The 457,408-nt window shown below is 64.0% G+C and carries 423 protein-coding genes, 7 tRNA genes, 1 other RNA gene and 3 pseudogenes (2 of these 434 only partly in view); 204 read left to right on the top strand and 230 right to left on the bottom strand.

All coding sequences use genetic code 11. The features are described 5' to 3' along the window. The 5 genes in view from AC5WEY_RS07720 to AC5WEY_RS07700 are tightly spaced (at most 44 nt apart) and all read right to left on the bottom strand, a layout consistent with a single transcriptional unit that may run on beyond the window. Positions 1 to 197, bottom strand: the 5' end (the start) of a protein-coding gene (locus AC5WEY_RS07720; RefSeq protein WP_495645350.1) for a HEAT repeat domain-containing protein. It extends 436 nt beyond the left edge of the window; the window shows 197 of its 633 coding nt (coding positions 1-197); its start codon is at positions 195 to 197; its stop codon lies beyond the left edge, outside the window. Between the two features lie 28 nt (positions 198 to 225). Beyond that, positions 226 to 2,283 (bottom strand): FUSC family protein, encoded by a 2,058-nt coding sequence (locus AC5WEY_RS07715; RefSeq protein ID WP_495645349.1) that lies wholly within the window; start codon positions 2,281 to 2,283, stop codon positions 226 to 228. A 22-nt stretch (positions 2,284 to 2,305) separates the two neighbouring features. After that, positions 2,306 to 3,598 carry a GAF domain-containing protein gene (locus AC5WEY_RS07710; protein ID WP_495645348.1) on the bottom strand — a complete coding sequence of 431 codons (1,293 nt, stop codon included), beginning with the start codon at positions 3,596 to 3,598 and terminating at the stop codon, positions 2,306 to 2,308. A gap of 44 nt (positions 3,599 to 3,642) precedes the next feature. Beyond that, the gene (locus AC5WEY_RS07705; protein ID WP_495645347.1) at positions 3,643 to 4,410 is read right to left on the bottom strand and encodes an acetoin reductase; all 768 of its coding nucleotides are present in this window, start codon (positions 4,408 to 4,410) and stop codon (positions 3,643 to 3,645) included. Then, positions 4,407 to 5,465, bottom strand: coding sequence for a 2,3-butanediol dehydrogenase (locus tag AC5WEY_RS07700; protein ID WP_495645346.1), 1,059 nt, complete (start codon positions 5,463 to 5,465; stop codon positions 4,407 to 4,409). Before AC5WEY_RS07700 ends, AC5WEY_RS07705 begins: the two co-directional genes overlap by 4 nt. Positions 5,466 to 5,643: 178 nt before the next feature. Here AC5WEY_RS07700 and AC5WEY_RS07695 point away from each other — a divergent pair, with 178 nt between their 5' ends. Further along, entirely contained in the window at positions 5,644 to 6,759 is a 1,116-nt protein-coding gene (locus AC5WEY_RS07695) for a hypothetical protein (RefSeq protein WP_495645345.1), read from the top strand. 93 nt (positions 6,760 to 6,852) lie between these two features. After that, entirely contained in the window at positions 6,853 to 8,694 is a 1,842-nt protein-coding gene (locus tag AC5WEY_RS07690; protein WP_495645344.1) for an NAD(P)-binding domain-containing protein, read from the top strand. A 94-nt stretch (positions 8,695 to 8,788) separates the two neighbouring features. Here AC5WEY_RS07690 and AC5WEY_RS07685 read toward each other — a convergent pair whose 3' ends face one another. The 7 genes from AC5WEY_RS07685 to AC5WEY_RS07655 form a co-directional block, all read right to left on the bottom strand. Further along, on the bottom strand, positions 8,789 to 10,153 hold the full coding sequence (locus tag AC5WEY_RS07685; protein WP_495645343.1) for an NAD(P)/FAD-dependent oxidoreductase: 1,365 nt from the start codon (positions 10,151 to 10,153) through the stop codon (positions 8,789 to 8,791). 63 nt (positions 10,154 to 10,216) lie between these two features. Beyond that, entirely contained in the window at positions 10,217 to 11,692 is a 1,476-nt protein-coding gene (locus AC5WEY_RS07680) for a carboxylesterase/lipase family protein (protein WP_495645342.1), read from the bottom strand. A 57-nt stretch (positions 11,693 to 11,749) separates the two neighbouring features. Next, positions 11,750 to 12,754 carry an aldo/keto reductase family protein gene (locus AC5WEY_RS07675; RefSeq protein WP_495645341.1) on the bottom strand — a complete coding sequence of 335 codons (1,005 nt, stop codon included), beginning with the start codon at positions 12,752 to 12,754 and terminating at the stop codon, positions 11,750 to 11,752. 23 nt (positions 12,755 to 12,777) lie between these two features. Beyond that, on the bottom strand, positions 12,778 to 14,025 hold the full coding sequence (locus AC5WEY_RS07670; protein WP_495645340.1) for a hypothetical protein: 1,248 nt from the start codon (positions 14,023 to 14,025) through the stop codon (positions 12,778 to 12,780). 7 nt (positions 14,026 to 14,032) lie between these two features. Beyond that, positions 14,033 to 14,497 (bottom strand): MarR family winged helix-turn-helix transcriptional regulator, encoded by a 465-nt coding sequence (locus tag AC5WEY_RS07665; protein ID WP_057476741.1) that lies wholly within the window; start codon positions 14,495 to 14,497, stop codon positions 14,033 to 14,035. Beyond that, positions 14,494 to 15,093: a DJ-1/PfpI family protein gene (locus AC5WEY_RS07660; RefSeq protein ID WP_495645339.1), complete on the bottom strand. Its 600-nt coding sequence runs from the start codon at positions 15,091 to 15,093 to the stop codon at positions 14,494 to 14,496. Before AC5WEY_RS07660 ends, AC5WEY_RS07665 begins: the two co-directional genes overlap by 4 nt. Before the next feature lie 40 nt (positions 15,094 to 15,133). Further along, positions 15,134 to 15,778: a nucleoside/nucleotide kinase family protein gene (locus AC5WEY_RS07655; RefSeq protein WP_495645338.1), complete on the bottom strand. Its 645-nt coding sequence runs from the start codon at positions 15,776 to 15,778 to the stop codon at positions 15,134 to 15,136. Positions 15,779 to 15,873: 95 nt separating this feature from the next. Between AC5WEY_RS07655 and AC5WEY_RS07650 the strand changes: the two genes are divergently transcribed. Both AC5WEY_RS07650 and AC5WEY_RS07645 read left to right on the top strand, forming a co-directional pair. Further along, on the top strand, positions 15,874 to 16,245 hold the full coding sequence (locus tag AC5WEY_RS07650) for an ArsR/SmtB family transcription factor (protein ID WP_057476744.1): 372 nt from the start codon (positions 15,874 to 15,876) through the stop codon (positions 16,243 to 16,245). A 2-nt stretch (positions 16,246 to 16,247) separates the two neighbouring features. Beyond that, on the top strand, positions 16,248 to 17,279 hold the full coding sequence (locus AC5WEY_RS07645; protein WP_495645337.1) for a TIGR03086 family metal-binding protein: 1,032 nt from the start codon (positions 16,248 to 16,250) through the stop codon (positions 17,277 to 17,279). Between the two features lie 6 nt (positions 17,280 to 17,285). On the opposite strand, the gene AC5WEY_RS07640 is transcribed toward AC5WEY_RS07645, so the two are convergent. From AC5WEY_RS07640 to AC5WEY_RS07630, 3 genes are all read right to left on the bottom strand, one after another. Further along, complete coding sequence (locus AC5WEY_RS07640; RefSeq protein WP_057476746.1) at positions 17,286 to 18,491, bottom strand: acyl-CoA dehydrogenase family protein; 1,206 nt, start codon at positions 18,489 to 18,491, stop codon at positions 17,286 to 17,288. A gap of 9 nt (positions 18,492 to 18,500) precedes the next feature. Continuing rightward, on the bottom strand, positions 18,501 to 19,322 hold the full coding sequence (locus AC5WEY_RS07635; protein ID WP_495645336.1) for an SDR family oxidoreductase: 822 nt from the start codon (positions 19,320 to 19,322) through the stop codon (positions 18,501 to 18,503). A gap of 70 nt (positions 19,323 to 19,392) precedes the next feature. Next, positions 19,393 to 20,214, bottom strand: a complete 822-nt coding sequence (locus AC5WEY_RS07630; protein ID WP_495645335.1) for a sulfurtransferase — start codon at positions 20,212 to 20,214, stop codon at positions 19,393 to 19,395. Positions 20,215 to 20,261: 47 nt separating this feature from the next. Between AC5WEY_RS07630 and AC5WEY_RS07625 the strand changes: the two genes are divergently transcribed. Next, positions 20,262 to 21,425, top strand: coding sequence for an NADH:flavin oxidoreductase (locus tag AC5WEY_RS07625; protein ID WP_495645334.1), 1,164 nt, complete (start codon positions 20,262 to 20,264; stop codon positions 21,423 to 21,425). A gap of 183 nt (positions 21,426 to 21,608) precedes the next feature. On the opposite strand, the gene AC5WEY_RS07620 is transcribed toward AC5WEY_RS07625, so the two are convergent. Continuing rightward, the gene (locus tag AC5WEY_RS07620; RefSeq protein ID WP_495645333.1) at positions 21,609 to 22,124 is read right to left on the bottom strand and encodes a CGNR zinc finger domain-containing protein; all 516 of its coding nucleotides are present in this window, start codon (positions 22,122 to 22,124) and stop codon (positions 21,609 to 21,611) included. A gap of 86 nt (positions 22,125 to 22,210) precedes the next feature. On the opposite strand from AC5WEY_RS07620, the gene AC5WEY_RS07615 reads away from it, so the two are divergent. Then, positions 22,211 to 23,092, top strand: coding sequence for an alpha/beta fold hydrolase (locus AC5WEY_RS07615; protein ID WP_495645332.1), 882 nt, complete (start codon positions 22,211 to 22,213; stop codon positions 23,090 to 23,092). A 79-nt stretch (positions 23,093 to 23,171) separates the two neighbouring features. Continuing rightward, positions 23,172 to 25,034, top strand: a complete 1,863-nt coding sequence (locus AC5WEY_RS07610; protein WP_495645331.1) for a hypothetical protein — start codon at positions 23,172 to 23,174, stop codon at positions 25,032 to 25,034. Positions 25,035 to 25,057: 23 nt separating this feature from the next. Here the strand turns inward: AC5WEY_RS07610 and AC5WEY_RS07605 are convergent, their stop codons facing one another. Both AC5WEY_RS07605 and AC5WEY_RS07600 read right to left on the bottom strand, forming a co-directional pair. Continuing rightward, positions 25,058 to 26,065 (bottom strand): HNH endonuclease signature motif containing protein, encoded by a 1,008-nt coding sequence (locus AC5WEY_RS07605; RefSeq protein ID WP_495645330.1) that lies wholly within the window; start codon positions 26,063 to 26,065, stop codon positions 25,058 to 25,060. After that, entirely contained in the window at positions 26,062 to 27,318 is a 1,257-nt protein-coding gene (locus AC5WEY_RS07600) for a DUF222 domain-containing protein (protein ID WP_495645329.1), read from the bottom strand. The genes AC5WEY_RS07605 and AC5WEY_RS07600 overlap by 4 nt, the downstream gene beginning before the upstream one ends. A 142-nt stretch (positions 27,319 to 27,460) precedes the next feature. Here AC5WEY_RS07600 and AC5WEY_RS07595 point away from each other — a divergent pair, with 142 nt between their 5' ends. Next, a complete protein-coding gene (locus AC5WEY_RS07595) occupies positions 27,461 to 27,733 on the top strand; it encodes a hypothetical protein (RefSeq protein ID WP_495645328.1) in 273 nt (90 codons plus the stop codon). Here the strand turns inward: AC5WEY_RS07595 and AC5WEY_RS07590 are convergent. Continuing rightward, positions 27,730 to 28,512: an IclR family transcriptional regulator gene (locus AC5WEY_RS07590; RefSeq protein WP_495645327.1), complete on the bottom strand. Its 783-nt coding sequence runs from the start codon at positions 28,510 to 28,512 to the stop codon at positions 27,730 to 27,732. The two genes, AC5WEY_RS07595 and AC5WEY_RS07590, sit on opposite strands and share 4 nt — an antisense overlap. 143 nt (positions 28,513 to 28,655) lie before the next feature. Between AC5WEY_RS07590 and AC5WEY_RS07585 the strand changes: the two genes are divergently transcribed. Together AC5WEY_RS07585 and AC5WEY_RS07580 are read left to right on the top strand one after the other, a co-directional pair. Continuing rightward, the gene (locus tag AC5WEY_RS07585) at positions 28,656 to 29,417 is read left to right on the top strand and encodes a CoA transferase subunit A (protein ID WP_495645326.1); all 762 of its coding nucleotides are present in this window, start codon (positions 28,656 to 28,658) and stop codon (positions 29,415 to 29,417) included. Next, positions 29,414 to 30,052: a 3-oxoacid CoA-transferase subunit B gene (locus AC5WEY_RS07580; RefSeq protein WP_495645325.1), complete on the top strand. Its 639-nt coding sequence runs from the start codon at positions 29,414 to 29,416 to the stop codon at positions 30,050 to 30,052. Before AC5WEY_RS07585 ends, AC5WEY_RS07580 begins: the two co-directional genes overlap by 4 nt. A gap of 87 nt (positions 30,053 to 30,139) precedes the next feature. Here the strand turns inward: AC5WEY_RS07580 and AC5WEY_RS07575 are convergent, their stop codons facing one another. After that, positions 30,140 to 30,988, bottom strand: a complete 849-nt coding sequence (locus tag AC5WEY_RS07575) for an aldo/keto reductase (RefSeq protein WP_057478104.1) — start codon at positions 30,986 to 30,988, stop codon at positions 30,140 to 30,142. A gap of 54 nt (positions 30,989 to 31,042) precedes the next feature. On the opposite strand from AC5WEY_RS07575, the gene AC5WEY_RS07570 reads away from it, so the two are divergent. The 5 genes from AC5WEY_RS07570 (at position 31,043) to AC5WEY_RS07550 (ending at position 35,879) form a co-directional block, all read left to right on the top strand. Then, entirely contained in the window at positions 31,043 to 32,716 is a 1,674-nt protein-coding gene (locus AC5WEY_RS07570; RefSeq protein WP_495645324.1) for a phospholipase D family protein, read from the top strand. 44 nt (positions 32,717 to 32,760) lie between these two features. Next, the gene (locus AC5WEY_RS07565; RefSeq protein WP_495645323.1) at positions 32,761 to 33,714 is read left to right on the top strand and encodes a PfkB family carbohydrate kinase; all 954 of its coding nucleotides are present in this window, start codon (positions 32,761 to 32,763) and stop codon (positions 33,712 to 33,714) included. Next, the gene (gene surE / locus AC5WEY_RS07560; RefSeq protein WP_057478092.1) at positions 33,711 to 34,460 is read left to right on the top strand and encodes a 5'/3'-nucleotidase SurE; all 750 of its coding nucleotides are present in this window, start codon (positions 33,711 to 33,713) and stop codon (positions 34,458 to 34,460) included. Before AC5WEY_RS07565 ends, surE begins: the two co-directional genes overlap by 4 nt. 90 nt (positions 34,461 to 34,550) lie before the next feature. After that, positions 34,551 to 35,588, top strand: coding sequence for a M4 family metallopeptidase (locus AC5WEY_RS07555; protein WP_495645322.1), 1,038 nt, complete (start codon positions 34,551 to 34,553; stop codon positions 35,586 to 35,588). Between the two features lie 9 nt (positions 35,589 to 35,597). Then, positions 35,598 to 35,879 carry a protealysin inhibitor emfourin gene (locus AC5WEY_RS07550; RefSeq protein ID WP_057478090.1) on the top strand — a complete coding sequence of 94 codons (282 nt, stop codon included), beginning with the start codon at positions 35,598 to 35,600 and terminating at the stop codon, positions 35,877 to 35,879. 17 nt (positions 35,880 to 35,896) lie between these two features. Here the strand turns inward: AC5WEY_RS07550 and AC5WEY_RS07545 are convergent, their stop codons facing one another. Genes AC5WEY_RS07545 through AC5WEY_RS07535 form a run of 3 tightly spaced genes read right to left on the bottom strand, consistent with a single transcriptional unit; the run spans position 35,897 to position 38,975 of the window. Beyond that, complete coding sequence (locus AC5WEY_RS07545) at positions 35,897 to 36,607, bottom strand: NADPH-dependent F420 reductase (RefSeq protein ID WP_495645554.1); 711 nt, start codon at positions 36,605 to 36,607, stop codon at positions 35,897 to 35,899. Then, positions 36,594 to 38,084, bottom strand: a complete 1,491-nt coding sequence (locus AC5WEY_RS07540) for a flavin-containing monooxygenase (protein ID WP_495645321.1) — start codon at positions 38,082 to 38,084, stop codon at positions 36,594 to 36,596. Before AC5WEY_RS07540 ends, AC5WEY_RS07545 begins: the two co-directional genes overlap by 14 nt. A gap of 24 nt (positions 38,085 to 38,108) precedes the next feature. Then, positions 38,109 to 38,975 (bottom strand): SDR family oxidoreductase, encoded by an 867-nt coding sequence (locus AC5WEY_RS07535; RefSeq protein ID WP_495645320.1) that lies wholly within the window; start codon positions 38,973 to 38,975, stop codon positions 38,109 to 38,111. Between the two features lie 73 nt (positions 38,976 to 39,048). Here AC5WEY_RS07535 and AC5WEY_RS07530 point away from each other — a divergent pair, with 73 nt between their 5' ends. Beyond that, entirely contained in the window at positions 39,049 to 39,693 is a 645-nt protein-coding gene (locus AC5WEY_RS07530; protein WP_057478086.1) for a TetR/AcrR family transcriptional regulator, read from the top strand. Positions 39,694 to 39,700: 7 nt separating this feature from the next. On the opposite strand, the gene AC5WEY_RS07525 is transcribed toward AC5WEY_RS07530, so the two are convergent. Then, complete coding sequence (locus tag AC5WEY_RS07525) at positions 39,701 to 40,699, bottom strand: EamA family transporter (protein WP_495645319.1); 999 nt, start codon at positions 40,697 to 40,699, stop codon at positions 39,701 to 39,703. Between the two features lie 39 nt (positions 40,700 to 40,738). Here AC5WEY_RS07525 and AC5WEY_RS07520 point away from each other — a divergent pair, with 39 nt between their 5' ends. Then, positions 40,739 to 41,272, top strand: coding sequence for a CGNR zinc finger domain-containing protein (locus AC5WEY_RS07520; RefSeq protein ID WP_057478084.1), 534 nt, complete (start codon positions 40,739 to 40,741; stop codon positions 41,270 to 41,272). A gap of 113 nt (positions 41,273 to 41,385) precedes the next feature. Further along, positions 41,386 to 41,667, top strand: coding sequence for a hypothetical protein (locus AC5WEY_RS07515; RefSeq protein WP_495645318.1), 282 nt, complete (start codon positions 41,386 to 41,388; stop codon positions 41,665 to 41,667). Positions 41,668 to 41,670: 3 nt separating this feature from the next. On the opposite strand, the gene AC5WEY_RS07510 is transcribed toward AC5WEY_RS07515, so the two are convergent. From AC5WEY_RS07510 to AC5WEY_RS07500, 3 genes are all read right to left on the bottom strand, one after another. Then, positions 41,671 to 42,906: an AGE family epimerase/isomerase gene (locus tag AC5WEY_RS07510; RefSeq protein ID WP_495645317.1), complete on the bottom strand. Its 1,236-nt coding sequence runs from the start codon at positions 42,904 to 42,906 to the stop codon at positions 41,671 to 41,673. A 27-nt stretch (positions 42,907 to 42,933) separates the two neighbouring features. Beyond that, complete coding sequence (locus AC5WEY_RS07505; RefSeq protein WP_495645316.1) at positions 42,934 to 43,491, bottom strand: dihydrofolate reductase family protein; 558 nt, start codon at positions 43,489 to 43,491, stop codon at positions 42,934 to 42,936. A 75-nt stretch (positions 43,492 to 43,566) separates the two neighbouring features. Beyond that, positions 43,567 to 43,977, bottom strand: coding sequence for a RidA family protein (locus tag AC5WEY_RS07500; protein ID WP_495645315.1), 411 nt, complete (start codon positions 43,975 to 43,977; stop codon positions 43,567 to 43,569). 79 nt (positions 43,978 to 44,056) lie between these two features. On the opposite strand from AC5WEY_RS07500, the gene AC5WEY_RS07495 reads away from it, so the two are divergent. Further along, the gene (locus tag AC5WEY_RS07495) at positions 44,057 to 44,425 is read left to right on the top strand and encodes a winged helix-turn-helix transcriptional regulator (protein ID WP_495645314.1); all 369 of its coding nucleotides are present in this window, start codon (positions 44,057 to 44,059) and stop codon (positions 44,423 to 44,425) included. 4 nt (positions 44,426 to 44,429) lie between these two features. Here AC5WEY_RS07495 and AC5WEY_RS07490 read toward each other — a convergent pair whose 3' ends face one another. The 3 genes from AC5WEY_RS07490 to AC5WEY_RS07480 all read right to left on the bottom strand — a co-directional run bounded on the left by AC5WEY_RS07490 (position 44,430) and on the right by AC5WEY_RS07480 (position 49,058). After that, a complete protein-coding gene (locus tag AC5WEY_RS07490; RefSeq protein ID WP_495645313.1) occupies positions 44,430 to 45,521 on the bottom strand; it encodes a spore photoproduct lyase family protein in 1,092 nt (363 codons plus the stop codon). A 62-nt stretch (positions 45,522 to 45,583) separates the two neighbouring features. After that, on the bottom strand, positions 45,584 to 48,109 hold the full coding sequence (locus AC5WEY_RS07485) for a putative bifunctional diguanylate cyclase/phosphodiesterase (protein WP_495645312.1): 2,526 nt from the start codon (positions 48,107 to 48,109) through the stop codon (positions 45,584 to 45,586). Between the two features lie 367 nt (positions 48,110 to 48,476). Further along, a complete protein-coding gene (locus AC5WEY_RS07480) occupies positions 48,477 to 49,058 on the bottom strand; it encodes a hypothetical protein (RefSeq protein ID WP_495645311.1) in 582 nt (193 codons plus the stop codon). A gap of 71 nt (positions 49,059 to 49,129) precedes the next feature. Here AC5WEY_RS07480 and AC5WEY_RS07475 point away from each other — a divergent pair, with 71 nt between their 5' ends. Continuing rightward, complete coding sequence (locus AC5WEY_RS07475) at positions 49,130 to 50,239, top strand: DNA alkylation repair protein (protein ID WP_495645310.1); 1,110 nt, start codon at positions 49,130 to 49,132, stop codon at positions 50,237 to 50,239. Between the two features lie 48 nt (positions 50,240 to 50,287). On the opposite strand, the gene AC5WEY_RS07470 is transcribed toward AC5WEY_RS07475, so the two are convergent. Both AC5WEY_RS07470 and AC5WEY_RS07465 read right to left on the bottom strand, forming a co-directional pair. Continuing rightward, positions 50,288 to 50,530, bottom strand: coding sequence for a helix-turn-helix domain-containing protein (locus AC5WEY_RS07470; RefSeq protein ID WP_495645553.1), 243 nt, complete (start codon positions 50,528 to 50,530; stop codon positions 50,288 to 50,290). Then, positions 50,425 to 51,324 (bottom strand): AraC family transcriptional regulator ligand-binding domain-containing protein, encoded by a 900-nt coding sequence (locus AC5WEY_RS07465; RefSeq protein ID WP_495645309.1) that lies wholly within the window; start codon positions 51,322 to 51,324, stop codon positions 50,425 to 50,427. Before AC5WEY_RS07465 ends, AC5WEY_RS07470 begins: the two co-directional genes overlap by 106 nt. Positions 51,325 to 51,460: 136 nt before the next feature. On the opposite strand from AC5WEY_RS07465, the gene AC5WEY_RS07460 reads away from it, so the two are divergent. From AC5WEY_RS07460 to AC5WEY_RS07445, 4 genes are read left to right on the top strand one after another with little or no spacing between them, the layout of a single operon-like run. Next, complete coding sequence (locus AC5WEY_RS07460; protein ID WP_495645308.1) at positions 51,461 to 52,228, top strand: SDR family oxidoreductase; 768 nt, start codon at positions 51,461 to 51,463, stop codon at positions 52,226 to 52,228. Beyond that, complete coding sequence (locus AC5WEY_RS07455; RefSeq protein WP_495645307.1) at positions 52,225 to 53,349, top strand: phosphotransferase family protein; 1,125 nt, start codon at positions 52,225 to 52,227, stop codon at positions 53,347 to 53,349. Before AC5WEY_RS07460 ends, AC5WEY_RS07455 begins: the two co-directional genes overlap by 4 nt. A 46-nt stretch (positions 53,350 to 53,395) precedes the next feature. Further along, positions 53,396 to 54,241 (top strand): alpha/beta fold hydrolase, encoded by an 846-nt coding sequence (locus tag AC5WEY_RS07450; RefSeq protein ID WP_495645306.1) that lies wholly within the window; start codon positions 53,396 to 53,398, stop codon positions 54,239 to 54,241. Between the two features lie 27 nt (positions 54,242 to 54,268). After that, positions 54,269 to 54,445, top strand: a complete 177-nt coding sequence (locus AC5WEY_RS07445) for a hypothetical protein (RefSeq protein WP_495645305.1) — start codon at positions 54,269 to 54,271, stop codon at positions 54,443 to 54,445. On the opposite strand, the gene AC5WEY_RS07440 is transcribed toward AC5WEY_RS07445, so the two are convergent. Beyond that, on the bottom strand, positions 54,436 to 55,485 hold the full coding sequence (locus AC5WEY_RS07440) for a zinc-binding dehydrogenase (protein ID WP_495645304.1): 1,050 nt from the start codon (positions 55,483 to 55,485) through the stop codon (positions 54,436 to 54,438). The genes AC5WEY_RS07445 and AC5WEY_RS07440 overlap by 10 nt on opposite strands. Positions 55,486 to 55,930: 445 nt before the next feature. On the opposite strand from AC5WEY_RS07440, the gene AC5WEY_RS07435 reads away from it, so the two are divergent. Then, the gene (locus AC5WEY_RS07435) at positions 55,931 to 56,161 is read left to right on the top strand and encodes a hypothetical protein (protein WP_495645303.1); all 231 of its coding nucleotides are present in this window, start codon (positions 55,931 to 55,933) and stop codon (positions 56,159 to 56,161) included. A gap of 263 nt (positions 56,162 to 56,424) precedes the next feature. Here the strand turns inward: AC5WEY_RS07435 and AC5WEY_RS07430 are convergent, their stop codons facing one another. From AC5WEY_RS07430 to AC5WEY_RS07415, 4 genes are all read right to left on the bottom strand, one after another. After that, complete coding sequence (locus AC5WEY_RS07430) at positions 56,425 to 56,898, bottom strand: hypothetical protein (protein ID WP_495645302.1); 474 nt, start codon at positions 56,896 to 56,898, stop codon at positions 56,425 to 56,427. Positions 56,899 to 56,990: 92 nt separating this feature from the next. After that, the gene (locus tag AC5WEY_RS07425) at positions 56,991 to 57,785 is read right to left on the bottom strand and encodes a hypothetical protein (RefSeq protein WP_495645301.1); all 795 of its coding nucleotides are present in this window, start codon (positions 57,783 to 57,785) and stop codon (positions 56,991 to 56,993) included. A 1-nt stretch (position 57,786) separates the two neighbouring features. Further along, positions 57,787 to 58,014 carry a hypothetical protein gene (locus tag AC5WEY_RS07420; RefSeq protein ID WP_495645300.1) on the bottom strand — a complete coding sequence of 76 codons (228 nt, stop codon included), beginning with the start codon at positions 58,012 to 58,014 and terminating at the stop codon, positions 57,787 to 57,789. Beyond that, positions 57,986 to 58,855 (bottom strand): hypothetical protein, encoded by an 870-nt coding sequence (locus AC5WEY_RS07415; protein ID WP_495645299.1) that lies wholly within the window; start codon positions 58,853 to 58,855, stop codon positions 57,986 to 57,988. Before AC5WEY_RS07415 ends, AC5WEY_RS07420 begins: the two co-directional genes overlap by 29 nt. A 151-nt stretch (positions 58,856 to 59,006) precedes the next feature. Between AC5WEY_RS07415 and AC5WEY_RS07410 the strand changes: the two genes are divergently transcribed. Next, positions 59,007 to 59,198 (top strand): hypothetical protein, encoded by a 192-nt coding sequence (locus AC5WEY_RS07410; RefSeq protein ID WP_495645298.1) that lies wholly within the window; start codon positions 59,007 to 59,009, stop codon positions 59,196 to 59,198. Positions 59,199 to 59,389: 191 nt separating this feature from the next. Here the strand turns inward: AC5WEY_RS07410 and AC5WEY_RS07405 are convergent, their stop codons facing one another. The 3 genes from AC5WEY_RS07405 to AC5WEY_RS07395 form a co-directional block, all read right to left on the bottom strand. Beyond that, on the bottom strand, positions 59,390 to 59,605 hold the full coding sequence (locus tag AC5WEY_RS07405; RefSeq protein ID WP_495645297.1) for a hypothetical protein: 216 nt from the start codon (positions 59,603 to 59,605) through the stop codon (positions 59,390 to 59,392). Between the two features lie 378 nt (positions 59,606 to 59,983). After that, positions 59,984 to 60,313 (bottom strand): hypothetical protein, encoded by a 330-nt coding sequence (locus tag AC5WEY_RS07400; protein ID WP_495645296.1) that lies wholly within the window; start codon positions 60,311 to 60,313, stop codon positions 59,984 to 59,986. 318 nt (positions 60,314 to 60,631) lie between these two features. After that, complete coding sequence (locus AC5WEY_RS07395) at positions 60,632 to 61,048, bottom strand: hypothetical protein (protein WP_495645295.1); 417 nt, start codon at positions 61,046 to 61,048, stop codon at positions 60,632 to 60,634. Positions 61,049 to 61,131: 83 nt separating this feature from the next. Between AC5WEY_RS07395 and AC5WEY_RS07390 the strand changes: the two genes are divergently transcribed. The 3 genes from AC5WEY_RS07390 to AC5WEY_RS07380 all read left to right on the top strand — a co-directional run bounded on the left by AC5WEY_RS07390 (position 61,132) and on the right by AC5WEY_RS07380 (position 63,291). Then, complete coding sequence (locus tag AC5WEY_RS07390; RefSeq protein ID WP_495645294.1) at positions 61,132 to 61,593, top strand: tyrosine-type recombinase/integrase; 462 nt, start codon at positions 61,132 to 61,134, stop codon at positions 61,591 to 61,593. A gap of 57 nt (positions 61,594 to 61,650) precedes the next feature. Then, positions 61,651 to 62,496 (top strand): tyrosine-type recombinase/integrase, encoded by an 846-nt coding sequence (locus AC5WEY_RS07385; RefSeq protein WP_495645293.1) that lies wholly within the window; start codon positions 61,651 to 61,653, stop codon positions 62,494 to 62,496. A gap of 168 nt (positions 62,497 to 62,664) precedes the next feature. Continuing rightward, positions 62,665 to 63,291 carry a hypothetical protein gene (locus AC5WEY_RS07380; protein ID WP_495645292.1) on the top strand — a complete coding sequence of 209 codons (627 nt, stop codon included), beginning with the start codon at positions 62,665 to 62,667 and terminating at the stop codon, positions 63,289 to 63,291. 398 nt (positions 63,292 to 63,689) lie between these two features. Here AC5WEY_RS07380 and AC5WEY_RS07375 read toward each other — a convergent pair. The 5 genes from AC5WEY_RS07375 to AC5WEY_RS07355 form a co-directional block, all read right to left on the bottom strand. Beyond that, a tRNA-Thr gene (locus tag AC5WEY_RS07375) sits at positions 63,690 to 63,762 on the bottom strand. Between the two features lie 85 nt (positions 63,763 to 63,847). Then, on the bottom strand, positions 63,848 to 65,035 hold the full coding sequence (locus AC5WEY_RS07370) for a DNA polymerase III subunit delta' (protein ID WP_495645291.1): 1,188 nt from the start codon (positions 65,033 to 65,035) through the stop codon (positions 63,848 to 63,850). Between the two features lie 101 nt (positions 65,036 to 65,136). After that, positions 65,137 to 68,133: a type I DNA topoisomerase gene (topA, locus tag AC5WEY_RS07365; RefSeq protein WP_495645290.1), complete on the bottom strand. Its 2,997-nt coding sequence runs from the start codon at positions 68,131 to 68,133 to the stop codon at positions 65,137 to 65,139. A 109-nt stretch (positions 68,134 to 68,242) separates the two neighbouring features. Next, a complete protein-coding gene (locus AC5WEY_RS07360) occupies positions 68,243 to 68,830 on the bottom strand; it encodes a hypothetical protein (protein WP_495645289.1) in 588 nt (195 codons plus the stop codon). A gap of 138 nt (positions 68,831 to 68,968) precedes the next feature. Next, a complete protein-coding gene (locus tag AC5WEY_RS07355) occupies positions 68,969 to 69,172 on the bottom strand; it encodes a cold-shock protein (protein WP_005248460.1) in 204 nt (67 codons plus the stop codon). A gap of 392 nt (positions 69,173 to 69,564) precedes the next feature. On the opposite strand from AC5WEY_RS07355, the gene AC5WEY_RS07350 reads away from it, so the two are divergent. Beyond that, on the top strand, positions 69,565 to 71,934 hold the full coding sequence (locus tag AC5WEY_RS07350; RefSeq protein WP_495645288.1) for a DEAD/DEAH box helicase: 2,370 nt from the start codon (positions 69,565 to 69,567) through the stop codon (positions 71,932 to 71,934). A gap of 323 nt (positions 71,935 to 72,257) precedes the next feature. Then, positions 72,258 to 72,794 (top strand): FAS1-like dehydratase domain-containing protein, encoded by a 537-nt coding sequence (locus AC5WEY_RS07345; RefSeq protein ID WP_495645287.1) that lies wholly within the window; start codon positions 72,258 to 72,260, stop codon positions 72,792 to 72,794. A 21-nt stretch (positions 72,795 to 72,815) separates the two neighbouring features. Here AC5WEY_RS07345 and AC5WEY_RS07340 read toward each other — a convergent pair whose 3' ends face one another. After that, positions 72,816 to 73,583, bottom strand: a complete 768-nt coding sequence (locus AC5WEY_RS07340) for a FadR/GntR family transcriptional regulator (RefSeq protein ID WP_495645286.1) — start codon at positions 73,581 to 73,583, stop codon at positions 72,816 to 72,818. 416 nt (positions 73,584 to 73,999) lie between these two features. Between AC5WEY_RS07340 and AC5WEY_RS07335 the strand changes: the two genes are divergently transcribed. After that, positions 74,000 to 75,262, top strand: coding sequence for an alpha-hydroxy acid oxidase (locus AC5WEY_RS07335; RefSeq protein ID WP_495645285.1), 1,263 nt, complete (start codon positions 74,000 to 74,002; stop codon positions 75,260 to 75,262). Positions 75,263 to 75,484: 222 nt separating this feature from the next. Here AC5WEY_RS07335 and AC5WEY_RS07330 read toward each other — a convergent pair whose 3' ends face one another. From AC5WEY_RS07330 to ssd, 7 genes are all read right to left on the bottom strand, one after another. Then, positions 75,485 to 75,850, bottom strand: coding sequence for an Rv3654c family TadE-like protein (locus AC5WEY_RS07330; protein WP_495645284.1), 366 nt, complete (start codon positions 75,848 to 75,850; stop codon positions 75,485 to 75,487). Then, complete coding sequence (locus AC5WEY_RS07325) at positions 75,847 to 76,158, bottom strand: TadE family type IV pilus minor pilin (RefSeq protein WP_495645283.1); 312 nt, start codon at positions 76,156 to 76,158, stop codon at positions 75,847 to 75,849. The genes AC5WEY_RS07330 and AC5WEY_RS07325 overlap by 4 nt, the downstream gene beginning before the upstream one ends. A gap of 23 nt (positions 76,159 to 76,181) precedes the next feature. Next, the gene (locus AC5WEY_RS07320) at positions 76,182 to 76,382 is read right to left on the bottom strand and encodes a DUF4244 domain-containing protein (protein WP_495645552.1); all 201 of its coding nucleotides are present in this window, start codon (positions 76,380 to 76,382) and stop codon (positions 76,182 to 76,184) included. Between the two features lie 66 nt (positions 76,383 to 76,448). Continuing rightward, positions 76,449 to 77,021 (bottom strand): type II secretion system F family protein, encoded by a 573-nt coding sequence (locus tag AC5WEY_RS07315; protein WP_495645282.1) that lies wholly within the window; start codon positions 77,019 to 77,021, stop codon positions 76,449 to 76,451. Beyond that, positions 77,018 to 77,797, bottom strand: coding sequence for a type II secretion system F family protein (locus AC5WEY_RS07310; protein ID WP_495645281.1), 780 nt, complete (start codon positions 77,795 to 77,797; stop codon positions 77,018 to 77,020). The genes AC5WEY_RS07315 and AC5WEY_RS07310 overlap by 4 nt, the downstream gene beginning before the upstream one ends. Then, the gene (locus AC5WEY_RS07305) at positions 77,794 to 78,978 is read right to left on the bottom strand and encodes a TadA family conjugal transfer-associated ATPase (RefSeq protein WP_495645280.1); all 1,185 of its coding nucleotides are present in this window, start codon (positions 78,976 to 78,978) and stop codon (positions 77,794 to 77,796) included. The genes AC5WEY_RS07310 and AC5WEY_RS07305 overlap by 4 nt, the downstream gene beginning before the upstream one ends. Next, complete coding sequence (gene ssd, locus AC5WEY_RS07300; protein ID WP_495645279.1) at positions 78,975 to 80,090, bottom strand: septum site-determining protein Ssd; 1,116 nt, start codon at positions 80,088 to 80,090, stop codon at positions 78,975 to 78,977. The genes AC5WEY_RS07305 and ssd overlap by 4 nt, the downstream gene beginning before the upstream one ends. A 334-nt stretch (positions 80,091 to 80,424) precedes the next feature. Between ssd and AC5WEY_RS07295 the strand changes: the two genes are divergently transcribed. Continuing rightward, a complete protein-coding gene (locus AC5WEY_RS07295; RefSeq protein ID WP_495645278.1) occupies positions 80,425 to 81,270 on the top strand; it encodes an HAD family hydrolase in 846 nt (281 codons plus the stop codon). Between the two features lie 359 nt (positions 81,271 to 81,629). Here AC5WEY_RS07295 and AC5WEY_RS07290 read toward each other — a convergent pair whose 3' ends face one another. The 5 genes from AC5WEY_RS07290 to AC5WEY_RS07270 form a co-directional block, all read right to left on the bottom strand. Next, entirely contained in the window at positions 81,630 to 82,376 is a 747-nt protein-coding gene (locus AC5WEY_RS07290; RefSeq protein WP_057477127.1) for a hypothetical protein, read from the bottom strand. 30 nt (positions 82,377 to 82,406) lie between these two features. Next, positions 82,407 to 84,080: an ABC transporter ATP-binding protein gene (locus AC5WEY_RS07285; protein WP_495645277.1), complete on the bottom strand. Its 1,674-nt coding sequence runs from the start codon at positions 84,078 to 84,080 to the stop codon at positions 82,407 to 82,409. Position 84,081: 1 nt separating this feature from the next. After that, the gene (locus AC5WEY_RS07280) at positions 84,082 to 85,020 is read right to left on the bottom strand and encodes an ABC transporter permease (RefSeq protein ID WP_094703813.1); all 939 of its coding nucleotides are present in this window, start codon (positions 85,018 to 85,020) and stop codon (positions 84,082 to 84,084) included. Beyond that, on the bottom strand, positions 85,013 to 85,936 hold the full coding sequence (locus AC5WEY_RS07275) for an ABC transporter permease (RefSeq protein ID WP_495645276.1): 924 nt from the start codon (positions 85,934 to 85,936) through the stop codon (positions 85,013 to 85,015). Before AC5WEY_RS07275 ends, AC5WEY_RS07280 begins: the two co-directional genes overlap by 8 nt. Before the next feature lie 141 nt (positions 85,937 to 86,077). Further along, positions 86,078 to 87,700 carry a peptide ABC transporter substrate-binding protein gene (locus AC5WEY_RS07270; RefSeq protein WP_495645275.1) on the bottom strand — a complete coding sequence of 541 codons (1,623 nt, stop codon included), beginning with the start codon at positions 87,698 to 87,700 and terminating at the stop codon, positions 86,078 to 86,080. A 445-nt stretch (positions 87,701 to 88,145) separates the two neighbouring features. On the opposite strand from AC5WEY_RS07270, the gene acs reads away from it, so the two are divergent. Then, positions 88,146 to 90,089: an acetate--CoA ligase gene (acs, locus tag AC5WEY_RS07265; protein ID WP_495645274.1), complete on the top strand. Its 1,944-nt coding sequence runs from the start codon at positions 88,146 to 88,148 to the stop codon at positions 90,087 to 90,089. Between the two features lie 70 nt (positions 90,090 to 90,159). Here the strand turns inward: acs and AC5WEY_RS07260 are convergent, their stop codons facing one another. Further along, positions 90,160 to 91,530 (bottom strand): MFS transporter, encoded by a 1,371-nt coding sequence (locus AC5WEY_RS07260; RefSeq protein WP_495645273.1) that lies wholly within the window; start codon positions 91,528 to 91,530, stop codon positions 90,160 to 90,162. 243 nt (positions 91,531 to 91,773) lie between these two features. Between AC5WEY_RS07260 and AC5WEY_RS07255 the strand changes: the two genes are divergently transcribed. Both AC5WEY_RS07255 and AC5WEY_RS07250 read left to right on the top strand, forming a co-directional pair. Next, positions 91,774 to 92,268: a phage holin family protein gene (locus AC5WEY_RS07255; RefSeq protein WP_495645272.1), complete on the top strand. Its 495-nt coding sequence runs from the start codon at positions 91,774 to 91,776 to the stop codon at positions 92,266 to 92,268. 24 nt (positions 92,269 to 92,292) lie between these two features. Beyond that, complete coding sequence (locus AC5WEY_RS07250) at positions 92,293 to 93,225, top strand: alpha/beta fold hydrolase (RefSeq protein WP_495645271.1); 933 nt, start codon at positions 92,293 to 92,295, stop codon at positions 93,223 to 93,225. Positions 93,226 to 93,242: 17 nt separating this feature from the next. Here the strand turns inward: AC5WEY_RS07250 and AC5WEY_RS07245 are convergent, their stop codons facing one another. Further along, positions 93,243 to 94,154 carry an NADP-dependent oxidoreductase gene (locus AC5WEY_RS07245; protein WP_495645270.1) on the bottom strand — a complete coding sequence of 304 codons (912 nt, stop codon included), beginning with the start codon at positions 94,152 to 94,154 and terminating at the stop codon, positions 93,243 to 93,245. A 99-nt stretch (positions 94,155 to 94,253) separates the two neighbouring features. On the opposite strand from AC5WEY_RS07245, the gene AC5WEY_RS07240 reads away from it, so the two are divergent. Further along, entirely contained in the window at positions 94,254 to 94,757 is a 504-nt protein-coding gene (locus AC5WEY_RS07240; RefSeq protein WP_495645269.1) for a MarR family winged helix-turn-helix transcriptional regulator, read from the top strand. On the opposite strand, the gene marP is transcribed toward AC5WEY_RS07240, so the two are convergent. The 4 genes from marP to nth are packed head-to-tail and all read right to left on the bottom strand — an operon-like array spanning position 94,754 to position 97,996. After that, positions 94,754 to 95,944 carry an acid resistance serine protease MarP gene (gene marP, locus AC5WEY_RS07235; protein WP_495645268.1) on the bottom strand — a complete coding sequence of 397 codons (1,191 nt, stop codon included), beginning with the start codon at positions 95,942 to 95,944 and terminating at the stop codon, positions 94,754 to 94,756. The genes AC5WEY_RS07240 and marP overlap by 4 nt on opposite strands. After that, positions 95,941 to 96,627 (bottom strand): NUDIX hydrolase, encoded by a 687-nt coding sequence (locus AC5WEY_RS07230; RefSeq protein ID WP_495645551.1) that lies wholly within the window; start codon positions 96,625 to 96,627, stop codon positions 95,941 to 95,943. The genes marP and AC5WEY_RS07230 overlap by 4 nt, the downstream gene beginning before the upstream one ends. A 23-nt stretch (positions 96,628 to 96,650) precedes the next feature. After that, complete coding sequence (locus AC5WEY_RS07225; RefSeq protein WP_495645550.1) at positions 96,651 to 97,259, bottom strand: TlpA family protein disulfide reductase; 609 nt, start codon at positions 97,257 to 97,259, stop codon at positions 96,651 to 96,653. Between the two features lie 50 nt (positions 97,260 to 97,309). Then, positions 97,310 to 97,996 (bottom strand): endonuclease III, encoded by a 687-nt coding sequence (nth, locus tag AC5WEY_RS07220; RefSeq protein ID WP_495645549.1) that lies wholly within the window; start codon positions 97,994 to 97,996, stop codon positions 97,310 to 97,312. A 173-nt stretch (positions 97,997 to 98,169) separates the two neighbouring features. On the opposite strand from nth, the gene AC5WEY_RS07215 reads away from it, so the two are divergent. Both AC5WEY_RS07215 and AC5WEY_RS07210 read left to right on the top strand, forming a co-directional pair. After that, positions 98,170 to 98,439: a hypothetical protein gene (locus tag AC5WEY_RS07215; RefSeq protein WP_057477135.1), complete on the top strand. Its 270-nt coding sequence runs from the start codon at positions 98,170 to 98,172 to the stop codon at positions 98,437 to 98,439. A gap of 268 nt (positions 98,440 to 98,707) precedes the next feature. Then, positions 98,708 to 99,382 carry a Crp/Fnr family transcriptional regulator gene (locus tag AC5WEY_RS07210; RefSeq protein WP_027494494.1) on the top strand — a complete coding sequence of 225 codons (675 nt, stop codon included), beginning with the start codon at positions 98,708 to 98,710 and terminating at the stop codon, positions 99,380 to 99,382. 58 nt (positions 99,383 to 99,440) lie between these two features. On the opposite strand, the gene AC5WEY_RS07205 is transcribed toward AC5WEY_RS07210, so the two are convergent. Next, positions 99,441 to 100,232, bottom strand: a complete 792-nt coding sequence (locus tag AC5WEY_RS07205; protein WP_495645267.1) for an MBL fold metallo-hydrolase — start codon at positions 100,230 to 100,232, stop codon at positions 99,441 to 99,443. 71 nt (positions 100,233 to 100,303) lie between these two features. On the opposite strand from AC5WEY_RS07205, the gene AC5WEY_RS07200 reads away from it, so the two are divergent. Continuing rightward, the gene (locus AC5WEY_RS07200; protein ID WP_495645266.1) at positions 100,304 to 101,170 is read left to right on the top strand and encodes a Gfo/Idh/MocA family protein; all 867 of its coding nucleotides are present in this window, start codon (positions 100,304 to 100,306) and stop codon (positions 101,168 to 101,170) included. Beyond that, complete coding sequence (locus AC5WEY_RS07195; protein ID WP_495645265.1) at positions 101,167 to 102,561, top strand: wax ester/triacylglycerol synthase domain-containing protein; 1,395 nt, start codon at positions 101,167 to 101,169, stop codon at positions 102,559 to 102,561. The genes AC5WEY_RS07200 and AC5WEY_RS07195 overlap by 4 nt, the downstream gene beginning before the upstream one ends. Here AC5WEY_RS07195 and AC5WEY_RS07190 read toward each other — a convergent pair. Together AC5WEY_RS07190 and sp36 are read right to left on the bottom strand one after the other, a co-directional pair. Next, on the bottom strand, positions 102,542 to 103,000 hold the full coding sequence (locus AC5WEY_RS07190) for a RidA family protein (RefSeq protein ID WP_495645264.1): 459 nt from the start codon (positions 102,998 to 103,000) through the stop codon (positions 102,542 to 102,544). The two genes, AC5WEY_RS07195 and AC5WEY_RS07190, sit on opposite strands and share 20 nt — an antisense overlap. Positions 103,001 to 103,005: 5 nt before the next feature. Then, positions 103,006 to 103,173: a Sp36 family protein gene (sp36, locus tag AC5WEY_RS07185; protein WP_072691993.1), complete on the bottom strand. Its 168-nt coding sequence runs from the start codon at positions 103,171 to 103,173 to the stop codon at positions 103,006 to 103,008. 106 nt (positions 103,174 to 103,279) lie between these two features. Between sp36 and bagA the strand changes: the two genes are divergently transcribed. Together bagA and bagB are read left to right on the top strand one after the other, a co-directional pair. Next, the gene (gene bagA / locus AC5WEY_RS07180) at positions 103,280 to 104,287 is read left to right on the top strand and encodes an ATPase BagA (RefSeq protein ID WP_057477140.1); all 1,008 of its coding nucleotides are present in this window, start codon (positions 103,280 to 103,282) and stop codon (positions 104,285 to 104,287) included. Then, the gene (gene bagB / locus AC5WEY_RS07175) at positions 104,284 to 105,414 is read left to right on the top strand and encodes an ATPase BagB (protein ID WP_057477141.1); all 1,131 of its coding nucleotides are present in this window, start codon (positions 104,284 to 104,286) and stop codon (positions 105,412 to 105,414) included. Before bagA ends, bagB begins: the two co-directional genes overlap by 4 nt. A 46-nt stretch (positions 105,415 to 105,460) precedes the next feature. On the opposite strand, the gene AC5WEY_RS07170 is transcribed toward bagB, so the two are convergent. After that, on the bottom strand, positions 105,461 to 105,784 hold the full coding sequence (locus AC5WEY_RS07170; protein WP_008712729.1) for a WhiB family transcriptional regulator: 324 nt from the start codon (positions 105,782 to 105,784) through the stop codon (positions 105,461 to 105,463). Between the two features lie 295 nt (positions 105,785 to 106,079). Between AC5WEY_RS07170 and AC5WEY_RS07165 the strand changes: the two genes are divergently transcribed. Then, complete coding sequence (locus AC5WEY_RS07165; protein WP_495645548.1) at positions 106,080 to 108,428, top strand: penicillin-binding protein; 2,349 nt, start codon at positions 106,080 to 106,082, stop codon at positions 108,426 to 108,428. A 63-nt stretch (positions 108,429 to 108,491) separates the two neighbouring features. Here AC5WEY_RS07165 and AC5WEY_RS07160 read toward each other — a convergent pair whose 3' ends face one another. Further along, positions 108,492 to 108,956, bottom strand: coding sequence for a GatB/YqeY domain-containing protein (locus tag AC5WEY_RS07160; RefSeq protein ID WP_057477143.1), 465 nt, complete (start codon positions 108,954 to 108,956; stop codon positions 108,492 to 108,494). 185 nt (positions 108,957 to 109,141) lie between these two features. Here AC5WEY_RS07160 and AC5WEY_RS07155 point away from each other — a divergent pair, with 185 nt between their 5' ends. From AC5WEY_RS07155 to AC5WEY_RS07120, 8 genes are all read left to right on the top strand, one after another. Beyond that, a complete protein-coding gene (locus tag AC5WEY_RS07155; protein ID WP_442970926.1) occupies positions 109,142 to 110,080 on the top strand; it encodes a metallophosphoesterase in 939 nt (312 codons plus the stop codon). 17 nt (positions 110,081 to 110,097) lie between these two features. Continuing rightward, positions 110,098 to 110,171 (top strand) — tRNA-Pro (locus AC5WEY_RS07150). 80 nt (positions 110,172 to 110,251) lie between these two features. Next, a complete protein-coding gene (locus AC5WEY_RS07145; protein ID WP_495645263.1) occupies positions 110,252 to 110,677 on the top strand; it encodes an SRPBCC family protein in 426 nt (141 codons plus the stop codon). Between the two features lie 54 nt (positions 110,678 to 110,731). Continuing rightward, the gene (locus AC5WEY_RS07140; protein ID WP_495645262.1) at positions 110,732 to 111,874 is read left to right on the top strand and encodes a sensor histidine kinase; all 1,143 of its coding nucleotides are present in this window, start codon (positions 110,732 to 110,734) and stop codon (positions 111,872 to 111,874) included. Further along, positions 111,871 to 112,545 carry a response regulator transcription factor gene (locus tag AC5WEY_RS07135; RefSeq protein ID WP_495645261.1) on the top strand — a complete coding sequence of 225 codons (675 nt, stop codon included), beginning with the start codon at positions 111,871 to 111,873 and terminating at the stop codon, positions 112,543 to 112,545. The genes AC5WEY_RS07140 and AC5WEY_RS07135 overlap by 4 nt, the downstream gene beginning before the upstream one ends. An 82-nt stretch (positions 112,546 to 112,627) precedes the next feature. Next, on the top strand, positions 112,628 to 113,530 hold the full coding sequence (locus tag AC5WEY_RS07130) for an ABC transporter ATP-binding protein (protein ID WP_495645260.1): 903 nt from the start codon (positions 112,628 to 112,630) through the stop codon (positions 113,528 to 113,530). Next, positions 113,527 to 114,273, top strand: coding sequence for an ABC transporter permease (locus AC5WEY_RS07125; protein ID WP_495645259.1), 747 nt, complete (start codon positions 113,527 to 113,529; stop codon positions 114,271 to 114,273). The genes AC5WEY_RS07130 and AC5WEY_RS07125 overlap by 4 nt, the downstream gene beginning before the upstream one ends. Further along, positions 114,270 to 115,025, top strand: a complete 756-nt coding sequence (locus tag AC5WEY_RS07120) for an ABC transporter permease (RefSeq protein ID WP_495645258.1) — start codon at positions 114,270 to 114,272, stop codon at positions 115,023 to 115,025. Before AC5WEY_RS07125 ends, AC5WEY_RS07120 begins: the two co-directional genes overlap by 4 nt. 50 nt (positions 115,026 to 115,075) lie before the next feature. On the opposite strand, the gene AC5WEY_RS07115 is transcribed toward AC5WEY_RS07120, so the two are convergent. From AC5WEY_RS07115 to AC5WEY_RS07065, 11 genes are all read right to left on the bottom strand, one after another. Beyond that, a complete protein-coding gene (locus AC5WEY_RS07115; RefSeq protein WP_027494506.1) occupies positions 115,076 to 116,047 on the bottom strand; it encodes an LLM class F420-dependent oxidoreductase in 972 nt (323 codons plus the stop codon). A gap of 9 nt (positions 116,048 to 116,056) precedes the next feature. Next, positions 116,057 to 116,857, bottom strand: a complete 801-nt coding sequence (locus tag AC5WEY_RS07110; protein ID WP_495645257.1) for an SDR family NAD(P)-dependent oxidoreductase — start codon at positions 116,855 to 116,857, stop codon at positions 116,057 to 116,059. 29 nt (positions 116,858 to 116,886) lie between these two features. Continuing rightward, positions 116,887 to 118,686 (bottom strand): glycoside hydrolase family 15 protein, encoded by a 1,800-nt coding sequence (locus AC5WEY_RS07105; protein ID WP_495645256.1) that lies wholly within the window; start codon positions 118,684 to 118,686, stop codon positions 116,887 to 116,889. Then, positions 118,683 to 119,375: an HAD family hydrolase gene (locus AC5WEY_RS07100; protein ID WP_495645255.1), complete on the bottom strand. Its 693-nt coding sequence runs from the start codon at positions 119,373 to 119,375 to the stop codon at positions 118,683 to 118,685. The genes AC5WEY_RS07105 and AC5WEY_RS07100 overlap by 4 nt, the downstream gene beginning before the upstream one ends. Before the next feature lie 96 nt (positions 119,376 to 119,471). Next, positions 119,472 to 119,945 carry a Dps family protein gene (locus AC5WEY_RS07095; protein ID WP_495645254.1) on the bottom strand — a complete coding sequence of 158 codons (474 nt, stop codon included), beginning with the start codon at positions 119,943 to 119,945 and terminating at the stop codon, positions 119,472 to 119,474. Between the two features lie 136 nt (positions 119,946 to 120,081). After that, positions 120,082 to 121,611 (bottom strand): catalase, encoded by a 1,530-nt coding sequence (locus tag AC5WEY_RS07090; protein ID WP_495645253.1) that lies wholly within the window; start codon positions 121,609 to 121,611, stop codon positions 120,082 to 120,084. Positions 121,612 to 121,797: 186 nt separating this feature from the next. Further along, complete coding sequence (locus tag AC5WEY_RS07085; protein WP_495645252.1) at positions 121,798 to 122,433, bottom strand: hypothetical protein; 636 nt, start codon at positions 122,431 to 122,433, stop codon at positions 121,798 to 121,800. Next, on the bottom strand, positions 122,433 to 124,124 hold the full coding sequence (locus tag AC5WEY_RS07080; protein WP_495645251.1) for a GMC oxidoreductase: 1,692 nt from the start codon (positions 124,122 to 124,124) through the stop codon (positions 122,433 to 122,435). The genes AC5WEY_RS07085 and AC5WEY_RS07080 overlap by 1 nt, the downstream gene beginning before the upstream one ends. Then, the gene (locus tag AC5WEY_RS07075; protein WP_495645250.1) at positions 124,121 to 125,629 is read right to left on the bottom strand and encodes a flavin-containing monooxygenase; all 1,509 of its coding nucleotides are present in this window, start codon (positions 125,627 to 125,629) and stop codon (positions 124,121 to 124,123) included. Before AC5WEY_RS07075 ends, AC5WEY_RS07080 begins: the two co-directional genes overlap by 4 nt. Beyond that, a complete protein-coding gene (locus AC5WEY_RS07070; RefSeq protein ID WP_495645249.1) occupies positions 125,626 to 126,222 on the bottom strand; it encodes a TetR/AcrR family transcriptional regulator in 597 nt (198 codons plus the stop codon). Before AC5WEY_RS07070 ends, AC5WEY_RS07075 begins: the two co-directional genes overlap by 4 nt. 44 nt (positions 126,223 to 126,266) lie before the next feature. Then, positions 126,267 to 127,457, bottom strand: a complete 1,191-nt coding sequence (locus AC5WEY_RS07065) for an epoxide hydrolase family protein (protein WP_495645248.1) — start codon at positions 127,455 to 127,457, stop codon at positions 126,267 to 126,269. An 82-nt stretch (positions 127,458 to 127,539) separates the two neighbouring features. On the opposite strand from AC5WEY_RS07065, the gene AC5WEY_RS07060 reads away from it, so the two are divergent. The 3 genes from AC5WEY_RS07060 (at position 127,540) to AC5WEY_RS07050 (ending at position 129,392) form a co-directional block, all read left to right on the top strand. After that, positions 127,540 to 128,109, top strand: a complete 570-nt coding sequence (locus tag AC5WEY_RS07060; protein ID WP_495645247.1) for a CGNR zinc finger domain-containing protein — start codon at positions 127,540 to 127,542, stop codon at positions 128,107 to 128,109. Between the two features lie 49 nt (positions 128,110 to 128,158). Continuing rightward, on the top strand, positions 128,159 to 128,437 hold the full coding sequence (locus AC5WEY_RS07055; protein WP_495645246.1) for a hypothetical protein: 279 nt from the start codon (positions 128,159 to 128,161) through the stop codon (positions 128,435 to 128,437). 82 nt (positions 128,438 to 128,519) lie between these two features. After that, positions 128,520 to 129,392 (top strand): polysaccharide deacetylase family protein, encoded by an 873-nt coding sequence (locus AC5WEY_RS07050; RefSeq protein WP_495645245.1) that lies wholly within the window; start codon positions 128,520 to 128,522, stop codon positions 129,390 to 129,392. Positions 129,393 to 129,903: 511 nt separating this feature from the next. Here AC5WEY_RS07050 and AC5WEY_RS07045 read toward each other — a convergent pair. The 3 genes and pseudogenes from AC5WEY_RS07045 to AC5WEY_RS07035 form a co-directional block, all read right to left on the bottom strand. Beyond that, complete coding sequence (locus tag AC5WEY_RS07045; protein ID WP_495645244.1) at positions 129,904 to 131,640, bottom strand: HNH endonuclease signature motif containing protein; 1,737 nt, start codon at positions 131,638 to 131,640, stop codon at positions 129,904 to 129,906. Positions 131,641 to 131,688: 48 nt separating this feature from the next. After that, positions 131,689 to 132,023, bottom strand: a pseudogene (locus AC5WEY_RS07040) (DUF6855 family protein). Between the two features lie 196 nt (positions 132,024 to 132,219). After that, on the bottom strand, positions 132,220 to 134,067 hold the full coding sequence (locus tag AC5WEY_RS07035; RefSeq protein WP_495645243.1) for a multicopper oxidase family protein: 1,848 nt from the start codon (positions 134,065 to 134,067) through the stop codon (positions 132,220 to 132,222). Between the two features lie 117 nt (positions 134,068 to 134,184). On the opposite strand from AC5WEY_RS07035, the gene AC5WEY_RS07030 reads away from it, so the two are divergent. Continuing rightward, a complete protein-coding gene (locus AC5WEY_RS07030; RefSeq protein ID WP_495645242.1) occupies positions 134,185 to 135,255 on the top strand; it encodes an ABC transporter ATP-binding protein in 1,071 nt (356 codons plus the stop codon). A 55-nt stretch (positions 135,256 to 135,310) separates the two neighbouring features. Here the strand turns inward: AC5WEY_RS07030 and AC5WEY_RS07025 are convergent, their stop codons facing one another. Together AC5WEY_RS07025 and AC5WEY_RS07020 are read right to left on the bottom strand one after the other, a co-directional pair. Beyond that, on the bottom strand, positions 135,311 to 136,333 hold the full coding sequence (locus AC5WEY_RS07025) for an aspartate-semialdehyde dehydrogenase (protein ID WP_495645241.1): 1,023 nt from the start codon (positions 136,331 to 136,333) through the stop codon (positions 135,311 to 135,313). 2 nt (positions 136,334 to 136,335) lie between these two features. Further along, complete coding sequence (locus AC5WEY_RS07020; RefSeq protein WP_057477162.1) at positions 136,336 to 137,601, bottom strand: aspartate kinase; 1,266 nt, start codon at positions 137,599 to 137,601, stop codon at positions 136,336 to 136,338. A gap of 148 nt (positions 137,602 to 137,749) precedes the next feature. On the opposite strand from AC5WEY_RS07020, the gene AC5WEY_RS07015 reads away from it, so the two are divergent. Together AC5WEY_RS07015 and leuA are read left to right on the top strand one after the other, a co-directional pair. After that, positions 137,750 to 139,459 (top strand): FUSC family protein, encoded by a 1,710-nt coding sequence (locus AC5WEY_RS07015; RefSeq protein WP_495645240.1) that lies wholly within the window; start codon positions 137,750 to 137,752, stop codon positions 139,457 to 139,459. Between the two features lie 151 nt (positions 139,460 to 139,610). Then, the gene (leuA, locus tag AC5WEY_RS07010) at positions 139,611 to 141,422 is read left to right on the top strand and encodes a 2-isopropylmalate synthase (RefSeq protein WP_495645239.1); all 1,812 of its coding nucleotides are present in this window, start codon (positions 139,611 to 139,613) and stop codon (positions 141,420 to 141,422) included. Positions 141,423 to 141,487: 65 nt separating this feature from the next. Here leuA and AC5WEY_RS07005 read toward each other — a convergent pair whose 3' ends face one another. After that, entirely contained in the window at positions 141,488 to 141,664 is a 177-nt protein-coding gene (locus tag AC5WEY_RS07005; RefSeq protein WP_495645238.1) for a hypothetical protein, read from the bottom strand. A 136-nt stretch (positions 141,665 to 141,800) separates the two neighbouring features. On the opposite strand from AC5WEY_RS07005, the gene AC5WEY_RS07000 reads away from it, so the two are divergent. Beyond that, positions 141,801 to 141,977: an SHOCT domain-containing protein gene (locus tag AC5WEY_RS07000; protein WP_495645237.1), complete on the top strand. Its 177-nt coding sequence runs from the start codon at positions 141,801 to 141,803 to the stop codon at positions 141,975 to 141,977. On the opposite strand, the gene AC5WEY_RS06995 is transcribed toward AC5WEY_RS07000, so the two are convergent. Beyond that, positions 141,946 to 142,857, bottom strand: coding sequence for a LysR family transcriptional regulator (locus AC5WEY_RS06995; protein ID WP_495645236.1), 912 nt, complete (start codon positions 142,855 to 142,857; stop codon positions 141,946 to 141,948). The genes AC5WEY_RS07000 and AC5WEY_RS06995 overlap by 32 nt on opposite strands. Before the next feature lie 72 nt (positions 142,858 to 142,929). On the opposite strand from AC5WEY_RS06995, the gene AC5WEY_RS06990 reads away from it, so the two are divergent. From AC5WEY_RS06990 to AC5WEY_RS06980, 3 genes are all read left to right on the top strand, one after another. Then, positions 142,930 to 143,826 (top strand): EamA family transporter, encoded by an 897-nt coding sequence (locus AC5WEY_RS06990; RefSeq protein WP_495645235.1) that lies wholly within the window; start codon positions 142,930 to 142,932, stop codon positions 143,824 to 143,826. Positions 143,827 to 143,945: 119 nt separating this feature from the next. After that, positions 143,946 to 145,208, top strand: a complete 1,263-nt coding sequence (locus tag AC5WEY_RS06985) for a Mur ligase family protein (protein WP_495645234.1) — start codon at positions 143,946 to 143,948, stop codon at positions 145,206 to 145,208. After that, entirely contained in the window at positions 145,201 to 145,911 is a 711-nt protein-coding gene (locus AC5WEY_RS06980; protein ID WP_495645233.1) for a type 1 glutamine amidotransferase, read from the top strand. The genes AC5WEY_RS06985 and AC5WEY_RS06980 overlap by 8 nt, the downstream gene beginning before the upstream one ends. Before the next feature lie 32 nt (positions 145,912 to 145,943). Here AC5WEY_RS06980 and AC5WEY_RS06975 read toward each other — a convergent pair whose 3' ends face one another. From AC5WEY_RS06975 to AC5WEY_RS06960, 4 genes are all read right to left on the bottom strand, one after another. Next, positions 145,944 to 146,951: a type IV toxin-antitoxin system AbiEi family antitoxin domain-containing protein gene (locus AC5WEY_RS06975; RefSeq protein ID WP_495645232.1), complete on the bottom strand. Its 1,008-nt coding sequence runs from the start codon at positions 146,949 to 146,951 to the stop codon at positions 145,944 to 145,946. A gap of 127 nt (positions 146,952 to 147,078) precedes the next feature. Beyond that, positions 147,079 to 147,687, bottom strand: coding sequence for a recombination mediator RecR (recR, locus tag AC5WEY_RS06970; protein WP_032379989.1), 609 nt, complete (start codon positions 147,685 to 147,687; stop codon positions 147,079 to 147,081). A 3-nt stretch (positions 147,688 to 147,690) separates the two neighbouring features. Continuing rightward, positions 147,691 to 148,002, bottom strand: coding sequence for a YbaB/EbfC family nucleoid-associated protein (locus AC5WEY_RS06965; RefSeq protein ID WP_217901741.1), 312 nt, complete (start codon positions 148,000 to 148,002; stop codon positions 147,691 to 147,693). A gap of 234 nt (positions 148,003 to 148,236) precedes the next feature. Continuing rightward, the gene (locus AC5WEY_RS06960; protein ID WP_495645231.1) at positions 148,237 to 148,668 is read right to left on the bottom strand and encodes a cytidine/deoxycytidylate deaminase family protein; all 432 of its coding nucleotides are present in this window, start codon (positions 148,666 to 148,668) and stop codon (positions 148,237 to 148,239) included. Positions 148,669 to 148,731: 63 nt separating this feature from the next. On the opposite strand from AC5WEY_RS06960, the gene AC5WEY_RS06955 reads away from it, so the two are divergent. Further along, a complete protein-coding gene (locus AC5WEY_RS06955) occupies positions 148,732 to 149,382 on the top strand; it encodes a TetR/AcrR family transcriptional regulator (protein ID WP_495645230.1) in 651 nt (216 codons plus the stop codon). Here the strand turns inward: AC5WEY_RS06955 and AC5WEY_RS06950 are convergent. Further along, positions 149,379 to 149,813, bottom strand: coding sequence for an SRPBCC family protein (locus AC5WEY_RS06950; protein ID WP_495645229.1), 435 nt, complete (start codon positions 149,811 to 149,813; stop codon positions 149,379 to 149,381). The two genes, AC5WEY_RS06955 and AC5WEY_RS06950, sit on opposite strands and share 4 nt — an antisense overlap. A 258-nt stretch (positions 149,814 to 150,071) precedes the next feature. On the opposite strand from AC5WEY_RS06950, the gene AC5WEY_RS06945 reads away from it, so the two are divergent. After that, positions 150,072 to 151,517 carry an FAD-binding oxidoreductase gene (locus AC5WEY_RS06945; RefSeq protein ID WP_057477173.1) on the top strand — a complete coding sequence of 482 codons (1,446 nt, stop codon included), beginning with the start codon at positions 150,072 to 150,074 and terminating at the stop codon, positions 151,515 to 151,517. Further along, entirely contained in the window at positions 151,514 to 152,830 is a 1,317-nt protein-coding gene (locus tag AC5WEY_RS06940; protein ID WP_495645228.1) for a class I SAM-dependent methyltransferase, read from the top strand. Before AC5WEY_RS06945 ends, AC5WEY_RS06940 begins: the two co-directional genes overlap by 4 nt. Positions 152,831 to 152,838: 8 nt before the next feature. Here the strand turns inward: AC5WEY_RS06940 and AC5WEY_RS06935 are convergent, their stop codons facing one another. Together AC5WEY_RS06935 and AC5WEY_RS06930 are read right to left on the bottom strand one after the other, a co-directional pair. Beyond that, complete coding sequence (locus tag AC5WEY_RS06935; RefSeq protein ID WP_495645227.1) at positions 152,839 to 153,621, bottom strand: alpha/beta fold hydrolase; 783 nt, start codon at positions 153,619 to 153,621, stop codon at positions 152,839 to 152,841. A gap of 29 nt (positions 153,622 to 153,650) precedes the next feature. Further along, positions 153,651 to 154,583 (bottom strand): oxygenase MpaB family protein, encoded by a 933-nt coding sequence (locus AC5WEY_RS06930; protein ID WP_495645226.1) that lies wholly within the window; start codon positions 154,581 to 154,583, stop codon positions 153,651 to 153,653. Between the two features lie 23 nt (positions 154,584 to 154,606). On the opposite strand from AC5WEY_RS06930, the gene AC5WEY_RS06925 reads away from it, so the two are divergent. The 3 genes from AC5WEY_RS06925 to AC5WEY_RS06915 are packed head-to-tail and all read left to right on the top strand — an operon-like array spanning position 154,607 to position 157,881. Continuing rightward, complete coding sequence (locus tag AC5WEY_RS06925) at positions 154,607 to 155,176, top strand: TetR/AcrR family transcriptional regulator (protein ID WP_495645225.1); 570 nt, start codon at positions 154,607 to 154,609, stop codon at positions 155,174 to 155,176. Between the two features lie 28 nt (positions 155,177 to 155,204). Next, positions 155,205 to 155,465: an acyl-CoA-binding protein gene (locus AC5WEY_RS06920; protein ID WP_057477178.1), complete on the top strand. Its 261-nt coding sequence runs from the start codon at positions 155,205 to 155,207 to the stop codon at positions 155,463 to 155,465. A gap of 49 nt (positions 155,466 to 155,514) precedes the next feature. After that, positions 155,515 to 157,881, top strand: a complete 2,367-nt coding sequence (locus AC5WEY_RS06915) for an FdhF/YdeP family oxidoreductase (protein WP_495645224.1) — start codon at positions 155,515 to 155,517, stop codon at positions 157,879 to 157,881. 6 nt (positions 157,882 to 157,887) lie between these two features. Here AC5WEY_RS06915 and AC5WEY_RS06910 read toward each other — a convergent pair whose 3' ends face one another. After that, on the bottom strand, positions 157,888 to 158,562 hold the full coding sequence (locus AC5WEY_RS06910) for a GntR family transcriptional regulator (RefSeq protein ID WP_495645223.1): 675 nt from the start codon (positions 158,560 to 158,562) through the stop codon (positions 157,888 to 157,890). Positions 158,563 to 158,669: 107 nt separating this feature from the next. On the opposite strand from AC5WEY_RS06910, the gene AC5WEY_RS06905 reads away from it, so the two are divergent. Continuing rightward, positions 158,670 to 160,187, top strand: coding sequence for an aldehyde dehydrogenase family protein (locus AC5WEY_RS06905; RefSeq protein WP_495645547.1), 1,518 nt, complete (start codon positions 158,670 to 158,672; stop codon positions 160,185 to 160,187). A 2-nt stretch (positions 160,188 to 160,189) separates the two neighbouring features. Beyond that, a complete protein-coding gene (locus tag AC5WEY_RS06900) occupies positions 160,190 to 161,107 on the top strand; it encodes an oxygenase MpaB family protein (protein ID WP_495645222.1) in 918 nt (305 codons plus the stop codon). 1 nt (position 161,108) lies between these two features. On the opposite strand, the gene AC5WEY_RS06895 is transcribed toward AC5WEY_RS06900, so the two are convergent. Continuing rightward, a complete protein-coding gene (locus AC5WEY_RS06895) occupies positions 161,109 to 162,161 on the bottom strand; it encodes an alpha/beta hydrolase (RefSeq protein WP_495645221.1) in 1,053 nt (350 codons plus the stop codon). A gap of 296 nt (positions 162,162 to 162,457) precedes the next feature. On the opposite strand from AC5WEY_RS06895, the gene mihF reads away from it, so the two are divergent. From mihF to AC5WEY_RS06875, 4 genes are read left to right on the top strand one after another with little or no spacing between them, the layout of a single operon-like run. Next, the gene (gene mihF, locus AC5WEY_RS06890; protein ID WP_008712632.1) at positions 162,458 to 162,772 is read left to right on the top strand and encodes an integration host factor, actinobacterial type; all 315 of its coding nucleotides are present in this window, start codon (positions 162,458 to 162,460) and stop codon (positions 162,770 to 162,772) included. Between the two features lie 47 nt (positions 162,773 to 162,819). After that, the gene (locus AC5WEY_RS06885; protein ID WP_032379978.1) at positions 162,820 to 163,302 is read left to right on the top strand and encodes a cation:proton antiporter regulatory subunit; all 483 of its coding nucleotides are present in this window, start codon (positions 162,820 to 162,822) and stop codon (positions 163,300 to 163,302) included. Positions 163,303 to 163,322: 20 nt separating this feature from the next. Then, entirely contained in the window at positions 163,323 to 164,495 is a 1,173-nt protein-coding gene (locus AC5WEY_RS06880; RefSeq protein WP_495645220.1) for a cation:proton antiporter, read from the top strand. A 13-nt stretch (positions 164,496 to 164,508) separates the two neighbouring features. Beyond that, positions 164,509 to 165,165 (top strand): GntR family transcriptional regulator, encoded by a 657-nt coding sequence (locus tag AC5WEY_RS06875; RefSeq protein WP_495645219.1) that lies wholly within the window; start codon positions 164,509 to 164,511, stop codon positions 165,163 to 165,165. A gap of 59 nt (positions 165,166 to 165,224) precedes the next feature. Here the strand turns inward: AC5WEY_RS06875 and AC5WEY_RS06870 are convergent, their stop codons facing one another. After that, positions 165,225 to 167,360, bottom strand: coding sequence for a 3-hydroxyacyl-CoA dehydrogenase NAD-binding domain-containing protein (locus AC5WEY_RS06870; RefSeq protein ID WP_495645218.1), 2,136 nt, complete (start codon positions 167,358 to 167,360; stop codon positions 165,225 to 165,227). A gap of 9 nt (positions 167,361 to 167,369) precedes the next feature. Continuing rightward, a complete protein-coding gene (locus AC5WEY_RS06865) occupies positions 167,370 to 168,581 on the bottom strand; it encodes an acetyl-CoA C-acetyltransferase (RefSeq protein ID WP_495645217.1) in 1,212 nt (403 codons plus the stop codon). A gap of 234 nt (positions 168,582 to 168,815) precedes the next feature. Here AC5WEY_RS06865 and AC5WEY_RS06860 point away from each other — a divergent pair, with 234 nt between their 5' ends. Further along, positions 168,816 to 169,052 carry a hypothetical protein gene (locus AC5WEY_RS06860; RefSeq protein ID WP_495645216.1) on the top strand — a complete coding sequence of 79 codons (237 nt, stop codon included), beginning with the start codon at positions 168,816 to 168,818 and terminating at the stop codon, positions 169,050 to 169,052. A gap of 12 nt (positions 169,053 to 169,064) precedes the next feature. On the opposite strand, the gene AC5WEY_RS06855 is transcribed toward AC5WEY_RS06860, so the two are convergent. The 7 genes from AC5WEY_RS06855 to phoU form a co-directional block, all read right to left on the bottom strand. After that, the gene (locus AC5WEY_RS06855; protein WP_495645215.1) at positions 169,065 to 171,401 is read right to left on the bottom strand and encodes a DNA polymerase III subunit gamma and tau; all 2,337 of its coding nucleotides are present in this window, start codon (positions 171,399 to 171,401) and stop codon (positions 169,065 to 169,067) included. Positions 171,402 to 171,445: 44 nt separating this feature from the next. Further along, positions 171,446 to 173,839: a helicase-associated domain-containing protein gene (locus AC5WEY_RS06850; protein ID WP_495645214.1), complete on the bottom strand. Its 2,394-nt coding sequence runs from the start codon at positions 173,837 to 173,839 to the stop codon at positions 171,446 to 171,448. A gap of 53 nt (positions 173,840 to 173,892) precedes the next feature. Further along, the gene (locus AC5WEY_RS06845) at positions 173,893 to 174,468 is read right to left on the bottom strand and encodes an HhH-GPD-type base excision DNA repair protein (RefSeq protein ID WP_495645213.1); all 576 of its coding nucleotides are present in this window, start codon (positions 174,466 to 174,468) and stop codon (positions 173,893 to 173,895) included. Between the two features lie 73 nt (positions 174,469 to 174,541). Then, positions 174,542 to 174,976, bottom strand: a complete 435-nt coding sequence (locus AC5WEY_RS06840) for a hypothetical protein (RefSeq protein ID WP_495645212.1) — start codon at positions 174,974 to 174,976, stop codon at positions 174,542 to 174,544. A 5-nt stretch (positions 174,977 to 174,981) separates the two neighbouring features. Then, complete coding sequence (locus AC5WEY_RS06835) at positions 174,982 to 176,214, bottom strand: hypothetical protein (RefSeq protein ID WP_495645211.1); 1,233 nt, start codon at positions 176,212 to 176,214, stop codon at positions 174,982 to 174,984. A 35-nt stretch (positions 176,215 to 176,249) separates the two neighbouring features. Then, entirely contained in the window at positions 176,250 to 177,053 is an 804-nt protein-coding gene (locus AC5WEY_RS06830; RefSeq protein WP_495645210.1) for a transglutaminase-like domain-containing protein, read from the bottom strand. Positions 177,054 to 177,090: 37 nt separating this feature from the next. Further along, positions 177,091 to 177,744, bottom strand: coding sequence for a phosphate signaling complex protein PhoU (gene phoU, locus AC5WEY_RS06825; RefSeq protein WP_495645209.1), 654 nt, complete (start codon positions 177,742 to 177,744; stop codon positions 177,091 to 177,093). A gap of 106 nt (positions 177,745 to 177,850) precedes the next feature. Between phoU and AC5WEY_RS06820 the strand changes: the two genes are divergently transcribed. Next, entirely contained in the window at positions 177,851 to 178,180 is a 330-nt protein-coding gene (locus tag AC5WEY_RS06820) for a YnfA family protein (protein WP_495645208.1), read from the top strand. 25 nt (positions 178,181 to 178,205) lie between these two features. Here AC5WEY_RS06820 and AC5WEY_RS06815 read toward each other — a convergent pair whose 3' ends face one another. Continuing rightward, the gene (locus AC5WEY_RS06815; RefSeq protein ID WP_495645546.1) at positions 178,206 to 179,450 is read right to left on the bottom strand and encodes a lipase family protein; all 1,245 of its coding nucleotides are present in this window, start codon (positions 179,448 to 179,450) and stop codon (positions 178,206 to 178,208) included. 173 nt (positions 179,451 to 179,623) lie between these two features. Beyond that, the gene (locus AC5WEY_RS06810; RefSeq protein WP_495645207.1) at positions 179,624 to 180,295 is read right to left on the bottom strand and encodes a TetR/AcrR family transcriptional regulator; all 672 of its coding nucleotides are present in this window, start codon (positions 180,293 to 180,295) and stop codon (positions 179,624 to 179,626) included. Between the two features lie 105 nt (positions 180,296 to 180,400). Here AC5WEY_RS06810 and AC5WEY_RS06805 point away from each other — a divergent pair, with 105 nt between their 5' ends. Next, a complete protein-coding gene (locus AC5WEY_RS06805; protein ID WP_495645206.1) occupies positions 180,401 to 181,918 on the top strand; it encodes a DHA2 family efflux MFS transporter permease subunit in 1,518 nt (505 codons plus the stop codon). A 54-nt stretch (positions 181,919 to 181,972) separates the two neighbouring features. On the opposite strand, the gene AC5WEY_RS06800 is transcribed toward AC5WEY_RS06805, so the two are convergent. Both AC5WEY_RS06800 and ffs read right to left on the bottom strand, forming a co-directional pair. After that, positions 181,973 to 183,259: an aspartate aminotransferase type Ic gene (locus AC5WEY_RS06800; RefSeq protein ID WP_495645205.1), complete on the bottom strand. Its 1,287-nt coding sequence runs from the start codon at positions 183,257 to 183,259 to the stop codon at positions 181,973 to 181,975. 55 nt (positions 183,260 to 183,314) lie between these two features. Beyond that, positions 183,315 to 183,409: signal recognition particle sRNA small type (ffs, locus tag AC5WEY_RS06795), an RNA gene on the bottom strand. Positions 183,410 to 183,504: 95 nt separating this feature from the next. On the opposite strand from ffs, the gene AC5WEY_RS06790 reads away from it, so the two are divergent. Further along, a tRNA-Ser gene (locus AC5WEY_RS06790) sits at positions 183,505 to 183,592 on the top strand. Between the two features lie 280 nt (positions 183,593 to 183,872). Here AC5WEY_RS06790 and AC5WEY_RS06785 read toward each other — a convergent pair. Then, positions 183,873 to 184,619, bottom strand: coding sequence for a 3-hydroxybutyrate dehydrogenase (locus AC5WEY_RS06785; RefSeq protein WP_495645204.1), 747 nt, complete (start codon positions 184,617 to 184,619; stop codon positions 183,873 to 183,875). Then, a complete protein-coding gene (locus AC5WEY_RS06780; protein ID WP_057477200.1) occupies positions 184,616 to 186,031 on the bottom strand; it encodes an MFS transporter in 1,416 nt (471 codons plus the stop codon). The genes AC5WEY_RS06785 and AC5WEY_RS06780 overlap by 4 nt, the downstream gene beginning before the upstream one ends. Positions 186,032 to 186,170: 139 nt before the next feature. Here AC5WEY_RS06780 and AC5WEY_RS06775 point away from each other — a divergent pair, with 139 nt between their 5' ends. The 8 genes from AC5WEY_RS06775 (at position 186,171) to AC5WEY_RS06740 (ending at position 196,028) form a co-directional block, all read left to right on the top strand. Next, complete coding sequence (locus AC5WEY_RS06775; RefSeq protein WP_495645203.1) at positions 186,171 to 187,079, top strand: LysR family transcriptional regulator; 909 nt, start codon at positions 186,171 to 186,173, stop codon at positions 187,077 to 187,079. 281 nt (positions 187,080 to 187,360) lie between these two features. Further along, the gene (gene kdpF / locus AC5WEY_RS06770; RefSeq protein WP_082520937.1) at positions 187,361 to 187,459 is read left to right on the top strand and encodes a K(+)-transporting ATPase subunit F; all 99 of its coding nucleotides are present in this window, start codon (positions 187,361 to 187,363) and stop codon (positions 187,457 to 187,459) included. 4 nt (positions 187,460 to 187,463) lie between these two features. After that, on the top strand, positions 187,464 to 189,236 hold the full coding sequence (kdpA, locus tag AC5WEY_RS06765; protein WP_495645202.1) for a potassium-transporting ATPase subunit KdpA: 1,773 nt from the start codon (positions 187,464 to 187,466) through the stop codon (positions 189,234 to 189,236). Next, the gene (kdpB, locus tag AC5WEY_RS06760) at positions 189,233 to 191,329 is read left to right on the top strand and encodes a potassium-transporting ATPase subunit KdpB (RefSeq protein WP_495645201.1); all 2,097 of its coding nucleotides are present in this window, start codon (positions 189,233 to 189,235) and stop codon (positions 191,327 to 191,329) included. Before kdpA ends, kdpB begins: the two co-directional genes overlap by 4 nt. 1 nt (position 191,330) lies before the next feature. Then, the gene (locus AC5WEY_RS06755) at positions 191,331 to 191,969 is read left to right on the top strand and encodes a potassium-transporting ATPase subunit C (protein ID WP_495645200.1); all 639 of its coding nucleotides are present in this window, start codon (positions 191,331 to 191,333) and stop codon (positions 191,967 to 191,969) included. A 32-nt stretch (positions 191,970 to 192,001) separates the two neighbouring features. Beyond that, a complete protein-coding gene (locus AC5WEY_RS06750) occupies positions 192,002 to 194,548 on the top strand; it encodes a sensor histidine kinase (RefSeq protein ID WP_495645199.1) in 2,547 nt (848 codons plus the stop codon). After that, positions 194,541 to 195,239, top strand: a complete 699-nt coding sequence (locus AC5WEY_RS06745) for a response regulator (RefSeq protein WP_495645198.1) — start codon at positions 194,541 to 194,543, stop codon at positions 195,237 to 195,239. The genes AC5WEY_RS06750 and AC5WEY_RS06745 overlap by 8 nt, the downstream gene beginning before the upstream one ends. 66 nt (positions 195,240 to 195,305) lie before the next feature. Then, on the top strand, positions 195,306 to 196,028 hold the full coding sequence (locus AC5WEY_RS06740; protein WP_495645197.1) for a mycothiol-dependent nitroreductase Rv2466c family protein: 723 nt from the start codon (positions 195,306 to 195,308) through the stop codon (positions 196,026 to 196,028). Positions 196,029 to 196,041: 13 nt separating this feature from the next. On the opposite strand, the gene AC5WEY_RS06735 is transcribed toward AC5WEY_RS06740, so the two are convergent. From AC5WEY_RS06735 to AC5WEY_RS06720, 4 genes are all read right to left on the bottom strand, one after another. Further along, the gene (locus AC5WEY_RS06735; protein ID WP_495645196.1) at positions 196,042 to 196,659 is read right to left on the bottom strand and encodes a dihydrofolate reductase family protein; all 618 of its coding nucleotides are present in this window, start codon (positions 196,657 to 196,659) and stop codon (positions 196,042 to 196,044) included. 33 nt (positions 196,660 to 196,692) lie between these two features. Further along, a complete protein-coding gene (locus AC5WEY_RS06730; RefSeq protein WP_495645195.1) occupies positions 196,693 to 197,559 on the bottom strand; it encodes an alpha/beta hydrolase in 867 nt (288 codons plus the stop codon). 37 nt (positions 197,560 to 197,596) lie between these two features. Continuing rightward, positions 197,597 to 198,025, bottom strand: coding sequence for an NAD(+)--rifampin ADP-ribosyltransferase (arr, locus tag AC5WEY_RS06725; protein ID WP_495645545.1), 429 nt, complete (start codon positions 198,023 to 198,025; stop codon positions 197,597 to 197,599). A gap of 119 nt (positions 198,026 to 198,144) precedes the next feature. After that, on the bottom strand, positions 198,145 to 199,005 hold the full coding sequence (locus tag AC5WEY_RS06720) for an NmrA family NAD(P)-binding protein (RefSeq protein ID WP_495645194.1): 861 nt from the start codon (positions 199,003 to 199,005) through the stop codon (positions 198,145 to 198,147). Between the two features lie 82 nt (positions 199,006 to 199,087). Between AC5WEY_RS06720 and AC5WEY_RS06715 the strand changes: the two genes are divergently transcribed. Further along, entirely contained in the window at positions 199,088 to 199,801 is a 714-nt protein-coding gene (locus AC5WEY_RS06715) for a TetR/AcrR family transcriptional regulator (protein ID WP_495645193.1), read from the top strand. 103 nt (positions 199,802 to 199,904) lie between these two features. Here AC5WEY_RS06715 and AC5WEY_RS06710 read toward each other — a convergent pair whose 3' ends face one another. Further along, positions 199,905 to 200,552, bottom strand: a complete 648-nt coding sequence (locus AC5WEY_RS06710; RefSeq protein ID WP_495645192.1) for a class I SAM-dependent methyltransferase — start codon at positions 200,550 to 200,552, stop codon at positions 199,905 to 199,907. A gap of 61 nt (positions 200,553 to 200,613) precedes the next feature. Between AC5WEY_RS06710 and AC5WEY_RS06705 the strand changes: the two genes are divergently transcribed. Then, entirely contained in the window at positions 200,614 to 202,050 is a 1,437-nt protein-coding gene (locus AC5WEY_RS06705) for a dihydrolipoyl dehydrogenase family protein (RefSeq protein WP_495645191.1), read from the top strand. Here AC5WEY_RS06705 and AC5WEY_RS06700 read toward each other — a convergent pair. Next, entirely contained in the window at positions 202,022 to 202,633 is a 612-nt protein-coding gene (locus AC5WEY_RS06700) for a CDP-alcohol phosphatidyltransferase family protein (protein WP_495645190.1), read from the bottom strand. The two genes, AC5WEY_RS06705 and AC5WEY_RS06700, sit on opposite strands and share 29 nt — an antisense overlap. Continuing rightward, on the bottom strand, positions 202,630 to 203,298 hold the full coding sequence (locus AC5WEY_RS06695) for a TVP38/TMEM64 family protein (protein WP_495645189.1): 669 nt from the start codon (positions 203,296 to 203,298) through the stop codon (positions 202,630 to 202,632). The genes AC5WEY_RS06700 and AC5WEY_RS06695 overlap by 4 nt, the downstream gene beginning before the upstream one ends. 144 nt (positions 203,299 to 203,442) lie before the next feature. Here AC5WEY_RS06695 and AC5WEY_RS06690 point away from each other — a divergent pair, with 144 nt between their 5' ends. The 4 genes from AC5WEY_RS06690 to AC5WEY_RS06675 are packed head-to-tail and all read left to right on the top strand — an operon-like array spanning position 203,443 to position 207,327. Then, a complete protein-coding gene (locus tag AC5WEY_RS06690) occupies positions 203,443 to 204,678 on the top strand; it encodes an ABC transporter substrate-binding protein (RefSeq protein WP_495645188.1) in 1,236 nt (411 codons plus the stop codon). Further along, the gene (locus tag AC5WEY_RS06685; protein ID WP_495645187.1) at positions 204,675 to 205,514 is read left to right on the top strand and encodes an ABC transporter permease; all 840 of its coding nucleotides are present in this window, start codon (positions 204,675 to 204,677) and stop codon (positions 205,512 to 205,514) included. Before AC5WEY_RS06690 ends, AC5WEY_RS06685 begins: the two co-directional genes overlap by 4 nt. Beyond that, positions 205,511 to 206,299, top strand: a complete 789-nt coding sequence (locus tag AC5WEY_RS06680) for an ABC transporter permease (protein WP_495645186.1) — start codon at positions 205,511 to 205,513, stop codon at positions 206,297 to 206,299. The genes AC5WEY_RS06685 and AC5WEY_RS06680 overlap by 4 nt, the downstream gene beginning before the upstream one ends. After that, the gene (locus AC5WEY_RS06675) at positions 206,296 to 207,327 is read left to right on the top strand and encodes an ABC transporter ATP-binding protein (RefSeq protein WP_495645185.1); all 1,032 of its coding nucleotides are present in this window, start codon (positions 206,296 to 206,298) and stop codon (positions 207,325 to 207,327) included. The genes AC5WEY_RS06680 and AC5WEY_RS06675 overlap by 4 nt, the downstream gene beginning before the upstream one ends. A 350-nt stretch (positions 207,328 to 207,677) precedes the next feature. On the opposite strand, the gene AC5WEY_RS06670 is transcribed toward AC5WEY_RS06675, so the two are convergent. Genes AC5WEY_RS06670 through AC5WEY_RS06660 form a run of 3 tightly spaced genes read right to left on the bottom strand, consistent with a single transcriptional unit; the run spans position 207,678 to position 211,557 of the window. Then, positions 207,678 to 209,621: a hypothetical protein gene (locus AC5WEY_RS06670; protein ID WP_495645184.1), complete on the bottom strand. Its 1,944-nt coding sequence runs from the start codon at positions 209,619 to 209,621 to the stop codon at positions 207,678 to 207,680. Beyond that, complete coding sequence (locus AC5WEY_RS06665; RefSeq protein WP_495645183.1) at positions 209,618 to 210,190, bottom strand: hypothetical protein; 573 nt, start codon at positions 210,188 to 210,190, stop codon at positions 209,618 to 209,620. The genes AC5WEY_RS06670 and AC5WEY_RS06665 overlap by 4 nt, the downstream gene beginning before the upstream one ends. Further along, positions 210,187 to 211,557, bottom strand: coding sequence for a hypothetical protein (locus AC5WEY_RS06660; protein WP_495645182.1), 1,371 nt, complete (start codon positions 211,555 to 211,557; stop codon positions 210,187 to 210,189). Before AC5WEY_RS06660 ends, AC5WEY_RS06665 begins: the two co-directional genes overlap by 4 nt. A 703-nt stretch (positions 211,558 to 212,260) precedes the next feature. Here AC5WEY_RS06660 and gluQRS point away from each other — a divergent pair. The 3 genes from gluQRS (at position 212,261) to AC5WEY_RS06645 (ending at position 214,929) form a co-directional block, all read left to right on the top strand. After that, a complete protein-coding gene (gene gluQRS / locus AC5WEY_RS06655; RefSeq protein ID WP_495645181.1) occupies positions 212,261 to 213,121 on the top strand; it encodes a tRNA glutamyl-Q(34) synthetase GluQRS in 861 nt (286 codons plus the stop codon). A 103-nt stretch (positions 213,122 to 213,224) separates the two neighbouring features. Beyond that, a complete protein-coding gene (locus tag AC5WEY_RS06650) occupies positions 213,225 to 214,106 on the top strand; it encodes a hypothetical protein (protein ID WP_495645180.1) in 882 nt (293 codons plus the stop codon). A gap of 79 nt (positions 214,107 to 214,185) precedes the next feature. After that, positions 214,186 to 214,929: a queuosine precursor transporter gene (locus tag AC5WEY_RS06645; RefSeq protein WP_057477236.1), complete on the top strand. Its 744-nt coding sequence runs from the start codon at positions 214,186 to 214,188 to the stop codon at positions 214,927 to 214,929. 96 nt (positions 214,930 to 215,025) lie between these two features. On the opposite strand, the gene AC5WEY_RS06640 is transcribed toward AC5WEY_RS06645, so the two are convergent. Further along, a complete protein-coding gene (locus AC5WEY_RS06640) occupies positions 215,026 to 216,234 on the bottom strand; it encodes a kynureninase (protein ID WP_495645544.1) in 1,209 nt (402 codons plus the stop codon). Between the two features lie 138 nt (positions 216,235 to 216,372). On the opposite strand from AC5WEY_RS06640, the gene AC5WEY_RS06635 reads away from it, so the two are divergent. Together AC5WEY_RS06635 and AC5WEY_RS06630 are read left to right on the top strand one after the other, a co-directional pair. Continuing rightward, positions 216,373 to 216,756, top strand: a complete 384-nt coding sequence (locus AC5WEY_RS06635) for a BlaI/MecI/CopY family transcriptional regulator (RefSeq protein ID WP_495645179.1) — start codon at positions 216,373 to 216,375, stop codon at positions 216,754 to 216,756. Next, a complete protein-coding gene (locus AC5WEY_RS06630) occupies positions 216,753 to 217,634 on the top strand; it encodes a M56 family metallopeptidase (protein ID WP_495645178.1) in 882 nt (293 codons plus the stop codon). The genes AC5WEY_RS06635 and AC5WEY_RS06630 overlap by 4 nt, the downstream gene beginning before the upstream one ends. Positions 217,635 to 217,657: 23 nt before the next feature. Here the strand turns inward: AC5WEY_RS06630 and AC5WEY_RS06625 are convergent, their stop codons facing one another. The 5 genes from AC5WEY_RS06625 to AC5WEY_RS06605 all read right to left on the bottom strand — a co-directional run bounded on the left by AC5WEY_RS06625 (position 217,658) and on the right by AC5WEY_RS06605 (position 224,700). Further along, positions 217,658 to 218,377 carry a VIT1/CCC1 transporter family protein gene (locus AC5WEY_RS06625; protein ID WP_057477243.1) on the bottom strand — a complete coding sequence of 240 codons (720 nt, stop codon included), beginning with the start codon at positions 218,375 to 218,377 and terminating at the stop codon, positions 217,658 to 217,660. Continuing rightward, positions 218,370 to 218,846, bottom strand: a complete 477-nt coding sequence (locus AC5WEY_RS06620; protein WP_495645177.1) for a DUF2231 domain-containing protein — start codon at positions 218,844 to 218,846, stop codon at positions 218,370 to 218,372. The genes AC5WEY_RS06625 and AC5WEY_RS06620 overlap by 8 nt, the downstream gene beginning before the upstream one ends. A 50-nt stretch (positions 218,847 to 218,896) precedes the next feature. Beyond that, positions 218,897 to 223,270: a non-ribosomal peptide synthetase gene (locus tag AC5WEY_RS06615; protein WP_495645176.1), complete on the bottom strand. Its 4,374-nt coding sequence runs from the start codon at positions 223,268 to 223,270 to the stop codon at positions 218,897 to 218,899. 129 nt (positions 223,271 to 223,399) lie between these two features. Next, positions 223,400 to 223,843 (bottom strand): PIN domain-containing protein, encoded by a 444-nt coding sequence (locus AC5WEY_RS06610; protein ID WP_495645175.1) that lies wholly within the window; start codon positions 223,841 to 223,843, stop codon positions 223,400 to 223,402. Beyond that, on the bottom strand, positions 223,840 to 224,700 hold the full coding sequence (locus tag AC5WEY_RS06605; RefSeq protein WP_495645174.1) for a hypothetical protein: 861 nt from the start codon (positions 224,698 to 224,700) through the stop codon (positions 223,840 to 223,842). The genes AC5WEY_RS06610 and AC5WEY_RS06605 overlap by 4 nt, the downstream gene beginning before the upstream one ends. Positions 224,701 to 224,887: 187 nt before the next feature. On the opposite strand from AC5WEY_RS06605, the gene AC5WEY_RS06600 reads away from it, so the two are divergent. Then, the gene (locus tag AC5WEY_RS06600) at positions 224,888 to 225,544 is read left to right on the top strand and encodes a pyridoxamine 5'-phosphate oxidase family protein (RefSeq protein ID WP_495645543.1); all 657 of its coding nucleotides are present in this window, start codon (positions 224,888 to 224,890) and stop codon (positions 225,542 to 225,544) included. Here AC5WEY_RS06600 and tgt read toward each other — a convergent pair. The 7 genes and pseudogenes from tgt to AC5WEY_RS06565 form a co-directional block, all read right to left on the bottom strand. Further along, positions 225,498 to 226,736 carry a tRNA guanosine(34) transglycosylase Tgt gene (gene tgt, locus AC5WEY_RS06595; protein ID WP_057477248.1) on the bottom strand — a complete coding sequence of 413 codons (1,239 nt, stop codon included), beginning with the start codon at positions 226,734 to 226,736 and terminating at the stop codon, positions 225,498 to 225,500. The genes AC5WEY_RS06600 and tgt overlap by 47 nt on opposite strands. Positions 226,737 to 226,784: 48 nt before the next feature. Then, positions 226,785 to 228,749, bottom strand: coding sequence for an ABC transporter ATP-binding protein (locus AC5WEY_RS06590; protein ID WP_495645173.1), 1,965 nt, complete (start codon positions 228,747 to 228,749; stop codon positions 226,785 to 226,787). Further along, on the bottom strand, positions 228,746 to 230,479 hold the full coding sequence (locus tag AC5WEY_RS06585; RefSeq protein WP_057477250.1) for an ABC transporter ATP-binding protein: 1,734 nt from the start codon (positions 230,477 to 230,479) through the stop codon (positions 228,746 to 228,748). The genes AC5WEY_RS06590 and AC5WEY_RS06585 overlap by 4 nt, the downstream gene beginning before the upstream one ends. Before the next feature lie 80 nt (positions 230,480 to 230,559). After that, complete coding sequence (locus AC5WEY_RS06580; RefSeq protein WP_057477251.1) at positions 230,560 to 232,860, bottom strand: MMPL family transporter; 2,301 nt, start codon at positions 232,858 to 232,860, stop codon at positions 230,560 to 230,562. 116 nt (positions 232,861 to 232,976) lie between these two features. After that, a pseudogene (locus AC5WEY_RS06575) lies at positions 232,977 to 233,576 on the bottom strand (acyl-CoA-like ligand-binding transcription factor); the annotation flags it as partial. 95 nt (positions 233,577 to 233,671) lie between these two features. Beyond that, positions 233,672 to 234,130 carry an RrF2 family transcriptional regulator gene (locus tag AC5WEY_RS06570; protein ID WP_057477252.1) on the bottom strand — a complete coding sequence of 153 codons (459 nt, stop codon included), beginning with the start codon at positions 234,128 to 234,130 and terminating at the stop codon, positions 233,672 to 233,674. A 46-nt stretch (positions 234,131 to 234,176) separates the two neighbouring features. After that, a complete protein-coding gene (locus AC5WEY_RS06565; RefSeq protein ID WP_495645172.1) occupies positions 234,177 to 234,812 on the bottom strand; it encodes an SOUL family heme-binding protein in 636 nt (211 codons plus the stop codon). 111 nt (positions 234,813 to 234,923) lie between these two features. On the opposite strand from AC5WEY_RS06565, the gene AC5WEY_RS06560 reads away from it, so the two are divergent. Further along, positions 234,924 to 235,829, top strand: coding sequence for a sterol desaturase family protein (locus tag AC5WEY_RS06560; RefSeq protein ID WP_495645171.1), 906 nt, complete (start codon positions 234,924 to 234,926; stop codon positions 235,827 to 235,829). Here the strand turns inward: AC5WEY_RS06560 and AC5WEY_RS06555 are convergent. Next, positions 235,810 to 236,499 carry a YceI family protein gene (locus AC5WEY_RS06555; protein ID WP_495645170.1) on the bottom strand — a complete coding sequence of 230 codons (690 nt, stop codon included), beginning with the start codon at positions 236,497 to 236,499 and terminating at the stop codon, positions 235,810 to 235,812. The genes AC5WEY_RS06560 and AC5WEY_RS06555 overlap by 20 nt on opposite strands. A gap of 119 nt (positions 236,500 to 236,618) precedes the next feature. On the opposite strand from AC5WEY_RS06555, the gene AC5WEY_RS06550 reads away from it, so the two are divergent. Genes AC5WEY_RS06550 through AC5WEY_RS06540 form a run of 3 tightly spaced genes read left to right on the top strand, consistent with a single transcriptional unit; the run spans position 236,619 to position 239,019 of the window. Beyond that, on the top strand, positions 236,619 to 237,629 hold the full coding sequence (locus AC5WEY_RS06550) for a PHP domain-containing protein (RefSeq protein ID WP_495645169.1): 1,011 nt from the start codon (positions 236,619 to 236,621) through the stop codon (positions 237,627 to 237,629). Further along, positions 237,626 to 238,540, top strand: coding sequence for an alpha/beta hydrolase family protein (locus AC5WEY_RS06545; protein WP_495645168.1), 915 nt, complete (start codon positions 237,626 to 237,628; stop codon positions 238,538 to 238,540). Before AC5WEY_RS06550 ends, AC5WEY_RS06545 begins: the two co-directional genes overlap by 4 nt. Before the next feature lie 23 nt (positions 238,541 to 238,563). After that, positions 238,564 to 239,019 (top strand): hypothetical protein, encoded by a 456-nt coding sequence (locus AC5WEY_RS06540; protein ID WP_495645167.1) that lies wholly within the window; start codon positions 238,564 to 238,566, stop codon positions 239,017 to 239,019. A gap of 221 nt (positions 239,020 to 239,240) precedes the next feature. On the opposite strand, the gene AC5WEY_RS06535 is transcribed toward AC5WEY_RS06540, so the two are convergent. From AC5WEY_RS06535 to AC5WEY_RS06520, 4 genes are all read right to left on the bottom strand, one after another. Then, positions 239,241 to 239,330, bottom strand: a tRNA-Ser gene (locus AC5WEY_RS06535). A gap of 50 nt (positions 239,331 to 239,380) precedes the next feature. After that, positions 239,381 to 239,578 (bottom strand): CsbD family protein, encoded by a 198-nt coding sequence (locus AC5WEY_RS06530; RefSeq protein ID WP_057477116.1) that lies wholly within the window; start codon positions 239,576 to 239,578, stop codon positions 239,381 to 239,383. Positions 239,579 to 239,671: 93 nt separating this feature from the next. Next, on the bottom strand, positions 239,672 to 240,127 hold the full coding sequence (locus AC5WEY_RS06525; protein ID WP_495645166.1) for a nucleoside deaminase: 456 nt from the start codon (positions 240,125 to 240,127) through the stop codon (positions 239,672 to 239,674). A 3-nt stretch (positions 240,128 to 240,130) separates the two neighbouring features. Next, on the bottom strand, positions 240,131 to 240,670 hold the full coding sequence (locus AC5WEY_RS06520; RefSeq protein ID WP_057477088.1) for a tRNA adenosine deaminase-associated protein: 540 nt from the start codon (positions 240,668 to 240,670) through the stop codon (positions 240,131 to 240,133). 63 nt (positions 240,671 to 240,733) lie between these two features. On the opposite strand from AC5WEY_RS06520, the gene AC5WEY_RS06515 reads away from it, so the two are divergent. Next, the gene (locus tag AC5WEY_RS06515) at positions 240,734 to 241,705 is read left to right on the top strand and encodes a prephenate dehydrogenase (RefSeq protein ID WP_495645542.1); all 972 of its coding nucleotides are present in this window, start codon (positions 240,734 to 240,736) and stop codon (positions 241,703 to 241,705) included. Here the strand turns inward: AC5WEY_RS06515 and AC5WEY_RS06510 are convergent. Further along, positions 241,678 to 242,193, bottom strand: a complete 516-nt coding sequence (locus tag AC5WEY_RS06510) for a putative glycolipid-binding domain-containing protein (protein ID WP_057477115.1) — start codon at positions 242,191 to 242,193, stop codon at positions 241,678 to 241,680. The genes AC5WEY_RS06515 and AC5WEY_RS06510 overlap by 28 nt on opposite strands. A 189-nt stretch (positions 242,194 to 242,382) precedes the next feature. Between AC5WEY_RS06510 and AC5WEY_RS06505 the strand changes: the two genes are divergently transcribed. Then, positions 242,383 to 242,724: a hypothetical protein gene (locus tag AC5WEY_RS06505; protein WP_495645165.1), complete on the top strand. Its 342-nt coding sequence runs from the start codon at positions 242,383 to 242,385 to the stop codon at positions 242,722 to 242,724. Positions 242,725 to 242,746: 22 nt separating this feature from the next. Here the strand turns inward: AC5WEY_RS06505 and AC5WEY_RS06500 are convergent, their stop codons facing one another. From AC5WEY_RS06500 to AC5WEY_RS06490, 3 genes are read right to left on the bottom strand one after another with little or no spacing between them, the layout of a single operon-like run. Then, positions 242,747 to 243,127: a hypothetical protein gene (locus tag AC5WEY_RS06500; protein ID WP_495645164.1), complete on the bottom strand. Its 381-nt coding sequence runs from the start codon at positions 243,125 to 243,127 to the stop codon at positions 242,747 to 242,749. Between the two features lie 40 nt (positions 243,128 to 243,167). Next, positions 243,168 to 244,991 (bottom strand): ABC transporter ATP-binding protein, encoded by a 1,824-nt coding sequence (locus tag AC5WEY_RS06495; protein WP_495645163.1) that lies wholly within the window; start codon positions 244,989 to 244,991, stop codon positions 243,168 to 243,170. Continuing rightward, positions 244,984 to 246,777, bottom strand: a complete 1,794-nt coding sequence (locus AC5WEY_RS06490; protein WP_495645162.1) for an ABC transporter ATP-binding protein — start codon at positions 246,775 to 246,777, stop codon at positions 244,984 to 244,986. The genes AC5WEY_RS06495 and AC5WEY_RS06490 overlap by 8 nt, the downstream gene beginning before the upstream one ends. Positions 246,778 to 246,953: 176 nt before the next feature. On the opposite strand from AC5WEY_RS06490, the gene AC5WEY_RS06485 reads away from it, so the two are divergent. The 5 genes from AC5WEY_RS06485 (at position 246,954) to AC5WEY_RS06465 (ending at position 250,849) form a co-directional block, all read left to right on the top strand. Further along, positions 246,954 to 248,102, top strand: coding sequence for a DNA cytosine methyltransferase (locus AC5WEY_RS06485; protein WP_495645541.1), 1,149 nt, complete (start codon positions 246,954 to 246,956; stop codon positions 248,100 to 248,102). Beyond that, positions 248,099 to 248,515, top strand: coding sequence for a very short patch repair endonuclease (locus tag AC5WEY_RS06480; protein WP_495645161.1), 417 nt, complete (start codon positions 248,099 to 248,101; stop codon positions 248,513 to 248,515). The genes AC5WEY_RS06485 and AC5WEY_RS06480 overlap by 4 nt, the downstream gene beginning before the upstream one ends. 97 nt (positions 248,516 to 248,612) lie before the next feature. Beyond that, a complete protein-coding gene (locus AC5WEY_RS06475; protein ID WP_495645160.1) occupies positions 248,613 to 249,689 on the top strand; it encodes a hypothetical protein in 1,077 nt (358 codons plus the stop codon). Positions 249,690 to 249,698: 9 nt separating this feature from the next. After that, positions 249,699 to 250,403, top strand: a complete 705-nt coding sequence (locus AC5WEY_RS06470; RefSeq protein WP_235581621.1) for a DUF998 domain-containing protein — start codon at positions 249,699 to 249,701, stop codon at positions 250,401 to 250,403. Further along, complete coding sequence (locus tag AC5WEY_RS06465) at positions 250,364 to 250,849, top strand: GAF domain-containing protein (RefSeq protein WP_495645159.1); 486 nt, start codon at positions 250,364 to 250,366, stop codon at positions 250,847 to 250,849. Before AC5WEY_RS06470 ends, AC5WEY_RS06465 begins: the two co-directional genes overlap by 40 nt. On the opposite strand, the gene dhaL is transcribed toward AC5WEY_RS06465, so the two are convergent. Further along, positions 250,833 to 252,491: a dihydroxyacetone kinase subunit DhaL gene (gene dhaL, locus AC5WEY_RS06460; protein ID WP_495645158.1), complete on the bottom strand. Its 1,659-nt coding sequence runs from the start codon at positions 252,489 to 252,491 to the stop codon at positions 250,833 to 250,835. The genes AC5WEY_RS06465 and dhaL overlap by 17 nt on opposite strands. A gap of 85 nt (positions 252,492 to 252,576) precedes the next feature. On the opposite strand from dhaL, the gene AC5WEY_RS06455 reads away from it, so the two are divergent. Further along, the gene (locus tag AC5WEY_RS06455) at positions 252,577 to 253,128 is read left to right on the top strand and encodes a YceI family protein (protein ID WP_495645157.1); all 552 of its coding nucleotides are present in this window, start codon (positions 252,577 to 252,579) and stop codon (positions 253,126 to 253,128) included. A gap of 38 nt (positions 253,129 to 253,166) precedes the next feature. Then, entirely contained in the window at positions 253,167 to 253,895 is a 729-nt protein-coding gene (locus AC5WEY_RS06450) for an SIMPL domain-containing protein (protein ID WP_495645156.1), read from the top strand. On the opposite strand, the gene AC5WEY_RS06445 is transcribed toward AC5WEY_RS06450, so the two are convergent. The 4 genes from AC5WEY_RS06445 to AC5WEY_RS06430 form a co-directional block, all read right to left on the bottom strand. Beyond that, positions 253,892 to 255,001 (bottom strand): CaiB/BaiF CoA transferase family protein, encoded by a 1,110-nt coding sequence (locus tag AC5WEY_RS06445; protein WP_495645155.1) that lies wholly within the window; start codon positions 254,999 to 255,001, stop codon positions 253,892 to 253,894. The genes AC5WEY_RS06450 and AC5WEY_RS06445 overlap by 4 nt on opposite strands. A 31-nt stretch (positions 255,002 to 255,032) precedes the next feature. After that, a complete protein-coding gene (locus AC5WEY_RS06440; protein WP_057477075.1) occupies positions 255,033 to 255,674 on the bottom strand; it encodes a TetR/AcrR family transcriptional regulator in 642 nt (213 codons plus the stop codon). A 54-nt stretch (positions 255,675 to 255,728) separates the two neighbouring features. Beyond that, on the bottom strand, positions 255,729 to 257,096 hold the full coding sequence (locus tag AC5WEY_RS06435) for a lipase family protein (protein ID WP_495645540.1): 1,368 nt from the start codon (positions 257,094 to 257,096) through the stop codon (positions 255,729 to 255,731). 247 nt (positions 257,097 to 257,343) lie between these two features. Beyond that, entirely contained in the window at positions 257,344 to 258,225 is an 882-nt protein-coding gene (locus AC5WEY_RS06430) for a dioxygenase family protein (RefSeq protein WP_495645154.1), read from the bottom strand. Between the two features lie 82 nt (positions 258,226 to 258,307). Here AC5WEY_RS06430 and AC5WEY_RS06425 point away from each other — a divergent pair, with 82 nt between their 5' ends. Then, positions 258,308 to 258,709, top strand: coding sequence for a GAF domain-containing protein (locus AC5WEY_RS06425; RefSeq protein WP_495645153.1), 402 nt, complete (start codon positions 258,308 to 258,310; stop codon positions 258,707 to 258,709). On the opposite strand, the gene AC5WEY_RS06420 is transcribed toward AC5WEY_RS06425, so the two are convergent. Beyond that, on the bottom strand, positions 258,681 to 258,890 hold the full coding sequence (locus AC5WEY_RS06420) for a hypothetical protein (protein ID WP_495645152.1): 210 nt from the start codon (positions 258,888 to 258,890) through the stop codon (positions 258,681 to 258,683). The genes AC5WEY_RS06425 and AC5WEY_RS06420 overlap by 29 nt on opposite strands. Before the next feature lie 150 nt (positions 258,891 to 259,040). On the opposite strand from AC5WEY_RS06420, the gene AC5WEY_RS06415 reads away from it, so the two are divergent. After that, the gene (locus AC5WEY_RS06415; RefSeq protein WP_495645151.1) at positions 259,041 to 259,829 is read left to right on the top strand and encodes a hypothetical protein; all 789 of its coding nucleotides are present in this window, start codon (positions 259,041 to 259,043) and stop codon (positions 259,827 to 259,829) included. Positions 259,830 to 259,869: 40 nt separating this feature from the next. Here the strand turns inward: AC5WEY_RS06415 and AC5WEY_RS06410 are convergent, their stop codons facing one another. Beyond that, positions 259,870 to 260,847, bottom strand: coding sequence for an alpha/beta hydrolase (locus AC5WEY_RS06410; protein ID WP_495645150.1), 978 nt, complete (start codon positions 260,845 to 260,847; stop codon positions 259,870 to 259,872). Positions 260,848 to 261,091: 244 nt separating this feature from the next. Here AC5WEY_RS06410 and AC5WEY_RS06405 point away from each other — a divergent pair, with 244 nt between their 5' ends. Next, positions 261,092 to 261,544, top strand: a complete 453-nt coding sequence (locus AC5WEY_RS06405) for a MarR family winged helix-turn-helix transcriptional regulator (protein ID WP_121871925.1) — start codon at positions 261,092 to 261,094, stop codon at positions 261,542 to 261,544. Next, on the top strand, positions 261,541 to 261,921 hold the full coding sequence (locus AC5WEY_RS06400) for a DUF5313 family protein (protein WP_495645149.1): 381 nt from the start codon (positions 261,541 to 261,543) through the stop codon (positions 261,919 to 261,921). The genes AC5WEY_RS06405 and AC5WEY_RS06400 overlap by 4 nt, the downstream gene beginning before the upstream one ends. On the opposite strand, the gene AC5WEY_RS06395 is transcribed toward AC5WEY_RS06400, so the two are convergent. Then, positions 261,915 to 264,296, bottom strand: coding sequence for an ATP-binding protein (locus AC5WEY_RS06395; RefSeq protein ID WP_495645148.1), 2,382 nt, complete (start codon positions 264,294 to 264,296; stop codon positions 261,915 to 261,917). The genes AC5WEY_RS06400 and AC5WEY_RS06395 overlap by 7 nt on opposite strands. A 123-nt stretch (positions 264,297 to 264,419) precedes the next feature. Between AC5WEY_RS06395 and glgX the strand changes: the two genes are divergently transcribed. Continuing rightward, positions 264,420 to 266,462 (top strand): glycogen debranching protein GlgX, encoded by a 2,043-nt coding sequence (gene glgX / locus AC5WEY_RS06390; protein ID WP_057477011.1) that lies wholly within the window; start codon positions 264,420 to 264,422, stop codon positions 266,460 to 266,462. On the opposite strand, the gene AC5WEY_RS06385 is transcribed toward glgX, so the two are convergent. Further along, positions 266,399 to 267,859 carry an FAD-dependent oxidoreductase gene (locus AC5WEY_RS06385; protein ID WP_495645147.1) on the bottom strand — a complete coding sequence of 487 codons (1,461 nt, stop codon included), beginning with the start codon at positions 267,857 to 267,859 and terminating at the stop codon, positions 266,399 to 266,401. The genes glgX and AC5WEY_RS06385 overlap by 64 nt on opposite strands. A 122-nt stretch (positions 267,860 to 267,981) precedes the next feature. Here AC5WEY_RS06385 and AC5WEY_RS06380 point away from each other — a divergent pair, with 122 nt between their 5' ends. Continuing rightward, positions 267,982 to 268,542, top strand: coding sequence for a TetR/AcrR family transcriptional regulator (locus tag AC5WEY_RS06380; protein WP_495645146.1), 561 nt, complete (start codon positions 267,982 to 267,984; stop codon positions 268,540 to 268,542). A 5-nt stretch (positions 268,543 to 268,547) separates the two neighbouring features. Here the strand turns inward: AC5WEY_RS06380 and AC5WEY_RS06375 are convergent, their stop codons facing one another. The 3 genes from AC5WEY_RS06375 to AC5WEY_RS06365 are packed head-to-tail and all read right to left on the bottom strand — an operon-like array spanning position 268,548 to position 272,619. Beyond that, the gene (locus AC5WEY_RS06375) at positions 268,548 to 270,254 is read right to left on the bottom strand and encodes a glycerol-3-phosphate dehydrogenase/oxidase (protein WP_495645145.1); all 1,707 of its coding nucleotides are present in this window, start codon (positions 270,252 to 270,254) and stop codon (positions 268,548 to 268,550) included. Further along, positions 270,251 to 271,768 (bottom strand): glycerol kinase GlpK, encoded by a 1,518-nt coding sequence (gene glpK, locus AC5WEY_RS06370; protein WP_495645144.1) that lies wholly within the window; start codon positions 271,766 to 271,768, stop codon positions 270,251 to 270,253. The genes AC5WEY_RS06375 and glpK overlap by 4 nt, the downstream gene beginning before the upstream one ends. Next, positions 271,765 to 272,619, bottom strand: a complete 855-nt coding sequence (locus tag AC5WEY_RS06365) for an MIP/aquaporin family protein (protein ID WP_057477005.1) — start codon at positions 272,617 to 272,619, stop codon at positions 271,765 to 271,767. Before AC5WEY_RS06365 ends, glpK begins: the two co-directional genes overlap by 4 nt. Before the next feature lie 122 nt (positions 272,620 to 272,741). Between AC5WEY_RS06365 and AC5WEY_RS06360 the strand changes: the two genes are divergently transcribed. Further along, positions 272,742 to 273,728, top strand: coding sequence for a sugar-binding transcriptional regulator (locus tag AC5WEY_RS06360; RefSeq protein WP_156399460.1), 987 nt, complete (start codon positions 272,742 to 272,744; stop codon positions 273,726 to 273,728). Here the strand turns inward: AC5WEY_RS06360 and AC5WEY_RS06355 are convergent. The 6 genes from AC5WEY_RS06355 to AC5WEY_RS06330 form a co-directional block, all read right to left on the bottom strand. Then, entirely contained in the window at positions 273,688 to 275,256 is a 1,569-nt protein-coding gene (locus tag AC5WEY_RS06355; protein WP_495645143.1) for a flavin-containing monooxygenase, read from the bottom strand. The two genes, AC5WEY_RS06360 and AC5WEY_RS06355, sit on opposite strands and share 41 nt — an antisense overlap. Then, a complete protein-coding gene (locus AC5WEY_RS06350; RefSeq protein WP_495645142.1) occupies positions 275,232 to 276,113 on the bottom strand; it encodes a methyltransferase family protein in 882 nt (293 codons plus the stop codon). The genes AC5WEY_RS06355 and AC5WEY_RS06350 overlap by 25 nt, the downstream gene beginning before the upstream one ends. Beyond that, positions 276,104 to 277,114: a fatty acid desaturase gene (locus AC5WEY_RS06345; RefSeq protein WP_495645141.1), complete on the bottom strand. Its 1,011-nt coding sequence runs from the start codon at positions 277,112 to 277,114 to the stop codon at positions 276,104 to 276,106. The genes AC5WEY_RS06350 and AC5WEY_RS06345 overlap by 10 nt, the downstream gene beginning before the upstream one ends. Next, positions 277,111 to 278,403: a squalene/phytoene synthase family protein gene (locus AC5WEY_RS06340; protein WP_495645140.1), complete on the bottom strand. Its 1,293-nt coding sequence runs from the start codon at positions 278,401 to 278,403 to the stop codon at positions 277,111 to 277,113. The genes AC5WEY_RS06345 and AC5WEY_RS06340 overlap by 4 nt, the downstream gene beginning before the upstream one ends. Then, the gene (locus AC5WEY_RS06335) at positions 278,400 to 279,416 is read right to left on the bottom strand and encodes a polyprenyl synthetase family protein (protein WP_495645139.1); all 1,017 of its coding nucleotides are present in this window, start codon (positions 279,414 to 279,416) and stop codon (positions 278,400 to 278,402) included. Before AC5WEY_RS06335 ends, AC5WEY_RS06340 begins: the two co-directional genes overlap by 4 nt. A 229-nt stretch (positions 279,417 to 279,645) precedes the next feature. Further along, positions 279,646 to 280,548 carry a LysR family transcriptional regulator gene (locus AC5WEY_RS06330; protein ID WP_495645138.1) on the bottom strand — a complete coding sequence of 301 codons (903 nt, stop codon included), beginning with the start codon at positions 280,546 to 280,548 and terminating at the stop codon, positions 279,646 to 279,648. Between the two features lie 9 nt (positions 280,549 to 280,557). Here AC5WEY_RS06330 and AC5WEY_RS06325 point away from each other — a divergent pair, with 9 nt between their 5' ends. From AC5WEY_RS06325 to AC5WEY_RS06315, 3 genes are all read left to right on the top strand, one after another. Further along, positions 280,558 to 281,523 carry a LysR family transcriptional regulator gene (locus AC5WEY_RS06325; protein ID WP_495645137.1) on the top strand — a complete coding sequence of 322 codons (966 nt, stop codon included), beginning with the start codon at positions 280,558 to 280,560 and terminating at the stop codon, positions 281,521 to 281,523. Positions 281,524 to 281,644: 121 nt separating this feature from the next. After that, the gene (locus AC5WEY_RS06320) at positions 281,645 to 282,976 is read left to right on the top strand and encodes an MCE family protein (protein WP_495645136.1); all 1,332 of its coding nucleotides are present in this window, start codon (positions 281,645 to 281,647) and stop codon (positions 282,974 to 282,976) included. Between the two features lie 66 nt (positions 282,977 to 283,042). Continuing rightward, a complete protein-coding gene (locus AC5WEY_RS06315; RefSeq protein WP_495645135.1) occupies positions 283,043 to 283,399 on the top strand; it encodes an STAS domain-containing protein in 357 nt (118 codons plus the stop codon). Here AC5WEY_RS06315 and AC5WEY_RS06310 read toward each other — a convergent pair. Together AC5WEY_RS06310 and AC5WEY_RS06305 are read right to left on the bottom strand one after the other, a co-directional pair. Continuing rightward, positions 283,376 to 284,521 (bottom strand): PP2C family protein-serine/threonine phosphatase, encoded by a 1,146-nt coding sequence (locus tag AC5WEY_RS06310; protein ID WP_495645539.1) that lies wholly within the window; start codon positions 284,519 to 284,521, stop codon positions 283,376 to 283,378. The genes AC5WEY_RS06315 and AC5WEY_RS06310 overlap by 24 nt on opposite strands. After that, positions 284,521 to 285,321 (bottom strand): alpha/beta fold hydrolase, encoded by an 801-nt coding sequence (locus AC5WEY_RS06305; protein WP_495645134.1) that lies wholly within the window; start codon positions 285,319 to 285,321, stop codon positions 284,521 to 284,523. The genes AC5WEY_RS06310 and AC5WEY_RS06305 overlap by 1 nt, the downstream gene beginning before the upstream one ends. Before the next feature lie 87 nt (positions 285,322 to 285,408). Here AC5WEY_RS06305 and AC5WEY_RS06300 point away from each other — a divergent pair, with 87 nt between their 5' ends. Then, positions 285,409 to 286,461 (top strand): NAD(P)H-binding protein, encoded by a 1,053-nt coding sequence (locus tag AC5WEY_RS06300; protein ID WP_057476997.1) that lies wholly within the window; start codon positions 285,409 to 285,411, stop codon positions 286,459 to 286,461. Here the strand turns inward: AC5WEY_RS06300 and AC5WEY_RS06295 are convergent. The 6 genes from AC5WEY_RS06295 to AC5WEY_RS06270 form a co-directional block, all read right to left on the bottom strand. Next, on the bottom strand, positions 286,458 to 287,942 hold the full coding sequence (locus AC5WEY_RS06295; protein ID WP_495645133.1) for an amidase: 1,485 nt from the start codon (positions 287,940 to 287,942) through the stop codon (positions 286,458 to 286,460). The two genes, AC5WEY_RS06300 and AC5WEY_RS06295, sit on opposite strands and share 4 nt — an antisense overlap. Before the next feature lie 43 nt (positions 287,943 to 287,985). After that, the gene (locus AC5WEY_RS06290; protein ID WP_495645132.1) at positions 287,986 to 289,188 is read right to left on the bottom strand and encodes an MFS transporter; all 1,203 of its coding nucleotides are present in this window, start codon (positions 289,186 to 289,188) and stop codon (positions 287,986 to 287,988) included. Between the two features lie 136 nt (positions 289,189 to 289,324). Further along, positions 289,325 to 289,609, bottom strand: coding sequence for a muconolactone Delta-isomerase (gene catC, locus AC5WEY_RS06285; RefSeq protein WP_495645131.1), 285 nt, complete (start codon positions 289,607 to 289,609; stop codon positions 289,325 to 289,327). A 5-nt stretch (positions 289,610 to 289,614) separates the two neighbouring features. After that, complete coding sequence (gene catA / locus AC5WEY_RS06280) at positions 289,615 to 290,481, bottom strand: catechol 1,2-dioxygenase (RefSeq protein WP_495645130.1); 867 nt, start codon at positions 290,479 to 290,481, stop codon at positions 289,615 to 289,617. 43 nt (positions 290,482 to 290,524) lie between these two features. Further along, on the bottom strand, positions 290,525 to 291,628 hold the full coding sequence (locus tag AC5WEY_RS06275; RefSeq protein WP_495645129.1) for a mandelate racemase/muconate lactonizing enzyme family protein: 1,104 nt from the start codon (positions 291,626 to 291,628) through the stop codon (positions 290,525 to 290,527). Further along, the gene (locus AC5WEY_RS06270) at positions 291,625 to 292,554 is read right to left on the bottom strand and encodes a LysR family transcriptional regulator (protein ID WP_057476992.1); all 930 of its coding nucleotides are present in this window, start codon (positions 292,552 to 292,554) and stop codon (positions 291,625 to 291,627) included. Before AC5WEY_RS06270 ends, AC5WEY_RS06275 begins: the two co-directional genes overlap by 4 nt. Before the next feature lie 207 nt (positions 292,555 to 292,761). Here AC5WEY_RS06270 and benA point away from each other — a divergent pair, with 207 nt between their 5' ends. The 6 genes from benA to AC5WEY_RS06240 all read left to right on the top strand — a co-directional run bounded on the left by benA (position 292,762) and on the right by AC5WEY_RS06240 (position 302,924). After that, positions 292,762 to 294,147, top strand: coding sequence for a benzoate 1,2-dioxygenase large subunit (gene benA, locus AC5WEY_RS06265; protein WP_495645128.1), 1,386 nt, complete (start codon positions 292,762 to 292,764; stop codon positions 294,145 to 294,147). Between the two features lies 1 nt (position 294,148). After that, positions 294,149 to 294,688, top strand: coding sequence for a benzoate 1,2-dioxygenase small subunit (gene benB / locus AC5WEY_RS06260; protein WP_057476990.1), 540 nt, complete (start codon positions 294,149 to 294,151; stop codon positions 294,686 to 294,688). A gap of 31 nt (positions 294,689 to 294,719) precedes the next feature. Continuing rightward, entirely contained in the window at positions 294,720 to 297,416 is a 2,697-nt protein-coding gene (gene benC / locus AC5WEY_RS06255) for a benzoate 1,2-dioxygenase electron transfer component BenC (RefSeq protein ID WP_495645127.1), read from the top strand. Positions 297,417 to 297,476: 60 nt separating this feature from the next. Continuing rightward, positions 297,477 to 300,179: a helix-turn-helix transcriptional regulator gene (locus tag AC5WEY_RS06250; protein WP_495645126.1), complete on the top strand. Its 2,703-nt coding sequence runs from the start codon at positions 297,477 to 297,479 to the stop codon at positions 300,177 to 300,179. Between the two features lie 151 nt (positions 300,180 to 300,330). Continuing rightward, complete coding sequence (locus tag AC5WEY_RS06245; protein WP_495645125.1) at positions 300,331 to 301,680, top strand: MFS transporter; 1,350 nt, start codon at positions 300,331 to 300,333, stop codon at positions 301,678 to 301,680. Next, positions 301,677 to 302,924, top strand: coding sequence for a benzoate/H(+) symporter BenE family transporter (locus AC5WEY_RS06240; RefSeq protein ID WP_495645124.1), 1,248 nt, complete (start codon positions 301,677 to 301,679; stop codon positions 302,922 to 302,924). Before AC5WEY_RS06245 ends, AC5WEY_RS06240 begins: the two co-directional genes overlap by 4 nt. Positions 302,925 to 303,000: 76 nt before the next feature. Here the strand turns inward: AC5WEY_RS06240 and AC5WEY_RS06235 are convergent, their stop codons facing one another. The 4 genes from AC5WEY_RS06235 to AC5WEY_RS06220 form a co-directional block, all read right to left on the bottom strand. Then, entirely contained in the window at positions 303,001 to 304,176 is a 1,176-nt protein-coding gene (locus AC5WEY_RS06235; protein WP_495645123.1) for a 4-hydroxybenzoate 3-monooxygenase, read from the bottom strand. A 66-nt stretch (positions 304,177 to 304,242) separates the two neighbouring features. Further along, positions 304,243 to 304,995: an IclR family transcriptional regulator gene (locus tag AC5WEY_RS06230; RefSeq protein WP_495645122.1), complete on the bottom strand. Its 753-nt coding sequence runs from the start codon at positions 304,993 to 304,995 to the stop codon at positions 304,243 to 304,245. A gap of 121 nt (positions 304,996 to 305,116) precedes the next feature. Beyond that, positions 305,117 to 306,592 carry an AF_0692 family protein gene (locus tag AC5WEY_RS06225; protein ID WP_495645121.1) on the bottom strand — a complete coding sequence of 492 codons (1,476 nt, stop codon included), beginning with the start codon at positions 306,590 to 306,592 and terminating at the stop codon, positions 305,117 to 305,119. Between the two features lie 6 nt (positions 306,593 to 306,598). Further along, on the bottom strand, positions 306,599 to 307,210 hold the full coding sequence (locus AC5WEY_RS06220) for a TetR/AcrR family transcriptional regulator (protein WP_495645120.1): 612 nt from the start codon (positions 307,208 to 307,210) through the stop codon (positions 306,599 to 306,601). Positions 307,211 to 307,373: 163 nt separating this feature from the next. Here AC5WEY_RS06220 and AC5WEY_RS06215 point away from each other — a divergent pair, with 163 nt between their 5' ends. From AC5WEY_RS06215 to AC5WEY_RS06200, 4 genes and pseudogenes are all read left to right on the top strand, one after another. Next, on the top strand, positions 307,374 to 308,534 hold the full coding sequence (locus tag AC5WEY_RS06215) for an acyl-CoA dehydrogenase family protein (protein ID WP_495645119.1): 1,161 nt from the start codon (positions 307,374 to 307,376) through the stop codon (positions 308,532 to 308,534). Between the two features lie 84 nt (positions 308,535 to 308,618). Then, positions 308,619 to 310,734 (top strand): annotated as a pseudogene (locus tag AC5WEY_RS06210) (3-hydroxyacyl-CoA dehydrogenase NAD-binding domain-containing protein). 28 nt (positions 310,735 to 310,762) lie between these two features. Next, positions 310,763 to 311,392, top strand: coding sequence for a TetR/AcrR family transcriptional regulator (locus AC5WEY_RS06205; RefSeq protein ID WP_327213069.1), 630 nt, complete (start codon positions 310,763 to 310,765; stop codon positions 311,390 to 311,392). 133 nt (positions 311,393 to 311,525) lie between these two features. Beyond that, positions 311,526 to 313,073, top strand: a complete 1,548-nt coding sequence (locus tag AC5WEY_RS06200; RefSeq protein ID WP_495645118.1) for an acyl-CoA synthetase — start codon at positions 311,526 to 311,528, stop codon at positions 313,071 to 313,073. Positions 313,074 to 313,116: 43 nt separating this feature from the next. Here AC5WEY_RS06200 and AC5WEY_RS06195 read toward each other — a convergent pair whose 3' ends face one another. The 4 genes from AC5WEY_RS06195 to AC5WEY_RS06180 are packed head-to-tail and all read right to left on the bottom strand — an operon-like array spanning position 313,117 to position 316,599. Beyond that, a complete protein-coding gene (locus tag AC5WEY_RS06195; protein WP_495645117.1) occupies positions 313,117 to 313,779 on the bottom strand; it encodes a class II aldolase/adducin family protein in 663 nt (220 codons plus the stop codon). Next, a complete protein-coding gene (locus AC5WEY_RS06190) occupies positions 313,779 to 314,714 on the bottom strand; it encodes a carbohydrate kinase family protein (RefSeq protein WP_495645116.1) in 936 nt (311 codons plus the stop codon). Before AC5WEY_RS06190 ends, AC5WEY_RS06195 begins: the two co-directional genes overlap by 1 nt. Beyond that, positions 314,711 to 315,190 (bottom strand): SRPBCC family protein, encoded by a 480-nt coding sequence (locus AC5WEY_RS06185; RefSeq protein WP_495645115.1) that lies wholly within the window; start codon positions 315,188 to 315,190, stop codon positions 314,711 to 314,713. The genes AC5WEY_RS06190 and AC5WEY_RS06185 overlap by 4 nt, the downstream gene beginning before the upstream one ends. Next, positions 315,172 to 316,599, bottom strand: a complete 1,428-nt coding sequence (locus AC5WEY_RS06180) for a flavin monoamine oxidase family protein (RefSeq protein WP_495645114.1) — start codon at positions 316,597 to 316,599, stop codon at positions 315,172 to 315,174. The genes AC5WEY_RS06185 and AC5WEY_RS06180 overlap by 19 nt, the downstream gene beginning before the upstream one ends. Before the next feature lie 138 nt (positions 316,600 to 316,737). Between AC5WEY_RS06180 and AC5WEY_RS06175 the strand changes: the two genes are divergently transcribed. Beyond that, the gene (locus AC5WEY_RS06175) at positions 316,738 to 317,349 is read left to right on the top strand and encodes a TetR/AcrR family transcriptional regulator (RefSeq protein ID WP_495645113.1); all 612 of its coding nucleotides are present in this window, start codon (positions 316,738 to 316,740) and stop codon (positions 317,347 to 317,349) included. Positions 317,350 to 317,412: 63 nt separating this feature from the next. Here AC5WEY_RS06175 and AC5WEY_RS06170 read toward each other — a convergent pair whose 3' ends face one another. Then, a complete protein-coding gene (locus tag AC5WEY_RS06170; protein WP_495645112.1) occupies positions 317,413 to 317,997 on the bottom strand; it encodes a TetR/AcrR family transcriptional regulator in 585 nt (194 codons plus the stop codon). Between the two features lie 102 nt (positions 317,998 to 318,099). Between AC5WEY_RS06170 and AC5WEY_RS06165 the strand changes: the two genes are divergently transcribed. From AC5WEY_RS06165 to AC5WEY_RS06150, 4 genes are read left to right on the top strand one after another with little or no spacing between them, the layout of a single operon-like run. Further along, positions 318,100 to 319,008: a metal-dependent hydrolase gene (locus AC5WEY_RS06165; RefSeq protein ID WP_495645111.1), complete on the top strand. Its 909-nt coding sequence runs from the start codon at positions 318,100 to 318,102 to the stop codon at positions 319,006 to 319,008. Positions 319,009 to 319,067: 59 nt separating this feature from the next. Next, positions 319,068 to 320,129 carry a PDR/VanB family oxidoreductase gene (locus AC5WEY_RS06160; RefSeq protein ID WP_495645110.1) on the top strand — a complete coding sequence of 354 codons (1,062 nt, stop codon included), beginning with the start codon at positions 319,068 to 319,070 and terminating at the stop codon, positions 320,127 to 320,129. Positions 320,130 to 320,144: 15 nt separating this feature from the next. Next, positions 320,145 to 321,650, top strand: a complete 1,506-nt coding sequence (locus tag AC5WEY_RS06155) for a flavin-containing monooxygenase (RefSeq protein WP_495645109.1) — start codon at positions 320,145 to 320,147, stop codon at positions 321,648 to 321,650. After that, a complete protein-coding gene (locus AC5WEY_RS06150; RefSeq protein ID WP_495645108.1) occupies positions 321,647 to 322,480 on the top strand; it encodes an SDR family NAD(P)-dependent oxidoreductase in 834 nt (277 codons plus the stop codon). The genes AC5WEY_RS06155 and AC5WEY_RS06150 overlap by 4 nt, the downstream gene beginning before the upstream one ends. A gap of 18 nt (positions 322,481 to 322,498) precedes the next feature. Here AC5WEY_RS06150 and AC5WEY_RS06145 read toward each other — a convergent pair whose 3' ends face one another. After that, a complete protein-coding gene (locus AC5WEY_RS06145) occupies positions 322,499 to 323,152 on the bottom strand; it encodes a TetR/AcrR family transcriptional regulator (protein ID WP_495645107.1) in 654 nt (217 codons plus the stop codon). Between the two features lie 124 nt (positions 323,153 to 323,276). Between AC5WEY_RS06145 and AC5WEY_RS06140 the strand changes: the two genes are divergently transcribed. The 4 genes from AC5WEY_RS06140 to AC5WEY_RS06125 are packed head-to-tail and all read left to right on the top strand — an operon-like array spanning position 323,277 to position 327,758. Further along, positions 323,277 to 324,410 (top strand): VOC family protein, encoded by a 1,134-nt coding sequence (locus tag AC5WEY_RS06140; RefSeq protein ID WP_495645106.1) that lies wholly within the window; start codon positions 323,277 to 323,279, stop codon positions 324,408 to 324,410. After that, the gene (locus AC5WEY_RS06135) at positions 324,407 to 325,342 is read left to right on the top strand and encodes a fumarylacetoacetate hydrolase family protein (protein WP_495645105.1); all 936 of its coding nucleotides are present in this window, start codon (positions 324,407 to 324,409) and stop codon (positions 325,340 to 325,342) included. Before AC5WEY_RS06140 ends, AC5WEY_RS06135 begins: the two co-directional genes overlap by 4 nt. Beyond that, positions 325,339 to 326,946: a bifunctional 3-(3-hydroxy-phenyl)propionate/3-hydroxycinnamic acid hydroxylase MhpA gene (gene mhpA / locus AC5WEY_RS06130; RefSeq protein WP_495645104.1), complete on the top strand. Its 1,608-nt coding sequence runs from the start codon at positions 325,339 to 325,341 to the stop codon at positions 326,944 to 326,946. The genes AC5WEY_RS06135 and mhpA overlap by 4 nt, the downstream gene beginning before the upstream one ends. Beyond that, positions 326,943 to 327,758, top strand: a complete 816-nt coding sequence (locus AC5WEY_RS06125; protein ID WP_495645103.1) for an SDR family oxidoreductase — start codon at positions 326,943 to 326,945, stop codon at positions 327,756 to 327,758. The genes mhpA and AC5WEY_RS06125 overlap by 4 nt, the downstream gene beginning before the upstream one ends. Here the strand turns inward: AC5WEY_RS06125 and AC5WEY_RS06120 are convergent. From AC5WEY_RS06120 to AC5WEY_RS06110, 3 genes are all read right to left on the bottom strand, one after another. Then, positions 327,755 to 328,855 carry an alpha/beta hydrolase family protein gene (locus AC5WEY_RS06120; protein WP_495645538.1) on the bottom strand — a complete coding sequence of 367 codons (1,101 nt, stop codon included), beginning with the start codon at positions 328,853 to 328,855 and terminating at the stop codon, positions 327,755 to 327,757. The genes AC5WEY_RS06125 and AC5WEY_RS06120 overlap by 4 nt on opposite strands. A gap of 53 nt (positions 328,856 to 328,908) precedes the next feature. Then, entirely contained in the window at positions 328,909 to 330,036 is a 1,128-nt protein-coding gene (gene nicT / locus AC5WEY_RS06115; RefSeq protein WP_495645102.1) for a Nickel transporter NicT, read from the bottom strand. Between the two features lie 117 nt (positions 330,037 to 330,153). Then, positions 330,154 to 330,747: an SACE_7040 family transcriptional regulator gene (locus AC5WEY_RS06110; protein ID WP_495645101.1), complete on the bottom strand. Its 594-nt coding sequence runs from the start codon at positions 330,745 to 330,747 to the stop codon at positions 330,154 to 330,156. A gap of 117 nt (positions 330,748 to 330,864) precedes the next feature. Between AC5WEY_RS06110 and AC5WEY_RS06105 the strand changes: the two genes are divergently transcribed. From AC5WEY_RS06105 to AC5WEY_RS06080, 6 genes are all read left to right on the top strand, one after another. Beyond that, on the top strand, positions 330,865 to 332,442 hold the full coding sequence (locus AC5WEY_RS06105) for a carboxyl transferase domain-containing protein (protein WP_495645100.1): 1,578 nt from the start codon (positions 330,865 to 330,867) through the stop codon (positions 332,440 to 332,442). 5 nt (positions 332,443 to 332,447) lie between these two features. Beyond that, on the top strand, positions 332,448 to 334,445 hold the full coding sequence (locus AC5WEY_RS06100; protein ID WP_495645099.1) for an acetyl/propionyl/methylcrotonyl-CoA carboxylase subunit alpha: 1,998 nt from the start codon (positions 332,448 to 332,450) through the stop codon (positions 334,443 to 334,445). Continuing rightward, positions 334,442 to 335,608, top strand: a complete 1,167-nt coding sequence (locus AC5WEY_RS06095) for an acyl-CoA dehydrogenase family protein (RefSeq protein ID WP_495645098.1) — start codon at positions 334,442 to 334,444, stop codon at positions 335,606 to 335,608. The genes AC5WEY_RS06100 and AC5WEY_RS06095 overlap by 4 nt, the downstream gene beginning before the upstream one ends. Next, the gene (locus AC5WEY_RS06090; protein ID WP_495645097.1) at positions 335,605 to 336,090 is read left to right on the top strand and encodes a MaoC family dehydratase; all 486 of its coding nucleotides are present in this window, start codon (positions 335,605 to 335,607) and stop codon (positions 336,088 to 336,090) included. Before AC5WEY_RS06095 ends, AC5WEY_RS06090 begins: the two co-directional genes overlap by 4 nt. Further along, on the top strand, positions 336,087 to 336,896 hold the full coding sequence (locus tag AC5WEY_RS06085) for an HpcH/HpaI aldolase/citrate lyase family protein (protein ID WP_495645096.1): 810 nt from the start codon (positions 336,087 to 336,089) through the stop codon (positions 336,894 to 336,896). Before AC5WEY_RS06090 ends, AC5WEY_RS06085 begins: the two co-directional genes overlap by 4 nt. A gap of 78 nt (positions 336,897 to 336,974) precedes the next feature. Beyond that, the gene (locus tag AC5WEY_RS06080) at positions 336,975 to 337,427 is read left to right on the top strand and encodes a MarR family winged helix-turn-helix transcriptional regulator (protein ID WP_495645095.1); all 453 of its coding nucleotides are present in this window, start codon (positions 336,975 to 336,977) and stop codon (positions 337,425 to 337,427) included. Between the two features lies 1 nt (position 337,428). Here AC5WEY_RS06080 and bla read toward each other — a convergent pair whose 3' ends face one another. After that, positions 337,429 to 338,358 carry a class A beta-lactamase gene (gene bla / locus AC5WEY_RS06075; RefSeq protein ID WP_495645094.1) on the bottom strand — a complete coding sequence of 310 codons (930 nt, stop codon included), beginning with the start codon at positions 338,356 to 338,358 and terminating at the stop codon, positions 337,429 to 337,431. 103 nt (positions 338,359 to 338,461) lie between these two features. Between bla and AC5WEY_RS06070 the strand changes: the two genes are divergently transcribed. Then, a complete protein-coding gene (locus AC5WEY_RS06070) occupies positions 338,462 to 339,316 on the top strand; it encodes a LysR family transcriptional regulator (protein WP_495645093.1) in 855 nt (284 codons plus the stop codon). Further along, complete coding sequence (locus AC5WEY_RS06065; RefSeq protein WP_495645092.1) at positions 339,313 to 340,209, top strand: serine hydrolase; 897 nt, start codon at positions 339,313 to 339,315, stop codon at positions 340,207 to 340,209. Before AC5WEY_RS06070 ends, AC5WEY_RS06065 begins: the two co-directional genes overlap by 4 nt. 21 nt (positions 340,210 to 340,230) lie before the next feature. Here the strand turns inward: AC5WEY_RS06065 and AC5WEY_RS06060 are convergent, their stop codons facing one another. Together AC5WEY_RS06060 and AC5WEY_RS06055 are read right to left on the bottom strand one after the other, a co-directional pair. Beyond that, entirely contained in the window at positions 340,231 to 341,040 is an 810-nt protein-coding gene (locus AC5WEY_RS06060) for an enoyl-CoA hydratase/isomerase family protein (RefSeq protein ID WP_495645091.1), read from the bottom strand. Continuing rightward, positions 341,024 to 342,559 (bottom strand): acetyl-CoA acetyltransferase, encoded by a 1,536-nt coding sequence (locus AC5WEY_RS06055; RefSeq protein ID WP_495645090.1) that lies wholly within the window; start codon positions 342,557 to 342,559, stop codon positions 341,024 to 341,026. The genes AC5WEY_RS06060 and AC5WEY_RS06055 overlap by 17 nt, the downstream gene beginning before the upstream one ends. A gap of 61 nt (positions 342,560 to 342,620) precedes the next feature. Here AC5WEY_RS06055 and AC5WEY_RS06050 point away from each other — a divergent pair, with 61 nt between their 5' ends. Then, positions 342,621 to 343,226, top strand: coding sequence for a TetR/AcrR family transcriptional regulator (locus AC5WEY_RS06050; protein ID WP_495645089.1), 606 nt, complete (start codon positions 342,621 to 342,623; stop codon positions 343,224 to 343,226). Between the two features lie 10 nt (positions 343,227 to 343,236). Here AC5WEY_RS06050 and AC5WEY_RS06045 read toward each other — a convergent pair whose 3' ends face one another. From AC5WEY_RS06045 to AC5WEY_RS06020, 6 genes are all read right to left on the bottom strand, one after another. Next, positions 343,237 to 343,830: a hypothetical protein gene (locus AC5WEY_RS06045; RefSeq protein ID WP_495645088.1), complete on the bottom strand. Its 594-nt coding sequence runs from the start codon at positions 343,828 to 343,830 to the stop codon at positions 343,237 to 343,239. 40 nt (positions 343,831 to 343,870) lie between these two features. After that, positions 343,871 to 344,665: an endonuclease/exonuclease/phosphatase family protein gene (locus tag AC5WEY_RS06040; RefSeq protein WP_495645087.1), complete on the bottom strand. Its 795-nt coding sequence runs from the start codon at positions 344,663 to 344,665 to the stop codon at positions 343,871 to 343,873. A 114-nt stretch (positions 344,666 to 344,779) separates the two neighbouring features. Then, the gene (locus AC5WEY_RS06035; protein ID WP_495645086.1) at positions 344,780 to 345,886 is read right to left on the bottom strand and encodes an ABC transporter substrate-binding protein; all 1,107 of its coding nucleotides are present in this window, start codon (positions 345,884 to 345,886) and stop codon (positions 344,780 to 344,782) included. Next, on the bottom strand, positions 345,886 to 347,646 hold the full coding sequence (locus AC5WEY_RS06030; RefSeq protein WP_495645085.1) for an ABC transporter permease: 1,761 nt from the start codon (positions 347,644 to 347,646) through the stop codon (positions 345,886 to 345,888). Before AC5WEY_RS06030 ends, AC5WEY_RS06035 begins: the two co-directional genes overlap by 1 nt. After that, positions 347,643 to 348,758 carry an ABC transporter ATP-binding protein gene (locus AC5WEY_RS06025; protein WP_495645084.1) on the bottom strand — a complete coding sequence of 372 codons (1,116 nt, stop codon included), beginning with the start codon at positions 348,756 to 348,758 and terminating at the stop codon, positions 347,643 to 347,645. Before AC5WEY_RS06025 ends, AC5WEY_RS06030 begins: the two co-directional genes overlap by 4 nt. A gap of 45 nt (positions 348,759 to 348,803) precedes the next feature. Continuing rightward, positions 348,804 to 349,934: a PrpF domain-containing protein gene (locus AC5WEY_RS06020; RefSeq protein WP_495645083.1), complete on the bottom strand. Its 1,131-nt coding sequence runs from the start codon at positions 349,932 to 349,934 to the stop codon at positions 348,804 to 348,806. A 182-nt stretch (positions 349,935 to 350,116) separates the two neighbouring features. Here AC5WEY_RS06020 and AC5WEY_RS06015 point away from each other — a divergent pair, with 182 nt between their 5' ends. After that, the gene (locus AC5WEY_RS06015; protein ID WP_495645082.1) at positions 350,117 to 351,013 is read left to right on the top strand and encodes a LysR family transcriptional regulator; all 897 of its coding nucleotides are present in this window, start codon (positions 350,117 to 350,119) and stop codon (positions 351,011 to 351,013) included. Positions 351,014 to 351,023: 10 nt separating this feature from the next. Here the strand turns inward: AC5WEY_RS06015 and AC5WEY_RS06010 are convergent, their stop codons facing one another. Next, positions 351,024 to 352,160 (bottom strand): PrpF domain-containing protein, encoded by a 1,137-nt coding sequence (locus AC5WEY_RS06010; protein ID WP_495645081.1) that lies wholly within the window; start codon positions 352,158 to 352,160, stop codon positions 351,024 to 351,026. A 112-nt stretch (positions 352,161 to 352,272) separates the two neighbouring features. Continuing rightward, positions 352,273 to 353,664 carry an SLC13 family permease gene (locus AC5WEY_RS06005; RefSeq protein ID WP_495645080.1) on the bottom strand — a complete coding sequence of 464 codons (1,392 nt, stop codon included), beginning with the start codon at positions 353,662 to 353,664 and terminating at the stop codon, positions 352,273 to 352,275. A 137-nt stretch (positions 353,665 to 353,801) separates the two neighbouring features. Here AC5WEY_RS06005 and AC5WEY_RS06000 point away from each other — a divergent pair, with 137 nt between their 5' ends. Further along, positions 353,802 to 354,737 (top strand): LysR family transcriptional regulator, encoded by a 936-nt coding sequence (locus tag AC5WEY_RS06000; RefSeq protein WP_057476940.1) that lies wholly within the window; start codon positions 353,802 to 353,804, stop codon positions 354,735 to 354,737. Here the strand turns inward: AC5WEY_RS06000 and AC5WEY_RS05995 are convergent. Further along, positions 354,721 to 355,392 carry a GntR family transcriptional regulator gene (locus AC5WEY_RS05995; protein WP_057476939.1) on the bottom strand — a complete coding sequence of 224 codons (672 nt, stop codon included), beginning with the start codon at positions 355,390 to 355,392 and terminating at the stop codon, positions 354,721 to 354,723. The genes AC5WEY_RS06000 and AC5WEY_RS05995 overlap by 17 nt on opposite strands. Before the next feature lie 166 nt (positions 355,393 to 355,558). Between AC5WEY_RS05995 and glyA the strand changes: the two genes are divergently transcribed. The 8 genes from glyA to AC5WEY_RS05955 are packed head-to-tail and all read left to right on the top strand — an operon-like array spanning position 355,559 to position 364,542. Then, complete coding sequence (glyA, locus tag AC5WEY_RS05990; protein ID WP_057476938.1) at positions 355,559 to 356,839, top strand: serine hydroxymethyltransferase; 1,281 nt, start codon at positions 355,559 to 355,561, stop codon at positions 356,837 to 356,839. Beyond that, positions 356,836 to 358,074 carry a sarcosine oxidase subunit beta family protein gene (locus AC5WEY_RS05985; RefSeq protein WP_032367894.1) on the top strand — a complete coding sequence of 413 codons (1,239 nt, stop codon included), beginning with the start codon at positions 356,836 to 356,838 and terminating at the stop codon, positions 358,072 to 358,074. The genes glyA and AC5WEY_RS05985 overlap by 4 nt, the downstream gene beginning before the upstream one ends. Positions 358,075 to 358,123: 49 nt before the next feature. Further along, a complete protein-coding gene (locus AC5WEY_RS05980) occupies positions 358,124 to 358,402 on the top strand; it encodes a sarcosine oxidase subunit delta (RefSeq protein WP_094651562.1) in 279 nt (92 codons plus the stop codon). Then, positions 358,399 to 361,242: a 2Fe-2S iron-sulfur cluster-binding protein gene (locus AC5WEY_RS05975; protein ID WP_495645079.1), complete on the top strand. Its 2,844-nt coding sequence runs from the start codon at positions 358,399 to 358,401 to the stop codon at positions 361,240 to 361,242. The genes AC5WEY_RS05980 and AC5WEY_RS05975 overlap by 4 nt, the downstream gene beginning before the upstream one ends. Continuing rightward, positions 361,235 to 361,810: a sarcosine oxidase subunit gamma gene (locus tag AC5WEY_RS05970; RefSeq protein ID WP_495645078.1), complete on the top strand. Its 576-nt coding sequence runs from the start codon at positions 361,235 to 361,237 to the stop codon at positions 361,808 to 361,810. Before AC5WEY_RS05975 ends, AC5WEY_RS05970 begins: the two co-directional genes overlap by 8 nt. Positions 361,811 to 361,847: 37 nt before the next feature. Continuing rightward, positions 361,848 to 362,756 (top strand): dihydropteroate synthase, encoded by a 909-nt coding sequence (gene folP / locus AC5WEY_RS05965; protein WP_495645077.1) that lies wholly within the window; start codon positions 361,848 to 361,850, stop codon positions 362,754 to 362,756. After that, on the top strand, positions 362,753 to 363,163 hold the full coding sequence (locus tag AC5WEY_RS05960) for a glycine cleavage system protein H (protein ID WP_495645076.1): 411 nt from the start codon (positions 362,753 to 362,755) through the stop codon (positions 363,161 to 363,163). The genes folP and AC5WEY_RS05960 overlap by 4 nt, the downstream gene beginning before the upstream one ends. Further along, on the top strand, positions 363,160 to 364,542 hold the full coding sequence (locus tag AC5WEY_RS05955) for an L-serine ammonia-lyase (RefSeq protein WP_495645075.1): 1,383 nt from the start codon (positions 363,160 to 363,162) through the stop codon (positions 364,540 to 364,542). The genes AC5WEY_RS05960 and AC5WEY_RS05955 overlap by 4 nt, the downstream gene beginning before the upstream one ends. Before the next feature lie 167 nt (positions 364,543 to 364,709). Here AC5WEY_RS05955 and purU read toward each other — a convergent pair whose 3' ends face one another. From purU to AC5WEY_RS05940, 3 genes are all read right to left on the bottom strand, one after another. Then, positions 364,710 to 365,558: a formyltetrahydrofolate deformylase gene (purU, locus tag AC5WEY_RS05950; RefSeq protein ID WP_495645074.1), complete on the bottom strand. Its 849-nt coding sequence runs from the start codon at positions 365,556 to 365,558 to the stop codon at positions 364,710 to 364,712. A gap of 25 nt (positions 365,559 to 365,583) precedes the next feature. Beyond that, complete coding sequence (locus AC5WEY_RS05945) at positions 365,584 to 368,049, bottom strand: GcvT family protein (protein ID WP_495645073.1); 2,466 nt, start codon at positions 368,047 to 368,049, stop codon at positions 365,584 to 365,586. Between the two features lie 176 nt (positions 368,050 to 368,225). Beyond that, positions 368,226 to 369,869: a BCCT family transporter gene (locus tag AC5WEY_RS05940; RefSeq protein ID WP_495645072.1), complete on the bottom strand. Its 1,644-nt coding sequence runs from the start codon at positions 369,867 to 369,869 to the stop codon at positions 368,226 to 368,228. Between the two features lie 364 nt (positions 369,870 to 370,233). On the opposite strand from AC5WEY_RS05940, the gene AC5WEY_RS05935 reads away from it, so the two are divergent. The 6 genes from AC5WEY_RS05935 (at position 370,234) to AC5WEY_RS05910 (ending at position 376,047) form a co-directional block, all read left to right on the top strand. Beyond that, positions 370,234 to 371,319, top strand: coding sequence for an S-(hydroxymethyl)mycothiol dehydrogenase (locus AC5WEY_RS05935; RefSeq protein WP_495645071.1), 1,086 nt, complete (start codon positions 370,234 to 370,236; stop codon positions 371,317 to 371,319). Positions 371,320 to 371,680: 361 nt separating this feature from the next. Further along, positions 371,681 to 372,043, top strand: a complete 363-nt coding sequence (locus AC5WEY_RS05930) for a bifunctional 3-phenylpropionate/cinnamic acid dioxygenase ferredoxin subunit (RefSeq protein WP_057477997.1) — start codon at positions 371,681 to 371,683, stop codon at positions 372,041 to 372,043. Continuing rightward, positions 372,040 to 373,203, top strand: coding sequence for an NAD(P)/FAD-dependent oxidoreductase (locus AC5WEY_RS05925; protein WP_495645070.1), 1,164 nt, complete (start codon positions 372,040 to 372,042; stop codon positions 373,201 to 373,203). Before AC5WEY_RS05930 ends, AC5WEY_RS05925 begins: the two co-directional genes overlap by 4 nt. A gap of 94 nt (positions 373,204 to 373,297) precedes the next feature. After that, a complete protein-coding gene (locus AC5WEY_RS05920; RefSeq protein WP_495645069.1) occupies positions 373,298 to 374,449 on the top strand; it encodes an aromatic ring-hydroxylating oxygenase subunit alpha in 1,152 nt (383 codons plus the stop codon). Positions 374,450 to 374,491: 42 nt separating this feature from the next. Further along, positions 374,492 to 375,184, top strand: coding sequence for a GntR family transcriptional regulator (locus AC5WEY_RS05915; RefSeq protein ID WP_495645068.1), 693 nt, complete (start codon positions 374,492 to 374,494; stop codon positions 375,182 to 375,184). 59 nt (positions 375,185 to 375,243) lie between these two features. Then, on the top strand, positions 375,244 to 376,047 hold the full coding sequence (locus AC5WEY_RS05910) for an IclR family transcriptional regulator (protein ID WP_495645067.1): 804 nt from the start codon (positions 375,244 to 375,246) through the stop codon (positions 376,045 to 376,047). On the opposite strand, the gene AC5WEY_RS05905 is transcribed toward AC5WEY_RS05910, so the two are convergent. Further along, positions 376,017 to 376,892 carry a bifunctional methylenetetrahydrofolate dehydrogenase/methenyltetrahydrofolate cyclohydrolase gene (locus tag AC5WEY_RS05905; RefSeq protein WP_495645066.1) on the bottom strand — a complete coding sequence of 292 codons (876 nt, stop codon included), beginning with the start codon at positions 376,890 to 376,892 and terminating at the stop codon, positions 376,017 to 376,019. The genes AC5WEY_RS05910 and AC5WEY_RS05905 overlap by 31 nt on opposite strands. 112 nt (positions 376,893 to 377,004) lie before the next feature. Here AC5WEY_RS05905 and AC5WEY_RS05900 point away from each other — a divergent pair, with 112 nt between their 5' ends. Together AC5WEY_RS05900 and AC5WEY_RS05895 are read left to right on the top strand one after the other, a co-directional pair. Beyond that, positions 377,005 to 377,385 (top strand): hypothetical protein, encoded by a 381-nt coding sequence (locus tag AC5WEY_RS05900; protein WP_495645065.1) that lies wholly within the window; start codon positions 377,005 to 377,007, stop codon positions 377,383 to 377,385. Positions 377,386 to 377,674: 289 nt separating this feature from the next. After that, positions 377,675 to 377,953 carry a hypothetical protein gene (locus tag AC5WEY_RS05895; protein ID WP_495645064.1) on the top strand — a complete coding sequence of 93 codons (279 nt, stop codon included), beginning with the start codon at positions 377,675 to 377,677 and terminating at the stop codon, positions 377,951 to 377,953. A gap of 45 nt (positions 377,954 to 377,998) precedes the next feature. On the opposite strand, the gene AC5WEY_RS05890 is transcribed toward AC5WEY_RS05895, so the two are convergent. Beyond that, positions 377,999 to 379,489 carry a class I adenylate-forming enzyme family protein gene (locus AC5WEY_RS05890; RefSeq protein ID WP_495645063.1) on the bottom strand — a complete coding sequence of 497 codons (1,491 nt, stop codon included), beginning with the start codon at positions 379,487 to 379,489 and terminating at the stop codon, positions 377,999 to 378,001. 94 nt (positions 379,490 to 379,583) lie between these two features. Between AC5WEY_RS05890 and AC5WEY_RS05885 the strand changes: the two genes are divergently transcribed. From AC5WEY_RS05885 to AC5WEY_RS05865, 5 genes are all read left to right on the top strand, one after another. Further along, complete coding sequence (locus AC5WEY_RS05885) at positions 379,584 to 380,867, top strand: PucR family transcriptional regulator (RefSeq protein WP_495645062.1); 1,284 nt, start codon at positions 379,584 to 379,586, stop codon at positions 380,865 to 380,867. 197 nt (positions 380,868 to 381,064) lie between these two features. Then, a complete protein-coding gene (locus tag AC5WEY_RS05880; RefSeq protein ID WP_495645061.1) occupies positions 381,065 to 382,912 on the top strand; it encodes a DUF3556 domain-containing protein in 1,848 nt (615 codons plus the stop codon). After that, positions 382,909 to 384,321, top strand: coding sequence for a phytoene desaturase family protein (locus tag AC5WEY_RS05875; RefSeq protein WP_495645060.1), 1,413 nt, complete (start codon positions 382,909 to 382,911; stop codon positions 384,319 to 384,321). Before AC5WEY_RS05880 ends, AC5WEY_RS05875 begins: the two co-directional genes overlap by 4 nt. A 91-nt stretch (positions 384,322 to 384,412) precedes the next feature. After that, the gene (locus AC5WEY_RS05870) at positions 384,413 to 384,772 is read left to right on the top strand and encodes an SDR family NAD(P)-dependent oxidoreductase (protein WP_495645059.1); all 360 of its coding nucleotides are present in this window, start codon (positions 384,413 to 384,415) and stop codon (positions 384,770 to 384,772) included. Next, positions 384,661 to 385,176: an SDR family oxidoreductase gene (locus tag AC5WEY_RS05865; protein WP_495645537.1), complete on the top strand. Its 516-nt coding sequence runs from the start codon at positions 384,661 to 384,663 to the stop codon at positions 385,174 to 385,176. The genes AC5WEY_RS05870 and AC5WEY_RS05865 overlap by 112 nt, the downstream gene beginning before the upstream one ends. A gap of 613 nt (positions 385,177 to 385,789) precedes the next feature. On the opposite strand, the gene AC5WEY_RS05860 is transcribed toward AC5WEY_RS05865, so the two are convergent. Beyond that, positions 385,790 to 386,572: a hypothetical protein gene (locus AC5WEY_RS05860; RefSeq protein ID WP_495645058.1), complete on the bottom strand. Its 783-nt coding sequence runs from the start codon at positions 386,570 to 386,572 to the stop codon at positions 385,790 to 385,792. A gap of 228 nt (positions 386,573 to 386,800) precedes the next feature. Between AC5WEY_RS05860 and AC5WEY_RS05855 the strand changes: the two genes are divergently transcribed. Further along, positions 386,801 to 388,273: a hypothetical protein gene (locus AC5WEY_RS05855; RefSeq protein ID WP_495645057.1), complete on the top strand. Its 1,473-nt coding sequence runs from the start codon at positions 386,801 to 386,803 to the stop codon at positions 388,271 to 388,273. Positions 388,274 to 388,443: 170 nt separating this feature from the next. Here AC5WEY_RS05855 and AC5WEY_RS05850 read toward each other — a convergent pair whose 3' ends face one another. Further along, complete coding sequence (locus tag AC5WEY_RS05850; RefSeq protein WP_495645056.1) at positions 388,444 to 391,056, bottom strand: hypothetical protein; 2,613 nt, start codon at positions 391,054 to 391,056, stop codon at positions 388,444 to 388,446. 246 nt (positions 391,057 to 391,302) lie between these two features. Further along, positions 391,303 to 392,559, bottom strand: coding sequence for a relaxase/mobilization nuclease domain-containing protein (locus AC5WEY_RS05845; protein WP_495645055.1), 1,257 nt, complete (start codon positions 392,557 to 392,559; stop codon positions 391,303 to 391,305). 354 nt (positions 392,560 to 392,913) lie between these two features. On the opposite strand from AC5WEY_RS05845, the gene AC5WEY_RS05840 reads away from it, so the two are divergent. Both AC5WEY_RS05840 and AC5WEY_RS05835 read left to right on the top strand, forming a co-directional pair. Beyond that, the gene (locus AC5WEY_RS05840; RefSeq protein WP_495645054.1) at positions 392,914 to 393,756 is read left to right on the top strand and encodes a hypothetical protein; all 843 of its coding nucleotides are present in this window, start codon (positions 392,914 to 392,916) and stop codon (positions 393,754 to 393,756) included. Positions 393,757 to 393,858: 102 nt separating this feature from the next. Further along, the gene (locus AC5WEY_RS05835; RefSeq protein ID WP_495645053.1) at positions 393,859 to 394,809 is read left to right on the top strand and encodes an AbiTii domain-containing protein; all 951 of its coding nucleotides are present in this window, start codon (positions 393,859 to 393,861) and stop codon (positions 394,807 to 394,809) included. Here AC5WEY_RS05835 and AC5WEY_RS05830 read toward each other — a convergent pair. The 6 genes from AC5WEY_RS05830 to AC5WEY_RS05805 form a co-directional block, all read right to left on the bottom strand. Beyond that, positions 394,779 to 395,501: an AbiTii domain-containing protein gene (locus AC5WEY_RS05830; RefSeq protein WP_495645052.1), complete on the bottom strand. Its 723-nt coding sequence runs from the start codon at positions 395,499 to 395,501 to the stop codon at positions 394,779 to 394,781. The two genes, AC5WEY_RS05835 and AC5WEY_RS05830, sit on opposite strands and share 31 nt — an antisense overlap. A gap of 58 nt (positions 395,502 to 395,559) precedes the next feature. Beyond that, complete coding sequence (locus AC5WEY_RS05825; protein WP_495645051.1) at positions 395,560 to 395,907, bottom strand: helix-turn-helix domain-containing protein; 348 nt, start codon at positions 395,905 to 395,907, stop codon at positions 395,560 to 395,562. Next, a complete protein-coding gene (locus AC5WEY_RS05820; RefSeq protein ID WP_495645050.1) occupies positions 395,907 to 396,308 on the bottom strand; it encodes a hypothetical protein in 402 nt (133 codons plus the stop codon). Before AC5WEY_RS05820 ends, AC5WEY_RS05825 begins: the two co-directional genes overlap by 1 nt. A 227-nt stretch (positions 396,309 to 396,535) precedes the next feature. Beyond that, positions 396,536 to 396,608, bottom strand: a tRNA-Arg gene (locus tag AC5WEY_RS05815). Between the two features lie 50 nt (positions 396,609 to 396,658). Beyond that, positions 396,659 to 396,748 (bottom strand) — tRNA-Ser (locus AC5WEY_RS05810). A gap of 123 nt (positions 396,749 to 396,871) precedes the next feature. Continuing rightward, positions 396,872 to 397,636 carry a dienelactone hydrolase family protein gene (locus AC5WEY_RS05805; protein WP_057477974.1) on the bottom strand — a complete coding sequence of 255 codons (765 nt, stop codon included), beginning with the start codon at positions 397,634 to 397,636 and terminating at the stop codon, positions 396,872 to 396,874. A 94-nt stretch (positions 397,637 to 397,730) separates the two neighbouring features. On the opposite strand from AC5WEY_RS05805, the gene hisC reads away from it, so the two are divergent. Then, on the top strand, positions 397,731 to 398,786 hold the full coding sequence (gene hisC / locus AC5WEY_RS05800; RefSeq protein ID WP_057478004.1) for a histidinol-phosphate transaminase: 1,056 nt from the start codon (positions 397,731 to 397,733) through the stop codon (positions 398,784 to 398,786). On the opposite strand, the gene AC5WEY_RS05795 is transcribed toward hisC, so the two are convergent. Together AC5WEY_RS05795 and AC5WEY_RS05790 are read right to left on the bottom strand one after the other, a co-directional pair. Continuing rightward, complete coding sequence (locus tag AC5WEY_RS05795; protein ID WP_057478003.1) at positions 398,775 to 399,821, bottom strand: alpha/beta hydrolase; 1,047 nt, start codon at positions 399,819 to 399,821, stop codon at positions 398,775 to 398,777. The two genes, hisC and AC5WEY_RS05795, sit on opposite strands and share 12 nt — an antisense overlap. Before the next feature lie 292 nt (positions 399,822 to 400,113). Then, positions 400,114 to 400,317: a DUF3072 domain-containing protein gene (locus AC5WEY_RS05790; protein WP_027494766.1), complete on the bottom strand. Its 204-nt coding sequence runs from the start codon at positions 400,315 to 400,317 to the stop codon at positions 400,114 to 400,116. 161 nt (positions 400,318 to 400,478) lie between these two features. Here AC5WEY_RS05790 and AC5WEY_RS05785 point away from each other — a divergent pair, with 161 nt between their 5' ends. Both AC5WEY_RS05785 and AC5WEY_RS05780 read left to right on the top strand, forming a co-directional pair. Next, positions 400,479 to 400,835, top strand: a complete 357-nt coding sequence (locus tag AC5WEY_RS05785) for an excalibur calcium-binding domain-containing protein (RefSeq protein WP_057477973.1) — start codon at positions 400,479 to 400,481, stop codon at positions 400,833 to 400,835. Between the two features lie 78 nt (positions 400,836 to 400,913). After that, the gene (locus AC5WEY_RS05780) at positions 400,914 to 401,837 is read left to right on the top strand and encodes a pseudouridine synthase (protein ID WP_495645049.1); all 924 of its coding nucleotides are present in this window, start codon (positions 400,914 to 400,916) and stop codon (positions 401,835 to 401,837) included. A 17-nt stretch (positions 401,838 to 401,854) separates the two neighbouring features. Here the strand turns inward: AC5WEY_RS05780 and AC5WEY_RS05775 are convergent, their stop codons facing one another. The 3 genes from AC5WEY_RS05775 to AC5WEY_RS05765 all read right to left on the bottom strand — a co-directional run bounded on the left by AC5WEY_RS05775 (position 401,855) and on the right by AC5WEY_RS05765 (position 403,531). Next, entirely contained in the window at positions 401,855 to 402,667 is an 813-nt protein-coding gene (locus AC5WEY_RS05775; protein WP_495645048.1) for a formate/nitrite transporter family protein, read from the bottom strand. Between the two features lie 216 nt (positions 402,668 to 402,883). After that, positions 402,884 to 402,973, bottom strand: a tRNA-Ser gene (locus tag AC5WEY_RS05770). Positions 402,974 to 403,018: 45 nt separating this feature from the next. Beyond that, positions 403,019 to 403,531, bottom strand: a complete 513-nt coding sequence (locus AC5WEY_RS05765) for a MarR family winged helix-turn-helix transcriptional regulator (RefSeq protein ID WP_495645047.1) — start codon at positions 403,529 to 403,531, stop codon at positions 403,019 to 403,021. Positions 403,532 to 403,608: 77 nt separating this feature from the next. On the opposite strand from AC5WEY_RS05765, the gene mgrA reads away from it, so the two are divergent. Next, complete coding sequence (gene mgrA / locus AC5WEY_RS05760; protein ID WP_495645046.1) at positions 403,609 to 404,643, top strand: L-glyceraldehyde 3-phosphate reductase; 1,035 nt, start codon at positions 403,609 to 403,611, stop codon at positions 404,641 to 404,643. Positions 404,644 to 404,724: 81 nt separating this feature from the next. Beyond that, positions 404,725 to 405,714 (top strand): NAD(P)H-quinone oxidoreductase, encoded by a 990-nt coding sequence (locus tag AC5WEY_RS05755; RefSeq protein ID WP_495645045.1) that lies wholly within the window; start codon positions 404,725 to 404,727, stop codon positions 405,712 to 405,714. A 72-nt stretch (positions 405,715 to 405,786) separates the two neighbouring features. Here AC5WEY_RS05755 and AC5WEY_RS05750 read toward each other — a convergent pair whose 3' ends face one another. Then, complete coding sequence (locus tag AC5WEY_RS05750) at positions 405,787 to 406,992, bottom strand: cysteine desulfurase-like protein (RefSeq protein ID WP_495645044.1); 1,206 nt, start codon at positions 406,990 to 406,992, stop codon at positions 405,787 to 405,789. Between the two features lie 216 nt (positions 406,993 to 407,208). Between AC5WEY_RS05750 and AC5WEY_RS05745 the strand changes: the two genes are divergently transcribed. From AC5WEY_RS05745 to AC5WEY_RS05725, 5 genes are all read left to right on the top strand, one after another. Further along, positions 407,209 to 407,790: a bacterial proteasome activator family protein gene (locus tag AC5WEY_RS05745; RefSeq protein WP_495645043.1), complete on the top strand. Its 582-nt coding sequence runs from the start codon at positions 407,209 to 407,211 to the stop codon at positions 407,788 to 407,790. 94 nt (positions 407,791 to 407,884) lie between these two features. Then, positions 407,885 to 408,721: a galactan export ABC transporter permease subunit Wzm/RfbD gene (wzm, locus tag AC5WEY_RS05740; RefSeq protein ID WP_200936603.1), complete on the top strand. Its 837-nt coding sequence runs from the start codon at positions 407,885 to 407,887 to the stop codon at positions 408,719 to 408,721. Positions 408,722 to 408,737: 16 nt separating this feature from the next. After that, positions 408,738 to 409,538 carry a galactan export ABC transporter ATP-binding subunit Wzt/RfbE gene (gene wzt / locus AC5WEY_RS05735; protein ID WP_495645536.1) on the top strand — a complete coding sequence of 267 codons (801 nt, stop codon included), beginning with the start codon at positions 408,738 to 408,740 and terminating at the stop codon, positions 409,536 to 409,538. Continuing rightward, the gene (gene glfT1, locus AC5WEY_RS05730) at positions 409,522 to 410,433 is read left to right on the top strand and encodes a galactofuranosyltransferase GlfT1 (RefSeq protein WP_495645042.1); all 912 of its coding nucleotides are present in this window, start codon (positions 409,522 to 409,524) and stop codon (positions 410,431 to 410,433) included. Before wzt ends, glfT1 begins: the two co-directional genes overlap by 17 nt. Positions 410,434 to 410,472: 39 nt before the next feature. Beyond that, positions 410,473 to 411,336: a TylF/MycF/NovP-related O-methyltransferase gene (locus AC5WEY_RS05725; RefSeq protein WP_495645041.1), complete on the top strand. Its 864-nt coding sequence runs from the start codon at positions 410,473 to 410,475 to the stop codon at positions 411,334 to 411,336. Positions 411,337 to 411,350: 14 nt separating this feature from the next. On the opposite strand, the gene AC5WEY_RS05720 is transcribed toward AC5WEY_RS05725, so the two are convergent. The 4 genes from AC5WEY_RS05720 to AC5WEY_RS05705 all read right to left on the bottom strand — a co-directional run bounded on the left by AC5WEY_RS05720 (position 411,351) and on the right by AC5WEY_RS05705 (position 416,252). Then, positions 411,351 to 412,868 carry a glycosyltransferase family 39 protein gene (locus AC5WEY_RS05720; protein ID WP_495645040.1) on the bottom strand — a complete coding sequence of 506 codons (1,518 nt, stop codon included), beginning with the start codon at positions 412,866 to 412,868 and terminating at the stop codon, positions 411,351 to 411,353. Between the two features lie 164 nt (positions 412,869 to 413,032). Continuing rightward, complete coding sequence (locus AC5WEY_RS05715) at positions 413,033 to 413,866, bottom strand: alpha/beta fold hydrolase (RefSeq protein WP_495645039.1); 834 nt, start codon at positions 413,864 to 413,866, stop codon at positions 413,033 to 413,035. Then, the gene (locus tag AC5WEY_RS05710) at positions 413,863 to 414,468 is read right to left on the bottom strand and encodes a TetR/AcrR family transcriptional regulator (RefSeq protein WP_495645038.1); all 606 of its coding nucleotides are present in this window, start codon (positions 414,466 to 414,468) and stop codon (positions 413,863 to 413,865) included. Before AC5WEY_RS05710 ends, AC5WEY_RS05715 begins: the two co-directional genes overlap by 4 nt. Continuing rightward, on the bottom strand, positions 414,465 to 416,252 hold the full coding sequence (locus AC5WEY_RS05705) for an N-acyl-D-amino-acid deacylase family protein (RefSeq protein WP_495645037.1): 1,788 nt from the start codon (positions 416,250 to 416,252) through the stop codon (positions 414,465 to 414,467). The genes AC5WEY_RS05710 and AC5WEY_RS05705 overlap by 4 nt, the downstream gene beginning before the upstream one ends. 188 nt (positions 416,253 to 416,440) lie before the next feature. Between AC5WEY_RS05705 and AC5WEY_RS05700 the strand changes: the two genes are divergently transcribed. Genes AC5WEY_RS05700 through AC5WEY_RS05680 form a run of 5 tightly spaced genes read left to right on the top strand, consistent with a single transcriptional unit; the run spans position 416,441 to position 421,971 of the window. After that, on the top strand, positions 416,441 to 418,669 hold the full coding sequence (locus AC5WEY_RS05700) for a hypothetical protein (protein WP_495645036.1): 2,229 nt from the start codon (positions 416,441 to 416,443) through the stop codon (positions 418,667 to 418,669). 14 nt (positions 418,670 to 418,683) lie between these two features. Further along, positions 418,684 to 419,736: a glycosyltransferase gene (locus AC5WEY_RS05695; protein WP_495645035.1), complete on the top strand. Its 1,053-nt coding sequence runs from the start codon at positions 418,684 to 418,686 to the stop codon at positions 419,734 to 419,736. Next, the gene (locus AC5WEY_RS05690; RefSeq protein WP_495645034.1) at positions 419,733 to 420,674 is read left to right on the top strand and encodes an NAD-dependent epimerase/dehydratase family protein; all 942 of its coding nucleotides are present in this window, start codon (positions 419,733 to 419,735) and stop codon (positions 420,672 to 420,674) included. Before AC5WEY_RS05695 ends, AC5WEY_RS05690 begins: the two co-directional genes overlap by 4 nt. After that, on the top strand, positions 420,671 to 421,138 hold the full coding sequence (locus AC5WEY_RS05685; RefSeq protein WP_495645033.1) for a GtrA family protein: 468 nt from the start codon (positions 420,671 to 420,673) through the stop codon (positions 421,136 to 421,138). The genes AC5WEY_RS05690 and AC5WEY_RS05685 overlap by 4 nt, the downstream gene beginning before the upstream one ends. Next, positions 421,135 to 421,971 carry a glycosyltransferase family 2 protein gene (locus AC5WEY_RS05680; RefSeq protein ID WP_495645032.1) on the top strand — a complete coding sequence of 279 codons (837 nt, stop codon included), beginning with the start codon at positions 421,135 to 421,137 and terminating at the stop codon, positions 421,969 to 421,971. The genes AC5WEY_RS05685 and AC5WEY_RS05680 overlap by 4 nt, the downstream gene beginning before the upstream one ends. On the opposite strand, the gene rfbB is transcribed toward AC5WEY_RS05680, so the two are convergent. Next, positions 421,968 to 422,972, bottom strand: coding sequence for a dTDP-glucose 4,6-dehydratase (rfbB, locus tag AC5WEY_RS05675; RefSeq protein WP_495645031.1), 1,005 nt, complete (start codon positions 422,970 to 422,972; stop codon positions 421,968 to 421,970). The genes AC5WEY_RS05680 and rfbB overlap by 4 nt on opposite strands. Before the next feature lie 190 nt (positions 422,973 to 423,162). Here rfbB and AC5WEY_RS05670 point away from each other — a divergent pair, with 190 nt between their 5' ends. The 3 genes from AC5WEY_RS05670 to AC5WEY_RS05660 are packed head-to-tail and all read left to right on the top strand — an operon-like array spanning position 423,163 to position 425,527. After that, complete coding sequence (locus AC5WEY_RS05670) at positions 423,163 to 423,948, top strand: DUF8017 domain-containing protein (protein WP_495645030.1); 786 nt, start codon at positions 423,163 to 423,165, stop codon at positions 423,946 to 423,948. Next, the gene (locus tag AC5WEY_RS05665; RefSeq protein ID WP_495645029.1) at positions 423,945 to 425,156 is read left to right on the top strand and encodes a WXG100 family type VII secretion target; all 1,212 of its coding nucleotides are present in this window, start codon (positions 423,945 to 423,947) and stop codon (positions 425,154 to 425,156) included. The genes AC5WEY_RS05670 and AC5WEY_RS05665 overlap by 4 nt, the downstream gene beginning before the upstream one ends. Next, a complete protein-coding gene (locus tag AC5WEY_RS05660; RefSeq protein WP_156399545.1) occupies positions 425,153 to 425,527 on the top strand; it encodes a hypothetical protein in 375 nt (124 codons plus the stop codon). The genes AC5WEY_RS05665 and AC5WEY_RS05660 overlap by 4 nt, the downstream gene beginning before the upstream one ends. 18 nt (positions 425,528 to 425,545) lie before the next feature. On the opposite strand, the gene AC5WEY_RS05655 is transcribed toward AC5WEY_RS05660, so the two are convergent. Then, positions 425,546 to 426,064 (bottom strand): maleylpyruvate isomerase N-terminal domain-containing protein, encoded by a 519-nt coding sequence (locus tag AC5WEY_RS05655; protein ID WP_495645028.1) that lies wholly within the window; start codon positions 426,062 to 426,064, stop codon positions 425,546 to 425,548. Between the two features lie 133 nt (positions 426,065 to 426,197). On the opposite strand from AC5WEY_RS05655, the gene rfbA reads away from it, so the two are divergent. Further along, on the top strand, positions 426,198 to 427,070 hold the full coding sequence (rfbA, locus tag AC5WEY_RS05650) for a glucose-1-phosphate thymidylyltransferase RfbA (protein ID WP_495645027.1): 873 nt from the start codon (positions 426,198 to 426,200) through the stop codon (positions 427,068 to 427,070). Then, positions 427,067 to 427,654: a dTDP-4-dehydrorhamnose 3,5-epimerase family protein gene (locus AC5WEY_RS05645; protein ID WP_495645026.1), complete on the top strand. Its 588-nt coding sequence runs from the start codon at positions 427,067 to 427,069 to the stop codon at positions 427,652 to 427,654. Before rfbA ends, AC5WEY_RS05645 begins: the two co-directional genes overlap by 4 nt. Positions 427,655 to 427,772: 118 nt before the next feature. On the opposite strand, the gene AC5WEY_RS05640 is transcribed toward AC5WEY_RS05645, so the two are convergent. Continuing rightward, positions 427,773 to 428,291: a GtrA family protein gene (locus tag AC5WEY_RS05640; protein ID WP_495645025.1), complete on the bottom strand. Its 519-nt coding sequence runs from the start codon at positions 428,289 to 428,291 to the stop codon at positions 427,773 to 427,775. Positions 428,292 to 428,338: 47 nt separating this feature from the next. Between AC5WEY_RS05640 and dprE1 the strand changes: the two genes are divergently transcribed. From dprE1 to AC5WEY_RS05625, 3 genes are read left to right on the top strand one after another with little or no spacing between them, the layout of a single operon-like run. Further along, on the top strand, positions 428,339 to 429,790 hold the full coding sequence (dprE1, locus tag AC5WEY_RS05635) for a decaprenylphosphoryl-beta-D-ribose oxidase (RefSeq protein WP_495645024.1): 1,452 nt from the start codon (positions 428,339 to 428,341) through the stop codon (positions 429,788 to 429,790). Beyond that, on the top strand, positions 429,787 to 430,551 hold the full coding sequence (gene dprE2, locus AC5WEY_RS05630) for a decaprenylphospho-beta-D-erythro-pentofuranosid-2-ulose 2-reductase (protein WP_057477283.1): 765 nt from the start codon (positions 429,787 to 429,789) through the stop codon (positions 430,549 to 430,551). Before dprE1 ends, dprE2 begins: the two co-directional genes overlap by 4 nt. Positions 430,552 to 430,555: 4 nt before the next feature. Next, complete coding sequence (locus tag AC5WEY_RS05625; RefSeq protein WP_495645023.1) at positions 430,556 to 432,511, top strand: galactan 5-O-arabinofuranosyltransferase; 1,956 nt, start codon at positions 430,556 to 430,558, stop codon at positions 432,509 to 432,511. Between the two features lie 54 nt (positions 432,512 to 432,565). Here AC5WEY_RS05625 and AC5WEY_RS05620 read toward each other — a convergent pair whose 3' ends face one another. The 3 genes from AC5WEY_RS05620 to AC5WEY_RS05610 all read right to left on the bottom strand — a co-directional run bounded on the left by AC5WEY_RS05620 (position 432,566) and on the right by AC5WEY_RS05610 (position 435,286). Further along, positions 432,566 to 433,303 carry a hypothetical protein gene (locus AC5WEY_RS05620; RefSeq protein WP_495645022.1) on the bottom strand — a complete coding sequence of 246 codons (738 nt, stop codon included), beginning with the start codon at positions 433,301 to 433,303 and terminating at the stop codon, positions 432,566 to 432,568. A gap of 88 nt (positions 433,304 to 433,391) precedes the next feature. Then, positions 433,392 to 434,324: a fumarylacetoacetate hydrolase family protein gene (locus tag AC5WEY_RS05615; RefSeq protein ID WP_495645021.1), complete on the bottom strand. Its 933-nt coding sequence runs from the start codon at positions 434,322 to 434,324 to the stop codon at positions 433,392 to 433,394. Next, positions 434,324 to 435,286 (bottom strand): MBL fold metallo-hydrolase, encoded by a 963-nt coding sequence (locus AC5WEY_RS05610; RefSeq protein WP_495645020.1) that lies wholly within the window; start codon positions 435,284 to 435,286, stop codon positions 434,324 to 434,326. Before AC5WEY_RS05610 ends, AC5WEY_RS05615 begins: the two co-directional genes overlap by 1 nt. A gap of 156 nt (positions 435,287 to 435,442) precedes the next feature. Here AC5WEY_RS05610 and AC5WEY_RS05605 point away from each other — a divergent pair, with 156 nt between their 5' ends. The 5 genes from AC5WEY_RS05605 to AC5WEY_RS05585 all read left to right on the top strand — a co-directional run bounded on the left by AC5WEY_RS05605 (position 435,443) and on the right by AC5WEY_RS05585 (position 446,044). Further along, positions 435,443 to 436,063 (top strand): TetR/AcrR family transcriptional regulator, encoded by a 621-nt coding sequence (locus AC5WEY_RS05605; RefSeq protein ID WP_495645019.1) that lies wholly within the window; start codon positions 435,443 to 435,445, stop codon positions 436,061 to 436,063. A gap of 353 nt (positions 436,064 to 436,416) precedes the next feature. Beyond that, on the top strand, positions 436,417 to 438,186 hold the full coding sequence (locus AC5WEY_RS05600) for a glycosyl transferase (protein ID WP_495645018.1): 1,770 nt from the start codon (positions 436,417 to 436,419) through the stop codon (positions 438,184 to 438,186). Then, a complete protein-coding gene (locus AC5WEY_RS05595; protein WP_495645017.1) occupies positions 438,164 to 441,376 on the top strand; it encodes an arabinosyltransferase domain-containing protein in 3,213 nt (1,070 codons plus the stop codon). The genes AC5WEY_RS05600 and AC5WEY_RS05595 overlap by 23 nt, the downstream gene beginning before the upstream one ends. A gap of 75 nt (positions 441,377 to 441,451) precedes the next feature. Then, the gene (locus AC5WEY_RS05590) at positions 441,452 to 444,769 is read left to right on the top strand and encodes an arabinosyltransferase domain-containing protein (protein WP_495645016.1); all 3,318 of its coding nucleotides are present in this window, start codon (positions 441,452 to 441,454) and stop codon (positions 444,767 to 444,769) included. Positions 444,770 to 445,081: 312 nt separating this feature from the next. Beyond that, positions 445,082 to 446,044 (top strand): hypothetical protein, encoded by a 963-nt coding sequence (locus tag AC5WEY_RS05585; protein WP_495645015.1) that lies wholly within the window; start codon positions 445,082 to 445,084, stop codon positions 446,042 to 446,044. A gap of 146 nt (positions 446,045 to 446,190) precedes the next feature. Here AC5WEY_RS05585 and AC5WEY_RS05580 read toward each other — a convergent pair whose 3' ends face one another. From AC5WEY_RS05580 to AC5WEY_RS05555, 6 genes are all read right to left on the bottom strand, one after another. Continuing rightward, entirely contained in the window at positions 446,191 to 447,735 is a 1,545-nt protein-coding gene (locus tag AC5WEY_RS05580; RefSeq protein WP_495645014.1) for an acyl-CoA carboxylase subunit beta, read from the bottom strand. A gap of 3 nt (positions 447,736 to 447,738) precedes the next feature. Next, the gene (pks13, locus tag AC5WEY_RS05575; protein ID WP_495645013.1) at positions 447,739 to 452,796 is read right to left on the bottom strand and encodes a polyketide synthase Pks13; all 5,058 of its coding nucleotides are present in this window, start codon (positions 452,794 to 452,796) and stop codon (positions 447,739 to 447,741) included. Between the two features lie 42 nt (positions 452,797 to 452,838). Further along, positions 452,839 to 454,737 carry a long-chain-fatty-acid--AMP ligase FadD32 gene (gene fadD32, locus AC5WEY_RS05570; RefSeq protein WP_057477295.1) on the bottom strand — a complete coding sequence of 633 codons (1,899 nt, stop codon included), beginning with the start codon at positions 454,735 to 454,737 and terminating at the stop codon, positions 452,839 to 452,841. A 180-nt stretch (positions 454,738 to 454,917) separates the two neighbouring features. Beyond that, positions 454,918 to 455,916 (bottom strand): LLM class F420-dependent oxidoreductase, encoded by a 999-nt coding sequence (locus tag AC5WEY_RS05565; RefSeq protein WP_032381083.1) that lies wholly within the window; start codon positions 455,914 to 455,916, stop codon positions 454,918 to 454,920. Between the two features lie 226 nt (positions 455,917 to 456,142). Continuing rightward, positions 456,143 to 457,099, bottom strand: a complete 957-nt coding sequence (locus AC5WEY_RS05560) for a cutinase family protein (RefSeq protein ID WP_495645012.1) — start codon at positions 457,097 to 457,099, stop codon at positions 456,143 to 456,145. A gap of 26 nt (positions 457,100 to 457,125) precedes the next feature. After that, positions 457,126 to 457,408, bottom strand: partial view of a DUF732 domain-containing protein gene (locus AC5WEY_RS05555; protein WP_495645011.1) — the 3' portion only. The gene runs 263 nt beyond the window's last position; the window shows 283 of its 546 coding nt (coding positions 264-546); its start codon lies beyond the right edge, outside the window; its stop codon occupies positions 457,126 to 457,128.

The raw sequence follows: 457,408 nt of genomic DNA, 5'->3' as shown, positions 1-457,408 counted from the left end.
AGCCTGGGCACCGTCGATGCCGCGGGATAGCGAATCAGCGCCCACGTCAACATCTCCCGCACCTGAAAATCCGGTTCGACGGCACACCGCTCGATCAGCGCGTTCAGAAATTTCGGGTCGGGCGATATCCCGATATCGAGCGCAGTCCGGAGCCGCACAGACGAGTTCTGATGCCTGAGTAATTCGATCATGGCCATGAGCCAAGACCTTGTCACCGTGTGAAGGTCAAGCCCGAGTCAGCACATCGGCGAGCGTCCGGTTCATCGTGTTGAGCGCCCGCACCGCGACTCGTACCGCCCCGGGTGAGTTCGCGCTGGTGAGCAGCACATCCAATACCGTTGTGTCGGTGACCTTCTCGGGCTGATCCACATTCTTGCCCGCAATAGCGGCCTCGACCTGCCGGGCAGTGTCACGCACCACCGCCGCAGCGTCGCGCAGAGCGTGGGCAGTATCGGCCGAGGGTGCCGTCTCCGGTTCTGCGCGCGACGCCAGCACTCCGGCTCGCGCCAGTGTGTGTGCGGATCGGCCGCTGACGGTCAGCACTCGCAGTAGCCGCTTCGCCCCTCGCCTGCTGCGAGTCGTCGGCCCGAGCACAAGCGGTTTTCCCGCCGTCACGACCTCTTTCAACGCGTTGTCGAGCGTGCGTGTCGACGCCACCAGATCGGTGGCGTTTCCCGGCGTGATCACCGATTCGACACTGGTGTCGATCAGGGCCTCCAATTGATCGAGATACGTATCGACCTTGTCCACCAAAGTTTTTCGCGTCCCGGTCGAGAAGATGAAGTACGCGGAGGCAATGCCGACGGCACCACCCACCGCAGTTTCGACGATGCGCAATTCGAGCACCTCGATACTGAAGGTGCCGAGTAACCCGTAGAGCATTGCCAGCAGAATGGTGACGAAGAACGACAGCAGTGCGTACGCGACGGTGACCAGGTAGAACGCGAAGAAGACACAGACGACTATCAACACCAACTGGACGGGCTGATCGTTTCCCACGAGTGCTGCGATCACCACTCCGGCCAGCACTCCCGCCATCGTGCCCAGAATGCGCTGGCCGGCTCGGGTCAGAATTTCCCCGCGCGTCGAGGCCCCGGTGAACACCAGGAACGCCGTCAGCACGGCCCAGTACCAGCGGTCCGGCGAGACCAACTCGCCCAATACCGTTGCTGCACTGGTGGCGACGGCGACCTGAATGGCAGCCTTGGTACTGGGGTTCAGACCGGCAGGCTTGTCCTTGTCTGCCGGTTGGGCATCGTCCGCCCGGGGACTCGACGCTTCGGCCACGGCGTTGGTGGTGATGTGATGAATGGCGATGTGTGCCTGCACGGCTCGCTGCGCGGACACTGTCGCAATACCGGCAGGAGTCGATGGGTCGGCGCGCTCGGCCGCAGTGGCGGCCAACCGTCGCGCGGCTTTGAGCTGCTCCGCGGACGGGGAGTTCTGCAGACACGATCCCAGTGCGGTGGTCGCCTGCCCCAGTGCGGTCGGCCAGGGCTTGGCGGGTTCGAGTGCCCACAGAGAGCTGACGAGCTGCTCGGTTGCAATCTGGGCGTCGAACACCCGCAGCGACAGATCGCTACTGGTCACGCTGAGCAGTTGTCCGGCGTCGTGTCGGTCGAGCCAGTCGTCGATCATCAGGGCGGTGTTGCCGAGCCGATCGAGCCTGCGGCGCAGCAGTTCCAGATCTCGACCTTCTCCTGCGGACGCTGCCTCGAGCACCGACACCGACACCGCACGCATGGCGTAGAGCAGCCGCCGCACCTCCACGATCGGACGGTCCGGAAAGATCACAGCGCGGACGAACAGGGCGATGACGACCCCGCCGACGATCGCCGCGATCAGAAGCGGAACCTGCCCCGGGGTCGCCCGGAGAAACAAGGCGAAGAAGTAGGAGATGAACGCAACCATGCCCAGCGCCGTGCCGCGCGGACCGAATCTGCGCACCCATACAGCGGCGAACAGGACAGCGATGAAGCCCACGTCGGCCACCTTGCCGAGCTCGGAGAGCAACGACGCCAACGTCACTGCCGCCGAGGCCGGCAGCGCCATCAGTGCGGTGGTGATCAGCCGACTGTGTTGGTTTTTGTCCTTCACTGCCGCCGATGCCTGCATCGCCACCACGGTGCCGAGCATCGCGACGGTCACCGGCTGACCGATGGCGCGCGTGGTCAGCAGCAGAATCACCATCGCCAGCAGCACCGTCAGCGTCGTCGCCGACGCGCTGCGCAGCCGCACCTGCCCCGGATCCGAGGCGTCGAGGATTCGGGCGAGGCGGTTCATTCCCCCGATTCTGCGCTACGGGTCAGCCTCGTGCCGCGCAGATCGCCGGGGCCGACGAATGCGGCAGCAACCGATTCATGTCCGACGGCATGAGCAGTTCGACTGTCGCCGATTCGTCCAATCGGTACGGCTGCGTGGAGATGATGCCGGCGAGGTGCTTGCGCAGCCGCGACATCTCGGCGCGCACCGTGATCGCGCGGCCATCGTCGCCGAACAGATCGGCGGCCATCTGCAACGCGGTTCGCCCCTGCCGATGCGTGGCGAGCAGGTACAGAATCTCGGCATGCCGGGGCGTCGGCTCGTGAGTCCACTCCCCCACTTCGCTGCGCACCTCGATGCGAGGTTTCTGCGAATTGCGTAGGTCGATACTGATTCTCGTCGATCCGACATCGGCGACGCCGGAATCCATCGTGCTGTTGGGTCGGACGAGCCATCCACCGGGCAGGGGTTCGAAGTCGCACACGCCGAGGGTCGGCAGCCAGAAGCGGCCCGTGGCCAGGTCCTCGGGAAGGAGGATGCGATTGCGCAGAGCCACCGACTCGACGGCCGCAACCCAGCCGTTCGCGTCGACGGCCAGCGCCGGGGATTGCAGTCGCGCGAGCATCGGTGCGGCCACCGAGCGCAGTCGATCGAGGGTGCTCCGATGAATTTCGCGCAGTTGGGATTCCGCCAACCTCGCCACGGCGTCCACCAGTGCAATCGTGGTGGGGTGCACCGTCTTCGCCGGGCCACTGACGTCGATGGCCCCCAGTACCTGACCGGTACGCGGATCGCGGATCGGCGCTCCGGCGCACGTCCACGAATGATGGCTGCGCACATAGTGTTCGGCCGAGAATATCTGAACCGCGCGGCGTGAGACCAGAGCAGTTCCGATGGCATTGGTGCCCACCGAGTCCTCGGCCCAGTTGGCCCCCTCTACGAATCCGAGATCGTCGGCGCGGTCGAGGACGGCGGTCGATCCGCTGCGCCACAACACCCGGCCGTGTCGATCGGCGACAACGAGAATGTTGTCGCCGTCCTGCACCACCGATTCCAGACCGCGGGCCAGGTCGTCGAGGATGTCGAACAGACCCGATTCTCGCCGGCTGAGCTCGAGATCGGAGACGTCCATCTGTGTCTCGGCGGGGTTGCCCACTTCGGGGTCGATGCCCAGGGTCTGCAACCGCCGCCACGAGTCACCGATGACCTCGCGGGGACGTGCTGGCGACTTGCCGCCGGTCATGGTCGCGTCGTACACGGCAGTGAGAATCTGCGCGTAGCGGCGCGGGTCTTCGCCGGCCGCCAGCGCAGGTTCAGGACCTGTCGACTGCGTCATCACGGTCAATTGTGCTCCAGCTCACAGATCGACATCAACGGGGGTTACCGATAGACCAGGCCACCGTCGATCAACGGTGCCTGACCCGTCATGTAGTCCGAGTCGGGTCCGGCGAGATACGAGACGAACGCCGCGACATCCTCTGGGGTCTGTGCCCGCCCGAGAGCGATACCGCCGACGAACTTGTCGTAGGTTTCGCCCTCCGCCGCACCGGTCAGTTCGGCGAATCGTTTGTCGATGGTCACCCACATGTCGGTGCCGACAACGCCGGGGCAGTATGCGTTGACGGTAATGCCGTCCGCGGCGTACTCCTTGGCCGCAGCCTGGGTGAGTGCACGAACCGCGAATTTCGTTGCGCTGTAGACCCCGAGCATCGCGAATCCGTCGTGACCGGCGATGGACGACGCGTTGATGATCTTGCCCTTCCGGCCGAGGGACTTGAATGTGGCTGCGGCAGCTTGGATTCCCCACAGCACCCCGTCGACGTTGACGGCCCAGATCTTTTTCGTGTCTTCGGGTCGAACATCGTCGAGCGGTGCCACCTGGGCGATGCCGGCATTGTTGACGATGACGTCGAAGCCGCCCAGCGCCTCGTGGGTGTGTGCGACGGCCGCGAACACCTGGTCGCGATCACTGACGTCGGCCACGAATGTCGTTGCCTTCGAGCCTGTTCGGCGAACCTCGTCGGCGACGTCGGCGATCTTGTCCTCGACCAGATCCACCAGGGCGATGTCGTGTCCGTCGCCGGCCAACCGCAACGCGATCGCGCGCCCGATACCCTGGCCCGCGCCGGTCACCAACACCGCGCTCATGATGCTGCTCCTGTGGAGGGGTCGACCAGAACCTTCATCTTGGTGCCTGCGTGCAGCGCCTCGAAGCCGTCGTCGATGACGCCGTCGAGCGTGATCTTGTCCACCCATCCCGTCGTGTCGTAGTGGCCCCTGCTCATCAGGTCGATGACGGCCTCGTAGTCGGCGGAGGTGTAGCAGAGCGAGCCCTGGATGCGGGATTCGTTCATCACCAGCTTCTGCAGCGGTGTGGTGAGGGGCTTTTCGTAGATCGCGACGCTGACGAGCGGCTTGCGCGCACCGATGCATCCGAGTGCGGTCTCGACGGCCGGTTGCACGCCGGCCGCGTCGTAGATGGCGTCGGCACCCTTGCCGTCGGTGAGGTCGGCGATGTACGAGGGGATGTCGAGAGCCGTCGGATCGAGGGTCTTGGCACCGAGCGCTTCGATCGATGCTCGACGCGTCGGCGACGGTTCGACAACGTAGACGTTCTCGACTCCCTTGCCGCGCAGTGCGAACCACAGCCCGATGCCGATCGGTCCGGCACCGAACACCATAGCGGTGTCATCGGGTTTCGGATCGCCCAGTGTCGCAGCGTGATACGCCACCGACATCGGTTCGACGAGAGCACCGAGTTCGAGAGAGACGTTGTCGGGCAGGGCATGAATCATGTCGGTGGGCACCACGGTGTACTCGGCCATTCCGCCGTCGGACATCAGTCCGTGAAAGCCGATCTGCGCGCAGATGTTGTAGTTACCCGCTCGGCACGGCCCGCAGTGTCCGCAACGGTAGAGCGGCTCGATAGCGACGCGGTCGCCGACTTTCACACCGGTGACACCCGTGCCGAGTTCGGTGACGGTGCCCGAGAACTCGTGTCCGAGCACCAGCGGCATCTCCTGGCCGGTCAGAGGATGGGGCGAGGTGGGGATGAAGATGGGGCCTGCGTAGTACTCGTGCAGGTCGGTTCCGCAGATTCCGTTGAACCCGACCTTGACCTTGACCTGCCCTTCACCGGGGCTGGGCTCGGGAACGTCGGTGATCTCCACCTTGTTGGGGCCGTAGTAGACAGCTGCGCGCATCGTTCTCACTCCTGATCGTCGGATGCGTTCATGTCTATGTGACGCCGACCACTTCCGACAGGGTTGCAGCGCGTTGCAGCGGGCCGGACACGATGCAACCTGCCGCAACCCTGACGGTCCGGTGTGATTCAGCTCATAGTGACGGCGTCACTATCGCCTTCACCGAATCGAGCAGCGCATGACCGCAACCGCAGACCGCCCACTGAGCACGCCGAAACTCGCTCCACCCCAGGGCAACTGGCTCCTGTTCGGAGTCGCCAACATCGCCGTCGTGGCAGTCGTGTCGCTTGCGACATGGTATCTGCTGGCAGACCCCACCACCAGCCCGTGGAGCTTCTATCCCCTCCCGTTCAACGCCGCGCTGTTCTGGGCAATTCTCTTCATCGTGTTCATCGGATTCGATTGTGAGTTCGTGGGATTCGACTCCCTGAAGCAACCGGTGCGCGGGCTCGCGATCCTGACCTCGACGGCCGTGTTCGCCGTTGCCGTCACCTGGATCCTCGGCAGCGCCCTCGGTGCGCTGTATCCGGATTTCGCCGGCACCCGGGAGGGTGGACTGGGCTTTTTCGCCGGGGCACTGTTCGTCCTGTTCGGATTCGGAACGTGGGTCATGGTGGTCCTGAACTGGCAACACTGGCCGTGGACGGTCTTGCGCATGAAGCAACCGCTGATCGGACTGTGCGAGATCGCGTTTGTCGCCGTCCCTACTCTGGTGCTGTACTTCGTGTTCGGTCTGCCGTCGGTCTCGCTGTCGGCCACCGATCCGCTGATGTCCGTCGACACGGCACTCGGCTGGTTCTATTCGATCGTCGTCTCGGTGATCCTCACCGGCCAGACGCTCGACAACTGGCCGTGGAAACTGGCCGGTGGCGGCGGACGGACCGCGCTGGCAGCAACGGTCGGCAACGCCGTTCTCGGCACCGCGATCTACTTCCTGATGGTGCCGCTGGCGAAGCTGCTCATCGGCTCCGAAGCCACCGCCGAGCTCGGAAGCGTCATCAACCAATTTCCCGCTCAGATCGGCGTCTGCTGGGCCTTCTGGATGATTTTCTGGGCCAACGGTTTCGGCAATCGGTTCCCGGCGGCGGCCCGTGCCCTGCTGACTTTCGCCCTGGCCATCGGAACGTTTCTGGCCTACTACTTCGTTCTTGCCGAGCACGTTCTGCACGAACCCGTCGTCGCGGCCGGCATTTCCGGCAACGCGCTGGGCTTCGTCGACTGGCTGGTGCTGTGGACGTTGATCTACGTCGTCGGATTCCAGTCGTTGGGGCTGAAGAAGCTCTCGCCCGCGTGACCCAGTGCAACCCACTGCAACTCTCGACCCAGCCGCATTCGAAGAGTGTGCTGGGTCACACAACGCACCGAACTTTCGCCACGAGGAGTTTTCATGACCCAGACCATCGAGCCGATCGAGATCAATCGCACGCGCAGTCCTCAGGAGCGGGTCGACGGCTGGCTGTCGAAGTTCGAGGAAGCACTGGTCGCTCGCGATGTTCCTCGCGTTGCCGGCATGTTCGCCGTCAGTAGCTTTTGGCGCGATCTCGTCACCTTCACCTGGAATCTCAAGACCGTCGAAGGTCGCGAGGGCGTCGCCGACATGCTGTCCCATCGGCTCGACGACACGAATCCAACGGGCTTTCACACCACCGAGACCCCCGACGAAACGGACGGCGTCGTCTCCGCCTGGATCGAGTTCGAGACTGCAACGAGCCGCGGCAAGGGGCATCTGCGTTTGACGACGGACGCCGACACCGGCGACGACGTGGCCTGGACTCTGCTGACGACGATGCAGGAACTCAAGGGACACGAGGAGCGGCAGGGCAAGTCCCGTATCAAGGGCGCGGTGCACGGCTCGAATGCCGACACCCAGAACTGGGCCGAGAAGAAGGAGATGGAGGAGAACGAGCTCGGCTACAGCGTGCAGCCGTACGCCCTCGTGATCGGCGGGGGTCAGGGCGGCATCGCGTTGGGAGCACGGTTCCGGCAGCTGGGTGTGCCGGCGATCGTCGTCGACCGCGCCGAACGCCCCGGCGATCAGTGGCGGGGACGCTACAAGTCGCTGTGCCTGCACGACCCGGTCTGGTACGACCACCTCCCTTACCTGCCGTTCCCGCCGAACTGGCCGGTGTTCGCACCGAAGGACAAGATCGGCGACTGGCTGGAGATGTACACGAAGGTCATGGAAGTTCCGTACTGGAGCAAGACCACGGCCAAGTCCGCGACCTACGACGAGGTGGCGAAGGAGTGGACAGTCGTCGTCGACCGTGACGGCGAGGAAGTGATCCTGCGGCCCAAGCAGTTGGTGATGGCCACCGGAATGTCGGGCAAGAAGAACGTGCCCAACTTCCCCGGCATGAACGAATTCGAGGGCGAGCAGCATCATTCCAGCGAGCACCCCGGTCCCGACGCCTATGTCGGCAAGCGCGTGGTGGTCGTCGGCTCCAACAACTCGGCGCACGACATCTGCAAGGCTCTGTACGAGACCGGCGTCGACGTGACGATGCTGCAGCGTTCGTCGACGCACATCGTCAAGTCCGATTCGCTGTGTGAGATCGCACTCGGCGATCTGTACTCCGAGCGAGCCGTCGAGTCCGGAATGACCACGGCCAAAGCCGATCTCACGTTCGCTTCGCTGCCGTACCGGATCATGCACGAGTTCCAGATCCCGGTGTATCAGCAGATCGCGGAGCAGGACAAGGACTTCTACGATCGGCTCGAGAAGGCCGGGTTCCAACACGACTTCGGCGACGACGGTTCGGGGCTGTTCATGAAGTACCTACGCCGCGGCTCGGGCTACTACATCGACGTCGGCGCATCCGAGCTCGTCGCGGACGGCAAGATCAAACTCGTTGCCGGACAGGTGGAGCGGATCAGCAAGACCGGCGTCGTACTCGACGACGGCACCGAGCTGCCCGCCGACCTCATCGTCTACGCCACCGGCTACGGCTCGATGAACGGTTGGGTCGCGGACCTCATCGACCAGGAGACCGCGGACAAGGTCGGCAAGTGCTGGGGCCTCGGATCGGACACGACCAAGGATCCCGGTCCGTGGGAGGGCGAGCAGCGCAACATGTGGAAGCCGACGCAGCAGGAGAACTTCTGGTTCCACGGCGGCAATCTGCATCAGTCACGGCACTATTCGCTGTACCTGGCCCTGCAGATCAAGGCGCGCTACGAGGGCATCGACACCCCGGTCTACGGGCTGCAGGAAGTGCATCACCTGCGGTGACCCACGTGCACGGAACTTCGTAGCCTGCCACGAAATTCGGAGTGGAGCCTGCGGAACGACCGCAGGCTCCGCGTGCACATGCGGCGCAGCCGCTCTACTCGTAGAGATCGATTGCCTGAGCCTTCTTGATCAACGCGTCCTCGGATCGCACCTGGGCAAGATTGACGACCCGGGTCGGCAGCACCGAGGCGTACAGCCAATCCGTCGCCACCCGCACTCGTGCCGACACCGTGGGCAACGCGTACAGGTGGTAGCCGCGTGCGACGAACTTCGCTACCGGACCGGTCAACGGAATGCCGAGAGGCTTTGCGACACCGTCGAATCCACCGAGATCGGCAACGAGTCCCAGATCCGTGTGCTTGTACGGACGCGCCTGCCCGACGCCCAGTGACGCCGCGACATTGCGGGCGACGGCCACACCTTGACGCTGGGCGTGCTGCGCCGTCGGCGGTGTCGGCTTCGAGGGATCGGCGGCGAGATCCGGGACTGCCGCTGCATCACCGATCGCCCAGACATCCGTTACCCCAGGCACGGTCATGTCGGCACCCACGACGAGGCGGCCGCGGTCGGTGGGCAGGCCCAACTTCGCGATGAGCGGGCTAGCCGCAACACCGGCTCCCCAGACGAGAGTGCGCGACGGGATGACCTCGTCGTCGGTGAGCGTCACCGACGTGGCCGTGGCCGATGCCACCGACACCCCCAGCCGAACATCGACACCACGCTCCGCCAGCACTGCGAGCGCTTCCTTGCCCAGTCGAGCGCCCAGTTCCGGCAGTACCGCGTCGGCCACGTCGACGAGCACCCAACGCACCTCGTCGGGATCGACACTCGCCCAGCGCGACGCGATGCCGGTGACCCAATTCTGCATCTGCGCGACGAATTCGGTGCCCGTGTAACCCGCTCCCACGGCGACGACCGTCAAACGCTCGGCGCGTTCGCTCCGGCCCTCCGGGGTATCGGGCAGAGCGTCGGCCGCATCGAGCTGCGCAAGCACGTGGTTGCGGATGTAGACGGCCTCGCTCAGTGTCTTGAGTCCGTACGCATGCTCGTCGACGCCCGGGATGTCGAACTGCTTGGTGACCGAACCGGGGGCAAGTATCAGCTTGTCCCATTCGAGGGTCGAGTCACCGTCCGGTCCGGTCACCGACAACTCACGGGTCTCGAAGTCGACGTTCGTAACATGCCCCAGCACCAACCTGACCCGCGGCAGGGCCTGGCGAGTCGAGACGGCGATGTCCCGCGGATCGAGGACACCGGTGGCGACCTCCGGGAGCAGCGGACTGTAGAGCAGGTAGTCGGTGGGGGCCACCAACGTCAGCACGGCGCGATCGGGACCCAGCAGCTTCGCCAGGCGTTGCAGGGCGTTGAATCCGCCGAAACCGCCACCGACCACCACGACGCGAGCAGGCCGCGCCGGAACCGGAGCATTCGTACCGAAACCAGGAAGGAATCTGCGCATATCCGAGATTAACCCTCCGGCGACCGGCCTCGCAGACGACGTTCGGAGGTTGTGGCAGGAAGCTCAGCGCACCCCGTCCCACACCTCGCGGGTAGTCGGCCGCGGGTCCAGAACGACTCCAGGCTCGTCGCCGAACATCATCACGGCGCGGTCGCTGCCGTACGAGTCCCAGCCGGGAGAGCCGTCGCGCACGAATTCGACCCATGCACGGTGCATCTCGTCGGCCACCTTCTGCGGCGGGTTGGGACCCGTGATGCGTGCGGTCTCGGGCTTGTGCAGCATGTCGAACACGAACGGAATTTCCAGTGCATGGCAGGCACCGAGAGCGCCGTCGAACAGCGTTGAGCGCCAGGTGAATTCGTAGACGAAGGCATTACCGGAGCGGGCCTCGACCAGCCGCGTGGCCGGAATGCGGAAGAACCAGTCGGTCATGACTGCGATCATCAGCTCGCCGGCCGAGGCATCGGGCAGCTGCTCGCGGTACTTCTCCAGCGCCGTCGAGTCTGCTCGGTACCCGGCGAGGACCATCTTCACGTAGTCCTCGGTGAGGTGCGAGACAATTCCGGCGGGCACGATGAAGAACGCATGTTCCTCGCTGGTGGTTCCGATCAGCACGTCCACCTGTGCGCTCGCGCCGTCACTGATGATGCGCGAAAACGGCAGCGCTGGAACGACATCGCCGTCGATGTACGGCTCGAACGCCATGACGTTCAGGGCGAGCTCACCCCACGCACCGGTCGGGGCCTCGGCCGCGATGCGATCGGACAGATCGCGCTGCGCGTCGACCAACGCGTCCACCGAGACCGAACCGAGGCCGTCGACCGTCGCCTCGACGCCGAGTGCGGTCGCCAATGCCGAGGACACCGTCGCGGCGGTCTCGGCGGTGATGACGTGGTGGCCGGCTCCGCTCTGGAGAATCGCACGCTGGAAGAGCCCCTCGGCACGGGGCATCGACATCAGGGTGCCGACGCTCATCGCGCCCGCCGACTCTCCCGCGATGGTCACCCGGGCCGGGTCGCCGCCGTAGGCCGAAATGTGGTCGCGTACCCATTCGAGGGCCGCCACCTGGTCGAGCATCCCGCGGTTGGCTGGGGCACCGTCGATCAGCGCAAAGCCGTCGACGCCGAGTCGGTAGTTGATCACCACGGCCACGACGCCGTCGCGAGCGAAGGCGGAGCCGTCGTACGTAGGAATGGCGTTGCTGCCGTTGACGAATGCTCCGCCGTGGATCCAGACGAACACCGGTGCCGAGCCGCCGACATCGGGGGTGAAGACGTTCACGTTCAGGCAGTCGTCACCGGACACCACCGGTTCGCTGAGGATCTCGCTGGTCGGCGGACGGTATCCCACTTTGGGGACGGTGGCCCCCAGCTCGAGTGCGTCGCGCACTCCGTCCCAAGTGGGCGGCAGCGACGGAGCCTGGAATCGGCGGGGTCCGAACGGAGCCTCGGCGTACGGCACTCCGAGAAACGAGGTGACGCCTGCGCCGGTCCGACCGCGAACCTGGCCCTGAGGTGTATCGACGGTGATCGTGTCCATACGTCCTTATTACCCTGTTCGCTTCACCTTGTCGGTCGGACCGGCAACTTCGAGTGCTCAGACCAGGCGTGCCTCGGGCGAGCCCGTCTTGCCGGCGTCGCGCTCGACCGAATCACCGAGCGCCTCGTCGATCTTCGCGAGAACGTCGGCGTCGAGGGTGACCTCCGAGGCCTTGATGTTCTCGGCGATCTGCTCCGGCCGTGAGGCCCCGACGAGTGCGGCGGCGATGTTGTCGTTGGCCAGCACCCACGCAACAGCCAACTGCGCCATGGTGATTCCGAGATCGTCGGCGATCGGCTTCAGCTGCTGTACCCGAGTGAGCGTCTGGTCGTCGAGGTAGCGCGCGATCATCTTGTCGCCGCCCTTGTCGTCCTTGGCGCGCGAACCGTCGGGCAGGGGTTGCCCGGGAAGGTACTTGCCGGTGAGTACACCCTGCGCGATGGGTGACCAGACGATCTGGGAGATGCCCAGTTCCTTCGACGTCGGGATCACCTGATCCTCGATGACGCGCCACAACGCCGAGTACTGCGGCTGGTTCGAGATGATCGAGAAGCCGTTCTGGCGGGCGAGTTCCTGGCCGCGCCGCAACTGATCGGCCGTCCATTCCGAGACGCCGATGTAGAGCGCCTTGCCCTGGCGGACCACGTCACCGAAGGCGGCGATGGTCTCTTCGAGCGGAGTCTCGACGTCGTACCGATGCGCCTGGTAGAGGTCTACGTAATCGGTGCCGAGGCGACGCAGTGAAGCGTCGATTCCTTCGAAGATGTGCTTGCGGGAGAGTCCGGTGTCGTTGGGGCCCTTGGGTCCGACCGGAAAGTAGACCTTGGTGAAAATCTCGAGCGATTCCCGACGCTCGCCTTTAAGTGCGTCGCCCAGGACCGTCTCGGCCGCCCCGTTGGCGTAGACGTCGGCGGTGTCGAATGTGGTGATGCCCGCATCGAGGGCCGCGCGTACACACTGGGTGGCGATATCGTTCTCCACCTGCGATCCGTGCGTCAACCAGTTGCCGTAGGTGATCTCCGAGATCTTCAGTCCGCTGTTTCCGAGGTATCTGTAAGCCATGTGAGAAAACGGTACTCCGGTGGTTAATTCGGTAGTGGCCGACGACCGAGGAACCGAGTCCCGACGCCTGCGAGGACCACCGTCGCAACGGCCGCGCCGGTCGAGAGCCACAGATCGGTCGTGGGCGAGAACGTACTCGTATCGATCGTGGTCAGCGGCGTGTAGGCCGTCCAGCCGTAGGTGACGACCATCGGCACCGTGATCGCCACCGGCACCGCGAGGCCCAGGGTGAGAGCCGTGGGCGTGGAGGGCGTGGCCGACGTGCACGCCACGTACAGGTAGGCCGCAGCGGCCGGGAAGATCAGCAGACTTGCCGCGTAGTTCACGTTGTCCAGCGGCGGGGACTCGAACAGTCCGGTCCCACAGACCACGGCAAGGATTCCCAAGCCGACGACAGGGCGACCCCACCGCACTCCGAGCGCACCTCCCACTGCTACTGCGACCGCGGTGACGGCCACCAGCCCGAGTGTCCAGACTCCGTCCGAGACCTCGATGCCCACCCCGGCGGTGGTGGTAGACGTGATCAATACGGCGGTCCCGGCGAGAATCATGATGCCGCCTCGCCCTGGCAACAGAGCCGCGGCACCGAACAACACCGGTACGACGAGAATTGCGAAGTACCACCGACCGACGAAACCGTACTGGCTCTCAAAGATGCTGTGCCCGAACAGTACAGCGAGTAAGAGGCCGCCGACCGAGACCAGCAGTATCGCCCCGACTGTTCGCCCGCTCCGTTCGGGTGGCGCGTTCTTTTCCCCGCGGTCTATTCGAGCTGACCAGGCCACTGTCAGCACCACCACTAGACAGAGCACCGGAACGATCACCGGTGTACCGATGTCGGATTCGGTGAGGTAGTCGGCGTAACGCCGCGGGATACCTGGGGATTGCAATGCCTCGACCGCGCCCGCACTGAGCAGTCCGAGAAGGAACGACCCGATCAGGAGCGCTTGTCGAATTCTTACTCCGTTCGACTGTACTGCACTGCATCCCAACAGAACTCCACCTGCCACCACCTCGGCGAGGTCGGACGGCATCAGGAGTGCTGTCACCCCGGCGACAACGGCGGCGGCAATGGAAAACCCCACCAGAATGCTGCGTCGACGCACGACCATCGCCAGCACGAACGCCGCGATCACTGCCAGCGCGACTCCCCCTCCGCCGCTGGAGAACAGGACACCGCCAACGCTGGTGTCACCGAAGATGTCGACCCCATCGGATTGCGACAACAGTCCGGCGAGCAGTCCTGAGAGCAGTATCGAAAGAGCAACCATGCCCGAATTATGCACTGCCGCCGCGGTAGTCACGGGATGCCGCGAGTATTTTGCCCAGGGTTGCCGCGAAGGCCTGCAGTTCGCCCTCTCCCACAGCGACTCCCACGGCGTCGGACCACGCGTGTTGTGCATCCCGCAGCTCCGTGACGGTGTCGCGACCCTTTGGGGTGGGTTCCAACAATTTCGCGCGCTTGTGGTTCGGGTTGTCGACGTATACGGCCCAGCCTTTGTCCACCAACAGATTTGCGGTGCGCTGCACGCTCTGCCTCGCCAACCCCAGGCCGACGCGGCGCGCGATGTCGGCTACCGACAGCGGCTCGTCGAGGGTCGCTCCGAGCACTTGCCACCACGCCGGCGTCAGACCTGTCGGCTCGGTGATGTCCTGTGCTGCAGCGAGAAATTCGCCGTTGAGCTCGAATACGGGGAGCACCAGAGCCGTCAGCGCGTCACCCTCCGGCGTGCGTTTTTTCATGCTCCGGCGAGTTGCTCGTAGTACTTGCGTTCCCCCGTCGTGTACAGGCCGTACCAGGCGTCGACGACGGGTTGCGGAAACACGTTCAGTCGCTCGAACACCAGCTTCGCGAATTCGATCGGTGCCGTCGCGCCCGCGGTGATCACGGTGCCGTCGGACACCGCCTTCTCGTCTCGATAATGCTCCGAACCACGGTATTCGGCTGCCTGCGTGAGGAACTCGGCGGCATTCGAGGTATGCGGACGGTCGTCGAGCAGTCCGGTTCGAGCCAAACCGTATGTCGCACCGCAGATCGCAGCGACCGGAGTTCCGGACGCGACGAGTCGAGCGGCGAGCGTCAGTACCGTGTCGTGCCCGGATTCCCAACTGTCCGCTCCCGGCAGGATCAATGCGTCGAGTGTCGGCAGATCGGCCAGCGACATATTGGGCGTGATGCGCAATCCTCCCATCGTCGTGACGGCCTCCCCCGTCTCCGAAGCCACGATCAGCCGATTGGCCTTCGGGTCCTGTTCACGCGCCATGGCCAAGCCTGCGGTGAGGTACCCGTACTCCCAGTCGGCCATGGTGTCGGTGGCATAGAGCGCAATGGTGGTCATCGGAACGTCCTCGAATCGATTGACAGGATGCTGTCAATCATCAACCCATCGACAGCAGGCTGTCAATACTCGGCAGCACTCGAGTTGCTCGGGCGCGCGGCTCCACCTCGTCCAGATAGATTCGGCATGCCGCGTGATAGCGCCGGTCGAAGGCCATACCCGCGGCCTCCTCACCGCCCAGCGCATTCGCATCCCTGACTACTCCGCGCGCCCGTGCGACGTCCATCGGGGTGTCGATGAAGACGGTGTAGTCCCAGTAGTCAGGCAGCGGTGGCCGGTGCAGAAACGTTCCGTCCACTACGACGATCGCATCGGTAGCCACCGGCTCGAGCGGATCATCCACCGGCTCGTCCGTGTCCAGATCGATGATCCGACGCCGAATTTCACTACTTCCGTTCGGTCCCAACGGAATCAGTACATGTGTACACAACGCGTCGAAGTCGTATGCGTCCCTGTAGTAGCCGGCAGCCGACCCCCGCCCTTGCCGATACCGATGTTCGCGCCGGTGATGAAAACCGTCCATAGTCACATGAATCGCCGGACGACCCTGCGCTGCAATGGCATTCACCAGCCACCGCGCACAGGTCGACTTTCCCGATGCCGTCACCCCGTCGATCGCCACTCGTAGCGGGCGCCCCAGATCTCGGGAGATCACGTCCCGCACCATGTCGTCACCGATGCCCATCCGACGAGGGTAGGCCAAGGGGAGTACTCAACCAAATGGTTGACTTAGCACGTCACGCGGCTTACGCTCGGCTTCATCGAGGAAGCGAGGAGTCGATGGACGATCACACGGAGCAACTCGACAAGACGTTCGCGGCGTTGGCAGACCCCACTCGTCGCGACATGGTGGCGCGGCTCGCCGGCGCAGATGCAAGTGTCAGCGAATTGGCGGAGCCGTACGACATGAGCCTCCAGGCCGTATCCAAGCACGTGAAGGTGCTCGAGGAAGCAGGCCTGGTCACCCGCAGCAAAGATGCCCAGCGTCGGCCGGTGCATCTGGATGCGCAGGTGTTCGGCCTCATGGCGAAATGGATCGAGCGCTATCGACAGGAAGCAGAACAACGCTATCGACGCCTCGACGCCCTGCTGGACAGCATGGACATCGAGGACAACCCGACGAAGGCCCCGGACACGAAAGAAGCGTCGTAACCATGTACGAAACCGAGATCCTTGCGGACGAGAAAGTACCCACGATCGAGATCGTTCGAGAGTTCACTGCAACGCCGGAGCAGGTGTTCCGCGCCCACATAGATCCCGAGCTGTATCGGCAGTGGGTGGGCCCCAGATCGTTGACGACGCGAATTCTGAAGTGGGAGGGCCGCACCGGAGGTTCCTGGGCATTTGCCAACGATCGGGACGGTGAAGAGATCGCAGCCTTCTTCGGCAGCTTTCACGAGGTCAGGGACAACGAGCGGATCGTGTGGACGTTCACCTATGAGGGCCAACCCGATTCGGTTGCCCTCGAGACCCTCACGTTCGAGGGCCGCGACGGCGGCGGCACGCTCCTGAGAGTGCTCAGCGTGATGTCCGACTTCGCAACTCGGGACGGCATGCTGTCCAGTGGCATGGACGTCGGGGTGAGGGAGGGCTACGACAAACTCGACGAACTGCTCGGGCAACGAACAGGGCCGGCCCAGCAGCACCTACAGGACGCGGCAACCTTCACCGCGCTCGTCGAGTCCGCCTCGTCCGAGGACTGGTCACGCCCGAGCCCGGTATCGGACTGGGCCGCAATCGATGTCGTGAAGCACCTGATCGAGTGGTCTCGCGGCTTTCTATCCGGCGGAGCGGGAATCGAGTTCCAGCCCCTGGACATCGATGCCGACCCGAAAGCCGCGTGGAAGCGTCACGTTGCCGACATCCAGGCAATTCTCGACGACCCTTCCGACCGCGTGTTGAGCAACCCGCACACCGGCGACATGCCGGTGGACAAGGCGATCGACATGTTCTACACCGCCGACATCTGGATGCACTCCTGGGACCTGGCGAAAGCCCTTGGCCTCGAACCCGACTTGGGCGAGGAGCGCTGCGCTGCGGCCCTCGATGCCATGCGACCGATGGAACAGATGCTGCGCGACAGCGGGCAGTACGGGCCGGCGGTCCCGGTCGACGACGGCGCGTCCCCGCAGGACAAGCTGATGGCCTTCATCGGCCGCGACCCGGCCTGGCAACCGGGTCGCTAGCCGCACTCAGAGGTACTTCTTCAGCTCCATCTTCGCGATCGACATCTTGTGGACCTCGTCGGGACCGTCGGCGAGCCGCAGCGTCCGCACGTGCGCATACATCATCGCGAGCGGGAAGTCGTTGCTCACACCGCCGCCGCCGTGCACCTGGATGGCACGGTCGATGATCTTCAGCGCCATCTCCGGTGCGGCAACCTTGATGGCTGCGATCTCGGTGCGCGCTTCCTTGTTCCCGACGGTGTCCATCAGGTAGGCGGCTTTGAACGTCAGCAACCGCGTCTTCTCGATCTCGATCCGCGCCTCGGCGATCCAGTCCTGGATGTTCGAGCGCATCGCCACCGGCTTGCCGAACGTCACTCGCGATGCCGCACGGCGACAGAGCAATTCGAGCGCGCGCTCAGCCACACCGATGGTGCGCATCGCGTGGTGGATACGGCCCGGTCCCAAACGAGCCTGACTGATGGCGAAGCCCTCACCCGGCCCCTTCAACACGTCCTTGGCCGGCACTCGCACATCCTCGAAGAGCACCTCGGCATGGCCTTCGCGGTCGACGTAGCCGAACACCGGCAGATTGCGCAGGACGGTGACACCGGGTGCGTCGATGGGTACCACCAGCATCGACTGTTGACGGTGGGTGGCCGCCTCGGGATCGGTCTTGCCCATGACGATGAGAACCTTGCAGTTCTTGTGCATGGCGTTGGACGTCCACCATTTGCGCCCGTTCAGGATGAAGTCGTCGCCGTCGCGGTCCATCTTCATTGCGATGTTCGTGGCGTCGGAGCTGGCCACGTCGGGCTCGGTCATCGCGAATGCAGAACGAATCTTGCCGTCCAACAATGGCTTCAAGTACTTCTCTTTGTGCTCGTCAGTGCCGAAGAGCGTGAAGACCTCCATGTTGCCTGTATCCGGTGCGTTGCAGTTGCAGGCCTCCGGGGCGAGCAGGCTGCGTCCCATGATCTCGGCGAGCGGCGCGTATTCGAGGTTGGTCAGGCCTGGACCCCACTCGGGGTGCGGGTGGAACAGATTCCACAGTCCACGTGAGCGCGCTTCCTTCTTCAGGTCCTCGAGGATCGGCGGGTGGAAGTGCGGGTCCCCGGCTTCGAGCATCTGCTGCTCGTACACGGCCTCGGCCGGGTAGACGTGAGAGTCCATGAATTCCAACAGATCCGACTCGAATTTCTTCGCGCGATCGCTGGTCTCGAAAAATGCCACGGTGGGCCCCTATCGGTTGTTGTCGAGCAAGCTGTCCTGGTAGCGACGCATGCCGCGTAACCACCGGTCGTAATCGGCACCCTTGTTGCGGTACATGTCCAGTACGTTCTCGTGCGGCAGGATCAAGAACTGCTCGCGGTCCATCGCGCCCAGCACCACATCGGCAACGTCGAGGGGTTCGAGCACAGCGCCGGCGCTCAGAACCGCCGCAGTTGCCGCCGCTCCCAACGCATCTCCGGATTCGCGTCCCTCGTAGAGCAGTTTGGTGTTGACACCCATCGGGCACAGGCAACTGACGCGAATTCCTCGGTTGCCGTACGTGACGTTCAACCACTCCGCGAATCCGACTGCCGCGTGCTTGGTGGTTGCGTATGTGGCCGAACCGATCTGGGTAAGTAGGCCTGCCGCTGAGGCGGTGCTGACGAAATACCCCTCACCGCGCTCGAGCCAGCCCGGCACCAACAGCTGAGCGGCCCGGATGTGGGCGCGAACGTTCACATCGAACGAGAGATCCCAGTCCTGTTCGGTGGCGTCGAGCCCGGGTGCGCCGCTGATGCCTGCGTTGGCGAAGTAGAGATCGACCGGACCGAACGATTCCTCGGCCTGCGCGATCAACCGCTCGATATCGGCGATGTTCGACGCGTCCGCAGCAACCGCGACGGCCGTCCCCGGCCGGTCTCGTTCGATGGCGTCGACCACCGCTTCCGCCGTCTTTCCGTCGAGGTCGGAGACGACGACGCGTGCGCCGTGCTCCGAGAGTCGAGCAGCGATGGCCCCGCCGATTCCGCCACCACCGCCGGTGACGATGGCGACCCTGCCTTCTACCTTCATGCCCCAGGTATAGTTGAAGTCAGATTCAAGTTCAACCCTCGTTGCATGAACACACTGGTCAGAGGTTGTTTCACGCGCGCGGTCGCGACGGGTCGGTGATCCATCCTGACCATGACCCCGGATACAGAGCAGCGTCGATGCCCGCCAACTCGAGGGCGAGAATTTGGTGTGCGGCGGTCACCCCGGATCCGCAGTAGACGGCGACCTCTTTCCCCGCCGGCACAAGTCCACCAAATGTGCCATTGAGTACCTCCGGAGCCAGAAACTTTCCGTCCGAACCGACGTTGTCGGTCGTCGGCCGGTTGATCGCACCCGGGATGTGACCGGCCACGGGGTCCACCGGCTCCACCTCGCCGCGGAACCGTTCGGGTGCCCGCGCGTCGAGCAGCACGTTGTTCCGTGCGAAGTCCAGCACGTCGTCGACGTCGAGAACTCGTGCCAATGATGGGCGCGCGGTGAACGATCCGGCGGCGGCGATCGACGGTTCGGTGCCGACCGGGAATCCGGCGGCCACCCACTGAGCAAGTCCGCCGTCGAGGACGCGCACGTCCGCGTGCCCGAAGTAGCGCAACAGCCACCAGCCCCGCGCCGCAGCGGTCGCCGGTCCTCCGTCGTAGACCACGACCGCGGAATCGTCACTGACCCCTGCTCCGCGCATCGCCGCGACGAACGTGTCCGCGTCGGGCAACGGATGCCGGCCACGGTCATTCGGCGGTGCCGCCAGTTCGGTGCCGAGGTCTACGAATTGCGCAGTCGGGATGTGCCCCGCCTCGTAACGGGCTCTGTCGCTCCCGTTCTGGAGGGTCCACCGGATGTCGAGGACGACAGGGGGCCGTCCCATCTCGAAGAGATCGTGCAGTTCGGTGGCAGAGATCAGCGGCGAAGGGCTCATAAGGATTCGACGCTAACAGCCTCGCCCGGGGAATAGCTCGGTGTTGCATGAGGTTGTGCGCAGGCGTGACCGAAACTGCATCCACAACTCAGCATCTGTCCACCGCCGGGCTCTTCGAGCCGTTCGAGGTCAAGTCGCTGAAGCTGCGCAACCGCTTCGCCATGGCTCCGATGACGCGCGCCTTTTCTCCAGACGGCATCCCCGGCCCGGATGTCGCCGAGTACTACCGCAAGCGCGCCGCCGGCGGCACCGGTCTCATCATCACCGAGGGCACCTACATCCCCGACCCCGCCGCGGGTCCCCACACCCGTGTTCCACGGATCTACGGCGACGCCAGCCTGGAAGGCTGGAAGGGCGTCGTCGACGCGGTACACGCCGAGGGCAGCGCAATCATCCCGCAGCTGTGGCACCTCGGCGTCGAGCGTGGCACCGAGCCACGCCTGTTCCCCGACGTCACCACCGTCAGCCCGTCCGGCATTGCACTCGACGGTTCCTTGGTCGGCAGAGCCTTCACCGACGCCGACCTCGACGAACTAACCTCCCAGTGGGTACAAGCGGCGGTCAACGCGAAGAACACCGGCTTCGACGGCCTCGAACTGCACGGCGCTCACGGCTACCTTCTCGACGAGTTCCTCTGGGACACAACCAATGTGCGCGACGATCAGTTCGGCGGCTCACTCGAAGCCCGCACCCGTTTCCCAGCGCAGGTCGTTGCTGCGATTCGTGCAGCCGTCGGCGAGGACTTCGCCATCGTGTACCGATTCTCGCAGTGGAAGAGCAACCACTTCGACGCTCGGATCGCGCAGAACCCCGAGGAGCTCGGACGCGTCCTGACGCCCCTCGTCGACGCCGGTGTGGACGTGCTCCACGCCTCGACCCGCCGCCATTGGGATCCCGCGTTCCCCGAGCTGGACGGCCACGACGGCAAACTCGGCTTGGCCGGGTGGACACGCAAGCTGACCGGGGTTCCGACCATCACCGTCGGATCGGTCGGCCTCGATTCGGTGTTCACGTCGGCATGGTCGGAGGATGCCGCGTCGGGTGTGACCGGATTGGACGCTCTCGTCGGTCAATTCCAGGACGGCGAGTTCGATCTGGTGGCCGTCGGACGCGCGTTGCTGTCCGATCCCGAGTGGGTGAACAAGGTGGGCGACGGCCGCGTGGACGAGCGCATCGAATTCACGCGCGATCACATTCAGCACCTGGTCTGACACCCGGTCGGGCAATTCACATCGCAACCTGATTCGATTCGAGTGGGGCTCGACACTGTTGGTGTCGAGCCCCACGATCGTCGGCGTCGATAGTACTGCCACAACCGACCGATCGAGTTCCGTTGTGGCGATACGAGACTGGTACGGCGTTTCTCCCCCGAGCCCCGCTCCCGCGCGCCGAAGTCAGTCGCCTGCCGCCCGGGCACGGTGCCGTCGGGCCTTCATTTTGTTGCCGCACGTGGCCATCGAGCACCACCGCGCGGTGCCCGCACGCGAGCGATCCAGCAGAAACAAGCGGCACTCGTCGTTCGCACACGGGCGCAGTGCGCCAGGCAAACTCTCACGAATCCCCGCCCAGGCCAGCACAACCCGTGCGGCCAGTCGGCGATCCTCGGCCACCTGCAAAACCCAGTGAAGCGCGTCATCGGTCAGCACCGGCACCCGCGAGAGGTCGCGGAGATACCTGCTCAGCGACGACGGTGACGCCTCACTGCGCACCACCCGCTGGATGTCGTCACGCAGGTCGCGGCACACCCGAAGTTCTTCGGCGCTTCCGGTCCCACCGCGTGCACTGAGCCAGTCTCGGCCGTCCGCGTCATTCGCCAGCAGATCGATCGGCTGATCCTCGACCACCGGCGTGGTGTTGAGCAGGTCGATCAGCAGCGCTTCGTCGATCGCCCGCGCCTCCTCGGTGTTCATGTAACCACCATAGACCGATTGACAGGTTACGTCCACTGTGATTCTGTCATCGGAGTAACCACATCAACTACCCATAGGGGTTATTCATGGTCGCCGTTCATCACCACACCACTACCGTCGACGGACTCGAGGTCTTCTACCGCGAGGCCGGCAATCCGTCCGATCCCACTATCGTGCTGCTGCACGGAACACCCGCCAGCTCGTTCATGTTCCGCCATCTCATCCCGTTGTTGGGCAACAGCTTTCACGTGATCGCTCCCGACCTCATCGGCTTCGGATACTCGGCGGCTCCGTCCGTAGACGACTTCGATTACACCTTCGACAGCCTCACCGCCGTCACCGACCACCTCTTCGACCAACTGGGTATCGACCGGTACGCGATCTACACCCAGGACTACGGCGCACCCGTCGGGTGGCGCCTCGCCCTCGGTCATCCCGATCGCATCACCGCCATCGTCACTCAGAACGGCAACGCGTACGAGGAAGGGTTCGTGGACTCGTTCTGGGCACCGCTGTGGACCTACGCGCAGAACCGCACGCCGGAAAACGCTGCGCCGCTGCGCGATGCACTCGGACTGGACGCGGTCCGGTGGCAATACATTCACGGTGTCCCCGATCCGACCCTCGTGAGCCCCGACGCCTGGATCCACGACCACACGCTGCTCACCCGTCCCGGCACCGACGAGATCCAGCTGAGGCTCTTCGCGGACTATCCGTCGAACGTCCGCCTGTACCCCGCTGTGCACCGCTACTTCCGCGATTCACGTCCCCCGCTCCTCGCCGTCTGGGGCAAGAACGACGAGATCTTCGGACCCGACGGTGCCCGTGCGTTCCTACGCGATCTTCCCGACGCGAAAATTCATCTGCTGGACGGGGGCCACTTCCTCCTCGAAAGCCACCTCGACGAAGTAGCCTCCCTGATCACCGCCTTCCTGCACCGGTTCTCCGGGGCACGACAGGCAGCCTGATCGAAAACCTGCGCTCGATTCCGTGCCGTTACCTCGAATAGCCAAGTAGAACAACAGTATCCGAGAAAGGTCAGACGTCATGCGAGCAGCTGACGACCATGTCACGAGCCAGTGGCATCCGGGGGAAGAGACGATGCACCGTCTTCTACAGGTGCCCTACGAGGACAACCCCACTGCTCCAGGTCTGCCCGCCGCGTACGGACCCTGGATGAGTCGGAGCCCACTCGTGGCACTCGGAACAACCGGCGTCGACGACCGCGTGTGGACAACACTGCTCGGGGGCGCTCCTGGAACAGCAACCCCGGCCACGGACGGGGTCCTGCGGTTGAGGTTCCAGGCCCAGCTCGAACCTCACACCGCAGACCCGGTGCTCGAGGCTCTCTCACGCGACGACAAGCCGAACGGACGAGGAAGGCTGGTCTCAGGTCTCGCCATGGACCTGGAGCACCGAGGCCGGGTCAAGATCGCAGGACGGATGCTCGACGGCATCGTAGCGGAAAAGAGCACGAAGACAACAACTTCAGAGACGAACGGGCCCACCGACGTCCTGGCGAACATCGTGGTCGACGAAACCCTCGGAAACTGCCCCAAGTATCTGAACAAGCGGGCGATAACACCCTACGAAATGTCTCCGCAGTTGATCAGCGATTCACTCCCGCTACCAGCCGAGGCCCTCGCCATCATCGAAAGATCCGATACCTTCCTCATCTCCAGCCGACACGGTACCGACAGCATGGACACCAACATTCGCGGCGGGGCACCAGGATTCGTCCGGGTCTTCAGCAACTCCGACGCCGAGGGCGTGACCCTGGTGTATCCGGAGTACTCGGGGAACCGCCTCTACCAGACGTTGGGGAACATCACCTCCGACCGGGCAGTGGGAGTCACCTTTCCCGATTTCGACACCGGCGATGTTCTCTACCTTTCGGGAAGCGCGGAGGTACTGATCGGCCATGCTGCTGAAAGTGTTCTGCCCCATAGCAAAATGGCCGTGAGGATCGAAATCGAGGCGGTGCGCTTGGTGAGAAACGGCCTTGCGTTCAGAGGCGCGCTTCTCGAACCGTCCCCGTACAACCCTCCGGTCAGGAGATTGGCCCGCGAGGTCGGCGTCGCTGGCCAGCAGCCCAGACCGGCGGAGAGAACGCTTGCCTCGCTGATCCACAAGCTACCGATCACACCGACGATATCGCGGTACACGTTCCGACTGTCTCCGGGCGAATCGTCGACGCCGGTGCAGTGGCTCGCAGGGCAACACGTCACCCTCGACTTCTCAGCCCAACTCGATCGCGGCTGGTCACACATGCGCGACCACGACCCGAGCTCCCTCAACGACGACTTCATCAGAACGTTCACTGTATCGAGCGAACCGCATACGCTGGGCGGCAACCTATTCGAGATCACCGTCCGGGAGCACGGACCGGTCACCGGGCTGCTGTCGCGATGGACCCAGGGTTCGGACATGACTGTCACTGTCATGGGCTTCGGCGGCGAGGATGACACCCGATACGCCGACACCAAGTACGCCGACACCAAGCCGACTACCGACGACGTCGTGGTCGTGGCATCGGGGGTCGGGATCACCCCATTCGCGGCACAGGCGCACGCTGCCCACGAATCCGGACTCGCGCTGACCCTGCTCTGGAGTGTGCGCGCGGAGGACCTGCCTCTCGCCGTCGACGTCGTCGAGCGGGTCAGCCAGTTGGGGGTGGCAATCACGGTGTTCCTCACCGGACAGATGGACTCCGACAAGCTCGCCCAGCGTCGCATTCTCGAACAGCTCGGAGCCCGAACGCGCACCCGAAGGATGATCGAAGCCGACGTCGAAGCCGTGGGACGCGTTGGGCGACGACAGTTCTACGTCTGCGCTGCTCGGCCCCTGCACGAAGCAGTTCTGGAGTGGGTGGGCGATGAAGACGTCAGGTTCGAGGCGTTCGACTACTGAACTGTGTAGCTCGAACCCTGCATCTAGAACGGTGGTGCTGTCGTGTCGTCTGTCTCGGGCTGTTCGTTGCCAGGCGGGTTCGGTGGGTCTGGGTAGGCGATGATGCCGGATCGTCTGGGTTTGGTGGGGATGTGTGGTCTGAGGTCGTTGTCGAGGATGGGTACGGCTGTGCCGTTGGCGGGCAGGGTGATTCGGGTGGTCTTCGAGGTGGAGGTCCAGAGGATCGCGCCGCCCGGGAGCATGACGGCGCTCCAGTAGCCGGCGGTTTTGACGGTGTGGTGGAACTCGCAGAGGCATTGGAGGTTGTTGACGGTGGTCCAGCCGCCGCCGAGGGGGTTGTCATGGTCGAACGGGGTGATGTGGTCGAGTTGGCAGCGGTCGGCGGGTCGGTGGCAGCCGGGGAATCGGCAGTGGCGGTCGCGGAGCCGGACCGCTGCGGCGGTGAGGGTGTCGGGTCGGTAGACCAGCGCGCGGTCGGTCAGGGGGTCGCGTGCGACGGTCTTGCCGAGGGTGGGGTCGGCGGCGATCGCTGCTTCGAGAGCAGCGGCGAGGGAGGCGTTGCCGAGGTAAATACCTGAGGGTGTGCGGGCTGCGGGTGTCCGGCCTACTGCGTGGATCGTCCTGTCGTCGCGCGGGCCTGCGATGGGCAGGTCGAGGGCAGAGCTGTGCCGTGTGCCCTTGCCGACGGGGGTGTGGGTGCAGAACAGGGCAGCAGCGGAGGTCAGTGATTCCAGGCGATGCGGGTGCCGGTCGTCGCTGGCGGCAGTGGCAGCGGGTGCCGGGTCTGTTCCTGATGCCGGGCCTATTGGTGGTGCCTGGCCTGTTTCTGGTGCCGGGCCTTCAGCTGATTTCTGGTGGGAGGCTGCGGGGTCGGATGGTGTTGCAGACGAACGTGATTGCGCACAGCTCGATGCGGTATCAGGTGCCGGCGATGCCTGTTCCGGAGACAATCCTGAAGCTGGCGTGGCTTCCGAGGGAGCAGCTGCCTCGGGGTCGGTGGCCGACGGTGCGTCCGCTTGCCGGTCGGTCACCGGTGCACCTGCACATGTTGCTGCGTTCTTCTGGGCCCGATCGGCGGCACCCGTTTCGGGAATTGCCGACGGATCGGTCGCAGCACAGGTGTGGACTCCTCGTCCTCCTCGGACCCGCCAACCTCGCCGGTTACGCCATTCTTTTCGATCCCCTCGGACCCAACGGTCTCGGCCGTCTCGTCGACCGCATCTCCCGGCGTCTCCGGTGCATCTGCTGCGTCTACATCGACATCTACATCTGTGTTTGTGTCTGCATAGGCGTCCGTCCCAGCCCCCGCCTCGGATCCCGTTGCAGCCATGTCCGTCTCGCCGTCCCTGCGTCGTTCCCATTCCCCGGTCTCCTGGTTCTGCACCGCCAGACCGAGCTTCTCCGCGAGGGTGACGGCGTTGGTGAGCAGGACCTGCCATTGACTGTTACGCGCCAACTCCCGCGCGAGATCCGGGTCGATCGAGCCATGCCCGGCCAGGTATGCCGGGTTGGCGAGTAGTCCGATGAGGGTGGCGATGTCGACGGTGACCATCGTCAACGGCACCCGACGATCGGGCAACGCCGCATCGGCTTTCGGGCAGTCCTCGCGTTGGCACAGGCATGCCAGGCGGGGTTCACCGTGCATCCTCGCCATGAACGCATCGCACAGGCGATCTTGCTTACCGCGGGGGTCTTTCGGACACAGGGTGTCGGCCATCTCCTCGAGCAGCTGCCACGCGGCAGCGGCCTCGGGTGCAGTCAATTCCGCTCGGATCCGCGCCAACTCACCGGCCGGGTTGTAGGAGATGTGCCTGAATCGTTTCGCGAACTCGCGTAGTGCTGCCGCTTCCTCCGGGGCGACTCGCAGCAAGATGTCCCAGATTTCCGTCTCGAGTGGACCGGGCGAATTGCGGCGGGCGGATTCGACGATCTCGTCCTCGACCATGCGCACGATCTCGTCGGAGAGGTTGTCGAGGATCCGGCACACCGTCCGCACTCGCGGAAGATCGATCTCCCCGGCCTCGAATGCTGTCCGTACCAGGGGTAGTCGCGTGTGCAGGGCAACACCGACGGAGATGTACGATTCGGCGACCGTCGCCGAGCACCCCAACGCGGCCGCCATCTCGGTGCGGCCGTACCGGCTGTAGTGCTTGAACTTGGTGTCGTGGGTGATCCAGGTCCGGTGGACGTCGTAGCAGGCGGCGATCTTGCGGAACGCCTGACGATTTTCTGCCTGCGCGGCGGCGGTCAACGCCTCCAACGACACGATCGGTACTGCACCCATTTTTCACCCCCCGGTGAGCAACTCTTCAGAACATGCGTTCGAACTGAATGAAGACTATCTCGACCCACCGACAAGAACGCGCAAGCCGCAAAAAGGCCGGCTGGCCTGCCACTATTCGCCGAATCGTTCTACACTCCGACCCATGACCGAGCCCGACTCCACAGCGGCCGAGCTGGCCGCCTTGCGCGCCCAGGCAAGCGAAGGCGATCAGGATGCACTCGACCAGTTGGTCGAACTCGCAGGCTCTCGAAACGACCTCGACGAACTGCGCTACCTCGCCGACGCAGGCAGTACCGATGCCGTCGACATCCTCGTCGAACTTGCCGGAGAACGCGGTGATCGCGCCGAACTGCAGAGACTGGCGGAAGCAGGCAGCCAGGACGCCGCAGACATTCTGGACGAGCTCGACAGCTAGCCGGGGCTGGGCCGCTCCCCCAGTTGCACCGTGAGTCGGTGCGCCGCGTCGAGGAGCATCTTGCCCAGCTCCCGTCGTCGATCGTCGCGAAAACGCGTCTCGACACCCGTCAAACTCAGCGCCCACGCCGGCTTCTCGGCGCGATCGAACACGGCGGCACCGAGTCCCCAGCTACCCTCCACGAGCAGTGCCGGATTGACGGCAAATCCCGTGGTGCGGGTATGCGTTATCCGTCTGCGTATCTCCGCTGCGGAGTGACTCTCCCCCCACTCCGACACCAGGTCCACGCCATCGAGATACTCGTCGATCTCCCGATCCGGTAGATGCGCGAGAATGGCCAACCCTGCGGACGCCACTCCGAGCGGCAGCCGAATTCCCTCGTAGAGCACGTGCGAGCGCAGGGGAAAACTACCCTCCACTCGAAGTAAGCACACCGTCTCCGAACCCCGTCGAGCAGACAGGAAGGCACTCTCACCACTGTCGGTCGCCAACGCCTGCACCACCTTTCGCGCTTGGTCCGTGATGTCGTACCGCAGGGCCGCCATGGACCCCAGCAGGTAGATCTCCGGTCCCAGCGACCAGCGACCGGTACCGGCGTCGCGATCCACGAATCCCTGCTCGGCGAGTGTGGACAGCAAGCGGTGGGTGGTGGGCCGCGCGATGCCTGCCGCCCGCGCGAGGGCCGTGGTGGAGGCCCCGGACGGCTCCTCGGCTCCGGCTGCACGCAGCAACGAACAGATCTTTCCGATCACACTCGCGTTGGCTTCCGCTGACGTCACCCCAGGATCATACGTCCACTCAATGGACACCAACTGCAGAACTGTTCACCGAACGAGCAATCCGATCCATTCCTGCCACATCGAACTGCAGCTCAGGTTCACTGACAATCATCGTTTGCTCAACGAACACATCAGGAGTTCTTGTGACAGGAAAGACCTACGCGTCCGCTGCCGACGCGGTCGCGGACATCGGCCGTGGGGCGACCATCGCGGTCGGCGGCTTCGGGCTGTGCGGTATTCCGGACGCTCTCATCGAGGCCATCGCCAACACCGACGCCGACGAGCTCGAGGTGTTCTCCAACAACTGCGGCGTCGACGGCTACGGACTCGGAATCCTGTTGGCTGCCGGACGTATTCGCAGGGTCACCGCCTCGTACGTCGGAGAGAACAAGGAGTTCGCCCGGCAGTACCTCGCCGGCGAACTCGAGGTCGAACTGACCCCTCAGGGCACGCTCGCCGAACGACTTCGCGCCGGCGGCAACGGCGTTCCTGCATTCTTCACCCCCGCCGGGGTCGGCAGCCCCATCGCCGACGGCGGAATGCCGTGGCGCTACAACGTGGACGGTTCGGTGTCCATCGCATCGCCGCCCAAGGAAACTCGGGTGTTCGGCGACAAGCGCTACGTCCTCGAAGAGTCGATCAATGCCGACTTCGCGCTGGTGCACGCCGAAACTGGCGATACAGCAGGAAATCTCGTGTTCGACAAGACCGCGATGAACTTCAACCCCCTCGCCGCGATGGCCGGCAAGATCACCATCGCGCAGGTCGAGAATCTCGTGGAGCCGGGCGAAATCGACCCAGCCCACGTACATCTGCCCGGCGTGTTCGTTCAACGCGTCGTCCACACCGGCCCCCAGGACAAGCGCATCGAAAAGCGCACCGTCAGTTCAGGAGTTCGAGCATGAGTGCAGGATGGACCCGCGATCAGATGGCCGAACGCGCCGCGGCGGAGATGGTCGACGGCGAGTACGTCAACCTCGGTATCGGACTGCCGACGCTGATCCCGGGCTACCTGACCGATGACGTCAAGGTCACCCTGCACTCGGAGAACGGCATCCTGGGTACCGGGCCCTACCCCACCGAGGACAAGGTCGACGCCAATCTCATCAACGCGGGCAAGGAGACCGTCACCGTCAATCCCGGTGCCGCATACTTCGATTCGTCCCTGAGCTTCGGCATGATTCGCGGCGGCCACATCGATACCGCGGTACTCGGCGGCATGCAGGTCTCCCGCACCGGCGACCTCGCCAACTGGATGGTGCCCGGAAAGATGGTCAAGGGCATGGGCGGCGCGATGGACCTCGTACACGGTGCCAGGCGCGTCATCGTCGTCATGGAACACACCGACCGCGACGGCAATCCGAAGATCCTCGACGCGTGCACTCTGCCGCTGACCGGCCAAGGCGTGGTGGATCGCATCATCACCAACCTTGCCGTCATCGATGTGGTCGGCGATGGCACGCTCGAACTGGTGGAACTCGCACCGAGTGTGACCGCCGAGCAGGTCACCGCCGCAACGGGATCGACTCTGAAGCACTGATCGCCTGAAGCACCGATCGAACGAAGCACCGAGAGAACAACTGTGGGCCCGAACGTCCGAAGACGTTCGGGCCCACAGTGTTAGGAATTAGTCCGGAATCATGTCGAACGTGTCCGGGTTCGGTCCGTTACGTCCCTGCTCACCCTTGTCCAGAGCCGTGATGGCGTCGACATCGGCAGAGCTGAGCTCGAAGTCGAAGATCTCGAAGTTGGCCTTGACCCTCTCCGGCGTCACCGACTTCGGGAAGATGATGTTGCCGCGCTGAATGTGCCAGCGGAGCACCACCTGCGCGACGGATTTGCCTGCAGCGTCGGCGATTCGCTTCAGTTCCGCGTCGTCGAGGACGTTGCCCTGGGCGATCGGCGACCACGCCTCGGTGGGGATGGCGTGCTCGCGGCCGTAGGCCCACACGTCGTTGTTGACGAAGTACGGGTGCACCTCGATCTGGTTCACCGCGGGGACCGTATCGGTCTCCTCCGCCAGGCGATCGAGGTGGGCGGGCTGGAAGTTGGAGACACCGATGTTGCGGGCGCGGCCGTCGGCTGCGAACTCCTCCAACGTCTTCCACGTGGAGACGAAATCGCCGTCGTAACGGGTGGGGAGGGGCCAGTGGATGAGGAAAAGGTCGACGTAGTCGGTACCGAGGTCGCTGAGCGTCTTGTCGAATGCCGAGCGCGCGTCGTCGGGTCGATGGAAGCCGTTGTTGAGCTTGCTGGTGACGAAGACCGATTCGCGATCGAGTCCGGAGTTACGGATGCCCTCGCCGACCTGCTTCTCGTTGCCGTACATCTCGGCGGTGTCGATGTGCCGGTAGCCGATCTCGAGCGCCGTTTCCACGGCCTTCGCGGTCTTCTCCGGGTCGATCTGGAAGACACCGTAGCCGAGCTGGGGAATCTGCTTGCCGTTTCTGAGCGTGACGTTGGGTACCTGAGTCATATCGCCGGGGTGCCCGCCCACCGGCGCGTTCAAACCGGGTGAAATGATGCCTACGTGATAGTGCAGCGCTTCCGGCGCGTCGTCGACGGAGTTGCCGAGAAGTTCGGCCGGTCCACCTCCGCTCTGATCGCTCCCGAGCGCGATTTCGACCCCGCCCACCCGTGGTTCCTCACCGCGCCCGAGCGTGGCAACGACGACACCCGGATTTCGGCGTGGACCGAGGGCAACCGCGTCGAGAATCTGGTGCACGGCAAGACGTACTTCGCGGCGCTCGCCGGGGCCCTCGAACAGACCGAGCGCGACGATCTGGTGCTGTTCACCGATTGGCGCGGAGACCCGGAACAGCTGCTCACCGACGACGGTGTGACCGTCGAGGATGCCCTGGCCGCCGTCGCGCACCGCGGTGGCGTCGTCAAAGGCATGGTGTGGCGCTCCCACATGGAGACCCTGGGTTTCACCGGACCGAAGAACCGCAAGCTTGCGCTGCGGCTGGAGGAAGCGGGCGGCGAGGTCATTCTCGACCAGCGTGTGCTGGTGACCGGGAGCCACCACCAGAAGTTCGTCGTCATCCGGTACGGCAGGAAAAATCTGCCCGACGTCGCGTTCGTCGGAGGCATCGATCTGGCCCGTGCTCGACGCGACGATGCCGATCACTTCGGTGATCCTGTCTCTCGTCCCTTCCCGCCCGAGTACGGCGAGATTCCCGCCTGGCACGACGTGCAGGTGCAGATCGAGGGCCCGGCGGTACGAGACGTGGAAGACGTCTTTCGCGAACGCTGGGAAGATCCCGCGGCGCTCTCACGCCTACCGTGGCATGCGATACCCGACTTCCTGCGCGGAGTGACGCGTGAGCCGTCGGAACTCCCTCCTGCTGCGCCGGCTCCGGATCCGCAGGGCACGTGTTCGGTGCAGTTGTTACGCACCTATCCCCGCCGACGCCCCGCATACCCGTTCGCCACGAAGGGCGAGCGCAGCGCGGCCCGCGCGTACGCCAAAGCGCTCGACAGAGCCACCGAGCTGATCTACATAGAGGATCAGTACCTGTGGTCGGTCGACGTCGCTCGCGTGTTCGCCGCGGCACTGCGGCGCAAGCCTGACCTGCGGTTGGTGGTGGTGGTTCCCAAACACCTCGACGACGACAGCAACTTGACCATTCCTTCTGCGCTGCTGGGACACTCGGCCGCACTCGGTGTCATCCGCGCGGCCGGTGGTGATCGAGTACTGGTACTCGACATCGAAAACGACCGTGGCATACCGGTATACGTGCACTCGAAGGTCTGCATCATCGACGACGTGTGGACCGCGGTGGGATCGGACAACTTCAATCGCCGCTCCTGGACCCATGATTCGGAGCTGACCGCGGCCATCGTCGACGAGCAGCGTGACGATCGGGCACCCTTGGACCCGGCAGGCCTCGGCGACGGTGCCAGAACCCATGCACGCAACCTGAGACTCGAGCTGATTCGCGAGCACCTCGGACGGGCCGACGGCGACGACGCAGACCTCGTCGACCCGCAGCAGTTCTTCGATGTGATCGCGGCCAGCGCGACCGCTCTGGACAACTGGCATCGCAACCCGTCCGCGAAGTCCCGGCCCGTCGGCCGACTGCGCAAGCACGAGATCTCGGTGCCGCCCGTCTGGCAGCAGCGACTCGCAGCGCTCGCCTACCGGTTGTTCGTCGATCCCGACGGACGCCCGATCGGGATGCGCCTGCGTCGTCGATTCTGATGTGCTTGCCGTTTCGGACCTGACAAATCGGGCATTCGCCATCGGTGCCTTCTTCCTCTCGTACACCCACTGCCCTCGTCTTCGCACCGTCTCCGCTTCTGACGGTGACTCTCGACGCCGCCCCGAACGGCAGTACCGAACTGCACGTACACGCAGGTGGTCAGGGTCACTGGATCGCCCGGATGGCGTCGGTGCTCGGTCTCGATGTCACGCTCGCCGGAGTCTTCGGCGGCGAGATCGGCACGGTACTGCGCGGTATCGTCGAGAGTGAGGGCATCTCCGTCGTCTCCATCGATATCGGCCAGGAGAGTGGCTCCTACGTGCACGATCGACGCAGCGGCGAACGAGAGGTGCTGGCCACGGTGGATCCACCGCCGTTGGCCAGGCACGCGCTCGACGATCTGTTCGGCGCGGCGCTCGCCACCGGCGCCCGCAGCGACGTCGCCATCCTCGGCGGTCCGCATGCCGATGAGATCGTGCCGCCCGAGGTGTACGAGCGGCTGTGTGCAGACCTCCGTGCGCTCGACTTACCGGTGATCGCCGACCTGTCGGGACCGACGATGCAGGCCGCGATCTCCGGCGGACTCACGGTGCTCAAGGTCAGTCACGAGGATCTCATCGCCGACGGCGAAGCCGAATCCGAGGACCCCAAGCACCTGATCGATTCGATGAAGAAGATGCACGACGCCGGAGCGGAGGTCGTCGTGATCTCCCGGGCGGGAGATCCTGCGTTGGCATTGGTGGACGGAGACGTACTCGAGATCGTCACCCCGGGTCTGCGGATGGTCGACCATCACGGCGCAGGCGATTCGATGAGCGCCGGTATCGCCGCTGGAATTGCGCAGGGAATGTCGATGCCGGAGGCGCTACGACTGGGTGGAGGCGCAGGCACTGCCAACGTCACCCGCCGCGGACTGGGTAGTGGCCGAAAAGATCTGGTGCTCGGGCTGACCGAATCGGTGGACGTTCGCCCGTACGGCAAGGCGGGCAAGAAATGAGAGCCCTGATCACCAACGACGACGGCGTGCGAAGCGACGGCATCGCCCTGCTGGCACGAGTGGCCCTCGATGCCGGCCTCGACGTTGTGGTGGCCGCACCCCACGAGGAGCGCAGCGGCGCCAGCGCATCGTTGACGGGAATGGGCGTCGACGACCACCTCGGTATCGAAGTGACCGAGATCGAGGGGCTACCCGATGTGACGGCCTACGCGGTGCAGGCCTCGCCTGCCCTCATCGCGTTCGTCGCCACGAGAGGAGCGTTCGGCGACGCCCCGGACCTCGTGCTCTCCGGTATCAATCACGGCCCCAATACCGGTGCTGCCGTTCTGCATTCGGGAACGGTGGGCGCGGCGCTGACCGCCCTGACGCACGGGGTTCCTGCGATGGCGTTGTCCTCGCTTGCCACCCGGCCGTCGCACTGGGAGACCGCCGAACACGTCGCACATCTGGCCGTGACCTGGATGGTCACGCACCTGACCGTCGATGCCGTGGTCAACGTCAACATTCCCGACGTTCCCCTCGCCGACTTCGCCGGCATCGTCCCGGCGTCTCTGGCTCGCTACGGCGCGGTGCAGGCCGAAATAGGAGACCGTGGAGAGGATTTCGTCACCGTCCGGTTCGACGCGATCCACGCGGAGGACGACGACTCCGACGCCTCCTTGCTGGCCCGGAACTGGGCGACCGTCACCGCGCTGCGTCCCCCGAGCGAGGTGGAGAGCATCGATCTGTCGACGCTGCGTGAGTGAGTCTGCGGTTGGAGATCAGGAATTGTCGGTGGTCTCGGGCACACTGGAAACCATCACCGCACATGCCACGGACCTAGGGGGTCACCGCGTATGACGTTCCATTCGGTAGTTCCACCGTTTCTGCTCGAACGGCTCCAGGGAGCCGGTGCCCGCGCAACACTGCTGGCCGACCGCGAGATGCGGGCCGGACGAGAAGTCGTCCAGGCACGTACCGCCATCGCGCCGCGGACCGGCGGCACACTCGAACGCACCATCTCCGACGCGAAATCGACCCGCGACCTCCCGGGCCGGCAGGTTCGCGCCGAGGGTGAGGACCCCACCGGCGATGCCGCGACCGACGAGGCATACGACGGTCTCGGCGCGACCTACGCGTTCTTCCAGGAGGTCTACGGCTACTCGAGTCTCGACGGCAGCGGCCTGCCGCTCGATGCGACGGTGCACTACGGCCAGGACTACGACAACGCGTTCTGGGACGGCTCACGCATGGTGTTCGGCGACGGTGACGGCGAGGTGTTCGCGCGATTCACCGTCTCGGTCGGCGTCATCGCGCACGAGCTCGCACACGGGTTCACGCAGTACACCACTCCGCTCGAGTACAAGGACCAGGCCGGCGCACTGAACGAATCGGTCTCCGATGTGTTCGGCGCACTCGTGGAGCAGTACACCGCGAAGCAGAACGCCGAGGACGCGTCCTGGCTGATCGGTGAAGGTCTGTTCCTGCCTGCTGTGCAGGGAAAGGCTCTGCGCTCGCTGCTCGAGCCGGGCACCGCGTACGACGACGATGTGTTGGGCAAGGATCCGCAGCCTGCAAGTATGGACGACTTCGTCGTCACCACCGAGGACGACGGCGGGGTGCACATCAATTCTGGTATCCCCAACCGCGCGTTCGCCGTTGCAGCCACCACTTTGGGAGGTCCCGCCTGGGATCGCGTCGGGCAGGTCTGGTTCGACACGATGACCGTCGGCGGACTCGCGCCGACGGTGGACTTCGCCGGCTTTGCCGCCGCAACTCTCGCGGCGGCGAACAAGCGATTCGGGGCCGGTTCCGATGTTGCCGAGGCCGTGGCCACCGGTTGGTCTACCGTGGGAGTTCAGTCAACACGGGAGCCGAGCGACGATCGGGTGTGATCGAGGGGCATGAGCCTGCGCATCGAGGTATTGCGAACCGGCGGGATCGCCGGGATGTCCAAGCGCGGAGTGGTCGAGACCGACGAGCCGGAGTGGCAGTCGCTGGTCGAGGCTGCGCGCCCGTACCTCGCTGAGCCGCCCCCACCCGAGCCGGCCGAATCCCAGGCCCGCGACACCTTCGTGTGGAACGTGTCGGTGGGCGAGCAATCGTGCCGGGTCGGCGATTCGGCCCTGACCGGTCCCCTACGCGACCTCGCGGAGCGCACGCTCCGCGAGGGCCGCATCAGGTAAGCCTTGTAGTCGGGCCGTCAGGCCTTCCACTCCTCGCTGCGCTCTTCGGTTGCCTGGCTCAATGCCTCGATGGTGGCGTCGACTCCGAAGTCCTTGCCGTAGACCGGCGAACCCGGCTGCTGTCGCCACGATTCTTCGAGAGTTCCGGCATCGACCGGGTCGAAGCCGAGCTCGTCGATGACAGTGAACACGAACTTCTTCGAGTCGGCGTCGTTACCGGCGATCGGCAGCGCGATACGCCCGTCGGTCCCGGCCGGTACGCCCTTCTCGAGCAAGTGCTTGTACCAAATTCCGTTGAAGGCCTTGATCACCGGCTCACCGAGTTGTTGGGCCACCCAGACGCTTTCGGGGGTTCCGCCTTCGATCTCCTCGATGAGCCCGTCGCGCTGTTGCGGGTAGTAGTTGTTCGTTTCGATGATCGGCGCTCCGGCCTTGCGAGCACTGGTGATTCCCGGAGCGAGATCCGGAACGTTCTTCTGCGGGATACTCAGAATCACGAGGTCTGCATCCTCCGCGGCATCCGCGGCCCACACCGCGGTCGCTCCGGTTTCTGCCGCCAGGTCGGCGAGAGTCTCCGGATCACGCGAGTTGGAGAACCGAACCTCGTGACCGAGTGCTGCGAGTCGGCGCGTGAGCGTGCCACCGATCTGTCCACTTCCGATGATGCCAATTTTCATGTCCGGAACAAACGATCCAGGACGAGATCTATTCCCGTCAGGAACCGACAGAGACCTTCGTTCGAGGCCGCCCGAACTTCATGGCCTTGTCCACGAGCTTGCCGTACCGCAGAACCGGTAGGTCGCGGAAGTAGTTCATTCGCAGCTTCCACGGAGTTTCGCTGCCCTGCCTCGGGAAGTTGTCGACGGCGCGCAGCACGTAACCGGCGGCGAAGTCGAGGAACGGTTCTTCGTCGACGGAGGGATCGCGTTCGAGCTCGACGGTGCTGTACCCGTTCTCGTCCATGTGCGCGAGGAGTCGCATGACGTAGTTCGAGACCATGTCGGCCTTGAGCGTCCACGATGCATTGGTGTACCCGACGACGAAAGCGAAGTTGGGGATTCCGGTGAGCATCATGCCCTTGTAGGCCATCGTGCTGGGCAGATCCACGTCCTTGCCGTCGACCCGGAAGGTCGCGCCGCCGAGTGCGGACAAGTTCAATCCCGTTGCGGTGACGACGATATCGGCGTCGAGGTGCTGGCCGGACTTCAACTTCAGGCCGGTCTCGGTGAAGCTGTCGATGTGATCGGTGACGATCGAGACCTCGTCCTTACGGATCGAGCGGAACAGGTCGTTGTCGGGCACCAGGCACAAGCGCTGATCCCACGGGTTGTACGACGGCGTGAAGTGGGTGTCGAGGTCGTATCCCTTCGGCAGCCAACCCTCCTGCAGCTTCCGGATTCGCTTCTTCATGAATTCCGGGTACTTCTGACTCAAGGAGAAGATCAGCATGGCCATCGACACGTTCTTGAGCCGAGTCACGCTGTAGGCCAACTTCTTCGGCAGGCGCTTGCGCAGTGTCTGCGCGATCGGGTCCTTGGAGGGCAAAGACAGGATGTAGCTCGGCGAGCGCTGCAGCAGAGTCACATGCTCGGCCTCGCGGGCGAGGTTGGGTGCCAATGTAATTGCCGTTGCACCACTGCCGATGACGACGATCTTCTTGCCCGCGTAGTCCAGATCCTCCGGCCAGTGCTGCGGGTGGATCACCTGCCCACCGAAGTTCTCCTGGCCGACGAACTCGGGACTGAAGCCCTTGTCGTAGTTGTAGTAACCGCTGCAGGAGAACACGAACGACGCAGTGATCGTGACGGTCTCGTTGGTGTCACTACGCTGCGCGGTCACCGTCCAGAACTGCTGCTCGCTCGACCATTCGAGGGCAACGACCTTGTGGTGGTACCTGATGTGCTTGTCGACGCCGGCTTCTCGGGCAGTTTCGACGATGTAATTGCGAATGTCGGTGCCGTCGGCGATGGACTTCTCGCCCATCCACGGCTTGAAGCTGTACCCGAGGGTGTACATATCGGAATCCGAACGAATACCGGGGTAGCGGAACAGATCCCACGTGCCACCGATTGCCCCGCGGCTTTCCAGGATGGTGTACGTCTTCCCGGGCAGATCGTGCCCGAGGTGACGCGCGGCCCCGATCCCGGACAGGCCGGCACCGATGATGAGGACATCGACCTCGGGGGTAGTCAGTACGGCAGTCATATCGGCAATTCCTTCGGTGGGGGGTCAGCTGGTCTTGTTGCGTGCGCTCTCGGACCTACCGAGGCGCGCTACTTCTTCGTCCATCTTGGGCAGGATCGTCGGCACGTGCTCGAGCATGCTTCGATCACCGACACGTGAGGTGATGACGGCCTTGAACCAGGACGCGGCACCCACCCATCGCGGCACGTACACGCGACGCTTGCGCTTGGCCAGACCGTCGACGAACGCGTCGACGCACTGCTCGACGGTCATCGTCTTGCCCAGGGGGCCGGGCAGCACCGCGAGCAAATCCTGGAACGCCGTGAGATCGGATTTGGCGTCCTGCACCATCGGGGTGTCGATCCAGGCCATATGAGCCGAGCCGACATCGACTCCCCGGTAGTTCACTTCCAGCCGAAGCGCATTCGCGAAGTGTTCGGCCGCGGCCTTGCTCGCGTTGTAGGCCGCCAAGCCGGGGCACGGCGTGAACGCCGCGAGCGAGGAGACGACGAGGATGTAGCCGTTACGTTCGATCAACGACGGCAGGGCCGCGCGGACGGTGTTGAACACGCCCATCACGTTGATGTCCATGACGCGTTGGAACGTGGCCGGATCCACCTGCATGATCGATCCGTAGCTGGCGATTCCGGCGTTGGCGAGCACCAGATCGATGCCCCCGAAGGCCGCGATGCCGCCGTCGACCGCGCGCTGCATGTCGTCCAGATTTCGGACGTCGGCCACGAACGCCTCGGCCTTCAGCTGCGTCGCCAGCTCACGCAACGGGGCCTCGTCGACGTCGACGAGTACCAGCCGGGCACCCTTGCCTGCCAGGTCACGCGCGGTGGCGGCACCGATTCCCCGTGCTGCTCCGGTGATCAGAACCACCTTGTTTCGTAGCGTCGACGCCGCCATGTTCTCCCCCTCGATCCGAATGCTTGTCTGCCAACACTTTGCATCTGATACCGAGCGGTGTCAAGATCTGTGTGTGACCAACCATCACAGTGAAGTCGGCCGCACCTACCGAGGTGCCGATCCGCAGCAGCGGCAGCAGGAGCGTCGGATCCGCCTGCTCGACGCAGCCGTCGAGGTCTTCGGCACCACCGGATACCGGACGGCGACCGTGGAGAAGGTATGCACCGAGGCCGGGCTGACCAAGCGCTACTTCTACGAGTCCTTCACCAACAGCGAGGACTTGCTGATGGCCACGTACGCCCGGGCCACCGACGCGATGCGCGAGAGCATCCTGATCGGAGCAGCCGCAGAAACGGATTCCAGCGAACAGGTACTCCGAGGGGCCCTCACCGGCTTCTTCACGTTCGTCGCCGAGCAGCCCAAATCGGCTCGGATTGCCTTCGTCGAGATCCTCGGCGTATCGCCTACCGTCGACGCGCTGTACCGCAAAACCACCACCTCGTTTTCCACGACCGTGCTACAGGTGGCCGAGACCGTGGGGTCCAGCCGTGGCCTGGCCGGGCCGAACCGTCGGACCCTGGCGATGGGTCTGGTGGGCGCGGTCCTCACCATCGCTCAGCAGTGGCTGCTGTCCCCCGAACGAGAACCTCTCGATTCGGTGATTGCGAGTGCTCACACCATCCTGGCCGCGGTGGTGTTCGGACGCGTCGACGGCTGAGCAGTTGTCAGGCCCTGCTCTGCAGCGGCTCCACCGGCTCGTCGGCGGTGACGCGTTCACCGGATTTCACGACGACGACGCCGAGCAGAATCAGTGTGCCACCGGCCAATTGGATCGGGCCCGGTGCCTGGCCGAGCAACAGCCACGCGAACACCAGTGCCGCAACCACTTCCATCAAACCCATGAACGACGCCAGCCGCGAGCCGAGGCGTCGACCGGCGGCAATTCCGAGCACGTAGGCCAACGCGGCAGTCACCACACCGAGCCCAATGATCGGAACCCACCACGGGACAACAGCATCGACGAACGTGACGTCGGTCAGCGGGGCCGCGAACGGGACGATGCCGACCAGACCGGCGGCGAGCAGAATGAGTCCACCTGCGAGCAGACCGCCCCCGGCAAGCACGATCGGCGGCAAACCGTTGCTCTCGTCGGCGGAGAGCACCCAGTAGACGGCCGCTCCCGCCATCGCGCCGAGCGCCCACAGCACCCCGACGGTGTCGACGTCCGCGCCGGAGATCAGGTCGAGCACGAGGACCAGACCCATCGCGGCCAACAGCGCGCCTACCAAAGTCAGTCGGCCGGGACGCTGCTGGTGCCGAAACCACATCCAGCCGATGACGGCCACGGGCGAGGTGAATTCGATGAGCAGCGCCACGCCCACCTCCATGCGTCCGACGGCATTGAAGAAGGCGAGCTGGCAGCCGGCGACCGCAAATGCTCCGTACGCGGCGATCAACTTCCAGTTCTTGGCCAGCAAGCCCCATCGGCCGCGCAGTGCCAGGATCGACGGAATCAACAAGACGGCAGCAGCGAGCAGGATGCGCGCGGTCACCGCAGCGCCGGCAGTCCAGCCGGCGTCGAGGAGGCCGGTGGCCAGCGAGCCGGACAGGCCGAACGACGCGGCGGACGCCAACGCGAACACGAGACCGGACAGGCGCCTGGACCGCGCAGCAGCGGTGGTGGACGCGAGCTGCGCGTCTGCGTCATGAGTGAAAGCCGTCATGACATGTGACAGTAGGGGGCGGCTTGGTAAGGTGTCAATGTGCTTTTCGCTCATGACACCGAACTGTCGTTGCTGGCGGCCGTGGCGTTGGTCAATTCCGCGGAGGACCCGGACACGTTGACCACGCGCGAGGAACTGGCCGAGTTCTTCACCGAGCAGGGCTACTCCGGAAGATTCGACGGTGACGACGACGAGCTCGACGCGGTCAGAGCACTGCGGCCGACGCTGCGATCACTGCTCACCAGCAGCCGCGACGACGCCGTGGTCGAGGTCAACCGGCTACTGGCCGAGTCCTCCGCCTTGCCTCGACTGGTCCGGCACGACACTCTCGACTGGCACATCCACGCCGTCGCCGACGACAGTCCCCTAGGAACTCGCATCGTCGTCGAAACCGCGATGGCAATGATCGACGTCATCCGCGCCGACGAGCTGTCCCGCTTCGACGTCTGTGCCGATCCGGACTGCAACGGTTTGGTTCTCGACCTGTCCCGAAACCGCTCTCGACGGTTCTGCAGCACCACCTGCGGAAACCGCGCGGCCGTTGCTGCATACCGAGCACGTAAGGCCCAGTAACGGGTATCACTGGAGGACCGGCGGCATATTCGACCGACTTTCGGGTAATCCTGCGATCGAGCTGATCGAAAGGAACTACCCCCATGGTCGAGAAAAGGCCTCCCGTATCAAGCATGTCCAGAGCTGTCGTGAACATGCTGGCCGTCCTCATGATATTTGCCGGAATCGCCGCAGCCGGTGGATTGATCGCAGCACTCGCCGGCGGTTTCGAGGGCTGGGCGATCGTTGCCGGCATCGCTGTGATCGCGCTGTTCACCGGCGGCTTCTTCGCAGTTCGCGAAGGCGCGCGCCGTCGGGCTCTCGAGTCCAGCCAGGTGGTCTACGCCCCCGACAACACCGACCAACTGTTCGACGTCGACCCGACAACAGGTGAGCGCACTCCGCACCGGGAGTGAGACTCAGGCCGAGTCCGCCCGCAATGCCGCCACCATGCTGGGGCTTGTCGGGTATCGACTGCTCCACGTTGCCTGAACCGCGTGGTACAGGTCCGGCTTTCCGCTCCATACCGTGGCCGCCGGCGAGTTGTCGGAGTCGAGTTCGTGATGCCAGGACCCACCGACGTAGTCGATGAACGATTCCGCGGCGACGTCCCACCATTCGCGATAGTCGTTGTCGTACCGACCTTCTCCGGTGTGCCGACCCAGCGTTGCAGCAGCGGCAATCGCCTCGCACAGAACCCAGTGCAGACGCTCGGTGACCACCGGCTTCCCGGCCCAGTCGGTCGTGTAGACGAAACCGGGCGTCGGTCCGGCCTGCCAACCATCCTGCGTCGCACGGTGGTACAGGGACGCGGCGCTGGCTACGTAGTCGTGTCCGCCGGGGCTGGCGGCCACCGAACTCGCTTGAACGAGAAGCCGCGCCCACTCGAATCCGTGACCGACGGTGGCCCCGTACGGCTTGAACTGATTCGCGGTGTCGTCGCTGTTGAATTCGAGCATCGGTACCCACCCTGCGGTGAAGTGCTCGGGAATGCGATGTTCGTTGGCCTGCGACCACCCGATCACGTTGTCGCAGATGCGTACTGCGCGGTTCCGCCAGATTTCGGGTGCACCTGCGTCCGCCGCCGCCAACAGCGCTTCGACCATGTGCATGTTGGCGTTGATACCGCGATAGCCGTCGAGCTCGGTCCAGTCCGCGTTCCAGGTATCCGCGCACATTCCGTACCCGTCGTCCCAGAATCGCCGGTCCACGATATCGAGGGCTTCGTCGAGAAGAGCGCGTCCCCTCGCGTGGCCGGCCGCCGTGGCTGCTGCCGCCGCCAACACCACGAAGGCATGTGTGTAGGCCGTCTTCGTCGCTTCGGGTGACGAGGCATCGGCGCTCGACTCGAACCACCCGCCGTTCGCGTGGTCCCGCAATGTCGTCAGCAGACCGTCGAACACTCGATCGGCTTTCCTACGAGACCCGGGATACCCCTGGACCGACGCCAGGAAATGCACGTGCGCCATCCGCGCAGTGATGTAGGTCAGCGCCGGGTGATCGAGATCGGGGTTCCCCCGATCGTCCAACCACGCTGCGCCACCGGCAGGGTGCTCGAGTGAAGTTCCGAACCGAAGGAGCCGAGCTGCTTCGGCATCGAGCCACAGCTGGTGCACGGGCAAGGTCCACCACTGACGGTGCTCTCGGAATGTCATGCTTTCATTCTGCGTGATCCGGCGCGATCACCGAACCACTTTGTAACGCAAATACATCCAGCCCGTCGAGGGGAAGTGCTTCTGTTCTTCCAAAACGAGGTCCAGGCGGTGGCCCACGGGAAAGTACGGCTTTCCACCACCGAGGATCGTCGGAACGAAGATGACCTCGTATTGGTCGATCGAGTCGACCAACGAGGCGGCCAAGCCCGCCCCACCGACAGCCAAGGTGCCCTCGGTCTCGCGCTTCAGTCGCTCCACTTCGGCGACGGCATCTGCGCTGCGGACCAGTCGGCAACCGTCGGGCACTGCGGTGAGGGTATCGGAGAAGATCACCCGGGGAGTCGCCTTGTAGAGCTCGGCGAACTCGGCCTCGACGGGGTCACCGCCCACACGCTCGGGGTCGGTCCAGTAGTCCTCCATGGCCTCGTACAGCCGCCGGCCGAACAGAAAGGTGCTCGTCGCCTCGGTCTGCCGGTTGGAGAATCGATGCGATTCCTCGTCGGGCATCGAGAAGTCGAGGCTGCCGGCTGGGTCCTCGATGTAGCCGTCGAGGGAAACATGCATGTTGTAGGTCAGAATGGCCATGTCACTCCTGAAGTCGGGTGGGTTTGTCAGTATCGACCGCCGCACCGGCGAGAAGTAACCGGCCTATCCGCGTATTCAGTCCAGAATGGCCGTTGCCTCGATCTCGACGAGTACATCGGGCTCGAACAGATAGTCCACTCCGATCAGTGATGCCGGCGGCATCGGAGTCGGCAGTCCGATTTCGTCGGCGACGCGTGTGACGCCGTTCATGAACTCACCGATCAGCTCGGGAGCCCAGTGCGTGACGTAGAACGTCAGCCGAAGAACATCGTCGAAAGTTGCTCCGGCACCGGTCAATCCGATTGCGGTATTTCGGAGCGCCTGCGCAACCTGACCGGCGAGGTCGTTTTCGGCAACCGCTGACCCGTCATCGCGCCGCCCGATCTGACCACTGACGTGGATGTGTCGAGAACCCTGACCCACCGCCACGTGGTGATACGGGGTCGGTTGCATCATGCCGGACGGGGTGAATCGAGTGACGCTCATAGCGTTCCCTTCGTCGTTGAAATTTAGGTATAACGTTGATACCTGGTACACAAAGGACACTTCAAGGGAACCTGGTTTCATGACCGATACCACCGACGGCGACGCAGAACTGACGATCACCGCCCCGCATCGCGAACTGTTGGAGCAGGTGCTCGACAAATGGTCGCTGCACGTACTGAACGAATTGTGTGAGCGCCCCTGCCGATTCAACGATCTGCGCCGAGCGATTCCCGAGGTGACTCAGAAGTCCCTCACCGCAACTCTGAGGAAGCTCGAACGCAACGGGATCATCGAACGCACGGTTCTGAGCACCCGCCCGGTGGCGGTGGAATATCGAATCACCCCACTCGGCAAAACGCTTCGAGCTCCCGTCGACGTTCTGCTGGCGTGGGCAACCGCGCACATGGACGACATCGACCGAGCGCGAGACCGATTCGATGCCCTGTGACGGTTCACGTCCAGTAGAGCAGCTGTGCCTCGGGCAGAACGCTACGAAGTTCGTCGGTGAACCAACTGCGCATCTCCGCCATCGTGTCCTTGGGATAGACGTACTTGACTCCACCGAACTTGTTTCTCTTCGCGGTGCGAGCATTTTCGTCCATCTCCAGTTTCGTACCTGGATACCAGCTCAGCAGCACGTCTTTGCTCGACGGCGTGAACCGATGAGTGATGATTTCGGCGGTCAGGTCCAGGTCGGGAACATCGCGCAACGCGTCGGCGACATCTGAGAGCAGCCGGCCGTATTGCTCGCGCCACTGCGGAATCGGCATGATCGGAGCAATGGTGAGCCCGACTCGGTAACCGGCCAGCGCCAAGTGTCGAAGCGCGGCAATTCGGGCGGGCATGCGTGCAGTGCCACCCTCGAATCGGTGCGCGATGTCATCTGCGTTGACCGACAAGCGAACTCGAGTGCGTCGACCGTGATCGAGCGTCACCAGCTCGTTGACGTCGTCGAACTTGGTCGTGAAACGCAGCGATACGTCGTCGCCGTACGCACCCGCGCCTACTCTGCGAATGGCCTCCGCAAGGGACCCCGTCACGTGTTCGATACCCAACGGATCGGTGTAGCAGGACAATTCGAAGGTGGTGCCCTCATGGCCCCGTTCCTCGGTGCCGGAGGTGATGGAACCGCGGCCGGCATGAGTACCGATACCGGCCAGGACGTCGTCGAGATTGGCGAACACCCTGGTGATCGGTGGCCCCGACAACGAGCCTGCGAGATAGCAGTACTGGCAGTGGGCCGGGCAACCCTTCGCCAGGTCGATACGCCAGTCTGCACTCGGCGGAATGGGTTGGGGTTTCAACACACTCGGCGGCGCGACTACGACGGCCATGGTCGTCTTGGCACGCGCGTAGGTCTCTCGTTCGGACTCACCGCGCAGTCCGGTCAGACGATCGCCCGGGAGGATGTCGATGTCGGCAACCCCGGCCGCCTCGCAACGGCGAAGAATTTCCGCAGTGTGCGGCAATTCGGACGCGGACTTGGTGACCAGGACCCGAGAAGGCGTCCAGATCCGGGTGGGGGCAACCAGAAGATCATCCATTGCTTGTGTCAACGCTTCGGGGAGCGCAAAGCTTCCCAGTTCTCGACAGTTCACGCGAGAAATCAGGAACCCCACGTGTCCGACGGTACCGCGGCGGGCCGGCCCAACAGAAAACCCTGTCCCTGAACAGAATTAGGCAACGCCTCGAGCTGGTCGATTGTTTCGATACCTTCGACCACGCACCTCAGATTCAGGTCGCGGGCGAGGTTGATGATCGCCAGAACGATGCTGCTGCTCGTCGGATCACTGGTCATCGTGGCCGTGAAGGAACGGTCTATCTTCACTGCGCTGACCGGCAGAGTTGCGAGGTACCGCAGGCTCGCAAACCCGGTGCCGAAGTCGTCGATGGCAATTCCGACTCCCGATGCACGCAGTTCGCCGAGCTGACGCAGCATCGAGGAACCGGACTCGAGAAGCACCGATTCGGTCAGCTCGAGGACGAGATCCACCGGTGCCATGTCGTGTCGAGCGAGGGCCGCACCCACCGCTGCGGACATGTCGACGTGTTGGGCCTGCCGAGCACTGAAGTTCACGGCAATCGTGACCGGGGCACTCGACGCAGAGGCGAGCGGATTGGCGGACCGCCACTGCGCAAGAGTTCTCAGCGCATCGTCAAGCACCCGCTCACCGAGCTCCGAAATAAGCCCGGTGTCCTCTGCCACCGGGATGAACCTGTCGGGCGTGATCTCTGCGCCGTCGTCGTCGCGCAACCGAGCCAGAGCCTCGAAACTCGCCAGTTGCCGACTCTCGAGGTCGTAGACGGGCTGATAGGCGACGCTCAGCCTCGCTGCACCGGTCCGTCCGGAATCGAGCGCACTGCGCAGAGTCTGCTCGACGTAGGCACGCTCGAGTGCGTTCGCGCGCAACGCGTCGTCGAACAATTCGATTCGGTCCTTGCCGAGTTGCTTCGCCCGGTACATCGCGGAATCCGCGTCCCGCAACACCTCCTGCGCGCTCGCACCCTGGCGAACCAACACCATCCCGACACTGGCGGACACCACGTACTGACGACCACCATGAACGATCGGCGCAGCGAGCACCGCCCGGATGCGCTCGGCCACGCGCTCGGCCAATCCGCCTCCCGCTCGCGTGCCGAATCCGCGGTCGGCGGGCAGCGCTTCGATGACGAGCACGAACTCGTCACCACCCACCCGAGCGATCGAATCGTTGGCTCGCAGCACGGAGCGCAAACGTCGAGCAACCTCCACGAGGACTGCGTCACCGGCTGCGTGCCCGCCGGTGTCGTTGACTCGTTTGAATCCGTCGAGATCGCAGAACAACACCGCAGCGGCAGCCCCCGTACTCGCGCCGCGCTCGATCGCCGAGCCGATTCGGTCCAGCAACAGCATCCGGTTGGGGAGACCGGTCAACGGATCCTGCAGGGCTGCTCGCTCGAGGGCGAGCTCCGCCTCGACGACGTCGGTCACCTCCCGCACTACCGAGAGCACCTCCGCGGCGGCACCCGACCGCCCGTGCCGAAACGGGGTGCTGCGTCGCGACAGCCACCGCAGGGTGCCGTCGGACGCCCGAACCCGGTACCGAATGGTGATGCTTTCACCCTCCGGCAGCGATACCGCTTCTCGGTCTGCGGCCCGGACGACGTCGATATCTTCTTCGACGACCCAGTCCAACCGATCCTCCCCGGCCATTGCGTCATCGGGCCGATCGAATCCGTCCCACGGCGGCCGCTCGTCATCGATCGGTCCTTCTGCTCTAGGCCCGTCCAACAGCGATCGCAGGCTGCGAGAAGCCCACGTCACACGCCCGGTGTCGACGGCCGTCACGGTGGTGATGTCCGGAGACGCCGTCAACACCGCGTCACGAAAAGCGCGGGCCTGTTCGAGCTCGGATCGTGCCCGCCGCTCGGCGGTGACGTCCTCGGACAGCACCATCGCACCGATGATTCGACCTGAACTATCACGCAGCGAACTGGCCCTCACCTGAAAAATTGCGCCCGTTCGCGCACTGACCGTATCGAAAGAAGACTCTGTTCCGGCGAGGGCCGACCGATAATGCGGCTCGAGTCGGGCGTAGACGTCCGGTGGCACGATGTCCCGGAGCAACTGCCCCTCCATCCGTCTCGGGTCGTAACCCTCGTCCACCAGGTTCGCACCCTCTACGAGGACGAATCGCAAATCCGTATCCACGAGGAAAACCGCTGTGTGCGGCAGATTCGCCGCCAGTTGTCGGTAGCGGGCTTCGCTGACAACGTCGAACATCGCAGGCGAGCCGAGCAACGGACCGTAGAAGCGACGCATCCCCAGGTAGACGACACCGGCGATCGCCGTCGACGCCGTCACCGCAACGTCGACGCTTCCGCCCATCGACTCGCGCATCGCGTCGAGCATGCTCGGGTCGGCCCCCGCGCCGAGGTGCGCGGCATGACTGTCGAACCCCGCCAGCAAGTGCACTGCGTGAATCAGGTGGTGCGCAGCACAGGTCAAGAAGATCGCTGCCGTCGCGACCGCCAACCGGTTGGTTCGCAGCTGCCCCGTTCGCAACAGTCCCCTGACGATGAACAGCACGATTCCCAGATATGCCGCCGCGGTGATTCCGTTGAGAATCACCACCGAAAGCCACCCGCTCACGGTGACACTTCACCCGATCGGAACGAGAGACTTGCGTCTCGGTTCGACTCGGCATCGACGACTGGAACCACGCGACCCCCAGGGTTGTAGCTCTCCGTGCAGAATGCCCGAGCCGGAACCGGAGTCGATATGTCCCACCGAAAACCCGAGTCGACCAGCACTTCAGCGCTGTGTTGTTGCGCGAAGGCTATCCCACTCCGGTTCATACCGTTGCTATTGTCACAGCTTCAAAGACGATTGCCGCCCTGGTGATTTCAGACTTGCGCGATGCCGGCGACGACCAGTCGGGCCCACCTGCCACGTAAAACTCTGTCTGCAAACCGACAGCAATCGCTACCAATGCGGCTGTTCAGGGCTCGGCCTTCAGTCACTGAGTCACGGAGTCGACCGGGACGCGTCGCGCCCTCGAGTGGATCAGCGCGCGCCCAGTCAGTTGCGCGGCGCCCAAGGCAGTCGCAGCCGCAAAGAATGCCGAGGAGTCCAGTCGATCGGCGCACCGCCTCGCTGAGCTGTCGAGTGAAATCGGACTGAATTGCTCACTCGCCTCGACGGGAAAGTCGTCTGGGAACTGGGCGGTGAGCATGTCATCGGGTCTCGGGTCCACTACGGACCCACAGGCGACCCTCCGTGGGTCCGTAGTGTCACCGACGCGAATGCTCTTGTCCCCGAACAACTCTCTTCCCGCTATTCCGAAGAGGCCGAGGGCGCAGACGCTGAGGACGACGGCAGACGTCCAACGCCATATTTGCCGTCGCCGCCCCATCGATATTTCGGAGTAGGGCTTCGACCATGCGACGAGGGCGACCACGGCCACCGCAGTGGTCCCGACGGTCCACCACCACTCGCCAGTCATGGCAAACAGCGAAGCGTACAGCGACACCGGAACCGTGCACCAGAACAGCGCCGACCACGGCCACGACCGATCGCGGAGTTTCAATACAACCGACACGTTGCGGACTGTACTTCCTGCCCAACCCTGCGGCGTTCGGGGATCAACAGCACGTGGAGTAAGAAATCCTCATGCCCTTCGCTGACGAACTCCTCGGACCGGACACCGCTCGCGCGCTGTATCGGACCGTTCGCACCGCCGCACCGAGCGCTGATCTGTCGTTACTCGACGCCGCGTCAGGTCTTCTGGGCCCGCTCGCGCTTCGAGCGCGCGCCGATCTTCTGCGGGATGCGCTTCTGAACGGGCTGCCGGGCAGTTACGTCCACTTCGCCGGCACCATCCGACGGGCAGCCACGGACCCGGACTTCCAGGGCTGGTTGGTCTGGCCGGTCACGAGCGCTGTCGCAGCGAAGGCCACAGAGGAGAGCACCGCGACCGCGTTCGACGACGGGATGTCGTTGCTCGCCGAGCTCACCGGCCGGCTCAGCTCGGAATTCGCCATCCGCACTTTCCTTCGAGCCGATCTGGATCGTGCTCTCGCCATCGCGCTCGAATGGACGCAGTCACCGGACGAGCACGTCCGCCGTCTGGCGTCGGAAGGGACCCGCCCGTATCTGCCGTGGGCAGTGCGTGTCCCGGAGATACTTGCGCGTCCGGGGAGCACGATGCCAATTCTGGACCGGCTGTACCGAGACGACAGTGACTACGTTCGGCGCTCGGTTGCCAACCATCTCAACGATTTCAGTCGAGACGACCCGAACATCGTCGTCGGGGCCGCAGCACGATGGCTCGACGACCCGGATGCGAACACCGGCCGGCTTGTTAGGCACGCGCTTCGGACGGTGATCAAGAACGGAAACACCGATGCGCTTGCGCTACTGGGGTTTGCGCCGGCCGAACTGGCAGTGACGGGCCCGGTCCTCGACGTCCCGAAACTACTCATCGGGGGAAACCTCGAATTCACAGCCTCGATCCGCAACCTCGGCCTCGAACCCGCACAGGTCGTGATCGACTACATCGTTCATCACACGAAGGCCAACGGTGGGATGACCGGAAAGACGTTCAAGCTGAAGACAACAACGATCGCGCCCGGCGAGAGCGTGGATGTGCGTCGACAACATTCGTTCAAGGCGTTGACCACACGCAAGTACTACCCCGGCCCGCACGCAATCGAGCTCCAGATCAACGGTGTGAGTTACGGACGCACGGACTTCGAGCTCGGGACCGAGCAGCAACGGTGAAACGAACCGTCTGCAGCGAATCGAAACCGACCACGGTGCTCGTGCCGGCTATCTCGGCGCGGCGGGATTCATGGCATGTTCGGATTCGGCCATACGGAAGCGGCGAGGAGTGGTGTCCCACCACCGGTTCGCGTAGCGACTCAAACTGGCGGGGCTTTCGAGTCCGACCACGGCGGCGACCTGACTCAGGGGCAATGTTGTTGTGCGCAGGAAATGTTCGGCTTGTTCGCGTCGGGCCTCGTCGAGACACGCACCGAAGGTCGTGCCCTCGGATTCGAGATGGCGTTGCAGTGAGCGCGGCGCGCCATCGCCATCTCGCGCGCCGTCGCATCGAGGGAGGGTCGGACGGTTCCCAGCGTTCGCCGCAGATACGCCTTCACCCGCGTCGTCACAGCAGCAGTGCTGTTGTCCTGATGCTGCAGGTATCGAAGTGCGAGGTCGTGAGCTGCTCGACTACGGCCACTGATCTGTTGCGCGGCAAGGCGATCGGGCACCCGCAGCAACGCAGCTGAACAGCGGAACTGTACGGCGGCGACGCCGAACAACGACTCGTACCGTGTCGGCTCCGCCGCGGGCGCGTGGGGAATCTCGACACTCCGCAAACCGTACGGGCCGCCGGCGAGGTTGGTTATCGCTCGGTGCAGAAAAAGCAAGCCCATGTCGACGCTCTGCGGCGGGGCATCGACACCAGGCGGGTAACCGTAGCGATATGCGACCACACCGCGGGCACCGTGGGGGTCGGGAATCGCTGCGACACTGAGACCCCGGGCATGCACGAACAGGTATCGCGACGTGCAGTCCAATGCTTCGCCGATCGACTCCGAGTTACCCACGGCAAGCGCGAGCGGCCCGAGCAAGTTCAGATCCTGGCGGAGCGCGACCCTCAATCCGAAATCGGGGCAGCCGAGTTCGGACGCTGCGAGTTCCAGGAGCGCAGCAACAGAGGTATCCCTGACCAAGATTTCATCGTCGTCGAGCACTCCAGGCGGGAGCCCCACGCGCGTCGTCAGCCCCACCGCGTCGCCGTCCAAGCTCTCGATCACCTGCCGAACGCCGCGTAGACCCGCCGAACGCACCCATGCCATACCTGTCATCGTATGGCGGGATCGGTCACATCTGTGGCGGGATCGGTCAACTTCGACGGTCGCCGACCGTGCAGCGTGAAGGCATGGACTTCACCCCGTCAGCACGCGCCCGCAATTCGGCCGAAGGGTCCGCGCAATGAACACAGCACCGACGCCTCGGCGCGGCTCCATCGTCATCACCGGTGCCAGCGCGGGACTGGGCTCCGAGATGGCACGCCAATTCGCTGCCCTCGGTTACGATCTCGGGCTGGCTGCCCGCAGGCTCGACCGTTTGGACTCGCTGAGGGACGAAATCACAGCGCGCTACCCCACCCGCCGAGTCGAAGTCATCGAACTCGACGTCACCGACGGCGACGCGGTTCACGATGCCGTCAACCGGTTCGATGTCCTGCTCGGCGGAATAGATCGGCTCATCGCCAACGCGGGCAGCGGCAAGGGTGCCGCCCTGGGGACCGGCGGCTGGGAAGCCAACCGGCAGACGGCAGAAACGAACTTCGTCGGTGTTCTAGCGCAAGCAGATGCAGCGATGGGCGTGTTCCGCCGCCAACGGAGCGGCCATATGGTGCTGATCTCGTCGATGTCGGCCGTCCGGGGCATGCGTCGATCGATGACCACGTATGCCGCCAGCAAAGCCGGTGTGGCCGCTATCGCCGAGGGGTTGCGTGCGGAGAACCTCGAGGGCATCGACGTCTCGGTGATTCTCCCCGGCTACATCGCGTCGGAGATGAACGCGCATGTCCGCGAACGCACCCCGTTCCTTGTCGACACCGAAACCGGAGTCGCGGCCATGGTTGCCGCGATAGAGCGTCGACGCGCCAAGGCCTTCGTGCCCGCCTGGCCCTGGGCATTGGTGGGCATGGCCATGCAGATTCTTCCACTTCGAGTAGTCAGGAAGCTCACGTGAGCGGTGTTCGCAGTGAGGACGAATTCGACGTGGGCGCCGCGGCGAGTTGGATCCGTGCCAACATCGGGGCGCCGCGGCTGAGCACGCTGCTGAACGACTTGCCGACCGTCACTCAGTTCTCCGGCGGCGCGTCCAACCTGACCTACCTGTTGACCTACCCCAGCGGAGCCCGGATGATTCTCCGGCGTCCACCGACAGGCAGGAAGTCCGTTGGTGCGCACAACATGTCGCGCGAATTCCGGCTACAGAAGAAGCTGCACCCCCACTTTTCACTCATCGCCGAACCGTATGCACTGTGCGAGGATTCGGGGGTAATCGGAAATCCGTTCTACGTGATGGAATACGTCTCCGGTCCCATCGCGCGACGGGAGCTTCCGCAGCGACTCACCGCAGATCCGCGCGCGGTGTCCATTCTGTGCCGACGGGTGGTGGACATTCTGATCGATCTGCACGCGGTGCCGGTGGAGGACGCCGGGCTGAGCGAGGTGGACCGAGGCGGCGGCTACGTCGCCCGGCAGGTGGAGGGGTGGGCCGCGCGGTATGCCGAGGCGCGCACCCGCAACGTGGGATCGTTTGCCACCGTTGTCGAGTGGTTGCGTGCACATCGACCCGAGGATCTTCCGAGTGTGATCGTGCACAACGACTTTCGCTTCGACAACATAGTGCTCCAGCCGGAGGACCCGACGGTACCGAAGGCGTTGTTGGACTGGGAGATGGCCACCGTCGGTGACCCCTTGATGGATCTCGGCGGCGCACTGGCTTACTGGGTTCAGGCCGATGACGGCTGGTTGTTTCGCCGGTTTCGTCGTCAACCCACCCACGTTCCCGGCATGATGACGCGACGTGAGGTGATCGCGTACTACAGCAGTCGCACCGGACTGCCTGTGACGGAGGAGCAGTGGTCGTTCTACGAAGTGTTCGGACTGTTTCGACTGGCAGCGATCTGCCAACAGATCTACTACCGCTACTACCATCGTCAGACCACCAACAGCTCGTTCAGATTCTTCGGGATCGCCGTGGTAGCACTGGAACTACGCTGTCGACGCATCGTCAGGCGAATCGAGCGGCAACGCCGGCGGGGTACCGCCGACTCCCCCATCGTGTCGGGAAGGCCTCGATGACGACTCCGACTGCCGCACTGCTCGATTCGAAGACCCGGAGGTATCGATGACCGATCACTTCATCCCCACGACGCTGGGGACTGTTCACGCGCAGGTGTCGGGTACGGGCGACCCGATGATGTTCTGGCCGAGCATGCTCACCGACCACTCCCTGTGGGACCGGCAGGTCGAGTACTTTGCAGACCGTTACACGACAATCGCGATCGATCCGCCTGGACACGGGCGCAGCGAGCCTGTGACGCGTCACTTCGATTTCGCGGAGTGTGCGCGCTGCTATGTCGAAATCCTCGACGCGCTCGGTCTCGAGTGGGCTCACATCGTCGGCAACTCCTGGGGCGCGATGATCGGCGCGACCATCACCGCCACTTATCCGGACCGGGTCGGCTGCGCAGTGCTGATGAACGGTACGGCGTCGGTGGCACCGCCACTGCAACGGGTGAAGGTCATGGCGCAGGCCCGACTGGGGTGGCTGAGCGCTCGTCTGCCTGCACCCTTCGAATTGCGTGTGTCACGGCCTCTCGTCGACCGCAGCGTCCTGCGGATGTTTCTCGGTCCGACCGCACGGCGAGACAAACCCGAACTGGTGGAACGAATCTCCGCACTCGTTCACAGCCATGACGTGAGATCGGTCGGCCTCGCCGGGGAGAGCGTCGTCTCGCGTCGGCCGGATCAACACCGCTTACTCGCCTCGATCACCGCGCCCGTTCTGGTGCTCGCCGGCCGCGAAGACACGACATTCCCCGTCGACGAGGTTTCTCGCATGGCGGCCGCAATCACCGACAGCGAGTTCGTCGTCATCGAGAACGCGGCACATCTGTTGGCAGCCGAAATGCCGGATGAGGTGAACGCGCTGATCGCCGATTTCTTGAACCGCCACCCGATCGACCGGTAGTCACCGACCCTCGTAGTGCGGCTTCCGATGTTCGATGAACGCGGCCATCGCCTCGGCCGAATCCTGCGTCGACTGCACGACGGCCTGGTGCGACGCGAACAGCTCGAGCTGTTCCCGCCCTCGAATCGGCCGCCCGGCGTCTGCGGAACGAAGTCGGTCGGTGAGTCGGGTTCCGGGTTGCCTTCGACGGCCACTCAGACCTGATCGAGGACGACCGGTGGTACGAGCACGAACTTTCCGACATGGTCCTTCTCCAAGAACCGCTGCTGCGCCACCGCGATCTGCTCGAGCGGGAAAGACTCGGCCAGCAATGGCCGAATCTCACCGGCTTCGATGTACGAGACGAGGTTCGGGAACACGTCCTCATCCCACGCTGTACACCCGAGCAGCGTGAGATCGTTCAGATACATGGTTCGTAGATCCAATTCGACGAGCGGGCCCGCGATCGCGCCCGAGGATACGTACGTTCCTCCACGAACGAGCAGGTCGAGCAAGGGACCGAACCCCGCGCCGGCGACGTTGTCGACCACCACATCGACGCTGCGCTTGCCGAGGGTGTCGACCACGTCCACGTCGCGTCCGTAGACCTCGTCGACGCCGAGTTCGCGGAGCTGATCGTGCTTGGCACGGCGTGCGATTCCGATCACGCGCGCACCGCGCCGAGCCGCGAGTTGCACTGCGGCAGAACCGACTCCGCCCGATGCGCCGGTTATGAGCACCGTCGCCCCTGGACGCACTCCCGCGCGGGCGATCATGTTCTCTGCCGTGCCGTACGCACACGGAATCGTCGCCAGCTCGGCGTCGGTCCACTCACAATCGACCACGAAGATCTCACTCGCCGGAACGACGACGAACTGGGCGAACGCGCCATTCATGTCCGATCCCAGCCAGCGCGTCTCACCCGACGAGAAACCGTCGACACGCATGCAGGACCGAACCAGAACACGGCGGCCGACGATGGATCGGTCGGTCTCGGTGCCCGCGCACACGATGCCGCAGCAGTCGGTGCCCTGAATCAACGGAAACGGTGTCTTCTCGTTCCACCCGCCGTCCTGATACCAGCCCACCCGCGTGTTGATCTCGGTGTTGTTCATCCCCGCCGCCAACACTCGAACGAGCACCTCGCCCGGACCCGGCGCGGGTCTCGGCACCTCGGACAGGACGAGCTTGTCGTATCCACCGATGCCGGTGGTGACGATCGCGGTCATCACGTCACCGGCGCTGTGCACCTCGTCAAGTCGCATGGATCGATCTTGCAGGACCTACACGACAAAGCAAAAGGCCCCCGACACGTTGGTACGTGCCAAGGGCCTGCTGGTGGAGCCGCCTAAGAGAATCGAACTCTTGACCTTTTCATTACGAGTCGGAACATTGGGGTACTTCGCCGTATTCGCCAGTACGCGCTAGTCGCACATCTACACAGGTCAGACCGTGTTTCACGCCTACCGTGGCCGAGCGCCGTATGCGCCCGTACTCGAACGTGTGTGATCACAATGTGCACATAATCGTCGATCTGACAGGTGCATCCGTGTGTACGTCTGAGCGCGGTCGTGAGCGCCTAACGGATGCGTCACGTGTTCGCGTACCACGTTGCGCCACAGAAGGTCTCTGCGCTGACGTGCGGGCCTTTGGACTCGCGCTCGAAGTCTCTTACGTTGCTGTCGCACACCACCCGACCAGGAGGACACGATGGCAACACCGAAGAAGATCGAAACACTGACCACACGCGAAGTAGCCGAGGCACTGTCCACCACACCTCGCGAACTGCGCGTGTTCCTCCGCGCGAGCAAGGACTACGAGGCGTGTGGGGCAGGTTCGCGCTACGTCTTCGTTGCATCCGACCTCACCCAGATGAAGACTCGCTTCATGACGTGGACCAAAGAACGCGCAGCCAAGGCCGCCGAGGCTGAAACCAAGTGAACATCACCCGCATCGTCGCACATCTCGACGATGGCTCGTTTGTCGTGCTCAACGAGACGGGCGAACCCATGACCACGTTCACGGTTGAGCCCGACAGAGAACACACGTCAGACGATCGTTACGCGATCACGATGGCATCGGTGTTCCGTCAAATGTTCGGGTCACATTCCATCACCGAACCGTTCTGACTCGAATCGCCCACATCGCATGATCGGTGTGGGCATTCTTGTAGACGCCCCAGCTCGTCCGTGAGCGCCTGTGCATCAGACCATGCACGAATGGCCGCCTGGGTTTTGCCAGGTGTGTGGCGTGATGACCAGGCCCTCGGTCCGAACCACAAACTCTGGTTCGATGCCGTCACGGAGGTCGATGAACGCCAGCAAACGCCGAGGTTCGACCTCCGCTTCCCAGATACACCCATAGTTGCTGTGTAGGCCCTTCCCCGCGTAGTGATCCGCGATCCGCCTCTCGGTCGTCCACGACCACCCATGACGATGTGCACTATCCGAGCCACGCAACAAGGTCAGGGAATGGTCGGGCCTCGACGCAACCTCGCCGTTGTGCGTGTAACCGATATAGTCCCAGAGCTCGCCCCACTTGCGTGCGCCGAGCGCCTCGAACGGGTGCTCAGCATCGCTCCACGTTTCGGGAACAAGGCTTATCGCTTCATCCTTCGGCAGGTTATCGCCTGCGAACCTTCGGTACACCTCACGAACCGCGTCGTCACCGTATGACACTTCAGCCCTCTCTTATCCTGGTCTGTGCACACGTCACCCGACATGCGACGCGGCTATCAAAATATGATGCGCCATCAGTTCGACATCTGCGATTATCCACACTCCACCGTTCTTTCCGGATCAGCATTGCCCAAGAGAACCTCAAGTAGAAGTCGCGATTCATCCCTAGTGGAGCATATTGTCCGACTATGGACGTCCGCCGTCGATACGCGTTCCACACCCGCATCTCGCCACACAACTGTAATGGCGTCGTCTTGCTCTTCGACAATCGAACCCTCACGGGGAACTCCCGGTTCGACTTCAATCATCTCGCTCGGCAACCAGTCGATCGCCCTTGGAAATGCGCCACCTATAACTACGGAAATAACTAAAGAGATCAGCACTATTTCTGTCGGAAAACTCCTACCGTACATTCTGCTGAAAAAATAGTGAAAGAAGAAAATGAGGAGAATCAAAGACAAACATGCCGCCAGAGCGACGATCAACTCCGAGACCCGCACCAGAAGGAGTACAGCGATCAAAGTAGCCACTAAGATTAATATGACCATAGGCCAAAATCCAATTTTTAAGTAGTGCAGCGCAGCGTAGATTCCAATGATCAAGACGAGCACCGGAACACCTGGTACAATCGCACTGAAAAGAAGTGTCACGATATCGAGTCCCTTGAGGGCTGCTAGCAACCTGGCCGAGTCGCCACTTGAAAATGCATACACCCTCAGCAGGGCCGCAACAAACGGAATTAAGCCTAGAACCCATATCAAATTTTCCTTCAGCCATGAAAGCTTTAGACTAGGTTCTTCCTCTTGCTGTTCGACGATTCGATCACTGCCCGATCGCGCACGGCGAAGACCAGTTGTGATTGCAACCGAGCGCCTCCTGTTGGCCACCTCAGTCCTCAACCTTGGTGTCTTCTTTGAATACCTGTCCCGCCAGACGAGCCATGACCTCAAGGCGCTGCTGATAGGGCAATCGCGCCCAGTCGTTGAAGATGCGCTCGATGTTCGACGTGTCGCGACGACCCGCCTGCATCCACAAGTACAGGGTCTTCTCTTCCTTAACGCCGCCCCCGCGACCAGGTAGGCGAGAGCTATCGATCAGAACCGGTTGACTCCGCATCATCCAACTCCTCGTACTCGACGTCAATTGCGTCTGTGTGGGTATCTGGGACGGTGGCCGGGCCCTCCGGTGCAGCCTTCTCAAGCTCTTTTGGAGCGTCAACCCGTTCAGCCAACTCTTGGATGTTTTCGCCCATAGTTTCCAACTCGGCGTAGAGATTGTTGCCCGCTGCAACCGGGGCGGTAATAATCGCGATTGCGGCAGTAAGCGCTGCAGATGCACGCGCGATCTTCTTGCCGAAAGCGGGTGCAAACGCGAGTGCTTGCAAACCGGTGCCGACGAGGCTGCTCGCGCCTTGGATGACCGGCTGTGGCCCGAACAAGCCAATCTGGCTTAGGAGCCATTCGATGTGCGACACCTGAGCTGCTATCTGGTCTCGCAAAGACTCCGGTAGCGCCGCCTCAGCCAGAAGCACTTTCCAGTCATCGAGACCTTCGCGTAGCCGCCCCATCGCGGCATCGGGGATACCCTCGCCCAAGTCACGGTCTCGCTCCGCAATCCAGTCGGCAAACCCACCGAGCTGATCCAGATCGCCCTGGCTGATCACGCTAGAAGCTGGGTGCGAATTCACGTTCCAAGCCTGATAAGGAATGACAGCGCCGTACCATGCTGGAACGTAACGTGAGTACCGCGTACGGGTTCGACTGCTCTCAGGAAGCGCGTTCAGCCTACTGACTGTGCGACTAAACAACCCAATCACTTCAGCGTGCCGCAATGCGAACTGAGCAGTGCCATACCCCTCTCCCAACACCTCTTCCCACCCGCTATGTATCGATACCTGGCTTGAGGTGAACATTCTTTCCAGTACCGAATGCAACCCCGCTGCAGCGTTCAGCTCCACACCCTGCCTCCATTTCGTTGTCCGCAAGCATATCGGGTACCTCCGACACAACTCCGCGTTCAGATTCGACGCACCCTTGCTGCGACGAATAGCTATGTAGCACAGAAGTTTTGCTCACGGACTGACACGTGAAAAGTCTTAGAATCGTGGTATGACCCACGCCACGATCGCCCTGCCTGACGCAACCGCCTACCTCGCGGATCTACTCGCTGACGCCCAACGACCGACCGATGTCGCGAGGGCAACCGCCCACACCTTCGAGGTGCAGGAAGCGGCTGAAGACCTAGCGATGTCATGCGGCGACATGATCGCCACGTATGGCCTGCACATCGAAGCCGCGTAGGTTGCCACCTTCGCCCTGCTTCTCGACCCTCACGTGATGTTCTGATCCGATACGACTAAGCCCCACACCGCTGATCATTGCGGGTGGGGCTTTTTGGCTCTCATTGCGTCCGTACGCTATTCGCGGTGTACGTCATCACGCGACGCACGTTCAGATCGTCACGCCGTCTCTCAGACACCGGCACGCCGTCTTCAAGCAGCACCGGCATTCGTTTCGCGAACGGCTTCCTCGCCCACGAGTCGCTCAAGGTCGCAAAGGTGAATCGCGATCCAGTTCAGTTCTGTCGCCTCGGATTCCGTGACAGGAGCGTTCGCGGTTAGCTTCGCCGCATCGTCCAAAAGTCGGTAGGTCTGGCGCATCAGATCGTTGAACCGTGCGCTTCGATCGGGTAGGTCCATCCACTGCATCGCGCTCACCTCGCTCGTCGTGTTCGACCAGCATGGACTTAGCGCTCGACACTCACAACGCACCCTGTGGATGAATCTGTGGACAACTTTTGGGTGGCTGTGGATGAAGTTGTGGTCTGCGTGTCGACAAGCTGTGGAGCGTTGTTGCCCACATCGCCTGAGCAGCACGTCAGTGCCTGTGGATCGAATTACACGCATGTGAGTAACCCCCGATACGGCGTGTCGTCCACTTTGTTACACCGGGCGTGTCGTCTGTGCACACAATCCGACGTGGGCTGGGTCACCGTCGATCTGATCTGCAATCAGAAGCTGGCGCGTCTACCACTCAGCCCGTCATCCTCAAGACAGGCGACGGGCTGGGCGGCTACCGTTGACTGGTTAGACCCAGTGCTGCGTAAGTCCTCGGTTGTAGTTCATCCCGGCCTTGGTGCGAGCCTCGGCAATGCTCAGGTTGTGCCACACCTGCGGGGCGGCCTTCCTGTCATCTGCGAGGTCGTCGAGTGCCTTGGCGAACTTGGGGAACAGTGGGCACAGGAACAGCTTGTCGATGCTGTCCTGGCTGAACCCCTTCTTGATCAGGTACGGCACGAGCTCACTCACGAGCAACGGCTTGACCGCTGACTGCGCATCGTCGACAGCCGCGATCGCTGCGTCAAGACGAGCCGACCCGTTGGCCTTCTCGAGGTCTGCGAACAGCGAGGGCCACACCCGCCCGTGTCGGGTTTCTTCGAGCTATTGATCCGCGGTCGACCCGATGGGCGCAGTCACCTTGGCACGCTGTGTGTCGATGTTGCGCTCAGCCCGCTTGAGCTTGGCGTCGACAGTCTCGCGTACCTCGGCAAGAGTTTCGTTCCACCCCTGCGACGCTTCGAGGTCTGCGAACTGTGAGGCCGCCTCTGACTGCGTGATCGCCCGTTGTCTGAGCTGTTCTTTGAACGCTGGTCGCTGCTTCGTCGTGTTGTGCGCTGGCCGCCCTCACGGTGTCGAACAGATCTACTGTGTCGATGAGTCCCATGATGTGTTCTCTCAGCCCTGGTCCTGATGTGCGGCCACGTATTCGGCCAATAGCGCCTTGGCTTGTTCCCCACGACGCAGGCCCGTGATGGTCTCCAGCTGAGCGCGACGTTCGTCGGTGTGGAGAACGTGAACGATTGCCCGGTTCGCGAGTGCGTGGGCCAGGAACCCCTTGTCGCCCTCTTCGACGGCCTTCGCGACGAAGTCCTTCTCGATGTGGTGCTTGTTCCACCGAGCGCGATCGTTAGGGAATGGGCCGTCGGTGGTGTTGGAGCGATTGACGAGCCCGAGTGCGTATCCCCGCGACACCAGACTCCGACTGGCGACGTTGCGTTCCTCGATCGCCTGGTGCAGTTCAGCGATGGCGAGCACTGCCCACTGGTACGCCTCACGCAATTCGTCGACGTCTTCGACGTGAGCTTGGCGCACCAGCAGTAATCTCCGCTCCCTATTCGGGCCCTGCACTTCGGTGTGGGGCCTGACTTGTATCTCCGTCCAGAAAGGCAAGTCTCATGGCAGGCTCGATCTACAAGCGTTGCGGCTGTACAGAAGTCGACCTCCACACCGGCGAACGTAAACAGCGGGGCTCGACGTGCCCAGACCTCAAACGACCCGACGGCGCATGGAACCCCAAGCACGGCAAGTGTGGCTTCACACTTGGCTACTTCGGACCAGTTGGAGTACGTAAGCAAAAGGCGCGCAATGGCTTTGCAACGAAGGGTGCGCACGCCGCACTCGACGACTTCCGCGCACGCGCATCGAAGGGCCAAGTCGTCAACGATCAGCTCACCGTCGCGGACTACCTGCGCAAGTGGATCAAGGCCAAGTCCGACATCCAGGCGAATACGGCTGCGCACTACGAGCGCTACATCGAAAAGGTCTGGATACCTGCGATCGGGCACGTCCGTCTCAACGATCTTCGGGTCGGCCACGTCGCCGCGGTGTTCGACGACATCAACGACCGTAACGAATGAGTGGCCAGAGGCGCTGTACCCGGCCGTCGCACGACTGGCGCAGCGTCACAACAACGAATGCGCGCCGTACTCCGTTCGGCCCTCTCGGACGCGATGAGGGAGGGTCTCGTCAGTGCGAACGTCGCCGCCCTCGTGAAGATGCCGAGCGGGAAGCGACCCAAGGCGAAGGTGTGGACCGAAGAACGCGAGCAAGTCTGGCGTGCGGAGGTCGAGGCGCTGCTGATGAAGGGGCGCTCGCTCAAGCGTGCCCGCCTTCTTGCCGCGAAGCCCTCACCAGTCATGGTTTGGACACCTGCAAAACTGGGCGCGTTTCTCGACGCAGCATCGGAGCACCGTCTGTACGCGCTCTGGCATCTGCTGTCGCATCGAGGACCACGTCGAGGTGAGTCGATCGGTCTCGAATGGCCGGACATCGACTTGAACGCCGGAACCGCGACCATCGAACGTGAGCGCATCACCGTCATTGGGAAGGTCATCGAGGACACCCCGAAGTCCGATGCCGGCGGTCGTGTCGTGGCACTGGACAGAGGGTGCATCGACATTCTGCGAACGCACCGCGTCCGGCAGCGCAAGGACCGGCTGGTGTGGGGTGAGGCATGGGTCGACTCGGGCAAGGTGTTCACGCGCGAGGACGGTTCGGCCCTCGACCCTGAGTGGGTGTCTGATGAGTTCATCCGACTGTGTATCGACGCCGACCTACCGCCCATCCGTCTGCACGACCTCCGACACGGCGCATCGTCGCTGATGCTCGCAGCCAACGTCGACATGAAGGTCGTGCAGAAAACTCTCGGCCACGCGAACCTCGCGACGACAGCGAACACGTACACATCGGTCTACCCCGACGTTGCCCTCGCAGCCGCAGAGGCCGCGTCGGCGATCGTCCCGCGACATGCGCGTTCGTAGCTCACTGGCTGGCCAGCAACCACAGTTCGAGCTTGAGGACTTCAAGCGCTGCGACGACTCTTGGATGGTCAGGGTCGTAATCCGCTTCGATCCACACCGCCCGCTCGACTTGGTCCATGCTGCATTGGACGGCGTGGATTGATTCAAGGTTCCCGCTACGATCGGCTCGTGCCAAAACTGAAGTGGTCGGGACAGCCCAGTTGGCTTGTGGGTGGAGTTGGCATTGTGTCGTTCTTTGTCTCGGTCGTCGGATACTTCAGCGACGCGCCTGAGGTGACCACTGGCGCTTTCTTGATTGTCGGAGCTGGCTTGACCCTCGTCGCGTCCGTGGTCGACAGACTTGAGGGTCAGCAGACACTGTCGTTGTCGAAAGTTCAACTGAACGTTCTGCGATCACGGAGTCAGCAGGTCGAGCAAGGTCCCATCGTGACATCGATCGAGGCGCAGACGGAGATCGAACAGGAGCCCAAGAGCGAGACGGTGCCTCCCACGCAGGAACCTGCAACCACGTCATCCGGACCGGTCTTTGGCTTCGCTCCTGAAGCGTTCGACGAACTTAAACGCTTCTCGCCCAGCGAGCGTCGGGCAATCATCAGCGCAGTAAACGCGCTGGGCGACCAGCCCGAGTCCGACTGGCAGCACGTGAAACTTCTGCCGCAAGAGGTCGACGGTGAAAACTTGATGATCTTCCGACCGACTGTGGGTTCGCGGGTCATCTTCCGACGGGCGGGACGAAGAGCCCCCGGCGACACAACAAAGTTTGCGATTTTGCAGGTAATTTCAGCGGACGACTAACTTCCCGACGAATCGCGTGCACACATCACGAATGGCGCGATCGATCAGGCGACGTTCGAGGGCTCTCAGCGACCGATCTCAGCGGGTTTCGATCGCTCTTACGATCGCTGCCATGCCAGCGCCCATGGGACACCACCGCAATTGCTCACACGACAGGTCGCAGATGGCGATGCGACGATGCCGAGCCAAGCGGGCGTCGAAGCCATCTCGCCCAGCCAAAGAGAAACGCTGCGAGGCGTGTGGGTGGACCAAATCGGTCGACAACTTCGAACTGCCGAGCGATGTCTGCCTACGGCGCGCCGGATCGAACGTTGACACAACGTGATCACACAGCGCGTCCGTGCGCCCATCAAAAAAGACCCCCGACATGCCGATGCATGTCAGAGGCCTTCTGAGTGAGCCGCCTAAGAGAATCGAACTCTTGACCTTTTCATTACGAGTGAAATGCTCTACCGACTGAGCTAAGGCGGCGTGCCTTTCGGCGTTGGTGAGTCTAACGGAGCATCCCGTCGAAACGAAAATCGCCCTCCCTGAAGCCCCGCGGCGGGCTCGGACCCTAGCGCAGCACGTCACCCAGAGTCGCCACCATCGCATAGATGGCGAATTTCGGTTTCGCGTTGACCGCCAGCGACTCTCGACATTCGAGGATCGCCTCGATGCTCTTCAGCAGCGCCTCGGGCGAGACCGCTTTCGCCATCCGCTCGACCTGCTCGGCCATGTCGGGGTGAGTAGCCGTTGCGGTCGATCCATACGAGCGGGCGAGGGCATCTCGATATAGGCCCACAAGATCCATCAACGCCCGATCCAACGAGTCGCGCCCGGTCCTGGTGGCCCGAGACTTCTGCCGCTTCTCGAGGTCCTTGAGCACACCCGCTGAGCCACGCAGTGCCCCTGCGGCACCTTTGCCGGTACCGCCCGCACCGAGGGCTGTTCGCAGCTCCTCGGTCTCGGCTTCGTCGCGGGAGGCACTCATCTCCTTGGCCTCGTCCTCGGCGGCCCTCACCAGTTCCTCGGCCGCGAGGTAGGCCTGATTGGGCCGGGCCGCAGCCGACGCGAGCGCCAGCGCCCGTTTGCGCCGCGATCGTGCGTCCTCGTCGGTGGCGAGTCGACGCGCTCGGCCCACGTGGCCGCCGCTGATCGACGCGGCCCACTGGGCGGTCTCGGCGTCGAGCTTGTCGCGGGTCTGCAACACCTGCGCGATCGCGGGCACCGTGGGCGTCACCAACGAAACGTGACGGCATCGCGAGCGTAGCGTCACCGAGATGTCCTGCGGATCGACCGACGGAGCGCACAACAGGAACACCGTCCGCGCCGGCGGCTCCTCGACGACCTTCAGCAGCACGTTTCCGGCACCTTCGGTGAGGCGGTCGGCATCTTCGACGACGACCACCTGCCACAGACCGGTGCTGGGACGACGCGAGGCGATGGAGACGATGTCTCGCATCTCCTTGGTGCTGATGCTCAGGCCCTCGGGTACGACGCGCCGCACGTCCCCGTGGGTGCCTGCCATGGTCGTCGTACACGCCTGACAGTGACCACACCCGGGAACACCCTCGGTGGTGCACTGCAGCGCTGCAGCAAAGCACAAGGCGGCGACCGAGCGACCGGATCCGGGCGGGCCGGTGAAGAGCCACGAATGTGTCATCGCCGACGAGTCGACGCCCGTACGAGCAGCCACCGCGGCGGCCGTCAGATCGGCTTCGACATCTTCCTGACCGACCAATCGATTGAACACACCCGCCATGACGCCAATTCTAGTGGTTGCGCCCGACAACCCGAACCCGCGAACTCGAAGCTATGGATGGATACGGCACGAAAAACGTCAACAACTTCGAGCTCGTCGGGCTATTCGCCGTCGGCCTTCTTCGCAGCAGCCTTCTTGACCGGGGCCTTCTTCGCGGCCGTGGTCTTGGACGCAGTGGTCTTCTTGGCAGCAGCCTTCTTGGCCGGGGCCTTCTTCGCCGCAGTCTTCTTTGCCGGTGTCTTCTTGGCAGCGGCCTTCTTCGCCGGTGCCTTCTTCTTCACCGGGCCACGAGCACGCCTGTCCGCCAACAACTCCGACGCACGGTCATCGGTGATCGACTCGACCTCGTCGTCCTTGCGCAGGCTCGCGTTGGTCTCACCGTCGGTGACGTACGGCCCGAATCGGCCGTCCTTGATCACCATCGGCTTCTCACTGATCGGGTCGACGCCCATCTCACGCAGCGGCGGCTTGGCCTCACCCTGACGGCCTCGACGCTTGGGCTCGGCGTAGATCTTCAGAGCCTCTTCGAGACTGACCGTGAACATCTGATCCTCGTCGGCGAGCGAGCGAGAATCGGTGCCCTTCTTCAGATACGGGCCATAACGGCCGTTCTGAGCGGTGATCTCTTCCTTGGACTCGGGATCGACGCCGACGACGCGTGGCAGCGACAGCAGCTTGAGGGCATCGTCGAGCGTGATCGTCGCCAAATCCATCGACTTGAGCAACGAGCCGGTTCGCGGCTTGGGGCCGGTGGCCTTCTTCGCAGCAGCCTTCTTGGCCGGTGCCTTCTTGGCGGCAGCCTTTTTCACCGCAGTCTTGACGCCACCGCCACCTTCACCGTCGCTGCCGGTCGGGATCGGCACGATGTCGGGCTGAGGGGGCGTCGGTTCGGGTTCCGGCTCGGGCAGGATCTCGGTGACGTACGGCCCGAAACGGCCTTCCTTCGCGACGATGTCGTGGCCGGTCAACGGATCGACGCCGAGCTTGCGGCCCTCTTGCGGTGTGGAGAAGAGCTTTTCGGCGAAGTCGAGGGTCAGCTCGTCCGGCGGAAGGTCGTCGGGCAGGTTGGCGCGCTGACTGATCGGGTCGCCGTCGGGATCGTCGTCGTTCTTGACCATCCGTTCGAGGTACGGACCGTAACGGCCTACGCGAACATGGATTTCGCGTCCCTCGGAGTCGTCGAACAGACGAATCGAGTTGATGGTGCGGGCATCGATCTCTTCGAGATTCTGGCCGACCATCTTCTTGAGGCCGCCGGAGCGCGCCACCGAACCCTCGGCACCGGTCTCGCCGCCGAAATAGAAACTCTGCAGCCAATCTCCGCGTCGCTCACGGCCTCCCGCGATCGCATCGAGGTCGTCCTCCATGCCGGCTGTGAAATCGAAGTCCACCAAACGCCCGAAGTGCGCTTCCAGCAACGCAATCACCGAGAACGCCACCCACGACGGCACCAGAGCACTGCCACGCTTGTATACGTAGCCGCGGTCGAGGATTGTCTTGATGATCGACGAATACGTCGACGGCCGACCGATTCCCAACTCTTCGAGCGTCTTGATCAGCGACGCCTCGGTGAAACGAGCGGGCGGGTTGGTGGTGTGACCGTCGGGATCGAGCTTGGTGGCCGTCACCGCCTGGCCGGCCTTCAGTGCGGGCAGACGCGACTCGGCGTCGTCGGTCTGACCGCCCGCCTCGTCGTCGACGCTCTCGACGTAGGCCTTGAGGAAGCCGGCAAACGTGATGGTGCGGCCCGACGCGGAGAACGTGCACTCCTCGCCGGTGCCTGCGGTTCCGGTGATGCGCAACGTCAGCGTGGTGCCGCGCAGATCCGCCATCTGCGACGCCACGGTGCGCTGCCAGATCAGCTCGTACAGCCGGAACTCGTCGGTCTGCAGTGCAGAGTGCAGCTGACCGGGAGTCTGGAACACGTCACCGGAGGGGCGAATGGCCTCGTGCGCTTCCTGCGCGTTCTTTACCTTGCGGGTGTACTGCCGCGGAGTCGGGTGCACGTACTCGGGGCCGTAGAGCTCGGTTGCCTGGGCCCGTGCCGCGGAGACCGCCGACGCGGACAGCGACGTCGAGTCGGTACGCATGTAGGTGATGTAGCCGTTCTCGTACAAACGCTGCGCCACGCGCATCGTGCGCTCGGAGCTGAACCGGAGTTTGCGGCCGGCCTCCTGCTGCAGCGTCGACGTCATGAACGGCGGGTACGGCTTACGGGTGTACGGCTTGTCCTCCGCCGACGCGACCGTCAGATCGACGCCTTCGAGAGCGTCGGCGAGGCGTCGGGCACGCGGTTCGTCGAGGACGGTCACGGACTCGGTCTTGAGCTTGCCGTCGGCTCCGAAATCGCGGCCTGCGGCGACGCGATTGCCGTCGACATTGACCAGCCGGGCTCCGAAACTGCGGGGGCTCGCCTCGGCACCGGCGTCGAGCGTGGCGGAGATGTCCCAGTACTCGGCGCTGCGGAATGCCATCCGCTCGCGCTCACGCTGGACGATGATGCGGGTGGCGACGGACTGCACTCGGCCCGCCGACAGCTTCGGCATGACCTTCTTCCACAGCACCGGGCTCACTTCGTAGCCGTAGAGACGGTCGAGGATACGACGGGTCTCCTGGGCGTCGACCAGGTCCTGGTCGAGGTCGCGAGTGTCGGCGGCGGCGGCAAGGATCGCCGGCTTGGTGATCTCGTGGAAGACCATGCGTCGAACAGGGACTTTGGGGTTCAGCGTCTCGAGGAGATGCCAGGCGATGGCCTCACCCTCGCGGTCGGGGTCAGTGGCGAGGTACAGCTCGTCGGCGTCTTTGAGCAGGCTTTTCAGCTCTGCGACCTTGCCCTTCTTCTCGGGCGAGACGACGTAGAGGGCCTCGAAGTCGTGGTCGACGTCCACGCCGAGACGTGCCCAGGACTCGCCTTTGTACTTGGCGGGTACGTCTGCGGCACCGCGGGGAAGGTCGCGAATGTGGCCGACGGAGGCCTCGACGACGTAGTTGCTCCCGAGGTACGGGGCGATCTTCTTTGCCTTGGTCGGGGACTCGACGATGACCAGACGACGCGGCTCGGCGGAGCTGTCCCCCGTGCCGTTCTTACGTGCTGCCACCTTGCTGCCGAACCTTCCCTAGTGCGTTTTCACAGGCAGATTTGCCTGTCCCACTACTAACAGACTGACATACGTCGACCAAATACTCGCAGATCAGTCATATATCGGCCTACTCCGCGTGCGGCCAAATGGTACGTGCGTCCACGTTCCGGGGAGCCTCACCGACGTTCTCGGTGAGACGCAGCAGCCGTCGTCGACCGGTGATTCTCAGTCCTGGATTGGAGCCGCGAGTGCCGATCAGCGTCGGCGCGATGCCGGCGCGCATCAGCGATTGTGCGAGGACGGAATGGGTCTCCGGTGCGTGGGGATCGAGTCCGAGCACGTACCGCTCACCCTCGGCCTCGGGACGACCGGACGCGAGCACCCAGGCGCGGAGTTCGCGCGAACCCGGTATCCACCCGGGAGGGACGGCTTTGACAGCACCCTTGGTCCACAGAGACGCCAGCGCGAACAGTTCGGGCACCGACGCGGTACGCACCAGCGGCCGGTCTTCTTCCGAACGCCCCAGCTCTGCAGCCAGACCACATTGCTCGATGAGTTCGGCGATGGCATCCGCGCGCCACTGCGCGTCGACGACGACAGAAATACGGGCCGAACCCGCGGAGGTGACGACGTGACCGGTGGCGGCCAACAGCCCACTGAGATCGGTCACCGCGGGCGGCAACGATTCGGCGGAGAAGAAGGACAGCTGGTTCACAGCATGGACATTAGGACATCGGCGGCCACGCTCACGTCTTTCGCCGCACCCGGGTGGTTCGGATATGCGTCATCCCCCTCCCGCGATCGACTCCACCGGAGCCCACCGCGAAAGGGGGATGACAGTTCTCGACTCGGATCAGACTGCGCGAACGCCCGTTGCCTGAGGACCCTTGGTGCCCTGGCCGACCTCGAACTCCACGCGCTGGTTCTCCTCGAGGGTGCGGAAACCGCTGCCCTGAATCTCGGAGTAGTGGACGAAAACGTCAGCGGAGCCGTCTTCTGGTGCGATGAATCCAAAGCCTTTTTCGGCGTTGAACCACTTCACAGTTCCCTGTGCCATGCTTTTCCTTCTCTTTCTAACACCGGATTCGATGGAGCGCACTTTCGATCCATCGGGCCGGTTCCGACCGCTGCACTTGTACGAATCCCCCTCAGGATTCCCCCTGATGGACGAGCTCTCCCAGTACCGCGCTCGCAACATGAGATCCTGCGAAGCGTAGAACGAACACAGAAGCTGCGACCGCGTCAAGTGAACCATGAACTCCGCGTTCGCAACAGTCGAAAACCGGCCCTTTTCGAACAATTTGCCCAGGTTGTGGAAACACACAACACGAGACGGATGAATCGCGGCCCCCACCAGGGCGTCAACGGCTCGTGTCGGGCTCGGGATAGCATGGAGAGCCCAGGTCGAACGGGTAGCCGACAGAACGAACGAATGCTTGGAGACCGGCAGTGAGTGAGATCCATCCGCACGGCGGTGCGGATGTCGTCAGCTACGGGCAGCGGCTGTTGAATCGTGCATTGGCCGGTTCACCCTCCGACGAAAGCCCGCTGACCCACGTCGCCGAGTTGCCCGCACGGGCCTCCCAGTTCGCACCGTGGCCGTCGTGGGTGGGCCCGGAAGTGGTGCAGGTGATCACCTCTCGCGGAATTGCGCGGCCGTGGACGCACCAGGCGCGAGCGGCAACTCTCGCCGCCGAGGGCAATCATGTGGTGCTCTCGACGAGTACCGCATCTGGCAAGTCCTTGGCCTACCAACTCCCCATTCTGACGACGCTGTCCGCGGACGCCCGCGCCACCGCGTTGTATCTGGCTCCCACCAAGGCCCTCGGCGCCGATCAGCTACGCACCACCATCTCGATCACCGACGAGTTGCGTTCGGCATCAGACGAACTCGCGGAGGTGTTCCCCAGTGCGTACGACGGCGATACCCCGATCGAGATTCGCCAGTGGGCCCGCGCGAATGCGCGCTGGATCTTCACCAACCCGGACATGTTGCACCTCGGCATTCTCGGCTCCCACGAGCGGTGGTCCCGGTTTCTGCGCAATCTTCGCTACGTGGTGGTCGACGAATGCCATTACTACCGTGGTGTTTTCGGATCCAATGTTGCACTGGTACTTCGCCGGTTGCGACGCCTCTGTGCTCGCTACGGCGCGTCCCCGGTGTTCGTTCTCGCCAGTGCGACGACCTCGGAACCCGGACGAGCAGCGAGCCGACTCATCGGAGCGCAGTGCGAGGAGGTCACCGAAGATGGCTCCCCGCACGGGGCGCGCACCGTAGCCCTTTGGGAACCACCGTTGCTCAAAGAGATCACCGGCGAAAACGGTGCTCCGGTAAGGAAATCCGCCGGCGCTGAGGCGTCGCGCATCATGGCCGACCTGTTGGTGGAGGGTGCCCGAACGTTGGCTTTCGTTCGATCCAGGCGCGGCGCAGAGGTCACCGCGCTGGGGGCCCAGAGAATTCTCGCCGACGTCGATCCGCAATTGGTGCGACGCGTCGCCGCCTATCGCGCAGGGTATTTGGCGGAGGACCGGCGAAAGCTGGAATCCGATCTGTCCGACGGCACATTGTTGGGGGTCGCCACCACCAACGCGCTCGAATTGGGCGTCGACATCGCCGGTTTGGACGCGGTGATCGTCGCCGGCTTCCCCGGTACCGTCGCGTCGTTCTGGCAGCAGGGCGGCCGCGCCGGACGACGTGGGGAGGGCTCACTGCTGGTGCTTGTTGCGCGCGACGATCCCCTCGACACATACCTGGTGCACCACCCGGCAGCCCTGCTGGACAGGCCCGTCGAGGCCACCGTCACCGACCCCACCAATCCGTACATTCTGGCTCCGCAATTGCTCTGCGCTGCAGTCGAACTGCCGATCACCCTGGTCGAGGCCGAGGAGCTGAGCGCAGAATCGGTACTCGAAGAGCTCGAGCTGAAGGGCTACGTGCGCAAGCGTCCGCACGGCTGGTTCATCACCCCCGAGGGCCAGCAGCTGTCTCCGCACGGTGCGGTGAATATTCGCGGCGGCACCGGTGTGCAGGTGGCCATCGTCGACGGTGAGTCCGGCCGTATGCTCGGTACCGTCGACGGCGGACGAGCGCCTGCCACTGCACATCCCGGCGCTGTCCACATCCACCAGGGCGAGTCGTTCGTGGTCGACGAACTCGATCTCGACGCCGGTCTGGCACTGGTGCACGCAGAGCAACCCGAGTGGAACACCGCGGCCCGCGAGATCACCGACATCTCGATCACGGCGGTGCACGAATCCGTCGACTACGGCGAGGTGCGCGTCGCACTGGTGCAGGTCAACGTCACCCACCAGGTTGTCGGGTATCTGCGACGCCTTCTCTCGGGCGAGGTTCTCGATTCCATCGAACTCGACATGCCTGCACAGACCCTCGACACCCGAGCCGTCATGTACACTATCACTCCGGAGTTGTTGGAGCACAGCGGAGTTCCGTACGAGCGATTCCCCGGATCACTGCACGCGGCCGAGCACGCCGCAATCGGCTTGCTACCCCTGGTGGCGACCTGCGACCGCTGGGACATCGGCGGAGTATCGACGGCTCTACACCCCGACACCGGCCTGCCCACGGTCTTCGTCTACGACGGATACGACGGCGGAGCCGGTTTCGCCGACCGCGGCCACGTAGCCATCGCGGATTGGCTCGCGGCCACGAAAGACGCCATCGTTTCCTGCGAATGCCAGACCGGCTGCCCGTCCTGCGTGCAATCACCGAAATGTGGAAACGGAAACGATCCACTGGACAAAGACGGTGCTGTTCGAGTGTTGACCGCTGTGTTGGCGGCCATCACTCGGGAGGGGTGAGCACCTAGGACCTGTGCGCCGGAGACCGAGTGTAGGGTTCTCCCGCAAACGCGCGCGCACTCGCTGAATGCGCGCAAAATTGCGGCCAGAACGGAGCAATTCCGCGCGCCTCTGCCAAACGCGCGCGCATTTGCCAGAGGTGTGGACGCGACTTCGGCTGTCACCCGCACCTGGCGACATGGCGGAGCCTTGGCGAATCTCCAGCACACTGTCGACTCGACTGTGATCGATCGCAAAGGTGCGCAAATCTGACGATTGCTCAGTTCTGAGGCTGATCCAATTCAGAGAACTCGACACAGCCCCGGAGCAGCTGGAGGTTCGACATGACGGTGATCGACCAACCAACGGACCTGTCTCCTGCGGCCGTTCCAGCTATTGCAGACAAGGTCGGGTGCCACTATCGACCGCCGAACGATTACGAGGTGGGTCGCGAACAAATTCGAGAGTTCGCTCGTTCGGTCCACGACGACCATCCCGCGCATCGCCTGGAATCAGCGGCAGCTGCGCTGGGGTATTCCACGCTGATCGCCCCTGTCACCTTCGTCAGCGTCATCGGCACGCGGCTATTGCCGGAGTTGTTCGCGCACTTGCTGATCGGCTATTCCGTCAGCGATGTCCTGCACACCGATCAACAAATCCTGATCCGCCGTCCGATGCAGGTCGGCGACCGCGTCAGCTTCGACCTGTGCTTGGAATCGTTTCGGCAATCCTCGGGAAGCGACGTGATGGTCACCTGCACCACCCTCACCGATCAACGAGGCGACGAATTAGCCGTCACTCGAACTACATTCGTAGCCCGGACAGGTGGATACACCGAACCCGCGATAGCCACCGCGCTTCGCAATCTCATGCGTAGCTGAGCCGATTTCACAGCCGGTGTGTCACGACGGGTCCGTCCTGTTTCGAATGGACAGGGCCGCAGCGGACGACCGGATGTGTTCTTCGGCCGACGTCATGGCGAGCTCCGCGTCGCCGGTTTCGACGGCGGCCAGAATCTGCCGATGTTCGGCATTCAGCGTGTCGGCCAACGAGTCCCAATCCTCGATCTCCAGCAGCGCGGCGAGGATGGGCGCACGCATCGACTCCCGGATTGCTGCGGTGAGCGAGGCAACGAAGTCGTTCCCCGAGGCCTCGGCCAAGGCGATGTGGAAGTTCGTGTCGGCGTCGTTGAAGACTTCTCGGGTGACTCCCGGCGCATCCATGATCTCCACGGCGTTCCTGGCCTGCTCGAGCTTGTCCTGATCAGGTGCCACCGCTGCGAGGTGAACACTTGCCCGTTCGAGCGCCACTCGCGTGCTGATCAAGTCGTCGATCCGAAAATTGGCCAGCGCCACGTGCAGGCGAAGGAGACGTGTGAGCGCGGGCCGCGGCAGAGCCGCAACAAAGGTGCCTGCTCCTGGACCCGAACCCGGTGACGACCGGAGAATTCCGCTGCTTTCCAGGACGCGAACAGCCTCCCGGATCCCGGCACGGCTGACTTCGAGTTGAGCTGCGAACTCGCGCTCGGGCGGTAGCGGATCTCCGACACGGAGGTCGCCGGCCATGATCCGTTCTTCGATTGCATCGATGACCAACTCGTGCGCGCGGGCGCGCCGGACCGGCTTCCACGACAGCGGTTCGTTCTGCGCCCGTCCAGCATCGTCAGCCATATGGGTCATCCAACCAGAAGAAGGTTTGTGCCTTCAGCCTCTTGACCCCACTGAGTGTCATCCATACACTTCTCTGTGTGGTCAGACCTCATACATGTTTATGGTCTCGTGTGCACAACCGATCTCGACCCGCTCGCAGGCAGCATCGGATTGTCCGCCGCAGTGACCTGCCTTCCGCTGCTGACGTCTTCGTCGCGCTTGTTCGCAACGCTGCATCACACTGCGGCGATCAATGCCTGCATCGACCCCACCATGCTGGTTGTCCCATTACCTCGGGTGGTGTGGTGGGAAAGATGATCAGCCCAAAGAAACTCGCCGTCGCCGCAACCGCGGTGGGCTTCGTTGGACGAGAGTCCCTCCCCTGACCCGTCGTCGACCCCACTCACCGAAAAATTGCACCGAATCGAGACCATGACATGCCCGTCACCCGGCAGATGCCCAAAGCTACCGACCTGCGCGAGGTCCTCTCGTTCAAGAAGCCCGATCTGAACCTGCGTCGGCGACGCCTCAACGCCGCACTGACCATCGACGATCTCCGCACCATCGCCCGTCGACGCACCCCCCGCGCAGCATTCGACTACACCGACGGCGCCGCCGACGCCGAGATCTCGCTCTCGCGGGCTCGTCAGGCCTTCCGCGACGTGGAATTCCACCCCTCGATCCTGCGGGACGTCTCCCACGTCGACACCTCGACCACGGTGTTCGGTGGGCCATCCGCGCTCCCGTTCGGCATCGCCCCGACGGGCTTCACCCGCCTGATGCAGACCGAGGGTGAGTACGCCGGATCTGCCGCCGCCGGAGCCGCTGGAATTCCGTTCTGCCTCTCGACCCTGGGCACCACGTCGATCGAGGACGTCAAGGCCACCAACCCGAACGGTCGAAACTGGTTCCAGCTCTACGTCATGCGCAACCGGGACATCTCGTTCGGTTTGGTCGAACGAGCCGCGAAAGCAGGCTTCGACACCCTCCTGTTCACGGTTGACACACCGGTCGCCGGGTCGCGTCTGCGGGACAAGCGCAACGGATTCTCCATCCCACCGCAGCTGACCGCATCGACGATCGCCAACGCCATCCCGCGTCCGTGGTGGTGGTGGGACTTCCTCACCACGGCCAAGCTCGAGTTCGCCTCGCTGTCTTCTACCGGCGGCACGGTCGGAGAGTTACTCAATTCGGCGATGGATCCGTCGATCTCGTTCGAGGATCTCGACGTCATTCGCAAGATCTGGCCCGGCAAGCTGGTAGTCAAAGGTGTTCAGTCGGTGGCAGATTCGGCTCGTCTCGCCGAACTGGGAGTCGACGGCATCATCCTGTCGAACCACGGAGGCCGACAACTCGATCGCGCTCCCGTTCCCTTCCACCTATTGCCGCAGGTCGTGAGCGAAGTGGGATCCGACTTCGAGGTAGCCGTCGACACGGGCATCATGCACGGTGCCGATATCGTTGCCTCCATCGCGATGGGGGCGTCGTTCACCCTCGTCGGCCGGGCGTATCTCTACGGCCTGATGGCAGGCGGCCGCGAGGGCGTCGACCGGATGATCGACATCCTGCGCGAAGAAATCGTGCGCACCATGCAACTGCTGCAGGTCAATTCGCTTGCGGAACTCACCCCGGAGCACGTCACTCAGCTGACTCGATTCGCTCCCCTGCAGTCCGGGGCACGTACGTTGACGCCGCGCTGACCGCTGCACACGGCTTGACGAGGGCGGCGTTCGCGTTCGTGTTCGGGGCCGCGGGTTCGGGGCCGCCGGGTTCGGGGCCGCCGGTTCGACGCAAACGCGCGCGCGTTTGCCAAACGCACGCGAGATCGCCGGCCGGAGAGAGGCCATTCCGCTCGCACCTGACGAACGCGCGCGCGTTTGCGGACTCGGCCGGGTGGATCAGGCGGGCGGGCGGACGAACCCTCACCCCGGCCCCGCCCGCGCCGTCGCGATGGCGTCGGACATTCCGAATCGCCCGAGGAACACCGGTTGGCCCACCGTGACGATCACGTCCCACTCGTCGATCGCACACTCCCGCAACTCAGTCGACATCCTGCTCGCCACTGATCGCGCCGTTCCACACGCATCGGCCACCCCACGGTCGAGTGCTCCCGCCCCGGCCAACGCCGCGAGATCGGCCGCCGACTGCGCCTGATGACGAGCACCCACCGCCGCGCCGACGTGCATCACCATCACCACGACAGCAATCAACGCCGACATCGCCAGCGCCGCCAACACCGTGGCGCCACCCTCGTCATCACGCAGCGCCGTCCGGAGATCAAGCCTCATTCGGGAGCAACCGGTTCCGCAGCAGCAACCGCCTCCGCCGACAACGTCAGTCCGGGCAGCGGACTCTCGACCTCCACCCGCGCGACGAAGAACTCGCCATCCTCGACCACCGTGACCCGCGCACCGTCCGGCGCAACCCTCTCCCCGACCGACACAGCCCGGGCCCCATCCCCGCGGGCCGCCAATCGAGCCGCCTCACGGGCCGCATCGACGCACCCGATGTGCATCGTCACCGACACGATCGCCCCGATACACACCACGATCACCGCGACAATGGACGCGATCGCGAACGCCGCCTCCACCGTCACGGCACCGTCGTCACCGGTCGCGATCAGACGGCAGTGTTCAACGCTCGATCGATGATCCCCGTCAACGCCGACACAATGCTGTCGCCGGTGACCACGGTGTACAACACCGCTCCGAATGCCGCGGCCGCAATGGTCCCGATCGCATACTCTGCGGTGGACATGCCATCGTCTTCCACGCCGAACAGAACGATTCGAGTCTTCAACTGCTGCAGTGCGTTCCCCATCATGTTGCTTCCCCTCCCAATGCTCCGGTACGGCGTTTCCGAACCGGAAATCTCGATATGCGGCCATCAGAGCAGACCGCCGACCAGTACGTTGCCCGCCAGGCCGATCACCACGGGGATGATCCCGAGACAGATGAAGGCAGGCAAGAAGCACAGACCGAGCGGCCCACTGATCAGCACGCCCGCGCGTTCGGCCGCCGCGGCCGACGCGTCCTCGGCGCGAGTTCGTTGTGTCGCAGCCAGCTCCGTCATCGCCGACGCCATGGACGACCCGGCTCGAGCCGATCGGCGCGCCATCCTGGCCAAAGCCTCGGTCTCCGGATCGTGCGCGACGGCATCCCACGCAGTCTCGGCATCGGCCCCCAATTCGAGCAGGTCGGCGGCTTTGCGCAACGCAATCCCGAACGAGGCGGGAGCGGACTGCGCTGCGGCGGTAGCGGCCGTTGCGATCGGAAGCCCCGATCGCAAGCATGCGGCGAGCAGGTCGAATGTCGTCGCTACCGCGAGTGGGTCGGGTCTCGAAGCGTCGACGGTGTCGGGCTCGGCACTGGCATCGGGAGTATGTCTGCGGAGCCCGCCGCCGACCGAGGGCATGGCGACCAAAGCCGTTGCCAGACAGAGGACTGCAGTCCACATCATGTCGTCACCTTGCCGGTGATCGCGTCGGTCCACAGCAGGCCCGCACAGCCGAGTGCCGTGCCGATACACAGCAGAATCCCGCCTGTGCCACCGCCGAGCAGAATCTGCAGCGGATTCGCTCCCATCAACTGTCCGAGCGCAACTCCGAGGATTGGCAGACCTGCCAGCACCAACGCAGTAGCCCGCGCACCGGCCAGCGATGCCTCGGTTCGTTCACGAAACCGTCTGCGCCCCAGCATGTCCTCGCGCACAGCATCCAATAGCTCGGCCAGCGCCAGTCCATGCTCGTCGGCCACCCGCCACGCTGCCGCCAGCCGGCCGAGCTCGGCGTCCAGTAGCGAATCGGACGCGGCAATACCGTCGGCAGCCCTGCCGCCCAGCCTGGACCTCGATGCCGCACCGCGGAGCGCAGCCGAGGCGATTCCGCCACATTCCTCGGCCGCCACCGCACTGGCCGTGGCCGGGTGAGATCCCACGCGAAGTTCACCGACTATCACCTCGACCCCGGTTGCCAACCAGTTCAATTCGGTCGCACGCCGATCACGTTCGACCCGCCGCCGATAGCGTCTCCAGCCCGTACCACCAGCCACCGCCGCCGCACTCACGGCCCACACGCCACCGAGCCACCACACCGCACCAGCCGCAAGCAGTGCAGTACAGCTCGGCACCAGCCATTTCGGCACTGACGATACTCTGACCGACCCACGCGAGAGCTGTCGAGAACCGCTCGGCCACAACAGCATTGCGGCAGCAAAGAGCACCGGTACGTACGTCATCGGACATCGCCGCAGCGTCGGTCCAGCAGTTCGGACAGTCGCATCCGACCCGGCAGTACGTCGCTATCCACAGACCAGGCCGCCACGATGTGTACCCGTCCGGTCGGATCGACGTCGACCACCCCGATCTCCCGGAGCCGTCGCGTACCGTCCGCGCTGCGATGAACGTGTAGCACCACCTGAACGGCCGCGGCCAACTGACTGTGCAGCGCATCGCGTCCCATTCCACCCAGCGCTGCAAGGGCTTCGAGACGCGCGGGCACTTCGGCGGGCGAGTTCGCATGGATCGTTCCGGCTCCGCCGTCGTGGCCGGTGTTGAGAGCCGTCATCAGGTCGATGACCTCGGCCCCGCGTACCTCACCGACAACGAGCCGATCGGGACGCATCCGCAGTGCTTGACGTACCAGTTGCCGCACCGATACCTCTCCCACCCCTTCGACGTTGGGTGCGCGAGCTACCAGACGCACCACATGCGGATGTGCCGGTGCCAACTCGGCCGCGTCCTCCACGCAGACGATCCGTTCGGCCGGATCCACCTCACCCAACAGCGCGGCCAGGAGGGTGGTCTTTCCCGCGCCGGTACCGCCGACGACCAAGAACGCCAAGCGGCCGAGCACGATTCGACGCAGCAGCTCGTACCCGTCTTCGGTCACGGCTCCCGATGCACGCAGCGCTGCAAGGCCTTGGGTTGCCGGTCGCAACACCCTGAGCGAAACACACGTTCCCCCGCTCGCCACCGGTGCCAGCACAGCGTGGAGCCGGACGCCGAACACGTCCCGCCCCACTCCGGGCAGCCGACCGTCGACCCAGGGCTGCGCATCGTCGAGTCGACGGCCGGCAGAGAGTGCGAGCCGTTGCGCCAGCCGCCGAACGGCAGCCTCGTCGACGAAGCGAACTCCGGCGCGCTCGAGTCCTCGACCACGATCGATCCACACCTGATCCGGTGCGGTGACCAGTACGTCGGTCACTCCCGGCTCGGACAGCAGCGGTTCGAGCGGGCCTGCTCCGGTCAGCTCGGTCTGCAGAACACGGAGGGCTGCAAGCATATCGGTGTCACCGATGACGCCTCCTGCCTCGGCTCGGATGGCCGCGGCCACGGTCGCCGGAACGGGGGCGTCGGCCGATGCGGCCAGGCGATCACGAACGCGGTCCAGCAGATCCGCGGTGACGACCGCACTCATGCCGCCCACCGCCGTGCGCCGGGCTTCTGCGCGAAGGTCTCCAGCACACCGGTCGCCGCTGCGGCCATGGGAGAACGCCGACCGAGAACGAGCCCGCCCCGCTCGAGTCGCTCGGCCAATCCCGGCTCGGCGCGCATCGACGTCAACAGCGGTAGACCGAGCGCGGCGGCAATGTCGTCGGCCCTCAGCCCGCCCGGCGCAGGCCCTCGAACGACGATGCCGACGTTGGCATTTCGATCTGCCACGTGCGCTGCGACCGCTTCCGCAGAGGTGACGGCACGTAGCTCCGCCGGCAGTATCAGCACGACGAGGTCCGCGGCGGCGTACAGAGCGTCGGAGATGTCGCATGGTTGACGCGCGGCATCGCACACCACCAGATCGCCCGCTGTGCGTCCTGCGTCGAGCACAGCCGTCACAGCTACGGCAGTCAACCCGATGCTCCGACTCTCGGCTCTGCCCAGCGCCAACACCGACAACCCGCCCCGGGAGGGCAGTGCCCCATGCAAGGCGTCAGCAGACACTCGACCACCTTCGACGACCAACCCCGACCACCGCAGACCGGGCGTGTTCTCCCAGCCGAGCAGTAGATCGAGGCCGCTGCCGTAGCGGTCCCCTTCGACGAGGAGCGCACGTCTACCCGAGCGGAAGCTGCAGAGTCCAAGGGCCGCGGCGAACGTAGATGCCCCCGCACCACCGCGAGCGCCGACCACAGCGATCACCCCGCCGTTTCCTGTCGGTACGGACGCAGGCTCGCCGAGTATTCGTACGAGCGCGTCCTCGTCCGACGGCAGCGAGACCACCTGTTCGGCCCCGAGGGCAGTGGCAGTTCGCCAATCGTCGAGAGTCGACGGTGCAGCGGTGACCAGAATGACACCCTCTCGCCGCGGGAATCCGTTCGACAATGCCGTCTCGGCGGACGAGAAATCGATCAGAATTATTCCGGTGCGATCCCAAATCGACCGCGTCGATCCGATACCGACCAGTAAGTTCTGCTCTTCCACAACACAATCCGCGGCTGCGGCGATTCGATACACGTCCTCGCGGAGGCTGCGAAGTTCGATCGACATCGTCACCGTCGGCTGTGCACTTCGCTGTCGAGAGTCCGTTTCCATGCGCCAAGCCTGCGCGAGAATCTGCTCGAGATGCGCGTGACTTGGGGAAATGTGGATAGATTCGGCCCTGTGGATGAATAACGGGACTTACGTACCAATTTTCGACCTACCCCAGAAAAGAGGACGACCCTCGCCAGGGGGGGAGGAGGCGAGGGTCGTCTGGTTCAGCCCCGGGGGGTCGGGCTGAACACCGCCCGGAATGAACCGGGCTCACAGAAAATACTACACCCGTGGACGTCCTTGTTTGCAAGTTCAACCGTCGGATTTTCTGGACCGAGTTCTGCCGAGTCCCCCAGTGTCACCACGCAACATCCCCCGGTCACCACCGGCCACTATGGTGACAAACGTGACCCAGAGCGCGAGCAACGACGACGCCCCCGCCGGCCGACGCCCAGCGCGCGTCGCGGCATTCTTCGACCTCGACAAAACGATCATTGCGAAGTCCAGCACGCTGGCGTTCAGCCGGCCGTTCTTCGACCAAGGCCTGATCAATCGGCGCGCAGTGCTCAAGAGCAGCTACGCGCAATTCCTGTTCCTGCTCTCCGGGGCCGATCACGACCAGATGGAGCGCATGCGCGCCCACATCGCGAGCATGACCGCCGGTTGGGACGTCGAGCAGGTCCGCGCTGTCGTCGCGGAAACGTTGCACAATATCGTCGACCCCCTCGTGTTCGCCGAAGCCGCCGATCTCATCGCAGACCACAGGCTCCGAGGACACGACGTCGTGATCGTCTCGGCATCCGGCGACGAGATCGTCCACCCCATTGCCGAGATGCTGGGCGCCGACCACAGCATGGCCACGACGATGGTGACCGTGGACGGCAAGTACATCGGCGAGGTCGACTTCTACTGCTACGGCGAGGGCAAGGTCGATGCCATGAACTCCCTGGCAGCGCAACATGATTACGACCTGACTTCGAGCTACGCGTACTCGGATTCGATCACCGACGTACCGATGCTCCGCGCGGTCGGGCACCCGACGGCCGTCAACCCCGATCGCGCACTGCGCAAGGAAGCTGCCTCCAACGGATGGCCGATTCTCACGTTCTCCAACCCGGTCTCGTTGCGATCGCGAATTCAGACACCGTCCGGAAAGACCGTAGCCGTCAGTGCCGCAGCAAGTTTCAGCGCACTTGCCGCAGGTGTGGTCACCTACGGACTGCTCCGAAGAAAACGATGAGGCCCAAACCCTTGATGTGAGGCGCGTCACGGGGTACAAATGACGTACGGAAGAACGCGAGGCCAAGAACGAATCGGAAGAGAAGATTCGCTCTCCCGACCGGGATTCCCAGCACGGACACCGGCACCCACGCGGAGCTTGCCACCTAATGGCAGAAGCGCTGTGGGCCTGCGAAATTCGCCAAGGATCAGCAAGAACCCTGCACCGGTTGCAGGGATGACCTCATCATTGTCGAATTCTCGCCGAGGCCACGTGGTAGTCCACCACAGCCCACCTGTGCACGCTTGGTAACCAGGCGCTCCGTGCTAACGGGCGGCGACGTCGACGCAAGTCGGCATCGCCGCCCTTTTATGTGCTCACTACTGAGCAGCTTCGGCAATCGAAGTCGCTTCTGCTGCACCGGCTTCGAACGCTCCGCAGCACAAGATGACCCAACTTCCGACGCCGGTCGCGGTGCCCTCGGCGAAGCCTGTCGCGCCGTCTCGGTAGGCATTCGCTCGACGCATCCAACTCACCTCGGGCACGCCGAGGTTGTGGGGGTCGAAACCCGACGAGGCAGCCACCAGCCTCGATGCAGCACGCGCAACGATGCCGTCGGCAGATCCGAAGGCTTTGAGCGTCAACAATTCACCGTGCACCACCGCCGCAATCACCGGGGCGGGTGCCGAAGTTCCGCCGGTCACCAACTGAGCGAGCAGATCGAGTCGCTCACCCACTCCCGCATCGCCGCGAGGACGGCCGAGGGCGGAGGCGTCGTCGACGAGGTCTGCCGCGGCCAACAAGTGCAGACGAGCCAGGGTCTGCAACGGGGCACGCTTCCACGTCGACAGCGTGTTCTGCAGCGCGTCACCGTCCAGAGCTGCGGCGACCCTCAGCGCACCCGCGAGAACCGGGTCACCTTCCTCGCCTTCGCGAGGGAAATCCATGGATCCGCCCTCCAGCGTCGAGGACGAGCGAGCTGCACGCACGGCGGCCTCGGCTGCGTTGGCCGGCCAGCCACGACGATTGGACTTGTGTCGATGAACCGCGCCCAGAGCGTCACGCGCTCGTTCGGCCGAATCGACAACTCCGGGCAGTTCCAGCAGCGGGGCGAGAGGGTCCGTCACGACAGACGACGGTACCCCCTCCCCACACCGCTACTGCGCCCCTGCCGCCAACAGCTCGGCGCGGGCCTGGCGACGTTTGGCCTGTTCCGCCGGGTCCGGCACCGGGACGGCCGCGAGCAACCGCTTGGTGTACTCGTTCGTCGGACGACGCAGAATCTGGTCCGTCGTACCGAACTCGGCCAACTTGCCCTTGTTCAGCACCGCGATGCGCTTGGCCAATACCTCCACCACAGCGAGGTCGTGACTGATGAACAAGCACGCGAAACCGTACTCGTGCTGCAGTTCCTTGAACAGCTCCAGCACTTTCGCCTGCACCGACACATCGAGTGCGGACGTCGGTTCGTCGGCCACCAGCAGCGTCGGCTCGAGGGCCAGCGCCCGCGCGATACCGACTCGCTGGCGCTGCCCACCGGACAACTGGTGGGGATACCGGTTGCGCATGGTGCGCGACAGGTGCACCTGGTCGAGCAGCTCTTCGACCTTCTTGTTCCGCTCGGATGCGCCGAGTTCGGTGTGCAACAGCATCGGCTCGGCGATCGACTGACCGATCGGCCAGCGCGGGTTCAGCGACGAACCCGGATCCTGGAACACGATGCCGACCTTGCTGCGCACCGACCGTAATTCTCGATTCGACAGGTTGGTGATGTCGACGCCGGCGATGGACAACGAGCCACCGGTGAGCTTGTTCAGGCCCACCACGGCTTTGCCGATCGTGGACTTTCCGGAGCCGGATTCACCGACGAGACCGACGACCTCACCCATCTCGATATCGAGGCTGACCCCGTCGACCGCCCGGAACACCGTTCGCCCCGGGTACTCGATGACGCCATCGACGATGCTCAGTGCTCGGGTGTCCTCCGCCGCTTTCGGCTGGGCGATGGTGCCTGCCGCGACGGACTCCATGCTGCTGCCCAGGTGTGGAACCGATGCGAGCAACTGCTGCGTGTACGGATGCGACGCATTCTTGAAAATAGTTTGTGCAGCATCGGTTTCGACGATGACGCCGTCCTTCATCACCGCGATACGGTCGGCCATGTCGGCCACTACACCCATGTCGTGGGTGATCAGCACGATCGATGCGTCGATGCGGTTACGCAGGTCGCGCATCAGGTCGAGGATCTCGGCCTGCACCGTGACGTCCAGCGCGGTGGTCGGCTCGTCCGCGATCAGCAGGGCCGGGTCCGACGACAGTGCCTGGGCGATCATGGCGCGCTGACGCTGACCACCGGAGAGTTGGTGCGGGTAGTAGTCCACCCGCGTCTCCGGATCGGGCATCTCGACGAGCTTCAACAACTCGACGGCCCGAGCCTTCGCTTCCTTCTTCGACAGCGAGGTGTGTGCACGGATGGCCTCGGTGATCTGCCAGCCGATCGAGTACACCGGGTTGAGCGCCGTCATGGGCTCCTGGAAGATCACCGCCACGTTCTTGCCGCGGATGGGAGCCAGCTGCTTCTCCGGCAGCCCGACCAGTTCCTTCTCGCCCAGTTTGATGCTGCCGGAAACACGTGAATTGTCTGCCAGCAGACCGGGAATGGCCATGGCGGTGGTCGACTTACCGGATCCGGACTCACCGACGATGGCGAGTACCTCGCCGGCGGCGACCGTGAACGAGACGGAATCGGCGGCCTTGCGCCACACCTTCTCGACCTCGAACTCGACCGTCAGATCGGTGACGGTCAGAACCGTGTCCTTCTGAGTACTCATGTCAGTTCCGTTTCGGATCGAGTGCGTCACGGAGTGCGTCGCCGAGCATGATGAACGCGAGCACCGTGACGGAGAGGAACGCGGCCGGGAACAGCACCAGGTACGGTGCCGTCAGGAACACGTTCTGACCGAGGTTGATCTGCAGACCCCAGGAGATCTCCGGAGCTTGGAGTCCGATTCCGAGGAACGTCAGCGTCGCCTCGGCCGCAATGAACGTACCGACCGAAATGGTCGCGTAGATGATCACCGGCGCAAGGGCATTCGGCAGAATGTGCCGCACCAGAATTCGGTACGTGGACGCACCGAGCGCCTGAGCAGCCTGGACGTACTCGCTGTTCTTGATCGCGATGACACTCGATCGGACCAGTCGCATCGCCGTCATCCAGCCGAACACGATCAGAGCGAGCGAGACGGTGAAGATCGTGCGCTGTGCGGTCACCGTCAACAGGATGAGGGCACCGAGCAGCAGCGGAATTCCGAAGAACACGTCGGTGAACCGAGCCAGGATGCTGTCGATGAAACCGCCGAAATAGCCTGCGAGAGCACCGATCAGCACACCGATGATGAGCACACCGATGACGGAGAGCACACCGATCGACAGCGAGATCCGCGCACCGTAGATGACGTTGGCGTAGTAGTCGCACCCCTGGATGTCGGTGCCGAACCAGTGCTCGGCACTCGGGGTCTGGCGCGAGTCGGACAGCGAGCACACCCGCGGATCGATCCCGCGGGCAAACAGTTGCGGGAACACCGCCATCACCAGGAGCACGGCGAGCAGGAACGACCCGATGATGAAGAAGGGGCTCTTGCGCAAGAACTTCCACGCGTTGCCCCACAAGCTGGCCTGGCCGACCAGATCCACGGCCTCGCCGGTGATGACGTTGCCCGGCTGGCCCTCGTCCGCGGCGTGGTGAGCTGCGTTCGTATCTTCCTTATTCATAGCGAATCCTTGGATCGAGAACCGCGTAGAGAACGTCCACCACGAGGTTGAAGAAGATGTAGAAGAACACGAAGAGCGTCACGATGCCGACGACGACGGCACCTTCCTGACGCGCCAGTGCGTCGTAGATAGCGCGGCCGAGACCCGGCAGGTTGAACACCGTTTCGGTTACGATCGCACCGCCCAGCAGACCGCCGACGTCGGCACCGATGAAGGTGACGACGGGAATCAGCGAATTACGGAGCGCATGGCGAACGATGATGCGGCGGTTGCTGATTCCCTTGGATTTTGCGGTGCGGATGTAATCCGCCGCCATCGACTCCGCCACGGACGTACGAGTCAATCGGGCGACGTAGGCCATCGACAGCGACGCGAGCACCAGGCCGGGGAGCAGGTAGCTCGACCACCCGTTGTTGATACCGGAGATCGGGAAGACACCCAGTTTCACCCCCAGCGTGAACTGCGCGATGAAGCCGAGCACGAAGACCGGGACGGAGACCAGCAACGTCGTCGAAATGAGCACGAGGTTGTCGAAGAACGACCCCTTCTTCAGGGCCGACAGGACACCGGCGGCAATGCCCATGACCGTCTCGAAGACCACGGCCACGATGGTGAGCTTGATGGTGACGGGCAGGGCCCGCTCGATGGTGTCGAGCACGGGTCGGCCGGAGAAGTCTGTGCCGAAGTTGCCTTGGAAAAATCCACCGATGTACTTGAGGTACTGGACGACCAGGTTGTCGTCGAGGTTGAACTCGTCGCGCAACTGGGCCACGACGGCAGGGGCGAGCGGGCGATCTCCGGCCAGGGCGCGGATGGGATCACCGGGCAGTGCGTACACCATGGCGAAGATGAGGAAAGAGGAGCCGATCAGGACGGGAATCGTCAACAGTAATCGGCGGGATATGTAGCGACCCACTGTGGTTTCTCCTTGGATGCGGCGATCCTGCGAATCGGGTCTCGCTGACGCAGGTCTTCGGCGGGCGTCGAGCCCACCGCCGAAACGAAACCGATGGGTGGCAACGGAGTCACATCCGTTGCCACCCACCGGTGTCCGTTGTTAGCTGACTACGACGTCCTCGAGGACGATGTCGCCGGTGTTGTCGATCTTCACGTCGGAGACGCGATCGGACCACACTGCCTGGTTCAGGCCGTAGAACAGCGGCGTTGCGGGCATCTGCTGGAACAGGATGTCCTCGGCCTTCTGGTAGTCCGCCGTCGCAGCTTCGATGTCCTCGGCGTTGTTGCCCTCTGCGAGAGCGGCGTCGAAGGCCGGGTCGCTGAAGAACGTGGCGTTGCTACCGGCCGGCGGCAGTGCCGCGGACGAGTACAGCGGGGACAGGAAGTTGTAGATCGACGGGTAGTCCATGATCCAGCTCGAGCGGAACGGGCCGGTCATACCCTTGGCGTCCTGCAGCGGCAGGTACTGAGCGAACTGCAGATCGCCGCGCAGTGCGTAATCGACACCCAGGTTCTCGCGAATCTGGTTGCCCACGGCCGTCATCCACGAGTCGTGTCCGGCACCGGCGTTGAACCACAGGTCCACCGGCTGGCTGCGATCGAAGCCGGCCTCGTCGAGCAGACGGTTGGCCTCGTCGGCGTTGAGCTCGCAGGTGGCACCACACGCGTCCTCGCGGTAGCCCTCGACCACGGGAGAGGCGAAAGAGTCTGCGGGGGTACGGGTGTCGGTGAAGATCGCCGTCGCGATGGCCTGGCGATCGATGGCCATCGAGAATGCCTTGCGCACGTTCGGGTTCTGGAACCGCGGGTCGTACGTCGGAAAGCCGAGCGAAGTGATGTCGGGACGAGCGCGATCGGCGTAACGATCACCGAACTGATCTCGCGCAGTGGCCCAGGCGTCCTCGGGCAGATCGAGCATGATGTCGAGTCCGCCGCCCTGGATATCGTTGTATCCGGTGTTCAGCTCCGTGTAGACCTTGAAGTTGACGCCCGCGGACTTGGCTGCGTTGTCGCCTGCGTAGTCGTCGTACTTGGTGACGGTGAAGCCCTGCCCGGGAACGAAGTCCGAGTCGGCCTTGAACGGGCCGTTACCTATCGGGCGTGCACCGAATGCCGTCGGGTCGGCGTAGAACGCCTCCGGCAGCGGATCGAACGCGGTGTAGCCGAGCGTCAGCGGGAAGATTGCGAACGGTCCGTTGAGCTTGACGGTGAAGGTCGTGTCGTCGACGACGCTCAATCCGCTCAGTTCCGTTGCAGCGGGCTCGGCTGTGTCGCTGCCCTGCAGATCTGCATATCCTTCGATGTTCTCGAAGAAGTACGAGGCACCGAAAGCGTTGGTGCTCAATGCGTTGTAGCTCCACGCCTTGGTGAAGGACTCCGAGGTGACCGGGGTGCCGTCGTGGAACGTCCAGCCGTCCTTGAGCTTGACGGTCCAGGTGATGTTGTCCTCGGACTCGACGGACTCGGCAACACCGTTGTACTCGACGCTGTTGTCTTCGTCGTTGAACGTGACCAGTGGAGTGAAGAGCGCCTTGAGGACCTGGCTGCCTTCGCTCTCGGTGGTGTTTCCGGGAACCAACGGGTTCTCCGGCTCACCGATGTAGATGCTGTAGATCCCGTCGGCGCTGCCGCTGGAGCTCGAGCCTCCACCGCCACACGCGGCGAGCAGGCTCGCACTCATCAGCACAGCCGTGGTGACTACCGCGGCACGTTTGATACGCAAGGAAAATCCTCCATCCAGATGTGAACACGGGGTCGTCCGTGCTCAGTTCCTCGGGCGCGACGCCCGGGGATTCGTGGGCGACCGCATGGCACGGCAGGTGAGCCGTTCCAACGATCTGATGGAACGAACTTTAGACACATCCTGATACGAACATGTGAACTCCCCCAGTTTTTGCTGACCCGCGAGTAAGTCGGAAACATGATCGAAACGTTTCGGCAAGTCGATTTCTCACAGTGCGGGCAGAGCCGTCGAGACGGCCTCCTGCGAGCGACGCCGATGACCGCCCACCGTGCGGAAACTACCGATCACCGCAGATCAGGGGGTTGCAGGCGATTGCAACGGTGCGATCGGCATCACATGTGACTACCCTCACCAGTGGCTCGAGACGGGCTGTCGAATGCCGTTTCATGGGCGAAAAGCATCGGACGAAAGAGAGCTATTCGAGATGACGACCAGTACCTCCGGGACAGACGAGACCGCCGTTACCGCCTACGCACCGACGGCCGAGTTCACGGCGCAGGCGAACGCTCAGGCGGATCTCTACGCCGCCGCGGAGAAGGATCGACTCGGGTTCTGGGCCGAGCAGGCTCGCCGGCTCCACTGGCACACCCCGTTCACCGAGGTACTCGACTGGTCCGACGCCCCCGTCGCCAAATGGTTCGCCGACGGGACACTCAACGTCGCCTACAACTGCGTCGACCGCCACGTCCTCGACGGCCACGGCGACCAGGTCGCCATCCACTGGGAAGGTGAGCCCGGCGACAGCCGCGACATCACCTACTCCGATCTGCTCGCCGACGTCAGCCAGGCCGCCAACACCCTCACCGAACTCGGCCTGGTCTCCGGCGACCGCGTCGCGATCTACATGCCCATGATCCCCGAAGCCATCGTCTCGATCCTGGCCTGCGCTCGGCTCGGTCTGACCCACTCGGTCGTCTTCGCCGGCTTCTCGGCCACCGCGCTGCGCTCGCGCATCGACGACGCCGAAGCCAAGCTCGTCATCACCACCGACGGCCAGTGGCGACGCGGCAAGCCCGCCCCCATCAAGGACACCGTCGACGAAGCAGTCGACGGAGCCGCCTCCATCCAGCACGTACTGGTCGTCAAGCGCACCGACTCCGACGTCGCGTGGACCGACGGACGCGACCTCTGGTGGCACGAGACCGTCGCAAAGGCGTCGAAAGAGCATGAGGCGCAGCCGTTCCCGGCCGAGCACCCACTGTTCATCCTCTACACCTCCGGTACGACGGGTAAGCCCAAGGGCATCATCCACACCTCCGGCGGCTACCTGACGCAGACCTCGTACACCCACCACAACGTGTTCGATCACAAGCCCGGCACCGACGTCTACTGGTGCACCGCCGACATCGGCTGGGTCACCGGACACTCCTACATCGTCTACGGACCGCTCTCGAACCGCGCCACCCAGGTCGTCTACGAGGGCACGCCCAATTCGCCCGACGAGCACCGGCATTGGAACGTCATCGAGAAGTACAAGGTCTCGATCTACTACACCTCCCCCACCCTGGTACGCACGTTCATGAAGTGGGGCAAGGAGATTCCCGAGGCCCACGACCTGTCCTCGATCCGCCTGCTCGGATCCGTCGGCGAGCCCATCAACCCCGAGGCATGGCGCTGGTTCCGCGATGTCGTCGGCGGGGGCACCGCCCCGATCGTCGACACCTGGTGGCAGACCGAGACCGGCGCGATCATGATCTCGCCGCTGCCCGGCGTCACCGCCACCAAGCCCGGCTCCGCGATGACCCCACTGCCCGGTATCTCGGCCACGATCGTCGACGACGACGCCAAGCCACTGGGCAACGGCGGCAACGGATATCTGGTCCTGTCCGAGCCGTGGCCCGCGATGCTGCGCGGCATCTGGGGCGACATGGACCGCTACAAGGACACCTACTGGTCCCGCTACGCCGAAGAAGGCTGGTACTTCGCCGGTGACGGCGCCAAGTACGACGACGACGGTGCCCTGTGGGTTCTCGGCCGCGTCGACGACGTCATGAACGTCTCCGGCCACCGCATCTCCACCTCCGAGGTGGAATCGGCACTGGTCAGCCATCACAGTGTCGCCGAAGCAGCCGTCGTCGGTGCCGCCGACGAGACCACCGGACAGGGCATCGTCGCGTTCGTCATCCTGCGAGGCGGCGAGGAGAACACCGGCGACGCGTTGATCGCCGAACTCAAAGCCCAGGTCTCCAAGGAGATCTCGCCGATCGCCCGACCACGCGAGATCTCCATCGTCCCGGAGCTGCCGAAGACGAGGTCCGGCAAGATCATGCGCCGCCTGCTCCGCGACGTGGCCGAAGGCCGCGAACTCGGCGACGTCTCCACCCTCGTCGACCCGAAGGTGTTCGAGTCGATCAAAAAGGGTCGCTGAGCGCTCCGCGCATGTGAACGGAACTTCGTAGTGGGCTACGAAGTTCCGTTCACATGCGGCGCCAGCCGCTCTACACGCTGTCGAGCGACCGGTCTCGCGTTTCCTTCATGATGATCAGCGAGATCAGCGTCAACGATGCAGCGATGGCCAGGTAGACGCCCACCCAGCCGACGCCGTAGGAACTCACCAGCCAGGTTGCGATGAACGGGGCCACTGCGGCTCCGAGGATCGACGCGGTGTTGTACGAGATTCCCGAGCCGGTGTAGCGCACGTTGGTCGGAAACAGCTCGGGCAGAACGGCACTCATGGGTCCGAAGGTGAGGCCCATCAGTCCGAGGCCGACGCACATGAACACCAGCATCTTGCCTGCCGACGCGGACGACGGGTCGGCGAACCAGTGGAACGACAGACCGAACAGCACGATCGCCGCGGTGATGACGATGAGCGTCGGACGTCGGCCGTACTTGTCGGCGAGCAGCCCGGCGACCGGGATCAGGGCCGCGAAGAACAGCACCGCGATGAGCTGGAGCTCGAGGAAGTCGGTGTACGGAATGGCCAGCTTGGGACCGTTGACGTCGGCCACCTTGCCTGTTCCGTAGCTGACCACCCACGTGGTCATGATGTAGAACAGCGTGTAGGTGGCGAGCATGACGAAGGTACCGATGATCAGCTGACGCCAGCTGGTCTTGAACACCTGAGCCAACGGGGTCTTGACCTTCTGGCCGCGCTCGACGGCCAGCTTGAACACCGGCGTCTCCTCGAGCTTGAGCCGGACGTACAGGCCGATGATCACCATGATCGCGCTGAGCAGGAACGGGATGCGCCAGCCCCACGTCAGGAACGCATGGTCGGTGCCGGAGTTCGCGGAGTCGTAGCCGGTCGCGATGACGATGAGCAAGAAGATGCCGTTGGCGAAGAAGAAGCCGATCGGCGCGCCCAGCTGCGGGTACATCGCCGCCCAGGCCCGCTTGCCCGGCTTGGCGGTTTCGGTGGCCAGCAACGCCGCACCGCTCCACTCACCGCCGAGGCCGACGCCCTGGGTGAAGCGCATGATCGCCAGCAGAGCCGGCGCCCACAGACCCGCTGCGGCATAGGTCGGCAGGAGTCCGATCGCAAACGTCGCGACACCCATCGTCAGCAGGGACCCGACGAGGGTCGCCTTGCGTCCGATGCGATCACCGAAGTGACCGAACAGAATAGAGCCGATGGGTCGTGCGACGAACGCCAAACCGAACGTCGCGAACGACGCCAGCAGCGCGGTGGTGTCGTTGCCCGCGGGGAAGAACAGGCGGGGGAAGACGAGCACCGCGGCGGTGGCATAGATGTAGAAATCGAAGAACTCGATCGACGTGCCGACCATCGAGGCGATCACGATGCGTGACCGAGGCACCTGGGGTGCGGGAATTGCGCCGTCGTCGGTGACGGCGTGTGTTGAACTCACGAATTGCTCCTGAAGAGGGAAGTTCCCTGAAAATTACCTGATGAACACCTGAGAATTTCACGCCCCCGGTCCATTCGTTGCCGATTCGTGCAACATTTCCGTGTTTGCCTCGACCGGCGGGGAGGTAACCATCGGCGGGCCGAGCATCGCTCGCCCGCCACGTAGCGGTTAATCTGCTACCTAGGCACTATCGTCGATACGATCCGCAGAACACCGAGCAGAGCGATTACAAGGGGTCGAGAGTTGAGCGTCAGCAATGACAAGGGATACGGAAACGGCGTCCCGAACACGATTTCGTCGATACCTCTGACCGATGTCGATGCGCGCACCCCTGGTAGCGCCAGCATCGGAAATCTCGTCAAGGACGCCACCACTCAGGTCTCGACGCTCGTGCGCGCCGAAGTCGCTCTCGCCAAGGCCGAGGTCACCGGCGAGGTCAAGAAGGGTCTGCAGGGCAGCGTCTTCTTCATCATCGCGCTGACCGTGCTGCTGTTCAGCACGTTCTTCTTCTTCTTCTTCGCCGCCGAACTGCTCGACGTGTGGCTGTACCGCTGGGCGGCCTTCCTCATCGTGTTCGCGTTCATGGTGTTGGCGGCGGCGCTGTTCGGATTCCTGGGCTACCGCAGAGTAAAGAAGTTGCGTAAACCCGAGAAGACCATCGACTCGCTCAAGCAGGCGTCGACGGTGCTGCCGAACCAGCACGACTCCATTCCCGGAATTCCCGGCTACAAGAAGTAGTCGACGCCCGGCGAGTCGAGCAGTATGAATCAACCCGATCCGTCCACCGTCCGCTATCCGGGACGATGGATCCATCGTGATATCCACGCCAACGGAATCCGGTTCCACATCGTCGAAGTCGGCGAACACGAACCGAACGCGCCCCTGGTGGTCCTGCTGCACGGCTTCGCCGACTTCTGGTACTCGTGGCGACACCAACTCGATGCACTCGCCGGGTCCGGTGTCCGCGCCGTCGCCGTCGACCTGCGTGGGTACGGCGATTCCGACAAACCCCCACGCGGATACGACGGTTGGACCCTGGCCGGCGACATCGTCGGCCTCATCAGAGCTCTCGGCTACCCGAACGCCACATTCGTAGGACACGCCGACGGCGGATTGGTCTGCTGGGCCAGCTCGGCGCTGCATCCACGTCTGGTGCGCTCGATGGTGCTGATCAACGCCCCACACCCCATCTCCCTGCGCCGTGCAGTGTTGAAGGATTCCGCCCAACGCGCTGCTCTGCTCCCGCACTTCGTTCGCTATCAGGTTCCACTGCGGCCCGAGAGGTTGCTGACCCGTCGAGGCGGCAGCGCGGTGGAAGAACTGATGCGAAGTCGAGCCGGGTCCGCCTGGACGAGCACCGAGGATTTCGCAGACAGCGCAGCCAAGATGAGCTCCGCCATCCGCATTCCCGGTGCCGCACACTCCGCGCTCGAATATCAGCGCTGGGCGTTCCGCAGCCAGTTCCGCTCCGACGGCCGCCGCTTCATGGATGCAGTCGACGTACGCACCTCGATCCCCGTCACGCAGATCATCGGTGACCTCGACCCGTACGTGCTGCCCACCACCCTCGATCGGGATCGGCACTGGGCACCGGGTCTGACGCGTCGAACGGTGCGGGACGTGGGGCACTACGTGCACCAGGAAGCCCCGGACGTGGTGTCCGAGGAGATCCTGCGGATCGTGCGCGAAATCTGAACGGATGCGGCGGCGGGTCACCGCATGGTGACGACGACCTTCCCGCTTCCCCGCTCGGCCACGGCGTGGGCGTCGACGATCTGGGAGAACGGCAGAATGTGGTCGACCCGGGGTAGATAGATTCCGCGCCGGCCCAGCTCGGACGCGCGCTCCAGTAGATGGGACTCGTTGCGAGCGTCGATCTTTTGCGCACCCAGACGTTCGGCACCCTCGGCGTCCAGGACGGTCACGACGCGTGCGGGGTCGCCCACCAACGTGATCAGGTCCGCCGACAGAGATGACGGCGCCGTGTGAACAGCCGCGTCCACCCCGCCCGGCGCGAGGAGGGCGACCCGTTCGGCAAGCCCCAGCCCATAGGTGGTCGGCCGTACGCCGAGGCCGACCAAATAGTCGTGATTGTGCGGGCTTGCGGTTCCGATCACATCGGCCCCCGAGTCCCTGGCGAGAACACTCAGAGCGGTGCCCACAGCTCCGGAAGCGCCGTCGATCAGCACCGTCCTTCCGTCCAGGGTCCCGAGAACCTCGAGTGCCTCGATGACCGCGGATGCCGTGCTCGACGCGAGCCCGGCGGCTCCTGCCTGCTCTATGCTCCAGTTCGCGGGTGCCCTGCTCCACGCGGTGAGTACTGCGTAGTGCGCGGTGGTGTCGCTGATCCCACCCACGCCGAATACGACATCCCCGACCTGCGTGCCGACAACCCCCGGTCCGACCTCGTCGACCACTCCGGCCGCGTCACGGCCGGGGATGGCGGGCAGATCGAGCGGCAGCACATCACTCAACCGACCGGAGCGCAGCAGATAGTCGATGGGGTTGATGCTCACGGCTCCGACCTCGATACGAACGGTATTCGCCCCCGCGTGTGGTTCTGGTGCGTCCTCGACGACGAGGACTTCGGGGCCACCGTAACGGTGGTATCGCGCTGCCTTCATGTTTCTCTCCGTGCTGTGCATTGGCTGCAGGATTACTTCCCGCAGAAAGTAATCTACCCAAGAATACTTTCCGTCGCAAGCAACGGTATCGTGTAACCCGTGTCCGACGCCCAGCACCTCTCACCTCAGGAAGACCGAACCTGGTCTCTGCTCGTGGGAGTGATGATGTGGCTACCGGGCGCCCTCGATGCGTACCTCGGCCACCAGCACGGGCTCACTCACGCGGAGTATCAGGTTCTGCGTTGGTTGTCGATGAGCGAGGAAAGCGACGTTCACATGACGCAGCTGGCCGCGGGTGCAGGCGTCACGCCCTCACACCTGTCGCGCATCGTGACCAGGATGGAAAAGAAGCTGTGGGTCACCCGACGAAGCGATTCCGGGGACGCGCGACGAACATTGGCACGGTTGACCGATGCCGGCTCGCAGGCGGTGGACCGCATCGAGCCCGGGTACGTCCAGCAAGTGCGCCGACGGGTTTTCGAGCAGCTCGGCCCCGGCCGGATCGACCAGCTCGAGCACCTGGCCGAAGCGATCCTGACCCCACTCAGACAAGATTGCGTGCATCTGTTGCTCAGCCGGACTTCGCCAGGCCCTGACGACTAGACGATGCAGTCGCCGGTACCCACCGACACCGGCGCATCGAAGCTCTGCGCCAACTCGTCCGCGATCTCCGACGCCGTCAGCACGAATCCCGTGTCGGGGTCATCGACGGCGGCACCGAACACGACACCGAGTACCTCGCCGGACGAGTTGACCAGTGGTCCACCGGAATTGCCCTGTCGGACCGACCCACGCACCGTGTAGACCTCGCGTTGTACGGTGCCGGTGCGGTAGATGTCGGGGCCGCTGAGGTTGATGATTTCGCGTATCCGCGCCGGGCTCGCCGTGTAAGGCCCGCCGCCGGGGTAACCGAGCACGATGGCGTCGGTACCGGATTCGGCCGGGGCCGGAGCGAAATTCAGCACCGGTGCCTGCAGCTGCGAAACCCGAAGCACCGCAACGTCTTCTTCGGGGTCGAACAGTACGACGTCGGCGTCGAGCGGGCCGTTGGGCGAATCGACGGTCACCTCGGACGTCCCAGCCACAACGTGCGCGTTGGTCATCACCAGGTCGGACCCGACCACGAAGCCGGAGCCTTCGAGGGCCTTCTGGCAACTCGGGGCAATGCCGTTGATCTTGATGACGCTCGACGCCAGCGTCACCGGAATCGGACCCGCTGCGATACCGGAGTCCGGAGCTGCGACGTCGACAACCGGAGTGCGACCGAACGGCCCGATGACGTCCGGCAGTCCGGAGGTGTCGAGCAGCGCCGAGAATTCCTTGGGCACCTGACGCAACCAGTCGGGTGCCACCTCGTCGACCTTGCCCAGGACAGTCGAGCCACGCACCGCGCTCGCGACCTCGGGCTGCGACGACGACGTCAACGGAATGGCCAGCAGCCACGCGGCAGCGAGAACGGCCGCGGCCTGCAAACCTGCCCCGATCGTGCTGTCCACGGATCTGGCTGCGCGCGAATGTATTCCGCTGCGCAGCGCGCGACCCAGAACCATGCCGGCTACCTCACCGACGATCACCAACACCACGATCAACGCGATGCCGACGAACACCCGCGTTCGCGAACCGTCGACGTGTTCGAGCACGTGCGGTGCCACCAGAATGCCGGCGACGGCTCCGAGCACGACGCCGAGAAACGCCAGCGCCGACGCCACCGCTCCCTGCCGCCATCCCGATGTTGCCGCCAACAATGCGATGCCGACCACCGCGATATCTACCCACCCTGAACCCGTCACCGATCGAGCCTCGCTCCTACCGCAGTCAAGCTGGCCTCCAGATCGCGTATGTCCCCCGTGTCCCATTCGGACTCCCAGCCCGACACAGCGAGCAGGCCCGCCAGAATACCGCCCGTGAATCCCCACACCAGCATTCCCTGCACCGAGAAGGCCGGGCCCTGGTAGCCGGCAGGGTGCCGCACCTGGAATCGGTTGTCCGGATCGAGCAACTCTCGCAACGGAACTCGCACCACCCGCTCGGTTTCACCTGCATCGACAACCCGAACCGGGCTCGGCGATTGCCAGTACGAAAGCACTGGAACCACATCGAAGCGCGACGGCGGCACGTAGATCCCGGGCATCGTCGCCAGCGGCACGACTCCGGCGGGGTCGAGACCGGTTTCCTCCTGCGCCTCCCGCAGCGCCGTTCCGATGGGACCGCCGTCGCCGGGATCGGTGGCACCACCGGGGAAGGCGATCTGTCCGCTGTGATCCCGCAGCGTCGATGCGCGCTGGGTCAGCAGCACGTCGGCGTCGGCGGGTAACCCACCGGGAGCGGTCGGATCAGCGGCTTCCGGCCCGCCGAACAGCACCAACACCGCCGCGGAACGGGTTCGGTCGGCCGGCTGGGCCTGCCGCTGCAATACCGGGTTGATGCCGGTGGTGTCGGTCAGTCCGCCGGCGCTGCCGGCGACGTCGAGCATGCGCCCGAGCCACTCGGGTGCGCTCACGACGCGACTCCGAGGTTCTCGCGCACAGCGTCGGCAATCTCGTCGACGCTTCTGAAGGGTTGAGGTAGCACCTTGGCGACAGTGCCATCCGCAGATATCAAAACGGATACGGGCAGGACGTTCGGTGCTCCCACCGCGGCGGCGACGCGGCCGCTACCGTCCTGAACTCCGGGCAGAGTGACCCCGTAATCGGTGAGCCGTGTGAGGGCGTTCGCCTCGTTGGCGTCGTTGTGCACCGTCAGCACGGCGACGGCATCACCCGCCCGCTGCGCGTATTGCTGCAAGTACGGCAATTCTTCCGCGCAGGGTCCGCACCAGTACGCCCAGATGTTCAGCAGCGCGGGTCGGCCGGCGAGGGCCTGACCCAGATCGACGGACGAGCCGTCGCCGATGCATTCGAGGGTGATGCCCGTCAACGGGCCCGTTGACGCGCCCGACGGCGTCGGGCACGGGGCGAGCCCGGCGTTCTGCCTCAACGGTGCGAGGGCCTCGGGCGTGTCCGCGGCCCGGCGCTCGGCCGTCGACGGTGCACGCTGCCCCAGACCGGGACCGTCCGAGGACGCCGCGGCAGGAGTTTCGCTTCGCGGCCACAGCGCGTAGACCATCCCGACGACGAGAATGAGCGCAACCAGAGACCAGCGGAGAGCGGCCTTGTTCACGACACGATTCCGGCAAGAGCGAGGAGGTGATCGGTCTCAGGGCCCCGCACCAGGGCTGCAGCGGCGGCCGGATCGGTCGGACCGAGACCGAACGACGGGCAGTCCTTCGCGAGGACACACACCCCGCACGCCGGTGTACGGGAGTGACAGACGCGTCGACCGTGAAATATGACGCGATGCGAGAGCAGCGTCCACTCTTTTCGCTCGATCAAGGCACCGACCGCGTGCTCGACCTTGACGGGGTCTTCTTCCTCGGTCCACTGCCAGCGCCGCACCAGGCGGCCGAAGTGCGTGTCGACGGTGATGCCGGGAACGTCGAACGCATTGCCGAGAACGACGTTGGCCGTCTTGCGGCCGATACCGGGCAGCGTGACGAGGTCCTTCAGGTTCGCAGGCACCGCGCCGTCGAAGTTCTCCAGCAGTTTCTGCCCGAGCCCGATCAGTGAGTTGGCCTTGTTCCGGTAGAAACCCGTGGTTCGGATGAACTCTTCGAGTTCGGCGCGGTCCGCCTCGGCGTAGTCGCGGGCTGTGCGGTATCTCACGAACAAGGCCGGGGTGACCATGTTGACGCGCTTGTCGGTGCACTGCGCCGACAGGATGGTCGCCACGGCCAGTTCGAGGGGCGTGGTGAAGTCGAGTTCGCAGTACACGTGCGGAAAGGCGACCCCGAGCGTCCGGTTCATGCGGCGAGCTCGACGAACCAGGCCGAGATGCGTCTCCTCGCGTTTGCGCACGTCGGGGCGTTTCGGAGCTGTCGAATCCACTCCACAACTGTACGGACAAGAATGCGTAACGTTCGTCGCGGCAGCAGCGGACCGTGTTTGTATCGAGATCTTTTCGGTGTTAACTGGCCGGTATGCAAGGACTCGCCGTGGTGCTCTTTCCAGTACTACTCATGCTCTTCGCACTCGCGATGGAACGAGTCGAGTTCCGGCTCAGCAAGCTCGGCGTCCGGGAGCAGGAAGTACAGGAATTCCTCGATCAGGCGAGCAAGTCCGAGGTCGCCACACTGGCCAGCGATGGGTTCCCACACGCGCTGGCGCGGTTCAACACCCGCAAGCGTCGGCAGACCCCTCCGCGGACCATCGACACGCGCGACGGCATGGTCGACCAACGCGCCAGCTGAGCAACGGTTTCGTCCGATAAGTCGCGATTTCCATGAATTTTCGGTGAACGGGAACACACGCTCATTCGCTCTGGCAACCTGTGGTGGCGTCGATCACTCGGTTTCGACCGAGTCGAAGTAGACTCCCCTGAGGTAATTGTTGTGTTTGGACATTGCACCGGCTTCGACGCCTGAACTGCTCACGCGGTTCGGTGGGTGGCACGACAGTGTACAAACGCCTTCGGTGGTGCGGGTTTGCCGCATCGTCGACATCCATAAAGGAGCGCAAGTGGACGACGTCCTGGCACGGGCCGGCATCTTCCAAGGAGTCGAACCCTCTGCGGTTGCGGCGCTGACGAAGCAGCTGCAGCCTGTCGATTTCCCCCGCGGACACGTCGTGTTCAACGAGGGTGAGCCCGGAGACCGGCTCTACATCATCGTTTCCGGCAAGATCAAGCTCGGACGACGCTCCCCCGACGGCCGCGAGAACCTGCTGACGATCATGGGTCCGTCGGACATGTTCGGCGAGCTCTCCATCTTCGATCCCGGCCCCCGTACGTCCTCGGCGACCACGGTCACCGAGGTCCGCGCGGTCAGCATGGACCGCGCTGCACTCAAGGACTGGATCGACCAGCGCCCCGAGATCGCCGAGCAGCTGCTGCGTGTGCTGGCGCGCCGCCTGCGCCGCACCAACAACAACCTGGCCGACCTCATCTTCACCGACGTCCCCGGACGTGTCGCGAAGGCGCTGCTGCAGCTCGCGCAGCGCTTCGGAACGCAGGAAGCGGGATCGCTTCGCGTCACCCACGACCTGACGCAGGAAGAGATCGCTCAGCTCGTCGGTGCCTCTCGCGAGACCGTCAACAAGGCACTCGCCGACTTCGCACACCGCGGATGGTTGCGCCTCGAGGGCAAGTCCGTGCTGATCTCGGACTCCGAGCGTCTGGCTCGTAGAGCTCGCTAGGCCGGGTTCAGTCGGGACAGCAGCTCGCTAGGCCGAGCTCCTTCGGGACAGCAGCTCGCTAGTTCTCGCGGAGGTAGGCCAGCTGTGTCTTGACGGACATCCGCGCAGCGGGCCACAGCTTCTTGTCCACGTCCGAGTAGACGTGGCGTACCACCTGCATCGGTTTCGCGTTCTCGCCGATCTCGACGAGCGCCGCGCGAACCTGATCCAAACGCTGCCGACGGTGAGCGCGATACGCTCGCGCCACCTCGGCGGCGTCCGGCAGTTCCGGGCCGTGCCCGGGCAGCACCGTCTTTCCCGCACCTGCTGCTTCCAGCCGGTCCAGCGAGTCGAGATAGTCCGCGAGTGAGCCGTCCTTCGGGTCGAGCACCGTGGTGCCGCGGCCCAGGATCGTATCTCCGGTGAGAATCGCATCGTCGAGCACCAAGCTCACCGAATCCGCAGTGTGACCGGGGGTGTGCAGCACTTCGATGCGCAGCCCGGCTGCTTCGATCACCTCGCCGTGGGCCAATGTCGCAGCGTCCCCGTGCAGAAACTTTTCCCCGAATGCGCGGACCGGAGCGGCCGTCTTGCGGTGGAACCGCTTCACTCCGCCGGTGTGGTCCGCGTGGCGGTGGGTCACCAACGTCAACACCACGGTGCCCGACGCGGCGACGGCGTCCAGATGAGCGCGGTCCTTGGGACCTGGATCGACGACGATGCACTCGTCGGACCCGGGTGCCCGCAGGATCCAGGTGTTCGTTCCGTCGAGTGTCATCTTGCCCGGATTGTCGGCGAGCAGAACCGACGCGGTGGGCGTCACCTGCCGGAGAAGTCCGTACGCGGGATGCTGGGGGTTCGAGACGGCCATGAAAGTACTGTAGGTCGCCCACCGTTCTCGAGGTGGAACAGGACCGGTCACGACGACTAACGTCGATGCGTATGAAGATCGGACTCGTCGGGGCGGGCCCCTGGGCTCGCAAAACTCAAGCTCCCTCGCTGCTCGCTCATCCGGAAGTGGAGTTCACCGGAGTGTGGGCGCGCAGACCCGAAGCCGCGGCCGATCTGGGAGCGCCGGTCTTCGACTCCTTCGACGCTCTGTTGGGCGCAGTCGACGCGGTCGCCTTCGCGGTACCACCGGCGGTACAGGCGGGGCTCGCGCTACGCGCAGTGGAAGCAGGCAAACATGTGTTGCTGGACAAACCGATTGCGGCAACCGTGGCCGAGGCCGAGGAACTCGCTGCGGCCGTCACCGCCGCCGGAGTGCGGTCGATGGTGACCTTGACTCTCCGATTCGCCCCGGAGACAAGGCAATTCCTCGACGCGGTTGCCGGACGCTCCTGGGCAGCGGGCTCGGGAACCTGGTTCTCCGGGGCGATCCTCGGCGGGGCATACGCCAATTCGCAGTGGCGACACGACGACGGTGCGATCCTCGACATCGGCCCACATGTGTTCGACCTACTCGACGCCGCGTTGGGAACGATTGCACGCGTTGCCTATTCGCACCGCGAGGTGGCGTCGGACAGTTGGACGGTACTGCTCGAGCACAAGGGCGGCGCGCGCAGCACGGTGCAACTGTCACTGCGGACACCGATCATGCCCTCGCTCATGCGCATCGAGCTGAGCGGCACCGACGGAGTCGAGACCCTCACCGATCGATCCACTTCGTCGACCGACTGCTTCGCCGTCCTACTGGACGAATTCCTCCAGTCGGTCGACTCCGGCGTCGATCACGAATGCTCGGTACACCGAGGACTGCACCTGCAGAAATTGATCGATCAGTCGCGAGAGGGAGCCCTGAACCCATGACTGTGCTGGACGTCAAGGACGCGATGTTCCATCTCGCCTCCACCCCACACCGTTCGATGGATCAGTACACGGTGATCGTCTTCGACTCCGGTGACAGCGATCCGCCGAGCTTCGACGACGTGGCGGCGCACATCGACCATCGCGCTCGACGTGTTCCGAGGCTGGGGATCCGCATCTGCGAAGCGCCGGGGCAGTGGGAATTTCCGCGATGGGTCCGTGATCCGCACCCTGTTCGCGACCATCTGGTCGATCATGACCTGTCCAATGGCAAACACACACTCGACTCGTTTTTGGCAGAACTGTCCAGCGTTCCGGTCGACGCGACGGATCGGGCATGGAAAATTCATGTGGGCCGGGGGCTTTCGGCGGTCGACGGAGCACGGGGAGCGGCCACTGTCGTCGTCGTTCAGATCAGTCATGCGCTGTCCGACGGATCGGTGGGCACCCATATCGCCCGCGCACTGTTCGGTCGCGACGAGATCACCGGGAACACGAGTCTTCCGGATCCGGTGGCATCGCGTGCGCGCCCGCGGTACGACGCAGTGAAGGCCGCCGTGCTGCTGCCGTTCCGTTGGGCCCGGTCGCAGATCCCGATGGTGCGCGCCCAGCGGAAGTACCTGGCTGCGGTGCGAGACGGGGAGCTGGTGGCACATGCGCCTGTCGAGGGCGTGACATTCAACGCCCATCCCGACGAGACCAGAGTCGTGCACCTGATGCAGTTCCCGAAGTCGCACTGGACGGGCGGCTCGGCGACCGTAACCGTCACTGCACTCACCGCCGTCGGGGCCGCACTGGCCGAATACCTCGCGGCCCGCGGCGAACCGGACCGTGACGACCTCCGAGCCCTCGTGCCCACCGCCCTGCCGGCGTCGGTGCCGTGGCCGGCCGTGAATCGCACACTGCCCGCTGCTGTGGAATTGCACCCACAACTCGCCGACGTGATCCGACGAGCGAGGGCCGTCGGGGAATCGCTGGCGCTGCAACGCGTCCACGTGACCGATCACCGCCACCTCGACGCCACTCGATCGGCCGAGGTCTATCCAGCGGCTCTGGTGCTGGGCTTCGGGCGCCATGGTCGGCGCGCAGCCCCTCGCACCGGGACACCTGATCGCGTCAACACACACACGGTGGTGACCAGCATCAACCGAACGAACCTCGAGCTCACGCTCGGCTCGGCGCGAGCGATGTCGTGTGCGGGCATGGCGGCTCTCGGGCCCGGCTGCAGCGTCAGCCACGCCGTGTACGGGTACGGCGATCTGATCACCGTCTGTGTGACCGCGTGCCCGACGACCGTGCCCGACCACGCCGACTATGCGAGCATGCTGCGCTCGGCGATCGAGGAGACTTGCGCCGCACTCCACGGAACGGCGACTACCGAAGCTCGACGATGAGCTCCACTTCCACCGACGCACCGAGGGGCAATTCGGCCACACCCACAGCCGAGCGGGCGTGCTTGCCTGCGTCACCGAAGATCTCACCGATGACGTTCGACGCCCCGTTGATCACCCCGGGTTGACCGGTGAACCCCGGCGCGGACGCCACGAAGCCGACGGCCTTGATCACGCGCGCGATCGAATCGATACCGACGAGGGCATGTACCGCGGCGAGCGCATTCAACGCGCAGATGCGCGCCGCTGCCGTTGCGTCCTCCGCCGAGACGTCGGAGCCGACCTTGCCCACGGCCATCAGATTTCCGTCCACGATGGGCAGCTGACCCGAGGTGTGGACGAGGGAACCCACCTGTACCGCCGGGACGTACGCCGCCAACGGCGGGACAACGTCGGGTAGCTCGATGCCCAGCTCGGACAGCCGTTCGCTCCAGTCGGCCATCGTGCTCAGCCCTTCGGACGCTTGAAGTACGCGACCAAGGTGTCGCCGCCGTTGGGGCCCGCCATGATCGTGACGAGCTCCCAGCCCTCGGACCCGTAGTTGTCGAGAATCTGCTTGGTGGCGTGAATCAGCACCGGTGCGGTGAAGTACTCCCAGATGATCTTTTCGCTCATGACTGTCGACCCTATCGTTCGGCCGAACACGAGGGGTGAGTCACTGCGAAGACGGGATTGTCGGTTCCGTCGGACGACCGCCGTCGAGTCTCTATATGGTCGAAGCGTGGGTACATCGAACCAAGAGGGATGGCCGGCGAAGGCAGATGCCGCGCGGCTGCATTTCGTGTCCGGCAAGGGCGGCACCGGCAAGTCGACGGTGGCCGCCGCGTTGGCGCTCGCGCTCGCTGCCGGGGGACGAAAAGTACTACTGGTCGAGGTCGAGGGTAGGCAGGGCATCGCGCAGCTGTTCGACGTGCCGCAGCTGCCGCCGGTCGAGACGCGAGTGGCGTCGGCGGACGGCGGTGGTGAGGTCTACGCGCTGGCCATCGACATCGAGACGGCGTTCCTCGAATACCTGGACATGTTCTACAACCTCGGTTTCGCCGGCCGCGCGATGCGCAAGATCGGTGCCATCGAGTTCGCGACGACCATCGCACCGGGTCTGCGCGACGTACTCCTGACCGGCAAGGTCAAGGAATGCGTGGTGCGGACCGACAAGAAGGGAAACCGGGCGTACGACGAGGTCGTCGTGGATTCGCCGCCGACGGGTCGGATCGGGAACTTCCTCGACGTCACCAAGGCCATGGCCGATCTGGCCAAGGGCGGCCCGGTGCGTTCGCAGAGTGAAGGCGTGGTTCGGTTGCTGCACTCGGCGGACACCGTCGTGCATCTCGTCACACTGCTCGAAGCCCTGCCGGTTCAGGAGACCGCCGACGCAGTCCGTGAACTCGCTGCGGCAGATCTTCAGCTGGGCACGGTCATCGTCAACCGCACCGAACCGACGTTCCTGCCCGACGACTCGCTCGACGCCATAGCCGAGGGCAACATCGACGCCGCCGCCATCCAGGACGGCCTCGCCAAGACCGGAATAACGCTCTCCGAGGCCGACTTCGCCGGTCTGCTCACCGAATCGATCGAGCACGCGTCGACGCTGTCGGCTCAGGTGGAGAGCGCGACGCAACTCGAAGAACTCGACGTCGCACGCATGTCGTTGCCGATGTTGGCCGACGGTGTCGATCTCGGCGGCTTGTACGAGCTCGCCGCCAAGCTGGCAGAACAGGGTGTCCGATGACTCGACCAGTAGCAACCGAACTCGACGTCGATCGCATTCTGACCGATCCCACGTCCAGGATCGTTGTCGTCTGTGGGGCAGGCGGGGTCGGTAAGACGACGACTGCCGCCGCGATGGCGTTACGTGCCGCCGAGCAGGGCAGGCGGGTGGTGGTCTTGACGATCGACCCGGCCCGCCGTCTCGCTCAGGCTCTGGGGCTCGGCGATCTCGACAACAGCCCGCAGCCGGTGAAGTTGGGTGCCGGTGCCAAGGGCGAGTTGCACGCGATGATGCTGAACATGCGGCGCACGTTCGACGAGATGGTCATCGAGCATTCGACGCCGGAGAAGGCCGAACAGGTCCTGGCCAACCCGTTCTATCAGACGGTGGCGTCGTCCTTCTCGGGCACGCAGGAGTACATGGCGATGGAGAAGCTGGGGCAGTTGTCCCTGGACAAGTCGTGGGATCTCATCGTGGTGGACACTCCGCCGTCGCGCAATGCCCTGGATTTTCTCGACGCACCGCAGCGGCTCGGTTCGTTCCTCGACGGCCGCTTCATCCGACTGCTCACCGCTCCCGGCCGCGGCATCACCCGGGTGGTCACCAGTGCGATGAGTCTGGCGATGCGCGGCGTCTCCACGGTGATCGGAAGCCAGATGCTTTCCGACGCATCGGCTTTCGTTCAATCACTGGATTCCATGTTCGGCGGATTTCGCGAGCGTGCGACGCGCACCTACCAGCTGCTGCGCGAGGACGGCACCAGTTTCCTAGTGGTTGCTGCTGCGGAGCCCGACGCATTGCGGGAGGCGGCGTTCTTCGTCGAACGCCTCTCGGCCGAGAAGATGCCGTTGGCCGGTCTCGTCGTGAACCGGACGCACCCGACGCTGTCGTCGGTGCAGGCCGATCACGCTGCAACCGCAGCCGACCTGCTCGATCGGATCGAAGACCCGGGCTCGACGCTGACCGCCGCGGTTCTTCGAATCCACGCGCAACGCGCGGTGACGGCAGCACGCGAGGTGCGGTTGCTTCGACGCTTCACCGGTGCGCACCCCCGGGTGCCCATCGTCGGTGTTCCCTCACTGCCGTTCGAGGTCTCCGACCTCGCCGCGCTGCGTGCCGTGGCCGATCAGCTGACGCGCAAGGGGTAGATCGACCGCGACCGGCAGGCTGTACGCCTGCCGGTCTCGGCAAGAACTAGATTGCTGCTTGCTGCTGACGCTGGGTTTCGAAGAACTCGGACCAGGAGTCGACCTCGGGATGCTGCTTGAGCAGCGCCCTCCGCTGGCGTTCCGTCATGCCGCCCCACACGCCGAACTCGACTCGGTTGTCGAGGGCATCCGCACCGCACTGCATCAGCACGGGGCAGTGCCGGCAGATGGTCGCGGCCTTCCGCTGCGCTGCGCCCCGGACGAAAAGCTGATCCGGGTCCGTGCCCTTGCAGCGGGCGTGCGACACCCAGGCGATGCGTGCTTCTGCTTCTTCTACATCGAGTCGCGTCGGCGCGGTTGTCGTATGCATGCGGATACCCCTTTGCGTGTCGGTCGTCCTTGCTGGACGTCCCGGAGGCTCCAAGACCGTTTGCACTTCGCTGCCGAAGCACAAATTCTAAGAGCTGCCCCACAATCATTATCAAGTGTTACGTGAATCACACCGTGTTCATAATTTAGGTAAAGCGAGCCGCGAATGCAAGACGGCGAGGTCACATTTCTGGTACGGCCGTCCCGAGCAGGGGCGCAGCACACAGCGCATGCGGGCCTGATGCCGGTCCGAGCCGTACCCACGTACGCTGTGCCCTGTGTCAGTTGGAAAAACCGTGGCGAAGCTCGCCGGATGTTCAGCACTCGCCGGTGCGTTGCTCGCCGGCGTCATGTTCCCCATGGCCGGAGGATTCGGATACGCCTCGAACCGTGCCGCCGATACCGTCGACAACGTGTCGGCCGAACTGGTCGAGGGCGCAGTACCTGCCGTCTCGACGATGACGGACGTCAACGGCACACCCATCGCGTGGCTGTACGAACAGCGCCGTTTCGAGGTACCGAGCGACAAGATCTCCAACGAGATGAAGCTCGCCATCGTCTCGATCGAGGACCGCCGCTTCGCCGAACACCGCGGTGTCGACTGGCAGGGCACGCTGCGCGCGTTTCTGACCAACACCACGAGCGGCCAGGTCGAGCAGGGCGCGTCCACGATCGATCAGCAGTACGTGAAGAACTACCAGCTGCTGGTGGTGGCCAAGACCGACTCGGAACGTCGCGCGGCGATCGAGACGACACCCGCCCGCAAGATCCGCGAGATCCGGATGGCGCTCACGCTCGACAAAGAGCTCACCAAGGACGAGATCCTCACCCGGTACCTCAACCTGGTGCCGTTCGGTAACGCGTCCTTCGGTATCCAGGACGCGGCCCAGACCTACTTCGGCATCGATGCCAGCCAGCTCAGCGCAGTCCAGGCCGCGATGCTCGCCGGAATGGTGCAGTCCAGCTCGGCCCTGAACCCGTACACCAACGAAGAGGGTGTGCTCGAGCGCCGGAACACCGTGCTCGACACGATGATTCAGAACCTTCCCGAGCGCGCCGCCGAGCTCGAGGCACTCAAGGCCGAGCCGCTGGGTGTACTACCGGTCCCCCAGACTCTGCCCCGCGGATGCATCGCGGCCGGCGACCGTGGATTCTTCTGTGACTACGCATTGCAGTACCTCGCTCAGGCCGGAATCAGCCAGGAGCAGATCGACAAGGGCGGGTACCTCATCCGCACGACGCTCGACCCCGCGGTGCAGAACTCCACCAAGGCCGCGTTGGTCGAGAACACCAGCCCGAGCCTCGACGGCGTCGCCACGGTCATGAACGTCGTCGCACCAGGGCAGGACCAGCACCGCGTTCTGTCGATGGGCAGCAGCCGCACGTACGGCCTCAACGCCGACGAGGACGAAACCGTGCAGCCGCAACCGCACTCCCTCGTGGGCAACGGAGCGGGCTCGATCTTCAAGATCTTCACCACGGCCGCAGCCATGGAACGCGGACTGGGGACCAGCGCAACGCTGCAGGTTCCCAAGCGCGTGGAGGTCAAGGGCGTCGGCGACGGCGGTGCCCGAAACTGCCCCGCGTCCACGTACTGCGTGGAGAACGCAGGCAACTACCCGCCTGCACTGTCCATCACCGACGCGCTCGCTCAGTCCCCCAACACTGCGTTCGTCAAGCTGATCGAGTCCGTGGGCGTCACGCCGACGGTCGATATGGCCGTCCGCCTAGGCCTGCGCTCGTACACCGACCCGGGTTCGTCGGGCACGGATCAGTCGATGGCCGACTTCCAGAAGAGCCAGAACCTCGGCTCGTTCACGCTCGGACCCACCTGGGTCAACCCACTGGAATTGTCCAACGTGGCCGCCACGCTCGCTTCCGGCGGCAAATGGTGCCCGCCCACCCCGATCGACTCGATCTTCGACCGTGACGGCAAGCCCGTTCCGGTCGCACACCAGGCCTGCGAGCAGGTCGTCGAGCCCGGCCTGGCAAACACCCTGGCCAACGCGATGAGCAAGGACGACCAGGCAGGCGGCACGTCCGCGTCCGCCGCCGGTTCCGCCGGTTGGAACCTGCCGATGTCCGGCAAGACCGGTACCACCGAGTCGAACCGTTCCTCGGGCTTCCTCGGGTTCACCAACAACTACGCCGCCGCCGTGTACACCTACGGCGATTCGCCGACGCCCAGCGAGATCTGCTCGTTCCCGCTGCGGCCTTGTGGCTCGGGCAACCTGTACGGCGGTAACGAGCCGGCGCGGACGTGGTTCGACGCCATGACCCCGATCGCCAACAACTACGGTCCCGTCGCGTTGCCACCGGTCGACCAGAAGTACGTCCGCGGCTCCGCCAACGGTCAGGTTCCCGATGTGACGGGTCAGAGCCAGTCGTCTGCGACGTCCACGCTGCAGGGTGCAGGCTTCCAGGTGACCGCGGTGACGACGGCCGATCAGTCTGCGCGCGGCACCGTGGTGTCGACGTCGCCGTCGGGTTCGGCGGTACCGGGTTCGAACATCACGATCTACGTCAGCGACGGCTCGGTTCGACCGGCACCGGCTCCGGCCCCTTTGCTGCCGAACATTCAGATACCGGACCTACCGCCGGGGATCCAGATCCCGGCGATCCCGGGGCTGACGGCACCTCGCTGAGCGGCTTCGCCGCATGTGAACGGAAATTCGTAGCCCACTACGAATTTCCGTTCACAAGAAATGTCACAAGCGGTCTTTGACGGCCTTCGAGAGTCGCGATCCGTCGGCCTTGCCTGCGGCCAGTCCCGACGCGATCTTCATGACCTGACCCATCTGCTTCATGGCCGGTCGCTCGCCCAATTCCTCTGCAACCTGGGCGATGGCGGTGTCGACGATGGTGGCCAGCTCCTCGTCCGTCAGTGGCGTCGGCAGATACTCGTTGATGATCTGCGCCTCGGCGTGCTCGTTCGCGGCGAGCTCACCGCGTCCGTTCTGCGTGTAGATCTCAGCGGATTCTCCGCGCTTCTTCGACTCCTTCGCCAGCACCTTCAGGACGTCGTCGTCGGTCAGCTCGTGGGCCTCCTTGCCGGAGACCTCCTCGGTCTGAATAGCAGCGAGGATCATGCGCAGCGTCGCCAGCCGCAGCTTGTCTTTCGCTTTCATCGCTGCGGTCAGGTCGGTTCGGATGCGAGCCTTGAGTTCGGACATGGCCGAAACGCTACGCGGCGCGGCTTCCTTCACGCACGTCCATATCAGGTTGCTGCCGTATCGTGGATCGGGTGGCCGTTCAACTCAGTCCCTCACTTCTCCGTTCTTCGACGCAGCTGCGCAGCGCCCCCGAGCAACTGCGCAGTGCCGCCGAGCACGTGCGTGACGCCGTCAGAGCGGCACCGCTGAAGAGTTCCGTCATCGGGACGGCGGGTGCCGCCGCGTTGGGGCTCGGCTACGCCACCCTCATCGAACGCAACGCCTTCACGCTGCGCGAAACGTCCATGGCCGTGCTCGAGCCCGGTTCGGCGACTCTACGGGTGCTGCACATCAGCGACCTGCACATGATGCCGGGCCAGCGGATGAAGCAGAACTGGCTCCGTGAACTGGACCGCCTCGAGCCCGATCTGGTCGTCAATACCGGCGACAACCTCTCCCACCAACGTGCCGTCCCCAGCGTCGTGCAGGCACTGGGGCCGATGCTGGCTCGGCCGGGTCTGTTCGTGTTCGGCAGCAACGACTACTTCGCACCCAAGCCGAAGAACCCGTTCAAGTACTTCGACAAGAACCACAAGCGCACGACGGGTGAATCGCTGCCGTGGCGCGACCTGCGAGCCGCGTTTTCCGAGCGGGGCTGGCTCGACGTCACGCACGTACGTCGCGAACTCGAGGTCGCCGGGGTACGTATCGCGGCTGCCGGCGTCGACGACCCGCACTTGAAGCGGGACCGATACGACACCATCGCCGGCCAGCCGAACCCGTTGGCCGACCTACGCCTGGGCATCACGCATTCGCCGGAGCCACGCGTGCTCGACAGGTTCGCCCAGGACGGTTACGACCTCGTCCTCGCCGGTCACACCCACGGCGGTCAGCTGTGCCTGCCGTTCTACGGCGCCCTGGTGACCAATTGCGAGATCGACCGTTCCCGGGTCAAGGGTCCGTCCAAGTGGGGTGCGCACACCCAGCTGCACGTCTCGGCGGGCGTCGGCACCTCGCCTTACGCGCCGGCACGCTTCTGCTGCCGCCCCGAGGCGACTCTGATCACGCTGACTCCGGCCCCCAGAATGGGTCCGAGAAACGTCTCCGACGAGGGCGTTTCGCGTTCCGAGGCAGTCGTGAGTTAGACTTCTCCAGCGGTACACGGGGTGTGGCGCAGCTTGGTAGCGCGCTTCGTTCGGGACGAAGAGGTCGTGGGTTCGAATCCCGCCACCCCGACAGTTGGACCACCGAAAGGGACCCACTCGATTCAGTCGACTGGGTCCCTTTTCTTTGCGTGATCGACGCTACTGTGAGTCATGCCGACACCAACCCGCGTCCACGTCACCCACCGGTTCGTCTCTCCCCCCGAGGTCGTCTTCGCGGCATTGTCCGAGCACGAAAACCTCGGGCCGCTGTTCATGGCCAAGATCCGCCGGGTTCGCGACGGCGACACCTCGCGCAACGGGGTCGGGTCGGTCCGCAGCCTGAAGCTGGGGCCGCTGCCCGCGTTCGAGGAGACTACAACCGCCTCCGAGCCGAACTCGCTCATCGAATACCGCATCACCAAAGGTGGCCCCCTACGCGGCCATTGGGGCGTGCAGAAGCTCACCCCCACTACCGACGGCGGCACCGAGCTCGATTACACGATCGGGTTCGACGCACCGATCCCAGGACTCGCTGCGATCGTCGGCAAGGCCTTGACGTCGAGCATCTCGAAGAACCTGCCCTGCCTGGCTCCCTGACCCGAGGTGGCTTCACGGTGACGCGGCGACTCGCGTCCAGTACGGTATCGGTCGATGACGGTGATCGAAGCCGCCCGGTCCGGCCGGGGCAACCTCACGCTTCTGGACTCTGCTGTCGCCGCTGCGATTTTCGTCTACAACATGCCGGTCCAGGGTTTCGCGGTCCCTGACAGCGCGGTCGATTGGATCGCCTATTCGCTGCCGGTCGGATTGTGCCTGCCGTACGTCTTTCACCGGCGTCGTCCGTTCGCGATGTTCGCGGTCGTCCTCGCGACCGCCTTTCTCCAACTTGCGCTCGGGGTGGAGCTGCTGGTCGCGGACGTGATGCTCGTTCCCGCTCTCCACGCCGTCGCTCGGAGTCGACCACCGTCGAACTCGGTCCCAGCGGCTGTCGCGGTGGCGGTGTGGACGATCACGATGACGATGCCGTCGATGGAGCGGTACAGCATGTCCTTCGGTGACGTGGGCCTGCTGGTATTGATCGTGGCGATCGCGTGGCTGACCGGAATGCTGGCGCGTGTCCGCAACGAGTACGTCCACAGCCTGCAGCTCCGCGCCGAGCAGGTGGAACGGGACGCAGCTGCGGCCGAACGCACCCGCATAGCCCGCGAGATACACGACATCGTGTCCCACAGTCTGAGCGCGATCGTGCTGTTGTCCGAGGGTGCCGTCGGGACCGTCCGACAAGATCCCGATGCGGCCGCCGCAGCGATGGAGACCGTTCGTAACACCGGCCGAGAGGCAATGACGGAGATGCGGTCGATGCTCTCCGTTCTCCATTCCGACGATCCGGTCGACCGGGTGCCTGCACCGGGTGTGGCACAGCTCGACGGGCTCATCGAGCGATCGCGGGCGGTGGGCATTCCGGTCGACTATCGCGTGACGGGCGAGCCGGTCGAGTTGCCGCCCGGTCTGCAGCTGGTGATCTACCGTGTGATTCAGGAGTCGTTGACCAACGTGGGCAAACACGCGGGACCGGAGGTTCGAGCCGTGCGAGTGCAGCTGAACTACGGACCGGCGACAATCGAGTTGACCGTCGCCGACGACGGGCGCGGAACCGATTCGACGTCCGTGTCCGGGTGGGGGCTGATGGGCATGCGGGAGCGGGTTCTCGCGCAGGGCGGTACCTTCGACGCAGGCCCTACTGCGGACGGATTCCTCGTCACGGTCTCACTGCCCACCGAGGCGGCCCGGTGACGATATCGGTTGTGCTGGTCGATGATCAGAACCTCGTGCGAGCCGGACTGAAATTGGTGCTCGGCTCGCGCCCCGAGGTGCGGATAGTCGGCGAAGCGGCCGACGGACGCGAAGGCATCGACGTGGTTCGGGCGACCACCCCCGACGTCGTTCTCATGGACGTCAGAATGCCGGTGATGGACGGCATCGAAGCAACCCGTGAAATCGTGCAGGCCACGAACTCGAAAGTACTGATACTGACCACCTTCGACCTCGACGAGTACGTGTTCGACGCCCTACGAGCCGGTGCCGGTGGCTTTCTCGTCAAGGACGCTCCGATCGACGAGCTGATATCGGCGATTCAGCATGTGCACGAGGGAGATTCGGTGGTCGCCCCGAGCACCACGCGGCGCTTGATCGAGCATTTCACGTCCGCTCCCCCAGCCCGAGCGCGACCGGTGTCCACCTCTGCCGAACAACTCGCCGATTTGACTCCACGTGAAACTGAAGTCCTGGTCCACCTCTCCAGCGGGCTGTCCAATGCTGAGATTGCCACTGCGATGGAGGTATCGGAGGTAACCGTCAAAGCACACGTGGGGCGCATCTTGTCCAAGCTGGGGGTACGCGATCGCACCCAGGCAGTGATCGCCGCGTACGAGTCGGGACTGGTCGGTCCGGGGACCGCCGGCTGAAGGGAGGGTATACCTGGGTATACCCCTCGAAATACTCCTGCAGGCGGACGATTCTCCAGGCCGAATGCGGAACAGTCGGGGCATGGACATCGTCAGAACTCACAGCCTCGGCAAGCGCTACGACACGCATACCGTCGTCGACGACGTGAACCTTCGCATCCCTGAGGGCTGCGTCTACGGCTTTCTCGGTCCCAACGGATCGGGCAAATCGACGACCATGAAAATGCTGCTGTCCCTGATTCGACCGACCTCCGGTGAGGTAGAGATACTCGGCAGACCGATGAACCACGGCACCCGCCGCGAATTGCTCTCACACATCGGATCACTCATCGAAGCTCCACCCGGATACGGCCACCTCACGGGTGCGGAGAACCTTCGTATCGTGCAACGCTCGCTCGGACTGCACACCGAACAGATCGAACGGGCAGTGGCCACCGTCCGACTGCAGGAACACCTCGACAAGAAGGTGAAGAACTATTCGCTCGGGATGAAACAGCGCCTGGGCATCGCGATGGCGCTCGCGCGCGAACCACAACTTCTGATCCTGGACGAACCAACCAACGGTTTGGACCCGGCGGGCATAGAAGAGATCCGCGGCCTGCTCCGCCATCTCGCCGAACACGGTGTGACAGTCATGGTTTCGAGCCATCTGCTAGGTGAGATCGACAAGACGGCCAACATGCTGGGAATCCTGAGCCAGGGTCGCCTGATTTTCCAAGGCACCCGCGACGAGCTGTTCGCCGCCTCCACTCCGGACCTCCTCATCGACGCGATCGACCCCAACCGCGCGAGCTCGGTTCTCCAACAGAAGATCCCGGTTCAGATCGACGACCACACGTTGAGACTGTCCGGCATCGACGATCGAGGTACCGCGCAGGTGGTGGCAGAACTCGTCGGCGCGGACGCAGGCGTCTACGGAGTCCGGCGCGACAATCAATCGCTCGAAGACGTATTCATGAATCTGACGAAGGGAGGTCGATTGTGACGACGGTACGCAACGAGTTCGCCAAACTCCGGCACCTGCACATCGGCGCGATCGGCGCAGTGCTGGTCGCCGCAATCGTAGGGTTGACCTTCGTCGGCGCTCTCACCGCAGCGACGTCGAACGATTCGACCACGGTCTCCTGGGCACTGCCACTGGCCGGTCTGTCCCTTGCCGTCCCCATCGCCTCACCCCTGCTGATCGCTGTGATAGCCAGCCGCACAGTAGAAGTCGAGCACCAGTCGAACGGGTGGTTGCTGAACCAGTCCAATGGTGCCGACCGCGGAGCCCTCGTTCGCGCGAAGCTCGTCTCGACGGGCCTCGTCGTCGTTACTGCGACGGTGGTGGCCAGCGCGGCAGGTCTGTTCTTGGGGACTGCCATCGGAGTGACCCAGCCGTTGCCTGCCGGCCTGTGGTTCGGCTACACGGCGGCGGTGGTCACGGCGAACCTGGTAATACTCGGTCTGCACCTGCTGATCTCAGCGCGAGTGGACAACCAACTGGTCGCGCTGGGAATCGGCATCGTGGGTACCGTCATCGCGATCTGCGCCTCCGGATTCCCCTCCTGGGCAGCGCACCTGACGCCGTGGGGATATTACTCGTTGGCGTCTGCCGCCGACTACCGAGGCGAGCAGGTGGTGACGCTGAACCCGTCCTACGCCAGCATCGTCGCCCTCGGAGTTATCGGGGCAGTGTTGTTCTGGCTCATGACCGTTCGACTGGATCGACAGGAGGTACGAGCATGAACGCGTTCTCGGCCGAAATGATCAAGCTCAAGCGCTCGCAGGCCTGGACGGTCGTCGTCCTCCTCCCGCTGATCATCGCGGGAGTCGGAACGTTCAACACGATCACCTCGGGCGAAGAGTTGGCAGACGGATGGCACACATTGTGGTTGCGCACAGTCGTGTTCTACGGCCTGTTCCCACTCGCACTCGGCGTCGCCGTATTGGCCTCGCTGGCATGGAAATCCGAACACCGAGGAGGGAATTGGAATGCCCTGATGAGTGGGCCGGTCTCGTCGGTGCGCATCGTGTTCGCCAAGACGGCTGTGGTGGTAACGCTGACCGCGGCGATGAACATCGTCATGCTGGCAGCCGTCGTCGTTCTCGGCAAGGTGGTCTTTTCGCTGGACGGCATGCTCCCCACCGAGCTCTTCGCGACCAGTGCGCTCGTCGTGGTGAGCTCGCTACCGCTGGCGGCTCTGCAGTCCGGTCTGTCGATGGCGATCAGATCGTTCGCGGTGCCGATCGCCATCGCTCTCGTCGGGGCCGGTCTATCGGTATTCCTCCTCACCGCCGAGGTGACCGAAGCAATCTTCGTGTTGCCCTATGCACTGGCTACTCGCGCAACCCAATTGGCAACGGGAACCTTCGGTGACTCCGGTTCACTCACCACCGCGGCCGCGCTGTCGGTCCTGGCGGCCACGGCGCTACTCGCTCTCGCAGTCGTCGCATCGACCGCAAGGACACTCGACCGCAGGGACGTTCACGTCCATTGACAGCACGAGACCCCGATCGACTGTCTCGATCGGGGTCTCGTCGCTTGTTCTCAGCTGGATGCAGCGCGCAGCTTCTCCAACAACGGGCCTGCGGCCTCGGCGAGGAAGCGCTCCTGGGTTTCGTCGCCTACCTGCACGAGTGCGATGTCGGTGTACCCGGCCTCCCAGTACGGCTTGACGGCCTCGACGATGGCGTCGAGATCAGGTCCGCACGGAATCGTGTCGGCCACATCCTCTTTGCGCACGAACTTGGTGGCTCCGGCGAATCCCGCCGTCGTCGGCAGATCCGCATTGACGGCCCAGCCGCCGGCGAACCAACGGAAGCGATCGTGTGCGCGATCGATGGCCGCGTCCTTGTCCGGGTCCCAGGAAATGGGGATCTGGCCGATGGACCGCGCCGGGCCCTCGTGGTTGTCCGACCACGCCTTGACGAGATCGGCGTCCGGCTCGGTGGCGATGAGGTGATCGCCGTACTCCGCGAACCGCGCCACGGCCTTCTCGCCGCCGGCGGCGATACCGATCGGGACGCCGCCCTCGGGCAGGTCCCAGATCCGGGCCGAGTCGACGCGAAAGTGCTTGCCCTCGTACGTGACCAAGCCACCGGCGTGCAGTGCCCTGATGATCTCGAGCGCCTCGACGAACATGTCCTGCCGCTTGTCGATCGACGGCCATCCCTCACCCACGACGTGCTCGTTGAGGTTCTCGCCGCTACCGAGACCCAGGGTGAAACGTCCGTCGGCCAGAATCTGCAGCGTCGCAGCCTTCTGGGCGACGACGGCCGGGTGGTACCTGATGATCGGGCATGTCACGTACGTCATCAGCTCGACGCGCTCGGTGGCCTGAGCCACCGCACCCAGCGTCGTCCAGGCGTAGGGCGAGTGACCCATGGACGAGAGCCACGGTGAGTAGTGGTCGCTGCTGACCTCGAAGTCGAAGCCGACCTTCTCGGCTCCGACCGCGTACTTCACCAGCTCTTTGGGGCCGCTCTGCTCGGTCATCAGTGTGTATCCGAAATTGGTCATGCTGTTCTCCTAAATTGTTGCGACGGAACCGGCGTCGACTCGGTAGTTGGATCCGTTGACGAAGGACGCACGATCCGAGCACAGGAACGTGATCACCGAGGCGACCTCCTCGGGCTCACCTCGACGTCCCAGCTCCATGTACGGACGCTCCTCGTCGAGGAAGCTCTCGATGGCACCGTCGCGGTCGGTGCCCTTCTCCTCGGCGCGCTTGTCCATCATCGCGTCGGTCATCGGGGTGTGAATGAATGCCGGCGAGACCGCGTTGACCAGCAACCCCTCCGACGCATAACTACGCGAGAGTCCCTTGGCCAGGGCCAGCACACCGGCTTTGGCTGCGCAGTAGGGCAATTCGTCGTCGTACGGCTGCACTGCGTCCTCGGAGGTCAGCAACACGATGCGTCCCCAGCCGCCGCGCCGGAGGGCCGGCAGAAATGCCCGAAGCAGCCGGACCGGGCCCATGAGATCGATGTCGAGGGTGGAGCTCCACCCCTCCTCGTCGATCTCGTGGAACAGTCCCTGCGCGCCCGTCACTCCCGATGATTGGACGAGAATGTCGATGTCGCCCACGGCCTGCTGCGTCTGCGCTGCCAACTGTTCGACGGCCGCAGTGTCGGTCACGTCTGCAGCGAAGGCGAACAACTGCCCATCGGCTGCGCCCAGTTTCGTTGCAGCATCGTCGAGCGAATTCTGATCCTTGTCGCTGATCACTACCCGAACACCCTCGGCGAGCAGCATTTTCGCGGTGTGCCAGCCGATGCCGGAGTCTGCTCCGGTTACCAGTGCTGTCTTACCGTTGATTCCCAAATCCATGAAATCTCACCTTGTCCAAGAGAGTGCTGTCAGGCTGTGGCGTCGTGCGAGCGCGCGATGGTCAGCGCGGCGTTCACCAGGGCCAGGTGGCTCAAGCCCTGCGGGAAGTTACCCAGAAAGGACCCATCCGAAGCATCGATCATTTCGCTGTACAACCCGACGTCGTTGGACAGCTCCACCAACTGGTCCATCAGGGCCTTGGCCTCGTCGTCCCGGCCGACACACGACAACGCCGACACCCGCCAGAAGGCGCAGGCCACGAACGTCACCTCTTCCTGGGCGACTCCGCTGTAGCGGTACATCAGGGGCCCCGTACCGAGCTCGTCGACGAGTGCATCGATGGTCGACGAGAGTCGTTCTCCACGATCGAAATCCATCTCGGCGGCCAGCAGGACCGACGCGTCGAGCCCGTCGGCACCCGGGTAGGCGAGGTAGGCCTGCCGCTCGTCGGACCAGCACTCGGTTTCGATGTAGCGCCGAATGCATTCTTTCTCGGCTTTCCATCGATCCGGAATACCGGGGATCTCTCCCGCTTCCGCCAGGTGCACGGCGCAGTCGAGCGCCTGCCAGCAACCGAGTTTGGAACTGGTGTAGTGCTGCTCTTCCTCGAGCTCCCAGATACCGGCGTCTTTGCGCTGCCACGAATCACACGCCTCGTCCGCGATGGACGCCAGCAGTCGGCCGGTCTGCGCGTCGAGGATGTTCCCCGCGTCGACGTACTGCCGGATGATCGAGAACAGGTCGCCGAAGATCATCAGCTGGAGTTGATCCGCCGCGGCGTTGCCGTTCACCACCGGCCCGATGCCTTTCCAGCCGGGTACGTCGGGTTGTTCTGTCCCGCCCGGCAATTCGCCGCCGAGGGTATAGAAGACGTTGACCAACGGGTCATTGGAGCGGATGACTTTCAGCAACCACGCCACCGCAGCATGGATCTCTTCACGAAGACCGAACCGCTGCAACGCACGAATGGTGTAGGCAGTGTCGCGAACCCACGCGTAGCGGTAGTCCCAGTTCTTGCCACCGGTCCGGTTCTCGGGCAGTGAGGTTGTCGCGGCGGCGGCAATGGCACCGGACGGGCTGTGCAGCAACAGCTTCAGTGCCAGGGCACTGCGAGCAACGTGCTCGGCCCATGGCCCCTCATAGGAGAACTCGTCGGACCACACCCGCCAATTGGCGATGGTCCGGTCGATTCCCTCGTCGACGTGCTGCGGATCCGGTAGCGGCAGCGGTTCGTTCTCGGTGCCCACCACGCCGAGTACGTGCCGGGAGCCCGGCTGGGTGGTGAAGACACCGCTGATGTCGCGGTCGGCGAGCCGCACGTTCTCGATACCCAGTGTTCTTACCGCCAAGGTCAATCCGTCGACGCGCAGGACGGTGCCGTGCTCGGTGTCGTACGCCCACGGGGACGCGACACCGAGCATGGTGCCCGGCGCGACCGCCCACGTCAGCTCGACTTCGCCGTCGAGACCGTCGACGCGACGCGCTAGCTCCACCCAGGGCAACCGTCCGGCGACACCGGTGTTGAGCGAGTCGGTGATCCGCACGGTGCCGGAGTCTGTACGGAACGTGGTGCTCAGAACATTTGTACCGGAGACGAATTCGCGCTCGACCGTAAATTCTTCCCGGGGCGCGAGTTCGATGTAGCCGCCGTGTGGGGCGTCGAGCAGGGCCGCGAACGGCGGCGGTGAATCGAGATTCGGAACCGGAAACCAATCGATGCGCCCGTCGTCGGCGATCATCGCCACGGTCCGACCGTCACCGATCGCGCCGTAGCTCTCGATGGGGACGTAACCGTCGACCCTGGGGTGCGGCTTGCGGAACTCGCTCAAGCACTTGCCTTTTCGTTGGAGTAGATGGGACTGTTCTCGATGTTCGCCAGCAGATCGGCGGGATCGTCGAACACGGCTACTGCGCCCGCGTCGAGCAATTCGCTGCGCGAGATCCCGCCGCTCAAAACACCGATGCCGCGCACTCCCGCGCGTCCGGCCGATTCGATGTCCCACACACTGTCGCCGACCATCAGGGCACGCTCCGCTCGAACACCGGCACGCTCGAGCGCCACCGCGACGATGTCCGGCTCGGGCTTGGCCACGTCGGCATCTTCACCGGACGTCACGACGGCAACCGAGTCCTCGACGTCGAGCAGGTCACGTAGAGTCGCGAGCTCGCTTTCGGGGGCCGAGGTCGCGAGTACCACGGTGACTCCGCGAGAGCCCAAGTCCGCCAACAGTGCACGGGCACCCGGCAGCACTTCGAGATCCGACGAAGCGTCGGCGTAATACTCCCCGTGCAGTTTTTTCGCTTCCTGCGCCACCGCACTGTCGGCCGACCCGACGAGCGCCTCCAGCAGCTTCGATCCGTCCATCCCGATGCTGCGGTGAATGCGCCACGATGGAACGTTTCGGCCGGCCTCCCGGAACGCGCGGGACCACGCGTCCACATGTACGTAGTTGGAATCGACGAGCGTGCCATCGATGTCGAACAGGACAGCGTCGACCGTCGGCGTGGAAACAGGCATGTTCGTTGAATACCCATGGTCGATACACGCAAACAGTCGGCGGAGAAAACAACAGGCCCCTCGCAGTACGCGAGGGGCCTGTCGAGGTGAAGAAGCTCAGCTGGCTTGAGCCTGCCACATCCAGTGCAGCTGCTCGAGTCGCGCCGTGATGGCAATGAGCAGGTCCTGCGTCACCGGGTCGGCTTCCGCGGTATCGGCGACACGTCCGCGAAGACGTTCGACGACGGCGGCGATGTTGTCGACCACGGCCGGTACGACCTCACTGTCCTGAGTCCACCCGGAACCGAAGCCCTTGGTGCCCGCCGTCGAGGAGACGGTGGCTGCGCGGCCGTCGGGGCTCACTCCGATAGCAGTCGCACGCTCGGCCGCCTGGTCGGTGAATTCACGTGCAGCAGTGACCAGTTCGTCGAGCTCGAGGTGCACGGAACGGAAGTTCTTGCCGATCACGTTCCAGTGAGCCTGCTTCGCGATGAGCGAGAGGTCGATGAGATCGACCACGGTTCCCTGGAGCGCATCGCCCGCGATCTTCTGCTGGCCTGCGTCGAGAGTGCTGGTGATGGGGTTCGTCATGATGTGGCCTCCCTGCCGTTGGACGACGGTATGCATCGCACACCATTATTGTTCTTTCGTCTGTACTGCACAACGGCAGGTCGACACACATAATTCCGGATCGACGGCACCGTCGCTGTGATGCCGATCCCGTCGGTCAGACCTTGGCGGCCTCGTCGGCAGGATCGTCGATCGCGCCGGCACCGGTGGTCGGTGCAGTCTCGTTCTGCTGCGACCGAACACCTTCCTCGACCTTCTTGCCGATCTCGGGGTCGACGTTGGTCCAGTACTCGAACACTCGGCTCAGAACGGGCTCGCTGACGCCGTTGAGGACGTGTCCGACGATGTTTCCGACCAGACGCTCACGCTGCGCGTCGTCCATCGTCTCGCGCACCAGGTTGCCGGCCTGGACGAAGTCGCCGTCCTCCGGGTGCTCGATGTAGCCGGTGCGGACGAAGCGAGGCTCGAAATCCCATGCTCCGTCGTCGCCGTACTTGTTCGTGTCCGCCGACGGGCCGCCGAAGGAGTTCGGGGCGTAGACGGGCGTCTCCGGGGAGTTGAACGAGTACCGCATGTTGCCGTCCTTGGAGTACGAGTTGACCTCGGACTTCGGGGCGTTGACCGGCAGCTGCGCGTAGTTCGCTCCGATGCGGTACCGGTGTGCGTCGGCGTAGGAGAAGACACGGCCGAGCAGCATCTTGTCGGGGCTGAAGCCGATGCCGGGCACGGTGTTGGACGGCTCGAACGAACTCTGCTCGATCTGAGCGAAGAAGTTCTCCGGGTTGCGGTTCAAGGTCATCTTGCCGACCTCGATCAGCGGGTAGTCCTTCTGCGACCAGACCTTGGTGAGGTCGAACGGGTTGTACTTGTAGTTCTCGGCGTCGTCGTACGGCATGAGCTGCACCTTGAGGGTCCAGCTGGGGAAGTCGCCGTTCTTGATGGAGCCGAAGAGGTCCTGACGGTGGTGGTCAGGGGATGTGCCGGCGACCTCGTCCGCCTTGTCCTGCGTCAGGAAATCGATGCCCTGGTCGGTCTTGAAGTGGAACTTCACCCAGGTCTTCGTGCCGTCCTCGGCGATCAGCTGGTAGGTGTGCGAACCAAATCCGTCCATGTGGCGGAACGACTTCGGGATTCCGCGATCACCCATGAGCCAGGTCACTTGGTGGGCGGATTCCGGCGAAAGCGTCCAGAAGTCCCACTGCATGTTGTTGTCACGCAGGCCGGAATCGGGCATGCGCTTCTGGCTGCGGATGAAGTCCTGGAACTTGAGCGGATCCTTGACGAAGAAGATCGGGGTGTTGTTGCCGACCAGATCCCAGTTGCCCTCGTCGGTGTAGAACTTCAACGAGAAGCCGCGCGGGTCGCGCCAGGTGTCGGGGCTACCCTGCTCGCCGGCGACGGTGGAGAAGCGCGCCAGCATCTCGGTCTTGGCACCGGGCTGCAGCACCTTGGCCTTGGTGTACTTGCTGATGTCACCGGTGATCTCGAGTTCGCCGAACGCGCCTGCACCCTTGGCGTGCACGACGCGCTCCGGGACCCGCTCACGGTTGAACTGCGCCATCTTTTCGATGAGGTAGTGATCGTGCAGGAGGATCGGACCCTGCGTTCCGGCGGTGAGCGACTGGTCGTCGCTGGGTACGGGAATACCCGAGTTGCTGGTGGTCGGCTTATTGATCGGCTTGGTCATACGAAGCCTCCTGATGGCTGGAGTAGAACCGGGAGGGCTGTCCCGGGGATGCACTGCACGGCCGGACGCTGGACCGCGTTCTCGAAGAGAATGCCTCGCGCGGCCGTGGCATAAACCCCGGGTACGACGACGTCTCCACGCCCAAGCATGCCATCAATCTGGACTAAGTCAAGAAAAGGCCCACTTTCAGCGAACCAGCTGCGCTTCGCCGGTCCGCATCGAACCCGACACGATCTGCAATCCGAAATACGTGCCCGACGGCATCCATCGGCTCAAGGTCGGTCCCGTGGCTTCCACCCGAACCCGAGCCAACCTGGCCTTACCTTTCAGACGGGCAACACCGACGGCCGAGCCGCCATCGACGGGCTGCGCGAACCCGATGGACCCGAGCATCGGAAATTGCGGTCCGTAGCCGCGAGAATCGGAATGCACCGACCATTCACCGCTGCTCACGCCGGCCTTGCCCAGCACATCGCCGTCGAAATCGGCCAGCACCTTGGGCAGGTGCCAATTGGTCCTACCGCCGTGCACGGACGTCGCGGAATCCACGGCGATGAACGGAACCGCCATCCGCGGGATCCTCCCCACGTCCCGGCGCAGCACCGGGCTGGCCAGTATCTCGCGGTAGGAGCCGACAGGTGACGTCACGTAGTCGACGACCATGCACATCGTGATCGGCAGCGTCTTCGCGCCGGTAGGCGCGAAATCCGACGACCGGGAACGATGCCACCAGATCGTGGCTCGGACGTCGGCCGGCCACGGTGCCGCCGGGCTGACCGGCCAGTCGGTGCGCTCGGTCTCGGATTCGGCCACACTCCACATCAGGAATCCCTCCCCACCACGGTCAACGGAAGACGCAGCGCACCCGGCGCGGACACCGGCACCACCGGGCGGACCGGCTGGGTGGGGGCCACTTCCTGGTACTCGCTACCCGCCGCGGGGCGCTTGTCGGGCTCACCCTTGTTGGGCCACAACGCCATTGCACGCTCGGCCTGCGCGGTGATGGTCAGCGACGGGTTGACACCGAGGTTCGCGCTGACAGCGGAACCGTCGAGCACGTGCAATCCGTCGTAGCCGTAGACACGTTGATAGCCGTCGATCACACCGGTCTTCGGTGAGTCACCGATGGCGCAGCCGCCGAGGAAGTGCGCGGTCATCGGAATGTTGACGATCTCGGCGATCGACCCGCCCGGGTCGCCGCCGATCTTGTCGGCGAGCAACCTGATCGCCGTATGTCCCTGCGGAATCCACTGCGGCGGTGGATCGCCTGCACCGGGCCTACTGGTGAGCCGGCGACCGAACGGACCCTTCTTCGATCCGAGTTCGAGCGAGTTGTCGTCGGTCTGCATGACCAACGCGATGACGGTGCGCTCCGACCATCGATGAACCGACAGGCTCCGCACCGCAGCGCCGGGATGGCGCAACGCGACCCCGAGCGTCTTGAGTACCCGCGGCATCTTGCCTCCGCCGTCACTCAGCACGGTCTGCAACAGGCCGATGGCGTTGCTGCCCTTGCCGTATCGCACTGGCTCGATGTGGGTGTGATCGTCGGGATGGAACGACGACGTGATCGCCACACCCTCGTGATAGTCGACCTCACGGCCACGCGCGGTCGCGGCGAGGACTGCCTCGGAATTGGTGCGTACCAGCGAGCCGATCCTGTCCGACAATCGCGGCAGCGAACCCTTCTCCTTGGCTGCGAGCATCAACTTCTGGGTGCCGTAGGTGCCGGCCGAGAAGATGACCTGATCGGCGGTGATGGTCTTCTCCTTGCGGCGCAGCTTCCCGCCGGTCCGACGTGTCACCACGTCGTAGCCGTCACCGTTCGGCCGCACGTCGACCACCGTGGTCAACGGAAGAACATGTGCACCTGCGTGTTCGGCCAGATAAAGGTAGTTCTTGACGAGTGTGTTCTTGGCGCCGACGCGGCAGCCCGTCATGCACGATCCGCATTCGGTGCAGCCGGTGCGCTCGGGCCCGACACCACCGAAGAAGGGGTCGGGTGCAGTCTTGCCACGGTCACCGAAGTAGACACCCACCGGAGTCGAGGTGAACGTGTCGCCCACCCCCATGTCCTCGGCCACTTCCTTCATGACCTTGTCCGAGGGGGTGATCGTTGGATTGGTCTCGACACCGAGCATCCGACGCGCCTGGTCGTAGTACGGATTCAACTCGCGTTGCCAGTCGGTGATCGAACCCCACTGTGGGTCCTCGAAGAACTTCGCGGGCGGTTGGTACAGCGTGTTCGCATAGTTGAGCGAGCCACCCCCCACGCCGGCCCCTGCCATCACCAGTACATCGGGCAGCAGGTGGATACGTTGCACGCCATAGCAACCCAGCGCCGGAGCCCACAGGTACTTGCGCAGCCGCCAGCTGGTCTTGGGCAGCTCGTCGTCCTCGAAGCGGCGACCGGATTCGAGAACCGCCACCCGATAGCCCTTCTCCACGGCCCGCAGCGCGGCCACGCTTCCGCCGAAACCGGAGCCGATGATCAGTACGTCGTAGTCGCTCATGCGGAAACCACCTTCTTGTCTGATTCACGAGTGTCGGAGACGAGTCGATAGTTCGAGGTGTCGAACGATCGCGTCTTGTTGCGGAACCGGAATGTGTAGGTCGGCCACATCGTGGAGTTGCGTCCGTTGGCGTCGAGATACCAGCTCGAGCAGCCGCCGGCATTCCACACGGTACCGTCGAGGGACGAGTCCACCCACGAGTTGTGCTGCTGCTGAGCGGATTCGGACACCTCGACTGCAGCGGCCCGATGATCCCTCATCTCACTGAGCGCGGAGACGACGTAATTGGCCTGCGATTCGAGCATGTACACGATTGAGCTGTGCCCGAGGTTGGTGTTGGGGCCGTACATCAGGAACAGGTTCGGGAACCCGGCAACCGTGGTACCCAGGTGAGCCTGCGGACTACCACCCCAACTCTCTGCGAGGGTACGACCGTCGTTGTCGCGCAACAGATGTGAGACCGGCGGTTCGGTAGGGGTGAACCCCGTCGCGAAGATGATGGTGTCCACCTCGTAGGTGCGGCCCGAGGCGTCGACGACGCCGTTCTCGGTCACCGACGTCAGGCCCGATGTCACCAGATCGACGTCGGGTCGATCCAGCGTTCGCAGCCAATCATTGGACAGCAGAAGACGTTTGCAGCCGGGGGCATAGTCGGGAGTCAGCGCCGCCCGGGTTGCGGGGTTCTTGACCTGTCGCTTCAAATTGACCTTCGCGAAGGCCTTCACGGCGGGCAACACCCACGGATTGTCGGCCAGGACGGTGACGTACGCCTCGCGGTACCCGTAGATGATGCCGCGAACGGCGCGGTGAGCGGCGGGAACCTTCTCGTACAGCGACCGCTCGAGACGGCCGATGGTGCGGTCCAGACGCGGAATGACCCAGGCCGGTGTCCGCTGAAAGACTGTGAGCCGCTTCGCCTTGTCGACGATCTCGGGCACGAACTGCACTGCAGACGCACCGGTTCCGATGACGGCGACACGCTCCCCCGTGAGATCGTGCTCGTGGTTCCACGTCGCGGAATGAAACACCGTCCCGCCGAACGTGTCGATGCCCGGCACGTTCGGAATCTTCGGCGTCGACAGAGCGCCCGTCGCCGCCACGAGGACTCTGACGCTCGCCGAACCCTGCGAGGTCTCTACGGCCCACCGCTGATCCGCGTCGCTCCAATCGGCCGAGAGCAGTTCACAATCGGTGACGATGCGGTCCCGGAGGTTCAGACGGTCGACCACGGAGCGGAGGTAGTCGAACAGCTCCGGTTGGCGCGCGAAGGTGTGACTCCACTTCGGGCTGGGCGCGAACGAGAACGAGTAGAGCGACGTCGGGACATCACACGCACACCCGGGATAAGTGTTGTCACGCCACGTGCCACCCACGTCCGACGCGCGCTCGATGACGGTCACGTCGGCACTCGGATCGGCGGCGAGGATCTTCGCTACCGCGGCGAGGCCGGCGAAACCGGCTCCGACGACGAGCACGTCGAGTTTCTGGGGCAGTGCAGTTTTCACGAGTCCATCACCTTTTCGGACCAGACGGGAAGGAGCCGATCGCGCAGGTGCGCGTCGGCTTCGGGGGTACGGAACAGAGCCGAGACAGCGAGCCCGCGTGCCAGCTCGACGCTGAGCTCGATGGACTCGGGAGACATGCGGCTACCCATGACGATCTGAGCGCCGCTCTGGATGGCCTCGGCCACGCGTCGTTCGAGCGGAACCATCGCCTCGTGCAGCGCCGGATCGGTGCGGGCCGCGACCCATAGTTCGAGGGCGGCGTAGAACAACGGGCCGGAGAACGCGTCGACGAGGATCTCGGGTCCGCGCTCCGGGTCGGGCTCGGCTTCCAGTATTTCGGAGAGGCGGCGGTCCACGAGATGCTCGACGGCAGCTGTCACCAACGACTCCTTGGTCGGGAAGTGGTGCAGCTGCGCTCCGCGGGACACTCCGGCACGCCGCGCGATCTCTTGCGTGCTGGTCTTGGCAAAACCCAGCTCGACGAGGCAATCGATCGCGGCATCGAGCAACTTCGCGCGGGTCCCCGCGGTGCGTTCGGCCTGCGTGCGGCGGGGGGTCGGCCTGCCGTCGCTGAGCTCTGTGTCGGTAGTCACACTTTGCACAGTAGCCTCAAAACAACAAACAGTCCAGCCTGACTTTAAGTTTTTCCAGGTGTCCGCATAGTGTGTCGGTCCGCTGCCAGTACGGCAGACAGACCGGCGCGAAGGTCGCGCACGAAATACTCCCGCCGTTCGAGCGAGGGGAAGTGACCGCCGGCGTCGGGTGCCTGCCACCGGACGATCTGCCGATATCTTTGCTGAGCCCATGGCCGTGGACACTTCGCGATGTCGCGGGGGTATGTGGTGATCGCCGCCGGGACATCGACGCGGAGGTCGGGGTCCAGCGAGTGATGGCTCTCGTAATAGATGCGGGCCGACGACGCCCCGCTACGGGTCAGCCAGTAGAAGGTGACATTGTCCAATAGTGCTGTGCGGGAGACCGTCTCGAACGGACTGCCCTCGGTGTCCGTCCACTCTGCAAACTTGTCGAGGATCCAGGCCAGCAAACCGACCGGGGAATCTACGAGCGAGTATCCGATCGTCTGCGGCTGGGTCGCCTGCAGTGTTGCGTAGGCGATGCGATCGCGGTCGAATTGTCGGGTGTGCTGGACCCAGCCGAGCTCGTCGGCGGTCAGTCCGTCCGTCGACAACCCGGGTGGCGCTTCGGCGTAGGTCGTGTGGATTCCGATGACATGGTTCGGGAATCGTCCACCAAGGATCGTGGTGACGACGCCTCCCCAATCGCCCCCGTGCGCAAGGAACCGGCCGTAGCCGAGACGACCCATCAACTCGACCCACGCGGCCGCAATCTTCTCCGTGCCCCACCCGGTAGTCGACGGTTTGTCACTGAACCCGAAACCTGGAAGAGAGGGAGCCACGACGTGGAATGCAGGTGCCGATGGATCGGAGGGATCGACCAATTCGTCGACGATGTCGAGAAATTCGACAACACTGCCGGGCCAGCCGTGCGTCATAATCAAGGGAGTTGCGTCGCTCCTCGGTGAGCGCCGGTGCAGGAAGTGGATCCCCACACCCTCGACGGTCGTGCGGAACTGGCCGACTCGGTCGAGCCTCGACTCGAAGGATCGCCAGTCGTATTGCGTGCGCCAGAACTCGATCGCCTTCGTGACCTCGCTGAGCGGGACCCCCTGTTCCCATGCACGCGCACCGGAGACGGTCTCGGATTCGGGCAGCCGCGCCGCGGCCAGCCGTGCGCGCAGATCGTCGAGTTCGGCGTCTGTTGCGCGCCACACGAACGGTTGGATATCGGGATTGTCGACGCTCACCATGCCACTCCCCTGGGATCTATTGAACCGGCTCAGGCAGTTCTAGCAGTCGAGTGGGCCGGCCACAACCGGCTAAGGTGGTTCCATGGCAGCGAGCTACCCCGACTTCCGACCCGGCAACGTGCTGGCGACGGCATTCACCGGAACCCTCACCGAGCGCCGCGGCGATGCCGTCGAGCGAATCCCGGTGCCGGAGCGGCTCGCCGACTGGCTGAATCTCCACGGACTCGGCGTCGGATCCTGTACCGACTCACAGCTCGACGCCGCGCGGGAATTGCGAGAAGCGATCCACCTCGCCGCCACGGCAGCCGCGGCCGAAGACCGACTTCCCGCCTCCGCCGTTCGCATCCTGAACGACTACAGCCTTCGGGGTCGGGCGTCGGCCGTCCTCTCGGCGACGGGTGCCCGGCAGTGGCAGCTGACAGCGGTCACGCCCGTCGACGATGCCCTCGGTGTCATTGCGGCCGACGCAATAGACATCATCGCCGGCGCGCGAGACGGCACGTTGGCGTTGTGCGCGTCCCCCACGTGTCGTGCGGCGTTCTTCGACACCAGCCAAAGCCGAAGCCGAAAGTGGTGCGACATGAATACGTGCGGCAACCGACAGAAGAAAGCACGTATGGCGGCCAACCGTGGCACCACATCAGCGCGCTGACATCGGCCACACTGGTGTTCGCACGCTACTTCGACGAAAGGACGACACCATGACGAGTCACTCGGTACGCCCCGAAGACATCCTTCCCGACGGAGCCGAACGAGCCACGTTCGACGGCCTCCCGATACGGAAGGGCACCGTGGCGGCGTTCGTCGCGAATGCGAAGGCCCTCCGCGGCGTGGAACCCGGAACCGAGGCCCACGACGAAGTGGTCGCGACTCTGAAAGACCTGGCACCACAGCTCGCAGCGATCGGGATATTCGAGGTGTTCGAGCCCCGAGACCCGCAGATCGCGCACCTGGTCCGTGCCGTCGTGCAGGAGAACTGACGCCAGTTTGCCCAGTCACGACGCGGGCAATACCCCGGCCATGCCTCTCCCCTCACACGGCCGCTTCGAGTACTCCCCCATCGTGAATCGACCGCAGTTCGAGTGGCCGGGCGACGCGCGACTCGCGGTGTACGTCGCGGTCAACTGCGAGCACTTCCCGTACGACGACGGGCAACCCGGCCTCGGTTACACGCCGGCGATGGACCAACCGAACACCTACAACTGGGGCTGGCGCGAGTACGGCAACCGCGTCGGCGGCTTCCGCATCGCAGAAACATTGCAGCAGTGCGGCATTCGGCCGACGCTACTGATCAACACCGAGGTGTACGAGCACGCCCCGCAGCTGGCCGCGGCGTTCCGCGGTGTGGGTGCGGAAGTGGTCGCGCACGGCAGGACGAACGCGGTGCAACCGAACGATCAGGACGAGGACGCCGAACGCCGCTCGATCGACGAGGTGACGACGGCTATCGAGCGCCACGAGGGCGCTCCGCCCCAAGGCTGGATGAGCCCCGGTGCCAACCCGAGCCGCGTGACCGAGGACCTCCTCGCGGAGCGCGGTTACCAGTACACGTTGGACTGGCCGGTCGACGACCAACCTGTGTGGCTCGGGACCCGCGGCGGTCCTCTGCTCAGCGTCCCGTATCCCCACGAGATCAACGACCTGCCGATGTTCGTCCATCATCATCAGACCGCAGAAGCGTTCGAGCGCAACATCATCGGCAGCTTCGATGAGCTGAAGGAGAATTCGGCGAGGCAACCGGTAGTGCTCGCCATCTCCGTGCACACCTTTCTGACAGGACAGCCCTACCGACTGCGCCGGTTCCGAGCAGCACTGAAGCACATGACCGACAACAGCGACGGCGTCTGGTTCACCACCCCGGGCGACATCGCGGCGCACTATCGAGGGGTGATACCTCCGCCTGAGGTCGGTCGTCGACCAGTGAGCGACGAATAGACGACCGACGGTCTACCGCGGGGCCGCTGCCGAAGTGAGCCACGCGGGCGGCAGCCGACCGAAGGAATTGGTCGCGGGCGGTGCTCAGGGGGTATGCGAAATCGACACGGGGACGCCGGATGCCAGGCCAGCCCGTATCGGTCGGCAGCACCGTGTTCACCGGAGGACGCGTGGTGAGAACGATTGGTCGCTACACGTCCGGCGCAGGGCTCCGACAGCGCATCGCTCGGCCGTTTGCAGGCGCCAGCAGACTGTTGCGCGATCGATGGGAGGCACCCAGAATCGGGCAGTTGCGATGGGTGCGGCTCGCAAGATGCGAGGCGCGAACGAGATGTGGTGCCTCCGATGTGTCGCGCGGCTGATCTGTAGCGCAACCGAGGCGTCGCGCGGCTGATGTAGGACGAGGTCATCTTCGGCGCAACCGAAGCGTCGGGCGACCGAACCGTGGCGCGACGACGTAAGGCGCGGCTGAAGTGTGCCGCGGCCAACCTGTAGCGCAACCGACGTGTGGTCAGGCTGCGCGCCGTTTTCGTCGGTGGTAGCTGGGGATGGGTTGCCTCGAGGGGTCGACCGATTCGGGTGGGATGGCGTAGGGGTGTCCGTCGTCGCCCATGATCATCTGCCATTCGCCGTGGTGGACGAGGCGGTGGCATTCCCCGCAGACGAGCGCGAGGTTGTTCAGATCGGTGTGGCCGCCGTCTTCCCAGAATTTCACGTGGTGGGCTTGGCACCACTGAGCGGGTCGGCCGCACATCACGCAGCAGGTATCGCGGATGGTCAGCGCGATGCGTTGGTCCTCGCTGGCGAGTCTGGTGGTCCGTCCGAGCGCGAGCGGGACACCGTTGTCGTCGACGATGACGGGGGTCAAGTCTGCGTCGCAGGTGACGAGCTCGACGAGGGAGCGACTGATCGGGCCGGTCCAATCGAAGTGGAACGGCCAGTCGACGTCACCCGGCTCGGGCGCAGACTTCCGCCCGACACCAACATCACCGGTTGCTGCTGCACCGCGACCATCGGTATCGCCCGGCTCGGGCTCACACTGCCGCCCGGGACCATCACCACCGGTTGCAGCTGCACCGCGACCGTCGGTATCACCTCGTGCGGTGCCATCAGGGCGCGCGCCGTTGTGGTCGTTGTGGTCGTTGTCTTCGTGACGCACAGCATCGTTGCCGGAGCCGACCGTGTCCTGTCGGGCATCGCCGCTCGCGTCGCAGTTGGCCGCATCGGTTCCGGTGGACTGCGTTGTAGCGCTTGGGGTTTGCTCCTTGTTGCCGCGATCGAGCAAGTCCCGCAGGGGAACGATCAGGTGCACCGATGCCCGAGACCCGCCCGCCGACCCCCGGCTACCACCGCGCAGGTGTCGATCGAGAATCTGATCGAGTGCATCGGCCCGGCGCTTCGACGGGCTACGCGGATCGCGCTCACCACCGGGACCGGGCCGAGGCGCCGTCAACGCCGACAACGCGGTCAGCAGCTTCTCCGCCAGCAACCGGTCGGCGTTGCCGCCGAATTGATAGCGGCCATTGGCCAGAGGATGAAGATCGAACCGGTTCAAGTCCGGGTTCTCCGACACCGGTACCGGTGGAACAGGTTCGGGCTGAGCAGGTTCCGGTCCCGGGTTACCGCCGACAGCACCCGACTCTGCACCTTCGCCCTCCGGATCGTCGTTCGAATCCGCACGGTCATTCGAATCGGCACCCGAGGCTTCGGCATCGGCTCGGCTCGCCTGCTCACGTTGTTCCTGCTCGCGGCGTTCCTGCTCTGCCTTATCGTGTCGGGCGCGGGCGTCCTCGGCCGCGGAATACGCCAGTGCCTGCGCGCGTGAGGTGACCTGACCGGCGGTGCGCCGCAGAGCCGTCTCGAGTAGCTCGGCGACGACAGCGTCGCGATGGTCCTCGTCCAAGGTCGGATCGGCCACCATCACGGTGGCGTAGCCGTCGGCGATCGCCGAGGCGTGCGCGGCATGGATGTCACCGCCGGCGAGGGCGTCGAGCACGCTCGGCCACTGAGTGAGCCACTGCCCGACTTCCATCTGGTGGCCGGCGGATCCGTCGGTGATCCGGACCGATCTCGCGTACCAGCGGGTGACGGACGAGTGTCCGAGTTTCATCGCCAAGCCGCGTCGGTCGATCTCGGCCAGCAGTGTCAATCTGGTTGCTGCGAGAGCATTTTCGAGGGAGGTCACGTCGGCGAGCTCGGAGACCGATTCCTGGTCGCCGAGCTCGAACACATCCCCCCATGTCTTCACACCACGAAAGCTATACCCACCCACCGACAGACTTTTCCGATGACTCGGCTACAACGCACGCATGCTGTTGTTCCGGGCATTGTGGGTGAGCTCGGCCAGGCCGAGCTCTTCGAGGAGCGGCGGTAGGTACATCCCGAACCGCCCGCGGTATCCGTTCCGAGTCCGTACCAACCGCCGACCGGGTTGTCCGGCGAGCGCCCCCACGCTTCGACCGTGTCCGGTGCCGCCGGCTTCTTCTCGTCTGCGGCACCGAGCAGTACCCAGTCGGCACCTTCGGTGAGCCAGCCGTGCAAATCTTCGACGGCCTCGATGCGGTATCGCAGTGTCGTCGATCCCACCTGGCATACGAGGGCCGCCGGCTCGAGGTCGGGATCGCGATACATGGTGTACGCCGAGGTCCCGGGGGCGGTCGTGAGAGCCCAGGGGTCGGGTTTGGTTCCACTGGTCATGTCCGGGGTCCGTTCGGTTGTCGCAGTCAGCCGATGGGCAGAAAGCTCGACCGAGCACGGTGATTGCCTCATACGGCTCGGTCAGTGTGGACCCACCAACGATGAACGCAACCAGCTCCCGACGCGTGCGTTATGGCGCGACGGTGCGGTACCGCAGCATCATTTCGTGGTCCTCGTGATCGAGCATGTGGCAGTGCCACATGTACCCCTGCAGTTCGGTCGGCCCCGGAGCCGGCATGTCGTGACCACCCATATCGTGACCGCTCATATCGTGGCCACTCATATCGCCACCTCCGTGGTGCGAGGCCGGACCCGCGAAGGTGGCGTCGGGATCGAAGCCGAGTTCGTCGGCCGTCGGGAATCGGACCAGGATCTGGGTGACGGTGCCCGGGTACGTGTTGACGGTGTCCTTCCACCCGGCTTCCCAGGTGGCCGGCGGCACCGAAGGACCGGTGAGGAACTTCTCCACCGGCGGAGCCCATTTGGTGCCGAAGGTCGGCCGCGGGAAATCACGTTGGTAGGCGGCGAGGTCGATCGGGATGCGTCCCAACGTCCGAAAGTGCGCCAGGTGCAGGTGAATCGGGTGCGGCTCGACCGTCGTGTTGACGATGTTCCACATCTCCACCGTGCCCTGCTTGGGCATCTCGATGTCCGGGTCGGAGTACCGGAGGTTGTTCAGGTTCATCAGCGTCATGTCCAGGTTCAGCCCACCGGAGGGCTGATTGACGGTGACGGTGCGCGTGAAAGTGGGTGTCGGCAACGCGGGCAACAGATCCGGCTGCCCCTTACCTCCGCGCAACAGGGACGGCATGCCGCCCCGGAACCCCGCCGCGGACGCGACGCGGAACTGGCAGAACATCGGCATCGGGACGGCTCCGAGCGACGCGGCCTGCGCCGGCGGCGGCTCGTCGTTGAGCAACTCGACCAACGCCCCTGCCTCGACGGCTCCGAAGTCGATGAGGATGTCTACGCGCTCGGCGGGTGCGAGTCGGATGCTGGTGGCCTCCACCGGCGCATCGAGCAATCCGCCGTCGTTACCAATGACCCAGAAGCGAAGTCTGTTGGTGAAGAACAGGTTCCACACGCTGTACGAACCGGCGTTGACGAGCCGCAGTCGGTACATACCCCGTGCGACTTCCATCGTAGGCCAGATCTTGCCGTTGACGACACCCACGTCGCCGGTGCCGCCGCCCTCCCACTTACCCTGCGGCACGGTGATATTGGAGCGGATACTCATACTGCCGTCGGGGTTCATGATCTTTTCCTGCAGCACCAACGGCAGCTCGAATTCACCCGAGGGCAGGCCGAGAGCATTGTCGGAGGTGCCGGTGTCCCAGCGATCACGGACGAGGTTCATACCGAGCAGACCGGCGTAGACGTTGATGCGCGTCATCGACATGGCGTGGTCGTGATACCACAGCCCGGCGGCGTCGTTGAGCCCGGAAAAATTGTGCGTCATCGACTCGCCCGGGCGCACCAACATTTCGGAGTGACCGTCGCTGGCCGGTTCGGTGATACTGCCGTGGAAGTGCAGCGCTGTCGGCGTCATCGTGCGGTCCCTCTCGCTCATACCGTGCAGCGAGGTGTCGATGTCGGCGGCGAGCGGATTACCGGCGGTGGTGTTCGAGTACTTCAACGTCCAGGGCTGACCGGTCTGCGATTCGATGGTGGGACCGAGGTAGTCGCACTGGCCGTAGCCGAAGGTAGGCGCGGGCCTGAGATCGGCGTGGAACGTGTGGGTGGCGCTGTGCGCGTCGAGCGAGATCTCGGTACCGCTGATCAGCGGTAACCGCGGCAGTTCGTCACGGAACGGAGTCAGCGGTGGCGAATGGAACAGCAGTGGGCTCTGACCACGGAGGAAGTCGTCGGCCAGTGCTCGACGAGTCGTCGACGCCACCGGGATTGCCGCTGCTCCGGCCGCCACTGCGGCGACTGCCAGCCCACGTAGGGCGGTTCGTCTGGACACGGAGCCGCTCACCCGGCCACCTTCCTCCTGGTTGTGATTGGGCCCATACTATGTGGTGGTCGGCTCCCGCCGTCACCCCACACTCGGATCGTCCGGCACGTTCCTGCCGGTGGAGGGATCTATTTCGTCATGGCAACAATCTCGTTCGAGCGTACGACCAGGCTTTTTCCCGGGTCCGACACCCCCGCGGTGAACGAGCTCGACCTGCATATCGAGGACGGCGAGTTCCTCGTTCTGGTCGGCCCCTCCGGCTGCGGTAAGTCGACGTCGCTCCGAATGCTCGCAGGGCTGGAAGAGGTCAATTCCGGTCGCATCCTCATCGGCGGCAAGGATGTCACCAATTCCGAACCCAAGGATCGCGACATCGCGATGGTGTTCCAGAATTACGCGCTCTATCCACACATGACCGTCGCCGAGAACATGGGGTTCGCCCTCAAGTTGGCGAAGGCGAACAAGGAAGACATTCGCACCCGCGTCGAGGAGGCCGCGAAGCTACTCGACCTCGAGCCGTACCTCGACCGCAAGCCCAAGGCGCTCTCCGGCGGCCAGCGGCAGCGAGTTGCCATGGGGCGCGCCATCGTTCGGCAGCCGCAGGTGTTTTTGATGGACGAGCCGCTGAGCAACCTGGACGCCAAACTGAGGGTTCAGACGCGGACGCAGATCGCTCAGTTGCAGCGCCGACTCGGCACGACGACGGTGTACGTCACGCACGATCAGGTCGAGGCCATGACGATGGGCGATCGCGTCGCGGTGCTCAAAGGCGGTGTGCTGCAACAGTGCGCTACACCCCGCGAGCTCTACCGCACTCCGGTGAACGCATTTGTCGCCGGGTTCATGGGTTCACCGTCGATGAATCTGTTCCGCGCTCCGGTCACCGACGGCGGTGTCCGCCTGGCGGATCAGGTGATTCCGGTGTCGCGGCAGACCCTCGGTTCCGCGACCGAGGTGATGTTCGGTATTCGGCCCGAGCACATCGAGATTGCCGACAGCGGAATTGCTCTCGAGATCGACGTCGTCGAAGAGCTCGGTTCCGAAGCATTCGTGTTCGGACGAGCGGACATCAACGGGAAGTCGGAAACCATTGTCGCTCGGGCCGATTGGCGTAGCCCGCCGGAGAAGGGCGACCGCGTCCACGTCCGCATCGACGACGCGCACGCGCACATCTTCGACGCCTCGGGCGACGGCCTTCGCCTGAACTGATCACCTACGTTGTGCGCGTTTTGCGTAGCTGGAGCTACGCAAAACGCGCACGACGTCAGACCAGCAGTTCGGCGATCTGAATCGTGTTGAGCGCGGCACCCTTACGCAGGTTGTCGCCCGAGACGAACAGGGCCAGTCCGCGGCCCTCGGGGACGCCCGGATCCTGACGGATGCGGCCGACCAGGGAATCGTCGGCGCCTGCGGCTTGCAAAGGCGTCGGCACATCGACCAACGAGACACCCGGTGCGGATGCGAGCAGTTCGCGGGCTCGCTCGACCGACAACGGTGACGCGAACTCGGCGTTGATCGACAGCGAGTGACCGGTGAACACCGGGACGCGCACGCAGGTTCCGCTGACCAGCAGGTCCGGCAGTCCGAGGATCTTGCGCGATTCGTTGCGCAGCTTCTGGTCCTCGTCCGTCTCGCCGGATCCGTCGTCCACCAACGCACCGGCCAGTGGCAGGACGTTGAAGGCGATGGGTGCGACGTACTTGTTCGGGGCCGGGAAATCGACCGACGAACCGTCGTGCACCAGTTTTTCGACGTCGTCGATGACGGCGCGTGCCTGGGTGGCGAGCTCGTCGACGCCGGCGAGTCCGCTACCGGAGACGGCCTGGTAGCTCGAGACGATCAGTCGCTGCAGGCCGGCTTCGTCGTGCAGCACTTTCAGCACCGGCATGGCGGCCATGGTGGTGCAGTTGGGGTTGGCGATGATGCCGCGGGGCGGGTTCTTCGCCGCTTCGGGGTTCACTTCGCTGACCACCAGTGGCACGTCGTCGTCCTTGCGGAACGCGGACGAGTTGTCGATGACGACTGCGCCTGCTGCCGCGAAGCGCGGTGCCTGCTCACGCGAGAGGGTGGCACCGGCCGAGAACAGCGCGATGTCGATGCCGGTGAGGTCGGCGGTGGAGGCGTCCTCGACGATGATCTCCTCGCCGCGGAACGGCAGCTTCTTGCCCGCCGAGCGCGCGGAGGCGAAGAATCGAACGGTGTCGGCGGGAAAGTTGCGCTCCTCCAACAGTGTTCGCATGACGGCACCGACCTGGCCGGTGGCTCCTACGACTGCAACTGTGGTCATGATTATCGTCCTGTTCCCGCGTGTACCACGGCTTCTTCGTCGCCGCCGAGGTCGAAGGCGGCGTGCAGCGCGCGTACGGCGTCGTCGAGCTGGGTGTCGCTGCACAGCACCGAGATACGGATCTCGGAGGTGCTGATGAGGTCGATGTTGATGCCGGCGTCGGCGAGGGCCTCACAGAACGTCGCGGTGACGCCGGGGTGGCTCTTCATGCCGGCACCGACGAGCGAGACCTTGCCGATGTGATCGTCGTAGAGCACCTGCGCGAAGCCGATTTCGGCCTGCAGCTTGGTGAGCTTCTCCACTGCAGTGGGGCCGTCGGCCTTGGGGCACGTGAAGGTGATGTCGGTCTTGCCGGTGTCGATCTTGGATACGTTCTGCAACACCATGTCGATGTTGATCTCGGAATCGGCTACGGCGCGAAAGACCTTGGCGGCGTAGCCGGGGGTGTCGGGTAGACCGACGACGGTGACCTTCGCCTCGCTGCGATCGTGTGCGACGCCGGTGAGAATTGCTTCTTCCACTGGAATGTCCTCCATAGATCCGGAGACGATCGTTCCGGGTTTTGTGGTGTACGACGAGCGCACGTGTACGGGAACGTTGTAGCGACGGGCATATTCGACGCAGCGCAGCATGAGCACCTTCGCCCCGCAGGCGGCCATCTCCAGCATTTCCTCGAACGAGACGGTGTCGAGCTTCTGGGCGTTGGGCACGATGCGCGGATCGGCGGTGAAGATGCCGTCGACGTCGGTGTAGATCTCGCAGACGTCCGCGTTCAGTGCTGCGGCGAGCGCGACGGCGGTGGTGTCGGAGCCACCGCGACCGAGCGTGGTGACGTCCTTGCTGTCCTGGCTGACGCCCTGGAATCCGGCGACGAGCACGATCGAACCCTCGTCGAGTGCGCTGCGCACGCGGCCGGGGGTGACGTCGATGATCTTGGCGTTTCCGTGCACGCTGGTGGTGACGACGCCTGCCTGGGAGCCGGTGAACGACCGCGCCTCGGCACCGAGCGAGTGAATGGCCATCGCGACCAGCGCGTTGGAGATGCGCTCACCCGAGGTGAGCAGCATGTCCATCTCGCGGGCAGGCGGGGCCGGGCACACCTGCTGTGCCAGGTCGAGCAGTTCGTCGGTGGTGTCGCCCATTGCCGATACGACGACGACAACGTCGTTGCCCGCCTTCTTGGTCTCGACGATTCGTTCAGCGACGCGTCGGATACGTTCGGCGGTCCCCACCGACGATCCACCGTACTTCTGGACGATGAGAGCCACGCGTATTACCTCCGCTGGATAGCCGACAACCGTTCGATTGTCCGCGGGTCACCTTACCGAGCGAGCGGCCCGAACAGTGGTTCGGGTAGCTCCGAGCTGGGATTTCAGGGTGGTCTGCCTGCGGCTTCGCCTGTCTTAACATGTTCGAGTGACCGTTCCAGAACATCTCCCACCACCGCCGGCCAGAGGTCTGCGGGTGCTCTTCGGGCTGCCCGCTGTCGGCCGTCGATGGCCGGGCGGTCTGCGTTCGGCGCTGGCGTTCGGTGTTCCGGCGATCCTGGCGTGGCTGCTCGGATTCCACACCGAGGCATTGCTGGTGGTCTCGGGCAGTTTCGCAGTGATTTACGGCGAGGGTCGCCCTTATCGTTCGCGCTGGTGGGTGGTGCTGACCGCAGGTGCCGCGCTGGTCGCGTCGGTGTGGCTCGGCGCGACGGCCGGGCAGCTCGCCCTCGACTTCGGCGAGACCGGGTGGGCCCGGATGATCCCGGTGGCCGTGCTGTCGATTCTTGCGCTCGTCGCGGTCTACGTCGTGGCAGCGCTTCGACTCGGTCCACCGGGAGCCTTCTTCTTCGTGCTGGTGTGCGCGGTGGCGTCGTACCTCCCTGCCGCTGACATCAGCGCAGCCCGTGGTGCCGTCTGCGCGGCGATCGGTGTCGCGTCGGCGCTGGTGATCGCGATGTCGGGGGTAGTTCGAGACCCGAGGGGGCCCGAACGAACTGCCGTCGGCGCGGCGGTGGCCGCCATCGAGAAATACACCACATCGCCGACGCCGTCCGTGGCCGATCGACATGCCGCTGCCTCCCGTCTGCACGCGGCGTGGGCCGCGGTGTACGAGGCCGGATCGGCTCGGTTGGCCTCGCGTCCGGCGCTCGTACAAACCCTGTTCGACGCGCATCGCGCGTTTGCGATGAGCACGTCGGCGCGGGCCGGCACACTGCCCGATCCGGACGCCGCCGTGGAATCGCCACAGGACCAGCTGCCGCTGGCTCGCCCCAGCATCGGGTATCGGTTGCGGCGGTCGTTGCATCGCGACGCACACGCGGCGTCCACGGCGATCCGGGTGTTCTGCGCGGCGGCAGCTGCGGGCGGGATCAGTGTGGCGCTGGATCTGAGCAGGCCGGATTGGGCGATCCTCGGCGCGGTTCTGGTGCTTCAACAGGGCCCGGATCGCGTCCATGGGACATACCGCGGCATGCAGCGACTCGGCGGCACTCTCGCCGGGGTGGTGTTGTTCTCGGCAATCTATCTCTCGCCGCTCACCGGTCTTGCGGTGATCGTGGTGCTGATGGTGCTGCAGTTCGCGATCGAGGTCAGCGTGGCGCGCAACTACGGTCTCGCCGTCACGTTCATCACCCCGCTCGCGTTGTTGATGGGCACCATCTCGCATCCAGGTGCCCCTCTCGGCGGCATCGTGGTGGATCGGGTAGTCGAGACCGCAGTGGGGGTTGCTCTCGCGTTGGCGGTGCTGTGGTTGTTGTTACCGGGCGCTTTCAGACGAGCGCTCCTGTGGTCCGATCGGCGAGTTCTGGACCTGACCGCCCGACTGCTGACGACACTGCGAACCGAGAAGGTAACGGCAACAACTACTTTGACGCTTCGACGGGACGTGCAGTTCGAGCTGGTCGGCGCAGCGCTCGCGGGAGCCGAAGCGGCGCACAACGATCGCCGCTGGGCGCACAACGATCGCCGCTGGGCGCACCGCGTGTGGGCCCAGCACGCAGAGGTCGATCACCTCGGATACGAACTGCTCGCACGGTGTTGGACGGCCGCCGATGTCGGACGACTGAACGACATCGAGCAGTGGCAGCGCAGGCACGACGCCGTCGCCGAAAAAGTCGACTCTCGAACCCTGGGGTAGGTGGTCGGTCTGCGGTAGTACACTCAGCCCATGCTGCGAGCTCTCCTTCTTAACAGCCGCGACGGGGTCTGAGACCAGACTGGCTTCCCGTCGCGGGGTTCGTTGCGCCGGTCGAACACATTGTTTTGATCTGTACGGAGAGACGAAGACCATGTCACCAGCCGACGCATTCACCTCGGGATCTCGCACCATCACCCCGCCCTCGCGGCCCGCACCCAGCGACCAGCCCGCGTGGAACACCCAGAAGAACTCCTCGATGCCCACGTTCCGCTATCGGCCGTTCGCTGAGGAAGTGGAAGCAGTCACCCTCCCCGACCGCACGTGGCCGGACAAGATCATCGACCGAACACCGCAGTGGTGTGCAGTGGATCTGCGCGACGGCAACCAGGCCCTGATCGATCCGATGAGCCCGGCCCGCAAGCGCCGCATGTTCGATCTGCTGGTCCGGATGGGGTACAAGCAGATCGAGGTCGGCTTCCCGTCGGCCAGCCAGACCGACTTCGATTTCGTCCGCGAGATCATCGAGGACGGCGCGATCCCCGACGACGTCACCATCCAGGTTCTGACGCAGTGCCGTCCCGAGCTGATCGAGCGCACGTTCGTCGCCTGTGAAGGCGCTCGCAGCGTCATCGTGCACTTCTACAACTCGACGTCGATCCTGCAGCGCAAAGTGGTGTTCCGGGCCGATCGCGACGTCATCAAGAAAATCGCCACCGACGGTGCCCGCAAGGTGCTCGAAGAAGCAGCCAAATTCCCCGATACCGATTGGCGCTACGAGTACTCCCCCGAGTCCTACACCGGCACCGAGCTCAGCTACGCCAAGGAGGTGTGCGACGCGGTCACCGCGATCATCGATCCCACACCCGAGAAGCCGCTGATCCTGAACCTGCCCGCCACCGTCGAGATGGCAACACCGAATGTCTACGCCGACTCGATCGAGTGGATGAGCCGCAACCTCGACCGCCGCGACAGCATCGTACTGTCGCTGCACCCGCACAACGACCGCGGAACCGGCGTTGCCGCAGCAGAACTCGGTTACCAGGCCGGCGCAGACCGCATCGAGGGCTGCCTGTTCGGCAACGGCGAGCGCACCGGCAACGTCTGCCTCGTCACGCTGGGACTGAACCTGTTCACCCGCGGTGTCGATCCGCAGATCGACTTCTCCAACATCGACGAAGTGCGCCGAACGGTGGAGTACTGCAACCAACTTCCCGTCGCCGAGCGTCACCCCTACGGCGGCGATCTGGTCTACACCGCTTTCTCCGGGAGCCACCAGGACGCCATCAACAAGGGCCTCGACGCAATGAAAGTCAGTGCGGACGAACAAGGTACGGACATCGGCGACGTCACGTGGCAGGTTCCGTACCTGCCCGTCGACCCGAAGGATGTCGGCCGCACCTACGAGGCCGTCATTCGCGTCAATTCCCAGTCGGGCAAGGGTGGCGTCGCGTACATCATGAAGTCCGATCACGGACTGAACCTGCCGCGTCGCCTGCAGATCGAGTTCTCCCAGGCCGTGCAGCGCATCACCGACGGTGAGGGCGGCGAGGTCTCGCCCAAGGAGATGTGGGACGTCTTCGCCGAGGAGTACCTGACGCCGATCCGGCCGCTCGAACGCATCAAGCAGTCGGTGGTTGCGGCCGAGCACGACGGCGGCACCGACACGATCACCGCGACGGTCAAGGTCGACGGCGTGGAGCAGGAGATCTCCGGCTCCGGCAACGGGCCCCTCGCTTCCTTCGTCGACGCGCTGTCGACCATCGGCTACGACGTCAGCGTCCTGGACTACTCCGAGCACGCCATGTCCGCGGGCGACGACGCCCAGGCTGCGGCCTACGTCGAAGCCTCGGTGACCTCGCCTGCGGGCGTCGCCACCACCGTCTGGGGCGTCGGCATCGCGACATCGATCACCACGGCGTCACTGCGCGCCGTCGTCTCGGCCGTGAACCGCGCGCTGCGCTGAGTTATCCGCTCGACGAAAAAGCCGCCCATTCGTTGCGAATGGGCGGCTTTTCGGTGTCGACTTCGTTACTCGGTCGATGCGGCGTCGGGTGCTCGCCGCTCGTAGATCCATAGGAGCAGAGTGAAGAGCGATCCTGCTACCAGTGCGCCTACCACTGACGTCCACACTGCGTCATCGTTCAGAAGCACCGTCATGAAGAAGAACAGGACGGTGAACACTCCACTGCGCAGGACTGATGTCATGACATCTCCCCTAGTTCGCATCGGCCAGGATCGTTACTCACGCTAATTCAAATCCAGGGAAAGGGGAAGCCCTCAACCGACGTCATCGCCGGTACGCCGCGTGGGTTAATCATTCTGTCGTCGAGGCACCAGCAGCATGGCCAAACGTCAGGTCGCTACCCTGCAGCACGCGAATGACCAGCAGGAGGACTACATCAATCACGTCGCCGGACATTCCGCTTCCGAAGAGATCGCACACGCAAAGGCATTGTTGGACAACGGAACCATCGATCAGGACGAGTTCAGGACGCTGAAGGCCAAAGCGCTGTCCTGAACTCTGCTTCCGCTCGGAACGCCTCGAGCACGGCGGCGATCGCCGGTAGTCGACGCGCGCCGGGCCTCGTGGCGAGTTCGTAGATGCGGCCGGCCCGCACACCGGACAGCTGTCGGGGTACCAATCCAGGATGCACGACGGCATAGCGCGGCATCAGCGCCACTCCGTGCCCGGCGGCAACGAGCGTTTCGGTCACTCGAAAGTCATTGATCCGCTGCATCACTCGGGGCTGGACGCCAGTGACAGCAGCAACGGAGAGCAACACGTCGTCCACGGGGAACCCGCCCCTCACGCTGATCCAACGCTCGTCGGTCAGCTCCCTCAGGTCCACTGTTTCGTGCTGTGCCAGTGCATGATCGGGAGGCAGAACCAGATCGATTGGTTCGCGCATCAGGGTCGTCACCTCGATCCGTGGGCCGGCCGTCGACGGAGCCCGATCATCCCGGTGGGTGAGCACCACGTCGTAGTCGGCGAGCAGTTCGGGCACCGAGGATGCGGGCAGATCTTCGTCTCGGGCGTCGATATCGACGTCCGAGCCTGCAAGACGCGTCAGCACTCCGGGCAGAAGCAGAGCGGCACCGGACGGGAACAGTGCCACGCGGACGCGCCCCTGCGGGGAGGCTCGGTAGCGGTCCATCTCTGCCGTGGCTCGGGCGAGGGCAGCGAGAACATCATCGGTGCGCAGCACCAACGCACGCCCGGCGTCGGTGAGGCGCAGCCGACGCCCGTCGGGCTCGAGCAGTGTCACGCCGGCCTCGCGAGCCAGCAACTTGAGCTGTTGAGACACTGCCGACGGAGTCATCGACATCGCGTCGGCGACCGATGCGACGGTTCCGCGGTCGGCAAGTTCGGCGAGGATCCGGAGCCGTTCCACGTTCATGCAGAAAATCTTAACTGTTGATGCGATTATATTCGATTGTGCTGATCATTCGTGCCCGTCACGATTGACGGCATGACCACTCGCGACCGCTTGCTCGGATTGACCGTCGCCGTGCTGTGGGGGCTGAACTTCCTCGCCATCCGCGTCGGGCTCGATCACTTCCCGCCCTTCTTCTTTGCCGCGCTGCGGTTCCTGGTCATCGCCATCCCGGTCGTGCTGTTCGTCCCACGTCCGAACGTCCCACTGAAGTGGTTGCTGCTCTACGGCTTCGGGTTCGGCTTTCTCCAGTTCGCCTTCCTGTTCGCAGCGATGGCCACCGGCATGCCCACCGGATTGGCGTCGCTCGTGCTGCAGTCGTCGGCACCGTTCACCGTCGTTCTCGGCGCAGTTCTGCTAAGCGAACACGTCTCCCGTAGGCAGGCCATCGGCATCGCGATCGCCGTTCTCGGCATGGTGCTCATCGGGTGGGACCGAGCCCAGAACGCCACCCTGCTCCCGGTGATCCTCACCCTGCTCGCCGGGCTCGGCTGGGCGTTCGGCAACCTCGGAAACCGTCTCGCGAAATCCGATTCCCCGATGACGCTGATGCTGTGGATGACCGTCATCCCGCCGATTCCCATGTTGGCGCTGTCGGCGGCAGTCGAGGGCCCGACCACCGGATGGCACGCGCTGGCCGAGTCGTTCGGTCCGCAGGGCTGGCCCGGTCTGGTCGCGTTGGCCTACATCGTGATTCCGGCCACCATCATAGGTAGCGGCCTATGGAGCATTCTGATGAGTCGCAACCCAGCCGGCCTGGTCGCACCGTTCTCACTGCTGGTCCCCGTCGTGGGGATCGCCGGTGCGTGGATCTTCCTCGACGAGAACCCGTCCGTGCTGGCACTGATCGGCGGCGTCGTCGTGATCGGCGGATGCCTCGGGGGTATGGCCGCCCGCCGACCCGTCGAAGTGCTGGAGAAAGCGCCGGTGTGAGGGGCGGGAGTGGAGCCTGCGGAACGACCCAGGGGTAGCGGGAGTGGAGCCTGCGGAACAACCCAGAGGCAGAAACCGCCGACGTGAAACTGCATGCTCTTCTGTGCCAGACTCGGCGCATGGTTGAAGTGGGTGAGCGCAGGCGTATCGGCGCACGGGGCCGCGTGGCATTGCGGGCGGCGGAGCTGGCGACGTGGGCCTCCCGCAAGGCGGGCCGAGGTAAAGGCTCGATGATCGGCGGGCTGATCGCACTCAAGATCGACCCGAACATTCTCGGCGGGCTCGGCCGCGGTCGACGCACCGTCATCGTCACCGGCACGAATGGCAAGTCCACCACCACCAGAATGACCGCTGCAGCCCTGGCCACACTCGGCGACGTCGCCACCCAGGCCGATGGCGCGAACATGGACGCGGGCATCGTCGCGGCGCTGCACGCGCACTTCGACGCCGAACTGGCCGCCCTCGAAGTCGACGAGTTGCACGTTCCCCATGTGTCCGACGCCGTCGAACCAGCTGCCATCGTGTTGCTCAATCTCAGTCGCGATCAGCTCGACCGCGTGGGCGAGATCAACATGATCGAACGCAAGCTGCGTGCCGGTCTGGCCAGGCACCCCGAGACCGTCGTCATAGCCAACTGTGATGACGTCCTCGTCACCTCCGCCGCATTCGATGCACCGAATGTCGTGTGGGTCGCGGCCGGTGGAGGATGGGCAGGCGACTCGGTCAGCTGCCCCCGCACGGGCGAACCCATCCTCTGGGAGGGCGAGCACTGGTACAGCACCGGCAGCGACTTCAAGCGTCCGACGCCGGACTGGTGGCTCGACGACGAGAACCTATACGGTCCCGACGGGCTCGTCCTGCCGATGACGTTGTCGCTGCCAGGAAAAGCCAACCGCGGCAACGCAGCTCAAGCTGTAGCCGCTGCTGTGACGCTCGGAGCAAAGGCCGCCGATGCCGTCGCCGCAGCGTCGAGCGTCGACGAGGTCGCCGGTCGTTACTCCACCATCCAGTACGGATCTCATTCCGTCCGAATGCTTCTCGCCAAGAACCCCGCCGGCTGGCAGGAGGCGCTGTCGATGATCGACCCCACCTGCGACGGACTCGTCATCGCGGTCAACGGCCAGGTACCGGACGGTGAGGACCTGTCGTGGCTGTGGGACGTTCGCTTCGAGCACTTCGAGAACGTCGCGGTGGTTGCCGCCGGTGAACGCGCGACCGACCTCGGGGTACGACTGCTCTACGCGGGCTCGAAGCACACCACCGTCGCAGATCCGTTGCAGGCCATTGCCTCCTGCCCGCCGGGACGGGTCGAGGTACTCGCCAATTACACCGCATTCCGTGATCTCGGTCGCGCGCTGGCACGTGAGGTGAAAGATGTCTGAGTCCACCGTTCGCATCGGCCTCGTTCTGCCCGACGTGATGGGCACCTACGGCGACAACGGCAACGCGCTCATTTTGCGACAGCGGCTGCGCATGCGCGATATCGACGCCGAGGTCGTGCAGATCACCCTCACCGATCCGGTTCCCGATTCACTCGACGTGTATACCCTTGGCGGAGCCGAGGATTCGGCTCAACGACTGGCGACGCGTCACCTCACCCGTTACCCAGGATTGCAGAACGCCGCCGCTCGCGGTGCGCCAGTGCTGGCGATCTGCGCAGCCATCCAGGTACTCGGCCACTGGTACGAAACCTCCGCCGGCGAGCGTGTCGACGGGATCTCGCTGTTCGATGTCACCACCGCACCGCAGGCCACACGTTCGATCGGTGAGGTCGTCACCGAACCGGCGCTCGAGGGCCTCACTCAGAAGCTCACCGGATTCGAGAACCACCGCGGTGGAACAACTCTCGGCCTCGATGCGTCCCCCTTGGCCAAGGTCACCCACGGGGTAGGCAACGGCGTCGGCGACGGACGCGAGGGCGTCGTGCAAGGTTCGGTCCTGGGCACGTACATGCACGGGCCGGTTCTCGCTCGAAACCCGGAGTTGGCCGACTATCTGCTGGAGCGGGCACTGGGAACCACTCTCGCTCCACTCGACCTGCCAGAGGTGGCGCAACTCCGCAAGGAGCGGCTCCGCCGCACGTGAACGAAACTTCGTAGCCCACTACGAATTTCCGCTCACAAGGTGCACCGTTCACACGGGTACGACGCGTCGTCCCATCCCTCTCTGACCAGCACCTCGCGGACCTCGCGATACACCCCGCACGGGTCTTGGGTCACTTCGTGCCAGCCGTACATCAACCGCGGCAGGTTATGTAGCTCGGCGGCATTGTCGCGTCTGCGATCGCGAAAGCGTCGTTGCTTGGCAGCGTGGAAGGCCTGGCCGTCGAGTCTGACGATGAGGTCGCAACTCTCGTAGCAAATATCCTCGAAGAGCTGCCTGCCGTCGACGAACACCGGGGCCTGTCGCTGCGCGGCAGGTAGGCCGTGTGCCTGCTCGACGTCGAGCACGTAACGGTGCTCCAGCGCGGAATGAACCCCGTCGCGCATGAGAGCCAGGGTGTGCAGAATCGGCTTCAGGTAGCGCATCGGTCGCCGAGCCCCGATCTTGCGCGTCATGGCCGCAACGTTCACGCCACCCGAGGACATCGTCGAGACCAATGTGATCGTCGCTTGCCTCGACGTCCGCTCCGCGACGACCAGGTCCAGGACCGTGTCGGCAGTGCTCGTGCGCGCAGGATTCGACTCGATACCGATGTGTCCCATGGCACGGGACCGATGGACGACTACACCTGGATGGATTTGCTCGTTGCTCTCCGAGGTGAAGTTCCGCTTGGCGTGCCTCATCGTCGGTGGCCTGCTGGTCGCCGAGCATCCATAGGGAACGGTGACGTGCACGGGCCCTGGCCCGGGCCTGACCCACCCCCACTCCTCGGCGGCGGTACTGTGGCTGAGCAACGCTCCCCGCCCCGCATACAGCAACGCTGCCGACAGCTGCATCTGACGAGTCAGCGGCCCGTTGGTTACCGATATGACTCCACGAAATACCCTCAGCCACTGACCGGTTTCCACGCAATGGTCGATCGAGTCCTTGTTGACGCCGTGCTCGTACATCTGCTTGGTCGTAATGATTCCGTGCTGAGCGTCCAGTAGCCGCTGCCAGGTACCCGCTGGTCTCGTCCTCATGGACCTCAGAATGGTCGATTCGAGGTGACCGCGTCAGAATCTATCCACAGGCTGTGTACAGCTCGGGGTCGTGAGCACAAATTCGACCCCTGCTACGAAGTTCCATGCACGTGCGGCGAAGCCGCTCTCACATTCGTCGACGTCCGGTCAAAGCGCGGCCCAGCGTCAGTTCGTCGGCAAATTCGAGGTCTCCGCCCATGGGCAGGCCGGAGGCGAGGCGGGTAATGGCCAGGCCGGGGAAGTCGCGCATCATGCGGACCAGATACGTGGCCGTTGCTTCGCCCTCGGTGTTGGGGTCGGTGGCAATGATGACCTCGGTGACGTCCACTCCGTCGTCTTGAGTTCCGACGCGGGTCAACAACTCTCGGATACGCAGCTGATCGGGACCCACTCCGTTCAGCGGATCGAGCGCACCGCCGAGTACGTGGTAGCGCCCCTTGAATTCCCGCGTACGTTCCACGGCCTGAACATCTTTGGGTTCTTCGACGACGCAGATCATCGATCTGTCGCGACGCGAATCCGCGCAGATTCGGCACAATTCCTTGTCCGACACGGTTCCGCAGACGATGCAGAACTGCACGCCGTCACGGATACGCTGCAGCGCGCGCATCAGCCGATCCACCTCGGGAGGCTCGACGCCGAGGAGGTGAAAGGCTATGCGCTGAGCACTTTTCGGACCGACCCCGGGGAACTTGCCGAGCTCGTCGATCAGATCCTGTACTGGACCTTCGTACACCGCCTAGAACCCGGGCAGGCCGGGCATGCCACCGAGACCACCAGCGAGGGGGCCCATCTTCTCGCTCGCGACGGCCTGAGCCGCGCGAGACGCATCGGCGATTGCACCGATCACCAGGTCCTGGAGAGTCTCGATGTCCTCGGGGTCAACGACCTTGGGGTCGATGGTCAGACCGACCACCTCACCGGTCCCTTTGACGGTGGCGACGACGAGTCCACCGCCCGCCTGGCCGGTCACTTCGGTCTCCGCGATCTCCGCCTGCGCCGCCATCAGCTGCTGCTGCATCTGCTGGGCCTGCTGGAGGATCGATGCCATGTCGGGCTGCTCACCGGGTTGCACTGTGCCGTCCTCTCGCGTGGGTTCGAAGCGAACACCAGCGTAGCCGCACCTTGGATCGCTGTGATTCACTGCGCGTCGAATCGACATACCGACCTGAGTGTCCACAATTTCGCGGCAGACACGGGATCGCGCCTGCGGTGACGAATAGTGGACACTCAGCGCAGTGCCTTCCGGCGATGCCGCACGACGGTTCGCCCTCGGTAACGAGGATCAGCGTTGCTCCGCGCGATGGTCGTATCCGGCGGGGAGGAGTTCGCCGGCGAGAACGCTGACGAGGCCGTCGGGCGAATCGATGATCACGCGCATAAGGGGGTAGAGGTCGGCAAATATCTGACGATCCTTGCCGCACGGGCTCTTCACCCCGCGCCCGTGATTGCCGACCGCCACGATGTGAGTCGGCTCGGTCGCACCGGCCGCCCGAGCCGCTGCAAGCGCGACGGTCTCTGCGCACGGGCCACCGGTGAAGTGATAGAGATTCACCCCGGCGAAGGTTCGGCCGTCCGCCACTCTCACCGCCGCACCCATCGTGTGGATGCCGTCTTGGCCAGGAACTGCATCTGTCGACGAATCGATTGTGTGCTCGGCCAGTTCGACCAGCGCCCGTTCTCCGTCGGTCACGGGTTGCGCGGAAGCGAAAGTCACCGCGCAATCCTAAAGCCCCGCGGCTGAACATCTGTCACTACTGAACGCACGTATTCTTACGGAATGGATCAGCCGGCGAGTCACTCTTCTCGCAAGCGCCGGGTGACTCCCGAGACCATGGCCGAAGCGGGCATTGCCCTGACTCTGCCGAAAGTCTCGGTGAAGTCGGTGGCTCAGAGCCTGGGGGTGTCGATCGTCGCGATCTACAACAACATCGACGACCTCTGCGCTCTCAAAGCCCTGGTCGCGGAGGAAATTCTGCGCCGGTGGTCGCCTCCGCTTCCCGGTGACGACGAATCGATGCACGACGCCCTGCTGACTCTCGCCTCCGCGATGCGCGAGCTGGTTCACTCCAACCCGGGCATTGCGGAGTACCTGATCGGTCTGACTCCCAGTTCCATCGACGCCCTTCGGATGGCCGACGCCGTACAGACGCGCTACCGACTGCGGTACGACCTCACCCCCAAGCAGGCGACGTGGGCCGTGATCACCGTCGTCGAGCATGCCGTCGCACTAGCAGAGATCGTCTACAACGATGCCCGTCGCGATCGTGAGTACGACGCCGCGATCGCCGCGCGCACCGACCTCGACACCCTGCCCGGGGCCTACGACACGATCGATCGCGGACCCGACGGGATGTTTCTGTGGTCGATGCGCACCGTGGTGGTGGGAACGTTGGCGCTGATCGAGGCGGGAGACTTCGAGCAGGTCTAGATCAACTCGCGACGCAGGTTCTCCAGCGTCGCGGCCTGGATTTTCTTCAGGCCCAGCGGTGCGAACGTCTTCTCGAAGAATCCGCCGATTCCGCCCGCACCTTTCCACTCCGTCGTCGTGGTGACCGCGGTACCGCTGCCGTCCGGGGCCACCGACCAGGTGGTGACCATGGAGGAGTTGGCGTCACGTTCGGTGATGGTCGATCCGGTGACCGAGACCGTCGCGGCGACAGTGCGCACTCGCTTCTCGGTGGCCTGCAGGGTCCACTTTGCGACCGTTCCGTCGCCCTGACCGCCCTGCACCACCTCGTAGTCGCGGTACTGCTGGGGCAGGATGCGAGGGCGCACGGTCTGGTAGTCGGCGAGAGCGGCAAGTACCCGATCCGGTGTGGTGGCGATGGTGACGGAACTGGATGCACTGACCTGAGCCACGGAAACGTTCTCCTTCGATTGCGAACGGGATGTGGATTCATCCTGCCTCGCCGGGCGGCCACATCCGGCATCGCGTCGAGCAGCATGTGGCGTTCGTCACAAAGGATTTTCAAGCGACCGAAAAAACATGCATGATGCAACCATTTTGTCTGAAATATGACGATTTTCCGCCCTGATTCGGCAACAGTTGCGTGAAGTTTCACCGCTCGGACGCCTCGGCCGGTGGATACCACGCGGTACGAGATATAGCGTCTGTACGTGGCTTCAGTAGATGCTCTTCTCGGACGACGGCCAGAACCGAGGGAGAGCGGTTACGCAGCGCACCGGTCGGGCGTCGAGCAGTTGCTTCGCAGCTATCGAGCGATCCCCACCGATGCGACGGTGCGTCTGGCGAAGAAGACGTCCAACCTGTTTCGGGCCAGGACGACATCGAAGACCCCGGGACTCGACGTGTCCGGCCTGAGCAAGGTCATCACCGTCGATCCGGTGGCAGGCACCGCCGATGTCGCGGGCATGTGCACCTACGAGGACCTCGTCGACGCGACACTTCCCTACGGTCTCGCACCCCTGGTCGTCCCCCAGCTCAAAACGATCACCCTCGGTGGAGCCGTCACCGGCCTCGGCATCGAGTCGACGTCGTTTCGCAGCGGGCTCCCGCACGAGTCGGTGCTCGAAATCGACGTCCTCACCGGCAGCGGCGAGATCGTCACCGCAACGCCCGAGGGCGAACATGCCGACCTCTACTGGGGCTTCCCCAATTCCTACGGCACCCTCGGCTACTCCACTCGGCTGAAGATCCAGCTCGAGCCCGTGCTGCCGTATGTCGCGTTGCGCCACCTACGATTCCACGATCTCGTGACCCTTCAGTCCACGATGGACACGATCGTCACCCGACGCGAATACGACGGCATCGAGGTCCAGTACCTCGACGGTGTGGTCTTCAGCGCCGACGAAAGTTATCTCACGCTCGGCGTTCAGACCGACGAACCCGGGCCGGTCAGCGATTACACCGGGGCAGACATCTTCTACCGCTCGATCCAGCACAATTCGGACACACCGAAGACCGATCGGCTGACCATTCACGACTACCTGTGGCGCTGGGACACCGACTGGTTCTGGTGCTCTCGCGCATTCGGGACCCAGAACCCGACAATTCGACGCTTCTGGCCGCGCAAGTATCGACGCAGCAGCTTCTACTGGAAGCTGATCGGCCTGGACCGTAAGTACGACATCGCCGATCGACTCGAGAAGCGCAAGGGAAATCCGCCGCGCGAACGCGTCGTGCAGGACGTCGAAGTTCCGATCGAACACACCGCGGGCTTCGTGTCGTGGTTCCTCGGCAACATCCCCATCGAGCCGTTGTGGTTGTGCCCGTTGCGACTTCGTGAGCCGGCAGCGCCGGGAGCGAATCCGGCACGGCCGTGGCCCCTGTACCCGCTCGAGCCCAAACGCACGTACGTCAATATCGGCTTCTGGTCCTCGGTACCCATAGTCGCCGGTGAACCCGAGGGTGCGGCGAACCGCGCCATCGAGAAGAAGGTCACCGACTTCGACGGGCATAAATCGCTGTACTCGGACGCTTATTACACCGAGGATGAATTCGCCGTGCTGTACGGCGGCGACAGATACGAAGAACTGAAAAAGAAATACGACCCCGAAACCCGATTGTTGGATTTGTACTCGAAGGCGGTGCAACGCAAATGACGACGTTCAAGGACTCAGGTAATCGAACGGCGAACAGCAACCAGAAACTCAAGATCTCCGAGATCCTGGAACTGATCTCCGATGGCAACATTCCACTGCGTTTCACCGCATACGACGGCAGTACCGCCGGACCCGAGGACGCGAGAATCGGACTCAACCTCAAGAGCCCGCGCGGAACCACTTATCTCGCAACCGCTCCCGGCGATCTGGGCATGGCTCGGGCTTACGTCTCGGGCGATCTGGAGGCCACCGGCGTCCATCCCGGCGATCCGTACGAGTTGCTCGCACTGATGGGTGACGAGCTGCACTTCCGTCGCCCATCTGCGATGACACTGACATCGATCGCGCGGTCGCTCGGCTGGGATGTGTTGCGGCCCATCGCTCCCCCGCCCCAGGAGGCGATTCCGCGGTGGCGTCGTATCGCAGAAGGTTTGCGCCACTCCAAGACCCGGGACGCGGAAGCGATCCATCACCACTACGACGTGTCCAACGCGTTCTACGAGATGGTGCTCGGCCCGTCGATGACGTACACCTGCGCCGCGTTCGAGAACAGCGATCAGTCTCTGGAAGGCGCGCAGGAGAACAAGTATCGGCTGGTGTTCGACAAGCTCGGCCTGAAGCCGGGCGATCGTCTGCTCGACATCGGCTGCGGCTGGGGTTCGATGGTGCGCTACGCCGCGCGCCGCGGCGTCCAGGTCATCGGCGTGACACTTTCCCAGGAGCAAGCGTTGTGGGCGCAGAAGGCGATCGACGAGGAGGGCCTGTCCGAGCTTGCCGAGGTCCGGTTCTCCGATTACCGCGACGTAGCCGAGACCAACTTCGACGCCATCTCGTCGATCGGACTGACCGAGCACATCGGTGTCGGCAACTATCCGTCGTACTTTTCGTTCATCCAATCCAAGCTGCGTGACGGCGGTCGACTCCTCAACCACTCGATCACCCGACCGGACAATCGCGCTCATGCCAAAGCGGGCAGCTTCATCGACCGCTACGTCTTTCCCGACGGAGAGCTCACCGGCTCCGGACGCATCATCACCGAAATCCAGGACGTCGGCCTCGAGGTCCGCCACGAGGAGAACCTCCGTGAGCACTACGCACTGACCCTTGCCAGATGGTGCCGCAATCTCGTCGACAACTGGGACGCCTGCGTCGCCGAAGCCGGTGAGGGAACAGCCCGCGTGTGGGGTCTGTACATGGCCGGGTCCCGCCTGGGGTTCGAGCGCAATGTGGTTCAGCTACACCAGGTCCTGGCCGTCAAGCTCGGACCGAAGGGACAGGCGAACGTGCCACTTCGGCCGTGGTGGGACGGCTGATTCAGCTCCTACCGACCCGTCCCGCGCAGGATTACGCGGGCGGTCTCGACGGGCTGATCCCAGTGCGGGAAGTGTCCGCACTTGTCGAACCAGTGCAGGGTGGCGTCGGGGAATCGCTCCAACGCCACCGTTGCCTGGCTGGGAGTCGTCACCTTGTCCTGGCGGCCCCAGCCGATGAGCAGCGACCCCTGCAACGACCCCTTGGGTGCACCGACCTGCTTCGGCCCGTGGATCAAGGCCTTGCGGGCGGCGTCCAGTGACGGCGAGGTCTTGGCCGAGAAACCCTTCAGCTCCCGTTCGACCAATCCCTTCGGCAACTTCCACGGCGCAGCCGAGAACTGTGCCAGCGCAGCCGTTCTCGTCACCGGATTACCGGCCAGGAACGGCACCAGCGGCTGAACATTCTTCATCAGTGCCAGCGATGCGGTGATCGTGGCTCCGAAGATCTTCACCTGACGGTCGTTCCAGAAGCCGCCGGGATCGAGGGCCACCATCGAGCCCCGGTGACCGCGGCGGCCGAGCTCGACGACCATACGCGCGCCCATCGAGCTGCCCACAAGATCGGCGTCCGACAGTCCCTCGTCGTCGAGATACGTTCGAAGCGCGTCGGTGAGGGACGCGATCGAGACCTCGGGCAGCGGCGGTGTCTGCCCGAATCCGGGCAGATCCAGGGCGATCACCTCTCGATGCGCGGCCAGCGCTGGGACGATGGGGTCCCAGTTTCGGTGTGAGGATCCGAGCCCGTGCACGAGAACAAGCGGCTTACCGCGTCCGGTTCTGACGTTGTACATACCCCGGCATATACCCCTGGACCGTCGATCTACACATTCGGGCTGTAATGCGACGGGTCCGAGCGTCGCTCCACGGGCGGCAGGTTACGAGCCGGTGTGTGCACCAACGGTGCGGTCGCCGACATTCGACCGAGAGCGCGATCCCATCCCGCCCGGCCACGCGGATGCAGTCGACGCCGCGGTGGCACGAGACCGAACACCAGGTTCACTGCTCTACCGAACAGCGCCAACCTCTGCTCGTCCCGCGCAGACCAGCGGTAACCGAGGAGTTCGCGCACCGGCTCGTCGTAGAGCCCGACGGTGATCCAGACGAACAACGCAGCCACCGGACGCCGCACCACCGCCCACACCCACAGCGGTAGCCAGGCCGCGTACGGCGGTGGCCCCAGCTTCGACAGGTCCAGGACCCCGCGGGCGGCCTTGTTGTCTTCCAGCACGTTTCGACACATGTGCAGCCAGTACTGCTGAAACTCGGGCCAGCTCGCGGGCACCGGACGCATACTCATGCCGTAGAGCCGGTACCACTGCACATGCTCGTCGAACAGTTGCACTTTCTGCGCCTCGGTCAGTCCGCCCATGAAACGGTCGGCGGTGAGCACCGTGCCCATGAAGAAGGTGGCGTGCGCCCAGTAGAACGTGTCGGGATCGAGGGCGTGGTACTTGCGGCCCTTGGCGTCGATTCCCTTGATGTTCGTGTGGTAACCGCGCACTTCGAGCGCGGTTTCCTCAGCTCGGTCGCCGTCGAACACCACCCCGCCGATGGGATACAGGGATCGGTACAGGCGCTGCCAGCGCTCGTCGAAGAACGTCGAATGCTGCTCGACACCGGCACCCAGGCCGGGGTGCATGTTCTGCATCGACCCGGACCAGACGCCCTGCAGCATCCCCCGCCAGTCGCCGAAGTATTTCCAGGTGAGCGAATCGGGACCGAGCGGGACCGGGCGATCACTCTGACTACACATGTTGTCAGACTAGGGTTGACAACATGCGTAGTCAACAGTTGGAGGAGCGCAGAACTAAGCGGTACGACGCATTGCTCGCCGCGGGGGTCGAGCTTCTGGGCTCTGCGGACGGTCCGGCCGTCAACGTGCGCGCTGTCTGCCGAACCGCCGGACTGACCGAGCGGTATTTCTACGAGTCCTTCACAGACCGGGACACCTTCGTCCGGGCGGTGTACGCGTGGGTGGGGTCGCGGGCGCGGACAGCCCTGGAGAACGCCATCTCGGACGCGTCGCCCGAGGACACCGTCGCCGCGCCGGTCCGAGCGTTCGTCGAGCTCATCATCGACGAACCTCGAACCGGACGCGTGCTGCTCATCGCGCCGTTGGCGGAACCAGCGCTGAGCCGCCGCGGTCTGGATCTGCTCCCCGGCTTCGTCGAATTGGTGCAGTCTCAACTTCCCGCTGGCGAAGACCGACAGCTGATCGCCGTCGCAACCGTCGGCGCACTGACCGCCCTGTTCATCGGCTACCTGGACGGCACCGTCACCGTCACCCGCGAAGCCCTCGTGGCGCATTGCATTCGGCTGATTTCCGATGCCTCCGTGCGAGGATGACACCACCTCTAACCGAAGGAGTTCTTCCATGTCCGATCTCGATCAGTCGTTCGCCGACGCGCAGGTAGACGTCAAGAAGCTCACCTCCAAGCCGAGCAACGACGATCTGCTGAGCCTGTACTCGCTGTACAAGCAGGGTTCGATCGGCGATGCCACGGGTAAGCGTCCCGGACGGCTGGACATGGTGAACCGTGCGAAGTTCGATGCCTGGGCGAAGCTCGAAGGTACGAGCCAGGATTCGGCGAAGCAGCAGTACGTGGATCTGGTGACCAAGCTCCTCGCCGGCTGAGCCTACGGCTATGGTCGAGTGCGGGGGTTAACGCAACGAAGGGACCCGCATGAGACGCACCGACAGCGACGTCGACGAGGCCGATCTCGACATCGAGAAGCCGAAGACGCATGCGGCGGGCGCGACCGCCGTCGCGGTGTCGATGAAGCGCGCGCTGGGACACATGGGTCCGGTGCGCACTGCGCAGACGCTGCTCAAGCTCAACCAGGCCGAGGGCTTCGACTGCATGAGTTGCGCGTGGCCGGATCCCGATCCCGGCCACCGCCATGCCGCAGAGTTCTGCGAGAACGGTGCCAAGGCCGTCGCCGAGGAGGCGACGACAACGCGGGCGACCCCGGAGTTCTTCGCGCAGCACAGCATTGCCGAGCTGGACTCCCACACCGAACACTGGCTCGGACAGCAAGGCCGAATCACGCACCCGATGATCAAGCTGCCCGGCGGCAGCCATTACGAGCCCATCGAATGGGACGACGCGTTTCGCTTGATCGGTGACGAGTTGAAGAGCCTGGCCAGTCCGGACGAGGCCATCTTCTACACCTCGGGTCGCGCCTCCAACGAGTCCGCATTCACGTACCAGTTGTTCGCGCGGTCGTTCGGGACCAACAACATGCCCGACTGCTCCAACATGTGTCACGAGTCGACGTCCATCGCTCTGCAGGAATCCATCGGCATCGGCAAGGCCAGCGTCACGCTCGACGACGTTCATACCGCCGAACTGATCATCCTGGCCGGCCAGAATCCCGGCACCAATCACCCCCGTATGCTCTCGGCCCTCGAAATGGCGAAGCAGAACGGCGCAAAGATCCTGTCCATCAACCCCCTTCGCGAAGCGGGTCTGCTGAACTTCAAGAACCCGCAGACCCCGCGCGGCATGGTGGGACCGGGAACGGATCTATCGGATCTGCACCTCTCCATCAAGATCAACGGCGATCTCGCACTCTTCCAGGCCATCGGCTCGCTGCTGGTGCAATGGGACGCACTCGATCACGAGTTCATCGACGACTACACCGTCGGCTTCGACGCGTGGAAGGCGCACGTTGCCGAGGTCGATTGGGATCTCGTCACCGAGGTCACCGGATTGTCGGTAGCGCAGATCACCGAAGCCGCCGAGATGCTACGCGACTCCAAGGCCACCGTGTTCTGCTGGGCGATGGGCCTGACACAGCACCGCAACGCTGTCGCCACCATCAAGGAAGTCACCAATCTTGCGTTCGCGCAAGGCAACATCGGCAAGGCCGGTGCCGGTCTACTGCCGGTTCGTGGCCACTCGAACGTGCAGGGCGACCGCACGATGGGTATCTGGGAGCGCCCCCCGGTGGCTTTCCTCGACGCGATGGCCGCCGAGTTCGACTTCGAGCCGCCGCGTGAGAACGGCTTGGACACGGTCGACTCCATCCGTGCCATGCGCGACGGCAAGGCCCATTTCTTCCTCGGACTCGGCGGCAACTTCGTCCAGGCCACACCCGACAGTGACGTGACGTTCCAGGCGCTGCGCAAGATGCGCATGACGGTTCAGATCTCCACCAAGATCAACCGATCCCACCTCGTCTGCGGTGAGACCGCCCTGATTCTGCCTACCTTGGGTCGCACCGAGAAGGACGTGCAAGCGAGTGGAGACCAGTGGATCTCGGTCGAGGATTCGACGTGCTCGGTGCATTCGTCCCGTGGCCCACTGAAGCCGGCGAGCCCCCACCTGCGCTCGGAGGTTGCGATCGTCAGCGGTATCGCCGAGGCGACACTCGGTGACCGATACGGCCTCGACTGGAAGGGTTTCCGCGACGACTACCGCAACATTCGCAAGCACATCTCGCGTGTCGTCGCTGGCTGCGAGGGCTACGAGGTCAATGTTCGACGCCCCGGCGGCTTCGTTCTTCCGCACCCGCCCCGCGACAGTCGGACCTTCGAAACCAAGAGCGGCCGTGGCGAATTCGCGGTGTCACCGATCGACGTGCTGCAGGTTCCGCCGGGCCATCTCATCCTGCAGACGCTGCGCAGCCACGATCAGTTCAACACCACGATCTACGGCCTCAGCGATCGCTACCGCGGCATCGAGAACGGCCGACGCGTCATTTTCGTGCACCGAGAAGACATTTCCACGCTCGGCTTCCGCAACGGCGACATGGTCGACCTGGTCGCCAAGTGGGACGACGACGACATCGAACGATGCGCGCCGTCCTTCCGCATCGTCGAGTACGACACCCCACGTGGGTCGGCTGCCGCGTACTACCCGGAAACAAACCCGCTGATCCCGCTGGATTCGACTGCGCTGCACAGCAACACCCCCACCTCCAAGTCCGTGATCATCTCGATGGTCCCGGCGGGGACGGGTGTGCAGGGTACGGCCAACGGCCATCAGGACAACGAGGGCTCGGACGAGGGGCACAAGTCGCACCCGCAGCCGCACCACTTGAGCTGACCGAACTCAGCTGAACGACCGAACCAGGACCGCCGCGTCGGTGAATTGATGTCGCATCAGTTCACCGGCGGCTCGGTGGTCCGATCGACGCATTGCCTCGATCAGTTCGTCGTGTCCGCGCACCGCCCGTTGTCCCCACTCGGCGTTCGACGCATGCAGATGCGTCGGGGTGTATTTGACGGCACCCAGCAGAAACCACGCCAATGTGGTGCCGCCCGCGATTTTGTTGATGGCGCGATGGAACTCGAACTCACACCGTTCGACGGCTTCGGCGTCGGCGCGTGTCACGGCCTCGCGTAGGTCGTCGTTGAGGGCAGTCAACTGCTGGAGATGCTCCGCCGTGACCCGCCCGGATGCCCGTTCGGCCAACGCCGCAGCAATCGTGCCCTGCAACCAGAAGATGTCGTCGATGTCCTGTTGTGTCAGTTCCACGACTCGGTAGCCGCGATTCGGCACCTGTTCCACCAGTCCCTCACCACGCAACGCCACGAGTGCTTCGCGGACCGGAGTGGCACTGACACCCAGCTCGGCCGCCGCTTCTTCGATCCGCACGAACGAGCCGGGCCGCAGGACTCCCGTGACGATCCGTTGGCGAATGCGGCCGGCGACGTCCTCGGACAACTGGGGTCGGCGGGGCATCGAACGCTTCGAGGACGCAGCTCGGGTCAGATCGAGAGTCATGAATCTGCTCCTGCTCTTGCACGGCCGGGCAGCGGGGTTGTAGCAACCGAAGGTGACGCATAGTGTGGCCTGGACAACATTGAATCACATCAAATATATGTGATGCGATCTGCTGGAGGATTGAACCCGTGACGGACCAGATCGAACGAACGAACGACGCCACATTCGAAAGCCTCGACCCCAGAACGGGAACCGCCCTCTCCACCTACCCGGTCGCGGATTCCGCCGACGTGGCCGCGGTCGTCGGGCGCGCTCGGTCGGCCGCGCGGTGGTGGGACGCCCAGGGTTTCGCCGGACGCAAGCGTTGGCTGCTGGAATTCAAATCCGCCGTTGCCCGCGACGCCGCGAGCTTGGCCACGGTCATCGCCGCCGAAACGGGTAAACCCGACGAGGACTCGCTGCTCGAGGTCATGCTGGGCGTCGAACATCTCGATTGGGCTGCGCGCAATGCCGAGAAGACTCTCCGGCAGCGCAAGGTCGGATCGGGTCTGCTCGCCGTCAATCAGAAGGCGTACGTGGGATACCGCCCCTTCGGTGTCGTCGGGGTCATCGGACCGTGGAACTACCCGCTCTACACCCCGATGGGTTCGATCGCCTACGCACTGGCCGCAGGCAACACCGTCGTGTTCAAGCCGAGCGAACTCACCCCGGGTGTCGGAGTGTGGCTGGCCGAGAAATGGGCATCGCTGGCCGTTCCGCATCCGGTCTTCCAGACAATCACCGGCGACGGTTCCACCGGTACGGCCCTGGTCGAATCCGGCGTCGACAAGATCGCCTTCACCGGGTCCACCGCCACGGCCAAGAAGGTGATGGCCACGTGCGCGAAATCGTTGACGCCGTTGATCGCCGAATGCGGCGGCAAGGACGCGATGCTCGTCGACTCCGACGCGAACATCGCGGCCGCAGTCGAGTTCGCGACGTTCGGCGCGATGGGCAATGCCGGCCAGACCTGCGCGGGCGTCGAACGTATCTACGTTGCCGCACCGGTGTACGACCGGTTCGTCGGTGAATTCACCGCCGCCGTGCGGGCATTGAAGCCCGGTGGAACCAAGACCTCGTCCTACGGCCCGATGACTTTGGGCAAGCAGAGCGAGATCGTTCGAGGCCAGATCGAGGACGCATTGGCCAAGGGCGGCAAAGCCGTTGTCGGCGGTCTCGATTCGCTGCACGGGCCGTACATCGACCCGGTGATCCTGACCGATGTACCCGAGGATTCCACCGCCATCACCGAGGAGACCTTCGGCCCGACAGTCGTGGTCAACAAGGTGCGAGATCTGGACGAGGCCATCGAGCGGGCCAATGCCTCCAAGTACGGACTCGGTGCCTCGGTGTTCACCCGGGACGACGCAGTGGGGAAGCGTGCCGCGGAGAAGCTCGATTGCGGAGTGGTGACGGTCAATTCGGTGCTCGGCTTCGCCGGGGTTCCGGCGCTACCGTTCGGCGGCACCGGAGACTCCGGATTCGGCCGGATCCATGGGGCCGACGGCCTGCGTGAGTTCAGCACCGTCAAGTCGATGACGGTGCAGAGCTTTGCCGCTCCGGTGAATCTGTTGACGATGAAGCGCAAGGCACGAAACATGAAGCTCTCGGTTCTGGCACTGAAGCTTCGGCACGGACGAGGCTGATCATGGAGGTCACGCCGAAGAAGGGGCGATTCGGCTGGCTCGCGCGCATAGAGGAACTCGACCCGGTGCGGGATTGCCATACGATTCACCGCATCACCGCCGGGTACGAGTTCCCGTGGGACTATCAGCGCGCCCTCGAATTTGCGCTGTTCCGTACGTATTGCGTGCCGACGATTTCCGCGTTGCTCGCCGCGACGGGCGAGTTCGAGAAGCGCCCACAGAAGCGCTACGACGACACCTCTCTGTTGATGTCGGAAATGCTCGAACACGGATACGACTCGGAGCGGGGGCGAGAATCGCTTCGGATGGTCAATCGGATGCACGCGCAGTACGACATCTCGAACGACGACATGCTCTACGTGCTGACGACGTTCATCTACGAGCCGATCGAGTGGATCGACACCTACGGGTGGCGTCGTCTGCATCCCAAGGAGCGTCTCGCCACGTTCCACTTCTACCGCGAAGTGGGAAAGAGGATGGGCATCAGGGAGATTCCCGAGTCGTACACCGAGCTTGCCCAGTTCGAGCTCGACTACGAGGAACGCACGTTCCGGTTCAGTGAAGACAATCGACGCATCGGCAACTACACCCTCGATCTCTACTGCTCCTGGTTCCCCGCTGCGCTCACGCCCGCGGTGAAGCAGGGAGTGTTTGCGCTGCTGGACGACCGGATGGCCCACGCCTTCGGCTTTCCTGCAGGCTCGCCCGCCGTGGAACGAGTTGCGGTACGGGCGCTGCGCGCCAGGGCCCGCATCGAACGGTTCCTACCCACGAGAAAGCACTCACGCACGACAGCCGACCCGAGCAACAAGACTTATCCCGGCTATCCCGTCGGGTACAGCCCGCGAGATCTGGGCACCGCGGCTACACCGCCGATTCGCAATTGCCCGGTGACAACGGCGTCACTGCGAACTCGATAGGTCAGAGTCCGGCCACCCAACGGCCGAAGGCATCGCGAAACTCCGATGAGAGCGGCAGCGGAGCAAGTGCAGTGTTGGGATCCGCGGGCAGCGGGCCGAGCTCACCCAACGTGTGTGAGCTGTTGGCGAAGTGCGCGAAGTCGAGGTCGGTGTGACCCAGGGCCACTCGCACGTTGTCGACCTGGCCGCACGAGACGTTGAGGTCCTTGTCCGAGCAGGTCAAGAACGAGGAGTACGAGTCCGGCAGTGCGGCAGCCAGATCCGCCGGGTCTGTCGCATCGGCTTCGCGCAGGAAAGTGGTGCTCTGCCGCAATCCCAGACCGTCGACGATCGGGTCCGGCTCGGCGGACAACGCCCGCCCCGCGCGGATGTCGGCGACGGCCTGGGCAAAGCGATCCCGGGACGTGGCGGCCTGCTCCTCGGTGAATTGACCCATCGCCACCGCCTGGTCGATGTTTCTGTCCACCTGCGCGGTCAACAAGTCGAGGTAGCGAATCGACAACGGCTCGAGCAGGCCGACGTGAGCGAACGCCGCACTGTCGACATCGGCCAGACGCAGCGCCGTCAGCGCGCCCTCGCTGTGCCCGATCACCGTCGTGCGATCCGCCCCGACACCCGTCCGCTGTTGCAGGAATGCCAGTGCGTCCGCGGCATTGTCGACCTGCGCATCGAAGCCGGGAGGGTTGTTGGGGTCCACACCTGCCAGTCCGGTACGACCGCTGCCGAGCTTGTCGAATCGCAGACTTGCGATGCCGCGTCGGGACAGCTCGTCGGCAACGTACGCGGTCGTGTTCAGCTGCAGATCACCCGAGTTTCCGTTGCGATCGGTCGGCCCACTGCCCGGTAACACCAATGCCACGCCGCGGGTTTCACCGACGGGCATGCGAAGGCTGCCGTAGAAGGTGACGCCACCGGACTCGAAACTCACCTCGGAGTCGAGCGCGTCGTCCGGCGACCACGGGACATCGATCGGAGCAGCGACAGCGGAACCGCCGCCGACGAGGACAAGCATCGACGCGACGACAGCGGCCAGCAATCTTCCGGTGTGCAGCATGCAGGCAGGGTAACAATCCGACCGCCCGTTCGGATACTGCGAGGCCACCGGCAACAGTCCCACGGCCCCGAAACGAGGCGTCGAACACACGCTGTTGCGAGGTCCGGATGGGCCTAAGTGCTGGTCGGGGCACACCGCGAATCGGATAGGACGTAGCCTGGCTGGGAAGGTTCGGTGGCTCGGCCGTGAATGACATCCGTGTTGTTCGGTTAGATTGGAAGAGCCACCAGGCACGATGCAAGAGGGTCGAGACCTGTCAACGAGCGACGGGTCACCACAATCGAGGAGAACAGGCCATGGCTTTACCAGTATTGACACCGGAACAGCGCACCGCGGCGCTGGCCAAGGCGGCCGAGGCACGCACTGCGCGGTCGAAGCTGCTCGCATCCGTCAAGTCCGGCGAACTCAGCGTCGCTGACGTTCTCGCCAAGGCGGAGAACGACGAGATCGTCAAGAAGACCAAGGTGTCCGCCCTGATCAAGGCCCTGCCGGGTGTTGGATCCGTGCGCGCCGCACAGCTGCTCGAGCAGCTGTCCATCGCCGATACCCGCCGTATCGGTGGCCTCGGTGCCAACCAGCGCGAAGCACTGCTGGCTGCCGTCGCATCCTGATTCGCAACTTGCGATAACGCGTTACCTGCAGGGCTAGCATTTCGACCATGAACGTCGAAGTGACCCTGCTGCCGGGAATCGGGGTGCGGAAAGATTTCGCCCTCGCTTCCGGGCGCCGCATAGGCGTCATCACCCGCAAGGACGGCGCAAACGAGTTGATCGTTTCGCGCAAGGATGACCCCGATGCGACGCAGGCATCGATCACGTTGAGCAATGAGGAAGCGGCGGCCCTGGGCAATCTGCTCGGGTCGCCGCAACTCATCGCTCAGCTCGGGGAAGAGCATCGCGACCTCCCCGGAATCAACACTCGCCAACTTCCCATTCGCGCGAATTCACGGTTCGTCAGCCGCACACTCGGCGACACCACCATGCGCACCAAAACCGGGGTATCCGTCGTCGCTGTCATGCGCGCCGGTCAGGTACAACCGTCGCCCACCCCCGACTTCACGCTTGCCGCAGGTGACCTACTGGTCGCCGTCGGTACCGCGGACGGACTGGACGCAGCCGCCAAGTTACTCGGCAATGCCTGAGACCAGTCGGGGCTGAGCGAATGGCCGAGAGCGCACTTGCCCTCACCGAGCTGGGCGCAGTGTTCTTCGTTCTCGGACTTCTCGCTCGACTCGCGGGGCGAATCGGCGTCTCCCCCATCCCGTTCTATCTGCTCGGCGGTCTCGCATTCGGCAACGGCGGCATCGTCAACCTCGGCGGTATCGACGAGTTCAGTGAGATCGCCAGCGAAATCGGCGTCATCCTGTTGCTGCTTCTGCTCGGACTCGAGTACACCGCCGCCGAACTCGTCACCGGGCTCCGCCGATCCTGGATGGCCGGACTGCTTGATATCGCACTGAACTTCGCGCCCGGTGCAGTGGTCGCGATGCTGCTCGGCTGGGGCGGAGTCGGAGCCCTCGTCATGGGCGGCGTCACGTACATCTCGTCGTCGGGCATCATCGCCAAAGTGCTCACCGATCTGGGTCGACTCGGAAACCGCGAAACGCCCGTCGTGCTGTCCATCCTGGTGTTCGAGGACCTGGCGATGGCCATCTACCTGCCGATCCTGACCGCGGTACTGAGCGGAGTGAGCTTCCTCGGCGGACTGGAAGCCCTCGGAATCTCGCTGTTGGTCATCACCTTCGTGCTCGTCGTCGCGCTGCGCTACGGCAGATTCGTCTCCGCCATCGTCGACAGTCCCGACCGCGAGGTCGTCCTGCTCAAAGTGCTCGGATCGGCGCTGCTGGTCGCCGGCATCGCGTCGGAACTGCAGGTCTCCGCGGCGGTCGGTGCGTTCCTGCTCGGCATCGCCATCTCCGGGTCGACGGCCGACAACGCCACCCGCATCCTCGAACCACTCCGCGATCTGTTCGCGGCGATGTTCTTCGTGGTCTTCGGGCTCGCTACCGACCCCGCAACCATCCCACCGGTACTGGGTTGGGCGGTCGTGCTGGCAGTCAGCACAACCGCCACGAAGGTCGCGACCGGCTGGTGGGCGGCTGGGCGTCAGGGAATCGGGAGACCGGGTCGACTCCGCGCAGGTGCGGCGCTGGTTGCGCGCGGAGAATTCTCCATCGTCATCGCGGGTCTCGCCGTGGCTGCAGGCGCGGTGGAGGGCGAACTGGCGGCTCTGGCGACGGCGTACGTGCTGTTGATGGCCATCCTGGGACCGATCGCAGCCCGCGTCGTCGAACCCGTCGCGCGGGTAGTACTCCGCACCAAGCCCGCGGTGTGATTGGCTTTTCGACATGGCAGACAAGCGGACGGCTCTGAGGCGACGGCCGCAGCTGTCCGAGGAAGTCGCCAGCCACGTCCGGCACCGCATCATGTCCGGCGAAGTGAGCCCGGGAGACTTCATCCGCCTGGACGAGACCGCAGCCGAGCTCGGAGTGAGCGTCACCCCGGTGCGTGAAGCACTGCTGACCTTGCGCGGCGAGGGCATCGTCGAGCTCGTTCCGCACCGCGGCTACGTGGTGTCGCCCCTGACGCCGACCGACATCGTGGATATCTTCTGGTTGCAGGGCACGATCGCAGTCGAATTGGTACGCCGCGCGGCCCCGAAGATCACCGAGACCGAACTCGACCGACTCGCCGAACTCACCGCGGCACTGTCCACCGCCGTCGAGAACGGCCGGGCCGAGGACGTCGAGAACATCGAGTTCGAATTCCATCGCCTGCTGAACCGGCTGGCCGAGTCCTCCAAGCTGGCGTGGTTTCTCAACAACGCCACCCGCTACACCCCCACCCGCCTGTACGCGACCGACCGCGAATGGGGACGAGCAGCAGTGCGCAACCACGAGGAGCTCATCGAAGCTCTGGTTCGAAACGACATCGACGCCGCCTGCGAATTGATGAAGCAGCAATTCACAGACGGCGCCGAGAGGTTGATCGCGCATCGCGGGTGAGCGCTACGCGCATGTGAACGAAACTTCGTAGTGGGCTACGAAGTTCCATGCACATGGGGTCAGCGCAGCGAGGCGGGAACCTGGAAGCGATCGCCGTACTTCTTGGCCAATTCGTCTGCACGAGTGACGAATCCGGCCTGACCACCCGGGTAGCCGACGACGTACTGGTGCACGCCGCCCGTCCACGCCGGGAAGCCGATGCCGAAGATCGAGCCGATGTTGGCGTCGGCGGTGGTGTTCAGGACACCCTCGTCGAAGCACTTCTGCGTCTCGATGGCCTCGATGAACAGCATGCGCTCCTTGAGGTCCTCGAACGGGATGTCCGCCGAACCCGACTTGAAGGCGTCACGCAGTCCGGGCCACAGGCCGGCGCGCTTGCCGTCCTCGTACTCGTAGAAGCCCGCGCCCTTGGCCTTCGACGGACGCTCGAACTCGTCGACCATCTTGTCGATGACCTCGCCGGCCGGATCCTCGGGGGGGGTTCCACCGGCAGCCTTGATGGCGTCGTAGGTTTCCTTGCGGATCTTCTGCATCAGGTTGAGCGTGAGCTCGTCCGAAAGCTGCAGCGGCGCAGCCGGGTAACCGGCCTGCAGACCGGCCTGCTCGATGGTCGACGGCTCGACGCCCTCACCCAGCATCGCGATGGCCTCGTTGATGAACGTGCCGATCACGCGAGAGGTGAAGAAGCCGCGACTGTCGTTGACGACGATCGGGGTCTTCTTGATGATCTGCACCAGGTCGAATGCCTTGGCCAAAGCCGCATCCGACGTCTTCTCGCCGCGGATGATCTCCACCAGCGGCATCTTGTCGACGGGTGAGAAGAAGTGGATGCCGATGAAGTCTTCCTGACGCTTGATGCCCTGAGCCAAGCTCGTGATGGGCAGCGTCGAGGTGTTGGAGCCGAGCAGCGCCGTCGGATCGACGAGGTCCTCGATCTCCTGGAACACCTTCTGCTTCAACTCTTCCGACTCGAAGACGGCCTCGATGACGAGGTCGGCACCTTCGACGTCCTTGGCGTCGGCGGTCGGGTGGATACGTGCGAGCAGAGCGTCCGACTTCTCCTGGGTGGTCTTGCCACGCGAGAGCGCCTTGGCCTCGATGGCCTCGGAGTACGCCTTGCCCTTCTGCGCGGACTCGAGGGCAACATCCTTGAGCACCACGTCGATTCCGGCCTTGGCGCACACGTACGCGATGCCCGCGCCCATCATGCCTGCGCCGAGAACCGCGACCTTGGTGAAGGTGGTCTTCTCGATGCCGTCGGGGCGAGACTTGCCGGCGTTGATCGCCTGCAGATCGAAGAAGAACGCCTGAATCATGTTCTTGGACACCAGGCCGGTGACCAACTCGGTGAAGTACCGCGACTCGATGGTCGACGCATTGTCGAAATCGACCTGCGCACCTTCGACGGCCGCCGCGAGAATTGCGCGCGGAGCCGGCATCGGAGCGCCCTTGATCTGCTTGCGCAGGTTGGACGGGAAGGCAGGCAGGATCTGGGCGAGCTTCGGATTCGAAGGCGTGCCACCGGGAATCTTGTAGCCCTTGACATCCCACGGTGCGACGCCACCCTCGGGGTTGGCCTTGATCCACGCCTTGGCGGTAGGCACCAATTCCTCGATGCTGCCGACCAATTCGTGAATCAAGCCGATCTCGAGTGCCTTCTCCGGACGGAACCGGGTGCCCTGCGCCAGGACCGACATGAAGCCGGTCTGGATGCCGAGCAGTCGCGTCACACGAGTGACACCGCCACCGCCGGGGAGCAGTCCCAGCGACACCTCGGGCAAGCCGATCTGCACACCGGAAACGTTGGCCGCGATGCGGTGATGCGTCGCCAGTGCGATTTCGAGTCCGCCGCCGAGCGCCGCACCGTTGATGGCGGACACGACCGGCTTACCGAGCTTCTCGATACGGCGCAGCTGAGCCTTGACTTCCTGGACCTCGTCGAACACCCGCTGGGCGTCCTTGGGCTGAGCGGAGATGAGGGTGTGCAGGTCGCCACCGGCGAAGAACGTCTTCTTGGCGGAGGTGATCACGACGCCGGTGATGGAGTCGACCTCGGCCTCGAGGCGATCGACGGTGGCACCCATCGAGTCCTTGTACAGCTGGTTCATCGTGTTGGCGCCCTGGTTGGGGTCGTCCATCGTCAGAACGACAATGCCGTCGGCGTCCTGGTCCCACTGAATCATATTGTCAGACATCGTTTTACCTCAGACTCGCTCGATGATGGTGGCAACGCCCATGCCGCCGCCGATGCACAGGGTGATCAACGCGTATCGGCCGCCGCGACGCTCGAGCTCGTCGAGCACGGTGCCGGTGATCATGGCACCGGTTGCACCGAGCGGGTGGCCCATGGCGATGGCACCGCCGTTGACGTTCAGCTTCTCGTTCGGGATCTTCAGATCCTTCTGGAAACGCAGCACCACGGAGGCGAACGCCTCGTTGAGCTCGAAGAGATCGATGTCGTCGACGGTCAGGCCCGCGGTCGCGAGAACCTTCTTCGACGCCGGGGTGGGACCGGTCAGCATGATGGTCGTATCGGCACCGCTGGTCGCGGTCGCGACGATGCGGGCCCGCGGCACCAGGTTCAGGTCTTTGCCTGCCTGCTCGCTACCGACCAGGACGAGAGCCGCACCGTCGACGATGCCGGAGCTGTTGCCGCCGGTGTGGACGTGCTCGATCTTCTCGATCCAGTGGTACTTCTGCAGCGCGACGTCGTCGAACCCGCCCATGGCCGCGATACCGGTGAAGGCCGGGTTCAGCTTGCCGAGCGATTCCACGGTGCTGCCCGGACGCATGTGCTCGTCCTGATCGAGAATCAGCAGTCCGTTCTGGTCGGTGACCGGAACAACGGATTTGGCGAAGTAGCCACCCAACCATGCGGCCGCGGCGCGTTCCTGGGACTGGACGGCGTACGCGTCGACGTCCTCGCGGGTGAAGCCCTCGATGGTGGCGATGAGATCGGCACCGATGCCCTGCGGAGCGAAGTAGGTGTCGTAGTTGGTGACGGGGTCCATGGCCCACGCGCCGCCGTCACTGCCCATCGGCACGCGCGACATCGACTCGACGCCGCCTGCGATGACCAGTTCGTCCCAGCCCGAACGCACCTTCTGCGCGGCCAGGTTGACCGCTTCGAGGCCGGACGCGCAGAAGCGGTTGAGCTGAAAGCCACCGACGGTGTCGGGCATCTTCGCAGCGAGCACGGCGGTACGAGCGATGTCGGCACCCTGATCTCCGACGGGTGAGACCACTCCGAGAATGAGGTCGGAGATCCGGTTCTCGTCCATGTCCGGGAAACGTCGACGAAGCTCGTCGATCAGGCCTGTCACCAGGGAAATCGGCTTCACCGAATGCAGGGAGCCGTTCTTTCCCTTGCCTCGGGGAGTCCTGATGGCCTCGTAAATGAATGCCTCTGTAGTCACAGCGCGCAGTTCCTTCCAGATACTCGATCTTCTCGCGGTCGCCGTCGCGGCCGACCGCATCGGTGCGAGGCCATGGCAGACCTCAGCTCATGCCACAGTAGGGCTGCGAGAAGATCCGACGTAAGGACCGAAACGAGCGTTGTAGATGACCCGACGATCCGGTTCAGGTTTGAACGACCCGTGCGTGGGACACTCCGATAGATCAGATTTACCGAGCGTGGAAGAAGAGCGACCATGGAAACCGACAACGAATTGACCGTGGGTTCGCGCGTCAAGGTGCACATTCGCGCCGCCGGCACCGACGAGAAGGCCGAGCGAGACGCCTACGAGACGGGCGCGATCGTCGAGGATTTCGGCGTTCAGGCCGCCGACACCACGTCGCGTGAGTGGGCAGTGGCCAGGCGATGGGCCGTGGCATTGGACAGCGGGCGACTCGTGTTCGCCGACAACGAGGATCTCACCGTCGGCTGAATCGCTCTTCTCTCAGGTCTCCTTGAGCGGTACTGCTCCCAGTTCGCTGACCAACAGCTCCATCGCCACTGTCTCCGGGTCGCGACGAACCGTCGGATCGGCAGGCTCGGCCGCTGCCTTGAGTAGCTCTTCTTCGTCCTCCGGCGTCTCCGGTGGCGGAGGGCCTACCGGCTCCGGCTCGTCGGGATAATCCGGTGCCTCGGGCATCGGTATGTCGGCATCGCCGGTAGAACCGTCGCCCGCTGATCCGAAACCGTCCGACGTGGGACGGGAAGCCCCTGCCTGGCTCGGCCTCGAGAACTTCGGCAGCGACGCGGGTTTCGCTGCCGGTTCATCTTTTTTTGCTGATGACTGTTCCGGTGGGGCCGCCGCCCCGACCAGACACACCACCGACCACTCCACCCCGAACACGTCACGCAGGGCGTCGCGAATGACGTCGGCGTTGCGCGGTTCCTCGAGGCGCTTCGCCAGCGGTGCCGAATCGTGGCCGAGTGTGATGGTCCCGTTCTCGACGGTGCGTACCGAGGCACCGGACAGCATCACCTCGACGGTCCTGCTCCGGTCTCGCACCTTGGTGCGCACCTCGGACCACACCGCACGCACCGCAGCCGCGTCGGGCTCGTTCGATGCCGCGGCAGGGGCTGCCGCAGGTTCCGGTTCCGGCTCGAATACGGGTTCCGGTTCGGGGCCGTAATCGTCCTCCGGTTCCGGCGGGAAATCCTCGTGCGACACGGAGGCAGCTGAACTGCTGTTCGGCTGCGCTGCAACGGAATCCGAAGGCGTCGGATTCGGTGTCGCCGCTGGTTCGGAGGCGGCCGCAGGCTCTGGTTCTCGGGCGGGCTCGGGGGTCGGTGCCGGCTCGGGCGTCGCGACAGGTTCCGGAGCGGCGGGTTCCGGAACGGCGGGTTCCGGAGCTGGTGCGGCAGGCACCGGTTCCACAACGGGCTCGGGCGCTGTAACAGGTGTGGGGGCTGGAGCAGCCGGCGGTGATGTCGGTGCCGACACGGGTGGTGCTTCGGCAGCCGGAGGCCGTTGAGACGGTCGCCGGAACTTGGTCGGCGCGGTCGAACTGGGCGGTGCCGAACTGGGCGGGGTGAAACTCGATGGCGCGGGTTCCTCGGCGGCGTGCAACTGCGGTCGCGTCGGGTCCGCCGCCGCTTGCGCGACGGCTGCCTGCTCCCCTGCCGGGAGTGTCACATCGAGTCGCCGTTCCACCCGCTCGAGTCGTTGCAGCACAGCCGACTCCGCGTCGGAGGCCGAGGGCAGCAGCATCCGGGCGCACATCACTTCGAGGAGCAGACGCGGCGCTGTGGCACCGCGCATCTCACCGAGACCCGAGTGCACGATTTCGGCATACCGAGTCAGCGTGGCCGAACCGAGCAGGTCCGCCTCGTCACGGAGTCGTTCGAGGACGTCGCCCGGCACGTCGACCAGCCCGCGCTCACCGGCGTCGGGCACGGCCTTCATCAGAATCAGATCGCGCAGCCGATCGAGAAGATCGACGGCGAAGCGGCGTGGGTCGTGGCCCGCGTCCATCACCTTGTCGACGGTGCCGAACAGCGCCCCGCCGTCGCCCGCGGCCAATGCGTCGACGGCCTCGTCGATGAGTGCGACGTCGGTGACGCCGAGCAGCGACAGTGCCCGCGGGTACGTGACGCCCTCGGGCCCGGCTCCGGCCAGCAGCTGATCCATGACGCTGAGCGAGTCACGGGGCGAGCCGCCGCCTGCGCGGATGACCAACGGATAGACCGCGTCCTCTACCGGGACCTGTTCCTGGCCGCAGATCTTCTCCAGCAGAACGCGCATCGTCGACGGCGCGAGCAGCCGGAAAGGGTAGTGGTGGGTACGCGAGCGGATGGTGGGGAGCACCTTCTCGGGCTCGGTGGTCGCGAAGATGAAGACCAAATGCTCCGGCGGCTCCTCGACGACCTTGAGCAGCGCGTTGAAGCCCGCCGGGGTCACCATGTGCGCCTCGTCGATGATGAAGATGACGTAGCGCGATTCGGCCGGGGCGTACACGGCTTTGTCGCGCAGATCTCGGGCATCGTCGACGCCACCGTGGCTGGCCGCGTCCATCTCGACGACGTCGAAGTTGCCGGGGCCGCCGGGTGCGAGTGCAACGCAGGAGTTGCACACTCCGCACGGCGTCGAGGTCGGGCCCTCCGCGCAGTTCAGCGATCGGGCGAGGATGCGCGCCGAGGAGGTCTTTCCGCAGCCACGCGGGCCGGAGAAGAGGTAGGCGTGATTTATTCGGTTGGAATCGAGCGCCACGCTGATCGGCTCGGTGACGTGCTCCTGGCCGACGACTTCGGCGAACGTCGCTGGACGGTACTTCCGGTAGAGGGCCACGCCCGAAAGGGTACCGGCGACCACGGACACACTTGCATCGCGCGTCACCGTGGGCCGGTGGAGACCGCTCTGATGTTCATGATCGCGAAGCTCTCCCTGGTACCGGTGGAATCCGAGAGCGCAAAGAGCCAGTTGCCGTCCTGCAGGGCATCCGAGATCGAGTGCCGCACGATGGCCCCCTTGGAGTTCTGGTAGTCGATCGAGACGGGTGTGCCACGAGCTGCGGCGTCGGTCAACACATCGAGCTCCTTCGGCAGCAACCGGCTGTGATGTTGCAGTGACGCTCGTACTCGAGCCTGGTCGACGCCGCCCGAGTCGCCGGTGCGCAGCAGCCGTGCCAGCTCACGTGGATCGCGTCGATGCCGTGCAGAGAGGACGGCCGGCTGCGTCGTCCGGGCGGTTGCTGCGCGCACCCGAGGTGAGCTGTCGAGTTCGAGCTGCCCGGTATCGGAGTGCCGCACCGGGGAGTATCCGTGCCTGCGAAGCACCGCGATCGTGTCGATCGGTGTTGCCGAACTGATCAGGACCGTGGGCGCGAGGCGATGGAACTCGAGCACCGCCAAGGCCTCGTCTTCCTCGATGGTGGTGAGCAGTACCTGGTCTTGGGAGACGATGGCGCAGGGAATCCTTCGCACGGCGAGTGCGCCGTACGTGCGCCAACAATCCTTGATCGTGTACGCCAGCGCTTGGGGGACGTCGCCCTCGGCCATACCGGTCAGGGCCTCGATCAGCTCGTCACCGGTGCCGCCCGTGTCGAAGAAGCTGCGGATCGTCGCCGGGGTGAACCGCCACACCGACGCCACCTCCCGCGATTCCGGCTGCGCGGCCGCGCCGAGTATCGACGCCACCTCGGTGCTGGGAGGTCCGGTGACGACTGCCGTGGAATCGGGCAGCAACCGCACCGAGAACGGCACCCGGTCGGCCATGTCCTGTAGCTGGTCCGTCAGGGCCGCGGCGATCCGACTGCGATCGCCGTCCCGGCCGACGGGAAACTCCGTCAGGATGCTGCACAGATCGGTGGGCGCACCGTCGGCCAGCACCCCGAGTCGAGTGGCCTCGGTCCAGAGCGCACCTACATGACCTGCGCCGGCGCTCGTCGAGACAACGGGAATGTGCCAGTCGAGGTAGCGGGCGAATTCGTCGGGACCCAGCAGCACTGTCGTCCGATCGTCGGCACCATCCTGTCGCAGAAGCGCCATCAGCGCGGTTGAGCGCAGGTCTGCGGCCGCGGGATCGTCGAGCATCTTCTTGAGTACCGGCACGGTCTTCTGCGAGCTTCGCGGCACCCGGTGGGTGGGGGTGAACGGCGAACACCACCAGGCTGCCAGCAACACGGCCGCCTGCTCGGCTCGCGCACTGGTGGACCACGTTTCGTACGCCGAGGTCAATGCGACTCCGGCCTTCCCCCGCTCGGCGATCAAGCCGGCTTCACGGGCAAGCATCAGCATCAGAGCGGTGTCGTGTTCGTCGGCGAATCCCAGCCGAGTGGTCAGCGAACGCAGTTCTTTGGCGCTGATGCCACCGGTCTTCATCATCGTCAAGCCGTCGGTATCGACGGACGTCAGCAGCGCCTGCGTGTGCTCGCAGAACTGCAGCAAGGCAATGGAACGAGTGCGCCGTACGTCGTCCTGCGAGAGCACGCGTGTGGCAAAGATCGGCGCAGCGAGTTCGATGGGCAAGCGCCACCCCTGCCCTCGCAGCGCGATGCTCACCTCCAACGGCATCTCGACGCGATGCCCGTCCAGTCGATACAGCAGCCCCCGTTCATAGGCGGCGGTGCCCGCGGTCGGCGGCACATCGAAGATCAGCGACACCGGGTTGCCATCGACGAAGCGAGACAACATCTCTCGCATCTCGACCGGGCCATCGTCATGCAGGGCGCGGATTTGTTCGGGGGTCATTGCGGCTGCGACCGCGTCCGCGCGTGCAGTTCTGTCGAGCCCGGGATCGATCCCCAGACGGGCAAGCAGAGCCAACCGATCCTGTTCGACGGCGCAGCGCAAGAACAACTTTCGCTGCCGCAGAGCCAGTCCGAACGGATGCGAGAATACCCCGGACAGATCGACGGGACGGTATTCGACGGTGTCCGATCCCGGGGTGACGTTCGGCCGAATCAGACCGAAGGACATCAATTCGGCCAGCGCGGCATCGATGTCCGGCGACTGGTTCGCCGTCCCCTCACCGGTCCAGTAACCGACCTCGGCTCGACTGAGATCGCCCATGAGGGCGAACAATTCGAGCAGATCCAGCGCACCGCGATCGAGTTTTCGAGGCAGGGCCGCCACTCGCCACGGTGAGCCGAGCAACTGTGCGAGCAATCCGAACGAGCGCGGCGGAGGGTCGGTGGCCACATCCGGTCGGCGGCGCAGCAGACCGATCAATTCGTCCTCGTCGAGCGAGGCCAGCCACTCCTCGTACGTCCCACTACCCTTGGTCATTTTCTACCCCCCGGTGAAAGTTCTGCCGAACGTACCGCCGGGCACCGACAGACTTACTTGTTCTTGGCTGCCGCTTTCGCTGCCTTCTTGAATTCACGCACCTCGAGCAGGGATTTCTCGTCCACGACGTCGGCGATGGATCGACGCGCATCCTCGTCGCCGTAGGCTCCGGCCGCCTTTCGCCACCCGTCGGGTGTGACGCCCATCTGCTTGCCGAGCAGCGCAAGGAAGATGCGCGCCTTCTGGTCGCCGTATCCGGGGAGAGCTTTGAGACGCTTCAGCACCTCGGCACCGTCGGGGTTCTCGCGGGTCCAGATCTCCTGCGGCTTCCCGTCGTAGTTCTCGACCAGAAATCCTGCTAGCCCCTGAATGCGCTTGGCCATCGATCCGGGGAACCGATGGACGGCCGGAGTCTGCGCACACAATGCCGCGAATTCGTCCGGATCGGCGTCGGCGACGGTGTCGACTTTCAGATCACCGAGACGGTCGACGAGCTTCTTCGGGCCGGCGAACGCCGATTCCATCGGTACCTGCTGATCGAGCAACATGCCGATCAGCAGCGCGAACGGATCCTCGGCGAGCAGTGCATCGGCCTCTGGATCGCCGACGAGGTGCAGTGTGCGAGACATAGCCACGATCCTGCCATGCAACGTCCACACCGATAACGATTCCCCCGAGGAGCTGTGCAGTGGTGCGACGAGCTCACGACCGCCCACAGACGGCGCGCAGTTCGAGAGCCGTCATTCTCACTACGACGATAGCCAGTGCAACCACCGCGCAGATCAGGGCTGGATACACGATCACGGTTGTAACCCAGCCAGTGTGCTCGACAACAACCATGCCGGTGTCCGAGTCGCGGCCGATGCATTCTCGACCGAGAGGCCACCAAGACTGCCGGTCGACGACGGGAAAGGGCGCCACCTCGAAATCCGGTGGACGGTACCCGAAATGCTCAGGAAAGGCTTCGCGACAACCTGATTGGTTTGCCCACCGATGGCTGAACACCCAGACGGTCAGGAAAGCAATGCCGAGAGGAAGCCACACCAGCATGACGGCGGCCCTGGAAAGGCCGTCACGTGGACGAACGGCCGCAATCGATACCACCACCACGATCATGAAGCCGGCTATGAAGATCACGATTCTCAGTCGACCGATCCGGCTACCGCCAACGCGATTGCCTGTAACACTGCTCGGTCCAGAATCGTTGCGGCAGAAGCGATCTGCACCTCCACCCGGGTGCCCGACGGTTTGATCAACGTGACGTCATCGATCGGGTCCCCGTCGAGAGTCGTCACGCTCGCACCCGGGTTGTCATCACGAAATTGCGAACCGTCCGGCAATGTCAACGCACCCCACGGCTCCTGGGCAGGTTCATAGTCCGCATCGATGACCCTGATCGACAGGGTGCCGTCGCCGACCTTCACGGCTCCGCACGCTCCGGCCGATCCGGAGGGGGAGGTCCGCATCGACCCGAGCGGTCTGTCGAGTTCCACCGGAATCTCGGCCGCTTGCCAGAAGTCGTCGAGCGAGGCGTTGAGTCGATCGACGGCCTGAGACGAGAACTGCCCTGCGCCCTCGGAATTGGTGTCACACGAAATCGGGAGCGGAGGCGTTTCACCCGGAACCGTTGTAGACCAATGCAATTCCGGCCGCAGCGCAATAACTCGCAACTCCTGGATCGACAGTGGCACGGAACCGGTGGACTCGTAGTCGGCGTTCCGGTCCGAGGACGACGCGACGACGACGGACCCATCACGTGCGTACACGCGCACGATATTGGAGTGGGAGCGATCTCCGTCGAGTTCATCCCAGGTGTCCCTGATGTCGACGACGGTTCCGTCGGGAAGAGTTTCGCGGGCATCGAGCCATCCCGCCTGACATGGCTTGGGCCCGTCGGCGATGCGGGTGACGTTGACCGTCAGCGAACCTTCGACGCCGTCGCGAGAGACAACCCCGTCAGCGGAGGTGCCGGGGTCGTATTCGGCGTCCGCGCTGGCTACGGGTTGAAAGACCAGCGGATCGCCCCCGAACCGATACGACGGACCGTCCACGATGCCGACTCGAGGGGGTAGGGCCTCGCGCACCGCGATCGACATAGCGTTCGCCTTTTTGGACGTCAGCCACGGGTAGGCGGGGTTGTCGTAATCCTCCTGGCCCGTGGTCAGCACCCCGTAGAACTGCTCTTCCTCGGGCGGCTCCACGGACTCGCACCCAGGTATGTCGACGGGGTATTCGACAGGCTCGCTGAGATAGCCCAACCCTGACTGCCCCATCGGCTGGTGAGTGAGACCTGCGGCAACGACACCAACGGCTACGACAACGCCGGCGACCACCCCATCGGTCCGGACACCACCACGCCGCAGAGAGATTCGCACGGCTGCAGCCTAATGCGGCCCAACTGGACCAGACGTCAGGTGATCGACACCAGCTGAGTGATGTCGTCGAAGGGCAATGGGCCGTCGACGACGGCTCCGACGACAGCGCTGTTGAGGATGATCGAACCACCGTGGTTGTCCAGGAATGCGGTGTCGGCAGCGTCCCGTCCGGTGGCGATACGGACCAAAGTCGATCGCGGCGCGAGGCAGGTCGCGTCCACCACTCGCCACTGGCCTTCGACGAATGCTTCGGCGACCGCGTGAAAGTCCATCGGATCGCAGCCCGGCGCGTACACCGCTACCAGGCGAGCCGGGACGTTGACCGCCCGAAGCAAAGCCACCACGAGGTGCGTGTAGTCGCGGCACACTCCAGCACCCGCGAGCAGGGTGTCCACCGCACCGTCGATGGGATCGCTGCTCCCCGGCACGTAGCTCAGCCGCGCACCGACCCAGGACGACACCTCGGACAGCAACTTCTCCGACGGCGGGTAGGAACCGAATTCGGTTGCTGCGAAGCCGAAGAACTTGTCTGCTTCGGCGTAACGGCTGGGCCGCAGGTACAGCGAAAGATCGTAATCGGAGACCGGGGCCGGCTCGGTGTTGCCGTAGATGGTTGCCGAGTACGACGCCTCGAGCTTGCCGACTCCGGCGTACAGCTTGTGGATACGAGTGCCGTGCGCGCCGCTGATCTCCTGCGCTTCGACCGGTTGACCATCGAGAGTGAACGAGAGCGCTTCCCACACTTCGGTTCCTGGATGCGGTGCGATCGCGATCTGGAATTCGAGGGTGCTGGCCTCGGTCACGTCGACATCGAGGTACGCGGAGACATCACGTTTCATCGTGCTGATCCTGCCATCTCCGAGCCGTTCGCGCAGATCATGACTCGTCGGTGAGACGTTCGCCGGTCACCAGGAATATGACCCGCTTGGCGACCTCGACCGTGTGATCGGAGTAGCGCTCGTAGAACCGGCCGAGCAGCGTGATGTCCACTGCAGCGGGCACGCCGTGCGGCCAGTCGGATGAAGATGTCAGCATGAACAGGCTGCGGTGCAGTTCGTCCATTTCCTCGTCCTGAACGCGCAAACTCGCGGCGAGTTCGGCGTCTCGGGTTTCCAGCACGCGTTGCGTCGCTTCGGCCTGCGCGACGGCGACTCGGCCCATCTGCTCGAACACGCCCTCGACCTCGGGCGGCAGCACATGCGCGGGGTGGCGGCGACGAGCCAGTTCGGCGATATGTACGGCAAGGCCGCCCATTCGCTGCAGATCGGCAACGATGTTGATGCCGGAGACGACGCGACGTAAGTCGTGTGCAACGGGTGCCTGCAGGGCCAGGAAGCCAAATGCCCCGTGCTCCCATTCGACTGCGAGTGTGTCGATCTCCTCGCGGTATTCGATGGTCTGCTCGGCGAGAACGATGTCTGCCGTCAGCAATGCCCGGGTGGCGTCTTCCATTGCTTTCTCTGCAATTCTCGACATTTCGGACAGGTCCGACGCCAGCAAGTCCAGCGCTTCCGCATAGCTGTCCCGCATTGAAAATCAACCCCTACCGCTCATAGCACCCGAACTGCGGGCGTGCAGGTGTTACCCCGCACAGCATCCTTCTACACCTGAACTCGGCTGTGGGAGTCTTCACGATATGAACGTTGTGAAGTCGGTCATGCTTTTTGCGGTGGCAGCGTTGTTCGAGATCGGCGGAGCCTGGCTGGTGTGGCAGGGAATCCGCGAGCACCGGGGATGGCTGTGGGCCGGAGCCGGGGTGCTCGCCCTCGGCGCGTACGGATTTGTCGCAACCCTGCAACCCGACGCCAACTTCGGCCGGATCCTCGCCGCATACGGCGGAGTGTTCGTCGCGGGATCGCTGCTCTGGGCGATGGTGCTCGACGGCTTTCGGCCCGACCGCTGGGACCTCACCGGCGCGACGATCGCATTGATCGGCGTCGCAGTGATCATGTACGGCCCGCGTTGATTCGCACGGGCCGTACTTCAGCAGATCAGCAGTTCGACGGTGCGGGTACTCCGTAGAAACGGTCCTTGATCCAGTTCTGCGCCTCGCCGAGGCCCAAGATGTCCGGAATCAGATGTCCTGCACCGGATCCCGGAACAATTGCCGGAACCTGCGCGGAGCTCAGCTGCACGGCGGCACCCTTGCCGCACCAGTCGCCGGCAAGACCGACGGCCTGTCCGTGGGGCACGATATCGTCGGACGTACCGGACTGGATCAGCACCGGAGCGTTCGGTGTCCGCTCACCGATCTTGTTCTTGGCCAAAATCTCCTGAGCGACGGGCAGCCTGTCCAGCACCACCGACAGCGGCTCTCCGGTCTTCGTGTACTCGTTGGTGCGGTGCAACCCGACATTCAGAATCGTCTCTCCGACACACTGATTCGCCACCAAATTCAGCATGGCCTTGCCTGCGTCGTTGATGTTGTCGTCGACGATCGGCCGCAGACCGGGGTCCGAATTGAGCAGACCGTTGAGGGTGTACCCGATCACGCCGGTGAGGATGGTGCCGTCGACCTGCTCGAGAGTCGCCTTCAGATCGGCCGGCGGTGCGCCCGCATAGGTACCGACGAGGTTCATCTCGGGTGCGTAGTCATGCGCGAGTTCCGCTGCGGCAGCGGCAGCTCCGCCACCCTGCGAGTAGCCGTACGCGGCCACCGGGCCGTCGCCGGAAATCTTGGTGCCCTGCAACTTCTGGGCCGCGCGAGCCGCGTCGAGCACAGCGTGCCCTTCCGAGGCGCGGTTGACGTACGTGTGCGCACCGGGCGTACCGAGACCTTCGTAGTCGGTGATGACGACGCCGTACCCCTGGGACAGCAGCGAATACGCGGCGAGTACCTCGTACTCGACCATGAAGCCGAGCGGCGGGGTGTAGGTGATGACGTTGTTGAGCATCTTCGACGGGGCACACTGATCGCCCTGGCCCTGAGTTCCCGGCGCGAGCACGACGAGCGGACGCGGACCCGGGCCGGTCCATTCCGCGGCAGGATCGATGTAGGTGCCGGTCACGGCATTGGGCGCGTCGTTCGAGTCGGTGCTGCGGTACATGATTCGAGTAGCGGCACCGGGCAGCGGGCCACCGATTCCGGGGACCGACAGAGCGAGATGCGAAGGCTCCGAACGGATCACGTCACCCGGCGCGCCGGCGGGCAGCGGGGTCGGTGGTATGTAGAAATCCGACTCGACGGTCGAACCCGTCGACGGTGCTGCCGACACGGTCGGTGCCGTCACCCCCATGAACACTGCCGCTACTGCGACAGCCGAACCGAACACGCGCTTGTACCGCACCTTGGAAACCCCCAACGTCGATCACTTGTCTTCAAGTGAGCGCTACCCCGTGTAGCACTTATCGTGACGCACCTTACGTGATGCGTCACACAACGCATAGAGCTACTTTGGATTGCTCACCGTCAGCGGCGACGGTGATGCATCGCGGCCTTTGCCGTGTCCACTTCGTCGTCGGTGAAGGGACGCCCGGGAAGCGCGGTTCGAGGCACCGAGTCGCCGCGTAGCCCGTCGAGCAACACGGTGAAGTACCGACGCCAATTCGCGGGATCGATATGGCTGGAGAACTCGACAGTCGAGCCGATCATGCCCAGCACCGGATAGAAATCGGTCACCGCAACATCGGACCGCAGTTGACCGGATTCCAAGGCGCGAGCGACGATTTTCGCGAAGAACGGGTCGATCCGTCGGCGCACCTCTGCGATGCCGCGGCAGCCTTCGTCCGATCCGAGAACCACATCGCCGAGGCCTCGATCAGAGGCCATCTGCTCGCACACATCGGAGAGAAAACCCACCAGCCCATCCCACGGATCGTCGGTGTCGAGGGCACGTTCGGCGCTGGCGAGCATGCCCTCCAGGCGCTGCTCGAACACGCCGTCGATCAATTCCTCTTTGCACGAGAAGCGCCGGTAGACGGTACCGACGCCCACCTTGGCGTGGGCTGCGACGTCGTCGAGGGTGATGTCTATACCGCGCGAAGCGAACAGCTCACGGGCCGCATCCACGATGCGACGTCGATTGCGTTCGGCATCGGCCCGTAGGGGCTTCGATGCCGCTGTGTCCGCTCTCACACTCATTCGATGTCCGTTTCACCCGATAAGCGGAGGACAGTCCTCCACTTAGCTGCTACCTTTGCTCTACAACCGGAGGGTACACCTCCGCATAGTCGAACCGAGGACACTATGACCACCCTTTCATCGGAGAACGTGGGCGACGCCACGTCGACCACGTCGCCGGTCGACGAGCGTGCGCATCGGAATCGTTGGCTGATTCTCGCGACGCTCGGACTGGCTCAGCTCATGGTCGTGCTCGACGCGACCATCGTGAACATTGCACTCCCCGCCGCCCAGCTCGACCTGGGCTTCGACAACGCCGACCGCTCCTGGGTCGTCACCGCCTACGCGCTCGCCTTCGGCAGCCTGTTGCTCCTCGGCGGCCGCCTGAGCGACCTCTTCGGTCGCCGCAACACGTTCCTCATCGGACTCGTCGGCTTCGCACTGATGTCCGCAGTGGGCGGCGCAGCCGTCAACTTCGGCATGCTCGTCGCAGCCCGCGCCGGTCAAGGCCTGTTCGGTGCCCTTCTCGCGCCTGCAGCTCTGTCGCTGCTGGCCACCACCTTCACCGACACGAAGGAACGCGCCAAGGCATTCGGCATCTTCGGTGCCATCGCCGGCGGCGGCGGCGCTCTCGGCCTGCTGCTCGGCGGCATGCTCACCGAGTGGGCCAACTGGCGCTGGAGCCTGTACGTCAACCTGATCTTCGCCGCGCTCGCATTCGTCGGCGGCTTCCTGTTCCTGGCCAAGCACAAGGTCGACGTCCGACCCAAGCTCGACATCCCCGGCACGATCGCCGTCTCGGCCGCGTTGTTCTCCATCGTCTACGGCTTCGCTCACGCGGAGTCCGACGGCTGGAGCAATCCCGTCACCCTGGGGTTCCTCGCCGCCGGTGTCGTACTGCTCGCGGTGTTCGTGACCATCCAGATGCGCGTCGAACACCCGTTGTTGCCGTTGCGGATCGTTCTGAATCGCACTCGTGCGGGATCGTTCCTCGCTGTATTCGTCACCGGCGCAGGCATGTTCGCGGTGTTCCTGTTCCTGACGTACTACCTGCAGAACACGCTGAAGTACACGCCCATCACCACCGGATTCGCGTTCATGCCGATGATCGCGTCGCTCATCCTCACCGCGACGCTGTCGACGGCGTTGATCCTGCCCCGCTTCGGACCCCGGATCCTGATGACGACCGGCCTGGTCGTGGCATCGATCGGAATGGGCCTGCTGACGCAGATCGACATCGACAGCAACTACGTCACCCACATCCTGCCCGGCCTGGTCATCATGGGCCTCGGACTCGGAGCCACCATGGCACCGGCCATGCAGGGAGCCATCTCAGGCGTCGACCCGGACGACTCCGGCGTCGCGTCGGCCACGGTGAACACGATGCAGCAGGTGGGCGGCTCGATCGGCACGGCGCTGCTGAGCACCGTCGCCGCCAACGCGGCAACCAGCTACGTCAGCTCCAACATGGCAACGGCAACCGATGCGGCTCTGCTGCAGGCCAATGCCGAGATCGCCAGCTACACGACCACCTTCTGGTGGGCGTCGGGCATCTTCCTACTCGGCGCGGTGCTGTCTGCCACGCTCCTGAAGAAGGGACCGTTGCCCACCGCCCCCGAAGGTGCGGTTGTCGTCGGGCATTAGTGCGCTACGCGCAGTGGTGCGGTTGAGTGCCTTCCGCGGCACCCAACCGCACCACTAGCTTTCGAGCAGTTTCTCCGTCGCGGCCAGCAATACGCAGGTCGCGACGCCGTCCATCGACTTCTCCAGCTCACCGAGCGACGGGAAGCTCGGGGCGAGGCGAATGTTCTTGTCTTCCGGATCTTTTCCGTAGGGGAAGGCCGAGCCGGCGGCCGTCAGAGCAATTCCGGCATCCTTGGCCAGCGCGATAGACCGCGCAGCCGTGCCCTCGAGCACATCAAGGCTGATGAAGTAACCGCCCTTGGGTTCGGTCCACGACGCGATCTTCGACGCACCGAGCCGATCCTCGAGGATCTGCTGCACCAGAGCGAACTTCGGGGCCAGAATCTCGCGATGCTTGGCCATGTGGGCCCGCACGCCCTCGGCGTCGCCGAAGAAACGCAGATGCCGAAGCTGGTTCAGCTTGTCCGGGCCGATGCTCTTCTTGCCGAGGTGCTTCTGGTACCAGGCGAGGTTCTCCTCGGAGCTGCCGAAGAAGCTGACGCCGGCACCGGCGAACGTGATCTTCGACGTCGACGCGAACACGAACGCACGGTTGGGGAAACCGGCCTCGGCCGCCATGCCGATGACGTCGTAGGACGGCGCGAACTCTTCGGTCAGCGGGTGTACCGCGTAAGCGTTGTCCCAGAACAGGCGGAAGTCGGGTGCTGCGGCGGGCATGGTGGCCAGCGCGCGAACGACGTCCTCCGAGTAGACGGCACCGGTGGGGTTGGCGTAGTTCGGCACCACCCACATGCCCTTGATCTGGGGATCCGACGCGACCAGGTTGGCGATCTCGTGCACGTCCGGACCGTCGGGACCCATCGGAACCGGGATCATGTCGATGCCGAAGCTCTCGGTGATCGCGAAGTGACGGTCGTAGCCGGGAGCTGGGCAGAGGAAGCGAACGTTGGGCTCGGCCGACCACGGACGAGGGGAATCCGGCAGACCGTGCAGCAGCGCCCAGACCACCAGGTCCTGCATGATCTCGAGGCTTGCGTTGTTGCCGGCAAGCAAGTTCTTCTCCGGGATTCCGAGCAGTTCACCGAAGATGGCGCGCAGTTCCGGCAGACCCGCGAGGCCACCGTAGTTGCGGCAATCGGTGCCGTTGCCGTCTTTGTAGTCCGCGCCGGGGAGTGTCAACAGCTCGGCAGCGAGATCGAGCTGCTCGGGAGAAGGCTTACCGCGAGTGAGATCGAGCTTCAGGTTCTCGGACTTGAGCTGCGTGTACTTCGCGCTCTGCCGCTCGTGCTCGGAGGCGAGCTCCTCATGGTTCATCAGACCCAACTGGGTTTGCGCTGGCATGCGGAGCGGCCTCTCGGTGACGGGGTTCCCCGGACAGTGTCAGTGTCGCTGAAAATAAAGGGGACCCCGCGCACCCGGCAGAGCCCATTGACCCTTGCTGCCTTCCGGCCCTGGGGGAGTTCACAGGATGCGCGCCGCGCGGGATCCATCAGGAAGTGTAGCCGCCTCCCGTCGGGCAACGCATCACCACCCTTCGCGCCTCCCGATTTGGGAGATGGTGGGGGTAACCGGGTAAGCTCCCCCACGGAGGATTCGCCTAGTGGCCTATGGCGCTCGCCTGGAACGCGGGTTGGGTTAACGCCCTCAGGGGTTCAAATCCCCTATCCTCCGCCAAGGAAGCCCCCGTGACATGTCACGGGGGCTTCTTGCTGTTCGGGGTGAGGCAATCCGCCTGCCGCCACCTCGTTCACGTCCGGTCCCCTGGTTCGGATCAATGGGCGTTCGAGTCCGTCTGAGTGCAACAAAGCCACATTCATTCGGTGACGGGCGGCGACCCGATCCGAATGAATGCGGCATTGTTGCAATCTGAGCGACTGAAATCCACATTGATCCCAAAGTGGTGCCCAAAGTGGCGGGCACAGTGGGGGGCGCAGCGGAGCGGGCGGCACCGAACCTAACGAGCCGACCAACCACCGTCCATGGTGTACGACGCCCCGGTGACCATGCCTGCGTTCTCCGAGGTCAACCACCCCACCAGTGAGGCGACTTCGGCAGGTTCGACGAGTCGCTTGATCGCAGCCTCGGTCAACAGCACCTTTTCGAGTACTTCGTCCTCGGGGATACCGTGCGCCTTGGCCTGGTCGACGATCTGTTTTTCCACCAGTGGCGTACGGACGTATCCCGGGTTGACGCAGTTGCTCGTCACTCCGTGGGCTGCCCCTTCGAGGGCCGTCACTTTCGACAGGCCTTCCAGTGCATGCTTCGCGGTGACGTAGGCGACCTTGAATTCCGAGGCCCGCAGTCCGTGCACCGACGACAGGTTGATGACCCGGCCGAACCGGCGGGCATACATCCCAGGCAACGCCGCACGAATCAACAGGAACGGAGCCTCGACCATCAGCGTCTGAATTCGACGGAATGCGCCGGGGTCGAAGTCGACTATCGGTGCGACGGTTTGAATGCCCGCGTTGTTGACGAGGATGTCGACGTCCAACTTCAGGTCGTCTAGCGCGGTGGTGTCGAGCAGATCCACCGACCACACCTCACCGCCGATCTCCGACGCCAATTCCTTTGCGGCGACGTCGTTCACGTCGGCGACGGTGACGCGGGCACCGCGGCCGGCGAGCTCACGCGCGCACGCGGCCCCGATGCCGGACGCTCCCCCGGTGACGAGGGCGGAGCGTCCGGTCAGGTCTGTCACTGCTTCACATTCTGATCGAGCAGGCCGGCCTTGGCCAGCTCGGCCTCGGTGGCCAGATTTTTGGCGTCGGCGATGTCGATGCTTTCGAGCGCCAATCCCTTTGTCTCCCTGGCTACGATGACGGCAACCACGGTGATGGCGCAGGCCACGGCCAGGTACACCGCGATCGGCACGGACGAGCCGTAGATGTCCAGTAGCTTGACCGCGATGATCGGGGCCAACGAGCCGGCGACGATCGAGGTGACCTGGTAGCCGAGGGACACTCCGGAGTACCGCATCCGCGTCGGGAACATCTCGGCCATGATGGCCGGCTGTGTGGCGTACATGAAGGCGTGGAACATAAGACCGATGATGATGGCCAGCAGGATGACGACGTTGTGTCCACTGTTCATCATCGGGAACGCGAAGAAGCCCCACGTTGCCGCGGTGAGCGCACCGGCAAAGTAGACCGGGCGACGACCGATGCGGTCGGCGAGCCTGCCCACCAACGGAATCGTGCAGAAGTGGATCGCGTGGGCGATCAGCATCCACCACAGGATCGTGCTGGTGTCGGTGCCCACCTCGACCTTGAGGTACGTGATGGAGAAGGTGACGACGAGGTAGTACATGACGTTCTCACCGAAGCGCAGGCCCATCGCGGTGAATACGCCACGCGGGTAACGCTTCACGACCTCGAAGACGCCGTACGACGCGGCCTTGATGACCTCGGCCTGCTTGTGTGCCTCGAGGAAGATCGGGGCGTCGGAGACCTTGGTGCGGATGTAGTAGCCGACGAAAACGATGACAGCGGAGAGCCAGAACGCGACGCGCCAGCCCCAGCTGAGGAAGGCTTCGTCGGACAGGGTGGTCGTCAGGACGAGCAGTGCGACGGTGGCGAGCAGGTTACCGGCGGGCACGCCGGCCTGCGGCCAGCTGGCCCAGAAGCCGCGAGACTTGTTCGGGCTGTGTTCTGCCACAAGGAGAACCGCGCCTCCCCATTCGCCGCCGACGGCGAAGCCCTGAATGAAGCGGAGCGTCACCAGAAGGGCCGGTGCCCAGTAGCCGATCGCCTCGAACGTCGGGAGGCAGCCCATGAGGAACGTGGCTCCGCCGACGAGGACGAGGCTGAACTGCAGCAACTTCTTTCGGCCGTACTTGTCGCCGTAGTGGCCGAAGACGATGCCGCCCAACGGCCGGGCGACGAAGCCGACGGCGTAGGTGACGAAGGCCGCGAGGATAGCGTCGAGCTCGCTGGTTCCGGCAGCGAAGAAGATCTTGCTGAACACCAACGTCGCCGCGGTTCCGTAGAGGAAGAATTCGTACCACTCGACGATGGTGCCGGCCATCGATGCGCCGACGACCTTCTTCAGGCCTGCGGGCGTGGCATCGGGATCCGGTTCGGGTCGTTCGGTCAGCGGCTGATCGACGCTCATGTTCTCTCCTGTGTTGCTCGGCACTGCATCCTCGTGTCTGTGACAGACCACACATGCAGTGGGGTTGCTCTGAGTATTGGTGCAGATGTTTCTCGGCGCAAGAGCCATGAACGCAGGTCGGATCTGCAAAACTGCACACATGACCCGCGGTGGCGCGAAGATCCCCAGTGCAGACGACCTACTGGTGCTGCTCGCCGTGAGTCGGACCGGTCGATACAGCTCCGCAGCCGACGACCTGGGCATCAACCACACGACCATTTCCCGACGCATCGCCGCACTCGAAGACACCCTCGGCGGCCGAGTCCTCACCCGCGCCGCCGGTGGCTGGGAGCTGACGCAACTGGGCCGCGGGGCCCTGTCGGCCGCCGAAGCCGTCGAGGATGCGCTGCGCACCTTGGTCTCCACGGACGCAGCCGCACTGGAAGGCGTCGTGCGCATCTCGGCCACCGACGGATTCAGCGCCTACATTGCCGCCCCCGCCGCGGCCCGAGTGCAACGCACCCACCCCCGAGTGTCGGTGGAGATTGTGGCCGTCACCAGACGGGCGTCGCAGCAGCGATCCGGGCTGGACATCGAGATCGTCGTCGGCCAACCGCAGGTGCACCGCGCGGAGGCGATCCGGCTCGGGGACTATCTGCTCGGTCTCTACGCATCAGCGGAGTATCTGAAGGAACACGGAACGCCACAGGTGCCGGCCGACCTCTCCGCACACCCGTTCATCTACTTCATCGACTCGATGCTGCACGTCGACGATCTCGATCTGGCCCCCAACTTCACCCCCACGATGCGCGAATCGGTGACCTCGACCAACGTCTTCGTCCACGTCGAAGCAACGCGGGCGTCGGCCGGAATCGGACTGCTGCCGTGTTTCATGGCCGACCGTCACCCCGACCTCCACCGAATCCTGCCCGACGCCATCGCCGTGAAACTGACCTACTGGCTCGTCACCCGCACCGAAACCCTGCGACGACCGGAAGTATCGGCGGTGGTCGACGCGATCCGCGCGGTCGTGACCGAGCAGCGCTCGGCTCTGCTGGGAGAGAGCTGACAGAAGGCCGCGTCATATTTGTGTCATGACTGAATTCCCGGCCGTAAAGGAACCGTAAGGATCGTCTTCGGGCCGATTTCAACGGCGTAAACATATCGGTGACCGGAGAGTCATAGACCCTCCGACCAGCGCTGATGATGCGTTGGACCGCACTATTTCGAAGAGGCTCGAACGTTCATGGCTGATTTGGGTTATCTCCTCGTCACGGCCGCGGGATTCGGTGCATGTGCACTGGTTCTGCGAGCGTTGGCGACCACTGCCAGTGCAAAGGCGAAGACGAAATGACGCTCGACGGAATCGTCAACGTCGTACTCGTGGTGATCGCCGCCGCGGTGGTCGTCTACCTGTTCGTCGCTCTGCTCGACCCGGAGAGGTTCTGAGAACATGACTGCAGCTCTGGCAGCATCGCTCCAGATCCTCGTGGTCGTCGTCGTTCTGGCGATCGCGTACGTACCCCTCGGTGACTACATGGCGAAAGTCTTTGCCACCGAGCATGATGTCGACACAACAGCGGAGAGCCTCGGTGCCGCAGGGAGTACAGCCACCCTGCAGCGCACCCGCGGTGGCACGACCGTATGGGCAGATCTTCGTATCGAGAAACTGATCTACCGCCTGTGCCGCATCGACCCACGCTCGCAACAGACCTGGGTTGGGTACGCGCTCTCGCTCCTCGGTTTCTCCGCTGCGAGTGTCCTCTTTCTCTATGTGCTGCAACGAGTTCAGGGTGTACTCCCACTGAACGGAGGACTGTCGGGAGTAAGCCCGTCGGTCGCGTTCAACACTGCGATCTCCTTCGTCTCGAACACCAACTGGCAGTCGTACACACCCGAGACGACGATGTCGAACTTGACGCAGCCGCTGGGCTTGGCGGTGCAGAACTTCGTTTCCGCAGCCGTCGGCATCGCGGTCGCAATCGCCGTCATCCGAGGCTTCGTCCGAGTGCGGGCCGGCGGTGAGATCGGGAACTTCTGGGTCGATCTCGTCCGCGGCGTCATCCGAATCCTTCTGCCGATGTCATTCGTCATTGCACTGATCCTGTTGACGCAAGGCGTAATTCAGTCCTTCGACACCGGATTCGCCTCGACCGGGCTCGACGGGTCGTCCGTCTCGAATGCATTGGCTCCTGTCGCGTCACAGGAAGCGATCAAGGAACTGGGCACCAACGGTGGCGGAATCCTCGGCGCGAACTCTGCGCACCCGTTCGAGAACCCGACCCCGTTGTCGAACGTCGTCGAAATAATCTCGATCCTGCTCATCCCGGTAGCACTGACCCGCACGTTCGGCACGATGGTCGGCGACCGTCGTCAAGGTCTGACCCTGCTGGCGGTCATGGCAACGCTGTTCGCATCGCTCCTCACTGTCGCTGCCGTCGCGGAGTCCGGTGCGCGAGGCGTCGCAGCCCAGGCCGCAGGTTCGATGATGGAGGGCAAGGAAGTTCGGTTCGGCATCCCCGGCTCCACTCTCTTCGCCGTCGCGACAACGGGAACATCCACCGGCGCAGTCAATTCCGCGCACGACAGCATGTCCCCACTCGGCGGCGGAGCCGTCCTGCTCAACATGCTCTTCGGCGAAATCGCCCCCGGCGGTGTCGGAACCGGTCTGTACGGACTGCTCGTGCTCGCGATCATCGCGGTGTTCGTGGGTGGACTCCTCGTCGGCCGTACGCCCGAGTACCTCGGCAAGAAGATCGGGCAGCGCCAGATCACCCTCGCCGCACTGTCGGTACTCGTGATGCCCGCGTTGGTTCTGATCGGCACCTCGATCACCGTGATCCTGTCCTCCACCAGCGGCTTCCAGGGCAACTCGGGTGACCCCGGTACGCCAGGATCGATACACGGATTCACCGAGGTCCTCTACGCCTACGCCTCCGCCTCGAACAACAACGGCAGCGCGTTCGGCGGGTTGACCGTCACCAGCGACTGGTTCCAGACCTCATTGGGTATCGCGATGCTGCTCGGACGCTTCCTGCCGATCATCTTCGTACTGGCACTGGCCGGTTCGCTCGCCACATCCAAGCGCACCGCTCCGAACCCCGGCACTCTTCCCACGACCGGACCGCTCTTCACCGGACTGGTACTCGGAACCGCCGTTCTCGTTGCGGCACTGACATTCTTCCCGGCCCTGGCTTTGGGCCCGATCGCAGAGGCACTGCAATGACCGTCACCTCATCCAGGCTCGTCGACGACGAAACCGACGTCGACGACTCCCCCACCCCGGTCCGATCCGGGTACTTCAGTCCCCGGCAGATGTGGACGTCACTGCCGTCCGCGTTCGCCAAACTCGACCCACGGCATCTGGCCCGCAACCCGGTCATGTTCGTGGTGCTGATCGGCTCCGTCGTCACCACCGTGCTCGCAATCCTCGATCCGTCGGTGTTCTCCTGGCTCGTGGCGGCGTGGCTGTGGTTCACGTTGTTGTTCGCCAACCTTGCCGAGTCGGTGGCCGAGGGCCGAGGCAAGGCCCAGGCCGCGAGCCTGCGTGCGGTCAAGCGAGACACGGTCGCGCGCCGTCGGACGCCGAGCGGGACCATCGAAGAGGTTCCCGGCACCGAATTGAAGGTCGGTGACGAGGTCGTCGTCTCCGCCGGCGAGATCATTCCGGGAGACGGCGATGTCATCGAAGGCATTGCGAGCGTTGATGAGTCGGCCATCACCGGCGAATCTGCACCGGTCGTCCGCGAATCGGGCGGTGACCGTTCCGCGGTGACCGGCGGCACCGGAGTGCTCTCCGACGAGATCGTCGTACGGATCACCGCGGCTCAGGGCCAGACTTTCGTCGACCGCATGATTGCCCTCGTCGAGGGTGCATCGCGCCAGAAGACACCGAACGAGATCGCTCTGAACATCCTGCTGGCGTCGCTGACGATCATCTTCATGCTGGCCGTTGTCGCGATCGGACCGATGGGCGCGTACGGCGGCGAGGAGCAGGACCCGATCAAACTGATCGCGCTGCTGGTATGTCTGATTCCGACGACCATCGGAGCGTTGTTGTCCGCCATCGGAATTGCCGGTATGGACCGACTGGTTCAGCGCAACGTCCTGGCGATGTCAGGCCGCGCTGTCGAGGCTGCAGGCGACATCGACACGCTCCTGATGGACAAGACCGGCACGATCACCTTCGGCAACCGTCGCGCCACCGGGCTGCATCCCGCACCCGGCACGACGGCAGGCGAACTCGCCGCAGCAGCACGGTTGTCCTCCCTCGCCGACGGCACGCCCGAAGGCCGCAGCATCGTCGATCTGTGCGGAGTCGAATACTCGTTGCCCCTGCACGCCACGGACACCGAGAAGACCGGTGAGTTCGTCGCCTTCACCGCTCAAACCCGAATGAGCGGAATCGATCTCGACGGCACTCAGGTTCGTAAGGGTGCCTCGGATTCGGTGCTGGCATGGGTCCGCAGCAACGGCGGTCCCTCGATCGCCGTGGAGATCGACGACATCTCGAACAGCATCGCCGAGATGGGCGGCACGCCACTGGTGGTCGCCACTGCACCCCAGGGCGGCCCCGCGCGCGCACTCGGTGTCATCGAACTCTCCGATGTGGTCAAACCCCACATCGCGGAACGATTCGCTCAGTTGCGGGCCATGGGCATCAGGACCGTCATGGTCACCGGCGACAATCCGCGGACGGCGAAAGCCATTGCAGCCGAGGCAGGTGTCGACGACTTCCTCGCCGAGGCCACACCCGAGGACAAGCTTGCGTTGATCCGCAAGGAGCAGGAAGGCGGCCGCCTGGTCGCGATGACGGGCGACGGCACCAACGACGCTCCCGCTCTGGCGCAGGCCGACGTGGGCGTCGCAATGAACACCGGCACGTCGGCAGCGAAAGAGGCCGGCAACATGGTGGATCTCGATTCCGATCCGACCAAGTTGATCGAGGTCGTCGAGATCGGCAAGCAGTTGTTGATCACCCGTGGCGCGTTGACGACCTTCTCTCTCGCGAACGACCTCGCGAAGTACTTCGCGATTCTGCCGGCGATGTTCAGCGTCGTCTATCCCCAACTCGGTGCCCTCAACATCATGCGTCTCGCCACTCCCGAATCGGCGATCCTGTCCGCGGTCATCTTCAACGCTCTGGTGATCATCGGACTGATTCCGCTGGCGCTCAAAGGTGTTCGTTATGTCCCGTCGAGCGCGTCGACACTGCTGCGCCGCAATCTGCTGCTCTACGGAGTGGGCGGCGTCATCACCCCGTTCATCGGGATCTGGCTCATCGACCTCGTCGTTCGTTTCATCCCAGGGATAGGCTGACATGCGTTTCGTACAAAGATTTCTCGGTCAGATCGTGGCTGGACTGTCCGTATTGCTGGCTCTGACGGTCATCGTCGGTATCGGGTATCCAGCGGCGGTATGGGCGGTGAGCCGCATCGGATCCAGCTCTGCCGAAGGGTCGCCGCTGCGTGACGGGAACGGGTGCGTCGTCGGGAGCAGTCTGATCGGCGTCGACCCGCAGGTCGAAGAGGGAACGCCGGATCCGTTCTTCCACAACCGAGTTACCGGGTCCATCTCCGACGAGGATGCCTTTGCCCCGAGCGACCCGGCCGCGTCGTTGCCGACCAACCAGGGCCCCAGTAGCGAAGCTCTGGCGGCATTCATCGAGCAACGTCGTGCAGTCATCGCCGAGCGTGAAGGCGTCGACCCGGCCGCTGTGCCGGTGGATGCGGTCACCGGATCCGGCTCGGGTATCGACCCCGATATCAGCCCCGCCTACGCGGCGATTCAGATCCAACGCGTCGCGGAGGTCAACAACATGAGCGTCGATGCAGTGACCGCTCTGGTCGCCGAACACACCGACGGCAGGCAGCTCGGTTTCCTCGGTAGCGAGACCGTGAACGTGCCGGAACTCAATGTCGCTCTCGGTCTGACGTCTCCGGGATGCGGTACGAGCTGAGCCTCGACGGTCCAGGGCAGCAGGTAGACGACATGGGAAAAAAGACCGGCAAGCGGGGGTCCGGCGGACTCGATCGCGGTGAACTGCGCATCTATCTCGGGGCCGCGCCGGGGGTCGGTAAGACGTTCGCGATGCTCGGTGAAGCGCACCGTCGGCAAGAACGTGGATGCGATGTGGTCGCGGGCGTGGTGGAAACCCACGGCCGCGCCCGCACCGCCGCATTGCTGGACGGCATCGAACTGGTTCCTCCGCGGATAGTTCACTACCGCGGATCGATCGCTCAGGAACTCGATGTCGAAGCCATCATCGAGCGCGAGCCATCGCTGGTGCTCGTGGACGAACTCGCCCACACCAACACCCCGGGTAGCGCTCACGAGAAGCGCTGGCAGGACGTCGAGGAATTGCTGGCAGCGGGAATCGATGTGGTCTCGACCCTGAATGTGCAGCATCTGGAGAGTCTCAACGATGTCGTCGAGCAGATCACCGGTGTGCCGCAACGAGAAACCGTTCCGGATTCGGTGGTGCGGGCAGCGGAACAGATAGAATTGGTCGACGTGGCTCCAGAAGCGCTGCGCCGCAGACTCTCCCACGGAAATATCTATGCAGCCGAGAAGGTCGACGCAGCGCTGAGCAACTATTTCCGTCAAGGAAATCTGACTGCCCTGCGCGAACTGTCATTGTTGTGGATCGCCGATCAGGTCGACGCTGCGTTGGCCAAATACCGGAGTACACATGACATCACCGACACGTGGGAGGCACGTGAGCGTGTTGTCGTCTCGGTGACCGGTGGTCCGGAGTCCGAGACCCTGTTGCGTCGCGCAAGCCGGATCGCCTCGCGGTCCAGCGCAGAACTGATGGTGCTGCACGTGATCCGCGGTGACGGCCTCACCGGCGTCTCGGCACCGCAGATGGGGAAAGTCCGGGTACTCGCTGCGAGTCTCGGCGCAAGTATGCACAGCGTCGTCGGTGACGACGTGCCGACCACGCTGCTCGACTTCGCACGGGGGGCCAACGCAACCCAGCTCGTCATCGGGACATCACGGCGGTCTCGCTGGGCCCGAATACTTGACGAAGGTATCGGCGCTGCGGTCATTCAGAACTCGGGCAAGATCGATGTGCACATGGTCACCCACAACCAGGTCAGCCGAGGTTTTCGGTTGACCCGGCTGATTCCGCCCAACCCGAAGCACCGACGAATTCTGTCCTGGGCAGCTTCTGTGGTCGTGCCCGTCGTCTCTGCGATGGCGATGCTGTTGGTGGATCCGTATCTCGCTCTCGGCGGCGAGAGCGCCCTGTTCTTCGTGGTGGTACTTGCCGTTGCGCTCCTGGGCGGTGTTGTGCCCGCGGCCCTGTCGGCGTTGATCGCAGGATTGTTGCTGAACTACTTCTTCACCGACCCGCGGTACAGCTTCACCATCGCCGAACCCGACAACTTCGTCACCGCGGTGGTGCTGCTCATCGTGGCGGTCGCAGTGGCATTTCTCGTCGACGCGGCCGCCCGACGCACCCGCGAAGCTCGGCGAGCGTCGCAGGAAGCCGAGCTCCTGACGTTGTTCGCCGGAACGGTGCTGCGGGGCGGCGACATTCGAACGCTGTTGGAGCGAGTCCGGGAGACGTACTCCCAGCGCGCGGTCTCGATCATCAGAGGTGCCGGTGTGATCGTCGAATCTGTCGGTGATTCCCCACCCGCCGTGCCCGATGACGCCGACACCGCGATCGACACCCCCGACGGTTCCTTCACGTTGCTGCTGTCCGGGACCAAGACCGGCGCGCACGATCGACGTGTGCTCAGCGCCGTAGCCAACCAGGCCATGGGCCTTATCAGGCAGACCGAACTCGCCCAGGAGGCCAGCGCCGCAGCAGGACTGAAGGAAGCCGACCGTCTTCGGCGTTCTTTGCTCTCTGCCGTCAGCCACGACCTACGAACACCGCTCGCGGCGGTCAAGGCTGCGGTGTCGAGTCTGCGCGCGACCGATGTCGAATTCTCTGCCGAGGACACCGCAGAGCTGTTGGCGACCATCGAAGAATCGACCGACCAGCTCACCGGTCTGGTGGGCAACCTACTCGATTCCTCGCGGTTGGCTGCGGGGGTCATCCAGCCGAGCCGGTCCATCGTGTACGTCGAGGACACTGTGGATGCAGCGCTCGTCGGAACGCACATGGGTCGCGAACTCGTCATCGTCGATGTCGACGACGTCGCTGTCTCCGCCGACGCAGGTCTGCTCGAGCGCGTGCTGGCGAATCTGATCGACAACGCGCTGCGACACGCACCCGGATCGCCCGTGCGGGTCGGGGCCGCCTACATCGGCGACCGGGCGGTAATCACCGTTGCCGACAGCGGCCCAGGAATCGCTCCCGGAAGCGAAGAGGCTGTGTTCGAGTCCTTCCAACGATCGGGCGACCGCGACAACACCACGGGCGTCGGGCTCGGACTCTCCGTTGTGCGTGGGTTCGTCGAAGCCATGGGAGGCTCGGTGGCGGTGTCCGACACTGCAGGTGGCGGGGTGACCATGACCGTCGAATTGGCCCGAGCGGAATCGACTGCCGGAGTCGACTTCTCCGAGCAGACCCATGGGTGAATCCCGTTCCGCGATCAAGGTTCTGGTCGTCGACGACGAACCGCAGATCGTGCGCGCACTGCGTATCAACCTCGCCGCCCGCGGGTACCACGTCGTCACTGCGTCCACGGGTACGGGCGCTCTACGCGCCATTGCGTCCGAGCACCCCGATGTCGTGATTCTCGACCTCGGACTGCCCGATATCGGCGGCTTGGACGTGCTCGCCGGGTTGCGAGGATGGAGCGAGATTCCGGTGATCGTGCTGTCCGCCCGCACCGACAGCGGCGATAAGATCGAAGCCCTCGACGCCGGTGCCGACGACTACATCACCAAACCGTTCGGGATGGACGAATTTCTGGCCCGGCTACGGGTCGCCGTCCGCAGACGAGCCACGAGGACGTCCTCTGCGGACCCGCTCGTGACCACCTCGTCCTTCACGATCGATCTGGCCTCCAAGACGGTGACCAGAGATGGCGAGATCGTGCATCTCACGCGCACCGAATGGGGCGTCCTCGAGATGCTGGCCCGCAATGCAGGCAAGCTGGTGGGGCAGAAGGAACTACTCAGAACGGTGTGGGGTCCCGGGCACGATCACGGTTCCAACTATCTGAGGATCTACATGTCCCAGCTTCGACGCAAGCTCGAAGTCGACCCGGGAAAGCCTCGGCATCTCATCACCGAGACGGGTATGGGGTACCGACTCGTGGAGTGAACCGATGCTCCTGGCGTATACCGTCGAGGGGCCAGACTTTCCGTCCCGAGAAGGAGCGTTCACTCGATGGCCGATATCGATTTCTATTTCGATCCGGTGTGCCCGTTCGCCTGGATGACGAGCAAGTGGGTCCGCAAGGTCCAAGCCCAGCGCGAGTACACCGTCGACTGGCGGTTCATTTCGTTGCGCCTTCTCAATTCTCACATCGACTACGACGCGTACTTTCCACCCGAGTACGAGGCCGGGCACACCGCGGGTCTACGACTGTTGCGAGCCGCTGCCTCTGTTCGTCGTGAGCATGGGTCGGACGACGTCGGGCCGCTGTATCAGGCCCTCGGAACCCACATCTTCGACACCGAGGTGGTGCCCGATGACGCGAAGAGCCACGGACATCGCGGCACCGCAGAGTTCCTGGGGCCGATCCTCGAAAAACTTGGGCTACCCACTAGTCACACTGCAGCATTGGACGATTCGTCCTTCGACGAGGAGATCCAAGCCGAAACCGATCATGCGCTGTCGCTCACCGGCAAGGACGTCGGCACCCCCATCATCGCCTTCGAGCCGCCGGACGGTGTCGCGTTCTTCGGTCCGGTGATCAGCAGGCTGCCCAGTGATGAGGAAGCAGTAGCGCTGTGGGACAACGTGATCGGACTCGCTCGATTCCCCGGATTCGCCGAGATGAAGCGCAGCCTGCGTGAACTCCCCCAGCTGAAAGCACTCGGGGTTCAGGAGGACGAGGCGGGCGTGCAACAGGATTGGCACGCCGGGAGCCGACGCCAGAAGAAGTGAGACTTCGGCCGCATCAGTCGCCCAGCACGTCGTCCATGTTGCCGACGCCCGGTGTTCCGGCGTCGAGGGCGTAACGCAGGTACACGGTGCCTTTGCCGTCGACGGCCGGTGGCTCGAGCAGCGTCAGGTTGCTGGGCACGGTGCCGTCGGCGAACACTCGCTTGCCCACTCCGAGAAGGATGGGGTGGACCCATAGATCCAGTCGATCGAAGAGCTTGTCGCGCAACAGAGTCTGAACCAGATCGAGACTTCCGACCACCTTGATGTGGTCATGCCTCTCTCGGATCTCACGCACCGCATCGACCAGGTCCGGTCCGAGTTGGGTCGAGCCGTCCCAGAGCAGATCGGGTGTGCCGCGCGAGGCCACGTATTTTGGGATCGCGTTGAACAACGTTGCGAACGAGCCTTTTTGGTTCGGCCAGTACGCGGCAAAGATGTCGTAGGTGCGTCGCCCGAGCAGGAGCGCATCTGTGCCCTCGTATGCAGCGTCGACTTGTGCCCCGGAAATCTCGTCGAGCAGCGGCGCCTGCCAGCCGCCGTAGGAAAAGTTTTCGGGATCTTCCTCGGGGCTTCCGGGTGATTGCGCGACGAGGTCGAGGGTGGCGAACAGCTCCAACGTGATGAGGCCCATGATTGCTCCTGATTCGGTAGGGCGAAAAATATTTCAGCTCAACACTTTCCGCAATGTCTCGGCAAATTCTGTCGGCTTTCCCGTCTGACCGAATTCGCCACCGAGGAAGCCCGAGTGGCCGCCGGGAAAGACGATCGGCTCCGATCCGAGGAGCGTTGCAGTCGAATACGCTGCGCGAGCCGCGATGTGACCGTCCTCGGGACCGCCGGATTCTTTCCCTACGCCGATCACCACGGTGGTGGGTGCTGCACGTAGCGCATCGACGTCCGGTGCGAAGTCGACGCCTCCCCCGCGCATGTTGGACATCAGGGCGTCGTCGCGGGTGCCGTCGTCCTCGGTCGGGAGCCCGAACTGTGCCGGGTCCGGTGCCGGGCGAGCGAAGAACGCGTCGTCGATCGGGCCTGCATGCATCAGCAGCGACATGAACTGGGCCATGGCCGGTCCCCGGCCGTGAGCGTCGTAGGTGGCCACCATGTTTGTGCACACTGTCGAAATGTTCTCGCGGTCCGGCAGAGTGCCTCCGGCGGGTGGTTCGTGGGCCACCAACGTCCGAATATCGGACGGGTACTTGCCGACGAGCACCAGCGCATTGACCGCACCCCCGCTCGAGGCGAACACGTCGACCGGACCATGGCCGACGGCGTTGAGCACGGCGTGCAGGTCGTCGGCATGTTCGCCGAAGGTGACTGCGGCAATCGCGTCGTCGCGTCGACTACGTCCGACATTTCTCGGGTCGTACGTGACGACCACGCGGTCGCGGAAGTGCGATGCCAACGTCCCGAACCCGCTGGCATCCATCGGCGAGCCGATCAGGACCACAGGGGTGACCCCTGGCTCGAGCTCGCCGATCACGTCATAGGTGAGAGTCGCACCGGGAACGGAAACTGTCTGTGTCGTCATGCTGGGGTGGACCTCGGTCCGCGCCAAAACTCACCGGCTAGTCGTAGAGAACCGCGGTTCCCGTCTGTCTCAACTTCTCCAGGCCGTCTCGGAATCGCTCCAGGTATTCGGGCGAATGACCGACCCAGTCGGTCATCTCCTCGACGATCCGCACCGGTTCCGCGCTGCGATACGAGTGGGTCGGGTTGCCGGGGAACTTCTTGTCCGTCACGTTCGGATCGTCCTCGACACTGCCGGTCGGCTGCACGATGTAGACCCTAGGACGCCCTTCGCCGACGGCCATCTCGGCCGCCAGTACGGCACCGTCCAGCACCTTGGTCATGTAGATGAAGTTCGAGATGTGGTCGGGACGGTAATTGGAGCGGTAACCGGGAATCAAGAAGTCACCAGGTTCGAGATCGGCCTTCGTGCCATGAAAGTAGGCACCGGACTCGTGCACGCGAAATCGTTCCGGTGTATCGGCCATGTCTGCCATAGAAACTCCTCCGTGTCGGTAGCCGGAAGAGTGTGCACCAGCGATGGGGCCTTGCCGCAAGCCCCCATCCCAGCGATAAACTGAAGGCAACGGTGGCGGGCACGGCCATGTCACGTCGCGCGTTCACTCGACACGAGAAAGTCACGCGTAGTTCGTGGTTCGCGACCGAGCAGTTCGCCCAACAGCGGGTCGGTACCGGCGAATCGGCCGTCGTGGGCGGCGAGAAAGATGCCAAGGGTGAAGCGAGCCATGAACTCGTTGGCTCCTGCAGCCACGCGATGGGCGATCCACTGCTCCTCACCCACGATCGATACCTCGATCTCTCTACCCACGACTTTCGACGCAATGGCCGCTACCTCGGTCATTGTCGGGGCATCGCGGGCCGTCAACACCGTGGGGCCCTCGTATGCACCATCCGACGTGAGTATCGCGGCAGCAGCTTCCGCCGAATCTGCTCTGTCGGTCCACGAAACAGGGCCGTCCACGGGTATGGATACAACGCCGGTCTCGCGCCAATCGCCCATGACGAATTCGAGGCTGTGTGCGTAGAAGCCGTTGCGTAACGACGTCCACGCCACACCGCTGTCGGCCAACATCTGCTCGGTCGCAGCATGATCGCGCGCAGGCTTGAACGGACTGTCGAGCCCCGCGCCCTGATGACTCGTATAGAGAATACGTCCGACACCGGAGGCAACCGCTGCGTCGATCGCGTTGCGATGCAACGCGATCGCGTCGGCCCCGGGGTCACTGGACGAGACGAGCAACACCTGGTCTGCCCCGGTGAAGGCCGTCGTCAGTGAGTCCGGGACCGCGTAATCGCCTCGACGCACCTGCAACCCTCGGTCCGCGAAACGTTGCGCTCGGGCCGTATCTCGAACTGCGACGACGATCTCCGAGGGGGGAACGAGTTCGAGTAGATGGTCGACGGTGGCACCGTTCAATGCACCGGTAGCTCCGGTTATGACGATCATGACGGCCTCCTGTTATCGATGGAATTACCCTGACGGTATCATCGGAAACACATTGATAGCAACAGTGCGTTATCGTCGATACGTGAAGGATTCGCCGACGAGCACCAGGGACACCACACGTCGACGAATCGTCGATGCCGCAGCTCGGCTTCTTCAGGAAAACGGCCCGGGGGCGGTGACCACTCGCGGCGTTGCCGAGTCGGCCGGAGTTCAGGCACCGGCCATCTACCGATTGTTCGGGGACAAGAACGGTCTGCTCGACGCCGTTGCCGAACATGTGATGGCCACCTATGTGTCCACCAAATCCGAGATCGTCGGCAACGAGCTCGTCGAGAACGGTGACCCCGTGGAGGATCTGAGAACCGGATGGCGCGCACAGATCGAGTTCGGAATCGCCAACCCCACCTTGTTCGTTCTACTCAGCGACCCTGCTAGAGCGCCCGATTCTCCAGCGGTTCGGGAAGGCGCAGCCATTCTCGCGACACGGGTTCATCGGATAGCTCGCACCGGCCGCCTTCGGGTCACCGAGCAGCGCGCGGTGGAGCTGATTCATGCCGCTGGCACTGGTGCAGTCTTGACCATTCTTGGAACACCGCACGATCGACGCGACCTCGGAGTCGCCGACGAGCTGTTCGATGCAGTCATGCGCCACATAGTGATCGACACACCTCGGTATCCCGAGAGCTCTGTGCACGGTGCAGCAATTACCCTGCGGGCCTCGATTTCAGACATCGACGTACTGAGCATTTCGGAGCGGCAGTTGTTGGCAGAATGGCTCGATCGAATATCCGGGTGACGATGCATCCGATGCGCGCCGATGGGGAGCTCGGGACGCTTACGGGCTCACCCTGCGGGTCGAGGCCGACCTCGCATGCCGTCGAGCCGTTCGACGACACCGTTCACGAGCTCCGCCCTGCAGGGTGGGAGCCGACAGTCCCGACACGTACCTGGATGTGCCCGCCCCGCACCGAAGCGGAGTTCAGCGGCTGGAGTCGTGGAGTCATCGCCGTCCACGGATGCGCCTCGATGTCCGAACCACCCAGTCGACACGCAAGCTTCGCAAGCGGGGTCCACGCAGCCGCTCGTCCGACGGGCCGCTGCATGTCGACGACGGCCACAACGCCGCCCACTCGCGTAGCCGCGATCATCGATTCGAGGGCCGCCTGCCACGGCGTCATCAGTGAGAGCGCGTAGGTGCTCAGGGCCGCATCGAACGGGGTCTCACCCAGATCCGCCGATGTCAGGGCGGTGGCGTCGGCGGCGACGAGCGTGACGTTGTTCCAGCCGGACCGGTCGGCTCGCCGTCGGGCCTGTTCGAGCATCTGCGGGCTGGCGTCGATTCCGGTGATCGAACCGGTCGGGCCGATCATCCGCTGCAACCCGGCGAAGTTCAGTCCCGTCCCGCAGCCGAGATCCAGAACATGGCTTCCGCTAGGCAGATTCAGCAGCTCGAACGCCGCCTCCCGGCCGGCGCGATACACCGGCCATTCGAAGGAGATCACGTCGTACAGGCGCGCCGAGAGGGTGTACTTGGTCGGTCGTCTCATTCTCGGTCCATTCGGGGCAGGGCACAATCGGGTTATGGGAATCCGTCGTTCGTCTTCGAGTGTGCCCGAGAACCGTGCAGACGTAGTTGTGGTGGGCGGCGGCACTGCGGGCATCGTGGCCGCGAAGACCGCCGCCGGCTTCGGCGTTCGCGTCGTATTGATCGAGCGGGACCGCACCGGCGGCGATTGCCTGTGGACCGGATGTGTGCCGTCCAAAGCGCTGCTCGCGGCGGCTTCGGTGGCGCAGACGGTCCGATCCGCGTCCGGGTTCGGCATCGTCACCCAGCCACCGATCGTGGATTTCGTGCGCGTGATGCAGCACGTGCACGGCGCGATCGCCGAGATCGCACCGATCGATTCACCGGAGGCTCTCACCGAGGCAGGAGTCCATGTGATCCACGGCGACGCCGTCTTCACCGGGCCGAACACGGTGAGCGTCGGTACGCGGATACTCCACTTCGGTCAGGCGATCGTAACCACCGGCGCGCATCCCACGGTGCCGGCGATCGACGGCATCGAGCGCGTGGACTACCTGACCAGCGATACCCTGTGGGATCTGAAGGACATGCCGCACAGACTGCTGATCGTCGGTGCTGGCTCGGTGGGTTGCGAAATGGCGCAAGCATTTTCGCGCCTCGGTGCGGACGTGACTCTGGTGGGACGGTCGGCGACGATTCTGCCCCGTGAGCACACTGAGGCCTCGTCGATTCTCACGCAGGCACTGACAGACGAGGGCGTGCGGGTGCTGACCTCTACCGCGGTCGTGCGCATCGACAACGGCTCAGCCATGACCGACACGGGCGTAGACATCGAATTCGACCGGGTGCTGATCGCCACCGGACGGACTCCGCGCACCGCGACACTCGGCTTGGACACTGCCGGAGTAACGTTGGACGACAACGGATTCGTGCAGGTCGACGAGAATCTGCGGACCACCAATCCCCGCATCTGGGCGGCGGGAGATCTCACCGGTCACCCGCAGTTCACGCACACCGCCGGCGTGCACGGCAGCCTGGCCGCGAGCAACGCGGCGCTGGGCCTGAACCGAAAGGTGAGCACGACGGGGACGCCGCGGGTGACGTTCACCGATCCCGAGATCACCTCGGCCGGAATCGATGTACGAACTGCGCAGGAGCGGGGGCTTCGACTGCAGATCCTCGACCACCACCACGTCGACCGCGCCGTCACCGAAAGAGCAACGAACGGATCCACGACGCTGGTGCTCGACGCCAAGCGACGCATCGTCGGGGCCTGCGTGGTGGGTCCGCGAGCGGGCGAGACAATCGGGGAGCTGATCATCGCCATCGAGCAGGGCCTGCGTACCCGCGATCTCGCAGGGGCCACCCATCCGTATCCGACGTACAACGACGGGCCGTGGAACGCAGCGATCGCGGACGTGAAGGCGCAGTTGGGTTCTCCGGTGATTTCCCGAGCAACGGCCGCACTGGCGACGGTGCGCGGCACGTGGATCAGGAGAGAGCGCGATACCCCGCGATGATCCGCTGGGTGGAGCTCACCGCGACCACCGCCGCCCACACCACCGCGATCTGCCACGAGATTCCAGGTAGCAGCAACCAAAGACTGTGCACCGCAATGGTTTCGGCACCCTCGGCCAATCCCCCGAGGAACGACAGCGAGCGGCCGTCGTCGATGGTGCGACCGGTGCGCTCGGCAATCGAGGAGAACGCAAGAAACGCGGTCCCGTTGATGTAGTACGCCAACAGCACCAGCAGGAACGGCCACCAAGGGGCGTCGTATGCGGCCGAGGCACCCACCGCGACGCCCACCACCGTGGTGCCGTAGACCACGAAGTCGGCTGTGATGTCGAAGAATCCGCCGGCACCGCCCGTATTGGAACGCCGACGCGCAAGAGGCCCGTCCAGACCGTCGGCGATTCTGGAGACGATCCACAACACCAACGCGAGCCACCAGAACTGCAGGCCCGCTGCCAGTGCACTACCGAGGCCCAGTACGAGTCCAGCGGCGGTGATCCGGTCCGGGGTGATCGCGGGGCGGTCGAGGGCACGGGCACAGCGATCGAGCGGGTCTTCGAGGTGGCGCCGCAGGAAACTGTCGATCATTCGGCTGCACCGGTGAGTCCCAGGCGTCTCGCCAACAGTGCCGAACCCGCCGCGATCGCCAGCACCGCGAGCAGTGCGATGGCGAACGGCCACGACAGCGGCGAGGTCCCGTAGGCCCCGAGCGCGGTGTAGGCGACGGTCGCGGGCACGATGCCGATCATGGTGCCCACCACGTAGTCACGTTGCCCCACCGCACTGACTCCGGCCGCGTAGTTGACCAAGGAGAACGGCAGCGGCACCAGCCGCACGAGCAGAACCGACAGCAATCCGCGTCGTCCGAGCATGGCGTCGAGCCGGCGGAGTCTGTCCCATTCCGTGCGCGCCACCTGACCGCGGCCCAGCGCCCGCGCTCCCCAGTACCCGAGGTAGGCCCCCATCGTGGCGGCGAACACCACGACGATTGCGCCCACCGCCAATCCGAACAGCAGTCCCGACGCGATGGTCAACGTGCTGGCGGGGAACGGGGTGGCCGACAGGACGGCGTAGAGCACGACGAACAGCGCGATGCCCCAGGGCCCGGCCGACGCCACTCGATCACGGATGAACGACGGGTCGGGCAGGTCGACGGTGCCGAGCACGATCACCAGAGCGATGACGACCACGGCAGCCGCGAGCAATTTCAGGGTGGTGCCGCGGCGACTACGCGTCGGGCGGTCCTGCGTCACGATGTGTACCTCTCGTCCGACGGTCAGGATCCATTGTGCACACAGCCGGAGTGACGGCGAGTTCAGCGGTTGTCTCATACGACCGATTACGGTGGTGAGGGCAGCGTCGACGACGGCTGCTTCGGTTGATCTGGAGGACCCACAGTGATTCGATCGGTACGGCGTGCAGTGACGATTGCAGCGAGCGCAGGACTGCTGCTCACCGCCTGCGCTGCGCCGGATTCGGAAGCACCGATCGCCGAGGCGCAGTCGTGGAGCGAGATCCAACAACAGGCGCAGGGACAGACGGTCTCGCTGTGGATGTACGGCGGCGACGAGCAGGGCAACGCCTACGTCGACGACGTGCTCACGCCCGCGGCGGCCGAAGCGGGCGTCACGCTGCGCCGCGTGCCGGTCGAATCGACTACCGACGCCGTCAACCGCATCCTGTCCGAGCGGCAGGCCGGGGTCACCGACGGCGAAGTGGACCTGGTGTGGGTCAACGGCGCGAACTTCGGTACCGGTAAGCAAGCCGGCGCGTGGCTGTGCGGTTGGACGCAGAACCTGCCGAACATGGAACTGACCGATCCCGAGGATCCACTGCTGCTCGACGACTTCGGCACCCCGGTCGAGAACTGCGAATCACCCTGGCACAAAGCTCAATTCACCCTGGTCTACAACGCTGCGGCCATCCCGAATCCGCCTACGACGTTCGACGGCGTGCTCGACTGGGCGAAGGCCAACCCCGGCCGCTTCACCTACCCCGCTCCCCCGGACTTCACCGGCTCGGTGTTCGTACGTGAGGCGCTGATCAATGCGTCCGGCGGCGTCGACGAGGTGCCCGCTCAGTTCGATCAGGACTCTTACGATCGCCTGGCCCCAGCACTGTTCGATCAGTTGAACGAGCTCGCGCCGTCGCTCTGGCGCGAAGGCACGACGTATCCGCAGTCCTCGTCCGAGCTCGACGCCCTCTATTCCGGCGGTCAGGTCGACATGACCATGACGTATGGCCCCGCAACCCTTCCGAAACTCGTCGCCGACGGCACCTTCCCGCCGGAGACCCACGTCCTGACTCTCGACGAGGGAACCGTCGGGAATGCGAGTTTCCTTGCCATTCCGTCGACGTCGGGGAAGTCGGCCGCGGCGCAGGTGGTTGCCAATCTCGCGTTGTCGCCCGAGCAACAACTTGCAAAGGCGACGCCGGACGTGTGGGGCCAGTTCACTCCGTTGGACATCGCGCGACTGACCCCGGAGGAGAGGGCGCAGTTCGAGCAGCTCCCGTCCTCGCCGGTGGTTCCTTCGTACGAGGTGATCTCGGCGAACGCGCACCCGGAGCTGTCCGCGGAGTGGGTCACCCCGCTCGACGAGGGATGGCGTCGAAGCGTGCTCGCCGGTCAGTGAGCGCGACCACGAGGAGCTTTCGCGGCACAGCGGCGGTCCTCCCCGCCGTCGTCTTGGTTGTTCTCGTCGTCGGCGGCGGTCTCGGAACCGTGGTGCTGCAGAGCCTGGGTCTGATGCCGTTGGTCGGAACCCCCGAACTATCGGTCGACGCGTACTCCGCTCTTGGCGGTGATCTGTGGCGCTCGGTGGTGCTGACGCTGTCGATTGCCATTGTTTCGACGGCATTGGCCACGGCGATCGGTCTTGCCGCGGCACTGACGGCGTTGTCGGGTGGACGCGCAGCCCTCGTTGCCGCCGGGTTGACCGTCACGGTTCCGCACCTGATCGGTGCCGCGGCGATGGCGCTGTTGCTGGCAGATTCAGGGATGCTGCCCCGCATTCTCGGCATGACCGACGGCGGCTGGCCGGAGATGGTCGGTGGGAAGTGGTGGATCGCCGTTGTCGCCGAATATGCCTGGAAGGAATCGGCTTTCGTGGCTGTCGTCGTGGCCGGGACGCTTGCCACCCGAGTAGCCGCATTTGACGAGACGGCCGCGACCCTGGGCGCAGGCCGATGGGCTCGGCTGCGACTGGTCACGCTGCCATTGGCGCGCCCCGCGCTGATTGCGTCGGCGGCCATCGCGTTCGCCTACACCGTCGGATCGTACGAGGTGGCCCGCATTCTGGGCCGACCGTATCCGGAACCGTTGTCGGTCATGGCCATCCGCCTGTTCACCTCGATCGATCTTCAGACGCGTCCGCAGGCAGCCGCCGCCGCGACGATCGCCACCGCTTTGACGGTGGTCGTGGCCGCAGTGGCACTGCACTATCTGCGCAGATCGGCAGCGTGGAAATGAACAAGGTGGAAGTGAACAAGGTCCTCCCATCTGTCGGCAGGTCCGTCCTGGTTCTGTGGTTCTTGCTGCCGCTGATTCCGGTTGTTCTGTGGGCCATCAGCAATCGCTGGTCGTTTCCCGGTTCGGTTCCTCAGGAATGGGGATTCGACGGCGTCCGCAGTGCCCTCAATGCCGGGGGCGTCGATGCTTTCGTGCGGTCGACCCTGCTCGCTCTCGCCGTCGCCGCTATCGCAACGCCTTTGGGCGCGTTGGCCGCTCGCGCCCTCGTGAACGGTACTGTGCGTTTCCCCGCTGTGGTGGCCGGCGTTCTCTTCGCACCACTGGCCCTGCCCCCGTTCGCGGTGGCATTGGGGCTCGATGTCCTGGTGCTGCGCTCGCGCATTCCGAGCACGGTGGCGGTGATCGCTCTGCTGACCGTCGCGGCGATCCCATACACGACGTATCTGATGCGAGTGGCGTTCGGAGCGTACGACATCGGCTACGAGGAGGAGGCTCGCACTCTCGGTGCGTCGAGTGCCATGGTGCTGCGTCGGATTCGTATTCCGCTGTTGGCTCCGGCGTTGGCGGGGGCTGCGTTGCTCGCGTTCCTCGTGGCGTGGAGCGACTACGTGATTACTTTGTTGATCGGTGGAGGCAGACTGGTCACCGTGCCCATCCTCGTTGCCTCGTTCGCTGCCGGGACCGGTAACGATTCTGTGGTGGCTGCACTGTCGGTCGCCGCCGTCGTGCCGCCACTGTTATTGGTGCTCATGCTGGCCCGGTTGCGTCGTAGGAGTGCGCGATGAGCGTCGAACTGTCCGTCCACGGCCTCACGAAAGTCCATGCCGATCAATCGGTTGCGGCACTCGACTCACTGGATCTCACCGTGCCACCGGGATCCTGCACGGCGATTCTCGGACCCTCGGGCTCGGGCAAGAGCACTGCGCTACGGCTCATCGCGGGTCTGGATTCCCCCACCGCGGGCACGGTGCAGATCGACGGCCACGAGGTGAACGGCGTTGCGGCCGAGAACCGCGGGGTGGGGATGGTGTTCCAGCGTCCGATGTTGTTCCCGCACATGTCGGTACTCGACAACATCGGCTTCGCCTACCGCGCTGCCGGAGAGAGTCGCAAGCGGTCGCGCGAACGTGCCCGGGAGTACCTCGACCTGGTCCATCTCGGCGACATCGGAGATCGTGCGGTGTCCGAGGTGTCGGGCGGGCAGGCCCAGCGGGTGGCATTGGCGCGTTCGCTCGCCGGCTCACCGCGAGTCTTGCTGTTGGACGAGCCCTTCAGCGCGCTGGACCCGGTGTTGCGCACCGAGATGCACGACCTGGTGCGCGAATTGCGCTCGACGCTGGATCAGACTCTGCTACTCGTCACCCACGATCAACAGGAAGCGGCCGTGCTGGCCGATTCCGTGGCGGTGCTCATCGACGGCCGATTGGAGCATCACTCCGATATCGCGACCGCCTACACGCGTCCGAGCACGCTGGCGGTCTCGCGACTGATGGGCGGGGTCAACGAAATCGAGGGGCAGTGGGATGGGGTTGGGGTGCATCGCTCCGAGCTCGGGGAGTTGGAGGTCGAGGGGGTTTCATCTCCGGCTGGGCCCGCCGTTTTGCTGGTGCGTCATGAGCTGATCACTTTGGATGACAACGGGATTCGTGGGGTTGTTTCGGGCCTGAGGCCTACCGGATTTCGCAGCATCGCCGATGTGACCGTGGGGTCGGTGACCGTGAAGGTCGAGTTGGCGGCGGGATCTGCGGTAAAGGTCGGGGAGGCAGTGGGGTTGAAGATTCCGGGTGGGGCGCGGTTTGTTGTCGCAGGTTGAGCTCGAAGATGTGGCAGCCGGCATCACTCGTGCCCGATCCCGACGCTCGGGCAAATCACTCAGCCACGAAAACCACAGTTACCGCACCGTCAAGGAGCGACGACGCAGGGGTCGAGTGAGCCGTGAATGAGCACCCTGGGTAGGCACCGGCTTCGCGCCAGAGCCTACTGCCGAGGTTGTGGAGGGGCGAGCGCCGCCGAGATGATCAAATTATGCAATCGAGAAAATTGCGATCCGAGACCACTGGTCTGATACGAATGCATCGTCTACCGACCTGGAGATGCGCCCGGACGGCACAGCTAGCGCGGTGGCGATACCAAACAATCCAATCTTGCTGTCTGAATTATCTGTTAGTCAGTCGAATCTGTTTCTATAGTTAAGGGTTTCACCGCTTCGCGACCTGGATGATGAATTGTATATATGGTGGGATGATCGTAATTGAAGTCTAGTTGTGCATAGTCTCTACGGTAGTGAGCCGGCAGTTCGTTGTCTCCAATGATCATCTGAACGCGGTCTTTCGCCGCGTCAGCCATCGTGACAAGGCGACGATAAAGTGCTGAAGAAAGGTCATCACTATCGTTCAAAGACGTGCGAGGGCTATCGATTAGTAAGAATGCGGGATACTGCGTGTCGCGCCGACGAATTGCAACGGTCAGCAGGCTCACCCAATACGCAACCTGAGTGACGGTGCGGACGCCGCCAACGGGGCTGAATTTATCAAACGCCTTGCCGTTCAATGTTGGAAGATAGTTCTTACGATTTACAGCGGCAGATTTCACGCTAGGAATACCAATTTCGGCTACAGTCACCCCAAACTCGTCGTCAATTTCGTCCAAAATTTCAATTCTTCTAGCATCAAGCACGGATTGCGCGTCCAGCAATTGCGCGCGCAATTTTGTCAATTGATTCAGGAAACCAGCTGCTTTTGATTCAAGATCGTCAGCACGATCCCATTGACGCAGGGTCTTCTCAAGCTCTTCGATACGCGACTCCGCCCGTGCCAACTTTGACGTTGCGTCGGAATAGGCTTGTAGCTGAGGGGTAATTCGCATCGAAGTACGCGAATTAATTTGCACACTCAGATCTTCCACAAGATTTTGCCGACTGGCCGCTGAGTCAGCCACATTTTCAATCTCGGTTTCCGTTCCGAAGATCTGAGCATCGAATTCTGCAACCTGCTCGACGAGATGCACCAGCTCATAATTAGATCCAGAATCAATAGCCTCATCACTAAGGGCGACAGGATCTTCCTGTAGGCACAGGCGGCAGGCATGCTCCGGTATCGTCCGTTTGCGCACATCTTGCATGCAACGAGGGCAAACTGCGAACTCTATCTTCGCAATACGCTCACCGGCGTCGATCATTTTCTTGAGTCGGGCGATGTCTTGCTGCAGAAGGCTGCGCTCCCGCACGAAATCCTGCTTTTGTTGAACGAGTAGTGTCAGCGCATTCTGGGCCTCAGCGGCGTTTTGCTCAGCTTCTAGCAGAAGATCTCTAAGGGTTCTTGTTTCGTCGTCGATAACTGGAGATAGCATGTTTTCGATATTGGTCAACGCCTGTTCGGCGCTGTACTTTTCTTTGGTTGCCTCGAACTGGCTACGCTCTGCCTCAAGACGGCTTTCAGTGTGACTGTCGGAGAGAAACTGCGACACAATATCAAAGTCACGTTTGGCGACTTCGTATTCTGACTGAATAGTGGCAATCTCTGACTGCATGTCCAGAATGTAGGGGTTTGTGAGCCCAAAAAGAAGCTCGAAAACAGCTCGACGTTTAGGCTGATAGTAGTTGTCTCCACTGCCTGCTATCTGCTCATTTATGCTACCTTGAGAGACATACATGTATTTAAATACGTCATAGAATGTGATTCGTGCACCCGGATTGGTTGACCCAGGTTTGGTGGTGGCGGCCCTCATGTCATCCGGCAAGTCCATGGCGGCAAGAAGCAGCGAGTTGAGAGAAGGCTCGTCTTGGCTCACGTAATGTTCTGGAAGCGCTGTTTGTTCGGTGAGATCACGCAGTTTCACCGTGCGAGCTCCGGGAGAAGATATTGAACGGGTTATAGAGTAGCGCTCGCTACCAATCGCTAAATCGAGAGTAACGCTAGTGATGCTCGTGATAACGACGTCTGCCAAAAGGCCGTCACCGCCGAGTCCATACTTTACAAGCTCGAAAAGAGTGCTTTTCCCAACCCCCACGCTGCCCGCCAGCACTGTGAGCGGTCCTGGAAACGAGTGCGTGACCGTTCCTTCGATAGTATCTAAAGAAATGGATTCCAATCTGAAATTAGTGGTCATTTGATCAACTCCCGATGTGGCCGATCCATTAACGAAGGCAGGTTGCTATAGACAAGATCTTTGAGGTTGTTGCCATTTAGACCAGCTGCGCCGTCGGCGACGGCAAAGCACCGATCGTTGATTGCTGACCAATTCGGTAGGGAGCCCATCTCCAGTGCAGTCTTTTTCCCGAGCGGAGTTGGTGCCAACGCGACGCTGCCTTTTCTCCCCCGCACGTACTTCAGGAGGCCCCGGCCAACCAGCGAACCTATAATCGGGTAGTACCGGTCGTCCCAGGGGCCGTATTTGTATCTCGTCATGGGTGCTTCTACATCGGTTGGCGAGAGCGAACTGTTTTGGTCGAGGTGCAGGCGCTTGTCCGAAGGGTCCATAGTCCGAAGTACGACAGGACCGAGAGCCGGGTATCGCGTGAGGAAGTCCAACTTTGCCAGCTTCGTGAGTCCATCCACCTTCTTGCTATGTCCCTCTGTCGCCGCGACAGCGGTGACAAGAAGCAAAACCCGAACCTGGTGGTATGCAAGGTCCTCGCGTAACGCTTCCAAGTGTTCTGCGAGCGGGTTGTCGATCATATTGATGCCCCACCAGTCGGCAACGCCTTGGCCTGCGCTATGGCAGCGTCGACATCAAATTTTGGACTGAACCACACTTGACAGCGCGCGACTAGGTCGCACACCCCACCGAGTAGTAGTTCTGCGTCCAGCCCGGTACCTACTAGCGATTCGGGTTGGTGCTCAAACCGCTTCGACAATGAAGCCCAGTACGCGCCGCCCCAGTCACCCTCGGTAGTGCGTACCGAAGCTGTCTCGTCGTCTGCGACGCGGTGCAGTTTCCGTTCGAGCGGTCTCTGTTCTGCGGAGCTTCCGGGGACGCTGTCCCGTCGTTCGCGGCGGTAGCGCAAGTAGTCAAGCCGGAGTCGTTCAGCACGCTCGATACTGGTCTCCGAGCAACCTCCAGCAGCCATTTTCACACCGAGCTTCGTCACCCTGGGCGCGGGTGTAAGTGGTAGGAACGCGACTGGGTGATCAAGTGCCACCTTTATCGCGACTCCAATATCGCTTATCGTGATCGTCCGGCTGTCGAGGTTGGATGCGTGAGTATGACTTGTCCGATCCGCAGGTCCTACGCCTACGACTGGCAAGCCGCCCCGCTTTGACGGTCCTCGCGCGCGCATACGAGCTCTGAATAATTGCAGTACCGAATGCCAAATGGCTGACGCGAGGTGCTCTGAACAGCCGATTTCTCGCGTCAGAGGTTGCGCGTACAAGCTGGGGGCGGCGTGCCCCACGAACTCACGGTTGGGTCGGGATTGGTCAATCGAGAGGACAGCAAGGAACTCTGATACGGCGGCCCTCAGATCATCATTGATAGTTAGCTTTGTGGCGCGTGCGTGTTCGGGGGCCTGCCACGCGGGCGGCAGACCCTTCCTGTACATCATCAATGACCGTGCAAGTTTATCGATACCGTCCTTGAGCAATGCCTTCTCGTCAGCAGTTAGATCCTGGCCGGACCGTGAGCGGTGCATTAACAGAGGGCAAGCCGCCAGGTTAGCGGCCTCACCGGTGGCGGCTGCGGCGGACGTGACGAGCCGGACGGTAGCAGTTTGTCCGAGCTGCAACCAACGGGCGAACAGGTGGCCAAGGCCACCGTCGTTGACCAGAACCGTGACAGTCTGCCAGGCTCCTGAAGCCGCTTCCCGATGCTTCGCCGAAACCAATTCGGCGGTCAACCCGGCTTGTACAATCCAGTCTTCGTGGATTTCACAGATAAAGCGAATATCGACGCCCTCGCCGTCCTTCTTCTTAAGCTGAAGGTGTTGCAGGTAGGCGGCCAACCCTTCCGCGGCTGCCATTGCTGCTTGCCAATCAAATAAGTCAGCAGTCTGCGCACCTGCATCGTCGCTGGGGTGAACACCCAAGACGTCGTGGATCGCGCTCATCGAGGCGTGGCCCGTCGACGTTGAGTCTTCACATCATCTCCAAACTCTCAGATGGACAACGGTGGATTCGAGAACAGTGGCGCGTAACGTGCACGCTACTGTCCGCAGGCTCCAATTTGTGGATTGGCGTCCATGAGGCAGCGTTCGACGGGATACCGGGATTCAGTAACTCCTAGAGAACTCCTAGAGCCCGATCTCGGTGACTGCATTACTCACGAGCGGTGCGTGCTCGCGGCGGTACACCTCGACGGAGTCGGGTGCGCCGGAAGCGTCACGTGACCGTTCGTGTCTCACCAGGCCGGAGGAGCGCCTCCAAGTGGCGGCGTAGTCCTATCCGTTCCCTCCGAGCGGTAGGACTGCATGGCGCTCGCGACCCAGTTCGCGACGGCAGACGGAATTTCCGGCTCGACAGCCGCCGACCGGTCACTCTCGGGGATGCCTACTGCAGTGGGCACCGATGTTGTTCGGCCTGGTCGAGAGTCCATCTCGGCAACCTAGCGCAGGTCACCGACACGTCTGTAGGGCGAAACTACGCTGAGTGGGGAGTTCACTCAAGACGGTGCGGAAGATGCAATCTACGACACTAGATCTGGTTCGGTCCGTTCTGGGCGAGCCCAGTTCAGAGCTTCGGGCGGATTACACAACTGCCAGTCGGACCGCGACCACCACCCACCCCCAGCACACCTGAAACTAAGCTCCTCCCATGCCCGCCGGACGCTTCGCTCCCAGTCCCTCGGGCGACTTGCATCTCGGCAATCTGCGCACAGGCTTACTGGCCTGGCTCTTCGCCCGCTCCACCGAACGACGTTTCGTGATGCGCGTCGAGGATCTCGATCGCGTGAAACCCGGCTCGGAGCAGCGCCAACTCGAGGACCTCGCCGCCATCGGCATCGACTGGGACGGGCCCGTCATGCGGCAATCCGAGCGTCGGGAGATCTACGACGCCACGATTCGCGCGCTCACCGCCGCGGGGATGACATACGAATGTTTCTGCACGCGTCGGGAAATCCTGCAGGCCGCATCGGCCCCGCATGCACCCGACGGCGCATATCCCGGCACCTGCAGAAACCTGACCGCTGACGAGAAAGCCGCCAAGGACCGCCCACCGGCCATCCGATTACGTTCGCAGGTAACCGAATTCACCGTCGTCGATCAGCTGCACGGCCTGTTTCGGGGCCAGGTGGACGACTTCGTGCTCCGCCGATCCGACGGCGTCCCCGCCTACAACCTTGCCGTCGTCGTCGATGACGGTGCGCAAGGCGTCGACCAGATCGTGCGCGGCGACGATCTGCTCACCTCCGCGCCTCGCCAGGGATATCTGGCTCAGCTCCTCGGTCTCACCCCGGCCACCTACGTCCATGTTCCCCTCGCGCTGAATATCGAGGGCAAGAGATTGGCCAAACGCGACGGTGCCGTCACACTGCGCGAACGGCCCGACGGGTGGGCACTCATCACCGCCTCCCTCGGCATGCCCGGAGCGAAGAACGCCGAGGAGCTGCTGGAGAAGTGGAAGCCGACGCGGATACCGCGCGAACCGTGGGTGTTCGACCCCGCAAATCTCTGATCTACGAACCGATCGAGATCACGTTGCAACGCGACAGGACCCAACTCAGGATCAATCGGACGTACAGTGGCCGCGACAACTCAACCCGAGGGAGAAGGACACGATGACCTCAGGCGGCTACGACCCCGACAAGGATCCACAGAACCCCGGTGGCTATCCACCACCGCAGGGTGGCTACCCACCACCCGGCAACTACCCGCCCCCTGCACAGGGCAACTACCCACCGCCTGGGAGCTACCCACCTCCTCCCGGCGAATACCCCCAGCAAGGCGGCTACCCGCCACAGGGTGGCTACCCACCTCCTCCACAGGGCAGCTACCCACCGCCCCCACAGGGCAACTACCCGCCGCCCCCGTCGTTCGGTAACGAGCCGATGGCGACGCAGTTGTCCGTCGGAACGGCCATCGGTTACGGCTTCGAGAAGTTCAAGCAGAACGCACTCGTCTGGGTCGGCATCGTCCTCGCCGCCGGAATCATCCAGGTCGTTCTGAACTACGTGTTGAGCTCCGACAGCTTCTTCCTCAGCTTGATCTTCAGCGTCATCATCGGTGTCGTCTCACTCCTCATCCAGGCGGCACTCGTTCGCGGCGCTCTGCACGAGGTCGACGGGATCAAGCCCGCGTTCGGGTCCTTTTTCCAGTTCGGCAATGTTGCCGCCGTCGTCATCGCCGGCATCCTGGTCGGCATTGCAACCGGCATCGGCTACATCTTGCTGGTCATCCCCGGCATCGTCATCACGTTCTTCACCTGGTGGACCTTCCAGTTCGTCATCGACCGCGGCGACGAACCCATCCCCGCCATCAAGGCCAGCGCCCAGGCGATCGCCTCGAACGGTGGCACGATCTTCGTGCTCGCGCTCGCTCTGTTCGGCCTCAACATCGTCGGCGCGATCTTGGTCGGCATCGGCCTACTGGTGACCATCCCGATCACGATCATCGCCGGAACCTACGCCTACCGCGTCACGGTGCGTGGACGCGTCGCCTGACCTGTAGTCCGCCTCGATGGGCGCGCATCCCTCACCCGGGGATTCGCGCCCATCGTCGTCTCGGTGCTTGGATCGAGCAGTGACTACTACCGAACACACCGCCCCCAACGGCGGCACCGAGTCTGGGCAGGCCACGTTCGCTCACATCAGCAAGGGTTACTACGCCCCGATCGTCGCGCTCTTCGTGGCGACGCTGCTGATCTCGAACGTGGCCGCCAGCAAAGGTGTCGCCTTCTTCGCCTCGTCCGACGTCATGCTCGGACCGTTCCAAATTCTGCCGATCAATACCGACGGCGCATTCTTCCTCTTCCCCCTCGCCTACATCCTGGGTGACGTGCTCAGCGAGGTCTACGGCTTCAAGGCCACGCGCCGCGCGATCTACCTCGGATTCGGCTCCCTGCTGCTCACCTCCGTGTGCTTCTGGATCGCCATCGAACTCCCCGCCGCCTCGTTCTACGAGAACCAGGCCGCCCTCGAGAGCGTCGTCGGCGTTGTCCCCCGACTGGTCCTTGCCGGTCTCGCCGGCTACACCGTCGGGCAGCTCCTCAACTCCGTCGTGCTGGTCAAGATCAAGGAACGCACCAAGGAAAAGCACCTGTGGGCGCGACTGATCGGGTCGACCATCGTCGGCGAATTCTTCGACACCCTGATCTTCTGCTCCATCGCCGCCGGAGTCATCGGCATCAGCACCTGGACCGACTTCATCAACTACGTCATCGTCGGATTCCTGTGGAAGACGCTGGCCGAGGTCATCGTCATGCCGATCACGTACCGCGTGATCTCGTACATCAAGAAGCGCGAGCCGTCGTATCAGGATGGCTAGGACGCGACCCATTTCATACTGAGGTCGAAGTAACGCTCCCGGGCCGTCTCGCAGGCGGTGACGGCCCGGGTGCCCGAGCGTCAGGGCGTCAGGGCGTCAGGACCGAAGTTCGTCCCGAATCGCCGTGACACCCAGATACACCTCGTGGTACGAGGTACTCAGTGGACTCAATCCCAGCCGGATGCCCTGCGGCGCCCGGTAATCCGGGATGACGCCCTGCTCCCATAGGCGAGCGGTGATGGCCATGAAATCCGGGTGGTCGATGGTGACGTGACCGCCGCGCCTACTCGAATCCTCCGGTGACGCGATCTCCACGCCGAGGGGCACCAGCATCTCTCGGACGAGCTCGAGGGCGTATTCGGTCAGCGCAACGGACTTCGCACGGATCGCGTCCATGCCCACCTCGGCGATCATCTCGATGGTGTCTTGCATCGCGATCATCCCGAACACCGACGGCGTTCCACTGATGACGCGTCGAATGCCCTGTGCCGGAACGTAACCCTGCGCCATCTCGAACGGATCGGCCCGGCCCATCCACCCCCAGATCGGCTGGACGAAGTCGCCCTGAAGATCACTGCGCACGTATGCGAAGGCCGGTGATCCCGGACCTCCGTTGAGGTACTTGTACGTGCACCCGACCGCCAGATCGACTCCCCAGGAATCGAATTCCATCGGTACCGAACCGACGGAATGACACACATCGAGCAAAATCAGAGCGCCGGCCGCGTGCGCGATACGAGTTGCCTGGGCCGCATCGACGAGGAAGCCGGAACGGTAGGCGACGTGGGTGATGACCACCAAGGCGGTGTTTTCCCCGACCACCTCGGCGAGTTGTTCCGGCGTGATGCCACCGCGGCGGTCGGTATCGATCCACCGCAGCGTCATATTCGACTCGGCCGCAATACCTTCGAGCAAGTATCGGTCGGTTGGAAAGTTGTCACGGTCGATGACGATCTCGGTGCGGCCAGGCCGCATAGCGATCGCCGCCCGCGCCAGCTTGTACAGCAGAACCGTCGTCGAATCGCCGATCGTGGTCTGGCCGGGTGCGGATCCCAGGGTGGCGTCGGCCAGGGCGTCGCCGATGGTGACGGGGAGGTCGAACCACTGCTCGTCCCAGCCGCGGATGAGGCGTCCACCCCAGGCCTCCGTCATGAAGGTGTTGATCCGTTCGAGGCTTGCCTTGGTCGGACGACCCAGCGAATTGCCGTCGAGATAGGCATTGATCGACGGGTCGTCGGAACCGAGGAACTTGTCCCTATAGCTCCGGAGCGGATCCTTCTCGTCGAGTTCGAGTGCACGTTGCATCATCGTACGATTTCCGTTCTCACAGCTCCAGTATGTGCGTCGACGACAGTCCCGTGCCGACCGCCGTATCGAGGACGTACATCCCTCACGTGAACACTGGTCGTGGCCTATCCTGGAAGTACCCGACCCGAGTGAGGAATGGCAGTGCGTAGAGCGTCCGGACAGTTGGAGGAGTCGATCCTCGAGTTGCTCGGCCAGCACACGGAATTGTCGGTTGCTCAGGCACGGGAGCATCTCGGCGCGGATCTCGCCCACACGACCGTCATGACTGCATTGGTGCGGTTGCACGGCAAAGGCCTCGTCGATCGCGAGCGGCGAGGGCGTTCCTTCGTCTACACCCTCAACGCCCCGGTCGACGAGATCCCCGCGCTTCGCGCCGCGATGCGAATGCGCACCGAACTCGGTGCCAGAGCCGAGCGCGCCGACGTACTGGCCAGTTTCGTGGCCGCACTCGACCCCGAGGACGAGGCCACGCTGAGAGAGTTGCTCGCCAAGTCGGATTCAGCCGAGCAGCATCGATGACTCTGCTCCTCATCGTGGCCGTGCTGCCGTGGGCGCTGTCGCTGCTGCTGCGCTTCGGAGCCGACCACATCGACCGCCGAATCAACCCGTCGACCGCTGTCGTTCTGCTCCCGATCCTGTCGATGGTCACGGCGTTTGCAGTCGCCGGATCCCTGGCCGCGCTTGCTGCGGTCCTACTCACGTCGGATCGACTTGTGTGGGTGTCACTGGGAATCGTCATCTGCGCGTTGATGTTCTGGCGTGCCGTCGAAGTAATCCGTCATGTCCGACGCGTAGTCGTCAGTACATCCATCGCATCCGAATTCGGTGACGAGGCGCGAGCGACGGGCGGCATCGTCGTGGTCGACTCCGACGTTCCCGACGCCTTCGCCGTCCCCTCGGGCGGAGGTGCCGTCGTGATCACCACAGGTCTGGTGGAAGCGCTGTCGGACAACGAATTACGAGCGGTGCTCGAACACGAGCGCGCGCACCTGCGGCACCGTCACAGCGTGTGGATCCAGATGTGCGAGATCGCAGCCGGAGTCGATCCGATTCTCGGGCCGCTGACCGTCACGGTACGACACGCTGCGGAGCGTCAAGCAGACGAGAGCGCGGCTGCTACGGGCCGTCGAGATACGTTGTCTGCCATAGCCAGAACTGCTCTGCTTCGGGCCCATCTCGACCACGGAACCCGCACTCTCGCCAGTACCGGCGGCGACGTCGTGCGACGCGTGCAGGCACTGAGTGAACCGCCGCGGCACCGTGCCGACCGCGGAATTCTCGCCGCCGGACTGGTCCTCGTCCTCGCGTTCACCGTCATCTCGGTGGCGTTGTTCGACGTCGTCCAGGATGTGGTGGTACCCGAAACCGGAGAAGCCGCCACCTCGATCTTCCGCTGACCTGGATCTTCCGCTGACCTCGGTCAGATGCCCGCGACGCCCGCGAGTTGGCCGATCGCATAGGTGACCGCCATCGCGATCGCACCACCGATCACGATTCGAGTGACCGCCGGGCGACTGGGCGCTCCACCGAGGCGTGCGCTGATAGTTCCGGTCAACGCCAGTGCCAGCAACACCACGACGAATGTGACCGGAATGCGCAGCGAAGCGGACAGCAGCAGGATCGACAGCAACGGCAAGAGCGCACCACTGATGAACGACACAGCCGACGACGCGGCCGCTTGCCACGGATTGGTCAGCGCATCCGGGTCGATTCCCAATTCGACGTCCACGTGCGCGGCAAACGGATCGTGGTCGGTGAGTTCGCGAGCGACGGTCTGCGCAGTGTCCGCCGACAGCCCCTTGGCCTCGTACAGTGCCGCGAGCTCGGCCAGTTCCTGCTCGGGTTGCTCGTCCAGTTCTCGGCGTTCCTTGATCAACAGCGAACGCTCGGCGTCACGCTGCGTGCTCACCGAGACGTACTCCCCTAGTGCCATGGATACAGCTCCTGCAACCAGACCGGCAACGCCTGCGGTCAGCAGCGACCCACGGTCGGTGGTTGCGGCCGCGACACCGACGACCAGACCGGCGGTGGAGACGATGCCGTCGTTGGCACCCAACACCCCGGCTCGAAGCCAGTTCAGTCGGCCTGACAGATCACCGTGAGGCTCGTGATCGTGCAGGCTCGGCTCGGGCTCACTCATCGCCGGCCGTCGCCGATACGTCGTCCCATGCGGCGCGAGCGCCGGACTCTCCGATTCTGTACACCTGGACGATTGTGGTCGCTCCGATCACGACTGCCAACACCACCACCATGATGGACTGCCACCGGACGGGCGCGTTTCCCCGACGCTCACGCAGATGCAGGAACACGAGTGCCGCGGCGACGACGACCAGACCGACGGAGAAGTAGATCATCCAGTCGCCGATCTCGGTGTGCGTTTCGACCGCGGCGGTTTCCGGGACACGCTTCTCGAGCCACTCGCCGGCCTCGGTCGTCAGCGGAGTCAGCACCAACGTGAACACAGCAAGGGCCGCAATGAGCCACACGAGCCTGCTGCGCACACCGGACCAGATACTGGCGGCGACAGCGAGGATCGCGGTGAGCGGTGCCAGCACCACGATGAAGTGAACGAGCAGAATGTGGGCCGGTAGGCCGTTGAAGGTGGACATGGGTTCTCCCGCTGGTCTCGATGTCGCGTGCTACTCACGCACGGCACATGCTACACGTTGTGTAGTAGTTGATCGGACGGTTCGACGGTGATCAGATCTCGCCACACCGAGTCGGGTTCTGCGACCATCTCATACATGATCTGCTCGAGACTTTTCCCCAGTGCCACAATTGTATTCGCGTCGAACAGTGCTGCAGGATAGACGATATCGACCGCGGTCTCGATAGCCTTACCTTCGCCGTCTCGATGTTCGGTGACGTGAAAATGAAGGTCGCACTTGGCGATGTCGATCGGTCGAGGGGTGATCTCGAAGCGAACATCCCCGACGTCGACGGTCGCGGCGGAGAAGACATCCAACGACAGCGCCACCTGAAAAATTGGGTGCCTCGCCTCCGTCGACTCGGCGCCGAGATCGACGACGACATCCTCGAACGACACCGTGGCATGGTCGAGGGCCCGCAATTCGCTCGCACGGGCCGACTGCACGACGTCTTCGACGGTCGTGGCCTCGGCGATCTTCGTCCGAATGGCGACGGTGTTGGTGAAGGTACCGACGAGTTGCTCGAGTCTCGGGTCATCACGACCGGCAACCGGAGTCCCGATGACGATGTCGGTCGATTCCGTCGTCTGGGCGAGCAGAAGCAACAGTGCTGCGCGAAGTACGGTGAATCGTCCTGTCCCGCAACGCTCGGCCAGAGACGACATGCTCTCGGTGGCGTCTGCGTCGAAACGAAGCGACGTGCGTGCGCCGCAGAAGTCCCAGTCCTGCCCGCGAGGGCGGTCCAGTGGCAACTCCCTCGATTTCGGTATGTCCGACAACTCTGCGCGCCAGAAGTCGAGATCGGCCGACTTGTCTCGATTGGCCGCCCAAACGCTGTAATCCACGTATTGCAGCGGCAATTCGAGCCACGACGGTGCGGTGCCGGCAATCCTGGCGTGATACGCCAGCACGAAGTCCGACGCCAACAGCCCTAGTGACCACCCGTCCGCTGCACTGTGGTGGACGGCGCACGCGAGCACGTAGCGATCGGGTGCTATCGCAAACAGGCGCGCCCGAATCGGGAACTCGGTGCGCACGTCGAAGGGGTGCTCGAGGGTCTGCACCGCTGCGGCGTCATCGAAGTCGACAACATCGAGGGTCGGTACCGCCATCGCCGAATCCGGCTCGACGACCTGCACCGGAACCCCGTCGACATCCGGATACCGCGTTCGCAGGGTGCTGTGCCGATCGATCAGGTCGGTCATCGCCTGCGAGGCTGCCGCCGCGTGGAACCGACCGGAAATCGTCACCGTGAACGGCAGGTTGTACAGCGGGAGGTGCGCACTTCGATCGATGTGGCGCTGCTGCGGCGCGAGCGGAATTGCCAGCATCCCCTCTGCCAGACCTCGTTCGGGTCGCGAATCCTGCTGTCGCCCAATCAATCGACGCTCGTCGATCCGCGCTGCCAGGGCCTGAACGGACGGGGAACCGGCCAGGTCTCGGACGCCGACGTCCACCGAGGCTTCGGCCCGCACCGATGCGACGACTCTGGTCGCCGCCAGCGAATCGCCCCCGAGATCGAAGAACGAAGCGGCGCAATCGATGCCATCCCTATCGAGCACACGTGCGAACACAGCCGCCACCATCTCCTCGGTGACACCGGACGGCTCGATCGGAGTGCCGGTCCTCGAAGCGGTCAGGTCCGGAACAGGAAGTGCGCCGCGATCGACCTTTCGATTGATCGTCAGCGGAATCTCGTCGAGGATCGACAGGGTTGCCGGCACCATGTGGGCGGGCAATTGCCCGGCGAGCTCCTTGCGAATGCGCTCGGTGTCGAGCACATTTCCATCGAGCGCGGCTACGACATAGCCGTCGATACGCAGATCCCCAGTTCGACTGCGACGCAATGCCGATGATGCCGCACTGACACCCGGGAACGCCCGCAACGCCGCGTCTATTTCACCCAATTCGACACGATTTCCCCGGATCTTGATCTGATCGTCGGTGCGGCCGAGGAACTCGAGCGTGCCGTCACCGCGCAGACGCGCACGATCTCCGCTTCGGAACATCCGAATCCCGCTGCCGAACGGGTTCGCGACGAATCGCGCCGATGTATCCGCGGTGCGACCGAGATATCCTCGCGCGACTCCGGCAGTTTCGATGTAGATTTCACCGACCGCTCCCGAGGGAACAGGCCGCAGAGTGCGATCGAGAAGGTGAATTTTCGCGCCCACCATCGCTCGACCGATTCCGTCCGCACTACCCGGGTGCAGCGGAGCGGTCATCGTGACACTGCAGGTCGTCTCGGTGGGTCCGTAGGCATTGAGCAGTCGCCTGCCTGCCGACCAGCGGTCGACCGCATCCTGCGGAGCCGCCTCACCGCCGATGATGATCGTCCCGACGTTCGCGAGCGCCGAGGGATCCAACGTCGCCAGCGCCGAGGGCGTGATCAGCAGATGCGTAATCCTCTGCTGGACAATCAGATCCGACAGTTCGGCGCCGCCGTATCTACCCGCGGGCGCGATCACCACCGCCGCGCCCGCGGTCGCCGCAGCCAGCACCTCGACGATGGCAGTGTCGAATCCGGGCGAGGCGAGGTGACAGACTCGCGACTCGTCGTCGAGGCCGTAGCTGCTCCTGATCTGTTGCACCAACGCGGCAATGCCATCGTGGGTGACGACGACGCCTTTGGGAGTGCCGGTGGACCCGGAGGTGTAGATGACGTAGGCCGCGTGGTGCAGTGCCGCGGTCGCGACTGTGGTCGGGTCTCCCTCCGCGAGAACGTCATCGACGTCCAGCCACTCCACATCACCGAACTCGCCACCGCCCGTGCACAGGCCCAACACCGCGCCGCTGTCACGCACCACGAACTGCGCCCGCTCACGGGGGTGATTCGGGTCGACCGGAACGTACACCGCACCCACTTGTGCGACTGCCCAGAAAGCGACGACCCCCTCGACGGAACGGCCGATGCGAACGGCGACCCGGTCCTCGGTACCGATTCCTCGGGCAGCCAAAGTGGACGCAAGTGCTGACACTCTCGTGGCCAGCTCACCGTAGGTCACGGCGACTTCTGCGTTCCGAACCGCAATTCGATTGCCGTGCTTCGCGATTGCCTTCGAGAACACGTCGTTCAGTGATCCACGCTCGGTCACGGCCGCGCCGACGGAGGCGGGTGCCGCGTCGGGCTCCCCGGGCAGGAACAGGTCGAGGTCGGCCACCGCCGTGTCGCCGTAGCCGGATTCGGCGAAACGGTCGAGAAAGTGCAGGAACCGCTCGTGGTGACGCGCCAGGTCGCTCGGTGTGTAGGCGGCAGGATTGGCCTCGAAATCGATGCGCGGACGGGCTCCGCGTCGACCTGGGTAAATGTTGACGGCAAGATCCGACACCGGGCCTGTGGTCAGAATGTTGATCTCACCGTCGAAGTCCCCGACGGCCACGGTGTTCGCAAACATCATCACGTTGATCGTCGGCCCGAAACGCCCTGCGGTGATGGCATTTCCGCTCGCGGATGCCTGCGGCCTGCTCCGCTGGTGCCGGAGCACGGCACCGATCGCCACCTCGGTGGACTTGACCACGTTGTTCACCGTCGCCGATCCGACGCCCGACAACCGCAACGGCACCACATGCGACAACGAGGACCCGGCCCGGCGAAGCATCGCTGTCGGCCTCGCCGAGACCGGCAGTGACAGATCGACGTCGTCTACATCGTTCATCCGCGCGAGGAAGGCAGCGAACGCAGCGATCACGACCGTCGACGTGGCGTGTTGGGCCCGGCTCGACGCGGTCAGTGAAATCGACCGATCCTCCCCGACGACGATCGGAACCGATGCAGGCTGCGAATTCCGGCCCCAGGTAGCGGCGTAGCCGAGGTCGGCGGATTCCCAGTGCTTACGATCGCGCCGCGCGCGAGCGGATGCGCGGTAGCGCTCGTCCTCGGCGAGAAGCGCCGCCGGAGTCGTCGGATCGATCCGTGGAGGCTCGACGCTGTCCTGCGCCCCGGCGTACAGAGCCGCCGCCCGCTCGAGCACCTTCATCGACGCATAGCCGTCGAGCGCGATGTGATGGGCCCTGGTGTACCAGAACACGCGATCGTCACCGACACGGAGTACTCGCAGTCGCACCAGGCGGCCGTACATCGAGAGGGCTGTTCGACAGTCGTCGTTCATCCATCGGGTCGCCGCTTCTTCCGGACGGTCGTGTCCACGGAAGTCGAGGATTTCCACCGCCTCGGTCTCCGCGTCCACGAACCGCTGCATCGGAGTGCCGTCGACCTCGACGATCCGCATGGTCGACGACGAGAACTCTCGATGCGCCTTACTACCGCACGCGGCCAAGACGTCGACGTCGACGGCACCGACGATGTCGACGTAATACGCAATGGTGAACGGCACGTCGGGCATGAATTGCTGGGCCAGCCAGATGTCGGCCTGGGACGAACTCACAGGTATGGCGTCGTCGAACATCGTGGTCCCCCCACTGCGATCCAGTTACTACACACTCAGTAGTACTAGAGTACGCGCTGGCGGTGAGACGGATGCCGCACATGGTGGACGCTTGTGCGAGGCGGGCGCTCAATCTCTCAGCAGAACCAAGTCCGGTGCTCCGAAATAGATACCGTCCAGAGTCAACAACGGCAGTCCTTTCGAGATTGCGCATGCTGCGATCCAGCGATCGCCGGTGTGAACTTTGTTGTGCAGCGCATGACCCGCGCGCTTGCACGCTGCGGTCAACACTGCATAGGCGTCGACGACCTCACGGTCGATGGAGATCGTAGGGGCCGAGTCGAGCTTGACTCGGGTGTCTGCCACTCTGCGCTCACCCCAATTACCCATCATCGTTCCCGCGAGTACCTCTGCCCGCGTCTGGAACGCAATCACGACCTGAAGCCCGGCCAGTTGTCTACGCAGTTCGTCGACAGGATGACCACGATTCGCAGCCTTGCCTGGGTCGACGTACAGAATGCTGAACACGTCGGTATCGACGAGAACAGCACCCCGGCTCGCGGGCCGGGTCATAACCCGATAGCAGCAAAGAATGCGTCGGCTTCATCGTCGCTCACCCCGTCGATCCCGCCGGGCTCGATACCGGAAGCAGCAGCCAAAATGTCCCCGAGAGGGACTGAATCGGGGATGCCTCTCTCCGCAACTGCGTGAGTAAGCGCAACAATCCGCGAGTTCGACAGCCTCTTCAACTGTCCGTCCGCGCCGGTCACCGGCATACCAGTTACGGTCACGTAGCTACCGACCAACGGACCGAGTCCGGAGTCGTCGGCCACATCGGGAAGAGCGACTTGGTTGCCGGCGTCATCCTCCACCTGAAAGCGGTGTGTTTTCAGGTTGGCCGAATACAGGCGTCCGATGAAAGTACGGAGTTCGGCCGACACACCAGTTGCAACCTCCCAGGTCTCGGGTCTAAGTGCAGCCGTGTCGAATGTCTGCACCGTCAGTCCATCAACTTTGAACTCGACCTCCGGGGCAGCGCGGCGTAGAGCCGATACCAATTCGCCGGCTGCGTTCGACAGGGAATCGCTGACCCAATCCGGCCGATGGTCGAGACCGATCGATTGCACCAACTTCTCGAATGTTGCGTCGAAGCCTTCCTCGTCTGCCAGATCGAAGTCCAACGCATCCTCGCCGGCTCCTGCGCGTCGAACAAGAAGTTTGGTGCTGCCAGGGGCCAACCCGATGACCAGATTGGCGACCCGGTGCACTCGTGAGGGTGCGCGGCCGAGCCGATCGGCATCTGTCTCGCTTCGGCCGATGCTCATCGCAACTGTCCTGAGACTCTGTACGAGCGCAAGCAAGTCATTGGCGTCCAACTCGCCCTCGGGTGCATTCGCGCCCTTCAGTCGAAACTCGAATTGAGTGGCCACGGTTATCACCTTCTCACTGGGGCGGCGCAGTCTGACGTCTTCGTCCATTGTGCGCGATCGACGCACATCCGGCGTAGGAGATTATTGCGGTTGCCCCCGACACTTCGATATCAGCCACGATGCGGAGCGAGGCCATGGTGGTCGTAGTCTGACACCCGTGCCGCAGAGCAACCACTATCACCATCTGATGTTCGGTTCTGCTGCGATCGCGCGGCAGAAGGTCGACGGCAGCTACACCGCCTACGGTTCACAGACCGAGCGACCCGACGACGGCCCGATGCCTCTCGACACTCGCGAGAAGGCCATGATTCGTGCGATCGATCAGTTCCAGATCGCCACTGTGGCCGAGTCGGGCTGGCCCTACATTCAGTATCGAAGTGGGCCGAAAGGCTTCCTGCAGGTTCTCGACGATCGGACGTTGGGGTTCGCCGACTTCGCCGGGAACCACCAATACGTCACGGCGGCAAACCTCGATAATGACGATCGCGTCGCGATTTTTCTCGTGAATTACCCTCTGCGTCAACGCCTCAAGCTCTACGGCCGGGCACGTACCGTCGAGGCCGCGGACGATCCCCAACTACTGGACCGACTGAGGAAGATCGGTGACCTGACCGTCGCCGCTACCTGCGAGCGCAGCATCGTCATCGACGTCGAAGCGTTCGATTGGAACTGCACCCGCAGCATCATCCCCCGCTACGACGCGGCTTACCTTGCGGATCTGTCCGAGGTGTACCAGCGCAAGGCTGCCGAGCGGGAACAGGAACTGCTACAGCGAATTTCGGAGCTCGAAGATCGGCTCACGCAGTCTTCGGCGCGTAGAAGCGACCCAGAAACTCCGTCTTGAATTCGGCGAAACGTCCCTGCTCGATCGAGGCTCGGATGTCATCGACCAGCTTGACCGTGAAGCGCTCGTTATGGATGGTGCACAGTGTCGATGCGAGCATTTCCTTGGCCTTGAACAAGTGGTGGATATAGGCCTTGGTGTAGTTCGCGCAGGTGTAGCAGTCGCAGTTGTCGTCGATCGGGGTGAAGTCGCGTCGATGCTTGGCGGTGTTGATGTTGAAGCGGCCGGTCGGCACGTAGATCGCCGCATTGCGCGCTACCCGTGAGGGATTGACGCAGTCGAAGGTGTCGGCACCGTTCTCGATGGCGGTGAAGAAATCGTCCGGCTCGCTGATGCCGAGCATGTGCCGCGGCTTGTGTTCGGGCAGTTCTTCGTTCACCCACCGAGTGATGGTTCCGAGGTTCTGCTTCTCGAGCGCACCGCCGATCCCGTAGCCGTCGAAGCCCCTACCCGTTTCGCCGGTGATCGTTTCGAGGTCGTGTGCGGCCTTGCGTCGTAGGTCCTCGTACTGCGCGCCCTGCACCACTCCGAACAACGCCTGGTACGGCTTGTCGGCGCGCTCGACGGTGAGCCGTTCGTGCTCGAGGACGCATCGCTTCGCCCACGCCTGGGTTCGGTCGACCGACATCTCCTGATAGCCGCGGGTATTCATCAGCGTCGTCAGCTCGTCGAACGCGAACATGATGTCTGCACCGAGCCGATGCTGAATCTGCATCGACACCTCGGGAGTGAATCGGTGCTTGGAGCCATCGAGATGGGATTTGAACGTCACGCCGTCGTCGTCGACGTGGGCCAGCCGTTCCTTGCCCTCGGCGATGACGTCGTCGGACTGCACGCGCGTGGCGTCCATCGAGATGACCTTCTTGAACCCGACGCCGAGCGACATGACCTGGAATCCACCGCTGTCGGTGAACGTCGGCCCGTCCCAGTTCATGAACTTGCCCAGCCCACCCGCCTCGTCGACGATGTCCGAGCCCGGCTGCAGGTACAGGTGGTACGCGTTGGCGAGCACCGCCTGCGCGCCGAGCTCCTTCATGGCCTCCGGCAGCACCGCCTTGACGGTCGCCTTGGTGCCCACCGCGATGAATGCGGGGGTGGCGATGTCGCCGTGCGGGGTGTGGATGGTGCCGGTACGACCGAGCTCACCGTCGAGCCTGGTACCGATGTCGAAGCCGAAACTGGAAGAACTCACCGCGTCAGTATGCGGCTTCGCCGCTTGTGAGCGGAAATTCGTAGCCCACTACGAATTTCCGTGCACGTGCGGCGAAGCCGCTCCAGCCGCTCCAGCCGCATTGAGGCGGAAGTACGCACCCCTGGCCGCGAGGAGCTCCTCGTGATTACCCTGCTCCACGATGCTGCCGTTCTCCATCACCACGATCGTGTCCGCGTCCCGGATGGTCGAGAGACGGTGCGCAATAACAAAACTGGTGCGATCACTGCGCAATTTGGCGGTGGCCTTCTGCACCAGCAGCTCGGTTCGGGTGTCGACGGAACTGGTGGCCTCGTCGAGGATGAGGATCAACGGCTTGGCCAGGAAGGCGCGGGCGATGGTGATGAGCTGCTTCTCACCGGCGCTGACGTTGTTGCCCTCCTCGTCGATGATCGTGTCGTAACCGTCGGGCAGAGAGTGCACGAATCGATCCACGTAGCTCACCCGCGCAGCCTCGAGGATTTCCTCTTCACTGGCACTCGGATCGCCGTACGCGATGTTGTCGCGGATGGTTCCACCGAACAACCAGGTGTCCTGCAGCACCATGCCGGTGCGAGCGCGAAGTTCTTCGCGGGTCATCTTCCTGGTGTCGACGCCGTCGAGAGTGATACGGCCCGAATCGATCTCGTAGAACCGCATGATGAGGTTGACCAGTGTGGTCTTTCCCGCACCAGTGGGACCGACGATCGCGACCAGGTGACCGGGATCGGCTACCAGCGACAGATTTTCGATCAACGGACGGTCGGCCGAGTAGCCGAAGGAGACATTCTCGAATTCGACGCGACCCCGTCGCTCGACGGGACGCACCGCATCGGCTGGATCGGCATCCTCTTCCTCGGCGTCGAGCACCTCGAAGATGCGCTCGGCGGAGGCGACACCGGACTGGATCAGGTTCACCATCGCACCGACCTGCGTGAGTGGCTGAGTGAACTGACGCGAGTACTGGATGAAGGCCTGCACCTCACCGAGAGTGAGCGTGCCCGACGCCACCCGCAGCCCACCGACGACGGCGATGACCACGTAGTTGATGTTCCCCAGGAACATGATGACGGGCATGATCATGCCGGAGATGAACTGGGCGCGGAAGCTGGACTGGAAGAGCTTTTCGTTTCGCTCGCCGAACTCGCGCTCCACCTCTTCCTGACGACCGAAAGCCTTGACGATCTCGTGACCGGTGTAGGTCTCCTCGATCTGGGCGTTCAGCTTTCCGGTGTGCTTCCACTGCGCGACGAAGTGGGGCTGCGAACGCTTGGCGATGACGGCGGTCACCGCGAACGACGCCGGAATGGTCAGCACCGCAACGAGAGCCAGCAGCGGCGAGATCCAGATCATCACGCCGAGGATGCCAAGCACGGTGAGAATGCCGGTGATCAACTGACTGAGCGTCTGCTGCAAGCTGGTCGAGACGTTGTCGATGTCGTTGGTGACGCGGCTGAGCGTCTCACCGCGGGCATTGTTGTCGAAGTACTTCAGCGGCAGTCGATGCACTTTGGCCTCGACGCTGCCGCGCAGCAACAGGATTCGGCGCTGCAGGGCGATGTTGAGAATGTAGCCCTGCGCCCAGGCGAACAGCGACGACAGCACATAGAGGACCAATACCCACATCAGGACGGTTCCGACCGCCCCGAAATCGATACCTGCGCCAGGAGTGACATCCGTCCCGGACAGCAGGTCCGCGATGGAATCGTTTCCCTCGGCCCGTAGCTGCTCGATCGCTTGATCTTTCGACTGACCCGGATCCAGCTCGCGGCCGACGACGCCGTTGAAGATGAGGTCGGTCGCGTGACCGAGCACGGTCGGCGCGGCAACGGTGAGCACGGTGCTTGCGATACCGAAGGCCAGCATCACCGACAGGAAGACCTTCTCGGGAGCGAGCAGGCCGACCAATCGCTTGAACGAGCCCTTGAAGTTACGGGCCTTGGTTCCCGGCACGACAGCCTTCGCGACGGGTGCGTCGTCTTTCTTTTCTTCCGTCTTCTCCACCTGCGCGGTCACAGTGCACCGACCACGGCGCGCTGCGAGTCGACGATCTCGGCGTAGGTGGGGCACTCGGCCATCAATTGGTCGTGAGTACCCACACCTACCGGCTTTCCGTCGTCGAGTACGAGTATCTGGTCGGCGTCGATGATGGTCGAGACGCGTTGAGCGACAACGATCATGCACGCATCTCGCGTCACCGGCTTCAGTGCCGCACGCAGATTGGCATCGGTCGTCAGATCCAGTGCGGAGAACGAGTCGTCGAACAGGTAGATGCTGGGTTTGCGTACGAGCGCACGGGCGATGGCCAGTCGTTGACGCTGACCACCGGAAACCGTCGTACCACCCTGTGCGACGGGCGTCTCCAGTCCCTCGGGCATGGCGCGAACGAAGTCGGCACCCTGCGCGATCTCGAGTGCCTCCCACAGTTCCGCGTCGGTGGCGTCGGATTTGCCGTACCGCAGATTGCTCGCGATGGTGCCCGAGAACAGATACGGCTTCTGCGGGATCAAACCGATTTCGGAACGCAACAGATCGAGATCGAGTTCACGGATATCGACTCCCCCGACGCGTACCTCGCCGCCGGTGACGTCGATCAATCGCGGAATCAGGTTGACGAGCGTCGACTTTCCGGAGCCGGTACCGCCGATGATCGCGGTGACCTTTCCTGCCTCGGCCCTCAGGTTCACTCCACACAGCACCGGATATTCGGCACCGGGGAAAGAGAATTCGGCGTTCACCAACTCGACGGTTCCCGGCGAGGACACGAAAGTCTTTGGTTCGAGAGGCAGTACGACCGACGATTCGGTGGCGAGTACTTCACTGATGCGATCGGCACAGACCGACGCGCGGGGCACCATCATCGCGATGAACGAGGCCATCATCACCGACATGAGGATCAGCATGATGTAGCTCAGAAGAGCTGTGAGAGAGCCGATCTGCATGGTGCCCTGATCGATGGCATGGCCACCGAACCAGATGACGGCCACGCTGGTCACGTTGCTGATGAGCATGACCGTCGGGAACATCAGGGCCATCAGCCGCCCGACGCGCAATGCCGTGTCGGTGAGCGCGGCGTTGGCAGATCCGAACCGGTCGATCTCGAAGTCCTCTCGGACGAACGCCCGCACCACCCGGATTCCGGTGATCTGCTCACGCAGAACACGATTGACCGCGTCGATGCGCTTCTGCATCGAGCGGAAGGCCGGCACCATCTTGATGATGATCAGGCCCATGGAGATCGCCAGACCGGGCACCGCGATCAACAGGATCCAGGACAGACCGAGGTCCTCGCGCAGCGACATGATGATGCCACCGACGCACATGATCGGTGCCATCACCACGATGGTGAATCCCATGACGATCACCAACTGCACCTGCTGGACGTCGTTGGTGTTGCGGGTGATCAACGACGGCGCACCGAACTGGCCGACCTCACGAGCCGAGAACGTGCCGACGCGGTGCAGGATTGCACCGCGTAGGTCACGTCCGACGCCCATCGCCGCCCGAGCGCCGATGAATACCGCGGCCACGGAACTGATGATCTGCACCGCCGACACGAGGAGCATCACGCCGCCGGCGGAGAGGATGTAACCCGTATCGCCGGTGGTGACGCCCTTGTCGATGATGTCGGCATTGAGGCTGGGCAGGAACAGCGCCGCCAACGTCGCGACGAGTTGCAGCAGGATCAGCGCGACGATCGGCAGCTTGTAAGGAGCCAGATACGTCCGCAGCAGCGGAATCAGCATGATGGCCGAAGATTACTCGTACACATGGATGACAGTCTCTCCGTTTTTCGAGTGTTGCGGGCAATCTTCGGCCGACCGGCTCATGCCTGCAGAACCGATTCCTTCTCCGGAGCCGTCTTCAGCTTGGCACCTTCGATGTCGACGTTGGGCAGGATCTTGTCCAGCCACTTCGGCAGCCACCAGGCCTTGTCGCCCATCAGCGCCATCACCGACGGAATGAGCACCATGCGCACGACGAACGCGTCGAAGAAGACCGCAGCCGCAAGCGCGAAGCCGATCGACTTGATGAACGAGTCCGGCTCGGCGATGAACGCAGCGAACACCGAGATCATGATCACTGCGGCCGAGGTGACCACGCGTGCGCCGTACTTGAAGCCGTTGACGACCGCGTCCTTGGCGGCGGCGCCGTGGACGAACTCCTCACGCATCCGCGAAACGAGGAACACCTGGTAGTCCATCGCCAGACCGAACACCACACCGATGAGGAAGATCGGCATGAAGCTGACGATCGGCTGCGGGTTGGAGATCAGGCCGAGCCCACCCTCTTGGAAGATGAACACCGTCGCTCCGAAGGTGGCCAGCACGCTGAGCAGGAACCCGACCGTCGCGGTGAGCGGCACCAGAATCGAGCGGAACACCAGCATCAGCAGCACGAACGCGAGTCCTACAACCACAGCCAGGTACGGAATCAGCGCACTCTGCAACCGCTCCGAGATATCGATCCCGATCGCGGTCTCGCCGGTCACTCCGTAGGACACGCCCGCGCTCTCCTGCAATCCGCTCTCCGCGTCGCGGAGGTTGGTGACGAGAGCCTTCGTCTGGTCACTGTTGGGAGTGCTAGACGGGGTGACGAGTATCTGAGCCGTGTCACCCGCCTGGTTGACGGCGATGATCTGCGCATTCGTGACGTCGGATTGCGCGGTGATCGTGTCGATGACCTTGCCGAAGGACGCAGTGCGATCGGCCTCGGCGACGCCGGACGCGTCGGCGATGACGAGCAGCGGTCCGTTGCGTCCCGGCCCGAACGCGTTTTCGGTGATGTCGTATGCCTGACGGGCTGGCGTCGACGGGTCCGAGGTGGCGATGGACGGAAGTGCGAGGGACAACCCGGTGGTAGGTCCTGCGATGACGCCGAGGAGCACGATGCCGCCGACGAGGCCGAGGATCGGTTTCTTGACCAAGAACCTGGCCCAGCGGAGTCCGTTGGTGGGCTTGGCCTCCGGGTCCTCGGGGTCGGTGGTGTTGACGAACTTGAGCTTGCCTGCGAATGCCTTGCCCTTGTAGACGCCCAGCATCGCGGGCAGGAACGTCAAGGCGATCAGTACCGCGACGAACACGGCGAAGCCTGCGGCAAGACCCATCTGCGACAGGAACGGGATTCCGACGACGCGCAGGGCGACGAGTGCGATGAGCACGGTCGCGCCGGCAAACACGACGGCCGACCCGGCAGTACCGACCGCCCGCCCGACTGCCTCTTCGCGATTGTCGGTGAGTGTGAGCTCGTGCCGATAACGCGCCAGGATGAACAGCGAATAGTCGATCGCAACAGCAAGACCGATCATGATGGCGAGAATCGGAGTGAACGAAGACAGGCTCGCGAAGCCGGAGGCTGTGGTGATCGCCAAGCTCGAGATGCCGATACCGACGATCGCGGTGATCAGCGGCAAGCTGGCAGCAGCGGCCGAACCGAACATGATGAGAAGAACGATGGCAGCGACGGCGAGGCCGACGATCTCCGAACTACCACCGGGCGACGGGTTCTCCTGCGCGACAGTGCCGCCCAAGATGACGTTCAGGCCTGCATCGCGGGCCGGCTGCGCAGCGGCGTCGAGATCGCTACGAATCTGATCGGTGACGTCGGCAAGATCGACGTTGATCGGAGCGGTGACGGTACCCACGTTGCCGTCGGGGCTCAGCGGTGAGGTCGCGGCCGCATCGGCAGCTACCTGGTCGGCCGGAGTCCCGGCCTCGGTGGCCGCCTTGGTGTACTGCTCGACGATCGACTGGTTGGCCGCGACCGGATTGGCAAGTGGCGGTGCACCTTCCGCAGGCTTTGCCGCGTCGATCTTCTCGATCTCGGCAATGGTGGCGTCGATGGCGGAGGTGTACTGCGGGGTATCGAGCGATTGGCCGTTCGGTGCCTGGAAGACGTATTCGGCGTTGACCGCCTGCAGTGGGTCCTCGGCTCCGCCGAACCGCTCCTTCTGCAGGTCGAGTGCAGCCTGAGCGGGTGTGCCCGGAATGCTGAACGAGTTGACCGTCGGTGCGGACAGCGTCGCTGCGCCCACGCCGGCTGCAATCAGAATCGCCAGCCACAGTCCGAGGACGATGCCCTTGCGTCGGTACGCGAATCTTCCGATTCGGTAGAGATAGGTGGCCACTGTCAAGCTCCTCGGTTGTGTTCGGACGAGTCGGGGTGGGGATGTGGATGCGGTTCGGGAGTGGAGCCTGCGGAATGACCCTTGGGCTCGGGAGTGGAGCCTGCGGAATGACCCTTGGGCTCGGGAAGTCCTGCGCGGAGTTGGTCGAAGGCGTCTTCGATCAGGGCCCTCGGTGTCGACGCACCGGCGGGGTCGGTGATCCAGATGTTCAGTGCGGACGTCACGGCACCACCGACGGCCATTTGCAGCAGGTTCGGGTACAGGTCGGTGTCGATGCCTGTTCCGGTCCGCTCGGCAATGGCCTCGCCGAGTTTGCGGGTCAGCGCGTGGTGCATTTCGAGTTTCCGGGCCATCAATGCGGGGTTGGCCTCGATGAGGCGGGCCGCAGCGAAGGTGTCCTCCAAGTCCCTGCCGGGATCGGAGACAAGGTTGACTGCTATGTGCCGCAACGAATCCCAGATCGGCTCCGTCGCCGGCCGAGCGCGCAGGAGCTCGACCCATTCGAGGGCCGAAACCTCGATGTGGTGCAGAACCGCTTCTTCTTTGTTGGAGAAGTAGTTGTGGAACGTACGGGTGGACACTCCCGCCTCGTGCGCAATCGCGTCGGCGGTGACCGCATCGAAGCCGTGCAGCTTTCCCAGACGTACGGCCGCCAGACCGAGAGCGTCGCGGGTAGCGGCCTTCTTGAGATCACGAAGGCCCGTCGGGGAAGTCACGATTACCAACGTACGGAACTTGCACGGTTCTGCAAGTTTGCAGAGACGTGCAAACTTGTCGACCTCGCCACACATTGCCCTCGGTGTGACTCAGGTCATCGACGCGCCCATGCCGTCGGCTCGCTGACCAGCTCTTTCACAAATCCGGGCAGATCGTCGTCCACGATGTCGGCGAGCGACACCGCCTCGAGCACCGCGCGCAGATTGACGCGCACCGCCAACCACACCCGGGTGAGCGGCTCGGCCGGGCCGGCGTACTCGGCATCCTCGGGCCGTTGACCACGCACCGACGCCAGCGGCCCCTCGACGGCCCTGATCACATCGGCAACAGAAATGTCCGACGCCTCGCGCGCCAACCAATATCCGCCGTCGGGCCCCCGCCTGCTGCAGACGAGGTCTGCGCGACGCAGATCCGACAGCACCGATTCGAGAAACTTGTGCGGAATACCTTGCGCGGTGGCCAACGCCTCGGCTTTCGCAGGACCCTGTCCGCCGACCGCTGCCAGTTCGATGAGCGTCCGCACTGCATAGTCAGCTTTGGCCGTGATGTGCACCGTCAATTCCTATCATTTCGGTAGGAAATTAGCGAGCAGTTGCCCGTCAGGAACCTTCCGGTACCACCACGACCACCTCGTTGCGACGCAGTGGTGGCAAGGTCCAGGGCGGATCGTAGAACCAGGTCATCGGCTCACCCAGCATCTCGATGTCGTGCGCGCGCAATGCTTCGGTCAACGCCGCCATCTGCGGTTCGACGTTGTCCCGGCCCCGCCCACCGCTGAACCGCAGCACGGCCACCGTCTCCGCCGGAACTTCCGTCAACGTCACGCGGTCGTCGTCCGGCTTCGGCAACGTGTCCATCGTCCATTTCGACGGCATGAAGAACCGGACAACCCAACCCTCGCTGCCGGGCGTGCTCGACACGGGGGCCGTCATCGCGATCTTCTGCGAGCCTGCGGACGACTGACTGACGGGAGCGGTCATCGCGACCTTTTGCTTGCCGCCGTTTCCACCGAAAATGTACCGGGCCAGGCGGCGGAAACCCTCCTGGCGTGCCTCGTCCTCATCTGCGTCGACAGTGGTCTGAGCTGCAATGCGTGGTTCGTAACGACGGATCTCCACCGCATCGGTCAGTCGCCGGCTCGTGTGCGGCGGCTCCTCGGTACCGACCCGAATTCCGACGACGCCCAGCACGGACTCCCCCACCTGCCCGATCGTGGACGTGATCTTCTCCAGCATGTCCGACTCCCTCTCTCGGCAATAGGTGCGCCCACTCCACGGTACGAGCCGTAGGAAAAGCTGCACCGACAGCGTTACACTTACTCACTCACTGTCACGCTGGGAGGTTCGATGAGCGAGTGGATCGGTTCGGCATGGAATGCACTGCCCGAACCGCTGCGCGATCCCGTCGCGCTGGCCATCCCCGCGTTCGCGCTGCTGCTGACGATCGAATGGATCGCCGCCGCGAAACTCGAGGACGGTGAACGCGGCGGTTACTCCGGCAAGGACGCGCGGGCCAGCCTGAGCATGGGCTTGGTGTCGATCGCGACCACCACGGCATGGAAGGCGCTGGCACTGGTCGGCTACACGGCCGTCTATGTCTACGTCGCGCCGTGGCACCTCCCCGCCGACGCCTGGTACACCTGGGTGATTCTGATCCTGGGCGTCGACCTGCTGTTCTACGGGTATCACCGCATCGCGCATCGAACTCGTATCATCTGGGCGACGCATCAGTCCCACCATTCGAGCGAGTACTTCAACTTCGCTGCGGCGCTTCGACAGAAGTGGAACAACAGCGGCGAGGTCATCATGTGGCTGCCGCTCCCCCTGCTCGGAATGCCGCCGTGGATGGTGTTCGTCGGGTTCTCGATCAACCTCGTCTACCAATTCTGGGTGCACACCGAGCGCATCGACAGGCTGCCGCGTCCGTTCGAGTTCGTCTTCAACACACCCTCGCACCACCGCGTTCATCACGGCCGCGATCCGCAGTATCTCGACAAGAACTACGGCGGCATCCTCATCGTCTGGGATCGCCTGTTCGGCAGCTACGCCGAGGAGGTCGAGCGGCCGAACTACGGATTGACCAAGCCTGTCGACACGTTCAACATCTGGACCCTCCAGACACACGAATACCGCAACATCGCACGGGATGTCGCGGCTTCGCGGTCATGGAAGGAACGCGTCGGATACCTCGTCGGGCCGCCGGGCTGGACGCCGACCGAACCGCGAGAACGCGCTACTGCCGATTCAGATTGATCAGGAAATCGATGGTCCCGGACGGATCCACCGTGACGAAGCCGAGCGATGGCGGCTCGATCTCGTAGTCGGTCCACGTCGTCGGAATGGCACCCGACGCGATGAGGGTGTCCCCGGACAGGAGCACCTCCATCTCGACCGAGACCGGACGTGTCTGATCCTTGAGCGTCAATGTGCCTTCGGCCGTGACGGTTTCGGTGGTGCCGTCCTTGGGCAGATCCGACAGGTCGATCGGGGAGTCGATCGAGAAGGTTGCCGTCGGATAGGTGGCGGTGTCGAAGATGTTTCCACGGAATTGGCTGTCGCGGCGGTCGCTGTCAGTGCTGATCGAGTTCGTCAGGACCACGATCTGCCCTTCGGTCAGAGTGTCGTCGGCGATGGTCACATTGCCGGCCACCTCGGTCGTCGATCCGACCACCGTCACATCGGACCCATTGAGCAGTTCGTCGACGGTATAGCCCGCGGCCGTGGTGTTGGTCTCGTCACCCGGGGTGACGATCCACCGTCCATTGATGTCCACGACGGTGGCCGCTTGGGCACCGGACGTGGATACCGTCGCTGCCGGTGCGTCGTCTTCCTGCAACGAGGCGTAGATCTTGGGGCCGAAGTAGAGCCCGAGCGCTACGAGCACAACGACAACCACGCCTACGATCCACCATTTCTTGGTCATGACTGCAGATGGTAGTTGCAGCTTCAAGCCCATGGGGGATGAGAGACCTGGCAACTGCCTGAGAGTTTTGTCCGTTTACCCGTGCGCACGTGTCGGTGCCGACAGGCACAATGGAACGCATGGATCCGGTGGAGGCACTTCGAGAGATCGGATACTGGCTCGAGCGGTCACGCTCGGACACCCATCGCGTCAAGGCGTATCGCCGAGCCGCGGATGTCGTCGAATCCCTCAGTACTGCACAGCGATCCGAGCACGAAAAGGCCGACAGCTGGTCCTCACTGGCCGGCATCGGAGCCAAGACCTCGCTGATCATTCGTCAGGCTCTGACGCAGGACGTCCCGGATTATCTCGCCGAGCAGAGAAACGCTGCCGAACCCATCGGCAACAACGACCTTCGCGCCGCGCTCAAAGGTGATCTGCACACCCATTCCAATTGGTCCGACGGCGGTAGCCCCATCGAGGAGATGATGCGCACCGCTGCCCGGCTGGGCCACGAATACTGCGCCCTCACCGATCATTCCCCGCGCCTCAAGGTCGCGAACGGCCTCACCGCCGAGCGTCTGCGCGCCCAACTCGACATCGTCGCCGAGTTGAACGAACGTCTCGCACCGTTCCGCATCCTCACCGGAATAGAGGTCGACATCCTGGACGACGGGTCACTCGACCAGGACGAGGGCCTGCTCGCCGAACTGGACGTAGTGGTGGCGAGCGTCCACTCGAATCTGCGCGCCGACTCGAAGGCCATGACCAAGCGCATGGTCACCGCCATCGCGAACCCGCACGTCGACGTCCTCGGCCACTGCACCGGGCGGCTCGTCGAGGGCGGTCGCGGCACCAGACCCGAATCGACGTTCGACGCACCCGTGGTCTTCGAGGGCTGCCGACAATTCGGTACCGCGGTGGAGATCAACGCCAGACCCGAACGACAGGATCCACCCGAGCGCCTCATCGACATCGCCCTCGAACGCGAGTGCCTGTTCTCCATCGACACCGATGCGCACGCACCCGGCCAACTCGACTGGCAGGGATACGGCTGCATCCGCGCCGAGGCCCGCGGTGTGCCCGCGGAGCGAGTGATCAACACCTGGCCGCTCACCCAACTGCTCGATTGGACGGATCGGAGCGCGTGAATCGCCGTCACTTCCTCTCCGGCGTGCTCGCGGTGACACTGGTCGGCTGCAGCTCCACCGACACCGACTCGTCGCCGAGTACCGCCGAGACGTATTCTGCTGCACTGCAACCAGTCTCGGGTCCAGCCGGCAACCCTGTCCGAGTGAAATACGGATACCAGCCGGACAACATCGGCGATCTGTACCTGCCCGACAACATCGCCACCTCGCTCCCTGTCGTGGTGATGATTCACGGCGGCGGATGGCAGGAAGACCTCGACCTGTCGTACTTCCAACAGATGTCGACAGCCATCGCAAACGAAGGCATCGCCGTCTGGAACGTCGAATATCGGCGTGGCCCGGACAACTGGGCCAACACTCTCTCCGACGTCGACGACGCCACCGAGGCTTTGGCAACCGTCGTACAGGACGCAGCCGGCGGGAGGCTCGATCTCGATCGCGTCCACATCGCCGGACACTCCGCCGGCGGGCAGCTCGCCGCCTGGGTGGCCGCTCGACACCTGATGCCCGTCGACGCGCCGGGAGCGGAACCCAAGGTCAAGCCGCGTAGCGCCACCATCATGGCCGGCGTATTCGACATGAAGAGGGCAGCCACACTCGGCAACGACAAATTCGTCCCGGTCTTCCTCGGCGGCATGCCGAACGAGGTACCCGGCCGCTACAAAATCGCGTCGCCCATCGAATATCTCCCCCTCGATGTCCCACTGACTGCACTGCACGGTGATGCCGATCAGACGGTGTCGGTCAATCAGAGCCGCGTCTACGTCGATGCAGCGACCAAAGCGGGGAGCACCGACACCGATCTCGTCGTACTGCCCGGGGCCAGTCACGGCGCGTTCCTCGACCCCGAGAACCTCGCTTGGTCGACGGCACTGAGCACCATCACCGGACGTGCGCAGACCCTGCTCTGAGCACTGGGTGGTACACATTTGCGATGAACCGAAAACTCGCGACCGGACTGCTCGGGCTGATCGTGGCCGTATCGATCGTCGGCTGCGGTGACGACGCGACGACCGATGCCGCATCGACCACGTCCGCTGCTGCCGGCACGACCACGTCTGCTGTGGCCTCCACAACCGTCCCCGCCAGCACCACGGCCGACGCACCTGTGCCGGCCCCTGCCGACACACCGGTCCCCGAGGCTCCGCCTGCCGCTGAACCCGAAGCCCCAACCTCGGGCGTCACCGGCGAAGCGCTGTACCAGCAGACCTGTACGCAATTCATGCCGTCGATCGACGCACTCGAGCAGACCGGAATCTCCGATCGTGCCAAGTCGGTCGAGGGTCTGCGCACCGAAATGACCACCGCACCGAGTTGGAACACCGTGCCGCCCGCTGATCAGAACGAAATTCTGCGCGGACTCGACGCCGCCGGTGCGGGGCAATGCTGAGCGTCTGAGTCGCTGGGGGTTCGGCATCCCCGGTCCCGGTGATCCCGCAAACGCGCGCGCGTTTGCCATAGGCGCGCGGTCTAGGCAGCGAATCCGACCGCGTCTGGCGAATGTGCGCGCGTTTGCGGCTGAACCAACCCGGCCGCACACCAACACCCCGCAGACCGGATTCCACCCAGCACAGAAAAAACTCCCCACCCGACGGATCGGGTGGGGAGCTATGGCGGTGGCGGAGGGATTTGAACCCTCGGAGGGGGTGAACCCTCACACGCTTTCGAGGCGTGCTCCTTAGGCCGCTCGGACACGCCACCGCAGAAAACTGTACCGGAATGCGGCCCTAAGGCTAAATCGCCTGCTCAGGCTACTTGCCGGTGAGCTTGTCCTTGATGTTCGAGGCTGCGTCCTTGACCTTCTCGGCACCGTCCTTGAATGCTGCCGAGGTCTGGTCGCCCTTGCCCTCTGCTTCGAGGTCTTTGTCTCCGGTGGCCGAACCTGCGGCTTCTTTCGCCTTGCCGCCGAGGTCTTCGGTCTTGTTCGAGATCTTGTCGCCGAGTCCCATGAGTGTCTCCTTCGCAAGTTCGGAGCGCAGCGTCGCGCTCTGCCCTCCACCATCCACAACATTGGACGTCGGGGCCAGCGTGTGACGAGATCGTTATCTCTGCCGAGCGAAGAAACGAGTCAACACGTCGGCGCATTCCGCTTCCAACACTCCCCCGCGAACCTTGGGTCGATGCGTCAGCCGACGATCCCGCACGACGTCCCACAACGATCCGACAGCGCCGGTCTTCGGTTCCCACGCTCCGAACACCACGGCTTCGACGCGGGCCAGCACCAACGCTCCAGCGCACATCGTGCAGGGTTCCAGCGTCACGGCCAGGGTGCAGCCTTCGAGTCGCCAACCGTCACCGTGGACGGCAGCCGCTCGACGCAACGCCAGAACTTCCGCATGGCCGGTGGGGTCGCCCGACGCCTCCCGCGCGTTGCAGGCCCGGGCGATCTCACGTCCGGAGGCGTCGAACACGACGGCTCCGACGGGTACATCGGCATCCGATGCCTCGGCGGCGGCCGAGAGGGCTGCGCGGATCATGTCCGCGTCGGATACCACCATCGGTCAGCGCCGCAGCTTGCTCACCGCGGCGGCGAATTCGTCCTCGAAGCCCAGTCGTTCGGCAATGGATTGCAGCTGCTCGTCAGGGTAGTCGTCGGTCTCGGCGACGATGATGCCCAGCACGGCCTCGGGTAGTCCGAGGTCGGCGAGCAGGGCGAGGTCGCCTTCTTCGTAGGGCTCGATGTCGTCGAGCTCGTCGGGGTCGACGTCGGGGATCTCGATGTTCAACGCATCGAGAACGTCCGCGGCAATTTCGTAGTCCACTGCGGCGACCGCGTCGGACAGCAGCAGGCGCGTGCCGTTCGGTGCCGGACGCAGGATCACGAAGAATTCCTCGTCCACGTCGAGCAGCCCGAACACGGCGCCCGAGCTGCGTAGTTCACGCAATTCGGTCTCTGCCGCCGACAGGCTGGTCAGGGCATCGTCGGACAGCGGCGTCACGGTCCACTTGCCGTCCTCTCGGACAACTGCAACGCCGAATCCTTCGAGGTCGTCGTACTCCGATGCGGATGCGCGATTGTCTTTCGCGCGCTGTGCGGCCATGCGCGCAACGGTAGTCCGGTATGGGTCGGTATTCGAAGTCCACCTCCCGCCGACGGCACCCACCTGTGCCAATCTGATCGGGTGACTTCTTCCTCGGTGTGCGTTCTCGGTCTCGGACTGATCGGTGGGTCGATTCTGCGTGCGGCCCACGGTGCCGGCCGTCGGGCATGGGGGTGGAACCGATCGGCCGACGCGATCGCCGGTGCTACCGCCGACGGATACGACGTCGGTACCGACCTGACAGCCGCTTTGACCAGGGCATCCGATGAAGATGCACTGATCGTCATCGCCGTTCCGATGCCTGCCGTGGACTCCGTTCTGGCTGCCGTCGCGGAACATGCCCCCGGTGCCCCGATCACCGATGTGGTCAGCGTCAAGGCCGAGGTCGCGGCCGCTGTGACTGCCCGCGGATTGCAGGCGCGCTATGTCGGTGGGCATCCGATGGCGGGCACCAATCATTCGGGATGGGCTGCCACCGATCCCACCCTGTTCGCCGACGCGGTGTGGGTGGTGTCCACGGACCCTGGAGTCGACGCGGAGGTGTGGGTCCGCGTGGCCCGGCTCGCGTTGGATTGCGGTTCGGTGGTGGTGCCGGCCGAGAGCGTCGAACACGATCGCGCCGTCGCCCGGATCTCCCATCTGCCGCATCTGCTGGCCGAGGCGCTGGCAATCGTGGGAGCTGCCGGCGGGCCGTTGGCGTTGGGCCTGGCTGCGGGCTCGTTCCGGGACGGGACTCGGGTGGCGTCGTCGTCGCCGCATCTCGTCCGCGCGATGACCGAGGGCAACGCTGCCGCGCTGAGGACCGCGCTCGACGAGGCACTGGCCGCACTCACCCAAGCCCGAGAAGAACTTGACCAGAACTCGACGAAAACGCTCGTCGACGCCGGAAACGCAGCGCGCCTGCAGTACGAGCAGCATCAGCGCTTCGAGATCACCGACATCACTCCAGGCGAGCCGGGGTGGCGAGAAGAACTGCAGAACGCGGGTCGACGCGGTGGCGTCGTACGTCAGATCCGTTCGGCCAGTCCGGGGTAATCGAGAACGAATCCTTCGGCATCGACCGTGACGGACGACGTCGACACCGGCGAGATGACGTGGATGCCCTCGGAACCGCTGCTGTAGGTCAGCGTGGCCTCTTGGATGCTGAGGTCGAGGAGATTGACGTACACCGTCGGCACTTCGAGGTCCTGGACCTGGGTGTGCAGACCGAATCGACGGATCGGCAGCGTGTTGAAGAACGGGCTGAGCACCATGTCGACGTCGAGCGCGCCGCTGTAGGTCGAGCGCTGATGGCTGGCACTGTTCTCCACCATCCAGTAGCCCTCGTCGTCTCGACTGACGGACGCCTGCCGGTCACCGGACGCGAGAGAGGTGCGCACCGACAGCCGCTTGGTGACGCCGTACTCGTCGGTCACCAGGTCGTAGGAGGCGCTGAACGCGGGATGATCACTGCACGCGGCACCGATGATGCGTCCGGCAGCCTTGATTCGGTTGCCGGAGAGCTGAACGCGCACGGACTCCATGCGGGGGACGTCATGCGCTCGCCACGTCAGAATCGAAGGCCAGGTTTTCGCGTCGATGGTGTCGGTTGCGGGGACGGAGGCGTGCTCTGCACCCGATGCTTGAGTGATCACCCACCTACGGTAGGCGACGAGCCCCCCTCGAGAACAAGCGGACGTGCCTTTTACTGCACATTACTTAAGGTGATGAACGTGACGACAGAGAACGCAGGCGGCGGGCAGTTCGATTTCGCACATTCCGAACAGGCCGCGAAGAGTCGACAGGACAAGGCGACGGCTTTGGCGCGCTACGTCTGGGATCGCGGCATCACCGGTGCCGAACTCCTCGACCTCACCGACGCCGTGCGCAGAAAACTTGCCCGCGCCGCCGACCTGCACCCACCGAGCACGATGGAAACCTGGACCATCGTGGCCGAGCTGCTCGACCGTAAAACTGCGTGGGCGGCCGAACACCCCGGTCACGATGGTGCGACGCCACAGCACACCGACGAGAAGATCATGTGGGTCAAGCCGCCGATCACCCCATGGACATGATCACCCGGTCACGAGGCGAACTTCACTGGCGGTAGATCTCCACGTGGGCACCGGTGACCACACCGAGGGTCGACGTGGGTTGACCCCAGCTCGAACCACAGTTGCCCGACGCCTGCCCTGTCGGCACGAAGGATCGGCTCGACGAGGTGTAGGGCCCGACCGACGGGATCGGGAAGCGATTGGGGACGAAGTGAAAACCCCAACACTCGGTGATCAGGATGTACTCCCTACCCGCAGGAGCATTGGCGTCCTGACATGTTGCCGACGCGCCGAAGGAATCGTGGGAGATCGAGCAATCCTGAGTGTCCGCATGGGAAACGCCTGCGCCGATGATTGCGGTAAAGGCCAGACCTGAGACGACGACCGTGGCAACTCGTGTTGCCGCTACAAATGTTCTTCTCATACAGGTCATTTCGCCGGGGACCGGCGACGCGTTACGCAAATCAGACCAGCGAGTCTTCCCACGCCTCGTGCAGGTGCGCAAAGCGTCCCTCTCCCGCGATGAGATCCTCGGGAGTTCCGTCCTCGACGATGTCGCCGTCGGACATGACCAGAACGCGATCGGCGATGGCCACCGTCGACAGGCGGTGCGCGATGATCAGCGCCGTTCGCCCCTGGAGGATGGTCTCGAGCGCACGCTGCACCAGCCGCTCACTCGGGATGTCCAGACTCGATGTCGCCTCGTCGAGCACGATCACCGACGGCGCGGCGAGGAACACCCGCGCGAAGGCCACCAATTGCCTTTGACCCGAGGACAATCGGCCACCGCGCTTGCGTACGTCGGTGTCGATACCGTCCGGCAGCGACGCGATGAACTCGGTCAGTCCGACGGCGTCGGCAGCAGCGCGCACGTCCGCGTCGCTCGCCGTCGGGCGTCCGAGACGGATGTTGTCCGCCACCGAACCCGAGAACAGGAACGACTCCTGCGTCACCATGACGACGTTGCGGCGTAGGTCCTCGTCGCTGATCTGCCGCATGTCGATGCCGTCGAGTCGTACGGCTCCGGCAGTCGGATCGTAGAAGCGCGACAACAGCTTTGCCAGTGTCGACTTTCCGGCCCCGGTGGCCCCGACCATCGCGACCACCTGACCTGCGGGCACGTGCAACGAGAACTCCGGCAGCACGACGCGCTCGGACCCGTAGGAGAAATGCACGTCGTCGAACGTTATGTCGCCCTTGACCGTTCCGATCTTCACCGGATTCTTCGGCGCGACAACCGACGGTTCCTCCTCGAGCACACCGGAGATCTTCTCCAGCGCAGCCGCGGCGGACTGGTAGGCGTTGAACACCATTGCCAGCTCGTCGAGGGGCCCGTAGAACCGGCGGAGATACAGCACGTAGGCCGCGAGCACGCCGATGTCCATGTGGCCGTTGATCACTCGCCAGCTACCGAACACCAGGATGATCGCGAGCGTGACGTTGCCGATCCAGCGCACGATGCCGGTGTAACTCGCCATGCCGCGCAAGGCTGCGGTGGTGGCGTCGCGATACTCCGAGTCCTCGGTCTCGAGGATCGCGTCGTTGCGGCCCTCACGCCGGAAGACCTGCACGGCACGGATTCCGCCCATCGACTCCACGAAGTGGACCACGACGCGCGCGATCGCCACCCGTGTTCGACGGTATCCCTGACGTTGTCGCCGCTGCGACCACCGCGTGACGAGCACCAGCGGAACGAAGCCGGCCAGCACGATCAACGCCATCGGAACGTCGAGATACACCAGGATGATCGCGATCGACACCATCGACAGGATGGCCGTCAACGCATCGTTGAGCGCACTCTCGAGCAAGGTCTGCAGCGACTCGACGTCGCTGGTCAGCCGCGAGATCAATCGTCCCGAGGTGTACTTCTCGTGGAACGACAGGCTCAGTTTCTGCGCATGATCGAACACTCGGCCGCGCAGGTCGTACAGGATGTTCTGGCTCAGCAGACCCGAGACGGTGAGAAACGCGTAGGTGGTGAACATGCCGAGCAGACCGAAGCCGGTGTATCCGCCCACGGCCCACAGCAGTGGACCCCAATCACCCTGCCCCGCAGCGCCGACGCCGTTGTCGAGTGCATAGGCGATGAACAGTGGGCCCGCCACGTAGGTGATGTTGTCGACCAGGATGATCAGGAACGACAGCAGGGCCTGCTTCTTGTACGGACGCACCAGCGATGCGAGCAAGCGACGAGAACGTCCGGCCAGCACCAGGTTTCCGGTGGCGTCGACCTCGGATTCCTCTCCGCCGACGCCCCGCCAATCCGCAGCTGCGGTCTGATCACTCATGAATCGACCCCATCACCTCGCGGTACCGCGGCGACGACGCCAACAGTCCCTCGTGTGTTCCCTGCTCCACAATCGTTCCGTTCTCCAGATAGAGCACGCGGTCGGCCAACGCAGCGGTCGACGGCCGGTGTGCCACCAGCACTGTCGTCGAATGCGCCAACACGCGCCTGAGCTCCTTCTGCACTTTCGCTTCGGTGTCCACGTCGAGCGCGGACAGTGGGTCGTCGAGCACGAGCACCCGTGGCTTGCCCAGCACCGCACGCGCCAACGCGAGCCGTTGCCGCTGTCCGCCGGACAGGCTCATGCCCTGCTCGCCGATGCGAGTGGCCAGACCCCACGGCAGTTGCTCGACGAAATCCGTTGCGTGCGCAATCTCCAACGCCTCGGCAATCTCGGCATCGGAGGCACCGGGAGAACCGAGCGCGATGTTCTCGCGCGCACTGGCCGAGAACAGCACCGGATCCTCGAAGGCCACCGACACGATGGAACGCAGGTCCGACAACCGCATCGACGCCACATCGATACCGTCGATCGTGATGGACCCCTCGGTGACGTCGAAGAGCCGAGGAACCAGGTTGGTCAGTGCAGTCTTGCCGCTGCCGGTGTTACCGACGAGCGCCACGGTTTCCCCCGGCTCGATGACAAAGCTGACATCGGTGAGCAGCGGCGAGGACGCGTCGGGAAAGGTGAAACCGACGCGGTCGAATTGCACTCGGCCACGGATTCTTTGGGGCAATTCGACGGGATTGTCCGGATCGGTGACGGTCTCGGGAGTGTCCATGATCTCCCAGTACCGATCCGCTGCCGTACGTGCATTGTTCAGTTCGGCCAGCAGGTAGCCGAACGACTCGATCGGCCACAACAGGAACGTGACGATGGCGATGGCAGCGACGAGCGTGCCCACCGTCATCGTGCCCTGCACGATCGAGTACGTCCCCACGGCCAGAATCGCGCCGATGGTGATCGGTTGCAATCCGACGATGACGGCCCAGATGATCGCGAGGTAGCGCACCTTCTTCAGCTCGGTCCCGCGCAGAGTACGAGCCTGCCGAAGAAACTGCTTGCCCAGGTGCGCACTTCGACCGAAGGCCTTCAGGACGCGAATGCCCTGGATCGATTCCTCGACCGTCGTCGTCACATCGCCCGCCTGATCCTGAGCGTCGCGCGCGACGACGCGGTACAGCGTCTCGAACTTGGTGCAGGCGATCACCAGCGGCACCGATGTCACCAGCATGATCAGCCCCAATTGCCAGGACTGGACCAGCAATACACCGATACCCACCACGAGCGTGACGGCGTTGATGATGATGAACGGCCCGATGAAGGCCATGAACCGGCGCAGCGAACCGAGATCGGCGATGGCGCGCGAGAGTAGCTGACCCGATTCCCAACTTTCGTGCGCCGCAACCGAGAGCCGCTGCAATTTGTCGAATACTGTTGCGCGAGCAGTGATCTCGAACTGACTCGACGGCCTCGACACCAGATACCGACGCACCCAGATTCCGGCCGCGTCGATGGTGCCCAACAGCAGGATCAACGCTGCGGGCCACCACACCGCCGAGAAGTCCCGGTCGGGGATGGGGCCGTCGATGACGCGCTGAATCACCAGAGGAATGACCAGACCGGTCAGAGTCGCGATGAGCGAGACCACGATCGAGCCGATGTAGAACCACTTGTACGGGGCCAGAAACGGCGCGAAACGCTGCAGCGAGCTCGGTGCCTTCGCCGTGTCAGGGTATGGCTGATCGACAGTTCTGGCTTCGGGATCGAGCACACCCGTGGACACAGTTGTTCTCCTTATTGCTGTGCTCGAATGATTTCATTGCACAGGCTCAGTTTCCAACCGATTTTCGGCCGCGTGCATTCCAGTGTGAAACCTCGAGCATGGTCGAGGTCAAGTGCAACCGCTCGAGTACCGTAGGACCGTCGGGAGAGAGAAGGGCATACGTGAGCACACGGTCGATGGTCGGGTTGTTCGCGGGGATCGGCGGGCTCGAGCTCAGTCTGGCCGAGGCGGGCTGGTCGACGCAGTTGCTGTGCGAGGTCGATCCCGGAGCCCAAGCCGTCCTCACCGCCCGCATGCCCGACGTCCCCCTGCACAGCGACGTCACCACGCTCCGAAGCCTGCCCGCCGACACCGAACTGGTAGCAGCGGGCTTCCCATGCCAGGACCTCTCCCAGGCAGGACGCACCGCAGGCATCACCGGTGCCCGATCCGGCCTGGTCGACGAGGTCTTTCGGTTGGTCTCGCGCCGCAAAGGCCCACGCTGGCTGCTGATCGAGAACGTGCCGTTCATGCTGCAACTCGGCCGCGGCGCAGCCATGCGGCACATCACCGACGCACTCGAAGATCTCGGTTACATGTGGGCCTACCGCGTCGTCGACGCCCGAGCGTTCGGGTTGCCGCAACGCCGGCAGCGGGTGGTGATGCTGGCCTCGCGCACCGACGATCCACGCGAGGTGCTGTTCTCCCAGGATGCCGGTCCGTTGCCCGACGGCGATCCGAGCACCCAGCCGTGCGGGTTCTACTGGACCGAGGGAATCCGCGGACTGGGCTGGGCCGTCAACGCGGTGCCGACGCTCAAGGGCGGATCCTCGCTGGGCATCGCCAGTCCCCCGGCGGTTCGCCTGCCGTCAGGGGAGATCGTCACTCCCGGGATCATCGGGGCCGAGCGTCTGCAGGGATTCGATCCGGAGTGGACGCTGCCCGCCGTCCAGGAACCCGGGGTCCGGAGTGGACATCGCTGGAAGCTCGTCGGCAATGCCGTCAGTGTCCGCATGGCGTCGTGGGCTGCGCAGGCTCTGGACGATCCGAAGCCCTACGACGCCTCCAACGATGTGGCTGTTCTACCTGGCCAGGCCTGGCCGACTGCGGCCTGGGGACGCGACCGGACGACGTACAAGGTGACGATCTCGACCATGCCGGTGCACGAGCCGTACGAGGACCTGGCTGGCTTTCTGGACGATTCGAAGCTGCTCTCCGCGCGCGCAACTGCCGGATTCCTCAAGCGCGCCCGGGCCGGTAGCCTCCGTTTCGCTCCGGGATTCCTCGATGATCTCGACGCCCACCTCGAGCGCATGGGCGGTTACGCCGAGCGAGTTCCGGTGTGAGCGCCGACCGCCCCGTCACCGACGCCAAAACCAGCGCCCGGCTGAGCAAACAGAAGCGCCGCGACACCAAACCCGAGGTGGCCCTGCGGCGAGCACTGCACGGCAGGGGTCTGCGGTATTTCGTCGATCGCGCTCCGCTGAAGGGTATGCGGCGTCGAGCAGATCTGGTGTTCCCCAGGCGCAAAGTCGCGGTGTACGTCGATGGGTGCTTCTGGCACAGCTGCCCGATACATGCCACCAAGCCCCGCAACAACGCTCAGTGGTGGGCCGACAAATTGGCGGCCAACGTCGCGCGGGATCGCGACACCGACCGACGATTGATCGACGAGGGCTGGCGCGTGGTGCGTATCTGGGAACACGAGGATCCCGTCGTCGCCGCCGATCGAGTCGAAGACGAACTATCCGGAGACTAATTTGGGTCATTCCGCAGGCTCCACTCCCGACTGAAACCATTTCGAGCCCCCGCGCGTCCAACCCCATGATCGGTCGGTTCGAGTTCGGGGGAAAACAGTGCGTAGAAATTGGATGCTCGCGGCGGTGTCGCTGACGGTGGCGTTCTCGACCAGCGGATGTGCGGCGGTATTGGTGGGCAGCGCGTTACCAGCCCTCAATTCGTCACCCCCCGGCAGTTCGCCTGCCGGTAGTTCGTCGTCCCAGAGCAAGTACGGGTTCGAGATGTCGGAGGCAGACCGGTACCTTGCCGAATCGGCCGAGTTCGTACGCAGCCTGGACCCGTGCGGCTTCCTCACCGAAGGCGATCTCGCTGCCCTGGGCACAGTGGTACAACTGCGGCCCGACGGCGAGCTCAGTACGTGCACTGCCGACCTTGCCACCGAACGATCAACCGTCACCGACTCCGTCACGATCGAACTGGACGGACTCGCGCCGACGAACGACGACCCCGACCTCGAGCAGCTCACCATCGGAGGCGAACAGGTGTACCTCAACGAGATTTCGGAAGGAGCGTGCCGACTGAGTTTTCCCATCCGCGACGAGTTCGACGGATCGACCTCCGGACCCATGGAGGGCCTGCTCACCGAGTCGGGCCGCAGCTTCGCCATGATCGACGTCTATCGCGCGGACGACGACGCCTGCACCGCAACGAAATCCATCGCCGAGACGGCTCTCGGCTTGCTGACCGACCCACCCCTGCGTGTCGATTCCAAGTACAACCTCCCGCTGGCTTCGAAGGATCCGTGCGGCGTCCTCGCGCACTTGCCGGCAACCTGGGAGGTTGACCGATGGAACCCAGCCTCCGATCCGTACCACTGTCACTTCCTGGCGTCCTCGTCGGCATTCGAGGACAACCTCATGATGCTCGACGTCACGCTTGCCTACGTCGACAGTGGCATGCGCTCGAATGACCGCAACACCGTCGAGCAGGGCGGCTACACCGTCGAGACGCGCGGTTCCGATTCGGCGTGCTTCGCGGACATCGTGCTGGGCAACCCGGTGCTCGGCATGCCCGAAAAGGACGACGCTGCCACAAGATACGCCCGTACTGTCCCCACTCTCTCCGTACAGACGGATGATTGTGAATCCGCAATTGCAATGGCGGTGGCAGCTGCGGACGAGCTCACTGGCTAGCCTTGATCGGTGCGTTCGAGAACTGAAGGCGTGGATATTCGCCGCGTCGTAGTGGCGATCTGCCTGATCCTCGCCGGACTGCTGTACTCCGCGTGGGTGGCCGAGTTCTTCCTCGACACCGGTCTCGACCCCACCACCTCGTTTCTCAGCGAACTCGACGCCCGCGATCAGCCGTACCGCGAATTCTTCTCCACCGCAGACGTCGTCACGGGTTCACTGATGATCGTCGCTGCGGTCCTCGGCTTCTTCGCCACTGCGCGGCGACGGCTCGTCGTTACCGGCTGGGTGGCTTCGGGCATCTTCGGTATCGCCACCATCGCCGACGCGAAACTCCCCCTCGAGTGCGTGGCCGCCGATGATCCGAGTTGTCCGATCGAGCCCAGCGGATTGTTCCCGCAACTTCATCACCTGCACGCACTCACCAGCACCATCGCGGTGTTCGCGATCTTCACGGTCATGATCGCGTTCACGCTCGCTGCATTCCGCTACGAGCCCTATCCCCTGCTTCGGACGCTCGGTGTCGCAGTGCTGGCTGTCACCACCCTGGCTACGGCATGGCTGCTGATCGCCGACAATCTTCCCGGCGACCACGGCCTCGGTGTTGCCCAACGGGTTCAGGTGGGCGGCATGTCGGCCTATCTGGTGGTGCTGGGGTGTGCGCTTAGACTCGGCGCATGTCCTTCACCGCCACCGAACTCAACGGGACCAAGGTAGAGCAGTACCAGCAGCTCACCGAGCAGGCCCGCGGCCTGGTATTCGAGGAATCGAACCTGATCGCCAACGCCGCCAATCTTTCCGCGTTGGTCTACCACGCTCTGCCGGACGTCAATTGGGTCGGCTTCTACCTGTTCGACGGCACCGAACTGGTGGTCGGGCCATTTCAAGGCCAGCCCGCCTGCGTGCGCATCGCTCTGGACAAGGGCGTCTGCGGGGCCGCCGCTACCACCCGTGAGACACAGCGAGTAGCCGACGTTCACGCCTTCCCCGGCCATATCGCCTGCGATGCCAACACCCGCTCCGAGGTCGTCGTACCGCTGTACCAGGGCGAGACCCTGATCGGCGTGTTCGACTTGGACAGCCCCGCGCCGAACCGCTTCGACGCCGACGATCAGGCCGGCCTCGAAGCGATCGCGGCGGTGTTTCTCAACTCTTTGGGTTAGAACTAGCTGCCGCCTCGAAGAACCAGGCCAAGACCAACGCGCCTGGGTCGACGACGCCTCGCGCGGCTTCACCGACATAACTGGCGCGGCCGCGATTGGCGGTGATGTCCTTGGTCGATTCGGCTCCGGTCTTCGCGGCGTCGGCAGCGTCCTGCAGGGTGCCGCTATCTTTTTCGAGCGCCTCGACGGCCGGGGCAATGGCGTCGACCATCGTCTTGTCGCCCACCCGGGCTCCACCCAGTTCGGTGATGCTGTCCAGACCTGCCCGGGCCGCCGTTGCGATCGCTGCAGCGGAGGGCTCGGATTCGAGCATCGTTCGGTAGAACTGGCGGAACCAGATGCCGAACAGCGCGCCGGACGTACCGCCCGAATGGCCGAGGTAGGCCTCGCTGACGGCCTCGAATATCGTTGCCGCCGAGTAGGTTTCCCTGACTGCGTCGAGATCGAGCTGTTCGAGGGCGGCCACCATGTTGGTTCCGAAGTCGCCGTCGCCCGCCTTGCGGTCCAATTCGGTCAGAGCGGGCTCCTCATCGAGCACACGCTGCGCCCACGACCCGATCCACTCGGACACGAATGCCGACTTCTCGCCTGAATCGGAGGGCTCGTAGGACGGGCCGAAAGCACCGCGTTCTCCCACCTCCTTCGCTCCACGACTGGAGGCATTGGGCCAACCGGGCGCATCGGTGGGCGCGTCCCAGAGTTCGAGCATCTCGTCGTCGGCACGCACGAGCGTGATCGACGCTCCGCCCATGTTCAGCGCGGTGACGAAGCTACCGACGAGCGAGCGGGATATCTCGATACCTTTGCCCGAGAGATACTCCGAGAGTTCTCCGAACAGCAGATGCAATTCGAGCGGGTGCGTTGCGCCGAGACCGTTGACGATCGCGATCACCGATTCACCCGAGTTCAATCCGAGCGAGCCGATGATGGGCTCGGTCAGCTTCTCCACGATCTCCTGAGCGGGCAGCCGTGGAACGCGGTCGGTACCGCGTTCTCCGTGGATACCGATGCCGAGTTCGATTTCCTCCTTGGGTAACTCGAACGACGGGTCGTCCGCTCCCGGTAGCGTCGGCGGGTTCAGCGCGACCGCCATACTGCGTGCATTCTCCGCTGTTCGACGCCCCAGTGCGACGACCGCCTGCAGACTGTCACCGCGTTCTGCCGCTGCGCCGCATACCTTTTCGACGACGATGGTCGCTGCGGTGCCGCGACGCCCCGGGCCGTCCTCGCTCTCACTGGCCACGTCGTCGTCGACGAGAATGACGTCGGCAACAATACCGTCCTCCTGCAACAACTCTCGGGCAATCTTGAAGTTCATCACGTCGCCGGTGTAGTTCTTCACGATGTGCACCACTCCACCGCCGGAGTCCACGGCCTTGGATGCCTCGTGCACCTGAAGGGCGTTCGGTGAGGTGAAGATCAAACCGGGGCACGCACCCGTGAGCATGCCGCGGCCGATGAATCCGGCATGCATCGGCTCGTGGCCCGATCCCCCACCGGACAGGAGGGCAACCTGACCGTCGGAGATGCGATAGCGGCGAGTCAGGAATCCAGGATCGGCATGCCAAGTGACGTCGTCGGTGGCAGCGACGAAGCCGCGGAGGGCGTCGGCAACGAATGTTCGAGGGGAATTGGAGAACATGGCTCCACCCTAACCACCTGCACCGTGTCCCTTCCTTACTTCTGCGGGACCGATACAGCTTCTGCGGGACCGATACAGTCGGGGCATGACTACCACGACCTGGACGCTCGACCCATCGGACGGTGGGCAGTTGGCCGTTCGGACCGATGTCACCGGACGAGCGTCCAAGATGGGCCATCGCCTCACGATTGCGGTGACCTCCTGGACCGCGACAGTCGAGTGGTCGGAGGACACGCCTGCGGCAGTCTCCCTCGTCGCCGAGGTGGGCTCACTCGAGGTGGTCCATGGCGAGGGCGGACTGACACCCTTGATCGGACCGGAGAAGATAGTCGCGAAGGCAAACGCGCTCAAGAGTTTCGACGCCGATCGATATCCATCGATTCGATTTCGTTCTGAGAACATCACCGCCGTCGACTCCGGATTCCGGCTGGCAGGGACGGTGGAGATTCACGGCGTGTCCAGGGAGGTTACCGTGGATGTGGCCGCAACCGACCTCGGCGATCGATGGCGTATCGAATCCGAAACCGTTGTGCGTCAATCGGATTACAAGATCACTCCGTATTCGCAGATGTTCGGAGCCATGAAGGTGGTGGACGACGTCACCGTGACGTTCGACGCCGAATATCGCAAGCCGTGAGCCTTCCCCATTCGCTTGTCATGGTGGACACTACGGCGGTGAAGCGAAATCGATGGATGATCGGATCGTGCGCATCGGCGCTGGTGCTGACCGTAGCCCTGACCGCGGGATGCAGCAGCCCAGCGGCGTCGTCCGCCGATGGACCTCCCGGAGTGAACGTCAACGGAGTGGGCGAAGTCCAGGGTGCACCGGACACGTTGACGACGCAGATCGGTGTTCAGGCCACAGCCGAGGACGTCACCGCCGCCATCGAACAGGCCAATTCTGCGGTTACTGAGGTGACCGACGCAGTGCTTGCCGCTGGCGTCGCGCGCGAGGACATCCAGACGCAGCAGGTGTCGATCGATCCGCAGTACTCGGGCGCACTGCCGGGCGGCAACTCGGAGATTTCCGGATATCAGGCCACCAACACCTTGCAGGTCACGGTGCGCGACCTGTCGAGGGCCTCCGCAGTGTTGGGCGACGCCACGTCGGCCGGCGGCAACGCGACTCGGATCTCCGGGGTCTCCTTCAAGATCGACGATGATTCCGAGCTGATCTCCGATGCCCGGTCCAGGGCGTTCGCCGACGCCCGCGAGCGCGCCGAGCAGTATGCGTCGCTCGCAGGCGGAGAACTCGGCGACGTTCTGTCGATCACCGAGTCGATCACCGGGCAGGAGCAGCCGATGGCCTCACGCGAGTCCGCTTCGTTCGACACGGCAGTGCCCATCGAACCTGGGCAGCAGACCGTCAGCGTGTCCGTATCGGTGAAGTGGGCGTTGAACTAGGTCCCGGCGGGCGGTGGAAAGCGATAGTTCACCGGGGTGGCCGAAAAATCCAGCGGATTGCGGACGCCGTCGCCCGCTGCTCCCGGCACCTGGACTCGTGGCTCGAGCCCGAGCGAATCCGCGAACGCGAAGGCCTCTTCGATGGAATTGACCGGCCCCGCAGGAACGTTGCGGGCCATCAGTTCTCGGTACCATTCGTCGGCGGACCGCGTTTGTAGCGTCGAGTTCAGGATGTCGACCAACTGATCTCGGTGTTCGACGCGCGCCGAGTTGGACGAGAAGCGTTCGTCCGTAGCCAATTCCGGGATTTTCAGTACGTCCGTCAGCTCCGAGAATTGTCGGTCGTTGCCCACGGCCAATGCCAACGGTCGGTCGGCAGTCTCGAACACCTCGTACGGCACGAGCGAGGGATGCTTGTTCCCCATCGGGACGGGCACGACGCCGGCCCCGAGATAGGCCGCCGACTGGTTGCTCAGTGCCGACAGCACCGACGCCATGAGCGAGGTGTGCACCTGCTGACCCTCACCGGTCTTCGATCGATGATGCAGTGCGGCAAGGATTCCGCTGAGCGCATGCAGCCCGGTGACGATGTCGACCATCGCCACACCCACTTTCGTCGGCGTCGAGCCGTCGGGGCCGGTGACGCTCATGAGCCCACCGACGGCTTGGACTACCAGGTCGTACCCGGGGAGCGCAGCTCCTCCCCCGGTGCCGAAACCAGAGATCGAGCAGTAGATCAGCCCCCGGTTGGATTGCGACACAGCCGAATAGCCCAGACCCAGGCGGTCCATCGTACCGGCGCGGAAGTTCTCGATCACGATATCCGCACCCGAAACAATTTCGCGCGCCTCGGCTACACCGCTCTCGGACTGCAGATCGATGAACCTCGACGTCTTGTTGCGATTGACCGAGTTGAAATAGGTTGCGGTACCGGCGGAGTCGTACGGGGGACCCCACGATCGGGTGTCGTCACCGGTTCCGGGTCGTTCGATCTTGATCACGTCGGCACCCATGTCGCCGAGCATCATCGTCGCGTACGGACCGGCGAGCACGCGGGAGAAGTCCGCGACCACGAGGCCTGCGAGGGGACCGGTGGCAGGTGTCATCGGTCCACTGTATTGCGCGACGAGCTGCGGGTCAGTTCAGGTCCGGAACGAAGGCTCCCAGAACGGCAACCATCGTGTCCACGATGTGCTCGATGGGTGGACGAGGAGGAGCAGTACGGGACCAGTCGGAGACGATCTCGGTGAGAGCACCGAGGAATGCCGTTGCGGCCAAACGGTATCCACCGGGCGGCACGAAATCGGAACCGACCTCCGAGCGCAGGGTGTTCTCGAAGAACTGCACCCACTGAGCACGACGGCGCGTCCGGTGCTGTTCGACGGCATCGCTGACACCCAGCATCTCGAGATAGGAAATCCGCGCTCGTCGTGGGTCACCGCCGATCGATCCGACCAAAGCCGTCATCGCAGCGACGACCAGCGAGCGTCGGTCACGGTCGACCTGTTCGTCGAGTGCGGCGACGACTGCAGAAAGCGCATCGTCTTGGATCAGGTCATAGACGTCCACGAGCAGCGCCTCACGGTTGGCGAACTCGCCGTAGAACTGACTGCGGGCCAGACCGGCTGCAGCGCAGATGTCCGCCACCGAAGTGGCGGCGTACCCGCGTACCCCGATGACCTCGATCCCGGCGTGCAAGAACCGTGCGCGACGATCGGCCTTCCTCGCGGCGGACGATTGTCCCGCGTAGATGCGGCCCTGGTCGTCGGCGACAGTCACCGCCGGAGTCTACCGCCGGCGACACCGTCGGCTCCCGTTCACTGATCGGTTCCCTCACGACCCGATCGGCTTACCGAACAGTCCGGCGATTATCTCGCCTACTGCATCGACGAAGAGCGGGTGTGCACTCGTGTCGAGCGCCATCGAGCCGACATCGTTCGTTCGGCAACCCGGCTCCACGGGAACGCCGGCAAATCGATCGCGCATCCACAACACTGCACTCGGAAAGGCGATCAGCTCCAGGGTGATGTGCTCACTGAAATGGTCGCGGGTGTACGTGACATCGGCACCAGGACGGCTGCAATACGAATCGACCATCGCATTGACCGGCCCGATCGGCACCAACCAATCCGGGTTGGAATGGTAGACGTAGAGCGGCATGTCCGGTGTGGTGCCGCCGAGCTGCATCGCGGACAGCGCCTTCTTCACCACTGGTTGTTGAATCGGGTCGCCCTCGGTGTGGAGGAAGCCCTTCAGATTGACGAACGGCAGCAGCGCCGAGCTGTAGCCGACACAGAGATTGTCCTTCGCCGCGAACAATGCCCGGCCGAGTGGATCGATGTGTTCGTCGATGAAGTCGGCCAACTCGGGATCTTCTCGACTGGCACCGATGACCCCGGCAGCGACGATGCCCGCGCCGAGTGTGTTGTTCGCGTTGTCCACCAGCGCCCCGAGCTCCGCGGGGGTTCCGCCCTCGGTGACTCCGACGATGTCGAGTTCAGGAGCGTAACTTCCGGCCAGTTCGGCTGCATGTCCGGTCGCTATCGCGCCTCCCGAGTAGCCGCTCATTCCCACCTTCGTGGCCTCACCGGCCAACTGCATCGGCGCGAAGTTCTCGGCCGCTCTGATGCCGTCGAGTGTGATCCGACCGGCGACCGGCCCTGCGGCGAACGAGTTGTTCGGACCTTGATGATCAGGTACCGATACCGCCCAGCCCTGCGCCAATGCTGCTTGCACCTCGAGGAATTGCGCACCCGACGTCACGGCACCTGTGACCGGCCAGGGAATCGCACCCGCCCGCATCGCATATGACGGCGCGCAGTAGGCGGCGAGAGAATCCTCGGCCAACTGAATGGATATCAAGGGCCGCGATGCCGCGGCGACGCCACGTGGCTTGATGACCGTGGTCACCGCAGCGATCGGCTCGTCGCGACCATTGTTGGACCGGAACGACAACTGCCACGCGTCGACCTGCGTGGGAATGACGTTGAGAGTGGCCAGTTCGACCGGCCGGGCAGCGATGATCTGGCCCGGCGCGGCTGCGGCCACAACGTCGGCGGGCGGAACGTAGAAGTCGGTGTCGAACTCCGGAATCTTCGGCCACGTGAACGGCGCCAGAGGCGGCTGAATGTCCACCTCGCTCGCATCGGGTGCAGCAGCAGCGGGCGTCGTCATGGCAGCAAAAGCCGCAGCGGCGGTCATCACGCTGATCGCTGTACGCAGCGTCCAAGAGCGGGCAGAAGACACGGGTGTACTCCTTCGCGCCGGAGGACGGGATCCACAGGACGCGCGCCCGGCGACGGTTCGTACAGCGCATCCGTCCATCTTGGACACCGATGTCCGAGATGGTGCTCAGAACTGTAGAGCGAAGTGGCGTGGATAACAATCCCCGAATCGAAAAAGAATCAGAAGTGAGCCGATTCCAACTACAACCAGCAGCGCCTGCCGGTTACACCACTGAGAAAGACCGCTTCGCCAAGCCGAATTGGAAGCCGGTGATGGCCGTGGTCACCGAGGCTTCCGGGTTCTCGGCGGCACCGAGCGTGACGAACAGTGGCGTGAAGTGTTCGACGGTCGGGTGGGCATAGGGCATTCCCGGTGCCGCGCTGCGGAAGTCCGCCAGCGTTCCGACGTCACCGCGCGCCAACGCGTCGGCCGCCCAGAGGTCGAAATCCTCGGACCACGTCGGGACCGTGTTGGTGGTGAAGTTCTCGCGGGACAGGAACGGCAACCCGTGCGTCATGAATCCCGATCCGATGACCAAGACCCCCTCGGCGCGAAGCTCTTTCAGCGCAGCACCTATCGCCATCAGCCGGTCGGGAGCATGCGTCGGCAGGCTCAATTGCAGAACGGGAACATCCGCGTACGGGTACATCACCTTCAGCGGAACCCAGGCACCGTGATCGAGTCCGCGAGAGGTGTGGCGGTGCAAATTTTCCGACGCCGGGATGGCCGCGGCAATCCGAGCGGCCAAGGCCTCGGCGTGGGGCGTCCGGTATTCCATCGAGAAGTACCGCTGGGCGAAGCCGCCGAAGTCGTAGACAAGCGGGGTCCCGGCCGCCGAAGCGGACAGACTCAGTGGAGCCTCCTCCCAATGCGCGCTGACGATCAGGATTGCCTTCGGCTTGGGCATCGACTGCGACCACGTGAACAACTGGTCCATCCAGAGTGCGTCGTCGAAGACCGGGGGCGCGCCATGACTGATGTACAGAGCGGGCATCGGCCCGTCGTTCGGGGTCCACATCTGCTGTGACCGGCTCGCTGGTGCGGTATCGGCGAGAAACGCGTCGAACGCTGCTCCCGCGATCGGCGGGTTGACGACAGATGTCATGAGGGGTCCTTCGAAGGCTTAGGTTGAATCTTCAACTTAGCACTCATGAGTCGATCCGGCCAGCATCGTTAAGCTCCTCGCTATGCCCGATGCTGTCTATCGCGCACCGATGCCGGACGGCGTCGAGCGCGCCCTCACTTTCGGACTCTGCGGCATGGCGGCCGACGACGAACGATCGATACGACGGGTCGAGCGCTTCGAGCAGGTCCCGGACGGGTCATTCGTGTGGACGCGAACCGCACGTGGCGAGTACTTTCTCGGCCGAGTCACCGGCCCTCTGCGTGAAGATCGCAGCGCCGACGCGGTGGCGTCGAACATGATCTTCGTACGTGACTGCGAGTGGACCGGCGAACCCGTTCCCGACCACGAGGTACCCGCCGCCACACTGCAGACGTTCGCCCGCGGCGGGCGAAACTTTCAGCAGACACACGACCCGCGAGTCGCCGCAGAGTCGGCTAGCGTGTGGCGAGCGCGAGGTCGGTGACCTGGGGATCGACCTGCACAACCGAGTAGCCCTTGATCTCGAAGTTGTTCTCACCCTCGGGCGGCCCGAGCACGGCGCGGACGATCAACGTCGCGGCGGCAGCGATGAGTGCGATCGCGACGACCACTGCTGCCACGATCAGCAGGGTGCGCGGGCCACCGAACAGGTTCTTCGAGCTCATGGGTCCATCATGGCCCACACCGAAATTGATCGAGCCGCGTGGTGGACTTCGACGCAGGTATTCGACCACCAGGTTCTTGACTAGAGTTGATCCCGATGCTCGCCTGTGTCCGACGAGTCGACCAGCAGCCAACGGGAGAACGCCGAACCGATGATCCCTCCTCTGTTCCGTCGCCTCTGCGACGACGCCGCAGTCTTCCCACCTGGTAACGCGCCTCTCGATGTGGCTGTGCAGCAGCATCTCGAATACCGAGCCAGTACGTTTGCAGATCTGGTCGGACCGCTGGTCGTTCCCATGAATCGCGTGACAGAACTCGACCTGGGTGCACGGATGGAGGTGATGCTGACCGCACCCGCCGGCCCCGCCAGTGTGGAGGCAGGTCTGCGTGCGGCCGACCGCACGGCAGGGGTCACCGTGGTGGCAATCGAAGTCGCAGTACCGGACGGCACGAACATCGATGCACTACGCAGCATCACCCAAGACATCGAGATCTACGTCGAATTACCCCGAGACTCCCGGCGGGACGCCATCTTCGACGCCGTCGACGAATTCGGGTATCGCACTACATTCAGGACCGGCGGCGTCACCGCGGACTCGTATCCAGACGAGCGGGAACTCGCCGCGTCCATCTATGAGGCAGCGCAGCGTGAGGTTCACTTCAAAACCACTGCCGGCGTCCACCGCGCAGCTCGTAGCACCAACCTGGACAACGGGTTAGAGCAGCACGGCTTCCTCAACGTCCTACTCGCGGCGCAGGCCGCGCACAGTGGCGCACGCGTCGGCGAGCTCGAGAAGATCCTGGCAATCCGCGACGCGGACGTCCTCGCCGGGCTTGTGGCCGGGATCGAGGGGCAGCGTGCGTTCGCATCGTTCGGCACCTGCTCCATCCGCGAACCCCTGGACGAACTCGTACGTCTCGGACTCGCACCTTCTCAGTGAAATTCAGCGCCGAATGGAACTCGGACCGAAACCGAGAACGTCAGATCCCCAGCGACCCCGCCAACGTCGGCCAACTCTTGGGCAGCTGCTCCACCCAGTAGGGCCATGAATGGGTTCCGGTCTCGGTGAAGTCGAAGGTCGCCGGGATGTTCAATTGACCCAGTCGGTCGGCGAGCCGGTGGGTGCAGTAGTTCGCGCCCACCTCGATGAGTCCGCCGACCACTACAACATCCAATGCCGACGCGCTGTCGAAACTTTCGTGCGGTCCGGGAGCGCCGGTTCCCACCGACACATACACGTCGGTGCCACGCAGACTCTCGGCGTTGACGACCGAGTCATGTTCCGCCCAAGCGGGATCGAGAGGCCCACCCCACATGTTGTCGGCATTCCCACCGAAGGCTCCGACGATCGCTCGAATACTGGCCTGGCCCAACGGTTCCGAGGATGCGAAGCACCCACTGTACGACGCCACCCCGGAGTAGACATCGGGGTTGCGTGCGGCCAGCATCATGGCCGACTGAGCACCCATCGACAGGCCCGCGATCGCGTTGCGTCCGTTGCCGTCCACTGCCGCGTCGATCAGCGGTGGCAGTTCCTCGGTCAAGAACGTTTCCCACTGATACCGACCCAGCTTCGGATCGTCGCGTTGCCAGTCGGTGTAGAAGCTGCCGGGACCAGCCAACGGCAGCACCACGTTGACGTTCTTGTCGGCGAAGAACTCAGCCGCTCCACCTTTGCGTAGCCACATGCTGTTGTGCGGATCCTCTTCACCGATGCCGCTGAGCATGTACAGCGTCGGACGAGATCCCGCCTTCACGACCGGAGTCAACACCTGCACCTCGACGACGCCGCCCATGGCAGGCGAATCCACACTGAGCGTGCGCAGGGTGTCGGATGCCACCGCGGTGTCGACGATGCGAGCCGCAGACTCGGCTGGATCGGCGGCAGCCACACCGACGGAAGACAACGACAATGTCGCGGCGACGACGAACGGGGTGAAGATGCGTCGACGACGCATGGCAATCCTCTCGGGATGTGTCCGTGGGAAACAGCGAATCGACACGGAGCATCGCACACGTTCGGACGGGATGAAACGTCGAACGCGATGTTCACCGAATCGGACCGACCGGAACTCTGCCGTCACGTTCAAAGCAAGCTATGTCCCTGTTTTACAACACCTTTCGGATCCAAAATTCGGATTCTCGAATATAGTTCGTGCCCTAATCAATCGTGCACTAACCAAATCTGCTAGCCTGGCTCTCGTGACTACCACCGAGGACCCGCTCGCACTCGATCGGCAGGTCTGCTTCGCGCTCGCCGTCGCCAACCGTGCTGTGCTGTCGGTGTATCGGCCGCTGCTCGAGCCGATGGGGCTGACGCATCCGCAGTATCTGGTGATGCTGGCACTGTGGGGCGAGTCGCCGATGTCGGTCAAAGCCATCGGATCGACGTTGCAACTCGACTCCCCTACGCTCTCACCGCTGCTCAAGCGTCTGGAATCGATGGGATTGCTCACTCGCACTCGCAGCGCCGAGGACGAACGCGTCTTACTCGTCGCGCTCACCCCGGCCGGGGCGGCACTGAGAAGCAAGGCCGAAAAAATCCCGCCCGCCGTCGTGGACAAGCTCGGCGCGTCTCTGTCCGAGCTGGACGAGCTGCGCCGCGTCCTCACCCGTGTCAACGACGCAGCCATCGCAGCAGGAGCACTGTCATGAAAAAGGACCGCAACCGTCCGTCCTTCGGCCAATGGCTGGCCTACGCCGTCCTCGGCCGCAAACTGCCGGATTCACAACAGGACTGGGTTCGACGCGATCTCGTCGGGCCGGGAGCGACGCCGCGTCACATCCTGCGGTCGATGATTCCCTTCCTGCCGATCTTCATCGGTTTCTTCGTCCTGTTTCCCGGGGCGATCTGGCTACGCGCCTCGATGGTGCTGCTGAGTCTGCTGCTTGCGCTGTTCTACACCGCCGCCTACATGGACCAGAATCGCGCTCGTCGCCTCGAGATCCACGGATTACCGGCCGATCTGAAGAGCGCCAAGAAGGCGGCCGAGATGGAACGCGAGCGCGAGAACTACCGTCGCAATCACTGACCGTCGCTGCTGAGTCCGGCGGTGAAGTCGTCGGCGATCATCACCGCCAGGTCTCGAGCTTTGCGGTTGGTGTTCTGCGACAGCTCGGTCAGCTGCGCGAAGGCCGCGTCGGCGTCGATGCGATAGACCGACATCAGGATTCCGACGGCTCGGCCGATGGCGGCGCGGGTATCGAGAGCGTTGCGCAGCGTCGCCGTTTGGTTGTCGCTTTCCTCGATCAGTTGTTCGCGCATGCGGGAGAGCTCGAGGTGTACTCGAACGCGGGCCACCAACTCACGATCGTGGAACGGTTTGACGATGTAGTCGTCGGCACCGCGGCTCAAGCCGTCGAGCACGAAGTCGGTACCCGCTCGCGCGGTCAGCAGGATCACCGGAACTCGCTGCAGTGCGGCGTCGCGTCGAATGTCGTCCACCAGTTCCAGGCCGCTGCGGCCGGGAAGCAAGACGTCGGTCAGCACCAGCCCCGGTGCCGTCGAGCGCGCGTGCTCGAGTGCAGACTCCACGTCACCCGCCGTCGTGATGGTCCAGCCCTCGTCAGTCATGAGCCGGACGAGGTAGTTGCGCATGTCGATGTTGTCTTCGACGAGCAGGATGTCCGCGCGATCGACGGTGACCGGTGCCGTGTCGTGCGGGGCGAAGATCGCCGACACCGAGTCGGCAGCGGCGACCGGTAGGTCCACGGCCGCGGCCGACTCGACGGGCTGTCGGGGCACGACCACGGTGAAGGTACTGCCGACACCGACCTCACTCTCGACGTCGATCCGTCCGCCCAGTGCCGTGATCAGATCGGATACGAGCGCAAGGCCGATTCCGGACCCCTCGATGCTGTGCGCACCGGACCGCTCGACTCGGTGGAACCGATCGAATATCCGAGCCAGATCGTCTTCGGGGATGCCCAGACCGGTGTCCGCGACGACCAACCGAATCGCGTCCGCGTCTGTGACGAGCCGCACGGAGACGCGACCTGCCGGGGTGTACTTGACGGCGTTCGCGACCAGATTGAAGACGACCTTCGCCCACATCTCGCCGTCGGTGAGAACCACGCCGTTCTCGGCCGCGTCGATGACGAGCTCCAACCCCTGATCCGACGCGACGGCCGCGAACATCGACGCGCAGTCCCGTGTCACCGCGGCCAGGTCGGTGGGCTCGAGCCGAGCCCGCAGCTGACCGGCATCGGCACTGACGACGTCGAGCAGATCGTCCACGAGACGCCGAAGCCGAGCCGACGCGCGATGCACGACGTCGAGGGAGTCCCTGTCCGAGTCGGTCAGGTTCGACGTGGTGCTCTCGCGCACGGACTCCAACGGGCCGGCCAGCAGGGTGAGGGGAGTTCGAAACTCGTGCCCTACGTTCTCCAGCAGTCGAGTCTTGGCCTCGTCTGCCTCGGCCAGCGCCGCGACCCGACGTCGTTCCATCTCGAAAGCGTGCGAGGCAGTCAGCGCCGTGGACATTCGCTCGGCCACGGCAATGAAGAACGAGATGGCAGAGTCGTCGCCGGCCCGAAGTGCGTCGACTCCGACCAACAAGGCTCCGATGGGTCGAACGCGTCCGGCCAGCGTCAGTGGAACGATCACCGCATTCGCGACAATTCCGTCCACCTCGACGCAGGCGCGGGGCACGCGTCCGTCCGAGACCTCGACGACGGCCGCAGAATCCCAGGTAGCTTCCTCGAAGCCGACTGCACCGGCTGTCGCGATGTGGTCGATTTCTCCGTCGTCGGCGAGATCGCGTCGCAGGTACGCCGCCACCAGCGGGAACTCGCTCGGCTCCAAGCCGAGCGCCTCGACCGCCGCGCGGCAGATACCGACCGGACCACCGGTGTCCTCGCCGGTCAGCGAGCCCAGAGCGAGCAGCGCATGCATGCGGCGCTCCCCGAGGACCTGCATCGTCACCTCGGTCGTGGCCACGAATACACCCAGCACCGTGCGGCCAGGCCCGAAGATCGGGCTGTACGAGAAGGTCCAGTACGTCTCCTCCGGGTATCCGTAGCGCTCCATGACGAACAGCTGCCGAACACCGTGCACTGCCTCGCGGCCGTCCATCACCTGGGCGCACAGGCCGCCGACGTAGTCCCACATTTCGGACCAACATTCGCGTGCCGGCTGACCTGCGGCATCCGGAAACTTGTCGCCGAGAAAATCGGTGTAGGTGTGGTTGAAGATCTGCACCAGGTCGGGTCCCCACCAGATCAACATCGGGATCGTCGACGGCATGACCGTGCGAATGGCCGTCACCAACTCCTGTGGCCACTGCTCCACCGGGCCGAGTGGGGTCGCGGTCCACTCGATCTCGCGAAACCGAGCGTCGGTGGGGTTGTCACCCGGGAACAGCTCGTCCAGCCGGGCCGAACTGCCGTCGAGTTGTGGGGAATCCATCGCCTCGTCCTTCGATACCAGCGTTCCGCTGGAACTCGGCGGGCGCAATCTCGGCGTCGATTGTAGCCGAGCGCCCGGTATGCAGGCGTTTCGCTCATCCTCCGTGGGGGTACTGGGCCGAGCATGCCCTCCTCATCAAGTCTCCCGTACCCCCTGGGCGTCTCACGTCTGTCCGACGACGGTGCCAACCTTGCCGTCTACTCCGAAACGGCGGACTCGGTGTCCGTGGTCGTACTGAACGACGATGGAACAGAGCGCAGTACAACTCCGTTGACGCTACGCACCGGCCACGTGTTCCACGACCTGGTTCCCGATGTCACGCCAGGTGCCCGCTACGGACTCCGGGTCGACGGCCCATGGGATCCCGCCTCGGGCCTGCGGCACAATTCTGCCAAGCTGCTCCTCGACCCTTACGCCACCGCCATCACCGGGCAGGTCGACTGGAACGAATCGGTGTTCAGCCACCTCCACGCCGAGCCCGAGACCCGCAACGACGAGGACTCGGCTCCATACATGCCGTATTCCGTTGCAGTGCAGTCGAATTTCGATTGGTCCGGGGACGAGTCGCCGCGCACACCGTTGGATCGCACGGTGGTCTACGAGGTACACGTCAAGGGTTTCACTGCAACCAATCCTGATGTGCCCGAGGACATTCGAGGAACTTATGCAGGTCTGGCCCACCCGGCCGCAATTGCGCATCTGAAGCGAATCGGAGTCACGGCAGTCGAGCTACTGCCGATCCACCAATTCGTCCAGGATTCACACCTGCTGGAAGAAGGTCGACGTAATTACTGGGGATACAACTCCATCGGCTTCTTCGCCCCGCACAACGAGTACAGCAGCACTGGCGACACCGGCGGCCAGGTGGACGAGTTCAAGGCTCTGGTCAAGGCCATGCACGAGAACGGTATCGAGGTCATTCTCGACGTCGTCTACAACCACACCGCCGAGGGCAACCATCTCGGACCGACCCTCTCGCTCAAGGGAATCGACAACGGCTCGCACTACCGGCTGGTCGACGACGACCGAAGTGCGTACTACGACACCACCGGCACCGGCAACAGCCTCAACGTCGGTCACCCCGCCGCACTGGCGCTGATTCTGGACTCCCTGCGGTACTGGGTGACGGAAATGCACGTCGACGGCTTCCGGTTCGATCTGGCGAGTACCTTGACGCGCCAGGATTCCGGCTTGGACAAGCACAGTGCGTTCTTGGATCTGGTGCACCAGGATCCGACTCTTGCCCCGGTCAAACTCATCGCCGAGCCCTGGGACACCCAGGGTTACCAGGTGGGCGGCTTCCCGGCTCGCTGGTCGGAGTGGAACGGCAAGTTCCGCGACGACGTTCGTGACTTCTGGCGCGGCGAGAGCGGCGCGCTGCCGGCCCTGGCGCAGCGCGTCACCGGTAGCCCCGACGTCTACGAGAGCACCCGTCGACCCACGTTGGCGAGCGTCAACTTCATCACCGCACACGACGGATTCACGTTGGCGGACTTGAACTCCTACGACGAGAAGCACAACGAGGAGAACGGCGAGGACAGTCAGGACGGCGAGTCCGACAATCGCTCGTGGGGTTGCGGTGCCGAGGGCCCGACCGACGACGAGGGCGTCAATGCACTGCGCGCCCGACAGCAACGTAATCACCTTGCGACGCTTCTGCTTTCGGCCGGCGTGCCGATGATTCTCGGCGGCGATGAACTGGGCCGCACGCAGGGCGGCAACAACAACGCGTACTGCCAGGACAACGAGGTTTCCTGGTTCGACTGGAGCACAGCCGACCAGGATCTCATCGACTTCACCACGCACCTGATTGCGCTGCGCACCGAGCACCCGGCCCTACGTCCCACGTGGTTCCGCCACGACAGCGATTCCGCGGAAGAGGGCGTCGGACCCGATACCGTCGATTTCTACCGAGCCGACGGCGAGAAGTTGTCCGACGAGGACTGGTCCGACGGCAACGCACACAGCATCCTGGTCCTCATGCGCGCAGGCGAGGGAGATGCGTCGTTCGCCTGGATGGTCAATGCCTCGCCCGGAACCGTCGAGTTCACTCTGCCGGAGGGGCATTGGACTCAGTCCACCTCGAGTGATCCGGATCAGGCCTACGAAGCGGGCGGGCCGTCGATTCTGATCCGCGAGCATTCGTTCACGTTGCTGCAGGGCTGACCGGTCCATCGCTGGAAAACCTCTTGCCACTCCGCTGATTCGGAGCGTCCGGCCCACGCGATATAGCCGTCGGGCCGGACGAGAACGGCGGGGCCGTCATCGCTGCGTTGAGCGATACCCGCCCTTCTGCAGCCCTTTTCACCGATCAGAAGAAAGTCTTGCGCACGAAGCCGGTCGGTGACCGTGCCCTGGTTCAGCGGGATCCTTACAGCTCGGGTCCCCACCAGGGCATGGTCACCTCGGGTGCGCGCGTATGAAATCCCCACGCCCGAGAACATGCCCGCGATCTTGCCGACTGCACGTCGCCTACGAAGCACCCGTGCGGACACGATGTTGCGTAGCTTCTGCGCTAACACAGAGCGCAGCAACAACATGCGGATCGTCGCGCCGCTGCTGCGCAGCACCAGCTTTCCCACGGGATGGCGCTCGTCGTGATAGGTGTCGAGGATCTTCCGGTCGGCACCACCGAGGACGGCCGCCAGCTTCCAACCGAGGTTCATCGCGTCCTGGATTCCGGTGTTCATGCCCTGTCCCCCGGCAGGCGAATGTACATGCGCAGCATCGCCGGCCAGAAACACCCGACCCACTCGGTAGTGTCGGACTTGCCTCTCATCGCAGGAGAAGCGCGTACTCCATCGCACGTCGGTCCAGCCGTAGTCGGTTCCGATCGCGCGGCAAACCACGTCGCGAAGCTGCGCCGCGTCGACCGATGCAGCTGCATCTGCCGTGTCGGACCGGTCCCAGGCAATCACTCGAAACCAGCCGTCGCCGAAGGGAGCGACGAACGCAAAACAGTCCTTGCCCGCGCCGATGTTGATCAGACCGTTCGGCGGATCGGTCAACCGGACATCCGCGAGCATGATCGACCGCAGCAATTCCTTGCCGGGAAAGTCGAGGCCTATCGACGAACGGACGATGCTGTGCACCCCGTCGGTCCCGGCCGCGTACGACGCCGTCCATTCCTGAGCGCTGCCGTCGGCCGCGCGACCGCGCACGACGACTCCATCTGCGTCCTGCTCGAGACCGGTGACGGTCACCCCGCGCAGAATCCGCGCACCCGATGCCCACGCGTACTCCTGGAGTCGAGAGTCCACGTTGATCTGTGGCGTGACCAGAAGATATGGAAACTTCGACGGTAGTACACCGAGGTCGAGGGACAGACCGTTCCACAGTTTCAATCCCGACGCATGCACACCGGTCTCGACAAGGTCCGCGGCCAGACCACGACTGTCGAGAATCTCGAGTGTGCGGGCATGTACTCCGAAAGCGCGCGACAGCGGTGACGGTGCATCGTGTTTTTCGAGCACCGTCACCGAGCGGCCGGCACGGGCGAGTTCCCCCGCCAGCATGCAGCCCGCCGGGCCTGCACCGACGACGATCACGTCCGAATGGTTCATGACGCACTCCCACTGTGGTCAGCGAATTCCTGGGTCAGCGAATTCTTGGTCAACGCTTGTTGACTTCCGACGATAGACCCGTCGAGCGCAGTGGTCAACGCTCGTTGACTTAGGCTACGGAGATGACCGAACGACAACCTCGATCCGCGACCGCCACCCGGGCTCGCATTCTCGACGCAGCCCGCGCACAATTCGCGGCCGACGGCTACGACCGCACCACCATGCGGTCCGTCGCCGGCACTGCAGGCGTCGACGCTGCGATGGTCGTCCGGTATTTCGGAACCAAGGAAGCGCTGTTCGCCGAAGCCGCCACCTTCGTGCTCGACATTCCCGATCTGACCGACATCGCACCCGAGAGAATCGCAGAAGTGTTGATGCCCAGGTTCTTTCAGATCTGGGAGGATGACGGCACCTTCCTGGCCTTGATGCGCGCGGCCGCCACCAACGCCGCCGCCGCCACGGCCATGCAACAGGTGTTCGCCACTCAGGTAGCGCCTGCCCTGGCCGCCGTCACGGTCGACCGGCACGCAGAACGCGCTGCGCTCGTTGGAACCCAGGTACTCGGCCTGGTCTTCGCTCGCTACATCCTCCAGGTGTCGCCACTGGCAGGGATGAGCCACGAGCAGTTGGTCCGGTGGGTAGGGCCGACACTGCGGCGCTACCTCACCGAACCACTCGACTGAGACGCTCAGCTCACCCCGGCACGCACATCCGGTGCCCCGAGCCGTGCTGCGTCCGCAGTATCGTCATCGGGCTGCTCCTGCGAATCCCGTTCTGCCAGAACACGAAGCCGATAGTGCTCGATCTCCTCGGCAACGTGCTGCTCGTCCCATGCCAGGATGGGTGCCACCAGCCGGGCCACCTCGTCGGCGGCCGCTTCACCACGATCGGGAACCTCGATGGAGATGCGGGTGCGGCGGGTGAGGATGTCCTCGAGATGCTGCGCGCCTTCATGACTCGCGGCATAGACGACCTCGGCCTTCAGGTACTCCGGTGCGCTTTCGAGAGGCTTACCGAGTTCCGGATCGGCATCGATGAGATCCAACAACTCACCCATCAGAGTGCCGTACCGACCGAGCAGATGCTCGACGCGAGAGACGCGCATACCGGTGCGCTCGGCCGTGAGCGCCCGGGCATTGAACGCGCCGAGGTAGCCGTCGGCACCGACCAGCGGGATGTTCTCGGTGACGCACTTCGGCACCGTGCGCTCGAGTCCGTGTACCGCGGAATCGACTGCATCCTTGGCCATCACACGGTAAGTGGTGTACTTGCCACCCGCGATGACCGTCAATCCGCGGACCGGACTGGACACCGCATGCTCCCGGGAAAGGGTGCTGGTGGAGTCGGATTCGCCGTAGAGCAACGGTCGCAGCCCGGCGTACACGCCGACCACATCGGTCCGATCCAGCGGATCGGCCAGCAGCTTGTTCACATGTCCGAGGATGTAGTCGATGTCGCTCTGGCTTGCCGCCGGGTGAGCCAGATCGAGCTTCCAGTCGGTATCGGTGGTGCCGATGATCCAGTGACTGCCCCACGGGATGACGAACAGCAGACTCTTCTCGGTGCGCGTGATGATGCCGGTGGCACTGTTGATGCGATTGCGCGGCACCACCAGGTGCACCCCCTTGGAGGCGCGGACCTGGAATTGCCCACGGCCACCGACCATCTGCTGCACCTCGTCGGTCCAGACACCGGCAGCATTGATGACCTGCTTGGCCCGGACCTCGAAGGAGCGGCCCGTTTCGAGATCGCTGGCCACGACGCCGACAACCTTGTCGTCCTCCCGAAGGAAGCCGGTGACGCGAGTGCTGTTGGCGCACAATGCCCCGTACGCAGCCGCAGTACGAGCGATCATCATCGTGTGCCGGGCGTCGTCGACCTGGCCCTCGTAGAACTTCACCGCACCACGAATCGCCGACCTCTTACCCGAGGGGAACGACTCGAGCGTCTTCTTCTTGCCGAGGTGCTTGTGGTGACTCGGGACACCGCGTCCGGCACCCATGACGTCGTAGACGCCGATCCCGAGCCCGACGTACGGACGATCGATCACCTTCTCCAGCGGATAGATGAACGGAACCGGACGAGCGAGGTGCGGGCACAGTGTGTTCAGTACCAGCGACCGTTCCTTCAATGCCTCGAACACCAACGCGAAGTTGAACTGTTCGAGATAGCGCAGACCGCCGTGGAAGAGCTTGCTGGAGCGGCTGGACGTGCCGGCCGCGTAGTCCCGCGCTTCGAGCAGGCCTACCTTCAGTCCGCGGGTCACTGCGTCCAACGCCGTTCCCGCGCCGACGACGCCGCCGCCGATCACCAGGATGTCCAGCTCTTCGGCTTCCATTCGTGCGATCGCATCGGCGCGCGCGGTGGGACTCAAAGCCGTTGTGGTGGAACTCATTCTTCATCAACCCAATCGAGAGTACGTGTTACTGCTTTCTTCCAACCGGCGTACAGCTTGGCCCGTTGGTCTTCGTCCATGGACGGGGTCCATGTCTTGTCCTCGGCCCAGTTCTGGCGGATGTCGTCCTCGCTCTCCCAATAGCCTACGGCGAGACCGGCGGCGTATGCCGCTCCGAGAGCAGTGGTTTCGGCCACGACGGGACGCACCACGTCGACGTTGAGGATGTCGGACTGGAACTGCATCAGCAGTTCGTTCACGACCATTCCGCCGTCGACCTTGAGTACCTCGAGATCGACACCGGAGTCCGCATTCATGGCCTCGATCACTTCACGCGTCTGGTATGCGGTGGCTTCGAGCACGGCACGGGCCAGATGACCCTTGTTGACGAACCGCGTCAATCCCACGATGGCACCGCGGGCATCCGCGCGCCAGTGCGGGGCGAAGAGTCCGGAGAATGCGGGGACGAAGTACGCACCGCCGTTGTCGTCCACCGAGCGTGCGTCGGTTTCGATGTCCGCGGCGGAGGAGATCATGCCGAGGTTGTCGCGGAGCCACTGCACGAGCGAGCCTGTCACGGCGATGGAGCCTTCGAGCGCATAGATCGTCGGCTGGTCGCCGATCTTGTAGCAGACCGTGGTGAGCAATCCGTTCTTGCTCATGACCTTTTCGGTGCCGGTGTTCAGCAGCACGAAATTGCCTGTGCCGTAAGTATTCTTGGCTTCACCGGGGGACAGGCAGGCCTGGCCGAAGGTGGCCGCCTGCTGATCGCCGAGGATGCCGGAGATCGGCACTCCGCGGAACGGTCCACGCTCGCGGCCGGTGCCGTACACCTCGGAGCTGGATCGAATCTCGGGCAGCATCGACATCGGAATGTCCATGTCGGCGCAGATACCCTCGTCCCACTGCAGGGAGTCGAGGTCCATCAGCAGGGTGCGTGAGGCGTTGGTCGGATCGGTGTAGTGCAACCCGCCGTCGGTTCCGCCGGTCATGTTCCACAACACCCAGGTGTCCATGTTGCCGAAACACAGTTCTCCCGCTTCGGCTTTCGCGCGTGCCCCGTCGACGTTGTCGAGGATCCACTTGATCTTCGGGCCGGAGAAGTAGGTGGCCAGGGGCAGACCGGTCTTGGCGGTGTACTTGTTGGCGTCGCCGCCGCCCAGCGCGGTGGCGATGCGATCGGTGCGGGTGTCCTGCCAGACGATGGCGTTGTAGATCGGCTTGCCCGTCTCGCGCTCCCACACGAGCGCCGTCTCACGCTGATTGGTGATACCGACGGCGGCGATGTCCTCGCGCGTCAGGTCCGCTGCGGCCATGGCACCGGCCGCGACGGCGCGAACGTTGTCCCAGATCTCCGACGCGTCGTGCTCGACCCAGCCGGCCTGAGGAAATATCTGCTTGTGTTCCTTCTGATCGACGGCGACGACGGTGCCCGCGTGGTCGAAGATCATGCACCGTGACGACGTGGTTCCCTGATCGATCGCGGCGACGTACTTTCCTTCGAACTCGCTCATGACTTTTCTCCTGTGGTCTGGGTGTCGGCTGGGAGTCGTGACGGCGGTTCGGGTGCCGAACCTTCTTGCTTGCGTAGGTTCTTTCCGATCAGCAGGTCGTACAGGAACACTCCAATCGGTCCGCCTACGAGAGGTCCGACGATCGGGACCCAGAAGTACAGGCCGCCGTATTGATCACGCCATGCTCCACCGTATCCGGTGATGTACGACGCCAGGCGAGGTCCGAAATCTCGGGCCGGATTGATCGCGTATCCGGCGTTGGTGGCCCATGCGAAGCCGATGGCGACGACGATGAGGCCGACGATCAGCGGAGCCATGTTGGCCATCGGTGCGGTCCCGAGAGAATCGGTGACGGCCACAATGAGGAACAGCAGGATCGCGGTACCGATGATCTGGTCGATCAATGCCGAGGACACGCTGACCGGCAGGGTTCCGTTACCGGGAAGCGTCGAGAAGATCCCCTGGGTGAGAGTGGTGTGCCCCGGGTCGACTGCGTTGAGCATGTCGTTGTAGTTCCAGCGCACCAGCAGTGCGGCCACGAAGGCACCTGCGGTCTGCGCGAGAATGTACGGCGCAACCATCTTCCAGCTGAATCCACGGAAGAGTGCGAACGTGATCGTGACCGCGGGGTTGAGGTGCGCGCCGGTGATGCGGCCGGCAACGTAGATACCGAACATCACACCCAGGCCCCATGCCCAGGCAATCGAGTCGTGGTCACCGAGACTTCCCGATTCACCCCCCGAGACGACCTGCGCGACGACGCCGACGCCGAACAGAATGAGAATCATGGTTCCGGCGAACTCGGCAGCCATATGCGCCGGCAGTCCCCATTCCGGTTCCTTACGAGCCATTGTGTAGCCTCCGCAAAGTTGGTGATGCACGCCACATTGCGTGCTGTTTGCCACGGTAGACGTCCTGCACTGCGTTGCACAGCTGGTGCACATACGTGCAATTCGGTCGTACACTGGTGCCGGTGACGGAACCCGACATCACTCCCGAATCCGACCTGCGGACCGGCCACGCCACCCAGGCCGCGCGGCTTTATTACTTCCAGGACATGACGATGGCGGCAATCGGCCGTGAGCTGGGGGTCTCTCGTTCGACGGTCTCGCGTTTGATCACCTTCGCTCGGGCGTCGGGATTGGTGGAAATCAAGATCTCCACACCGCTCGGTCAGGCACCGCGAATCGAGCAGGCATTCGCCGATCTGTACGACATCCGTGCACACGTCGTCCCCGTCTCGGAGACGGTGGACGAATTGCAGCGTCTCGATCGTGTCGCCACGTTCGCCGGCCGACTGCTGACATCGTTCTTCGAGTCCGACATGGTGATGGGTGTTGCCTGGGGAACAACCGTCAGCGCCGTCAGCCGCAAGCTGGCCCCCAAGAGAACCCACAACTCGACCGTCGTGCAGCTCAACGGGGCGGCCAACACCCGCACCACCGGAGTCTCCTACGCAACCGACATCATCAAAACCTTCGCTGACGCGTACGGGGCTGTGGCACAGGGTTTTCCGGTCCCGGCGTTCTTCGATTACCCCGAGACCCGCCGACACCTGTGGCGTGAACGCAGCATCAAGCGAGTACTCGAGCTACAGGATCGGATGAACCTGGCCGTGTTCAGCATCGGCGTCATGAGCGGAGCCGTGCCGAGCCACGTGTACAGCGCCGGCTATCTCGAACCCGAGGACGGTGCCGAACTCCGACGGGACGGCGTGGTCGGCGACATCGCCACCGTATTCCTGCGCTCCGACGGCAGTTACGACCGCATCGCGCTCAACGACAGGTCCAGCGGGCCCAGCCTCGACCGACTCAAAGCTGTTCCACGCCGGGTCGCGATCGTGGCCGGGGAATCCAAGCTCGACGCCCTCACCGCGGCCCTGCGTGGTGGTCTGATCACCGATCTGGTGATCGACGACATCAGCGCCGCGAACCTGGTGTTGCGCTCACGCCGGCCGTGAGTGATTCGGCACGCTGCACCACGTCGTAGGACTCGATGTCGAACGTGCGTAGTTGCTTTCGGAATCGAAAACTGAAATCGGGCCACAGCGCGACATTGCGACCGGTGCTGTCGAGGAACCAACTTCGACAACCGCCGGTCACCCACACGCTCGTGCGCATCTTCTGCTGAAGATCGCGGTTGTAGAGTTCCTGCACCTCGGGGCGCACCTCGACGCTGGCGACCTGTGAATCGTGGACGGCCGCGACCGCCTCGACGACGTAGTTGATCTGCGACTCGATCATGTAGATGGCCGAGGAGTAACCCAGCCCCGAGTTCGGCCCGAGGAGGACGAACATGTTCGGGAACCCGGCTACGGCGGTGCCCTTGTAGGCGGTGACTCCGTGTTCCTCGTATATCTGGGTCAACGTCCGACCACCCCGGCCGCGAAAGAGCTCGAACGCCGGCGAGTCGGTGATGCGAAAGCCGGTGGCGACCACGATCGCATCGACCGGGCGCACGGTGCCGTCGACCGTCACGATCGAATCCTTCTGCACACCGGCAATTCCGGAGCTGACAAGATCGACGTTCTCGCGGCCGAGAGCCGGATAATATTCGTTCGAGGACAGCATCCGCTGGCAGCCGACGCGAAATTCGGGAGTGACGCGAGCTCGCAGGGCGCGGTCTCGAACCTCGATCCTCATCTTGACCGCCGCGATCAGTCCGAGGCCCGCAGTTGCCGGCGGAAACTTGATGAGCACGATCGCGTAGATCTCGCGCAGCAGGTAGAGAATCGACCGAAAAACGCTGGTGAGACCAGGAACTCGGCGAAAGGCGAACCTCTCGAGCCTGCTGTACTTACGGAGCAGCCGCGGGAAGATCCACGGTGCCGTCCGCTGGAAGACATCCAGATGAGCGACTGTGCTCGCGATTGCGGGCACGATCTGAATTGCCGAGGCTCCGGTACCGATCACCGCAACTCGCTTGTGTGCGAGGTCGACGGTGTGGTCCCACTGCGCCGAGTGGAAGATCGGTCCGTCGAACCGATCGAGTCCCTCGATGTCCGGCATGTTCGGCTCGCACAGTGCACCCATGGCCGAGACCACTATTTTCGCACTGATCGGCCCGTGAGTGGTGGCCAGCATCCACCTCGACGTCGGTTCGTCCCAATCGGCTGCGATCAATTCGTGATCGAAGGAGAACTTCTCCCGAATGTTGTGCCGCTCCGCTACACCGAGAATGTAGTTCTGGATTTCCGGCTGCGTCGAGAACGTTTGCGACCAGTTCGGATTGTGATCGAACGAGAACGAGTACAGATGCGAGGGAACATCGCACGCGGCACCCGGATACGTGTTGTCGCGCCAAGTTCCACCGAAGTCGTTGCCGCGCTCGAGCACGACGAAGTCCTCGATACCGCGTCTGCGCAGTGCAACTGCGAGCCCGATCCCGCCCACACCGCCGCCGATCACCGCAACCTCGACCTCTCGCACGGGGGTCGGCGCAGAATCGGACGGATGCGGACGAGTCACTGCGGTGTCGTGGACGACCATGGTGTGGAATCACTTTCGGTATCGCTGGGGATGGTGTCTTCGGATCGTCCGGACTCGGGACGTGGTGGAGTTCGGCGCAGCGCCCGCATCGGCGACGGAAAGAACGCCGGTACTCGGGCGGCGTAGGCACGGTACGAACTGCCGAACCTCGCCAGCAGGTCCCGCTCCTCGAGCGCAGTCCCCAGCAGGATGTAGCCGGTGAGACCGCCCGCCCACAGCAGATGCCCGACCGTCATCTCGCTTGCGGCCCAGAAGGTCAGCAGCAGTCCGGTCATCAGCGGGTGACGCACCAGCCGATAGGGCCCGTGAATCTGCAATCGATCCGCGGTGGCGTCGGGGGCTTGGATGACGTACTCGCGGTACGCCTGTCGCAGGCCCAACAGGTGGAAGTGGTCGAGCAACAGGGTTGCGATGTAGACCAGGACCACGCCCAGCCAGAAGGCGGAATCGAGCACGCGGCCGGCGATACCGTCGATCGACCACAGTCGGTACGGGATGGGCTGCCATGCCAGGACGAGGACCCAGACCACCGTGCTCACCATGAAGATGTAGACGGTGCGTTCGAGTGCCTCGGGTACTCGCCGGGTGAGCCACGCCTTGAACGACGGTCTCGCCATCCCCGAGTGCTGCAGCCCGAACAGTGCGATCAGCGCCAGGTCGATGAGGACGGCAAGCCACGTCGACATGTACGGACCGTCGTCGACCGTCTTGGGCAGCACCCGACCACCGGAGAAGAGCAACAGCACCGGGACCGTCATGCCGGCGATCGCGTAACCGGTCAGAGCAACGAGAAAGGGCAGCAGCCGAGTTCGATCGCGCAGGGTCGCGTGAATCTGCGGCCCGGGAATCAGATCCATGCAAACCAGCGCAGAACTCGCGGCCGCACGGTGCCTGCTTCGATCTTGCTCTCCAGCTTGGCTTTCCAGCGCTCACCGTACGTTGCGTCCAGGAACGCGCCAGGGATCGCCAGCCGCCATGCGGACTGGATCGTCATCCAGTAGGGAACGATGACCTCCGGCTCCACGTCGCGCATGAACACGAGCTTGTCCGGAATGACGCTCCAGTGCACACCGGGATAGCGATGGTGCACACTGTGATATCCCTGATTGAAGATGAAGAAGTTGAGCCAGTTTCCGGCCGTGTTCAGCGACTTGCTCGGGTCGTCCTCGAAGCCTCGGGCCGGGGCATGGGTGAGCCAGGCGAAGTATCCGGAATTGACCTGTGTGATCAGGAACGGAATCCAGTAGAACACCACGAACGGACCCGTTCCCGCGAGGTACCAGGTGGCGACGATGAAGGTCAGTGCAACAGCGCAATCCAACAAGAACTGGCGACGCCGTTTACGTCTGCCGTCCGACACCTCGGTGGCGAACAGTTCACGGATCGTGTGCATCTTGACGACCGAGCCGTACCGGAACCAGTATGCGACGGCACCCAGACCGTGCTCCCGCCCCTCGGTGGACGTCACGTCTCCTGGGCCGTCGTTGTATCGGTGATGATTGAGCACGTGTACCTCGCGCATCTCGGCCGCCGTCAAGGAGGCGGGGAGAGAACACAGGATATCCACTACGCGATTGGCCCGGCGTGAGACGAACAGCGGGCGATGAGTGTGCATGTGCATCACCCCGATGGTCAAGGAGAAGCTCAGCAGAGTCAGGATGATCACGAGGGGCACTGCGACATACCAGCGTTGGGCGATCGGCGCGAACAGTCCGAAGGCGAGGAGCCCGAGCCACAGGGCGATGTGGACGAGCGGACCCACGTTCGCCGGATTCTCGAGACGGAAGATGCGTCTGCTGATCGGATCTTTCGGTTCGCCGGTCGTACCGGTCTCGTTCCGGGGTGTCACCGCAGTCATGATTGCCTTTCAGAATCGAATGGGAGATGCGGTGCCATCCGGGACATCGCAGCGGTCTGAAACCGAGTGCCGAGAAGGTGCATGGCATTGCTGTCGCCGGGGTGCATTCGCTCGAGTGATCCGAACGCGAGATGGTCGGCAATCATCATCCGGCGGATCTGGTCGTCGGCCAGCTCGCCGCGCATCGCTCCGGTAGGCAGCGCGTCGACGAGCGCCATGGCCGAGTCCACGACGATCGCCCCCATCGAGGTGCCCTGCGAGTGCGTATCGAGGCGTGGGAACAGGTTGTCCGGCGACTCTTGCCTTCCCCGATCAGACGAGTCGAGCAGGAACTCGACCGTTGCGTCCACCGACTCACGCAAGCGATCGAGCATGGCCTCCCATCGGTCGGTACCGCCGGCCGCCACCACCGCACCGAGCAGACGCAGTCTCCGGGAATACGGATTTCGCACTCCCACCGCGCTGCAGAAGAAGGCGGTCGTCGTGATCGACATGTAGGCCACGGCCGCACGGGCACCCTTGCTTCGGGTCCGCCGACCCAGATGCGACAACAGCGCGAACGCACCGAGTGCCGGTGTCAACAAGCGCAGGACGATCTCGTGCGTCAACTCGGCACTGGTACCCACCCCGTACAACTCGATTTCCTGATCGCGGAGATCGTTCGCCAGCTGCGCTGCGGCTCCGACACAGTGGGCCAGCTCGACGATGTCCTCGGTGCCGACGTCCGGGTCGTTCTCGCAGATCACCGCGCACGCATAGACCACAACACGTCCGAGCACTCTCTCGCCGTAGGTGACCCGCGACATCGGCACGTCGAGATTGTCGGCCATCGCAGTGGCAACGTCGATCAGCAACTCTCGCACGCGCGCCTCGCCGGCGGCCGGCAGTCGACCGACCAACGCCCGTACGTCGGCGATCCGTTCCGCCAGAATCGAATCCACCGCATCGATCTCACGCAGAACTCGGGCACGCAACGGGGGCGGCGGAACCGGGTCCTCGCCCACGAGATAGCGAGCAGCCCAGAGCACCGTCGTCGCCGCGCCGACCGAACCCGAGTAGAGATCCTCGTAGGCGTCGAGCACTCGGCAGGCCAGCACGGCCGCAGTCGATTCGGCCCGCTGCGTCTCCGGTAGCAGGTTGATTGCCACGGCCAGATTTCGTGCGGCGGGTATCAGTGCCGATTCGGCGAGTGCGTCCACCGAGCCTGCCCGCACGAGCACAGTCGGATCGACTGCACGTCGAAGATCCCGTAGGCCGCGGGCCAGTAGCACCAGACGAGCGGGCCTCATCGGAGCACAACTCGTCGGGCCAGTGTGCGCAAGTGCTCTCGCGCAGGTGAATCGACGAAGCATTCGGTTGCAGCGCAGGCCTGCCGCGTCGCAGAATCGGCGAACTCACGCGCACTGGACATCGCTCCGCTGTGTGTCAAAGCGGCCTGCAGGTCACGGCTGGACACCGACTCGTCGAGCCACATCGTCCACGCTTGGGCATCGGTACCGAGCCACTCGATCACCGGCCACGTGGGCACTCTGCGTTCGAGGTCTCCGCAGGCGTCCTTACCCAGGTTCGGCCCGCCCTCGATGTCGCGGACGTCGTCCATGATCTGGAATGCCAATGCGAGATGATCCGCGTAGTTCATCAAACTGCGCAGTCCGTCGTCGTCGACTCCGCCCGCTGTGCCGCCGTAGGCGCAGGCGACTCTGAACAGAGTCCCGGTCTTGGCTCCGGCGACCGCGCGGTAATGCCTCCTGAGCGCGCCGACGTCGAGATCCGGCGGCAGGGTCTCGATCAACTGGCCGTAGGAGAGCTCCGACAGTTCATCGAGATACGTCACACCGACGACGTGACCGATCCGGGCGAACACCGAAGGGTTGGCGTCGAGCACTCGTGCGACTTCCCGCAGTGCGGTACCGGCCAGATGGAAGCCCGCGTACGCAGCCAATCGAACTCCGAAACCGGCTGCAATGGAGGCGTTGCCGCGACGAAGCACAGAGCCGTCACAGATGTCGTCGTGCATCAGAGATGATTCGTGCAACATCTCGATAGCCGCTGCGATGTCGACCGCATCGTGCAGCGGCACCGCATCTGCGTCCGGCGCAAGCTGCGCACACGCAAGTACCATCCCGGCGCGCACACGTTTTCCCGGTATCGAGAGAACATGGTCATAGATCGAGCGAAAAGTGGTGTGCGGTTCGAGAATACGATTCATCGCGGCGTCGACATCGCGTAGTTGCGTCGAAACGACGACGCAATCCGACTTCGCCGGAGACGTCCATTGCAGACCCATGGCATCAGCAACCATCGACAGCACCGCTCGAACGTAGAGTGTTGTGGGACAACACTTTCGATAGGTAGATCAGAGGTGCGTTCTGCGTATCGAAACACACTTGTCTCCGGAAATTTCCGTCCATGAATACTCCCCCGCCGATCGCCCCCTGATCCTGCTGCGCGCCACATTAAGTGACACAGGGCACCGACAGCCAGCCAGGGCAACGGAATGACGCAAAGCCATAGCCAAAACGCACAGGCGGTCACGGATGATTCGTTTTTGCACCTACAGACCGATTGCGAACAAGTTGATCGATGAACGAATTGATAAGCGGTGCTACCCAATTGGGCGAATAGACGAGCCTGGTGCGCTCGGACGGTGGTGCCGACCACGGGACAACCCAACCGCCCGCGGCAGTCACCGATCGCGCCATCGACTCGGCCATGACCGCCGCCCCGATTCCGTGGGCGACAAGCGCCGGCAGGGCCTGCTGCGATACCCCGCTCACCACCACTGTCGCCACGATCCCGACCCCGGCCAGGGCGTCGACGACATCGATGCCCGCGCGATGTGTCGACGCAAGCACCGCCACCGGAACCGCCGCGTCGAGCTGGTCGAGAGTGCCTGCATGTCTCGATCCGGGCGGAAGAGCAAGCACGAGAACATCATCGGGCAAGTACTCGTGAACGAGGTCGATGGACGCGTCGGAATCGGGAACCACCGCGCAATCGATCTGCCCCGCCCGAACCTGGGCCAGCGCTTCCACAGGATCGGAGATCGACACGATGTCGATTCTCGAACCAGGTCGCGCAGCGACGAATCCCGCCATCAGTTCCGGCGTCATCGAGCGATCGGACACAGCGATACGCACGATCGGCGCCGCGTCGCCGGGACGCGTCGTCCGCAGCTCGTCCACCACTCGCTCGACCGCTCGATGGTCGAGTACAGTTCGACGCGCAAGCGGTAGCAAGGCAGCCCCTTCGGGGCTCAGAACCAGCGTGTTGGCCTCACGACGAAACATTTCGACACCCAGCTCGGTCTCGAGACTTCGCACGATGCCGGACACCGTCGGTTGGCTTACCCCGAGTGCACGAGCCGCGTTACCGAGTCCGTGCTCGTCGACGATGGCCACGAAGCACTCGAGCATCGAAGTGGTGACGTTCACGGCATCAGTGTGAACACTTCGGTAGAGCTGCAGCATCACGGGGGTGCGTCGGGCGCCTTCGGTGGCATCGACCGACGGGACGCGATGGAGCTTTCTTCACGGCTACTGCGGCAGTGCGTTGCCGTCGCCGACGCAGGGTCCATGTCCGGTGCGGCAACCGAACTCGGCCTCAGTCCGTCCACGCTCTCGCGCGCTGTCGCCCGACTCGAGGAGCAGACCCAACTGTCCGTGTTCGAGCGGCGCGGCACGCGACTCGTGCCGACCGCTGCGGGACAGGAAGTCGTGCGCGCCGCCCGCCGAGTCGTGGACGATCTGGACCTGTTCTCCGCCCTGGCCGTCGACGCCGCCCTCGGACGGGCGGGGGCAGTAACGGTATCGACTCCGGCCGACGACATCGGACCGGTTCTGCCGACCATGATCGCGTCTGTGACACGAGGTCGTCCGCGCCTGAACGTACACATTGTACGCGTCGAGACCGCAACGGCAGCAATGGAATCTCTGCGATCCGGCGCAGCCGATTTGGCGTTGATTCCGCGTCTCCCCACTCCGCCCGATCTGCTCGGCATCCACGTCGGACGCCAGGAGTTGACGCTGATCGTCCCCGCGGCATGGACACCGTCGAATGTTCGGATCACCGATCACCACGGACTCGACTGGTTGGGTGAGTTCCCCTTCATTGCCGGTGTCGTCGAAACCACCAGTGCACATGCGCTGGAACGACTTCGGCGATCCGGCGCTCGCCCGCACATCGTGTTGACCGGTACGCCGATCATGACGATACCGAGCCTCGTCGACGCCGGCATGGGTGCTGCGCTCGTACCCAGCTCTCTGCCCCTCGACACATTCGCTCATGTCCGGTCGATCGATCTGACGCCACCACTGACATACTCCATCACCTTGATGCACAGGACCGGCGAGCACACTCCCGCGACCCGGCAGTTCGTCGATTGGGCCCGGTCCGCCACCGAGGAGTGAGCTGCATCTCATATTTGCGACGGTGATACGTGCATCTCACAAGCTGTTGCGCAGTAGTAAGTGTGACGTCATGTACCACTAATGTTCGCGGCATGGTTGACGCTCTCGATCCGTGCTTCCCGTGACCGGCACCTCCTCGCCGCTGCAGAACCGGCTTCTCGGACTTGCCCTCGTGGTACTCATCGTCGTGTTCGTCGGGTGGAGCGTCACGTCGTACAACAAGACGTTCCAGGACGTCGTGACCGTCTCCCTCGAAACCGACAGCGTCGGCAACGCGCTCCCCCGCAATGCCGATGTCAAGGTGCGCGGCATGATCGTCGGCGAAGTCCGATCGGCGACGACGAACGACGGCGTCGTGACCTCCGAGTTGGCGATTCAGCCGGACATGGCCGAGATGATTCCGTCGAACGTCACCGCGCGGCTTCTCCCGAAGACGCTGTTCGGCGAGCGATACGTGTCGCTGATACTCCCGGACGGCGCACCGGCATCGCCGATCGGCGAGGGCACCGTCCTGAAACAGGATCGCAGCGGCAACGCCATAGAGGTAGGACAGCTGCTCGACGGCCTGTTGCCGTTGCTCCAAGCCGTCCCTCCGCAGGACCTCTCGAACACCCTCGGCGCGTTGGCGCAGGGCCTGAGCGGCCGGGGCGAGAAGATCGGACTCACGATCGACCGCCTGGAGAACATCTTTGCCGGGCTCAACACCGAACTGCCCGCAATTCAGCAAGATCTGCGTGGTCTCGCAGATTTCTCGCAGACCTACTCCGATGCGGCCCCCGAGTTGATCAACGCGCTGGACAACCTGCGGACCACCGGCAACACCGTCGTCGAGAAGCGTCCGACCCTCGAGACGCTGTACGCCTCGCTCACCTCGGCGTCGAACACGACGGCCGGCTTTCTGGAGGCGAACTCTGCACAGCTGATCGGCTTGGCGGCGAACTCACGTGAGGCGCTCGAGGTGTTCGCCGAATTCTCCCCAGCTCTCGGCTGCACCGTCTCACAGTTCGCAGAGGGGGCACGTCGCGGCCGGATCGTCACCGGCGTCGGCGACGAGTACCCCGGCATCAACGTCTCGATGCCGCTGGTCAACCCGAAGGGCCGCTATCTACCGAACCAGGACGAACCGAGGCTGTTCGAGCAGAACCGTCCCCCGAGTTGCCCCAACCCGCTGGATCGCTTCGCCGGCGAGTACTTCCCCCAGTATCCGGGCGGCGCACCCAACGACGGGTCGTACCAGGTGCCCACGCGGAACCCCGGTGAGCAGAACCTTCCTACGCTTGCTGCTCCTCAGTTCTCCCCCGTGCCCGCCTCGTACGCAGGCTCGGTCACCGAGCAACAGACCTTGGCGGTCATCTACGGAGGAGCCACCGGAATCGAGCCCGATGCGGTGCCGTCCTGGACCACAACGGTCGGTGCTCCCGCGCTCAGAGGAACGCAGGTCACCTTCCGGTAATCGCTACTGATTGAATAGTGCGCACCCCCGTCGACGAGCGCGGCGGGTAACGATTCAGGAGTACATATGTCTGCCGATACGAACGCCGGGTTCTCGATCCAGTCCAGCAACGATGGCCGAGTGGCCGTCATTGCAGTGTCCGGCGAACTCGACGTCACCACCGCACCGGCTCTCGCCACCGCCGTCGAAGGTCAGATCGAGTCCTCGCCCTCGGCCTTGATCATCGACCTGTCCGCCGTCTCGTTCCTGGCCTCGGCCGCGATGACCGTACTGGCGACGACGCAGAAAGATCACGGAGACGCACTGTCGTTCTCGGTCGTCGCTGACGGACCGACCACCAGCCGTCCGATCAAGCTGATGGGCCTGGACCAGGAATTCGCACTCTATGCAGACCTGGCGTCAGCGCGCGCCGCTCTCGGCTGACGAGACTCCCAATGCCATGACGGCCGCGTCGTCGACCAAACCGGCACCGAAGCTGTCGAGCAGCTTCCGTAGATGGTCGATCAGGTCGGCCGCTGCGGCGGGAGCGTGCTCGGTCGCGAAGTCCAGCAGCGCGCCGTCGTCGTCGTAGCGACCTGTGCCCACCCGGGCCTCGGTGAGTCCGTCCGTGTAGAGCATCAGGGTGTCACCGGCATCCAACGTCACGGTGGCCGACACGAAGCGCGCGTTGCGCAGAATTCCCACCAGCTGCCCGCCCGTCATGTGCACGTAGTGTGCGCTGCCGTCGGCCCGGATCACCAACGGCGGCGGATGGCCACCACTGGCCATGCACACTTCGAATCCGTCGGCCGAGCGGGTGAGAACACCGAAGACCGCCGTACAGAACTGCGCGTTGTTCTCGCGAAATTCTTGACGCAGAACCGAATCCAGGTTGTGCAGCACTGCCACCGGATCGTGGTCGTAGACCGCAGCCGCACGCAATGTGTACCGCGTCAGCGACGTGACGGCTGCAGCCGACGCCCCTTTACCGCACACATCGCCGAGGAAGAATCCCCACCGGTCGTCCGAGAGCGGAAACAGATCGTAGAAATCACCGCCCACCTCGTCGCTCGACGCCGCGTGGTAGTGAGCGGCCGCGGTCATTCCCGACGGCGGCAGCAGACTCGGCGGCAACAGAGACCGCTGCAGTGTCTTCGCGAGCAATTCCGCTCGCGTGCGGGACTCGAGTAGTTCGCGCTCGTAGGTCCGTCGATCCCGGGCATCGAGCGCGGTGATACGGATCAGCACCGGCGTACCGGCCTCGTCGGTCTTGACGTTCGCGGTCATGAACACCGGCAAACGACGACGATCCGACGTCACGAAATCCAACGCGATGCCGTCGAGCTGGCCGTACATACGCAGGATGGGGCCGAAGTGCGTCTCGTAGTGAATGCGTCCACCACCGGTGAGCAGCTCGGTGAAATCCGTACCGATCAGCGCGTCGACGTCGAAACCGAGCCAACCCGCCAGCGTCGCGTTGAGCCTCGCGATCCGCATGTCGGGATAAACCGACAGGTAGCCGCACGGCGCGTTCTCGTAGAGATCCTCGACGTCGAGGTCGTTGATCACGACGATCTCACGAAGGTCGCAATCGCCTCGGCCGTCTGCTCCGGTTCGGTGACGTGCGGGCAATGGCCGCTGGCATCGAGTGTCTTCAGAGTGCTGCCGGCAATGTGTTCGTGGACGTACCTGCCGACCTGAGGCGGGGCCAGCGAATCCCGCGCGCAGTCGACGATCATCGTCGGCAGAGCCACCCCGGCCAGGTCAGCGCGATTGTCGGACAGAAAAGTAGTGCGTGCGAACACCCGTGCACACGCCGGGTCGGTTCGACAGAAGCTCGCGGACCACAGGTTCTCCAGCTCCGGTCGATCCGGTGCGTTCACCACGATCGGTGCCATGGCCGCGGACCAGCCCAGATAGTTGCTGTCCAACGACTCGAGCAACTCGTCGATGTCCTCACGGCTGAAGCCTCCGCGATAGTCGCCGTCGTCGATGTAGCGGGGCGACGGCGTCAGGAGAAACAGCTTGGAAAACCGCTCGGGAGCCGCCTGAACCGCAAGAACACCCATCATCGACGCCACCGAGTGACCGACGAACGTGACGTTCTGGAGGTCGAGTTCCTCGACGATCTCCACGATGTCCTGGGCATAGGCGTCCAACGGGGCGTATTTCTGGGCATCCCAGGCGGCCGGATCCGACGCTCCCGACCCGACGTGGTCGAAGAGCACCACACGAAAACTTGCCGCCAGGATGTCGGTCACCGAACGCCACAGTGTCTGATCGCAGCCGAAGCCGTGAGCCAGCATCACCACGGGACCGTCGGCAATCCCGACGACCCTGACGTTGTTCCTGGTACGTGCGTTCACCCGCACAGTCTGCCATCTGCCACCGACAGCGGGGAGTGAGACTGCTCCGACCGGGTATCGCGTGTACCTACAGAAACGAGATTCATCATGCGAGTACTGGTCACCGGCGCAACCGGATACATCGGGTCTCGGCTGATCCCCGTGCTCCTCGAGCAGGGCCACGAGGTCCACGCCGCGATGCGTGACCCGGCGAAGAAGTCGCGTTTCGCGTGGGGTGCCCAGGTCACCGCCGTGCATTTCGACCTCGACGAGCACGACACCTTCGACACCGCGACGGCAGATGTCGACGCCGTCGTCTACCTGGTGCACTCGATGGACGAGGGAGACTTCGTCGAGAAAGATCGCCACGCTGCACAGGCCATGGCCGCAGCAGCCGAACGAAACGGCCTACAACGGATCGTCTACCTCTCCGGTCTGATCCCCGACGACGACACACCGCTGTCGGATCATCTGCGCTCACGGCTACAGGTCGAGGAAGCGTTCCTCGACAGCTCGGTCGACGCCACCGTGTTGCGCGCGGCCATCATCCTCGGCTCCGGATCGACATCGTTCGAGTTGGTTCGACGCATGACCGAACGACTGCCGCTCACTCCGATACCGACGTGGATGCGAAGGCAGGTACAGCCCATTGCCGTCGTCGACGTGGTTGCCATCATCGCTCGCGCCCTCGGCGACACCGCCCGCCCCGGTTCCTTCGACATCGGGGGCACCGAAACGATGAGCTATCCAGAACTGCTGCAGGCCTACGGCAGCGTCGCCGGCCTGCGCCGCGCCCAGCTGCCGGTCCCGCTGCTGCCGACCGGATTGGTGGGTCGCGCCGTGGCGATCATCACCGGCATGCCCCCCGGTACCGTGATCTCGTTGGTGGACAGCCTCACTCACGACATGGTGGTCCGCCGCGGTAACGCCGCAACCGAGGTGTTCGCCGAACCGAATACGACGCCGATGAGCGTCCGAGAAGCCCTGCAACGTTCCATCACCGTGGTGGCCGAGGAAGGTACCGACGCCCACGCCGATCCCCAGGCGGCCGCCGATACCGATCCTGATTGGGCCGGTGGCGTCGTCGACATCGTCGATGGGCAAGTGCGGCAACGCCCGTCGGGGATTCTGGGTAAGGTTCAGCTGGGAGCGACCCGCTAGTCGAGGGTGCTGTAGCGATGCACCCAGGGCGCTGCACGTTCGACCTGCCCTGCCAGTTGGACGAGCAGCGCCTCGCCGCCGAGCGGCGCGGTGAAGTGTGCACCCATCGGGAGCCCGTCGGGTGTCCAATGCACGGGCAGGGTGAGCGCGGGGCGCCCGGTGACGTTGGCCAACTGGGTGTACGGAATCCACGAGATGTTGTCGTCGATCATCTGATCGACGATGCCCGTGTATTTCAGAACCGCAGCAGTCTTACTGCGCAACAACAACTCCGACGCCAGCTGCAGCGGCTTCGCGAGGTCGAACGCGCCGATCTTCGGGGGCAGCTCGGCAAGGGTCGGCGTCAGCAGCAGATCGTATGTTTCGAAGTAGGTGGCCAGTGCCCGAACGTGAACGTGGCGGCCCTCCACCGCTTCGAGGTAGTCCACGCCGCTGGCCGATCGTCCCAGCGCAGCCATGATGCGGGTATCGCGCTCGAATTTATCGTCACCGCAACCGGTTCGGCGTTTGGTCTCGTCCATTTCCCAGGCCAGGTAGGTGAACCACGCCAGCAGAAATTCGCGGTTGAGCGCTGCATCGTCGAACGGTGGGGTGTCGAGCAGTTCGACGGTATGCCCCAGGTCGGTCAAAATTTTCGCCGCCTGTTCCATCGCGGCGACAGCCTGCGGGTCCGGCGCTGGATTCACCGACGTAGCCGCGTACATACCGATGCGTAAAGCCTTGGGATCCTTCTGCGTTCGCGACAGAAACGTACCGTCCGGACGCGCAGGCGAGTAGCCGGACGTCGCCTCTCCGCCCGCCAGCACGTCGAGCATCGCTGCGGTGTCTCGTACCGATCGGGACACGACGCCATGCACTGCTGCCCCGTGCATCGCCTCACCGAAAGTGGGACCCGACGGCACCAGTCCGCGGCCCGGCTTGAGCCCGACCAATCCGCAGCACGCCGCCGGGATCCGAATCGAACCGCCGCCGTCATTGGCTCCTGCTACCGGCACGATGCCGGCCGCAACAGCAGCGGCCGATCCGCCCGAGGACCCACCCGGAGTTCTGCTGCGGTCCCACGGGTTTCGAGCAGGGCCGAACACCGTCGGCTCCGTGATCCCCTTGGCACCGAATTCCGGGGTATTCGTCTTTCCGAAGATGACCAGGCCGGCGTCGAGCCAGCGCTGCACCACCGTGGAATGCTCCGGCATCGGCAGATCGGTGAGCGAACGCGACCCACTCGACGTGGGTAGCCCGGCGTAGTCCTGCGAGAGATCCTTGATCAGAAACGGCACTCCGGCGAACGGGCCTTCGAGTGTTCCGGTCAGCTGCTCGTCGGCTTGCCTCGGCATAGGGCGCACGATCGCATTGAGCGCGGGATTCACCGACTTCGCATGTGCCGATGCGCAATCGAGTAGCTCTCGGGGCGTGACGTCACCCTGAGCTACCAATTCCGCCAAACCGAGGCCGTCGTACTGCCGATACTCGTCGGTGCGCATGCCGACCACAGTATCCGAGAGCACCCTCGTCACGACTGCGAATTCAGTGACGAGAGTTCGACCCGGGAAGTGGTCGCAGTGCTCCCATCACGAGCAGCGAAGCCGCAAGAAGGGCCGCCACGACGAGCAGCGCATGGAGCACGTCACCATGACCGCCGAGGAAGCCGATCAAAGGCGGGCCGCCCAGGAAGGCGAAGTATCCGATGGAGGCCACCACACTGACGCGCGAGGCTGCGGCAGCGGGCTCGTCGGCCGCCGCACTCATCGCAACAGGGAACCCGAGCGACACGCCCGATCCCCACAGGAATGCACCCAGAAAAGCCAGCGGCACAACTGGACTGAGCACGAACAGCAGCACTCCGACCACCGAGACACCTGCCAATCCCCGCAGTACCACCACTCGACCGTAGCGATCGAGTAGTCCGTTACCGAACCACCGCACAGCCGTCATCGCGACCAGGAACGTGGTGAACGCGAGGGTTCCAGCCACGGCCGATGCGTCGTACCCGTCTATCAATGCGATGTTGAGCCAATCGTTTCCACTGCCCTCGGCAAACGCGAAAGACAACGCGACAACGCCGATCAGCAGGGTGCGCGGCTCCTTCCACCGGGCAAGGGCGTGCGGCTGCGAGGCATCGGTGGTCGACTGTTCGGGTTCGGCATCGGATTCGTTCAGGAAGTTGCGCACTCCCCACGGGATCACCCCGACTATTACGACTGCCACCGTCAGCAGGTGCACGGTGACGGAGATGTCGAGCGCCACCATTGCGGTGCCGATCAGGGCTCCCGCCACAGTTCCGGCGCTGAAGCCCGCGTGGAAACGCGGCATGATCGAGCGCCCGAGCCGACGTTCGGCCACCGCGCCGTGCACGTTCATGGCGACATCCCATGCACCGTTGGCAAATCCGAGAACGAAAAGTCCGATGAGCAACGGCACTACACCCACGAGATAACCGGTGGCGATGATCGTCAGACCGGCCGCGAGCACCAGGGACATCACGGTAACGGTGAGACGAGACCCGAAGCGGTTGATGATGATCCCGGACATCGGCAGCGCGAGCAGAGATCCGACTGCGATGGCGAGCAACACGATTCCGAGTTGAGACGAGGTGAGTTCGAGTCGATCGCGCACCTGGGGGATCCGAGAAGCCCAACTGGCGAAGGCGAAGCCGGCTCCGATGAACGCGATATAAGTCGCCCGTACCGCCACGGCCGTGCGCGCCGAGGCGGCGTCGATATCAGACACTGTGAATTACCCTGCTCTCTCGCTGTACCTCCAAGGGTAACGAACGACAGGGTCGATGCCGCGGTGGCCGCCGAGCTCGAAGTTATGGATGGATTCCGGGGAAATTCCGTCCATAACTTCGAGTTGGGCGGTGCTCCTACACCGCTGAGATGTCCGACGGGTGCTGCGCGAGCGGGGACACCTCGATCGTCATGTACGGGAACAGCGGCAAATTCCACAGGATCTCGTGGAGCCGTTCGTTGTCGCGGACGTCGAAGATGCTGAGGTTGGAGTACTGGCCGACGATGCGCCAGATACTGACCCATTCACCGTCGCGCTGCAGCTGCTGCGAATACGCCTTCTCTCGGGCGAGGGTGTCGCTTCGTACGTCCGCATCGAGATCCTGCGGCAGCGCGACATGCATCTTCACTGCAAAAAACATGTGCCTCAGCCCTTGTCGAGTACGAAGTTGTAGGTCACCTCTTGGCCACCGTCGACCTCACGAGGATCGAGGATGAGCTCCGGCTTGACGGCGTTGGCGACGTCGTCCTCGTTGTGGACGTCACCCGGGAAGTACAGCTGAGTGGTGACCTGCTGGTGGCCGGCTGCGGCGACCTTGAGGTGCAGGTGCGCCGGACGCCACGGGTGCCAACCCGCCGCGGAGATCAGACTGCCGCAGGCACCGTCGGTCGGAATCTGATACGGCGCAGGCTTCATGGTGTGAATCCAGAACTGGCCCTGATCGTCGGTGGTCACCGAACCGCGCAAATTCCACTCCGGAATCCCGGGCGCGAACTGCGAGTAGAAACCGTCGGAGTCGGCGTGCCAGATCTCGATGACCGCGTGCGGCAACGGGCTACCGTCGACGCTGGTGACCTGCCCCTGGAACAGCAGCGGGGTGCCCTGTTCACCGTCCCGCGTCGGCACGACCGCAGCCGATCCGAGCTCGGGGGCACCCGGCACGTAGAAGGGCCCTTCGATAGTGCCCTTGCTGCCCTCGCGGGACTCGCCGGCCACTTCTTCGACGACGTGCTCGACCCAGACGTCGAGGAACAACGGCCACTCACCGGTCTGTCCCACATTGATGAGCCAGGCTTTGAGGGCGTTGTACTCGTCGTAGGTGACCTTGTGCTCGCGGATGGTGTCGTGGACGGCCGAGAGGACCTGGCGGGCAAGCAGACTGACGCGCTCGGGTGGGGTGTCGGCTGCCAATTGCTTGTCGGAGGAAAAGCGCTCGGTAGCGTTCGCGCCGGTCGCCGCGGCGGTGGCCACCTCGGCGGGGACGTCTGTCGATGCTGCGTGGTCGATGCTCATGGTGAACTCCTTGTGTGAAAGTTGCGCTGTTCGGGGCTGAAAATTATTGATCGGTACGGTATTTCGCGATTTTGTCCGGGTCGATGCGAACGCCGAGTCCCGAGCCGGGCAGGGCGCTGAGTGTGCCGTCCCGAATCTCGAGACTCTCGGTGAGCAGGTCGTCGCTCATGTCGAGGAAGTTGGACAGCTCGCCTGCTCGACGCGACGTCAGGTCGAACGCCGCACCGAAGGCAACGGTGCAGGCCGTGCCGAGCTGACCGTCGATCTGGTTCCCCATCACCACGTCGATGCCGAGGCCCTCACACAGGTGGTGGGTTCGCTGTGACGTCGTGAATCCGGTGCGCGCGGTCTTGATGCTCACCGCGGTCGCGGAACCACCGAGAATCTCACGGGTGACCTCGGCCGGAGTGGTTGCGGATTCGTCTGCCACGAACGGGATGTCGAGTTGCTGCACCAGCCACCGGCGGCCGAGAACGTCGTCGGCCGGGCACAGTTCCTCGGCAAAAGTGAGCCCGAGATCGGACATCTCTTTCATGGCGCGCGCGGATTCTGCGGCGGTCCAGCCTCGATTGCCGTCCACGTAGAGTTCGACGCCCTCGCCCAGTCCTTCTCGGAGAGCGCGGACGACTGCGGTGTCGAGGTCGACGGGCCGACGGCCGACCTTGACCTTGAAGACCTCGATTCCATACGTCTCGCGCATCCTGGTTGCTTCGTCGACCATCGCTGCCGGGGTATCGAACCCGAGCATGTGGCTCACTCGCATCCGGTCGGTGTATCCGCCGAGCAATTCGGTGACGGGCAGGTCCAGGGTCTGCCCCAGTGCGTCCCAGATCGCCATGTCCACCGCCGACTTCGCTACCGGATTACCCACGGTACGAGCCAATTTCGCATGCACTACCTCGCGCTCGACGAGGGTGAGCCCGACGATCGCCGGCGCGAAGATGGTCTCGATCACCGCAACCACTCCCCGCTGGGTCTCGCCGTAGGTGAACGGCCGCGGCGGCGCGTCTGCGATACCGACGACGCCGTCGTCGGTGTGTACCCGAACGAGTACGTGCTCGGCCGCAGAGACCTCGCCGCTGGCGAACTTCAGTGGCTTTCGGTACGGGATCGAGTACGGGATGGCATCGACTGCAACGATTTTCATGACATATCTTTCAGCTGAGCAGGCGGTATGGATAGTTCGAGTCGAGGAAGCACTCCCGCATCCTCGAGGGCACCGACGAGCGAATCCACCAGTGCCGACGGCCGATCCCGGCACCAGGCCAACGCCAGATCGATCGTGCTCGCACCGGAGATGTCGCGGAACACGACACCGTTCAACTGCAGGGCGCGGACGGATTCGGGAACCAACGCAACACCCAACCCGGCCGCGACGAGCGCGAGCAACACCGACGTGTCCGGAGCCTCGTGTTCGCGCCTGGGACTGAAGCCCGCGGCTCTGCAGCTCGTCACGACTGCTTCGTTGACGACCGAATGCGTGTCGGCATACATGACGAAGTCCTCGTACGCGAGATCGGCGACGTCGAGCGCCGGTTCGGTGGAGAACCGGTGATCGACGGGCAAGGCGAGCACCAAAGATTCCGTGGTGATCTTCCGTAGCACCAGATCGTCACCCACAACAGGTGGCCGCAGCACCGCAACGTCGAGATGTTCCGAGCGCAGACCGTCCACCTGCGCCGGGGTCAGGAGGTCCCCGTGGATCTCGAGCGCTATACCGGGCAGCCTCTGCTTGATGGCACGTGCGATCGGCGGAAGTTGATCGAAGGCCGCGGTACCGGTGAAGCCGATGCGTACCAATCCGTATCGGCCGTCGGCGATCCGTCGTACTCCCCGTGCGCTCTGCTCGATGTTGTCCAGATTGCGAAGCGTCTCTTTGTAGAAGAACTCCCCCGCCGGAGTCAGGCTGACCTGGCGAGTTGTTCTGGCCAGCAGCGTCACACCCAGCTCGGCCTCCAACTGACGAACCGATTGCGACAACGCCGGCTGAGCCAGGTGCAGCCGCGTAGCGGCCTGCCCGAAGTGCCGAGTCTCGGCCACGGCCACGAAGTGGTAGAGGTGCCGAAGTTCCATGAACGAGCCTCTCTGTGCGTGGTGGGGTGACCCTGACCACAGTAGAGCGGTGATCCATCGTTGACAAAGACCTATTTTGGGTCGATTGATAAGTGATAGCTATCAATGTCCACCCAGGTTAGGCCTAGGCAAAGCCCTGGTGTGACGGCGGCCACTCGCTGACAGAGTCGCTTGTAATCGAACTCGAAGCGCCTGGAGGAACCCGATATGACCGAGATGTTGGATCACGTACAGAACACGATCGACAGAGCAGTGATCGACGATGTCGCGGCGGGCATCTACCGCGCCAACCGCAGCATCTTCACAGACGAGGAGGTCTTCGAGCTCGAGATGAAGCACATCTTCGAGGGCAACTGGATCTACCTGGCCCACGAAAGTCAGCTCCCGAACAACGGCGACTACTTCACGGTGCACATGGGTCGGCAGCCCGTGGTCATCACCCGCGACAAGGACGGCGAGCTGCATTGCCTCATCAACGCGTGCGCTCACCGCGGTGCGATGCTGTGCCGACGCAAGACCGACAATCGCACCACGCTCACCTGCCCCTTCCACGGCTGGACGTTCCGAAACGACGGCACGCTGCTCAAGGTCAAGGATCCCGACGGTGCCGGCTACCCCGACACATTCGACGTCGATGGATCGCACAACCTCACCAAGGTTCGTCGCTTCGAGAGCTACCGCGGTTTCCTCTTCGCGAGCCTGAACGACGACGTCTCGACCCTCGCCGAGCATCTCGGTGACACGACGAAGGTCATCGACATGCTCGTCGACCAGTCGCCGGAGGGACTCGAAGTACTGCGCGGATCCTCGTCGTACACCTTCGACGGAAATTGGAAAGTACAGGCGGAGAACGGGGCCGACGGATATCACGTCAGCGCCGTGCACTGGAATTACGCTGCAACCACCTCGCGCCGCAACAACGGCGAATCCAAGAACACCACCAAAGCGCTCGACGCCGGCGGCTGGGGCAAGTCCGGCGGCGGCTACTGGTCCTACCCCAATGGCCATCTCTGCCTGTGGACCTGGGCAGCCAATCCCCAGGACCGCCCACTGTGGGATCAGATGGATGCGCTGAAGGAGAAGTTCGGCGACGCCAAGGGTGAATTCATGGTGAAGGGTTCACGCAACTTGTGCCTGTACCCGAACGTCTACCTGATGGATCAGTTCAGCACCCAGATCCGGCACTTCCGGCCGATCGCGCCCAACAAGACCGAGGTCACCATCTACTGCATCGCACCCAAGGGCGAGAGCAAAGAGGCTCGCGCACATCGGATCCGGCAGTACGAGGACTTCTTCAACGCCTCTGGCATGGCTACACCCGACGACCTGGAGGAGTTCCGTTCTTGCCAGCTGACGTTCCAGGCTACCAATGCACCGTGGAACGACATGAGCCGCGGCGCGGAGCACTGGCTCACCGGACCCGACCCAGTGGCCGAGGCACTCGACATGCACGGTGTCATTTCGGCGGGTGTCAAGAACGAGGACGAAGGCCTGTTCCCGGTTCAACACGGCTACTGGCGCAAGACCCTGCTCGCGGCCCTCGACAAGCAACGCGCAGCCGACTCCGCACACGTTGCAGCACAGGAGGTCTGACATGAGTGCCACCGTCGACAACATCGATACCGAGCGGCCGTCCTCGTCGCGGCTGATCACGCAATCTTCCATCGAGCAGTTCCTCTATCGCGAAGCTCGCTATCTCGACGATCGCGAGTTCGAGAAGTGGCTCACGTGCTACGCGGACGACGTCGAATACTGGATGCCCTGCTGGGACGACAACGACCTGCTCACCGAGGACCCGCAGACCGACATCTCGTTGATCTACTACGAGAACAAGGGCGGGCTCGAAGACCGCGTGTTTCGCATCCGGACCGAACGTTCCAGTGCCACATCGATACCCGAACCGCGGACCAGCCACAACATCAGCAACGTCGAGGTCATCGAGCGTCGGGGAGATATCGTCGACGTCCGATTCAACTGGCACACGATGTACTTCCGCTACAAGACAATCGATCCGTACTACGGAACGTCGTTCTACACGATCGACTTCTCCGGCGAATCGCCGCTCATCCGACGCAAGACCGTGGTGCTGAAGAACGACTACATCCATCACGTCGTCGACATCTATCACTTCTGATCGACCTGCCGTAATCCCGAGGAGTTCCATCGTGAGCCATTCCGTCGCACTGTCTTTCGAAGACGGCGTCACCCGCTTCATCACCTGCGAGGACGACCAGACCGTCGCCGACGCCGCCTACCGATCGCGGATCAACATCCCCCTCGACTGCCGGGACGGTGCGTGCGGAACGTGCAAGGCTCTGTGCGAATCGGGTGCATACGACGGTGGTACTTACCTCGACGACGCGCTCTCGCAGTCGGAATCGGAGGAGGGCTACTGCCTGCCCTGCAGCATGAAGCCCACCTCCGATCTGGTGCTGCAGATCGCCAGCACCTCGGCAGTCGCAAAAACCCAGGCGGCGACACATGACACGGTCGTGACCGCCGTGGAGAAGCTCTCTCCCACGACGGTCAGGCTCGCTGTCGAGGCACCGACAGGTGGCGCGCTCGCGTTCCTCCCCGGCCAGTACGTCAACATCACAGTCCCCGGATCCGAGGAAACCCGGTCCTACTCCTTCAGCTGCGTCTCCGGCTCGGACGAGTTGGAATTCCTGGTCAAGCTCACCCCGGGCGGGTTGATGTCCACCTACCTGAGCGACACGGCGGCCGCGGGCGACAAGATTTCGTTCACCGGCCCGCACGGCAGCTTCTTTCTGCGCGAGGCTCAGCGACCTGCGCTGCTACTGGCAGGCGGCACCGGTTTGGCTCCGATCCTCTCGATCCTTCGCACGATGGCCGGCGAATCCAGCACTCGTCCTGTACATCTCGTGTACGGCGCCAGTACCGACGACGACGTCGTCCAGCTGGACGAGCTCGCTGCCCTGGCCTCGTCGTTGGACGCGTTCACATGGGATCACTGTGTTTCGGACCCCTCGAGCACCGCCGCGAACAAGGGGTACGTCACTGCCCTGTTGACCGACGAACACCTCAACGGCGGTGATGTCGCGGTCTACCTGTGTGGTCCGCCTCCCATGGTCGAGGCCGTCCGAACGCACTTCACCGAGGCCGGCATCGAACCGACCGGCTTCTACTACGAGAAGTTCGCGCCGTCCTCGGCAGCTGCGAAGGAGACTCCTGACCTCGAAACCGACTCGGCCCCTGCGGTTGTGGTGGATGACGAGACCCCGGTGACCGATGCCGATGCCGATGTCCTACCTGCAGCGTCGGCCGATCTCGAACCCGCTGTAGATGGCAGAAGCATCTTCGGGCGAGCCGTGTTCGGCAGTCGTGCCGCGGAACCTCTGCGCCTGCGCGGCAGCGGCATCTCGGCAACCGAGGACACAGACACCATGCGTGCCATCGCGGGTCAGCGCGTTGCCAGGGCCGGGTCGGCGGCCGCTCCAGTGATGATGGACGAGGAGGCCGATCTGCTGGAGACACCCGAGGCACACTCCGTTGCTGCGCAGCGTATTTGGCCGTCCAGAAATATTCAGCCGCTCGTCGAGCGCACCTCGGAACCGGTGACTGCGTCGACGGCGCGGTACGAGATCGGCGAGGAGCATCCATCGGTACACGAGTCGGACGCAGTGTTCGAGGCAAGACGCGCCCTCGAACTGGGTGCCCTCGAACTCGTGATCGGCCGACTGTCCTCACAGCAGATCTCCGGATACCGACTCTTGGCCGAGACCACCACTCGCTACGTCGACGGCGATCGCTTCGTCGATGCCGCCGCGTACACCGAGACCAATGCCGCTTTTCACGATTACCTCTTCACCCAAACGGGCAACGAGCATCTGCTGCAGGCCTATCGGGCTCTCGGCGTCAAGGCCGCGATGGAGGACGTGCTGCGCAACGCGACGTGGTGCGATCCGCTCTGCGCCCAGGATCACCTCGACATAGTCGACGCGTTCGAGGCCGGAGACCGTGACCGCGCACGGACGTTGATAGCCGATCACGCCGACCGCTCGAAGGCGACGATGAAACGCGCCATGAACGAATCCCGGACGAACAAGAGACCCAAGTTCGTCAGCCCCGGTCGGTTCGCAGGGAAGGTCGTGCTGATCACCGGCGCGGCCCAGGGCATCGGCGAATTCGTTGCTCGACGGATCGGTGCCGAAGGCGGATCAATGGTGTTGGCCGACCGGTCCGAGTTGGTCGAATCTCTCACCGAGGAATTTCAGCAAGACGGCGTCGAAGCCACTCCCGTGATCGCCGACCTCGAAACATGGGAGGGCGCTTCATCGGTGGTCGACGCTGCAATCAACGCGCACGGACGCGTCGACGTATCCATTCACGTTGTCGGCGGAACAATCTGGGCCAAACCGTACGCCGAGTACCCGCCCGAGCAGATCGAGAAGGAGATCTCCCGGTCGCTGTTCCCGACTCTGTGGTCGTGCCGCGCCGTGATCCCGCACATGATCGAGCGCGGCAGCGGCACCGTTGTCAACGTTTCCTCGGTCGCTACTCGCGGCATCCACCGCGTCCCCTACGCCGCGGCCAAGGGTGGCGTCAACGCCATCACGGCAACTCTGGCCCTCGAGGCAGCACCGCACGGCGTTCGAGTGGTAGCCACGGCGCCCGGCGGCACCGACGCACCGCCGCGACGCGTGGCTCGGGGGCCCGCACCCTCGACCGAACAGGAAAAGGACTGGTATCAGGCCATAGTCGACCAAACCGTGGACTCCTCGTTGCTCAAGCGGTACGGAACCCTCGACGAGCAAGCCGCAGCGATCTGCTTCCTCGCCTCCGACGAGGCGTCCTACATCACCGGCACCGTGCTCCCGGTGGCCGGCGGCGACCCGGGCTGAGTCGTGACCGTGTTGGTTCGATCGCCCCACGCAGTTGCCCGACGCGGATACGGTGACGTCATGTCCCCCTCACCGTTGATCGGCCGCGGTGAACTGCTGGACGTCCTGGTTCGGGCGGTCGAGGCGCTCGACGGCTCGGCGACCTTCGTCGTGCTGGCCGGCCCGGCAGGCATCGGCGCATCGTCGATTCTGCGTGAAGTGGAACGGACGATCGGTAGCGACGGCGAGGGCGCGGTGGTACGGCGCGCAGGTGCGGTGCCGTGGGAAACGCACGTGCAGTTCGGTCTGGTCACCCAACTCGTCCCGGGCGTCCGGATCGACGGGGCGGACCCGGTGGAGTGGGGACACCGCATCGCCGACTCGTTGCCGACGGACGGCATGACGATCCTGCTGATCGACGACGCGCAGGACTGCGACGCGGACTCGCTGCGTGCACTCGCTTCGACCGTCCGGCACCATCGAACCGCGAGGATCGCGGTTGTCTGCACTCGAAAGCCGTTGCCCCACGGCTCTATCGAGACGCACCGGGTTCTCGATCGCGCTGCCGACCTGTCCTTGACGGTACCGGCGCTCACGGTGTCGGCAGTTGCCGAACTCGCTGCACTGCAGGGGATCATCTTGTCGCCCTCCTCGGCTGCTCACCTGACACGTCACACCGGTGGACGTCCTCGACACGCCTCGGCGCTGTTGAACGAGGTGCCGCGCGAGACCTGGAAGGGTGTACGACCCGACCTACCTGCGCCCGCTTTCGTGCAAGCAGACGTTCGGTCCACTCTCGCTCTCTGCACAGACGCAGCTCGGCGTCTGGTATCGGCAGTCGCGGTTCTCGACGACGCCCGACCGTTGACCACGGTGTGCGAGGTCGCCGGCATCGAGGATCCTTGGTCTGCTGTCGATCTCGCAGAACAGTTGGCACTGGTCACCGTCCGACGCAGCTCTGCGGCGACGATCCTCGAGGTTCACGATCCAACAGTCCGCGCCGCGGTGCTCGCGACGATGAGCAGAGTCGAGCGCGCGCAGGTGCATCGAGCCGCTGCCGCAGCCGAGGCCGACCCGGCCGATCAGCTGGCGCACCTGGTCCACGCGTCGCCACTGCCCGATCCACTGGTCTCGGACCGCTTGGACGCACTCGCAGCGACACGTGCAGGAATCGGCGAATGGGCCACGGCAGCACGGCTGTACCTTCTGTCGAGCCGGTCGACCCAGGAACCGCATGCCCGCGAGGATCGGCTCGTCCGCGCGGTGGACGCCCTCATCGGTGCCGGGGACATGCGCACGGCCTCGGACTACATTGCCGAGATCGAAAGTCTTCGTGAAACACCCACTCGCAACGCTGTACTCGGATATCTGGCCATCCTGCGTGGCCGCCCCAACGAAGCCGAAGCGCGACTGACTCGGGCATGGCAGCTGGTCCGGACGCGGCACGACCCCGAAGTCGCGGCCGTGATCTGCCATCGTCAGGTTCTGCACAATCTGGCTCGCTGCGACGGTGCCAACCTCGTGTTGTGGGCCGACCGCGCAGTCGAACTCGTCGGGGCCGACCACGCAACCGCGGTGGAGGCGCAGTCCATTCGGGGTCTCGGCCTGGCCGGAACGGGCCGCGTCGCAGAAGCACTGAGCAGCTACCGAGATCTGTGGGGCCACGCCAGCACCGGGGCCGTCGGACAACGTGTGCAGATGGGTGCCGGCTGGCTCCACTTCGCGACGGACCACATCGACCTCGCCCGCTCGGAACTCGAAGCCGCGGCACCGACCGACTTTCTCGGCGGTTCGACGCGAATCTCGTTGTGGGCCCATGGTTGGCTGGCACGCACCTATTTCGTCACCGGAGAATGGGACGCGGCGCTTCGGCTGGTCGAAGCAGGTTCCGAACTGGCCGACCGTTCCGGCGCCGCGTTGATCGTTCCGCTGCTCCAGTGGTCTGCGACGCAGATCCATGCGCTCCGCGGAGACTGGGTGGCCGCAGCAAAGAGCGCACATCGCGGTGACTCCGGCGCACGCGACTACGAGATAATGAGGGTACCAACGGCTCTCGGCCGTGCAGCCATCGCGGAGGCTCGGGCCGACTATGCCGGGGTCCTACGCGCCCTGGCCCCGTTGACCGAGCAGTGGGCTCACGCCGACGTCTCCGAGCCCGGATTCTGGGCGTGGCCCGATGTGTATGCCAATGCGCTGATAGTCGAGGGCCGACTGGACGAAGCGGACGAGTTTCTGATCCCACACGAGGCCAGAGTGCACGATCGTGGTCACCGCTCCGCGCACGCACGCCTGGCCTGTGCTCGTGGCCGACTGCACGGTGCAATGGGCGATCTCGACTCTGCCCGAGCATCATTCGAGGATGCCCTGACATCGTTGGCCCCGCTGCCCCTGACGTACGACCGTGCCCGAGTGAACTATGCCTACGGGCAGACCCTGCGCAGAGCAGGGAAGAGACGAGAAGCCGATGCCGTCGTCAGTGCGGCACGCGAGGGCTACCTGGCACTGGGGGCCACCACGTACGTACGACGGTGCGACCGTGAACTCAAAGCCGGTGGCGTGCACGCGGTCCTGAGGGACAGAGCGCACGATGCATTGACACCGCAGGAAGATGCCGTCTCGAGCCTGGTCGCGACAGGAATGACCAACCGTGAGGTCGCTGCCGAGTTGTTCCTGTCGGTCAAGACAGTTCAGTTCCACCTGACCAGGGTGTACGCCAAAATGGGCATCCGCTCGAGAGCTGAGCTGGCTGCTGCGCGGTCGGCCGATGACGGCTCGTCGACATGATGGGTGCGCCCGCTCTGGCAATGCCGAGGTAAGCACTAGGCAAAGCCCTGGTGTGACTCAGCCCACTATTTGAGACAGTGATCCAACCCGCTCGGCCGTCAGCGCCGATTCGCCCCTCCAAGCGGTACTCCCAGACCGAAAAGGATCCCCGATGACTGCACCGGACTCCACCATGAACACCAGTTGGGCCAGTGACCGACACCGCCGAAGTGTGTTGTGGATCGTCGCACTGTCCACGGCCGCAATTGTTTTCGACGGCTACGATCTCGTCGTCTACGGCACCGTGCTACCGACGCTGCTGGCCGATTCCACTCAGCTGGGCGCGCTGGATCCCGAAACTGCCGGCGCGCTGGGCTCCTACGCGCTGATCGGGGTCATGGTCGGCGCTTTGACCGCTGGTGCCTTCGGTGATCGGATCGGCCGTCGCAGAACGATGTTGACCTGCATCGTCTGGTTCTCGATCGGAATGGGGGCCACCGCCCTCGCACAGAACGTCACGATGTTCGGCATTCTCCGGTTTCTGACCGGCATCGGGGTAGGCGGACTCGTCGCCACCGTCGGAGCAATGATTGCCGAATTCGCACCACCCGGACGGCGAAACCTGTTCAACGCCATCGTCTACAGCGGCATTCCGGCCGGCGGCGTGCTGGCGTCACTGGCGGCGATCACCCTGCAGGATTCCATCGGTTGGCGCGGACTGTTCTGGCTCGGTGCGCTGCCACTGTTCGTACTGCTGCCGCTCGCTCTGCTTCGGATGCCGGAGTCCCCTCGGTGGCTACTCGCGCACGGACGCGTCGCCGATGCGCGGGAGATCTGCGCACGGACCGGCATTCCGATGCCCGAGGCCGAGCCAATGGCCGCCGGCGATCGTGTCGGATTCGCAGCACTGGCCCGCAAGCCGCTGCTGCGACCGACGGCCCTACTCGGGCTCATGAGTTTCTCCGGGCTGCTCCTGACCTACGGCCTCAACACCTGGCTACCGCAGATAATGTCCGAGGCCGGATACAACGCCAAAGGATCACTGTCGTTCTTGTTGGTACTCAACGGCGGTGCCATCGTCGGCGGTCTGATCGCATCGCGCATCGCCGACCGTACCGGCCCCCAACGCGTCATCGCGGTCACCTTCTGCCTCGCTGCGCTGTCGTTGGTGTTGCTGACGCTGGACTTCCCACTCGGAGTTCTGCTCGTCGCCGTGGCCGGTGCCGGCATCGGCGCCATCGGTACTCAGGTGTTGATCTACGGATTCGTCTCGAACTACTACCCCACCACCGCTCGCGCTGCAGGCGTGGCATGGTGCGCCGGATTCGGCCGGCTCGGCGGCATACTCGGCCCGCTGCTCGGAGGAATTCTGCTCGGAGCCGGCATCGCGTCGTCCACCGCGTTCTACATCTTCGCTGTCGTAGCGCTGCTCGGCGCACTCGTCACCACCGCTGTTCCCGCGCTCCGGGCCCTGCGCCGATCCGATCCAGTACCCAGCGAGCCGGTGAAAGTGGCTGAATGACGGATATTTTCGAGCGTCTCGCCTCGGGCGAACTACCCGAGCGTCGTCCGCCGAGTCTGCGTGCTCTCCGCGCCGACTTCGGCGGGCAGCACGTCGGTGCAGGGGCAACCGGCGTGCTGTTCAGCGCAACAGGACCGGTTGCGGTCATCATGGGTGCCGCCGCAGCGGGCTCGCTCACCGCCGCGCAGACAGCGTCGTGGGTGTTCGGAGTATTCGTGCTCAACGGCATCCTCACCGTGGCGGCGAGCTGGGTGTACCGCATGCCGCTCAGCTTCTTCTGGACGATTCCGGGCACGGTTCTGGTAGGTCAGTCGCTGGCCACGCTGACCTGGCCGGAAGTCGTCGGTGCCTACCTCGCCACCGGAGTGCTCATCCTCGTGCTCGGAGCCACCGGAGCGGTCGCGAAATTGATGGCATTCCTGCCGCACAGTGTCGTGATGGCGATGGTCGCCGGTGCCTTTCTGTCGTTCGGAACCGGACTGGTGCAGTCTGTTTCGTCCAACGTGCTCGTCGCGGGCAGCATGGTCGTGGCGTGGTTGGCGCTGACACGATCCGATACGTGGTCGAAACGGATTCCTCCGGTACTCGCCGCATTGGCCGCCGGTCTCGTTGCTCTCGCGATCACCGGCGGGTACACCCGACTGAATGGGGCCGCGGCAGACCTACCCCTGATCGGCTTACCGGAACTCGTTGCGCCGTCGTTCAGTGGGGCGGCGATGGCGCAGTTGGTGATACCGCTCGCAATCACAGTGGTCGCCGTGCAGAACGGGCAGGGTGCTGCTGTATTGCACTCTGCAGGCCATCGGCCGCCGATGACCGTCGTCACCATCGCCTGCGGCGTCTGGTCACTTCTCGTCGCGCCGCTCGGTGCGGTGTCGACCTGTCTCGCCGGCCCGACCAACGCGCTACTCGTTGCCGTCGGTGCACGGTCGCGCCAGTACATCTCCGGAATGACCTGCGGCGCATTGGCGATCGTGGTGGGCGTGTTGGCACCACTGTTGGTACGCGGCCTGTCCGTCGTGCCCGCGACGTTCATCGCCGCCCTCGCGGGTCTGGCCATGCTCGAGGCACTGCGCGGTGCCTTCACCGCCGCGTTCTCCGATTCGTCCGGCCGCCCGATGCTCGCGCCCCTGATCACCCTGCTGGTCACCATCTCCGGCACCGACGTCGGAGGCCTCGGTGCTCCGTTCTGGGGACTCGTGGCCGGTGTCGCGGTCACCTATGTATTGGATCGCCGACCGTAGTTCCCGCCGAGCTCGAAGTTAGGGATGGATTCCGGGCAAATTCCGTCCATAACTTCGAGTTGGGCGGTGCTCGGGGTCAGAACCCGATCGGCAATCCGGCGTAATTCTCCGCCAGTCCCATGGCACCTGCTTCGCTCGAGGCCACCCATTTCAGCTGCGAGAGCTGCAGCTGCGCATCGAAGGGGTCGTCGCCGGTATGCAGCATCGTCGTCATCCACCACGAGAAGTGGGTGCAGCGCCAGACGCGGCGAAGTGCGTTGTCGCTGTACGCTTCTGCCGCCCGGGAGTCGTTCGACTTCAGCATGGATATCAACGCCGGTGCCAGCAGCGCCACGTCGGCGACGGCGAGATTGAGGCCCTTCGCTCCGGTCGGCGGCACGATGTGCGCGGCATCGCCCGCCAAGAAAAGGTTTCCGTGCCGCATCGGTGTCTGCACGTAGCTGCGCATCGGCAGCACACTCTTCTCCGTGATCGGGCCCGGGTTCAGCGTCCACCCGTCCTGGCCGTGGCCGAGTCTGGTGGCCAACGCATCCCAGATGCGGTCGTCGGACCACGTGTCGATGTCGGTTCCGTTCGGCACCTGCAGATACAGCCGACTGACCGTCGACGATCGCATCGAATGCATCGCGAATCCATCCCGATGCCAGGCGTAAATCAGTTCGTCGGTCGAGGGGACTACGTCGGCAAGCACCCCGAGCCAGGAGTAGGGGTAGACCCTTTCCCAGGTGTTGCGCACCGAATCGGGCATCGCCGCTCGGCTCGGCCCGAAGGAACCATCGCAGCCGGCAATGACATTCGCGTCTATGCGTACCGCGTTGCCCGACGCGTCGGTGAAGGTCACGTAGGGGGCGTCGGATTCGACGTCGTGCAATGCCGTGTCGGAGACGTCGTAGTAGATCTGCTGGCCGGCCTTCTCGCGCGCCACAACGAGGTCCTTGGTGACTTCGGTCTGCCCGTACACCCAGACGGTGCGGTCGATCAGCTTGCTGAAGTCGATGTGGTGCCGCTCTTCCGGCCACTGCAGGTAGACACCGCGGTGCTCGTCGCCCTCGCGGTGCAGACGCTCACCGAGTCCGTGTTCGTCGAGCAACTGGACGGTGGAGTGTTCGAGGACTCCGGCCCGGATTCGCGAGAGCACATAATCCTGAGTACGTGACTCGATCAGAATGGAGTCGATGCCCTGCTCGTCGAGCAGATGGGACAGCAGCAGGCCCGCGGGTCCTGCGCCGATGATGGCGACCTGTGTACGCATATGTGCAGTACACCCCCGGACTTCGGACCGAACAAGGCCAGGTTTCCACTGAGTGGAAACGCTGAACTATCCGCGCAGGCTTCGACCGATTCCCTGCGCCGCAACCTGCAGCGCTGCAACCAGTTTCACTCGATCTCGGCCCAATTTCGGAACGACGATTCCCAATGCGGCGACCACACTGTCGTCGCCCACACGAACGGGCACAGCCACCGAACACGCACCGAGTGTCATCTCCTCGACCGTCTGCGCATAACCCTCACGACGCACTCGGCGGAGTTCGTTCTCGAGCTGACCGGGCTGCGTGACGGTGTATGGGGTGATGCGGTTCAGGGAGTGCATAACTCGCTCCTGTACATCCCGCGGCGCATACGCCAACAACACCTTGCCGACGCCAGTGGCATGCAGGGGAAGGCGCGCCCCGACACGACTGACCGCCGGAACCGATGCATGACCGGCCAACCGGTCGAGATAGAGCACCTCGTCCCCGTCGCGGATGGCCAGGTGCACCGTCGCGAGAGTCGCGCCGTAGATGTCGTGCAGAAAGGGTGACGCGATATCGCGCAGATCGGACTGATCCGGCGCCAGCAGTCCCAGTTTCCACAACCGCCGACCGACGACGTAGCGGCCGTCATCTGCACGGACGAGTGCGCCCCATTCCACCAGTTCACGCACCATCCGATGCGCCGTTGCAATGGGCAGACCGGCACCGTCGGCCAATTGGGTCAACGTCAAGGCAGGTGCCTTTTCGTCGAACACACCGAGCAACGCCAGCAGTCGCGTAGCGACCGAGACTCCGGGATCCCGAGCATTGCCAGCCATCCGACCGACGATAGTCCTCGGCCGACCACCGCCGAACTCGAAGTTATGGATGAATTCCCGCCGAAAAGTAACCACAACTTCGAGCTCGGCACCTGTCAGGCTGAGGCGGCTCGGTCGACAGCTAGTTCGTGTGAACACGTGCCCTGTCTCGATCGCTCAGCCGTCGATCGCCGAGGACCGTCAAGCCCGCTGTCACCACGGCAATGACGACAAGGCTCAGTCGCTCGGTGGTCCCAGACCAGATCGCAATTCCGGCGACGGTGTGTCCGACCAAGGCACCGCCCACTACCGCGAGGGTGTGCCGCTGTGTCCAGACCGTCGATTGCGCGCAATAGCGCAGTGTCGCAACTGCAACCGCCAGGACAGTCACAGCTGCCGTCATGGGGATCAGCACCTGTGCTCCATGGGTATGGGCCGGCTGCGACGATCCGAAGGTTCGGAACGTCAGCCACATCACGGCGATTGCGGTGGCGCAGGAGCCGAAATAGAACCACGGAAGTGCCACAAGCGGACGGTGCCACGATCGAGAAGTCCGTTTCGGAAGAATTCTCAGCGCAACGAACCCCAGGATCGATATGGCGACGACACAGCCCACTACGAACCCGATCGGGGCCTGATACCCGGGGTCCTGCGACGGTGGCACGGTGAAGCGCAGTGCCGCAACACTTGCCACTACGGCCAAGGCGATCACCACAGTCCCCCGAACACCGAGATAGGGACGGCCCCGATGTTCGGGATAGACCAATTCGGTCAGGACGATGGGCACCGCGACCGTAAAGATGGCGTGATAGAGCACATTGGCTTCCCAGTACGTGACGTTGACTCCGAGGAATCGAATACCCCAGTCCGCCGCCCCGTAGAGCCGTGAACTGGTGAGGGCTTGCAATCCGATTCCGTCTTCGGCGATCTCGAATGCGATGGCGAGTAGCAGCACACTCGGCCACCCGCGTCCGGACCGAACGACCAGCTCACGGATCAGCAGAACGCCGCACCCGTAGAACGGGGTCCACAGAACGATCAACCACGCCAACGTGATCGGGGTGGAACCGAAAGCAAGTTCGGCAACCACCGGGGTCACCACAGCCAAGAACAGCGCGGCCTTGGGATGCCCGGTTGCAACTTTTTTCCTGTAGCCGAACAGTTCCCGCACACTGGTGCGGGTAGCGGCCACGAACGTTGCGACAACGGCGACCGCCTGCAGCAGGTACAGCACGCGCAACCACGTCGGATAGTCTCCGCCGACCGTGAGCCATCCGACCGAAAGCAGTTGAAGCACAGCAATGATCAACACACGGCGATAGCTTCGTCGTCGACCGGATCTCAAGCTTCGCACCAACAGTGGGAACAGCACAGCGATACCTGCAGCGGGCCCCGGACGCGACCACAGCGTTGCCGAGAGGGTGTCGCGCATTGCGGCATAGCCGGCACCGGTCGGGTCCATACCGGCGAGCTGAAAGGTCAGGATCCGATCATGAAAGATCCACGTGCACATCGCGGCGATCAGCCCGATCGCCAAGTTGACGAACATGATTCGGACGAGTCTGTCGAGGGCAGGTGAGCTGCCTCTCGGCGTGGTGTTCTCCGGGCTTTCGGGCATCGAGACTCAGCCTTTCGTAGCACGGTGGAAGATCGCCACCAGTTCGTCCGCGTAGTGGTCCAGGTTCAGGTCCGGATGCGTCCGCAGCAGAAAGGCGATGCCGTCGAGTGAGCGCTGAATGGTGGCGGCCATGATCGACGTATCGAACTCGGTGAACTCGCCGGAGTTCTGACCATCGGTCAGAATCTGCTGGATCGGCGACATCGCGGCCGACTCTTCGGCGGGTCCGTAGGCGGCCCACCCTCCTTCAGGGTGATGCTCGAGAAAGATGCTCATCAGCGCCTGCATCGACGATCCGTGTGCAGAGTTCAGCGCCACCGTAGTTCTGATGGCGCTCTCCAGAGCATCGCCGGCCGAGCCGAACGGACCTGCCGACCTACCGGACATGAAGCTTCGAACGGTCGCCAAGACGCTGTCGACCACTGCCTCGATGAGCTCGTCACGACCGGCGAAGTGATAAGAGATGGTCCGCGTCGACTTGATCCCGGCGCGTGCGGCTATGGCCTGGAACGTGGCTGCGCGATACCCCTCGGAGGCGATCACCTCAATGGTGGCAGCGACGATCTGTTCGCGTCGCGCCCGGTTGGTGACCGATTGCCGCTCGAGTGGTACTTGCATGAGTAATAAAGTACTCGCATAAGTACTTGTGTCAACACCGACTTGTCCCGGGCCAGCCGGATCGAGTCGACCCGCCCGCTGTTGACATCCGCAGGCACGTCGGTGCATCGTTGTTGGCATTGCGCCAACAATAAGCGGGCGCGCGTCGAGCCAAGGACCCACCATGACTGCACTCGCAGACCGCACCAGTGACGACCTCACCACCGAGCTCTCCGATGTCAGACAGCTCGCCCGAGGATTCTTCGAGAAGGAGGTCGCGCCCCGTCGCGAGGAATTCGCCGCGGCCGGACGGCCCAGCCGCGAGGTGTACCGAACCGCAGGCAGCCTAGGGCTGCTCGGCATGTCGGTACCCGAGCAGTACGGCGGTGGCGGTGGCGACTTCCGCCATGAGGCGGTGCTGTTCGAGGAGCAGGTTCGCTCCGGCGACTCGGCCATGCAGCTCGGCGTGCACAGCGGCATCGTTCCGCACTACCTCCTGGCCTACGCCTCCGAGGAAAAGAAGCAGCAGTGGCTGCCGAAGCTGTGCTCGGGAGAGTGGATCGGCGCGATCGCGATGACCGAACCGGGCACCGGATCCGACCTTCAGGGCATCACCACCCGCGCGGTACGCGACGGCGACGATTACGTGGTCACGGGCGGAAAGACGTTCATCTCCAACGGAGCTCACTGCGACCTGACCATCATCGCCGCCACAACCGATCCGGCCGCCGGAGCGCGAGGGCTGTCGCTGCTCGTCGCCGAAGTCTCCGACGACACCGACGGTTTTCACCGCGGACGCGTGCTGCACAAGATTGGCCAGAAGGGGCAGGACACAGCCGAACTCACCTTCGATGAACTCCGAATCCCAGCCGCGAACCTGCTGGGCGAAGCAGAGGGCCGCGGCTTCGCGCAGTTGATGCAGCAACTCCCCCAGGAACGCCTCATCTGCGGCATCGCTGCCGCAGCGATGATCGACGCCGCCGTCGCACAGACCGTCGACTACACCAAGTCGCGCAGCGCCTTCGGCAAGACCCTGTTCGACCTGCAGAACACGAAATTCGAGCTTGCCGAATGCGCGACCATCGGCCGCGTCGTTCGCACCTTCGTCGACGACGCACTGGCCAAGCACATTTCGGGTTCCCTCGACGTGACGACGGCCGCGATGGTCAAGTACTGGACCACCGACCGACAGTTCGAAGTGGTCGACCGTTGCCTGCAACTCTTCGGCGGCTACGGCTACATGGAGGAGTACCCCATCGCCCGAATGTTCGTCGATGGCCGTATCGCCCGCATCTACGCCGGTGCCAACGAAGTCATGAAAGACCTCATCTCTCGCTCTCTCTAGTACTCGCACCGACCTGAGGATCCGATGAACAGCTCAACCGCGCTACAGACTTCCACCATCACCTGAGAGGTCGGCACCGACCGAATCCTCGTCCTGACGATCGACGACCCGACGCAGTCCACCAACACCATGAACGCTGCATTCGGTGAATCGCTCGCGCAGACCGTCGACTGGATCGAGACCAACCTCGATGCCTACGACGGCATCATCATCGCCTCGGGGAAGGATTCGTTCTTCTCCGGCGGCGACCTCGAATTGCTGCGCGACGCCGGTCCATCCGACCACGCGGCCATCGCCGACGCACTCGATTTCACCAAGGACAAGTTCCGCCGTCTCGAGACGCTCGGCAAACCGGTTGTGGCAGCACTCGGCGGCACCGCACTCGGCGGCGGCTTCGAGATCGCTCTGGCCTGCCACCATCGAATTACGTTGAACAACAGCACCGCTCGGTTCGGGTTACCCGAGGTCACCCTCGGGTTGCTGCCCGGGGCCGGCGGAGTCACCAGAACCGTCCGCATGTTCGGCATCGTCACAGCGCTGACCACGGTACTGGGCCAGGGTCAGCGATACCGGCCCAGCCAGGCACTCGAACATGGACTCGTCGACGAGGTCGTCGACACCCACGAGCAGATGATGGCGAACGCGCGTGCCTGGATCTCTGCCAACCCTGACGCTGTACAACCCTGGGACAGAGCAGGATTCGTGATTCCGGGTGGCACCGCGGAGTCGCCGGCCGTGGCCGCACAGCTGTCGGCCTTCACAGCCACCGTGCGGAAGCAGGTCAAGGGCGCGCCGATGCCCGCTCCGATCGCGGTGGTTGCCGCGGCTGTGGAAGGGGCGGTGCTCGATTTCGCGGCCGCCTCGCTCGTCGAAACTCGCCACTGCACCTCGCTGGCCTGCGGGCCAATCTCGGGCAACCTCATCCAGTCGATGTTCTTCGATCTCGGCTCCATCACCAAGGGTGCTTCCCGCCCGTCGGCCGAACCCCATCGCGTCCCCGACAAGGTGCTGGTGATCGGGGCCGGAATGATGGGTGCCGCCATTGCCTACGTCGTCGCCTCGGCACAGGTTCCGGTGATCCTCCGCGACGTCTCGATCGAGTCCGCCGAGCGCGGAAAGGATTACGCACGTGCGACTCTCGGCAAAGCTATCGCAAACGGACGCACGACCCAGGCCGACGCCGATGCGGTGCTCGCGCTCATCACGCCCAGTTCCGACGCGGCCGATGCCGAGGGGTGCGATCTGGTGGTCGAGGCCGTGTTCGAGGATGCCGCCGTCAAGCAGAGTGTTTTCGAGGCGGTCGACAAGTACCTGACCGCCGACGCACTGCTGTGCTCCAACACCTCGACGCTGCCCATCACCGAATTGTCGAAGGGGCGTGACGCGAACCTCGAACTTCATCGGCACGCACTTCTTCTCCCCCGTGGACAAGATGCCGTTGGTGGAGATAGTCGTAGGGGAACGCACCAGTGACTCTGCACTGGCCCGCGCGTTCGACTTCGTACGGCTCATCGGCAAGACGCCGATCGTGGTCGGCGACAGTCACGGCTTCTTCACCACTCGGGTCATCGGCCGATTCATGGACGAGGCGATCTCGTTGGTCGCCGAGGGTGTACACCCGGCCACCGTCGAACAGGCTGCACTGCAGGCCGGCTACCCGTCCGGTGCGCTGGCTCTGATGGACGAGATTTCGTTGACCCTGTCCCGACACATCCGTGAGGGCATGGCCGAAGCTGCTCACGCCGAGGGTCGCCCATGGATCGTCTCGAATTCGTACGCCCTGGTCGATCGCTTGGTCGACGAGTTGGACCGTCCGGGTCGCAAGGCAGGACGCGGGTTCTACGAGTACGCCGAGGACGGCACCAAGCTCGGATTGTGGCTGGGCCTGATGGAGCACTACCACCGCCCCGATCACGGAATTCCGTTCGAGGACATGATGGATCGGATGCTCGTCGCCCCATCGTTGGATTCGATCGCGTGCCTCGACGAGGGCGTCCTACGAAGCGTCGCCGACGCCAATATCGGTTCCATTCTCGGTATCGGCTTCCCGGCCTGGACCGGCGGTGTGTTGCAGTTCGTCAATCAGTTCGACGGCGGACTTCCGGGATTCGTGCGCCGGGCCGACCAGCTGCAGGCCCGGTACGGCGACAGGTTCGTCGTACCGAGCTCGCTGCGTTCACGCACCGAGCGGTACCTCTGAGGTCACGCTCGGTCGCTTCGGTGCAATCATGAGAACCATGCCGGCTGCAAGTACACCCAAGTGGAACCGCCTGGAACCGGACGAGCGCCGAACGCAGATTCTGGCCGCCGCCGTCCGGTTGTTCGGCGACAAGCCGTACGCCGAGGTGTCGATGGCCGACGTGGCGGCGTCTGCGGGTGTCGCACGCGGGCTCATCCACCACTACATCGGCGGTAAACGCGATCTGTATCTCGAGTGCGTTCGCTATCTGGTCACCGTGCCGCCGATCGAGGATGTGCATCTGCCCACTGGTTCGCTCGAAGAGCGCGCCCGTGGCAGTGTGCACTGGCTGGTGGGCGTCATAGAGACACACGGAACGGCGTGGGTGTCGGTGGCGAGCGGCTCGGGCGTGGACGAACAGGTGGCCCAGATTCTGGACGACGCCGACGACCTTGCCGCCGAACGCGTTTTGGACGCAACTGCTTTCGAGGCGCGCCGGGGCGACCGACGCATTGCCACGTCGGCAGTGCGGGCGTTCGGCGGCATGGTCAAGGCGGCAGGCCGCGAGTGGCTGGTGCGGGGCACTCTGACCCGCGAACAGGTGGAAATACTGCTGACGGACGTGCTCGTCACCGTTCTCGCCACGGCACGTTCTCTCGACGACGCCCCAGAACGTTAGCCGGGCAACTCTTTTCGAAGTGTGGCTCCAAGCATCATCGCATGCCGCCACTATTGACACTACGCCAACAAGGTGGAACTGTGACCGTATTCAACCGGGCGCACGTCGCCCCTCTTCCACAAGGGACCTCGCCATGTACCTCACTCAAGGACTCCATCGATCCGCATCCACCACACCTGATAGCGCAGCAACGGTATTCGGTGATCGCGTGCGAACCTTCTCGGAGCAGATCGACCGCGTAGCGAGATTGGCAGCCGGCCTGCATTCCATCGGAGTCGAGAACGGCGATCGAGTGGCAATGCTCGCGTTCAACAGCGACCGCTATTCCGAGTACCTGCTCGCGGTCCCGTGGGCCGACGCCGTCCTCAATCCCGTCAACATCCGGTGGTCCCCCGTTGAAGTCGCCTACGCGCTCAACGACTCTCTGACCAAGGTTCTGATCGTCGACGACACCTTCGGCGCGATGGTTCCGGCTCTACGCTCGTCGTGTCCCGACTTGGCCACCGTCGTCTACTGCGGGGACGGTGCCACACCGGACGGGATGGTCTCGTACGAAGATCTGGTCGCCTCCCACGATCCCGTTCCCGACGTGCGACGCAGTGGCGACGCACTCGCCGGTCTGTTCTACACCGGCGGCACCACCGGATTTCCCAAGGGCGTCATGCTTTCCCACGCGAACCTGGTCACCTCGGGCCTGGGAACGGTGGCAACCGGTCAGCTGCTCGACGACGCCTCCGTTCTTCTCCATGCCGCCCCGATGTTCCACCTCGCCGATCTGGCCGCATGGGTGGGTCAGGTCATGCTCGGTGGCACCCATGTCATGGTTCCGTTCTTCGAGCCGACGGCCGTCCTCGGCGCAATCGCCCGGCACTCCATCACCGACGTGTTGCTGGTGCCCACGATGATTCAACTGCTTGTCGATCACCCCGCGTTGAACCAGTTCGACACCTCGTCGCTGAGCCGCGTGCTCTACGGAGGATCTCCGATCTCCGCCGGCGTCCTCGAACGCACCCTCGCCCGGCTTCCACAGGCCCGCCTCACTCAGGCTTATGGCATGACGGAACTTGCACCGGTCGCGTCTCTACTGTGGCCGGAACATCATGTCGGAGAACGCATCGGCTCGGCCGGGCGCGCGGCTCCACACTCCGAGATCCAAATTTTCGGACCCGACGACGAGCAGGTGCCCACCGGCTCGGTCGGCGAGATCTGCGTCCGCGGTGGACACGTGATGCTGGGCTACTGGAACAAGCCGGAAGAGACTGCAGCTGCCGTTCGTGACGGATGGATGCACACCGGTGACGTCGGCTACCTGGATTCCAACGGCTTTCTGTATGTCGTCGATCGACTCAAGGACATGATCATCACCGGCGGCGAGAACGTGTACAGCGCAGAGGTGGAGAGTGCGCTCAGCCGTCATCCCGCCGTTCTGGCCTGCGCCGTGATCGGTGTGCCCGACGAGGAGTGGGGCGAGCGAGTACACGCTTGTGTTGTTCTGGCCGAGGGACTTTCACCAACTACGGCCGAACTGATCGAGCACACTCGTGGCTACGTTGCCGGGTACAAGACCCCACGCACCATCGAGTTCGTCACTGCTCTTCCCATGAGCGGGGCAGGCAAAATCCTCAAGCGCGACTTGCGGAATGCGCACGTGGCGAAGGACGCGCTCGAAGCGTCCCGGTGACCACCGAGGTCCGCGCACGGCGGTCGGCCGTACCGGTACTCGGTCAGTCTGTCCGCGCAGGTGCCGGGAATCCGTAGTTTCGACGCACCACCTCGTTCAGAGTCGCCGCGAGTTGTTCGTCGCTCAGGGCACGCGGGTGTGTAACCGACGCGGCCGATAGGTATACCTCGCAGAGCCATTCGAGCAGTTCTATGTTCGAAAGCGCCGTACCGAGGTCGTGTCCGGTGGCCACCGAGCCGTGGTGGGCCATGATCACCGCCGACCTCGACTGCATCGCCGCCACCACCGCGTTCGCGAGCTCGGCGGTGCCGAACGGCGCGAACGGCACCACCGGAACCCTGCCGCCGAGTGCCAGCTGCGCGTAATGCACGGGCGGCAGCTCGTCCGCGACGAGCGAAAGTGCCACGGCCGCAGAAGAATGCGCATGCACCACCGCCCGAACCTCGGACGATGCGTAGATGCCCAGGTGCAGGCCCAGTTCCGATGTCGGTTGGCACGCACCTGCGCGCACGACGCCGTCCATCCCGACGAGCGTGATGTCCTCGATCGTGGCGTCTGCCAGCACCAAGCCGGTCGTCGTCACCGCCACCACATCATCCACACGTGCGCTGACGTTGCCGGCGGTACCGAGTACCAGACCCCGTCGGCCCAGGTGCCGGGCGATCGCCGCGACGGACTCCCGGAGTTCACCGGTGTCGGTCGACATCAGGTGGTCCTGCACGTGCGAGCGAACTTCCGAACGAATTCGAGGTCATAGGTGCCGAAATCCGTACCGAGACCCTGCGCCACTTGCGCCGCGGTCGCATTGCCCAGTTCCGCTGACTCGACGACGCTCATGCTCAGGGACAGGCCACGAACGAAGCCTGCCGAGAACGCATCTCCGCATCCACTCGTGTCCACCACGTCGACGGAATATGCGGGGACCTCGACGGCATCCTCGGCCGTGACGACGAGAGTGGGCGACGCACCAGCAGTGGCAACGACGCAGGACGCTCCCAGTTCGAGCAGCCGGCGGCACCCCTCCTCGAGGGTTGCACAGCCGGTCCAGCCGAGGACCTGCTCGTCGTTCGGCAGCAGGTAGTCCACGTGAGGCAGCGCGGCGGCGAACGCACCGAGTCCCTCCGGAACGGACGGTGCCAGACTGTCGACGGTGACGACAACGCCGTCCTCGTGGGCGCGGCGCGCGATGTCGCGCGCAGTGTCCGGTCCGAAGAACTCCGGTCCGCCGAGATGCAGGAAGTCGACGTTGTGAAACATGTTCCACGGAACATGCTGAGACAGATAGCCATTGGCACCGATCACGTGCAAGGCCGGTCGCGAGCCATCCGGCCGAATCGGCAACACCGACGCCGAGGTCTGCACCCCGTTCATACGGTGCACCAGAGAGACGTCCACTCCGTCGCCGGCGAGGAGCTGCAGCAAGAACGTGCCTGCCGAATCAGTACCGACGACTCCTGCGGTGTGTACAGCGGCACCGAGCCGGGCCAGCACCAGGGCGGTGCCACCGGCCGTACCCGCCGCCGACATCGCGATCTGCTCCGCCAGTACGGCCTGCTGACCGTCGGGTATCTCGGTGACCGGCCGCACCAGAGTGTCGAGCACGTGCACCCCGAGGGTGAGGACTTCGGCCGATTCTCTCATCGGATCGTCGCTGTTCGTTCGGACAGGATCAGCGCCTCGAGGTTGCACATCGAAACGTCGAATCGTGCGGACATCCCGGCCGTCGCGATCGGCCGCACAATACGTCCCAACCAGCTCGGAGCCACATCGAACCAGAACTCGAAGGTCATCGCGGTGGAGGTTCCGCCGCTGAGCGGCGCGAATCGAAATACGTTCGCCACGTTGGTGAGCGGCGCAAAACCCTGCCCCGAATCCACTCGCAGTCGATTCGCTTCCAGCTGCCGGACGGTCCAGGTGGCGTGAGTGGTGAAGCGGCCGAGCGCTGCCACCTCCTCGGTGTACACACCGCCCGTGCGTGCAGTGCCGTGATGCGTGGTGACCGACCGGACGTCGGTGACCCACTCCGCATAACGACTGGTGTCGCTGGTCAGTGCCCACACCTCTTCCGGGCTCACCGAAAGGGTGCGATGGGCCGAAACTACGAAGCGTTGTTCCACGAGAGTTCTCCTTCGGTCGACAGTATTTCTGCTGCTGCGTTTTCACCCGACCGCACGGCGCCGTCCATGTATCCGTTCCAGTAGTCGGAGTGTTCGGCACCTGCCCAATGCACTCGTCCGAACACGGTGTCTCGCCACCGGCCGAGCTCGGTCAGCACTCCGGGGGCCAGCACCGCGGTGGGCCCGCCGCGGGTCCATTGCTCGCGAGTCCAGTCCAGCTCGATCCATTCGGTCGGTTCCAGCGCGCGCGGCCCCACCGCGGAGGCGAATGCGCGAAGAACCTCGCCGCGTCGTTCGGCGTCGTTACCGTCCGACCAGTTTCGGCCGCCCCGGTGGCGTGCACCCCAGGTGCCGACGAATCCCATCAGTACTCCCTGACTTCCGTCGGGCGGCGAGTTGTCGAACATCGAGGACACCGGGATGTCGCTGTCGCGAAACAGAGCTTGGCCGGAGAGCCCACTCGCGCGCCAGAACGGTTCGGGGTACACGGCCTCGCACTTGGCCAGGCCGCCGAAGTTCATCCGCTGGAGCAGCGCCTCATGGGCTGCGGGAAGTGTTGGACTCCAGTCGATTCGGGTGGCCAGAACAGGCGGAATCGCAACGACGACCGATCCGGCGCTCCACGATTCGGTATCGGTTCGTACCACCACTCGATCCGGATACTGCTCCACCCGGCGCACCGGGCTGTCGAGCCGGACGGCGTCACCGAGTTGCTCGGCCAGTGCGATCGAGATCGCCTGGGAGCCGCCGACGAAGCGCCATTGTTGCGCTCCCCCAGCTACACTCATCAATCGGTTGACGGTGCCGGGGGTGGACTCGTTGCCCGCCCCGGCGATGTACGCCAAGCCGAAGAGCGCGGAAACGTCGGCAGCCGTGCCGCCGAACACCGAGCCGAGCAGGATGTCGAGTAGCTCCACTCCACCGTCGGTGGCCGCGTGGCGACGAGCCCAGGTGGCCAGAGTTTGGGTGTCCCACTCGTGTGCTCGGGGCGCATCCCACGGTCTGTCCACGGAAATCTGCCTGGCAGCTCGATCCATCCGTGCTACGAGCATCCCGACGTCGGGTAGCGAGAGGGGGTCGGGTGGGACACCACCGGCGAACCGTCGGGCGCGTCCGTTCTTGACGTAGACGCTCGAACCGATGTCGTACGCCGGGAACGTCCCGACGCCGACGTCCCTGGCCAGGCGAAGGATGTGATCCTGCGTCGGACCGACGAACTGCCCACCGGTCTCGACCACAGCGTCTCTGCCGATCGTGTGGTTGACCGTCCTCCCGCCGACCCGATCTCGGGCTTCGAGAACTTGGACGGTCAGGCCCGCTGCTGTCAGGTCTCTCGCGGCGGTCAGACCCGCGAGCCCTGCGCCGACGACCACTACGTCCACACGCGAGGCTTCCGGGATGTCGGTCATGGGTGCTCCTTTTCAGGGCTGTTCGATGTAGCGGCGACAGTAGCTCAATATTGGCCACTAGGCCAGGATTGGCCGAAAGCGCCTGCTGAAGGGCACTGCGATGGGCGTATACGACAGCGCCCCGGCTACGTTGTATCGATGACCGAAGAGCGCCGAAAGACTCGATACGCACGTGGCCAGGAGCGCCGCGACGCGCTGGTCGACGCCGCCATCGGCGTGATCGGAACACGCGGACTCGAACGCGTCTCGTTTCGGACCGTCGCCGACGCCGCCGGCTTCCCGCCGTCGACCACGAGCTATTTCTTCGGCTCGGTCGGTGAACTCATCGACGCAGCGATCACCCGCATCGCCGAGAACGTGACGGCAAAGGTCACCGCTCTGCTCGACGTTGCACACGCCGGTGGGCTCACCCGCGACGATCTCGCCGACGCGATCATGGACCTGGTCTCGCTGCTGTCCTCCCCCGAGGACGACGACTCCCTCGTCCAGTTCGAGGCGTACCTTGCCGTGCGCAGACGGCCCGAGCTGGCGGACTCGGTACATCGAATCATGCGGATGATCGAGGAGGCGGCCGAGGCCGCACTCGGGGCATTCGGCATCCCGGAACCACATCTACCGGCACGGCATTTCCTGGCCTTGATCGACGGCTACACCCTGCACGAGATCGCCAGGCCCACACCGGGTGGTAATCGAACTGCATTGCGCGACGCACTGTTTCGGGTTCTCGACTCGTACGAGCGGACACCCTGACTCGATGGGCCGATCGTGCGGCTGTCGAACACGAGCAGTCGGTCGACTCGAAAGCCCGCCTGACTAGTCGTCCCGGTGGTCGTCGCTGACCAGCAACGGCACGATGCTGCGGTGCGCGAAGGCGAGCAACTCGTCGTACGTCTCGAGCGCAGCACCGGCAGCAGGCGTCAAGAGAATCGAATGCACTACGCGGACCACGATTTCCGGAGCATCGGGTATCGCGAACCGGTCCGAATCCACCTCTCCACGCGCGATCTGCGTGGCCGCGTCTATTGCAGACGCGAGCAGCATCGACGCATTGGTCGTCAGCTGTTCGAGCACCAATGCACTCTCGGAATCGAACATCTTGAGCAGAACGGGGTTGGTTCGAACCGAATCGATCGTCGTCGCGAAGCCGTGCGCGGCTCGATCCGCCTGTGACGTCTGCTCGGCGGCTGCTTCCGCCACCGCGACGAACAGTCTCGTCGACTCACGGGCCATGACCGCACGCACCAGCTCGTCCTTGGAGCCGATGCGGCGGTAGACGGTCACCCGGTTGATCTTGGCTCGCTTGGCCACGTCACCGATGGTCGTTCTGGGAATGCCGACCTCGCCGAACAACTCCAACGCGGCATCGAGGATCGGCCCGTCGTCACCGTCTGGATGCATCGTCCGATCCTAACGGCATCCCCGATGGTCGAATGCAACATTGCAACAGTATCTGTTGCTATGTAACATCAGCGCATCAGCATCTCGACGAATGGAGCTCGAATGTCTCGTGACAGAGCGATCGACCCGAATGCGCGCCACCTGGACGAGTCCTACGCGATCGTGGCCCGCGCGGTGACGTTCGACTGGACCGGCGTTCCGCTGCAGTACATTCCGGACGAGTGGTATGCCACGCACTTCTGGAACGTCATGCACCTGGTGCTCCCAGAGGGCGAACGGGCGATGGCCGACGTGTTCGCCCTCGCGCTGCCCTACATCGACGACCGCAGACTGCACGAGGAGGTCGTCGGTTTCGTCGGACAGGAAGCCACCCACGCGTCGTCGCACGAGAGCTTTCGTACGTACCTCGTGGCGCACGGCGTCGACATCGAGCCGATCCTGCAGCGCATTCGATTCGCAGTGGGTGTGGTGTTCGGCGATCACGGCCTCACCGGGCGCGCGGGCAAGGCCTGGCTGAACGAGCGCCTCGGGATCTACGCAGCAGCAGAACATTTCACTGCCGTAGTGGGCGAATGGTTGCTCGACAATTCCGAATTCGACCGCATCGGCGTCGACCCGACGATGCTGGACCTGCTTCGCTGGCACGGAGCCGAGGAACTGGAACACCGCAACGTTGCCTTCGACGCATTCCAGTACGTCGACGGTGGTGAATTTCGCCGCGCCCGCACCGCAGTGATAGCCAGCGCGGGATTGGCCGTGTTGTGGTTCAGCACCGCCGCCTACCTGTACAAGAATTCGGTGGCCACCCCGCGCACCCGAAGAATGCGCACGCCATGGCCTCTTGCGTTCGCCCGGGCGTCGCACAAAAGTCTGATTCCGGGCCTGTCTTTCCTGTTCGTACAACTCGCGCTCTACATCCGACCGGGCTTTCACCCGTCGACGATGGGCGACATCGACAAGGCCGTGCGATACCTGGCAGTGTCCCCCGCGGCCCTGGCAGCTCAGCGGTGACGACCACAGCATCGACGAGCGCAGCGTCTCCGATTCACAGCCATCTGGGAGAGATCACGGTGAGCGAACCCGGTCGCGGTCTGCGAGCGATCGCTGCCGCCTCACGGATGTACGCCAGATTGGTGACCGACTCGTCCCTCGTGACCGCTCTGTCCCCGGCACGACCACGCCGATGCATCGGCTACGAATTCGAGACCACCATCGACGACATCGTCGACGAGGCCGAGGACGTGCGCTCACTGTTGCTCCGCCGCAGCGACGGAGCTGCATTGCCGACGTGGCTCCCCGGTGCACACATCGACGTCAGCACCCCCTCCGGTTCGATGCGGCAGTACTCGCTCACCGGGCGTCCCGGCGCAGGTGACCGCTACCGCATCAGCGTCCGCAAGATACCCGGCGGCACGGCCTCCGCAGAGATCCACACCCTCTCCCGCGGAGATGTTCTGCGAGTTCGTGGACCTCGCAACGCTTTTCCGATGGCCACCGCCGAGCACTACCTTTTCGTGGCGGCCGGCATCGGCATCACCCCCATCCGGTCCATGATCGAACGCGCAGTCGCCGAAGGCAGACGGTGGACGCTCTACTACCACGGACGATCGCGTGCCAGTCTGCCGTTCGTCGCCGAACTGCAGCAGATGGCCCTCGTCTCGCATGGCCACGTGATCGTGAAAACGGATGACGTCGAGGGACTTCCGATTCCTGAGGACATCGTCGATCTCGGAATGGGATCCTCGGCCCTGTACGTCTGCGGACCCGCGGCACTCTCGCGCCGGCTGCGCGAGGAGGCCGTCCGCAGCACCGCGGTTCGGGAGTTCCACACCGAGCTGTTCGCGCCGGCCCCCGTGGTCGACGGTCATCCGTTCATGCTGAAGCTCGCACGTTCCGGCGACACCGTCGAGGTCGGCGCACAAGAGACCGCCCTCGACGCTCTCCGACGAGTCCGCCCGGATCAGCCGTTCTCGTGCCGCCAAGGCTTCTGCGGTGCCTGCGTCGTCGGCCTCACCGGCGGACGCGTCGACCATCGCGATCGCGTGCTGAGCGGCACGGAGCGCGAAAGCTCACTCACCCTGTGCGTCTCACGCGGCGCGGTCGACGGCGACGTCGTCGTTCTCGATCTGTAGAAGGAGCCACACATCATGACCGACAACGACTCTGGAGTGCGGCATATCGACGTCGCCATCATCGGTGCCGGCTTCGGCGGCCTCGGTGCCGCGATCAGGCTCGAGCAAGAAGGTCGCAGCGACTTCCTGGTCTTCGAGCGCGACGACGCCGTCGGCGGAACGTGGCACGTGAACACCTATCCCGGGGCCCAATGCGACATTCCGTCGGCGCTGTACTCGTTCTCGTTCGCGCCCAATCCGAAATGGACACGGTTGTACCCGCTGCAGCCCGAGATACAGCAGTACCTCGACGACTGCACCGACCGATTCGGAATCCGTGATCGAATCCGGTTCGATCACGACGTGCTCGACGCCACGTGGGACGACGAGCGAGCGCAGTGGGTGGTACGCACGAGCGGCGGGACATGGACTTCTCGGATCCTGATCGGAGCCCTCGGCCCGTTCAGTGAACCCGCCACACCCACTATCGCAGGACTGGATTCTTTCTCGGGCACAGTGTTTCATTCTGCGAACTGGGACCACGACTTTTCGGTGCACGGGCGACGCCTCGCCGTCATCGGCACCGGTGCATCGGCGGTGCAGTTCGTCCCGCGGCTGGCCCCCGAGGCCGGGCACCTCACGCTGTTTCAGCGGACACCGACGTGGATTCTTCCGCACCCCGACCGGCCCATCTCCGAATCCGGCAGATCCCTGTTCGAGAAGTTCCCACCGGCTCAGCGCGCCCTGCGTCGGATGTTCGACCTGTTCCAGGAAGCGTTGGTGCCGGGATTGATTCGGCACCGTTCCCTGTTGGCCCCACTGACCGCACTCGGGCGCGCGCACCTGCGCCGTCAGGTGAAGGATCCGGTTCTTCGCGAGAAGCTCACGCCTTCCTATGCATTCGGCTGTAAACGGCCCACGTTCTCCAACAAGTTCTACCCGGCTCTGTGCCGAGAGAACGTCACGGTCGAGACCAGCGGCATACAAGCGATCGTGCCCGAGGGAATCGTCACGACCGACGGCACGGTCCACGAAGTGGAGGCCATCGTGCTCGGAACCGGATTCACCGTAGCCGGTCACTCGGGCTTCCGACGCATCGTCGGGCGAGGCGGAATCTCGCTGGCGGACGCGTGGCCGGGCGGCGAGATGTCGTCGTATCGGGGGACCACGGTGCACGGCTTTCCGAACTTCTTCATGCTGCTCGGCCCCAATTCGGTGGTGTACACCTCGCAGGTCGTCACCATCGAAGCACAGGTGAACTACATCCTGGCGGCCCTGCGCGCCATGGACTCCCACGCGATCTCGGCGCTCGAAGTGAGCAGGCGCGCGCAGACCGAGTTCGCCGATCACACCGATGAACTACTGGCCGGTTCGGTGTGGAACTCGGGCGGGTGCAGCAGCTACTACCTGAGCCCGTCGGGCCGCAACGTCACCTACTGGCCGGGCTCGGTCCGCAATTTCACTCGTCGCATGTCCACCATCGAGCTCGACCATTATCACTGCCGCAGTGCGACGGTCGACTCCACGAAGGAGCTCGTATGAACAACCGCATGGACCTCACCGGCAAGGTTGCATTGGTCACGGGTGGCGCACGCGGCATCGGAGCTGCAACCGTAGCGACGCTGGTGACCGCGGGGGCGTCCGTGGCCGTGGTGGATCGAGACTTCCCGACCGAAACAGGAGAGTCGGCACGAGTGTTGATGCTGACCGGGGACGTCACCGACCCCGACGCCATGGCGGAGTGCGTACAGGCCGCTGTGCGAGCCTTCGGCGGTCTCGACATCGTGATCGCCAATGCCGGTATCACCCCGCCGCCCGGCACGATTCGGTCGATCGACCGCGCCGTCTTCGACTCGGTGCTGGCAGTGAACTTCGGCGGCGTGCTCAACATCGTGCGGGCTGCTGCCGACGAGATCGTCGCGAACGGTGGCCATATTCTGCTCGTATCGTCCTGTGCTGCATTCACTCCCGGCATGGGCGGGTCTGCATACATGGTGAGCAAGGCGGCGGTGGAACAGCTGGGACGTGCTCTGCGTATCGAACTCGCAGCCGTCGGCGCATCGGCCGGTCTTGCGTACTTCGGAGTGGTGGACACCGACCTGGCGCGTCACACCCTCGACGACGACCCGATCGGTCAGCGAATCGGCGGATTGCTTCCGTGGCCACTGAGCCGACGTCTGCCCTCTCGGCGCGCCGCGGAGTTGCTCGTACGCGCGGTCCGCACCCGCCGGGCACGAGTCATCGCCCCTGCTGTGTGGATGCCGTACTTCTGGTTCCGCGGAGTACTGAACCCGATTGTGGAACGTCGGCTCGTCCACAACGGTGCGATCGCTCGGATCATCCGCGATCTGGAAGAGGTTCGCGCACTGTGATATTCGTGCGATCGTGAGCTACTCGGTCTCGTTACCCACGCTGGGAACGTCGCTCATCGGCGGCAGCGGCAGCGCACACAGGTCCTGGGCGTCACTGTCGGACACTCCCAGTGCGAGCAGCACGGTGTACGCCATCCGGTCCACGGCCTCGGCGTCGTCACGATCGGGTTGCTCGAGCAGAAGCTGGCCCAAACCGAGCAAAGCCCCCGCCACCAACGCCAGGGCCAGCTGTATGTCCTCGACACGGAAATAACCTGCACCGATTCCGGCCACGATGTCTCTCGCCGCACGTGGACCCAGGCCGTGCTGCGACGTGATCAACTCGGGGCCGGAGTGGATGAGCACCTGGCTCAGTTCCGGTTGCAAACGAAAAATTCTTCCGGAAATGCGGAACGATCGAGTGAACGCTTCGGCAGGATCCGCGTCGTCGTCGGTCAACGAGTCCAGGTATCGCCCCAGCTGTTCCAAGGCACCGTCGACCGCCGACTGGAACAACTGCTCGCGGCTGACGAAGTGGTTGTAGAAAGAACCCATCCCCACGTCGGCTGCCTGAGTGATCTCCGCGATCGGAGCATTCAGCTCGCCCCGAGCGATGAAGCCTTGCGCGGCCGCAATCAGTGCGCCACGGGTGCGAGCCTTCCGTCGCTCGAGGCGATTCTGCGTCTCCACCATGTTCCACACCTCTGTCTACGCCGGTCTGTTCACTGACCCTTCCTCACCGCTGACGAATTTGTCAATACCCTTGACTGACTTAGTAGTCATAGGTGACGATAGTGTCAACAACAAGGGAGGGCTGATGGGACACGACGTCGACGGCCACAAGAACATGCATGTGGATCAGGGCGCGCTACCAGGCGAACACCCGGGGAAAGCCACCGACCCGATCATCAAGGTGCGCGACATCGCCTGGCTCGAGTTCCGCAAACCCGATCTGGCCAAGGCCGAGGCGTTCGCCGTGGCGTTCGGATTCACCGTCTCACTGCGCACGTCCGAGGAGATTCACCTTCGCGGCACTCACGTCGGCTCACCGTGCGTGATCATCCGACGCGGAAAGCGAACGCGTTTCGTCGGTGCAGCATTCGCCGCCGCCGAGGATGCCGACGTCGTCCGACTCGCCGAGGCCACCGGCCAGCGCGTCCACCGACTGCCCGACACCCTGGGCGGTATCGCCGTCACTCTGACCGATCCGGGCGGCCAGCCCGTTCAGGTCGTCTCGGGATACACCGAACACCCGGAGCTTCCGGGCCAGGACACACACACCTACAACTTCGGCGATCCCCGCAACCGAGTGAACGCCACTCAGCGTCCGCCGCATCAGCCGGCACGAGTGCAACGTCTCGGGCACGTAGTGCTGCAGCGCGTCGACTACCTGGAGAACCTCAACTGGTATCTGCATCACCTGGGACTGATCGTCAGCGATTTCCTCTACTACGACGGCCAACGCGACCGAGGACCGGTGATGAGCTTCATCCGATGCGACCGCGGCAGCATCCCGTCCGATCATCACACGCTCGCCATGACTCTCGGCCCGTCGGACCGGTACGTGCACTCGGCGTATCAGGTGACCGACATCGACGCCATCGCCGCCGGTGGCGAATTCCTCACCGCGCACGGGTACAAGCATTCCTGGGGTATCGGCAGGCATATTCAGGGCAGCCAGATCTTCGACTACTGGCGCGATCCCGACGGTTTCCTGGTGGAGCATTTCAGCGACGGCGACATGTTCGACAGTTCACTCGAACCAGGCTGGGCACCGATGACGGCGTCGGGCCTGGCCCAGTGGGGTCCGCCCGCGTCCAAGGACTTTCTCGGAATCGCGCCGAGCAAATCGTCTCTGCACGAGCTCAAATCGATCCTCTCCTCGCTCCGCAACGACAACGAATTCGATACCGAACGCCTTCGCGGCCTGATGAAAGTGGCTTCCTCATGAGCATCGCTGTACTACGCACCGCCGACGCCTGGTGGGTCGAGACCCCGGCCGGAGCGTCCCGCATCGACACGACGGCAACCACCACTGCCGAGCTTCTCGCCGATCGCGCAGCCGTGGACGCAGCGCGCACCGGTACCGATGTCGTTGCGGTGGAGACACTCTCGCTCGTTTCCCCGGTCACCGCACCGTGCCGTGTGATGGCGAACATGACCAATTTCGTCTCGCACGTCAAGGATTCGGGCATGAACCCCGAGACGGTGCCGCTGACGTTCTTCCGGAAGACCTCGGGTTCGATCAGCGGCCCCACCGACGACGTCGTCAAGCCGCCGCACGTGAAACTGCTCGACTACGAGATCGAGATCGGGCTGGTGTTCGGCAAGACGCTGACCGTCGGCACCAAGATCGATGCCACCAATGTGGCCGAGTACGTTGCCGGACTCGTGCTCACCAACGACGTCTCCGCGCGCGATGTCCAGCTGCCCAAAACTCAGTTCTACGAGGGTAAGTCGTACCCCACCTTCACTCCGGTAGGCCCACGATTGGTACTGCTCGAGCAGGGCGAGTTCGATCGATTCGGCGATTTGGCCATGACGCTCCGAGTGAACGGCACTGTCCGACAGGACAGTACGGTCGCAGACATGATCTTCCGGCCGGTCGAATCACTGAAGGCGCTGAGCAAGTTCCAGCGGATCGATCCCGGCGACCTGCTGCTCACCGGCACACCCGGCGGTACCGCCCTCAAGGCTCCCGCCAAGCCGATCGAGATGATCGGATCGCTGATCCCGCCGGCGCTCAAGTGGAAGGTGTTCTTCAAGAAGCAGGCCAAGAATCCCGACTTCCTGCAGGACGGCGACGTTCTGGAACTGACGAGCTCGACTCCCGACGGTGCCCTCGATCTGGGTGTCCAGCGCACCCGGGTCTCCTACCGATGAGCGAACACGAGCCCGACGGCGCGCACCACCGGGTGGTGATCGTCGGTGCAGGGCCGACCGGAATGACCGCCGCATTGTTGCTGGCGCAGTACGGCGTCCCCTGCCTCGTCCTGGACAGGTGGGAAGACGTCTACCCACAGCCGCGCGCGGTACACCTCGACGACGAGGTGTACCGCATCCTCGGCGACCTGGGACTGGGCGAGGACTTTGCAGCCATATCCCGTCCCGGACGCGGATTGCGGTTGTGCACCAAGGACATCAGGACCCTTGCCGAGTTCGAGCGCGATCCGGATGCTCGACCACACGGCTATCCGCAGGCGAACATGTTCGATCAACCCGAACTCGAGCGTCTGATGCGTTCTCATGTCGCTCGCTACGACGGCATTGCGATGCGCGGCGGCTGCGAGATCACCGATGTGCAGAATCTGAGAGACAGCGTCCGGGTCTCGTACACGTCCACCGAGGACGGAACGCCGCATTGGGTGACCGCGGACTACGTTCTCGGGTGCGACGGTGCCAACAGTGTGGTGCGCAGGTCCGTCGGCTCGAAGATGGAGGATCTCGGTTTCGAGCAGCGCTGGCTGGTCGTCGATATCGAGGCCGATGTCGACCTCGATCAGTGGGACGGTGTGCACCAGGTGTGCGATTCCGTGAGATCGGCGACGTACATGCGCATCGGAACCACGCGCTACCGCTGGGAGTTCCAGATGCTCGATGGCGAAACCCTCGACGAGTTCACCGATCTCTCGGCCATTCACCCACTGATCGCACCGTGGTTCGTTGCGGCGGAGATCCCTGAGATGAAGCTGATTCGCAGCGCCGAGTACACCTTCAAGGCACAGATTGCCGATCGGTGGCGTGATCGCCGGGTCTTCGTCCTGGGCGACGCCGCACATCTGACGCCGCCGTTCATCGGTCAGGGAATGGGAGCGGGCTTGCGCGACGCCCGCAACCTGGTGTGGAAGGTGGTCGGCGCACTCGACGGACACGTGGTCCAGTCCGCGCTGGACAGCTACGAGATCGAACGAAAGACGCACGCCAAGGCCATGATCAGGCTGGCCGTGACGATGGGGCGGGCCATGACCGGCGGGAGCAAGCTCACCGGCGTCATGCGGGCCAACATCGCGCCCGTCCTCGGACATCTTCCGATCATCGGCGAGAAGGTCACCGCGAGCACCACGCCCTCGCTCGTCGGGTCGCAGTACGTCCTGCGATCTCGGCTGCAGCCTCACTCACTCGCTGGACAACTCTGCCCGAACAGCCTGTTGGACAATGGGATGCGACTCGATGATCGCGCACCGGGACAGTTCATGTTCCTCTCGACCACCCCGCTGACCGTCGAACAGCGGCGCGAGGTGGATCGCCGCGGGGCCGTTGTGGTGGAGGTCGCGGCATCCTCCGAGCTCGGGCTGTGGCTGCGGCGCGGGCGGGCAGTGGCGGCCATCGTGCGACCGGACCGCACCGTCATGGCAGCGGGCAAGTCGGTACCGGCCTTGCACACCCGAGTTCCGACCACGACGCTCCGACGCGCCGACCGACCGACACCCACGGCTCAGGTCACTGCACCGAAGACCAGAAGCACTGCATCGAAGAGGCGTAGATGAATACTGCAATTGTCACCGGAGCGACGTCGGGAATCGGCGAGGCCATCGCCGAAACTCTCATCGCCCGCGGCTTTCGCGTTATCGGGACGAGCCGCAACAGCTCTGCGGTGGTCGACCCGATTCCAGGCGTCGACTACCGCGATCTGGACCTGACGGATCCGGCTTCCATCCGGGCCTTCGTCGAAGGGCTCGGCGACGTGGAGGTCGATGTACTGATCAACAACGCAGGCGAGAGCCAGTGCGGACCGATCGAAGAACTCCCTATCGAGGCGATCACCCGACTGTTCCAGCTCAACGTCTTCGGCGCGATCGAGTTGACCCAGGCCGTAGTACCGGCCATGCGTGAGCGTGGACGCGGCAGAATCATCAACATCGGATCGATGCTCGCCAGCTTCCCCCTGGCCTACCGTTCCTCGTATGCCGCGACCAAAGCGGCGATCAAGGGGTTCGCGACCGCGGCGCGGTACGAGCTCGAGCCGTACGGAATCGATATCACCACAGTCGAACCCGGCTCGATCGCCACCGGGCTCTCCGCTCGCCGAACCAAGTACTGCGGACCGCATTCACCGTATCTGCGCGATTTCACCACGGTCATCTCACGGCTCGACGCCAAAGAGGCACAGGGCATTTCGGCCGAGACGGTCGCCAAGACCGTGCTTCGAGCGGTCGAGGACAAGAAGACCCTCCCGATCTACGCCGTCGGCAGCAATGCGCCTGCAGTCTTCCTCGCCCAACGATTGCTGCCGCGCACCGTGCTGGAGAAGTTCACGGCTCGGGCATACGGACTGCCCAGCAAGCGGCCGGTGACCTAACGGAAGAGCGCTGCGACGAACGGGATGGTGTCGGCCTGTGATTGCACGAGCGCTCCGCTGTGGTCGGCGTCGTACGTCCGAAACGTCACCGGCTGACCGTTCGCGGTGAGTGCGGCGACGTACGCGGCGGTGGTCGGGAACGGGACATCTGTGTCTCGCAGACCGTGGCCCATGAAGAACGGCTTGTCGAAACCTGACTCGGGCATGGCCATGTAGTCGTCGAGCACGGCGGTAAATCCCGGCAGGCCGGTCAGCGGCGCGGTGAAGAAATCGCCGATCTTCACGCCGGCGAGTTGTTCCTCCAGGTCCGCCACACACGCCGTTTCGGCCAGAGCTGCGTACTTCTTTCCGAGGGGGGTGAGGATGCCGTCCAAGCCCAGCTCGGGATGCGAATAGCGAAGAGCAGCACCGATGTACGCGACGTATGCGGTCAGACCGGCCGGCAGTGCAATCGGCGGCATACCCGGCCCACCGATCGAGACGAGCTTCTCGATGTACGCGGGGGTTCCGGTGCCGACTGCGCCCCGGTAGTCGAGATCCGGTCCACCGAATTCGGTTGCATACCGAGCGGTGTAGATCGCTGCGCCGCCGCCCTGCGATTGACCCACCGTCACCCACTTGCGCGAGAGTTGATCGCTGTAGTTCCGGCCGGCCTTCACCATGTCGACCACGTTGTGTGCCGTGGTCCTGCCGTCCAGATATGCCTGCAGACCAGGCGTTCCGAGGCCGGCATAATCACTGGCCACAACGGCGTATCCCTGCGCGAGCCAGTTACCGAGGTACGGCAGATCGCGTTCGGCCAATGCCGGTCCCGCGACCGACGGCGCGCACGCGTCACCGAGTCCGGAGGTGCCGTGGGCCCACGAGATCACCGGCCAACCGCCATCGGGGGCCGTGCCCTGCGGGAGGAAAACGGTGCCGGTGCTGAGTGCCTTCTCACCGAACGTATCGGTGGTGACATAGGTGAGCACTTCGGCCGAGGACGAACCGGGAATCCAGAAGTCTTGTGGCAGCGGACGACTGGAGACAACGTCACCGATGTTCTGAGTGATCACCGGCGCCGCGGAGGCCGGGGCGGCCAGCAGGCCGGAAGCCATGCTCGACGCCAGCGCTGCGACTACTGCAAGGGCACCGATCCGACGACGAGCGATCACTGGGTCTCCGTTGCATTCGAGTGGCCGAGCGCGCCACCGCGTTCGTCGATGCGCGCCACCTTGTAATACACGACCGCACCGATCCAGACAACGAAGAACGTGCCGACGACGAGCTGGCCGGCGAGGTTCAGATCGATGACGGCAACTGCGTCCCACAGTCCACCGGTCAGCTCGAACTGCTCCGCGAGCAACGTCAGCAGCTGCACCGTCCCGATCACCAGGGCTACGAAGACCGAGAGGCCTGTCATCGTCATGTTGTAGTAGATCTTGCGGACCGGGGTGACGAATGCCCAGCCGTACGCCTTCGACATGAAGACGCCGTCGATCGTGTCCATCGTGGTCATACCCGCGGCGAACAGGACCGGCAACGCGATGATCGCCATCGGGGGGAGTCCGCCGGCGATCGCGGTCGTGCCGGCAATCGCGAGCAGACCGACCTGCGTAGCGGTATCGAAACCGAGGCCGAACAGCAGTCCCAGCGGGTACATCTGCCACGAGTGGTTGATCATCTTGTCGTAGCGGCCCCGGAACAGTCGATTCATCAGGCCACGCTTGGCCAGCAACTCGTCGAGCCCGGCCTCGGTGAACTCACCGCGCTTCGCCCGCCGCCAGACCCCGACGATCCCGGCGAGGACCGCGATGTTCAGCGCGGCAATGAGATACAGGAACGTTCCGGACACCAACGTGCCGATGATGCCGCCGACCCCGGCGAAGGCATCTTGGAACGCCGTCGCCTGCGACGCGACGAAGGCAATCGCGGCAACGAACACGAACACGACGGTCGAATGCCCGAGCGAGAAGAACAGCCCGACGGCCAACGGCCGCTTGCCCTTCTGCAACAGAAAGCGGGTGGTGTCGTCGATAGCGGCTATGTGATCTGCGTCGAACGCGTGCCGCAGACCGAGGGTGTATGCCAACACGCCGGCTCCGGCGTAGACGAGGGTGCCGTCGGCTCCCGTCAGGCCGTGAATACTCGGAATGGAGTCGTAGTGGGTGAACAGGCCCCACCCGATCACATGCAACGCGGCAATGAAGCCGGCCATCGCGAGCAGCCGAGGAACCTCGTCGAGAGTGAATCGACTCTGCCGTCTGCCGAGTTCGACACGCGATAGTTGGGTCGTCATGTCGATCATTGTCTCCGATAACGACGGTTTGCTCTTCCTATGGAGCGCAGGTGCGCTGAGTGTCCACTATTTGCGTCCGCAGACGGGATCGCGATCCTCGACTCGAATTGTGGGCGCTCAGGTCAGTGCTTTCAACGCCCCCAGTGCCATCGCTCGCAGCACCGGCCGAGCGCTGCGCGACGGCGTGCGCCCTGCGCTGTAGGGCGTCGAGTTGATCAGGCCGAAGACCGCATGCGCCGTGGTGCGCGCATCGGCCTCGTTCAACTCCGAGTCGACGGCGCACAGCACCTGGACCCACAGTTCCACGTACTCGCGCTGCATGCGTCGCACCTTGCGTCGCGCTCCCTCAGGCAGGCTCTGCAGGTCGCGATCCTGAATGCGAATGAATGCCGGTGTCTCGAAGGCGAAATCGAGGTGGAAATCGACCAGAGCCGACACCGTGCCGGCATCGACCTTCCGCGAACCGATCACCTCGCGACCGCCGTCGAGCAGATACTCCGAGATTCCGACCATCAGCTCGACGAGCACCGCCTCCTTGTTCGGGAAGTGGCGGTAGACGGCGGGACCACTGATTCCCACTGCCGCACCCAAGTCCTCCAGCCGCACGGAGGTGAACCCACGATCGGCGAACAACGATGCGGCGGCGTCGAGCAATTGCTGTCGACGCTCGGCCTTACGTTGCTCGCGCACGGTCGTCGGCTTTGCTTCCAACTCTCACACCCCCTCGACTCTGGACACTCAGTTAATCGTAGTTTACTATCGTGTCAGTTATCAATCATTAACTGAACTTGTTAGACACCGACGTCCGACCCCTAAGGCGTGCATCTCATGGCGATCGATACCGCGGCCAACCGCGCAGATCACGAGCATCTCACCAGCGAACTCTCCGAACGGCTCGCCGTCGCCGCTCGCGGCGGTAGCGAAAAGTCACGGGAGCGGCACATCGCCCGCGGCAAACTGCTCCCCCGCGATCGCGTCGACGAGCTCCTGGATCCCGGCAGCCCCTTCCTCGAAATCGCACCGCTGGCCGCCAACGGTCTGTACGACGACCAATGCCCCGGTGCCGGTGTCATCGCCGGCATCGGCCGAGTCTCCGGACGCGAGTGCGTGATCATCGCCAACGACGCCACCGTCAAGGGCGGCACCTACTACCCGATGACGGTCAAGAAGCACCTCCGCGCTCAAGAGATCGCCCTGCAGAACACCCTGCCGTGCATCTACCTCGTCGACTCGGGCGGCGCATTCCTGCCGCGTCAGGACGAGGTGTTCCCCGACCGTGACCACTTCGGTCGCATCTTCTTCAACCAGGCCAACATGAGCGCCAAAGGAATTGCGCAGATCGCTGCCGTCATGGGCTCCTGCACCGCGGGCGGTGCCTACGTACCTGCGATGAGCGACGAGGCGATCATCGTCAAGAACCAGGGCACGATCTTCCTCGGCGGCCCACCACTGGTGAAGGCCGCAACCGGCGAAGTTGTCACGGCCGAAGAACTCGGCGGTGGTGATCTGCACTCGAAGATCTCCGGTGTCACCGACCATCTCGCCGACGACGATCGAGACGCATTGCGACGCGTGCGCCGCATCGTCTCCACCCTCGGACCCCGCACCGCGCAGCCGTGGGACGTCGTCACCACCCGTGCACCGATCGCCGATCAGAGCGAAATCTACGACGTCGTCCCCACCGATCCGCGCACCCCGTACGACGTGCGTGAAGTGATCACTCGCGTGGTCGACGCAGGCGAATTCGACGAGTTCAAAGCCGAATACGGCAAGACACTCGTCACCGGATTCGCCCACCTCCACGGCCACCCCGTCGGAATCATCGCCAACAACGGCGTCCTGTTCGCCGAATCTGCCATGAAGGGCGCACATTTCATCGAACTGTGCGACAAGCGCAGCATCCCATTGGTCTTCCTGCAGAACATCACCGGCTTCATGGTCGGCCGAGACTACGAGGCAGGCGGCATCGCCAAGCACGGCGCGAAGATGGTGACGGCAGTGGCCTGCGCCCGCGTCCCGAAGATCACCGTTGTCATCGGCGGCTCGTACGGTGCGGGCAACTACTCCATGTGCGGCAGAGCGTATTCGCCGCGCTTCCTGTTCATGTGGCCGAACGCGCGTATCTCGGTGATGGGCGGTGAACAGGCCGCATCGGTGCTCGCTACGGTCCGAGGTGACCAATTGGACGCGTCGGGCAATCCGTGGTCGGAGGAAGACCAAGAGACGTTCAAGGCTCCGATTCGCGATCAATACGAGAGTCAGGGCAACCCCTACTACTCGACGGCCCGGCTCTGGGACGACGGCATCATCGACCCTGCCGACACCAGACAGGTTCTCGGACTGGCTCTGGCGGCGTGCGCCAATGCACCGCTCGAACCGGTTTCCTACGGCGTTTTCAGGATGTGAGAGAGATGACCACGATGTTGGACACCATTCTGATCGCCAACCGCGGCGAGATCGCCGTCCGAGTCGCGCGCACATTGCGCCGCATGGGAATTCGGACCGTCGCCGTCTACAGTGATGCCGACGCCGATACCCGGCACGTCCACGAAGCCGACACCGCCGTGCGGCTCGGCCCCGCCAACGCTCGCGAGAGCTACCTCGACATCGGCAAGGTGATCGCGGCCGCGCAGGCCACCGGCGCACAGGGAATTCATCCCGGCTACGGGTTCCTGTCCGAGAACTCGGAGTTCGCAACCGCCTGTGCTGCAGCGGGAATCGCATTCCTCGGACCACCGGCCAAGGCCATCGAAGTGATGGGCGACAAGATCGCCGCCAAGGCCGCCGTCAGCGCCTTCGGCGTCCCCGTCGTACCCGGAATCTCCCGACCGGGCCTGACCGACGACGACCTCATCGCCGGCGCACCCGACGTCGGCTTCCCAGTCCTGGTCAAGCCGTCCGCAGGTGGCGGCGGAAAGGGAATGCGCCTGGTCGAGCATGCCGAGGACCTTCCCGCGGCACTGACCAGCGCTCGCCGTGAAGCGGCCTCCTCGTTCGGTGACGACACCCTCTTTCTCGAACGATTCGTGTTGCGGCCCCGGCACATCGAGGTACAGATCCTCGCCGACGGACACGGCAACGTCATCCATCTCGGCGAACGCGAATGCAGTCTGCAGCGACGCCATCAGAAGGTCATCGAGGAAGCACCGTCGCCCTTGCTGGACGAAGCAACCCGGGCCCGCATCGGCGAGGCCGCGTGCAACACCGCCCGCAGCGTCGACTACTCCGGTGCCGGCACAGTCGAATTCATCGTCTCGGCCGACAGCCCGGACGAGTTCTTCTTCATGGAGATGAACACCCGCCTGCAGGTGGAGCACCCGGTCACCGAGATGGTCACCAGACTCGATCTCGTCGAATGGCAAGTTCGCGTCGCCGCCGGTGAAGCGCTCACACTGAGCCAGGACGACATCACGCTCACCGGACACGCCATCGAGGCCCGCGTGTACGCCGAGGATCCCGGCCGCGGATTCCTCCCCACCGGCGGCACCGTCGTCGGACTACGCGAACCCACCGGACCGGGCATCCGCGTCGACTCCGGCCTCGCCGTGGGCACCGAGGTCGGCAGCAACTACGACCCCATGCTCTCCAAAGTCATTGCCTACGGCCCCGATCGCAGCACCGCGCTGCGTAGCCTGGACCGCGCACTGGCCGACACCGCCGTACTCGGAGTCGTCACGAACATCGAGTTCGCGCGATTCCTACTCGCCGACGACGACGTCCGCGCCGGCAATCTCGACACCGGACTGCTCGACCGCCGGGTCGAAGATTTCGCAGCCGCCGAGGTGACCGACGAGGCACTGATCGCCGCCGCAGCCATCGCCTGGCTCGATGTGTGGCACTTGGCCGGCCAGGACATCTGGGGTACGCCGTCGGGATGGCGGGTAGGAACGCATGCGCCGTTCCATTGCCGTCTTTCATCCGGAGGGCGCACCGCTCACGTGTCCATCACCGGGACCCTCGATGCGGCCACGGTCGTCGTCGACGACGCAGTGCCGCGCGCTCTCCGAGCAACCGCGACGAAGGATTCCGTGAATCTGGTGCTCGAGGATCGACGCGAGACGATGACGTTCGCCCGAAGCGACTCCTCCACTTGGGTTTCCAGCTCTCGCGGCACGTGGCGAATCGATCGAATCGCCGAGCCCAGCGTCCGCGAGAACGAAGCACACTCCGGTGACGCCGAGATCCTCTCACCGATGCCGGGTTCGATCATCGCGATCGGAACCACCACCGGCAGCGCCGTCACGGCAGGCGCCGCCATCGTCGTCGTCGAGGCGATGAAGATGGAACACACCCTGACCACACCCATCGACGGCACCGTCGAACTCACTGTTGCAGTGGGGGATCAGGTCCGCGTAGACCAGATCCTCGCCCGCATCGTTCCCACCGACACAGAACAGGACCAGCCATGACCGATCACCTGTCATCCGCGAATCTGCCCGACGAGTACCAGCAACTGGTGAAGTCCGTTGCCGACTTCACCCGAACGGTCGTCGCACCGGTCTCGGCGAAACACGATGCCGAGCACTCGTTCCCGTACGAGGTCGTCGCCGGCATGGCCGAGATGGGCCTGTTCGGTCTGCCGTTCCCCGAGGAGTACGGCGGTATGGGCGGCGACTACTTTGCTCTGTGCCTGGCGCTCGAGGAGCTCGGCAAGGTCGACCAGAGTGTCGCGATGACACTCGAAGCCGGCGTCTCGCTCGGTGCCATGCCCGTCTACCGCTTCGGCAACGACGCACAGAAGGAGCAGTGGCTGCCCAAGCTCACCGCGGGCAAAGCTCTGGCCGCATTCGGTCTGACCGAACCCGGTGCCGGGAGCGACGCGGGTGGCACCAAGACCACCGCCAAGCGTGACGGCGGCGACTGGATCATCAACGGCAGCAAGCAGTTCATCACCAACTCCGGCACCGACATCACCGAACTCGTCACCGTCACCGCGGTCACCGGTGTCGACGAGGCCACCGGCCGTAAGCAGATTTCCTCGATCCTGGTGCCCACCGACACCCCCGGCTTTGTCGCCGAGCCGGCCTACAACAAGGTCGGCTGGAACGCGTCCGATACGCACCCGCTCAGCTTCACCGACGTCCGCGTGCCCCAGGAGAACCTCCTCGGGCAGGAGGGCCGCGGGTACGCGAACTTCCTGCACATTCTGGACGAGGGCCGGATCGCGATCGCGGCGGTGTCGGTCGGTGCCGCGCAGGGCTGTGTCGACGAGAGCGTCAAGTACGCCAAGGAGCGCGAGGCCTTCGGTGCTCCGATCGCCCGCAATCAGGCGATCTCGTTCAAGATCGCCCGCATGGAGGCACGCGCCCACACCGCGCGGACGGCGTACTACGACGCGGCGGCATTGATGTTGGCGGGCAAGCCGTTCAAGAAGGCAGCCTCGATCGCCAAGCTCGTCGCCTCAGAAGCGGCCATGGACAACGCGCGCGATGCCACGCAGATCCACGGCGGCTACGGTTTCATGAACGAGTACGTCGTCGCCCGTCATTACCGCGACAGCAAGATCCTCGAAATCGGCGAGGGTACAACCGAGGTTCAGCTGATGCTGATCGCTCGGAGCCTGGGACTGTGAACGACAAGCGCATTCGGCAACGCGGCCTGTGGTTCGAGGAGATGGAGCTCGGCACCGTCTACGAACACCGGCCGGGACGGACCATCACCGAGGCCGACAACACACTGTTCACCACGCAGACGATGAACACCCAAGCCTTGCACCTCGACGCCGCCTACAGCGAGACAACACCTTTCGGCCAGCGCCTGGTGAACTCGATGTTCACGGTCTCGACCCTCGTCGGGTTGTCGGTGACGCAGTTGACTCAAGGCACCATCGTCGCCAATCTCGGCTTCTCCGAGGTCTCCTTTCCCAAGCCGCTGTTCCACGGCGACACGCTGTACGCGGAGACTGTGATCTCGGACAAGCGAGAATCCAAGTCTCGCCCCCGTGAAGGCATCGTGACGTTCACTCATACCGGCCGAAATCAGCACGGAGACATTGTCGCGGTTGCCGTCCGCAAGACGTTGGTTCGGATGCGACCCGAGGACGAGGCGTCGTGAGCTGGGTCCCGCCCGGTCCGGCATGGCTGTTCTGCCCAGCAGACCGGCCCGAGCGATACGAAAAGGCCGCAGCTCGAACAGATGTGGTGATTCTCGATCTGGAGGACGCTGTCGGTGCCGCGGACAAAGCCGGGGCGCGTGAGTCGGTAGTATCCACCGCCCTGGACCCGTCGCGCACCATCGTCCGCATCAATGCGCACGGTACCGACGATCAGGCCGCCGACCTCGAGGCGTTGCAGCGCACCGAGTACACGACCGTCATGCTGCCCAAGTGTGAATCTGCCGCTCAGATCGAGGCTGTGGCTCCGCTGAATGTCGTCGCGCTGATCGAGTCCCCGCTCGGCGCGATGACCGTGTTCGACGCGCTCGCGGCCGGCAACGCCGTCGGGGCCATGTGGGGTGCCGAGGACCTGGTGGCCGCCATGGGCGGCAATTCGAGTAGGCACGCCGGCGGCTCGTACCGCGATGTGGCACAGCATGTTCGATCGCACACGCTACTGGCGGCGAAGGCGCGCGGAGTGTTCGCGCTCGATTCGGTGTTCCTCGACATCCCCGATCTCGACGGGGTGCGAGCCGAGGCCGATGACGCCGTGGCCGTCGGTTTCGATGGCAAAGTGGCCATTCACCCGAGCCACATCCCCGTCATTCGCGACGCCTACGCGCCGACCCCCGAGGCGATCGAGTGGGCCACCGCAGTGCTCGACGCAGTGGCCCACAACCGCGGCGTCTTCACCTTCCGCGGTCAGATGGTCGACGCGCCCGTTCTGGCGCATGCTCGACGCATCATCGCGCGTCGACCCTCGTAGCGAGGTAATTGCAGACGCCGTTAATTGTCGGCGCGGTATGGTGGATGGTCACGAGTACAGGCATCGAGAGGCAGGACCATGAGCGCACACGACCCCGCCCTGACTGCCCTTGCGCAGAATTGGCTTGCGCTTGCCGTCTTGCACGGACGTATCGAAAGCCGCATCGAGCGTGCGCTGCAGACCAACCACAACCTCAGTGCGCGTGAGTACTGGCTACTCGACGTCCTGGGCAGACAGCACGACGGGGTCGGCGGGCACCTGCAGATGAAGCAGGTGGCCGACGCCGTCGTGCTGAGCCAGAGCGCCACGACCCGCCTGGTCACTCGCCTCGAGGATCGGGGGCTTCTCACGCGGTACCTGTGCCCCACCGATCGACGAGGTATTTACACGGACGTCAGCGAAGAAGGCCTGGCCCTTCTCGAGGCGGCGCGGCCCACCAACGACGCGGCGCTGCGCGAGGCTCTCGACGACGCATCCGACGAGCCGGATCTCGTCCCGTTGGTCGACGCCGTTCGTCGCTCCGAAGACTGAATCACTGCACCTGTTCCACCGCTGTTCTGGTCGCGTCTGCCACCAACGGGTTCATTGCCGACGAATCTTCCACTCCCGACGTAGTCGCACTGAGCACGACCAGCAGGATTCTCTGCCCGTCCGGTCCGAGCAACAGCCCGGCATCGTTGGAGACGCCGTAGCTTCCGGTGCCGGTCTTGTCGGCCGAAGTCCATTGCGGTGCAATGCCCGCCCGGAACCGGGCGGTGGACGTCTCGGTGTCGCCCATCCACTCCAGAAGCTGTGCACGCGAGGCCTGAGTCAGAACATCGCCGTCGAGCAGAGTTCGGTAGCCGGCAGCCAGCGAGTTCGGTGTCGTCGTGTCCCGCGGATCGCCCGGGATTGCCGTGTTCAATTCCGGCTCGGTGCGATCGAGTCTGAATTCGGTGTCCCCGAGCGACCGGGCGAAGTCGGTGAGCGCCACGGTGCCACCTGCCTCGCGAATCAGCAGATTGCCGGATGTGTTGTCGCTCTTGGTCAATGCGGCCGCTGCTAAATCTGCAATCGTGACAAAGGATCCTGGTTCCCAGTCGACCGCGGACTCGGGCACCTTGTCTTCCGCTGCGATCGTTCTGGTGTCGCTCAGCTGCAGCCTGCCTGCGTCGACGGCGGCGAGTACGGCACCGACGGCATACACCTTGAAGGTCGAGCAGAACGCGAAACGTTCGTCGCCGCGGTAACTCTGGGTGGAACCGGTGGCGAGATCGAGGGCACTGACGCCGAGCCGTGCAGTATCCCTGGCCTCGAGTTCGAGATACGCCTGCTCGGCACTGGGCTGTTCGCTCGTGGACTGGGTACTGGTCGTGTCGGATCGCGGCGGTTCGGTGGTGGCTGTCGAGGAACAGGCCACTCCGGCGGTCAGCGTCGCCGCTGCAATCACGGTGATCAGTCGGGTGGATGTCGAGGTACGCATGGGCTCATGCGATCACACCCGCTCGCCTCCGGGCCAAGTCCTGAGACGCGGAAGCGTCATTCCTCTTCGGTATCGCGGCAGGTGAACGTGATTCAATATGCCGGTGGATCTTGTTCGCCATCTCGAGTATTTCGTTGCCGTCGCCGAGGAACGCCACTTCGGTCGCGCAGCGGCCTCTCTCGGCGTGACGCAGCCGCCCGTGTCTCGGGCGATCAAGACCCTGGAGAAGCACCTCGGTCTAACCCTGGTGGAGCGGACTCCCGACGGTGCGGCCGTCACCGCCCACGGGGCGGCGCTGTTGCCCCGGGCTCGCTTGATCGTCGACGACGCGCGGCGATTGAGCACAACGGCAGAGTCACTGACCGCCTCCAAGACGGTCCGCATCGGCCTCATCCCTCAACTGGACGATGCGCTGGCAGCACGCATCGCCGCGTCCGTCGGAGTCCAAGCGCGGGTGGAGACCGGCGGAGCCGTGTCATTGCTGGACGGCGTGCGTTCACACGAACTCGACGTCGCGGTGATCGATCACCCGGTTGTGCTCGATCGGCTGACGGCCGGACCGGTCATCACGTTGCCCCGACGGGTCTGCGTTCCGACTACTCACAGGTCGGCCCAAGCAGAGCGGCCACGGTTGACCATGTTGTCCGACCTGACCTTCGCCACCACGCCGAGGACTGCGAATCCACCCGCGCACGATCTGTTACTCGACGTGTTCAGGTGCCACGCTCTCGACCCAGAACTGTTCATCGCGAACACCTTTCGCGACGTTTCCATCGGTGTCGCATCGGGTCGTTGTTTCGGTCTCGTTCCGGCCGCGAGCCCGGTCCTACCCGGCACAGAGCATCTCGACCTCGCTTCCGAGGACGTTGCCCTACGAGTGCGGATAGTGCGCCGCGTCGACGAAGCAGACTCTCTCGCGAACCTCGTCGACCGAATACTGTTGCAGGCCAACAAGTGAGCACGACGGACGAGCAACTCCGCGCAGCATTCGCCGACGCCGGCTGCCGCGGTTGGGTACGCGCCGAACGAATCGACGGCACCGGCACGGTCGTCGACTACGAGGGCGACGATCCCGTCGTCGCTGCGTCGGTGTGGAAAATAGTGCTGCTGGTTGCCGCGGCACGGGCGTTCGACGACGGATCACTGACTGCCACCGATTCGGTACGCCTCGTCCCCGCACAGTGCAGTCCCGGTCCGACGGGCATCGCAAGTCTCGCAGATCCGGTGACCATGAGTTGGCGGGACATCGCACGGTCGATGATCACCGTCTCCGACAACGCCGCTGCCGACGCGCTTCTCGGCGCCCTCGGGCTCGATGCACTCACCGCTGTGATCGAGGATCTCGGGCTGGATCAGACTCGCATCGTCGGTGGCACGAAAACTCTGGGTGAGCAGATCGTCCGCGATACGGGCCGGCTGAGCGCGAACGAAGCACTGGGCTTGCTGGCCAGCAACTACACGGTGGTCGACAGCTCGGGTTTCGATCCGGCGTACACCTCGTGCACGACGCCCCGTGACAGCAATACCGTCCTGCGTTCCATGTGGCTGGGCACCGCGGCATCACCGACACAGTGCCGGTACATGAAACAGGTTCTGTCTCAGCAGGTGTGGCCGCACAGAATTCGAAGCGGGATCCCGTACCCGGATGTGCAGGTCGCGGGGAAGACGGGCACCATCGGTCCCATTCGCAACGAGGTTGCCGTGGTGTCGTTTCCAGGCGAGGAGCCGGTCGCCGTGTCGGTGTTCACCAGGGCGGCGCGAATGGACCTGTATCTCCCGTTGGTCGACCAAGCCATCGGTCATGCGGCCAGAATCGCGGTGACAGCGGTACGTCAGTCTTCGAGTCGATAGCGCCTTCGCGGGCCTGAGCGCTCACTCCGCGGTCCATGTCGGATCGCGTTTCTGCAGGAATGCGGTGATTCCTTCGACGACGTCCTTGGTAGTGGTGAGTCGATCCAATTCCTGACGGTTCTGCTGCCACGAATCTTGCTCGTGCGCGATGGTGCCGTCGGTGATACGTCGAGCGAGCCGCTTGGATGCGCGCACCGCGAGCGGCGCACCCTCCGCACACAGGTGAGCGAGACCGAGTGCCGTATCTAGAAGGTCGTTGGGCGCGACCACCCTGTTGACCAACCCCCATCGTGCGGCTTCCTGCGCGGAGATCGGCTGACCCGTCAGGATCGTCTCCAACGCAATGTGTTCCGGCACCGCAGTCATGAGTCTGAAGGCTCCCCCAGCACCGGCGATGAGTCCGCGACGAATCTCGGGCAGGCCGAATACAGCCGTGTCCGAGGCGACGACCATATCCGAGACCAGAGCAATCTCGGTTCCACCTCCCATCGCCGACCCGTTCACGGCCGCGATGATCGGAACCGAAATCGGGTGTTGGACAATCCCGGCGAACCCCCAATGCTCGGTCTCGGACGGGGTCACCGCGGCAGGCCCTCCGGTGCCGAGGGCTTTCAGATCGGCACCCCCGCAGAAGGTCGCCGACCCGGCGCCGGTCAGGACGATGGCCCGGATGTCTCGATCTGCCTCGGCCGACTCCCAGGCCTCCCCGAGCAATGTGTGTACGCGAGCGTCGATGCTGTTGGCCGCTTTCGGCCGATTGATCGTGACGACGAGTACATGACCTTCCCGTCTTGTCAGGACGACAGGTTCGCTGCTAGCTGCTTCGGACACGAATGTTCCCCTCGATGAGGTCGACAGTGACTGTGCTGCCGATGATGTCGTGTGCAGGCTCGCTTCGATAGAGGGACAACGCATGCGCACTGGCTGTGTCCCCGGAGGCCGTCTGTGCTGCAACCCGTCGTCCGCGCTCGTCTCTGCCGACGAGGAAAGCCTGGTTCGGTTCCTGCTGCCGTGAATGCTCGACGGAGACGGTCTCCACCACGAGACTTCCGTTCTCGACAGGTGCGCGTGGCGGCGAATCCGACGTCAGCACGGCGGGTTCGGGATTTCCGATGTAGCCGAGCGGATGCCGATTTCCACCCAACAGCACGGAGTGGTGGTACGTCAGATAGCCACCGTTCGCGTGCACCAGCGCACAGCTCTTCCCGCCACGGATCTCCCGAACCGATGCGGTGATCGAGTGCAGCGAATGACTACTGAGAGGTCCACCGAAAGAAGAGTGCCCGCCGGTCACGCTGGGACTCAACGATTTCGGCGTTCCGAGGTGATGTGTGGCCAGGGTCGGGACGATTGGAAAGCAGCTGTAGACGTCCAACACGTCCAGATGCTCGACCCCGATTTCGGCTCCGTGCAGCGCTCGATCCATCGCATCTTCCATCGCTGGAGACCGGCCGAAACTGGTGCGGTCGAGAATATCCACCGTGTCCTCGGCTCCCGCACCGCCCCAGACGTACACGATGTCGCTCTCGGGCACGCCGCGTTCGTGGGCTTCGGCCAAGCTGGTGACCACGATGCATGCCGCCTGGTCGACGAACGGCATGGCGTTCATCGACAGCGGATACGGCTCGCACACGATGCGGTTCTTCGGCGAGGGCGTGCCGATGTCTGCAGCCGTCCTCGCTCGCCCGGTCCACGAGTACGGATTCTTCTCGGCAACAACGGAGAAGGACGCATACAGCTCGCTGCACTCGGCCTGCCGTGCTTCCGGATCCATGCCGGCTTCGAAGCGATAGCGGCTCTCGAACAACGGATAGATCCGGACCGGTGAGATCAGACCGGCTTCTTGCATTGCGGCACTGCCGAGTTGGTCGAGGTCGAAGGTGGGCGGACCGCCCGGATCCGTGCTCCACCCGCCGTCGTCGACGGGGTCTCGACCCGACTTGACCAGTGCGCTCATCGAGGCCTGGGCTTCACCGCCCGCTATCACCGCCACCGCCGATTCTCCGGAGGCGATGCGCGCAGCCGCGCGATCGAGGAGCCGTGCAGGCCATTGCCCGCCTATCGGAGCGTCGAACAGATCTGCGGGTGTGGAACCGAATCTGCGGGCCAACGCAGCGGCAGGACTGGTGTAGGCCCAGCTGGCGATGTGGCAGAACGCGATGCTGTCCGCGCGGCGAATCCACGGCTCCGACGTCGGCGAGTCGCGGAGTGCCGCAGTCGCAGCGAGCGTGATCAGTTCGATGGGTTCGGCGCCCATGGGTTCACCGCGGCCGCTTGTTTCACCGATAGCCACTATCACCGGAATACGGGTCGGATCCACCGTCGACGCCTCGTGGCGTGCAGAACTCATGCCCGGAACCTATTACAGACAAGGATTGTCCGCAATGCCGGGCAGATGCAACAATCCGAGGGTGACCGACAAAACCAAGAGCAGACGGGGCCGGCCGCGTGATCCCGATCTGGAAGACCGCGTCTACGACGCAGTGCTCGAGGTGTACTGGGAAAAGGGGTGGTCCGGCTTCACACTCGACGCCGTTGCCCGTCGCGCATCGGTCGGGAGGGCCGCACTTTATCGACGCTGGGAATCGAAGGGGGCCTTGGTCGTCGACGCACTGGAAGCCCGGAGTCCACTCGCTACGCCGATCGACCTCGGCACGCTGCGGGCGGACCTCGTCGAACTCGCGGTGCAACTTCTGCAGGGTTACCGGGGGACGGCCGGCTTGGTCAGTCTGAGGGTTGCCCTCGATGCGCGGGTGCATCCCGACCTACTCGGGCACATGATCGACACGCTCAACCGAAGCCGCCTGGTCGCAGCGCGACTCATCATGCATCGAGCCCAAAGGCGAGGTGAATTGCCCGAGTCCGTTGATACCACCCGAATTCTCGAACTGGTGACCGGAGCGGTATTCAGCCACGTCATCTTCTCGCACCGCGACGATGCCGATCGAGACGATGCCGACCACGTCTACGCCGAGAATTTGGTCGACGCCGTCCTCGGTGGGGTCGGCGCAATCTGACGCCGTCTCGCTACCCGTCCGCCGAATGTCCTGATCTCCGCCTGTACAGACTCCATCCCGCTGCACCACCTGCGACCGCGGCGATTACAACGATCCCGATCAAGATCATCGGAGCGGTCGGAATACCGTCGTCGACGAACACCTCCCGGGGCTGCCCGAACTGCGTCACCGTCGCGACACGGGTTTCCGAATCATTGGAATACGTTGTTGCCGAGCACGAATCGACTGCCCATGGCGCATCCTGGGTGTCATAGGTCGTCGCGAAAACCAGGTACTCCTGTTTCAGGTCGAAGGTGGTGCCACACGCGGCGCTGTCACCCGCAGTGGAGACGGTCGTTGTTGGGCCGACCTCGCCTCGGAAGACCTCACGGACCTCGAAGTCGTAGAAGACGGTGAGATCTTCTCGCCGCTCGGCGACGGGCGTACCGGTGAAGACCGCATTCTTTCCCTGGGCGAAGTCGGCGAGCTGCTGATCCAACTGTGGACCGCCCGGGTAATAGGCACAGCTGCATGCGTGCGCAACCCCCGGGCGCGCGAACATCAGAACGACCGTCAGTGGCACGACCACGGTAAGAACGAGAACACAGCGTAGAAACTGCTTCATGGCGATCAGTGTCACACGGGACTGAGGTGCCGCGCGGGGTTCACAGTTCGAGCAACAGAGCCCGATGATCGGATACTTCCGGTTGCGGTACGACTTCGAAATGGCGCACAGCGTCCACCCGAGAGACCAGACAGTAGCTGGCACTGCGAATCGGCTTCCGGTAGAGCGACGTTCGAGTATCGGCCTCGCCGACCAGGTCGACCATTCCCTGGCGGGCCAATACCTCGAAAGTGGCACTGGTCGGCAGCAAGTTCAGATCACCGCACAGCGCCACGACGTCACTGGTCGAGTGCATCTGTTCGACGATGGCCGACAGTCGACGGGCTTGATCCGCACGAGCGGGAGTGTCGTGCTTACCTGCCGGATCACGGAGTCCGTGAAGCTGTACAACCGATACGGTTCGACTGCTCGACGGGTCTCGCACAGTGACGGTGAGGGCCGCGCGGGGGCGGTCCTCGACGGTCCAATCGACGTGGTCCACGAACTCCGAATGCACGAAACGTGCGTCGAGACCCACAATCGGCAGGTCGTCGCGCACCCACGTCGCGATACCGAAATCCTGACGCCGCCGAGTTCCGTCGCCATCGGTGACCGGCCCGGCGTCGTGAGCGACAAAGTGCGATCTGTACCCCACCAGCACCGATGAGATGTCGTCGAACAGATTCAACCGCTGCGGCAACGTGCGCTCGCCATCCGAGAAGGTGGCCCAGCCCGACCCACCCGAAGAGCGCGTCACCTCCTGGACACAGACGATATCCGCGTCCACTTCGCTGATCCAGGGAATAAGCACGTCGTGCCGGGCACCGCCCCACGCGTTGATCGATATCACCTTCACGACGCGAGCGTATCGGCGCGCCCTGGGGTTACACCACCGAATATCGTCTCTTTGCAAACAGATTCGCGGCCGCCGAGTCCGATGGACTCGGCGTCCGCGAATGAGATGGTTCGTTTATTCGTTGTAACCGAAGATCGCGTTCCAGGCCTCTTGATCGTCGGCGGAGTTCTCGATCGACTCCGACTGCGTGATTCGATTGACCTTGGGGTCGGTGAACTCCGGTAGCTCGATTCCACGAATAACCGGCGGATCGATGTCGTTGCGCACCGAGTACTCACCGAGATCGCTGAAGACCTGCTGTCCCCTCTTGGAGAGGTTCCAGTTCATGAACACCTGGGCGGCCGCAATGTTTTTCGCTGTGGACGCGACACCCGTGTAGTAGTCGTAGGCGGTCAGTCCCTCCTCCGGCACCACGAAGTTGACCGGCGCATTCTCGTTGTTGGCGATGTTGACGCTGCTCACCACCACGGTCCCTGCTTCGATCTCGCCTCGGGCCAGCGCATCGAGCTGGGCTCCGATGGAGTCGAACACTCGTGCCTCCGAGGAGTATTCGCGTAGGTAGTCGTCGCCGAGAACGTTGCGCTGGAACCGCGTCAGCGCCAGTGCGCTACCGCCGGCTCCGGCCTGAGCGATACCCAGATTGCCCTTCCACCGATCGTCGAGAAGGTCCGCCCAGGACGCCGGCCTGTCGTCGCCCTCGATGAGCGCGCTGTTGTAGCCCATCGTGTAGATCGGGTCGAAGGTGCGGTAGTAGTTGCCGCCGTCGAACACCACGTCGTCCTGTAGCTCGCCGGCCGTGGGCGGTGTGTAGGGCTGGAACACACCGCGCTCGCTGAGTCCGCTGACGAATCCGGCGTCGGAGATTCGCACGACGTCGGCATCGAGACGGCCCGCGCCGTACTCGGCCACCAGTCGCTCGTACAGCCGGTTCGGGGTGAGCCGCACGAGCTTGACGTCGAGTCCGGTGTCCTTCTCGAAGTTCTTCAGCACCGTGGCCTCGGTGACCGCGGTGTAGCCGCTGTAGAGGGTGATGCCACCCTCGGCCTGAGCCTGCGTCCACAGATCCGGATCGGCGATCTGTTCGCCGTCGATGACGAGGCCGTTGTCGGTGATGATCTCTTCTGCCGCCCGAGCCAGAGCGGGGCGTTCCGGGGGCGGCGAGCAGGCCGTGGCCGTTGCCACTGCGACACCGAGCGCGATTGCTGTGACCAATTTTCTCATCAGACAGTTTCCTTGGATCCGAAGCGACGCGACAGGATGGCGAGCACACCGATCACGACGCAGTACAGCAGACTCAACTCGGCAGCCGACTGGAACGAGCCGTTGTCGTAGGCGTCGAAGATCGCGATCGACAGCAACCGGGTGTCGGAGGTGAACAGGAACAGCGCGGCCGTGAGCTCACGCATGGACAGCATCAGCAGCAACAGGAACGTCGAGGACAGACCGACCTTGAGCAGCGGAGCCGTGACGAACGAGATCGCCCGGTGCCGACGTGCACCCAGCATGACGGCGCTGTCTTCCAAGTCTTTGTCCAACTGGATGATCGACGCCGATACACCGCGGTAGCCCTGCGGAATGGTGACTGCGACGAACGCGATCACCAGCACCGCGAGTGTTCCGTACACCGGCAATGGGAGCGCCAGCCACGTCCACAGCAGACCCAGGCCGAGCACGATGGCGGGAACGGCCAGCGGCAGCATCGCCAGGTACTCCAACAGCTTTCGGCCCGGAGCGTTCGTGCGATATCTCGTGTACGCCAGAGCGAAGCAGAACGCGGTACCGATCGCGGCTGTGGCAACACCGACGATGACGCTGTTGGTCATCACGCTGCGGAAGTCGGCGCTGCGCAACGTCTCTCCCAGTCCCCAGAACGACAGGGCACCGGAGTCGAAGAGCTGGCCGATGTTCGCGACGTAGGGGCTGGTCTGCAATGCAGCCAACACCAGGGCGATGAGCGGCAGGAGTACGGCCAGGGCGAAATACACCCATGCGAACACGGCAGCCGGGATGCGCCACGCCCGCAGCGGAACCTGCCGCGCCCGAACCCCTTTACCGCTGACGGTGGTGTATTCCTTACTGCTCATCGCGCGCTGCTGGAACGCGACGACGGCGACCAGCAGAACCGTGAGTACGACGGCGACAGCAGCTGCGTCGTTGCCGCGGGCCGGCGATGCATTCATGAGTCGGTAGATCAGAGTCGGCAGAGTGTCTACTCCACCGGGAACACCGATCACCTGTGCAACCGGGAAGTTCTCCACGGTGAGAGCGAAAACCAGAATGCCCGAGCCGATCACGGCAGGCATCACGAGCGGGAAGGTGATCTTGCTGAGCATCTTGGTCAGCTTGGCACCGTGCAGACTGGCGGCGTCTTCGAGGTCGGGGTTCATCAGCGACAGCGCGGAGTGGACCATCAGGAACGGGTACGGCGCGTAGTAGATGCCGAGGATGAAGATCATTCCGCCGAAGCTGTAGATGTCGATGAATCCAGGAAGACCGATCGCGGTCAGAACCAGGTTGATGTAACCGGTGGCCGGGCCGGCCAGCAATGCCCAGGCCAGTGCCCCGACGAGCGCCGGAAGGAACAGCGGCGCAATACCGATGCCGTAGATCATCTTTCGACCCGGAACGTTGGTACGTGCTGCGAGGAAGGCGAGCGTGCACCCGATCGCCAGCGCGACGATCGAAGACCCGATGCCGACCAGTGCCGAATTCCACAGGGCAGTCTGCGCGGTCGAGGATCCGAGCAGTGAGAAGTTGTCGAGGGTGAAGTTACCGAAGTCGAACAGCGACGTGCGCTCGGCGTTGTCGGTGAATGCGCCCATCACGATGAAGAACATCGGGAACAGCACGATCACGGTGAGCAGAGCCAACTGCAACAGCGTCGGAATCCACTTCTTCAGACCGGGTCTGCGTTGGGGGGTCGGAGTGTCGACCGGCGGCTTCGTAATGGTGACCGGACGATCGTCTGTGGGGGCGCTCATACCGGCACCGCCTCGGAGGCGACGCGATCGTCGACGAGGACCTGGGCTCCGCCGGCTACTGCGGTGACCCGTGCGCGTTCTCCCATTCCCAGGATTCGGCTGGCGTGCCCGGTGGCGACGGCTTCGATCTCGGGGCCGTCGTCCAGGGTGACGCGGTACCGGATCGACGCGCCCTGGTAGCTGGCGACATCGACTGTGCCCATCCAGGACTGGCCCTCGGGCTCGGCATCGTCCAACGGGGTGACCAGCAGATCCTCGGGCCGCAGGCACACCACAACCGGACCGTCACCCGCCGGTGCTGTATCGATCGACACTGCCGTCCGTCCGAAGTCTGTCAGCTCCATCATCGAGCGCGGTCCCGACGCAGGCGTCGCGCGGAAGATGTTGCCTACGCCGAGGAACTCGGCCACCGAAGCGGACATCGGTGAGGTGTAGATGTCCTCGGGGGTGCCGATCTGCACGATTCGGCCGTTCTGCATCAACGCGATTCGGTCGGCGAGGGCGAACGCCTCGACCTGATCGTGCGTGACATAGACGGTGGTCAGTCCGAGTCGGAGCTGCAGCTCTCGCAGTTCCATCCGAAGTCGTTCGCGCAGTCGGGCGTCGAGGTTCGACAGCGGTTCGTCGAGGAGGAGCACGCTGGGGCGCATCACCAACGACCGAGCCAGCGCCACCCGCTGCATCTGACCACCACTGAGCAAGCTCGCTCCGCGGTGGGCCATTTCACCCAACCCGACGAGGTCGAGGGCTTCGAGGACCCGCTGGTTGATCTCGGTCTTGTTGACCTTCTGCATCTTCAACGAGAACGAGACGTTGTCGAACACAGTCCGGTGCGGCCACACCGCGTAGGACTGAAAGACCATGCCTACGTTGCGTTTGTGCGGCGGGATCGTCTTGTTCGTCGTCGAGTCGTGGACGACGCGATCACCGATGGTGATTCGGCCGGCGCTGGGAGTCTCCAATCCTGCGACGCAGCGCATCGTGCTCGTCTTACCGCAGCCGGACTGCCCCAACAACACCAGGGATTCGCCGTCGGCGATCTCCAGATCGAGGTCGCGGACAACAGTGTTTCCCGAGTACGCGAGGCTCAGATTCTCGATGCTAACCTTCATGATCTTCCTTTTCTTCAGTCGTCGATGCCGTGTTCACAGGTCGGTCTATCCGATCGAAAGTGCCTTCGCCGCAGCGGAAACGAACAATTCTGCCGTCGCGATGCGTCGTGCAGCGCGGTGCAGGGTCACGCTGGTGAGATTGCCGTCCGCGTCGATGTCGACATCGACGGCCAAGACACCGGCCGGTGTTCCCAGCCGTAGTGTCGAGGTTGCGGCACCGTCGACGACTCGGTCGACCACACCGCCGCGGACGGTTGCGGCAGCGGCCACCGCTACCGCCGACGTCAGACCGATCGACGGATGCGGTGCCATCATCGAGAGCATCCGCACGCAGACGTCGTACTCACCGGCCGTGACGAGTGTTCCGTCTTCGAGGCGGTAGTCCACCGGCGGAGCAATGATGCCCACCTTCGGCACCGCGTGCGTGATGGCATCCTCCGGACGCGACAGGCCCATGAGCAGAGCCGAGGCGCGCCTGAGTTCGACCAGCAGCGGAACCCGTTCCATCAGTTCGGCATTCGACTCCGCGCCGGTCATACCCAGATCGGATGCATCGAACAGTGCAGCGGGCGCGCCGGCGACCACCATGGTGCCGCGGTACTGCGACCCGTGTAGCTCCACGGTGTCCTCCACAGACCCGGTAGGGAGCAGCCGAGTGCGATCGGCACCGAGGTCGATGAACGTCAGACCGACCGGAACTCCGAGGGCGGATGTGCCGGCAACCTGAGCCGACCCCTCGGACGGAACGACGCCGCCCGGTGTATCGATCTCGGTGAGCAGGACCGCACCGGTGTTGCGGTTGCGCAGCCGCACGATGGTGGCGACCGGATCGATCGCCACCAATCCCTGCTGAAGCGCGTACAGGCCGATCGCGGTAGCGCAGTTGCCACAGTTGCTTCCCCACTCCACCTTTCGGTCACCGATAGCGACCTGCGCGAAGAGGTAGTCGACGTCGATTCCGTCCTCGGATGACCTACTGACGATGGCTGCCTTCGAGGTGGTCGAGCTACCACCGCCGACGCCGTCGAGCTGGCGGGGGTCGCCGGATCCGAACGCCGAGACCAGGATTTCGTCCAGCGATCCGGCCTGTTCGATCAACGGCTCGACGTCGACGGAGCTGAAGAGCCAGCATTTGCTGGTCCCGCCCCTCATCCACGTGCCACGCAATGAATACATTGTCGGATACCTTCCGATCGTTGCTCTCGAAAACGTTCTTGGAGTTGCACATTCGAGGGAGCGGTGCGGTCGTGTGACGCAGCTCTCGTGCTGTTGCTGTACATAGCCTGCATCACACAGCCGTCGAGTACAATTACGAAAAAGTCGAGATCCCTTAACTTTCACTTAAAGGTGGTTCGATCATGTTCGACACCCGACGCCTACTACTGCTGGTCGAGGTGGTGCGAACCGGGTCCATCACGGCGGCCGCAACTCGGTTGAGCTTCACCACATCTGCGGTGTCTCAGCAGTTGAGCAAGCTCGAGCTCGAAGCCGGCCAGCCGTTACTGGAACGACACGCTCGCGGGGTGCGACTGACCGAGGCCGGCGAAGTCCTGGTCCGACACGCGGAACGAATCGAGACTCAATTACTTGCTGCGCGTAACGAACTCGAAGATCTGTCGGGGCTACGCGCCGGTACATTGAGAATCGGCACCTTCCCGACGGCCGGTGCCAGCCTGCTGCCGCCGGTGGTGAAGCTGTTCAAGTCGCGCCATCCAGCCGTCGCGCTGACGGTGCGCAGCTCACGATTTGCGGGACTGCGGGGAATGCTCGACACCCGCGAGGTGGAGCTGTCTCTGCTCTGGGATTACGAGTGGGCCCGGATCACGGAGTCGGATCTGACGGTGCACCAGCTCATCGTCGACCCACCGATGCTGGTTGTCGCGGTCAATCACCATCTGGCCGAACGTGATTCGGTGGACATGACAGAGCTCGAGCACGAGCAGTGGATCACCCGGGAAGACACCCATCCGGTCGGTACAGCACTCGAGCGCGCGTGCCACGCTGCAGGCTTCTCCCCTACCGTGTCGTTCGCCGCGAACGACTACCAGGAGGCACAGGCAATGGTGGCCGTGGATCTGGGTGTCTCGTTCGCACCGCGCATGGCGCTGTCGAATATTCGTGACGATGTGCGATTGGTCCCGTTGACGGGCGCACCGTCACGTCGAATCTTGTTGGCACACTTGGCAGAAAACAGACTGTCCCCAAGCGCAACGGTACTACTGAAGATATTCCAGGATGTCGCCGCGCGGTTCTGAAAATACGGCTTCAGGCCGAGTGTGCACCGACAAGAGCGGGCATCGGCACCACGAAGAGGTCTGCGGTGGCGATACGCCGGACTGCGCGATGCAGGGTGACCGACTGCAGCAGCCCATTGCCGTCCACCGTGTAGTCGACCTCGAGCACTCCCGCGGCGGTGCCGATTCGGATGGTTCCCGGACGGCCGGACCCTGCGTTGGCAGTGACGACCCCACCAATGACCGTAGCCGCTGCGGCCACGGCCACCGCGGAGGTCAGTCCGATCGCCGGGTGCGGGGCCATCATCGACAGCATGCGTACCGAGATGTCGTAGTCGGCGGCGGCGACATGCTCACCCGTGGTGGTCGTGTAATCCCGCGGCGCTCCGACGATCCCGACCTTCGGAATGGCATGCGAGACAGGTTCTTCGGGCTTGCTCAGCCCCATCCGCAGAGCGGCCTGTCGGCGTAGGGCGATGAGGGTGGGGACGTGAGCGGCGACAACATCGTTGGTCTCCGACCCGGTCAGCCCGAATTCGGCGGCGTCGAACAATGCGGCGGGCGCGCCCGCTCGAACGAACGTTCCGCGGAACTCGTGGTCGCCGAATGCGACTCGATCGACCTCTGCACCGGTGGGAAGCATCGTCACTCGATCCGAGGCCGGATCGGTGAAGGTCAATCCCACCGGGACGCCGAGAGCGGTGGTGCCGGGGACGGACGCGTCACCCTCGGCAGGAATGCGTCCGCCGGGGGTCGCGATCTCCGCCGCCAGAATTGCGCCGGTGTTCTCGTTGCGCATCCGGACCACGGTGACGTGGTCGTCCACGGCGACGAGACCCGTCTGCACTGCATAGAGGCCGATTGCCGTCGCACAGTTTCCGCAGTTGCTGCCCCACTCCACGGTGCGGTTCTCTATGGCGACTTGAGCGAAGAGATAGTCGACGTCGATACCGGGTGCACTCGAGCGTCGCACGATGGCGGCCTTGGAGGTGGTGGAACTGCCGCCACCCACCCCGTCGAGCTGACGCGGGTCACCGGAACCGAAGGCCGCGGTGAGGATATTGTCGAGACCGCCGGCGTCGGCGATGTACGGGTCGATGTCGACCGCGTTGAAGAGCCAGCACTTGCTGGTGCCTCCACGCATCCACGTTCCACGAAGAGTGAACATCTGGTGTGCCTTCCGATCAGGATCCGATGCTTCCACCCTGCGACAGAGGATGCTCAAGCACAATTACGAAATATGTTCATGCCGTGCAGCAATGCTTAACGCGTCTGCTCGATCAGAACAGGGCGGGAACGACGACCAGGATCAGCCAGCACAGGGCAGGCGCGATGGCCACGACGATTCCTGCATTGACCAACAGCTGGCGGTAGAAGCGCGGGCGCTCGATGTTCTGGGCGTTGGCCAGCACGAGCGCACCGTTGGTCGAGAAGGGCGAGACGTCGACGACGGTGGCCGAGATGGCCAGAGCAGCGACTACACCGACGACCGGCAGTGCACCGGTACCCAGCAGCGGCATGGCCAACGGGATGACGGCGGCCAGCAGCGCAGTGGAGGACGCGAACGCCGAGGTGACGCCGATGACGTAGCAGAGCACGATGGCCACGATGATCGGAGCGCCGATGGTGATCGCCATTTCGGCCAGGTGATCGATGGTGCCCACTTCTTGCAGGATCGAGATGTAGGTGACCATGCCGGCGACCAGCAGAACCGTCGACCAGCTGATGTCTGCAATAGCTTCGTTCTGCTTCTTCAGATCCGTGAACGCCAGGACTGCGCCGGCTCCGATGGCGATGAAGCTGATCGGCAGGTGCAGTACGAGAACGAGCACCAGAAGTGCGCCGATGAGGAACAGCGTCAGCTTCTGTACGAAGGTGACCGGGGCCGGTGCGTCGATCAGCGTGGTTGTTTTCGGACGAGTGAGAACCTGGGTGCTGCCGGCTGCCGAGCTACCACCTGCGGTGCCGCCGCCGGTGGGGACGGACGTCGAGATCGGCGATCCGCCTACCGGGCCACTGCCGGGCGCGGGGTTGGTGGAGCCGGTCGCGGTGTACTCGAAACCCTTCATACGGGCCAGGGCTGCGTAGCCGACAACCGTCAGCACCGAGAGCAGCAGGTTGATGCCGTAGCTGGCGAAGAACAGGGTCCATGGGTCGAGGGCTAGTCCGTTGTTCTCGACGATGTCGCGGACCAGAACGCCGGAGACCGAGATCGGGGAGAAGGCTCCTGCGTGGGCACCGTTGATCACCATGATGCCCATGACCAGCGGGCTCATGCCGGTGCGTGCTGCGAAGGCCATGGCTGCCGGGACGATCAGTGCGACCGCGGCGGGGCTGAAGGTGCCGAGCGCCGTCAGGACCGAGGCGACGAAGAAGAACACCCACGGAACCACCGTCACTCGGCCGTTGACCGCTCTGATGCAGCTGTTCACCAGCAGATCGATGGTGCCGTTGCGTTTGGCCATACCGAAGAAGTAGGTGACCCCGACGATGGTCAACACGATCGAGCTGGGGAACTCGTTCAGAATTTCCTTGTCGTCGAATCCCAGCGCGAAGTACCCGACCACAAAGGCACCGATGAAGCCGAGGATGCCGATGTTGATCGGAAAGAAGGTTGCGATCACGAACATCGCAACCAATGCGATGAGCGGGAGGATCTCGATGGAAGTCATGGGCGTCTTTCAGGTGGCTGGTAAGTGCTCGGTTACATCCGCACTCGAACGTTGTCCCTGTCACATTATTGACGCCTGCCTTTTAGGACAATATCGTTTTGCTACCTAGTCGTTTAGCTCAGCTGAAAGATATTCGCATGAACCACACGTTCGACGTCGTAACGCTGTTCCTTCTGCTCGATATCGCCGAGGCCGGCTCCCTGACCGCAGGTGCCGAACGGGCGAACATGACCCCGTCCGCGGCGTCCCAGCGCATCAGCAAACTCGAACACGGCATCAAACAGCCGGTCTTGACGCGACTGCCACGCGGCGTGCAACTCACCGAAGCCGGCGAAATCCTCACCAGCCGCGCTCGCCTGTTCAGACGGGAGATGCGGGCGGCGAGCGGCGACCTCGAAGCAATCCGAGGGCTCGAACGCGGTTCGGTTCGGCTCGGCTCGTTTCCCACGGTCAGTGCGTCGCTGCTCTCCGACGCACTGAAGGACTATCACTCGCGGTGGCCCGGCGTCGACGTCCGGGTTCGATCGGCGGTACGTCCGCAGCTGCTGGACATGCTGCATTCGAGCGAGATCGACCTGGCGCTGCTGTGGAGCTACGCCTGGACGGAGGAAGCAGAACGCTCACTGTCACTCGAGCCGCTGATGGAGGACCCGACCGTACTACTGCTGCCGATCGACGACGATCGATTGCAGCACGACGTCTCGCTGCACGATCTTCGTGACGCGCGATGGATCATCCGCAGCAACGATCACCCGGCCGCCGAAGTTCTCTATCGCAGTTGTCGGGTAGCAGGATTCGACCCCGACGTCGTGTACGAGGCCCACGACTATCAGGAAATCGAGGCCATGGTGGCTGCCGGTGTCGGCATCGCGATGGTTCCTGGGTTGTCGGTGATTCACCATCGACCCGACGTCACCACCATCGATTTCCCCGAAACGGATCGGGTACCGACGCGCGTCATCTACATCGCGTCCCTCGCTCGGCGCCAATACACCCCGGCGATGTACGCGATCTCGACCGCGTTGAGAGGAGCTGCAGAGCGAATTTCGGCTGCAGTTACAGCAATTCCCTGATGGCGTTCTCGAACCCGGTGACGTGTTCGAGCGTCAATTCCGCTGCGGTGTCGGCATCGCCGTCGATGATGGCCTGCAGCAGCACGACGTGTTCACGAACGTGGCCGGCGACGTTCGGCAGTCGGTCGAGGAACATGCACCAGATGCGGGTGGCATGCGCGTCGAGGCTGACCAGGATGTCTTCGAGGTGGGGATTCCCCGAGGCCCGATAGATTTCCCGATGCACGGCAACATCTTTGCGCAGCACCTCACGTGAATCGTCGGTGTCCTCGATACTCGCGATGGAGGCTGCGAGTTCCGCCAGCCGGTCTCGCGCTGCTCGGGTGGCCGTGCGCGCCGCTCGGGCCGAGGCCGCAGGCTCGAGTTGCTTGCGAATCTCCGAGATGTTGGCCAGATCGGTCATGTCGACGGCGGTGGCGAAGGTTCCGCGGCGAGGGTAAGCAACGACGAGTCGCTCACGCTCGAGTCGTTTGAGACCCTCACGAATCGGGGTTCGTCCCAGTCCCAATTGCTCGGCCAGGCGATCGTCGTTGATCGGTTCACCCGGACGGATTTCCAGCATGATCAGCTGCTCACGCACTATTTCGTAGGCTCGATCGGCATTGGTTCCGACAAACTGCGTTGCATCGATCACCGGCTGAACTTCGATCGTCATCTTGTCTACTCACTCCCGGTCGATGCCCCGCCCTTGACGGCTCTGGTTTGTGATCTTACTCTATTGGCATCTTGATATATCAGTTCCAGACCATTGATCTTCCAGAAGGGCGGCCATCTTGACGCAGGACTTCGCACCGACGGCGACGGCACCGCACCCGAGGGGCGTGACGAACCGTGTTCTCGCCGATCTCGATCCCGAGGTGCACCGCGCGATCAGTGCCGAGCTCGGCCGCCAGCAGAACACCCTGGAGATGATCGCGAGCGAGAACTTCGCACCACTGGCCGTCATGCAGGCGCAGGGTTCGGTACTGACGAACAAGTATGCCGAGGGCTACCCCGGCCGGCGCTACTACGGCGGTTGCGAAAACGTCGACGTCATCGAGCAACTCGCGATCGACCGCCTCAATTCCTTGTTCGGGTCGTCCTTCGCCAACGTGCAGCCGCACTCCGGTGCACAGGCCAATGCCGCTGCAATGGCGGCACTGCTGCAGCCCGGCGATTCGATTCTCGGTCTCGCACTCGCCCACGGCGGACACCTGACGCACGGTATGAAACTGAACTTCTCGGGCAAGCTCTACGACGTCTCCGCATACCACGTCCGTGAGCACGACCATCTCGTAGACATGGCCGAGGTGGAGCGCCTCGCCCACGAGCACCGCCCCAAGCTGATCATGGCCGGCTGGTCCGCATACCCTCGTCACCTCGACTTCGCCGAATTCCGCCGCATCGCAGACGAAGTCGGGGCCTACCTGATGGTGGACATGGCTCACTTCGCCGGTCTGGTCGCCGCCGGGCTCCACCCGTCACCCGTACCGCACGCCCACGTGGTCACCTCCACCACGCACAAGACTCTCGGCGGCCCACGCGGTGGTGTCATCATCACCAACGACGCCGCTCTGGCAAAGAAGTTCAACTCGTCGGTCTTCCCCGGCCAGCAGGGTGGCCCGCTGGAGCACGTGATCGCGGCAAAGGCAGTGTCGTTCAAACTCGCTGCCGAAGAGGACTTTCGGGAACGTCAGCAGCGCACCCTCGAAGGCGCGAAAATCCTGGCCGATCGACTGCTGACCGACGACGCAGCGGCCGCAGGCATCGACGTGGTCTCGGGCGGCACCGACGTCCATCTCGTTCTAGTGGACCTGCGCACGTCCGAACTGGACGGCAAGCAGGCCGAGGACAGACTGCATCACGTCGGAATCACCGTGAACCGCAATGCAGTTCCGTTCGATCCACGGCCACCCATGGTGAGCTCCGGCGTCCGCATCGGCACCCCGGCTCTCGCGACGCGCGGCCTGGACGCCACGGCGTTCGCCGAGGTATCCGACGTCATCGCCCACGCGTTGCGCCCCGACACCGACGACCGCGGCCTCGATGCCCTGCGCACCCGGGTCGAATCCGTTGCCGCGCAGTTCCCCCTCTACTCCGACCTGACGGAAGGCTACCGATGACCGCCCCCGCAACCCCACCGGGCGCACATCTGCCCGACCACCCGGACTTCCTGTGGCGCAACCCCGAGCCGAAGAAGTCCTACGACGTCGTGATCATCGGCGGCGGCGGACACGGCCTGGCCACCGCGCACTACCTCGCAAAGAACCACGGCATCACCAATGTGGCTGTGCTGGAGAAGGGATGGCTCGCCGGCGGCAACATGGCGCGCAACACCACCCTCATCCGCTCGAACTACCTGTGGGACGAGAGCGCGCGCATCTACGAGCACTCGCTGAAGCTGTGGGAGGGGCTCGCCGACGACCTCGACTACCCCATCCTGTTCAGCCAGCGCGGCGTCCTCAACCTCGCGCACAGCCTGCAGGACGTCCGCGACAGCGTGCGACGCGTCGAGGCCAACCGTCTCAACGGCATCGACGCTCAATGGGTCGATCCCGACGAGGTCAAGAAGCTGTGCCCAATCGTCAATATCTCCAGCGACATTCGCTACCCGGTGCTCGGTGCGACATACCAGCCGCGTGCCGGTATCGCCAAGCACGACTACGTCGCCTGGGGATTTGCCCGACGCGCCGACGCGGCCGGTATCGACATCATCCAGAACTGTGAGGTCACCGGCTTCACCACCGACGGCAATCGCGTCACCGGCGTCAAGACCACGCGCGGCGACATCGCCACCGGCCAGGTGGCACTGTGCGCGGCCGGGCACACCTCGACGCTCACGGACATGCTCGGCATCAAGACTCCACTGCAGAGCCACCCGCTGCAGGCGCTGGTCTCGGAACTGCTCGAGCCGGTGCATCCCACAGTCGTCATGTCGAATGCCGTGCACGTGTACGTCTCCCAGGCGCACAAGGGTGAACTGGTGATGGGCGCGGGCGTCGACTCCTACAACGGCTACGGCCAGCGCGGTGCCTTCCACATCATCGAACGGCAGATGGCAGCCGCGGTCGAGTTGTTCCCCGTGTTCGCTCGTGCGCACCTACTGCGCACGTGGGCCGGCATCGTCGACGTCTGTCCCGACGCCTCCCCCATCGTCGGACGCACGCCGTTCGACAACGTGTTCCTCAATTGCGGTTGGGGCACAGGCGGATTCAAGGCTACCCCCGGTGCCGGCTGGTGCCTGGCCGACACCATCGCCAACGACGAGGTGCACGAGTACATCGCGCCCTTCAGTCTGGACCGATTCGTCACCGGCGCGCTGGTGGACGAGCACGGTGCCGCAGGCGTGGCTCACTAGTCTCTCCGCCCGACCCACGCAGCACCCGAACGAGAAACTTGGAGTGGCAATGCAATTGATCGAATGCCCGTGGTGTGGGAGTCGAGAAGAGACCGAGTTCCACTACGGCGGCCAGGCGCACATCGCCTACCCCGAGGATCCCACGGCTCTGACCGACGAACAGTGGGCGCACTTCGTGTTCTTCCGCGACAACCCCAAGGGGCTGTTCGCGGAACGGTGGAGCCACAGCGCAGGGTGCAGGCGTTGGTTCAACGCCGTACGGGACACCGCCACCTACCGAATCCACAGTGTCTATCGCCTCGACGACCCGAAGCCGGTGAACCCATGACCGCATTCCGCACCGCATCCGGCGGCCGCATCGACCGCACGAGCACCTTCGAATTCACGTTCGGCGGCTCTGCCCTACAGGGCCACCCGGGCGACACGCTGGCATCTGCGTTGCTCGCCAACGGCATTCATCAGGTCACCACCAGCATCAAGCTCGGCAGGCCCCGTGGATTCACCGCAGCATGGGCCGAGGACACCGGCGGACTCGTACAGATCGAGGAGCCGTTTCCCGAGCCGATGCTGCTCGCCACGACGATCGAGCTGTACGACGGCCTGGTCGCCCGCGGCATCCCCGGACAGGGGCGTCTCGCCGAGATCTCCGACTCCGCCAAGTACGACGCGATGCACGCCCACGCGGACCTGTTGGTCGTCGGGGCAGGACCGGCCGGTCTGACGGCTGCACTGGTTGCTGCCCGCAGTGGCGCTCGCGTGGTCGTCGTCGACGATCAGAGCGAGTTCGGAGGCTCCCTGCTCGGCTCCGACGACGTCATCGACGGACGGCCAGCCCTGGAATGGGTTGCCGACGCGGTAGCCGAGCTGTCGACCTTCCCCGACGTGACCCTGCTGCGCCGCACCACCGCGTTCGGTTCCTACGACGACGGCTTCGTGCTCGCCCTCGAGCACCGCACTGATCACCTGGGCTTGGAAGCGCCTGCCGCGCTGAGCCGTCAGCGAGTCTGGCGTATTCGTTCACGTCATATTCTGGTAGCCACCGGTGCCCACGAACGCCCGGTCGTCTTCACCGACAACGACCGTCCCGGAATCATGTTGGCGCACAGCGCACGGACGTTCCTGCATCGCTACGGCGTGACGGTGGGAACCGAGGCCGTGGTCTTCACCACCAACGACAGCGCGTACAAGGCAGCCGTCGATCTGCACGACGCCGGGGTCCGCATCGCGAGCATCGTCGACGCCCGCTCCGCGGCACCGGAGCACTGGCTCGGCCTGTGCCGCGAACGCGGCATCGAGGTACGTACCGGCAGCGTCGTATCCGGCACCCGCGGCGACACCCGAGTCACCCATGCTTTGGTGACCGGTGCCGACGGTGCCACCGACACCGTGGCCTGCGACGTCCTTCTCGTCAGCGGTGGCTGGAACCCCGCGGTACACCTGTTCAGCCAGGCCCGCGGAAAGCTGCGCTACGACGGCACACTCGGAGCGTTCGTGCCGGCGGACGACGTCGAGGGCATCAGCGTCGCCGGATCGGCCTCCGGTGTGTTCGATCTGGCCGGCTGCATCGGGGGTGGCAGCTCGGCAGCAGCAGAAGCACTGGCCGGTCTCGGCTTCTCTGTCACCGAAACTCCCCTGTCAGCAGTCGATTCCGTGCCCAGCAGCGAGTCGCTGGTGCTGTGGCGGGTGCGCGACGACCTCGGAGCCGACAGCCAGTTCGTCGACGTCCAGCGTGATGCGACGGTGGCCGATCTGGTCCGCGCCGTCGGTGCAGGCATGTCCTCGATGGAACACATCAAGCGCTACACCACAATCGGCACCGCACACGATCAGGGCAAGACATCCGGTGTGGTGTCCTCGGGCATCGTGGCCGAACTGCTCGACAAGCCGGTGGAAAACCTCGGCACCACCACGTTCCGCCCGCCGTACGCCCCGGTGGCCTTTGCGGCGTTGGCCGGGCGCAATCGCGGCATGGCTTTCGACCCGGAACGCGTTACCGCAGTCCATGATTGGCATGTCGCACGCGGCGCGGTCTTCGAGGACGTCGGACAGTGGAAGCGGCCCCGCTACTACCCGATGCCCGGCGAGGAGATGCACGACGCCGTACTCCGCGAATGTGCGGCGGTCCGTGCGGGAGTCGGCATGCTCGACGGTTCGACCCTCGGCAAGATCGACGTGCAGGGTCCCGACGCGGGTGTGGTGCTCGACATGTTCTACACGAACATGATGAGCAACTTGAAGGTCGGCATGGTTCGGTACGGCGTGATGTGCGGTACCGACGGCATGGTCATCGACGACGGCACCGTGATGCGGCTGGCGGACGATCGATTCCAGGTGTTCACCACCACCGGCGGCGCAGCAGGAATGCTCGACTGGATGGAGGAATGGCTGCAGACCGAGTGGCCGCACCTCACGGTTCGGCTGACCTCGGTGACCGAGCAATGGGCCACGTTCCCCGTCGTCGGACCGCGGTCCCGCGATCTCGTCGGTGAGATCTTTCCCGAACTCGACGTCTCCAACGAGGCGTTCCCCTTCATGGCGTGGCGAGATGCCTCGATCGACGGTGTGCCGGTACGCGTGGCACGAATCAGCTTCTCCGGCGAACTCGCCTTCGAGGTGAACATCGATTCCTGGCACGCCCACGCACTGTGGTCACGGCTGATCGACGCGGGCGAGAAATACGGCATTACCCCGTACGGCACCGAGACCATGCACGTGCTGCGGGCCGAGAAGGGTTACCCGATCGTCGGCCAGGACACCGACGGCACCGTCACCCCGCAGGATCTCGGTATGAGCTGGGCGGTGTCGAAGAAGAAGCTCGACTTCATCGGAAAGCGCTCGTTCGACCGCGCCGAGAACCGGAACCCGTTGCGTAAGCAGTTCGTCGGCCTACTGCCCGTCGACCGGGAAACCGTCCTCCCCGAGGGCTCGCAGATCATCGAACACTCCGACAGTGGTGTCTTACCCGAACTACCGGTAGCCATGCTCGGCCACGTCACGTCGAGTTACGCCAGCGCAGAACTGGGCCGCCCGTTCGGGTTGGCCCTGCTCGAAGCCGGACGTGACCGACTCGGCGACATCCTGCACGTCCCGGTCGGCGACACCCTCGTCGCCGTCGAAGTCACCGGCTCCGTACTCGTCGACCCGGAAGGTAACCGCCGTGATGGCTGACCGACTCGCCGCCAGAAGCCCGCTCGCAGAGACAGTCCTGCCGGATTCGCCTGCTGTCCGGATCGTGGAGGAGCCGTTCCTCGCCGGTATCGACCTGTGGGTCGATCCGAACGGACCGGGCGGTGCCGCCGCCTCGGCCGCGCTCGGCACCGAACTCCCCGGCCCCGGCCGCGTCGCCGAGGGCACGAACACCACGGCCATCTGGCTCGGCCCGGAGGAGTGGCTGGTGATCGGAGCCGGCCTCGATCCAGTCGAACTCGAATTCCGTCTCGGTGCGGCGGTTCGCGAGCATCGGGGTGCGGCAACGGACGTGTCCGCGCAGCGAACCTGTCTGCGGCTCAGTGGTTCCCGAGCCCGCGAGGTGTTGGCGAAGGGATGCTCGATCGATCTGCACCCCCGCGTCTTCCCGGCAGGCTCGACGGTCCAGACGATGCTGTCGATGGCAGGCATGATCCTCATCGCCTGCGACGACACGGGAACGGACTACCGCATCCTCGTGCGCTCGTCGTTCGCACGCTATCTCGCAACCTGGCTGACCGACGCGGCCGAGGAATACACCGACGTCTGATCGTCCCGTTGGACTCGCGCGAGAAAAGGTGGCCGTAGTGCTCACGACCGTCTCCATCGCAACACGGGCAGCCGATGCCCGCGATCGACTGCTGACCCGGCTGACGACCTCACACCCCGTGGTCTGCGGGATCGTCAACGTCACCCCGGATTCGTTCTCCGACGGAGGGATGTTTCTGGACACCGATCGTGCTGTGGCGCATGCACTGTCGATGGTCGACGAGGGAGCCGAGCTGCTCGACATCGGCGGCGAATCGACCCGGCCCGGGGCAATCCCACCCACCGTCGACGAGGAGATCGCCCGCGTCGTCCCGGTGATCGAGGCCCTGTCCAGGCGTACGTCGACTCCGCTGTCGGTCGACACCTCACGTCCCGAGGTGATGCGGGAAGCGGTGCGCGCAGGGGCCAGCCTCATCAACGATGTTCGTGCTCTTCGTCTTCCGGGGGCACTCGACGCCGCAGCCGAGCTGGACGTTGCCGTGTGCCTGACGCACATGCTGGGCGAGCCGTCGACGATGCAGCATTCCCCTCGCTACCGCGACGTCACTGCAGAGGTGTGCGAGTTTCTCGAAGACCGGGCTGCCGAATGCATCCGAGCCGGGATTCCGGCGTACCGCCTTCTGGTAGATCCGGGGTTCGGATTCGGCAAGACCCTCGAGCACAATCTGAAACTGCTCCATGGCCTTCGGGCGTTGCACTCGACTGGCAGGCCGATCATGGCGGGCGTGTCCCGCAAAGGCATGATCGGTGCCATCACCGGAAGAGATGTCGACGACCGGCTCGCCGGATCACTCGCTGCCGCATTCGTCGCGGCCCAGAACGGGGCGTCACTCCTCCGGGTGCACGACGTCGCCGCCACCGTCGACGCACTGGCCGTACTGCGGGCACTGCGTTCACTCGACTCGATTCCAGATCGATCCACGAAGAATGCCGAGGCCACCTCATGACCGCATCCCTCTCCTCCGCCCGCCGGCTCTTCAGCGCCGAGCACGGCTGGATGGCCGTCGACCCGTTCGGCTCACCCGCTCAGACTCCGAGCCGAGTGGGTGTGACGCCGGACGCCTTGGGCGGCGCGTCCGACATTCTCGGCGTCGACCTTCCGTCGGTTCGTACCGTACTCACCGCAGGTGAGGCGTGCGGCACCATCCGCACGTCCACCGGCTCGGTCACGGTGTTCGCGCCGGCGAGCGGCTTGGTCACGATCGTCAATCCCGTTGTACAGGAGGATCCCTCGATCGTAGCCCGCGATCCGCTCGGTGCCGGCTGGCTGTTCGCCGTGCTGACCCCCGCAGCCGCGTCATTCGAGGATCTCACCGCGCGCGAGCCCACCGACGCAGTGGGGACGACCTCATGACCATCAGTGTGTTCGACCTCTTCTCCATCGGAGTCGGCCCCTCGAGTTCGCATACCGTCGGGCCGATGCGTGCGGCCGCTCGATTCGTCGACGATCTGCGCACGATGTCTGCCTTCGACGAGGTTCGAGACGTCACGGTGGACCTGTACGGCTCGTTGGCCGCGACCGGAGCCGGCCACGGCACCATGACCGCCGTACTGCTGGGGCTGGAAGGTTTTGCGCCCGAGAGCATCACGACCGAGGTGATGGAAGAACGGCAGGCATCGATGGCGGCCACCCGCCGAATCGTCTTCGGTGGTCACCGCGAGATCGACCTGGCGGTCGACGACATCGTGTTGCGCCCGTTGACGGTCTTGCCGTTCCACCCCAACGGAATGAAACTGACTGCCCACGCGGAAGATTCGACCGAACTGCACTCCGAGACCTACTTCTCCGTCGGTGGCGGCTTCGTGGTGACCGAGGCCGAGAGCGTCGAGGCTGTTACACCCCTTGGCTCTGCGAACGGGTTCGCGTCGGCGAAGGAACTGCTCCAGCTCTGTGAACGTCGACGCTGCAGCATCAGTGACGTCATGACCGAGGTCGAACTCGAACGCCGCACGCTCGACGAGATCAGGGACGGTCTGCTGAACATCCGCGACGTGATGGTCGAGTGCGAGGTTCGCGGTATCTCCCGCGACGGCTATCTCCCCGGCGCTTTGGGAGTTCGGCGTCGAGCACGGGACTGGTTCCTGCGGCTCGATGCCGAGGATCCCCACCGCTCGAGCGAATTCGCCGAGGACTGGGTGAATCTCGTGGCCCTCGCGGTCAACGAGGAGAACGCGTCCGGCGGTCGTATCGTCACAGCACCCACCAACGGCGCGGCGGGCATCATCCCGGCCGTACTGCACTACGCGACCCGCTACACCGCCGCAGGGATCGCCGATCCCGACGGCAGCACGGTGCGTTTTCTGCTCACCGCCGGCGCGATCGGATCGCTCTATAAGGAGATGGCGTCGATCTCCGGTGCCGAAGTGGGCTGCCAGGGCGAGGTGGGTTCGGCGGCGTCGATGGCCGCAGCCGGTCTGGCCGAGGTACTGGGCGGCACCCCCGAACAGGTGGAGAACGCCGCCGAGATCGCGATGGAGCACAGCCTCGGCCTGACGTGCGACCCCATCGGCGGGCTGGTGCAGATTCCGTGCATCGAACGTAACGCCATCTCGGCAGGCAAGGCCATCAACGCCGCTCGGATGGCATTGCGCGGCAACGGTACTCATCGAGTAAGTCTAGATCAGGTGATCGAGACGATGCGCTCCACCGGGGCCGACATGCACTCGAAGTACAAGGAGACCTCCAGCGGTGGTCTCGCGATCAACGTGCCGGTCAACTTCGTCGAGTGTTAGAGCGTGGAGTGCTAACGGGAGACCTCACACCCTTTTTGGAAGGTGCGCGCGTGTTCTCCGCACAGAGAACCAGCGCGCACCCGGCAAAAAGGGTGTGAGGTTCTCCTGGACCACCGCAACAACGAGGGGCCCGTACCGAATCGGTACGGGCCCCTCGTGTGTCCGGCTCAGCTGAAGATCACCGTCCGGTGTCCGTGCAGCAGAACGCGATTCTCGCAGTGCCAACGCACGGCCCGCGACAGTGCGAGTGCCTCGGCGTCCTGTCCGACGGTGGCCAGACGAGACGGGTCGTGGGTGTGGTCGATGCGAATGACCTGCTGCTCGATGATCGGGCCCTCGTCGAGATCGGGAGTGACGTAGTGCGCCGTCGCCCCGACCTGCTTGACGCCCCGATCAAATGCCTGGTGGTAGGGCTTCGCGCCCTTGAAGCCGGGCAGGAAGGAGTGGTGGATGTTGATTGCTTTGCCGTGCAACGCTCGACACGTCTCGTCGGAGAGCACCTGCATGTAGCGGGCCAGCACCACCAGGTCCACCTCGTACTCGGCGACGAGGTCCAGCAGGCGCTGCTCGGCCTCGGCCTTGGTACCCGGGGTGACGGGAACGTGGATGAACGGCAGCCCGGCAGCCTCGGCCATCGGCCGGAGCACCTCGTGGTTGCTCACCACGGCCACCAGTTCTCCGCCGAGGTTCTGTGAGCGCCACCGGAAGATGAGGTCGTTGAGGCAGTGCCCCATCTTCGAGACCATGACGAGCACGCGCGGCTGACTGCACCCGTTGAACGTGTACATCATCGAGAATCGCTCGGCGACTTCGCGGAAGCTCTCGGTCAGCTTCTCGATATCGGTGGTGCCGCTGGCCACGAACGAGGTGCGCAGGAAGAACGACCCGTCCGTCGAGTCGTCGAATTGTTGATGTTCGGCGATGTCGCAGTCGTTGTCGAACAGGAACGCACTGACGGCCCGGACGATGCCCGGCCGCTGTCCGCAGCTGAGCGTGAGGGTGAAGTTCTCGGTCATCGAATCTCCTGGTACTGGTGGGTCGTCAGCTGCGGATCTTGGCCATCTCGGGGTCGACGAGGGGCTCGGCCACGACGGTGGCGGATACGAGCCGATCGAAGTAGCGAATCTGTACTGCTGCACCGGGTTCGGAGCTGGTGGCCGGCACCCAGGCGTAGGCGATCGGCGCACCGACGGTATGCCCGAACGAGGCGCTGGTGACGTAGCCGGCAGGTTCACCGTCGACCAGGACGGGCTCGTGGCCGAGGACCACCGACGTGCCGTCGTCGATCTTCAGGCAGACGAGCTTCTTGGAGACGGTGTCGTCGGACATCTCGAGCACGGCGTCGCGGCCCCGGAATTCGCCCTTGGCCGGGCGCACCGCGAAGCCGAGTCCTGCCTCGTAGGGGTTGTGCTCGGTGGTCATGTCCGAGCCCCACGATCGGTAGCCCTTCTCCATGCGCAGGCTGTTGAACGCAGCGCGCCCACCGGCGATGATCCCGAACTCGGAACCGGCCTGCCACAACATGTCCCACAGGCGCTGGCCGTAATCGGCGGTGGTGTACAGCTCCCACCCGAGCTCGCCCACGTACGACAACCGCATCGCGGTGACGGGGACTCCCCCGATGCGAACCTGCTTGCAGCGGAAGTACTTGAAGTTCTCGTTGGAGAAGTCGTCCTGAGTCAGCTTCTCGACGACCTCGCGGGCATGTGGACCCCACAGGCCGATGCAGCACGTGGAGCCGGTGATGTCGTCGACGGTGACACTGCCGTCACTGGGTGCTTCACGGCGCAGGTAATCGAAGTCGAGGTTGCCGTTGGCACCCACCTGGAATTCGTGGGCGGACAACCGCGCGACGGTGAGATCGCTTCGGACGCCGCCCTTGTCGTCGAGGGCCAGCGTGTAGGTGACCGCCCCGACGGACTTGTCCATCTTGCCGGACGTCAATCCTTCCAACAGGGCCAGCGCACCGGGGCCGCGCACGCGCAGCCGCTTGAGCGGGGTCATGTCGTACATGGCCACGGAGGTACGGGTCTTCCAGGCCTCGGCTGCGGCGATGGGCGAATGGAACATCGATGCCCACTCGTCGCGCTTCGGCGGCTGCCACTCGGCGGGAAGTTGTTGCACCAGATCGGCATTGGACTCGTACCAGTGCGGCCGCTCCCAACCGCCGCCTTCGAGGAACACGGCACCGAGCTGATGCTGCCGCGCGTTGAAGGGACTGACCCGAACATCACGCGGGGACATCCGCGGCTGCGAGGGATGCAGGACGTCGTAGATCTCGACGAAGTTCTGCTGCGAGGTTTCGCTGACGTAGGCGGGATCCAGCTGGAAATCCTCGAAGCGGTTGACGTCACATCCGTGCAGTTCCACCTCGGAGCGTCCGTCGACCAGCAGCTGTGCGATGGCCCGGCCGACGCCGGCCGAGTGCGTGACCCAGACGGCCTCGGCGATCCAGAAGCCCTTGACGTCCGGGGACTCGCCGAGCAACGGTCCACCGTCCGGTGTGAACGAGAAAACTCCGTTGAATGCGTGATCGATCTTCGCGGTCTCGAGGCAGGGCAACAGCAGCTTGGACTGCTCCCACGACGGGGCGAAATCCTCCTGCGTGAAGTCCAGCATGGACGGCATGGCGTCGTCGGACACACCGTCTCCGCCGGGCAGGGTCTTGGTGTCGACGGGCATCGGCCGGTGTGCGTAGCTTCCGATACCGAGACGGTCGACGTGCTCGCGGAAGTACAGGTCCTGATCCTGGTGACGAAGAATGGGCATACCGGCCTCGGCCGCTTCGGTGTTGCGTCCCACCAGTTCCGGGATCTGGTCGGTCTTGGCGTACTGGTGAGCCAGGGGCAGCAGCGGCACCTTCATGCCGACCAGTTCACCCACATCGGGGCCCCAGAAGCCGGCGCAGGACACCACGATGTCGGCCTCGATGACGCCCTGATCGGTCGCCACACCGGTGACTCGGCCGCCGGTCTGTTCGATACCGATGACCTTGGTGGAACCGCGGAAGACTGCTCCGCGCGATTCTGCGCGACGGGTCAGTGCCACCACGGCGCGCGACGCTTTGGCGAGGCCGTCGGTCTCGACGTACAGACCGCCGAGAACACGCGAACGGTCGATCAGCGGATGCAGTTTGGCACATTCGGATGGGTCGATAACCGATCCTTCGATTCCCCAGGATGTGGCCCACCCCTGCTTGCGATGCAGGTCCGCCAGTCGCTCCTCGGTGGTCGCCACTTCGAGACCGCCGAGCTGGTTGAAGCACCATTGCCCGTCCACTTCCAGGCCCATGAACTTCTCTACCGTGTACCGGGCGAGTTCGGTCATCGTCTTGGATGCATTGGTCTGGAACACCAGACCCGGTGCGTGCGAGGTGGATCCACCCGTGAGAGGGAGTGGCCCCTGATCCAGCACGGTGATGCGATCCCAACCGCGTGCGGTGAGCTCGTCGGCCACGTTGGTACCGACAATGCCGGCGCCGATGATGACAACTCTCGGTGAACCCATGGTGGTCCTTCCGTATCGGGGTGGAGAGATGGAGCTCGGCCGAGATGATCCACAGCCTGCACGACAACTAACCAGAGATTGATATATCAAGAGTATGGGCAGGGATGGATGTGGTCAACCCCCGAAATACCGATGGTGCGGGACGCATAGTTTCACGTCCCGCACCATCGCTCACTTCACTTGCCGGCCTTGACTTTCGGCGGGGCCTTCGGGTTCTTGACGATGAACGGATCGTTGGTGACGTCCTTGTAGAGCGAGACACACGTTCCGATCATCACCAGCACGAACGGTGCCGCCACGATGATGGTCATCGTCTGCAGTCCGCTCAGAGCGTCCGATCCTCCCGTCCACAGCATCAGGATCGCGATGCCGCCGGTGACCAATCCCCAGAAGGCGACGACACCGCGTGACGGATCCAAAGTGCCGCGCTGAGACAGGGTTCCCATCACGATCGACGCCGCATCGGCACCACTGACGAAGAAGATGCCCACCAACACCATCACCAGCACCGACGAAATGCCGGCCAACGGAAACTGATCGAGAACCGCGAACAATTGCGATTCCGGTTTACCGAGGGCCACCAAATCCTCGGTTCCCGTCTGCTGCTGCCCGATTGCCGCTCCACCGAAGATCGAGAACCAGACGAGGCTCACCGACGTCGGAATGAGAATGACGCCGATGACGAACTGGCGGATGGTGCGGCCACGACTGATGCGAGCGAGGAACATACCGACGAAGGGGGTCCACGAGATCCACCACGCCCAGTAGAAGATGGTCCAGGACGAGAGCCAGGACTCCGTCTCGGGTCCACCGGACGCCGCCGAACGCGCCGACATTCCGGCGATGTGTGCCGCGTAGTCACCGAGAGTGGTGGGCAACAGGTTCAGGATCAGCACCGTGGGTCCTGCGACGAACACGAACACCGCAAGCACGAGGGCCAACACCATGTTGATGTTCGACAGCCACTGAATTCCCTTGGACACTCCGGACACTGCCGAGGCCACGAACGCGAGCGTCAGAATGGCGACGACAGCCACGAGCAGAAGCGTCCCGGCTTGGTTGACCCAGCCGAGAACCTCTATACCCGAACCGATCTGGAGTGCACCGAGTCCGAGCGAGGCAGCAGTACCGAACATGGTGGCAAAGATCGCCAGGATGTCGATGACCTTACCGATGGGGCCCTCGGCGCGACGGCCGATCAACGGAATGAACGACGAGCTGATGAGCTGCTTGCGGCCCATCCGGTAGGTGCCGTAGGCAATGGACAATCCGACCACCGCGTACATCGACCACGGGTGCAATCCCCAGTGGAAGATGGCCGTCGACAGTGCCGTTCCCACAGTCGAATCGGTGATTCCGGGCGGCGGAGTAACGAAGTGGGTGAGCGGCTCGGCCACTCCCCAGAAGATCAGGCCGATTCCCATGCCGGCGCTGAACATCATCGCGATCCAGCTGACGGTATTGAATTCGGGCTTCTCGCCGTCTTTGCCGAGCGGAATCTTTCCGTACCGACTGAGCGCGAGCCAGATCGCGAAGATCACGAACCCGGTGGCCGAGAAGATGAAGAGCCAGCCGATATTCGTCACTACCCAGTCGAGTACCGACGCATTGACGGACTTCATGTTCTCTTTGCCGAGAACACCCCACACGAGGATTGCGATCACGATCGCGGCGGTGATACCGAACACCACCTTGTCGGTGCGCGGCTTGCCCTCCTCTCCGTGGTGGTAGACCTCGAGAGGACCGTAATGATGAGGTTCGTGTTTATCGGAAGCGGCGACCCGAGTCTTGTCGCTCCGGGGTTTGCTGTTCGTTGTCACATCGTTCTCCCTCCGGCTCTCGCCGAATAGGTATGTCGCCCGTGCACGCAGCGTGGATGGTCGGAAAGATGCGCGACGCGTTGCTCTCTGCGCAACTTCGATTTGCCTGAACTCGAACAAGACTGAGCCGACCCGACGGCTATGTCAAGAGATAGCACGGCACATCGATCGGTTCGACACGGTACTTACTGTCCACAAATAGGCTTTCAGCTGCAGATATCCGAGCGTGCGCGCGCGACCAGGCCGGAATTCGATACTCGCATTTAACATTCGATACTGTCCGGTAACTGATATATTAACTCGATTCCAACATCCGCAGTTGCACCGATTGCCGCTGCTCGATCAGATCTCAGGAGCATCAACCATGCCGCAGCAGGTCCGCGCCGTCGTCGCCAAGAGCAAGGGCGCACCCGTCTCGATCGAGACGATCACCATTCCCGACCCCGGCCCGAACGAGGTCGTGGTGAAGATTCAGGCGTGCGGGGTGTGCCACACCGACCTGCATTACCGCGAGGGCGGCATCAACGACGAGTTCCCGTTCCTGCTCGGACACGAAGCCGCCGGCATCGTCGAGACCATCGGAGATCGCGTCGAGCACGTCGAGGTCGGCGACTTCGTCGTCCTGAACTGGCGCGCGGTCTGCGGGGAATGCCGGGCCTGCAAACGCGGCACCCCCTGGTACTGCTTCGACACCCACAACGCCGCCCAGAAGATGACCCTCGACGACGGCACCGAACTGACCCCGGCGTTGGGGATCGGCGCGTTCGCCGAGAAGACCCTCGTCCACGAAGGCCAGTGCACCAAGGTCGCCGCCGACGCCGATCCCGCCGTCGTCGGACTGCTCGGCTGCGGGGTGATGGCCGGGCTCGGGGCCGCGATGAACACCGGCCACGTCTCCCGCGGGGATTCGGTGGCGGTGATCGGCTGCGGCGGTGTCGGTGACGCCGCGATCGCCGGAGCGCGCCTGGCCGGGGCGTCGACGATCATCGCCGTCGACCGCGACAAAGGAAAACTCGACTGGGCTCTCGACCTCGGTGCCACCCACACCGTCGACGCCTCCGCCGTCGACGCGGTCGAGGCCATTCAGGAGTTGACCGGCGGGTTCGGTGCCGATGTCGTCATCGACGCCGTCGGCCGACCGGAAACGTGGAAGCAGGCCTTCTACGCCCGTGATCTGGCCGGCACCGTGGTCCTCGTCGGGGTGCCGACCCCGGAGATGACCCTCGAGATGCCGCTCATCGATTTCTTCTCCCGCGGCGGATCGCTGAAGTCGTCCTGGTACGGCGACTGCCTGCCCGAGCGCGACTTCCCGCAGTTGGTGGATCTGTACCAGCAGGGCCGGTTGCCGCTCGAGAAGTTCGTCTCCGAACGCATCGGCATCGACGACGTCGAGGCCGCGTTCGACAAGATGCATCAGGGCACCGTGCTGCGTTCGGTCGTGGTCCTGTGAGTCTGATCGGCAACGACGCACCACACCTCGAATAATGGATTGCTCGCGCCAGCCGAGCCCGCTGATATACCAAGAAACGATTTCTGTACTCATCGGTAGCGGACACTCGGTGCTGCGCACAGGCTTATCGGCCCTCCGTGCACCGCGGGACGGCGGTCGAACCTCACCGCAAGATCGAGTCCTTGCACGCGCTAAACACCTGTTCAGCTGGTCCAAACTACGGTTTTGTCCGAATCGAGTTACGTCATGTTTCGCGGGGGTGAAAAGTGCCGCCACCTATTGACACGATCTCGTGTCGATGTTCACACTGTTGTTGCGGGAAGTAAGACGTGTTCCGCATAGCGATACAGAAAGGATCCGAATGCTCAAGGTGTGTCCCTTGGCCGACCTTCCGGGCGGCGAAGCTGTGCGCGTCGACACCACCCCTCCCGTCGCGGTGTTCCACACCGAGGACGGTGAGCTGTTCGCGATCGATGACACCTGTACGCATCAGGACGCGTCGCTCGCGGACGGATGGCTGGAAGGGTGCGCGGTCGAATGCCCGCTGCACGCGTCCACCTTCGACCTGCGCACCGGTGCCGTCGACGCGCCCCCTGCGAAACTGCCGGTTCGCACTCACACCGTCGTCGTCGACGACGGCGTGATCTACGTCGAGCTCAGCACCGCTGCCCCCAACCTTCCTCCCGACGTCCGTAGCCGCCTGGCCGCCGAGGGACATTCATGAAGAGCGTCACCATCGTCGGAGCTTCTCTGGCCGGCCTCTGCTCGGCGCGCGCCCTGCGGGCGGCCGGGTTCGACGGCTCGGTCACCGTCGTCGGTGCGGAGAGCCACCGCCCGTACGACCGTCCTCCCCTGTCGAAGGAGTACCTCGCCGGCGACGTGGACGCGAGCACGCTCGCACTCGAGCCCGACGACGAGAACCTCGACGCCACCTGGATTCTGGGACATAGCGCCACCGCGCTCGATCCATCGCGTCGCACCGTCACCCTCGACGACGGTTCCGAGCTGACCTCCGACGGCGTCGTCCTCGCTACCGGCTCGCGCGCGCGATCACTTCCCGGCACCGATCACCTCGCCGGTGTGCACGTGTTGCGTACGATCGACGACGCCGACCGGCTGCGCGCAGAACTCGCGCCGGGCGCGCGTCTGGTCGTCATCGGAGCCGGCTTCATCGGAGCCGAAGTAGCCTCCACTGCAAGGAAACTGGGACTCGACGTCACCGTCGTCGAAGCCGCCCCGTCACCGCTCGCCGGGCCGCTCGGCGCACGACTCGGTAGCGCGGTGGGCAACCTGCACCGCGACAACGGCACCACCTTGATCTGCGGAATCGCCGTCGACGGCCTGACCGGAACCGACCGAGTGACAGGCGTTCGGCTCGCGGACGGCCGAATTCTCGACGCCGACGTCGTGGTCGTCGGTATCGGCGGGATCCCGAACATCGATTGGCTCGGCACCAGCGGACTCGCTCTCGGCAACGGAATCCTGTGTGACGGCGGCGGCGCGACGGCCGTGCCCGGAGTGGTTGCCGTCGGCGACTGCGCTGCATGGCTCGATTCGACCGGTGCCCATCGGCGCGTCGAGCATTGGGCCGGGGCATCCGAACGGCCCACCGTCGCAGTGGCCACCCTGCTTTCGGGTAGTTACGGCGGCCAACACGTCAAGCCTCCGTACTTCTGGTCCGACCAGTACGGGTCACGTATTCAGTTCGCCGGCACCGCCGGACCGGACAGTGAATGCACCATCGAAGAGGGTTCTCCCGAGCTCGGGAGCTTCCTCGCCGTGTACCGAGCCGATGGACTCCCGGTCGGCGTACTCGGTGTCAATCAGGTTCGGTTGTTCACCCGCTGGCGGCGTCAGCTCTCGGCTCCCGTCCGAGCGGTCTGACCACACCCAGGCTGCTGTTCCACCCGTCGTATTCCACTATCCCAGTTGACGTCTCGTCACCGATCCACAAGATCGGCCACGTACGGAGGACCCCTTGACCACCATTCCCGACACCACGCCGCCCGCAACGTCCCTTCCCCTGCCCGAGAGTCTGATCTCCACGCTCCCCGGTCGCTATTACACCGACCCGGCCATCTTCGAGCTTGAGCAGGAGAAGATCTTCGAGGAGCTGTGGATCTGCGCTGTCCGTGCCGCGGATCTGGACAAGCCCGGTGCCTTCCGTACCGTGCAGATCGGCCGCGAAAGCGTCATCGTCACGCGCACCCGAACCGGTGCAATCAAGGCCTACCTGAACGTGTGTGCCCACCGCGGCGCGCGAATCTGCATGGAAGACAAGGGCGAGGTCAAGCGATCGTTCCAGTGTCCGTACCACGCGTGGACGTACGACCTCGACGGAAAGCTCATCGCCGCACCGAATCTCACCAAGATGCCCGACATCGACCGGGTTCGCTACGGCCTGTCGTCGGTATCCGTCGAGGAATGGCTCGGATACGTCTGGGTCAATCTCAGCGAGAATCCTGCGTCGTTCGACACTACTGTGGTGCAGGACATCCGCGACCGACTCGGTGACGTCGAGTCGATCGATCGCTACAAGATCGAAGACCTCGGTCTCGGCAGGCGTGTGAGCTACGACGTCAAGGCCAACTGGAAGCTCATCATCGAGAACTTCATGGAGTGCTACCACTGCGCCACCATTCACCCCGAGCTGACCGAGGTTCTACCGGAATTCGCCGACGGCTATGCCGCCCAGTACTACGTCGGCCACGGAGCCGAATTCGGTGAATCGGTGCAAGGATTCACCCTCGACGGCACCGCAGGACACGACGCCATTCCTGGCATCTCACCCGAGCAGGACCGTCGCTACTACGCCATCACCGTCCGACCGCAGGTGTTCGTCAACCTCGTCCCGGATCACGTGATCATCCACCGGATGTATCCGCTCGCCGCCGATCACACTCTGGTCGAATGCGATTGGCTGTATCTGCCCGGTGTCCTTGCTTCGGGACGGGACCTGCAGAAATCGGTCGAGCTGTTCCACCGCGTCAACCTGCAGGACTTCGAGGCGTGTGAGCGATGCCAACCTGCCATGAGTTCGCGCAAGTACCGCGACGGCGGAGTGCTGGTGGGCAGCGAACACCACATCGGCATCTTCCACGACTGGCTGAAAGACCGCATCGAGTCCTGACCGAAACTTGCCCCGCTCTCGGTGCCGATAGGATCGGTGACCATGAGTGTCGAGGTCGCGTCGTCCAACACCCCCGAATCGTCGGGGGTGGCGGGCGAACCGGGGGCGACCATGGCGGACGTCGCCTACTCGGCCATCCGCGACAAGCTCGTCATGCTGGCCATCAAGCCGGGTGAAGCCGTCGTCGAATCGGCGTTGTCCGCCGAACTGGGCGTCGGACGCACTCCGGTGCGGGAAGCGCTGAAGCGGCTCGAATACGAGCGTCTGGTCATTTCGCACGCCCGCCGTGGCACCTTCGCAACCTCTATCGACGTCGCCGACCTGGGCGACATCTCCGAGATTCGTCAGCGCCTCGAACCGTTGGCCGCCTCCAAGGCCGCCACCGCGGCAACGGCGACCCAACGTCAAGTTCTGTTGGGCATGGCCGACCGCACCGAGGGGTTCGAGGCGACACCGCCGAGCCAACACGACTTGATCAACTGGGACGCCGAGGTACACCGCACCGTATATCGGCTGGCGGCGAACCCGGTTCTCGAAGATGCCTTGATTCGCTACAACAATTTGGCCACACGGATCTTCTGGTTGTTCATGGATCGACTGCCCCCGCTCGCCGATCACGTGGGTACCCACACCGCGCTGCTCCGGGCGATCGCGGCCGGAGATGCCGAGGAAGCAGCAACGATTGCCCGCGCCCATGTGACCGAGTTCGACGACGCGGTTCGCGCCGTCATCTAGGCGTCCGTGCCCGAGGGGCGTCCCACCAGGTAGGTGTCCGGTTCCGTATAGTCCAAAGAGTGTCCAGCGACGATTCGACCCGTGCCTCGGAGGGTGGCGTCCAATCTGTCGACCGCGCTTTTCGGGTGCTCGAGGTCGTGGCCCGGCTCGGGGAAGCCGGCGTCAGCGCCATCGCCACCGAGATCGGTGTGCACAAGTCCACGGTATCGAGGCTGCTCGCGTCGCTCGAAGAACACGACATGGTGATGCAGACGCACAATCGCGGTAAATACCGGCTCAGCCTCGGAGTGCTGCGGCTCGCCGCCGCCGTACCCGAACGCCTGGAGATCACCGAGTACGGCCATGCCGTCTGCGAACGCCTGGCCGGCAAGCTCGGTGAGACAGTGAATATCGCTGTGCTGCGGGCCAATACGGCCATCCATCTGGATCAGGCTCGCGGTCCCAGTTCGGTCGGCACTCACAACTGGATCGGGGAACAGACTCCCCTGCACGCCACCGCAAGCGGCAAGGTGTTGCTCGCCGCGCTGGACACCGACACCCGTAAGGCGGTCGTCGATTCGCTCGACCTGAGCCGCTACACCGAGCACACCCTCACCACCAAGGCCGGTCTGACGGCCGAACTCGACGCCGCTGCATCCCTGGGGTATGCGGTGGTCGTCGAAGAGTACGAGACCGGACTCAATGCCATCGCAGCTCCGGTTCTCGACTACACCGGCAAAACGACGGCGGCGCTGAGCGTCTCCGGTCCGGTGTATCGCTTCGACGAAACTCGAATGCGAGCCATAGTCCCGGACGTGCTCGCCGCTACCGCCGAGATCAGCGAGAAGATGGGCTACCGCGAGTCCTTCATTCCCTCTGCCTGAGCGACTTCGGCACACTCCACCACGTTCGTCAGCAACATGGCCCGCGTCATCGGGCCGACGCCACCTGTTGCACCACTGAGCCGCCCCGCGATCTGCTCGACGCCGGGGTGCACGTCACCGAGAATGCCCTCGACGGTGCGGGTGATTCCCACCGACAGCACCGTTGCCCCGGCACTGATCCAATCCGGTTGCACCAGATGCGCAACACCCGCGGCGGCGATGACAACATCGGCGGCCCGAGTGTGCGCGGCGGTGTCCACGGTTGCTTCGTGGCACATCGTGACCGTCGCGTGTTCGCTCCGCCGGGTGAGCATCAACCCGAGCGGGCGGCCGACCGTGATGCCGCACCCGATGATGCAGAAGCGTGCGCCGGTGATCGGAACATCATGGTGGCGAAGCAGTTCCAATATTCCGCGCGGCGTGCACGGCAACGGCCCGTCCATGCCGAGCACGAGCCGACCCAGATTGGTCGGATGCAGTCCGTCGGCGTCCTTGCGTGGATCGATCAGTTCGATCACCCGGTGGGTATCGATGTGCGGGGGAAGTGGCAACTGGACGATGAAACCAGTGCACTCGGGGTCGCCGTTGAGCGCGCGCACTGCGTCTTCGATCTTGTGCTGGCTCGCGGTCGCAGGCAACCGCACCTGAATCGAATGCAGCCCTACTTCGGCACAGTCGCGATGCTTGGCCGCGACGTAGGAACGACTACCTGGATCGTCACCCACCAGAATCGTGCCGAGACCGGGTCGGATTCCCCGTTGCAGGAGGAGGTCGACTCGGTGTCGCAGATCGTCCTTGACGATCGCGCTGACGGCCGTCCCGTCGATCTTGAGCGCTGTGGTCATACTGTGGTTCCTCGGTTCGGCCGGCCGCTGTAGAGCTGATATATCAACTGTCGGTCAGGGTACGGTGAGTCGCAGGGACCGGTCAAGAGGCGCCATATGGGAGGGTCGAGACATGGAGCCCCTGCAGCCGATGCGGCCGGTCGACGTGCAACGTGACGAGCGCGAGGCTGCACCTCGATGGAAGGTGTGGGGTGCGCGCATCGTCCTTGTAGGACTTGTTCTGACCGCGATTCTGTTCGAGGACGGACAGTCATGGATGGTCGTCGCAGGGATATGCACCACAGCGATAGGCGCGGCGCTGACCGTTGCGTCGACAAGGCGAACGCTGCGCGAGAACGCTGGTCACAGAATTCCATGGAACGGTCGGCCACCGATCGAACCCCGGCAAGTAGACCTATTGGCGCCCTTCGGATTTCCGATGGCCGTCTTCGGCGTCGCGTTGACCGCGAAGAGCGCATACGTGCCGTGGTCTTTCGCAGCAGCGGTCGTCTGAATCGGCGTTGTCGGGGTGCCCCTGGCGGCACATGCATGGCACAACTACCGCGTCCGCAAGAGCACGCCCAAGCCCTGACCATTCGGGTCGGGTGCAAGGCTCGACGGCGATTGCCCGACGGCACAGCGCATACAACCGGCCGCGACTCCCACCCCGTTCCGATGAAATCCGACCGACCGTCGCCGATGAAGAGATGATCGAGTCTCTACTATGGAGGCGTCGTTGCCGGTTACCTGGAGAAAAACAGGTCGGGGCGGTGCTGCCGCACTGCATGCGAGAAGGAGTGCCGGTGAAACGTAAGTCCGCTTCTCAGTCGATGTTCCGCGACGGCGCCGGAAGCCTGGCGTTGGTGGCGGGCATCGTCGCGGTCGTCTGTGCATTCGTGCCCTTCGTCGGAGACTTCGTCACCATCCCGGCAGGACTGGTCGCGGTGATCAGCGGCTGGATCGGTCTCGGCCGCGCGGTCGAGGGCGACGCATCCAACGGCCGGGAGGCGGTGATCGGTGCGGCGCTCGGTGGTGTCGGACTGTTCATCGTGTTTCTGACCTTCGCGGCCTCGTCCATGTGACCGCGACCGCCCCGCTCCGTTAGCGACAGGGCGGGCCGGATCGGACTACGCGCCGAGCTCCTTCTTCACGATCTTTCCGACGGAGTTCTTCGGTAGAGCATCGTGGACGACTGTCCGAATCGGTCGCTTGAACTTGGCCAGGCTGCGCGCGCAGTGCGCGTCCAGCTCGTCGACCGAGATACTACGACCGGCTCGTGCAACGACGTGCGCGACGGGTACCTCCCCGTAGACCGGATGCGCTTCGCCGACGACGGCCACTTCCAGGACGTCGGGATGAGATTGCAGGACGTGTTCGATTTCGCTCGGTGCGATGTTCTCGCCGCCGCGAATGATCATGTCCTTGAGTCGATCCACCAAGACGAGATAGCCGTCCTCGTCGAGGACTCCGATGTCGCCGGTGTGCAACCACCCCTCTCGAATGGTCTTTGCGGTCACGTCCGGCAGGCCCAGGTATCCCTGCATGATCGTCTCTCCACTGACCAACACTTCACCGGTCCGGCCAGGAAGAGAGCTCGGACCGTCGGATGTATCGATCGCAATCTCGATACCGGGGAGCGCGATGCCGACCGTGCCTGGCTTCCGAATCCCGTTCGGCGGGTTGATCGTTGCCGCCACTGTGCACTCCGACAGGCCGTACCCTTCGACGACCGGCACGCCGAAGATCGATTCGAACGACGCGATCAGACCGGCAGGCATGGGCGCTGCTCCGCAGATGACGAATCGAAGCGACGAGATGTCGCGGTCGGTCGATCCACGGTCCGCCAGCAGTGAGTACATGGTGGGCACTGCGGAGAAGTAGGTAGGCCGGACAGTCTCCACGTTGTCCCAGAACGTGTCCGGCGAGAAACGAGGCGCGATGTGCACACGTCCGCCCGCTCGCAGCGGAGCGACCGAGCCGACGACGAGTCCGTTGCAGTGAAAGAGTGGAAGCACCAGCAGGCTTGTATCGGCCTCGGTCAATTCGCAGGTCGTCACGATCGCGGCGCTCATCCGGTCGACGTTGCGATGAGTCAGCACACAGCCTTTCGGCCGCCCCGTCGTTCCCGAGGTGTAGACGATCAAGGCAGGGGCCGAGCTGTCGACAGGCCCCGTTCCACGATGCGTGCCGCCAATCTGCGACGTCCGGGGTCGACGGGCGCGAGAATCCACGTCGATGAGCGAAATATCCTGTGCGCGTGAGAGAGTGCGTGCTCGCTCGCTACCGACGAGTACGCGGGCGGTCGAGTCCTCGAGTTGATAGCACACCTCGTCGTCGGTGAGTGCGGGATTGACGGGAGTCAAGGTTGCTCCCAGCACCCATGCCGCGAACATCGTGGTGATGATATCGATGCGATTCGGGAGCAAGACTGCAACCACATCACCCGCTGCCACCCTCGCGTCGACGAGTTCGGCGGCGACCGCATCGACTTCGAGCCCGAACTCGGCATTGCTCAACCGAGTGGAGTCGTCGGACAGACATGCGCCGTCGGGGTCGTTGTCGATGCGGCGGTACATCGCCTGCAGAACCGGCGAGGAGGCGTCGAGAATTGGCAGCATGTGACGTAGGTTACGGATTGCCCGTTTGAAAGACTTCGGTCCAGCAGCACAAAGACCGCGGATTATTTGTAGCCCGAAACGAAAAGGAACACCCGTGCCGACACCTGCCGACATCTCGCCCGCCTCCGCCGAGGCGGTGCGTACTCACGTGGCCGCGGTTGCCGCGCACCTCAATGCCCGGCTGGCAGATGTCGTGGCGCAGATGCGCACGACACTCGCGTCGCGCATCACGGAACTGAACAACGAACCATCGCTGATCGAGCTGCTGGGATCGAGTATCGAGGGCAACGTCGACACGATCCTGCACGCTCTGCAGCACGACATCGGCGGTGCCGGATTCGAGCCGCCGGCGGCGGCCATCGAATATGCGCGTCGCCTGGCTCAGTGGGGCGTGCCGGTCAATGCCCTGGTTCGCGCCTATCGGCTGGGACAGCAATTTCTGCTCGATCGAGCGTTCGAGACCTCGATGTCGCTGCACGCGCCAGACCCGGTCCGGATGGAAGCGCACCGCGTGATCGTCGATTCGGTGTTCGACTACATCGACTGGATCTCGCAACGGGTGGTCGCGGTGTACGAGACCGAGCGAGAGTCCTGGCTGGCGGACCGCGAGAATGCTCGACTCGATGCGGTACTCGATCTCCTGAACGGCAAGGGATCGGTGGATGTCGTCGAGCGAGTGACCGGGTATCGACTGCGCGGACGTCACCTCGCCGTCGTGGCCTGGGTCGGCGAGTCGGCCGTCCGCGACGACCGGATGCGCAGGTTCACCACCACTATTCGGGCTCTGGCAGCGGACCTGGACAGTCCGGCACCGCCCCTGGTGGTCGGACGGGACGGCGCAACCGCCTGGGGCTGGATCCAGATTTCCCCGACCCACACCGATCTGGCCGAGGTCCTCGATCGCATCAACGTTCGTCCGAGGACCGAGGACGCTCCCCTGCTGGCTGCCGGGGCCATCGGGCTCGATGCGGCTGGTTTCGTCGCATCCCACGAGCAGGCACAACGTGCCCATCACGTGGCGGTTCTGGGTGGCCGAGGCCGAACGATCGAACGCTACGACGACCCCGGGTTGGCCGTGGTGGACCTGTGCGCTCGCGACCCGTCGGCATTGCAGGCCTGGGTCCTGAGCGTCCTCGGACCGCAGTTGGCCGCCAACACCCCACATGCCGAACGATTGCGCACCACGTTGCGGGTGTACCTCGCCTGCGAACGCAGCCTCTCCGCCGCGGCGGCAGTGATGACGATGCACAAGAACTCGATTCGCTACCGCGTCGACAATGCCGAGAAGCTGCTCCCACGGCCACTGTCCGACGACCGACTCGCCGTCGAGGTTGCCCTCACCGCATGTCAGTGGCTCGGGGCTCGGATCCTCTGTTGAGAGTGCACTTTGTGTCGGCGTCACAAAAACGAAGGTGAGCCTCGGGTCGGCGAACCATTGGGACCGCCGATAGGAACCCCGTAGCTTTCTGTGGTGCAGGACACAGTCCGATGGTTGCGCCACCGCGACCCGAGCCTCGGGCGAAAGGGCTGACTCCTGCTCCTTCATCCTCAGCGCTCGCTACAGAAAGCTCACTCATGGGATTCAAGAACGGACAGTTTCCACCTGTCGAACTCGACACCTTCCTCGACCGGCCTCTGCTGGAACGAGTGAAAACCCTTGCACTGCATTGGGTCGACTACGGCTTCGGCTCGCCGAAGGTCATCCCCACCACCTACGTCGTCAAGCTCCTGGTGCTCTACATCGGGATCGGCCTGACTCTGGCGACACTGACATCCGGTGTCGGGATGCCGTGGGACGTCGGCTCGTGGTGGGACGACATCATCGTCTACCAGAAGTTGGTCTACTGGACGATGCTGCTGGAAACCATTGGGGTAGCTGGCTCGTGGGGACCGATCGCCGGCAAGTTCAAGCCGATGACAGGCGGAATCCTGTTCTGGGCGAAACCGGGGACCGTTCGGATGCCTCCGTGGCCGGGCAAGGTGCCGTTCACCTCGGGTGACACCAGGACGCCGCTCGACGTCGTGCTGTATCTCGCGCTCCTGGTGAGCCTGTTCGTACCCGTCATCGCGCCCGGAACACCGCCCGGTGCATTTGCCTCGATCCTGCCTGAAGGCATCGGCAACCTGGTCGACCCGCGCTGGGCGATCGCGCCGGTCTTGCTCACCATCGTTGTGGGCCTTCGTGACAAGACGATCTTCATCGCTGCCCGCGCCGAGCAGTACGGTCCTGCGATAGTCCTGTTCGGTCTCGTGGGAATTCTCGGTGACAACGCCATCGTCGACCTCGTCGTCGGACTGAAACTGCTCATCTTCTCGGTGTGGGTCGGGGCCGGCATCTCGAAATTCGGTGCACATTTCGCCAACGTCGTTCCGCCCATGGTCTCGAACAGCCCCTGCATTCCCACGCGCTGGGCCAGGCGCAAGCACTACCGGAATTTCCCGGACGACATTCGCCCCTCGGCAACCGCCAAATTGATCGCGCACGTATTGGGCACCACCGTCGAGATCGCGGTTCCGATCGTGTTGCTGCTGACCACCAACACGACGGTTGCCCTCGCCGGAGCGCTCCTGATGGTGGCCTTCCACCTGTTCATCATCTCGACGTTCCCACTCGCGGTGCCCCTGGAGTGGAATCTCCTCTTCGCCTATGGAGCGGTGTTCTTGTTCGTCGGACACCCTGCCGCACAGGGATTCTCGGTATTCGACGCTTCGCCGTGGTTCGTGGCGACAGCACTGGTGTGCTTGTTCTTCTTCCCGGTTCTGGGGAACCTACGCCCGGACCTCGTGGCCTTCACGCCCTCGATGCGCCAGTACGCCGGTAACTGGGCCTCCGGTCTGTGGGCCTTCGCCCCGGGAGCCGAGGACAAGCTCGATCAGATCGTGCGCCCGACCCGCAATCAGGTACGGCAGCTCGAAGCCATGGGATACCCGCCTGCCGTCGCCGAGATCACGATGCAACAGACCATCGCATGGCGCTCGATGCACAGTCAGGGCCGCGGATTGTTCTCGCTTCTGATCCGCAACGTTCCCGATATCGACCGATGGACGGTGCGTGAAGGCGAATTCGCCTGCAACTCGATTCTCGGCTTCAATTTCGGCGACGGCCACCTGCACGACGCCTCCCTCATCGCAGCAATTCAGCGACGCTGCAGCTTCGAGCCGGGCGAGTTCGTCGTGGCCTGGGTCGAATCGCAGCCCATCCATCGAAAGACGCAGTCGTACAAACTCATCGATGCCGCCCTCGGCGTGATCGAAACCGGTACGTGGAACGTCGACGACGCGGTGTCCGCCCAGCCGTGGCTACCCGACGGCCCCATCCCCATGTCGGTGACGTGGCGGCGTCGCGCAGACTCGACAACCGCTCGACACTCGGCACCAGAGGCGTCGTCGGCGACGGCCGGTGCTGGAGAATCGACATCATGACACGATCCGCGACGATAGTGGGCAGCGGCCCGAACGGGCTCGCCGCCGCACTTGCTCTGGCACGCGACGGAATTCACGTCACCGTGCTGGAGGCGGAGAGCGAGATCGGCGGCGGCACCCGTAGCCACCGGCCGTTCACCACCGTCGATCTGCTCGTCGATCACTGTGCCGGTTTCCATCCGATGGCGGTGGGTTCACCTGCCCTCGCCGGTCTCGAGCAGCACGGACTGACGTGGCTGTGGCCCGAGATCGACTGTGCACATCCACTTCTCGACGATGCGGCGGCGCTGCTCCATCGTTCGGTAGACGAGACTGCCGCAGGTTTGGGTTCGGACGGCAGGCGATGGAAGGCACTGTTCGGGCAGCCTTCGTCGGCGTACGACAGACTGTCCGCCGACTTACTCGGGCCGGTCGTCCACGCTCCCCGACATCCACTGCTGCTGGCGAGATTCGGTGCGCCGACTGCTCTGCCCGCTGCGGTGTTGTCACGCGCATTCGCCACGCCGCAGGCACGGGCATTGTTCGTCGGAGCAGCGGCACACGCGATGCGGCCGTTGACCGAAGTGTTCTCCTCCGCGATCGGGGTGGGAATCCTGACCGCGGGACACCACAACGGATGGCCGGTGGCAGAGGGCGGAACCGCGGCGATCTCACGGGCGATGCACTCCGCGCTCATCGAACTCGGAGCAACCGTGCAGACCTCGACGCGGGTTTCCTCGCGAGCCGATCTGCCGTCGTCGGACATCACGATTTTCGACACGACGCCGTCGGTGGTGTCCGACGTTCTGGGGCAGGAACTGCCGCCGCGCACACGTCGCTCCTACAACAAGTTTCAGCACGGACCAGCTGCGTTCAAGGTGGACCTCGCGGTGCGCGGCGGCGTCCCGTGGACCGACTCCAGAGTCGCACGAGCCGGCACCGTGCACGTGGGAGGTAGCGCCGCGGACACCATCGCAGCCGAGGCGGCAGTTGCAGCAGGACGAATGCCCGATCGGCCGTTCGTCCTCGTCGGGCAGCAGTTCGTTGCAGATCCTCAGCGCGCGGACGGAGACGTAGTGCCGCTGTACGCATACGCTCATGTTCCTGCCGGCCTCGACCGCGATGTCACCGACGTCGTGATCGACCGCATCGAACAATTCGCACCGGGCCTGCGTTCGCGAATTGTGGAGACAGTCACCACGTCTCCGCGGAGCTTCACCGAAGGCAACGCGAATTTCGTCGGCGGCGACATTCTGTGCGGTGCGTCGTCACCGACACAATTGCTCCTCGGACCACGGCCCGGCCGAGACCCGTACCGCACGGGAACCCCGGGGTTCTATCTGTGCTCTGCGGCAACTCCCCCCGGACCCGGTGCGCACGGCATGGGTGGACTGAACGCCGCCCGCCGAGCACTGCACGACCTGGCGTAGTGCCTGGCCCCGTATCGCTGCACGACAACACTTTTCACATTTCTCAACTCGTCAACATCCCGCCAGCCATCGAACAAGAGGAGCAAACACGATGCCACTCAACGAATCACTCAATGGCCGCATAGCGCTCGTCACCGGAGCCGGGGCCGGCCTCGGCGCAGCCATCGCGCGCCGATTGGCCTCCGACGGGGCCAAAGTCTTTGTCTCCGAGATTAATCACGCCGCGGCGCACGAGGTGGCGTCCTCGATCGAGGGAGCGATTGCGATCGCCGCAGATGTCACCGACGAAGGGCAGGTCAAGTCACTGGTCGAGCAAACCCTCGAGAGCACTTCGCCGCCCTGCACACAGCAGTTCCGAATGCTGGCGTCGGTGAAGTTCGCGCCATCGTACAGATGTCGTACGCCGATTGGCGACGCACCACCGCCGTCAACCTCGACGGAGTCTTCCTGACCATCCGTCACGCCGCACCCGCAATCGCAACGCCGGGCGGTGGAGCGATCGTCACCATCAGCTCGATCACCGCGACAGCAGGATCTCTACTTCTCGCGCCCTACGCTGCGAGCAAAGCCGCGGTGAAGAACCTGACCGAAACTGCTGCAACACAATTCAGAACACAGGGAGTCAGAGTCAACGCGGTTCTGCCGGGATTCATCGACACCGCTCTGGTCACCTTCGAGGCGGCCCTCGGACTACCTGAAGGAGGCTTCGACAGCCTCATCGCCGACAAACAAGGGCGCTACGGAACACCGGAAGAAGTTGCCGCAGCTGTCGCGTTCTTCGCATCGTCGGAATCCTCGTGGTGCACGGGCAGCAGCCTCGTCCTCGACGGTGGTCTCGTCGGCTCACTCCTCTAGCCCCCTGAGTTTCTACCGGAGACGCGTGAACGACAAACCGCGTCCCGGTAGACCCATCCGGTTGCAGGCCGACGGCCCTGCCGCACCGTACAACCGGACCGAGAGTAGCGATCCGGCGTCGTCACCACCGCCGAGAAAATGATCCGCTCGCCCAGACTTTCCGCGGTGCACTCGTGAACCCGCGTGAGCGGCCCCAGTGGTAACCGCTCGGACTTCGACCCACGGGCGTTGGTCGCGGACGACGAAGCGATCAGCGCACGGGTCTCCGCAGACAACTGACCCTTACAGCCACACCCACGGGAGACCTCGGAGCGCGGCCGGGCTGCGGAACAGAAATCCAGGTCACCTGGGTCAACGGCATCGCACCGTTCACCGACTCCGCACAACTCCCACTCGACGGAGGCCCCGCCGCCATCACAGTCGACGCCGGACTCGGCGCAAACTGGGTGACCGTTTCCGTACTACCCCAGCGAGCATTCGCCGTATCGAACTACATCTGGATCGCTCCGTAGAACGTCGAAAGCCCCGTGTTCCGTGACCTCGAAGGGTCCGGGAACACGGGGCAGGGGGGGGCGAATGTAGTGGACGTGCTAGAACATCCGGTACGCCGCGATTACTCGGCCAGCAGGCGGATCACCGAGTGCCGGACCCCCGCGATACTCGCCGCTCCGATGAGCAGAACACCAAGTACGAGGGCGAGGGCGTCAGAGCCTGCCAGGTGCCAGTGGAGAGCGTTGACGGCGGTTGCCGCGGCGGGAATCGCCAGCAACGACGTCTTGTACGCGATGCACACGATGGCGAGTGCTAGCCCACCGAGCGCTCCCGCCACCTGGAGGTTACCGAGATCGAAACCCGCCATGGCTGCGACAATCGCCAGCGAGTGGGCAGCTGCTGCGGCTTGGAACGTCGCGCTGGGCACGTGAATCGTGAGGCCGAAGGCAGCGGAATTCCCATCGCCCGCGGTGTGCCGTCCGCCCACGGCGTCGGTGAACCAGAAAGGCACCCTGATCTCGAAGCATGGGCGTCGCCTCCTGGCGGCCGCGACGCCAACCGACGCCGCGATCAGGACCACCAGGATCAGGGCGACTAAAGGTTGTTCGATGTGGACCCAGAGTGCGACGTTGACCGCTGCTGCTGCCACCGGAACGATCGCAAGACGCGACCTGTTCGCAGCCGCTGCCATCATCACTGCGATCATCCCCACCAGTACGACAGGAACGAGTTGGTTCGTCAGCAGAGTGGTCCCAGCCATGCTCGAGGCGATCCAGATGGAGTGGGCGGCCCCCGCTGCCTGGAACGACGCTCGAGGAAACAGGATCGGAATGCGCACCGCAGCCCGCACGGTGCGCCCACGAAAGTACATATTGAAGGGGATCGGAATCGAACCAATCCGCATAGGATGAAGCATGGCTACTCCTCGTCGTAGAAGGCTGGAGAGCTGAACCGGACGGCACACCCCCGGCCATGGGGGTGTGCCGTCAATTCTTACCTTGATGAATGCCACCTGACCAGCGACGATGCATACTTTCCGGATGAATAAATTGGCGGAAAATGTTTTTTTATTTTTAAAAACTGATACCGCGTTTTAACGCATCGCACCAGTCCGTACAGCTACGTTCAGCGGATGGGAAGACCCCCGATCGACTGGAACAAACCCGAGTCGCTATACGACCCGGCACTCGCAATTCTCGACGTCATCGATACCAAGAAAGACCTCTCATCCGTCGCAGCTGCTCTCGGCATCAACACTCGAGCAGTCGAAGACCGAATCACGAAAGTCGAGCACCTGTTCGGCAGCAGCAACCCCAAGCTCGCATTGGTCAGACGCAACGTCGACGGTGACGAACTATCGCTTTCCAAGCGCGGGCAGAAGATGCGTCAAGAGTTTGCTGACATCATCGACAAACTGAACTCGCTCCACGAGATGCGGCCAGCACAGCACGTCCGAGTCCTTCACCTCCCGCATCACACGCCCGCTGTAGCACCCGCCGCCCTGACATTCGAGGAAGTGGTGTCGAAGAACGGCTCCGCCGGGCGCACGCCGAGCCGCTACCGGACCGAACTGAAAGTCCTCGGTGAACACCATCGGGCACCAGACCACTTCATGGCCCGCGGCATCCGTCCGATGGTTGCCGGTTATTACGACGTCGTGGTCGGCCTCCCGTTTGTTCGCGACGCGAAAGACTCCCCCCAGTACAAACAGCTCAGCCATAAAATCCACACAGAAGACCTGTACCGGGCATGGCTGGAAGTTCAAGTCGACGACACCGACCAGCGATCGGAATTCCGTATCGAAGACCTACGAGGCGTCCCCATCCTCACCGCTCCCAACGAAACTCGATCACGCCAAGCGCTCAACGCCGCCGCCAAAGCCGCCCGCGTCCAGCTCACCGAGCGACGATCCGAATTCGAGTCGAAAGTGCTGTTGATGGCCGCCGCACACGGAATGGGCACCCCCATCCTGCCCAGTGACGTCGCATTGCAGTTCGATGCCGACGGCCTGCTCGGCGGCCGCTGCGCGGAAAAGAAAAAATGGATTCCCCTCGTAGACAAAGACGGTCAACGACTCTGGTACTGGGTTTCCGCCACTACCCGCCGCGGGGACGACGATGCGAGGAAGTTCGTCGACCACCTCAAAGCAGCAACCAGAAAGCTGATGATCGACCACCACCGGGGCGAAGCCGTGGACCTCGATACCGCGGCCGAATGGATCCAGGACCAATTCGAGTACCCCCGGAAGAAGGTAGTAGTCGGCGGCTACACCTCAGACCCCGAGGGGCGTGTACTCACGATTCTCACCGGACAATTCACCTCGGTCAACCGATTCGAGTACCTCGGTGCAGCCAGAGCCACACCGCGAGGCGCAACCGGTCCCGACGAACGGATTGACGGCCTCATAGCTGCCTTGAATCTCATAAAGCAAGACGGTTCTCCGTTCTCATCCACATCCGACATCGGCGCGCAGAACTTCACTTGGGTCAAGCCTGAACGTGTTATCGAGATCGAATACGAGCACGAAGTCACAGGGCGCCACGGCTTCACCCGTGGATACGTCCTGCGTCCCGACGGGTCCGAAGCGCGAACGGTCCGATGGTGACGAGTTTGCGCAGAGCGATGCCGACTTTCGATTTACAGTCGCCCTCTATACCGCTGCCGAGTAACCGCTAACGACGGTTCACATGGTTGTCGCAGCGAGCAGTTGTGCGGTTACTGCTGTATCAGCGGCCTTTCCTCATTCCCGGAGACCATGCTCAAGCGCAGCGAGACTCACGCCATCAGTTCGATCTCGTCGGAGTTGAACCCGAGCAGCGTCGCGATGGCAGGCTGCGCTTCGTCTCCGTAAACGTCGACCGCTTCGTCGTCGCCGTACAACTCCGAATACAGGCCGGCTGCATCCCCAGGGTTGGATGTCCGCTGCGCGAATTTGATCTGGACATCGGTGGGGTCCCCGATTGGCTGGCTGTATGCGACCAGTGATGGGACTTCTGCGTTCCCGAGATGGACGGCAACCCGGAGCGCGTGTTGGGGCCGATGTCCCCGTTCTCCACCGATCGTAAGTTGCTCCGACAGCGTTCGAGCAAGAGCCGCTGTTCTGATGTGGGAGGAACGTAGGAGTTGGGTGAGCGCACTAGCTTTCATCTTGATTTTTTGGGGTGGCTGAAGTCGGTTGAACCGCCGCGCGGTGTTCCAGAAGTCTTCCAGGAGGTCGACGACGGGATCGTCGATCAGTCCTGCAGCCTGGACCCGTTCGTTGATGTGATGCGTTCGCTCTCCGGGTCTCAAGGCGAGGTGGTGTTCGAGCCGTGCAAAACGGAAAGGGCTGTCGTCCTGCAATATCCCGAGCTGCGACTCCGTCAGCTCGATCACTCGAGATGTTCCTCGCAGTTCGACGAAGAAGTATGTTTCGTCGGGGCTTTGTCCTACGGCGTATCCCCGAGGCTCGGTCAGCGCATAGATCTCGCGTTCGACATCGCTGACGTTGTTACGAAGGATGTCCACGAGTGCGGCGCGACGGTGGGCGTATTCACGCATCGGCAATGCAGGTCCTGGGTTCTTCATCCACCACTTCTCAGCGCCGTCGGACGCTACGGGTCGTCCTGTTGCCAGGTGAACTGCTTGGAACAGCCGATGCGACGGGATCGTCGATGCCTGGTCCTCGAAGACTCTGGCCGTTTTGACTCGGCGACCGTATGCGACGGTATCTACAGTCAGCGCCGATGCCTTCGCGTCTCGTCGATTCACAGTGGTGTTGAAAATTGACGACATGCTGATGGGTTGGCCTCCATAGTCGACCCACACAGCCAAGACCGGATAGGCGGAACCAGTCAGCATGTTGAATCGATAGAACTGATGCTCGTTCGCTCGGTCCAACAATTCGCTTGCGTCGGTCCTTCCCGGGTCGGTCAGCACCAACGTCGATTCAACTCGCAGCCGCTCGTAATGTTCGTGCACGACCCGGTTGGTGATCTGAGGGACCATACTTTTACCCAAAACGTCTTGGATTCGTCCATGTAGAACGATTCGAGTTTGGTCGTCCGGGTCTGCATCGAGAGTGACCACGACATGCGGGTCCGGATTGATTTGAGTGTCTTCATCAGCTGTCGTGATGAGGCCCTGTTCTAGTAGCACTGGGATTGCCGTGAGCGCTTCTCCACGATCGGCCCCGAACCTGTTGTGCGCGTATATCAGTGCCGGTTCGGGAGGGGTCCACACGCCACCCGGATGCGTGGTCTCCAGTTCGATCAGAGCTGCAAGAACTGCCAGCTCCGCCGAGTTCAACTGCAGGATGGTGGTGAGGGCGGGGTTGTCGACTTGACTGGTGAGCGCGAACGCGGCTGTCCGTGCGATCGGCACCATCAAACCACTGAATTCGATCCTGTCTCGTCGGTACTCGTCGAGGAGGGCTCGGTACGCCGGTTCGCCGATCTCTTCGCGTTCAGTATCGCTGAGCATGGAGTTCCAGAGATGACCACGGCGGCTCTCGTGAAACCACATTTGTCCGTTGCGGTCGATACTGAGAATGCTCTCTCGCTCAAGAGCTGTCCGTAAGACGCCCCATTGGGTCGCGGTGAGATCGAGGTAGCCGGCGATGGTGCGCTCGTTCGGGGGAAGCTCGTAGACAGCCAGTTGGCGGGCTGCGACCTGTGCATCTGCGGGGAGTCGGGCCAGTGCGTGTTCGAGGGACAGGACGAAGGCGGTAGGGGGTGTGTATTCGTCGAGCGATCCTCCACTACGAAGTTGACCAATCAAACCTTCGATGATGAGCGGGAATCCGTTGCTGAGAAAATGGACTCGGTCTGCATGAGTCGTCGACAGACCGGCTCGTGTCAGCATGGATCTGACACCTGCATGGTCGAGTCCGTCTACGACGGCTTCGCCGCATCCTGCTTCGCGCAGACGTGCCAGACCGACCTGCGGGTGGTGGGCTGCAGAAGACCAGCCCAGGACGAGCTGCGCTCGTTTAGGCGGTGCCAGAACCAGGCTCGCCAATGTGCGCTGATCATCATCTGTCAGTCGTTGGCACTCGTCGATCGCGAGGATCAAATCTCGCTTCAAAACGCTGGACACCTCGTCGCATAAACGGACGAGAAGCTTGACGACGTTGCTATCACTGCGGGTCTGAAGATCTCGCCGCATCTCCTCGGTGGTGTCGCGCCGAAGTCCTTTGAGGAATGCGGCGGCCCCCTCGCCCACATGCTCGCCCAGGCGTCCTTTGACCAAGGCCATCAGTTCTTGAGTGACAGCCTTCGCGAAGCTCTTTCCTAGCTCCGCAGCCATCTGCTTGCTCGCCATGTCGAACCGGTGTTGGACTTTGCGCCACAAAGTACGGTCCAGGATGGACGTGCTGAGAGCAGAGACGAGACCCTCAAGGATTGCCACCTGCAGCGCGCCACCGTCCCAGGAGCATGTGGTGGGTGGCGGTGCAATCACGCCGCCAGCCGCGCGATGTGTTTGGTGAGCGCTGAGTATCGAGGATTTTCCGGTGCCAGTGTCACCGCTGACCACGATGATGGGGTTCGGCAACGACAGTACGTGTGTGAGCTCCGGCCGCATCAACGCATTATGTCGTCAGTTCAGGACAGTCGTGCATGGCGACTGCCGATCGCTCACCCACGATTCGCCGTCTCAGCGAGTGTGTCTGCCGTCTCGATCGTTACTACGCTCGCGCGACAGTGGTGGTCGAGTTCGAGCGTCGTCATTCGCGATGTGCGGCCGAGAGGAGGTTGATGTGGAGGTTGTGCTCTGCGTGAAGCGTGCCGCCCCTTCGGCGTCCGCGAGCTCAGCAGCGGTGTAACCCGAGATGGGGGCATTCCCGCTCTCAACAACGTCAACCGCGGTCCGATCTACGGTCGACTGCGCAACTTCCAGCCGAGTATGCGTCGCGGTGAGCCGTTCCCGGGTGACGACCTCGAGGTCGCGTGCGTACGCCGCATCACCGGCCGCGCGTGACGCGGCCGCGATCGCTTCGGTTGCTTTCATCAACTGCCGCAGCAGCAGGATGTATCCGGTGGTGGAGTCGAGTCCTGGTTTGCAAGCCATGACGATCGATGCCACGCCGCCGGCCGACACCACACCGGCCGGCTTTGCGGCGCGTTGATGCGACGGCAACTGCGCCGCGCGGGCGAGCTGCTTCGACGCGTGTGCGAGCGGCCCCGGACTGTTCTCGACCTTCGCCGACCACGCTGCGAATACCCCCGAAGTGCGGCCGGCCGCGCGCGCCCATTGCGCGCAATCGGTAACCGGAATGCTCGTGAGGTAGTCGTTCCACCGTTCGAGGTCCTCCGCTGCTCGCGCGAGCAGCTTCGGATTGGCCACAACAGCTTCCGGCCCGCTCCTCTTGGCGGGCTTCCCGGTCTTCGCCGCAGCCCACTCATCGACGGCGTTCGCCGATTCCTCGGTGGAGGTATCCCATTTGCTGCGCAGTCGCGGCAGCGTCAGATCTTTCGACAGCTTGCCTCCGCCGTACCAAACAGGGGCGGCCGGGCCATCGCCTCGATTCGGTCGCAGCGCCACCGAATAACCGTCGACAATGTCGGCGGTTCCCTTGGTGAAACGCGGCCGCACCAACACCGCACTGCCCCGTAGTCGACACACGAATTCTGCTTCGGTCTTCGACGCAGTAGCCGCAGCACGCACGCGCCACTCCAACACATCTCGGCCCGTCTCCGGCAGGCGCGCTCGGTCAGCACGAGCCTGCTCGGCAGGATTGGTTCCGCGGCCACCGAGTTGCTGTTCGCGTGACTGCAGACCTTCCAGACCGTACCGGTGTTCGAGAGTGTTGCACGCGGCCTGTGCACGCTTACGGTCGTTGAACGTGTTGACCTTCGTACCGTCCTCACGGACAGCGGATGCAGCGATGTGAATGTGGTCGCCGCCGGGCACCTAAGTAATAGCTTGTTCTGCCTGGGGAATCACTGGTGGCTCGCGGAGCCTGCGCAGTGGGTCACCAGAAAAGACGCTCAGGGCGAGCGGCGTGAGTCCCGACTCCGCGCGCCACAGGTGCGCGGAGTCGGGAGTCCCCGGCTGTGGATTTCGGACCCGATTGTGGCTGCCTGAGATCGAGCGGAGCGGCCTGGGAACCCTCGGACAAACACATGAGGACACAGCCCGATCCACAACTGGGGGCAACCGCCGAAAGCCCACTCGACATCACGCGCAAAGCGCGGTCTGAGCTGCACGGAGCACTGGGTAGCATCGGCCGAGGAGCATCGACAGATCCGTACAAGGAGGACGCGCATGGTGGACCCAGCAACCGTGGCGGTGGCAGGAGCAGCCGGTAAGGCTCTAGACCGTGCGGCCGGAGAAGCCGGCGGAATACTGAAGCGAGTCCTCGGACCTGCAGCAGACGAAATCGGTGAGGCACTCGGGCGCTACACGGCCAAGCGCGTCGGCAACGTCGGGCGCATCGTCGAAACAGCAGACCGAGTGAGCAGCACCCGCGGCCGCAGCGGGGATGTGCATCCACGCACAGCGCATTCCGTTCTCGAAAGCGGGTCGTACTGCGACGACGAAGTCATTGTCGACTACCTCGGCGGCGTACTAGCCGCCGGCCGAACCCCCGGAGGTCGGGACGACCGGGCAGTCACATGGTCCAGCCTGATCACTTCACTGAGCGCCTTCCAGGTCCGAGCCCACTACCTTCTCTACACATCATGGGTTGCGATGGCAGCACGTAACCCCGGCATCAATCTCGCCACCCGGGACAGATCTTTGATCTTGTACGCGGACGAGCAGGAATTCCTCGATCGATTGGCGGAGGTCCAAGACGACGTCCCCCAGCGTGCACTCTTGACACACGTCCTCGGCGGCCTCGGTCGGGCGGATCTGATTAACCCAAACAGTTGGGGCTTCGGACCGTCAGCGGAGCAAATCCAGTCATCGAACCCTGAGCTTTCTCTCCCTTACGATCGAGCGCTCTGGTGTTTGCCTAGCGAATCCGGCATCGAACTCTGGGGATGGGGCCACGGCTGTCCAGACATCACAATCTGGACAGCCGGAGATGTTCTAGATGACGAACCAGTCGTACCTCCACTCACTACAGCAGTGGTTGCGAGAGATATTGCACCACCGACCCCGTAAGTACCTTCAGCGCGGAGTAGACGATCCGGCGACTTCGCGGACCTTTTACACGAGGACCCAAGCTTGAACCGACCTCGGCAGGTCATAGGACACAATGGCGAGATGGACGACAGCAGTGCTCACGCGTCGCTACAACGGATCATCGACGCGGCGACTGGCGATGAGCCCCTGCGCACCGTCGTGCAGCTACTCAAGGTTCACGGTCACCGGACATCCAATCAAGCCCTTATCGATTGGGCTGCCGCCGAAATGAACGGTTACGTCGTCGGAACCAAGGTTCCGGCGTACCGAGGCCCGTTCGAGTTCCAAGTCTTCGGTCACTTCAGGCATCCTTACGGCCCAGTGAAGGTGACAGCCATCGACAAGGTCAGATTCCCCAAAGAGACGCACGAAGGCATCTTGTTCAACCACCAATATCGCGAGGCGCTGTCGGTGCTCCAGGGCTATGCCGAACAATCAGGGCTCACCTTCGGCTGGGATCCGAGCTACGTGCTCGGGTACAACGCGATGGTGGCGAGCAGAAAACTACCGCGCGTGATGCCCGAGCTATGGCAACTGGAAACGGCTCAGGTCAACATCACACCCGCCCACATACAGGGCGTGCTCGATGGAATCCGCGATGCGGCCCTTCAGATCGCTTTGGATCTGGAAAACTCGCAGCCGTATCGGGCGCTGCCCGCTGAGACGAGTACAACGCCTACAGAGAAAGCTGGACCAATCAACGTGACCAACAACTTCAACTTTAACAACGCCGACCTCTCCCGATCCAACAACGCAATTGGTGGCTCCGACTTCCAGCAGACGTACACCGCGATCACGCCTGGCGACCGAACCGCCCTCCACGAAACACTGAAGAACGAGGGAGTCAGCGAAGAACAACTGGGCGAACTCGACGCCGCGATCGACGCGGACGGACCCACGGCGGACGCAGGTGTTGGGAGCAACGTTCGCAACTGGCTGTCGTCAATGGCCGGCAAGGTAGCGGTGCCGGTAGCGACAACGATCACGCAGGCAATTCTTCTCTACTTCGGCTTACCATCACTAGCGGAATGAGCTGCAGCGCGGTCCACTCCCGACTGCGCGAAAGACGTGCTACCGATTGCGTTGTTAGACCCCGAGAGGTTGGCGTTGTTAAGGAAGTAGTTGTTGTTAACAACATTCACCACAGCTTGCTTCGTACTTGGAGACGTATTCGGTAGGCCCGCGTCTGGAGCCTCGCGGCGCAACTCCAACGCGAGATCGAGAACTTCGTTTCGGACTGCTTCAAGAATGCCGACGAACTGCGACCGTCCAACCGGCATCTTCACCATCTTCAACTGCATACCCGGCTGAGGGGAGCGGATCTCACCGGCAGCAACGAGCTTGTTGTAGCCGTCGACGTGGTCAGAAAGCCACGTGAAGGTACGGTCTTCCTCTGCCAAGTTCTCGATCTCCCCAACCCCCTGATGAAACTGAACAGCGGTGAACGGAGCACGCCGAATGTAGTCAGGCAGACTGCTGGGTGAAATCCGGGCGTTATTTGCACGGCTGATTGGACCCCAAAAATTTCCGAATAGCTCGACGTCGAAGGGACCGCGGTAGGTCGGTACTGTTCCTTCGAGTGGGTAGCCGCTCAGCTCGAGATTGCACCACCGGAGCAGGTCTGTTGATTCAGTGTTCGAGGCGACTACTTTCACGGCGCGAAGGACCTGCGGCAAGGGTGTGGCCCCTTTGGCCAACTCGATAATTTCGTCCAGTGGAGTCACCGGGCGTCTCCTCTCTCGTCACCGAGCCTGGGAACCCTTACGACCGGGTCACTGCGAGTCACGCGAATGCGTCGAGGTCGCATGCGATCTCGACGCCGTCCTTCTCGACGACGATCTTCGGGTGCACAGCACCGGTCGCCGCGAGGTACTGCCGCAGCGTCGAGAGCAACAGATCGTCGCGGCCCTCGATCCGCGACACCGCACCCTGATTCGTCCCGAGCAACGCAGCCATCTGAACTTGGGTGAGGTTGCCGGCCTTGCGAATGTCGGCCAACCCCTCGGCGTACACCCGGTTCATCGTCTCACGCTCGGCCGCGAACTCGCGCACCGTCTCCGCAAGCACAGGCTTGGTACGCAACTGCTCGATCCGGTCGTTCGCACGCCGGAACGACTTCTTCTCGCTCATCACTGCTCTCCTTCCGCGGTCTCCCGCAACCAACGCTCGATCGCGACATCAGCCCGTGCGCCGACACCGTCATAGAACACATCGCCCATCCGGGCCTTGTCGGCCGCGAACAACGCCACCACCACCGAACTACTGCCGGGCGGAAACCAACAGATCAACCGCAGCGCAATCTGCGCATCGAACGGATGCGCCGTGCGCCACACCGGAAACTTCTTCGACTGCCGCACCCGCTTGAGGTCCGGCCGATTCTCCACCGGAACGCCGTCGAGCTCCCGCAACTGCACCAACGCATCGGTCATCCGAGCAAGCACCCGCACCGACGCAGCATCCCCCGCGTCGGCCGTCGCCTCGATGCGATCGTTCCAGTCGAAGAACTCTTCGGGCGCTGCGAGGCCCACCACGCGCGTATACCGTTGAAGGCGTATGCCGCGCGAAACATATGTTTCTGGGGTGCATCTGACGGACCGCTCCGATTTCGTACTTACCGGGAATCGGGCAGCGCACACGTCGCCGTTTTCACTCGGCGACGGGCGACCAATGTGTTGAGTAAGTGTTGAGCCGGCCGCAGGTCGGACGGTGATCGAAAAAACCCCGAACCGCATCGCTGCAATTCGGGGTCTTTCTTCTGTGCGCCCGAAGGGATTCGAACCCCTAACCTCTTGATCCGTAGTCAAGTGCTCTATCCGTTGAGCTACGGGCGCATGTTCAGTTATCCAACTGGTCTAGCTGAACGGTAAAAATCTACCGTTCGTGGCGGAGGCGAGAGGATTTGAACCTCCGGTCCCGGTGAAAGGACAAGTCATTAGCAGTGACTCCCATTCGGCCGCTCTGGCACGCCTCCTAGGCTGCCGGCCCTCTCGGACCGCCGAGGAAAGAGATTACACACGGCAAAGGCCAGAAGGCAAAACGGCTGGTCGACGCCTCAGGTTCGCACGGCGTTCGCGTAAAAGATGCTTGTTGCTCGTCAACGCAAGAAGCTGTCGAACCAATCGAAGATTCGAGTCTGCGCGTCGACGAGAGCTGCCTCGGCCGGGTCCGTGTGGTCGCTGCTGCCCGGCTGCTCCCTGGGATGGTCGGCTCGATGCTGCACACCTGAATAGCTGACGATGTTCGTTGCCACTGAGGCGCGCGTGGCAGCGTCGCGAAGGGCTTCGATGTGATCGGGTGGGGTGTGCGGGTCGTCCTCGCCGTAGAGACCGAGCCAGGGCGCCTGCAGCTTGGGTGCGGCCTCCACCAACGCGACCGCGTCGGAGTTGAGCGGTTCGACGATGCCCGCCGCGGCAACACTGACCGCCGCTCCGACCGGACGGCTGGTGGCCACGATCAACGCCGCCGTTCCTGCGTCGTCGAATCCGATGACCCCGACACAGTCGGGATAGACCCCGCGCTGAACCAGCCAGTCGGAGGTGGCGTCGAAGTCTGCGAAGAGGTCGTCGCCGAAGACTTCCTTGTCGTCGCCGTGACCCCGATGAAAGAGGTTAGGGGCGACGGCGAGCCAGCCTTCCATCGCCAGTGCGCGCAGCAGGTCGAGTAGAGACTGCGGAATTTCACGCGCCTCGTGCAGCACCACGATTCCGCCGCGCGGTGTGCCCTCCGGCTCGACCGCTGTCAGCGGCACCTTCTCCCGCGGCGGAGATTCGTGTGCGGACGTATCCACCTCGTCGTCCGCGCCGACTGTGGGCGCGGTGGCGGACCGAAGGACTGCGACGTCGCTGAAGATTCCCGACATACTTATCGAAGATAGGACGATCGGTCCGGTCGCGCATAGCAATAACACGGACACGTAGAAGTCAACCCCCGAACCTGAGCGCATAATGGCAGCCGTGACCGCGCACATCCGCCCCGACCTCGACGCCATCCCCGCTTACATTCCCGGCCGTAGCTTTCCGGGGGCAATCAAGCTGGCGAGCAACGAAACAACGCAGGGCCCGCTGCCCAGCGTGCATGCCGCTATCGCCGAGGCAGTCGGCGGCGTCAACCGCTACCCCGACATCCGGGCGACGGCACTCGTCGAATCCTTGGCGAAGAAGCTCGGAGTTGCGACCGACAATGTAGCCGCGGGTAACGGTTCGGTTGCACTGTGCCAAGAGGTCGTTCAGATCACGTGTGGACCCGGGGACGAGGTGCTCTTTGCATGGCGCTCGTTCGAGGCTTACCCGATCATCACGCGCGTTGCCGGTGCGACGCCCGTGCTGGTTCCACTGACCGCAGACCACGTACACGATCTCGACGCGATGCTCGCGGCCATCACCGACCGCACCCGACTGATCTTCGTGTGCAACCCCAACAATCCGACCGGAAGCGTCGTCCGGCGCGCCGAGCTCGAGGCCTTCCTCGACGCGGTGCCGTCGAACATCCTTGTCGTACTGGACGAGGCCTACTTCGAGTACACCCGTCCCACCGCTGACGGGGATCACGTCGATGGCGTCGAACTCGCGCGTGGACGGCGCAACGTGATCGTGCTGCGCACCTTCTCTAAGGCGTACGGACTCGCCGGCTTGCGCGTGGGCTATGCCGTGGCCGACCCGGACGTGATCACAGCGCTGTCCAAGGTGCGCATCGCGTTCGCGGTCAGCACGATCGCGCAGCAGGCAGCGTTGGCGTCGCTCGAGGCCTCGGCAGAGCTACTGGCCCGCACCGACGCACTCATCGTCGAACGCGATCGCGTGCGCGACGCCCTGGTGGCAGGCGGCTTCGACGTCAACGCATCGCAGTCCAACTTCGTCTGGCTGCCGTTGGCCGAGAAGTCGGGAGAATTCGCGTCCGGTGCAGCCGAGCACGGTGTGCTGCTGCGCGCCTACGGAAACGACGGCGTGCGGGTCACCATCGGCGACCCGCACGAGAACGACGCATTTCTGAAGTTCGCCCTACAGTCCTAGCGCGCGCTGCAGGGTAGGCCAGGATTCACGCAGGTCGTCCTGCCAATACGGCCAGCCGTGAATTCCGTAGGGCCGGTAGACGGTGGTAGCGGGAATGTCGAGTGCACGCAGTCTCGTATCGAACACGGTCATGCAGTACAGCGCCGCGGCCTCGAGCGGCCCACCCATCAGGGCGCTCTCGACTCCGCTGCCGCCGGGGCCCAGTTCGTACGGGCCGGGCAACCCGGTGCCGACGGAGATGTAGACGTCCTTGCCGCGGAGTGCCTCAGCGTTGGCGGAGGGATCGTGCTGCATCCACAGCGGGTTGGAGTTCTCGCCCCACATGTTGGACGCGTTTCCGCCGTTGGTCGCGACGGTAGCGCGCACCGCATCCTTGAAGTTGGTCTGCGAATTGTCGTAGCACCCACTCAGACCGGCGACGCCTGTGTAGAGCGTGGGGTGACGGGTGATCAGATCCATCGCGGCCTGCGCGCCCATCGAGACACCCGCGATTGCGTTGGTGCCGTTGCCGGAAAAACGCGCATCGATCAGCGGCGGGAGTTCCGACGTCAAAAACGTTTCCCACTTGTTCACGCCGAGCACTGGATCCGGAACATTCCAGTCGGTGTAGTAGCTGCTCGATCCACCGACGGGGAGCACGACGTTGACCTGCTTGTCCGCGAAGAAATCGACAATGTCGGTCTTCTGCGTCCAGGTGCTTTCCTTGTAATCCGATTCCTTGCCCGCACTGACACCGTCGAGCATGTAAAGCGTCGGACGGGACGCGGCCTGCGCGGCCGGAAGAAGAACCTGGACCTGAATCTCGCGGCCCATGGCGGGCGATTCGACCCAGACCGCGGCGCGGCGGTCGGTGAGCATGTCGACACGATCGATTCGTGCCGTCGCCAGCGGAAGGGTTTGGGCTTCGATACCGGGCACAGCGCCACCACCATCGGAACTGCCGGTACCGGGCAGCGGCTGCGCCCCGGCGAGACCCGACCCCAGCAGAGAAACTGCCAGAGCAGTTCCCGCTACTGCCAACACACGACGGTGCATCTGATTGCCCATCCTCCCCCTGCGCACCTCATCGGGCGCAACACAAACAACATCCGTTACACAACGTACCCACCCTTGCGTAGACACGCCGAAGCCTGTGGGTCCGCTCACAGTAGCCGCGAAACGATGTGTACAAAAGTCTGCGTAATCCTTTGTTACATCTACCGAAGATATAACGGTCTACCTGGTCCGATGTACCGAATTTTGCCTTGGTTCGGAGGGCACTCGATGTGACATTCGGTGGACTTTTCGGGGGTCGATGTCACATCGAGTGGACTTTCCTGTCGTCGATTCAGCCGCGGCCGGTCTCACCCTGCAACTTGTCGATCATTTCCGACGCCTGAGCCTTGTTCAGATCGTCGGGAACTTCTTCGCCCGCTTCCTGAGCGAGGGTGCTCAGGTAGCTCTTCTGCGGACCGGTCATCGGCTCATCACCGGTGACCCAATCATCTGGATCCTTCTCGGGGTTCTGGTTGACCTGCTCGTTTTCGCTCATACGTTCGTACATACGCCCATATAAGGATTTTCAAACGCAGCGGCGCTACCTATCCACTCTCAGACCTGCTCACAGGCGCCGTCGGTCGAGCGAATGAACTTGATTGACAGTTCAAGAACCAGCCAAGGATGCTCCTACACACCCCCTCGAATTGGAGTCGCATGAAGACGAAGAACCTGCTGGTCAAGATCGGCATTTCCAGCGCAATTGCAGCGGCAGCCCTGGTCACTACCCCCGCCGTCGCCGCCGCTGACCCGATCACCGATTTCCTGTGCGGAGCAGGTTCGGCCCAGTTCTGCATCCTGCCGCCGCCGCCCGCCTTCGCGCCCCCGCCCCCGCCGCAGGCCGCACCCGCGCCGCAGCAGCAGGGCGCGCCCGCACCCGCACCTCGGCCCAGCGGATTCCAGTACAAGAACTGCGATGCCGCGCGCGACGCCGGTGCTGCTCCCGTCTACCGGGACGAGTACGGATACGGCCCCCACCTCGACCGCGACAACGACGGCATCGGCTGCGAGTAGCGAATTCGCACTTGTGCGGGCGAATGGCCCTGATTCGTCTGCACAAGTGCGATCTCGGCAGGCGGATACGCTCACTCGGTGAGACGACGCCAGCAACCTCCCCTGGCGAGGCGACACGGACTGGACCCCGCGCGCGTCCGAATGCCCGAGGACGGCACCTGGCTCACTGTCCGCGACTTCCTGATTGCGACCGAGCAGCGGATTCCTCCAGACCGGATCGACGCCATGTTCGACGCAGGCGAGATCGTCGACATGGCCGGTCCCATCTCCTCCGACGCGCCGTACGTGCCCGGCGAGGCAGTCTGGTTCCATCGAGACCTTCCGACGGAAACCGTTGTGCCGTTCGATATCTCGATCGTGCACCGCGACGATGCGCTACTGGTGATCGACAAGCCGCACTTTCTGCCGACCATCCCCCGCGGCGGACACATCCTGCAGACCGCGTTGGTGCGACTGCGTCTCGAACTCGATCTGCCGCAACTGGTGCCAGCGCACCGACTCGATCGCGTCACCGCGGGTCTGGTCTTGTTCGTCGTCGATCCGACACTCCGTGGCAAATATCAGACGTTATTCCAGGATCGAAAAGTTCACAAGGAGTACGAGGCGATCGCTCCGCACGATTCCACCCTGACCCTGCCCACTGTCGTCCGCAGTCGAATCGTCTCGGAGAGAGGACAATTCACTGCCCACGAGGTGGCTGGAGAACCCAACGCGCACACCACCGTCGAACTCCTGGACCATCGCGACGGACTCGGCCGCTATCGACTGACACCGCTGACCGGTCGCACCCACCAGCTACGTCTGCACATGAATTCGCTCGGCGTGCCGATCCTCGGTGACGACCTCTACCCGACGGCCACCAACCGAGCCGTCGACGATTTCACCAATCCGCTCCAATTGCTTGCCAGTGCAATTGAATTCATCGATCCGATCTCGAAATCCATGCGACGGTTCGAGACCGGGTTGAGCTTGCAGCGTTGGGTGTCGACTGTCGGGCCGTGACTTCCGACGCCGTTTCGCTACTCGGGATCGGTCTGTCGTTCGGACTTCACGAGCTCCTTCGTGCGCACCAGGCGCAGCGCGGTGACCAATACGACGCCGCCGATGATGTTGAACATCAACGTATATCCGAACCATTCGAGCCAGGCGACGTAGCTCACGTCGGCACCCGCGTGGATGGCCCCGAAGATCAGCAGGGAATCGAGAATCGAGTGGAACAACTGCAGTCCGGCCAGTAGGAAACCTGCTGCCATGGCGGCGATGATCCGCGCGACGTCGGATGTTGTTCCCTGCTGCATCCGAGTCAACAGCGTCATCGTGCTGCCACCGAGAACAGCCAGGCAGATCGACTGAAGATTCAGCGGTGCGTCGACGAAATGATGTGCCGCCTCGGACAACACCTCGAGCCACTGCGGGAACGCGTGCTCAATCAGCCACATCACGAACCAACCGCCCAGCAGATTGGCCAGCAGTGTCCCGACCCACAGCCTCACCAGCTGCAGGGGAGTCCCGTCGCGCGCGACCACCGCGGCGATCGGCATCAGAAAGTCCTCTGTGAACAGCTCACCATGGGCGAGGTAGATGGCCACCAGACCGATGCCGAACGCCAGGCCTGCCAGTAGGTGACTGTCGGTCTCGTCCAGTACCGCCAGATACGCCATCACACCCAGAGCAACTTCGAGCCCACCGAAGAATCCGGTGATCAGGACTGTGCGAACGGTGCGGTGCAATCGCTCGGCACCCTCCGATACGACAGCGTCGAAACTTTCCTCGAGTTCCTCTTCCAGAGGTCCCTCGTTGTCGCCGTCGTTTCGCCGTGCTTCTTCGCTCATTCGCAGGTAGTACCCACTGAGCCAGGATCGATACCAACCCGTCGGGAATCCTGTACTCGAGCTTTACCTGCCCGACGAGCGCTTGTGCACGATCGACGCTGATTCGGACTGCGCCGGCCAGATCTCGATCCAGGCCTCGACAGAGAGGAAGGAGGCCTCGGCAGATACGAAAACACCCGGCCCACCTCGCGGGTGAACCGGGCGTGAGCGAACGTGTGGCGGAAGCGGAGGGATTTGAACCCCCGGACGCTTTTACACGTCTCTCGCTTTCAAGGCGAGTGCATTGGGCCGCTCTGCCACGCTTCCGTGTGCGATCTTAAACGGCTGGGCCGCCCGCGTCCCAATCGCCCCTCATCGTCGCGATGCCGCGGCCGAGGTGTCCACAGCGGCGTCGACTTTCTCGAAGATGTCGCCGAGCACTTCGACTTCCTGTGGAGACAGCAGATCGACGAGATGGCGGCGCACACTGCGCACATGAGTGGGTGCCGCCTCCGCCAATCGTCGACGGCCTTCCTCGGTGATCACCGCGAGCACACCTCGGCCGTCATTGACGCAGGTGCTGCGAGACACCATGTCCTGGATTTCCATCCTCCTGATCTGATGCGTCAAGCGACTTCTCGACGACAGGACGCCGTCGGCCAGCTCGCTCATTCTGAGCGAGCCGTCTTCCGACTCCGACAGCATCACCAGAACTCGGTACTCCGCCATCGACAGATCGTGGCCGTCCTGCAGATCCTTGTTCAATACCCCCATCAATCGTTGCCCGCCGTCCATATAGGCGCGCCATGCTTTCATTTCCGCAGTGTCGAGCCACTGCGGATCCCCCCCGGAGCCAATGGCTAGTTCGGCCGTCACGCGTGACATCTTAGGCAAGAAATCTACCGGCGAGTAGCTTGCGCTGGTTGAATGTTCGATTCGAGTCCGAGACCTAGGGTCGAGTTATGACAGATCCCAACATCGACCCGCCCTACGTTGCCGCAGCCGACAGATACGAGTCCATGCACTTCCGGCACGTGGGGTCACGCGGACCGAAGCTCCCGGCGATCTCGCTGGGACTGTGGCACAACTTCGGCGACGACGTTCCACTGATGAACCAGCGGGCGATTTTGCGTCGCGCCTTCGATCTGGGAATCACGCACTTCGATCTGGCCAACAACTACGGTCCGCCCTACGGCAGTGCGGAGAAGAACTTCGGACGCATCTTCTCGGAAGATTTCGCCGGTTACCGCGACGAGATGATCATTTCGAGCAAAGCCGGCTGGGACATGTGGCCAGGCCCGTACGGGTTCGGTGGTTCCCGGAAATATCTTCTCTCGTCGCTGGACCAATCGTTGACGCGCATGCGCCTGGACCACGTCGACATCTTCTACAGCCACCGTCCCGACCACGACACCCCGATCGAGGAAACCGCAGGCGCGCTGATCAGCGCAGTTCAACAGGGCAAGGCGCTGTACGCGGGCATCAGTTCTTACAAGCCCGAGGGGACGCAGAAGATGGCGGATCTGCTCGCCGACGCGGGTGTTCCCCTGCTGATTCATCAGCCGAGCTATTCGATGGTCAATCGCTGGATCGAGCCCGGGCTGCTGGGCACCCTCGACGCGATCGGCGCAGGCGTCATTGCGTTCTCGCCCTTGGCCCAGGGCATGCTCACCGACAGATATCTCGACGGTATTCCTGCGGATTCGCGAGCAGCACAGGGTAAGTCGTTGAACCCGGACTGGCTCACCGACGACCACATCGGACACCTTCGGGCACTGAACGACATCGCCGCCGCCCGCGGGCAATCCCTCGCACAGCTCGCGCTGAGCTGGGCCCTGCGCGACTCGCGGGTGACGTCGGTGCTGATCGGCGCATCGAGCGTCGAACAGCTCGAGAACAACGTGGCTGCGCTGGACAAGCTGGACTTCACCGACGACGAGCTGGCGCAGATCGACCAGCACGCCGAGGACTTCGGAATCAACCTCTGGGACCTGTAGGAGTGCCTGCGGCAGTGGTGCGGTCGAGTGCTCCAGAGGGCACTTAACCGCACCACTGCGCCGGAGGCGCACTATGGAGACATGCGTGCCATCACACTGAAAGAATTCGGCGATCCCGACGTCATGGAATGGACCGAGGTTCCCGACCCACGTCCGGGCCGCGGGCAGGTGATCGTCGACGTCTCGGCCACCGCCATCAATCGCGCCGATCTGATGCAGCGTCAAGGTAACTATCCGCCGCCCCCGGGTGCCAGCGACATTCTCGGCCTCGAATGCTCGGGCATCATCTCCGAACTCGGCGAAGGCGTCAGCGGTTGGAACGTGGGCGACCGGGTCTGTGCACTCCTGGCCGGCGGTGGCTACGCGGAGCAGGTCGCCGTGCCCGCAACTCAGCTGTTTCCGATTCCGCTGGGGCTGGATCTGCATGTGGCGGCGGCACTTCCGGAAGTCGCGTCCACGGTGTGGTCCAACCTGGTGATGGATGGACACATGCGTTCGGGCCAGGTGCTGCTCATTCACGGCGGTGGTAGCGGAATCGGCACGCACGCAATTCAAGTGGCCAAGCAGATGGGCGTCACCGTCGCGGTCACCGCCGGCTCGAAGTACAAGCTGGACATGTGCGCCGATCTCGGTGCGGACATCCTCATCGACTACAAGAATCAGGATTTTGTTGCCGAAATTCGTTCACACACAAAGGATCACGGAGCAGATCTGATCCTGGACAACATGGGAGCGAAGTACCTCGATCGCAATCTCGACGCACTGGCCATGGACGGCACCGTCGTCACCATCGGAATGCAGGGCGGAGTGAAGGGCGAGCTGAACTTCGGCAAACTCCTCGCCAAGCGCGGATCTGTTCACGCAGCCGGGTTGCGCGGGCGACCCGAGACGGGGCCGTCGAGCAAAGCGAACATCGTCGCAGACATGACCGAGCACCTGTGGCCGATGATCTCCGAGGGACGCGTCACCGCCGTCGTACACGCCGAGATCCCGATAACCGAAGCGGCGCAGGGACATCGGATGCTCGACGAGGCTGAGACGATCGGCAAGGTCATCCTTCGCGTGCAGTGATGTACGCCCGAGGTCGTGCATAGAAGTTCGTAGTGGGCTACGAACTTCTGTGCACGTGCGGCGCAGCCGCTCTCAGAGAGCGAGTGCGGTGAGCGCTTTCACGAGCTGATCGATTTCGTAGCGGGTGGTGTACGGGGCCAGGCCGATCGAGACGGCACCACCCTCGTCGTTGACGCCGAGGGCGTCGAGCAGACGGCTGCCGCCATGGACTCCGCTGACACTCCCGATTCCCGCCTGCGCGAGTTGCTCGGACACCTTCACCGCAGGCACACCCTCGACCGTGAAACTCACGGTGGGGACCCGCGTGGGTGCATTGCCCAGCACCATGACGTGATCCAGTGAATTCAGCGCCTTCATCAGGTAGTCGAAGAGACCGTCGTGGTAGTGCTGCAGCGATCCGATCGACAGCTCGAGACGCTCACGACGGGTTCCTGTTGCGGCGTCGTCGAGATTGGCCAGGTAGTCGATGGAGGCCACCACGCCGGCCAGCAACGCGTACTGGTGACTGCTGACCTCGAGCCGTTCGGGCCCCTTGGCCGACGGGTTGAGCGACATCGACGGTAGTTGTTCCAGCAGCGTCGGATCGCGGAAGATCAGCGCGCCGACAGACGGACCACCCCACGCAGCAGCGTCGATCGCAACGACGTCCGCTCCGAGTTCCTTGATGTCGACGTGAGCGTACGGAGCAGCTCCGGCGGCATCGACGACGATCAGTCCACCCACCTCGTGCACCAGATCTGCGGCAACCCTGACATCGGGTGCGCTGCCGACGATCGGCGACGCGGCAGTGACTGCGACGAGCCTGGTGGTGGAGGTGATGAGTTCGTCGAACTGCCACGTGGGCAGCTCGCAGGTATCGATTTCGACTTCGGCCCATTTGACGTGCGCACCGGTTCGGCTGGCTACCCGTAGCCACGGCGCCACGTTCGCTTCCTCGTCGAGACGCGAGAGCACCAGCCCGGTTCCCAGACCGAGCCGCGAGCTCATGGACTCGGCGAGCCACGACAACAGCGTCGCGCGGTCCGGTCCGATGACAACTCCGGACGGGTACGCGCCCACCAGATCGGCGATCGCGACACGAGCGGAGTCGAGCAGAGACGCACTCCGCTTGGCCGCGGTGTTACCCGCCGAATGGTTGGACGCGCTGTGCCGGAACGCCGTGGACACCGCGGTCGACACCCGATCTGGAATCAACATCCCCAGCTGAGGGTCCAGATGAATCCACCGGTCGCCGAGGGAGGGAATGGACCCTCTTACTCGCGCGACGTCGTACCCCATGCCGGACACTCTAAGCGCCGACCGGTGAAGCATGTGTTCCACGTCCCGTTTCGCCAGGGAACGGTTGCCCACTTCGCACGCTCGGTCCCTCCCTGATTCCACAAATTTTTCGACGAGCCGCTTTGTTTTCTCGACGAACTACTGTTCCCGACGACCGAACCAGGATAATCGTCCCGGACGATCGCGCAACGGCGAGCGACGCGTCAAGATGGATACATGACCCAATCCGAGTCGAACAGTGCTCCCGATGACCACGTCGTAGTGATCGGCCCCAATGGAGAACCGCTGGCCCTGAGCCGCGAGGAAGCGACGGCCGCAGCAGCCCGCGCCGCCGGATCGTCGACGAACGAGGATTCCGACGACGGGTCGGGCCTGTCGGAGATGGTCGAGCAGCCCGCCAAGGTCATGCGCATCGGGACGATGATCAAGCAATTGCTCGAGGAAGTGCGCGCCGCTCCGCTCGACGACGCCAGCCGGACGCGTCTCAAGGAAATCCACAAGTCATCGATCCACGAACTCGAGCAGGGACTCGCACCGGAACTGCGCGACGAGCTCGAGCGTCTGGTGTTGCCCTTCGGCGACGACGTGGTCCCCACCGACGCGGAACTGCGGATCGCGCAGGCGCAGCTCGTCGGCTGGCTCGAAGGACTGTTCCACGGCATCCAGACGGCCCTGTTCGCGCAGCAGATGGCCGCCCGCGCCCAACTCGAACAGATGCGTCAGGGCGCGTTGCCTCCCGGTGTGATGGGCGCACCAGCCGGCGGCCACGGCGGCAGCGGTACCGGCCAGTACTTGTAGAAACCGTGCGGGGTGAGCCAGGTTGTCGCGACGGGTAGTGTCGACCGTCGTGTCGGCACCAGCGAAGGATCCCGAGAGCGAGGCAGGAGAACAGATGCCTGCTCCGGTTTCGGACTCACAGACTTATCGGCGCGCGTTCGGCGATCTGCGAACCGGTTTCAATCAGCGCGAACTGTGGCTTCATCTCGGCTGGCAGGACATCAAGCAGCGTTATCGGCGGTCGGTGATCGGTCCGTTCTGGATCACCATCGCCACTGGTGTGCAAGCCATCGCCATGGGTCTGTTGTATTCGGTTCTGCTCAACATCGATTTGCGCGAGTTCCTGCCGCACGTCACCGTCGGGCTCATCATCTGGAACCTCATCAGTGCAGCGATCCTCGAAGGCGGAGACGTCTTCGTTGCCAACGAGGGCCTGATCAAGCAGCTGCCCAGTCCACTGAGCGTGCACGTATATCGACTCGTGTGGCGTCAGCTGCTGCTACTCGGCCACAACCTGCTGATCTACGTGATCATCATCGCGATCTTCTGGCCGCCCGGCGGCCTGCACTGGACCGTGGTCTTCGCGATCCCGGCATTGGCGTTGATTCTGCTCAACGCCGTGTGGGTGTCGATTCTGTTCGGCATCATCGCCACCCGCTACCGGGACATCGCCCCGATCCTCGGCAGCTTCGTCACCCTGATGTTCTTCATGACGCCGATCGTGTGGACCACCTCGGGCCTGCAGCAGATGGGCGGCGAGGCCGCCAATCGCGCCAAGCTCGTCGAGATCAACCCGCTGTTCCATTACCTCGACATCATCCGCGCCCCGCTGATCGGCGAAGATCAGCAGGCGTATCACTGGTACATCGTGCTCGGCTTCACCGTCGTCGGCTGGGCGCTGGCCATTCTCGCTCTCAAGAAGTACCGGGCCCGCGTGCCCTACTGGGTTTAGGGGTCAGCAGTTGTCCATCAGCATCAGTACCCATGACGCATCCGTCGACTTCCCGATCTTCGACGCCAAGACGCGGTCACTGAAGAAGGCATTCCTCGGTAAAGCCGGCGGTGCCATCGACCGCAACTCGTCCGACGTCGTCGTCGTCGAAGCCCTCAAGAACATCACGATGAACCTGAAGGACGGCGATCGCGTCGGCCTGGTGGGTCACAACGGCGCGGGCAAATCGACTCTGCTGCGGCTGCTCTCGGGCATCTACGAGCCGACGCGGGGCAGCGCTACCATCCGGGGCCGCGTCGCGCCGGTGTTCGATCTGGGCGTCGGTATGGACCCGGAGATCTCCGGTTACGAGAACATCATCATTCGTGGCCTGTTCCTCGGCCAGACGCGCAAGCAGATGCTCGCGAAGATGGACGAAATTGCCGACTTCACCGAACTCGGCGATTACCTCGACATGCCGCTGCGCACCTACTCGACGGGTATGCGAGTGCGCGTCGCGATGGGCGTCGTCACCAGCATCGACCCGGAGATCCTGCTGCTCGACGAGGGCATCGGTGCCGTCGACGCAGAGTTCATGAAGAAGGCGCGCCACCGACTGCAGGAATTGGTGAAGCGCTCGGGAATTCTGGTGTTCGCCAGCCACTCCAACGAATTTCTGGCTCAGCTGTGCGACACCGCGATGTGGATCGATCACGGCCAGATTCGGCAACAGGGCGGCATCGAGGACGTGGTGCGGGCCTACGAGGGAAACGACGCGGGAGACCACGTCGCCCAGATCTTGAAGGAGATCGAGCGGGAAGATGCAGCCGGTGCCTGACAAGATTGTCGGGGTCATCGTCACGCACAAGCGCCGTGAGTTGCTGGCTCTCTCGCTCGACGTCATCGGTGCGCAGACTCGTCCCCTCGATCATCTGGTCGTCGTCGACAATGCCGACGAGCCCGCTGTGCGTGAACTGGTGGAATCGTTCGATCTGCCGACGACGTACCTCGGCTCGCAGCACAACCTGGGCGGTGCGGGCGGGTTCGCCCTCGGCATTCTGTACGCACTCTCGCTCGGAGCTGATTGGGTGTTTCTCGCCGACGACGACGGCCGCCCCGAGGGCCCGAAGGTGCTCGAGACCCTGTACGACTGCGCGCTCGCACACGGACTCGACGAGGTCTCTCCCGTGGTGTGCGACATCGATGATCCCGATCGCTTGGCGTTTCCGCTGCGGCGCGGCGTCGAGTGGCGTCGGCTTCGGTCGGAGTTGATCGACCCGGAGAATCCCGACGACGACCTCCTCGAGGGCATCGCGTCCCTGTTCAACGGTGCGCTGTTCAAGGCCTCGACGATCGACGCGGTGGGCGTGCCCGATCTGCGGCTGTTCGTCCGCGGCGACGAGGTGGAAGTACATCGACGATTGCAGCGTTCCGGCCTGAAGTTCGGTACGTGCCTCACTACCGCCTACGTCCACCCCAACGGGGCCGAGGAGTTCAAGCCGATCCTCGGTGGCCGGATGCACACGCAGTACCCCGAGGATGCGACCAAGCGCTACTTCACCTACCGCAACCGTGGCTACCTGATGTCGCAGCCCGGAATGCGAAAGCTCTTGCCGCAGGAGTGGATTCGGTTCACCTGGTTCTTCCTGATCACCACCAGAAACCCTCGCGGTCTGGCAGAGTGGTTTCGGCTGCGTGGGCTCGGCCGTCGAGAGCACTTTCGTAAGCCCTGATGTGTTTGCGAACGCCGCCCCACCGGCTACCGTGTGCCCATGACGGAACCTCGGAAGCTCGCGGATCGCATCAAGTCGTCGGCACGGGAGAAGCTTCAACGGGCCATCGGCGAGGTTCTGGCGCAGCAGACTGCACAGTTGACGGAGCAGACGACTGATCAGCAAGCAACACTGCTCGACGTCCTCGAACGTCAGCGCCGTGAGATCGAGGAATTGCGGGGGTTCGTGCGCGGGCTCGAGCTACGCATGCGACGCGATCTCTTTTTCGCTTCCGAGGTCGAGGCCGCCGCTCAAAGCGCCGAGTTCGCCGAAGAAATGATGTCGACTGCGCCCACCTTTCCGTTGCCGCACGCAACGTTGAGGTTCGCGCTCGGCGAGGTGACCATCCGCGGCATGGCACTCGAATTCGGTGTCGCCAGCGGCACGACGCTGGAGATCATCGCCGAGGAATTGGCGTCGCGAAAGGACGTCACCGTCGTCGCCGGATTCGACGTGTTCTCCGGCCTACCCGAGACCTGGCGTACGGGCTTCCCAAAGGGCCTGTTCGAGCAGGAGAGCATTCCCGAAGTGCCGGGCGCGCAGATAGTCCCCGGCTTGTTCGAGGATTCCCTGCCGGGCTTCCTGAAGGGCCACCACGAGAAGCTGGCCTTCCTGCACCTCGACGCCGACCTGTACTCCTCGACGGTCACCGTACTGGATCTGGTGGCCGATCGACTCGCAGTGGGCACCGTCATCGTGTTCGACGAGTACTTCAACTTCCCCGGCTGGCGCAACCACGAGTACCGGGCGTGGACGGAATTCGTCGCACGCACCGGCACCGAATTCGACTACCTCGGATACACGGTCGACAACGAACAGGTCGTCGTGCGGATTCGCAAGGCTCCCAGAACTCGGACGAACTAGTGCGCGCCCAAGACCTACCGCACCAGCCGCACTACCTGGCTGACGTGAATTGTGTGTTGTTCTTCCACGTGGAATCCCGCTTTCCGGAGTTCCGAGTAGTCGGATGAAGTCTCGAAATTAAAGGGCGGCAACACCCAGGTGTCGTTCGAGGTCAACCGCACAGTTTCGGCCTGGCTGCGGTCCCGATCGGTGAAGTACCAGATGACCTGGCATCCGGCGAGTTCCGGCGCGAGTTCCGACAGCGGGCGTTCCTCGTCCCACAGTTGCCCCGACTCGGCGGCGTCCTTCGCGAGGCCGATGCTGCGTGTTCCGGCAAACGAGGACGGATCGACATCCTCGATCAGCCGCTGCGAGGACGGGTTCCACGCGGAACGCCCGAAGAGAACGCAGTCTCCCGGAGCGACATTGGCTGCTGCGAACTCGTTGGCATAACTGAAATCCATCTGTAGCGGCTTGGCCCACGCCGATCTCTGCTGCAGATACGCCGGCAGCGCGGCCAGAGCTAACACTCCGATGAGCAGCACAGGCAACCATCGCGGCCGACTCACACGATCGAGGGCCACCCCGAGCAACAAGGCCACAGCAGGTGTGGTGAACGTGAAGTACCGGTCGAGGTAAATCGGCGACCGAACGATCGAATAGATCACCATCACGGCCATCGGTACGAGAATCCACGGGATCGCGACCGGCATGGGTCCACGGCGCCAGTCCCCTCCACCGATTCCGCGGGTCCTCCGAACAACCAGTGCAGCAAGGAAAATGACGCCGACAACTACCTCGAACAGAGGCGCGCCGACAAACCACTGGTCGAGCACAACCCTTGGAAAGTTGCTGTCGATAGGCGGTATCCATCCCACCTGGGTCGCCTGCCTGAGCACAATCTTCAAGAAGACGGCGGTGACTACCAGTGCCGTGACGACAGCAGTCGCCCACGGTAGGAAGGACGCGCGAAGCCGACGGCGTGCCAGCATGACCAGCAGATGTACTGCCACCAACGTCGCGAGATACACGAACAGCACAATCGACAGTGCAAGCATCGCGCTGTAGAGAACCCACCACCACCGCGAACGAGCATGCAGTGCAACGAGAAATACCACGGTCAACCACACTGCTGCGGTTGCCGTCAACGCGTAGCTACGCGCTTCGACTGCAGCCCACAACACTCTGGGCAGCAGCGCGAACGCAACACCGGAGAACAGAGCGACTCGCGGTGTGGACAGCCGCGATGCAAGCACCACCACTCCCGCTGCAGCCAACCCCACAGCCACAGCACTCGGAATACGCATCGAGAACTCGGAGAAGCCGAATACTCGGCCCCACAGATGCATTCCGACGTAATAGGCACCGTGGACGATATCGACACCCCGCAACAGCTCCAGCAACTCGCTGAACGAGCGACGACTCGAGTACACCGTGGCGGCCTCGTCGTACCAGTACGACGGAACCCACGACGCGGCGACGCCAATCACGAATGCGAAGACTGCTACTGCGGGCGCAAGCACTCCAGGGGTGCGTTCACCCCTCACTGTCATCGTCCCGCACCGGAGACGATCGAGAGCAGTGCTGTCCATACCCAGAGAGACCCAATCCAGTTCGAGTAGTGACGGTTTCAGCGGTCAGCTGTGCGGCTTCTTCGTGAAGAAGACCACTGACCATGGTCGCACAGCCGACGACCGAACTGTCCGACGCTCGCCGTCTACTTCGCGTCCCGAACTTTCTCCATCAGCACGCGAGCGGCATCGGCCGGGTGCGTGTGGGGCCACCAGTGGCCTGCGTCGACGTGCACGACACTCAGTTCGGGGATCCATCGGTCGAGTCCGCCGTTGAGGTTCGGCGACAGCATGCGGTCGTGTGTCGGAACCACCACGGTGGTCGGGACGCCGCACCGTGGATCGGGTCCACGGAGCACACGCCGCAGCACGTTTGCCCGGTACAGGGCGATGCCGCGCTGCTGATCCGCGGTCGACGGGGCCGGTGCGCCACCACCACTCAGTCGAGCCAACAACCCCGGCACTCGCCTGCCCAGGACGGGCAGATGGAACCCGAAGACGTACCAGGACCTCGCCAGCTGACCGATCAGCGACGGCCATCGATGCGGACGCACCAGACGCGCCCGCGCCACTTGCCGCAGGTGATCGAGACTGGGCCCCGACACCGACGTGTACGACGCGAACGCGGTGGCCGCCCGAGGCGAGGCCATCGCCTCCCACATCTGAACCGACCCCCAGTCGTGGGCGAAGACATGCACCTTGCCGGTGAGCCCGGGAATCGACTCGACCACCGCGAAGGCGTCCCGCGCCAGCTGCTCGATGGCAACGTCCGCCGCGGGCTCGAGCACGGATGCTCCACTACCGCGCGTGTCGTAGGCGATCATTCGAACCGTGTCGCCGAGCTCGGCGATCAGCCGATCGAACACGTGATGGTTGTCGGGATAGCCGTGCACCAGCAGCACCGTCGAGCGCGCGGACGGGTTGCCGTACTCGAATACGGGAAGCTCGGCTCCGGACGTGCGTACCGTCCAGCCGGTCATCCCGCGTCCGTCAGAGCCTGCAGAGTGCCACCACGCAACAGGTGAGCAATCATCCTCAGCCGCATGGCCTCTTGCTCGGGCTGCGGATGCACCACCGCCGCCAGCGCCTCTCCGTCGAGCAGGTGCACCACGCTGAAGATCACCGTCTCCAGCTGCCGTGGCTCTATCACTCCCGCGATCGGTAACGTACGAGCAAGTTCGGCGATCTGCTCGTGATATCGAACAGTAAACGGGTGCAATCTTTCTCGCAGTTCCTCGTCACTGCGCGCGGCGGTCAACAGCTCGTACCAGGCCCCGTTGATCGGCGCGCGGCACGCAGACCGCAATAGTTCGAGGCAGTGCTCGATCGATGCGCTCCCGAAACCGGACAGGCCATGACGAAACTCCACGAACTGACGCCTGCGAACCTCGTCGGCTGCAGCGACGATCAGATCGAACCTGGTGTCGAAATGGCGAAACATGGCCCCGGACGACACCCCCGCGCGGCTGACGATCTCACTGACACTGGTTGCGGCGTAGCCCTTCTCGCACAACGAGGCGATGGTCGCGTCGAGCAGTTTTCCGATGGTTTCGGTTCGGCGCTGCTGTTGACTGGGGCTCACACACGCTCCCGGCGACGAGGAGCCGTCGGAGTGCCTGCGCGCAGGAAGCTACCCGCACGCTCCGACACACCGAACCACGGAGCAAAGGTGCCGCCGGAGAACACCACTCGGCCCGCGATCAGAGTGGCGGTGACAGCACGATCATTGCGATTGACCATCCGGCTCAGGCCACCGAACTCCGGCATGGTCTCCTCTCGGTAGGCCAGGACCTCGTCGTCCAGACCGTTCGGGTCGATCACGACGATATCGGCACGATCGCCCACCCGAAGGTGTCCGGCGTCGACTCCGTAGAAGTCCGCCAACTCACCACTGAGCTTGTGCACGGCCTTCTCGACGGTCATGAACGGCTTTCGATCGTGCTGCGCGTCGTGCACGCGGTGGAGTAACCGAATGCCGAAGTTGTAGAACGCCATGTTGCGCAGATGAGCACCGGCATCGGAGAATCCCACCGTCACTCCGGGCTGGTTGATCAGTTTGTCCATCTGCTTCTTGCGATGATTGGCAACCGTAGTGTGCCAGCGCAGCTTTCGCCCGTGCTCGACCACCAGATCGAGGAAGGCGTCGACGACGTGCACACCACGCTCGGCCGCGACCTCAGCAATGTTCTTGCCGACGACCGACGCGTCGGGGCACTCGGTGATCTCGGCGTCGGCGAAATCCCGATGCCAGACGCGCGAGCTGAACTTCTTCTCGAAATCGGCGCGGAACCAACGACGGTATGCCTCGTCCGAGAGCAACTCGTTGCGGCCCAATTCTTCTCGTAGATGAAGAGCAGCGCGACCCGAGCCGAACTCCTCGAACACGACAAGATCGATACCGTCGGAGTAGACGTCGAACGTCGTCGGCAAGTGCTGCCACCGGAACTGGCCCTTTCCCGGTCCGTTGACGATACGCGCGAGCGGACCGAAAGCCCGGTGAATCCAGGGCGACGCCTTGGCATCCGCCGCCGCCAGCAGCGAGATCTTGAGCGGAGTGCGGCCGATGCCGGTGGCCGAGGCGAGGAAGAACAGCATGTCGTACTTAGTGTTCAGGTTCGGAATGCTCTGCAGCAACCGCCCGCGTCGACGCAGAATCTTGTGCAGAGAACGGAACTCGCTCCACCGCGCGTACGAGGACGGCAACGAACGTGACCGGTATCGATCGCCGTCGAGCTTGTCCCACGGATTCGTCATGGTCGACATTCCGAGCAGCCCGGCATCGAGCGCCTTCTCGAGCGCGTCGGACATGGCGCGCCATTCCTCGCGGGTGGGCTTCTGGCTGCGATCGGTGGAGCGGTCCAAACCCATGACGTGCGCGCGCAGATCCGAATGCCCGACCATTGCAGCGATATTGGGACCGAGAGGTAGGCGCTCGAGCGTTGCTATGTACTCGTCGGGGCTCGTCCACGTCTTGTGCGTGTCGACGGCCTTGAGCACATGATCGCGCGGCAGCGCCTCGACCCGACTGAACAGGTCCGCGATGTCGACCGGGGTGGAGTAGAGCGTCGACAACGAACAGTTCCCCAGCAGAACGGTCGTGACCCCGTGCCGGACGGATTCCTCGAGACCGGGCCCGACGAGCACTTCTGCGTCGTAATGGGTGTGCACGTCCACGAAGCCCGGGGTGACCCACTTGCCGGTGGCGTCGACCACCTCGGTCGTTGCGCCCGCCTCGAGCGGTGTGGAGGACACAGCCCGTACGACGCCGTCGACGATGCCAACATCGGCTCGCACCCCCGGGCCGCCGGATCCGTCGTAGACGGTGCCGCCGGTGATGACAACGTCGAAAGGAATATTCGGGTTCATGTGACCTCCGTCATAGGATGACGAAACTCTAACTTAGAGAGTGATCGCTCGCAATAGCCGATGTGCTGCCGACATCTGCGTCACGCACGCGTCGACGTTTCGGTTCCCGGACACCTCGAGAGCTACAGTCGAGTGTCTTTGCCCGAACTCACGGAGTTGACCCCTTGCCCACCACGGATACCCAGACGATGAGCAGCTCGCTGCCCGACGGCAGACGAGAGCGCCTCGTATGGGGCGCGGCGGTCGCCGTAGTCGTCGTGTTGGGCTACCTCCTGATACTCAGCGTCGACCCGCGCTTCTTCTACATCGACGACACCGAATCCGGTGCCGTTCCCAACTGGCTCCAGCTCGGGCGCATCATGCGCGACGGTCACTTTCCGTCCCTGGTGCTCGACCAATGGATGGCGGGCAATTATCCCGTCGAAGGCCAGGGCGGTCTGTGGAACCCGGTGCAGATGGCGATCAACTACATCTCGCCGTCGATCGACAACCTGGTACTGCTCGCCACGACGGTCAAACTCGGCTTCTCGATCCTGCTGGCCTGGGGCGTCTATCGCGTCGCACTCACCTACGGAGCGCGCGCCGACTGGGCTGCCGTCGCAGGCGCGAGTGCACCGTTCGTCGGCTTCACCCTGTTCTTCGAGAACACCTCGTGGGTGACCGCACTCATCGGCACCGCTTACATCACCAACGCGTGGGCGAGCTCGGTGAAGTGCGCCCGCGGCCGCAGCGGACCCGTCGTACCGTTCGTGTTCCTCTACTTGGCCATCAGCGTGGGCTATGTGCACGCTGCGGTCATGGCCGGCGTCATGATCGGCTCCGTCGCGATCGGCGAACGGTTGTTCCAACGCCTGTGGCGTCCTGCGCTGAAGGTGTGCAGTGTCGGTATCGCCGCGGCCGCGTGCGGGGCTGTCACCTTCCTCCCTGGAGTCATGACCTCGGCTGTCACCTGGCGCAGCGGTGACGAGGGAACCTTCAACGACAACTTCCTGACGGCACCGTGGTCGGAATCACTGACCGCGAGCGTGCCGACGGCTGTGACGAGCATCGAATCGTGGTCGGGTGAGACCACTCTGGCACCGGTCACCTACATCGCCTGGTTCGTCGTGCCCGCGCTCGCGTTCATTGCGTGGCGTCGGGTGCCCGCGGCCTTGCGCGAGCTGGCCGCACCGCTGATCCTGTTGGTATTCGCACTGGTCTTCACAGCCGGGCCGAGCGATATCGGCCCCATCCGCTGGCCCGCGCGCATCCTTCCCTTCGTCGCCATCGTCGCGCTGATTCTCGCGGTCACCCTGCTCAGTCGTTACGGCACTCTGGACAAGCTGCGGCCCCGGTTGCTCGCTGCCGGTCTTCTGACAGTGGTGTTACTGCTGCGCGCGGGCTCCTCGGGACCGGAGTTCTTCGGCCGCCACGTCCTCGCTGCGCTGGCCATCCTGCTCGTCGGCGCACTCGCGCTACTGCTGACCCACCGATTCTCCACCAGGGCGACGGCAGCACTGCTGCTCGCAACGATCGCACCGGTCGCGATGTATCAGGTGGCCACCTACGATCCGCCGTTCACCAAATGGTGGCTACCCGCGTCGCAATCCGAGGCCAAGGCCGAGTTCCCGCAGTGGCAGGGCGCAACCCTGCAACTCGGCAACCGCGCACTGACCGAGACCGCAGCACAGGGCCCCGACGACCCGCAGCTGCCCTGGCACTCCCAGGTGTACGGCAACTCCGCCAAGATCATGGGCCTGGACTACGTCAACGCGTACACCCCCGTCGGATATCTCGACTTCGCCAACCTGCTGTGCTTCGAGCACGAAGGATCGACCTGCAAGGACGCCTTTCGGCGCGTGTTCGAGATCGAGCCGTACACCGGCAAAACCTACGCCGACCTGATGCAACTCGATCGAATCGTGCTGCAGAAGAACCAGTATCCGCTCGCGAACTCCCGGCCCGCACCCGCAGGCTGGCAGTGGGTGACCGCTCCCACGCCCGAGTCCGCTCGCCAGATCTACGTCCTCGAACGTGTCGACGGTCTGATTCCCACGACGTCGGGACGCGTCGTCGCGACGGTGAACGCCACGGCCGAGACCCGCAGCTTCGACGCCGACTCCGAGCACGTCGACGTCAGTGCACCCGACGGCGGAAGCGTTGTTTTTTCGCGACTGGCCTGGCCCGGGTACACCGCGACGCTCAACGGTGAGGAGCTGCAGACGAAGGGCCTGGCCGACATCTTCCTGTACGTCGACCTGCCGCCCGGCACCGAGAACGCCGACCTGGAGATCACTTTCCGACCGCCCGGCGAACGACTCGGATTGGCTGCGATGGCAGGCGGAGTGCTGGTGCTGATCGGCCTGGTGGTGCTCGATGTGCGACGACGCAGAAGCTCTTCCGCGGCGAAGTTCGATGGTAATGGCAAGAGCAGATAGGGTCAGACCCCGTGATGTCCGACGATTCTGCTGCTGATCCGCACCGCATTTCCATCGTGGTTCCGGTGTATCAGGGCGAACGGACGCTCAGCGCGTTGATCGACGAGATCATTCCGTTGACCCAGGTGGTACACACTCCTCTCGGCCGACCGATGATCGTCGAAGAGGTTCTGCTCGTCTTCGATCACGGGCCCGACAACTCCGCTGCAGTCATTCGGCAGCTCACCGAAGCGCACCCGTTCGTTCGTGGTGTCTGGCTCAGTCGCAATTTCGGCCAACACCCCGCCACGCTGGCCGGTATGGCATCGAGTGGTGGTGAGTGGATCGTCACGATGGACGAGGACGGTCAACACGACCCGGCTGCCATCGGCGGCATGCTCGATACTGCCCTCGACCGGCAGTCCACCGTGGTCTACGCCAAGCCCACCAATGTCGCGCCGCACGGGTTGTGGCGCAATGCGGCCTCCCGGGGATCGAAGTGGCTGATCGCCAAAGCTCTGGCCGGGGACAACACCGTCGATTACCAGAGTTACCGCCTGGTGCTCGGCGAAGTCGGCCGTTCCGTCGCCGCGTACGCCGGTTCCGAGGCGTACCTGGACATCGCCCTCGGGTGGATCGCAGGCGACGTCTCGACGAGCCCTGTGGCGTTGCGGGAAGAGGTGGACCGTCGATCGGGCTACCGATTGCGGACACTGCTCTCGCACTTCTGGCGGATGGTGCTCTCGAGCGGCACCAAGGGACTGCGGTTGGTCAGCTTCATCGGAATCGCCTTCGCACTGCTCGGCCTGATTCTCGTCGCCTACGTACTGATTTCGTACTTCGTGTTCGATTCCGGTGCCGAGGTGCGCGGCTGGGCATCGACGATGGTCATCCTGCTGTTCGGTTTCGGAGCCACGCTGTTCTCACTTGGAGTGGTGGCCGAATACGTGGGCGTCAACGTCAAGACCGCCATGGGTAAGCCGCCGTACCTCATCGTCACCGATCCCGGAAACGGCCCGCTCGGACGCACCGCGCCGGCACAATCAGTCGAAAATTCACAGCCGACCGACAACACACAACCGACGTGACCGCGACGCACACCTGGATCGTCGGCAGCGGCGGGCTACTCGGCGCTGCAGCGACCCGGGAAGTGCAACGCCGCGGGCATCGCGTGTACACCAGCACGATCCCCTGGACGAACAATGCGTTGGCCGAAGAAGCTCTGCTGCAACGCTGTTCGAAATTTTTCGACTCGTTCGACGACGGTCCGTGGAACGTGATCTGGGCCGCGGGTGCGGGCGTGAACGGCACCAGCGCAGCGCAGTTCGCTCAGGAGAACGAGCTCATTCACGCAGTCCTCTCGCGTATCGAAGCAGTCGCCGTCAATCGTGCCGACGCCGGAACGGTCTTCCTCGCCTCGTCCGCAGGGGGCGTGTACGCCGGCGCACTCGGAGCGCCGCATCACGAGGGCACGCAGCCGGTTCCGTTGGGCGACTACGGTTTCGCGAAGCTCGAGTCCGAGTCGATCGCGACCGACTTCGGGGTGCGCACCGGTATCAATGTGGCGATCGGCCGTTTCGCGAACCTCTACGGCCCGGGGCAGAATCTCGCAAAACCGCAAGGCCTGATCTCACACCTGTGCCGTGGATACCTGATGGCCTCGCCCGTGTCCATCTTCGTACCGATGGATACGCTGCGCGACTATCTCTACGTGTCCGATGCGGCCGAGATGGTGGCCGACACCCTCGAGATGTCTGCCGGGCAACGAATGCCGCCCACGATCAAGATCTTCGCCTCGGGCGAGGCCGTCACGATCGGTTCGATCCTCGGAGCATGCCGCACCGTCTTTCGCCGACGGCCGAACGTGGTGCTCGCCGCATCGCCACTCGCGGCGTTCCAAGGCCGTGATCTGCGACTGCGGTCGACTGTCTGGCCGGAAATCGATCGCCGCACCCATCGCACGTTGCCCGCAGGCATCGCGTCGACCTTGGTCGCGACGCGTCAAGCACTGGGGGTCGGCCGATGACCGAGCCGCAGACTCCCGCTCCCCCGGCCGGCATGAGCGGTGCGCCCGGGCCTCTGATGCGCATCGTCAAGAATCAGAAGATCGCATTCCTGCTGGTCGGTGGTGTCAACACCGCGTTGGGTACCGCGTGGTTCGTCCTGTGGCAGTTGCTGATCGGTGAACGGTACGGCTATCACGCCGCCATCGTGCTCGGCTACCTGTGCAACGTGCTGTGCGCGTTCGCGATGTACCGCTACCTGGTGTTTCGAGTGCGCGGGCACTTCTTCCGAGACCTGCTTCGCTTCTTCGTGGTCAACTTCGGGGCGTTCCTCGCGAACATCTCGTTGATGACCATCGCCGTATCGGTACTCCACTTCCCGCCCATCCCTTCACAATTGGTCGTCACAGCAGTGATGGCAGTCGTCAGCTTCTTCGGCTACCGCGACTTCTCGTTTCGCAGAAAGAGTCAGGCCCCCACACCATGACACCCCGAGTTTCCGTCGTCGTCCCGGCATACAACAACGCCGAATACCTGGCCGAGACCATCGATTCGATCCTTGCCCAGACGTACACGGACTTCGAACTGGTCATCGCCGATCATTCCTCGACCGACGGAACCCTGGCCGTCGCGCAGAAGTTCGACGACCCCCGGATTCGCCTCCTGACCACCCCGGCCGGTGGCGGTGCGCAGGCCAACTGGAATCGCGTGACAGCCGAGGCCACTGGCGAATTGATCAAACTCGTCTGCGGCGACGACACCATCGCTCCCACCGCGTTGGCCACCCAGGTGAAGGCCTTCGACGACACCCCGTCCGCCGTCCTGGTTGCCTCGCAGCGCACCCTCATCGACGCCTACGGCAAAACCGTCATCGCCGCGCGCGGACTCGGCGGACTGCAGGGACGGGTCTCCGGCCGCGTCGCAGCCCGAACGGCAGTTCGGGCCGGTGCCAACATCTTCGGTGAGCCGGGCGGCGTCATGATGAAGCTGTCGGAGTTGCGCGAGATCGGACTGTGGGACAACAGCCATCCCTACCTGATCGACCAGGCCACCTTCATCGCGGTCGCGCTCCGCGGAGACATCGTCGCCATCCCGCAGCCGTTGGCGTCGTTCCGTATCAACTCGGGACAGTGGAGCGTCGAGTTGGCCACGCAGCAGGCGCGTCAAGCTGCAGACTTCCACCGCTCACTCCGGGCAAGCGATCCGACGTTGCTGTCCAGCAGCGACGTTCGCATCGGAAACGCCAAGGCTCTGATAACGTCCTTCATGCGTCGTGCGGTGTATGTGCTGCTGCGACATCGGATGTCGCGCAGCAGTTAAGGCAGAACGGATTCCTTGGTCGCATAGACGGCCTCGGTGGCGTCCTTCTGCGGTCGCCACCACTGCTCGTTGTCTCGGTACCAGTCGACGGTGGCTTTCAATCCGGCACGGAAGTCGACATAGGTTGGCGTCCAGCCCAATTCGGTACGCAGCTTGGTGGAGTCGATGGCGTAGCGCAGATCGTGGCCGGGGCGGTCGGTGACGAAATCGAAGGCGTCGGGCTCATGGCCGGTCTCTTCGAGGATCGCTTCGAGGACGGTGCGGTTGTTCGCTTCGCCGTCGGCTCCGATGAGGTAGGTCTCGCCGATACGGCCACCGTCGATGATGGCCCAGACCGCACTGTTGTGATCGTCGACGTGGATCCAGTCGCGCACGTTCTGGCCTGCGCCGTAGAGCTTGGGGCGCGATCCGCTGAGGATGTTGGTGATCTGACGCGGGATGAACTTCTCCACGTGCTGGTACGGGCCGTAGTTGTTGGAGCAGTTGGAGATGGTGGAGCGGACCCCGAATGATCGGGTCCAGGCGCGCACCAGCAGATCGCTCGAGGCTTTGGTCGAGGAGTACGGGCTCGACGGGTTGTACGGGGTCGACTCGGTGAACCTGGCCGGATCGTCGAGTTCGAGATCGCCGTAGACCTCGTCGGTGGAGATGTGGTGGTAGCGCACGTCGTGTTCGCGGACCGCATTGAGCAACGTGGTGGTTCCGATGACGTTGGTGTGCACGAAAGGCCACGGGTCGGTCAACGAGTTGTCGTTGTGGGATTCGGCGGCGAAGTGGACGACCAGGTCGGTCTCGCGGACGAGCCCGTCGACGAGGTCGGCGTCGGCGATGTCGCCGTGCACGAAGTCGATGCGGTCGGCCACCGGGGCGAGGGAGGCCTTGTTGCCGGCGTAGGTGAGCTTGTCGAGCACGGTGACCTGGGAGTCGGGGCGCTGCGCGAGGGTCTGATGTACGAAGTTCGCGCCGATGAACCCGGCCCCACCCGTGACAAGAATTCTCATGATCAGGCACTTTACCGGTGGAGACTCGTGCGGGCATGTCGCTGCACGGGATGCTCCACTCGAGGCCCCAACGGGGAGGATGCCGGCGATGAGTCCTTCGAGTGGAGCACTAGTTGCACCGCTCAGGCGGTCGGCCATTGTTGTCGGGCGCGCGTGCTAGCTTCTGTTCGACTTCGGGGGGAGTACGTCAATGGGTCTGGGCAAAATTTTGATTCGTCTCGCGGCATTGGTAGCGCTGCTGTTCGGGGTCATGTGGGCAATCCCGCAGTTGGCACCGCCGGTACCGGAACCGTACGAGGGTGTACAGGTTCTACCGCCGGTGTCGCCGAAACCCACGGGCTCGACGACGGCCCCGCCGCCACTGCCACCGGGCTTTCCGTCGATGAACCGTCCGCCACCGAAAATCGAGGTACCCGCCGGGCAACCGCAGCCCATCGCCACCAAATTCGGTTGGACTTACGAAATACCGGCAGAGTGGCGAAACTTCTCGACCGGAATCGCGGGTTGGTCGAACGATGGTAAGTCGGTCGTCTACGGTGCCAGTGCCGATTACGGCTACGGCTACTGCCCAGAAGTGGACGGGTCGTCGCTCGCCGAGTCCGGTATGACTGGCCGCAACGGGATGGACTTGCACGCCGCGGCGCTGGACGCTGCCCGCGGTGCGGAAGTCGTCTTCGGCGATGACTCCGCTGCCCCACCACGCATCGAATACTCGGAGCCTCAGGACATCGAGGTCGATGGGGAGCCTGCCGTGCGATACACCGTTCGTGGCTCGGGCATCCACGCCAGCGTGGAATGCAGCCCAACCGAGGCCACATTCGACGTCGTGGCGATACCGGGATTCGCCACGGCAACCGTCGCGGTATTCATGGTTCAGCTCGACCAGAGCAACGAGGGCTCGCTGGACTACTCGACTGTGGACACCCTGATCTCGACACTCCGCAAGCCTGGTTCGACGACGGGGCAGCCCCGATGACCGAGGAGACCTTCGAGGGCGATCCCTCGGAAATCGCCGGCCTCGGAGACCTTCTCGATCACATTGGCGGCGATACTCTGGCCAGTCATCGCTTTCTGCTCGATCATGCGGGCCTTGGCGAGAACGTGGTCGGGCAGATTTTGAAGCGACTTCAGCCGTATCTCGCACGGTTTCAGGAAATGACACGCACTCGGCAGGTTCACTTGTCCGTCAATTGCGGGGAGATGGGCGCCGAGCTCAATAAGGCTGCCTGGTTGTATGCCGATCAAGATCAGCAGAATTACGACCTACTCAACGCGCACACATCTCTGCCACCGCTACCGGGCATCGACCGCGGCAGTTCGGATCACGCCGCGGCCGGGCATGTCGATGATTTCGACGGTGCCGCCGAGTACGGCCGTCCCCATGGGATCGACTATCCTGCACCGAATCCCGTTATCGACGACATCCGAGACCTACTCGACGAAGCTGCGAGCTGGCTCGGAGAGATCGACAGAACGATCTTCGAGCTCTCCGGATGGAGCCCTCTGAACGAGGCGACGATTCCGATCACCGGCAACTGGAACGAGATCAGGAGAATCGGCCAGGCGTATCAGATTGCGGGCGACGCGATGGAAGCCGCCTGTGAATCGTTCGCCGCGGGAGTACGTCGTATCGACAGCCACTGGAACGGCGCTGCCGCACAGGCATTCACCGACTATGCCGACCGACAACTGGCCGCGATGCGATGGGAAGGTCCGGCCGGCCGAACGATCGCCGCAATCTGTACAGCCGTCGCCGAGCAACTTCGTGGCGCAGCGCTGGCAGTGGTTCAGAAAGTCGTCGAATTGCTCGAGTCCGAAGTGGCCGTCGACAATGCCCGCGGGGCATTGAAGGTCATGCTCAAGAAAGTGCCGGTGGTCGGCACCGCATGGCAGGTTGAGAGCATTATCGAAATATGCTGGACAGCAATGGATCTGACGAAAGACCTCATTGTGAAGATCGAGCAGGTGGTCGACGACTTCGGCGGGTTCCTCGACGCGCTGGGCGACCCCGAAGGCCAGGTAGGCCAGAAGATCGACGACACCTTACGGCCGCTGAACGACTTCCTCGACTACGGCAAGCAAGCCGTCGAAGCGGGCAAGACCGCGGATATCAGACCGGTACTCGACACACCGGACGAGGACTTCTCGGTCGGCACCGGCGACGAACCATGGCGGGACGCATGATCGAGTCCCTGCCTCCGCACGCCCGAGTTGCCTACGACCGTCTGATGGCATCCTGCGGCGAGCTCGAGTCCGCGCGCACGCGAGCTCTCGACACCGACGTAAAACCTCCGGCGGGAACCCGACACGTCACCGCGGAACTGTTGGCCCGCCTGGCGTCGTCACCACGGGCGTCAGCCGCGTTGGCTCGATTCGCCGATCTCGTCGCATCGGGTGAATGCAGCTGGGAGCGCATCGAGTTGGAGGCGTCTCCGCTCCCTCCTGAGGTCGACGAACTGAAGGGAGATCCGCAGATCGACTGGCCGGCCGAATGGCCGACACCGAACACCGAGGACGAGGTCGAATCTCAGCCGTACCGAATCCCGTGGGAATGAGCCGCCTGCAGCGACGTCTCAGGAACGCGAGACAGTCCGTCCGGCGAAGGCCGCGAGGCGCTCGTAGGCATTGGCCCCGTCCGGTGCGGGCTGTTCCGGGTCGAAAGCACCGGCGCGGCGTTCCTCGGTCAGATTCTCGGACATGAAGGCCATTCCCTCCTCCGCCACGGTCGGGTCGAAATCATCGGTGCCGCGACCGAGCGCGGTCGCGAGATCCCACGCGTGGACCGAGAATTCCGCAGCCACCATGCCGAGCGGCAGCGGCGAACCCGCATCGATCACTGCCAGCAACTCACCGGTGCGGTCGGTCCACAGTGGGATCGGGTCGGGGACGGACTGCGGCGAGATCGACCAATCGATATCTTCGCCGCGGGCCATCGTCACCAACTGACCCGCGGTGTGCACCAGGTGGTCGGTCAGGTCGGCGACGGTCCAGTCGGTGCAGGGCGTGGCCGACGCTCTGGCATCGCCCTCAGCTGCCGCAAGAAGGGTGGTGACCTGGCTGATACCGGTTTCGATCTGGGTGCGGCTCGTCACGATCGTTGTCCTCCGGTCTTCTCTCGGCGGGCGGGGTATGCCGCGAGCGTATGTGCACCTCGTAGCTCACGCAGCGGAAACGGAGCAGGCACAACCGCGCGGTCGGCCGGAGGGTCTGGAAGACTGCGGGTCCATGCGGGGAATCATTCTGGCGGGCGGCACGGGCTCGCGACTTCATCCGATCACGATGGGCGTCAGCAAACAGCTGGTCCCGGTCTACGACAAACCGATGATCTACTACCCGCTCTCGACCCTGATCCTCGCCGGGATCCGCGAGATCCTCATCATCACCACCCCCCAGGACGCCGACCAATTCACCCGCCTGCTCGGCGACGGCTCCCAATTCGGCATCTCCCTGACCTACAAGGTCCAGCATGAACCCAACGGCCTCGCCCAAGCGTTCGTCCTGGGAGCCGACCACATCGGTACCGACAGTGCGGCATTGGTGTTGGGCGACAACATCTTCTACGGCCCCGGCCTGGGCACCCAACTCTCGCGCTTCGAGACCATCGACGGCGGAGCCGTCTTCGCCTACGAGGTCTCCGACCCCACCGCCTACGGCGTCATCGAATTCGATGCGAATCGCAAAGCCATCTCGTTGGAAGAAAAGCCCGCCGCACCGAAATCCAACTACGCCGTCCCCGGCCTGTACTTCTACGACAACGACGTCATCGCCATCGCCCACGACCTCGAGCCGTCCGCGCGTGGGGAGTACGAGATCACCGACGTCAACCGCCACTACTTGGAGGCCGGCCGCCTCCAAGTCGAAGTCCTGCCCCGCGGCACCGCCTGGCTCGACACCGGCACCTTCGACTCACTCCTCGATGCCTCGAACTACGTGCGCACCATCGAACAACGCCAAGGCCTCAAGATCGGGTCCCCCGAAGAAGTCGCCTGGAGGCGCGGGTTCATCACCGACGACGAACTGCGCGTGCGGGCCGAGACGCTCGTCAAATCCGGCTACGGCACCTACCTGTTGGATCTGATCGACCGAGGAAACCGATGACCTTTCGTGAGTTGAGCATCGCCGGTGCCTACGAATACACCCCACGCCAGTTCGGAGACGACCGCGGCGTGTTCTTCGAATGGTTCAAAGCGAGCCTGTTCGAGGAGACCACCGGGCGGGCGTTGCAGTTGAAGCAGGCGAACTGCTCGGTCTCCGCCGCCGGAGTGCTGCGCGGGATCCACTTCACCACCAACCCACCCGGGCAAGCGAAATACGTCACCTGCGCCCGCGGAGCGTTCCTCGACGTCATCGTCGACCTGCGTGTCGGATCCCCGACGTTCGGGCAATGGGACAGCGTGCTGATCGACGACATCGACCGCAAAGCAGTGTTCCTCTCCGAAGGACTCGGCCACGCGATCCTGTCGTTGGAAGACCACTCCACTGTCATGTACCTGTGCAGCCTCGAGTACACCCCGGCCTTGGACCGCGACATCAATCCGCTCGACCCCGCCCTGGGCATCGACTGGCCCACCACCGCCCGCGACGGCACACCCCTGACCTACGAGCTCTCCGACAAGGACACAGCCGCCCCCACCCTCGCCGAGGCCCTCGAAGCCGGATCCCTGCCCACATTCGAGGTGTGACCCCCTTCGTGGGCCGGCCGGGACGGCTGGGTATCCGGCGCAAACAGGCCATACCGGCCATCTCCCCTCGTGCGCGTTTTGCGCCCCTGGAGGTACGCAAAACGCGCACGAGGGGGAGCTAGCGAATCTTGAAGATCACGAAGCGCTGGACGAGGAAGTTGATGACCGTCGCCGTGCCCTGCGCGACGACGAAGGCCACGTTGGCGTACCAGAATCCGTCGGGAAGGGCCTGGTAGAGCCAGGTGTAGATGCCGACCTGGACGGCGAAGGTGACGCCGTACAGCGCGACGACGGCGAGGAACCGGGCACGCGACGGTGCCGCGTTGAACGTCCAGCGACGGTTGATCAGGTACGCGGTGGTGGTTCCGAGTACGAAGCCGATGGCCTTGGCCAGGGTGACCCCGACGCCGAACACGAAATGCAGGATCAGGTTGACGCCCTGATCCACGATCGCCGACAGCACACCCGTCGCCAAGAATCGCAGCACCTGCGTCTTGAGATCGAGGGCCGCGTCGGCGATGTTCTCGGTCAGCGGCAGCTCGACGGGCAGCGGAACGTGATGCTGCAACTCTTCGTCCTCGGGCGACCAGTCGTCGCCCGTGGAGCCTTCTTCTGCGGAGCGGTCGGGGGTGGACACGAGGACTGACACTAGCCGCTGCCGCGGTGCGGGTACCCTCTTGAGCGATGTCCACGACAGCCGACGACGCACTCTTCCCCCTGGAACCACAGGCCGGGAACACTGCGCCGCTACCCACGCAGACCCGCACACTCACCGGTTGGGGCCGCACCGCGCCCTCCACCGGAGAAGTGCTCTCGACCTCCGACCCCGAGCTCATCGCCAGCGCGGTCAAGCAGGTCGCCGAGCAGAACGACTCCAAGCCGTCCTACCTACGACGCGGCGTTATCGCCCGCGGCCTCGGTCGCTCCTACGGTGACAACGCGCAGAACTCCGGCGGCCTCGTCATCGACATGAATGCCCTCAACGGCATTCACAGCATCGACGCGTCGACGCGCATCGTCGACGTCGACGGTGGGGTCAACCTCGATCAGCTGATGCGCGCTGCGCTGCCGTTCGGCCTATGGGTACCGGTGCTGCCGGGAACGCGACAGGTCACGATCGGCGGCGCGATCGGCACCGACATCCACGGCAAGAACCATCACAGCGCGGGCAGCTTCGGCAACCACGTCCGCTCGATGGAACTGCTCACCGCGGATGGTCAGATCCGCCACCTGACGCCGTCGGGCAAGAACGCCAAGCTGTTCTGGGCCACGGTCGGCGGCAACGGCCTGACCGGCATCATCCTGCGCGCGACCATCGAGATGACGCCGACGGAAACGGCTTACTTCATCGCCGACGGTGATGTCACCAGCACCCTCGACGAGACCATCGCCCTGCACAGTGACGGCAGCGAGAACAACTACGACTACTCGAGTGCCTGGTTCGACGCGGTTGCTCCGCCCCCCAAGCTCGGCCGCGCGGCGTTGTCACGTGGATCGTTGGCGCGTCTGGATCAGCTGCCCGAGAAGTTGCAGAAGGATCCGCTGCGCTTCAACGCAAAGCCCCTGGTGACGTTTCCGGACATCTTCCCGAACGGTCTGGCGAACAAGTTCACGTTCTCCGCGGTCGGCGAAGCCTGGTATCGCAAGGCCGGCAACTATCGGAACAAGATCCAGAGCCTGACTGCGTTCTATCACCCCCTCGACATGTTCGGTGAGTGGAACCGTGCTTACGGCTCCAAGGGATTCCTGCAGTACCAGTTCGTGGTGCCGCCGGAGGCAGTCGACGAGTTCAAGAAGATCATCGTCGACATCCAGAAGTCGGGGCACTACTCGTTCCTCAACGTGTTCAAGCTGTTCGGGCCCGGAAACAAAGCGCCACTGAGCTTTCCGATTCCTGGCTGGAACATCTGCGTCGACTTCCCGATCAAGCCGGGCCTGAACGAGTTCGTCCGCGAACTCGACAAGCGCGTGCTGGAGTTCGGTGGCCGTCTGTACACCGCGAAGGATTCGCGCACCGACGCCGAGACGTTCCATTCGATGTACCCACGGATCGACGAGTGGATCAAGGTCCGCCGATCTGTAGACCCCACAGGCGTTTTCGCCTCCGATATGGCTAGAAGGCTGGAACTGCTGTGACGATTGACGCCGTAGGTAACCCACAGACGATTCTCGTTCTGGGTGGTACCAGCGAGATCGGTCTCGCGATCACCGAGGAGTACCTGTCGAAGTCTCCGGCACGTGTCATCCTCGCTGCGCTGCCGAACGACCCGCTTCGTGACGGTGCCGTCGCACAACTGACTGCCAAGGGCGCAAAGTCGGTCGACGTCATCGACTTCGATGCTCTCGATACCGCGTCACACCCGAAGGTGATCGACGCGGCCTGGGCCAAGGGTGACGTCGACGTCGCCATCGTTGCCTTCGCCGTCGACTTCGATGCCGAGCAGCTCTGGCAGGACCAGCGCAAGGCCGTCCTCGCCGCGAACATCAACTACACCGCTTCCGTCTCGGTCGGCGTGCTGCTCGGCGAGAAGATGAAGGCGCAGGCCTACGGCCGCATCATCGTCATGTCCTCGGTGGCCGGCGAGCGGGTTCGCCGCTCCAACTTCGTCTACGGCTCCACCAAGGCCGGACTCGACGGGTTCTACCTCGGACTCGGAGAAGCGCTGCGCGAGTTCGGACCTCGCGTCACCGTCGTTCGTCCGGGCATGGTGCGCACCAAGTTCAGCGCGCACGTAAAGGAAGCCCCGATGACCGTCGACAAGGAGGTCATCGCCAAGCTCGCGGTCAACGCGTCGCGCAAAGGCACTCCGCTCATCTGGACTCCCGCACCGTGGCGTCTGGTGATGATGGTGCTGCGGCACGTTCCGCGGCCGATCTTCCGCAAGCTGCCCATCTAACTGCATGACTGTCGGGGTTGCGCCGGCACGCAGAACTGCGTCTGCCGTCGGAGAAACAGTTGCCGGAATTCTCGTTGCTGTCGTGGTGGCGACAATCGGGTTGTACGCCTTCTCACTGGTTCAGTGGCCGGCGTTCAACTCGTCCAACGTCACTCGCGCTCTGACAACCCTGGGGCAGGTAGTAGCTGCGGCACTGTTCGCCACGTCGATCTACCTGTACCGAATCCGCAAGTGGCCATGGGTCGCTCGACTTGCAGCGTGGGTCGGTCTGTCCGGCTTCGTCACCGTCACCCTCGGCATGCCCTTGGCGGCAACCAAGCTGTACCTGTTCGGCATCTCGGTCGACCAGGAGTTCCGCACCGAATACCTGACACGCCTCACCGATTCGGCGTCGTTGCGCGACATGACGTACGCGGACATCCCACCGTTCTACCCGGCCGGATGGTTCTGGGTCGGCGGACGCGTCGGCAACATCCTGGGTATGGACGGGTGGGAAGTATTCAAGCCGTATGCAATTGGGCTGCTAGCCGTCACATCGGTGGTGGCCTTCATACTGTGGAAGGCCCTGATCCGCAGCGACTGGGCCGTCGCCGTCAGTGCTGTCACGACCGCTTTGGTGGTTGCCTACGCCTCCCCCGAGGCCTACAGCGCTGTCATCGTGCTGCTGTTCGCCCCGGCATTGCTGCTGGCGTGGGGTGCGTTGCACCGGCCCACCGGGATGAATGTGGCATCCAGTCAGTCAGAGTGCAAGAAAGGGACATTGATCCCGAGTGGGGGGCGCGCCGGCGGGTGGGGTGCAGTGCTCGGCACCGGCCTCTTCCTCGGACTGGCCGCGACGTTCTACACCCTCTACCTCGGCCTGGCCGCGTTCACCGTCGTACTCATGGCGCTGTTCGCCGGCGTTCTGGCCTATCGCGAGCGCAAAGCCTGGCGCGCACTGATGCCCATCGCGATCAAGGTCGCCGCAATCGCTGCCATCTCCGGCGTCATCGCTGCGACCGTGTGGCTGCCGTACCTGGTCGACTTCCTGCGCGGCGCGCCGTCGACATCGGGCACGGCTCTGCACTACCTTCCGGAAGCCGGTGCAACGCTTCCCTTCCCGATGTTCGAGTTCTCCATGTCGGGTGCACTGTGCCTGATCGGCACGGTATGGCTGGCAGTGCGATTCTCCTCCTCGCGTCGAGCGCAGGCACTCGGATTGGGCGTCGCCTCGATATACCTGTGGACGCTGTTGTCCATGGCCGCCACGGCTGCGGGCACCACCCTGCTCTCGTTCCGCCTCGAAGCGGTACTGATCGTATTGCTGGGCAGCGCAGGCGTTTTCGGATTTCTCGAAGGCAGTCACGCGATCTACCAGGCCATCAACGAGCCACCCAAGTTTCGTATCGCTGCCGTCGTCGTGGCGATCGTCGGTGCCATGGCCTTCGCGCAGAACATCCCCCAGGTACTGCAGACCGAGATCACCGTCGCCTACTCCGACACCGACGGTGACGGCAACCGCGCCGACATGCGCCCACCGAGCGCGGTCTCGTACTACCGCGAGGTCGACGATGCCCTCACCGAGCAGACTCAGTGCCCACGCGACGAGACCGTCGTGCTGACCACGGACACCTCGTTCCTCAGCTACTACCCGTACTTCGGATTCCAAGGACTGACCTCGCACTACGCCAACCCGCTGGCGCAATTCGACCAACGAGCCTCCGCCATCGAGCAGTGGACCGAACTCGAGACCCCCGATCAGATGATCGAGGCGCTCGACAACAGCCGGTGGCGCGCGCCGGACGCCTTCCTGTTCCGACGCGGAGCCGACGGCTACACCCTGCGGCTGGCCGAGGACGTCTATCCCAACGACCCCAACGTGCGCCGCTACACCGTCACCTTCCCCGAAGCGCTGTTCGAGGATCCACGCTTCACTGTCACCGATATCGGGCCCTTCGCGCTTGTGGTGCGAACCGGTTGATCGCTCGATAGTCCCGCACGGAATCGCGACCCCGGATGCGCCCGGCGGTGTGGATCAGTGCGGGTATCGCTCCTCGCCGGTCACGACGATCGGTACGGGCGAGTTCTTGTTGCTACGACCGAGTTGCGCCGCGGCATCGACGATCCAATTGGTGAACTCCACCGCCAGATGCATACGGTGTCCTTCGATCAATTCCTCCGGTGCGGCGTCTGGGAAGTAGATTCCCAGCCGAGCGTCGAATCCAGCTGCGGTGTCCCTCAATTGGTGCAGCGCGTGCGCGACGATGGTGCCGTCGGGCAGTCGAATCTCGGCAACGACGCGGTGCTGATAGTTCGGGTCGGGGGCTACGACTGCGTGGGCCTCGTCGGTCCACATGACCCGGGAGTCGGAGATGTGCGGTCCGATGTTTTCGACCACCTGATGACCCCCCTCGATGGTTGCCATGACGAAATGCTCGGGATGAGCTGCACGTTTCTGGGCCTCGGTAGTGGACGGTGAGCGGAAGTACGCCAGGAATTCTGCGGCGCTGATTCCTGTCACACGCAGTTCGGTCTGCGCGCCGTGCCATGCGCCGTTGGACGCCGCGGTCCACGAAGTGAGCTTTTCGGCCGTCGATTGAATGTCGGGCGCGAGCAGTTCCAGCAAGCGCTCCGGCCCCAGCTTGGATTTGAGCGTTGCCAGGGCGCGCCGAGCAAAGAACAATTCCCAGTCGGTCACGGTCCCGGGGGATGTCGGGCCGGATACGACGGTTACGTCGACAGTAGTGGGTTGAGTAACGACAGTGTCGGTCACGGTTCGGTGCTCCTCGGTTGTGTTCGGACGATGACGGCCCGTTGTGGACCTGTTGTGGCGCAGGGTTTTTGCGGGTGCGCTGATTCCGTCAGAAGCCGGTGGACAGCGGTACCGGATCGACCCCGGAGACGATGCGTTGACTGATCTCGCCGAGCTGTTCGACGGCCAGGTGGACCCGGTCGCCCGGCTGAAGCCAGCCGCGGAACGAATCAGTTTGCGCTGCATAGTGTTCGAAGAGGCATCCGGAGGGGACGGTACCGGATCCGATCACGTCGCCGGGGCGCAGCTCGGTACCGCGTGAGGTGTAGGCGATCATGTCTGCGAAATCCCAGTCGATGCTGTCCCATCGCCCGGTCCCGACCTGCTCACCATTGACCGAGGCGGTCATCGTCAGCGCGAAACCTTTTCCAGCCCGGTACGGTTCGAGCTCGTCAGGTGTGACCAGGAAGGGGCCGAGAGTGTTTGCACCGTCTTTGCCCTTGGCGGGTCCCGCGCCCAGGGGCATCTCGGCCAGTTGCAGGTCCCGGGCGCTCCAATCGCAGAAGATGGTGTAACCGGCGATGTGTTCGTGAGCCAGGTCCCGTGGAATATCGTGCCCGGCCGTCCCGATGACGGCGGCGACCTCGAGCTCGAAGTCGAACCACGCCGAGCCCGGTGAGATGGGAACGTCATCAGTGGGCCCGAGAACAGCGGCTGCATTGGTGAAGTAGAAGATCGGAACCTGCTCGTAGCGCTCGTCGATGGTCATTCCGGCGGGTCCGGCGCAGTTGCGCATGTGTTGCAGAAAGCCCATGCAATCCCTGATGGAGGGCGGTGCCAGCGGCGCGCACACCGTGACCTCGGACAGGTGTGCGGTGTGATCGCTCTGCCGCAAGGCTGAATCGGCGTGCGACATCAACCCGTCCGGCGACGACAACAGGTCGAGCATCGTCGGCCCCGCGGCCAGGCCATGGACGATGTCGTCGCTGTCGAGCACACCGACTCGCTCGACACCATCGTGACGGTAGGTCAGCCAGCGCATCAGCGGTCACCCGATGTCATCGCGGTCGAACCTGCCATCTCCAATTCGACGATCTGGTCGAAGATGCTCAGCAATTCCCGTTGCGGCAGTTGCGGATCCAGGGCACGGTAGACGGCGGTGACGTTCTGCGCCAGACGCCCGTGGCCGGACATCCCCGCAAAGCGGCCGAGGTCGATCGAGGCCGCCGCGGTGGCGGCATCCATACCCTCCTCGAACCGCTTGGTGGCTTCGGTGACGAGGAACGCCAGGTAGTCGCGAACCTGGGCCACGCCGGATTTGTCGGTGACGGGACCGTGCCCGGGGACGATCGTGTCCAGCGGCATGTCCAGCAAGAGATCGCAGGTATCGATCCAGCGCTGCGGCGGGCCCGCCCACACGATCGGCGTGCTGTCGATGAACAGGATGTCGCCGGCGTACAACACCTTCGAGTCGGGTACGTGCACCATCACATCGCCGACCGTGTGTGCGGGGCCGACCTCGATCAGTTCGACTTCGCGGCCGCCGACGTCGACGGAAAGTCGCCCCGTGAAGGTCCGGGTGGGGGGAACAACGGTGATGTCGTCGAACCGGAACGGTGCCAGTGCAGCAGTCATGTACTCGCCGATACGGCCCGGTACGTGCGGCAAACCCGCCAGCTCGTCGACCGAATGTTGGGTCATCAACTGCGCCGCGGCCTCGGAAGCGATGATCTGCACGCTCGGCGACGCCACCAACTGGTTGCCGAAGAAGTGGTCGCCGTCGGAGTGAGTGTTGACCACCGTCGACAGAGGTGCCGCATCGGTATGGGACTCGATCGCGGCGAGCATCTCGCTCGTGGTGGCGAGGTCGATGAGTGTATCCACCATCAACGACGCCCCACCGCCCACTATCAGCCCTGAGTTACTCAACCCCCAGCCCCCGTCGGGCTGCAGCCAGGCGTGACACCCGTTCCCCAGATCGCGTAGCTCTTTCTTGTAGGTCACTGATGCTCCTCGAGTCGGGTGGTAGCGAAGTTCGAATATTCGAAGTCGGTCGAGTCGGCGTCGCGACATCCTCATGTCATTAACGCGAGTTGACACGCGTTTAATGTAACCCCGGTCATAGCTTTTCGACAAGGACTGTCGCGCTAGGCTGAGCGGATGAGCGATCCAGACAGCGCGGTGCGCCGTCGACACGGCGGCCGCTCCGCGCGTATCCGCAGCGCGGTGCTCGACGCCACGGCGGACGTTCTGAGCGAACTCGGATGGTCGGGCTTCACGGTGACCGAGGTCGCGAGCCGTTCCGGCGTGCACGAGTCGTCGATCTACCGCCGATGGGGCACGCGTGAACGACTCGTCATCGAAGCCATGATGCTGGGCGGCAACCAGCATCTACCGATCCCCGACACCGGGGCGCTGCACGACGACCTGGTCACCTTCGCCCTCGAGCTCGTCGAATATCTGACCTCTCCGGTCGGCTCGGCCACCACCCATGCGCTGGTCTCACCGATCGACGACCCGACGATCGCCGAGTCGAGCGCTCGATACTTCGACGCCCGATTCCAGCTTGCCAGCGTCATCGTCAGTCGCGCCGTACTGCGCGGAGAACTGCCCGACAGCGCCTTCGGCGACGCTGCCACCGCCATCGAATTGCTCGTTGCCCCCGTGCATTTCCGCTACCTCGTCAGTCGACAACCCATCACCGAAGACATGGTCCATCACCTCGCAGACCTGGTGATCCGGGCATTGGGCGGCACCACCCCCAAACGCGCACGGTCTTGACCCGACTCCTCGAACGTCTCTCGCCACGCTCTGCCGATCGACGCCCCGACACCTGCAGCCCGTTAATGCGATTGCTTTGCTTTAGTCCACACCCCGGCACTGGATCTCTGCTGAGCGCATGGCGCAGCAAGCACGGTGTACAGGGCCGAGCGCATGTGTTGCATGCATTCGTCGACTCCGCAGAGGCGGCCGTGGAACGAGATCGAGCCCGCCGAAGTGGGCGGGCCTTCGTCCCCCGACTGTCAGACCCAGTAAGCCCGAGCACCACCACGTACTCAGACCGGTTCACGTGCAGGTGTGACCCAGGTCTTCCGGGTTTTCGCGCACCGTGATCTTTCTGTAACCTCGACCCGATGACCACCCACGACCAGAGCGTTCTCGAGCGGCAGCCGACCACGGCACCGGCTCGACACTCCGGCGTCGGGCGCGGTGACGTCGTAGCGGCCGTCGGATTTCTGATCGCCGCCGTCTACGACCTGCAGGGTCAGTGGCGCAACCTGAGCGGCGGCTACCTCTACAACAGCGGCCAGGACCAGACGATGTGGGAGTGGTTCTTCTCCGTCGCTGCCCATGCCGTCGCGCATCTGGACAACCCACTGTCGAGTGACCTGCAGAATTACCCCCTCGGGGTGAATCTGATGGCGAACACCGCGATGTTCGGCATCTCGATTCCACTGGCTCCGATCACGTTGCTCTTCGGACCGACGGTCACCTGGGCGATCGCCCTCACCGCCGGCCTCGCCGGGACTTCCTTCGCCTGGTACTGGCTGTTCTCGCGCCAGCTCAACGCCTCCAAGGGCGCAGCTGCAATGGGCGGTGCACTGTGCGGCTTCGCTCCCGGCGCGATTTCCCACGCCAACGGCCACCCCAACTTCGTGGTGCTGTTCCTGCTCCCGGTGATCGCAATTCTGGTCACCCGCATCGCCCACGGCGGCGGAACCACCAAGAACACCATCGGGCTCGGCCTGATCGTCGCGCTCCAGATCCTGCTCGGCGAAGAGCCGCTGCTGATCTTCGCGATGTCGTTCGCCATCTTCGCCGTCGTCTACTACGTGTCGCGGCCACGTTCTCTCTGGCCTGCCGTCCGCAATGCCGTGCCCCGGCTCGCTGTCTCCGCGAGTATCGCGCTGGCGATCGTTGCGCTCCCGCTGTGGTGGCAGTTCTTCGGGCCGCAGTCGTACTCCTTCCTCGAACACGGCCCGATGGGCAACGACGCCAAGGCCCTGTTCCAGTTCCCGACGCAGTCGATAGGTGGCGTCGCGACTCCGGGGCAGAACGTCCGCATCAACGCGACCGAAGAGAACGCGTACTTCGGCTGGCCGCTGCTGGTGCTGTGCCTGGTCGCGGCATTGTGGATGTGGCGTGTCGCCTGCGCTCGAGCCGCCGCGGCGACCGCCGTCGTCATGAGCGTGCTCTCGCTCGGCGCGACGCTCATGATCGGCAAGAACGACACCGGCATCACCCTGCCGTGGACGAAGCTCGCCGAGTACCCCCTCGTCGAGTCCGTCCTCGAAACCCGCTTCGCGTTGGGCGCGGTACCGGCGCTGGCCCTGTTGCTCGTGCTGGCCACCGATCGGACGTTCCGGAACGGACTGCGTCCACTACCTGCGTTCTGGATCGCCGGACTCGCCCTCGCACTCGTCCCGCTGATCCCGACTCCACTGGTCGCCGTCGACAAATCTCCGACGCCGGACTTCTTCGCCGACGGAGAGTGGGAGAACTTCGTCGACGACGGTTCCGTTGTCACCGTGCCCCTGCCCCGGCCCGAGGACGCCCGTCCGCTGCGCTGGCAGATGGACGCCGACATGGGCTTCAAGCTGGCGGCCGGATACTTCGTCGGACCGAGCGATCAAGAAGAGAAGGTTGCCAAGTACGGAGCCGTCGACCGACCGACGGCACTGTTGCTGGGCTCGGTGTACGACCAAGGCACTGTTCCGGAGATAACCGACGATCAACGCGCCCAGGCCGTCGAGGATCTGACGTTCTGGGAGGCGGATGTCGTCGTCCTGCCGCCGAGCAAGCGGACCGTTGCACTGCGGGCCACCGTCACCGAACTGCTGGGTGTCCAGCCGCAATACACCGGTGGCGTGTGGGTGTGGGATGTGCGCACGCTCGTCCAATAGCATCGTCGGCGTGCCCGAGACCGCTCCGAACGTCAAGACCGCCCGGCTGGTAGCGATCATCACCGGCATCATCGGTGCGGTTCTGGCCATCGCGACTCCCCTGTTACCGGTTCAGCAGGACGTCGCTGCTCTCTCGTGGCCGCAGAGCTCGTTCGGCAGCGTGAACGCCCCGTTGGTGAGCTACTCGCCCGTCGACCTCGAGGCCACCGTTCCATGCAACGCGGCCACTGCTCTCGCCGACGGCGGCACGCTGGTCTCCACCGCACCCATCGCGGCTGCGAAGACCGAGCAGAAGGCACTGATCGTGCGGGTCGACGACGGCCGACTGCAAGTGCTGCTGCGTGATCGCGTTCTTGCCGAGGCACCCATCGACGAGCTGAGCGGTAACTGCGCGCTGACAGTGTCGTCGAACGCCACCCGTACGGTCGTCGACCTCGACGGCGAGGCGAACACCGTGGACAGCGACATCCGGCCCCAGGTCGTCGGCATCTACACCGACCTCACGGCACCGATCGACGGCCTCAGCGTGCGCGCGGACATCGACTCGCGCTACTCCTCGGCTCCGACGACGTTCAAATTGCTGGCGATGATTTTCGGCGCACTCGCCGTGATCGCCTCCCTGTTCGCGCTGCATCGGCTCGACGGCATGGACGGGCGACGCCACCGACGATTCCTTCCCTCGCGCTGGAAGTCCGTTACCGGTGTCGACGCCGTTGTGGTGGGGGTGCTGGTGCTGTGGCATTTCATCGGCGCGAACACCTCCGACGACGGTTACCTGCTCAACATGGCCCGCGTCTCCGAGAACGCCGGCTACATGGCCAACTACTTCCGCTGGTTCGGCGTCCCGGAAGCACCGTTCGGCATGCCGTACTACGACATGCTCGCCGCGCTCGCCAAGGTCAGCACCGCCAGCATCTGGATGCGCCTGCCCGCCACCATCGCAGCGCTGCTGTGCTGGCTGGTCATCAGCCGCGAGGTCATCCCCCGCCTCGGCCGTGCAGTGCTCACCAACCGTGTCGCGCTGTGGACCGCAGGATTCGTGTTCCTCGCCTTCTGGCTGCCCTACGACAACGGACTGCGCCCGGAACCGGTCATCGCCCTCGGAGCCCTGTTGACGTGGTGCTCGGTCGAGCGCGCCATTGCCACCGGGCGACTGCTCCCGGCCGCGATCGGCACCCTGATCGCCGCGTTCTCGCTCGCCGCCGGACCCACCGGACTGATCGCCGTCGCCGCTCTGCTCGCCGGGCTGCGCCCACTGGTGATGATCGTGGTCAAGCGAGCTCGTCAAGTGGGCCTGCTCGCCGTTCTCGCGCCGCTGATGGCGTCGGGACTGGCGGTGCTGATCGCGATCTTCGCCGACCAGACTCTGAGCACCGTGCTCGAAGCGACCCGAGTGCGCTCGGCCATCGGACCGAACGTGCCGTGGTTCGAGGAACGCGTGCGCTGGGACGCACTGATGACCATCTCGCCCGACGGCTCGCTCGCCCGAAGATTCGGCATGTTCGCGATGCTGCTGTGCATCGTCGTGTGCATCGCGGTGATGCTCCGCAAGAACGGACGCATCCCCGGTACGGCCACCGGGCCGTCGCGTCGGATACTCGGAATCATCCTGGGCGCATTGGCTTTCATGATGTTCACACCGACCAAGTGGACCCACCACTTCGGCGTGTACGCCGGTCTCGCGGCATCGGTGGCCGCGCTGGCTGCCGTCGCCGTGACCGCGGCGACCGTGCGATCTCCGCGCAACAGAACGCTGTTCACTGCCGCTGTTCTGTTTCTGACTGCGGTCGCGTTCACCAGCTCCAACGGTTGGTGGTACGTGTCGAGTTACGGCATTCCGTGGTTCGACAAGCCACCGTCCATTGCCGGAAAGGGCTTTTCGACGATCCTGCTCGGTCTGACGGTTCTGACGCTGCTCTACGCCGCCTACCAACACGTCCGATTGCCCTATCGTAAAAAGGAACCCACTACGCGTCGACGATTCGCACCGTCCGCACTGACCATCGTCGCCGGTGGTGTCGTCGCCTTCGAGGTGCTCTCGTTCGTCAAAGGCGCTGTGGCGCAATACCCGGCGTACTCCATTGCTCGATCCAACTTCTCGGCCCTCGCCGGAAACTCGTGCGGACTCGCCGGCGACGTGCAGGTGGAAACCGACGTCAACGGCTCGGTCCTACAACCGATCGACCCCGCAGCCGACGCACTGGGTGCCGGCGGGAGTACCGGATTCACACCCGACGGCGTCGCGCAGGATCTGACCGCAGACTCCGAGGACACCGCGCAGGGCAGCGCCAACTCGATCCGGCCCGAGGACTCGGAACAGAGCGCGGCGGCAACGTCGTCGAACTCTGCGGGTACGTCGGGCGGTACCAACGAGAACGTCGGAATCAACGGCAGCACAGTCGCTTTGCCATTCGGCTTGAATCCTGCGACCACTCCGGTACTGGGTAGCTTCGGTGCCACCGAGCCTGCGTCCCTGACCTCGGGTTGGTATTCGCTGCCCGAAGACGGCGACCGCGGCGACCTGATCGCCATCGCCGCCGCAGGCCGAATCCGATCGGTCGACGGGGACGGCATCGTCACTCCGGGCCAACCCGTCGAACTCGAATACGGACGCCGCGACGGTAGCGACACACAGGCGCTGGGCCGCGTCACGCCTCTCGATATCGGCCCGTCGCCGTCGTGGCGCAATCTGCGGGTCCCGATGAGCGATCTACCGGCCGAGGCAGACGTCGTTCGCATCGTCGCCGAGGACAACGATCTGGCCGGCAATCAGTGGCTCGCCGTCACTCCGCCGCGGGTCCCGAAGACACAGACGCTGAACTCGCTCGTCGGATCGACCGATCCGGTGCTGCTGGACTGGGCCGTCGGATTGGCGTTCCCGTGCCAGCGACCGTTCGATCATCGGGACGGCGTCGCCGAGGTGCCCAAGTACCGGATTCTGCCCGACCGCACCGGGGCCGAATCCACCAACGCCTGGCAGGACTCGATCGGCGGTGGCCCACTGGGCTGGACCGAGCTGCTCCTCGGGGCGCAGACGCTGCCGTCGTATCTCGCCGACGACTACGCCCGGGATTGGGGCTCGATCGAGAGATTCATGCCACTCGATCCGGCCGCTGCGACCGCTCGGATCGCCGTCGACCAGCAGTCTCGGTCCGGACTGTCCAGCGACGGACCGATGAAAACCGACTGATTCCCTGTTTCTGGATCGGTTACGGGGCCGGTGCCTGTGTGACCTCTACGTCACGCTCGCATAACATCGACTCTCGTGCCCGACGTCGTGACAGATTCATCAGCTGGTCCCCCCGTCCCCGCTCCCCTGCGAGCCTCGGACGAACTTCGTGCTCAGGTACGAGTTCCCCGGCTGATCGCCATGGTGGCCGGCATCCTCGGGGTGCTGTTCGCACTGATCACTCCGTTCGCGCCTGTCACGCAGACCACCGCCACCATTTCGTGGCCGCAGAACGGGCTCCTGCAAGACGTGGACGCCCCACTGGTGTCCCAGGCACCCGTAAGCCTCAGCGCGACACTGCCGTGCTCTGCTGTCGCCGCACTCCCCGCGTCGGGCGGGCTGCTACTGGCGACGGCACCCCCGCAGGGCGAGGGCGCTGCGCTGAACAGTTTGTTCGTCCGCGTCGGTGAATCGAACGTCGACGTCCTCGATCGCAATGTCGTGGTCGCGACGGCACCTCGCGCCGACGTCGAGAGCACTCGCTGCGCGGCCATCGAAATCACCTCGAACGACCAGTACACATCGGCGGCCTTCACCGGCCTGACCGACGACGACGGCCAGCCCCGGCAAGGCCGGCTCGACGGCGATCTGCGGCCCCAGGTCGTCGGCATCTTCAGTGATCTCAGCGGCGCGGCACCCGCGGACATGTCTGTCACCGTCGACGTCGACTCCCGCTTCTCGTCGTCACCGACGGTGCTCAAGTTGCTGATCATGATCCTGGCGATCGCGTGCACTTTGTTGGCCATAGGCGCACTCGGACGACTCGACGGCACCGACCGCCGCGCGCACCGCCGCTTCTTTCCCTCCCACTGGTGGAAGTTCACCGGCGTCGACGTCACCGTCCTCGGCGTTCTGGTGGGGTGGCATTTCGTCGGTGCCAACACCTCCGACGACGGCTACCTGCTCACGATGGCCCGGGCCGCAGATCACTCCGGCTACATGGCCAACTACTTCCGCTGGTTCGGGGTACCCGAAGCACCGTTCGGCTGGTACTACGACGTGCTCGCCGTCTTCGCCAAGATCTCGACCGCCAGCCCGTGGATGCGCCTGCCCGCCCTCATCGCCGGAGTCCTGTGCTGGATGGTGATCAGCCGCGAGGTAGTTCCGCGCCTCGGACGCGCGGTACGTAAGTCCAACGTCGCGCTGTGGACCGGCGGACTGGTGTTCCTCGCCTTCTGGCTCCCGTACAACAACGGACTGCGCCCCGAACCGATCGTCGCCCTCGGCGCACTGCTCACCTGGTGCTCGGTGGAGCGATCGATCGCCACCGGCCGACTACTTCCTGCCGCCGCAGCATGTCTCATCGGAGCCTTCACCCTCGCCGCGGCTCCCACCGGATTGATGTGCGTGGCAGCACTTCTCGCGGGTGCACGGCCCATCGCACGGATCGTCGTCAGGCGTCACCGCCAGGTCGGCACCCTCGCCCTGCTGGCACCGTTGGCTGCGGCCGGTGTGCTCGTCCTCGTTGTGGTCTTCGCCGACCAGACGTACGCAACAGTCATCGAGTCCACCCGAGTGCGGACCATCATCGGCCCCAACGAGGCCTGGTACCAGGACTTCCTGCGGTACTACTACCTCTTCGTCCAGACCGTGGACGGCTCCGTCGCGCGCCGCTTCGCGTTCCTGGCAATGATCCTGTGCCTGTTCACGACGCTGTTCGTGCTACTGCGTCGTCGGCGCATCCCCGGCATTGCCAACGGGCCGGCCTGGCGTCTGCTCGGCGTTGTGCTCGGCACCATCTTCTTCATGATGTTCAACCCCACCAAGTGGACTCACCACTTCGGTTCCTACGCCGGAATCGCCGGTGGGCTCGCTGCGTTGACCGCCGTGGCCGTCTCGGCCAGCGCGCTGCGTTCGCGGCGTAACCGCTCGTTGTTCGCGGCCGGGCTGATGTTCGTTCTCGCACTGTCGTTCTCGGGCATCAACGGCTACTGGTACGTCTCGAGCTACGGCGTGCCGTGGTTCGACAAGACGGTGTCGCTCGGTGGCAACGAATCGGGCACGCTGTTCCTGATCCTCTTCGGCCTGGTTCTTGCGATCGCGGCGTTCCAGTACCTGCGCGAGGGATACGCACCGCCACAACCGAAGCCGACGTCGGCTCGTGGTCAACGGATCCGAAAGTTCGCCGCCGCGCCGTTGACCGTCATCGCGGGGATCATGGTGCTGTTCGAGGTGCTCTCGCTCGTCAAGGGCGCCGTCTCGCAGTACCCGGCCTATTCGCTCGCACGCTCGAATGTGCAATCGGTACTGGGCAATTCGTGCGGACTCGCCAACGATGTTCTCGTGGAGTCCAACCCCAACGCCGGCATACTCAGCCCCTTGCCGGGTGAGTTCGATGCCACCGCAGGCCCGCTCGGCGGATCGAGCTCCACCCTGCGCAACTTCACCGCCAACGGCATTCCCAGTGACCTCAGTGCCGATGCCGTGGAAGTCAAACCAGGACAGGGCAACACCGACCAACAGGCCGTCGGCCCCGCATTCGAGGAAGGCCAAAGTTCCGGCACCGCAGGTGGCACCGGAGCCGTAGGCGTCAACGGCTCGAACGCAGCTCTGCCCTTCGGTCTCGACCCTGCCACCACCCCGGTACTCGGCTCGTACCAGGAAGGCATCCAGGAACCCGCGGAGGCGACGTCGAGCTGGTACCAACTGCCCGCTCGCAGCGACGACGCCCCCCTCGTCGTCTTCTCCGCAGCCGGCCGCATCTGGTCGTACGACGACACCGGAGCCCTTACCTACGGACAGTCGCTGCTGCTCGAATACGGCAAGCGTCAGCCCGACGGAACCGTCCAGGCGCAGGGCACCTACCTGCCCCGGGACATCGGACCTGCACCGTCGTGGCGCAACCTCCGAATCCCGTTGGCGGACATCGCACCCGATGCCGACGCCGTCCGTATCGTCGCCAACGACCCCAACCTCACCGGCGACCAGTGGCTCGCATTCACCCCGCCGCGAGTACCGGTGATGGACAACCTGAACACCATGATCGGCAGTGAGCAGCCCGTTCTGCTCGACTGGGCAGTCGGACTGCAATTCCCGTGCCAACGACCCTTCGACCACCGCTACGGCGTCGCCGAAGTGCCCGGATACCGCATCCTCCCAGACCGCCCACTGGCCGTCAGCTCCACCGACACCTGGCAATCCGGCGAGAACGGCGGCCCACTGGGCTGGTCCGAACTACTCGCCAAGCCCGTCACCGTCCCCACCTATCTGAAGAACGACTGGGCCAGGGACTGGGGATCGTTGGAGCGCTACGAGCAGTACTACCCCAACGCTGTGCCCGCCGACCTGCAAACCGGGGAAGCCACGCGTTCGGGTTGGTACAAGGACGGCGAACTGCGAGTGTTCGAGGACTGACCGCCCGCCCCCCGCTCCGCGTCAATGGACCCTTGCACACGTCTCGACCGTGCAAGGGTCCATCCACGCTTCAGCTTGGAGTGGGTCAATGGACCCTTGCATACGTCTGAGCGCGTAGATGGTTCATTCACCTTTCCGGGGGCCACGCCCGCGGACTCCGTCGGCCGGCCTCAGCATCCGAGTCCGACAGCGTCGTCCGCCTCGAGACTGGCAACAGCCGATTCATCCACAGAGTGGTCGTTCATCCACACACAACCTGCGACAGCGCCACAACGCGACGAACGTGTCGGTGCCGAATTCCACTCTTCGGACATGAAGAGACGATTATGGAACGCAGATTCATTGTTCGACCTGAGCTCGACCGGCGTCGTGGCGCGCCGGCAGCTTCGCGAGGCGGGCGTGAGTGACGCAGCGATCGATGGCAGGTGCGCAGCCGGCGGTCCGTGGCAGCGGTTGCTGCCGGGTGTCGTACTGCTGCGAAACGGCCATCCGTCGACGCTCGAGCGGTCAGCCGCGGCGCTCGCATACGGCGGACCGAACAGCATGATCACCGGATGCGTCGGACTCGATTCGTTCGGATACGGCACCAACGGATCCGCCGGAGAGGTTCATCTACTGCTACCCGCGGAGATGCGTCGGGCATCGGTGTCTTTTGTCCGAGCAGAGCGGACGTGGCGGCTTCCCAAGCCGATCACCAAGGGCAGCATCCGAGTTGCTCCTCTGGTGCGTTCACTGGTCGACGCCACACGGGCAGCGAAATCCGAGGCACGGTGCGTCGCCCTGTTGACCGAGGTGTTCCAGCGGGGCGGCGTGACCATCGATCAGGTTGCCATCGAACTGGCCGAAGGCCCGCGTCGCTACAGCGCGCTCACCCGCCGAGTACTCCGCGAGTTACGGGACAACGCGCACTCGGTGGCGGAACTCGAAGACCAGCGTCTGTACCGAACCAGCGGGCTGCCTGCGATGACGCACAACTGCGACATCTACGCCCGAAGCGGAGAGTTCATCGCCAACACCGACGGGTGGATCGACTCCGTGGCACTGGCACGTGAAGTAGATTCCGTGACCCACCATCTGTCACCGGCCGACTACCAGCGGACACAAGCCCGACGCAACCGAATGCAGGCCCACGGACTCATCGTGGTTTCCCATTCACCTCAAGACATCCGCGATCGGCCGACACAGGTGCTCGACGACTTACGGATGAATTACCAACACGCTCTCGCCAGACCTCGACCGGATGTGGTGATGGTTCCGCGCGAATCGACCGGGTGAATGACCATCGGACACGTCTGACCGGTGCAGTGGTTCATTGACACCGCCCCAGCGGTTGCGTGAATGAACCACTGCATACGTCTGACCGGTGCAGTGGTCCATTGACGCCAAAGGGAGCGCAGCGACCGGACCGAGACCGGGGCAGGCTAGATCGGGAGCAACGAGTGCTTCCGCGGACTCTTCTGCACTTCTTTGTCTCGGAGAATGTGCAGGGCCTTGCGAATCTCGAGGCGCGTGCTCGACGGCTCGATGACGGCGTCGATGTAACCACGCTCGGCCGCGATCCACGGGGTTGCCACATGCTCGTTGTAGAAGTTGATCAGCTGCTTGCGTAGGGCCGGTGCGTTTTCGCCCGCCTCGGCGAGTTGCTTCCGACTCATGATGTTGATGGCACCCTCGGCACCCATGACGGCGATGCGGGCGGTCGGCCAGGCGAGGTTGATGTCGGATCCGAGCTGCTTCGAGCCCATCACCGCGTAGCCGCCGCCGTACGACTTGCGAATCACCACAGTCACTTTCGGGACAGTCGCTTCGACGAAGGAGAAGATGAAGCGGCCGCCGCGATGGATGACGCCGAGCGTCTCCTGATCAACGCCGGGCAAGAACCCGGGTGTGTCGACGAGGAAGATGATCGGGATGTTGTACGCATCGCTGAGTCGAATGAATCGCGCGGCTTTATCAGCACCGTCGGCGTTGAGAGCACCGGACAGGTGCATCGGCTGATTGCCGACGATTCCCACCGGCCGACCGTCGACGCGAGCGAAGCCGGTGATCACGTTCGGTGCCGTTTGACCCGAGAGTTCGTGGAATTCGCCGTCGTCGAAGATGCGCAGAATGATGTCGTGCATGTCGTAACCGGCGTTGTCGGCGTCGGGCATGAACGAGTCGAGCTTGCGATCGGATTCGGTGATCTCCGGCTCGAGTCCCGGATTGATCACCGGCGACTCTTCCTGGCAGCTCGACGGCATGTAGCTCAAGTAGTTACGAATCCACTCGAACGCGGCCTTCTCGTCGGCTGCGACATGGTGCACGTTGCCGTTGAGGGCCTGGACACGGGCGCTACCGAGCTCGTCGAGGCTGACATCCTCGCCGGTCACGGACTTGATGATGTCCGGGCCGGTGACGAACATGTACGCCTCTTCGGTGGCGACGACGATGTCGGTGTTGATCGGCGCGTACACCGCACCACCGGCGCACTTACCGAGGATCAACGAGATTTGCGGGCACAGGCCGGACAGCGCCTCGTGGCGTCGACCCAGTTCGGCGTACCACGCGAGGGAGGTGACGGCGTCCTGCACGCGAGCTCCACCGGAGTCGTTGATGCCGACGACCGGGCAGCCCATCTTGATCGCGAAGTCCATGATGCCGGCGACCTTGCGGCCGAACATCTCGCCGACGGTGCCGCCAAACACGGTCTGATCGTGCGAGAACACTGCGATCGGACGGCCGTCGACGGTTCCGTGGCCGGTGACGACGCCATCGCTGTAGAGAGCACCGGGATCGTTGGGGGCCTTCACCAATGCGCCGATTTCGACGAAGCTGCCGGGATCGAGCAACGAGTTGACGCGGTCGCGGGCACTGGGGATGCCCTTCTTCGCGCGCTTCGCTATCCCGATCTCGCCGGCCGGTTCCTTGGCCAGTTCGAGCCTCGCCCGTAGTTCGGCCAGCTTCTCCGCAGTGGTGCCACTCAAGATCTACGCTCCGGTTCTTGCAGACTCGATGTTCTCGAGCGTCTTCGACAAATGGGCCGCAATTTTTCCAATGTACGGCTCGTCGACGACCGCTAGGTGATCGCCTCCGACGTAGACGATCTCCAGGTCCTTCACCACCGGTCCCCAACCGCCGTGCTCTTCGCGGGTGGCGTACGCAGGTTCGAGCGCGATCGCATCGTCGTGGTACTTGTCGGCCATGTACAGCGTCACGTGCCCGCCGTACTGCTTGAGCTCGGCCGTCTGGATCGCTCGATTGTCGAGCCACGACGTGCGCTGGTGCTCGATGATTCCGCCGGGAATCTTTGCGCCACTGAGCTTGACCAGGTCGGTGATGATCCGAATCTGACCCTCGTCGTCGGAGTCCACCAACTTGTCGTAGGGAATCGGGTAGTCGACGTTGTACGTCTTCTTGGCGAACGCTGCGTACCGCTCCCAGCGCTTGCGGACCTCGTCCTTGGTGTCCGGGATCGCGGTGCCGGGCATGACGGTATCGAGCAGGCCCACGTAGGCGACCTCGATACCTTCCTCCTCCATCTGACGCGCAACCTCGTAGGCGAGAATGCCGCCGAGCGACCAACCGACGAACACGTACGGCCCCTCGGGCTGGATGGCCTTGATCAGCGGCACGTACTCCGCGGCGCGTACGGCAATGGGACCCTCGACGCGCTCGAGGCCGTACATCGGCGTGCCGGCCGGCAACTTCCGGAGCAACGGCTCGTACGCGACCGTGGAGCTACCCGCCGAGTGGAATGCGAACACCGGTGTGGCGGTGGAGCCTTCGGGGCGAGCCCGGAGATTGCGCACGACACCGTCGATCTCGCCGTCCTCGAGGTGCGGGCGAACCTTGTCTGCGAGCTGCTCGATGGTTTCCGAATCGAGGACGTCGTCGAAGGTGATCTCGCCGCCTGCGCGCTCGGTCAGTCGGGCAGCCAACTTCTCGGCTGTCTCGTCGTCGAGAATCGGCAGGGTGTTGAAGATGCCCTTGGCCGATTCCTTCGTCACCACTGCCCAGGTTGCGAACGTCATCCGCTCGGCGTTGTCGCGCGGCGGTACGTCGGAACCAGCGGCTTCGGCGAACGCCTCCTTGCCACCGAGGTCGGTCTGCGCTGCGGCAGCAACAGCCGGCGCAGGCTTCTCGACGGGAGCAACATCCGCGGCCACGGGAGCGGGCTCGGCCGACACCGGCGCAACAGCAGCCTGCTCTGCCGCCTGTTCGGCCGCCTTCTCCGCTGCCTGCTTGTCGGCCAGCGCCTGCACCTCGTCGCGGTTCTCGATCGCGTAGCGCAGGTACTTCTCGACCTCGCGCAGGTTCGCGTCGCGCACAGCCTGCAATTGCACTGTCGGGATGTCGAATTCGTATTCCACGCGGTTCTTGATGCGCACCGCGCTGAGCGAATCCAGCCCCAGTTCGATCAGCGGAACCTCGGGCGGCAGATCCTCGGGTGCGTAGCCCATGGACTCGGCGACGATGATGGCTAGACGATCTTCGAGCTTCTGATTGCCGTTCGGATCCCAGCGGTCACCGAACGTCTCGACGACCTCCGGCAACTCTTCCATCGGCGATGAGGATCGCTCCTCCACCGCCACAGCAGGTTCCGGACGGACATCTCCCGAGGTGACGACAGCCTCGTGCAGCAATGTGAAGGCCGAGCCCTCGTGCGCGTGCACCTGAACCGACGCACCACCGAGGTGCGAGGTCAGCGTGGTGACGACCGTGCCCACCTTCGGCACAGCGGCATGGGACACCGAAACACCAACGGCAACATCGGAGAACACCTGTGAAGCCGCAGCGGTGACGAGCGCATCGAGTCCGGTGACGGCCGAGGCCTGCACTTCCCAGGCGTGGCGACCGTCGGGCAGTGCGACGCGGGCACCGGGCACCCGCGTGTTGCCACTCGAGCTGACCTGCGAGTTGAGCCAGAACTCCTTGCGCAGGTATGCAGTTCGCGGGATGGCGGCGTACGGGCCGGACTCGAACAGCGTTGCCAACTCGAGCGCATGTCCGTGGACGTACAGCTGAGCCAGCGCGGCCAGGAACGTCTCGGCCTCGTCTTCTTTGCGCTTGAGAGTCGGGATCAGGGTCGAGTCCGCGACTCCCGCAGCCCATGCGGTCGCGGCCACGGACATCAACGCCACCGGGTTGGGAGCTAGCTCGATGAACGTTGTATGTCCATCTCCCACAGCAACATTGACGGCCTGGGTGAACCAGACCGGATGACGCATCCCCTTGGTCCAGTAGTCGACGCCATGAATCGCCGCATGTCCGACGCGATAGTGCGCCTCACGATCGACCGACGAGTAGACCCCGGCGGTGAGCTTGCCCGGTTCGATTCCGGCCAGTTCGGCGGCCAGCTCGCCGAGCAGGACATCGACTGCCGCGGTGTGGCCGGCTCCCTTGACGTCGAGCAGGCGGGCCATTTTGCCTGCGGCTTCGGCCATCTCGACGAGAGCCTCGACCTCGGCGCGCGGTCCGCCGACCGTGGTGTGTGTCGGTGCGGCGTAGACGCAGGGCTCCACATGCGGGAACTGGTCGGTGAGGGTCTTGACCTCGTCGGGGGTGTACTCCACCAGCGCCATGGCACCCTGCGAGGCGGCACCGAGGCCGTCCTGGCCCTCGGCCAACAGCCGTGAGCGCGCGTAGATGATGCGGACGGCGTCTTCGAGGTTGAGACCTCCGGCAACGTAGGCTGCCGCGACCTCACCCATCGAGTGTCCGATGACGGCGGACGGTTCGGCACCGTGCGCGCGAAGGGTTGCGGCCAAGGCGATCTGGATGACGAAGATCGCGACCTGGGAGTTCTCGAACTCGTAGGTCTGCGAGTCGTCGAGGATGATCTCGCGGATGGAGTAGCCGGCTTCGTCGACGAGAAGCTCGTCCACCTTGTCCACCTCGGCGGCGAACACGGCGTTGGTTCGGTACAGCCGCGATGCCATCTTGCGGTGTTGCGAGCCGAAGCCGGAGAACACCCACACTGCACCGTTGGACGCGGGCGAATCCGCGGAGAACACTCCCGGGCCCGGCTTGCCTGCTGCGATGGCGCGCAATCCGGCGATCGCCTCGGCCGTGGTGGATGCGAGAACCACTGCGCGCGAACGCCCGTGGTTGCGGCGGGCCAACGTGCGGCCCACGTCGACGAGAGGCGTCGTGCTGCCCTCTTCGGTCTCGAGCCAGTCGGCCAGCTCCGATGCGGCCCGCTTGCGGCGCGACGGCAACGCGGCAGAGACGGCGAGAATCACTGTTTCGGGACCGGATTCGACCTCGGGAGTACCGGATTCAGCAACAGGATCGACAGCAGCGACAGGCTCGGGATCGACAACGATCGGCAATTCCTCACCGGCCACATCGGTGAGGCCCTCGACGAGAGCGGCCTCCGGGTCCACGGCAGCAGGATCGAACGCGCCATCGGTCTCACCGGGTACGTACTCGCGCACGACGACGTGCGCGTTGGTGCCGCCGAAGCCGAAACCGGAGACGCCTGCGACGGCCTTGCCGGTGTACCGCGGCCAGTCGGTGGCCTCCGGGATCACCTTGAGGTGGGCCTTGTCGAAGTCGATGTACGGGTTGGGGCCCACGTAGTTCAGCGACGCGGGCAGCTTGTTCGCCTGCATCGCGAGGACGACCTTGATCAATCCTGCTGCGCCTGCGGCAGATTCGAGGTGTCCGAAGTTCGTCTTCGCCGATCCCAGCAGGGCCGGCTTGTCGGCGTCGCGGCCTCGGCCCACGACGCGACCGAGGGCATCGGCCTCGATGGGATCGCCCAGAATGGTTCCGGTGCCGTGCGCTTCGATGTAATCCACGCCCGACGGGTTGATGCCGGCGTCGCGGTATGCGAAGCGCAGTGCGTCGGCCTGCGCATCCGGGTTCGGTGCCAGCAGACCGTTCGAGCGGCCGTCCTGGTTGATCGCAGATCCGGCGATGACGGCGAGAACCTGATCACCGTCGCGTTCGGCGTCTTCGAGTCGCTTGAGCACGACGAGTCCGCCACCTTCGGAGCGGATCATGCCGTTGGCGTCGGAGGAGAACGCCTTGATCTTGCCGTCGGGTGCCAGCACACCGGTCTGGCCGAATCCGACGGTGATCGGCGGCGCGAGCAGCATGTTGACGCCACCGGCAACGGCCAGATCGGATTCGCCGGTACGCAGACTGCGCACCGCCTGGTGCACGGCGACCAGCGAGGACGAGCAGGCGGTGTCGACGGCGATCGACGGCCCGCGGAAGTCGTAGAAGTACGACACCCGGTTGGCCACGATGGCGGTGGACGTGCCGGTGAGTGCGTACGGGTGCACGGCCGGGTCACTGACGGCGATCAGCTGGTAGTCGTTGGACGAGCTGCCGATGAACACGCCCACCTGACGGCCCTTGATCGAGCTGGCCGGAATGTGTGCGTGCTCGAGCGCTTCCCACGTCAGTTCCAGCGCGAGCCGCTGCTGCGGATCGACGTTGACGACCTCGTTGGGCGACATCGCAAAGAACTCGGCGTCGAAGGTCTTGACGTCGTCGAGGTAACCGCCCTTGGTCACCGTCGCGGCCACGGCTGCGGCGATGACGGGATCGGAGGTGAATTCCTGCCAGCGGCCGTCGGGCAGATCGGTGATGCCGTCGCGGCCCTCGATGAGGAGCGACCACATCTCCTCGGGAGTGTGCCCGGTGCCGGGGAAGCGAGACGACAGGCCGACGATCGCGACGTCGTGCGCGTCGCCGGACTGTCCGCCGCCGGTGTAGAACGCGTCGTCGACGGTGCCGACGGGCTCGTCGGGCTCGCCCTCGATGATGATCTTGGCCAGCGAGGCGATGGTGGGGTGCTGGTAGACGACGGTGGCGGTCAACGTGACCCCCACCAACTCCTCGATCTCGCCGCTCAGTGCGACGGCATCGCGAGAGGACAGACCGAATTCCTCCATCGGACGGTCGTCCGAGATGGCCGACGCGGGTTGCCCGGTCGCGTCCGCAACCCAGTTGCGTAGCCAATCCCGCAGTTGGGCGACCGTGAAGTCCGTCCCGTCCGCACTCTGGATCTTGTCTGTCTCTTGTTCAGCCATTACTCACCAAGCTATGTATCGAAGGAACGGGAGGCCCAGAGATCAGTCGGGCAGTTCGGCGTCCGGGAATGCCGTCTGCTGGTAGCCGCCGCGGAGAGTGCCCTCGATGTAGGCGGCCTTGCAGGCCCGACGGGCGATCTTGCCGCTGGAGGTACGCGGAATGGAACCGGCGGGCACGAGCAGGACGTCGCGCACCGTGACGCCGTGCCGCGCGGAGACCGCGGTGCGCACCTCGTCGGCGATCGGCTGCGGGTCCGCCTTGCCGGAGCCCGGAGCGCGCTCGGCGACGATGACGAGCTGTTCGGAGCTGTCGTCCGAATCCTTCGTCAGGGCGGCACCACTGAACTCGAACACGATGTCGGGGAGCTGATTGAGCGGGACGGCGAACGCCGCGACGAAGCCGGGCCGGAGCGCCTTGCTGGCTTCCTGAGCCGAGAATTCGAGGTCCTGCGGGTAGTGATTGCGGCCGTCGACGATGACCAGGTCCTTGACGCGACCGGTGATGTAGAGCTCGCCGTCGTGATAGACACCGAAGTCGCCGGTCCGCATCCAGTTGCCGCCCTCGGGGGCACCGTCTGCGTGCGAGCCCTCGGCGTTGCGGTGCACGAGCTTGTTGTGGAAGGTCTCGGTGGTCTCGGTCTCGCGGCCCCAGTAGCCCTGGCCGATGTTCTCGCCGTGCAACCAGATCTCGCCGACGTGCTCGTCGGCAACCTCGGTGGCGGTCTCGGAATCGACGATGGCTGCCCACTGGCTGCGGGCGACCGTTCCGGTGGACACCTGCGGGATGGCACCGGGTGCATCGGGGGCGACGACCACGAAGTTGCCTGCATTGAGCTCGACGCGGTCGACGTAGACCACCTTCGCCTCGTCGGAGTGCTTGCTGGTGGAGACGAACAACGTGGCCTCGGCCATGCCGTAGGACGGCTTGATGGCGGACTTCGGCAGACCGTAGGGGCCGAAAGCATCGTTGAACTTCTTCATCGACGACGTCGTGACGGGCTCGCTGCCGTTGATCAGGCCGATGACGTTCGACAGATCCAGGCTCTCGCCGTTCTTCGGCAGCCCTCGCTGGGCGGCGTGCTCGAACGCGAAGTTCGGTGCCGCAGCGAACGTGCCTGCGCCGTCGGAGACCGCAGCGAGTTCCTTGATCCAGCGCCACGGCCGCTGCACGAACGCGCGCGGGCTCATGATGGTGATGTATTTGCCACCGAGCGCCGGGAGGATGACGGTGAGCAGACCCATGTCGTGGAACATCGGCAGCCAGGTGACGCCGCGGGAATCGTGGTTGATCTCCATGCTGTCGACCATCTGCAGCGCGTTGACGCCCACTGCGCGGTGGGTGATCTCCACGCCGGCCGGGGTTCGCGTCGAGCCGGATGTGTACTGCAGGTAGGCGATGTCGTCGAGCGTCGCCGTCGGCTCGACCCACGTCTCGCCCACACTGTCCGGGACGGCGTCCACGGCGATGATGCGGGGGCGCTCCGCGGCGGGCAGCGCACGGAAGAAGGCACGCACACCGGCGGCCGAGTTGCCTGCGGTGAGGATGGCGCTGGGCTTGCAGTCACCGAGGACGGCATGCAGGCGGTCGGTGTGTCCGGGCTCGTCGGGATCGAACAGCGGCACCGCGATGGTTCCCGCGTAGATCGCGCCGAAGAACGCGACGACGTACTCGAGACCCTGCGGAGCCAGAATCGCGACTCGATCGCCGGGCTGGGTGACCTGCTGCAGACGGGCCGCAACCGCCTTGAGTCGGATTCCGAACTCGGCCCAGGTCAGCTCGTGCGCCTCGCCGTCACGCTCGCGGGAGTAGTCGACGAAGCGGTACGCCAGCGTGTCGGAATTCTCTTGAACGTTCACCTCGACGTGGCGGACGAGTGTCTGCCCTTCACCGATGGTGATGTGGCCGTTCTCATCGATGAAATCATCGAAATTATGGCTCATTACTTCAATCTCCTCCGACACGAATCCGCTGCCGTCCGGCCTGCGTGGACTGAACCCGCACGCCGGACTGCACGAGCACGGACATCGAACAGCTTTGTATGTTACTGACTAGTAGCTCTACCGGTGTCGGTTTGGCACCTGGCTTCGAGGCCAGCTACATGGTACCGACACGTGCCTTCGTCACTCGCCTTTCAGCAAGTCGACAACCGGCGCGAATGCTTCCATTTGAGTGGGGAAAACCCCGACATAGGACATCGTCGTCCGCGCGCGAACGTTACGGATCTGATCGGCGATCTCTTCGTACGTACCGAATGCGAGGTACGGGGACGACAGGATGTCCTCCACGGTCAGCTTGACGTCGACGTCCACGTTCGGCGGGTAGCCGTTGTCGAGGGCGGCCAGCGCCATCTCTGCCATCTGCTCTCGATCGTCGGTCACGACGATGGTGGTGATCGCCCAGTTCAGTTCGATGTCGTCGAACCGGTCTCCGGCTGCGGCGCGAATCAGCTCGACGCGTTCGAGGGTCTTCTCGATGGTCATGCCGGACAGCAGCAGCTTGCCTTCTTTCGAGGTGCTCGGCACCACGGAGATGATGTCGGCATGCTTGGCCGCCAAAGCGAGCATCTTCGGTCCGCCGCCGCCGATGCAGATCGGCGGACGCGGCCCCTGGCGCGGCCGCGGGCTGCCCTTCAGTCCGGAGATCGTGTAGTGCTTGCCCTCGAAATTGCATTCCTGACCGCGCAAGAGCACGTCGAGAATTTCCAGGGTCTCCTCGAGCTTCTCGATTCGCACTCCAGGACGGTCGTACGTGATGCCGGCCTTGTCGTACTCCTCGCGCATCCAGCCCGCACCGAGACCGAGTTCGAGGCGACCACCCGACAGCACATCGATGGTCGCCGCATCCTTGGCCAGCACGGCGGGATGCCGAAAGCCGTTCGCCAACACTGCCGTGCCGAGCCGGATCTTGTCGGTGGCGACGGCAAGTGCGCCGAGGGCTGCGATGGGACCGACCTGATTACCCAGATGATCGGGAATCATGAAGCTGTCGTAGCCCAATTCCTCGGCCTGTTGCGCCAGCTTGATGAATTTCCGAGCCCCGCCCTCCTCGGCGTTTCCCTCTCCGCCTGCAGCGAATCGGAATTTGCGCGGCCCGGCGGTCGCGGCCTCGGCGGAACTCATCTAATGCTCTCCTCGGGGGTCTTCGAGCGTGAAGCGGTCTGAAAGTAGCTGGTCGGTAGGGCGCTGAACGCAGCCGGCCGGGGTCGATCTGCGCAGGTCCAAGGCGTCACTCTAGCCGCTCGCCGGAATGGAACACACCGGCTGGGGGTTGCCGGGCTCAGGTTTGTGCGCGGCAATAGTTCGCGACACGCCGCATTGTGATGTGTCCGTTATGAACGGCACATACTCACGAATGCGCGGGTGTCGGAGCATTCTCGATCAGTCCGGCAGCCCACGCCGCCGTCCACTGCGTAGCCGTCGTGCCGGAACCGTCGACGACAAAACTGTTGTAGGACGCGTGCACGGGATTGCCGGCCGCACCGATCAGAATTTGGATGCTCTGCGGAATGTTGCCCAGCGACAAGCCATCCGACGGCGAGGCACAGATCAGGTCCCCGGGTGCGCAGATCTGGTTGGTGCGGTCGTCGAGTGCACCGAACCCGCCGTCCCGACGCCCCGTCATGGTGATGCCGGGCAGGTCGAGTCCCCCGAGTGCCACCTCGGCACCGACGCCGTCGAGCGGTGCGGGGATGTCGGTACCCGAGACTTCGTCGCGTCGACCGTCGGCGATGAGGGTCACCCCGAGTACGCGATCGGCGGAGATGGGCCCATTGCCCGCGCCGATGTCGGACGCGATATCGCCGGAGATGACCGCACCCTGGGAGAAGCCCGTCAGCACAAAGTTGGTGAGCGGGCACCGCGCGCTCACCTCGGTCATCTTCTGCACGGCCACAGCTTTACCCTCGGTGCGGCTGTTGTTGTAGGACTGCTGACCGTCCGGCGGCAGCGCGATGGGATTCGAGAACTGAGCCACGTACGGCACCGTGTACACGTCGGCGCGCGATCCGGGGAACTGCTCCTGCAGCGGACGGGTGACGTTGAGCATGAGCGACACCGGGTTGGCCGTCGGGTTGTACGGATCGTCGGTGGACGACGACTCCCAGGTGCCGGGAATGGCGATGACCTGTACATCGGGGCAGTCCGCCGGCTGTGACGTCGGCTCTTCCGGTCCAGGCGGCGGCACCGGAGTATCCGGGCCCTTCGGCAACCGTCCTGCCAGTAGGTACCAGAGGGCAACGATGATCAATCCGACGATCACCGCAACGGCGATCACCGGAAGGATCCTGCGCTTACGCTTGGCCATCGGCGTGCATCTCCATCAGCGTGGATCTATGGCCTGCAGTACGTCGCCTGCGCGGCGGTGATGTAGGTCTGGGCAGCCTGCTGAGCCTGTGTCTCGTTCATCTGGGTCCCGGCTGCGCTGGCTTCGACGCCGACGTTCGCGGTGACGTAGGTCGAGATCTCGTCCGCCGCCACACCCTGAGCCTGCGCGGCGCAGATGTAATTGGCCGTCGAGACCGCGATGTCGCCGTTTCCTGCCGGCGTGATGCCCTGCTTCTTCAGCTCCTCGAGGAAGCTCTGACCGCGGTCGTCGATCTGACTCTCGGTCGGA

Source organism: Rhodococcoides sp. S146-33, assembly GCF_059489205.1.
The sequence above is the reverse complement of the archived record's forward strand: the minus strand, read 5'-3'. Positions and strand labels throughout refer to the sequence as shown.

What these genes read in the sequence shown, in the direction of transcription:
- AC5WEY_RS06600 (WP_495645543.1), top strand. Translation starts at nt 224,888, where the DNA reads ATGTTCGGTTCTGCTGCGATCGCGCGGCAGAAGGTCGACGGCAGCTAC.
- AC5WEY_RS07505 (WP_495645316.1), bottom strand. Translation starts at nt 43,491, where the DNA reads ATGGCCATTCTGACCTACAACATGCATGTTTCCCTCGACGGCTACATC.
- AC5WEY_RS05835 (WP_495645053.1), top strand. Translation starts at nt 393,859, where the DNA reads ATGGACGACAGCAGTGCTCACGCGTCGCTACAACGGATCATCGACGCG.
- AC5WEY_RS06350 (WP_495645142.1), bottom strand. Translation starts at nt 276,113, where the DNA reads ATGGATCTGATTCCCGGGCCGCAGATTCACGCGACCCTGCGCGATCGA.
- AC5WEY_RS06000 (WP_057476940.1), top strand. Translation starts at nt 353,802, where the DNA reads ATGAACCACACGTTCGACGTCGTAACGCTGTTCCTTCTGCTCGATATC.
- AC5WEY_RS05860 (WP_495645058.1), bottom strand. Translation starts at nt 386,572, where the DNA reads ATGCGGATTGGTTCGATTCCGATCCCCTTCAATATGTACTTTCGTGGG.
- AC5WEY_RS07655 (WP_495645338.1), bottom strand. Translation starts at nt 15,778, where the DNA reads ATGGGCATCGGTGACGACATGGTGCGGGACGTGATCTCCCGAGATCTG.
- AC5WEY_RS06365 (WP_057477005.1), bottom strand. Translation starts at nt 272,619, where the DNA reads ATGGCTCGTAAGGAACCGGAATGGGGACTGCCGGCGCATATGGCTGCC.
- AC5WEY_RS06180 (WP_495645114.1), bottom strand. Translation starts at nt 316,599, where the DNA reads ATGACCGACATCCCGGAAGCCTCGCGTGTGGACGTAGTGGTCGTCGGC.
- AC5WEY_RS07000 (WP_495645237.1), top strand. Translation starts at nt 141,801, where the DNA reads ATGGCCAAACGTCAGGTCGCTACCCTGCAGCACGCGAATGACCAGCAG.
- catA (WP_495645130.1), bottom strand. Translation starts at nt 290,481, where the DNA reads ATGAGCATCGACCACGCAGCATCGACAGACGTCCCCGCCGAGGTGGCC.
- AC5WEY_RS05995 (WP_057476939.1), bottom strand. Translation starts at nt 355,392, where the DNA reads ATGACGATCGAAGTTCAGCCGGTGATCGATGCAACGCAGTTTGTCGGA.
- AC5WEY_RS05600 (WP_495645018.1), top strand. Translation starts at nt 436,417, where the DNA reads ATGACCACCCACGACCAGAGCGTTCTCGAGCGGCAGCCGACCACGGCA.
- AC5WEY_RS05745 (WP_495645043.1), top strand. Translation starts at nt 407,209, where the DNA reads ATGACCCAATCCGAGTCGAACAGTGCTCCCGATGACCACGTCGTAGTG.
- AC5WEY_RS06925 (WP_495645225.1), top strand. Translation starts at nt 154,607, where the DNA reads ATGCGTAGTCAACAGTTGGAGGAGCGCAGAACTAAGCGGTACGACGCA.
- AC5WEY_RS06640 (WP_495645544.1), bottom strand. Translation starts at nt 216,234, where the DNA reads ATGCAACGTGCACTCGAACTCGACGAGAAGGATCCGCTCCGGAGCTAT.
- AC5WEY_RS05790 (WP_027494766.1), bottom strand. Translation starts at nt 400,317, where the DNA reads ATGAGCGAAAACGAGCAGGTCAACCAGAACCCCGAGAAGGATCCAGAT.
- AC5WEY_RS06820 (WP_495645208.1), top strand. Translation starts at nt 177,851, where the DNA reads ATGAACGTTGTGAAGTCGGTCATGCTTTTTGCGGTGGCAGCGTTGTTC.
- AC5WEY_RS06015 (WP_495645082.1), top strand. Translation starts at nt 350,117, where the DNA reads ATGTTCGACACCCGACGCCTACTACTGCTGGTCGAGGTGGTGCGAACC.
- AC5WEY_RS07445 (WP_495645305.1), top strand. Translation starts at nt 54,269, where the DNA reads ATGTTCGATGAACGCGGCCATCGCCTCGGCCGAATCCTGCGTCGACTG.
- AC5WEY_RS07080 (WP_495645251.1), bottom strand. Translation starts at nt 124,124, where the DNA reads ATGAGCGACTACGACGTACTGATCATCGGCTCCGGTTTCGGCGGAAGC.
- AC5WEY_RS06750 (WP_495645199.1), top strand. Translation starts at nt 192,002, where the DNA reads ATGGGAAAAAAGACCGGCAAGCGGGGGTCCGGCGGACTCGATCGCGGT.
- AC5WEY_RS06735 (WP_495645196.1), bottom strand. Translation starts at nt 196,659, where the DNA reads ATGGGCCTCATCACGTTGGAGCTGTTCGCCACCCTCGACCTCGTCGCG.
- AC5WEY_RS07620 (WP_495645333.1), bottom strand. Translation starts at nt 22,124, where the DNA reads ATGAACACCGAGGAGGCGCGGGCGATCGACGAAGCGCTGCTGATCGAC.
- AC5WEY_RS05615 (WP_495645021.1), bottom strand. Translation starts at nt 434,324, where the DNA reads ATGCGCTGGCTGACCTACCGTCACGATGGTGTCGAGCGAGTCGGTGTG.
- AC5WEY_RS05975 (WP_495645079.1), top strand. Translation starts at nt 358,399, where the DNA reads ATGACCGCATTCCGCACCGCATCCGGCGGCCGCATCGACCGCACGAGC.
- fadD32 (WP_057477295.1), bottom strand. Translation starts at nt 454,737, where the DNA reads ATGAGCCATAATTTCGATGATTTCATCGATGAGAACGGCCACATCACC.
- AC5WEY_RS07710 (WP_495645348.1), bottom strand. Translation starts at nt 3,598, where the DNA reads ATGACGCAGTCGACAGGTCCTGAACCTGCGCTGGCGGCCGGCGAAGAC.
- AC5WEY_RS07225 (WP_495645550.1), bottom strand. Translation starts at nt 97,259, where the DNA reads ATGGTCTACGCGCTGTGGCCGCGAAGCGAAACTCCTGCCGCGGCGTCC.
- AC5WEY_RS06745 (WP_495645198.1), top strand. Translation starts at nt 194,541, where the DNA reads ATGGGTGAATCCCGTTCCGCGATCAAGGTTCTGGTCGTCGACGACGAA.
- AC5WEY_RS06025 (WP_495645084.1), bottom strand. Translation starts at nt 348,758, where the DNA reads ATGAAGGTTAGCATCGAGAATCTGAGCCTCGCGTACTCGGGAAACACT.
- AC5WEY_RS05605 (WP_495645019.1), top strand. Translation starts at nt 435,443, where the DNA reads ATGAGCGATCCAGACAGCGCGGTGCGCCGTCGACACGGCGGCCGCTCC.
- AC5WEY_RS06530 (WP_057477116.1), bottom strand. Translation starts at nt 239,578, where the DNA reads ATGGGACTCGGCGACAAGATCTCGAACAAGACCGAAGACCTCGGCGGC.
- AC5WEY_RS07025 (WP_495645241.1), bottom strand. Translation starts at nt 136,333, where the DNA reads ATGACCACAGTTGCAGTCGTAGGAGCCACCGGCCAGGTCGGTGCCGTC.
- wzm (WP_200936603.1), top strand. Translation starts at nt 407,885, where the DNA reads ATGCCTGCTCCGGTTTCGGACTCACAGACTTATCGGCGCGCGTTCGGC.
- kdpB (WP_495645201.1), top strand. Translation starts at nt 189,233, where the DNA reads ATGACCGTCACCTCATCCAGGCTCGTCGACGACGAAACCGACGTCGAC.
- AC5WEY_RS06940 (WP_495645228.1), top strand. Translation starts at nt 151,514, where the DNA reads ATGACGACGTTCAAGGACTCAGGTAATCGAACGGCGAACAGCAACCAG.
- arr (WP_495645545.1), bottom strand. Translation starts at nt 198,025, where the DNA reads ATGGCCGATACACCGGAACGATTTCGCGTGCACGAGTCCGGTGCCTAC.
- AC5WEY_RS07060 (WP_495645247.1), top strand. Translation starts at nt 127,540, where the DNA reads ATGGCAGCGAGCTACCCCGACTTCCGACCCGGCAACGTGCTGGCGACG.
- AC5WEY_RS06380 (WP_495645146.1), top strand. Translation starts at nt 267,982, where the DNA reads ATGACCGAACGACAACCTCGATCCGCGACCGCCACCCGGGCTCGCATT.
- AC5WEY_RS06140 (WP_495645106.1), top strand. Translation starts at nt 323,277, where the DNA reads ATGGGACACGACGTCGACGGCCACAAGAACATGCATGTGGATCAGGGC.
- AC5WEY_RS06145 (WP_495645107.1), bottom strand. Translation starts at nt 323,152, where the DNA reads ATGGTGGAGACGCAGAATCGCCTCGAGCGACGGAAGGCTCGCACCCGT.
- AC5WEY_RS07645 (WP_495645337.1), top strand. Translation starts at nt 16,248, where the DNA reads ATGTACGAAACCGAGATCCTTGCGGACGAGAAAGTACCCACGATCGAG.
- AC5WEY_RS07555 (WP_495645322.1), top strand. Translation starts at nt 34,551, where the DNA reads ATGACGTTCCATTCGGTAGTTCCACCGTTTCTGCTCGAACGGCTCCAG.
- AC5WEY_RS07055 (WP_495645246.1), top strand. Translation starts at nt 128,159, where the DNA reads ATGACGAGTCACTCGGTACGCCCCGAAGACATCCTTCCCGACGGAGCC.
- AC5WEY_RS06170 (WP_495645112.1), bottom strand. Translation starts at nt 317,997, where the DNA reads ATGCATCCAGACGGTGACGACGGGCCGATCCTCGATGCCGCGTTGGAG.
- AC5WEY_RS06775 (WP_495645203.1), top strand. Translation starts at nt 186,171, where the DNA reads ATGACCCGCGGTGGCGCGAAGATCCCCAGTGCAGACGACCTACTGGTG.
- AC5WEY_RS05685 (WP_495645033.1), top strand. Translation starts at nt 420,671, where the DNA reads ATGACCGAGCCGCAGACTCCCGCTCCCCCGGCCGGCATGAGCGGTGCG.
- AC5WEY_RS05660 (WP_156399545.1), top strand. Translation starts at nt 425,153, where the DNA reads ATGATCGAGTCCCTGCCTCCGCACGCCCGAGTTGCCTACGACCGTCTG.
- AC5WEY_RS05905 (WP_495645066.1), bottom strand. Translation starts at nt 376,892, where the DNA reads ATGACCACAGCGCTCAAGATCGACGGGACGGCCGTCAGCGCGATCGTC.
- AC5WEY_RS05725 (WP_495645041.1), top strand. Translation starts at nt 410,473, where the DNA reads ATGACGGAACCTCGGAAGCTCGCGGATCGCATCAAGTCGTCGGCACGG.
- AC5WEY_RS06540 (WP_495645167.1), top strand. Translation starts at nt 238,564, where the DNA reads ATGAACCGAAAACTCGCGACCGGACTGCTCGGGCTGATCGTGGCCGTA.
- AC5WEY_RS06245 (WP_495645125.1), top strand. Translation starts at nt 300,331, where the DNA reads ATGACTGCACCGGACTCCACCATGAACACCAGTTGGGCCAGTGACCGA.
- AC5WEY_RS05585 (WP_495645015.1), top strand. Translation starts at nt 445,082, where the DNA reads ATGAAGAGACGATTATGGAACGCAGATTCATTGTTCGACCTGAGCTCG.
- AC5WEY_RS06095 (WP_495645098.1), top strand. Translation starts at nt 334,442, where the DNA reads ATGACCGATCACCTGTCATCCGCGAATCTGCCCGACGAGTACCAGCAA.
- AC5WEY_RS06355 (WP_495645143.1), bottom strand. Translation starts at nt 275,256, where the DNA reads ATGGTCGTCCACGACACCGCAGTGACTCGTCCGCATCCGTCCGATTCT.
- AC5WEY_RS07705 (WP_495645347.1), bottom strand. Translation starts at nt 4,410, where the DNA reads ATGAGCGCGGTGTTGGTGACCGGCGCGGGCCAGGGTATCGGGCGCGCG.
- AC5WEY_RS06680 (WP_495645186.1), top strand. Translation starts at nt 205,511, where the DNA reads ATGAACAAGGTGGAAGTGAACAAGGTCCTCCCATCTGTCGGCAGGTCC.
- AC5WEY_RS06150 (WP_495645108.1), top strand. Translation starts at nt 321,647, where the DNA reads ATGAACAACCGCATGGACCTCACCGGCAAGGTTGCATTGGTCACGGGT.
- AC5WEY_RS05715 (WP_495645039.1), bottom strand. Translation starts at nt 413,866, where the DNA reads ATGACCGGCTGGACGGTACGCACGTCCGGAGCCGAGCTTCCCGTATTC.
- AC5WEY_RS07610 (WP_495645331.1), top strand. Translation starts at nt 23,172, where the DNA reads ATGCGAGCAGCTGACGACCATGTCACGAGCCAGTGGCATCCGGGGGAA.
- AC5WEY_RS06445 (WP_495645155.1), bottom strand. Translation starts at nt 255,001, where the DNA reads ATGACACCTGCCACCGGTCCCCTCGCAGGCCTCGTGGTCGCGGACTTC.
- AC5WEY_RS06225 (WP_495645121.1), bottom strand. Translation starts at nt 306,592, where the DNA reads ATGCCCGAAAGCCCGGAGAACACCACGCCGAGAGGCAGCTCACCTGCC.
- AC5WEY_RS06030 (WP_495645085.1), bottom strand. Translation starts at nt 347,646, where the DNA reads ATGAGCGCCCCCACAGACGATCGTCCGGTCACCATTACGAAGCCGCCG.
- AC5WEY_RS07500 (WP_495645315.1), bottom strand. Translation starts at nt 43,977, where the DNA reads ATGAGCGTCACTCGATTCACCCCGTCCGGCATGATGCAACCGACCCCG.
- AC5WEY_RS07345 (WP_495645287.1), top strand. Translation starts at nt 72,258, where the DNA reads ATGACGGTGATCGACCAACCAACGGACCTGTCTCCTGCGGCCGTTCCA.
- AC5WEY_RS07330 (WP_495645284.1), bottom strand. Translation starts at nt 75,850, where the DNA reads ATGAGGCTTGATCTCCGGACGGCGCTGCGTGATGACGAGGGTGGCGCC.
- AC5WEY_RS07305 (WP_495645280.1), bottom strand. Translation starts at nt 78,978, where the DNA reads ATGAGTGCGGTCGTCACCGCGGATCTGCTGGACCGCGTTCGTGATCGC.
- AC5WEY_RS05670 (WP_495645030.1), top strand. Translation starts at nt 423,163, where the DNA reads ATGGGTCTGGGCAAAATTTTGATTCGTCTCGCGGCATTGGTAGCGCTG.
- AC5WEY_RS06400 (WP_495645149.1), top strand. Translation starts at nt 261,541, where the DNA reads ATGAAAAAGGACCGCAACCGTCCGTCCTTCGGCCAATGGCTGGCCTAC.
- AC5WEY_RS05595 (WP_495645017.1), top strand. Translation starts at nt 438,164, where the DNA reads ATGTGCGCACGCTCGTCCAATAGCATCGTCGGCGTGCCCGAGACCGCT.
- AC5WEY_RS06585 (WP_057477250.1), bottom strand. Translation starts at nt 230,479, where the DNA reads ATGCTGATTCCGCTGCTGCGGACGTATCTGGCTCCTTACAAGCTGCCG.
- AC5WEY_RS06700 (WP_495645190.1), bottom strand. Translation starts at nt 202,633, where the DNA reads ATGATCGACAGTTTCCTGCGGCGCCACCTCGAAGACCCGCTCGATCGC.
- AC5WEY_RS07130 (WP_495645260.1), top strand. Translation starts at nt 112,628, where the DNA reads ATGGACATCGTCAGAACTCACAGCCTCGGCAAGCGCTACGACACGCAT.
- AC5WEY_RS05980 (WP_094651562.1), top strand. Translation starts at nt 358,124, where the DNA reads ATGCAATTGATCGAATGCCCGTGGTGTGGGAGTCGAGAAGAGACCGAG.
- AC5WEY_RS05900 (WP_495645065.1), top strand. Translation starts at nt 377,005, where the DNA reads ATGGAGCCCCTGCAGCCGATGCGGCCGGTCGACGTGCAACGTGACGAG.
- AC5WEY_RS06020 (WP_495645083.1), bottom strand. Translation starts at nt 349,934, where the DNA reads ATGTATTCATTGCGTGGCACGTGGATGAGGGGCGGGACCAGCAAATGC.
- AC5WEY_RS06880 (WP_495645220.1), top strand. Translation starts at nt 163,323, where the DNA reads ATGGCCGAGAGCGCACTTGCCCTCACCGAGCTGGGCGCAGTGTTCTTC.
- AC5WEY_RS07685 (WP_495645343.1), bottom strand. Translation starts at nt 10,153, where the DNA reads ATGCGCAGATTCCTTCCTGGTTTCGGTACGAATGCTCCGGTTCCGGCG.
- kdpA (WP_495645202.1), top strand. Translation starts at nt 187,464, where the DNA reads ATGACTGCAGCTCTGGCAGCATCGCTCCAGATCCTCGTGGTCGTCGTC.
- AC5WEY_RS07670 (WP_495645340.1), bottom strand. Translation starts at nt 14,025, where the DNA reads ATGGTTGCTCTTTCGATACTGCTCTCAGGACTGCTCGCCGGACTGTTG.
- AC5WEY_RS05560 (WP_495645012.1), bottom strand. Translation starts at nt 457,099, where the DNA reads ATGGCCAAGCGTAAGCGCAGGATCCTTCCGGTGATCGCCGTTGCGGTG.
- AC5WEY_RS07340 (WP_495645286.1), bottom strand. Translation starts at nt 73,583, where the DNA reads ATGGCTGACGATGCTGGACGGGCGCAGAACGAACCGCTGTCGTGGAAG.
- AC5WEY_RS06270 (WP_057476992.1), bottom strand. Translation starts at nt 292,554, where the DNA reads ATGGAACTTCGGCACCTCTACCACTTCGTGGCCGTGGCCGAGACTCGG.
- AC5WEY_RS07170 (WP_008712729.1), bottom strand. Translation starts at nt 105,784, where the DNA reads ATGCATACGACAACCGCGCCGACGCGACTCGATGTAGAAGAAGCAGAA.
- AC5WEY_RS06300 (WP_057476997.1), top strand. Translation starts at nt 285,409, where the DNA reads ATGCGAGTACTGGTCACCGGCGCAACCGGATACATCGGGTCTCGGCTG.
- AC5WEY_RS06955 (WP_495645230.1), top strand. Translation starts at nt 148,732, where the DNA reads ATGGATCAGCCGGCGAGTCACTCTTCTCGCAAGCGCCGGGTGACTCCC.
- AC5WEY_RS06175 (WP_495645113.1), top strand. Translation starts at nt 316,738, where the DNA reads ATGACCGAAGAGCGCCGAAAGACTCGATACGCACGTGGCCAGGAGCGC.
- pks13 (WP_495645013.1), bottom strand. Translation starts at nt 452,796, where the DNA reads ATGGCTGAACAAGAGACAGACAAGATCCAGAGTGCGGACGGGACGGAC.
- AC5WEY_RS06205 (WP_327213069.1), top strand. Translation starts at nt 310,763, where the DNA reads ATGAGAACCATGCCGGCTGCAAGTACACCCAAGTGGAACCGCCTGGAA.
- AC5WEY_RS07335 (WP_495645285.1), top strand. Translation starts at nt 74,000, where the DNA reads ATGCCCGTCACCCGGCAGATGCCCAAAGCTACCGACCTGCGCGAGGTC.
- AC5WEY_RS07700 (WP_495645346.1), bottom strand. Translation starts at nt 5,465, where the DNA reads ATGCGCGCAGCTGTCTACTACGGCCCCAACAAGGTGGAGATCACCGAC.
- AC5WEY_RS07515 (WP_495645318.1), top strand. Translation starts at nt 41,386, where the DNA reads ATGTCCAGAGCTGTCGTGAACATGCTGGCCGTCCTCATGATATTTGCC.
- AC5WEY_RS07595 (WP_495645328.1), top strand. Translation starts at nt 27,461, where the DNA reads ATGACCGAGCCCGACTCCACAGCGGCCGAGCTGGCCGCCTTGCGCGCC.
- AC5WEY_RS07600 (WP_495645329.1), bottom strand. Translation starts at nt 27,318, where the DNA reads ATGGGTGCAGTACCGATCGTGTCGTTGGAGGCGTTGACCGCCGCCGCG.
- AC5WEY_RS07435 (WP_495645303.1), top strand. Translation starts at nt 55,931, where the DNA reads ATGGCAACACCGAAGAAGATCGAAACACTGACCACACGCGAAGTAGCC.
- AC5WEY_RS06485 (WP_495645541.1), top strand. Translation starts at nt 246,954, where the DNA reads ATGGTCGGGTTGTTCGCGGGGATCGGCGGGCTCGAGCTCAGTCTGGCC.
- AC5WEY_RS07535 (WP_495645320.1), bottom strand. Translation starts at nt 38,975, where the DNA reads ATGGCGGCGTCGACGCTACGAAACAAGGTGGTTCTGATCACCGGAGCA.
- AC5WEY_RS06215 (WP_495645119.1), top strand. Translation starts at nt 307,374, where the DNA reads ATGACTGCACTCGCAGACCGCACCAGTGACGACCTCACCACCGAGCTC.
- rfbB (WP_495645031.1), bottom strand. Translation starts at nt 422,972, where the DNA reads ATGAGAATTCTTGTCACGGGTGGGGCCGGGTTCATCGGCGCGAACTTC.
- mhpA (WP_495645104.1), top strand. Translation starts at nt 325,339, where the DNA reads ATGAGCGAACACGAGCCCGACGGCGCGCACCACCGGGTGGTGATCGTC.
- AC5WEY_RS07215 (WP_057477135.1), top strand. Translation starts at nt 98,170, where the DNA reads ATGCAAGGACTCGCCGTGGTGCTCTTTCCAGTACTACTCATGCTCTTC.
- AC5WEY_RS05680 (WP_495645032.1), top strand. Translation starts at nt 421,135, where the DNA reads ATGACACCCCGAGTTTCCGTCGTCGTCCCGGCATACAACAACGCCGAA.
- AC5WEY_RS06935 (WP_495645227.1), bottom strand. Translation starts at nt 153,621, where the DNA reads ATGTACAACGTCAGAACCGGACGCGGTAAGCCGCTTGTTCTCGTGCAC.
- AC5WEY_RS07495 (WP_495645314.1), top strand. Translation starts at nt 44,057, where the DNA reads ATGACCGATACCACCGACGGCGACGCAGAACTGACGATCACCGCCCCG.
- glpK (WP_495645144.1), bottom strand. Translation starts at nt 271,768, where the DNA reads ATGAGCGAGTTCGAAGGAAAGTACGTCGCCGCGATCGATCAGGGAACC.
- leuA (WP_495645239.1), top strand. Translation starts at nt 139,611, where the DNA reads ATGTCACCAGCCGACGCATTCACCTCGGGATCTCGCACCATCACCCCG.
- AC5WEY_RS05875 (WP_495645060.1), top strand. Translation starts at nt 382,909, where the DNA reads ATGACACGATCCGCGACGATAGTGGGCAGCGGCCCGAACGGGCTCGCC.
- purU (WP_495645074.1), bottom strand. Translation starts at nt 365,558, where the DNA reads ATGACCGAGAACTTCACCCTCACGCTCAGCTGCGGACAGCGGCCGGGC.
- AC5WEY_RS06105 (WP_495645100.1), top strand. Translation starts at nt 330,865, where the DNA reads ATGGCGATCGATACCGCGGCCAACCGCGCAGATCACGAGCATCTCACC.
- gluQRS (WP_495645181.1), top strand. Translation starts at nt 212,261, where the DNA reads ATGCCCGCCGGACGCTTCGCTCCCAGTCCCTCGGGCGACTTGCATCTC.
- AC5WEY_RS07675 (WP_495645341.1), bottom strand. Translation starts at nt 12,754, where the DNA reads ATGGCTTACAGATACCTCGGAAACAGCGGACTGAAGATCTCGGAGATC.
- AC5WEY_RS05705 (WP_495645037.1), bottom strand. Translation starts at nt 416,252, where the DNA reads ATGAACCCGAATATTCCTTTCGACGTTGTCATCACCGGCGGCACCGTC.
- AC5WEY_RS06965 (WP_217901741.1), bottom strand. Translation starts at nt 148,002, where the DNA reads ATGGCATCGATCCTCCAGCAGGCCCAGCAGATGCAGCAGCAGCTGATG.
- AC5WEY_RS05955 (WP_495645075.1), top strand. Translation starts at nt 363,160, where the DNA reads ATGACCATCAGTGTGTTCGACCTCTTCTCCATCGGAGTCGGCCCCTCG.
- AC5WEY_RS06250 (WP_495645126.1), top strand. Translation starts at nt 297,477, where the DNA reads ATGTCCCCCTCACCGTTGATCGGCCGCGGTGAACTGCTGGACGTCCTG.
- AC5WEY_RS07315 (WP_495645282.1), bottom strand. Translation starts at nt 77,021, where the DNA reads ATGATGTGGACTGCAGTCCTCTGTCTGGCAACGGCTTTGGTCGCCATG.
- AC5WEY_RS06620 (WP_495645177.1), bottom strand. Translation starts at nt 218,846, where the DNA reads ATGTCCACCTTCAACGGCCTACCGGCCCACATTCTGCTCGTTCACTTC.
- mihF (WP_008712632.1), top strand. Translation starts at nt 162,458, where the DNA reads ATGGCTTTACCAGTATTGACACCGGAACAGCGCACCGCGGCGCTGGCC.
- AC5WEY_RS06200 (WP_495645118.1), top strand. Translation starts at nt 311,526, where the DNA reads ATGTACCTCACTCAAGGACTCCATCGATCCGCATCCACCACACCTGAT.
- AC5WEY_RS05890 (WP_495645063.1), bottom strand. Translation starts at nt 379,489, where the DNA reads ATGCTGCCAATTCTCGACGCCTCCTCGCCGGTTCTGCAGGCGATGTAC.
- AC5WEY_RS06125 (WP_495645103.1), top strand. Translation starts at nt 326,943, where the DNA reads ATGAATACTGCAATTGTCACCGGAGCGACGTCGGGAATCGGCGAGGCC.
- bla (WP_495645094.1), bottom strand. Translation starts at nt 338,358, where the DNA reads ATGCGTACCTCGACATCCACCCGACTGATCACCGTGATTGCAGCGGCG.
- AC5WEY_RS07460 (WP_495645308.1), top strand. Translation starts at nt 51,461, where the DNA reads ATGAACACAGCACCGACGCCTCGGCGCGGCTCCATCGTCATCACCGGT.
- AC5WEY_RS07715 (WP_495645349.1), bottom strand. Translation starts at nt 2,283, where the DNA reads ATGAACCGCCTCGCCCGAATCCTCGACGCCTCGGATCCGGGGCAGGTG.
- AC5WEY_RS05755 (WP_495645045.1), top strand. Translation starts at nt 404,725, where the DNA reads ATGCGTGCCATCACACTGAAAGAATTCGGCGATCCCGACGTCATGGAA.
- AC5WEY_RS05625 (WP_495645023.1), top strand. Translation starts at nt 430,556, where the DNA reads ATGACTGTCGGGGTTGCGCCGGCACGCAGAACTGCGTCTGCCGTCGGA.
- AC5WEY_RS06100 (WP_495645099.1), top strand. Translation starts at nt 332,448, where the DNA reads ATGACCACGATGTTGGACACCATTCTGATCGCCAACCGCGGCGAGATC.
- AC5WEY_RS06915 (WP_495645224.1), top strand. Translation starts at nt 155,515, where the DNA reads ATGAGACGCACCGACAGCGACGTCGACGAGGCCGATCTCGACATCGAG.
- AC5WEY_RS06990 (WP_495645235.1), top strand. Translation starts at nt 142,930, where the DNA reads ATGACCACTCGCGACCGCTTGCTCGGATTGACCGTCGCCGTGCTGTGG.
- AC5WEY_RS06375 (WP_495645145.1), bottom strand. Translation starts at nt 270,254, where the DNA reads ATGAGTTCCACCACAACGGCTTTGAGTCCCACCGCGCGCGCCGATGCG.
- AC5WEY_RS06315 (WP_495645135.1), top strand. Translation starts at nt 283,043, where the DNA reads ATGTCTGCCGATACGAACGCCGGGTTCTCGATCCAGTCCAGCAACGAT.
- nth (WP_495645549.1), bottom strand. Translation starts at nt 97,996, where the DNA reads ATGAACCGGACGCTCGGGGTCGCCTTTCCGCACGTGTACTGCGAACTC.
- AC5WEY_RS05785 (WP_057477973.1), top strand. Translation starts at nt 400,479, where the DNA reads ATGAAGACGAAGAACCTGCTGGTCAAGATCGGCATTTCCAGCGCAATT.
- AC5WEY_RS06710 (WP_495645192.1), bottom strand. Translation starts at nt 200,552, where the DNA reads ATGAGACGACCGACCAAGTACACCCTCTCGGCGCGCCTGTACGACGTG.
- AC5WEY_RS06395 (WP_495645148.1), bottom strand. Translation starts at nt 264,296, where the DNA reads ATGGATTCCCCACAACTCGACGGCAGTTCGGCCCGGCTGGACGAGCTG.
- AC5WEY_RS06805 (WP_495645206.1), top strand. Translation starts at nt 180,401, where the DNA reads ATGACCACCCTTTCATCGGAGAACGTGGGCGACGCCACGTCGACCACG.
- AC5WEY_RS06385 (WP_495645147.1), bottom strand. Translation starts at nt 267,859, where the DNA reads ATGAACCATTCGGACGTGATCGTCGTCGGTGCAGGCCCGGCGGGCTGC.
- AC5WEY_RS06635 (WP_495645179.1), top strand. Translation starts at nt 216,373, where the DNA reads ATGGCAGTGCGTAGAGCGTCCGGACAGTTGGAGGAGTCGATCCTCGAG.
- AC5WEY_RS07510 (WP_495645317.1), bottom strand. Translation starts at nt 42,906, where the DNA reads ATGACATTCCGAGAGCACCGTCAGTGGTGGACCTTGCCCGTGCACCAG.
- AC5WEY_RS07245 (WP_495645270.1), bottom strand. Translation starts at nt 94,154, where the DNA reads ATGAAGGCAGCGCGATACCACCGTTACGGTGGCCCCGAAGTCCTCGTC.
- AC5WEY_RS07680 (WP_495645342.1), bottom strand. Translation starts at nt 11,692, where the DNA reads ATGGACACGATCACCGTCGATACACCTCAGGGCCAGGTTCGCGGTCGG.
- AC5WEY_RS07665 (WP_057476741.1), bottom strand. Translation starts at nt 14,497, where the DNA reads ATGAAAAAACGCACGCCGGAGGGTGACGCGCTGACGGCTCTGGTGCTC.
- AC5WEY_RS06920 (WP_057477178.1), top strand. Translation starts at nt 155,205, where the DNA reads ATGTCCGATCTCGATCAGTCGTTCGCCGACGCGCAGGTAGACGTCAAG.
- AC5WEY_RS07580 (WP_495645325.1), top strand. Translation starts at nt 29,414, where the DNA reads ATGAGTGCAGGATGGACCCGCGATCAGATGGCCGAACGCGCCGCGGCG.
- AC5WEY_RS07110 (WP_495645257.1), bottom strand. Translation starts at nt 116,857, where the DNA reads ATGGATTTGGGAATCAACGGTAAGACAGCACTGGTAACCGGAGCAGAC.
- AC5WEY_RS07310 (WP_495645281.1), bottom strand. Translation starts at nt 77,797, where the DNA reads ATGACGTACGTACCGGTGCTCTTTGCTGCCGCAATGCTGTTGTGGCCG.
- AC5WEY_RS06625 (WP_057477243.1), bottom strand. Translation starts at nt 218,377, where the DNA reads ATGAGTGAGCCCGAGCCGAGCCTGCACGATCACGAGCCTCACGGTGAT.
- AC5WEY_RS06195 (WP_495645117.1), bottom strand. Translation starts at nt 313,779, where the DNA reads ATGTCGACCGACACCGGTGAACTCCGGGAGTCCGTCGCGGCGATCGCC.
- AC5WEY_RS06275 (WP_495645129.1), bottom strand. Translation starts at nt 291,628, where the DNA reads ATGAAAATCGTTGCAGTCGATGCCATCCCGTACTCGATCCCGTACCGA.
- AC5WEY_RS06415 (WP_495645151.1), top strand. Translation starts at nt 259,041, where the DNA reads ATGATCCCTCCTCTGTTCCGTCGCCTCTGCGACGACGCCGCAGTCTTC.
- AC5WEY_RS06420 (WP_495645152.1), bottom strand. Translation starts at nt 258,890, where the DNA reads ATGAGCTCGAAGAACCTGTTCGGTGGCCCGCGCACCCTGCTGATCGTG.
- AC5WEY_RS05985 (WP_032367894.1), top strand. Translation starts at nt 356,836, where the DNA reads ATGACCGCCCCCGCAACCCCACCGGGCGCACATCTGCCCGACCACCCG.
- AC5WEY_RS06035 (WP_495645086.1), bottom strand. Translation starts at nt 345,886, where the DNA reads ATGAGAAAATTGGTCACAGCAATCGCGCTCGGTGTCGCAGTGGCAACG.
- AC5WEY_RS06675 (WP_495645185.1), top strand. Translation starts at nt 206,296, where the DNA reads ATGAGCGTCGAACTGTCCGTCCACGGCCTCACGAAAGTCCATGCCGAT.
- AC5WEY_RS05935 (WP_495645071.1), top strand. Translation starts at nt 370,234, where the DNA reads ATGCCGCAGCAGGTCCGCGCCGTCGTCGCCAAGAGCAAGGGCGCACCC.
- AC5WEY_RS05970 (WP_495645078.1), top strand. Translation starts at nt 361,235, where the DNA reads ATGGCTGACCGACTCGCCGCCAGAAGCCCGCTCGCAGAGACAGTCCTG.
- AC5WEY_RS06165 (WP_495645111.1), top strand. Translation starts at nt 318,100, where the DNA reads ATGTCTCGTGACAGAGCGATCGACCCGAATGCGCGCCACCTGGACGAG.
- AC5WEY_RS06810 (WP_495645207.1), bottom strand. Translation starts at nt 180,295, where the DNA reads ATGAGTGTGAGAGCGGACACAGCGGCATCGAAGCCCCTACGGGCCGAT.
- glgX (WP_057477011.1), top strand. Translation starts at nt 264,420, where the DNA reads ATGCCCTCCTCATCAAGTCTCCCGTACCCCCTGGGCGTCTCACGTCTG.
- AC5WEY_RS06425 (WP_495645153.1), top strand. Translation starts at nt 258,308, where the DNA reads ATGCCCGATGCTGTCTATCGCGCACCGATGCCGGACGGCGTCGAGCGC.
- benA (WP_495645128.1), top strand. Translation starts at nt 292,762, where the DNA reads ATGACCGAGATGTTGGATCACGTACAGAACACGATCGACAGAGCAGTG.
- AC5WEY_RS07660 (WP_495645339.1), bottom strand. Translation starts at nt 15,093, where the DNA reads ATGACCACCATTGCGCTCTATGCCACCGACACCATGGCCGACTGGGAG.
- AC5WEY_RS05665 (WP_495645029.1), top strand. Translation starts at nt 423,945, where the DNA reads ATGACCGAGGAGACCTTCGAGGGCGATCCCTCGGAAATCGCCGGCCTC.
- AC5WEY_RS07525 (WP_495645319.1), bottom strand. Translation starts at nt 40,699, where the DNA reads ATGACGGCTTTCACTCATGACGCAGACGCGCAGCTCGCGTCCACCACC.
- AC5WEY_RS05945 (WP_495645073.1), bottom strand. Translation starts at nt 368,049, where the DNA reads ATGGGTTCACCGAGAGTTGTCATCATCGGCGCCGGCATTGTCGGTACC.
- AC5WEY_RS06220 (WP_495645120.1), bottom strand. Translation starts at nt 307,210, where the DNA reads ATGCAAGTACCACTCGAGCGGCAATCGGTCACCAACCGGGCGCGACGC.
- AC5WEY_RS06345 (WP_495645141.1), bottom strand. Translation starts at nt 277,114, where the DNA reads ATGACTGCGGTGACACCCCGGAACGAGACCGGTACGACCGGCGAACCG.
- AC5WEY_RS07540 (WP_495645321.1), bottom strand. Translation starts at nt 38,084, where the DNA reads ATGACTGCCGTACTGACTACCCCCGAGGTCGATGTCCTCATCATCGGT.
- AC5WEY_RS05775 (WP_495645048.1), bottom strand. Translation starts at nt 402,667, where the DNA reads ATGAGCGAAGAAGCACGGCGAAACGACGGCGACAACGAGGGACCTCTG.
- AC5WEY_RS07475 (WP_495645310.1), top strand. Translation starts at nt 49,130, where the DNA reads ATGCCCTTCGCTGACGAACTCCTCGGACCGGACACCGCTCGCGCGCTG.
- AC5WEY_RS05825 (WP_495645051.1), bottom strand. Translation starts at nt 395,907, where the DNA reads ATGAGCGAGAAGAAGTCGTTCCGGCGTGCGAACGACCGGATCGAGCAG.
- AC5WEY_RS05645 (WP_495645026.1), top strand. Translation starts at nt 427,067, where the DNA reads ATGACCTTTCGTGAGTTGAGCATCGCCGGTGCCTACGAATACACCCCA.
- AC5WEY_RS07195 (WP_495645265.1), top strand. Translation starts at nt 101,167, where the DNA reads ATGACTGTGCTGGACGTCAAGGACGCGATGTTCCATCTCGCCTCCACC.
- AC5WEY_RS06410 (WP_495645150.1), bottom strand. Translation starts at nt 260,847, where the DNA reads ATGCGTCGTCGACGCATCTTCACCCCGTTCGTCGTCGCCGCGACATTG.
- AC5WEY_RS06815 (WP_495645546.1), bottom strand. Translation starts at nt 179,450, where the DNA reads ATGGGGGTGACGGCACCGACCGTGTCGGCAGCACCGTCGACGGGTTCG.
- AC5WEY_RS06055 (WP_495645090.1), bottom strand. Translation starts at nt 342,559, where the DNA reads ATGAGTTCTGCACGCCACGAGGCGTCGACGGTGGATCCGACCCGTATT.
- AC5WEY_RS06995 (WP_495645236.1), bottom strand. Translation starts at nt 142,857, where the DNA reads ATGAACGTGGAACGGCTCCGGATCCTCGCCGAACTTGCCGACCGCGGA.
- AC5WEY_RS06755 (WP_495645200.1), top strand. Translation starts at nt 191,331, where the DNA reads ATGCGTTTCGTACAAAGATTTCTCGGTCAGATCGTGGCTGGACTGTCC.
- AC5WEY_RS05795 (WP_057478003.1), bottom strand. Translation starts at nt 399,821, where the DNA reads ATGCACCGTCGTGTGTTGGCAGTAGCGGGAACTGCTCTGGCAGTTTCT.
- AC5WEY_RS07630 (WP_495645335.1), bottom strand. Translation starts at nt 20,214, where the DNA reads ATGAGCCCTTCGCCGCTGATCTCTGCCACCGAACTGCACGATCTCTTC.
- AC5WEY_RS06980 (WP_495645233.1), top strand. Translation starts at nt 145,201, where the DNA reads ATGTCTGAGTCCACCGTTCGCATCGGCCTCGTTCTGCCCGACGTGATG.
- AC5WEY_RS05960 (WP_495645076.1), top strand. Translation starts at nt 362,753, where the DNA reads ATGACCGCATCCCTCTCCTCCGCCCGCCGGCTCTTCAGCGCCGAGCAC.
- AC5WEY_RS05720 (WP_495645040.1), bottom strand. Translation starts at nt 412,868, where the DNA reads ATGACAGTGAGGGGTGAACGCACCCCTGGAGTGCTTGCGCCCGCAGTA.
- AC5WEY_RS06155 (WP_495645109.1), top strand. Translation starts at nt 320,145, where the DNA reads ATGACCGACAACGACTCTGGAGTGCGGCATATCGACGTCGCCATCATC.
- AC5WEY_RS06830 (WP_495645210.1), bottom strand. Translation starts at nt 177,053, where the DNA reads ATGAAACGTGATGTCTCCGCGTACCTCGATGTCGACGTGACCGAGGCC.
- AC5WEY_RS07160 (WP_057477143.1), bottom strand. Translation starts at nt 108,956, where the DNA reads ATGTCCGAACTCAAGGCTCGCATCCGAACCGACCTGACCGCAGCGATG.
- AC5WEY_RS06550 (WP_495645169.1), top strand. Translation starts at nt 236,619, where the DNA reads ATGGATCCGGTGGAGGCACTTCGAGAGATCGGATACTGGCTCGAGCGG.
- AC5WEY_RS06670 (WP_495645184.1), bottom strand. Translation starts at nt 209,621, where the DNA reads ATGACCACTAATTTCAGATTGGAATCCATTTCTTTAGATACTATCGAA.
- AC5WEY_RS05870 (WP_495645059.1), top strand. Translation starts at nt 384,413, where the DNA reads ATGCCACTCAACGAATCACTCAATGGCCGCATAGCGCTCGTCACCGGA.
- AC5WEY_RS07250 (WP_495645271.1), top strand. Translation starts at nt 92,293, where the DNA reads ATGAATCAACCCGATCCGTCCACCGTCCGCTATCCGGGACGATGGATC.
- AC5WEY_RS06720 (WP_495645194.1), bottom strand. Translation starts at nt 199,005, where the DNA reads ATGATCGTCATAACCGGAGCTACCGGTGCATTGAACGGTGCCACCGTC.
- AC5WEY_RS06510 (WP_057477115.1), bottom strand. Translation starts at nt 242,193, where the DNA reads ATGGAGTCCGTGCGCGTTCAGCTCTCCGGCAACCGAATCAAGGCTGCC.
- AC5WEY_RS07200 (WP_495645266.1), top strand. Translation starts at nt 100,304, where the DNA reads ATGAAGATCGGACTCGTCGGGGCGGGCCCCTGGGCTCGCAAAACTCAA.
- AC5WEY_RS06430 (WP_495645154.1), bottom strand. Translation starts at nt 258,225, where the DNA reads ATGACATCTGTCGTCAACCCGCCGATCGCGGGAGCAGCGTTCGACGCG.
- benB (WP_057476990.1), top strand. Translation starts at nt 294,149, where the DNA reads ATGAGTGCCACCGTCGACAACATCGATACCGAGCGGCCGTCCTCGTCG.
- AC5WEY_RS07575 (WP_057478104.1), bottom strand. Translation starts at nt 30,988, where the DNA reads ATGACTCAGGTACCCAACGTCACGCTCAGAAACGGCAAGCAGATTCCC.
- AC5WEY_RS07295 (WP_495645278.1), top strand. Translation starts at nt 80,425, where the DNA reads ATGGTGACAAACGTGACCCAGAGCGCGAGCAACGACGACGCCCCCGCC.
- AC5WEY_RS07490 (WP_495645313.1), bottom strand. Translation starts at nt 45,521, where the DNA reads ATGGATGATCTTCTGGTTGCCCCCACCCGGATCTGGACGCCTTCTCGG.
- AC5WEY_RS06910 (WP_495645223.1), bottom strand. Translation starts at nt 158,562, where the DNA reads ATGACTCTCGATCTGACCCGAGCTGCGTCCTCGAAGCGTTCGATGCCC.
- AC5WEY_RS07390 (WP_495645294.1), top strand. Translation starts at nt 61,132, where the DNA reads ATGGCAGGCTCGATCTACAAGCGTTGCGGCTGTACAGAAGTCGACCTC.
- AC5WEY_RS06340 (WP_495645140.1), bottom strand. Translation starts at nt 278,403, where the DNA reads ATGAGGCCCGCTCGTCTGGTGCTACTGGCCCGCGGCCTACGGGATCTT.
- AC5WEY_RS06045 (WP_495645088.1), bottom strand. Translation starts at nt 343,830, where the DNA reads ATGAAGCAGTTTCTACGCTGTGTTCTCGTTCTTACCGTGGTCGTGCCA.
- AC5WEY_RS06730 (WP_495645195.1), bottom strand. Translation starts at nt 197,559, where the DNA reads ATGACGACACAGACAGTTTCCGTTCCCGGTGCGACTCTCACCTATGAC.
- AC5WEY_RS07695 (WP_495645345.1), top strand. Translation starts at nt 5,644, where the DNA reads ATGACCGCAACCGCAGACCGCCCACTGAGCACGCCGAAACTCGCTCCA.
- AC5WEY_RS07635 (WP_495645336.1), bottom strand. Translation starts at nt 19,322, where the DNA reads ATGAAGGTAGAAGGCAGGGTCGCCATCGTCACCGGCGGTGGTGGCGGA.
- dhaL (WP_495645158.1), bottom strand. Translation starts at nt 252,491, where the DNA reads ATGTTCTCCAATTCCCCTCGAACATTCGTTGCCGACGCCCTCCGCGGC.
- AC5WEY_RS07285 (WP_495645277.1), bottom strand. Translation starts at nt 84,080, where the DNA reads ATGAGTACTCAGAAGGACACGGTTCTGACCGTCACCGATCTGACGGTC.
- AC5WEY_RS07405 (WP_495645297.1), bottom strand. Translation starts at nt 59,605, where the DNA reads ATGCAGTGGATGGACCTACCCGATCGAAGCGCACGGTTCAACGATCTG.
- AC5WEY_RS07090 (WP_495645253.1), bottom strand. Translation starts at nt 121,611, where the DNA reads ATGACCAAGCCGATCAATAAGCCGACCACCAGCAACTCGGGTATTCCC.
- AC5WEY_RS07005 (WP_495645238.1), bottom strand. Translation starts at nt 141,664, where the DNA reads ATGACATCAGTCCTGCGCAGTGGAGTGTTCACCGTCCTGTTCTTCTTC.
- AC5WEY_RS05855 (WP_495645057.1), top strand. Translation starts at nt 386,801, where the DNA reads ATGGGAAGACCCCCGATCGACTGGAACAAACCCGAGTCGCTATACGAC.
- AC5WEY_RS06120 (WP_495645538.1), bottom strand. Translation starts at nt 328,855, where the DNA reads ATGGCTTCCGGCCTGCTGGCCGCCCCGGCCTCCGCGGCGCCGGTGATC.
- AC5WEY_RS05565 (WP_032381083.1), bottom strand. Translation starts at nt 455,916, where the DNA reads ATGAGTTCCGCCGAGGCCGCGACCGCCGGGCCGCGCAAATTCCGATTC.
- AC5WEY_RS06230 (WP_495645122.1), bottom strand. Translation starts at nt 304,995, where the DNA reads ATGGCTGGCAATGCTCGGGATCCCGGAGTCTCGGTCGCTACGCGACTG.
- AC5WEY_RS07280 (WP_094703813.1), bottom strand. Translation starts at nt 85,020, where the DNA reads ATGAATAAGGAAGATACGAACGCAGCTCACCACGCCGCGGACGAGGGC.
- AC5WEY_RS07550 (WP_057478090.1), top strand. Translation starts at nt 35,598, where the DNA reads ATGAGCCTGCGCATCGAGGTATTGCGAACCGGCGGGATCGCCGGGATG.
- AC5WEY_RS06080 (WP_495645095.1), top strand. Translation starts at nt 336,975, where the DNA reads ATGAGCGCACACGACCCCGCCCTGACTGCCCTTGCGCAGAATTGGCTT.
- AC5WEY_RS07465 (WP_495645309.1), bottom strand. Translation starts at nt 51,324, where the DNA reads ATGGCATGGGTGCGTTCGGCGGGTCTACGCGGCGTTCGGCAGGTGATC.
- AC5WEY_RS06665 (WP_495645183.1), bottom strand. Translation starts at nt 210,190, where the DNA reads ATGATCGACAACCCGCTCGCAGAACACTTGGAAGCGTTACGCGAGGAC.
- AC5WEY_RS05930 (WP_057477997.1), top strand. Translation starts at nt 371,681, where the DNA reads ATGCTCAAGGTGTGTCCCTTGGCCGACCTTCCGGGCGGCGAAGCTGTG.
- AC5WEY_RS06500 (WP_495645164.1), bottom strand. Translation starts at nt 243,127, where the DNA reads ATGAGAAGAACATTTGTAGCGGCAACACGAGTTGCCACGGTCGTCGTC.
- AC5WEY_RS06525 (WP_495645166.1), bottom strand. Translation starts at nt 240,127, where the DNA reads ATGGTGGTATCCGACGCGGACATGATCCGCGCAGCCCTCTCGGCCGCC.
- AC5WEY_RS07095 (WP_495645254.1), bottom strand. Translation starts at nt 119,945, where the DNA reads ATGACGAACCCCATCACCAGCACTCTCGACGCAGGCCAGCAGAAGATC.
- sp36 (WP_072691993.1), bottom strand. Translation starts at nt 103,173, where the DNA reads ATGAGCGAAAAGATCATCTGGGAGTACTTCACCGCACCGGTGCTGATT.
- AC5WEY_RS07440 (WP_495645304.1), bottom strand. Translation starts at nt 55,485, where the DNA reads ATGCGACTTGACGAGGTGCACAGCGCCGGTGACGTGATGACCGCGATC.
- AC5WEY_RS07355 (WP_005248460.1), bottom strand. Translation starts at nt 69,172, where the DNA reads ATGGCACAGGGAACTGTGAAGTGGTTCAACGCCGAAAAAGGCTTTGGA.
- dprE1 (WP_495645024.1), top strand. Translation starts at nt 428,339, where the DNA reads ATGTCCACGACAGCCGACGACGCACTCTTCCCCCTGGAACCACAGGCC.
- AC5WEY_RS06800 (WP_495645205.1), bottom strand. Translation starts at nt 183,259, where the DNA reads ATGCCAGCGCAAACCCAGTTGGGTCTGATGAACCATGAGGAGCTCGCC.
- AC5WEY_RS06930 (WP_495645226.1), bottom strand. Translation starts at nt 154,583, where the DNA reads ATGTGTAGTCAGAGTGATCGCCCGGTCCCGCTCGGTCCCGATTCGCTC.
- AC5WEY_RS07370 (WP_495645291.1), bottom strand. Translation starts at nt 65,035, where the DNA reads ATGGCGGGTGTGTTCAATCGATTGGTCGGTCAGGAAGATGTCGAAGCC.
- AC5WEY_RS05880 (WP_495645061.1), top strand. Translation starts at nt 381,065, where the DNA reads ATGGGATTCAAGAACGGACAGTTTCCACCTGTCGAACTCGACACCTTC.
- AC5WEY_RS06975 (WP_495645232.1), bottom strand. Translation starts at nt 146,951, where the DNA reads ATGAGGACGAGACCAGCGGGTACCTGGCAGCGGCTACTGGACGCTCAG.
- AC5WEY_RS05925 (WP_495645070.1), top strand. Translation starts at nt 372,040, where the DNA reads ATGAAGAGCGTCACCATCGTCGGAGCTTCTCTGGCCGGCCTCTGCTCG.
- AC5WEY_RS07145 (WP_495645263.1), top strand. Translation starts at nt 110,252, where the DNA reads ATGCCGACACCAACCCGCGTCCACGTCACCCACCGGTTCGTCTCTCCC.
- AC5WEY_RS06845 (WP_495645213.1), bottom strand. Translation starts at nt 174,468, where the DNA reads ATGTCTCGCACACTGCACCTCGTCGGCGATCCAGAGGCCGATGCACTG.
- AC5WEY_RS05840 (WP_495645054.1), top strand. Translation starts at nt 392,914, where the DNA reads ATGGTGGACCCAGCAACCGTGGCGGTGGCAGGAGCAGCCGGTAAGGCT.
- rfbA (WP_495645027.1), top strand. Translation starts at nt 426,198, where the DNA reads ATGCGGGGAATCATTCTGGCGGGCGGCACGGGCTCGCGACTTCATCCG.
- surE (WP_057478092.1), top strand. Translation starts at nt 33,711, where the DNA reads ATGAGAGCCCTGATCACCAACGACGACGGCGTGCGAAGCGACGGCATC.
- AC5WEY_RS06630 (WP_495645178.1), top strand. Translation starts at nt 216,753, where the DNA reads ATGACTCTGCTCCTCATCGTGGCCGTGCTGCCGTGGGCGCTGTCGCTG.
- AC5WEY_RS07385 (WP_495645293.1), top strand. Translation starts at nt 61,651, where the DNA reads ATGCGCGCCGTACTCCGTTCGGCCCTCTCGGACGCGATGAGGGAGGGT.
- AC5WEY_RS07190 (WP_495645264.1), bottom strand. Translation starts at nt 103,000, where the DNA reads ATGGCCGACTGGAGCGAACGGCTGTCCGAGCTGGGCATCGAGCTACCC.
- AC5WEY_RS06240 (WP_495645124.1), top strand. Translation starts at nt 301,677, where the DNA reads ATGACGGATATTTTCGAGCGTCTCGCCTCGGGCGAACTACCCGAGCGT.
- AC5WEY_RS06740 (WP_495645197.1), top strand. Translation starts at nt 195,306, where the DNA reads ATGGCCGATATCGATTTCTATTTCGATCCGGTGTGCCCGTTCGCCTGG.
- AC5WEY_RS06895 (WP_495645221.1), bottom strand. Translation starts at nt 162,161, where the DNA reads ATGCTGCACACCGGAAGATTGCTGGCCGCTGTCGTCGCGTCGATGCTT.
- AC5WEY_RS07690 (WP_495645344.1), top strand. Translation starts at nt 6,853, where the DNA reads ATGACCCAGACCATCGAGCCGATCGAGATCAATCGCACGCGCAGTCCT.
- AC5WEY_RS06335 (WP_495645139.1), bottom strand. Translation starts at nt 279,416, where the DNA reads ATGGTTGCTGATGCCATGGGTCTGCAATGGACGTCTCCGGCGAAGTCG.
- AC5WEY_RS07115 (WP_027494506.1), bottom strand. Translation starts at nt 116,047, where the DNA reads ATGACCAATTTCGGATACACACTGATGACCGAGCAGAGCGGCCCCAAA.
- AC5WEY_RS07230 (WP_495645551.1), bottom strand. Translation starts at nt 96,627, where the DNA reads ATGCTCGACGTCGCCGGCAGCGCCGGCGGACTGACCGACACCACCGGC.
- AC5WEY_RS06565 (WP_495645172.1), bottom strand. Translation starts at nt 234,812, where the DNA reads ATGCTGGAGAAGATCACGTCCACGATCGGGCAGGTGGGGGAGTCCGTG.
- AC5WEY_RS06860 (WP_495645216.1), top strand. Translation starts at nt 168,816, where the DNA reads ATGGAAACCGACAACGAATTGACCGTGGGTTCGCGCGTCAAGGTGCAC.
- AC5WEY_RS07450 (WP_495645306.1), top strand. Translation starts at nt 53,396, where the DNA reads ATGACCGATCACTTCATCCCCACGACGCTGGGGACTGTTCACGCGCAG.
- AC5WEY_RS06610 (WP_495645175.1), bottom strand. Translation starts at nt 223,843, where the DNA reads ATGACCCGGCCCGCGAGCCGGGGTGCTGTTCTCGTCGATACCGACGTG.
- AC5WEY_RS06435 (WP_495645540.1), bottom strand. Translation starts at nt 257,096, where the DNA reads ATGACCGCCGCTGCGGCTTTTGCTGCCATGACGACGCCCGCTGCTGCT.
- AC5WEY_RS06560 (WP_495645171.1), top strand. Translation starts at nt 234,924, where the DNA reads ATGAGCGAGTGGATCGGTTCGGCATGGAATGCACTGCCCGAACCGCTG.
- AC5WEY_RS05805 (WP_057477974.1), bottom strand. Translation starts at nt 397,636, where the DNA reads ATGTCGGGAATCTTCAGCGACGTCGCAGTCCTTCGGTCCGCCACCGCG.
- mgrA (WP_495645046.1), top strand. Translation starts at nt 403,609, where the DNA reads ATGACAGATCCCAACATCGACCCGCCCTACGTTGCCGCAGCCGACAGA.
- AC5WEY_RS05700 (WP_495645036.1), top strand. Translation starts at nt 416,441, where the DNA reads ATGAGCAGCTCGCTGCCCGACGGCAGACGAGAGCGCCTCGTATGGGGC.
- AC5WEY_RS07625 (WP_495645334.1), top strand. Translation starts at nt 20,262, where the DNA reads ATGAGGTTGTGCGCAGGCGTGACCGAAACTGCATCCACAACTCAGCAT.
- AC5WEY_RS07420 (WP_495645300.1), bottom strand. Translation starts at nt 58,014, where the DNA reads ATGCGGAGTCAACCGGTTCTGATCGATAGCTCTCGCCTACCTGGTCGC.
- AC5WEY_RS06465 (WP_495645159.1), top strand. Translation starts at nt 250,364, where the DNA reads ATGTCCTTCACCGCCACCGAACTCAACGGGACCAAGGTAGAGCAGTAC.
- AC5WEY_RS07120 (WP_495645258.1), top strand. Translation starts at nt 114,270, where the DNA reads ATGAACGCGTTCTCGGCCGAAATGATCAAGCTCAAGCGCTCGCAGGCC.
- glfT1 (WP_495645042.1), top strand. Translation starts at nt 409,522, where the DNA reads ATGCAGCCGGTGCCTGACAAGATTGTCGGGGTCATCGTCACGCACAAG.
- AC5WEY_RS07615 (WP_495645332.1), top strand. Translation starts at nt 22,211, where the DNA reads ATGGTCGCCGTTCATCACCACACCACTACCGTCGACGGACTCGAGGTC.
- AC5WEY_RS06660 (WP_495645182.1), bottom strand. Translation starts at nt 211,557, where the DNA reads ATGAGCGCGATCCACGACGTCTTGGGTGTTCACCCCAGCGACGATGCA.
- nicT (WP_495645102.1), bottom strand. Translation starts at nt 330,036, where the DNA reads ATGACGACCCAACTATCGCGTGTCGAACTCGGCAGACGGCAGAGTCGA.
- AC5WEY_RS05915 (WP_495645068.1), top strand. Translation starts at nt 374,492, where the DNA reads ATGAGTGTCGAGGTCGCGTCGTCCAACACCCCCGAATCGTCGGGGGTG.
- acs (WP_495645274.1), top strand. Translation starts at nt 88,146, where the DNA reads ATGACGACCAGTACCTCCGGGACAGACGAGACCGCCGTTACCGCCTAC.
- AC5WEY_RS06900 (WP_495645222.1), top strand. Translation starts at nt 160,190, where the DNA reads ATGGAGGTCACGCCGAAGAAGGGGCGATTCGGCTGGCTCGCGCGCATA.
- AC5WEY_RS06495 (WP_495645163.1), bottom strand. Translation starts at nt 244,991, where the DNA reads ATGAGTGATCAGACCGCAGCTGCGGATTGGCGGGGCGTCGGCGGAGAG.
- AC5WEY_RS07085 (WP_495645252.1), bottom strand. Translation starts at nt 122,433, where the DNA reads ATGTGGAGTGTGGCCGAATCCGAGACCGAGCGCACCGACTGGCCGGTC.
- AC5WEY_RS07100 (WP_495645255.1), bottom strand. Translation starts at nt 119,375, where the DNA reads ATGCCTGTTTCCACGCCGACGGTCGACGCTGTCCTGTTCGACATCGAT.
- AC5WEY_RS07320 (WP_495645552.1), bottom strand. Translation starts at nt 76,382, where the DNA reads ATGGGGAACGCACTGCAGCAGTTGAAGACTCGAATCGTTCTGTTCGGC.
- AC5WEY_RS06190 (WP_495645116.1), bottom strand. Translation starts at nt 314,714, where the DNA reads ATGAGAGAATCGGCCGAAGTCCTCACCCTCGGGGTGCACGTGCTCGAC.
- catC (WP_495645131.1), bottom strand. Translation starts at nt 289,609, where the DNA reads ATGTTTTTTGCAGTGAAGATGCATGTCGCGCTGCCGCAGGATCTCGAT.
- AC5WEY_RS06870 (WP_495645218.1), bottom strand. Translation starts at nt 167,360, where the DNA reads ATGTCTGACAATATGATTCAGTGGGACCAGGACGCCGACGGCATTGTC.
- AC5WEY_RS06235 (WP_495645123.1), bottom strand. Translation starts at nt 304,176, where the DNA reads ATGCGTACACAGGTCGCCATCATCGGCGCAGGACCCGCGGGCCTGCTG.
- AC5WEY_RS07030 (WP_495645242.1), top strand. Translation starts at nt 134,185, where the DNA reads ATGGCAACAATCTCGTTCGAGCGTACGACCAGGCTTTTTCCCGGGTCC.
- AC5WEY_RS06555 (WP_495645170.1), bottom strand. Translation starts at nt 236,499, where the DNA reads ATGACCAAGAAATGGTGGATCGTAGGCGTGGTTGTCGTTGTGCTCGTA.
- AC5WEY_RS06010 (WP_495645081.1), bottom strand. Translation starts at nt 352,160, where the DNA reads ATGTTCACTCTTCGTGGAACGTGGATGCGTGGAGGCACCAGCAAGTGC.
- AC5WEY_RS07140 (WP_495645262.1), top strand. Translation starts at nt 110,732, where the DNA reads ATGACGGTGATCGAAGCCGCCCGGTCCGGCCGGGGCAACCTCACGCTT.
- AC5WEY_RS05750 (WP_495645044.1), bottom strand. Translation starts at nt 406,992, where the DNA reads ATGGGGTACGACGTCGCGCGAGTAAGAGGGTCCATTCCCTCCCTCGGC.
- kdpF (WP_082520937.1), top strand. Translation starts at nt 187,361, where the DNA reads ATGACGCTCGACGGAATCGTCAACGTCGTACTCGTGGTGATCGCCGCC.
- AC5WEY_RS06650 (WP_495645180.1), top strand. Translation starts at nt 213,225, where the DNA reads ATGACCTCAGGCGGCTACGACCCCGACAAGGATCCACAGAACCCCGGT.
- AC5WEY_RS06295 (WP_495645133.1), bottom strand. Translation starts at nt 287,942, where the DNA reads ATGCGCACCGACGAGTATCGGCAGTACGACGGCCTCGGTTTGGCGGAA.
- AC5WEY_RS06985 (WP_495645234.1), top strand. Translation starts at nt 143,946, where the DNA reads ATGGTTGAAGTGGGTGAGCGCAGGCGTATCGGCGCACGGGGCCGCGTG.
- AC5WEY_RS07410 (WP_495645298.1), top strand. Translation starts at nt 59,007, where the DNA reads ATGACCCACGCCACGATCGCCCTGCCTGACGCAACCGCCTACCTCGCG.
- AC5WEY_RS07650 (WP_057476744.1), top strand. Translation starts at nt 15,874, where the DNA reads ATGGACGATCACACGGAGCAACTCGACAAGACGTTCGCGGCGTTGGCA.
- AC5WEY_RS06520 (WP_057477088.1), bottom strand. Translation starts at nt 240,670, where the DNA reads ATGGCCGCACAGCGCGCGAAAGACAATCGCGCATCCGCATCGGAGTAC.
- AC5WEY_RS07205 (WP_495645267.1), bottom strand. Translation starts at nt 100,232, where the DNA reads ATGGCCGTCTCGAACCCCCAGCATCCCGCGTACGGACTTCTCCGGCAG.
- ssd (WP_495645279.1), bottom strand. Translation starts at nt 80,090, where the DNA reads ATGGAAACGGACTCTCGACAGCGAAGTGCACAGCCGACGGTGACGATG.
- AC5WEY_RS06455 (WP_495645157.1), top strand. Translation starts at nt 252,577, where the DNA reads ATGACTACCACGACCTGGACGCTCGACCCATCGGACGGTGGGCAGTTG.
- AC5WEY_RS06780 (WP_057477200.1), bottom strand. Translation starts at nt 186,031, where the DNA reads ATGAGCGTCGATCAGCCGCTGACCGAACGACCCGAACCGGATCCCGAT.
- AC5WEY_RS07065 (WP_495645248.1), bottom strand. Translation starts at nt 127,457, where the DNA reads ATGGTGAGCGTCGACAATCCCGATATCCAACCGTTCGTGTGGCGCGCA.
- AC5WEY_RS05695 (WP_495645035.1), top strand. Translation starts at nt 418,684, where the DNA reads ATGTCCGACGATTCTGCTGCTGATCCGCACCGCATTTCCATCGTGGTT.
- phoU (WP_495645209.1), bottom strand. Translation starts at nt 177,744, where the DNA reads ATGCGGGACAGCTATGCGGAAGCGCTGGACTTGCTGGCGTCGGACCTG.
- AC5WEY_RS06875 (WP_495645219.1), top strand. Translation starts at nt 164,509, where the DNA reads ATGGCAGACAAGCGGACGGCTCTGAGGCGACGGCCGCAGCTGTCCGAG.
- AC5WEY_RS06885 (WP_032379978.1), top strand. Translation starts at nt 162,820, where the DNA reads ATGAACGTCGAAGTGACCCTGCTGCCGGGAATCGGGGTGCGGAAAGAT.
- AC5WEY_RS06850 (WP_495645214.1), bottom strand. Translation starts at nt 173,839, where the DNA reads ATGACCAAGGGTAGTGGGACGTACGAGGAGTGGCTGGCCTCGCTCGAC.
- bagB (WP_057477141.1), top strand. Translation starts at nt 104,284, where the DNA reads ATGACTCGACCAGTAGCAACCGAACTCGACGTCGATCGCATTCTGACC.
- AC5WEY_RS05765 (WP_495645047.1), bottom strand. Translation starts at nt 403,531, where the DNA reads ATGTCACGCGTGACGGCCGAACTAGCCATTGGCTCCGGGGGGGATCCG.
- AC5WEY_RS06005 (WP_495645080.1), bottom strand. Translation starts at nt 353,664, where the DNA reads ATGACTTCCATCGAGATCCTCCCGCTCATCGCATTGGTTGCGATGTTC.
- AC5WEY_RS06135 (WP_495645105.1), top strand. Translation starts at nt 324,407, where the DNA reads ATGAGCATCGCTGTACTACGCACCGCCGACGCCTGGTGGGTCGAGACC.